Raw genomic sequence first — 446,870 nt, forward strand, 5'->3', positions numbered from 1 at the left:
ATCCTTGCCGGGTAGGACTGTCTGGGTCGTCATTTCCGTCTCCTTGTCTAGAGGTTGGAAATCCCGTTGTAGCTAAACGGGGATGACTCGGGTAGTCCTACATAGCATCTGCTGGAAGAAATTCCCTTTCTGGAGGTCCGGAAAATAGCCGATCGCGAGTTCGGCCGCGCCCGATTCGAGGGCCTCCGCGGCCGCGTTGCGCGGCAGGGCAAGTGATCGAATCCGCACCGATGGCGCCTGCAGCGCAAGCCGATCGAGGATCGGCGGAATGAAGGCGACCTCGCCGATGTCCGGCGTCAGGACCGTGAAGGTTCTCGCGGCCAGCGCCGGATCGAACGCGCTGTCCTGGAGGATCTCGTCGCGCACGGTGTCCATCACGCGAAGCACGCTCGGCGCCAGCGCGGCCGCGCGCGGCGTCGGCTTCATCTCGGCGCCGATCTTCACGAAGAGTTGATCGTCGAACAGCGCGCGCAGCCGTGCCACGGCGGCGCTGGTGGCCGGCTGGCTCAGGCCGATGGCCTCCGACGCCCGCGTCACGCTGCGGTGCTTGAGCATGGCGTCGAAGACGACCAGCAGGTTGAGATCGAGCGACCTTAAATCCATCGCATGGATTCCCCGTATTCATGACATTGAGTTGATGGATTCTGATGCTATTCCTAGGATCGCTCCGATGAACACCCCCAATTCATTTGAATCGCCTGGCCGAGCCTTTCTCTTCAACGCGTGGTACGCGGCGGCATGGGCCGACGAACTCACAGACCAGATGCTTCCCCGCCGCCTGCTGGACATTCCCGTCGTGTTTTTCCGCACCTCGGACGGTCGGCCGAATGCACTGCACGACCGCTGTCCGCACCGGTTCGCGCCGCTGCACCTCGGCAAGCGGGTCGACGACCGGATCGAGTGCGCCTATCACGGCCTGCGCTTCGACTGCAGCGGCGCTTGCGTGCACAACCCGCATGGCAACGGCATGATCCCGAAGCGCGCAGTGGTGCGCAGCTTCCCGGTGGTGGAGCGCTACCACCTGATCTGGGTCTGGATGGGCGACGCCGAGCGGGCGGATCCGTCGGCCATCCCCGAATTCGAGTTCCTGACCGATCCCGACTTCCAGAACGTCAAGGGCTACACGCTGGCCGAAGGCCACTACGAACTGATGACCGACAACATCATGGACCTCGGCCACATCGAGTTCCTGCATCCGGGACTGCTCGGCAGCGAGGCGGTCCGACGCGCGCAGTCGGGCGTGGTCCAGGAAGGCCACACCGTGCTCTCGAAGCGCCGCACCAGCCATGAGATTCTTCCGCCCTTCCTGCAGCGCTGGTACGAAGCCGGGGATCGCTTCGTCGAGCGCTGGCTCGATGTGCGCTGGGACCCGCCCGCACTGATGAAGCTGAGCGTGGGCGTGCTGCCCGAGGGCGAGCCCGCGCAGAGCGCGAACGAAAGCCAGGGCTGCCATCTGATGACGCCGGCCTCGGCCACCGCGACCCACTATTTCTGGGCCCAGGGGCGCAACTGGGGGGCCCGCGATCCCGAGATGGACAGCGGGCGCCTGGCCTCCCTGCGCAAGGCCTTCGACACGCAGGACAAGCCGATGATCGAGGCGGTCCACCAGAACATGGGCGGCCTCGCGCTGGACGAATTGAACCCTGTCATGCTGTCCGTCGACGCCGGGCCGGTGCGCGCCCGACGCGTGCTGGCGCAACTGATCGCGGCGGAGCAGACGGCCCTCAGCCCGGCATCTGCGCCCCGGCCTCCCGGCGATTGACGTCATAGAACAGCCCCCGCAGCCAGCGGTTGGCGGGATCGTTCTGCATGCGCCGGTGCCAGTACTGCTGCAGTTGCAGCTGCGGCGGCCGGAACGGCAGCGCGATCTCCTTGATCGCGACATGCCGGCCGACCACGGTGGCGATGTCCTGCGGCACCGTGGCGATCAGGTCGCTGCCTGGCAGCAGCACCACCAGGCTCATGAAATGCGACAGCTCCAGCGTGACATGGCGCTGCCAGCCCTTGTCGTCGAGGAAGCGGTCCAGCAGATGTTCCCGGCCATCGGGCCGCACGACGATGTGGCGCGCCGACAGGTACTGCTTCAGCGTCATGCGCGACCCCGCTGCCGTGTGGCGGGAACAGGCGATGCAGGTGTAGGTGCTCATGAAAAGCGCCTGCTGGAAATAGCCGGCCCGCTGCAGGTCCGGAAAAAAGCCGACGGCGAGCTCGGCCTCGCCCTGCTCCAGCGCGTCCGCCGCCGCCGCCCGCGGCCTCGACACCGCATGCAGCCGCACATGCGGCGCCTCTTCGCGCAGCCGCCTGAGCACGCCCGGCAGGAAGGCGACCTCGCCGATGTCGGGCGTGAGGATCGTGAAGCTGCGCTCCGCGCGCGCCGGATCGAAGGCTGATTGCTGGAGGATCTCGGACTGGATCGTCTGCACCACCCGATGCACCACCGGCGCCAGTTCGAGCGCGCGCGGCGTCGGTTCCATCTGCGAGGCCGTGCGCACGAACAGCTGGTCGTCGAACACCGCGCGCAGCCGCGCCAGCGCCCCGCTGGTGGCCGACTGGCTCAGCGCCAGGGCCTCCGCCGCCTTGTTGACGCTGCGCAGGCGCGCCATCGTGTCGAACAGGACCAGCAGGTTGAGATCGACCGAACGAATATCCATGAAACCGATTTTATCTATCGTCCAAATCGTCTGTACATGGGCTGGTCGACTTCCTACGATCGCGGCCGGAGACACACATTGAGCACGTTGAAACACCCATCCGGCTGCGCCTGCGGCATCGACACGCACGCGCACGTGGTGCCGGAGAACTTCCCGGCCTACGTCGGCAGCCGCCTGCCGTCCGACTGGCCGTCGATGGCCGCGGCCCAGCCCTGCCACCGCAGCGTCATGATCTCGGGCAAGGTGTACCGCACCGTCTCCGACAAATGCTGGGACACGGGCAAGCGGCTGCAGGACCTGCCGGGCATGGGGCTGGCCCTGCAGGTGGTCTCGCCGATGCCGGAGCTGCTCTCCTACTGGATGGAGGCCGAGCCCGCGCAGCAGCTGCTGCGCTTCCTGAACGAGCAGATCGCCGGCATGGTGGCCGAAAGCGGCGGCGCACTCGCAGGCCTGGGCGCCGTGCCGCTGCAGGACATGGACCTTGCCATCCGGGAACTCGAGCATGTGGTCCAGGTGCTCGGCTTCCCCGGCGTCGAGATCGGCAGCAACATCAATGGCGTGGCGATCGGCGCGCCGGCCTTCGACCCCTTCTTCGAGGCTTGCGAACGGCTCGGCGCCGCGGTGTTCGTGCATGCGATCCGGCCCGCGGGCATGGACCGGCTGGTGGGGCCGCCAGCGCTGCAGCAGGTGCTGGCCTACCCCGGCGACGTCGGCCTCGCCGCCGCTTCGGCCATCACCAGCAACCTGCTCGTGCGGCGGCCGAAGCTGCGGATCGCCTTCAGCCACGGCGGCGGCACGCTGGCCTCGCTGCTGCCGCGCCTGCAGCAGGGCGCGGGCGTGTTCCCCGCCCTGCAGGACACCCTGCTGCAATCGCCGGTGGAACAGGCGCGCCGCTTCTTCTACGACACGTTGGTGTTCGACACCCCGACCCTGCGCCACCTGGTCGGCAGCTTCGGCGGCAGCCAGCTGATGCTGGGCACCGACTACCCCTTCAACTTCCACGACCGCACGCCGGTGGAGCGGGTCGAGGCCGCAGGCTTCGATGCCGACACCGCGGCCGCGCTGGTCCACCGCAACGCCGAGCGCTTCCTCGGCCTTTCGAAAGGCATCGCATGAGTTCACCCTGGATCGAGGGGCTGCGCAGCGTGGCACTCGAAGTGCCCGACCTGGCGCAGGCCGAAAGCTTCTACACCGAGACCTGGCGGCTGGAGGTCGCTGCACGCGGCAACGGCGCGCTCTGTCTGCGGGGCAGCGGCAGCGATGCCTTCCTGCTCGCGCTGCACCAGGGCGGCGGCCTGCCGCGGATCCGCCATGTCACGCTGCGCGCGCGCAGCGCCGAGGCGCTGGCTGCCGTGGCCGCGCAGGTCGAGCCGAGCGGCGGACGGATCCTCAGCCCGGTCCAGCCGCTGGACGAAGAAACGGGCGGCACCGGCTTCAGCTTCCGCGACCCGCACGGCCGCATCTTCCAGGTGGTGCACGGCGATGCCCGCCGCGAGCCGTCGGCGTCGACGCGCGACCGGCCGCTGCGGCTGACCCACGTCGTGCTCAACAGCCACGCCGTCGACGAGACGCAGGCTTTCCTGTCGAAGGTGCTCGGCTTCACCTTGGCCGACCGCACCGTGGCGATTGCCTTCATGAACTGCAACAGCGACCACCACACGCTTGCCGTCGGCGTCTCGGACAACGACGCGCTCAACCACATCGCCTTCCTGATGCCCGACGGCGATGCCGTGATGCGCGGCGGCGGCCGGATGAAGGATGCAGGCTTCCCGATCCAGTGGGGGCCGGGGCGCCATGGTCCCGGCAACAACCTCTTCAACTACTTCATCGATCCCTTCGGCGTCGTCATCGAATACACGGCCGAGGTCGAGCAGGTCGACGAGCGCTACCGGCCTCGCGGCCCCGAGGACTGGAAGTGGCCGCCCGGCCGCGTCGACCAGTGGGGCATCTCGCCACCGCCCGGCCCCACCCTGAAGGAGGCGCAGCGGCGCGTCCTGTTCGTTCCCTCCTGATTCCCCTGAAAGAGAAAGCCATGAACTTCACCACCTACCTGCGCGACGGCGCGCCTCGCCTGGCTGTGGTCGACAACGACCAGCTGATCGACCTGAACGATGCCCAGCCGCAGGTGCCCGACGATCTTCGCCGCGCACTCCAGGCCGGCGTCGACCTGAACGAGGCGGCACGGCAGGCGCTGGCCCATGGCGCCCGCCAGCCGCTCGCCGCCGCGGCCCTCGCACCGCTGGTGCCCGAGCCGGGCAAGATCATCTGCCTCGGCCTCAACTACTACGACCATGCCAAGGAAGGCGGGCGCGAGAAGCCCGACTACCCCTGGTTCTTCTTCCGCGGCGCCTCCTCGCTGATCGCCCACGGCGAGGCCGGCGTCGTGCCCTCGGTGTCCTCGAAGTTCGACTACGAGGCCGAGCTGGCGGTGGTGATTGGCCGCCGCGTGCCGCGCCACACCCAGGAGGCCGACGCGCTGCAATACGTCTTCGGCTACAGCTGCTTCAACGACATGAGCGTGCGCGACTACCAGAAGCGCACACCGCAATGGACCATCGGCAAGAACTTCGACGGCACCGGCGGTTTCGGGCCGGTGCTGGTGAGCGCCGACGCGCTGCCGCCCGGCGCGGTCGGCCTCAAGATCCAGGGCCGCCTCAACGGCGAGGTGATGCAAGACGCGAACACCAGCGACATGATCTTCAGCGTCGCCGAGACCATTGCCCTGCTGGCCGACGTGCTGACCCTGGAGCCCGGCGACGTGATCGTCATGGGCACGCCGGCCGGCGTCGGCCAGGCGCGCACGCCACCGGTGTGGATGAAGGCCGGCGACCGCTACGAGGTCGAGATCGAGCGCGTCGGCGTGCTGTCGAACCCGATCGTGAACGAAGCGCGATGAGCGAACTTGTCTACGACGTCGCGATCGTCGGCTACGGTCCGGCGGGCCAGGTCGCAGCCGGGCTGCTGGGGCAGAAGGGCCTGCGGGTCCATGTCTGCGAGCGGCTGCAGGACGTCTACCAGATCCCGCGCGCGATCGCCCTCGACCACGAGATCATGCGGGTGTTCCAGCAGCTCGGCGTGGCGGAAGCGGTGCAGCCCTATTGCGAGCCCTTCACCAACTCCGAATACTTCGGCGTCGATGGCCAGCTGATCCGCCGCATGACCATGGTCGCGCCGCCCTACCCGCAGGGCTACACGCCCTCGATGGTCTTCACGCAGCCGGCGGTCGAGCGCGTGCTGCGCGCTCGGGTCGCCGAGCTGCCCAACGTGACGGTGGAGCTCGGCGCGACGCTGCAAGGCATCGAGCAGGACGCGAACGGCGTGTCGCTCGCCATCGACACCGCGAACGGCGAACGCAAGGCGGTGCGCGCCCGGTATGCGATCGCCTGCGACGGCGGCTCAAGCACGGTGCGCACGCAACTCGACATGCCGCTGGAGGACCTCGACTTCGACGAGCCCTGGCTGGTGGTCGACGTGCTGGTCAACGACCAGGGCCTCGCCAAGCTGCCGCCGGTGAGCGTGCAGTACTGCGAGCCGGAGCGTCCGTGCACCCTGGTGATCGGGCCGAAGAACCATCGCCGCTGGGAGATCTCGCTGAAGCCGGGCGAAGATCCCGGCGCGGTCGCGACCGACGCCGAGACCTGGAAGCTGCTCTCGCGCTGGCTCACGCCCGCGGACGGAACGCTGTGGCGCCAGGCCAGCTATCGCTTCCACGCGCTGGTGGCCGCCCAGTGGCGCAAGGGCCGCGTGTTCCTGGCCGGCGATGCCGCGCACATGCAGCCGCCCTTCCTCGGGCAGGGCATGTGCCAGGGCATCCGCGACGCGGCCAACCTGAGCTGGAAGCTCGCGGCGGTGCTGCAGGGCGAGGTCCGCGGCACGGCCGCCGAAGCCCTGCTGGACAGCTACGGCACCGAGCGCAAGGCGCATGTTCGCGAGCTGACGAGCCGCATCAAGGGCGTCGGCGCGGTGATCTGCGAACGCGACCCGGCCAAGGCCCGGGCGCGCGATGCGCAGCTGCTGGCGGATTGCGCCGGGGTGGTCAGGGACACGCCGCGCCAGGACATCCTGCCCCGGCTCGAACACGGCCTGCTGTCCGGGCGCGAGAGCGCGGCACGCGGCGGCCTGTTTCCTCAGCCCTGGCTGCAGCAGGGCGGGAAAAGAAGCCGCATGGACGAGGTCGCCGGCCACGGCTGGCGGCTGGTGCTCTCCGCCGACGCTGCAGCGGACGCGGAAGTCGGCGCATGGAGCGGGCTCGCGCGGGTCTCGCTGCAGGCCCTGGCGGAAACCGAAGGCGTCGCCGCCGACTGGTTCCAGCGCCATGCCTGCGTGGCGGCACTGGTGCGGCCCGACAACTACGTCTATGGCGTCGCAGCCACGGCGCAAGACACCACGGCGCTGCTCGAAGAGGCGGCCATCGCCCTCGGCGTCACGGCGGCCTGCGAGGCCTGAACCCAACAATCAACAGGAGACATCGACAATGAATCGCAGGACCTTCACCCTGACCACCGGCGCCGCGCTGCTCGCCACCTGGATGCCGACCAGCTGGGCCCAAGGATGGCCCGACAAGCCCATCAAGCTGATCCTGTCGCAGCCCGCCGGATCGGGCGCCGACTCGATGGCACGCATGATCGGCGACCAGCTCTCGCGCCGGCTCAACCAGCCGATCGTGGTGGAGAACCGTCCAGGCGGTCAGAACGCGATCGGCGCCCAGGCGGCGGCCCGTTCGGCCGCCGACGGCTACACCTTCTATTTCGCGACCGCCGCGGCGCTGGTCATGAACTCCTACCTGTTCAAGAACCTGCCCTACGACCCGCGAAAGGACTTCGTTCCGGTCGGCATGGTCGGCACTGTGCCTTTCACCATCTCGGTCAATGCGGGGTCGAAGTTCCAGTCGCTGGGCGACCTGGTCGCATACGCCAAGGCCAATCCCGGCAAGCTGGCCATCGCCAACGAAGGGCCGAAAACCTTCAGCGGCATGATCACCCGGCTGCTGGCCGCCCAACTGGGCATCGAGGTGAACTCGGTGCCCTATGCCTCCGTCAGTGCCGGCGTGACCGACACGGTCGGCGGCCAGATCGAAGTGCTGGTGAGCGACGTCCCGTCGGTCTCGCAGATGGTCACGGCCGGCAAGCTCCGCCCGCTGGCCGTCACCACCGCCAAGCGCATCGCCGGCTGGGACCAGGTGCCCCCTGTGGCCGACACGCTGCCCGGCTTCAACTATGCCGGCTGGATCGGAATCGTCGCCCCCGCCGGCACGCCGAGCGCCGTCGTCCAGCGCTTCAACCGCGAGCTCGACGTCGTGCTGAGCGACAAGGACATGGCGGCGCGCCTGCTGGCCATCGGCCCGATGACGGACGGCGCCGGCACGGTGACGCAGATGGGCGGCATGCTGGACGCGGAGCATTCACGCTGGGCCAAGCTCACGAAAGACCTGAGCATTGCGCCGGAGTGATGCCAGGCGACGCTAGCCCTCGACCCGGCGCCACGGCGTCGCCCGCCGCTCGGCCCAGGCCAGTGCGCCATAGAGCACGATGCCGAGCAGCGCCAGCATGAACACCGCCGCGAACACCCGCGCCGTGTCGAAGGTTCCCTGCGCGCTCAGGATCACGTAGCCGAGGCCGCGCTGCGAGGCGACGAACTCGCCCACGATGGCGCCCACCAGCGACAGCGAGATCGCCACCTTCATGCCGGTCAGGATCGACGGCAGCGCGCAGGGCAGCCGGACCTTGAAGAAGAAGTCGATGGTCGAGCCCTTCAGCACGGTGCCCAGATCGAGCACGTCCTGCGGCACCGAGCGCAGCCCGTGCACCGCGTCGACGATCACCGCGAAGACCGCGATCAGGAAGGCGATCGCGATCTTGGGTTCGGAGCCGGTGCCGAGCCAGATCACGAACAGCGGCGCGATCGCCACCTTGGGCACGCTGTTCAGCGCCACGATCAGCGGATAGACCGCGTGCTCGAACCAGCGCGACCCCACCAGCAGCATCGCCAGCGCGACGCCGACGACCACCGACAGCGCGAAGCCACCGAGCGTGGTGAGCAGGGTGTAGAGCGTGTGGTCGAGATACCAGTGCCATTCGCCGGCGAGCTCGCCCAGGATGGCCGTCGGTGGCGGCAGCGTCACCGGCCGCACGTGCAGCACCCGCACCAGCACTTCCCAGACCACGAGAAAGGCGACGATCGACATCGCGCCGAGCAGCCATTGCCTGGCCTTGGCGATCCATGGGTTCATCAGGCGGCCTCCTCGATGGCCTGGGCGGGCTCTTCGTTGATGAGCCCCATCTCGTGGAACAGGTCGCGGATGCGCCCGGTGTAGGCGCCGAACTGCGCCGTCTCGCGCACCGCCAGCCGGCGCGGACGCGGCAGGTCGACCTCGATGATGTCGGCGATGCGCCCGGGCCGCGGCGAGAAGACCACCACCCTGTCGGCCAGAAATACCGCTTCCGAGATCCCGTGCGTCACGAACATCACGGTGTTGCGGGTCTCGAGCCAGATCCGCTGCAGCTCGACGTTCATCTGGTCGCGCGTCAGGGCGTCGAGGGCACCGAAGGGCTCGTCCATCAGCAACAGGCCCGGCTGGTCGATCAGCGCACGGCAGATCGCCGCCCGCTGCCGCATGCCGCCCGAGAGTTCGCGCGGATAGCGGTCGCCGAAGTCGGACAGGCCGGTGAGCCTCAGCAACTGCGCCATCGCGGCGCGGTAGGCCTGGGTCGGCTTGCCGGCGAACTCGATCGGCAGCAGGATGTTGCGCTCGATGGTGCGCCATTCGAGCAGCGCGTCGCGCTGGAACACCATGCCCAGGTGGTCGGGCGGCCCGGCCACCACGCGGCCGTCGACGCTGAGCGTCCCCTCGGTCACCGCTTCGAGCCCGGCGACGCAGCGCAGGAAGGTGCTCTTGCCGCAGCCGCTGGGGCCCAGGATGCTCACGAACTCGCCCGGCCGGATATCGAGCGAGATGCCGTCCAGCGCAGTCAGCGCCCGCTCGCCGGGATAGACCTTGCGCACCCGGTCGGCATGGATGGCCGCCGCGTTCATGGCGCGCCAGCCGTCTTCAGCACCACCGGCCGCACCAGCCCCGGCACGAAGAAGTCGTTGCCGTCCTTGATCGACTTGATCAGCCCGGCATCGGTCAGCGTCTTGACGGCAGTGGTCCAGTCGGCGGCCACCGGCACGCCGGTCGGCTGTCCGGCCGCGGCCGGCGACTGGAAGAAGGGCCGCAGGGCATCGATCTGCGCCCGCACCACCTTCTTGTCGAGCTTGGCCTGGGGCCGCTGGGCCACGATGGCATCGACCGCCTCGTCTTCATGCCCGTTCAGCACGTAGGTCCAGGAGGCAGCCACCACGCTCGCGAACTTGCCGATGGCGGGGCCGCGCGACGCGAGCTTGCCTTCGGTCGCGAACAGGCCGAAGCTCGGCATGTTGAGGTTGTAGTCGGCAAAGCGGATGGCGTCCGACGGCCGGGTCAGCGACACCACGGGCAGGAAGAACGGGATGGTCGAGAAGGCGGCGTCGGTGCGGCCGGCGGCATAGGTGGCCGCCTTGCCCGCGGCATCGACACCGATCAGTTCGAGGTCGCTGCGCTTCAGGCCGCCGGCGGCCAGGAAGGCATCGATGAACGGCGCTTCGAGCGAGCCCGCGGTGTAGGCGACCTTCTTGCCCTTGAGGTCCTTCGGCCCGTGGATGCCACCGTCCTTGGGCACCAGCAGGCCGACGTCGCTGAGCCGCGCGAAGACCGCGACCGCCTTCACCGGCACGCCCTTGTCGCGCGCGATCATCATCGACGCCAGCGCCGCATGGCCGACATCGAACTGGTCGCCGCCGCCGACCAGCTGCACCGTGGTGACGGAGCCGTTGCCGTCCTCCAGGCTGACGTCGAGCCCGGCGGCGTTGAACCAGCCCTTCTGCTGCGCCAGGTGCAGCGCGGCGTGCACGCCCCAGGGCGTCCAGTCGAGGCGGACCTTGAGCTTCTCGAGCGCCTGGGCATGGGCGCCCGCCATGGCACCGAGGCCGATGCAGCACGCGAGCGCTGCGCGAAGAGTTCCAGCAAGCAAGCCATTCATCATCGTTTCTCCAGGAGCAAAGGGACCAATCGACAGACAAAGCTGCGCCATCGGCGCGAGTCCTGCGAGACGCGCCGCGGTGCGGGGAATGGGGAACGGAAGCGGCGGCTATCCGACCTGGTCGCCGCGGCCGAACCAGCGGCGGATGCGCGACCACAGCACGCCGACGCCCATGCTGAAGGCATTGAGGCGCGCCGGCGGCAGGGGCGCGCCGGCGGCGCGCGCGGGGTCCATGCGCAAGGCCACGTTCTTGCCGAACTCCTGGATCAGGCGGCCGACGAAGTCCTTGACCAGGCCGGAGCGCGAGAACTGCGCCAGCGGGCCTTGCAGCGAATAGAGCAGGTCGACGTCGACCCGGGTCAAGGCCGGCGAGACCTCCGTCAGCCGGTAGGCCACGTCGCCGTTGGCGCGCGACTGGCTCAGCGAATCCTGGCCGGCGCCCTTCAGCACCGCGCTGCGGGTGCTGTCGTCGCGGTCGAGCCGGGCAGCGCCGTTGAAGCTGGCCGACATCGGTCCGAACTTGATCGCCACCCGTCCCTTGACGCGATCGCCATTGTGCTCGGTCAGTTCGGCGCCTGGCAGGCAGGCGGCCACCGCCGGCAGGTCGGCCATGAAGCGCCAGACGTCGGCGGCCGGGAACGGCACCGTGAACTGGCCCTGGATGCGGGTGCCGTTGGCCGGCGCGGCGCCCTCTGCCGCAGGCGCCTCGCCGCGCGGCACGGCGGCCACCGCCGCCACGCCGGTGTCGGCCGCCTCGAAGGCCGTGAAGCCCGGCGTCGCTGCGGGCACCGATGCGCTGCAGGCGTGAACCGGCATCGCAGCGCGCAGGGCGTCGATCCCGGGGTGGGCGCCGGCGCGGCATTGGGCCAGCACGTCGCGGATCGCCGCCACGATGCCGACATAGCCGGTGCAGCGGCACAGGTTGCCGGAGAGTTCGAGCCGGACCCGGGCCTCGTCGGCGTCGGGGAAGCGCAGCACGATGTCGCGCGACGTGGCCAGCATGCCGGGCGTGCAGAAGCCGCATTGCAGCGCATGGTGGCGCGAGAACGCGGGGCGCAGCAGCGCCATCACCGGGTCATGGTCGTAGCCTTCGACGGTCGTCACCTTCCGGCCGTCGCAGGCCACCGCGAAGGCGATGCACGAGCGCACCGGCCGGTCGTCGACGAGCACCGTGCAGGCGCCGCAGACGCCATGCTCGCAGCCGAGGTGGGTGCCGGTCTGGCGGCCTTCCTCGCGCACGAAATCGGCCAGGTGCATGCGCGCGGGCACGTCGCGTCGGAGCGCGTGCCCGTTGAGTTCGAGGGCGATGGTGGTCATGTGGAAAGTTCCGGAACGAAGATCTGGTGCAGGCAGCGCTCGACCGCCGCGACCATCAGTTTGCGATCGACCGCGTCCTTGGCCGGCAGCGCCGCGGCGACCGCCGATCGAAGCGTGTCGCGCGACGGCATCGCGGCGTCGCGTGCCACCTGCGCGGCGAGTGCCGGCAAGGCCTGCGGTGCGCCATCGAGCGCCCCGAGCACGATGCGCGCGAGCTTGCGCGACGGATCGAACACCGCTGCGCAGCTGGCCTCGGCGAACTCGCCGGTCTTGCGGCAGAACTTGAAATACCCCCAGCGGGCCGCGGGACCGAGCCTGGGAACGAGCACTGCCGCCAGCAGTTCGCCGTCGGCCAGGTCGGTGGTGTAGGCGCCTTGCATGAAGCGCTCCATCGGCACCCGGCGCATGCCGGTGGCGGAGGCGATCTCGATCTGTGCGCCCAGGGCGGCCATCGTCAGCACCCAGTCGGCCGCCGGGTCGGCATGCGCCAGGCTGCCCCCGAGCGTGCCGCGGTTGCGGATCGCCCGGTAGGCGATACCGCCCGCCACCGACTGCAGCAGGCCGTCGCGCAGCAAGGGGTGGACGCCGTCCTCGATCTCGGCATGCGTGACGGCGGCACCGATGCGCAGCTGGTCGCCCTCGGCCGCGACCTGTCGCAGCTCGGCCAGCGCCGAGACGTCGACCACCTGCTTGGGCCGGGTCAGGCGCAGGTTCAGCATCGGGCCGAGCGATTGGCCGCCGCCCATCACCTTGGCGGCGCCGCCGCCATCGGCCAGCGCCCGCAAGGCGTCCTTCAGGGTGGCGGGGCGTTGGTAGTCGAAGCTCGCGGCTTTCATCGGGGGCTCCTCATGCGGCTTTCCGGTTGTCGACCACCTGCGCCGCCTCGATGGCCTCGAGCAGGCGGCGCGGGGTCAGGGGCGTGCGCGAGACTTCGGCGCCCAGCGGCCGCAGGGCGTCGTTGACCGCATTGAAGATGGCGGCCGGCGGCGCGATCGCCCCGCCCTCGCCCATGCCCTTGGCGCCGAACTCGGTGTGCGGCGACGGGGTCTCGAAATGGTGGATGCGCATGGCCGGCACCTCGGTCGCGCCCGGCAGCATGTAGTCGGCCAGGGTGGAGGCGAGCGGCTGGCCGTTGCGGTCGTAGGGCGTCTCCTCGTAGAGCGCGGTGCCGATGCCCTGCGCCACGCCGCCGTAGGTCTGGCCCTCGACCACCATCGGATTGATCATGGTGCCGCAGTCCTCGACGATCACGTAGTCGAGGATGTCCACATGGCCGGTCTCGGGGTCGACCGCCACCGTGACCGCATGGGTCGCATAGGTGAAGGCGCCGGTGTCGACCTTGGGCTTGAAGCCGGTCGTGACCTCGAGCCCGGCCGCATCGACGTCGGCCGGCAGGCGGTCGGGCCGGAGGTACCAGGCCTGCGCCACTTCGGCCACCGGCACGCTGCGGTCGCCCACGACGATGCGTCCGCCGGCAAGCACGGCGGCGTCTGGCGTGGCGCCCAGGAGGTGGGCGCCGATGTGCAGGATGCGAGGCGCCAGCGCCTTGCAGGCCCGCGCCACCGCACCGCCGGACATCACCAGCGAGCGCGACGCATAGGTGCCGGTGGAGAACGGCGTCTGCCCGGTGTCGCCGTGCACCAGCTTGATCAGGCCGATGTCGACGCCGAGGATCTCGTGCGCGATCTGCGCGAAGGTGGTCTCCATGCCCTGGCCATGCGAATGCACGCCGACGCGGATCTCGAGCCCGCCGTCGGGCGTCATCCGGACGGCGGCGGAATCGAAGCCCGGAATCACCGGCGTGCCCCAGGACGCGAACACCGACGTGCCGTGCGCCGACTGCTCGGTGTAGGTGGCGAAGCCGACACCGACCAGCCGGCCGTCGGTCCGTGCCTCGCCCTGGCGGCGGCGCACGGCTTCGACACCGATCATGTCGCGTGCCTTGACCAGGCTGGCCGGATAGTCGCCGCTGTCGAAATGCTTGTTGGCGACGTTGACATAGGGCATGGCCGAGGCGGGGACCAGGTTCTCGAGCCGGACCTCCCAGGGCTCGCGGCCCACCGCGCGCGCGATGGCGTCGAGCGTGAGTTCCATCGCGAAGCAGACGCCGGTGCGCGCCACGCCGCGGTAGGGCACGAAGCCCGGCTTGTTGGTGGCCACGCATTCGGTCACGCAGCGGTAGCCGCGGAAGGCGTAGGGGCCGGGCAGGTTGCCGACGGCCTGGCCCGGTTCCAGCCCGATCGTGAACGGCCAGACCGAGTAGGCGCCGCCGTCGATCGTGATCCGGGCGTCAAGCGCCAGCAGCCGGCCGCGGGCGTCCGCGTAGGCGGTCATCTGGTAGCTGTGCTCGCGCGTGTTGGCGCCAGCGATGAGGTGCTCGCGCCGGTCCTCGATGTAGCGGAAGGGCTTGCGATGGGTCTTGGCCAGCCATGCCACGCAGAGCTCTTCCTGCTGCAGCACGCACTTGTAGCCGAAGGCGCCGCCGACGTCGGGCGAGATCACGCGCACGCGGCCCTGGTCGAGCCCGAGACACTGGGCCAACACGGTGCGGATCATGTGCGGCACCTGGGTCGCACTGACCACCACCAGCTGGTCGGCCTGGTGGTCCCAGTAGGCGAGCACGGCCTTGCCTTCCATCGGCACCATGCACTGGCGCGCCAGCGAAACCTCGCGCCGCACCACCAGCGAAGCCTGGGCGGCGTGGGCCTCGAAGTCCTTGTCGGCGTGCAGCGTGACGAAGGTGTTGTCGCGCCATTGCGCGTGGATGCGCTCGCCGGTGGCGGCGCGCGAGGTCTCGGCGTCGGCGTACACGGGCAGCTCGTCGTATTCGAGCTCGACCTGCTCCGCCAGGTCTTCGGCCTCGGCGCGGGTGCGGGCGAAGACCATGGCCACCGGCTCGCCGACGAAGCGGACCTTGCCCGCCGCCAGCGGCGGCTGGGCCGAGGACTGGTAGGTCGGCAAGGTGGAGTCGGCCACGATGTCGAGCGCATCGGCCATGTCCTCGCGCAGCACGACGCGCTCGCTGCCCGTTGCGGGCCGCCGGGCCGAGACGATCCGGGCGTGCGCCAGCGGGCTGCGCAGGAAGGCGACCTCGCAGAGCTCGGGCAGGCTCATGTCGGCCACGAAATTGCCCTTGCCGTGCAGGTGGCGCGCGTCTTCCTTGCGCAGCACGCGGGCGCCGACGCCTTGCGCGTTCGGGTCGGCCGGAGGGTGGGAGTGCGGGGTCTGCATGCTCAGGGTTTCCTGCTGTCGAAGGGCGAAGGGGCATCGTCGCCCGGATAGGCCGAGCTGCTGCCATCGCCCGTGTGCGGCATCTCGATCTTGATCGTGTCGAGGTCGATTTTCGCCGCCTTGTGGACATTGCCGGTGACCATGCCCGGGAAGGCGATGACCAGGCCGACCATGGCCAGCTGGATCAGCACGAACGGGATCGCGCCGCGGTAGATGTCGCTGGTCGGCACCTCCTTGGGCGCCACCGAGCGCAGGTAGAACAGCGCGAAGCCGAACGGCGGATGCATGAAGGAGGTCTGCATGTTGACCGCCAGCAGCACGCCGAGCCAGATCAGGTCGATGCCCATCTTGTCGGCGACCGGCGCCAGCAGCGGCACGATGATGAAGGCCAGCTCGAAGAAGTCGAGGAAGAAGGCCAGCAGGAACACCATCAGGTTGACCACGATCAGGAAGCCGATCTGTCCGCCCGGCAGGTGCAGCAGCAGGTGCTCGACCCACAGGTCGCCGTCGACGCCGCGGAACACCAGGCCGAAGACGGTCGCGCCGACCAGGATGAAGATCGCGAAGCAGGTCAGCTTGGCGGTCTTGTCCATGGCCTGGCGCAGCAGCGGCAGCGAAAGCTTGCGCCGCGCGAGCGCCAGCAGCAGCGCCCCGGCGGCCCCCATGGCGCCGCCCTCGGTCGGCGTCGCGATGCCCAGGAAGATGGTGCCGAGCACCAGGAAGATCAGCACCAGCGGCGGCACCAGCGTCGTCAGCACCCGGAGCGCCAATGCGCCGCCGCGCAGCGTGCGCGCCTCGGGCGGCAAGGCGGGCGCCGCCTCCGGCTTGAACATCGAATAGACGAAGACGTAGACCGCGTACAGGCCGGTGAGCACCAGCCCCGGCACCAGCGCGCCGGCATACATGTCGCCGACCGACTTGCCCATCTGGTCGGCGAGCACGATCAGCACCAGCGACGGCGGGATGATCTGCGCCAGGGTGCCCGAGGCCGCGATCACGCCGCTGGCCAGCCGCTTGTCGTAGCCGTAGCGCAGCATGATCGGCAGCGAGATCAGGCCCATCGAGATCACCGAGGCGGCCACCACTCCGGTGGTGGCCGCGAGCAGGCCGCCGACGAAGATCACCGCGTAGGCCAGGCCGCCGCGCACCGGCCCGAACAGCTGCCCGATCGTTTCGAGCAAGTCCTCGGCCATGCCGCTGCGCTCGAGGATCAGCCCCATGAGGGTGAAGAACGGGATCGCCAGCAGCGTCTCGTTGAACATGATGCCGAAGACGCGCTCGGGCAGGGCCTGGAACAGCGAGGGCTCGATCAGTCCGAGCGCGATGCCGACGAGGCCGAAGATCAGGCCGTTGGCGCCGACGGCGAAGGCCACCGGGTAGCCGATCAGCAGCAGCAGCACCAGGCACGCGAACATGATCGGCGCCATGTAGGTGGTCAGGAATTCAATCATCGTGGACTTCGGAGGGGTCGGGGGGCGCGGCCGTCTCAGGCGGCCGTCGGGGCGCTGCGGTCGAGGCCGCGCAGCTCGGCCACGTCCTTGATCAGCTCGGAGGCGCCCTGCAGCAGCAGCAGCCCGAAACCGACCGGGATCAGCAGCTTCACGGGCCAGCGGATCAGGCCGCCGGCGTTGGAGGAGACCTCGCCGCTGGTGTAAGCGTCGACGAACGGCGCCCACGAGAGCACCAGGATCAGCAAGGTCACCGGCGCCAGGAAGAACAAGGTGCCGAAGATCTCGACCCACAGCTGCTGGCGCCGCGAGAGCCGCGAATGGATCAGGTCCACCCGCACGTGCTCCTTGTTCAGCAGCGTGTAGCCGGCGCAGAGCAGGAACACCGCCGCGAACAGGTACCACTGGATCTCCAGCAGCGAGTTGGAGCTCATGTTGAAAGCCTTGCGGACCACCGCGTTGCCGCTGCTGACCAGCACCGCGATCAGGATGAGCCAATACGAGGCCTTGCCGACGGCCGTGTTGAGGGCGTCGATCAGGCGCGAAGCGCGCAGCAGCGAGTTCATGACGATGGTCCCCTCGGCCTCGCTCAGGCCTTGTTCTTCGCCAGCTCGGCGAAGGTGAAGTTGTCGAGCGCGTTCTCGGCCACGCGGAACCAGCTCGCCTGGTTCTGGCGGAACTGCTGCCACTTGGGATAGATCGCCTTGAACTCGGGGTTCTTCGCCGACAGCTCGCCCCACAGCTCATCCGAGGCCTTGAAGGCGGCGACCATGACGTCGCGCGGGAAGTACGACAGCTTGGCGCCCTGCCCGATCAGCTTCTTGAGCGCCTCGGGATTGCGGGCGTCGTAGTCGGCCAGCATCTTCAGGGTCTCTTCCGAGCAGGCGCACTCGAAGGCCGCCTTGTATGACGCAGGCAGCGCGGCCCAGGCCTTTTCGTTGACCATCGAGGTGATCGAGGCGCTGCCCTCCCACCAGCCCGGGGCGTAGTAGTGCTGCGCCACGCGCTGCAGGCCGAGCTTCTCGTCGTCGTAGGGACCGATCCATTCGGCGGCATCGATGGTGCCCTTCTCGAGCGCCGAGTAGATGTCCGACGCCGGGATCTGCTGCGGCACCGTGCCCAGCTTCTCGAGCACCATGCCGCCGATGCCGCCGATGCGCATCTTGAGCCCCTGCAGGTCGGCCACCGACTTGATCTCCTTGCGGTAGAAGCCGCCCATCTGCACGCCGACGTTGCCGCTGACGTGGTTGACGATGCCGTACTTCTTGTACATCGCGCGGACCAGCGCCATGCCGCCGCCGAACTGCATCCAGGCGTTGTGCTGGCGGGCGTTGAGGCCGAAGGCCAGGCCGGTGTCGAAGGCGATCGCGGTGTCCTTGCCGATGAAGGCCGACGCGAGCACGTGGTTGCACTCGATGGTGCCGTTGCTCACCGCCTCCATGTTCTGCGCCGGCGGAACGATCTCGCCGCCCGCGAACGGGCGGATCTCGAAGCGGCCCTCGGTGAGTTCGGCGACCCGCTTGCACAAGCGGTCGGCCGAGCCATAGATGGTGTCCAGGCTCTTGGGCCAGCTGGTGGACATGCGCCACTTGACGGTCGGGGCGGTCTGGGCGAGGGCGGGGACTGCCAGCGTGGCGAGGCCCGCCAGGGCTCCGGTCTTCTCGAAAAAGCGACGTCTTTGCATGAATGACTCCTGGGGTGTGGGGCGAATAATTGTCAGTATGCTGACTTGATTATTTCGTGTCAACGACATTTTCTTCGTGTTTTCCCGTGCACCAGGATCTGGTCTTCCAGGGCTGGTTTCGGTGCATGTTCACAGGCGATTGCACTGAATAAGTGCAAACCCTGGTCGCCCGACACGAAACTCAAAACCGCTTGCGCCCCTCTTATTTTGTTCAGTACACTGACGATATCAACTCAGTGTACGTTTCAAAGGACGCCCACCATGGCCTGGACCCGAATCGCTGCCGCGAACCAGTTGCAAGACGACGAAGTCATGCCGATCGCGCTTGGAGACACCCAGCTCGCGCTGTTCCGCAGTGCCGGCGAATTCCACGTGACGGACAACGTCTGCACCCACCAGTACGCGCTGCTGTCCGATGGCTACGTCGAAGACGGCTGCGTCGAATGCCCGCTGCACCAGGCGCGCTTCGACCTGCGCACAGGCGAAGCCCTGTGCGCACCCGCGACCCGGGCGATCCGGGTCTATCCGGTGCGGGTCGAGGACGGCGATGTCCTGGTCGATGTCCTGGTCGATGCCTGAGCGCGCCGCCATGACCGCCGCCGCGCCCTTCCTGATCGTCGGTGCGGGCCAGGCCGGCGCGACCGCCGCCGCCGCCCTGCGGAGCCTGGGCCACGCCGGGCGCATCGTGCTCGCCGGCGACGAGGCATCGCTGCCCTACGAGCGGCCGCCGCTCACCAAGGCGGTCCTGGCCGATGCCGGCATGGACGGGCGCATCGGCATCCACCCCGCGGGCTTCCATGATGCGCAGGCGATCGAGCTTCGGCTCGGCGCCGGCGTCGTGGCGATCGATGCCGCCCGCCGACTGGCGCGCTTCGGCGACGGCAGCGAGCTGGCCTTCGGCCGCTGCCTGATCGCGACCGGCGGGCGGGCCCGCACCCTGCCCTCGCTGCCGCCCGGCACGCCGCATGTCCACCATGTGCGCACGCTGGCCGACGCCCAGGCGCTGCGCGCCGCGATGGCCGGCCTGCGGTCGCTGTGCGTGCTCGGCGGCGGCTTCCTCGGACTCGAAGTGGCGGCCACGGCGCGCGCGGCGGGGCTCGCGGTGAGCGTCATCGAGGCCGCGCCGCGGCTGTTGTCGCGCGCGGTGCCGCCCGAGTTCTCGGCCTGGCTCGCCGGGCGTGCGGCGGCCGCGGGCGTCGCGCTCCGGCTCGGGCGCAGCTGCACCTCGATCGAACCGAAGGCCGACGGCGTCGCGCTGGCGCTCGACGACGGCAGCACCCTCCATGCCCCGCTGCTGGTGGTGGCGATCGGCCAGACGCCCGAGGTCGCGCTGGCCCGCGACTGCGGCCTGGCCCTGCATCCGCACAACGGCGGCATCCGCATCGATGCGCAGTGCCGCACCAGTGCGCCGGACATCTACGCCGCCGGCGACTGCGCCAGCCAGGTCCAGCCGCTGGCCGGCGAGGAACTGCGGCTCGAATCCTGGCAGAGCGCCAACGAGCAGGCGCGCATCGCCGCCGCCGCGATGCTCGGCGTGCCGACCGAGGCCGCCGCCACGCCCTGGTTCTGGAGCGACCAGTTCGGCTGCAACATCCAGATGCTCGGGCTGCCCGGCGCGGCCACCACCTACCACCTGCGCGGCGAGGCCGCGATCGACGGCACACCGAGATTCATGCTGCTCGGCCTCGATGCCGATCACTGCCTCGGGTACGCGATCGCGGTCAACGCCGGCGGCGACCTGCGGCCCCTGCGCGCGCTGGTCGGGCAGCGCATCCCCTGCGACCCCGCGCAATTGCGCGACGTCTCGATCCCCCCGCGGCAACTGGTGCGCAACGCACTGTCCGCCGCGGCCAGCCCTTCACTTTCCTGACTGGACCCCCGCCATGCACAGCACCCACGCGGTCATCAACCGCACCCCGAAGGCCAAGGACGCCGAACTCGCCGCCTGCAAGTGGCCCGAGGACGCGGCGCATTTCATCCCCGACTGGGTCTACACCAGCGAAGCCGTGTACGACCAGGAGATGGACAAGATCTTCCGCGGCCGCTCCTGGAACTTCGTCGCCCTCGAGGCCGAGGTGCCGAACACCGGCGATTTCAAGCGCTCCTACGTGGGCGCGACGCCGGTCGTGGTGTCGCGCGCCGCCGACGGTTCGATCAACGTGTTCGAGAACCGCTGCGCCCACCGAGGCGCCGAGTTCTGCCGCCACAGCCAGGGCAACGCGACCGAGTTCGTGTGCCCGTACCACCAGTGGTCCTACGACCTCAAGGGCAACCTGCAGGGCGTGCCCTTCAAGCGCGGCGTGAACCGCGAAGGCGGCATGCCGAAGGACTTCCGCAACGAGGACCACGGACTGCGCAAGCTGCACGTCGCGACCCGCAACGGCGTCGTCTTCGCCTCGTATGCGGCGGACATGGAATCGCTCGAGGACTACATGACGCCGGAGATCCTGAAGGACTTCGACGTGGTCTTCAACGGCAAGCGCCTGAAGGTGCACGGCTACTACAAGAACGAGTTGCCCTGCAACTGGAAGATGTACCACGAGAACCTCAAGGACCCCTACCACGCGACCCTGCTGCATTCCTTCCTGGTCGTCTTCGGGCTGCTGGTGGCGGGCAACGACGCCGCGATGATCGCCGACCCGGTGCACGGCCGCCACGGCACCATGGCCTCGGCCAAGAAAGAAGACAAGTACGCCGCGGTCAGCGACGAGAACAAGAAGGAGATGCGCTCCTACCACGAGGGCATGCGCCTGCAGGACGAGCGCTTCCTCGACTTCGTCAAGGAGTTCGACTCGCCCTGGTCGGTGACCATGCAGACCATCTGGCCCAACCTGATCGTGCAGCGCGAGATGAACACGCTGGGCGTGCGCCAGATCGTGCCCAACGGCCCCAACAGCATGCTGATGCTGTGGACCATGTTCGGCTACGAGGACGACACCGAGGAGATGACCCAGCACCGCCTGCGCCAGGGCAACCTGATGGGCCCGGCCGGCTTCCTCGGCCTCGAGGACAACGAGGCGATGAAGTTCGTGCAGGAAGGCGTGCGCCGCTCCAGCACCGACACCAACGTGCTCAAGCTCGATGCCGGCAACGTCGGCACCTCGAGTTCGCTGATCTCCGAAGCCGCGATCCGCGCCATGTACGGCTACTACCGCGAAGTGATGGGGTTCTGAACGCCATGAAAGCCACCACCCAAAGCCTCTTTCGCCCGCGCGACATCGCCCCCGCACGCGCCGCCGCGCTGCGCCACGAGATCGAAGACTTCAACGCCGACTACTGCGCCGTGCTCGACGCCGGCCAGGTCGAGGCCTGGCCCGGGTTCTTCGCCGCCGACGGCATCTACCGCGTGACCGCGCGCGAGAACGCCGAGCTCGGCATGCCGGTCGGCCTGGTGTATGCCCAGGGCCGCGGCATGATGCACGACCGCGCGGTGGCGATCGCCAAGACGCAGATGTTCGCGCCGCGCTACAACCTGCACCTGGTGACCAACACCCGCGTCAGCCGCGAATCGGTCGACGGCGAGGTCGAGGCGCAGGCCAACTTCCTGCTGCTGCAGACCCTGGTCGAGGGCCCGAGCACGGTGCACATGGCCGGCACCTACTACGACCGCTTCGTGCGCATCGAAGGCCGCCTGCTGCTCAAGGAGCGCCAGGCCATCTACGACACCACGATCATCGCCAACGACCTGGTCTACCCGCTGTGAACGGCCCGGCTCGCATGCCCTCAGATGGCGCGAAGCACCGTGCGGCTGTACTGGTTGTTGGCCTCGACCAGGATCTTCATGAGGTCCATCAGCATCGTGCGCTCGGCCGGACGCAAGGGCGCCAGCAGGCGCTCCTGGGCGCGGGCCATGTCGCCGCGCAGCGCGTCCACCACCGTCTGCCCTTCGGCGGTCAGGCGCACGTGGCGCGTGCGCTTGTCGGAGGGATTCGGCCGCCGCTCGACGAGGCCGCGGTCCTCGAGCCGCTTGACGACGTCGGCGGTGGTCGTGCGGTCGAGCCCGACCTCCTGGCCGAGCGAGGTCTGGTCGAGGTCGGGCAGCACCGAGACCGCCGTGAGGATCGCGTACTGCACCGGCGTCACGTTCTGCGACTTGCACTCCTCGAAGAACATCGCGACGTGGATCTGGTGCAGCCGGCGCACCAGGAAGCCCGGCCGCGCAAAGAGCAGTTCCTTGGCGGGATCGACCGTGGTCATGGGGGTTTCGAGGTCTTCGAGCGCGGGCTCCTGACCGGACTGACGCTTCTTCGACGGCACCTGGGCTCCCCGTTTGTTAGCACACTGAGAATTGTATAGACGCCGTGCAACCGACACCACGTCCGCAGACCCGAAGCTTGAGCGAGCGCAATGTCCGCCGTGCCCATCAGCGCGGCGCGATGGAGAACGACTGGCTGCAGGCGCGCTTCAGCTTCAGCTTCGGCGACTACCAGGATCCGAACCACACGCACTGGGGCTCGCTGCGAGCGCTCAACGAGGACCAGGTCGCCGCCGGCAAGGGCTTCGCATGGCACGGGCATCGCGACATCGAGTCGCTGACCTATCCGATCGAAGGCCGCATCCATCACACCGACAGCCTGGGCAACGACTATGTCTTCGGCCCGGGCGAACTGCACCGCATGACGGCCGGCAGCGGCATCGAACACGCCGAGATGAACGCCTCGGCCGTCGCGCCCGAGCGGCACCTGCAGATCTGGCTCTACCCGCAGACCCGCGGGCTCGCGCCCGGCTGCGAGCTGGTGCGCATCGACGCCGCGGGCGCGCGCGACGGCTGGCGGCTGATCGCGTCGCCCGACGGGCGCGACGGCTCGGCGACCGTGCGGCAGCGGGCGTTCCTGTTCGTCGGCCGGCCGGCGCTCGGCGGCGCATTGGGCTTCAGCCTCGAGGCGCACCGGCTCGGCTACCTGCACGTGGTGGCCGGCGCGGTCGCGGTCGCGCCGGGCCTGCAACTGCGCAGCGGCGACGGCCTGCGCTTCACCCACCACGAAACGCTGGCGCTGGTCGCCGAGGCCGAAGGCAGCGAGCTGCTGCTCTTCGACCTCTAGCCCGGCCAGCCCGCCCTTCCCTTCCACACCCCACCAGGAGAACCCCAGGATGACCCGAATTCGCAAGATCGCGCTCGAAGAGCATTTCATGGCGCCCGGCTTCGAACGCTACTCGAAGTCCTTCCTGCAGCACATCGACCGGGCGGTCTACGCCGAGCTCGCGCGCCGGCTGGCCGACTTCGACGAGATCCGCCTCGGCGAGATGGACCGGGCCGGCATCGCGGTGACCGTGCTGTCGCAGACCGGCCCCGGCGTGCAGGGCGAGGCCAGCACCTCGCTCGCCATCGGCAGCGCGCAGGAGAACAACGACTTCCTCGCGCAGCAGGTCGCGCGCCACCCGACCCGCTATGCGGGCTTCGCCGCGCTGCCGATGCAGGATCCGAAGGCCGCCGCCACGGAGCTGACGCGCGCGGTGCGGCAGCTCGGGTTCAAGGGCGCGCTCGTCAACGGCCACACCCGGGGCCGCTACTACGACGACCGCGCCTACGACGAAGTGTGGGACCGCCTGCAGGCCCTCGACGTGCCGCTGTACCTGCACCCGATCGACTTCCCGTCAGCGCCGGTCTCGTTCGAAGGCCATGCCGAGCTGAACGGCGCCACCTGGGGCTGGGGCGTCGAGACCGCGACCCATGCGCTGCGCCTGCTCTTCGGCGGCGTCTTCGACCGCTTCCCGCGGCTCAAGCTGATCCTCGGCCACATGGGCGAGGGCCTGCCGTTCCAGCGCTGGCGCTTCGACAGCCGCTTCGCCGCCTATCCGCACGGCCTCACGCTGCAGCGCGCGCCGTCCGAGTACATCGGCCGCAACATCGTGATCACCACCTCCGGCGTCTGCTCGCCCGCCGCACTGGCGGGCGCCATCGCCGAGATGGGCGCCGAGGCCGTGATGTTCTCGGTCGACTATCCCTACGAGTCGACCGCGGTCGCCGCCGACTTCATCGAGGCGGCGCCGCTGGACGAGCGCACCCGCGCGCTGGTCTGCCACGGCAACGCCGAACGCCTGCTCAAGCTCGACCTGGCCTGAGCGCCTTTCCCTTCAATCACCGGAGAACCCCATGACCCGCAGCTACCGCATCGGCCAGATCGTGCCGAGCTCGAACACCACGATGGAGACCGAGATCCCGGCCATGCTCATGGCCCGCCAGGCGGTCCGCCCCGAGCGCTTCACCTTCCACTCCAGTCGCATGCGCATGAAGACGGTCAAGAAGGACGAGCTCGCCGCGATGGACGCCGAATCCGACCGCTGCGCGCTGGAGCTCAGCGATGCGCGCGTCGATGTCCTGGGCTATGCCTGCCTGGTGGCGATCATGTCGATGGGCCACGGCTACCACCGCAGCTCGCAGGCCCGCCTGCATGCCCGCACCGCCGACAACGGCGGCGCCGCGCCGGTGGTCACCAGCGCCGGCGCGCTGGTCGACGCGCTCAAGGTGATGGGCGCCAAACGAATCGCGCTGGTGGCACCCTACATGAAGCCGCTGACCGAACTGGTGGTCGACTACATCCGCCACGAGGACATCGAAGTCAGCGACTGGCGCGCGCTCGAGATCCCCGACAACCTCGAGGTCGGCCGCCACGACCCGGCCCTGCTGCCCGCGATCGTCGCCGGCATGGACACCCGCGGCGTCGATGCGATCGTGCTGTCGGCCTGCGTCCAGATGCCCTCGCTGCCCTCGGTCGCCAAGGTCGAGGCGATGACCGGCAAGCCGGTGGTCACGGCGGCGATCGCCACCACCTACGCGATGCTGAAGGCGCTGGACCTCGAACCGGTGGTGCCGGGTGCCGGTGCGCTGCTTTCGGGCGCCTGGTGAGCCGGAGCACGCCCATGCGCAGCACCTTCCTTCACGGCGCGAACCTGCGCGCCAACGGCATCCGCCAGCACTACCTCCGCTACGGCGGCCAGGGCCGCCCCGTGGTCATCGTGCCGGGCATCACCAGCCCGGCCATCACGTGGGGCTTCGTGGCCGAGCAGTTCGGCCGCCACTTCGACACCTATGTGCTCGACGTCCGCGGCCGCGGCCTCTCGGAGTCGTCCGCCGCGCTCGACTACGGCCTCGACGCCTGCGCCCGCGACGTCGGCGCCTTCGCCGAGGCGCTCGGCCTGCGCGACTATGCGCTGGTCGGCCATTCGATGGGCGCGCGCATCGGCATCCGGACCGCGCGCCTGTGCCCCGCGGGGCTCGAGCGGCTGGTGCTGATCGACCCGCCGGTTTCCGGTCCCGGCCGCCGCGCCTACCCGGCCAACCTGCCCTGGTACATCGACTCGATCCGCCTGATGCGCGACGGCGCCGGCTTCGAGGCGCTGCGCGCCTTCTCGCCGACCTGGACCGAGGCCCAGCTGCGGCTGCGCGCCGAATGGCTCCACACCTGCGACGAGCGTGCGATCGTCGCCGCCTACGAGGGCTTCCACCAGGACGACATCCACGCCGACCTGCCGCACATCGAAGTGCCGGCCCTGCTGATGGTCGCCGGCCGCGGCGACGTGATCCGGCCCGAGGACCAGGACGAGCTCCGGCGCCTGATGCCGGCGCTGCGGGTGGCCCAGGTGCCTGGCGCCGGCCACATGATCCCGTGGGACGACGAGCCCGGCTTCTACCGCGCCTTCGGCGACTTCCTCGGCCAGCCGCTGGCCGCGGCTTCGGACTGACCCCCAACCCGGAAAGGAGCATGCAATGCCCGTCAGCGACCACCAGATGATCGAGGCCTGGAAACAGGTGCTCACCCTCAGCAAGCTGCAGGCCGGCCAGAGCGTCACCGTGCTGACCAGCGCCGCCACGCACCCGCAGACCCTGCAGTGCGCGCTGATCGGCTCGCAGGCGATGGGCGCGATCGTCAATCGGCTGGACCTGCCGCCGGTCAACGCCGAGAAGGCCCTGAGCCGCGACAGCCTGGCCTATCTCGGCACCACGCCGCTGACCGGCAACCCGGCAGCCATCGCGGCCCTCAAGGCCAGCGACCTGGTGCTCGACCTGATGACGCTGCTGTTCTCGCCCGAGCAGCACGAGATCCTGGCGTCCGGCACCCGGATCCTGCTGGCGGTCGAGCCGCCCGAGGTGCTGGTGCGCATGGTGCCGACCCTGGCCGACCGCACCCGCGTCAAGGCCGCCGCGGCGCGCATCGGCGCCGCGCGCGAGATGCACGTGGTGTCGGCCGCCGGCACCGACCTGCGCTGCAAGCTGGGCCAGTACCCGGCGATCAGCGAGTACGGATTCGTCGACGAGCCCGGGCGCTGGGACCACTGGCCGAGCGGCTTCGCGCTGACCTGGCCCGACGAGGGCGGCGCCAGTGGCCGCATCGTGATCGACCGCGGCGACATCCTGCTGCCGCAGAAGGCCTATGCGTCGGACCGCATCGTGCTCACGGTGGACAACGGCTACGCGGTGAAGATCGAGGGCGGCGTCGATGCCGAACTGCTCGAGGACTACATGGCATCGTTCCGCGATCCCGAGGCCTATGCGATCTCCCACATCGGCTGGGGACTGCAGCCGCGCGCGCGCTGGTCGACCCTGGGCCTGTACGACCGCGAAGCGACGATCGGCATGGACGCCCGTGCCTACGAGGGCAACTTCCTGTTCTCGCTCGGCCCCAACAACGAGGCCGGCGGCAGCCGCGACACGGCCTGCCACATCGACATCCCCTTGCGCAAGTGCACGGTGCGCCTCGATGGGGTGGACATGGTCCGCGACGGCCAGGTCCTGGACGGCCGGGAGAACCACGATGCATGCTGAGATCGAGACCTACGAACGCCAGGGCTTCGGCAGCACGCTGCCGCTGCGCGCCCCGGTCGGCCTGCTGATCGTCGACTTCGTCAACGGCTTCGCCGACCCGGCGGTGTTCGGCGGCGGCAACATCCCCCAGGCCATCGCGCGCACGGTGCCGCTGCTGGCCGCTGCGCGCGCGCGCGGCTGGGCCATCGCCCACAGCCGGATCGTCTACGCCGACGATGGCGCCGACCACAACATCTTCTCGCTCAAGGTGCCGGGCATGCTCGGCCTCAAGGAGCGCGATGCGAACAGCGCGATCGTGCCCGAACTCGCGCCGCAGGCGGGCGAGCTGGTGGTGCGCAAGACCGTGCCCTCGGCCTTCTTCGGCACCTCGCTGGCCGCCTGGCTGAGCCAGCGCGGCGTGCAGACGCTGGTGGTCGCGGGTGCGGTGACCAGCGGCTGCGTGCGCGCCAGCGTGGTCGACGCGATGTCGCACGGCTTCCGGCCGCTGGTGGTCTCCGATTGCGTCGGCGACCGGGCGCTCGGGCCGCACGAGGCGAGTCTGTTCGACATGGGGCAGAAGTACGCCGCGGTGATGGCGCGCGACGCCGCGCTGGAGGCGCTGGACGGGATCTAGAGACCGGACAGCAGGCCCGAGGCCAGCAGCCGCACGCGCGAAGCGACGAGCCGGGCGCCTTCCGACAGCGGCCGCTGCCGCGTCAGGCTCAGCGCGATCGTCCGCCGGATGCCCGGGCTCGTCACGCGACAGGCCGACAGCAGGCCCAGTTCGATCTCCTGCGTCACCGCGGTGATGGGCAGCAGCGTGAACGCGTGTCCGCTCGCTGCGACGTCCTTCATTGCCGTGGCGGTGTCGACATCCATGACGATGTCGAGCGCGACGTTGTGGCGCCGCGAGAGCACGTCCAGCGTGGTTCTCAGTCCGTTCGGCGCCGCGGGCAACACCAGCGGGAGGCCGCCCAGGGCGCGAAACGGAACCGTCCTGGCTTGAAGTTCGGGCCGGCCCGTCTTGCCGATCAGGAAGGTCTCGACCTTGCCGAGCACGTCCTCGCCGCGCAGCGCCGACGAGCCATAGCGATTCACCACGATCATGTCGAGCCGGCCGGATGCGAGCTGCTCGTCGAGCGTGCCGCTGAAACCCTCCATCACGTGCAGGTGCAGCGCCGGCGCCCGTTCGCGCACGTCGGCCAGCAGCATCGGCAGCAACTGGCGCGACAAGGACGGCAACACGCCCACGTGCACCGTGCCGGTCAGCACGCCGGCCGCCTCGGTGGCCGCGGCGTCGAGTTGGCGCACCTGCTCGACAACGCGCTGCACCTCCGGATAGATGCGCCGGCCGAAGTCGGACAGCGCCATGCCGCGACCGGTGCGGTCGAACAGCCGCCGCCCCCACTCCGCTTCGAGCATGGCGATCTGCCGGCTCACCAGCGACTGGGCCATGTCCGAAGCGAGCGCCGCCCGCGACAGCGATTTCATGTCTGCAACCCGCAGGAAGGTGTCCAGTTGCTTGAGCTTCATGACTTCACTTTAATGGAAATCAGAAATCCATAACTTGCCCTTTCTGGAACTCACGGCGCGGCCTAACCTCGGGCTGCACTCACCCAAAAGGAGACAACCTTGAAGTTCAAGCACCCGATCGCGTTCGCGATGGCGGCCGCCTCGCTGCTGGCCGCGCCCCTGCTCCATGCCCAGGAGGCGGCCTATCCCAGGCAGGCCGTCACGCTGGTCGTTCCCTTCCCCGCCGGGGGTCCGACCGACGCCATGGCGCGCCTGCTGGCCCAGAAGCTCGGCGATCGGCTCGGCCAGCAGGTGATCATCGACAACCGCGGCGGCGCCGGCGGCGGCATCGCGGCCGAACTCGTGGCCCGGGCGCCCGCCGACGGCCACACGCTGTTCTTCGGCACCACCGGCACGCTGGCGATCAACCCGAGCCTCTACGCCCGGCTGCGCTACGACCCGGTGAAGGACTTCGCGCCCGTGAGCCTCATGGCCACGACGATGAACGTGCTCGTCGCGAGCCCCGGGATTCCGGCAAAGAACCTGGCCGACCTGATCGCGCTGGCCAAGACCAGGCCGGGTGAACTGACCTACGGCTCGGCCGGCAACGGGAGCTCCAATCACCTGTCGGGCGAACTGTTCCGCAGCACGGCCAGCATCCAGATCACGCACGTCCCCTACAAGGGTTCGGCGCCGGCCATGGTGGACCTGCTGGGCGGCCGCCTGTCGATGATGTTCGACACGATCGCGCAGCAGACCCAGAACATCGCCGCCGGCAAGGTGCGCGCGCTCGCCGTGACGGGTCCGAAGCGCTCGCCGCTGCTGCCGGCCGTGCCGACCGTCCAGGAAGCCGGCCTCAAGGGCTTCGACGTGACGATCTGGTATGGCGTGCTGGCGCCCAAGGCGACGCCCCCTGCGGTGGTCGAGCGCCTGAACCGCGAAATGGCCGCGGTCATGGCCACCGACGAGATGAAGAAGCGCATGGAGGCCGACGGCGCCGATGCCCACACGACCACGCCAGCCGAATTCGCCGCACTCATCAAGAGCGACACCGCCAAGTGGGCGCCGGTGGTGAAGGCCTCCGGCGCCAGCCTCGACTGAGCGACACCATGAACGACCTCCTCGATCCCCGGCTGCAACGCGCTTTCGCGCCGCGGCGCATCGCCATCGTCGGCGCGACAGAAGACCGCAACAAGGTCGGTGGGCGTCCACTGCACTACCTTCAGCGCTTCGGCTTCCAGGGTGCGGTCTACCCGATCAATCCCAAGCGCGCGACGGTCCAGGGCCTGGCGGCCTACCCTTCGCTCGCGGCGACGCCCGAGGCGCCCGACGTCGCGATCATCGCAGTCGGCCAGGATGCGGTCGCCGGCGTGATCGACCAGTGTGCGGCGCGCGGCATCGGCAGCGCCATCGTGATGAGCTCGGGCTTCGGCGAAACCGGCACCGAGGGCGTCGCGCGCCAGCAGGCGCTGGTGGCGCAGGCGCGGCGCCTCGGCATTCGCCTGATCGGGCCGAACGCGCAGGGCGTGGCCAACTTCCAGACCGGCGCGGTGATGAACTTCAGCACGATGTTCAAGGAAGTCGAACCCGCGGACGGCCCGGTGGCCATCGTGAGCCAGAGCGGTGCGGCCAGCGTGATGCCGTACGCGATGCTGCGCGAGCGCGGCGTCGGCGTGCGCTACCTGGTCGCTTCGGGCAACGACGCCGATGCATCGGTGTGCGAGCTGGCGCTGGCGGCGGCGGCGGACCCCGACGTTCGCGTCGTCCTGATGTACATCGAGTCCCTGAGCGACCCGGCCATGCTCGCGGAAGTCGCTCGGCTCGCCTCGGCGCGCGGTGCCGCGGTGATCGCGCTCAAGTCGGGTCGCAGCGCGCACGGCGCCAAGGCCGCCGCTTCGCACACCGGCGCCATCGTCAACGACGACGTCGTCGTCGACGCCTTTTTCGAGCGCCATGGCATCTGGCGTGCCAACGACGTGCAGGGGCTGGTCAACGCCGTCGAGCTCTACCTCGCCTCGCCGCCCCGGGCGGCCGAGCACCTGGTCGTCATGAGCCACAGCGGCGCCGTCGGCGTGCTCTGCGCCGATGCGGCCGCAACGCTCGGATTGCCGCTGGCCGAACTCGGCCAACCCGTCATCGACGCCCTCGCCGGCATCATGCCGAGCTTCGCGACGGCACAGAATCCGGTCGACCTCACGGCCTCGCTCATGACCCAGGGCGGCATGTACGCCGACACGCTGGGCGCGCTGGCGGCCGACCCGCAGGCCGACATGTTCCTCATCGGCGTGCCGGTCGCCGGAGAAGGCTACGACGTGCCCGGCATGGCCCGCGACACCGCCCGCTTCGCCGCAGCGCGCAACAAGCCGTGCGTGGTGTCCGCGCCCCAGGCCTCGGTGCGACAGGCCTTCCGCGATGCCGGCGTTCCGGTGTTCTCCCATGAGACGGACGCCATCAATGCGCTGCACCAGTGGAGCCGGCACGGCATGCTGATGCAGCAGTCGGCCGCGCGCCACGCGCTGCGGGCACCTTCGCTGGATGCGCGGCCCCTGCCGGACGGCGATGACCCGCTCCTGAGCGAGGCAGACAGTCTCGCCCTGCTGGGCGCCGCCGGCATCCCCACGGTCGCGCACCGTCTGTGCCGAAACGCGGACGAAGTGATCGCCGCTTGGCGAGCCCTGGGACCGCAGGTCGTGGTCAAGGCGTGTTCGGCGCGCATTCCCCACAAGTCGGAGCACGGCCTGGTCTTCGTCGACGTCCAGACCGCGGACCAGGTTCGAGACGCCTGGACCGCATGCGCCGAACGCGTCGCCGCGATGGGGCTGCCGCTGGACGGCGTCATCGTCGCGCAAAGGGTGCGCGGGCGCCGCGAATTCGCACTCGGCGTGCGTCAGGACCCGCTGTTCGGAACCGTCGTGATGGTCAGCGATGGCGGCAAGTACGTCGAGGCCCTGCGCGATTTCGTGGTGCTGCTGCATCCCTTCTCCGAATCGGACGTGATCGCCAAACTCGCCCGCTTGCGCATCGCGCCGGTCCTCGCCGGCGTCCGCGGCGAAGCGCCCCTCGATCTGAACGTGGTTGCGCGCACTGCGGTGGCGCTCGGCGCGCTCGCGGCGGCGCACCCTCTCGCCATCGCATCGATCGACCTCAACCCGCTGATCGTCGGCGACGCAGGCCAGGGCGGCTGGGCCGTCGACGCCGTCATCGAACGCCAGGGAGCATCGCATGCAGCGCACTGACACCGTGCAGGTCGATATCCAGGACGGCACGGCTGTGGTTCGGCTGCACCGGCCTGCCGTGATGAATGCGGTCAACGCAGAGTTGCGCGCCGCCCTCGGCGAGCAACTGCGTGCCCTCGATGCCAATCGGGACGTCGGGGCGATCGTGCTGACCGGCAGCGGCGAGCGCGCCTTCTGCGGTGGCCAGGACCTGGACGAGTCGGCAATGATCGACACCGACACGCTGGCAGGCTGGCTCAACCGCCAGCATGCGATGTACCAGGCCGTGCGCGACGTGTCCAAGCCGATCGTAGCCGCGCTCAACGGCACCGCGGTCGGCGCCGGGTTCCAGATGGCGCTGATGTGCGACCTGCGCGTGGCACACCCGACGCTGCGAATGGGGCAGCCCGAAGTCAAGGCCGGGCTGGCCAGCATCGTCGGCTCCTACCTGATGTCGCTGCAGATCGGTCATTCGCTCAACCAGCAGCTGTCGCTCACCGGTGAACTGATCACCGGCGAACGCGCGCATGCGCTGGGCCTGGTCAACGACCTGGTCGCTCCCGAGCAGGTGCTGCCGCGCGCGCTCGAACGCGCGCGCGCCCTGGCCGCCCTCCCTGGCGCCGCGCTGCGCACCACCAAGCAACGCTTTCGCGAGCGCACCCAAGCAGGCTTCGACGACGCCTGCAGCGCAGGCATCCGCTACCAGCTCGAGTGCTATTCCACCGGCGAACCCCAGCGCGTCATGCGCGAGTTCCTGGCCAGACGCGACGCCCCGAAGACTTCGAACCCCTCCAAGGATTGACCCCAGATGACCCGTTTCAACCAGCTCTTCATCGAAGGCGCCATGGTGCCCGCCCATGGCGCGGACGACCTGCCGGTCACCGACAGCTTCACCGAGGAAGCATTCGCCTCCTGGCGCAGCGCCTCGCCCGCCGACGTCGATGCCGCGGTGATGGCCGCTCGCCGCGCCTTCGCAGGCTGGGCCGCCACGCCTCCCGCCGAGCGCATCGCGGCCGTGCGCCGCATCGCCGCCGCGCTGCGCGAACAAGCCGACGCGCTGACCACCGCCATCTCGCGGGAAGTCGGCATGCCGCGCAAGCTGGCCGCGCGCATCCAGGTCGGCGCGCCACTGGCCGCCTGGGACATGTACGCGGACCTTGCCGGCGATTTCGAATGGGAGACGCGCATCGGCCATTCGCTCGTGCAGCAAGTGCCTACCGGCGTCGTGGCCTGCATCACCCCCTGGAACTATCCCCTGCACCAGATCACCGGAAAGATCGCGCCTGCACTGCTGGCCGGCTGCACGGTCGTGCTCAAGCCTTCGGAATTGGCGCCGACCAGCGCCTTCCTGCTCGCCGAGGCGGTACTTCGGGCCGGGCTGCCGGCCGGTGTGTTCAACCTCGTCCACGGCAGCGGAGCGGAGGTCGGTGAGACCCTGGTACGGCATCCCGAAGTGGACATGGTGTCGTTCACCGGCTCCACCCGCGCGGGACGCCACATCGCGGCCATCGCCGGCGAAGCCATCAAGCGCGTGGCGCTCGAACTCGGCGGCAAGTCGGCGGCGCTGGTGCTGCCCGGCGCCGACCTGGCGCTTGCGGTCAAGACCACGCTGGCGGGCTGCATGCTCAATTCGGGCCAGACCTGTTCGGCGACGACAAGGCTGCTGGTGCCGCGGCCCTTGCTGGGCGCAGCCGAAGCGGCGGCCGTGGATCTCCTGGCCGCCTACCGCATGGGCGACCCGGCCGACGCCGCGACAAGACTCGGGCCCTTGGCCTCCAAGGCGCAGCAGCAAAAGGTCGAAGGCCTGATCGCCGGGGCGTTGGCCGCCGGCGCACGCCGGCTCGGGAGCCCGGCCGATCTGCCCCCGCACGGCTTTTTCGTGGCGCCCACCGTGCTGGCGGACGTGACGCCGGACATGGCGGTGGCACGCGACGAGGTCTTCGGTCCGGTGCTGGTACTGATCGGCTACGACGGGGTGGAGGACGGCATCGCCCTCGCCAACGGCACCGACTACGGCCTGGCAGCCGCCGTGTGGGGACCGGTCGAGGCGGCGACGCTGGCCGTCGCCCGCCGCCTGCGCGCCGGTCAGGTCGACATCAACGGCGCCCCTTTCAACCCCGCCGCGCCTTTCGGGGGCTTCAAGAAATCGGGCATCGGGCGCGAGAACGGGCGCTGTGGCCTCGAGGAGTTCGTCGAGCCCGTGTCCATCCAGTTGCCTGCCGCCTTCATCGAGACCCTCCACTGAACCTCTCACCATGAACTTCGAACAAATCATCTACACGGTCGACGGACACGTCGCGACGATCACGCTGAACCGGCCGGAGCGCATGAATGCGCTGACGCGGATCCTCGAGGCAGAACTGCGCACGGCCATCGAACAGGCCGGCAGCGACAAGGACGTGCGGGCCATCGTCCTGACCGGCGCGGGCCGGGCCTTCTGTGCGGGCATGGACATGGAAGAACTCGAAGTGCTGCCGCCGGAGGACATCCGCGCGGAGCAGTGGATGCGGCCGTTCGACATGAACCGAAGGGCCGACTACCAGACGCGCTATTCGTACTTCCCCGCCGCTCCCAAGCCGGTGATCTGCGCCGTCAACGGCGCCGCTGCCGGGCTCGGCCTGGTGATGGCGCTCTACAGCGATTTCCGGATCGCCTCCGACAAGGCGGTCTTCGCCACCGCCTTCGCCAAGCGCGGCCTGATCGCCGAGCACGGCATCTCGTGGATGCTGCCGCGCATCGTCGGCCATGCGCATGCCACCGACCTGTTGTTGACTTCTCGCAAGATCGACGCGCAGGAGGCACTCGGCATGGGGCTCGTGAACCGGGTCGTCCCGGCCGATCGATTGCTCGCCGAGGCACAGGCGCTGGCCAGGACACTCTCTGCCGACGTGTCGCCGCGCTCGGTGCGCGTCATGAAGCGGCAGCTCTGGGAGGCGCCTTACCAGTCGCTCGGCGAGGCCGTGACGCTCGCCAACGCCGAGATGGTCGAGAGTATCCGGAGCGAGGACTTCACCGAGGGTGTCGCGCATTTCGTCGAACGACGACCGGCGCGCTTCTCGGGACGCTGACGCACGCGCTGCGCGAATTCACGCGCGCCCGGTCGGCTCTTCGCAAGCCCGCACGCCCTCGGCCAACACCTCGATTCCGGCCTCCGTCAGATCCGCGGTCGCCACCGTCATCCGCTGCGCCCAGCGGCCGAAGTGCTTCGCCTGCGACCGCTCGTAGTGCGGGTCGTAGTGCAGCAGCATCAGCTCCGCGAACAGCGGCGCCAGTTCGCCGTCGCGCGCCCATTGCTGCCAGCGGTCCACCACGGCCTTGCCCTGCAGCTCCTTGAGCTTGCCCAGCTGGCCGGCCAGGGCCTCGCGGTCGTCACCGAGGTAGGCGTAGTCGCGCAGCAGGTAGGCCAGCCGCGCGGCCGGGTCGGCCTGCACCTCGATGCAGTCGGCCCCGCGCATGCGCGCCACCAGCGGGATCGGCAGCGACAGCCGGCCGATGCGGGCGCTCTCGCCTTCGACGTACACCGGCCGGGCCAGGTCCAGGGCCTCGAAGGCGGTCGCGATGCGGGTCTCGAACTGCTTCTGCGAAGGCTGCGGCACGCCGGGCAAGGCACCCAGCAGCGAGCCCTTGTGGCTGGCATGGTGCTCGAGGTCGAGCACCTGCTCGCCGCGCGCGGCCAGGGCCTGCAGCAGGCGGGTCTTGGCGCTGCCGGTGGCGCCGCAGATCACGCGCAGCTGCAGCTGCGGACAGGTGGCCTCGATCTGCGCCAGCACGTGGTGCCTGAAGCTCTTGTAGCCGCCGGCCAGCTGCTGGGCGTCCCAGCCGACCAGTCGCAGCCAGGTCACCATCGAGCCGCTGCGCAGGCCGCCACGCCAGCAATAGACCAGCGGCCGCCAGTTGGCGGGCCGGTCGGCGAACTGCTCGCGCAGGTGGCGCGCCAGGTTCGCCGCGACCATCGCGCCGCCGACCCGGCGGGCCTCGAAGGCCCCGGTCTGCTTGTAGAGCGTGCCGACGATGCGGCGCTCCTCGTCGTCGAGCACCGGACAGTTGATGGCACCCGGGATGTGGTCGAGCGCGAACTCGGCCGGCGAGCGGGCGTCGATCAGGGTGTCGAAGCCGGGGATGTCGGCCACCCGGGTCGGGCGGTAGCGCTTGTCGTCCTCATGCATAGGCCGGCCCCAGGTCGCGGCGCAGCCGGGCACTCGCCATGTCGACCAGCGCCACCAGGCCGAACATCGCGGCCAGCACGGTCATCGCCTGTGGCTGCTGGAAGATCGACAGGTGGAAGTAGAGCAGCTGGCCCAGGCCGCCGCCGCCGACGAAGCCCAGCACGGTGGCCATTCGAATGTTCATCTCCCAACGATACAGCGTGTAGGCCACCCATTGGGGCAGCACCAGCGGCAGGCTGCCGTAGGCGAAGGCCGCCACGGCGCCCGAGCCGCTCTGCGAGAGCGCCCGTTCGGGGGCGCGCGGCGCGTTCTCCAGGCTCTCGGCGAACAGGCGGCCGAGCACGCCGGTGGTGTGCAGCGCCAGCGCCAGCGCACCGGCGAAGGGGCCGATGCCCGCCGCCAGCACCATCAGCGCCGCCCAGACCAGCTCGGGGACGCTGCGCAGGAAGTTGAGCACGAAGCGGGTCGCGCCCTGCACCCAGGCCCCCGAGCGGCCCGAGGCCGGCAACGCGAGCAGCGCACCGCCGGCGGCCGCCAGCAAGGTCCCGAGCGCCGACACGGCAAGGGTCTGCAAGGCACCCCAGGCGGTCTTCTGCAGGAACGCGGCGGAGAGGTCGGGCGGGAAGAATTCGGCGATGAACCTGCCCATCAGCGACAGCGACTCGCCGGTGAACAGCGCGCCATAGTCGATCGCGAGCCAGGCGAAGCTGGCCGCCGCCGCGATCACGATGGCGAGCGCCGTGGCCCAGCAGCGAAGGCAGCGCGGCGGCGCGGCCGCGAACGAGGCGCTCATCGCAGCAATCTCCGAAGGGCATTGCTGAGCGCATCCGCCAGCAGCACCAGCCCCAGGAAGACCAGCAGGATGCTGCTGGCCTCGCCGCCGTTGAGCATCTTCATCGACTGGTCCATCAGCTGGCCCAGGCCGCCGGCGCCGACGAAGCCCATCACCACCGAGGCCCGCACCGCGCACTCCCAGCGGTAGACGGTGTAGGAGGTCAGCTCCTGGGCGCAGTTCGGCAGCAGGCCGTAGCACAGTGCCGCCAGCCGGCCGCTGCCGCTTTCGAGCAGGGCCCGTGCGGGGGCGGTGTCGGTCGATTCGAGCACCTCGGCGTAGACCTTGCCGAGCATGCCGCCATAGGTGATGGCGAGCGCCAGCACGCCGGCCGCCGGACCGAGCCCCAGCGCACGCACGAAGATCAGCGCCCAGACGATTTCGGGGATGGCGCGCAGCACCATCAGCAGCGAACGTGCGCACTGCCGCAGCGCCGCGGCGCGCACCCGACCCGGCCCTGGGCCGATGCGCGACCGCGACAGCGCACGGGTGGTCACGAAGGCCAGCGGCGCGCCGATCAGGAAGGCCAGGGCGGTGCCGGCGGTGGCCATGGCCAAAGTCTCGAGCGTGGCCTTGGCCAGCAGCGCGAGGAAGTCCGGCGCCGTGGCCGGCGGCACGAAGCCGGCCAGGAAGCCGCCGATCACCTGCAGGTTGCCGGCGCCGAACAGGGCCGCGGGCTGGAACCCGGCCAGCTGCAGCATCGGCCAGGCGATCGCCAGCGCGGCCAACCCGCCGACCAGCCGACGGCGGGCCGCCGGGTCGCGCAGCGCGGTCGGATCCGTCATGCGTACAGCGCCTTCAGCATCGCCTCGTCGACCTGGCCCACCGGCCGGTCGAACACGACCTGCCCGCCGCGCATGCCGACGATGCGCGGAAACCAGCGCAGCGCCAGGTCGACCGCGTGCAGCGAGGCCACCAGGGTCGCGCCGGTCGCCTCGCTCTGCCGCACCAGCTGCTGCAGCGTCAGGTCGGCCAGCGTGGGGTCGAGCGCCGACACCGGCTCGTCGGCCAGCAGCAGGGCCGGCCGCTGGTACAGCACGCGGGCGATGCCGACGCGCTGCAGCTGCCCGCCCGACAGGCGATCGCAGCGCTCGAACAGCCGGTCTTCGAGCGCCAGCCGCGACAGCGCCTCGTGCGCACCGGGCAGGTCGGACGGGCGCAGCAGCGAGCCCAGCGCCCGCAGCGCCGACCATTGGCCGAGCCGCCCCGCGAGCACCGCGGTCACGACCCGCAGCCTGGGCGCGATCGGCGGGCTCTGGTGCACGGTGCCGATGCACGAGCGCAGGCCGCGCAACGCCGGCGCGCTCAGCTGCCAGGGTGCCTGGTCGAGCAGCCGGACGCTGCCCTCGCCGGGCCGCAGCGCCGCGCCGAGCACGCGCAGCAGCGTGGTCTTGCCGGCGCCCGAAGGACCGATGACCGCCAGCCGCTCTCCCCCGGCGGCGGCCAGCGACACGCCCTGCAGCGCACGGTGGCCGTTCGGATGCACCAGGCCGACCGCATCGAGCGAGAAGCTCACGCGTCCGGTCCGGCAAGCGGCCTGCGCCGCATCACTTCACCAGGCCCGCGGACTTGGCCGCCGCCTCGATGCCGTCGTAGTTGGACGACTGGGTCGGGATGAATTTGCTGGCCCGCTGCAGGTCCATGATTTCCTTGTGGGCGGGGTTCGCGGGATCGAGCTTCAGGAAGGCGTCGGTCAGCTTCTTCGCCAGCGCCGGGTCGAGGCCCGGGCGCACGGTCCAGTTGTAGTCGTAGTAGGTCGGCGTGGTCGCCAGCACGCGCACCTTGGCGGCGTTGGGGTTCTTGGCCTCGACCAGCTTGTCCCACACCGACGCGTTGAGCACGCCCGCCTCGGCCCGGTTGGCGGCCACGAAGGCCACGGTGGCATCGTGCGCGCCCGAGAAGGCCACGGTCTTGAAGTCCTTTTCGGGATCGATGCCGGCCTGCAGCAGGAAGTAGCGGGGCATCAGGCTGCCCGAGGTGGACGAAGGCGCGCCGAAGGCGAAGGTCTTGCCCTTCAGGTCGGCCAGGGTCTTGGCCGGGCTGTCGACCGGCACGATGAACTTGCTGGTGAACACCTTGTCTTCGGCCCGCTGCACGATCGGCACCGCGCCGCCGTTGGTGCGGATGCGCGCCTGCACGAAGGTGAAGCCGCCGAGCCAGGCCAGGTCGAGCTTGTTGGTGGCCAGCCCCTCGACCACCGCCGCATAGTCGGTGACCGGGGTGAACTGCACCTCCATGCCGGTCTCCTTCTGCAGGTAGTCGCCCAGCGGCTTGAACTTGCGCTGCAGCTCGGTCGGCGCCTCGTCGGGAATGGCGGACACGCGCAGCACCTTGCCCTGAGCAAAGGCACCGACGGCGAAGGCGGAAAGGACCAGCGCCAAGGCGCGGCGGGAGATTGTTTTCATGAGGGAGCGGCCGGAGGGCCGGTAGGCGGACAACCCTCGATTGTAGAAAGACGCGCCAGCACGCCGCTCGGATAATGGGCCCCATGAACGACACGCCCTCCTCCCGCCCCGTCAACCCGCTCGCGCCGCTGCGGCTCACCAGCTTCTCGCATGGCGGCGGCTGCGGCTGCAAGATCGCGCCCGGCGTGCTCTCGCAGATCCTGAAGAGCGGCGCCGGCGGCCTGATGCCGCCCGAGCTGATGGTCGGCATCGAAACGGCCGACGACGCCGCCGTCTACCGGCTCAACGACCGCCAGGCCCTGATCGCGACCACCGATTTCTTCATGCCGATCGTCGACGATCCATACGAGTTCGGGCGCATCGCGGCCACCAACGCGATCAGCGACGTCTACGCGATGGGCGGCAAGCCGATCATGGCGCTGGCGCTGGTCGCGATGCCGGTCGCCCAACTGCCGATCGAGGCCATCGGCGAGATCGTGCGCGGTGGCCAGGACGTCTGCCGCGCCGCCGGGATCCCGATCGCGGGCGGCCACACCATCGACTCGGTCGAGCCGATCTATGGGCTGGTGGTGATGGGCCTGGTCGACCCGGCGCAGGTCAAGCGCAACGCCGACGCCCGGGCCGGCGACCTGCTGGTGCTCGGCAAGCCGCTGGGCGTCGGCGTGCTGTCGGCGGCGCTCAAGAAGGAGCAATTGTCGGAGGCCGGTTACCGGCAGCTGATCGACAGCACGACTCGGCTCAACACGCCCGGCATCGCGCTGGCGGCGCTGCCCGGCGTGCATGCGCTGACCGACGTCACGGGCTTCGGACTGGCCGGCCACGCGCTCGAGCTCGCGCGCGGCGCCGGGCTGACCGCCGTGATCGAGTGGTCGAAGGTGCCGCGGCTCGAAGGCGTCGAGGCGCTGGCCGCCGAGGGCTTCGTGACCGGCGCCTCGGGCCGCAACTGGAGCGGCTATGGCGCCGATGTCGAGCTGGCCGCGGGCCTGCCGGCCACTGCCCAGGCGCTGCTGAGCGACCCCCAGACTTCGGGCGGACTGCTGGTGAGCTGCGCGCCCGAGGCGGTCGATGCGGTGCTGGCGATCTTCCGCGACGAAGGCTTCGGCGCCGCGGCCGTGATCGGCCGCACCGAAGCCGGCCGGGCCGGCTTGCGCCTGCTGCCCTGAGGCCTCATTTCACGGGTTCGAGCGCGACCCCCAGCCGCTTCGCCAGCCGGATCAGGTTGGCCCGGTCGAGGCCGAGCGACTGCGCGGCCGCCGCCCGGTTGAAGCCATGCGCCGCGAGCGCCGCCAGCAGGCGCTGCCTCTTCAGCGCATCGACGGCTTGCTGGAGCGACTCGCCCTGGCGCGGCGCGTCGGTGGCGCTGTCCGCGCTGTCCGCCCCTTCGATCGCTGGGGCGACCTCGGCGCGGCGCCCTTCCAGATCCAGGTCTTCCGCCGTGAGGCTCAGGATCCGCGGCCGCTGCGGATGCCGCGCGCGCGCCTTCAGCGCGCTGCGCCCGAGCAGATGCTCCAACTCGCGCACGTTGCCCGGCCAGTCGTACGCCAGCAGCGCCGCCTGCGCGCTGGCATCGAGCCGGGCCGCGCCGATGCCGAGCCGGGAGCGGTTCTCTTCGAGGAAGAAGCCGCTCAGCAGCAGCACGTCGCGGCCCCGCTCGCGCAGGGGCGGCACCCGCAGCGGGTAGGCGCTCAGGCGGTGGTAGAAGTCGGCGCGCAGGCGGCCGGCCTTGACCTCGTCGGCCAGGTCCCGGTTGCTGGCAGCGATCAGGCGCACGTCCACATGGTGCTCGCGGTCGGAGCCCAGGCGCTGCAGCTGGCCGCTCTGCAGCACACGCAGCAGCTTGGCCTGCACCGGCATCGACAGCTCGCCGACCTCGTCCAGGAACAGCGTGCCGCCATCGGCCAGCTCGAACTTGCCCGGCCGGTCGCTGGTGGCGCCCGTGAACGCGCCCTTGACGTGGCCGAACAATTCGCTTTCGACCAGCGTCTCGGGCAGGGCCGCGCAGTTGAGGCTGATCATGGGCCGCGCCGCACGCGGGGACCCGGCATGGATCGCCTCCGCGACCAGTTCCTTGCCGACGCCGGTCTCGCCCTGGATCAGCACCGACAGCTCGCTGCCGGCCACGGTCTCGATGTCGGCGACGAGCCGGCGCATGGCCGTGCTGCGGCCGATCAGCTCGCGGGCGCGCGGCGCCGCGGCGAGCCGGTAGCCTTCGGCGCGCAGGCTCTCGAGCGCCACGCGGTTCTCCAACTGTTCGATTCGGCCGGCCACGGTGACGATGCCGGCCGCCAGGTTGGCGAACAGCTGCAGCGCCGCCAGGTCGCCGCGCGAAAAGCGATCGGGCTGCAGCGCGTCGAGCGTAAGCAAGCCCCAGATCCGTTGATGGAGCTGGATCGGGCAGCCCACGCAGTCGTGCACGGGGAGGTCGCCATGCAGGCCCTCGACCAGGCCGTCGTAGGGGTCGGGCAGCGCGCTGTCGGAAGGAAAGCGCAAGGGCCCGGCGGCCCCCAGCAGCGCCGCGAAGCGCGGGTGCTCGGCGATGCGGAAACGACGGCCCAGCGTGTCGCGGCTCAAGCCGTCGACCGCCAGCGGCAGCAGGCTGCCGTCCTCGAGCCGAAGCAGCGCCGCGGCATCGCAGGGCAGCAGCAGGCGCAGCGACTGCAACAGGCGGCGATAGAGCTCCTCGGCCGGCAGGCCGGAGCCCAGGTCAGCGACCAGCGGCGCGACCGCTTCGAGCAGCTTGTCGGCAGTCATCTGGACACGGTAGTGGGTCATATCGACACGATTTTCGTCAGGTCATAAGGACACTGTCAACGACAAGTCGTTGATTTTGCTGCCCCCCGCGCCTGGAACGGAGATTGCGATGAACAAGGCATCCATCTGAACTCCAGGAGCCTTTTCCGTGCTGACCCCGCAACAGAAATCCATCGTCACCGCCACCGTGCCACTGCTCGAAACCGGCGGCGAGGCGCTGACCACGCACTTCTACCGGATCATGCTCGACGAGCATCCGGAAGTGCGGCCGCTGTTCAACCAGGCCCACCAGGCCAGCGGGGACCAGCCGCGCGCGCTGGCCAACGGCGTGCTGATGTACGCCAAGAACATCGACCGGCTCGAAGCGCTCGGCGATCTGGCCGGCCAGATCGTCAACAAGCACGTCGCGCTGCAGGTGCTGCCCGAGCACTACCCGATCGTCGGTGCCTGCCTGCTGCGTGCGATCCGCGAGGTGCTCGGTGCCGAGATCGCCACCGACGAGGTGATCGCCGCCTGGGCCGCCGCCTACGGGCAACTGGCCGACATCCTGATCGGTGCCGAGAAGCAGGCCTACGACGAGCGGGCCGATGCGCCCGGCGGCTGGCGCGGTGCCCGGCCCTTCGTCGTCGTGCGCAGGGAAGTCGAGAGCGAGGAGATCAATTCCTTCTACCTGGCGCCGGCCGATGGTGGCGCGATCCTCGACTTCAAGCCGGGCCAGTACATCGGCCTGCGGCTGGTCGTCGACGGCAACGAGATCCGCCGCAACTACTCGCTGTCGGCGGCGCCGAACGGCCAGACCTACCGCATCAGCGTCAAGCGCGAAACCGGCGGCCTGGCATCGAACCACCTGCACGACGAAGTCGGCGAAGGCAGCACGGTCGAGCTGTTCCCGCCGGCGGGCGCCTTCACGCTGGAGCCGGGCGAACGGCCGCTGGTGCTGATCAGCGGCGGGGTCGGCATCACGCCGACGCTGGCGATGCTCGAGGCCGCGCTCAAGACCTCGCGCGCGGTCCACTTCATCCACTGCGCGCGCACGCGAGGCGCGCATGCCTTCCGCCATGCCATCGATGCGCTGGCCCACAAGCATCCGCAGCTCGCGCGCTTCTATTGCTACGACGAAGTGAGCGAAGGTGCGCCCGCAGCGGACGCCCCGCATGCGGTCGGCCGCCTCGACGCGCAGAAGCTCGCGCAGTGGCTGCCGGCGACACGCGACGTTGACGCCTACTTTCTCGGACCGAAGCCCTTCATGCAGCAGGTGAAGAGCGCACTGCGCGCGCTCGGCGTGCCGGATCGGCAGGCGCGCTACGAGTTCTTCGGGCCGGCGTCGGCGCTGGAGTAGGATGCAGCGATCCGTCTCGCATCAAATGATGCTACATTTGATGCGTTTCGGGAGATCATCATGCGCACGACCGTCACCTTGGACGACGACTTGCTGGCCCAGGCACGGAGCTTCACCGGCATCCAGGAAAACTCCGCCTTGATCCAGCAAGCACTCAAGAGCCTGGTGCAACGAGAAGCGGCAAGGCGACTGTCGCTCCTCGCGGGCTCCGCGCCCGACCTCAAGCCAGTGCCGCGCCGCCAGTCGAAGCCTTCGAATGATCCTCGTTGACACTTCCGTCTGGATCGACCATCTCGCGCACGGTGACGCGAGGTTGCAGACGCTGCTGGAAGACGGCGAAGTGCTGACGCATCCCTACGTCATCGGGGAAATTGCCTTGGGAAGCTTGCCAAGGCGGCAAGAAACGCTGAGCGCGCTGCAGGCATTGCCCGCGATAGACATCGCCAGCGCGGACGAGGCGATGGCATTCCTTCACGGCGAGCAATTGTTCGGGATGGGCATCGGCTACGTCGATCTCCATTTGCTCGCGGCGACACGCCTGGAGCCGGCAGCACGCTTGTGGACGCGCGACAAGCGTCTGCTCCAGGCGGCAGTGAAGCTGAAGCTCGCGGCGTTCGACACGCACTAGACCCCGACCGCGAGCATGGGCTCTGCCTCCGCCAGGGCCGCCCCCTTGCGAACCTGCACATTGCTGCAGAAAAGTCCATCGCAGGCCAAGAAATCTCGTCTTGTTTTTGGAAATGAAGTGATCCAAACTAGTGCGCATGAGCACCACAAGCACGATGCCGCGTCCTCTTTCTCGAGAAAGAGGACGCCCGCGGGAGTTCGAACTCGATACCGCCCTGGACCAGGCCATCCTGTATTTCAGGGAACACGGCTACAACGGCGTGTCCATTGCCGATCTCTCGCTGGCCCTGAAGTTGTCAGCCGGAAGCATTTACAAGGCCTTCCACAGCAAGCATGCATTGTTCACGGCTGCCCTTGATCGATACATGGCGCTGCGTGGCGCCAAGCTCGCAGAGATCACCAGCAGCAGCGCGTCGGGGCGCGAGAAGCTGCACCGTCTGCTCGGGTTCTATGCCGAATCCTCGCACGCCGCGGAAGGACGGTACGGTTGCCTGGTGATCGTCGGGGCTGTCGAACTGGCCAGTACCGACCAGGCCATCGCGCAGAAAGTGACCAACGCACTCAAGCTCAACGAACGACGCCTCAAGCAGATCATCCAGCAGGGCCAACAAGATGGTTCGATCGCAAAAGCTGTCGATCCCACAACGACCGCGAAGCTGATGCTGGCTCTCGTCCAAGGCATGCGCGTACTAGGCAAGACCGGCCAGAAGCGCGATGCCATGATGGCCGTCGTTGATACAGCGATGAAGCTTCTCGACTGATTTCCCTGCTGTCAGCGTCACTCGGCCGATGAGACCGGAAGCTGCAACGCGATCGCTTATTTTGTTCAAATAGGAAATGACTTAATCCAATATGAAGGCTTCAACAAGACTTCCTGAACCGTCAGGCGCCCACGCATCCGACATTTCGAGCTGGCTCACCATGCTGCTGGCCTTTGCATGCGGCCTGATCGCTGCCAATATCTACTATGCGCAGCCACTCATCGGGCCGATCAGCGCCGACCTGGGCCTGTCGGAACAGGCTGGTGGTCTGATCGTGACGCTGACGCAGATCGGCTATGGCGTGGGCTTGCTGCTCGTGGTTCCTTTGGCCGACCTGTTCGAGAATCGAAGACTCGCCATCTCGATCCTTGCCATTGGTGCGACAGGCCTCGTGATTTCTGGTTTCGCGACATCGGCAGCGCTATTTCTTTCGGCGGCGGTCCTGGTGGGACTGGGTTCCGTGACAGTCCAGATTCTGGTGCCCTACGCAGCCCATTTGTCGCCCGAGGTCACTCGCGGCCGGGTGGTCGGCAACGTCATGAGCGGTTTGATGCTCGGCATCATGCTGGCCAGGCCGGTGGCGAGCCTGATCACTCACTATTCGGCATGGCGGGTCATCTTTTGTGCCTCCTTCGTCGCCGTGCTCGCACTGGCGCTGGTCCTGCGCGTTGCACTGCCGCCGCGGCCCGTCCAGGCCAGGATGCGGTATCACCAGATGCTGGCATCCATGGTGGAACTCGTCCGCACCACGCCAGAACTTCGTCGCCGGGCTCTCTACCACGCCTGCATGTTTGGCGCATTCAGCCTGTTCTGGACAACGACCCCCTTGCTCCTGGCGGGGCCTGAGTTTGGACTGACGCAGAAAGGAATCGCGTGGTTCGCGCTGGCCGGCGTGGCAGGTGCCATTGCGGCACCCATCGCGGGGCGCGTTGCCGATCGGGGCTGGATCAGGCAAGCCACCGCCATGGCGATGCTCATGTCGATCGGGGCGTTCGCGATGACGCACATCGGTGCCAGGGGAACGCCACTGGCGCTCGCGATGTTGGTCGTGGCGGGGATCACGCTGGATTTCGCGGTATCGGCCAATCTGGTCCTCGGACAGCGCATCATTTTCTCGTAGTCGCCCGCGTTTCGCGGTCGCCTCAACGGCTTGTACATGGCAACCTTCTTCTGCGGTGGCGCGATTGGCTCTGCACTTGGGGGCTGGATTTACGCGAGGCATGGATGGAATGGCGCATCCGCCGCAGGGCTGGCTTTTGGCATTGTCGCCCTCGGGTACTTCCTGACAGAACCGCGCCAGCCCTCACAGGGTGCCGAGCTTCATCACTCGAAAGTTGCAGGCTGATCCAGGCGTGGGCCGGATTCGAAGCTGCCGCCCGGCAGCCGGCCCATGATCAGCTTCGCCATCGGCGACGGCGTGCGCCCGTTCAGCGTCACGACCCCCATCTCGGACCCCAACGGCGGCAGGCCCTCGACGTCGAGCGCGCGCAGCCGGCCGGCCTCGACCTCCGGCGCGACCGCGACATGCGGGGCGGCCAGCACCGAGTCGCAGCCGAGCGCGATGTCCTTCAGCAGGTCGACGTGGTCGCATTCGAGCGCCAGCGAAAAATCGGCCACCGACGGCAGGCCGAGCAGCCGCGCGACGATGGCGCGCACGCCCTCCGGCAGTCGGACCGACAGCACCCCACAGGCCCACAGCTCCTGCAACGCGACGCGCTTGCGCCGCGCCAGCGGGTGCCCGGCGCGCACGTAGAAGCCACCGGGCTCGCGCCGCAAGGGGCGAAGCTCCAGACTGCTGTCGGTCGGCAGGTCGCGCGTGTCGGCGACGAAGAACTCGATGTCTTCCTCGCGCAGCCGCGCCAGCAGCAGCTGCCAGTTGCTGATCTCGACCCTCAGGTTGATGGCCGGGTACTCGCGCCGCATCGAGGCCAGCAGCGGCGCCAGAAAGGTCGCGGCCGGAAAGGGCCCGACACCGAAGGCGGTATCGCCCAGCTCCAGGCTGCGGTACAGCGCGATGTCGCGCTCCAGGCAGCGGTTGTCGAAGACCAGCTGCCGCGCCCGCGCGACGATGAACTCGCCAGCCGGCGTCGGCACCACTTCCTGGGTGCCGCGGTCGAACAGCTGCAACCCGAGTTCGGCCTCGGCCGCCTGGATGCTGCGGGTCAATGCCGGCTGGCTCAGGTGCACCTGCTCCGCCGCGCGGATGAAGCTGCGCCGGTCGGCAACCGCGACGATGTGGGTCCAGCGCTTCAAGTCCATGACGCCACTCCTTGGTAGCCAATTGCAGCCACTGCATCAAGATTAGCTTCACTATGCATTGGACTCAAGAGGGGTTTGACGGAACACTCCGGGCACAAAGCAAGGAGACAAGACAGTGAACCTCGTCCAGAACATCGTCCTCGTGGCGATCATTCTCTTTTTCGCGCTGCTGGAAGTCGGCTCCCGCAAGCACAGGCAATTCCACGCCACCGCCGACGACACCAAGTTGGAACTGTTCATGTTCCTCTCGCTGCTGGCCTTCTCGCAGCCCTTCATCTTCGCCGTCACGGGCAAGCTGTGCGCGCTGCTGATGCCGGCGCAGCGCGATGCCTGGGCCCATCTGCCCTGGTGGGCGATGGGGGCGATCCTGCTGGTCGCCGACGACATGACGCAGTACTGGTGGCATCGCGTGTCGCATTCGCCGCTGCTCTGGCCGCTGCACCGCGCGCACCACACGGCGCACTACATGAGCATCCGTGTCACCTACCGCAACAACTTCTTCTACTACCTGATGATGCCGGGCCTGTGGGCCTCGGGCGTGCTGATCTACCTCGGCTTCGGCAACGTCTACCTGGTCTACATCGTCGTCAAGCTGACGGTGATCCTGGGCGCCCACAGCGCGGTGCCGTGGGACGCGCCGCTCTACCGCATCAAGTGGCTGCATCCGCTGGCCTGGGTGCTGGAGCGTACCGTCTCGACGCCGGCTACGCACTGGGCCCACCACGCGCTCACCAACGACGACGGCATCGGCCACTACAAGGGCAATTTCGGCAACCTGCTGTTCGTCTGGGACCTGCTGTTCGGCACCGCCAAGATCACGCGCCGCTACCCGGCCAAGGTCGGCCTGCAGGACGACCTGGTGTTCGGCAAGGAGCGCTGGTTCATCGAGATGTTCTACCCGCTGTTCCATTCGCGGCGCGCGCACTCGGCGCTGGTGCCTGGCGGCCGCGCCTATGCCGAGGCCGAGGTCGACGGCGATGCAGCCACCCACGCGCCGCAGGCGCTGGGGGGCAAGCCATGAACGCGATCGTGCGCGAGCAGATGCTCGACCCCTCGCTGCTGCGCATGCGCGAAGCCTTCGACCGCCAGCGGGCCGCTTTCGGCGCCGACATGAACCCGTCGCACGCCGTGCGCATCGACCGGCTCGATCGCCTGCTCGCGATGACAGACAAGATCGCGCCGGAGATCGAGCGCGCAGTGTCGGCCGATTTCGGCCATCGATCGGTGCACGTGACGCGCCTGGCCGACGTGATGATGGTGCAGTCCGCGATCCGGCATGCGCGCCGGCATCTCAAGTCGTGGATGAAGGTGCGGCGTGCCCCGACCGGCCTCGCCTTCCGGCCCGGCTTCAGCCGCATCGTCCCGCAGCCGCTCGGCGTGGTCGGCGTGGTGAGCCCCTGGAACTATCCCTACCAGCTGGCGATGGGCCCGGCGATCGCGGCAATCGGCGCCGGCAACCGCGTGATGATCAAGCCCTCGGAGCTGACGCCGCGCCTGGCCGAGCTGATGCGGGCCGCGGTGGCGGAATGCTTCTCGCCCGAAGAACTCACGGTCGTCACGGGCGGCACCGAGGTCGGCACCGCCTTCGTCGGCCTGCCCTTCGACCACCTGCTGTTCACGGGCTCGACCGCGGTCGGCCGGCAGGTCGCGATGGCGGCGGCGGCCAACCTGACGCCGGTGACACTGGAGCTCGGCGGCAAGTCGCCGGCGATCATCGGTGCCGGCGCCGACCTGGAGCAGGTCGCGGCGCGGCTGGTGGTGGGCAAGCTCTTCAACGCCGGCCAGACCTGCATCGCGCCCGACTATGCGGCGGTGCCGCGCAACGCGGTCGGCCCCTTCGTCGAGGCGATGCGGCGCGCGGTGGCGCGGCAGTACCCGCGCCTCGCGGGCAATCCGGACTACACGGGCATCGTCAGCGAGCGGCACTTCACGCGCCTGCAGGGCCTGCTCGCGGATGCGCAGAAGCGCGGCGCGCGCGTCGTGCCGCTGCACGCCGAGGGCATGGCGGGCGGCGCGGCGGGCCGGGTGCTGGCGCCGGCCCTGGTGCTCGACACCACCGAGGACATGAAGATCATGCAGGAGGAGATCTTCGGGCCGCTGCTGCCGGTGCTGGCCTACGACACGCTCGATGAGGTGATCGCGTACGTCAACGCGCACGAGCGGCCGCTGGCGCTGTACTGGTTCGGTGCCGGCGGCGCCGAGCAGGACCGGCTGCTGTCGGGCACGATCTCCGGCGGCGTCACGCTGAACGACTGCATGTGGCACTTCGGGCAAGAGGAGTTGCCTTTCGGCGGTGTCGGCGCGAGCGGCATGGGGGCCTACCACGGCGCGTACGGCTTTCGCACCTTCAGCAAGGAGAAGCCGGTGTTCCACCAGTCGAGGCTGTCGGGCACGGCGCTGCTGCGGCCGCCGTATGGACGGACCTTCGAACGGATGGGGCGGCTGCTCAGGCTGATCACCTGAGCGGCGCAGGGTGGCTGGCCAGGTCGATGCCGCCTTCGCTTTCAAGATCAAAAGCGGCAGCCGGGCCGCCGCGACGGAAGTGATGCCGCATGGCACGCAACTCATGGCGAAGCGCGCACGGCTTCATGGCGTCGGCCAGCGTGGCCAGGAAGTCTTGCCGGTCGAGCAGGAGCATCTGCGCAAGGCATTCGGCTTGGCTCGGACTCATCAGCCGCGCATGCGTCCAGTCGTGCAACATGTGCAGCGCTCGGGCACGGCTGCTCAGATGAAGTGTTGCCAGTTCCAGTGCCAGGTAGGCCTGGCGTTCGGAAAAGGTCTCGGGTATGCGCGTCAGCCCTCCCCTCACGGTGCAGTCGAGGGGCGTCGGCCGGAGGCCGAACAGCGCGTGACGAACCCGCTTCAGCGCCGCGCGGTGGTCTGCAGCATCCAGGATCAGCGCCTGCCGCGCCAGTCGCCGCGGAAAGCCTGTCAGCCATACACGTAGCGTCGTTCGCATGTCCCCGATTCCCTCCCAGAACCCAAGCAGGCCCCGTGTGCTTCCGATCGCGAGCCGACTTTGCGCCGAAAGGTCGCAAAGCGTCAAGTCAGTCGTTGAGAGGTGACAAAGGCCCGAGCCTGGCGCCGCCCGCCAGCCTCACACGTCGCTGCGCTTGAGCAGGTAGTCGAGTCCACCGACTCGGAACCACCGGTAGCCGTAGGGTTCGAGCAGGATGCAGTGGCGGCCGTCGGCTGCCGCCTCGCTGTGGTCCTCCGAGAGCAGGTTGGTGAGTTGCTCCCCGCCGTCGCCGATGGCGCCGGCGGCGATCTCGATCTCGAGCGGGTCGGCCACCAGGTTGTGCACGAAGAGCACGATGTTGTTGCGCCACGCGTAGCGCATCACCAGCACCGAGCGGCCCGGCTGCGGCAGCACCTCGAACTCGCCCCAGCCGACTTCGGGAATCTCCTGGCGCATGCGCAGCGCGCGCTCTGTCCAGTTCAGCAGCGAGTCCGGGTCGCGCCGCTGCGCCGCGACGTTGACATGCTCGAAACCGTAGGCGCCGCCGGAGATGACCGGCCGCACGGGCTTGTCGGCCGCGGTGAATCCGCCGTGCGGTTCGGTCGACCACTGCATCGGCGTGCGGGCGCAGTTGCGCTCGGGCAGCGACAGGTCGTCGCCCATGCCGATCTCGTCGCCGTAGCGCAGCACCGGCGTGCCGGGCAGGGTCAGCAGCAGGCTGTAGGCCAGTTCGAGCCGGCGGCGGTCGCTGCCGAGCATCGGCGCGAGGCGGCGGCGGATCCCGCGGCCGTAGAGCTGCATGTCCTTGTCGGGAGCGAACGCGGCGAAGACACGCGCGCGCTGCGTGGGTGTCAGCCGGCCGAGGTCGAGCTCGTCGTGGTTGCGCAGGAACAAGCCCCATTGCGAGGTGGCCGGCCGCGGCCGCGACGCCTCCAGTGCCTGGGCCAGGGGACGGCTGTCGCCGCTGGCGAGCGCGTAGAACAGATGCTGGTTCACATGGAAGTTGAACATCATGTGGATGCGCTCGCCCTCCTCGCCGAAGTACTGCATGTTGGTGCGCGGCTGCACGTTGGCTTCGCCGAGGATGATCGCCTGGCCCTGGCGCCATTGAAGCAGCTCGCGGAATTCGCGCAGCATGTCGTACTGTGGCTGCGGCCTCGCGACGTCGGCGCCTTTGGTCGAGATGACGAAGGGCACGGCATCCATCCGGAAGCCCGACACGCCCAGCTGCGTCCAGAAGCCCATGATCTTCAGGATCTCCGCCTGCACCCGCGGATGGCTGGTGTTCAGGTCGGGCTGGAAATCGTAGAAGCGGTGGAAGTACCAGCGCCTGGCCACCTTGTCGAAGCTCCAGGTCGATTTCTGGACGCCGGAAAGACCATGCCCTCCCCGGCATTCGCCGGCTTCTTGTCGGCCCAAACGTACCAGTCGCGAAAGGGAGAATCGCGGTCCTTGCGAGCCGCCTGGAACCACGGGTGCTGGTCCGAGGTGTGGTTGACCACCAGGTCGATCAGCACCCGCATGCCGCGTTGCTGGGCGGCGTGCGTGAACTCGACGAAGTCGCCGAGCGTGCCGTAGCGCGCATCGACGTTGTAGTAGTCGGACACGTCGTAGCCGTCGTCGCGTCCTGGCGATGTCTGGAAGGGCATCAGCCAGACGGTGGTGACGCCGAGCCCGTGCAGGTAGTCGAGCCGGCGCGTCAGGCCTTCGAAGTCGCCGCAGCCATCGCCGTTGGCGTCCATGAAGGTCTCCACCGACAGGCAGTAGACCACCGCGTTCTTGTACCAGAGGTCATTGATCATGGGACTTCGCCTTCTGAGGAAGAATGGAACCCTGTTCACGGCTAAGGGAACGCGATGTCGGCCGACGACTGGTGGAAGCACGGAATCGTCTATCAGATCTATCCACGCTCGTTCCAGGACAGCGATGGCGACGGCATCGGGGATCTGGACGGCATCCGCGCGCGGCTCGACCATCTGGTCTCGCTGGGCATCGACGCCGTCTGGGTCTCCCCGGTTTATCCCTCGCCGATGGCGGACTTCGGGTACGACATTTCCGATTTTTGTGCCATCGATCCTCGCTTCGGCAGCCTGGGCGGATTCGACGCCCTGGTGCGCGATTGCCATGCGCGGGGTTTGAAGCTGATCCTGGACTTCGTGCCCAACCACACGTCCGACCAGCATCCATGGTTCGTCCAGAGCCGCAGCGACCGCGGCAGCCCGCGCCGCGACTGGTACCTGTGGCGCGATCCGGCGCCGGACGGCGGCCCGCCCAACAACTGGCTGAGCAACTTCGGCGGACCGGCATGGACCCTGGACCCGGCCACCGGGCAGTACTACTGCCATTCGTTCCTGAAGGCGCAGCCCGACCTCAACTGGCGCAATCCCGAGGTGCGCGCCGCCATGTACGAGGTGCTGCGCTTCTGGCTGCGCCGCGGCGTCGACGGCTTTCGCGTCGACGTGCTCTATCACCTGATCAAGGACGACCAGTTCCGCGACAACCCACCGAATCCGGACTACGCGGACGGCGACGATCCGGCCCATCGCTGGACGCCGCTCTACACCGCCGACCGGCCGGAGATGCAGCAGCTGGTGGCCGAGATGCGCCGGGTGGTCGACGCCTTCAGCGACGCGCGGTCGTCCCGGGTGCTGATCGGCGAGCTCTACCTGCCGCTGGCCCGGCTGGTCGCCTACTACGGCGCCAATGCCGAGGGCGTGCTCGAAGGTGTGCAGCTGCCCTTCAACTTCCAGCTGATCGGCACCGAGTGGCAGGCGCGCCGGATCGATCGCCTGGTGCGCGACTATGAGGCGGCCCTGCCGGCCGGGGCCGCGCCGAACTGGGTGCTGGGCAATCACGACAAGCCGCGCATCGCGAGCCGCGTTGGTGCCCCCATGGCGCGGCTCGCGGCCATGCTGCTGCTCACGCTGCGCGGGACGCCGACGCTCTACTACGGTGACGAGATTGGCATGACCGACGTCGACATCCCGCGCGCGGAAGTGCAGGACCCGTTCGAGAAGAACCAGCCAGGCAAGGGCCTCGGCCGCGATCCGCAGCGCACGCCGATGCAGTGGAGCGGCGCGCCGCAGGCCGGCTTCACGACCGGCACGCCGTGGCTGCGACTGGCGCCCGACTGGCCGACGCGCAATGTCGCTGCGCAAACGCAGGACCCGGCTTCGATGCTGGCGCTGTACCGGCGGCTGATCGCGCTGCGGCGCGCGCATCCCGCACTGAACCAGGGCGCCTACGAAGCCCTCGACAGCCAGGCCGACCTGCTGGCCTACGCGCGCGTGGCGCAGGGGCGCAGGCTGGTGGTGGTGTTGAACTTCGGCACCGGCCCGGCGACGGTGCCGCCCGATCTGGTGGCGGGGTACCCGACCGTGCTGGCGTCCACGGCGCCCGCACGCGCTGCGCTCATCGACGGCGCGCTGGTGCTGGCCGGGTGCGAGGGCATCGTGCTCGGACCGGCGTAGGCATCACTTCTTGGTGTCGGGCGCAGGAGAGGCGGCAGGCGCTGCGGCTGCGGCGTCCGACGAGTGCGCCTGGGCCGCGCGCTGTTTGTCCTTCTTGTTGGCCTCGTGGCTCCCCACTGCGCAGCCGCCGGCAGCGCCAAGCACCGCATGCTTGCCGGCCACGTGGCCGACCACGCCCCCCACCGCCGCGCCTTCGAGGCAGCCCTTCGCGCTCGCCCCGCCGCTTGCCATGCCGAGCGCCAGCACCGCCACAAAAATTGCTTGAGTCGCGGCGCCAATCCTAAGCCCGATCCTCGAGCGCGAAGCCGGTATCGAAGGTCGGCCGCACATCCAGCGGCCGCGGGATCAGCCCGACCTGGTGGTAGAAGTCGGCGGTGCGTTGCTGGTCGGCGATCACCTTGGCGTCGATCGGCACCCACCTCTGCTGGCGCCGCTCGAACTGCAGCCTGGCGGCCTCGGGCGGGATGCCGATGATCTTCGCCAGCGTGGCCGAGAACGCGTCGACGTTGCGGTACGACCAGTCCTGGGCCTTCACCACGCGGCGCAGGAAGTCCTGCAGCAGCGGCCGCTTGGCCGCGATCGCGGCATCGGTCGCCGCCAGGTAGCTCAGGCCGGGCAACAGCCCGCGCCCGCTCACCAGCACCCGTGCATGGCCACCGGTTTCCGCCATGGCGGTGTAGGGCTCCCAGGTGGCCCAGGCGTCGACCGCGCCCTGGGTCAGGGCCAGCTTGGCATCGGCCGGGGCGAGGAAGCGAAGGGTGACGTCCTCCGGCTTCAATCCGGCCGTCGTGATCGCCTTGAGGGTGACGTAGTGGCCGATCGAGCCACGGTTGGTCGCGATGCTCCTGCCCTTGAGATCAGCCGCGGATTTCAGCGGCGAATCGGGGCGCACGAGCACCGCGGTGCCGTAGGCGTCGGAACGGTTCGCGCCGATCGCCTTGACCCGCGTGCCGGCCGCCAGCGCGAAGACCAGCGGCGCGTCGCCGATCGGGCCCGAGTCGACGGCGCCCGCATTGAGCGCCTCGGCCAGCGGCGCGGCAGCCGGGAACTCCGACCACTGGATGTCGTAGCCCAGTCCCTCCAGTCCGCCCGCGGCCTCGAGCAGCGCGCGCAGCCCGCCCTTCTGGTCGCCGGCCTTGAGCACGGGGCGCGGCTGCGCACGCAGGGCGGCGGCCGGCAAGGCCAGCGCGGCGGCGGCCGCGAGCGAATGGGTGATGAACTGGCGGCGCGGTGCGCGGATCATGATGAAAAACTCCTTGAAGGTTGGAAGGCGGATGAAGGGACTCAGCGGACGAAACCGCCCTTGAGGAAGCGCACCGGCTCGGAATCCATGCGCGCGATGAGCGCGCCGAGGCCGTCGTCCGGCGCCGCCGCCGGCGCGCCGCGGTCGCCGGCCTCGGTGCGGCACAGCAGGTCGTCTTCCGACCAGGCCGCCTGGCCCGGTGAACCGAGGGCGCGCAGCCAGCCGTCGCGATCGACCAGCCACTGCGTGCCGGCCAGCTGGCCGGTGCCGGCGATCAACGCGAACGCGTTCCAGGCCGCCGTCGACTCGGCGACGCATTCGCCAGCGGGGCTCGACGCCCTCTCGTCCTCGCGGCGCAGCAGCACCGTGACCACGCGCGGGTCCTCGCGCAGCGCGGCCTGGGGCGTGCCGGCGGCCACGATGCGCAGCCGCTGGCCGCGCCAGCTCGCCAGCCGGCGCGGCGGCCGGGCTTCGCAGCGCACCTCGACATCGGGCAGGCCGACGGGCCCGGCCCAGAGGCCGGTCGCGCGCAGGCTCTGGCCGGCAGCCTGGGCCTTCATGAAGTCGATTAGCGCCCAGGCATCGTCGTCGCCGAATTGCGTGAAGGCCGGCATGGTCGCGGCGCCGTGGCGATCCTTCATGCCGTGCAGCAGATGCCAGAGCAGCTCGCCGTCGGCGCGCCGCCAGAGCAGCGGGCCGGCCAGGTCCGGCGGCCAGACCGGCTGCGCCGCCGCGAGTGGGCCCTGGCCGCGCCCGTCGACGCCATGGCAGGCGGCGCAATGCTGCGCATGAAGTTCGCCGCCGCGCGCGATCGAAGCCACGTCGAACCCGGTCGGCGAGCGATGGAAGCTGGTCGGAACCGCCGGCACGAACAGCACCGCGGCCTGAGGCCACGGCGCGGCGACAAGCAGCAGCGGCACGGCCACGATCAAGAACCAGCGCGGCTTGCGCCAGAGGCCTGCGAGCAACAGCGCCAGCGCCGCGACCGCCAGCACGAGCAGGCTCATGCCCAGGCGCCTGGCCTGTCCGGCGTCGATCAGCAGGTTCTCGCCCGACAGCCGCAGCGCCCAGGGCCATGCGGCCTGGCCATGGCTGGTTCCGGCGAGGCCGGCCCAGGCCAGCAGCCCGAGCAGGCCTTCCTGCGCCTTCTGCAGCCCCCCGACCAGCGGGTCCAGCCACCCGGCGTCCGGCGTGCGGATCACCGCGGCGTCACCAGGTCGCGTCGAGGCCGAGGTGCCGCAGCGCCTCGTGCCGCAGCGCCGCCAGCCGCGGGTGGCCGCGATGCCGCGGGTACGGCAGGTCGACCACCAGTTCCGCCGTGATGCGCGCCGGCCGGTCGCTCAGCACGATCACGCGGTTGGCGAGGAACAGGGCCTCTTCCACGTCGTGCGTGACCAGCAGCGCCGAGAAGCCGGCCCGCTGCCACAGGTTCACCAGCTCGCTCTGCATCGCGATGCGGGTCAGAGAATCCAGCTTGCCCAGCGGCTCGTCGAGCACCAGCAGCTGCGGATCGTTGACCAGCGCGCGCGCCAGCGCCACCCGCTGCGCCATGCCGCCCGAGAGCTGGTGCGGGAAGCTCTTCGCGAAGTCGCTGAGCCCGACCAGCGCCAGCGCGTCGTCGACGCGCCCGCGCTGCGACTTCAGCAGCCCGCGTGCCTGCAGGCCCAGCGCCACGTTGTCCCAGACACTGCGCCAGGGATAGAGCGTCGGGTCCTGGAAGACGACGATGCGCGAGGGATCGGGCCGCGCGATCGGTGCATCGTCCTGCGTGATGCGACCGGTGGTCGCCGGCTCGAGCCCGGCCACCAGCCGCAGCAAGGTCGACTTGCCGCAGCCGCTGGGCCCGAGCAGCGCGACGAACTCGCCCGCGCGCACCTGCAGGTCGATGCCGTCGAGCACCTGCAGCACGCCGCCCTGCTGCTGCCTGAACCAGTGGCTGACCGCCTGGATGTCGATGCGTGCGCCGGCCTGCGCGATGCTGGCCGTGCTCACCATTTGACAGTCCCCTTCTGCCACGACAGCGCGCGGTCGCGCACCTTGAAGAGCAGCGTGATCAGGCCCGAGCACAGCACCGCCATCACCAGCAGCGCCGCGTACATGTTCGGGTAGGCGGCCCAGCCCTGGGCCCACTGCAGGTACCAGCCGAGGCCGGCCTTGACGCCCATCATCTCGGCCGTCACCAGCACCGAGAAGGAGGCCCCCAGGCCCATGAACAGGCCGACGAAGACCTGCGGCAGCGCCGCCGGCACCGCGACCCGGAGCACCAGAAACCATTCGGTCGCGCCCAGCGTGCGCGCGACGTCGTAGTAGCTCTTGTTCACCGAGGCCACGCCCGACCAGGTCAGCACCGCCACCGGGAAGAAGGTGGCGAGCCCGACCAGGAACACGGCCGCGGCATAGCTCGACGGCGCGAAGAAGAACGCCAGCGGCAGCAACGCCGAGGCCGGCACCGGACCGAGGAAGCGCAGCAGCGGATGCACCCAGTAGCCGGCGATGCGCGACCAGCCGATCCACACGCCGGTGGCGAAACCGACCAGCGCCCCCAGCACGAAGCCATGCGCGAGCAAGCGCAGCGAATGCGCGGTCGACAGGCCGAGCCGCGCCCAATCTTCGACGGCGACGTCGAGCAGGCTCTGCGGCGGCGCGAAGAAGGGCGGCGGCAGCAGGCCCAGCTTGGCCGTCAGCGCCTCCCAGAGCGCGAGCAGCAGCGGCGCGGCGACGAGCCACTGGCCGGCGGGGCGCAGCTTGCGGCCGAGCCGTCCGGCGCGGGCGCCGAGCAAGGCCACCACCCCGAGTGCGATGGCGACGGCGATCGCGCCGATGCCGAACTCCTGCGTGAAGTTCCAGTCGCTGAAGCCGACTTCGCGATTGGGCCACCAGGCGGTCAGCACGCCGAGCGTCAGCCATGCGGCCGCCGCGACGAGGCCCGTGCGCCAGACGCCGGCCACGGCGGGTTCGTCCAGCACGGAGGGGATGGCGGCGGGCCGCGCGTCGCGCCGGACCGGCACGCGCGCCGGCGCCGGCTGCTGCCGAGGCGGCGCGCCGAGGATGTTCCCGGCCGTCGTCATGCCAGCACGTCCACCGACACGTGGTTGGCGAGCCGCGCCGGATCGGTGCTCGACTTCAGCACGCCGACCGAGCGGAAGTCGCGGGCATAGAACTCGACCTCGTCGCGCAGGTTCTTGCCGACCGGGTGGTGCGCGTGCGTCAGCGTGCCGAGCAGCGCCTGCAGGTCCTCGACCGGCACCTTCGGCGAATACTTCGCGAACAGCCTGGCCGACTCGTTCGGGTTCTCGGCCACGAAGTCCGAGGCCTGCACGATGGAGCGCACCAGCGCCGCCACCACCGGCTTCTCCTTGCGCACCAGTTCGCCGCGGGCGCCGACGATGCAGCAGACCTTGTCCTTGTACTCGCCGGAGAGGTTCGATGCGAGCTCCTGGTAGCGCCCCTTGTTGCGCTTCTCGATCAGGTAGAGCGTCGGGTCGCCGTCGGCGATCGCCTGGATCTCGCCCTTGTTGACCGCGATGTCGAGCAGGTCGGCCGGGTACTGTCGCCAGGTGACGTCCTTGTCGGCATCGATGCCGTTCTTCTTGAGCAGGATCGAGAAGAAGTTCTTGCCCGGGCTCGCGATGTCCGACACGCCGATGGTCTTGCCCTTGAGCTTCTGCAGGTCGGTGACGCCGGCCTCCTTGACGCCCACCAGGCGCACGCAGCCGCCGTGCGAGCTGCCGACGATCTTGACGTCGAAGCCCGATTCGAGCGGCTTGAGCCAGCGGTGGATCATGCCGACCGCCGCATCGGCCTTGGCGGTGGCGAGCGATTCGAGCAGCTGGTCGGTCGATCCCGTATAGTTGATCAGGTCGACCTGCAGCCCGTTCTTCTCGAAGATGCCGCGCTCCTGCGCCACCACCACGGGCGAGAGGCAGAAGGCGGAGGCGTTCCACGCGAAGGTCAGCTTGCGCTGCTGCGACCAGGCGCGGGTGGCGATCAGGGCGCTCGCGGCGACGGCCGCGGCTGCGCCGCCGGCACGCAGCACGCCGCGGCGGGAGAGTGAGGTGTCGTGGTTCATGGAGATCAGGGATTCGCTGGTTAAAGAAGCAGTTCGGGCTCGGCCTCGACCAGCCCTTCGTACAGGCTCTCGAAGGCATGCAGCGCGCCCTCGGGGCCTCCGATCTGCTGGTGGGTGTGGCGCGCCACCGCATCGTCGATAGCCTGCGGCGTGCCGGCCGCCTCGGCCAGCAGCTGCGTGTGGCAGGCGTTGTCGAGCGCGATGTACCACCAGGCGGCGGCCTCCACGCTCGGGCCGGCGCTGAGGATGCCGTGGTTCTTGAGGATCGCGCCCTTGCGCCCGCCCAGCGCCCTGGCGATGCGCAATCCCTCGCTCTCGTCGACCACCATGCCGGTGAAATCGTCGAACAGCGCATGGTCGTCGTGGAACACGCAGGCGTCCTGGGTCAACGTGTCGAGCTTGCGGCCCAGGGTCGACCAGGCCTTGCCGTAGGTCGAATGCGTGTGCGCGGCCGCGATGATGTTCGGGTCGTGTTCGTGGATCGCGGCATGGATCGCGAAGGCCGCCTTGTTGAGCGGGCGTTCGCCGACCACGGTCTCGCCCGCCGCGTTGACCAGCAGCAGGTCCGACACCTTGATTCGCGAGAAATGCACCCCCAGCGGATTGACCCAGAAGTGGTCCGTCAGCTCGGGGTCGCGCGCCGTGATGTGGCCCGCCAGGCCCTGCGCGAAACCGAAGCGGGCGAACAGGCGGAAGGCCCCTGCCAGCCGCTCCTGCCGGTGGCGGCGCTCGGCTTCCACGCTGTTGCGCGGCGCCGGCGGATCGAACCAGTACTTGCGCTGCGGGTTCGGGTTCAGGGCCAGCCGGCCGCGGGTGCGCTCCCCGCTGCGGTCGATGTCGAGTACGGCGCTCATTCGGTTCCTTCGGGCACGTGGATGCACGGCCCGGTCAAGCGGCCTGGCGCTGGGCGGCGACACGCTGCGCCACCAGCTCGCGGGTGCGCGGGATCAGCTCGCGGCCGTAGTCGATCGCGTCCTCGAGCGGGTCGAAGCCGCGGATCAGGAAGGTGGTCACGCCGAGCGCGTGGTAGTCGAGCAGCGCATCGGCCACCTGCTCCGGCGTGCCGACCAGCGCGGTGCTGTTCGAGCGGCCGCCGATCTCCTGCGCGACCGCGGTCCACAGCCGCTTGTCGAGCCGCGTCCCTTGCTCGGCGGCGGCCAGCAGGCGCTTGGCGCCTTCGCTCTGCAGCGGGCCGCCGCGCCCGAAGCCCTGCACCACGCGCAGCCGGCGGGTCTCGGCCAGGATGCCGTCGGCGCGCTCCCAGGCCTTGGCCTCGGTCTCGGCCAGGATGGGGCGGAACGACACCGAGAAGCGCACCTGGCGCCCGTGCCGGGCGGCCTCGGCGCGCACCCGGCCGGTGAGCTCGCGCGCCTGGGCCAGCGACTCGCCCCACAGCGCGTACACGTCCGCATGCCTGCCGGCCACCGGGATCGCGGCCTCCGAAGCGCCGCCGAAGTACACCGGCACGTGCGGCCTGCCGTTCAGCGTCTGCACCGGCTTGACTTCCGAGAAGGCGTCCTTGAAGCGGTAGTGCGGGCCTTCATGGTCGAAGGGCTTGTCGGCGGTCCAGACCTTGCGCAGCACCTCGAGGTATTCGTCGGTGCGCGCATAGCGCTGGTCGTGGTCGAGCCAGTCGCCGTCGCGCTTCTGCTCGTCGTCGGAGCCGCCCGAGATGTAGTGCACGCCGAGCCGGCCGCCGCTGAACTGGTCGAGCGAGGCGAACTGGCGCGCGGCCAGCGTCGGACTCACGAAGCCGGGGCGATGCGCCAGCATGAAGTGGATGCGCTCGGTCACCGAGGCGGCGTAGGCCACGGTCAGGGTCGCGTCGGGGCTGGTGGAGTGATGCGGCACCAGGACCCGGTCGAAACCGGCCTGCTCGTGCGCCTGGGCGAAGGCGCGCACGTAGTCGAGGTCGATGGCGGGGCCGCGTGCGGGATGGATCTCGGAGACCTTCTGGGCCTGGATCATGCCGATGAATTCGATGTCGCTCATGGTGTTGCGTCCTTGGATGAAGTCAGAAAATGAAAGGGCGTGTCAGGCCGACGCCGGGCCGCCCCAAGGCGGCCTGCGGCCCCCTCGGGGGGCAGCGAACCACACGCAGTGGGGAGCGTGGGGGCTATTCATGCTGGATTGGCGCGAGACAAGGCGGCGTCGAAGCTGCGGTCCCAGAGCGGCGCCACGTCCGCGGCGCCGTCGAGCACGCCGAGCTTCTGGAAGGTGTCGGCCACTTCCTGGTGGCTGCGCACCGCGGCCTGGGTGACCGGGCCCAGTGCGTAGTCGTTGCTGCGCCCGTTGAAGAGCTCGATGATGTCGCCCACCGGCACCCGGGTCTCGGCCGACTGCGCCTTCGCGTAGTCGAGGTAGTTGTCGTTGGCCCAGGCATAGGCGCGCTGCAGCCGCAGCAGGAAGTCGGCGATCGCGGCATGGCGCAACGGGTCGTCCACCGCGCGCGGATTGGCATAGACCGGGAAGTTGCCCGACAGATAGCCCTTGCCGGTCTTGATGACCCGGGCCCCGTGCTGGGTGCGCGCCAGCTGGCCGTTGTAGCCGTAGATGGCCCAGGCATCGAGATCGCCGCGAGCGAAGGCCGAGAGCCCGTCGGCCGGACTCAGGTTGATGGGCTGGATGTCGCCGAATGAAAGCCCCGCCTCCGCGAGCTGCTTGCTCAGGTAGTAGTGGGCGGTGGTGGCCCGCACGTAGCCCACGCGCTTGCCCTTGAAGTCGGCGATGGTCCTGATCGGCGCGTCCTTGCGCGCCAGGGTCGCCTGGTTGTTCAGGTCCTCGTGGATCACGGCGATGAAGCGCACCCTGGCCTTCTGCCGCGCAGCGAAGACGGCGGGGATCTCGCTGCCCGAGCCCAGGTCGAGCGCGTCGCCCTGGATGGCCTCGATGTGCAGCACGCCGTTGTTGAGTTCGCGCCAGTCGATCTTGTAGGGCGTGCGGCCCTGGCCCGAGGCCTCGATCAGCGGGCGCCAGAGGCCCTTGTAGGTGCCGATGCGCAGCGTGAGCCCCGCAAGGTCCGGCGCAGCGGCACGGGCCAGCGTGCCGGCGGCGCCGAGGGCGGTGGCGGCGCCCGCCGACTGCAGCCAGCGGCGGCGCGACCAGGCGGTGGAAGTGGCGTGGGATGGAAATGTCATGGACCCAGACCGTAAGGCCCGGGCGCCCGAAAGCGAACGCATGAATCCGAGTTTGGATATGCGGCTTCCGTCGTTGGCCCCGCGCGCCTCGGCCGCTAAGGTCCGAAGCCATGAGTTCCCAAGCCCTGCGCCGCCTGCCGGTGCCTCCCCACGAGGACGCCGCGCTGCTCGCGCGCCTGTCCGCCCGCTTCGCCGAAACCGCGGCCGACCACGACCGCGACGGCAGCTTCCCGCGCGACAACTTCGCCGCGCTGCACGCGCACGGCCTGATCGCATGGGTCGCGCCGCCTGTGCACGGCGGCGGCGGCGCCTCGCTCGATGCGGCGCGCCGCGTGCTCGCCGCGGTCGCGTACGGCGAGCCCGCGACCGCGCTGATCCTGACGATGACCTGGCTGCAGCATCACGCGGTTGGCCGCAGCGACAGCCGGTGGCCCGCCCCCCTGCGCGAACGCGTGCTGCGCGACGCCGTGCGCGATGGCGCATTGATCAACGCCCTGCGCGTGGAGCCCGCCTTGGGATCGCCCGCACGCGGCGGCCTGCCCGCCACCACCGCGCGCCGAGACGGCGACCAATGGAAGCTGAGCGGCCACAAGCTCTACACCACCGGCATCGAGGGGCTGCGCTGGCTCTCGGTGTGGGGCCGCACGGACGAGCCGTCGCCGCGGGTCGGCGTCTTCCTGGTGCCGCGCGGCGCGCCGGGCGTCCGCGTGGTCGCGAGCTGGGACCACCTGGGACTGCGCGCATCCGGCAGCCACGAGGTGATTTTCGAAGAGGTCGCGATCCCGCTCGACCATGCAGTCGACCTGCGGGCGCCGGCCGAATGGGCGCCCGACGCCGGCAGCCAGACCGACGTCGATGCCCATGCGACGCAGCAGGCCTGGATGGTGGTGCTGCTGGGCACGCTCTACGACGCGGTGGCGCGGGCCGCGCGCGACTGGCTGCTCGGCTTTCTCACCCAGCGGGCCCCCAGCGGCCTGGGTGCGCCGCTGGCCAGCCTGCCGCGGGTGCAGGAGACGGTCGGCGAGATCGAGGCGCTGCTGCGCACCAACCGCGTCCTGCTCGACGCGGCGGCCGCCGAAGTCGACGCCGGCCATGCGCCTTCGGCGGCCGACAGCGGCCTGCTGAAGTACACGGTCACGACCCAGGCGATCCGCGCGGTCGAACTCGCGCTGCAATCGAGCGGCAACCACGGCCTGACGCGCCACAACCCGCTCGAGCGCCACTACCGCGACGTGCTGTGCAGCCGCATCCACACGCCGCAGAACGACGCGATCCTGGTGGCCGCGGGCAAGGGCGCCCTGGGCGCCGCGACCGCCCGATGAGCGCGGCGCCGCTGCGCGATTTCGTCGCCGGCTTCGCCCGCCTGCTCGACCGGCGCCCGGGCGAAGCAGACATCCTCGAAACCGGCGGCAGCCTGCTGCGCGGGCTGGTGGCGCGCGACGACTGGCTGCCCGAAGCCTTCGCGCAACCCGATCCCGTGCGCTACCAGCAGTACCTGCTGCATGCCGATGCGACCGGACGCTTCTCGGTCGTGAGCTTCGTCTGGGGGCCCGGACAGGCCACGCCGGTGCACGACCACACGGTGTGGGGCCTCATCGGCATGCTGCGCGGCGCCGAGTACAGCCAGCCCTATCGCGAGCACGACGGCCGGATGGCGGCCGCCGGACCGCCGGTGCGGCTCGAGCCCGGCGACGTGGGGGCGGTGTCGCCCACGGTGGGCGACGTGCACCGCGTGCACAACGCCTTCGACGACCGGGTGTCGATCAGCATCCATGTCTATGGCGCCGACATCGGCGCCGTGAAGCGCCATACTTATCCAGCCGGCGGCGGGCGCAAGCCCTTCGTCTCCGGCTATGCCAACACGCAGCCTCCCGATCTCCGCAGAACATGACCGCCGCCACCGCCCAAGCCACCGGATTCCCCACCCTGTCCTTCGCCGACGTGCGGGCGCAGCTGCTCGAGCAGCGCGAGATCGCGCTCTTCGACGTGCGCGAGGAAGACCCTTTCGCGCAGGCCCATCCGCTGTGGGCCGCGAACCTGCCGCTGTCGCGCATCGAGCTCGACGCCTGGCGGCGCATCCCGCGCCGCGACACCCTCATCGTCCTCTACGGCGAGCACGCGGGGGCCGACCTCGCACCGCTGGCCGCCGGCCGGCTCTCCGCGCTGGGCTACAGCCGCGTCCATCTGCTCGAAGGCGGCCTCGATGGCTGGCGCCTCGCGGGCGGCGAGCTGTTCCGCGACGTCAACGTGCCGAGCAAGGCCTTCGGCGAACTGGTCGAGCACGAGCGCCACACGCCCTCCCTCTCGGCGCAGGAGGTCAAGGCGCTGATCGATGCGCGCGCCGATGTCGTGGTGCTCGATGCGCGGCGCTTCGATGAATACCGGACCATGAGCATTCCGACCGCGACCAGCGTGCCCGGTGCCGAACTGGTGCTGCGGGTGCGCGAGCTGGCGCCCGACCCGGCCACGCGGGTGATCGTCAACTGCGCGGGTCGCACGCGCAGCATCATCGGCACGCAGTCGCTGGTCAACGCGGGCATTCCCAATCCGGTCGCGGCGCTGCGCAACGGAACCATCGGCTGGAAGCTCGCCGGGCAGGTGCTGGACCACGAGGCCGCGCGCCAGGCGCCCGCGCCTGGCGAGGCGAATCGCGCCCTCGCCAAAGCCAGTGCACAGGACGTGGCCCGGCGCGCGGGCGTGCGCTGGGTCGCCCTCGACGCCCTGCCCACCCTCGATGCGCCGGACCGCAGCGTCTACCGCTTCGACGTCCGCACGCCGGAGGAATACGAGGCCGGCCATCTGCCGGCCTTCGCCAGCGCGCCCGGCGGGCAACTGGTGCAAGAGACCGACCATCACGTGCCGGTGCGCGGGGCGCGCATCGTGCTGGCCGACGACGACGGCGTGCGGGCGCCGATGACGGCCTCGTGGCTGGCTCAGATGGGATGGGAGGTCTACGTCACCGAGCCGCAGCCGGAGGCGGCGCGCAGTGCCATCGGTGCGGCGCCGGCGGCGCACCCGGCCGCGCCGCCGGTGGAGGAAGTCTCGCCGGCCGATCTGGCGCAGGCACTGCGGGCCGCACCGGGCGACATCGCGGTGATCGATCTCACGGGCAGCGTGCAGCACGCGAAGCGCCACATCCCGGGCGCCTGGTTCGCGATCCGCGCCCAGCTCGCGCAGGCACTGGACACGATCCCGCCCGCGCGCCGCTACCTGCTGACCTGCGGCAGCAGCCTGCTGGCACGTTTCGCCGCCGCCGACCTGCGGGCAGCCCTCGACGCCCGCCGCAGCGCTGCCGAGGTGGCCGTGCTGGCGGGCGGCAATGCCGCATGGTTCGCGGCCGGCCTGCCGGCCGAGAGCGGCCTGCCACGCGCCGCGACGCCGCCCACCGATCGCTACCGCCGGCCCTACGAGGGCACCGATGCGCCCGCCGAGGCGATGCAGGCCTATCTGGACTGGGAGTTCGGCCTGGTCGCGCAGCTGAGCGCCGACGGCACGCACGGGTTCCGCGTGCTCTGAAACCGAAGGTCAGAGCCGTGCCAGGTCGGGTCCGTCCTTGGGGCCGAACCAGGCCCGGCGATAGGCCTCCCGGGCCGCGCGCTCGGCGTTGGCATCACCCTTGCGGCGCTCGACCTCGGCCAGGCCGGCCAGCGCCCAGCCGTTGTTCCGGACCCGGGCCAGCGAGTCCCTGAACGCCTGCTCGGCCTCGTCGAGCTTGCCCTGGCGCAGCCGGACCGAGCCCAGCGATTGCCGCACCGGGTAGTACCAGTAGGGCGGCTCGGTGTAGGCCAGCGCGTCTTCGATGGCAACGGCCTCGGTGTACGCCTTGGCGGCAGCGTCGAGGTCACCGGTGGCATCGGCCAGCCGGCCGGCGGCGACCAGCCCCGCGGTGCGCACGATCTCCTTGGCCGGCAGTCCCCAGGGCTCGAAGGGCTTGAAGTCCGCCGTGCGCTCGATCGCGGCGATGGCGTCGATCTCGCGCTGCGCCCCGGCCTTGTCCTTGCGCTGCGCGTAGGCGGTGGCGCGCGCATAGTGGTACATGGTCGACACCAGCACCACGTCGTCGGACGGCGGCGCCAGCCTGAGGATCGTGTCCGGGTCGCTGAACTGGGCACGCGTCGTGTAGTGCGCCGCCTTGATCGGCTGCAGGATTGGGAACATCTTCACCAGTTCGGCGGGCACCGAGGCGTCCAGCTTCGCGGCGGCGTCGACCGCCGTGCCGCCGTCGCCGCCCATCTGCGCCGAGACCATCACGAAGTGGATGTTGTGCGGGTAGTAGGCGGCCTTGTAGAGCGGGTCCGACGGCGAAGTCTTGAAGTAGGCCTCGTCGACCTGGATCGCGCGGCGATTGGCCTCCAGCGAATCACGGTACAGCCCCACGCGGTAGTAGATGTGCGCGGGCATGTGGACCAGGTGGCCGGCGCCGGGCACCAGCGCGCCCAGCCGCTTCGCGTAGGGCAGCGCGCGGTCCGGCTGGGCCGACGCCTCCACCGCGTGGATGTACAGGTGGATGGCGCCCGGGTGGGTGCTGTTGCGCTTCAGCACCGTCTCCAGGGTGGCGACGATGTCGGCGCCGCGTCCCTTGGGCTCGGCGCCGCCGGCCTGCCAGTAGTCCCAGGGTTGCGTGTCCATGGCGGCTTCGGCATACAGCACCTGGAGCGTGTCGTCGGTCGGGAATCTGGCCGCCACGGCCTTCATGGCGTCCGCGTAGGCCCCATCCAAAGCGCTGCGGTCGGGCGGGGCATCGGCGGCGTAGCGCTTCTCGAGCGCGCCGATCAGCATCTGCTCCAGTTCGCTCGTCCGTCCCTTGAGCGCCACCGCCCTCGCCAGTGCGGCCAGTGCCGGCGCATTGGCCTCGGGCATCATCGGGACGTTGATGTTCGGACCCAGCACCAGCGCCTCGCCCCAGAAGCACATGGCGCAATCGGGATCGAGCTGCTGCGCCGCCTGGAACGCGCGCTGCGCCTCGGCATGGTTGAAGCCGAAGGACAGTCGCATTCCCTGGTTGAAATAGGCCTGGGCCTTGGGGTTGCGGGTGCTGATCGGAAACGCCAGCGTGCCGAGGTTCGCGTACAGCGGCACGGTGCCGCCGGCCGCCTGCATCGGCACCGGCTGGAACGGGGCGGTCTCGCTCTTGACCCGGACCAGGGCCTTGAGCAGCGCCGGCGGCGCGCTGACCACCGGTCCGCAGATGCCACCCGACAGCAGGGGATCGAAGGGCGGCGCCTGCTGCCGCCCGGCATCGACCCCGTCGGGCAGCAGCAGGCCGGTGCCCGCGAGGACGACGGCAACCGCCGGCAACAACCGGCGACGGATCACGAAGCGGTGGTGCGATGGCATGGCATTCCCCTCTGTTCGAAGAGGCGGGACCTGCGATGCGTGCTTGGCTGGCCCCGTCGGTGGAAGAGCCGGATCGATGCAAAAATTCTGGCATCCGGCCGCACGCGATGCAATAGCCCATTGGCAATGCAAACCAACCGGCGTACAACCCATGCGTCAACTCCCGAGGAGCGCGCCATGAACCCGCTTGCCGCCAGCAGCGTGACCTGCATGTTGCCCGTGAAGGATCTGGCCCGTGCCCGCCAGTTCTATGAACAGGCGCTCGGCCTGGAGCCCCTGGGCGCCAAGCCCGACGGCAAGTTCATCTACCGCTGCGGCGGCACCGAACTGGCCCTGTTCCCGAGGCCCGAGGGCACCAAGGCCGAGCACACGGCCCTGAGCTTCCGGGTGGCGCAGATCGACCAGGCGGTGGCGGCGCTTTCGCAGCGCGGCGTGCGCTTCGCGGACTACGACCTGCCCGGGCTGAAGACCGTGGACCACATCTGCGTGCTGGGGTCCGAGAAGGCGGCCTGGTTCGAGGACCCGGAAGGCAACATCCTTTGCCTGCACGAGGACCTGGACTGAGCGCCCTGGTGGCCTAGTGGCCGTCCTCGATATTGAGGACCTTCCCCAACCCCAGGAAGTAGTTGGCAAACGCCAGCAGCGCCGCAGTCACCGCGATGTAGACGGCCGAGAGCGCCGCCAGGGTCGGATCGGCAAACTCGCGGACATAGTTGTACATGGCCACCGGCAGCGTCTGAGTGTCCTGGGTCGTCACGAAGAGCGATGCGGTGAATTCGCTGAACGACATGATGGCCGCGAACAGCCATCCACCGAAGAGGCCCGGCGCCAGCAACGGAACCGTGATCGTGAAAAGCACCTTCACCGGCGACGCGCCGAGGCTGGCCGCCGCCTGCTCCAGCCGTTGGTCCAGGTTCTCCATGGACACGTAGACACTGCGCAGCACGAAGGGCAGCACCAGCATCACGTGGCACAGGATCACGATGCCGAATCCGCGCTGCACCGAGGTCTGCGACACCAGGATCAGCAGGCCCAGACCGAGCGTGAAATGCGGCACCACCAGCGGCGAATGCAGGATCGCGAGGAGCAGCTGCTTGCCCTTGAACTCCAGCCGCTTCACGGCGATGGACAGGCAGGTGCCGATCACCAGCGCCAGGAAGGACGACCAGCCGGTGACGATCATGCTCGATCGAAATCCTTCCTGGAAATCCGGATAGCTGAACACCCGCGCGAACCACTTGAGCGAATACGATTCGGGCGGAAAGGCCAGGATCGCCTTCTCGTTGAAGGCGGCGATCGTCACCACCACCACCGGCAGCAATACGAATGCCAGCAGGATGGCGATCAGCAGCGGCCCGGCCACGCGCAGCGCCAGCGGCATGGAACTTCGGATTTTCATGTCAGTGTCCTCCAAAGGCCTTCAGGCGCTTCGTCAAGAGTCCCAAGGCAAAGAGCGCCGCGACCGTCAACATCAGCCCCATCACGCTCAGGCTGGCTGCCAGCGGAAAATTCATCGAAGAAAAGCCGAGTTGATAGACCAGTGTCGACACCGTGGGCACGCGGCCGCCGCCGATCATCTGCGGCGTCGCAAAGGCACTGAAGGTCCAGGCAAAGGCGGTCGTGATGCTGGCCAGGATGCCGGGCATCGACAGCGGCAGCGTGACCGTGACGAAGGTCCTGACCGGGCCGGCGCCCAGGCTTTGCGCGGCCTTCTCGTAGTCGCGGTCGATGTGCGAGATCGCCGTGGCGAGCATCAGCACCACCACCGGGATCGTCACGTGCACCAGCGCGACCAGCACGCCCAGGTGGGTGAACATGAGCTCGAACGGCCATTCGATCAGGCCGAGCTTGCGCAGGGTGCCGTTGATGAAGCCGTTGCTGCCCAGCACGGCGATCCACGAGTAGGTCCGGACGATCTCACCGAGGAACAGCGGCGTGATCGAAACGATCAGGATGAAGGACTTCAGCGCCCGGTTCTTCACGCGGACCAGGGAGTAGGCCAGCGGATAGGCGGCGAGCAGCGAGAAGACCGTGGTCTCCACGCTCAGCAGCAAGGTATTGGCAAAGGCATCGAGATAGATCGACTTGCCCATGCCGGTGAAGTTGGCGAAGGTCAGCCCTCCGACATCCAGCGAGCCAGGAACGAAGGTCCTGAAGCTGAACTGGAACACCGCGGCCAGCGACACGGCGATGCCCATCGCCACAATGACGGCCGGAGAGACCAGCCAGGCCCGTAGATCGGAGCGCATTCCTTGACCTTGTTCCTGGGACCGGGGTCAGTTCATCACGTTTTCGGTGAACCACTTGCGCCACTCGGCCGTCTTCTCGGCGCGCAGCTTGTTGTCGATGACGATGGTCTGGCTGTCCCACTGTGCCTTGGTGGTGAACACGCCCGGCAGCTTCGCGTCTTCGGCCGAGACCGTCGCGTTGTCGACCACCGGGCTGGCCTTCTTCGAAGCCACGATCTTCGACTGCACTTCGGGCGACAGCGCGATGTTCAGGAACTTGTAGGCCAGGTCGGTCTTGGTGCTGCCCTTCATGATGGCCATGGTGTCGACGCCGAGCACCGCACCTTCCTTGGGCATGACCACCTTGATCGGCACGCCCTGGCTCGCCATATGGTACGCATTCATCGAGAGGATCACCTCCACGGGCGTTTCGCCGGTGGCGATGAGCTGCTGCGCATTGGCGTCATTGGTGTAGAAGGCCTTGAAGTTGGGCTTGAGCGCCTTGAGCTTGTCCTGGCCTTTCTCCCACGACTTGGCATCGCCGCCCGACAGCATCGCCGACACCGCGATCAAGTGGCTGGGGTCGAAGTCGGGGGCGCTGATCTTGCCCTTGAGGGCCGGATTCCACAGGTCGTTCCAGCTGTCGAACTTGACGCTCGGCGGCAGCAGGTCGGGGCGATAGCCGATGGAATACACATAGGCCCAGCTGCCGATGTGGTACGGGCTGATCTTGGCGCGGTCGACCAGGCGGCTGGCGTTCGGGATCTTGCTGGTGTCGAGCTGCTCGAACAGATCGCCGTTGACATAGAGCCAGCCTACATGCGAGGTCGTGAACGTGATGTCGCTTTCGGGCTTGGAGGCTAGCTTGGCCTTGTTCAGGCGGTCGATGGTGCCGCCGGTCACGTACTTCACCGGCACGCCGGTCTGCTTGGTGAATTCCTTGCCGATGTTCTCGTCGATGAGATCGCGGAAACTGCCACCCCATGTGCTCACCACCAGGGCGTTGTCCTGCGCGTAGGCCGAAGCGGCGGCCAGCGTGGCGGAAAGCATGCACAGTGTCAAAAGCTTGCGAATCATTGAAAACCCTCAAATCGAAAAGTTGAACGTTGGTCGGAGCTGCCATCGGTCGGCGAGTCGACTGATGATGCAAGCATTACGCCAGCACCAGGTCCACTCACTTCAGCGACCGGATGATGTGGAACTCGCGACTCGCGGCCAAGTCGCCTTTTACTTAGAGGTGCCTCAATTTTCCTGATGGGCGCGGGTCGGGGGCAACGCTCGGAAATTCCTAAACGGTCGCCCGGAAAATACAAATGGCTCCAGTGGCCGGCGCAGATGAGGATCGCGATTCCCGTCACCAGCCCCGAGCAACATGAAACACACCCGCATCCGGCCTTTCAACACCAAGGCCACGTACCCCGAACAGAAGCTCGACAACGACCTCTGCCAGGCCGTTGTCGCCCGCGGCAGCATGGTCTTCCTGCGCGGCCAGATCGGACAGAACCTCGAGACCTCCGAGAGCGTCTGCATCGGCGATGTCAGCGGTCAGGCGGAGCAGGCCATGGCGAACATCGCGATGCTGCTCGAAGAGGCCGGCGGCGAGCTCCAGGACATCTGCAAGATCACGATCTACATCATCGATCCGCGCTACCGCGAGGCCGTGTACCTGGTCGTGGGCCGCTGGCTGAAGGGGGTTTTCCCGGTGTCGACAGGCATCGTGGTGTCTGCCCTCGCCCGTCCGGAATGGCTGGTGGAAATCGATGCCACCGCGATGATTCCCGACTGAGCCCCATGACTTTCTCCATCATCGCGCGCTGCCCCGCCACCGGGCAGTTCGGTGCCGCCGTGGCCTCGTCCTCTCCCGCGGTCGCCGCGCGCTGCATCCGCGGCCGCAAGGGCGTGGGCGCTGCCGCCAGCCAGAACATCACCGATCCGGATCTGGGCCCGCTCGCCCTGGACCTGCTCGCCAGCGGACTGACGCCGGCGCAGGCAGTGGCCGAGTTGCAGAAGCGCCCCTTCATCGACTACCGCCAGCTGATGGCCATCGATGCGTCGAATCCGCCGGTGGTCTTCACCGGCGCCCAGGCGCTCGGCACGCTGGCCAGCGTGGTCGGCACGCATGCCGCCTGCGCCGGCAACATGCTGCTCACGCGCGAAGTGCCCCAGGCTATGCTGTCGGCCTTCGAGAGCGCCGAAGGCTCGCTGGCCGAACGCCTGATGCAGGCCATGCTCGCCGGCCAGGCGGCCGGCGGCGAGGAAGGCCCCGTGCATTCGGCCGGCCTGCTGGTCTACGGGGAGCAGAACTGGCCGATCGTGGACCTGCGGCTGGACTGGGTGGAACTCGACCCGGTGCAGGCCCTCTACGCGACCTGGAAGGTCTACGAACCGCAGCTGCAGGCCTACATCACGCGCGCGCTCGACCCGCGCGCCGCCCCGAGCTTCGGGGTGCCTGGGAATCTCTGAAGGGCCGCCGGTACACTGGACTTCCAACGTCACGTGCCGCCCCACGGCCTCTTCTCTTCCTCGACATGCTCAACCGCGTTTCCCTGCGTCAGATGGAGTATTTCGTCGCCACCGCGACCCACGGCAGCATCGCCGCCGCGTCGGCGCAGATCCATATCTCCTCGCCCTCGATCTCCGCGGCCATTGCGCATCTCGAATCCGAACTGAACGTGCAGTTGTTCGTCCGCCATCCCTCCAAGGGGCTGGGCCTGACCGCCATCGGCACCCTGGTGCTGAAGCAGTGCGAGGACGTGCTCGACCAGTCCTCCCGCCTGTATGAGATCGCCTCGGACTCGAGCGATGTCATGCAGGGCGCCTTGCGGGTGGGCAGCTTCCAGTCGCTCACCGCGATGATCGCGCCCGAGGTCATCTTCGGGTTTTCGCGCGCGTTCGAGTCGGTGGACGTGGAGCTGGTCGAAGGCGACCAGGTGGTCTTGATGAACAAGCTGCGCGCGCTCGAGATCGACCTGGCGATCACCTACGACCTGACCCTGGGCGAGGACATCGAGTTCGAAACCCTGGCGACGCTGCCGCCCTATGTGCTGGTGAGCGAGCTGCATCCCTTGGCGCAGGAGAAGGCCGTCACCTTCGAGGACCTGGCGGGCCAGCCCTACGTGCTGCTGGACCTTCCGATGAGCCGGGAGTATTTCACCTCGCTGTTCGCCAAGGCCGGCGTCACGCCGAACATCGTGGCGCGCTCGCGCTCCGAGGAAGTGGTGCGCTCCATGGTGGCCAACGGCATCGGCTATGCCCTGTTCAACGTGCGGCCCAAATCCAACCAGGCGCTCGACGGCAAGCGCATGGTGCGGGTGCGCCTGGCCGGCACCCATCGCCCGATGCAGCTCGGCCTGGCGACCTACAAGCCGATGAAGCAGTCGCGACTGACCCGCGTCTTCATGGAGCGCTGCCGTGCCTACATCTCCGACCAGTACATCCCCGGCATGAGCGCGGCGAGCTTCTTCGACCCCCACATCACGGCGCCCTGAAGCGCCCCACACATCGCCATGGATCAATCAAGTTCTGCAAGCATGTCCAGCATCTCGTTGCTGGAAGCCCTGATCGCCTTCCCCTCGGTGTCCCTCCAACCGAACATCGGGCTCATCCACAAGGTGCAGGAGATCCTGGCGCAAGCCGGCATCGAATCGATCCTCGCGCCCGACCCGCAGGACGCCAGCCGGACCAACCTGTTCGCCACGGTGGGTCCGCAAGGCGTGCCGGGCGTGCTGCTCTCCGGCCACACCGACGTGGTGCCCGTGGACGGCCAGCCCTGGACCTCCCCGCCCTTCGAGGCCACGCACAAGGACGGCCGCATCTACGGTCGCGGCGCGGCCGACATGAAGGGCTTCGTCGCCTGCGCGGTCGTCGCCATGGTGGCCGCGGCCCGCAGGCCGCTTACGCGGCCGCTGCAGCTGGCCCTGTCCTTCGACGAGGAGATCGGCTGCGTCGGCGTGCGCCACCTGCTGCGCCGGCTCGAGAAACAGCTTCCCGCGCCCCACCTTTGCATCGTCGGCGAGCCCACCCTGATGCGCATCGGCACCGGTCACAAGGGCAAGGCCGCCTACCGGGCGGTCTGCTGCGGCCAGGCCGGCCATTCGGGCCTGGCGCCCCGATTCGTCAACGCCATCCACATGGCCAGCGACCTGGTCGCGTCGGTGCGCGAGGTGCAGCGTGAGCTGTCCGAGACCGGCCCGCGCGAGGAAGGCTACGGCGTGCCCTACTCCACGGTCCATGTCGGCGTGATCCAGGGCGGCCGGGCGCTGAACATCGTGCCCAGCGAATGCGAGTTGAGCTTCGAGATCCGCCATGTCTCCGAGGACCAGCCCGAGGAGATCCTGGCGCGCGTGCTGAAGCGCCTGGCCGAGCGCGTGGCGGCCGATGCGGTGCATCCCGAGGCCCCCCTGCCGGACATCCAGCTGACCAACAGCTATCCAAGCCTGAGCACGCCCGAGGACTCGGAGGCAGTCCGCCTGCTCAGCGGCTTGCTGCCCCCCGGCACCCGCTGCACCAAGGTCGATTTCGGCAGCGAAGGCGGCTTGTTCAAGCAGAGCTGGCGCGAAACCCCGGTGCTGATCTGCGGCCCCGGCAGCATCGAGGTCGCGCACAAGGCCGACGAGTACGTGGAGCTGTCGCAGATCGAGGCCTGCGACCGGATGATGGCCGCCCTCGTCGACTTCCTCTGCAGGTAGGCCTCAGCGCATGCGCAGGATGTCGCGGTCGACCCCGCGGACATCCGTCTTGCCGCAGAAGGCCATGGAGAGATCGAGTTCGTTCCGGATGAGGTCCAGGGCGGTGCTGACGCCCTTCTCTCCCATGGCGCCCAGGCCGTACATCATGGCGCGGCCGATGTAGGTGCCGCGCGCCCCGAGCGCGATCGCCTTCAGCACGTCCTGCCCCGAGCGGATGCCGCCATCCATGTGCACCTCCACCCGGTGGCCGACGGCCTCCACGATGCGCGGCAGGGTGGAGATCGACGACGAGGCGCCGTCCAGCTGCCGCCCGCCGTGATTCGACACCACGATCGCATCGGCCCCGCTATCGACCGCCAGCCGCGCATCCTCAGGGTCCTGGATGCCCTTGACGATCAGCTTGCCGCCCCAGCGCTTCTTGATCCATTCGATGTCCTGCCACGACAGGCGGGGATCGAACTGCTCGCGGGTCCACTCCACCAGCGAGCCGATGTTGTCCACGCCCTTCGCGTGCCCGACGATGTTGCCGAACTGGCGATGCCGGGTGCCCAGCATGTTCCAGCACCAGCGCGGCTTGCTCGCGAGGTTCAGGAGGTTGCGCAGGGTCGGCCGAGGCGGCGTCGACAGGCCGTTCTTCTTGTCCTTGTGCCGCTGGCCGAAGACCTGCAGGTCCATGGTGACCACGAGCGCGGAACAGTTCGCGTTGCCGGCCCGTTCGATCAGGCCTTCGACGAAGCTCCGGTCGCGCAGCACATAGAGCTGGAACCAGAACGGATGGCGACCGGTCGCCTCGGCCACCGCCTCGATCGGGCAGATGCTCATGGTCGACAAGGTGAACGGTATGCCGAACTTCTGCGCCGCGCGCGCCGCCAGGATCTCGCCATCGGCATGCTGCATGCCGGTGAGGCCCGTGGGCGCGATCGCCACCGGCATGGTGACCGGCTGGCCCACCATGGTGCTGGCGGTGCTGCGCTCGGTGATGTCCACCGCCACGCGCTGACGAAACTCGATCTTGCCGAAATCCTCTTCGTTGGCACGGTAGGTGTATTCGGTCCACGAGCCGCCATCCACGTAGTCGTAGAACATGCGGGGCACGCGTTTCCTCGCCAGGCGGCGCAGGTCCTCGATGCAGGTGATCTCGGCCATCCGGGCTCAGGTCTTGCCGTAGGACATGTAGGCGTCCTGGATCACGATATGGTCGGCGATGTACTTCGCGTCGTGCCACACGCCGTAGATGAAGGACGAGGCGCGGTTGACCAGGTTCGGCAATCCCAGGAAGTAGATGCCGCTCTCGGCCGAGATGCCCCGCTTGTGGAATGGCGCGCCCTTTTCGTCGAAGGCATTGACCTTCAGCCAGCTGTAGTCGAACGTGAATCCGGTGGCCCAGAGAATCGTCGTGATGCCGGCCTTCGCGAGGTCCAGGCTCATGATCGGTTCCTTCAGGCAGTCCGGGTCCGGCAGCAGTTCCCAGGCGTCGGGCTCCGGCGCAAAGGGCAGGCCGTTCTGCTCGATGTAGGCATCCGCTTCGCGCAGCACGTCGAAGTACGCCTGGTCGCCTTCCGCGACATTTCTCGCCAGGCCTTCTTCGAATTCGATGACGCCGTCCTTGTAGGTCCTGGTCAGGCCGACCAGCGTCACGCCCATGTGCGCAAGGCGACGGAAGTCGACCGTCTTGCCGCCCTCGTAGCCACTGACCGCGAAGGCGACGTGCTGCTTCTTGGGCTTGGTCTTGACCTCGTCCCACAGGCCCAGGGCACCGAGCCACCAGCAGTAGTCGCGGCCCCGATAGGAGCGCGGCGGCCGGTAGTGCTCGCCCACCGAGAGATAGACCGTCTTGCCGGCCTTGCGCAGCTCCTCGGCGATCTGCGAGCCGGAGGCTCCCGCACCCACCACCAATACGGCGCCTTCCCGCAACTGGCCCGGATTCTTGTAGGTCGAGGAATGAAGCTGCTGAACCGCATCGGTTTCGGGAACGATCTTCGGATAGGCCGGGATCTGGAAAGGACCGGTGGCGGAAACGACATTGCTCGCTTCGATGACGCCCTCGGAGGTCGTCACCTTGAAGCCCGGGCGACCCGCGTTGCGCTCGACCTGCCTGACCTCGACACCGGTCCGCACCGGCGCCTTCAGCATGGCGGCGTAGTCCTCGAAATACTGCGCCATGCGCTCCTTGGGCGGAAAGGACTCCGGCGAAACACCCTCGAACTTCAGACCAGGAAAACGATCGTGCCAGGCGGGGCCGTTCGCGACCAGGGAATCCCAACGCTCCGAGCGCCAGCGTTCGGCGATCCGATTGCGCTCCAGCACCAGATGCGGCACACCCATGAGCGAAAGATGCTCGCTCATGGCAATGCCCGCCTGACCAGCGCCGACCACCAAGGTATTGATTTTTTCCACTGACATGTGTGTTTCCTAAAGAAGATCGCCACTGATGCAAGTCGCCAGGCAACCTGAAGACACCAGCCATCGATGCAGGCGAGTCTGAAGAAGCACACCGCATTTGAGAATCACGTTTTTCGGATTCAGGACTTAGGAAAAAGCAAAGCGCTGCCTGCGTGACTCTCGACAGAAGCCCTCGCACAGGCCTGTGCCCCGCGGCCGTCGAGGCCTTTCGTTTTTCCGAGGGTCCGCATCAATTTCGGCAAAGACCCGGTCGCGTACCCATGCCTTATCGTTCGGGCATGAAAGTAGTCCACTCCGACCCTGCAGCGCAGCCCAGCCTTTCGCATCCGCAGGCCGACACGGCCGTCAGCCTGGAAGGCGTGGTCAAGAAGTACCACGACCAGACCGTGCTGCACGAGGTCTCGCTGAAGATCAGGCGGGGCGAGTTCCTCACCCTGCTGGGTCCGTCGGGCTGCGGCAAGACGACGCTGCTCAACCTGATCGCGGGCTTCGCCGAGGCCGACAGCGGCGAGATCTTCATCGAGGGCCAGCCGGTGACCAGCGATCCGCCGCACAAGCGACAGATCGGCATCGTCTTCCAGAACTACGCGCTCTTTCCGCACATGACCGTGGAGCGCAACATCGGCTATGGCCTGCGCATGCGGGGCGTGGCCAAGGACGAAGTGGCCCAGCGCGTCAAGGAGGCGATGGCCATGGTCAAGCTCACCGGCCTGGGCCACCGCAAGCCGCGCGAACTCTCCGGCGGCCAGCAGCAGCGCGTGGCGCTGGCGCGCGCACTGATCATCCAGCCCAAGGTGCTGCTGCTCGACGAGCCCTTCTCGGCCCTGGACAAGAGCTTGCGCGGCTCGATGCAGGTCGAGATCCGCGAGATCCAGCGCCGCCTGGGCCTGACCACCGTCTTCGTCACCCACGACCAGGGCGAGGCGCTGGCCATGTCGGACCGCATCGCCGTGATGTCGGCCGGTGTCATCCGCCAGATCGCATCGCCCGCCGAGCTGTACCGCAGTCCGCAGGATCCGTTCGTGGCGTCCTTTCTCGGCGACGTGAACATCCTGCCGGCCCACTACCACGGCAAGACCGCCCACGAGATCCAGCTGCGCCTGGGCTCCGGCCATCTCAGCCTGCCGCATGCGCGACTGGTCGACGCATCGCACGAAGGCGAGAGGCTGGACGTCTACGTTCGCCCGGAGCACATCCAGCTGGAGACCCTGCATGCCGGATCGGTCCTGAGCGGCACCGTGATCCACCATGTCTTCCAGGGCGACCACATCAATACCTACGTCGATGTGGATGTCCCGATGACGGCCCGGCAGGTCGTCACGGTGCGCAGTGCGGGCCTCGCCGCCATGCAGCACTGGCCCGTCGGCTCGGTCGCCGGGCTGGCGCTTCTCGACGAGGGCATCAGCGTCTTCAGCTCCCGAAAATAAAAGGCCAGACAAACCCATGACCGACATCAGAACCTCCCTTCCGAGTTCCATGCAAGCCATCGTCGCCCGGGAGCCCGGCGATGCCAGCGTGCTGGTGCTGGCCGAGCGCCCCATGCCCGTGCCCGGCGCCGGTGAAGTGCTGCTGCGCGTGCTGGCCGCCGGCATCAACCGGCCCGATGTCATGCAGCGCCAGGGCATCGCCAAGCCCGCGCCGGGCATCACCGACGTGCTCGGCCTCGAGGTGTGCGGCGAGGTGGTCGCCTGCGGCCCGGGCGTCGACACCGCGCTGATGGGCCAGCGCTTGATGAGCCTGGTGCCCGGAGGCGGCTATGCGCCGTGGTGCACGGCATCGGTCGATCATTCCTTCGCGGTGCCGGCGCCGCTGTCCGACATCGAGGCGGCGGCCTTGCCCGAAGGCCTCTTCACGGTCTGGCACAACCTGTTCGAGCTCGGGCGCCTGGCGATGGGCGAGACGGTCCTGATCCACGGCGCCGCGGGCGGCATCGGCACGCTGGCGATCCAGATGGCCCATGCGGCCGGCTGCACGGTCATCGTGACCGACAACGATGAAAGCCGGTTCCCCGAACTGAAGGCCCTGGGCGCCGATCTGGCGATCTGCTGGCCGACCACCGACTTCACGCAGGCCTGCCTGGACTACACCGCGGGGCGCGGAGTGGACGTGGTGCTCGACATCGTCGGCGGCGACTACGTGCGCCGCAATCTGCAAGCCATGGCCTTCGGCGGGCGGCATGTCAGCCTGTCGTTCATGCAGGGCTCGGCGGTCAACATCGAACTGCTGACCTTGATGCAGCGCCAGTTGAGCCTGCACTCCTCCACGATGCGTCCGCAGAGTCACCATGAGAAGTCCCGCATGGCCAAGCGCCTGGCCCACCATGTGATGCCGCTCCTGAAAAGCCGGCGGATCGCGCCGCGCATCCACACCACCTTTCCGGTCGCGGAGGCCGCGGCATCGCATGCCTTGCTGGAGAGCGGCAAGGTGTTCGGCAAGCTGGTGCTGGTGCCCTGATGATGAAGCTCCTCTTCGCTCCGACATCGCCCTTCGTGCGAAAGGTCATGGTGTGTGCGCATCTGACCGGACAGGCCGACAAGATCCAACTGCTGGACAGCGCCGCCCATCCGGTTCGACGCGACCCGCGCATCGCGGCCCACAATCCGCTCGCCAAGGTGCCGACCCTGATCCTGCAAGACGGCCAAGTGCTTTACGACAGCCGGGTGATCTGCGAGTACCTGGCCAGCCAGGCGGACGCACAGACGATATTTCCCGCGTCCGGCGGCGATCGATGGACGGCGCTCACCCGTCAGGCGCTGGGCGACGGCCTGCTCGACGCGGCGCTGCTGGCGCGCTACGAGCTGACCGCGCGTCCCCCCGAATTCCAGTGGCCCACCTGGCGCGAGGCCCTGTTGACCAAGGTCAGGGCCTGCCTCGAAGCCATCGAAGCCATCGCATCCGGGTTGAGCCCCGACAAGCCCACCATCGGCGAGATCACCATCGGCTGCGCCTTGGGCTACCTGGACTTCCGCTTTCCCGAACTGGACTGGCGCGCGCGATGCGGCAACGCCGCCCGTTGGAACGAAGCCTTCCAGCACCTGCCCGCCATGCAGGCCACCCGACCCTACGAAGCTTGAAGACCCATGACCGACACCTCGACTTCTCCCATCACCGTCTGGTTCCTGAACGGCCCCAACGCCAACCTCTACGGCCTGGATGCCAACAAGAACTACGGCACCGACAGCTTCCCCGTGCTGCAGTCGCGCTGCGAGCAGAAGGCGGCCTCGCTGCGGGTCAGCCTGCGCTTCCTGCAGTCGAACCATGAAGGCCAGCTGATCGACTGGATCCAGGAAGCGCGCGGCGTCGCCGACGGCATCGTCATCAATGCGGCCGGCTTGACCTACACCTCCATCCCGATCCTGGATGCCTTGCTCTCCTTCCCCGGCAAGATCATCGAGGCCCATATGAGCAACATCTGGAAGCGCGAGCCCTTCCGGCATCACTCCTTCATATCGAAGGCGGCGGATGGCGTCATTGCCGGACTCGGCGGCGACGGCTACGAGCTCGCCATCGAGGCCGTCGCGCGGCTGGTGCGAAAGAACCTGCAGGCTTCCTGAACATGACTGTCGGCACCCTCGCCTTCTACAGCGACTTCGACGATTTCCAGACCTGGAAGCAGGCGCTCCAGGCGCAGCTTCCGGCGCTCCGGGTGGTTCACGCCAGCGAGACCGAGCGGCCGGAAGAGATCGACTACGCCATGGTCTGGAAGCCCCCGCAGGGCATCTTCGAACGGATGACGAAGCTGCGGCTGATCATCAACCTGGGGGCAGGCGTCGACTCGCTGGTGGGACGCGACGATCTCCCGCCGAACATCCCCATCACCCGCATCACCGATCCGCAGATGGCGCGGATGATGGCCGGCTACGTGCTGTTCGCCGTAATCCGGCATGCTCGGGATATACCGCACTTCGAGCAGGCCCAGCGCGCGGGCCAGTGGGCCTATCGCCACCCGCGTTCGCCGGAGGACATCACGGTCGCGGTGCTGGGACTGGGGCAGCTGGGCGCCAAGGCAGCGCACGAGATCCAGCGCCAGGGCTTCAGGACGCTGGGCTGGTCGCGCAGCCTGGCGCAGATCGACGGCGTGGAATGTTCGGCCGGCATGGACACGCTCGATGCCGTGATCGGCCAGGCCGACATCGTCGTCCTGATGCTGCCGCTCACGCCGCAGACGAAGCACATCTTCGATCGCGAACGCCTCGTAAAAATGCGGCCCGGCGCTGCCTTCATCAACGTCGCCCGGGGTGCGCTGGTGGACCAGGCCGCGATGACGCAGCTGCTGCAGAGCGGCCACATCGGCGCCGCGACGCTGGATGTCTTCGAGCGCGAACCCCTGCCTGCCGAAGATGCGCTCTGGCAGATGCCCAACGTGCTGATCACTCCGCACCTCGCATCCGTGGCGATCCCGTCTTCCTCGGCCAAACAGATCGCAGCCAATATCCTGCGCGTCGCGGCCGGAGAACTGCCGGACAACATCATCGAGCCGTCGCGCGGGTATTGACGGGCTTTCGCAGCAGTACGCACTTCGCGACGTCCCGCACGGGAAGACCGCCTACCCCAAGTCGCAGCAATGCCGACCTTCGACCGGCTTCGGTTCGCCTGACAGTGCGTCATCGAACTCCAGCGGGCCGCGTCATGAATTGGAAACAACTGTTCGCGCTTTGCCGCAAGGCCGTGGGCGCCTGGGCCGATGACTACGCGCCGAGCATGGGCGCCGCGATCTCCTACTACACGATCTTCTCGCTGGCCCCCCTGCTGGTGATCGTCATCGCCATCGCAGGCGCCCTGTTCGGGCGCGACGCTGCCCAGGCGCAGATCGTGGCCCAGGTCGCGGGGCTGGTCGGCCAGGAGGGCGCGACGGCCGTGGAAGCACTCCTGCGCAGCGTCGCGGATCCCGAGCGAGGCCGGATCGCCGGCATCATCAGCGCGATCGTCCTGCTGGTCGGCGCCACCACCGTCTTCGCGGAACTCCAGAGCGCGCTGGACCGCATCTGGCACGTTCCGGAAAGAGACAAGCCGTCGGGCGTCTGGTCGGTGCTGCGAGCCCGCCTGCTGTCGTTCGGCCTCATCCTGGGGCTGGCCTTCCTGCTGATGGTCTCGTTGATGGTCAGCGCCGGCCTGGCCGCCTTCGATGGCTGGTTCGGCGGCCTGCTGCCGGGCTGGGAGGCCGTGCTGCAGATTCTCAACGAGGTGATCTCCTTCGCGATCATCGCCCTGCTCTTCGCCATGATCTTCAAGCTCATGCCCACCGCGCCCATTGCCTGGCGCGACGTGTGGATCGGGGCCGCGGTGACCGCGATCCTGTTCGAGCTCGGCAAGTTCGCGATCGGCATGTACCTCGGCAAGAGCGGTGTCCGGGAATCGTTTGCCGCGGCCGGTTCGCTGGTGGTGCTGGTGGCCTGGGTCTACTACGCCGCCCAGATCTTTCTCCTGGGTGCCGAGTTCACGAAGGTCTACGCCGACTCGCACGGATCGCTGGCCGGCGTCAAGGCGCAGCAGGCCACCGAAATGGCGGCCGAAGTGGCCGAAGCCGGGACGTCGATCGTGGAGAACCGCACATTGGCCTCGACCGGGCCGCAAGAAGCGGAGGCCACAACCTTGGCCCTGGAAAGAGCGCGACGATTCCGCGAGCGGGCAACAGCCACGTTCGCGCGGCAAGTCATCGTGCTCGCGATTCTCGTCATCGCCAACGCCGCCGCGAAGCGATCCATCCAGCGACAACGCAGGCGCCTCGCCGCCAGCAGGAAAAATCTTCGGGCAGATTGACCCGATGGATTCGCCTCAGGCCTGGCGCTTTTCGATCCAATGGGTGGCCGGGCCATGCAGGCGATTGCCAAGCTCCACGGCCCGGACGAGCCTTTCCCTGTTGACGCGGTTGTCGGGGATCCACAGGTGGTCGCATCCCCCGTCAGGCTCAAGGCCTTGGAACACTTCTTCTGAGCGGCGAAGCCTGATCTCGGTGAGTGCTCGCAACGTCGTCTTCACTGCAAAACTCCTCAAATAAGGAAGGTGCGCATCAACTCGCCATGCGCGTGGCACCGACATGGGGCGACATTCAGATGGCTCACAGTGGGCGGCGTCACGCACTGTCCACTGACGGCGCGCCGGTAACCGTAGGACCTCAGCCTGGGCTCGTGTCGGAGGCGGTTCAGCGGCCAGCACGATAGCCGCAAATCCTGATTTCTCGCGCATTCGACACCTCGTGCCTTAAGCGTACCTGAACGCCGAATCGACCCATCGCTGCTCTGCCAGTCCGCTCTGACGCGGATCGCCTCTCGCCGCCTACCCGCAGGTGGCGCAGTGCGAGCAAGAAACGGGCCTTGCTCAACCAGAAGGAAGCGATCATGCCCAAGGGTGACAAGTCGTCCTATACGGACAAGCAAAAGCGCCAAGCCGAGCACATCGAGAAAGGCTACGAACACCGCGGTGTCGGCAAGGGCGAGGCCGAACGGCGCGCCTGGGCGACGGTGAACGCCGAGACCGGGGGCGGCAAGAAAAGCGGCAGCGGACGCGGCCAAGCCGAAGACCACGCGCCGGCCCGCAAGGGCGGTCGATTGGGCGGTGCGGCGACGGCCTCGCGCTCTGCCGCGGAGCGCTCCGCGTCGGCAAGAAAGGCTGCCGCGACCCGCAAGCGCAACGCGGAACACCGCAGCTGAGCCTGCCAGCGTCACAATTTGTCTATTTTTGCCATAATGGCCACTCCACCCGGAGTCGCCCATGATCACCACCTTGCCCGCTCTCCACGACCTGCCGCGCCAGAACGCCTCGCAGGTCAAGAACAAGTGGGGCGAGGTCGTGCGCCAGGTTCGCCAGAGCGGCAGCGTGGCCATCACCAACCATGCCGCGGTCGAAATGGTGCTGCTCGACGCCGCGACCTACCAGCAGCTGACCGAAGACCTGCAGACGCTCGGTGCCCGCGAGCAGACGGTGCTCGCGGAGCTGTCGGCCCGCTTCGACAGCCGCCTGGCCGTGCTGCAGCAGCCTGAGGCGGCCCAGCAGGTGGGCGATCTGTTCGCGGCCCGCGGCCGGTCGGCCCGGCGTCCGAAGGCCGGCGCCTCGTTCTGATGGCCGCCGCGGCCGGCGCGGCGCGGCCCTTCGTGCTGGTGCTTGCCGGCGTCAATGGCGCCGGCAAGAGTTCGGTCGGCGGCGCCCTGCTCGCCGAGCACGGCCTGGCTTGGTACAACCCCGACAGCTACGCGCGCGAACTGGTCGGCCAGCTCGGCCTCGAGGTCGAGGATGCCAACGGCCGCGCCTGGGAACATGGCCGCGCCCAGTTCGCCGCCGCCATCGACGGCCGCCGCAACCATGCCTTCGAGACCACGCTCGGCGCCAGCACCATCCCCGGACTGCTCGCGCAGGCCGCGCGCAGCCACGACGTGGTCATGATCTTCTGCGGCCTCGCCACGGCCGAGATGCACCTGCGGCGGGTCCAGGCCCGGGTGGCCGCCGGCGGCCACGACATCCCGGCCGGCAAGATCCGCGAGCGCTGGACCCGGTCGCGCATGAACCTGATCCGCCTGATGCCGCTGCTGGCCCGCCTGCAGGTCTTCGACAACAGCGCCGAGGCGGCTCCGGGCGAGGCGATTCCCGACCCGGTGCTGTTGCTCGAGATGTCCGGTGGCCGGCTGCTGTTCCCCGCCGCCGACGAGGCGGCGGCGCTGGCGGCGACGCCCGACTGGGCGCGGCCGATCCTGCAGGCGGCGATCGAGCAGCAGGGCTGAGCGCCCTCAGCGCGGGAAGTCGGCCCCGAACCAGTTGCCGTGGAAGCCGTCCGGCACCCGGTGCGGGAGCGACGCGATGCACAGCGGCCCGGCCGCCACGTGGCGGGCATCGAACACCGCCAGGTCGCTGGTGTGGGTCGCCCCGCGCCAGACGGTGGCGAGGATCCAGCCATCGCCCTCTTCCGCATCCGCGCCGCGCGGCACGAACACCGGCTCGGACATGCGGTCGGGCGGCTCGAAGGTGTAGACGTCGGGGCGCGGCGCGGCATGGTCGACGTGGACGAGGCGCGCCTGCATGCGCAGCAGGCCATCGGCGCCCGGCGCATGCCCGGCGAACCAGCCGTGGCGATAGGGCAGGCCGGCACGGCGTTCGTCGATGCGCGGGAACTCGCCCGGGATTTCTTCCAGCACCGTCTGGCTGAATTCCCGGCTGGCCTGCGCGAGGTCGAACTGCCAGCGCACCAGCCGCGCCGGCTCGCGCGCATCGCCGGCCGGCGAGCCGTCGGGCCACGGGAACAGCGGCGGCCGGGCGAACTGCATGACGTCGGCGAACACCCGGCCATCGGCCTCCCAGGCATTCATGACGTGGAACACGTAGCAGGCCGGGCCGCGCCACCAGACGATGTCGGCCGTGCTGCCGCCGCGCGGCATCAGGCCGACGCGGGTGCCGTACTCCGGCTCCCAGGCGAAAGGCGGGCGGCCGGACTGCGCCCGCTCGCGGCTGGCGGTCAAGGGCATGATGGGGAACAGCACATGGCCGGCGCTGACCGCGAAGTCGTGCACCATGCTGGCGTAGGGCGCCTCGAACTCTTCCCGCCGGATCACCTCGCCCGCGCGCGAGATCACGCCGAAGCTCATGCCGCTGGAGAGCGACTCGGGCGTGCCATAGCCGAAGAACAGCAGCTCACCGGTGTGCGGATCGGTCTTGGGATGCGCCGTGACCCGGTGCTTCAGCCCGCCCGCGAAATCGTCGGGGCCCAGGGTCTCGAGCGTGGCGAGGTCGACCGCCATCGGCAGGTGTGCCTCTTCGAGCGCCAGCATGCGTCCGGCATGGCCGATCACGTTCGTGTTGGCCGCGCCGTCGTCGGCGATCGGTGCCTCGCCCTCGGGCAGCTCGATCTTCAGGCCGACGGTCGGGTTGCAGCCGGTGCGCCGCGCCAGCGCCCACTGGCCGGTGCGCACCCAGCGGTTGCGGTAGCCGACCCTGCCCTCGTCGATGTGGAACGCATGCAGCATGCCGTCGCCCGTGAACCAATGGGCGCGCGGATCCGGCACCACGGGATTGGGCCCGTTGCGCACCAGCGTGCCGCGCAGGCCTGCCGGCAAGGCGCCCCGCAGCGGCAGCGACGCCAGCTCGGTCTCGAAGTCGATCGGCATCATGTTGGGAGGCGGGCCGCGGCGGGGGGTGGCTTCGTCCATCGGGATCTCCTGGCGCTGGGATTATCTTTCCAATGGAAATATGCATGTGCGAATGCACACTGTCAATCTATTTTTCCAGTGTTAAGATTTTCCCCGACATCCGCTGCGCAGTTTCCATGGCCACCGCCTCCACCCCCGCTGTTCCAGAATCCAGGCCCTACCACCACGGCGGACTGCCGCTGACCCTGCTGGCGGCGGCCGAAACGGTACTGGTGCGGGACGGCATCGCCGGCCTGGGCCTGCGGGCCATCGCGCGCGAGGCGGGGGTGTCGCACACTGCGCCCAGACACCACTTCGGCGACACCACGGGCTTGCTGAGCGATCTGGCGGCGGTCGGCTTCCAGCGCCTGCGCGACGCGATGCTGGCGGCCATGGACGGCGTCGCCGACCGGCGCGAGCGCCGCCACGCCATCGCCCATGCCTATGTGCACTTCGCGCACGACAACCCCGCGCTGTTCGGCCTGATGTTCCGCAACGAGATCATCGACATGCGCCGGCCCTCGCTGTCGCAGGCCGCGAAAGCCGCGATGCAGGTGATGGCGCCGACCATCGGCGAGGCGCCCTCCGCCGGCGCGGACGCGCTCTCGGCGTCGGACGCGATGCGGGTGACCGCGGCCTGGGCCTATGTGCATGGCCTCGCGACGCTGCTCATCGACCAGCGGCTGCACGGCGTGCTCAAGGCTTCCCCCGGTTTCCGCGACCCGCTGGCGCTGGTCGACGCGGTGCTCGAGAACGTGGCACTGGCCGCGGAACCGGCGTCCCGCTGAAGGCAAGACGTCGCACCGCGTGTTCGGCATACTTCAGCCCGCCCGACCCATGCAGTCCTCGACCAAGGCATTCCCCATGCGCAGAAGACGTCTGGTGCAACTCGCCGCCGCGACCCCTTTCGCCACCCCCTGGGGTCTGCTGGCGCCAGCACGCGCGGCCGCCGCGGCCGGCCGGGTGCGACCGGGCGACCCCGACTGGCCGAGCGACGCGCAATGGCAGCGCTTCGGCGAACGGTTGGGCGGCGACGCGCTGGTCAAGGTGCAGTCGCCGTTCACGCCCTGCCTCGAGGCACCCGCCGGACCCGCCTGCACGCAGTTCTTCAAGGCGGTGCGCAACCCCTATTTCCTCGGTGACGAGATCGGCCTGACGCAGACCCTCGGCTGGGTCGGCGCCTGGACCTCCAGCCCGAGCGTCCATGCGATGGCCGCGCGCAGCACCGCCGACGTCGCCGCCGCGATCGACTTCGCGCGCGACCATCGGCTGCGGCTGGTGGTCAAGGGCGGCGGCCACAGCTACCAAGGCACCTCCAGCGCGCCCGATTCCCTGCTGGTCTGGACCCGCCGGATGAACCAGGTCCTGCTCCATGACGCCTTCGTCGGCAAGGGCTGCGAAGGCCGAGCGGCGCCGGTGCGGGCCGTCTCTGTCGGCGCCGGCGCGGTCTGGGCCCATGTCTATGACGCGGTCACCACCCGCGGCGGCGGCTACGTGCAGGGCGGCGGCTGCATGACGGTCGGCGTCGCCGGTCTGGTGCAGAGCGGGGGCTTCGGGAGCTTCTCGAAGGCCTACGGCCTGGCCTCGGGCAGCCTGCTGGAGGCCGAGGTGGTCACCGCCGACGGCCAGGTGCGGATCGCCAACGCCTGCAGCGAGCCGGAGCTGTTCTGGGGCCTCAAGGGCGGCGGTGGCGGCAGCCTCGGCGTGGTCACCCGCCTGACCTTGAAGGTGCATGCGCTCCCCGAATCATTCGGTGCGGTCAACCTCACGATCAAGGCTTCATCGGCGCCGGCCTTTCGCCGCCTGGTCGGCCTGGTCGTCGACTTCTATGCCGCCGCGCTGCACAACCCGCACTGGGGCGAACAGATCCGCCTGCGGCCCGACAACACGCTGCGCGTCGCGATGGTGTTCCAGGGCCTGTCTCGCGCCGAGGCCCAGGCCGTCTGGAAGCCCTTTCTCGATGCCGTCGACGCCGCGCCCGAGGCCTTCGAGACCGAGTACTCGCCGCTCAGGATCGTCTCGACCTCGGCGCGCGATTTCTGGTCCCCGACGCTGTTCAAGCGCATGTTCGGCTTCATCAGCACCGACGACCGGCCCGGCGCGCCGGACGGCAACGTGTTCTGGCCGGGCGACCAGCGCCAGGCCGGCCAGGTGCTGCACGGCTACCAGTCGGCCTGGCTGCCGGCGGCGCTGCTGCAGCCGGAGCGGCGCAGCGCCCTGTGTGACGCGTTGTTCGCCGCCAGCCGGCACTGGGGGGTGTCGCTGCACGTCAACAAGGGACTGGCCGGCGCACCGGCCGAGGCCCTGGCCGCCGCCCGCGACACCGCGATGAACCCGGCCGTGCTCGACGCCTTCGCGCTTGCGATCGGCGGCGCCGACGGGCCGCCGGCCTTTCCCGGCGTCGCGGGGCACGAGCCCGACGCCGCGATGGCACAGCGCCAGGCGGCGGCGATCGGCCGGGCTTTCGACGAACTGCGCCGGCTGGTCCCGCAACCCGGCTCCTACCTGTCGGAGAGCAACTACTTCGAGCCCGACTGGCAGCGTTCCTTCTGGGGCGGCAACTATCCGCGGCTGCTCGCGGTCAAGGAACGCTACGACCCCGACGGCCTCTTCTTCGTCCACCACGGCGTCGGCAGCGAGCGCTGGAGCGCCGACGGATTCACAAGGAAAGCATGATGGAAACCACGGCCCTGCGCCACATCGACGACCTGCCGGGACCCCGCGGCGCCCCGCTGATCGGCAACCTGCTGCAGATCGACACCTCGCGCATGCACCAGCAGCTGGAGCAGTGGTGCCGCGAATTCGGTCCCTTCTTCAAGCTTCGGATGGGGCGCCGCAGGCTGCTCATCGTCGGCGACCACGAGGCGGTGGCCACCACGCTGCGCGACCGCCCCGACGGCTTCAAGCGCACCACCCGCTTCGAGGCCGTGGCCAGCGAGATGGGGCTGAAGCCGGGAGTCTTCGGCGCCAACGGCGAAGACTGGCGGCGGCAGCGGCGCATGGTGATGGCCAGCTTCGATCCGGCGCACGTGCGGCACTATTTCCCCTCGTTGCAGAAGGTCGCCGAGCGGCTGGTCGGCCGATGGCAGGCGGCCGCCCGACGCGGCGACGCGATCGACCTCCAGCCTGACCTGATGCGCTACACCGTCGACACGATCGCCGGGCTCGCGTTCGGCGCCGAGGTCAACACGCTGGAGTCCGACGGCGACGTGATCCAGCAGCACCTCGACAAGATCTTCCCGGCCCTCGTGCGCCGCATGCTGGCGCCGCTGCCGACCTGGCGCCTGCTGCCCAGCCGGGCCGACCGCGAGCTCAAGCACGGCGTGGAGGCGGTCAACGAGGCGGTGGCGCAGTTCATCGCCGACGCGCGCGGCCGGATGGCGGCCGACCCGGCGCTGCGCACCCACCCGACCAACCTGCTCGAAGCGATGATCGCGGCCGCCGACCAGCCCGGCAGCGGCATCACCGACCTGCAGGTGGCGGGCAACGTGTTCACGATGCTGCTGGCCGGCGAGGACACGACCGCCAACACCATCGCCTGGATGATCGACCTGCTGTGGCGCCATCCGGCGGCGCTGAAGCGCGCCACCGACGAGGTGCGCGGCCTGCTTGGCGACACGCGCTGCCCGAGCTTCGACCAGCTGGCGCAGCTCGATTACGTCGAGGCCTGCGCGCACGAGACGATGCGCCTCAAGCCGGTGGCGCCGATCCTCGCCTTGCAGGCCGAGCGCGACACCCGGGTCGGCGACGTGCAGGTGCCGACCGGCACGGTGGTGATCAACCTGATGCGCGTCGACAGCGTCAGCGACGCCCACCTGTCGAGCGCTTCGGCCTTCGAGCCGGAGCGCTGGCTCGCCGAGGGGCCGGCCGCCGCCGTGGCCGGCAATGCGAAGCGCATCTCGATGCCCTTCGGTGCCGGACCCCGCATGTGCCCGGGCCGCTACCTCGCACTGCTCGAAATGAAGATGGCGATGGCGCAGCTGCTGAACTGCTTTGACATCACCAGTGTCGAGACGCCCGACGGCCAGCCGGCGCGCGAGCATCTCGCCTTCACGATGACCCCGGTAGGTCTTCGGATGCGGCTGCGCGCGCGCGGCTGATTGCTCAGGGCTTCTGGCGTTCCGGCGCGTCGGCGTTGCCGCCGCGCGAGAACGTGCCTTCCTTGTTGGCCGCCGCATTCGCGGAGCGGCGCTTGGCGGTGGCGGCCTGGCGCTCGGCGCGCGGGTGCGAGGGCGCGGTCAGGGGATTGGCCTGGGCCTCGCCCATCTGCGGGCCGCGCGCGGCCTGGCCACCGCTCGCGCGCCGCTCGGTGCGTGCTTCGGAGCGCTCCGCCGGCGTCGTCTTCGCCGCCGGCGGCGCCTTGCCTTGAGCGGGATCGACTTCGCCGCTGCTCTGCGCCATCGCCGCGCCGGCGATCAGTTGGATCAAAGCTGCACCGACCAGGGGAACGATTTTTCTCATGCAAACCTTCATGTGTTGAAAACCACCCGCTAATTTGCAGGTCAGGGCATGGTGCCAAGTCCGCCAGGTGATGTCCATTCGGGCCTACTCGCGGCTCCCGATCAGTGTCCGCTCGCCGTCCGGCCGATGCATGTCGAGGAAGGCGCCGCTGAAGGCCCAGGTCGTGGTCGACCTGAGTGCCGCGATGAACTCGCGCTCCTGCTGCATCACGCCCTCCCCGGGGCAGGTCCTGCGCGTGGTGGCCACCGGCCCGACGCTGACCTGGCCGCCGTTGACGCTGTAGCTGGCGCGCAGGCTGTTGCAACCGCCGAAGCCCTTGACGACGCCATCGCCGAAGGCCAGCGTCAGCGTGGTGCCGGCCAGCGGGCTCACGACCGCCTGCCGCCCGTTGTTGAAGCCGGTGATGTTCGAGCGCAGACCGACCAGCGCCGGCGCCGGTTCGGCCTTGAAGGCCAGCACGGCTTCTCCGTGATCCGAGAGCAGGCTCAGCCGGTCATCGGTGCGCACCGGCCGGAACGCGCCCGCCAGCGCCCGGTGCACGGCCGTCTCCAGCGCCATCGACGCCGGATCACAGGCCATCATGGAGCCGGCCAGCGGTCCGATCACGAGGCGGCCCTGCTTGAAGGCATAGCTGCCGAAGTAGCGGTTGCAGCCCGAGAAGCCATCGACGCGGCCGTCCTTGAAGCGGGCCGTGACCGAGCCCGGACCGCTCGGCAGCGCCGCGGCATCGATGCCGCGCAGGTCGGTGAGGCGCCAGGTCGGACCCTCGATGGTCGGGGGCGCGGCGGCCAGCGGCTGCGCCCCGCAGGCCACGCCCGCGGCGAGCGCCGCCGTCGAGATCAGAGCACGGCTGAATGGCTTCGTCATTTCGCTTTTCCATGACATTCGAGGGTTCGGACCGGCATCTTAGTCAGGCCGTGCAGCGACGGCTCGACTCCCCTCGATAGGGGACGACGATCTCATCCCGAGACGCCCCAATGATGTCATGCAGGAGACTTCGCAGCGACGGCGCAAGGTGCGCGAACTGGCGGCCACGGATGTGGCCAGGCTTTGGGAAGACAACGCCGATGCGTGGGCTCGACAGGCCCGGCTCGGCGTCGACGTCTTCCGCGACCTCCTCAACACGCCCGCCTTTCTCGCGCTGCTGCCGCCGATCGCCGGCCTGCGCGGCCTGGACGTCGGTTGCGGCGAAGGCGCCAACACGCGGCAGCTTGCCGGGCTCGGCGCGAAGATGTCGGCCGTCGACATCGCACCCACCTTCGTGCGCTACGCGCAGGCCAGCGAAGCCTGCGACCCGCTCGGCATCGACTACGCCATCGGCGACGCGATGCAGCTGCCGTTCGACGATGGCGCCTTCGAATTCGTCACCGCCTTCATGTCCCTGATGGACATGCCGGACCCGGGACGCGCACTGCGGGAGATTCGCCGCGTACTGCAGCCCGGTGGCTTCGTGCAGTTCTCCATCCTGCATCCGTGCTTCGTGCCGCCGCGCCGCAGGGTGCTGCGCAATCGCAAGGGCAAGGCGCGCGCGATCGAGATCGGCGACTACTTCGAATCGACCGAGGGACGCGTGGACTGCTGGTGGTTCTCGACGCTCACAGGCAAGGAACGCCACGAGGTCGCGCCCTTTCGAACGCCGATCTTCCACCGCACGCTGAGCCAGTGGTTCGACCTTCTTGCCGCGGCCGGGCTGGTCGTCGAGAAGCTGGGCGAGCCCACGGCCGGCACGGGCCCGCATGCGAACCATCCCGTGATCGAAGACACCCGCGTGGCGCCGATGTCGCTGCACGTGCGCGCCCGGCGCACCGGCGACTGATCGCCTCGGCGACCCTTCTTCGATGTGTTTGACAGGCGTCGAAACCCCAGCGCAATATCGACGCCGACCCGCATCCAACGTCCACTTGAGGAGAACGCGATGACACTGAAACTTCGGCTGCGTGCGACGCTGGCCGCCACCTGCATGTCATTGGCGATGGCGGCCTTGCCCGCCCGCGCCGCCGATCTGCCGCTGGTCACCGGCGAGCAATGGACCGCCTCGAGCGAGGCCGTCAAGAAAGCCTACCTGGTCGGCATCGCCAACCTGGTGCAGGTCCAGACCGCGTACTTCGCCGCCAACCCGCCGACCGATGCGCAGAACTTCGTGCCGCGCCTCGCCAGGGGCATGCAGGGCCAGACGCTCGACAGCGTGCGCGAAGGTCTCGACCGCTGGTATGCGGCCAACCCGACCAAGCTGAAGCGGCCGGTGCTCGACACCCTCTGGTTCGAGATGGCCCTGCCCGGCCTGCAGAAGAACAAGTAACGGAGAGCGACATGAAACGACTTCACTGGATGGCGATCGTCGCGGCGATCGCGCTGATGGCAGGCTGCACCGACATGACGCCGCAGCAACAGGGAACCATGAGCGGGGCGGCGATCGGCGCGGCGGGCGGCGCCGGCATCGCGGCCATCTCGGGCGGCGACGCCTGGACCGGTGCCGCCATCGGCGGCCTCGCCGGCGGCGTGGCCGGCAACATCAGGGGCGGCAGGCAGCAGCAGATGGGCTGGTGAGGCCGGTGGCGGCGCCGCAGGCCAAGCGCTTCGTCCTGGCGGCGCTGCTGCTGCTGCCGCTGTCGGCGCTCGCGCTGAGCACTTCGACCACGCGCGCAGTCAACATGCGCACCGGGCCCGATCGCTTCTTCGAAGTCATGACGGTGCTGCCCGCACGCACCTCGGTCCGGGTGACGGGCTGCATCGCCAGCTGGCGCTGGTGCCAGGTGGTCACGCGGCGTCACCGGGGCTGGGTGGATTCACGCTACCTGCAGGATCCGGTTCGCGGACGGGTCCCGGTCGTCGACGACCGGGGATCGTCGCGGCCACCGCCGGCGCGGCAGAGAGACACGCCGGTCCGGCCCGCCGGCTAGCCAGCCGCCGGACTCAGCGCTCGACGCGCGGCTTCAAGGTCGTGAAGTCGAGGAACGCCGTCTGCTCGAAAGACTCGTCCCGCTCGGGTGCCGGCTCCGGCTTGGCGAAATCCATGAAATCAGTCGGCTCGAAGCTGATGTCGCGGCGGGGCGCAACCGGCGCCCGCGCATGCCGCTCCTTGGCACTCTCGCGCAGCCGGGCGAGGTCGGCGCGGACCTCCTCGAGCGAACGCATGGTCTTGGCCGGCGACTGCGCTTCGGCTGCCTTGGCCACGATCGGCGCCGCAGCCACGGCAGGCACCGGAGCGGGGAAGACGGGCATGACGACCGCCGGCACGTCGACCGGCTTCGGCGCCTCGCGCACCGGCATCGACGCATCGGACGCGATCGGCATCGGCCGGGAGGCCACCGTCCTCGGCGGTGTCGGCATCGGCGTCTCGGGCCGCAGCCGCGGTGCGGCCGACGCCACCACGCGCGGCGCCGAACGCACCGTCCGGCGCCGGCCGAACAGGAGCCGAAGGCGACTGCGGAGTCGATGCAATGTTCCGAGGAAGGGCGTAGCTTTCATGGGGCGGGGCGAGCGGGATTGAAGCGATTGTGAAACGACCTCAATGAAGCCGAAAGAGTTACAACTCGCTGTATACCGTGATTTGCGCACAAATGCACGGAACCGTTCAGGACTCTGTCGCCTTTCGCGCGACAAGTGCCACCCCCGCGTCCCCGGAACGCCGTCCGGTCAGCCGGCCAGGTCGCTCAGGGTCTTGCCTTGGGCCAGCGCTTCCTTGAGCCAACGGGGCTGCGGACCCCGGCCGGTCCACGAATGGCCGGCATCGTCGCGGTAGACCACGGTCGACGGGCGGCGCTGCGCGCGGGCCGCCTTCCCGGCAGGTGGCGCGGCTTTTGCGGGCGCGCCCGAGACCCGGAAGTCTTCGAGGGCGCGGCCGGCCGCCAGTGCCTCGCGCAGCCAGCGGGGACGGGGGCCGCGTCCCGACCAGTCGCGGCCGGCACCGTCGCTGTAGCGGGTCCCCGTCGCACTCGACTTCCTGCTGCCCCGCGCCGCCTTGGGGCTGGCACCCGAGCCGCCGCCGAAGCCCAATTGCTGCGCAGTCAATCCGTAGTGGGAGATCGCGACCTTGATCCGATCGATCACGCCGGCGACCTCCTTGTCGCGCAGACTGTCGGCCTGGCGCTGAAGCAATGCGATCTTCTTTTGAATCTGAGCGTATGTCGTCATAGGCACTACTACCCTGTGATTGAGAAAGGAGCCATAGCTTAGTCCCTGTGCCGCCCGGGCCGATTCCGCCTACCTGCCGAGCACCTTCAAGGCGTTCTTCGACCACTCGACCCACATGCTCTCCAGCAAGATTCCGGCCTGCAGCACCAGGTGCTGCACCTGCCTCTGGCGCGAGTCCGCGGTGTCGGCGAAATCACGTGCTTCGATCTCGCGATAGACCGAGAGATTGCGCCGATGGATCGCCAGCCGCCGGACGATCTCCTTGTCGAGTCCGGTCGCCCCCAGTGCGGCGTCGGCGCGCAGGCGGACCATCAAGGTGTCGCGCAAGGGCGTGGGGTCTTCGATCTCGAGCACCCAGCGCTTCAGTTCCTTGCGCCCGGCGGGAAGGATCTTGTAGGTGCGCTTGCGGCCCCTGCCCTGCTCGGCCGGCAACGACTGCACCCAGCCCGAATCTTCGAGCCGCGCGAGCTCACGGTAGATCTGCTGGTGCGTGGCCTGCCAGAAATAGGCGATGGATCGGTCGAAGCGGCCCGCGAGTTCGGACCCGGATCCGGGCCGCTCGACCAGCGCGGTCAACAAGGCGTGGGGCAATGACATCGAGCGCGATTGTAAATGCAACCAGTTGCATGAACGAGCGAACTCGGGCATATTTATGCAACCCGTTGCATAGACATGAGACCCCGATGAACCACTACCCCCACCTGATGAAGCCGATGGAGCTGGGCTTCACCTCGCTCAAGAACCGCGTGCTCATGGGCTCGATGCACGTCGGCCTCGAAGAAGCCCCGCAGGGCTTCGAGCGCATGGCGGCCTTCTATGCCGAGCGCGCGCGCGGCGAGGTCGGCCTGATCGTGACCGGCGGCATCTCGCCCAACGAGCGCGGCCGCCCGATGAAGCACGGCGCGGTGCTCGCCACCGAGCAGGAGGCCGATCGCCACCGCCTCATCACGCAGGCGGTGCATGCCGAAGGCGGCCGGATCGCGATGCAGATCCTGCACTTCGGCCGCTATTCGTACCAGCCTTCGCTGGTGGCGCCGAGTGCGCTGCAGGCGCCCATCAACCCCTTCGTGCCGCATCCATTGAGCAGCGAGGAGGTCGAACAGACGATCGAGGACTTCGTGCAGTGCGCCGCACTCGCGCGGCACGCGGGCTACGACGGCGTCGAGATCATGGGCTCCGAGGGCTACCTGATCAACGAGTTCATCGCGGCCCGCACCAACCACCGCGACGACGAATGGGGCGGCGACTACGCCCGGCGGATGCGCTTCCCGGTGGAGATCGTGCGCCGGGTGCGCGAACGGGTCGGCGAGCGCTTCATCATCGTCTACCGGCTCTCGATGCTCGACCTGGTCGAGGGCGGCTCGACGCTGGCCGAAGTCATCGAACTGGCCCAGGCGATCGAGCGGGCCGGCGCCACCATCATCAACACCGGCATCGGCTGGCACGAGGCGCGCATCCCGACGATCGCCACCAAGGTGCCGCGCGGCGCCTACGCCTGGGTCACCCAGCGGCTGATGGGCAAGGTCGGCATCCCGCTGGTGGCGACCAACCGCATCAACACGCCCGAAGTCGCCGAGCGTCTGCTGGCCGAAGGCTGCTGCGACATGGTCTCGATGGCCCGGCCGCTGCTCGCCGATGCCTTCTTCGTGCGCAAGGCGCGCGAGGGCCGCGGCGACGAGATCAACACCTGCATCGGCTGCAACCAGGCCTGCCTCGATCACACCTTCGCGGGCAAGATCACCTCGTGCCTGGTCAACCCGCGTGCCTGCCACGAGACCGAACTGCGGATCGATGCGACGCCCCAGCCCAGGCGCATCGCCGTCGTCGGCGCCGGGCCGGCCGGCCTGAGTTTCGCGGTGACCGCCGCCGAGCGGGGCCACGCGGTGACGCTGTTCGAATCCGCGGGCGAGATCGGCGGCCAGTTCAACATCGCCAGGAAGGTGCCCGGCAAGGAGGAGTTCAACGAGACGCTGCGCTACTTCCGGCGCCAGATCGAACTTCGCGGGGTGCAATTGCGATTGAACACGCGGGTCGGGGCCGAGGCGCTGAAGAACGGCGGCTTCGACGACATCGTGCTGGCCACCGGCATCGTGCCGCGGGTGCCGGCGATCGAGGGCATCGACCATCCGAAGGTGCTCGGCTACCTCGACGTGCTGCGCGACGGCAGGGAAGTGGGCGACAGCGTGGCGGTGGTCGGCGCCGGCGGCATCGGCTTCGACGTCAGCGAGTTCCTGCTGCACGAAGGCGAAAGCCCGAGCATGGCGCCCGAGAAGTTCTACGCCGAGTGGGGCGTCGACACCGCCTACGCCGAGCCCGGCGGCCTGCGCGCCCCGCGGATGGCGCAGGCGCCGCGCAAGGTCGCGCTGCTGCAGCGCAAGGAGAGCAAGGTCGGCGACCAGCTCGGCAAGACCACCGGCTGGATCCACCGGACCTCGCTCAAGGCCAGGCGCGTGTCGATGACGCCCGGCGTCGGCTACCGGCGCATCGACGATGCCGGCCTGCACATCACGGTCGACGGCCAGGACCGCCTGATCGCCGCCGACCACGTGGTGATCTGCGCCGGGCAGGAGCCGCAGCGCGAGCTCTACCAGGAACTGCAGGCGCAGGGCTTGCGCGTGCACCTGATCGGCGGCGCCGACGTGGCCACCGAACTCGACGCCAAGCGCGCCATCGACCAGGGCACGCGGCTCGCCGCGAGCATCTGATCCGTTTCACGAACCTCAGGACAGGAGACTCTCGATGACTTCGAACCTCACCCGGCTGAAGCCGGCCGTCGCCACCTCCCTCGCCGCCTGGCACGACATGATCGCCCGCCGCGACCTGAGCCAGCTGGCGACCATCGTGCATCCCGATGCATCGTTCCGCTCGCCGATGGCGTTCAACGCGTATGCGCCGGCCGAAGCCGTGCTGCTGGTGCTCGGCACCGTCATCGACGTGTTCGAGGACTTCGCCTACCACCGCGAGCTGGCCAGCGACGACGGCCTGAACGTGGTGCTGGAGTTCAGCGCCCGCGTCGGCGACAAGAAGCTCAAGGGCATCGATCTGGTCCGGTTCGACGAACACGGAAAGATCGTCGAGTTCGAGGTCATGGTGCGGCCGCTGAGCGGCCTGCAGGCGCTCGGGCAGGCCATGGGCGAGCGCCTCGGCGCCAAGCTGCCGGCGTTCAAGAGCCCGGCCTGAGCGGGTACGATGCGGGCCCGCGGCGCTCCTGCGCTCCGCACTCGCCCTCCGACCCGCCCGCCATGACCGCCGCCAGAAAGCCCGCTTCCTCCACGCCTTGCCTGCGGGTGTCGCCCAGCGGCGTCCACGGACTCGGCGCCTTCGCCACCCGGGACCTGCCCGCCCAGGCCCTGCTGGGCCTCTACGAGGGCCGCCGCTACACCGCCGAACAGGTCGCCGCCCGCAAGTGGAACGACCAGCTCACCTATCTGTTCATGCTCTCCAACGAGGAGATCATCGACGGCGGCAAGGGCGGCAACGCCACCCGCCACCTGAACCATTCGTGCAACCCGAACTGCGAGGCGGTGGAGGAATACGACGAGGCGGGCCGCCTCGAGCTCAGGTTCCAGACCCTGGTGCCGGTGGAGGCCGGCGACGAGCTCTTCATCGACTACGGCCTCACGGCCGACGACGGCTCATCGCCTTCGGACTATCCGTGCCACTGCGGTGCCGAGAACTGCCGCGGCACGATGCTGGACCTGGCGCCCGAAGCCGAGCCGCATCCCGGCCTGGTGGCGCGATAGCGTTCAGCGCAACGGCAGCGCGAGGGTCGCGGCCAGCGGCAGCGCATCGATGCGTTCGCCGCTCGCGACCACGACGGCCCGGCCCTGCGACACCTCGGCCAGGGTGCGCCAGAGGCAGCGGATCGAGGCCGCATCGAGACCGCCGGTCGGCTCGTCGAGCAGCAGCAGCGGCCGGCTCGACGCCAGCGCGGCCGCCAGCCAGACCTTGCGCTTCGAGCCGGTCGACAGCATGAACATCGACTTCTCGAGGTGCGGCGCGAGTGCGAACCCGTCGACCACGCGCTGCCAGAGTGCCGCGTCGAAGCCGGCGTCGCCCTCGCGCAGCGCGGCCGTGCACGCAGACACCGTCAATGGATCGAAGGCGTCGGTCGCAGGATCGACGAAGAAGACGCTGCGGCGATAGCGCTCGGGGTCTTGGTCCAGCCGGACGCCGTCCAGACTCAATTGACCGCGCGCGGCCAGGGTCCCGGCCAGCACCCGCAACAAGGTGGACTTGCCGCTGCCGGTGTCGCCGTGCAGCAGCGTCACGCCGGCGCCGATCGACGCCGCCCACCCCGTGGCGAGCGCCGGCTGGCCCGGATAGGCGAAGCCGAGATCGCGGATGTCGAGCACCGGTCGCTCGCCGGCCTGCTCGCGCGTCACGCTTTCGACAGGCGCCGCCGCGCCTTGACCGCGCTCGCCAGCCCTTCGAGCACCGGCACCGTCTGCGCGAAGCCGATGCAGGCATCGGTGATCGAGACGCCGTGCTTGAGCGGGACGCCCGGCTTCAGGTCCTGCCGGCCTTCTTCGAGATGGCTCTCGATCATCACGCCGGTGATGCGGCGCTCGCCGGCCGCGATCTGCGCCGCCACGTCACCGGCCACCACGATCTGCCGCTGGTGCTGCTTGCTGCTGTTGCCATGCGAGACGTCGATCATGACCTGGGGCCGGAGGCCGTTCGCCAGCAGCGCCTCGCAGCTGGCCGCCACGTCGGCGGCCGAATAGTTGGGGGCCTTGCCGCCGCGCAGGATCACGTGGCAGTCGTCGTTGCCGCGGGTCTCGAAGATCGCCGCCATGCCCATCTTGGTCATGCCCATGAAGGCATGCGGCGCGCGGGCCGCGAGGATGGCGTCGGCCGCGACCTTGACGCTGCCGTCGGTGCCGTTCTTGAAGCCGACCGGGCAGCTCAGGCCCGAGGCCAGCTGGCGATGGCTCTGGCTCTCGGTGGTGCGCGCGCCGATGGCACCCCAGGCGATCAGGTCGGCAATGAACTGCGGGCTCAGCAAGTCGAGGAACTCGGTACCGGTCGGCAGGCCCAGGGTGGTGAGTTCGAGCAGCAGGCGCCGCGCGCGCTCCAGGCCCTCGTTGATCGCGAAGCTGCCGTCCAGGTGCGGGTCGTTGATGTAGCCCTTCCAGCCCACGGTGGTGCGCGGCTTCTCGAAGTAGGCGCGCATCACGATCAGCAGGTCGTCCTGCAGCGAATCGGCCACCACCTTGAGGCGCTGCGCGTATTCGATCGCCTGGCCGTGGTCATGGATCGAACAGGGGCCGACCACGACCACCAGCCGGTCGTCGCGGCCATGCAGCACGTCGGCGATCGCGGCGCGGCTGCCCTCGACCAGCGCCAGCGTGTTGTCGCGCACCGGCACGCGCTCCTGCAGCAGCGCGGGGGTCATGAGCGGGCGCACGGCGCCGATGCGCACGTCGTCGATCCGCGTGGTATCGAGGGTGCTGTCGCGGGAGCCGATTTCGGCATCGTGGAGGGGATCGTCGAGACGGGACATGGTCGTGGCTGTGAGAGTCGAACGGAATTTCCCCGATTGTCCTCCGGACCGCGCCTTCAGCCGGCGCGTCTGCCCCGCGGGCGGGCGGGGGCGGGTTCGCTCAGCAGCGCCTGGGCGACGCCCGGCACGACCTCGATGCTGGGCGGCCGCACCGGCGCCTGCCAGGTGACCGCCTGCCACAGCGGCAGCACCATCAGCGCCGGGCTGGCGTTCGCCAGGTCGGCCAGGCTGTAGCGGTCGAGTTCGTCGACGAAGGCCTGCATCGCGCGCGCCAGCACCGCGGCCAGTTCGCAGCCGCCGGTCAGCACGCAGCGGTTGTCGTCGCCGAAGCACTCGACCAGCGCGAAATCGCTCTCGAGGTGGCGCACGATGGTGCCGATCCTGAGCTTCGAAGGATGTGCCGCCAGCCGCATCCCGCCGTTGCGCCCGCGGACGGTCTCGACCCAGCCCGACTTGCCCAGCAGATGGGTGACTTTCATGAGATGCGCGTTCGAGATGTCGAAGGCCTTCGACAGATCGGCGATCGTGACCAGCGAATCGGTGCGGGTCGCCAGCACCAGCAGCACGCGCAGGGAGTAGTCGGTGAAGAGCGTCAGTCTCATAAGCTGCATTTTACGTATTGCTTTGAAGTCGCGCCGACTATAAGATACATGTCATGTATATGTTAAAGACACCCCCACCGACGGGCCTGCCGCTGCTGCGGCTGGCCTTCCGCCCCTTCTACCTCGGCGCGGCGGTCGCCGGCGTGGCCTGGATGGCGCTGTGGGCGGCACTCCTGAGCGGCCATGCCGCACTGCCGAACCGGCTGCCGCCGATCTACTGGCATGCGCACGAGATGCTGTTCGGCTTCGTCGCCGCCGTGATCGTCGGTTTCCTGCTGACCGCGGGCAAGGTCTGGACCGGTCTGCAGACCCCGCGCGGTGCGCCGCTGGCGGCCCTCTGGCTGCTCTGGCTGGCGGGGCGCATCGCCTCGGTGGCGGCGCCGGCGCCGGTCTTCGCGGCGATCGACACCCTGTTTCTGGTCGCCGCCGCGCTGGTCTTCGCCACCCTGATCCTGCGCGCGCGCAACACGCGCAACCTCAAGGTGGTGGTGGTGCTGGCGCTGCTGGCAGCCGCCAATGCGGCTTTCCACCTGGGGTCCATCGGCGTGTCCTGGGCCGATCCGATGCGCGCGCTGCATGCCGGCCTGGCGCTGGTCGTGATCCTGGTCTCGATCGTCGCCGGCCGCGTGATACCGGCCTTCACCCAGAGCGTCACCCCGGGCCTGCGGATCACCGAGCCGCGCTGGCTGACGCCGGCGGCCATCGGTTGCACGGCGCTGGGCCTCGCGCTTTGGGTCGCAGGATCCTTCGCCGCGCTCGGTGCCGCCACGCTGGCCGTCGCTGCCATCCTGCAGGCGCTGCGACTCGGCCGCTGGGCGCCGGCGGCGAGCCGGCGGCGGCCGATCCTGTGGGTGCTTCACGCCTCCTATGCGTGGCTGCCGGCCGGCCTGGCGCTGCTGGCTGCCGCCGAGGCCGGCTGGATCGGCAGCGCCGCCGGCGTGCACGCGCTGGCGGTCGGCTGCATCGGCGGCCTGGTCATCGGCATGATGACCCGGACTGCCCGCGGCCACACCGGCCGGGACCTGACGGCCTCGCGCAACGAGATCGCGGCCTATGCGCTGGTGATGGCGGCGGCGCTGGTGCGGGTGGCCGCCCCTGGGCTGCCGCCGCAGTGGCAAGGCACGGCGCTGTTCGTCGCGGCGGGTGCGTGGACGCTGGCGTTCGCGCTCTTCCTCGCCCAGTTCTCGCCGTGGCTCGCCAGCCCGCGGGCGGACGGCCGCGATGGCTGACCGGCGCCGCAAATAGGGCTTGCCGGCGTGATCTTTTTCCTTGGCGCGCCTGCGCGGCTTCGATTCAATCCCATGCCAGCACATGAGTTTGAACCCATCGCACATGAAGCCTGACCTCAGCCTCGTCATCGAAGAACCCATCGCCGGCCACTACTACTGGATGGTCGTGCGACCCGGCGGATGGCTGCGACTGGGGCCTTGCGAGGTGGTCGATGCGGGCAGCGGGCCGCTGCCGTCCTACCAGGCGGCGCAGGCGGCGGGCAACCGGGTGCTGGCCAGCTTCCAGCCGGTGGTCGAGCGGCCGACGCCGAGCGGCTTCGGCGGCGCCTGGGACATCATGACGATTCCGGGTGCGCTGACCTGACGCGGCCTTCCGCCAGCGCCGCGTGCAGGGCATCGACCGCCTGCCGCCAGGCCTGGACCGCTGCGCGCTGTTCGGCATCCGCCTCCCGCTCTTCCTGCGGCACCTTGGCGGCGTCGCGCATGTGGCGCTCCTGCAACGGCAGGCGGCGGGCTGGAAACGGCGGCAACGGGATGCCGGCCTTGCGAAGGATCTTTTCTTTCCGGTGACGGGTGAGCATGGCGAGGCGCTGAGGGTTTCTACCCCCAGTCTCGGGCCAAGCGCCGCCCGGCCGAATAGTGCATTTGCATCATTGCGCAGGACATGCTTCCCATGCCAGCGATGTCCCAATTTCCCAAGTGAATGTCCCAGATTCGCAAGTCGCGGCAGGGCTTGAAGTCGCAAACTTGCGGTCAATCACAACGGAGACACCGCGATGCAACTGCATGTTCGAGCCGCCGCCGCGGCACTGGGAATGACCCTCGCCTGCGCGGCCTGGGCGTGGCCCGAGAAACCCATCAAGCTCGTCGTCGCCGCCCCGGCGGGCGGCACCATGGACATCGTGGCCCGCGTGGTGGGACAGCAGTTGTCCAGCGACACCGGGCAGCCCGTGGTGGTGGAAAACAAGCCCGGCGCGGGCGCGGCGATCGGGATCCAGGCCATGCTGCAGGCGCCCGCCGATGGTTACACCCTGGCCATCACGGCGAGCAACGCACTGGCTGAGATTCCGCACGTGATGAAGCCGCCCTACGACCCGCTGAAGGACGTGCTGCCCATTGCCTCGCTGGCGCGCTCGGGCGTGGTGCTGGTCACTTCCGCCACGGTGGCGGCGACCGACTTCAAGGGTCTGCTGGCCTCACTGCGGACCCGCAAGGGCAGCGGCACCTATGCCAGCTACAGCCCTGGCACCGTCTCGCACTACGCGGGGCTGATCCTGAGCGACAAGGCCGGGCTGGACCTTCAGCATGTGGGCTATCCGGGCTCCCCGCCGGCGTTGCAGCATGTGCTCGGCGGGCAGGTGGACATGATGTTCGACGGCATGCTCACTTCCGTGCCGCTCATCAAGGCGGGCAAGCTGCGGGCCTACGCCTTCTCCGGGGCCAGGCGCTCGCAGCATCTGCCTGAGGTTCCCACGATGACAGAGCTGGGCTATCCCGAAATCCAGTTCATGGGCTGGGTGGGAATGATCGGATCGCCCAAGCTCAAGGCCGAGTTGCTGGCCCAGATCCAGAAGGCCGTGGCCAAGGCCGCAGGCGCTCCCGCCGTGCGACAGAAGCTGCTCGACGTGGGCCTGGAGCCTGAGATCAACACCGACACGCCCGCGCTGCAGCGCGAAACGCGCGAGATGTCCGAGCGCAACGCCGCCATCGTGCGCAAGTACGAGATCAGGATGTGACGGGGGCGACATTCCCTACTGAAACCGAAACCACAGTCTTTTCGCCGGAGTACCCATGAATTTCCTCGATGGCCACCTGTTCCCCGAAAACCAGCAGCCCCTGATCATCACCGCCGCGCCCTACGCGCCGGGCTGGCTGCCGTCCGACTTTCCCGAAGACATCCCGGTCACCATGGAGGCGCAGATCCAGAAAGCCGTGGACTGCTACAACGCCGGCGCGACCGTCTTGCATCTGCACGTGCGCGAACTCGACGGCAAGGGCAGCAAGCGCCTGAGCAAGTTCAACGAACTGATCGCGGGCGTGCGCAAGGCGGTGCCGGAAATGATCATCCAGGTGGGCGGCTCCATCAGCTTCGCGCCGGAAACCGAAGGCGCAGCCGCCAAGTGGCTCAGCGACGACACCCGCCACATGCTGGCCGAGCTGGAGCCCGTGCCCGACCAGGTGACGGTGACAGTGAACACCTCGCAGATGAACGTGACCGAGCAGGCCGAGGACGCGGACTTCGAAGGCACCTCGCGCCAGATCCCGGCCATCTTCAACGCCTACAAGGAAATGACCGTGCCCGCGCAACCCGGCTGGGTCGAGGAGCATATTCGCCGCCTGACCAGGGCGGGCATTCAGAGCGCCTTCCAGTGCTACAACATCAACAGCTTCGAGTCGGTCGAGCGCCTGATGCGCAAGGGCGTCTACCAGGGCCCGCTGGTGATGAACTGGGTGGCCATTGGCGGTGGCATGGATGCGCCCAGCCTCTACAGTCTGGCCAACTTCGTGCGCGCCGTGCCCGATGGCGCCGTGCTCACCGTGGAAAGCAACGTGCGCAACGTGCTGCCCGTGAACATGTGGGGCATCGCGGCGGGCCTGCATGTGCGCTGCGGCACCGAGGACTGCCTGTGGAACCAGAAGCGCAGCGCCAAGGCCAGCACCGTGTCGCAGATCGAGCAGCTGGTGCGCATCTCCGAAGAGTTCGGCCGGCCGATCGCCACCGCCAGGCAGGCGCGCGAGATCAGCAGGATCGGCGTGTTCTACGACACCGTGGAAGAGTCGCTGGCCGCCAACGGCTTTGCGCCCAACCGCAACGGAGGCAACCAGGGCTTCCTGCGCAAGGTGTTCACGGCCTGAGTCAGCCGGTCGCCTGCTGGCGCCATTGCGTCACGCTGCAACCGAAATGCGCGCGGAACCAATGACTGAATCCGCTGGGCGCAGAAAAGCCCAGCAGGTGGGCGATTTCGGCCGACGGCATATTGCTGTCGCGCAGATGGCGCAGCGCCAGTTCGCGCCGTACGTCGTCCAGCAGGACGATGAAGGTCAGCCCCTCGGCGCCGAGATGGCGGTGCAGCGTGCGTCGATCCATGCGAAGGTGGCGGGCTACCGCGTCCGCGGTGCAGCGGCCTCCGGGCAGCAAGGCCTGGATCAGTTCGCGGCAGGTCTCGCTGGCCCGGTTGCCCCGCTGTTGCAAGGCTGACTCCAGGTAGTCGCGGGCAAAGCGGGCCATGCCGGGGTCTTGCGTGCTGCGCGGCTGCCGCAGATCCGCCGCTTGGCAGACGATGCCGTTGAACGGCTGGTCGAACAGCACGCGGCAGCCGAAGAAGGCCCGGTGCGCCGCCATGTCGGCGGGCGGCGCATGAGTGAAGCACACCCTGCGCGGTCGCCAGCGGGAACCGATCAGTTCCTTCAGGATATGCAGCATGACCCCCAGCGCCAGCTCCATCGACTGACGCGTCGCCAGGCCGGGAATGGGCAGCAGGTCGTCGCGGATGATGGTGCAGTCCCCCTCATCGTCGATGCGCGTGATCAGCGAAGCGTTGAGCAGCTTGCGGTAACGGCACAGCGCGTCGAGCGCCTCGCGCGGCGTGGCGGCCTCGCGCAGCACCATGCTGACCGGCCCGAGGTTGGACAAGGGCCGGCGCGCCGCCAGCCGCAGCGCGAAGTCCTCCGCGCCCGTGGCGCGAGCCGCAAGCTCCAGCGCCTCGCGCACCGCGTTATTGGGAATCAGCGCCTCCGGGTCTTGCAGCAGCCGCGACGACAGGCCCACCTTGCGCAGCAGCGCTTGCGGGTCGCCGCCCAGGGCGCGCACCAGGTCGCTGTACCCGCTAAGGCTGGCACTACGGATGAGGCTGCCGAACGCGCTTGTCATTTGTCTCCAGCCTGTGAACCCCGAGTTGGCGCGAAGCGTACCAGCCGATCATCCGGCGCCGCGGCGGCGATGGAAGCGCCCCCGCGCGGCCTTCGTGATCGCCACCACGCAAGGATGGGTGACGCGGCGCTCGACCGAGATCGCGAAGAACTCCTCGATCAGCCCCGCGGCACGGCCGATCACCTCGACACCGTACTGGGTGCAGGTCTCTTCCTCGAGCACCTCGGGCGTCATGAAGACGCCGCGGCCCTCGCCGCCGAAGGCCTTCAGCAGCGCGGCGTCGTCGAACTCGCCGATAGCCCGCGGCCGCAGCCGGTGCTCGGCCAGCCACAGGTCGAGCCGCTGGCGCGCGGCCGACGAGGCGCCCTGGATCAGCATCGGCGCGCGGTCGAGGCACTGCGGGAACTCGCCCCTGAGCGTGCGCCGGAGCGCCGGGGTCGCGAAGAAGCTCATCGCCGTCGTGCCCAGCGTGTGGTTGAAGGCCTTGACGCCGACCTGCCGGCCCATCGGCTCGTCGGCGATCACCAGGTCGATGCGCTGCACCGACAACTGCCCGAGCAGGTCGCGGAAGTTGCCTTCGTGGCAGATCAGCCGGACCGGCTCGGCGATGCCGAGCGCCGGCTCGAGCAGGCGGTAGGCGATCGACTTCGGCACCGCATCGGCGATGCCGACCCGGAAGTCGAGCGCACGGGCACCCTCGCCGCGGCTGCCGAGCGCCGCCTCGAGCTCGGCGCCGAGCGCGAAGATCTGGTCGGCATAGCTCAACGCCGTGCGCCCCTCGGGCGTCAGCTCGAGCCCGCGGCCGCGCTTCTGGAACAGCGGGCTGCCCAGGCTGTCCTCGAGCAGCTTGATCTGCCCCGACAGCGTCTGCGGCGTGATGTGCAGCTGCTCGCTGGCGCGCACGATGCCGCCGGCCTTGGCGGCGGCCCAGAAGTAGTGCAGGTGCTTGAAGTTCATACCAGCCTCAATACTACGAAAAACTCGAATGAATGGTGTCAAAAATTCGACTTTTCTCGAAGGCTATATCGCCCTAGAGTGGGCCTCATGCGCGTGCACACGCGTGGTTTTTCCAACCTACCAAGGACATTCGAATGAACGACAACATCCAGGTCTACGGCTCGCCCTACGCGGCGACGCCGGCCGCCGCACAGCGCAACCAGGTGCTGCGCAACACCTACTGGCTGCTGGCGCTGTCGATGGTGCCCACCGTGCTGGGCGCCTGGCTCGGCCTCTCGACCGGCCTGGCGCGCGCGATGTCGCCCGGCATCTCGATGGTGGTCTTCCTGGCCGGTGCCTTCGGCTTCATGTTCGCGATCGAGAAGACCAAGAATTCGGCCGCCGGCGTGCCGGTGCTGCTGGGCTTCACCTTCTTCATGGGCCTGATGCTGTCGCGCATGCTGGGCGTGGTTCTGGGCATGCAGAACGGCGCCGGCCTGGTGATGACGGCCTTCGCCGGGACCGGCGCGATCTTCCTCGGCATGGCCAGCCTGTCGTCGATCATCAAGCGCGACCTGTCGGCGATGGGCAAGTGGCTGTTCATCGGCGCCATCCTGCTGCTGGTGGCCGGCATCGCCAACTTCTTCATCCAGTCGGGCGCGCTGATGATCACGCTGGCGGTGCTGGCGATCGGCATCTTCTCGGCCTTCATCCTGCACGACCTCAAGCGCGTCAAGGACGGCCACGAGACCAACTACATCACGGCCACGCTCGGCGTCTACCTCAGCCTGTACAACGTGTTCCAGTCGCTGCTGATGCTGCTGGGCCTGGGCGGCAGCCGCGAGGAATGAGCATGACGGACACGGAGTCCCGCGCCATCGTCACGCTGGCTCTGATGGCGGCCTTCGCCGACGGCGACAAGCACGCGCGCGAACGCGAGGAGATCAAGCGCATCGCCGACGGCTTCTCGCGGGCCGAAGCCATCAATCTGCCGACGCTCTACCAGGACGTGCTGATGCAGCGCGTCTCGGTCGCCGACCTGGGTGCGCAGCTGCGCAATCACGGCGCCAGGCAGTTGGCCTACGAGATGGCGGTCTGCGTCTGCGACGCCGATGGCGCGCACTCGGAGGCCGAACGCGGCTTCCTGGCCGAACTGCGCGCATCGCTCGGACTCGATGCCGCCGCTTCGGCGGCGTTCACCGAAGAGGCGCAGGCGATCGCAGCGGCGCCTCTGGCCGCGGGCGCCGCGCTGGCGGCACCGGGCGGCGGGCCCGACCCGGCCGAACTCGACCAGGCCATCTTGAACGCCGCGATCCTGAACGGCGCGCTCGAGCTGTTGCCCGAGACACTCTCGACCATGGCCATCATCCCGCTGCAGATGAAGCTGGTCTACCGCGTCGGCAAGGCCTACGGCTTCGAGCTCGACAGCGGCCACATCAAGGACTTCGTCGCCACCGTCGGCGTCGGCCTGACCTCGCAGTACCTGGAGCAGGCCGGCCGAAAGCTGCTCGGAGGGCTGCTGGGCAAGGTCGGCGGCGGCCTGCTCGCCGGCCTCGGCAAGCAGGCCGTGAGTTCGGGCATGAGCTTCGCCACAACCTACGCGCTCGGCCATGTCGCCCGACGCTACTACGCGGGTGGACGCCAGCTGTCGACCGAGATGCTGAAGGGCGCCTATGCCAGCGTGATGCAGGAGGCGCAGGGGCTGCAGACGCGTTATCTGCCGGCGATGCAGGAGAAGGCCCGCACGCTGGACCCGCGGCAGGTGCTGTCGATGGTGCGCGGAGGCTGAGTCAGGGGGCGGACGCCGGGTGGTCCTTCGAGCCCCAGAACTTCCACCAGGGCCGCGTCGCCGGTATCGACTCGGGCGGCAACTGCTGGAGCTGGCTGGCACGCAGCCGCTGGCGGCACTCCACTTCCAGCGCGTGGGCGATGCCGAAGGCCTCGCGGTCGCCACGCGAGGCCTGGGCGCGCCAGCTCACAGCCAGGCGCACGAGTTCTTCGTCGTCGATGTCGGCCAGCTGCGCCGGGGTCGGCACGCTCGAATTCATGGCTGATGGCGCCGAACTGCGCTTTTCGCGGGATACATGGGGACGATTATTGCGCATCCGCTCCCACTGTCCGACCGGTAAAGCAGCGGATTCACAACGCCGCGCCGAAGATTCTTTTTGGCTGCACCTGCATCCAATCGCACCGTCGGCGGGTAGTTCCGGCAGCAGCAAGCCGCTGCCCACCCAACCACCGAAGGAGTTTCCCATGCGTCACCTCATCCCGTCGCGCCCCGTCGTCGCCGCACCGTTGCTGGCCGCCGCCCTGCTGACCGCCTGCGGCTCGATGCCCAGCTCCGGATCGGCTTTCTCGCAGGCCTCGCTGCCGGCCCCGATCCAGGTGCCGGCAGGCCACAAGGTCGCGCTGGAAACCGTCGGCGTCGGCGAGATCACCTACGAGTGCCGCGACAAGGCCGGCACGCCCGGCCAGGCGGAGTGGGTGTTCGTCGGGCCCAAGGCGGTGCTGAACGACCGCAGCGGCAAGGCGGTCGGCAGGTACTACGGACCGCCCGCCACCTGGGAGGCCAACGACGGCTCGAAGCTCACGGCGACGCAGCTCGCTGTCGCGCCCTCCGGCCCCACCAGCCTGCCTTACCAGCTGGTCAAGGCCAATCCGGCGATGGGCAGCGGCGCGATGAGCGGCGTCACCTACATCCAGCGGGTCGCGCTCAAGGGCGGCATCGCACCCGCCAGTGCCTGCACGCCAGCCGCCAAGGGCCAACAGGAGACCGTGCGCTACCAGGCCGACTACATCTTCTGGAAAGCCGCCTGACCGCGGGGGCGGCCGTCGACTACGATGGCGCCTTGCCCGCTACCGACCCTTTCGACCATGACGCCGCGCTGGCCGCCTGCGCGCGTGGCGATCGGCAGGCGCTGGCGCAGATCTACGGCCTGGAAGGCCGCTACCTGCTGGGCGTGGCGCTGCGCATCGTGCGCCAGCGCCAGTCGGCGGAAGACGTGCTGCACGATGCCTTCGTCAGCATCTGGCAGCGGGCCGGATCCTTCGACCCGGCCCGCGGCGCCGGACGAGGCTGGATCTACAGCGTGGTGCGGCATGCGGCGCTGAACTGGGTCCGCAGCCATGCGCGCGAAGTGCCGGTCGACGAAGAAGGCCAGGCCGCGCTCGAAAACGAAGTGGCGCTGGCCCGCCATGCGACCCAGCTCGATCCGGCCGAGACGCGGGTGGACCTGGGCCGGCTCGAGGCCTGCCTGGAGCGGCTCGAAGCCGAACGCAGGGAGTGCATCGTGCTTGCCTATCTCGATGGCTGCTCCCACGGGGAAATCGCGCAGCGCACGCAGAAGCCGCTGGGCACCGTGAAGTCCTGGATCCAGCGCGGCATGCGCTCGTTGCGCGAATGCATGGCATGAACCCGAACGACACCACGCCCCCGTCCGCCGACGACGCCCTCGACGCGCTGGCCGGCGACTACGTGCTCGGCACGCTGTCGGCCACCACGCGCCGCGAGGTCGAGGCGCGCATGCGGCGCGAGCCGGCGCTGCGCGAGGCCGTGGAAGCCTGGGAAGAACGCCTGCATCCGCTGGTGGCGCTCGCCGAGCCGGTGGAACCATCGCCCGCGCTCTGGCGCCGCATCGACGCCAGCGTGTCGGCCGCGGCAGCGCCTCGCCGCACCGCCAGCCGCACCGGCTGGTGGAGCAGCCTGCAACTCTGGCGCGGGCTGGCCGGCGCCGGCTTCGCTGCGGCCGCCCTGATGGCTGCCGTGCTGGTGACACGCATTGAGCCGGCGCCCGCCACGCAGTTCATCGTGGTGCTCGTTGCGCCGCAGGACAAGGCCCCGGGCTGGGTGGTGCAGGCGGCCGCCGATGCGCGCCGGCTGAGCCTGACGCCGCTCGGCAGCATCACGGTGCCGAGCGACAAGTCGCTGCAGTTCTGGACCAAGGCCGACGGCTGGCGTGGCCCGGTGTCGCTGGGCCTCGTCACGCCGGGCCAGACGCTTCAGGTACCGCTCGACAAGCTGCCGCCGCTGGAGCCGAACCAGCTGTTCGAACTGACCCTCGAGCCAGCGAACGGCTCGCCGCTCGATCGGCCGACCGGGCCGATCCAGTTCATCGGCCGGGCGGTGAAGGTTCTCTGACGGGCTTCAGCGGAGGCGCCGGCCCGCGCCTGTGCTCAGTGGCGGGCGAGTTCGTGCCGATCGGCAGCCGCGAACAGGTCGTCCGAGAAGCTGCGATCGGTGCGGGCGAAGGTCCATGCCCATTCGCGGACCGCATCGGCTTCGGCCTTGCGCGACAGCGGGGCCTCGGGCGCCGCCACCTTCCAGCCGGTCAGCAGCCGGATGCCGAAGCCCAGGACGCGCGACAGGGCGTACGAAGCCGGCGACGAACCGGGTGCGTCGACGGAAAGGCCATTGGCAAGGATCGTGGACATGAGAGGGGTTCTCCAGGGGGAGCGACGCCGGGACGGGGTCGCGTACGGGCTCAATTATAGGGTTAACCCTAGTTTCTTGCTGGCCGAGCGGCTGCAGGGTGATGTACATCCTGTTGCTCAATAAGTAAAAACCCTTAATTTTTGGCACGCGTATTGCTGCACTGCAGCATAAGACGACAGCATGCCCCAACGATGTGCTGCGACAGCGGAGACGCCCCCGGTCCTGAAAAAGCCACCCCGTCCACTCACGCGAGGCGCCCCATGAACGCAAGCACTGTCCAGGAGTCGATCCAGATTGCAGGTGCCGAACCCGCCGGTTGGCGGGGCCGGCTGCGGCGCTGGCGCGGCAGCACGTCGGAGTCGATCGTTCCCCGCCTCGCGGGCTATGCGCTGCTCGCCTTCATCCTGTGGCTGGTGGTCACGACCCTGATCCAGCCGCTGGTGTCGAGGCAGGCCACCCGCACGGTGCTGCAGGCCCCCGTGCTGCTGGTCACCTCGCCGATCAGCGGCGTGGTGACGCACATGACGGTGCGCGCGCTCGACAAGGTCGATGCCGGGGCGGTGGTCGCCACGGTGCAAAACCCGACCATCGACCGCGACATCCTCACCACGCTGACCACCCAGCGCCTGGCCCTGCAAAGCCAGGTGTCGCAGCTGGCGAACCAGCTGCATGCCTCGGACGAGGAACTGCAGTTCGTCGAGCAGCAGGTCAAGCTGTACCGCCAGGCGTCGATGGCGCAGACCCGCGACGCCTGGCAGATCGCCCAGCGCCAGCGCGAGGTGGCGTTGACCAACGTGGCGGAGCAGGAGCTCAAGGTGCGCCACACCTCGGCGATGCTCGACCAGGGCGCGGTCAGTCCGCAGGCGATGGACGCCGCCCAGGCCCAGTTGAGCACCTCGCGCGCCAACGCCGCGGTGGCCGAACAGGCCTATGCCGGGCTTGGCAAGAGCGTCGCGATCGCCAGCCAGGGGGCTTTCGTGAGCAGTGGCAGCGGCACGGTGTTCCAGACCCTGGTGAGCCGCCGCGAGACGCTCGCCGGCAGCATCGAGCGCGCCCAGCAGGACAGCACGGCGGTGCAGAAGCAGTTGCGCGAAGTGACCGCGCTCGAAGACGACGAGCGGCGCCGAATCGACCGGCTGGCCGCCTACGAAGTGCGCGCGCTGCAGGCCGGGCAGGTGCATACCGTGCTGATGCCGCAGGGCAGCTTCGTGCCCCAGGGAGCCACGCTGGTGCGGATGGTCGACTGCAGCCGGATCGAAGTGGTGGCGGTGTTCGCGCCGCGGCTCGCCAAGCGGCTCAACATGGGCTCGATGCTCACCGTGACGACCGATGACAGCGGCCTGGAGGTTCCGGCGCGCGTCACGCAGTTGCTGCCGGTCGCGCCGGACGAACTGCAGAGCAGCTACATCGTCCCCTTCCCCTTCGCGGAGCAGGGTTCCGTCTATGCGGTGGCGCGGATCGAACCCCCGAGCGCCGACCCGGCGGTGCAGCGCAGTCTGTGCGCGCCCGGCAAGGTGGTGTCGGCCCGGCTGGGCGCGTAGCGGCGTCGATCGAGTCACGCCATGACAAGCACTGCATCCGCCTGGCGACACGCGATCCGCCTGGCCCTGGCATGGCCGATCGCCTGGGCGCTGCACGCCGGGCCTGCGACGGCAGCGAGCGAGGTCCGGCAGGCGCTGGCGCGGCAAAGCTGCGAAGGACTGCGCCGCGCAGTAGCCACCGATGGGCGCGGCGATGCTTCGGCGCCGCTGCTGCTCGCGAGCTATCGCGTCGACACCGTCATCGAGGGCGTTGCGCCGCTGCCGCCGACGCTCGCGAACGTCGCCTTCGTCTACGACAACGCGCTGGCCGGCATCGCGCTGCTCGCCTGCGGCGAGACGGCCTCGGCCCGGCGCATCGCCGAGGCCGTCGTGCTGGCGGTCGAGCGTGATCCGCACTACCTCGACGGCCGGGTCCGCAACGCCTACCGCGCCGGCCCGCTGGCCGAGGCGAAGCCGGCGCTGCCCGGCTACTGGGATGCCGCGAGGAACCAGTGGATCGCCGACGCCTACCAGATCAGCACCGCGACCGGCAACGTCGCATGGGCGGCGCTGCTGCTGCTGAATCTGAACCAGCAGGCGCCCACGCCGCGCTACCTCGACGCGACCGCCAGGCTGCTGGCATGGATCGAGCAGCGCACCCGCGCCACGGTCGATCCCGATGGCTACAACGGCGGCTGGTACGGCTGGGACGATGCGCAGAGCGCGCAGACCTGGAAGTCGACCGAGCACCACATCGACATCGCCATGGCGGCGGCCTGGGCAGGGCGCGCGGGTGCACGGCCGGAGCAGACGCGGCAGGCAGGCACCGCGCTGGCGTTCGTGTCGCGCATGTGGAGCCCGCAGCAGCAGCGCTTCTACATCGGTACCCAGGCCGATGGCGCGACCCTGTCGACCACCGGCTCGGGCCTCGACGCCCAGCTGTGGCCCTTGCTGGCCGCCCCACCGGGCCATTGCCGCTGGCGAAGCGGCCTGGCGTGGGTCGAGCGCAACCACCGCTACGGCGACGGCTACGGGTTCTCGCAGCAGCCCGACGGCATCTGGACCGAAGGCAGCGCCCAGGCCGCCGCGACCCTGGCGGCCGTCAAGGGCGCGGTGCCCGAGGGGCTGTGGAAGTTGCTGGCCGCGCAGCGCGCCGACAACGGCCTGTACTACGCGACACCGAGCCCGCGCATCTCGACCGGGCTGGCCATCGGGCCGGACTCGGCGGGCGCCGACTTCTTCTACTACCGCTGGCCCCACCTCGGTGCCACCGCCTGGATCGCGCTCGCAGCGACTGGCTGGAACCCGTTCACCGGAAGCCCCACCGCCACAGGAGAGACGACATGTCCGAGCTGATCGATTCGCCCGAGTTCAGGATCAACCTGATCGTCGTCGGCCTGGCCCTGATGATGATCTTCCATGCCCGCGCCGACCGCCTCTGGCACCGCGCGCTGTTCGGCTTCCTGACCGCGCTGGTGCTGGTGCGCTACGTGGTGTGGCGGCTGGCCGAAACCCTGCCGCCGGCCGACCTCGGCTTCGGCACGCTGGTCGGCTGGGTCTTCCTGGTGTTCGAGATGGTGTCGATCCTCTACACCCTGATGTCGATCCAGATGCTGACCGGGCGGCGCGACAACCACGGGCTGGCCGACCGCGGCGAAGCCTCGCTGCGCGCGCGCAGCGCCGACGTGCCGGCGGTCGACGTCTTCATCTGCACCTACAACGAGGAGCTCGGGGTGCTCGAGAAGACGATCCTCGCCGCCCAGGCGATCGACTACCCGCGCCTCGCGGTATGGGTGCTCGACGACACGCGCCGCGACTGGCTGCGCGACTACTGCGCCCGCAAGGGCGTGCACTACGCGCGGCGCGCCGACAACGCGCATGCCAAGGCCGGCAACCTCAACAATGGCCTGCGCCAATCGGCCGCGGCCACCGATGCGCCGTACATCCTGGTGCTCGACGCCGACTTCACACCACACCGCAACATCGTCTACCGGATGCTCGGCCTGTTCGAAGATCCGAAGGTGGGGCTGGTGCAGACGCCGCAGTTCTACTACAACGCCGACCCGATCCAGCACAACCTGCGCGCAACCGACAGCTGGGTTGACGAGCAGCGGGTGTTCTTCGACGTGCTGCAGCCGGCCAAGGACGCGGCCGACGTCGCCTTCTGCGTCGGCACCTCGTTCATCGTGCGGCGCGACGCCATCACGACCGCCGGCGGCTTCCCGACCGGCAGCGTGTGCGAGGACATCTACACCACCTACACGCTGATGCGCTTCGGCTGGGTCACGCGCTGGCTCAACGAGCGGCTGTCGAACGGGCTGTCGGCCGACAGCATCGTCGACTACATCAACCAGCGCAGCCGCTGGTGCCTCGGCACCATCCAGGTAGCGCTGCTGCGCGACGGTCCGCTGCGCGGCAAGGGGTATCGCCTGGCGGCGCGCCTGCACTATGTGCATGGCTTGCTGCACTGGCTCAGCAAGCCGTTCATCCTGCTGATCCTGGCGGCGCCCGCGCTGTACTGGTATGCGGGCGTCTCGGCCTTCCACGCGACGCCTCGAGCCTTCGCACTCTACGGCCTGCCGCCGCTGGTCATGTTCTGGGGCTACACCTACTGGATCAGCCAGCGGCGCTGCCTGCCGGTGTTCACCGAGGTGACGCAGATCGTGGCGGCGATGGCCGTGACGCGCACCATCGTCACCTCGCTGGTGCGGCCCTTCGGGCGCCCTTTCAAGGTCACGGCCAAGGGCCAGGATCGCTCGAAGACCGTGGTCCACTGGAACCTCGTCGCAGTCTTCGGCGGTCTCATCGTGGCGATGGAAATGGGTGCGCTCGACGCCATCGGCGGGACGATGAGCACCGGCGATGTCCTCAACGTGATCTGGACCCTGGTGGCCACGGTCTACTGCCTGGCGGCGCTGATCGCCTGCATCGACCGCCCGCGGCCGGACCATGACGAACGCTTTCCCTGCGACGCCCCCACCACCCTGCGCAGCGCCGCCGGCGTCGGCGCCACGCACTTCATCGAGATCGCGGTGGATGGCGCGCTGTTGCGCGACAGCGCCCTGCTGCGCCGGATCCCCGTCGGCCAGCCGCTGGATGTCCATGTCGCGCAGGTCGGCTGGGTGCCCGCCTTGCTGGCGGACCACACGCCAGCCGGCGCCGAGCTGAGCTTCGCCTGCGACGAGACCGTGCACGACCGCCTGGTTCGCCATGTGTTCAGCCTGCCGCCGAGCCATGTCGCCACCCAGGTGCGGCCCGGCCGCGCGGCCATGGCCTTCCTCGGCAGCGCGGGCTGGCGCTGGCCCCGGGTTCCGGCGGCGTGGCTGCGCAGCGTCGCCGCGCCGGCCCCGCTGCTGCTGGCGCTGGTCCTCGGCGTGCTGGTGCTCGGCGGCTGCAGCCTGACGCCCGCGCTCAAGCCGGCCGATGTCGAGCTGCCGACACAATGGCCGACCGGCGCGGCCGTCGGCGACGCGGCACCCATGGCGTGGCAGGCCTTCGTGCGCGACGACGAACTGCGCGGCCTGGTCGCGACCGCACTGGCGCAGAACCGCGACCTGCGCGCCTATGCCGCGAAGGCCCGCGAGGCGCGCGCCGTCTACGCCGGCACGCGCTCCAGCCTGTTCCCCGAGATCGGCATCGCCGGCTATGCCCAACGGGGCGACATGGCGACTTCGCTGAGTTCCACCGGTGTCGTCACGAGCAACCAGGCGATCGGCCGGGTCGGCAACACCTACGCGGTCCAGGCCGGCGTCACGGCCTACGAGCTCGACTTCTTCGGCCATGTCGATGCCGGCGTGAAACAGGCCGGGTCGCAGGCGCAGGCCATCGACCGGGACTACGCCGCGGCGCGCATGAACCTGGTCGGCGAAGTCACGAACGCGTACCTCACGCTGCGCGCCGACCGCGCGCTGCTCGCACTGGCCGAGGCCGACCTGAAGAGCCAGAGCGACAGCACCGACATCATGAAGCGCGCCCGCTCGGTCGGCGGCACCTCCGACCTCGACCTGCTGCGCTCGCAGTCGCTGGTGCAGCGGGCCAAGGTCCAGCGCGAGGAGTTCGGCATGCGGGTCGGCCAGGACCTGCAGTGGCTCACGGTGCTGGTCGGCCAGCCAGTGGCGGCCACGACCGGCACCCAGCGCCCCTGGCCGGACCGTTCGGTGGCCGAGGTGCCGGTCGGGCTGCCGGCCAGCCTGCTGCAGCGTCGCCCCGACCTGCTGGCGGCCTATGCGCGCGTCGAGGCGGCGAACTCGGGCGTGGGGGCCGCCAAGGCGGCGTTCTATCCGACTTTCTCGCTGACCGCCGTGGCCGGCGGGCTCAGCAGCGAGTTCTCGAACCTGCTGGGAAGCGGGAACCGCAGCTGGGCCACGGTGCTCGGGGTCTCGCTGCCGATCCTCGACTGGGGCCGCCGCTCGGCCAACCTCACGGCCAACGAGGAGCGGCTGGCCGCCGCCATGTCGGCCTACGAATACGCGGTGCAGCAGGCGCTGCGCGAGACCGCCAACGCTCTGATCGCCGACAGCCACCTCGGCCCGCAGCTCGAGGCCCAGCAAGGCCGCGTGCAGGCGCTCGAAAAGGTGGCGGCGATCTCGCGCACCCGCTTCCGCAACGGGCTCGAGGACTACTTCGCCGGCGCCGACGCCCAGCGCGAGCTCTACCTCGAGCAGCGCCAGTGGATCGAGCTGCAGCTCAAGCAGGCGGTCAACCTGGTGAACCTGTACAAGGCGCTGGGCGGGGGATGGGACGAGGCGCCGCAGGCGCAAGCCGCGGCGGCGGCGGCGGCGTCGAGCGCCGTGCATTGAGCGCCTGGATCGTCGGCGCCGTCCCGCGTCACTTCCGCTCGCGCGGCTTGCGCTCGTACTTGCGCCAGTACTGGAACTCGTCCTCGTGGACTTCGATGTCCAGCTCGGAGATCCTGGCCTGGAGCCGCTCCTGGACCTCGGACACGGCCCGGTTGTAGATCAGCGGCCCGACTTCCTCGACGAAGAAACCGAGCAGCGCGCCCGCGGCGATGTTGCCGATGGGCTCCTCCATGTTCTCCCGGAAATATCGCTCGATGGAGGCGATGGCCTCCTTGCGGGCTTCCTTGCTGAGCTCGATGGTCATCGTGCGCTGTCTCCAGGTTTCGGGGTGCGGGGTTCGGCGATGATTCTGCCCGCTCCGCGGATCGGCGTAAGCTCCCGTGCCTCCAACCGCCACCACTCGATCGGGGACCCTGGAAGATGGCTGATTCGAAATTCGACACCGACTCGCTGCCCGGCGTCATGTCAACGGCCGCGTCCGACCTGCAAAGCCTGCGGCCCAGCCTGGTCGAGAACGCCCTGACCCAGGCGCTGCCGCTGCCCGACATCATGTTCGGCGGCGCGGTGCTGGTCTTCGTGATCATGTTCCATGCCTTCTGGATCCGTGTGATCACGAGTTCCTTCCTCAAGCACACGAGCGCCATGCACGTTCGGGCGTCGCTCTGGCGGGCCGACCTGCTGTTCACCGTCACGGTGATGATGCTGCTGGCGCTGCACCTGGCCGAGGTGGTGGTCTGGTCGGCGGCGCTGATCTTCGGCGACATCATCGCCGACTGGTCGACCGCGGCCTACTTCGCGGCCAACTGCTACACCGCGCTCGGCGAGCCGTTCTCGCTGCCGCGCGCCTGGCGGATCGTGCCGCCGATCATCGGGATCTCGGGCATCTTCGCCTTCGCCTGGACCGCCAGCGTGCTGGTCAATTTCGTCTCGCGCTACAACGACCTGCGCGCCGACATCCTGGGGCGGCCCAGTGCAAGCCAGCCGGCGCGGGCCGATAACATGGCGCCATGACTTTCCAGCGCCAAGGCGACCCGGACCGCCCTCGCCCCCGCATCTACCTCGCCGGGCCCGACGTCTTCCTGCCGAACCGCGACCGCATCTTCGCCGCCCTGAAGGCGCACTGCGCGCGCCTGGGCCTGGCCGGCGTCGCACCGACCGACGCACCGCTGGCGTTGGCGGCCTCGGCCAGCGACGACGCCCGGGCCCAAGCCATCTACGAAGGCAACGTCGCGCTGATCCGCGCGTCCGACGGCGTGATCGCCAACCTGGCGAGCTTTCGCGGCCAGGAGCCCGACGCCGGCACCGTGTTCGAGGTCGGCTTCGCGGTCGCGCTCGGCCTGCCGGTGGTCGGCTACGCCGTGCCGCAAGGCAGCTATGCGGAGCGCGTGCAGGCCGCGATCGCCTGCCGCCGCGATGCGGCCGGGGTGGTCACGGAAGCCGCCACCGGGACGGTGGTCGAGGGGCTCGGGCAGCCGCTCAACCTGATGCTGTCGCGATCGATCGATCTGGCACCGACCGCCGCACAGGCGCTCGAGCGGCTGGCCGCGAGGCTCGGCGCCGCCGCCTCACTCTGAAGCCTCGACCACCGGCCGCAGCCACTGCAGGGCATGGCCGCGCAGCGCCTCGATCTGCTGGCCGATCAGGGACAGCTCGGTGCGGATGAGCTGCGCCGCGGCGTCGCCGCCCTCGCCGTCGGTCGCCAGCAGGTCGGCCAGTGCCGGGCGCTCGTCCGCCGGTGCCGTGGCGGCCTCGATGGCCTCCACCGACCCGCGCTCGACATCGGCCGCCAACGCCTCCAGCGCCTGGGCCGCGCCTTCAGCCGCACCGCGCGTCGCGACCGCCAGCGCCGGACTGCGCAGGGCGACCCGGTGGGCGCCGAGCGCCGACAGGTAGCTCAGCAGGGTGTGCGACTGGATCAGGAAGCGCAGCGCGACGCCGGCGCGCGGCCGCACCAGCGCCGGCTCGCGGAACATCTCGGACACCGCCACGGCCAGCGCCGCATCGGCGTTGTGGGCATTGCGCCGCGCCAGCCGGTAGGGCAGGTCGTCGCGCGCGCCGGCGCGGTACTGCTCGGCGATCTCGCGCAGATAGAGCGCCTGGTTGCGCATCGCCGCGGCCGCCAGTTCATTGAAGCGCCGGCCCTGCCAGTGCGGCAGCACCAGCACCATCGCCAATCCGGCGATCAGGCTGCCGATGGCGGTGTCGACCAGCCGCGGCACGATCAGCACGCCGCCGTCGCCGACCTGGTTGAAGCACATCAGCACCAGCACCGTCATGCAGGCGGTCGCCAGCAGGTAGCGTGCGCTGCGGGTGGCGAAGAAGAGCACGCCGGCCGCCACCGCCAGCAGCGCCTGCACCAGATGCTGCGGGAACAGGTCGAGCAGCGCCCAGCCGACCACCACGCCGACCGCCGTCCCCGCCATCCGCTGGCCCATGCGCGACACGGTGTCGCCCCAGGTCTGCTGGCAGACGAACAGCGTCGTCAGCAGGATCCAGTAGCCCTGGGCGGGATGGATGAGCCACATCACGCCGTAGCCCGCCGCGAGCGCGATCGCCAGACGCAGCGCATGCCGGAACAGGGGCGAGCGCGGCGACAGCTGGCGCCGCACGCGCTCGGCCGCGTCGCGCCAGGAGCGCGGCGAGCGGTCGAGCAGGCCCATGTCGGTGCGGCCGGCGCGCGCGGTCGGCTCGCTGGCGCCGGCCAGCTGGCCATCGAGACGCTCCAGGTTGTGCGCCAGCGCCTCGATCGACGCCAGCAGGGCCTGCCGCGCCGGCTCGCGCGCGTGCGAACGTTCATGCGCGATGGCGCTGCGCAGTTCGGCCAGTGCCTGCACCGTGGCGGTGTCGGCCACGAAGGGCTCGCGCCGCTCGATCGACTGCGCCAGCCGACGGCAGGCCTCGCCCTCCAGGTGCAGCACGCGCTGGCAGCGGTAGAGCAGGTCGCTGTGGAAGAAGGCGTCCGCCAGCGCGTTGTAGTCGTCGTGGGACGAGCTCGCGCGTTCGTGCACGTCCTGGGCGATCAGGTAGAGGCCGCGGTAGCGCGCGATCCGGCCGGTCGGCGCCCGCGCGCCGATGCGGCGGAAGATGCTCTCCTTGGCAGCGTTGAGCTCGGCCACCACATCGGCATTGAGCTGCGCCAGCGACAGCCGCTTGCGCTCGATATCGATGCCGCGCAACGGCTCGAACAGCGAGGCCTTGAAGCGCACGTAGTGGCCGAGCACCGAATACAGCCGGGCGAGCCGCGCCTGCACCGGCTGGGCCGGCAAGGCCAGGCACCAGGCGACCGAGAAGACGCCGTACCAGGCAGCGCCCGCGAGCAGCAGCAAGAGCTCGTGCAGGCGCTCGTCCGGGCCCGCGAGCGGGTGGTTTCCGATGCCGAGGGTGGTGTACATCGCCAGGATCAGCGTGGCGTAGGCGATCGCCTTGTAGCGCGCCTCGACCGCCCCGAGCATCGTGAGCCAGAAGGCGGCGAGCGCGAGGCTGGTGATGAACAGCGCCGGGCGGTCGATCAGGGCCGACACCGCGAAAGCCGCCGCCGCGAAGCAGAGCAGCGTGACGAGCTGGGCCCGGTAGCGTCCCCGCGCGCTGTCGTCGGTTTCGGCCAGCGCGCTGGCGATGGCGCCCAGGAACAGCGGCGTCACGGCGTCCATCCGGTTGCTGGCGCCGCACGCCGCCATCAGGCTTCCGAGGGTGAGCAGCACCCGCAGCGCCTGTGCCTGCCCGGCGCCCCATCGGCGCAGCCGTTGCGGAAATGTCTCGATCACGAATGCGAGCATGCCACCGCTGTGCACGATGCGTGCCATGACCCTCCGGTTGCCGCAGCGAAGTCCAGCGGCCGCCGACGACGGCTCAGGCGACGCTGCTCGCGTAGTGCCGGGCCTTGTCCTCGTACATGGCCCGGTCGGCCCGCTGCAAGGCGGCTTCCAGCTGGTCGCCGGACCCGCAGGTCGCCACGCCGATCGCCAGGTGCACCACGTGGCCGCTCTGGCCGGCGTGGAACTGGTTGTTCAGGTCGAGCAGCGAGACGATGCGATCCCGCATGCCGGCAGCGCCGCGCTCGTCGGTGGCCGGCAGCAGCACGGCGAACTCGTCGCCGCCGATGCGCGCCGGCCAGCCGGGCGCATCGACCGCCTGGGTCAGCACCTCGCCGACCCGCCTGAGCAGGGCGTCGCCCGCGGCATGGCCGTCCTCGTCGTTGACGCGCTTGAGGCCGTTGAGGTCGATCGCGACGACGGACACCGGCCAAGGACCCTTGCGCGCCAGCCGGTGCAGCTCCTCGGTGTAGAAGGCGCGGTTGCACAGCTGCGTCAGCACGTCGTGGCGGCCGAGGTATTCGAGGTAGGCCTCGGCTTTCTTGCGCGCCGTGATGTCGACCAGCGACACCAGCACCAGGTCCCAGGTCTGGAGGTGGTGCTGCAGCACGGTGAACTGCATGTGGATGTTGATCGGGTCGCCCGCGAGCGAGTAGTTCACGACTTCGCGCTGCTGGGAGGTCTTGTTGTTCCACAGGTCCTGCAGCTGGTCGGCGAACGAATCCTGCATCTCGTCGCGAAACACCCTGGGGATGTTGCGCAGCAGGTCGGCGGTGTCGGCGGCGCCGAACATCCGCAGCGTCTCGCGATTGACGTCGATCACGCGAATCTCCTGCATGCAGCGCGTGACGAATTCCGGGTGCACCTTGATGAAGGTCGTGAAGTCGGTGATGCCGCGCTGCCGGATCTCGTCGAGCAGCTTCTTGACGGCGCTGAAATCCTCGACCCAGAGCGAGACCGGCGAATGGTTGAAGAGACCGCGGGCATAGCGCTCGGCCTCGGTGCGCTCTCGATAGGCCGCGACGCGGGCCGTGATGTCGTCGAGCGACACCAGCACGCGGTCCCAGCGGTCTTCATGGCCCGGCAGGATGCGCAGGCGCACCTGCACGTCCAGGCGGCGGCCGTCGAGCGTGTAGTTGACCGTCTGGTTCTCCACGCTCAGCGCGCCCTGCCAGAGCTGTTCGAGTTCGTGCATCACGCAGTCCGCCATGTCGTCGCGGAAGACCTGGTCGAGGGCGGCCAGCAGGTGGTCCTGGCTGCGCGCACCGAACAGCGTCAGCGTGTGCTGGTTGACCCGCAGGACCTTGTAGCAGGCCATGCAGTCGCGGATGCGCGCGGGGTCGGCCGCCAGGTGCGCGGCCAGGTCGGTGACGCCGGCCAGCCGCCATTGGTCGAACAGGTCCTTGAGGCCGCTGTAGTCTTCGAGCCAGAGAGAGACGGGCGACAGATCGAACATCGACTCGAGGTCGGTAGACGCGGACATGGCTGCTGGCTTCCTGGGGACGGTGGCGGGGTCGGGACCGCCGATTGTCCACCCAAGCCGGCGCCACCCCTCGGCCGCGCCGGGTCGCGCCGGCAGGGCCAGCGGCAGTACTGCACGGAAGGCGCGACAAACAACGGATTGCCGGTGCAGAGCGGCCGGGCCCCGAGACCCAAACCAGCAGGGATAGCCCCCTTGTTTAGTTATTTAATATAACCATGATGATGCCAGGACAAAGCCCAAGGACACCTCGATGAATTCGACTTCCCGCCGCGGCATGCTGCTTGCCGGCCTGGCCTGCGCGACCGCCGCGGGCCCTGCCCTCGCGGCCGATGCCCCTGCCACGCCGACCACCCAGGCCATCCCCATGGTGCTGCCGCGCACCGAGTTCGTCTACGAGGCGATCGTCGATCTCTCGCCGGCGCTGACCTTGGGCGCCTCGCCCTTCGGCGAGCGCTTCATGGTGCCGATCGTCGGCGGCAGCTTCGAAGGGCCGGGCCTGCGCGGAACGGTCATGGCCGGCGGCGCCGACCGGCAGCTGCTGCGCCGCGACGGTGCCAAGAACCTGGATGCGGTCTATGAACTGAAGACCGAGGACGGCGTCGTCATCTCGGTGCGCAACCGGGTGCTCTCGCGGCGGCCGAAGGATGCGCCGCCCTACGTGTTCTCGACCCTGGAGATCGTCGCGCCCGACGGCCGCTACGGCTGGCTCAACGACTTCGTGTACGTCGGCACGCTGAACAGCCTTCGCCCGCAGCGCGAGGCGGTCGTGATACGGGTCTACAAGGTGGTCTGAGGCGGGCGTTGGCCGGTTCGGCCAGAGGGCCGCACCCACCTGTGCCGCATCAGGTGACTGCGGCAGCGGCAACCCCTTGCCGAATGCCCATGGCCTCGAGTGTGTCTGCCACCGCAGCGACCGCTCCAGGTATCCCTGCTTCACCGAAGTGGCCCATGCAGCCGACCCGAAATGTCTCGACCTGCGTGAGCTTGCCGGGGTAGAGGATGTAGCCGCGCTTCTTGACTTCCTGGTAGAAGGTCTTGAAGTTGTATTTCGGATCGTCGGGCGCATGAAAAGTGACGATGATCGGCGCCTGGATGGCGGGATCGAGATAGCTGCGGAATCCCAGCGCGGCCATGCCATCGATCAAGGCCTTGCAGTTGCGCGCGTAGCGCCCGCCGCGCGCGTCGAGTCCGCCTTCCTCGACGTATTGCGTGATGGCTTCATCCAGTGCGGCGACCACGTGGGTGGGGGGCGTGAACCGCCATTGCGTCGTCTTGCCCATGTAGATCCACTGGTCGTAGAGATCCATGGCGAGCGAGTGGCTGTTGCCCTCGCACTTTTCCAGAGTGCTGCGCCTGACGATGACGAAGCCCATGCCGGGCACGCCTTCGAGGCACTTGCCCGAGGCGGCGACAACCGCGTCGAAGGGCGTGATTCGGGCGTCGATATCGATCGCGCCAAATGAACTCATCGCATCGACGATCAAACCGCGGCCGTGCTTTTCGACGACCAGCGCGACGTCGTGGAGTGGGTTGAGCACACCGGTTCCGGTCTCGCAATGGACCAGCGCCACATGCGTGATCGAAGGGTCTGCTGCGAGGGCACGGTCGACGTCCGCGGCCAGGACCTGCTGGTCTTCCCGGTAGTCGATCGTGGTCACGCGACGGCCGAGCACCTTGCAGATCTTGGCGATGCGCTGGCAATAGGCGCCGTTGTTGGGCACCAGCACGTGGCCGTCGCGCGGGACGATCGTCCCGATCGCGGCCTCCACCGAGAAGGTGCCGCTGCCCTGGAGCGGCACGCACTCGTGCGAGGCCTCGCCATGCACGATGCGCAGCACCTGCTGGCGGATCCTCGCGGTGATCTGGTTGAAGTCCGAATCCCACGAGCCCCAGTCGCGCAGCATGGCCGCGCGGGTCTTGTCCGATGTGGTCAGCGGACCGGGAGTGAGAAGGATCGGCGAACGAACTTGGCTCATGGTGTCTCCTGTGGGAAGGGCGATGGTGTGAGGAAATGCAGTAGTGGTCAGCCACGGCGAAGGTTGCGCCAGGCCTGCGTTCGAACGAGCAGCACGCGCGTCAGCAGCGAATAGGCGATGCACACGACGATCGATGTCACGACGATCAGGCTGGCGAGTGCGGCCGCCGGACCGATGTCGCCGGCGTCGTCGAGATGCATGATCGCAACCGACGCCAGGATCGTTTCGGGCGAATACAGAAAGATCGCGCATGAGAGGCTGGCCATCGAGACGACGAAGAAGTAGCGACCGATGTCCAGGATGGCCGGCAGGCAGACCGGCACCGTGACGCGCATGAAGGTCTTGTAGAACGGCACCTTCAGCGAGGCCGAGACGGCTTCGAACTCGTTGTCGATCTGCTTGAGCGCAGTCACGGCGGTGAGGTGGCTCGATGTGTAGTAGTGGACGATCATCGACAGGATCAGGATCGCCATCGTCTGGTAGAGCCCGTTCAGCGGATTGGCCGGGTGGTTGAAGAACATCACGTACCCCAAGCCCAGCACCAGGCCCGGCACGGCCATCGACAGCACCGCCATGAGGTGCATGGCGCGTTTCATCGCGACGAGGCCGCGCGACTTCTCGATCAGGTAGGCGCCGACGAACACGATCAGCGATCCGCCGATGGCCGTCGAGATCGCCACGATCAGGCTGTTGCCGTAGGCCGCGGCCATGTCGCTTTCGATCAGGGCGAAGTGATAGTGCTTGAGCGTCAACGACAGGTCATACGGCCAGAGCGTGATGAACGACGTGTAGAAGGCCATGCCGATGGTGCCGAGCAGCAGCGTGCCCACGAGGACGCAGGTCGCAGCCAGGAGCGAATCGGCCAGGCGCCGCGGCTTCGGAATGTGCGGAACCGAGCGCGCGGTCAGCTGCGCCTTCAGCTTGCGGCGCACCGTGTAGTCGATGACGAACGACAGGATGGACGGAACCAGCAGCAGCATGCCGACCACCGCGCCCATCGAGAAGTTGTGCTGCCCCACCACCTGCTTGAAGACGTCCACCGACAACACGTTGAAGTTCCCGCCGATGACCTTCGGCGCGCCGAAGTCGCTGACCACGTAGGTGAACACGACCGTCACGGCGCTGATCAGGCCGTACTTGCAGGAGGGCAAGGTGATCGTCGTGAACTGGCGCCACGGGGGCGTGCGCAAGGCAGTGGCCGCTTCGTAGAGGCGGCCATCGGCAAGCGACAACGCGGTGACCAGAATCATGAGCGCGTGTGGAAAGGTGTTGTAGACCTCGGCCAGGATGATGCCCGGCGCACCGTAGATCGAAGCGCCCATCAGGAGCGCCTTGAACGCCCCCTGGTTGCCGAACCACTGCACGAACGAAATGGCCGACAGGAGCGAGGGCGCAAGCAGCGGGATCAGCGCGACCAGCTTGAACGTGCCCTTGAACCATGCCGGCAGGCTGGTACGCGTCAGCGCATACGCGCAGACGAAGGCCGTCGGCACCGAGATCATCACGACGACCGAGGCCACCCAGATCGAATTCCATGCGGCACGCAGCAGGCTGGGGGTCTGGAAGTAGGTGACGAAGTGCGCCAATCCCACGAAAGCGCCGTCCCTGTCCTGCACCGCGTTCACGAGGATCGTGAAGAGCGGCGCGATGAGGAACGTGAACAGCATCGCCATGATGGCGAGCAGCACCCCTCGCGCGATCAGGTCGTCGCGGCTCCAGCGCATTCCAGGGCGGGCGGCAGCCATCGGGGCGGACGGGTAGGGACGTGCCAGGGCGTTCATGGCCTGGCAGTCCTGCTGCAGAAGGCGCGGATCCGGTTGGCGCGCAGCGCGATCTCGATGCGATTGCCCTCGCGAATATCGAGATCATGCAACTGGTTGAGCGAGAAGTGCAGGCCCAGGCTCTGGCCATGCAGCGCATCGGCAGTGACTTCGGCAATGCACAGCCCGCCGAGGAACTCGACCTTGCTCACCAGTGCGCTCATCCGGTTGGGCGTGTCGGGGGCGAGGTTCTCGACCAGGCGGTCTTCCGGCCGCAGGTAGAGATTCACCTCGTCGCCCGGCTCGAAGCCGATGTCGCAGGCATCGCACTGCAGTTCCATGTCGCCGACGCGAAAGAGGTTTCCGCCGAGCGCGTAGCCGTGCAGGACGTTGACCTTGCCCACGAAATCGGCCACGAAGGGAGTCGCCGGCCTTTCGTAGATGTCCATCGGCGTTCCCACCTGCTCGATCACGCCGTGGTTCATGACGACGATGCGATCGGCCATCGACAGGGCCTCTTCCTGGTCGTGCGTCACCATGATGGTCGTGATGCCCACCTGGCGCTGCAGGCGGCGGATCTCGCCGCGCAGACGGATGCGTTCCAGCGCATCGAGCGCCGACAGCGGTTCGTCCAGCAGGAGGAGCCCGGGACGGGTGGCCAGCGCGCGCGCCAGCGCGACCCGCTGCTGTTGCCCGCCGGACAGCTGGCTCGGGTACTTGCTTCCCGAGGTCGGCAGGCCGACCAGCTTCAGCAGTTCCTCGACCCGTGCCTTGGCTTCCGCCTTCTTCACCTTGCCATTGACCAGGCCGTAGGCGATGTTGTCGGCGATCGTGAGGTTCGGAAAGAGCGCGTACGACTGGAACACGATGCCGTAGTCGCGCTGATCGGGGGGCAGCCAGGACACATCCTTGCCGTTCTGCAGGATCTGACCGGCGGTTTGCGTCTCGAGCCCCGCGATGATCCGCAGCAGCGTGGTCTTGCCGCACCCCGAGGGACCCAGGAAGCAGAGCATCTCCCCTGGATTGACGCGCAGGTGCACGTCGCGCAGGGCACTGAAGGATTCGAAATCCTTGCGGATGCCGATGACCTCGAGTGCGCCCGCGGTGGTCGGCTCGCTGCCGAGAAACCTGGTGTCAGTCATGTCCATCTTCTTGCTCTCGTCGCGGGTTGAAGAACGGGTCGGGCAGCGATCAGTTGGACTTGGCTTCCGACTTGCCGTCGTAGCGCTTGCTCCACTCCTTCAGGATGCGGTCCCGGTTCTTGGCCGACCAGTTCAGGTCGTTCTTCGACAGCAGCTTCTCGTAGTTCTCGGGGATGCCTTCGAGCTTCTTCGCGACGCCCGGATAGGCCACCACGGCCCACCAGTTGGACGTGACCTGGTTGGCTTCCTTGCTGGCCATCCAGTCGGCCAGGCGTTTGGCCTGCTCCATCTTCTTCGTGCCCTTCATGATGCTCGTGGCCTCGATGTCCCAGCCCAGCCCCTCCTTGGGAAAGACCAGTTCGACCGGAGCGCCGGACTTCTTGACCTGGTGGGCGCGAAATTCGAACGAGATGCCGATCGGGAACTCGCCGGCGCCTGCCTGCTTGCAGGGCTTGGAGCCGGAGTGCACGTACTGCGCGATGTTTTCGTGCAGCGCGTCCATGTACTTCCAGCCGTCGTTCTCGCCCCACATCTGGAGCCATGCGGCCACGTCGAGGTAGCCGGTGCCGCTGGATGCGGGATGCGGCATCACGATCGCGCCCTTGTAGACCGGCTTGGCGAGGTCCTTCCAGGACTCCGGCTTCGGCAGGCCGCGCTTTTGCGCTTCGACGGTGTTGAAGCAGATCGTCGCGGCCCACACGTCCATACCCACCCAGGCTGGCGGCCGCGCACTGTCCGAGTATGCGGGCGTCAGTTCCTTGAAGCCCTTGGGCTCATAGGCGGCGAGCATGCCTTCCTGGTCGAGCAGCGCGAGGCTGCTGGCCGCAAGACCAGCGACCACATCCGCCTGGGGGTTTGCCTTCTCTGCCAGCAGCTTGGCCGTGACGATGCCGGTCGAATCGCGCACCCATCGGATCTCGATGTCCGGGTTCGCTTTTTCGAAGCCGTCCTTGTAGAGCTTCATCGCGTCGGTTTCGAGCGCGGTGTACACGAGCAAGGTGGTTTTCTGTTGCGCGGAAGCGCCGCTGAGGGCGAAGGCCAGGGCCGTCGCGCACAGTGCCGTAGAGAGTCGGCGGATGCCTTTGCTTGAGTTCATCGGTTCGTCCTGTGTGGGTAGGAATTGGATTGCTGACTCGTGCCCAAGCGCGTCTTGACGGCCGCTTCGGTGCGTTCAATGTAAAACGTCAACTGGCCACTGTCAATATTAAATTGTTGACAGTTGGCGATTTGGTCCGCAGAATCGGTTTTCATGAACTCAAGCAAACCAGCCGCTGCCCTGGCCTTCTTCCAGTCCAATTCGCTGCCGATGCTGGTCCAGGAAGAAATCGAACGGCTCATCATGACCGGCGAGCTGGCCGTGGGCACCCGCGTGAACGAGAGCGAGCTCGCACAGCGCTTCAACACCAGCCGCGGCCCCATCCGCGAGGCCCTGAGGGCGCTCGAGGAAGCCGGGCTGGTGCGCAACGAGAAGAATCGCGGCGTCTTCGTGCGGGAGATCTCCTTCGAGGAAGCCGACGAGATCTACGAGTTGCGCGAAGCGCTCGAGGAAATCATCGGACGCCGTGTGACGCGTGCCATTGCGCCCGACGGCATCGAGCGCCTCAAGGGCATGCTCAAGGCCATGGGGTCCGCGGCAAAGGCCAAGGACGTCGAGCAATACGCGCAATTGAATCTGCAGTTCCACGAGGTGCTGCTGGAAACGGCTGGCAGCCAGAAGCTGATCGAAACCTACCGGCGCCTGATCAAGGAACTGCTTCTGTTCCGCATGCGCGCGCTCGACAACGGCGGCGGCCTGCGCGTGTCCGTCGACGAGCATCGCGAGATCGTCGACGCCATTGCCTCCGGCGACGCCGAGCGCGCAGGCCGCGTCATGCGGCAACATGTTGCCGACAGCCGCAACCGAATGCACGCGGCCATGGGCCGGCCTGACGCCGACTCGCCGAAGTCCAACTCTTCCAATCAACAAGGAGCATGAAATGAATCCCCAGTCAATCGAAGTCAACGCCAGAAGCTACCGTTGGATGAAGCGGCCGGTGGTCGTGGTCTGCGTGGACGGTTGCGAGCCGGCCTACCTCGATGCCGCGGTGGAAGCGGGCGTTGCTCCCTACCTCGAGAAGATGATGCGCACCGGCGCCAACCTGCTGGCCGACTGCGTGGTTCCGTCCTTCACCAATCCCAACAACCTGTCGATCGTCACCGGGGCGCCGCCAGCTGTCCACGGCATCTGCGGCAACTACTTCTTCGACCGTGAACTCGGCAAGGAAGTGATGATGAACGACCCCAAGTACCTGCGCGCGGGCACCGTGCTGGCGGCCTTCGCGGACGGAGGTGCCAAGGTGGCCGTGGTCACGGCCAAGGACAAGCTGCGCAAGCTGCTGGGCAACCACATGAAGGGCATCTGCTTCTCTTCCGAGAAAGCCGACGAGGCCACGCAGGAAGAGAACGGCATCGACAACGTGCTGGACCTGGTGCGCCTGCCCGTGCCCTCGGTCTACAGCGCGGAACTCTCCGAGTTCGTGTTCGCTTCCGGCGTCAAGCTGATGGAGACGCGCCGCCCCGACCTGATGTATCTCTCGACGACGGACTACGTGCAGCACAAGGCGGCGCCAGGCAGTCCGGCCGCGAATGCGTTCTACGCGATGATGGATCGCTACCTGGCCGAACTCGACGCGCTCGGCGCCACCATCGTTCTGACCGCCGACCATGGCATGAACGACAAGCACGATACCGATGGCAAGCCCAACGTCATCTACCTGCAGGATGTGCTGGACGGCTGGTACGGTGCCGAGGCCGCGCGCGTCATTCTTCCGATCACCGACCCCTACGTCGTGCACCATGGTGCCCTGGGCTCGTTCGCCACCGTCTACGCACCGGACGAGGAAATCGCCGCGCAGTGGATCGAACGCATCAAGGAACTGCCCGGAATGGAATCGGTGCTGACGCGCTCCGAGGCCGCAAGGCGCTTCGAGTTGCCGCCCGACCGTATCGGTGACATCGTCGTCGTCAGCGAGCGCAACACGGTGATCGGCACATCGGCCAGCCGCCACGATCTCTCTGCACTCGAAGTGCCGCTGCGCTCGCATGGCGGGGTGTCGGAGCAGCGTGTGCCATTGATCTGCAACCGCCCTCTCGATGGTGTGGAAAGCAGCCGCCGGTTGCGCAACTTCGACGCGCTCGACATCGCCCTCAATCACGCCCAATAGCACCCATTCAGCACCGGGAAGAGGACAACCCAAAATGAGCCAGCCCATGCCCAAGCCAGCCGAGATCCACTGCGAAGCACTGCGCATTGCGGGCGAGCGCGTCTATCGCGACGACGTGATCGAGGTCACCTACCCCTACACCGGCGAGGTGATCGCCACCGTGCCGAAGGCCACGCTCGAAGACGTGCGCCGCGCCTACCGGCTCGCCCGCGACTACAAGCCGACGCTCACGCGCTACGAGCGATACAAGATCCTGATGCGCGCCGGCGAGATCATCAACTCCAGGCTGGACGAGATCTCCCGCACGATCACGCTGGAGTCGGGACTGTGCCGCAAGGACTCCCTGTACGAAGTGGGGCGCGCTTCCGACGTGCTTCTGTTCGCCGCCAACCAGGCGCTGGTGGACGACGGCCAGGTGTTCTCCTGCGACTTGACGCATCACGGCAAGAGCCGCAAGGTCTACACGATGCGCGAGCCCTTGCTGGGCGTCATCACCGCCATCACGCCGTTCAACCATCCGCTGAACCAGGTGATCCACAAGGTGGCGCCTTCGATCGCAACCAACAACCGGATGGTGCTCAAGCCCAGCGAGAAGACGCCGTTGACCGCATTCATCCTTGCGGACATCCTGTACGAGGCGGGGCTTCCGCCGCAAATGCTGTCCGTGATCACCGGCGACCCGCGCGAGATCGCCGACGAGATGCTCACGCATCCCGACGTGGACCTCGTCACCTTCACGGGCGGCGTGGCGATCGGCAAGTACATCGCCGGCAAGGCCACCTACAAGCGTCAGATACTGGAACTCGGAGGCAACGACCCCATCATCGTGATGGAAGACGCCGACGTCGAGGAAGCGGCAACGCTGGCGGCCAGCGGCTCCTACAAGAACTCCGGCCAGCGTTGCACCGCCATCAAGCGGATGCTGGTGCATGAAGCCGTGGCGGACCAGTTCGTCGAATTGCTGGTGCAGAAGACGCGCGCACTGAAGTATGGCGACCCGATGGACAAGAGCGTCGACATGGGCACGGTGATCGACGAAGCTGCAGCGATCCATTTCGAGAAGGTCGTCAACGAAGCCATCGCGGCCGGCGCGGAACTGAAGTGCGGCAATGTCCGCCGTGGCGCGCTGTACTCGCCGACCGTGCTGGACCGGGTCGATCCCGGAATGACGGTCGCCAGGCACGAGACCTTCGGACCGGTGTCGCCCGTCATTCGCTTCAAGGACATCGAGGAAGCCATCCGCATCTCCAACGGCACGGCCTACGGGTTGTCCTCGGCGGTGTGCACCAACCGCCTCGACTACATCACGCGGTTCATCCGCGAGCTCAATGTCGGCAGCGTGAACGTGCGCGAAGTGCCTGGCTACCGTCTGGAGCTCACGCCATTCGGCGGGATCAAGGACTCGGGGCTCGGCTACAAGGAAGGCGTGCTGGAGGCGATGAAGAGCTTCACCAACAGCAAGACCTACTCGTTGCCCTGGTAGCCATGAGCCTCACGATCGAAGACATCGTCCGCGTGTTCGAGGCCAAGGGCCATGAGCAGTACGACGGCGAACCGGTGACCCAGCTTGGCCATGCGCTGCAATCCGCGCACCTGGCCGAACAGGATGGCGCTGGAAGCGCGCTCATCACGGCCGCATTGCTGCATGACCTTGGACATCTGCTGCACGACTTCGGCAAGACACCGACGCAGCAGGGTCTCGATGACCTGCACCAGTATCGATGCCTGCCGTTCCTGCGTGCGCTCTTCGGGCCGGAGACCCTGGAACCCATACGCCTGCACGTCGATGCCAAGCGCTTTCTCTGCGCGCGCGAGCCTGGCTATCTCGAGACCTTGTCGGCCGACTCGCGGCGCAGCCTCGTGCTGCAGGGCGGCGTCTTCGACGAGGTGCAGGCGCAGGGGTTCGCCGTCCTGCCGTTTTCCGAAGATGCCGTGCGCGTGCGGCGCTGGGACGATGCCGCCAAGTCCGCGGAGGCCGTCGTGCCGTCGCTCTCGCATTTCGTGCGCCACATGCAGATCTGCGTCGCAGATCGTCGCACCGCGCAGACGGCATAGGAGAAGACATGCGACCCTTCTGGATCGAGCAAGCGTTGTTCAACGACGGCGAGCTGTCGCCCGCTCTGCAGGGCAGCCAGCGAGCCGACGTCTGCATCGTCGGCGGTGGCTTCACCGGCCTGTGGACGGCGATCCAGGCCAAGCTGCAAGATCCGTCGTTGGACATTGTCATTCTTGAAAGCGATCTCTGCGGGGCCGGCGCGAGCGGGCGCAACGGCGGATGCCTGCTCACCTGGTCGGCAAAGTTCTTCACGCTGCGACGGCTCTTCGGCGAGGCCGAGGCCATCAGGCTGGTCAAGGCATCCGAAGCGGCCGTATCGCATATCGCGGAGTTCTGCCGTGAACACGACATCGATGCCGAATTGCGCATGGACGGCACGCTCTACACCGCCACGTCGCAGGCCCAGATCGGCGTCCTGGACCCGGTCATGCGAGCACTCGAAGACTGCGGCATCCGCAGCTATTTTCCGTTGCCGCCCGACGAGGTGGCGCGACGCTCCGGCTCGGCTCGCAACCTGGCGGGCGTCTATTCGCCCATGGCCGCCACGGTGCATCCCGGCAAGCTGGTGCGTGGGCTTCGTCGCGTGGCGCTCGCAATGGGCGTGCGCATCCACGAGCGCAGCCCGATGCGCGAGTTCAGCACAGGCAATCCGGCGGTCGTCCGCACGCCTTGCGGGACCGTCGAGGCAAGAAAAGTCGTGTTGGCCATCAATGCCTGGATGGCCAGTACCTTCGCGCAGTTCGAGCGAACCATCGCGATCGTGTCGAGTGACATGGTCATCACCGAAAAGTGCCCTGAATTGCTGCGCGAGATCGGCTTGATCGACGGCGTGTCCGTACTGGATTCGCGCACCTTCGTCTATTACTACCGGAGCACCGTGGACGGTCGAATCATGCTGGGCAAGGGCGGCAACACGTTCGCGCGAGGCGGGCGCATCGCGCCGGTCTTCGACCAGCGCTCTCCCTACGAGGCGCAACTCACGCAAGCGCTGCATTCGTTCTTCCCGGCGCTGCGCGACACGCCGATCACGGCAAGCTGGAATGGCCCCTCCGACCGATCGGTGACCGGCTTTCCCTTCTTCGGCCGGCTCGATGGTGCGCCACACATCAGCTATGGCTTCGGCTACTCGGGCAATGGCGTAGGACCGAGCTACATGGGCGGCCAGATCCTGTCGTCGATGCTGCTGGATCTCGACAATGCGTGGACGCGCAGCCCTCTCACACAGGGCCCGTTGGGGCGCTTTCCGCCGGAGCCGGTGCGATATGCCGGATCGATCGTGGTTCGCAACGCGATCCGCCGCAAGGAACGCGCGGAAGACGAGAATCGCCGACCCTGGTTCGTCGACACCATGCTGAGCAAGTTCGCCAATGCGGCGGGCAAGGCCGACAAGGCCTGACTGTCCGTGGCCGGAGCCGACAACTCAGTCGCGGTCGATGAAGACTGCGACGCAGAGTGCGGCGCCCACGACGTACAGCAACCAGGTCTGCGGAATCGCGTAGGGATACAGCATCAAGGCGACGCCGAGCCATTTGCTTCGCGGACGACCGGCGCGCTTTCCGTAGCGATAGACCGCGATGCCAATGAGGCCGAACAGAACGGCACCGATGATGTAGGCCGGCGTCGGGAGCGCAATCCCGAGCGACTCCAGTGTCTGCAAGCTGTCCATGGGGGTCTGGCCGAGGGTTGGAGGGGCTCCTCTGAGCGTCCGCAGCTTAACCGTGGTCACGAAAAGGCGTTGCGACGAAAATGCGTGAAGAGCAATGAGCTTGAAAGGAGTTCTGTCGTGTTCACAACTGAAATTCGATTGCCCGAACTCGCCTTGTTGGCTGGCACCCGCGGGGCCTTGGGGGCGGGAGTCGGCCTGTTGCTTTCCGACAAGCTCAGTGAAGAGCAACGCAAGAACATCGGTTGGACGCTGGTGGCCGTTGGCGTGCTGACCACCATCCCGCTCGCGGCTATGCTGTTCGGTCGCCGCCGAAGGAGCGACGCCTGACTTGGAGTCGGGCTTCACCTCGAGGAGTTTGCATGTTGAGCAACGAAGAGCAAATCCGTGCGCTTGTCGAGACCTGGCAGGCTGCAACCAAGGCCGGCGATGTCGATACCGTGCTCAGTCTGATGACCGACGACGTCGTTTTTCTGGTGTATGGGCGCCCGCCCATGCGCAAGGCGGAGTTTGCGGCGCAATCTCACGTGCCAGCTGGCCGTCCACCTCCAATTGTCGACGGCAAGTCCGAGATTCAGGAGATCCAAGTCTCAGGCGACATGGCCTACATGTGGAGCGCACTCCAGGTCTCGGTCACTCCGCCCGGTGCGGGCCTGCCGATGGAGCGTGCAGGGTACACGCTCACGGTCTTTCGGCACGTTGACGGCAAATGGCTGTTGGCGCGTGATGCAAACCTCTTGTCTCCGGTACAGCGCCCAAGTTCGTGACTACCAGCGCGTCGACACGATGGCTGGACGAGTCACCCCCCTCCTCGCCCCAGAGCGAACTAGCTGGCTTGGTTTGAAGCCTCGGCAACCGGCACCACCCAAGCAGCCATGCCACCCGAATCTCGGCGGCCAAATCGATACTTGACTCGGCCATCGCTCAGGACTACTTTCCGCCCTCTCTGGACCTCAAAGGAGATACCGTGATGGCTTTTTCTCGAATCGCATCGGGAGTCTTGCTCTCGGGTTGTGTCGCGCTCGGTGCCAGCTATTCGTTTGCCCAGACGTCGCCGTCAGAGCGTGAGGCTGCGGCCGCCGCCCAGGCAAAGCGCCAAGGCAAGCTGCCGACCAAGGGCGATGAACAGTATCTTCAGAACGCGCTCAAGCGCTGCGAACGCCAGCCGGAGGGGACTGCGCGAGACGCTTGTGTCAAGCGCGTGACTGACGCCGGCGACACCACGACACGGGGTAGTGTCGAAGGGGGCGGGAAGATTCGCACCAACACCATGCAGGTGCCTGCGACCGAAGCGCCCAAGAAATGAGGGCGCCACCCTGGCGCGAGACGCGCTGCCGTGCGGCGACCAGTCGTTGCCGCTCGGTTGAAGGTCCGATTGCTGGCTGATTCCGTCTAGCCGCTACGGGCGGCGTGTTCACCATCGATGCTCAACGCAGGCAAGCGCGAAATCGCTGACTGACTGCGGATTCTGCAGTCAAGCCCACCTCACCGAGGCGTTTCTTTCGACTGTGACTCGGCCGCTTGTAGCGTTTGCTCAAGCAGAACCGATATTGTCATCGGCCCGACGCCGCCGGGCACAGGTGTGACGGCTGAACACCGGCTCATTAGATTGCGAGGCTCGATATCACCGATGCCGCCAGCGTGGTAGCCCGCATCGACAACGACCGAATCATCGGCAATCCAATCGGCAGCGATAAAGTGCGGTTTGCCCAATGCACCGACAACAATCTGCGCGCGCCGCACTTCTCGCTCCAGATTTCGCGTGCGGGAATGACAGAGAGTGACGGTGGCTCCAGCATTGGAAAGCATCAACGCCATCGGCTTTCCAAGGATGGCGCTCCGGCCGACCACGCCTGCTCGCTGGCCGGCAATCTCAATGCCGTAGTCAGTCAGCAGCCTCATGATTCCAGAGGGGGTAGCCGAACCAAACGCTTCTTGTCCCAATGCCATGCGCCCGAATCCATGAGAGGTGACGCCATCGACATCCTTGTCGATTCGAATGCAATCGAAGCAAGCGCGTTCGTCTATGTGCAACGGTACCGGGTGCTGCAACAGAATGCCATGGACGTCAGGGTCCTTGTTGAGCGCATCGATGACGTCACACACCTCTCTTGTGCTGGCTGACGCAGGCAACACCAGCGCCTTCGAGTGCATTCCGACGCGCCGGCATGCGTTGGCCTTCATTCGGACGTAGACCGCCGAAGAAGGGTCGTCGCCGACCAGGATGGTGGCGAGAGTGGGCACGCGGCCCTGGTGTCGTAGCGCAAAGCCGCGAATCGACTCCGTGAGTTTGGCTTCGCAACGCACTGCGAGCGCTTTGCCGTCGAGAACGACACATTCAGACCTGGTGCCACCGTTCATATCAGTTTCCTTGCAGGAAAACAGTCGGGTGCCCAGGCGAGCGGCAATGATTCGCCTGCGCTCCACGGTGGAACTCACCTTATCGCCAGTTGCGCAGGCGGAGCAATGATAGATGACCAGTGACGCCGCATCCTGCCCCTTGCACCTCAGAGCTTCTTCATCATGAACGCCAGGTAGAACCCATCGGTGTGGTTGTCGATGCGCCCGAACTCCTGGTAGCCGCGCTTCGCATAGAAGTCGCGGGCCTGCCATTCGAAGGTATCGAGCTTGGCGCTATGCGCGCCCAGGCGCTTCGCCTGCGTCTCGGCCTGCCCAAGCAGCTCGCTGCCAAGCCCGGCTGTCCTGGCCGCCTCGTCGACCCAAAGCACGTCGATGTGGAGCCAGTAAAGGAAGACGTAGCCGCGAAGCCCTCCGACCATTCGACCTTGCTCATCCCTTGCGCTCAGCCATACCGGTTGAGATTCGGGATACTCGCCCACGAATTCGTAGTTGAAGTGGCGCAGCCGTCGACCGAGCTCGCCCGACCGCACCTCCTCTTGCGTCGCTTCGACGATGGTCCAGGCTGTCATGGCGGGCACAGCGCCCCTGTCAGGGCCGCGTCTTCCCAGCCACCAGCCGCATCCCCGGCATCAGTTCGGCCGCGAGCTCCGGCCGTTCGAGCGCGTAGTCGAGGTTCATGCGTGCGATCTCGACGTGCTCCTCGCCCAGCGCCTGCGCGCGCGAGCCTTGCCCGCGCTCGATCGCCTGCACCATCGCGTGGTGCGTGCGGTGGGCCTGCTTCATCCACTGGTGCCCCTCCTCCATCGACGACTGCATCGGCAGCATGGCGCTCGGCGACGCGAAGGGCTGGCCGTCCAGCATGTCCATCACGCGCTGGAGCGCGACATTGCCGCAGCCCTGCATGATCAGCTGGTGGAAGCGGTCGTTCATCTGGACGTAGGCCGCGTAGTCGTCCAGGCCCATTTCGGGCTTGTTGACCGCCTTGTCGCCCTCGTCGAGGCAGTCGTGAAGGTCGCGCAGCAGCTGGCGCGAGGCACCGTCCTCGGCCAGCAGACGGGCCGCGAAGCCTTCGATCACGCCGCGCACGCGGATCGCGTCGGCGATCTCCTGAGACGTGAAGCGGCGCATCTGGTAGCCGCCGCTCGGCGACTGCTCGATCAGGCCCTCGTGCTCCAGGCTGGTGAGCGCCAGCCGCACGGGCGTGCGCGAGGCGCCGAGCTTCTCCGCCAGCGGGATCTCGGCCAGCCGCTCGCCGGGCACGAATTCGCCCTTGAGGATCAGGTCGCGAAGTTGAACCAGCACACGGTTTTGTTGGGAGTCCATCTGGAGCAGCGGAACGAAGAATGCCTCGATTCTAAGGAGATCAGCCGTGGCTGCACACAGTCAGGCCAACTTGGTCCGGTTGTTGCATACATGTCGCAAGCAGTGCATTCAGAAAGAGAAAATGCACCTCGAAGATGCGTCGACTTCTAAGTAATAACCCTTGTTTTAGCGCCTGAATGCCCCCGCAGGAATCTAAATGGATTGACCTGGATCAGAAATCGCCCAGACAATGTATGCAATTGCATGCAGCGCATGTTTCAGACAGTCACCCCCACGATGGAGCACCCCCATGATCAGTGCAGAACAGAATGATTTCATCACCCGGGTCGGCCGGGGCACCCCCGCCGGCACGCTGTTGCGCCGCTACTGGCAGCCGGTGGCGCTGGCCGACGAACTCGCCGGTCCGCGCCCGGTCAAGGCGGTGCAGCTGATGGGCCAGCACTTCGTCCTGTTCCGCGACGAGCAGGGCCAGCTGGGCATGCTCGACCGCGACTGTCCGCACCGCGGCGCCGACCTGGCTTTCGGCCGCCTCGAGCACGGCGGCCTGCGCTGCCCCTTCCATGGCTGGCTGTTCGACGCCAAGGGCAACTGCCTCGAAACCCCCGCCGAGCCCGTGGGCAGCAAGCTCTGCACCCGCATCAAGCAGGCCGCCTATCCGGTGGTCGAGCGCGCCGGCACCGTGTTCGCCTACATCGGCGAAGGCGAGCCGCCCGCGTTCCCCGATTTCGACTGCTTCGTCGCGCCCGACTCGCACACCTTCGCCTTCAAGGGCCTGTTCGAATGCAACTGGCTGCAGGCGCTCGAGGTCGGCATCGACCCGGCGCATGCCTCGTACCTGCACCGCTTCTTCGAGGATGCCGACACCTCGGAGAGCTATGGCAAGCAGTTCCGCGGCGCCTCGGCCGACTCCGACATGCCGATCACCCAGGTGCTGCGCGAGTACGACCGCCCCGACATCAGCGTCGAGCCGACCGACTACGGCATGCGGCTGACCGCACTGCGCCAGCTGTCCGAAACCCAGACCCACGTGCGGGTGACCAACGTGGTGTTCCCGCAGGCCTTCGTGATCCCGATGAGCGCCGAGATGACGATCTCGCAGTGGCACGTGCCGGTCGACGACACGCACTGCTACTGGTATGCGATTTTCACCAGCTTCACCGGCCCGGTCGACAAGCAGCAGATGCGCGACCAGCGCCTGAAGCTCTACGAGCTGCCCGACTACACCTCGCGCAAGAACAAGCGCAACAACTACGGCTACAGCATCGACGAGCAGCTGAGCCAGACCTACACCGGCATGGGCGACGACATCAACGTTCACGACCAGTGGGCGGTCGAGTCGCAGGGCCCGATCCAGGACCGCACGCGCGAGCACCTGGGCAGCACCGACAAGGGCATCATCACCTACCGCCGGATGCTGGTGCGGGCCATCGAGAGCACGCAGGCCGGCGAAACCGCGCCGATGCTGATCGACGCCGCGCAGGCCAGCGCGCTCAGCGGACCCCCGTCGATCGACGGCATCGGCGAAGCCGGCAACACCGACGGTTACTGGCAGAGCGCCGACCGCGAACGCCGCCTCAAGTCGGACTGGGCCTCGGCCCGCCTGGCCGCAGCCTGAGCACGCGCACGCCATGAGCTCCTTTGTAGACCGCCACGGCCTCTGGTCCGACGACCAGCAGAAGCAGGCCCAGGAACTGGTGCGCCGCATCGACGCCGGCGAAGTCGACGTCGTGCGCTTCGCCTGGCCCGACCAGCACGGCTTGCTGCGCGGCAAGACCCTGGTCGCCAGCGAAGCCCGCGCCGCGCTGTGGGACGGCGTCAACCTCACCTCCACCCTGCTCGCCAAGGACACCTCGCACAAGACCGTGTTCCCGGTGTTCGCGGCCGGGGGCGGCTTCGCCATCGAAGGCTTCCAGGGCGGCGCCGACTTCACGGTCGTGGCCGACCCCGCCACCTTCAAGGTGCTGCCCTGGGCGCCGCGCTCGGGCTGGGTCCTGTGCGATGCCTACATGGGCGACGGCAAGCCCTGCCCCTATGCCACGCGACAGATCCTGCAGCGCGCGGTGAAGCAGCTCGACGCACTCGGCATGGACTTCATCGCCGGCCTCGAGGTCGAGTTCCATGTCTTCAAGCTCGAAGACGCGCGCATGGGCCTGGCCGATTCGGGCCAGCCCGGCGAGCCGCCGCGGGTGTCGCTGCTGTCGCACGGCCACCAGTACCTGACCGAGCTGCGCTACGACCGGGTCGACGCCGTGATGGAGCTGCTGCGCTCGCAGCTGGTCGCGCTCGGCCTGCCGCTGCGCTCGCTCGAGATCGAGTTCGGCCCGAGCCAGTTCGAGCTGACCTTCGGCCCGACCGCCGGCGTGCTGCCGGCCGACACCATGGTGCTGCTGCGCAGCGCCATCAAGCAGATCTGCCAGCGCGCCGGCTACCACGCGACCTTCATGTGCCGGCCGAAGATTCCGAACGTGATGTCCAGCGGCTGGCACCTGCACCAGTCGCTGCGCCGCAAGAGCGACGGGGTCAACGCCTTCATGCCGGCCGAACCGGGACAGGACCTGAGCGAGATCGGCTTGCACTACCTCGGCGGCCTGAAGCAGCATGCCTGCGGCGCGGCGGCCCTGGCCAGCCCGACCATCAACGGCTACCGCCGCTTTCGGCCCTTCTCGCTGGCGCCGGACCGTGCCATCTGGGCCCGCGACAACCGCGGTGCGATGCTGCGCGTGCTGGGCGGCGCCGGGCAGAACGCGACCCGGATCGAGAACCGGGTCGGCGAGCCGACGGCCAACCCCTACCTCTACCTCGCGTCGCAGCTGTTCTCGGGCCTGGATGGCATGCGCAACAAGACCGACCCCGGCCCGTCGGCCGACGCGCCCTATGAAACGCCGGCCGAGCAGCTGCCGCGCTCGCTCGGCGATGCGCTGGCCTGCCTGCGCGGCGACGAGATGCTCAACGCCCAGATGGGCAAGGCCTTCGTCGACTACCTGTGCCACATCAAGGAAGCGGAGATCGCCCGCTTCAACCTCGAAGTCAGCGAGTGGGAACACCGCGAGTACTTCGACATGTTCTGACGCTGCCCGCCATGCCCACGATCCACTACATCCTGAAAGACGGCAGCAGCCGCAGCGTCGACGCCAAGCCCGGCTCCAGCGTGATGGAGAACGCCATCCGCGGCAACGTGCGCGGCATCGACGCCGAATGCGGCGGCTCCTGCTCCTGTGCCACCTGCCACGTCTATGTCGACGAGGCCTTCACCGACCGCCTGCCGCCGGCCGACGAGATGGAAAGCGAGCTGCTCGACGGCGTCGCCTCCGAGCGCCGCCCGGGCAGCCGCCTGAGCTGCCAGCTCACGGTGACCGCCGAGCTGGAAGGTCTGACCGTGCGCATCCCCGAGACCCAGAGCTGATGGCCGCCGCCCACCCCCTGGTGATCGTCGGCGCGTCCTATGCCGGCGTCCAGCTGGCCGCCAGCGCGCGCGAGCTCGGCTTCGAGGAGCGCATCGTCATCGTCGGCGACGAGGTCCACGCGCCCTACCAGCGCCCGCCCCTGTCCAAGGGCCTGCTGACCGGCAAGACCAGCGTCGACAACCTGGCATTGCGCGGCCCCGATTTCTTCGCCCAGAACGCCATCGATCTGATGCTCGGCCGGCGCGCCATCGCGCTCGACCCCGGGGCGCGCAGCGTGCGGCTCGACGATGGCGCCGTGCTCGACTACGGCTGGCTCGCGCTGGCGACCGGTGCACGCTGCCGGCCCTTCGCGCTCCCGGGCTCGACGCTCGAAGGCGTGCTCGACCTGCGCACGCTCGACGATGCGCTGCGGATCGCCGAAGCCGCCGGGCGCACCGAGCGCGCCTGCGTGATCGGCGGCGGCTTCATCGGCCTGGAGGTGGCGTCGGCGCTGCGCGCGCGCGGCGCCGAGGTCACCGTGGTCGAGGCCCAGCCGCACCTGCTGGCACGCGCATTTCCGCCGCTGATGTCGTCCTATGTCGAGAACGCGCATCGCCGCCGCGGCGTCGCGCTGCTGACCGGCCGCGGCGTGCGGGCGCTGCACGGCGCACAGGGCCGCGTGGCCGCGGTCGAGCTCGACGACGGCACCCGCATCGATTGCGACCTGGTCGTCCTCGGCATCGGCGTGCTGCCCAACGCCGAGCTGGCGCAGCAGGCCGGCATCGCGGTCGACAACGGCATCGTCGTCGACATGCTGGGCCGCACGTCGGCGCCGCGGGTGCTGGCCGCGGGCGACGTCGCCAGCATGGCGCTGCCGCCCGCACCCGGCGTGCCGGCGCGCATGCGGCTCGAGTCGATCCAGTCGGCCAACGACGGCGCCCGCGCGCTGGCCTCCCTGGTGGTCGGCCGCGAGGCGCCCTGCACCGCGGTGCCCTGGTTCTGGAGCGACCAGTTCGACCTCAAGCTGCAGATGACCGGCCTGGCCGCGCCCGGCGACGAAGTCGTGCTGCGCGGCGACATGGCCAGCGACCGCTTCAGCGTGTTCTACCTGCGGCAAGGCACACTCGTGGCCGCCCACTCGGTGAACAAGCCGGCCGAGCACATGCAAAGCCGCAAGCTGATCGGCGCCCGTGCCCGCCTCGGTGCCGACCAGCTCGCCGACCCCTCCTTCGACCTCAAGACGGTCGCCTGATCACCCCTTGCCCGCCGGCTCGCCGGCTTCCCTGAACGGAGCTTCCCCGATGATGATGAACAAGAGAAACGCGCTCGCCACCCTGACCCTGGCCTGCCTCGGCGCCTTCGGTGCCATGTCCGCGCAGGCGGCCGACGAGCCGCTTCGCATCGGCCTGATCGCGACCTACTCCGGCCCCTATGCCGACTACGGCCGCCAGTTCGACGCCGGCGTCGCGCTCTACCTCAAGGAACACGGCGGCAAGATCGCCGGCCGCACGGTCGAGGTCATCAAGAAGGACACCGCCGGCCCAGCGCCCGATGCCGCCAAGCGGATCGCCCAGGAGCTGGTGGTGCGCGACAAGGTGAGCGTGCTCACCGGCCTCGACTTCAGCCCCAACGCCTACGCGGTCGCGGCGATCGCCACCCAGGCCAAGATCCCGACCCTGGTGATGAACGCGGCCTCCTCCGCGATCACGGCCAGCTCGCCCTACGTGGCGCGCCTGTCGTTCACCGTGCAGCAGGTCACCGACCCGATGGCGCGCTGGATGGTCAAGCAGGGCGTGAAGGAGGCCTATACCGTGGTGGCCGACTACGCCTCGGGCACCGACGCCGAGACCGCGTTCAAGAAGGCCTTCACGGCCCAGGGCGGCAAGGTGGTCGGCGAAGTCCGCACGCCGATGAACAACCCCGACTTCTCGGCCTACGTGCAGCGCATCAAGGACGCCAGGCCGCAGGCGGTGTTCTTCTTCTTTCCGTCGGGCGTGATGCCGCCGGCCTTCCTCAAGGTCTGGAAGGAGCGCGGCATGGAAGAAGCCGGCATCAAGCTCTACGCCACCGGCGAAGCCACCGACGACAGCTACCTCGACGCCACCGGCGACGTGGCGCTGGGCCTGGTCACGAGCCATCACTATTCGTACGCCCATGCGTCGCCGAAGAACCAGAAGTTCGTCAAGGACTTCGCCGCCGAGTTCGGCACCAAGCTGCGCCCCAGCTACTTCGCGGTCACGGCCTACGACACGATGGCCGCCATCGACCTGGCGCTCGCCAAGACCAAGGGCGACCTCTCGGGCGACAAGTTCATGGACGCGCTCAAGGGGCTGAAGTTCGAGAGCCCGCGCGGCCCGATCGAGATCGACCCCGCCACCCGCGACATCGTGCAGACGGTCTACATCCGCAAGACCGAACGCAACAAGGCCGGCGAACTGGTGAACGTCGAGTTCGACAAGTTCGAGCGCGTCAAGGACCCGGCCAAGGAAAGCCAGTAACCGGCACCAGCCGGCCGCCAGCAGCAACGGGAAATCCATGGGAATCGTGATCTTCGACGGAGTGGCCTACGGCATGCTCCTGTTCCTCATCGGGGTGGGCCTGTCCATCACGATGGGCCTCATGAACTTCGTCAACCTCGCGCACGGCACGTTCGCGATGGTCGGCGGCTACGCCGCAAGTGTTCTGATGAACCATTTCGGCGTCGGCTTCTTCCCGTCGCTGGCGGCGGCCTTCATCGCCGCCGCGCTGGTCGGCGCGGTGCTCGAGTTCTGCTTCTACCGCCGGCTCTACCGCGCCCATCCGCTCGACCAGGTGCTGCTGTCGATCGGCATCGTGTTCGTCTCGGTCGCCGTGTTCACGTATTTCTTCGGCCCGACCATGCAGGCCTTCCAGCTGCCGCCGCTGCTGGACGGCCGGGTGTCGCTGCTCGGGCTGGAGGTGGGACGCTACCGCCTGTTCCTGATCCTCTGCGGCGTGGCGGTGCTGGCGGCCCTGCTGGGGGTGCTCGGCAAGACCCGCTACGGCGCGATGGTGCGGGCCGCGGTCGACAACCAGCGCGTCGCCGGCGGCACCGGCATCCACGTGCAGCGGCTGTTCTTCCTGACCTTCTCGCTGGGCTGCGGGCTGGCGGGCCTCGGCGGCGCGCTGAGCCTCGGCATGCTCGGGCTCGAGCCCTCGTTCCCGCTCAAGTACCTCGTGTACTTCCTGATCGTGGTCTGCGTCGGCGGCGCCGGCACCATCACCGGCCCCTTCGTGGCCGCGCTGCTGGTCGGCATCGTCGATGTCGCAGGCAAGTACTACCTGCCGGAAGCCGGCGCATTCCTCATCTACGTCGTCATGATCATCATGTTGCTGGCACGGCCCAACGGCATCATCCCGCGCAAGGGCCTGGCATGAAGCCGCTCGCGCTGTCCCCCGCCCGCCTGCGAGGCGTCGAGGTCTTCTTCTGGCTCGCACTGGCTTCGAGCTTCTTCCTCCTGCCCGACAAGCTCACGCTGATGAGCCAGATCGTGATCTTCGGCCTGTTCGCGGTCTCGCTGGACATGGCGCTCGGCTACGCCGGCATCCTCACGGTGGGCCATGCGGCCTTCTTCGGCGCCGGCGCCTATGCCGCCGGGCTGCTGGCCAAGCACGGCTGGAGCGAGCCCTTCAGCGGCCTGCTGTTCGCCCTGCTGCTGTGCGTCGCGCTCGGCTATGTGCTGAGCTACCTGGTGGTGCGCGGCGCCGACCTCACGCGGCTCATGATCACCATCGGCGTGTGCATGCTGCTGGCCGAGCTGGCCAACCGGCTGTCGTCGATCACCGGCGGCACCGACGGCCTGCAGGGCGTGGTGATCGCGCCGGTGCTCGGGCTGTTCGAGTTCGACCTGTACGGCAAGACCGCTTTCGCCTATGCGTACGGCGTGGTGCTGGTGGTCTTTCTCGGCGTGCGGCTGGTGCTGCGCTCGCCGTTCGGGCTCACGCTGCGTGGCATCCACGACAGCCGCAAGCGCATGCTGGCGATCGGCTCGCCGGTCGAGGCCCGCCTGCGCCTGGCCTATGCGCTGTCGGCCGGCGTGGCCGGCATCGCCGGCGCGCTGCTGGCCCAGACCACGCAGTTCGTCGGCATCGAATCGATCGGCTTCAACCGCTCGGCCGAGGTGCTGATCATCCTCGTGCTCGGCGGCACCGGCCGGCTGTACGGCGGCATGATCGGCGCGATCGTCTACATGCTGGTGCACGACTGGTTCGCCGATCTCAATCCGCAGTACTGGATGTTCTGGCTCGGCATCTTCCTGATCGCCGCCGTCATGCTGGGCCGCGGCGGGATCATGGGCGCGCTGTCTCGATTGGTGAAGACCGGGAGGGCGTCATGAGCGCCGTACTGCGCACCTGCGGCCTCGGCATCTCCTTCGGTGCCTTCCGCGCGGTCGACGACGTCAACCTCACGCTCGAACCCGGCGCGCGCCAGGCCCTGATCGGCCCCAACGGCGCCGGCAAGACGACACTGATCAACCTGCTGACGGGCGTCTTCAAGCCAACCCACGGCACGATCCACATGGGCGAGCGCGAGCTCACCGCGCTCAGCGCCGACAAGCGCGCCCGCATGGGGCTGGCGCGCACCTTCCAGATCAACACGCTGTTCCCGAGCCTCACGCCGCTGCTGTCGGTGGTGCTGGCGATCAGCGAACGCGAAGGCCTGGGCGCCGTCTGGTGGCGCCCGCTGATGCGCCACAAGGCGGCGTTCGACGAGGCCCATGCGCTGCTCGGCCGACTCAAGCTCGACGCGCTGGCCGACGTGCCGGTGGCCGAGCTGGCCTACGGCAAGCAGCGCCTGCTCGAGATCGCGCTCGCCATGGCCGCCAAACCCCGCATCCTGCTGCTCGACGAGCCCGCCGCCGGCGTGCCCGAGGACGAGAGCGGCGAACTCTTCGAAGCCATCGCCGAACTGCCGCAGGACATCAGCGTGCTGTTCATCGAACACGACATGAACCTCGTCTTCCGTTTCTCGCGCCGGATCTCGGTGCTGGTCGCCGGCCGGATCCTCACCGAGGGCAGCCCGGCGGAGATCGGCCGCGACCCGCGGGTGCGCGAGGTCTATCTCGGCCATGGAGCTGCCCATGTCTGAAATGCTCGCCTTCGACCAGGTGGTCGCCGGCTACGGCAACGCCGTCGTGCTCGACCGCTTGAGCTTCGCGCTCGCGCAGGGCCAGAGCCTCGCCATCCTCGGACGCAACGGCGTCGGCAAGACCACCCTGCTCGAGACGCTGATGGGCAACACCCGCGTGATGCGCGGCGCGCTGCGCTGGTGCGGCGAGGACATCACGCGCTGGCCGGCCCACCGGCGCGTGCGCGCGGGCCTGGGCTGGGTGCCGCAGGAGCGCGAGGTGTTCCCGTCGCTGACCGTCGAGGAGAACCTGACCGTGATCGGCCGGCCCGGTCCCTGGAACCTGCAGCGGGTCTACCAGTTCTTCCCGCGGCTGCGCGAGCGGCGCGGCAACTACGGCAATCAGCTGTCCGGCGGCGAGCAGCAGATGCTGGCCATCGGCCGCGCCCTCATGACCAACCCGAAGCTGCTGCTGCTCGATGAGCCGATGGAAGGCCTGGCGCCGATCATCGTCGAGGAGCTGGCTCGCTCAATCCGCCACCTTTGCGAGAGCGAGGGGCTGGCGTCGATCGTGGTCGAGCAGCATCCGGTGCTGGCGCTCGAGATGACGCACCAGGCCATCGTGCTCGAACGCGGCACGGTGGTGCATGCCGGTCCGAGCGCGGCGCTGGCGGGCGATGCGTCGCTGCTCGAGGGCCTGCTCGGCGTCGGAATGGCCGACGTGCAGGCATGAGGGGTCGGCGCCGATGAAGCCGATCGCGGTCTTCCAGCACACCGAGGTGGGGGCACCGGGCGCGGTGCTGCCGATCCTCGGGGCCCTGGGCCGCGAGGTGGAGATGGTGCGCATCGTCGACGGCCAGGCGGTCCCTGCGGACGCTTCGCGCTTCAGCGGCCTGGTCTTCATGGGCGGCTACATGGGCGCGCACGACCCGCTGCCTTGGATCGCACAGGAGCTTGCACTGATCCGCGACGCCGATGCGCGCGGCATCCCGGTTGCCGGCCATTGCCTGGGAAGCCAGCTGGTGGCGCTCGCGCTGGGAGGCGAAGTCCATCCGCACGACCGGCCCGAGATCGGCTGGTGCGAGATCACCGCGGAAGCCGGCGACACGGCGCGTGCGTGGTGGGGCGAGGAGCACGCGGGCAAGGTGCTTCAGACCTTCCAGTGGCACGCCGACACCTTCACGCCCCCGCCCGGCGCGGTCCCGCTGGCGCGCGGCGCCTACTGCGCCAACCAGGCCTTCGTGCTGCGCGACCGGCATCTGCTGGTGCAGTCGCACCTCGAGATGACGCCTGCACTGGTCGAGCTGTCGATGGCGCGCAACGGCCAGCAGCTGGTTCGGCAGAACGCGCTCGCGAATCCGGCGGCGAGCGCCGGCGGCGACCTGCTGAACGATCTGCCGAAGCGCACGCAGGAAATGCACGCGTTGCTGGGGCGGCTCTATGCACGATGGGTGGTGGGCTGCGGGTGACCCGCTCGGGGCGCGCATTGCGAAGTGGAATCCGAGGGGACTAGGCGATGTCGACAACCACTCTGCCAACAGCCCGACCGCTGGTCGCGCGAGCGTGTGCGTCCGCGGCCTGACCGAGCGTGAATCTCTGCGTGTCCAGGAGAGGGCGAAGCCGACCCGCATCGACCAGTTCGGCGATCCGGGCCAGGATGTGTCCGTGGTGGGCGCGGCCCTTGCCACTGAGCATGGGCATCAGCGTGAAGACGCCGGAATAGGTGGCCCCTCGGAAGGACAGCGGCGCCAGCGAGTGGGTGCCCCAACCCAGAGCGCTCACGACGTGGCCGGTGTAGCGGCGTACAGACACGAATGACGCATCGAGCGTGGCGCCACCCACGGTGTCGTACACCACATCGAATCCTTCATCCGCCGTGTGCGCGTGAACATGGTCCGCAGGGGTCGAAGCCGCGTAATCGATGGGCGTCGCGCCAAGCGAACGGACGACATCGACCTGCGCGGGCTTTGCAGTCGCGTAGACGTCGGCGCCGAATGCGCGAGCGATCTGTATGGCCACATGCCCGACACCCCCCGCTCCGCCATGTACGAGGACCTTGTGACCGGTACTGGCGCGTGCGCGGTCGATCAGGCCTTCCCAGGCGGTGATCGAGACCAGCGGCAGTGCGGCGGACTCCCGCATGGACAAGCGCTTCGGCTTGTGCGCGAGGAGGTCCGCGTCTACCGCAGCGTATTCGGCCAAGGTCCCTTGCAGGCCACCCACGCCACCGACGAGACCGTAAACCTCGTCACCCACCTCGAAGCGGGTGACGCCGACACCGACCTGGACGACAACCCCTGCCATGTCCATTCCAAGAACCGCCGGCAGGGGGTGCTCTGCATGCGCCGCGACGCCGGCGCGAATCTTGGTGTCGAGCAGGTTGACGCCGCTGGCTCCGATACGCACCAGGACATGCCCCCGAGGGACATCCGGAACCGGGCGGGCTAGAACTTCGAAGGGGCCGTCGGTCTCGTGAACGACAGCAGCCTGCATGGTGGCGGGAACGAGTGAGCGGGGCATGGGAAACGTCCTTTTGATATGCGATGCGCGTGAATCCAGGACTTCAGTTTGAGGTGTTCGTCTTTGCATGTAAATTCACGAATCTGAACTTCTCTCATTCATATTTGAATGCGTCATGGACTGGAGTGATGTCCGCATCTTTCTGGCGGTCGCTCGCTCGGGCTCGCTGAGTGGCGCAGCGCAGCGCTTGGGGATGTCCCAGCCAACCATGGGACGTCGCCTGCGAGCCTTGGAAGACTCGACCGGTCAGAGGCTGTTCCAACGCGGGCGCGAGGGGTTTCAACTCACGGATGAAGGCGCGTCGGTGCTATTGCACGCCGAGCGGATGGAAGAAGAGGCGCTCGCCATCGAGCGACAACTTGCAGGACGGGGCGCCGAGCTCCAAGGTCTTCTCCGGGTGTCGTCTTCAGACTGGTTCGGACTCCATGTGCTTTCGCCCGTAGTTGCGCGGTTCGTTGCGCTTCACCCTGGGGTGCGCGTCGACCTCATCACGGACTCGCGCTTTCGCGACCTTGCCCGACGGGAGGCGGAGCTGGTGTTTCGCATCCGGCCTTCGGAAAGCCCGGACATCGTCCAACGGCAGTTCATGCACATGACCTATGCCCTGTACGGTCCGGTCGGGATGCCTCCGCCGACGGCAGGCGATGGCGCGGGCAGCCGGCTCATCACGTTGGATGCGGCGTTCGAGGACCTCCCGGATGTGCACTGGCTGCGAAACACGTTTCCGGGAGCGACCTTCGCGCTGGGTAGCAACAATCGCGATGTGCAGGCTCGCACATGCGCCCTGGGGGCAGGTTTCGCCGTGCTGCCGACTCTGCTGGGTGACCAGTTTCCCGGTATCGAGAGACACGATGTCCACCCGTCACCCCCGGGCAGGGACGTTTGGTTCGCCTATCACCAGGACCTGCGTGGACTGGCACGACTGCGCGCATTCCTGGACCTGGTCATCAATTGCGTCGGCGAGGGCGCCGGTTCGACGTCGAGCAGCCCGTAAAATCCAAATTGGCGTCGATTTGAATAAGCGAAGTTCATTCATTCATTCAATAAAGACGCCTTTGTCGCCAACGTTCATGACGCCATGCGACGAACCCCCTCAACTTCAAAGGTTCAGACTCAATGACGAAGTCCTACGCGCAACTCAAATCCGCCATCGCCAAACTCGAAAAGGAAGCGGCTGCGCTCCGTGAAGCTGAAATGACAAAGGTGATTGCGCAAATCAAGGAGTCGATTGCCACGTTCGGCCTGACTGTCGAACATCTCTTTGGCCGTGGCGCCAAAGCGTTGAAGGTGGCCGCCGGCAAGACCCTCGGCGATGGCAAGGCACCTCGCAAGGGCGCAGGCATTCCCAAGTACCGCCATCCCAAGACGGGCAAGACCTGGACCGGCTTCGGCAAGGCTCCCGGATGGATTGCCACGGCTCGCAACCGTGACAAGTTCCTCATCGCCCCCTCTGGCGTCGCTGCGGCACCTTCGGTCGAAGGCGTCGACGCGCCGGTCGCGGCCGTCGCAAAAACCACCCGCAAGGCCCGCCTTGTCGCACCGGTGAAAAAGTCGATTCGCGCCAAGAAGGCCGCGCCAAGGAAGAGTGCTCCTTTGAAGAAGGCTGCGCCGGCACGCAAGGCAGCTGCTGCGCCCAAGGCTCCAAAGGCCGCCGCCAAGACCCGCCGACCGCGCGCGTCCACGAAATCTTCGGCGCCTGTGTCGCCCGCCGTCTCGGCAGAGACGACCGCATCCGCAAGCTGACATCGCAGTCAGCCTCCTTCGGCCGAAGGAGGCAGACGAACGGGCCGCTGTGCGGCCCTTTTTTTTGGCGCAGCTGCGCTCAGGGCAGCAGTTCGAATTTCAGGTCCGCCAGCGGCATCACCTTCTCCTCGCGCACCAGCTTGTATTCGGTGTTCGGGCCCAGCCACTTGGCCCAGAGGCGGTCGAGTTCGCCCGACTTCTCGAGCGCATACAGCGCGCCGTTCACCTTCGCCAGCAGCTGCGGCTCGTCCTTCTTCATGCCGATGCCGATCGGCTGCAGCACCATCGGCTCCTTGATCATCTTGAGCGGCACGCCTTCGGTCTTCGACTGGTTGACCAGCTTGGTGATGGTCATGGTGTTGGCCACCATCCCCATCGACTTGTTCTGCTGCACCGCCATGAAGGCCGATCCGGTGTCCTGGAAGGTCACGGGCTCGGAGCCGTTCATCTTGATGGACAGCTCGGAGGTCGAACCCTTGGTCGAACTCAGGCGCTTGCCCTTGAAGTCGGCCTTGGTGGTGCCGGGGTCCGAGGCCTTGACCGCGAGCATCTCCTTGGCGACGTAGTAGGGATCGCTAAACTGGATCTGCTCGCCGCGGCTCTTGGTGTAGGCCAGGTTGGCGATCGTCACGTCGACCCGGCCCAGCTTGACTTCAGGCACCCGCGCCTCCACCGACAGCGGCGTGACCTTGGCCGTCAATCCAAGCTCCTTGGCCACCGCGTTGCACAGGTCGACGTCATGCCCGACCATCTCCCGCGTCTTCGGGTCCGGCGCGGCGAACGGCGGCACGTCGGCGAAGGTGCCGCATTTGAGTTCCTTGCGCGCGGCGATGTCGGCCCACTGGTCGGCATGCGCCAACAGGGAGAGCGCGGACAGGCAGACGCCCAGGGCGCCGAGTTGAAGAGCGGTCGGTTTCGACATGGAGATCTCCTGAAGGGGTGAGAGGACGGGGGAAGGGTCAATGGGCGCGCAGGTCGGACAGGAAGCGCTGCGCGCGCGGATGCTGCGGGTGACGAAAGAAGGTCTCGGGCTCGGCCTTCTCGAGGATCCGGCCGGCATCCATGAACCACACGCGGTCGGCGACTTCGCGGGCGAAGTTCATCTCGTGCGTGACGCACATCATGGTCATGCCATCGCTGGCCAGGCCACGCATCACCGACAGGACCTCGCCCACCATCTCGGGGTCGAGCGCGCTGGTCGGCTCGTCGAACAGCATCGCGGGCGGCTCCATGGCGAGCGCGCGCGCGATCGCCACGCGCTGCTGCTGCCCGCCCGAGAGCTGCGCAGGAAAAGCGCCGGCCTTGCCCGACAGGCCGACCCGCTCCAGCAGCTGGCCGGCCTTCTCGCGGGCCTGGGCCTTCTTCACGCCGAGCACCCGCATCGGCGACAGCATGATGTTGTCCATCACCGAGAGGTGCGGAAAGAGGTTGAAGCTCTGGAACACGAAGCCGATGCGGCTGCGCAGCCGGTTGAGCGCCACGCTGCTCATCGGCGCGTGGATGTCGTGGCCGTCGAACAGCAGCTGGCCCGACTTGATCTCCTCGAGCCGGTTCACGGTGCGGATCAAGGTCGACTTGCCGGAGCCGGACGGCCCGCAGACCACCACGACCTCGCCCTTCTTCACTTCGGCGCAGACGTCGGTCAGCGCCTGATAGTCGCCGTACCACTTGTTGATGTTGTTGAACAGAATCATGGGGTCGTCCTGGAGGGGCGATGGGGGGTTCATGGTCTGTCTCCGTCGGTTTCTGTGGTGGGCCGTCTGCGCGGCCTCAGGGATGGGTGGCCACGGCGGGCGGCAGGTCGCTGGCGCCGGGGTCCTGGCGGACGGCGGTGCCGAGCCGCTTGAGGGCGATGCGGCGCTCCAGCCAGAGCGCCAGCCGGGTCAGGCTGAAGCAGACCACGTAGTAGGTCATCGCCAGAATGAAGAACACCTGGAAGGGCTTGGTCAGCAGCTGGTTGTTGATCTGGTTGGCGGCAAAGGTGAGCTCCTGGACATTGATCACGTAGCCCAGCGTGGTTTCCTTGATGGTCGAGATGAACTGGCTCAGCATGCTCGGCAGCATGTTGTAGAGCGCCTGCGGCAGGATCACGTAGAACATCGTCCCGAGGTGGCTGTGGCCGAGCGCGCGCGCCGCCTCGCTCTGCCCCTTGGGAAGGGACTGGATGCCCGCCCGCACCACCTCCGACAGGTAGGCGCCCTCGTAGATGACCAGCGTGCAGAGCATCGTCGTGAAGCCGGACACGTCGCGGCCGATCAGGATCGGCACCAGGAAATAGACCCACAGGATCACCATCAGCAGCGGCACGCCGCGCACGATGTAGACCAGCACCGTGGCGGGCACGCGCAGCAGCTTCCACGGCGACAGGCGCGCCAGCGCGAGCAGCACCGACAGCGGAAAGGCCAGCACGATGCCGAGCACCGACAGGATCAGGGTGGCGACGATCCCGCCCAGGGGCCCGTTCGGATACTGGCCCACCAGCAGCAGCAGCCAGTTGTCCCTGAGGATCTCGAAGATGCTGAACATGGGCTACCTCGCACCGACGATTCGATAGCGCCGCGCCACCCAGGCGCCGACGGCCATGATGAGCAGCGAGAACGCCAGGTACAGCACGGTGGCGGCGCTGTAGGCCTCGAAGGTGCGGAAGCTCTGGCTCTCGATTTCCTTCACCGCATGCGTCAGCTCGGCGACGCCGATCGCCATCGCCAGGCTGCTGTTCTTGAACAGCGACACGCTGTGGTTCACCAGCGCCGGCACCGCGTTGCGGATCGCCTGCGGCAGCATCACGTGACGCATCGATCCGATGTAGCCGTGGCCCAGCGCCCGGGCGGCCTCGGCCTGCCCGGCGGGAATGGAGCGCAGGCCGGAGCGCATGTCCTCGCTGAAATACGCCGCCTGGCACAGGCCCAGCGCGACGATCGACAGCAGGGTCTCGGCGTTGTGCTCCGACAGCCAGGCCTGCAGGGCGTCGGGCAGCAGGCTGAAGATGCCGAAGTACCAGAGCATCAGCTGCACCAGGGTCGGCACGTTGCGGTGGTAGGACACATAGGCCGCCACGGCTCGCTCGGCGATCGGCTGGCCCGTCAGGCGCACCACCAGCAGCACGATCGCGATGGCCATGGCCAGCAGCCAGGAGCCGGCGGCGATCTGCAAGGTGGCCTCGATGCCGTGCAGCAGCATCAGGCCGAACTCGGGCTTGAGCAGGATCGCCAGGAGATCGAATTCCTTCATTGCCGGTCCTTGGTGTGGCAGGCGCCGTGCGGAGGGATGCGAGACCCGGACTCAGGCCTGCGCCGCGCCGGGACGCGTGGTCGACAGGCCGCCCGGAACCTGCATGGTGGGCGTGATTTCCATGTGGCCGACATTGACCGCGATGGGCGCCGCGATCGCGAAGGCGATCGCATCCGCGATGTCCTCGGCCTGCGGCAGCTCGAAGCCTTCGACGAAGCGCTGGTGGGTGGCTTCGGAATCGCCGTGCACGTGGGCGAAGATGTCGGTCGCGACGCGGCCCGGACAGATCTCGGTGACGCGCACCCGCTTGCCGAAGCAGTCGATGCGCAGTTGCCGCGACAGCATGCTGACGGCGGCCTTGGTCGCGTGGTAGGTGCTGTTGCCGCCGAAGTTGTAGGCCGCCGCGATCGAGCTGATGTTGACCACGTGCCCGCGGTCGCGCGCTGCCATGCCGGGGACGACGAGCCGGCAGAGGTGCAGCACGGCGCGCAGGTTGACGTCCACGAGCAGGTCGATCCCTTCGGCATCGGCCGCGAGGATCGAGCCGGGCCGGTCGACGCCGGCGTTGTTGACCAGCACGTCGAAGTCGACCTCCTTCGCCAGCGCGGTGATGCTGCGCAGGTCGCTGACGTCGATGGCGTGCGGGATGCAGCCGGTGCGCGCGGACAGCGCCTCGAGCTTGCCGCCGCTGCGCGCCAGCGCGTGGACCTGCAGGCCCTCCTTGCAAAGGCGCTCGACCACCGCGGCACCGATGCCGGAGGAGGCGCCCGTCACGAGGGCTGTCTTGTAGTCGGAGAACGGCATGGCGATGGCTTTCAGTGGAACGAAGGACGATGCGATGGATTCACTGTATCGAGCGCTCCGGCAACGCGCCAAGACGGTTTGTCTGTGGAGCGATAAGGGGCCCTTATGTCGCCCGGGAAGGGTGCGCGCCGGCTCAGGGTTGGCACCATGTCCGTGCCCTCAGGCCGCTTGCCTGGAGATCGGGACGACCCGTCCGTGCGCCTCGACCAGCGCGCGCACCCCGCGCGCCAGCGCCACCGCCCCCGGCGTGTCGCCATGGACCAGGATCGAGTGGACGCGCATCGGGATCTTTCGGCCGCCATAGCTGGTGACCGTGCCCTCCTCCAGCAGCTGGCGGACCCGGGCCAGCACGCGCGCCGGCTCGTGGATCACGGCGTCCGGCATCTTGCGCGGGATCAGCAGGCCCTCCTCGTCGCAGGCGCGGTCGGCCAGGAAGGTGGTTCGCACGCGCAGGCCGCAGTCCGCGGCGGCTTCCTCGATGGCGCGGCTGGCCGACGAGCTGATCGTGAGCGACGGATCGAAATCGGCGACGGTGCGCACCAGCGGCCCGGCCAGCGCCGGATCGGCCGCCGCCATGTTGCCGAGCGCGCCGTGGAAGCTCATGTGCGTCATGCGGTGGCCGGCGGCCCGGGCCATGCCGGACAGCGCGGCGAGCTGGTAGAGCACGCAGGCAGCGAGCTCGGCCGGGTCCATCTGCATCTGGCGCCTGCCGAAGCCGACCAGGTCCGGAAAGCCCACGTGGGCGCCGACGTCGACCCCGTTCCTGAGCGCCGTGCGCACGGTGCGGTCCATGATGAGCGGGTCGCCGGCATGGAAGCCGCAGGCGACGTTGGCCGACGAGACGATGCCGAGCAGGGCCTCGTCGTCGCCCATGCGCCAGGGTCCCACCCCCTCGCCGAGGTCGGCGTTCAGATCGATGTCCATGGTGCGGTCCCTTCGCCGTCAGGTCGTTTCTTGAAACTCGATCAGGGCGGCGCCGAAGCCGACCGCCGCCCCATCGTCCGCGAGCCACCGGGCCACCCGCCCGGCCACCGGCGCGAGCACCGGCAGCAGGAGCGGGCCGATCTGCAGCACGCCCACCGCCTGCCCCGCCGGTACCGGCTCGCCGATCGGCGCCAGCGCTGCGGCATGCAGCGGGTGCGCGCGCCTGAAGACGCCGACCGAGGCGGCCCGCAGCGTCGTTGGCGCGGGGTGGGCCTGCGGCGCGCCGAAGCGCAGGGTCTCGAAGGGCGTGCGCAGCTCGAAGTAGCCGATGTCGGTCCCGGCCAGCCAGCGCGCGATGTCCTCGCGTTGTGCGTCGGTCTTCTTCACCGGGCGCCCCGCGCGCTGCAATGCAGCGCCACCATCCGTTCGACCTTCGCCAGCCATTGGCGGGCTTCGTCGCGCGCCGCCACGGCCTGCGCCCAGGTGGTCTCGATGAAACGGATGCGGCTGCCGATCGGCGCCTGCCCGAGCCGCCACAGGTCGGCCTCGATCACGGTGCCGAACTTGGGATAGCCGCCGGAAGGCTGGGCGTCGCGCATCTGGACGATCGGCTGGCCGCTGTGAGGCACCTGGATCACGCCCGGCACGATGCCGTGCGACAGCAGCTCCATGGGTGCGATCGGACGCAGCGCTTCGCCGTCGAGCCGATAGCCATAGCGATCGCTCTGAGCGGTGATCTTCCAGTCCCGGTTCCAGAAGGCTTCGCGCGACGCGGGTTCGAAGGCCAGGTATTCGGCCGCCGGCAGGACCCGCACGGCCGCGATGCCGTCGCGCTGCAGGGGCATGGCCAGCGCCGGCGGAACCAGGCCGAAGCCGGTGGGCCGGCCGTGGCCGTCATGGCCGCAGCGCAGCACGTCGCCGCGCTTCAGCGCCCGCCCTTCGAAGCCGCCGAAGGCGCCGCGCAGCTGGGTGCTGCGCGAGCCCAGGACCTCCGGCACGTCGACGCCGCCGGACAGGCACAGCAGGGCCCGGCTGGCCCGCATCGGGCCCTTCGGGACGCCCAGCGCCAGCACCTCGCCGGCTCGTGCGCGATGCGTCCACCAGGGCAGCAGGGGCCGCTCGTCCAGCCGCGCGTCGCAGTCGGCGCCGGTCAGGGCAAAGGCGCAGTCCGCGCCGAAGCGCAGCTTGAAGGGAAACACCGGGATCTCGATGCCGGCCGCGCCCACCGCGTTGCCGAGCATGAGGTTGCCGGCCGCCAGCGCCAGGTCGTCCATGGCGCCCGAGGTACCGACGCCCCAGCGCAGGCTGCCGTTGCGGCCGAGGTCCTGGACCGTCGCCAGCGCCGCGTTCGAAAGGATTTCGATCATCGCAGGACGGCCTCCACGCGGAAACGGATCATGTCGCCGGGCTGCAGCGCGGCCGGCGGCTCGGCCGCCGGGTCGAAGAAGGACATCGTGGTGCTCCCGATGGTGTTCCATCCGCTGGGGCCGGCGGACGCCGAGACGCCGGTCTGCGCACCGCCGATCGACACCGCGCCGCCCGGGATGCTCATGACCGGCACCTTGCGCCGCGGCGTGGCCAGGCGCGGGTCCATGCCGCCCAGGTAGCAATAGCCGGGATGGCTGCCCAGCGCGTACACCGGGTAGAGCGGCGCGCTGTGGAGTTCGACGATTTGCTCGACCGAAAGCCCGGTATGCGCGACCACGTCCGCCATGTGCGGCCCGCCGGTGCCGCCGTAGACCACCGGCAGCTCGACCACCCGGCCGCTGCGGGCGAGCGGCCGCGCGGCCTGCCATGCGGCCATCAGCCGCTCCTGCAGCGCATCGAGGGTCTGCGGCGGCTCGGCGAAGGTCAGCATCAGGTTCTTCATGCCCGGCACCGCTTCGCGGATCTCGGGCCAGGCCTCGGCCTCCTTCGCCAGCGCCCAGATGCGCTGCTGGGCTTCCAGGTCGAACGCGCCCGGCGCCTCGAACAGCAGCGCCGTGGTGCCGAGCAGGCTGAAGGCCGGCGTCGCGGGCGGCGCGTTCATGCCGCGCTCCGCTGCGCCAGCCAGCGCTCCAGATGGTGGATGTCGACGCCGCCGGCGGCGAAGCCCTCGTCCCGCATGATGGCCCGGTGCAGCGGCACGTTGGTCGCGATGCCGTCGACCTGCATCTCGGCCAGCGCCAGGCGCATGCGATCGAGCGCATCGACGCGCGAGCTGCCGTGGACGATCAGCTTGGCGATCATCGAGTCGTAGTACGGCGGCACGCGGTAGCCCGCCCCGGCATGGGTGTCGACGCGTACGCCGAAGCCCCCCGGCATGTGCCAGCCCGTGATGCGGCCCGGCGAGGGTGCGAAACTGTCCGGATCTTCGGCATTGATGCGGCATTCGATCGCGTGGCCCTGGCAGGCGATGTCGGCCTGGGTGAGCGCCAGCCGTTCGCCGCGTGCGGCGCGCAGCTGCTGCTGCACGATGTCGATGCCGGTGGTCATTTCGGTCACCGTGTGCTCGACCTGGAGCCGCGTGTTCATCTCGATGAAGTAGAAGGCGCCCTTCTCGTACAGGAACTCGAAGGTGCCCACGCCGCTGTAGCCGAGCTGCCGGCACGCGGCCGCGCAGCGCTCGCCCACCTCCGCCACCAGCGCCTCGTCGATGCCGGGCGCCGGCGCTTCCTCGACCACCTTCTGGTGGCGCCGCTGCAGCGAGCAATCCCGGCTGCCGAGCCAGATCGCATGGCCGTGGCTGTCGGCCAGCACCTGGATCTCCACATGCCGCGGATGCAGCAGGAACTTCTCGATGTAGACCTCGGCGTTGCCGAAGGCGCGGCGCGCCTCCTCGCGGGTCAGGGCGATGGCCTCGAGCAGCGCGCCTTCCTCGTGGACCACGCGCATGCCGCGCCCGCCACCGCCGCCGGCGGCCTTGACGATGACCGGAAAGCCGACCTCGCGCGCCAGGGCCAGCACCTCGGCCGGCGCCGACGGCAGACCTTCGTCGGGTCCGGGAACGCAGGGCACGCCGGCCCTGCGCATCGCACGCTTGGCCGCCACCTTGTCGCCCATGGTGCGGATGCAGGCCGCGCTGGGGCCGACAAAGACCAGCCCGGCGTCCTCGACCTGCTGCGCGAAGCCCGCGTTCTCCGACAGGAAGCCATAGCCCGGATGGACCGCCTGCGCGCCGCTGACCTCGGCGGCGAACAGCAGCGCCGAGGGGTCGAGGTAGCTTTGCGACGGACTCGCCGGGCCGATGCACAGGGCCTGGTCGGCCTGCCGCACATAGACCGCGTCGCGGTCGGCTTCCGAGTGGACCGCCACGGTCCTGAGGCCCAGCCCGCGGCAGGCGCGCTGGATGCGCAGGGCGATCTCGCCACGATTGGCGATGAGCACGGTGTCAAACATCGGGCTGCCCCCGGCGGATGCGAAAGAGCGCCTGCCCGCCTTCGACTTCGTCGCCCGAGGCCACCATCACGGCTTCGATCGTGCCGTCGGCGTCCGCGCGCACCTCGTTGAAGACCTTCATCGCCTCGATCACGCAAAGGGTCTGGCCCGCTGCGATGCCCTGCCCGACCCGCACGTAGGCGGGCTCGCCAGGCGTCGGCTGCAGGTGGACCACGCCGTAGAGCGGCGCCACGCACAGGCTCGACGCGTCGGCGGCGGCGGCGGCCGCTTCCGGCTCGGCGACCCGCGCGGGGGATGGCGAACCGTCTTCGGCGGGCGTCGCCTTCTTCACCAGCCTCAGCGTGCTGCCGTTCTCGCTGAAGCTGAGTTCCGCGAGGTCCGACGCCGCGAGAGAATCGATGAGTAGCTTGATCTGTTCCTGGTTCATGCCCGGGTCCGCCGGTAAGGGCAGGCTCCTGAAGGACCGACGCGCTCCACGAACGCGTGACGGCTGGCATGAAAGGTAACTGGCGCGCGCGCCGATGCCAAAGACGGTTTGGCTGTGGCGGGATAAGGGCGCCTTATGACGCGGGCGGCGGCCCGGGGCTCAGCGGCTGGCGGCGCCGCCGTCCAGGTCGGTGACCAGTTCGAGCAGGATGTCCTTCACCGCCTGCGCCGGCTCCGACAGCGGGAGGTGGTCGGACTGGCACAGCGCGAGCGGCGCTTCGATCACGGGGTCGACGATCTGGAACTGCCAGGCGCCGCAGGCAGCGACCACCTCGCGCGCCATCGAGGCCGGCAGGATGGTCGCGCCCAGGCCGTCGGCGATCGCGGCCGTCAGGGTGAAGGCGGATTCGATCTCGGCCACGATCCGGGGCGCGATGCCCAGCCGCATGCAGGCGGCATCGACCAGCTTGCGCACCACGTTGTAGGGGCGCGGCAGGAACAGTTCGATCTCGTGCAGGTCGGCCAGCCTCACCGGCTGCGCCGGCGCCGGCAGCGACGCCGGCCCGACCAGGAACAGGGGCTCCTTGAGCAGCGGCAGGAAGGTCAGGCCGTGGATGGCCTTGTCGCCGTACAGCACCGCCAGGTCCATGCGGCCGTTCATGATGAGCTCGCTCAAGGTGGTGCCGTAGTTCTCGTTGAGGTACAGCAGGATGCCGGGATGGCGCGCCCGCACGGTGCGCAGCAGGGGCAGCGACAGCGCCGAGGCCGCAGTGCCCGGCGCCAGCCCGACCGACACCGGCCCCGACACGCCCTGCCCGGCCGCCTCCATGTCGACCGTCGCCTGCTCGCACTGGCGCAGGATGATCTGGGCGTGCCGGTACAGCACCTTGCCGGCCTCGGTCGGCGTGACGCCACGCCCGGTCCGCACGAGCAATTGCTGGCGGACTTCGCCTTCGAGGGTCGCCAGTTGCTGGCTGAGCGCCGGCTGGGCGATGAACAGATGCTCGGCCGCCTGGGTCAGGCTGCCGATGTCCACGATCTTGACGAAGTATTTGAGGCGGCGGAGGTTCACGACCGGTCCACATGCAAAAGACAAGCCTGGCGTTCGGCTGTCGGGCTCCCATCTTAAGCACGCCGCCATTTCCAGGCTACGGGACTACCCGGATGCGTCCGTTGGTCAGCCGCTGGTAAAACCACGGCATGACAACAAAGTCCCGGATTCCGAACATCACCCGCGCCGAGTCCGAAAACCAGACGACCGGCTTCGCCAAGGTGTTCGGGTTCCTGCGCGAACAGCTGCTCGAAAGCCGCATCCGCACCGGCGACCGGCTGCTTCCCGAACGCGAACTGGCGCTCCAGCTGGGCGTCAGCCGTCCGATCGTGCGCGAAGGCCTTCGGGCCTTGTCCATGATGGGCGTGGTCGAGATCCGCGAAAGGGTCGGCACGGTGGTTCGACAGCCTGACGTCTCCGTGCTCGGCGACGTGTTCGCCTTTTCGCTGGCGCAGGCACCGGATGCACTGGACGACGTCATGCAAGCTCGCATCGCACTCGAATGCCAGGCCATCCGCCTCGCCTGCCAACGCGCCACCACCGCCGACATCGAGCGCATGCGCGCAGCACTGGACGCCATCGAGGCCACAGTGGACGACGCTGCCGGAGGGGCACTGGCCGACTTCGAATTCCACCAGGCGATCGTGCGGTCGAGCAAATCCGACACGCTGATCCAGCTGCATGGCGCGATGGCCGCGATGCTGACCCGCTCGCACCGGGACCGCCGCCATCTGGTGGGCGAACACAAGGACGAGTCGATCAAGCGCACCGTGGTCGAAGACCACCACGTGCTGCTGGAGATGGTGATCGCCGGCGACGAAGACGCCGCCGACCAGGCCCTTCGCAAGCACTTCCGCATCGGCGACGAATTGAGGCGGCAGAAGGCAATTGCTCCCCGCAAGGCGGCCGCCGCGCCGGCGGCCCCGCCGACCGCCAAGAAACCCAGGAAGGCCAAGGCAACCCCATGAGCGATGAAACAAGCAAGGGCGTCATCGGCTTCATCGGCATCGGGACGATGGGGCGCGAGATGGCCATCAACCTCGCGAAAGCCGGCCATCGCGTCAAGGCCTACGACGTGCGGCGCGAGGCCGTCGACGCACTCGCGCCTTTCGGCATCGACGCGGCGGCCAGCATTGCCGATGCAAGCACCGCGGCCGACGCCGTGGTCACGATGCTGCCGGACACGCCGGACGTCGAGGCTGTCGTCCATGGCGACGGCGGACTCCTTGCTCATCCGCCGGCGGGTCGACTGGTCATCGACATGAGCACCATCGCACCCGGCGCCGTGCGCCGCATGTCCGCCGACCTGGCCCGCATCGGCGTCGCATTCCTCGACGCGCCCGTCTCGGGGGGGCCGATCGGCGCCCGGAACGCGGCGCTGTCCATCATGGCCGGAGGCGACGCGGCAGCCTTCGAAAAGGCCCGGCGCTTCTTTTCGGCGATGGGAACGACGATCACGCACGTCGGCGAAAGCGGGTCGGGCCAGACGGTCAAGCTGTGCAACCAGCTGATCTGCGGCATCAACTTGCAGGCGATCTGCGAAGCGCTGGCCCTCGGCCGTGCCGCCGGCGTCGACCTGCCCCGGCTGCGCGAGGTGCTCATGGGGGGGTCGGCCGCTTCCTGGATGCTCGACAAGCTGGGCCCGCAGATGATCGAGGGCGACGCTTCGGCCGGCTTCCGGATCGACCTGATGCTCAAGGACCTGCGCCTGGTGGCGCAGCAGGCCGCGGAAACCAACGTGCCGCTGCCGGCCACTTCACTGGTCACGACGCAATACCTCGATGCACGGGCCCACGGCGAAGGATCCAACGGCAACCAGGCCCTGTTTCGCGTCTACGACCGCATGAGCGGACAGGCACCGGCATGACGCTCGATTTCGCGGCGGTGCTGTCGCGCTGGCCGATGTTTCTCGACGGCGCGATCGTGACCGTGAAACTCGCGACCGGTGCCACCGTCATCGGCTTCGCCATCGGGACGCTGTTCGCCATCGCCAAGCGAAGCAACGTGGTGTGGGCGCAGCGCGTGGCAAGCGCCTATGTCGAGGCGATCCGCAACACACCGCTGCTGGTGCAGATCTTCCTGGTCTACTTCGGCCTCAGCAGCATCGGCCTCAAGCTGCCCGCCATCACGGTGGCGACCGCGGCGCTGATCATCAACGTCGGCGCCTATGCGACCGAGATCATGCGGGCCGGCTTCGACTCCATCCACAAGGGCCAGGTCGAGGCCGCCGAATGCTTGGCGCTCAGTCGCCGGCAGGTCTACTGGCACGTCGTCCTGCTGCCGGCGATGGAGCGGGTCTACCCGGCGCTGACCAGCCAGTTCGTGCTGCTGATGCTGGCGACCTCGGTCTGCTCGCAGATCTCCGCCGAAGAGCTCACGGCAGTGGCGAACTTCGTGCAGTCCGACACCTACCGGCCGTTCGAGACCTACGTGCTGGTCGGCGTCCTCTACGTGCTGCTCTCTCTCGCCATGCGCGCAGCGTTCTGGGGGCTGGGCATGTGGCTCTTTCCGCGCCGGCGCCGGCTGGGGACCGCCCTGTGACGACCGGCCTGAACGCCAATCACCTGCTGTTTCTGCTGCACGGGGCGGCCTGGACGATCGGCCTGTCGTTGATCGCCTTCATCGGCGGCGGCCTGCTCGGCATGGTCGTCGCGCTGTGCCGGGTGTCGCCGCTCAAGTCGGTGCGCCTGGCCACCGGCACCTACGTGCAACTGGTGCAGGGCACCCCGCTCATGGTGATCCTGTTCATGACCTTCTTCGGCCTCCCCGCCCTGGGCCTGAAGATCTCGCCGCTGACGGCAGCGAGCGCGTCGCTGCTGGTCTATGTGTCGGCCTACCTCGGCGAAATCTGGCGCGGCTGCATTCTCTCGGTGCCGCGCGCACAGTGGGAAGCGGCCGAATGCCTGGCGTTGACGCGCGCGCAGCGCATGCGGAAGGTCGTCTTGCCGCAGGCGATCCGCATCGCCACGCCGCCCACCGTCGGCTTCATGGTGCAGATCGTCAAGAACACCTCGCTGGCATCGGTGGTCGGCTTCGTCGAGCTGGCCCGTGCCGGCCAGATCATCAACAACTCGCTGTTCGAGCCCTTCCTGGTCTACCTGATCATCGCGGCGGTCTACTTCGCGCTGTGCTATCCCCTGTCGCGCTGGAGTCGCCGGCTCGAGCGCCGCAGCGCCCGGGCGCAGGAAGCCCGGAGCTTGTCCACCCCGCCGGGCCAACTCTCCCTGACATGAGCGACAGCTATATGAACAGCGACGATCCCATCGTGATGCTGCGCGACGTGCGCAAGAGCTTCGGCAGCCACCTGGTGCTGGCCGGCGTCGACATGGAGGCGCATCGCGGCGAGGTCACGGCCATCATCGGCCGCAGCGGCTCCGGCAAGAGCACGGCGCTGCGCTGCATCGATCGCCTCGAAGTGGTCGACAGCGGCCAGATCTCGGTCTGCGGGCGCCGCGTGGACGACCCGAACGTCGACCTCAAGGCCTTGCGCCTCGACGTCGGCATCGTCTTCCAGAGCTACAACCTCTTCCCGCATCTGACGATCGAAGAGAACATCATGCTGGCCCCGCGTGCCGCCAAGGGCGTCGACAAGGCACAGGCGCGCGAACTCGCGCAATCCGTCCTCGCCAAGGTCGGCTTGTCGGAGAAGGCGAAGGCCTATCCCGAGCAGCTTTCCGGTGGCCAGCAGCAGCGGGTCGCGATCGCGCGGTCGCTGGCGATGCAGCCGAAAGTCATGCTGTTCGACGAGGTCACCTCGGCGCTGGACCCCCAGTTGACCGGCGAGGTCCTGAAGGTCATCGAGGAACTCGCCGCCGCCGGCATGACCATGGTCATGGTCACCCACGAGATGGCCTTTGCGCGCCGGGTGGCCGACAAGGTGGTCTTCATGCATTCCGGGCGCGTCTGGGAACACGGCGATGCAAGCATCCTGACCGATCCGCAGACGCCGGAACTCCAACAATTCGTGCACAGCGACTTGTAGCTTCACCGATCCCAAGCGAACAACCAAGGAGACAAGATGACACCGATTCGTTCTTCCCTCGCAGCAGCCTGCCTCAGCCTATTGGCATTGACCGCACACGCCGACCTGCTGGACGACATCATGGCGGCGAAGAAGATACGCATTTCGACCGACGTCGCGATCCCTCCGGCCGGCATGATGGATGCCAACATGCAGCCCACCGGCTCCGATGTCGAGACCGCGAAGCTGCTGGCCCAGGATTGGGGCCTGCAGATCGAGTGGGTGCCGACCACCGGCGCGACCCGCATTCCGAACCTCAACACCGGCAAGGCCGACATCGTCATCTCGACCCTGTCGGTCACGCCCGAGCGGGCCAAGATCATCGACTTCTCGAAGCCCTACGCGGTTCTTCAATCGGTCGTGGGCGCGCCGAAGAATGCGTCGATCAAGGATTGGGGCGACCTGAAGGGAAAGAACGTCACGGTGTCGCGCGGCACGACGCAGGACACCGAACTGAGCGCCATGGCGAACGACAAGGGCTTCAAGGTCGTGCGCTACGACGACGACGCCACCGTGGTCGCCGCAGGCGCCACCGGCCAGGCGGAGGTCGTCGCGACGTCGGTGGCGCTGGTGAACCAGATCTCGGCCAAGAATCCGCAGAAGCCCTGGGAGCCGAAGTTCGTCATCCGCAACTTCGACCTCGCGATCGGCGTCAAGCAAGGCGAGCCGCGGCTGTTGGCGAAGCTGAACGAATGGGTCGCCGCCAACCTCAAGAACGGAAAGCTGAGCGACACCTACAAGAAGTTCTATGGTGTCGGCCTGCCCGCGTCCATGACCAACTGAAAACCTGAAAGAACGCAGCACCATGAAACTCGCCATCGGCTCGGACCACGCAGGTTGGGCACTCAAGGGCGGCGTGATCGCCCATCTCGAGGCGCTCGGCCACCAGGTGGTCGACGTCGGAAGCCATGACGCCAACCCGGTGGATTTTCCGGACATTGCCCAGGCACTGACGGCCCAGGTGCTGTCCGGCGAGGTCGAGCGCGGCATCATGGTGTGCGGCACCGGCGTCGGCGCGGCGATCGCGGCGAACAAGGTGCGCGGCATCCGCGCCGCCGTCTGCCACGACGTGCATTCGTCGCACCAGAGCGTCGAGCACGACGACGTCAACGTCATGTGCATCGGGGCCCAGATCGTGGGACCCTGGCTTGCCAACGACCTGGTGACGGCGTTCCTCGATGCCAGGTTCGACGACAACGAAGACTATCGCCGTCGGGTCCGGAAGCTGCACGACATGGAGCGAGACCTCAAGTGAACGCCCCGGCGTTGCGGCAAGGCGTCGTCGTCTTCGGCAGCCTGAACATGGACCTGGTGGCACGCGTGCCGCGCATGCCCAGGCCCGGCGAGACCCTCACCGGCGAGAGCCTGCTCGTCAATCCCGGCGGCAAAGGGGCCAACCAGGCGGTGGCCTGCGCGCTCCAGGGTGCAAGGGTGCAGATGGTGGGCCGGGTCGGCGACGATGACTTCGCGGACCAGCTGCGGGCAGCCCTGGACATCCGTCGGGTCGACCACACCGGCGTCGGCAGCACACCGGGCCAGAGCACCGGCGTGGCGATGATCATGGTCGACAGCGGCGGACAGAACTGCATCACCGTGATTCCCGGCGCCAACGCATCGGTGACCGTCGCCGACGCGGACCTCCTGCGGCCGCATCTCGAACGGGCGGCGATGCTGCTGCTGCAGCTCGAGGTGCCGTTGGCCTCGGTGGTGCGTGCCGCCGCGGTCTCGCGCCAGGCCGGCTGCACCGTCCTGTTGAATCCTGCGCCTGCGCAACTGCTGCCGCCCGAACTGTGGCGATCGATCGACATCCTGGTCGTCAACGAAACCGAGGCCGGCCTCCTCTCCGGCATGCCCCTGGTCACGCGCTCGAACGCCGGGGAAGCTGCGAGCCTCCTGCGCCGAAACGGACCGGGCGACGTGCTGGTGACCCTGGGCGAGCAAGGCGTCGTATGGAGCTCCGGCGCCGGAACGCAGCACTTCGAGGCGCAGCCGGTTGTCGCGGTCGATACGACGGCGGCGGGGGACACGTTCATCGGGGCATTTGCGGCCCTGCGGGCGGAAGGCCGCGGGATGGCCGAGGCCATTCGCCATGCCATACGCGCCGCGGCAATCTGCGTGACGCGCGTCGGCGCCCAGGCGTCGATGCCTTCGCGGGCTGATGTCCTTCGGGAGACCTTTCCCAACCCACCATAAGCTCTTCCTATACGACCAGAGCGAACTCGTCTTGGCCTCGCGAGCGGGATTTGCGTACCGTTCGGTCCGTGCAATCCCTCAACCAGGACGACATGTGACCACCTCCCGAATTGCCGCCCGCGTGCGGCGGATCAAGCCCTCGCCCAGTACCTCCGCCGCCGACCGCGCCAACGAGCTGCGCCGCCAGGGCAAGTCGATCGTGAACCTCGTGGTCGGCGAACCCGACTTCGACACGCCGGCCCACATCCGCCAGGCCGCCGCCGCCGCGATCGATAAGGGCGCCACGCGCTACACCCTGATGGCGGGCACCGTGGAGCTGCGCCAGGCGATCGTCGCCAAGCTCGAACGCGAGAACGGCCTGCACTACGCGATGGACGAGATCATCGCCACCAACGGCGCCAAGAGCGCCATCTACAACGCCCTGGCGGTCACACTGGAGCCGGGGGACGAGGTGATCGTGCCCGCCCCCTACTGGGTGTCCTACCCGGACATGGTGATCGCCTGCGAAGGCGTGCCGGTGACCGTCCCCTGCCCCGAATCCAGCGGCTTCAAGCTGCAGCCGGCGCAGCTCGAGGCGGCCATCACGCCGCGCACCCGCTGGCTGCTGATCAACTCGCCGAGCAACCCCACCGGCGCGAGCTACACCGCCGACGAGTACCGGGCCCTGGCCGAGGTGCTGCTGCGCCATCCCCAGGTGCTGGTGATGACCGACGACATCTACGAGCACATCCGTTTCGACGGCCAGAAGACGCCGCACATCCTCGCGGTCGCGCCGGCCCTGCGCGACCGCACGCTGGTCGTCAACGGCGTGTCGAAGACCTACGCGATGACCGGCTGGCGGATCGGCTACGTGGCCGGGCCGTCGGACCTGGTGCGCGCGCTCGACACGCTGCTGTCGCAGTCGGCGGGCAACTGCTGCTCGGTCAGCCAGGCCGCGGCGGCGGCTGCGATGAACGGCGACCAGAGTTTCGTGACCGAGAGCGTCGCGATCTACAAGCAGCGCCGCGACCGCACGCTCGCGCTGGTCAACGCGATCGGGGGCCTGAGCTGCGCGACGCCCCCGGGCGCTTTCTACCTCTACGTCAACTGCGCCGGCCTGATCGGCAAGACCACGCCGGCGGGCAAGACGCTGGCCGAGGACGGCGACGTGGTCATGTACCTGCTCGAGAGCCAGGGCGTGGCCGTGGTCGCGGGCACCGCCTACGGGCTCTCGCCCTACTTCCGCCTCTCCATCGCGACCTCGATCGAAACGCTCGAGGAAGGCTGCGCCCGGATCGCCCGGGCCGTGGCCGAGCTGCACTGAAGGACACCCCCATGACATTCAAAGGCATCCGCAAGAACCCGTCCGCGCCGCAGGTCGACGCAGCGATCCTCGCCGCGCTGCGCGACATCCCGGTCGCGGCGCTGAGCGACAACATGCACCGCAACATCGGCAGCGTCGGCCTCACGCCCTACCACCGGCCGGGCCCGGCCACCATGGCGGGCACCGCCGTGACGCTCAAGTCGCGCGGCGGCGACAACCTCACGCTGCTGCGGGCCTTCGAGTTCTGCCGCCCCGGCGACGTGATCGTGATCGATGCCGACGGCGACCTCTCGAATGCCGTGATCGGCGGCATCCTGTCCTTCTACGCCGCCACCATCGGCACCGCCGGCGTGGTGCTCGACGGTGCGATCCGCGACCTGGCGGAGATCCGGGCGCGCGACTTCCCGGTGTATGCGCGCGGCGTGAACCACCGCGGCCCCTACAAGGACGGCCCGGGCGAGATCAACGTCCCGGTTTCGGTCGGCGGCATGGTGGTGAACCCCGGCGACATCGTGGTCGGCGACCAGGACGGCCTGATGGCCTTCGCACCCGACGAAGCCGAGGCGCTGATCACCAAGGCGCGCGCCCATCTCGAGGCCGAGGCCAACACCATGCGCGCCATGAAGGAGGGGCGCTGGGACCGGTCCTTCATCGATGCGCTCGAGGCGCGCTGCGCCAACTGAGCCAGGGGGAAACCCCGGCCGTCCGCGGGCCGCTGGCCGGCCGACAATGGCGCTGGCCCGGCCGTTCCTCTCCTTGACTCCCTCGGACACCGCATGACGAACAACGTACTCAAGTCCTTCGACCTCACGGGGCGCACCGCCCTCGTCACCGGCTCCAGCGCCGGCATCGGCTTTGCGCTGGCGCGCGGCCTGGCCGGCGCCGGCGCGCGCGTGATCCTGAACGCGCGCAACGCGGCCAAGCTCGAAGCCGCCGCCGAAGTGCTGCGCGGCGAAGGCCTGCAGGTGCTGACCGCCGCCTTCGACGTCACCTCGGGCGAGGCGGTAACCGCCGCCATCGCGCGCATCGAGGCCGAGGTCGGCGCCATCGACATCCTGGTCAACAACGCCGGCATGCAGCGCCGGGCACCGCTGGACCAGTTCGCCGAAGCCGACTGGCACGAGCTCATGAAGACCAACGTCGACAGCGTCTTCCTGGTCGGCCAGGCCGTGGCGCGGCACATGATCGGGCGCCGGCGCGGCAAGATCGTCAACATCTGCTCGGTCCAGAGCGAACTGGGCCGCCCCGGGATCGCCCCCTACACGGCCAGCAAGGGCGCGGTCAAGATGCTCACCAAGGGCATGGCGATCGACTGGGGCCAGCACGGCATCCAGGTCAACGGCCTGGGGCCGGGCTACTTCAAGACCGAGCTGACCGACGCGCTGGTCAAGAACGAGGAATTCACTCAGTGGCTGGTGGGTCGCACCCCCTCGCGCCGCTGGGGCGATGTCGAGGACCTGGTCGGCGCGGCCGTCTTCCTGTCCAGCGACGCCTCCAATTTCGTCAACGGCCACATCCTCTACGTGGATGGCGGCGTCACGGCAACCCTCTGAGGACCCCCATGGAAGCGCTCGTCATCCACGCCCCCGGCGACCTGCGGGTCGAACAGTTCGACACCGCCCCGCTCGGGCCCGACCAGCTGCAGGTGCGGGTGCGCTGCGGCGGCATCTGCGGCTCCGACCTGCACTACTACCAGCATGGCGGCTTCGGCACCGTGCGCATCAAGGAGCCGATGGTGCTCGGCCACGAGGTGGCCGGCATGATCGAGGCGGTGGGCGCCGACGTGCGCGGCTACGCCGTCGGCGAGCGCGTCGCGATCAGTCCCAGCAGGCCCTGCGGCCTGTGCACCTACTGCCAGCAGGGCCTGCAGAACCACTGCCTCGACATGCGCTACTACGGCAGCGCGATGCGCACCCCGCACGTGCAGGGCGCCTTCCGCCAGCAGATCGTGGTCGAGACCCACCAGGCCCACAAGCTGGCCGATTCGGTCAGCGACGGCGAGGGCTCGATGGCCGAGCCGCTGTCGGTGGCGCTGCACGCGGTGCGCCGGGCCGGTTCATTGCTGGGCAAGCGGGTGCTGGTGACGGGCTGCGGCCCGATCGGCGCGCTGGCGATCATCGCGGCGCGGCGCGCGGGCGCGGTCCACATCGTGGCCACCGACGTCGGCGCCCACACGCTGGGCAAGGCGCTCAAGGTGGGCGCCGACGAGGTGGTCAACGTGGCCGACGACCCCGAGGGCCTGCAGCGCTTCACGGCCGACAAGGGCAGCTTCGACGTGCTGTTCGAGGCCAGCGGCAACGCGCGCGCGCTGGTCGGCGCCTTCGACGCCCTGCGCCCGCGCGCCGTGATCGTCCAGCTCGGCCTGGGCGGCGAGATGACGCTGCCGATCAACACCATCGTGGCCAAGGAGTTCGACCTGCGCGGCGCCTTCCGCTTCCACGAGGAGTTCGCGGTGGCCGTCGAGCTGCTGAACAAGGGCCTGGTCGACGTCAAGCCGCTGATCTCGGCTACGCTGTCGTACCGGGATTCGGCCCGCGCCTTCGCGCTGGCGGCCGATCGCTCGCAGGCGATGAAGGTGATCCTGAACTTCGACTGACATCCGTCATGACCAGAACCTGGCTGCTTCCCATCGCATTTGCGTTCGCCGGCGCGGCCGCGGCCGCCGAACCCTGCGAAGCCTTGCGGGCGCAGATCGAAGCCAAGATCGCCGCCGCCGGCGTGACGCGCTTCAGCGTCACCACGGTCGACGCGGCTGCGGTGGCGGCCGGCCAGGTGGTGGGCACCTGCGAACTCGGCAGCAAGAAGATCGTCTACCAGCGCGAACCGGGCAGCGGGGCCGGGGCGGCCCCTGCGCGACCGCGCGGCGAGCCGATCCTCACGGAGTGCAAGAACGGAACGGTCTCGGTCGGCGGCGATTGCCCCCGATAGCGGCTGCGCCCGCGCTCAGCGGCAGACCGTGGTCGTGCCGACCGGCTGGCAGGTCTTGCCGTCGATGCTCCGGTAGCGCTCCAGCTGGCCCGAGCGGTTGAACCGGTTGCCCTGGCGGTCGTCGCAGCCGCCCGCGTCGCAGCTGCGGATCCGCGGCCGCATGTCGCGTGGCGGCGCAGGCCGGCCATAGGCGCCGCCATAGCCGGGAAAGGCATAGCCGGAACCGTCGTCGACCAGCATCGGGTCGCTGCCGCGGTCGCTCCAGCGCGAATCGCCGGCCGGCTGGTTGCTGTTCGCGCCGTTGCCGATCACGCCCGGGCCGGAAGGCGCCGGCGGCGCATGCACGATGGGCGCCGGCGGCTCGCGCGGCACGGCCGCCGGCCGGTCGCCGCCGTCCGCGGCGGGTGGCGGCGCCTCGAGGATCGTGACCCGCCCCGCCGCGCGGGCACCCGCCGGGCAGGCGCCGTCGGTATAGCTCACGTTGCCGGCCGCGTCCGCGCACCGCACCACTTCGGCACCGGCCACCGGGCCGAGCAGCAGCATGGCGAAGATGAGAGAGGTGCGGCGCATGGCACACCCATTGTGCCGGTCTCCTCGTCACTCCGAGAAGGATTTCACCTCGACCGGCAGCACCGGCGCCTGCCAGCGATAGGCCGCGCTCAGCGCGTTGCGATCCGGCGGTGCTCCCGGCCATTGGATGTCGAGCAGGTCCGCGATCGTCCAGCCGGCCCAATCCGCCCTGAAAGGCGTGAGCGCCGCCCCGGCTGCGCGCGAGGCATCGGGCGGGTCCTGCCAGATGACGGCGGGAATCCGGTAGCCCGACGCGGTGGTCGGGCTGTGGCCGGCCCGGTCGCTCACATGGCCGACCTCCTGCCCGTGGTCGGACAGGTACATCCAGGCCCGGTAGTCGCCCGGCCGGCCCGCCCGGCGCGTCAGCTGCAGCGTCTCGGAGACCACGAAGTCGTGATAAAGCAGCGCGGCGTCGTACTCCTGGCGGTAGCGCCGCACCCAGCTCGAGCGGCCGCTCTCGACCAGGCCGGTCTCGACCGCATCGACCTGGTCGTCGAACGGGTTCTCGCCGGCGGGAAATCTCAGGCTGTAGTGCGGATGCGCGCCCATCAGGTGGACCACGACGAGCTTGCGTTCGGCCGAGTCGTCCAGGGCCTCCTGCAGGCAGTCGAGCAGTTCGCCGTCCAGCGAAGCGCCGGCCCGGCCCGGTGTGCGATTGACCATCTCGACCACGTCGGCCAGCCGCGCATGCGCCTGCTCGACCGCGATGTCGTCGTGGTTGCTCATCCACCAGACCTTGTAGCCGGCCGTGCGGGCCAGCGCCAGCAGGTGCTGCGGCGACTCGCCGGCCGGCACGCCGAAGTTGAACAGGCTGCGCAGTGCCGGCAGGGTGCTGGCATCGACCGACCAGGCGTTGCGGATCACCAGCATGTCGTCGCCGAGCAGTTGCTGGTGCGCCAGCAGGCGCGGCGTCGTCGCCCGGCCGTAGCCGTAGAGCGCCAGGTTGTCGCGATTGATGCTGTCGGTGATGACCAGCACCACGGTGGACGGCCCCGCCCGGGTCGCCATCGGTGCGGCCTCCCGGGCCCGCTGCATGGCCTGGTCGCGCGCGCGCTGCTGATCCGACCAGGCGAGGCGCAGGGCCTGGACCGAATGGGCCCAGTCGGTCCAGAACACCACTGGATGAAGGCGCCGCCAGGGCTTGCTGGCATGGGCGGCGGCGGCCAGCAGGAGCGCCGCGCACAGGAGCCCGATGGCCCAGGGCGGCCAGGGCGCGGTCGCCCGCGCGCCTTGCCGCACGCAGCGTCCGAAAACCCATCCTGCCACCATCAGCGGCGCCGCCCAGACCACCAGCGCGCGCCAGTGCATCGAGAGGTACTCCGCGCCCTCCCGGCCGTTGGTATTGGCCGCCGACGCCAGCACCAGGGCGCTGTTCGGTGCCGCCTGGTAGGCCTCCAGCAGGTAGCCGCGCGCCACGCCGTCGAAGGCGAAGGCCATGGCGCCCAGCCACAGCAGGGCCGTGCGCAGCCGATGGATCCGGCGGCTGCGCACCGGCCACAGCATCCAGGCCAGCAAGGGCAGGCCGAGCGCGAACAGCTGGGCCACCCGCCGGCCGTCATGTCCCAGAACCACCAGCGCCAGCAGCATGGCGCCCATGGCGGCGCAGGCCTTCAGCGGGCGGACAGGCCGTCCGGCGGTCGCTGGCGCGGAGGCAGGCAGTGGGGGGACCCTCATGGCCGGCGGATTCTGGCAGCGCCCGGAACCGGCGACGGACAGAATCCCTTGGGAGAGGCGGCCCATTCCCCGCCCCGATCGGCCAGTTAACATGCCCGGTCGAGCCACCCATCACGAGAGAGCAGCAGCGCCATGGCGAACGAATCCAACCGACAAGCCGAACTGAAGAAGATGGTGCTGTGCACGTCATGCGCCGGCATCCAGCGCAACTGGCGGCGCGCGCCCGGGCATGCCGAACTGGTGCAGCAATCGAGCCGCAAGGAAGAGCGCGACGGCCACACGGTCAACGTCACCAGCTACCGCTGCGACGCCTGCGGCACGCGCTGGGAATACGAGAACGACAAGACCAACCAGCAGGCCGGCTGGTCGGTGATCGGGCAGTAGCGCGGCTGCTACCCCTGCTCGAGCATGGCGGCGGCGGCCGCATGCACCGCCCCCGTCAACAAGCGCAGCGCCTGCGATTCGACACGCCAGTGCTGCCAGTACAAGGCGACGTCGAGCGATTGCCCCGGCACCAGTTCGACCAGATCGCCGCGCGCCAGCAAGCCGGCCACCAGCACCTGCGGGTTCATGCCCCACCCCAGACCCTGCACCGCCGCATGCACGAATCCGTGGGTGCCGGGCACCCGGTGCAGGGGTGGCGCCAGCGGCTTGCGCGTGAGCCGGCGCATGAACCGCGCCTGCAGCGCATCCTTGGCGTTGAACACGTTGCAGGGCGCCGCAGCCAGCGCCGCGGCATCGACGCCGTGCGCGAAGTGCCGGGCCATGAAGGCCGGGCTGGCGACCGCCAGGTAGCGCATCGCGCCCAGGGGCTCGACCACGCAGCCCTGCACCGCCTGGGGCTCGGCGGTGACGGCCGCCATCACGCGGCCCTCGCGCAGCAGCAGCGCCGAATGGTCCTGGTCCTCGACGCGCAGTTCGAAGCTCACCGGGCCGGCGGCCTGCACGGCGGCCAGCGCCGGCACGAACCAGGTGGCCAGCGAATCGGCGTTGACCGCCAGCGCCAGCGGCAGCACCGCATCCGGCGCGCCGAGGCCGAAGGGCCGCAGGGCGTCGGCCTCCAGCAAGCGCACCTGCTGGGCATGCCGCTGCAGCGCCTGGCCGGCCGGCGTCGCCACGCAGGGCGAGGCCCGCTGGATCAGCACCCGGCCCATCCGCTCCTCGAGGCCCTTGATGCGCTGGCTGATGGCCGACGGCGTGACGTGCAGAGCGCGCGCCGCGCCATCGAAGCTGCCTTCGCGCAGCACGGCATCGAAGGCGGCGAGCTGGCGCGAGTCGATCTGCATGTCAAAAATTCTAATCTGGCGTCAGAAAGATGAGTTTGATTGATCCGCCCGGGGCCGCTACCGTGCGGCCATGTTCCTGATCTTTGCCAAGGGTTTCCTCACATCGGCCGCGCTGATCGTCGCCATCGGGGCGCAGAACGCCTTCGTGCTGCGCCAGGGCCTGAAGCGCGAACACGTGCGCGAGGTGGTGCTGGTCTGCGCCTTGTCCGATGCGCTGCTGATCGCCCTCGGCGTGGCCGGGCTGGGGCTGCTGGTGCAGGCCAACGCCCCGCTGCTGGCGTTCGCGCGCTGGGGCGGCGCCGCCTTCCTGCTGGCCTACGGCGCGCTGGCGGCCCGCCGTGCCTGGGCCGGCGAGCGGATGTCGCTGCCCTCGACCGCGCCGATGAGCCGGCGCTCGGCCCTGGCCGCCTGCCTGGGCTTCACCTACCTCAACCCGCACTGCTGGCTCGACACCGTGGTGCTGCTGGGCGCCGTCTCGGCGCAGCAGCCCGCGGGCGGGCGCTGGGTCTTCGGCATCGGCGCGGCGTGCGCCAGCGTGGCCTGGTTCGCAGCGCTGGGCTACGGCGCCCGGCTGCTCGGCCCGCTGTTCACCCGCCCCCTGGCCTGGCGCGTGCTCGACACCCTGGTGGCCCTGCTGATGGCAACGATCGCCGGGTCGCTGCTGTTCAATCCGCCTTCAGGATGGTCTCGCCCTTGAGCGGACCCCAGTCGCGGATATTGTCACGGCGGCGCTTCCAGCCGGCATAGGTGCGCCGCCAGTTCACCACCGAGATGAAGTAGTAGAGCACCTTGAACATCCACAGCGAACGGCGGTACGCCCGCCCGTGGTGGATGTCGGCCGCCAGCAGCGACATCAGGCCCTGCTTGGCCTTGAAGACGTTGTTGGGGTGCATGAACATGTCGCGGATCGTCGGGTTGGTCACCCGGTAGATGAACCACGAGTAGTCGCGCGGCCCCACCCGCATGCGTTTCTCGAGCGCCTGGCGCGCCGCCGCCAGCTCCGCCGGCCGGTCGAGGCCGGTCGCCACCAGCGCGGCGCCATCGAAGGCGCTCTGCATCGCCAGGAACACGCCCGAGGAGAACATCGGGTCGATGAAGGTGAAGGCGTCGCCCACCATCAGGTAGCGCTCGCCGGTGGCATGCGTGCTCGCGTACGAGAAGTTGCCGGTGGCATGCACCGCGTCGTCGACCAGCGTGGCGTTCGCGAGCCGGTCGTGCAGTTCCGGGCACATCGCGATGGTGTCGAGGAAATAGTCCTTCAGCGGCTTGTCGCGCGCCTTCAGGTAGTAGGCCCAGCACACCGCGCCGACGCTGGTGGTGCCGTCCGCGAGCGGGATGAACCAGAACCAGCCGTGCTCGAACCAGCAGATGCTGATGTTGCCCTCGCGCCGGCCCTCGAGGCGGCGCGCATTGCGGAAGTGGCCGAACAGCGCCGTGCTGTTGTGGTCGGGGTTCTTGTTCTTGCACTTGAACTTGGTGGCCAGCAGCGTGTCGCGGCCGCTGGCATCGACCACGAAGCGTGCCCGCCAGCTGCGGCGGGCGCCGTCATCGAGCTCGGCCTGCACCGTGGCGCCCTCGGCGTCGAAATCCACCTGCCGGACCCGGGCGCCTTCGAGGGTCAGCGCGCCCTCCTTGCCGGCGTGGCGGAACAGCAGTTCGTCGAGCTCGGAGCGGCGCACCTGCCAGGCCGAATCCTTGGTCGGGTCCCAGCCCTCGGAGAAATCGACGTAGCTGCGGTAGTCGAGGTCCGGCGGCACGAACTCGATGCCGAACTTGGGCATGCCGATCTTTTCGACCTGGTCGCGCACGCCCAGCTTGTCGAACAGCTCGACATTTCCCGGCAGCAGGGATTCGCCGATGTGGAAGCGCGGGTGATGCTCCTTTTCGAGCAGCACCACCCGCCGCCCCTGGCGCGCGAGCAGCGTCGCGATGGTCGAGCCGGCCGGCCCGCCGCCGACCACCAGCACATCGCATTCCTGACTTGTCTCCATGACTCCGGCTCTCCATTGAATTCACTTGAAGCGCCCGCATTGTGCCGGGGGCGCGAACCGCCCCTGCGAGGGCCGGCCGTGAAGTCGCAGGACTTGCCGGGTCGGCCCCGGTCAGCCGGACGCCGCCTGGTCGTCCATGGCCAGGTCCCTGGGCGGCTCGACCCGCCGCCCTTCGTTCGCCGTGCTGGGGCTGCGCCACAGCGAGACCACCTGGTCGAGCTTGGGCAGTCCGGGCTCCGGCATGGAGATGGTGGACCGGGGCGCGAACACGAAGTGCCGCGGGAGCTCCCTGGCGGACTGGCCCGGCAGCGCTGCGCGCACCACCTTCAGACCGTCGACGTGGGCCTCGGTCCAGAACACGTCCTTCCACGGCGTGCCGGCCGGGAAGCGCGCGGCCCAGTCGGTGTTGCCCTTGACCCAGACACCGCAGACCGTGCCGAGGCGCCCGCGCCAGGCCGGCGGGCAGACGAAGACGCCGGAATCGCCCGGGCGAAGCCGCAGCAGCTGCGAGGGGTAGGCGTACAGGCCCATCCAGTCCATGCTCTCGCTCACGCTGGTGTCGCGCGACTGGCGCGCCTGCTCGCTCAGCAGCTTGCGGACCTCCACGAAGCGCGGCCGACCCGGTCCCGGGCCCGCCATCGATTCCTCAGGCTCGGCGCCGGCCGGGACGGGGTCCTCCGCGCCGGCGTTGGGAAGAAAGTCGAGCCCCACGCGGATCAGCGCCTCGCGCAGCCGGCCCACGGTCTTGGCGCCGATCGCCTCTTCGTTGAGCAATTCCTGTTCGCTGATCGCCGACAGGTCGTCGATGCAGAAGATGCTGAGGTTGCGCAGCGCGTCGCGGGCCCCGGAACGCATGGAGATCTCGTCGATCGGCGTCTCGGGGCTCAGCTGAGCCGGCATGTTGAAGCGCTGGGACCCCCGGGGGCGCCAGTCGAAGGAGCGGAACTCGAAGGGCGCGCCGGAGGGGATCAGGTTGTCGCGCAGCGCATCCGCATGCTGGCGCTTGGCCTCGTGGATGGCGGTCCGGAGGGCGCCGAAACAGGCGAGCAATTGAGCATCCGGCAGTTGGGCGAGGTCATCAACGGTTCGGATCGTGCAAGACATAGGCGCAGTCGCTATCGATACAGGTACCGGTCCCGTCGGACCGTGGTTGCTTGCCGAATCAACGGGCGTTGTTCCAGTATTGGGACTCCGCCGGCCCTTGTCCATGCCAGGAATGGATTGACACTATTCACTTATTGAATGTAGGCATCAATGCGTAAGCCCAATCAGGCCCGTGGCCGTTCAGGTCAAGGCTCTGCATGACCTGGTTGCGGAACCAGACGTGGGCGGCGTGGCGGTGGGTGCGGTCGTGCCACGAGATGTAGACCTCGAATTCCGGCACCTCCACCGGCAGCGCCAGCTCGGCCAGGCCAAAGCGCTGCTGGAAGCGGGCCGCCAGCGACTGTGGCAGCAGCGCCACCATGTCGGTCCTTTCGAGCAGGTGCGGCGCCGTGAGGTAGTTCGGGGTGACGAAGCGGCGGTTGCGCGCCAGGCCCTGGGCGGCCAGCGCCTGGTCGACCACCTCGCCGAAGCAGTTGACCGTGTTGGGCATGATCACGACATGCCCGAGCGCCGCGAATTCGGCGGCCGACAGCGTCCGGCCGATCGCCCAGTGGCCGGCCCGCGCCACGCAGATGATCCGATCGCGAAACAGCAGGCGGTGGCGCAGCTCGCGCAGGCTGACCGGCAGCATGCCGACCGCGAAGTCGACCTCGCCGGCTTCCAGCACCTTGTTGAACTGCGACGGGTGAACCGGGTGCCGCACCGACATCGAGATGCCCGGATAGCGGCTGCCCATGTGCTGCACCAGGCCTTCCATGAAGAGGCATTCGAGGTAGTCGGTGGCGACCATCCGGAACAGGTAGCGCGTGCTGCCGGGGTCGAAGGCCACCGCATTGCCCAGCAATTCGCTCATTTCGCCCAGGATGCGCTCGGCGAATTCACGCAGCTGGAGCGCCTTGGCGGTGGGGATGAGCCCGGTGCCGCCCTTCACGAGGATCGGATCGGCGGTGACGGCGCGCAACTGGCTCATCGCCCGGCTCATGGCGGGCTGGCTGATCGACAGCGCCTCCGCGGCGCGCGAGACATGCGAGTGGTCGACCAGCGCGACCAGGCACTTCAGGAGATAGAAATTGAGTTCGCCGCTGTCATTTCTTTTCTGCTGCATGGGCGCGCCGCCGGCTCAGCCGAGCTTGCGGATCAGTTCCGCGCGGACCACGGCACGTGATTCGGGCCCGTCGGCGGCATCGTGAAGGCCGCGCATCATGTCGTCGTAGCAGAGCGCGAACAGGGCATCGACGGCGCAGCGCTGCTCGTTCGAAAACGTGCCCAGGCGGGTCCAGGCATCGAGCAGCTGGGTCGACTCGGCGCACGAAACCAGGCGAAGCTCGTGCAGCTCGAGCACCAGCTTCATCTGGACTGCGCTGAGGGTTTGCCGGACCCGCACAGGCGCCCCCGTCTTCAAAAGTTGGCCTGGATGGTGGCGCCGCCCTGGATCTGGCATTCGCCGGTGCCGCCGCCCGACATGCCCTGCTGGGGCCGCAGCATATGCAGCCGGCAACGCATCAGGCCCCCTTGCGGGCTCTTCAGGTTGGCGATCACCTTGCCGCTGTAGACGGTGGCGAACTGCACCGGGTCGAAGCCCGGCATCATGCCCCCGCCGCCCATGCCCGCGACGCTGCCATAGCCCCAGTAGGACCAGTCGGACCAGCCCACCGGCCAGCCGCCGCCCCACATCGGCGCCATGGCCTCGCTCCGGGTCTGCTGCGTGATCTGCAGGAAGGGTCCCTGGAAGGTGGCGGTCGGCAGGGTGGCCGTCATGGTGCCGGTGATGCCGCCGTCGGTGCTCTTCCAGGAAAACTGCACCGGCTTGTCGGGCTGGCCCTTCTGCATCATCTCGCCGCCGCCCGTGCCGGTGGTGGTGCAGCCCGCCAGCGCCATTCCCGCCACCGCGGCCACGGCAGCGGCCCACCTCTTCGATCTGCGCATTTTGGTTCTTCCTTGTCAGCGAATTGGAGCCCCCGCGATTGTTCCGCAGCGCCTCCCAAAAGTCACGAATCGGATATACCCTTTGTTGTACAAGTCAGGCGCTAGACTGGCGCGTGGTGCGCCGCCCGCGCACCGAGCTGCTGATCGCTGAAGGCACCTGCCCCATGGCTGAGTCCCGGTCTCGCCCCCTGTCGAAGAACCCGCCGCGCGCGGGCCGGACGCTGCGCGACCCGTTCGAGCGCCTGGTCGAGGCCGGGCTGCGGCTCGACGCGCTGGCCGACGGCGGCGCGCTGCAGGCGGCGCTGGTCGACGAAGCCGCCCGGCTCCTCGGGGCCCAGCGGGTGCTGCTGGTGCTCGACACCGAGGCCGGCCTGCACGGCGCCGGCGCCCTGCTGCCGCCGGCCGAAGATGCCACTGCCCTGTTCAGCGCCATCGCGCCGTGGCTGGCCGAGGCCCGCCAGAGCCGCAAGCCCAGCCTGCGCCACGGGCCCGAGCACGCCGCGCCGGGCGAGCAGCGCTCCTGCCTGATCGCGCCACTCGTCGTCCAGCGCGAGCTGCTCGGCTACCTCTACGCCGACATCGAAGGCCGGCTGGGCCGGTTCGACCGAATCCACCGCGACCTGCTGGCCGCGCTGGCGCGCCAGGCGGCGGCGGCCCTGGCCCGCTGCCGCGAGCGCGAAAGCCTCCAGCGCGAGCTGGCCGCGCGCCAGGACGAGCTCCAGCAGCGCAACGACGGACTGGCGCTGATCAACGCGATCCAGCGCGGGATCGCGGCCAAGCTGGGCTTCCAGGCCATCGTCGACCTGGTGGGCGACCGGCTGCGCGAGGTCTTCGATTCCGGCGACCTGAACATCGTGTGGTGGGACGACCGGACCAACCTGGTGCAGGTCATGTACCGCTACGAGCACAACAAGCCCCTGCCCCGGCCGCCGGCGCGGCCGCTGGAACCGGACGAGCCGCTGGCGCGCGTGATGCGCAAGCGCGAGGTCGGCGTGCTCAACACCCGCGAGGAGCAGACCCGGATGGGGCTGCATCCCGCGCCGGGCACCGACTGGGCGCTGTCGATGGCGGCCGTCCCGATCATCGGCAACGACCGCGCGCTCGGCATCATCGCGCTGCAGAACCACGAACGCGAATACGCCTTCGGCGCCCACGAGATCCACCTCCTGGAAGCCGTGGCCGCCAGCCTGGGCCTGGCGCTGGAGAGCGCACGCCTGTTCGACGACACGCGGCGCCACGCCCGCGAGATGCAGGAGGCGCTGGCCCACCAGAGCGCCGCGGCCGACGTGCTGCAGGTCATCGGCAGCTCGCTGGCCGACCCCGGCCCGGTGTTCGACAAGATCCTGGAGTGCTGCGAGCGCCTGTTCGACGGCAGTTCCTTCGCCCTGCTGATGGTCGATGCCCAGGGCAACCTGGCGCTGACCCGCTGGCAGATGACGGCCGCCGGCCGCGCCGCGGTCGGCGAGGCTCGGCTGGCTCAGCTCGCCGCCTCGATGGAGGCGAACTACCCGATGCCGCTGGCCGGCACCTCGGCCGAGGTCTCCTTCCGCACCGGCGACCTGGTGGAGTTCGCCGACGTGCTGGCCGACCCGGCGGCACCGGTGGTGCTGCGCCGCAATGCCGAGCTGATCGGCTACAGCTACGCCAACCTGGCGGCGCCGCTGATCTGGGAGGGCCGCGGCATCGGCATCCTGAGCATGCAGCGCACCGAGACCGGCCCGTTCCGCCCGAGCGAGCGGGCGCTGCTCAAGACCTTCGCCGACCAGGCGGTCATCGCGATCCAGAACGCCCGGCTGTTCAACGAAACGCAGGTGGCGCTGCACAAGGTCGAGGAGCGCACCGCCGAGCTGACCGAGTCGCTCGAATACCAGACCGCGGTCAGCGACGTGCTGCGCGCCATCAGCGAATCGCCCGACGACGTGATGCCGGTGTTCGAGGCCATCCTGGACTGCACCATGTGGCTGTTCGAAGGCCCGACCGCCGCGATCTTCAGCTTCGACGGCCGGCAGGTCCACCTGGCGGCGGCCCGCAACTGGTCCGAGCAGGCGCTCGAGGCGGCGCGCACGGTGTGGCCGGCGCCGCCCGACCGGCGCCAGATGAACGGGCGCGTGATCCTCGAGCGCCAGGCCCTGAGCATCGAGGACGCGTGGTCGGACCCCGACTACGACCGCCGGCTGGCCAACTCCGGCAACCGGCGCCGCGTGATCGCCGCCCCGATGCTCAAGGACGGCGAGCCGATCGGCGCCATCACCATGGCCTGGCCGGACCCCGGCCCGACGCCGCAGCGCCAGGTCGACCTGCTCAACCTGTTCGCCGAGCAGGCGGTGATCGCGATCGACAACGTCCGCCTGACCACCGAGACCCGCGAGGCGCTCGAGCGCCAGACCGCGACCGCCGACGTGCTCCAGGTCATCAGCGAATCGATGGAGGACGCTCGCCCCGTGTTCGACAAGATCCTGGAGAGCTGCCAGCGCCTGTTCTCCGGCACGCAGCTCGGCATCTCCCTGGTCGGCGACGACGGGATGATGCACCTGGGCGCCCACCGCGGCTCGGCCCGCGAGGCGCTCGAGCGCTACTATCCGCGGCCCATCGACCATTCGCCCATGGGCGAGGCCATGGCCGGGCCCGAGGTCCTGCACATCCCCGACGCGCTGGCCGAGCCGAACCTGCCGGTCTTCATGCGCGAGCTCGGCGAAAAGATCGGCAGCTACGCGATCATGCTGGCGCCGCTGATCTGGGAGGGCCGCTACATCGGCTCGATCCACGTTGCGCGCCAGCCCCCCGGGGCCTTCGCCGACAAGGAGATCCGGCTGCTCGAGACCTTCGCCGACCAGGCCGTGATCGCGATCCAGAACGCGCGCCTGTTCAACGAGACCAAGGAGGCGCGGGCCGCCGCCGAGGCCACGAACGAGGCCAAGAGCGCCTTCCTGGCGACCATGAGCCACGAGATCCGCACCCCCATGAATGCCGTCATCGGCATGAGCGGGCTGCTGCTCGACACCGCGCTCGATGCCGAGCAGCAGGACTACGTCTCGACCATCCGGGACTCGGGCGATGCGCTCCTGACCATCATCAACGACATCCTCGACTACTCGAAGATCGAGGCCGGCCGGATGGACATCGAGGCCCATCCCTTCGACCTGCGCGAGTGCGTGGAGTCGGCGCTCGACCTGGTCAGCACGCGGGCGACCGAGAAGAAGCTCGAGATCGCCTACGTGTTCGAGGGCGACGTGCCGGTGGGCGTGAGCGGCGACCTCACGCGGCTGCGGCAGATCCTGCTGAACCTGCTGAGCAACGCGGTGAAGTTCACCGAGGCCGGCGAGGTGGTGCTGACGGTCAGCGCCGATGCCCGGCCGGGCGGGCGGGTCGAGCTGACCTTCGCGGTGCGCGACACCGGCATCGGCCTGTCGGCGCAGGGCAAGGGCCGGCTGTTCCAGTCGTTCTCGCAGGCCGACTCCAGCACCACCCGCAAGTACGGCGGCACCGGCCTCGGGCTGGCGATCAGCAAGCGGCTGGCCGAGTTGATGGGCGGCACCATGTGGGTCGAGAGCGACGGGCCGGGCATGGGCTCGACCTTCTTCTTCACCCTCGAGGTGGCGACCTCCGATGCGCCGCCGAGCAAGCGCCGCATCGTCAGCGGCGTGCAGATCGAACTGCAGGGCAAGCACCTGCTGATCGTCGACGACAACGCGACCAACCGGCGCGTGCTGGCACTCCAGACGGCCCGCTGGGGCATGGACTCGCGCGCCACCGAATCGCCGGCCGAGGCCCTGCGCTGGCTGGCCCAGGGCGAGCGCTTCGATCTCGCGATCCTCGACATGCACATGCCGGAGATGGACGGCGTCGATCTCGCGCGCCGCATCCGCGCCAACCACGCCAGCTTGCCGCTGGTGCTCTTCAGCTCGCTCGGCCGGCGCGAGGCCGGCGACGCCGAGTCGCTGTTCAACGCCTACCTGTCCAAGCCGATCCACCAGTCGGCGCTGTTCGACACCCTGGTGAGCCTGCTGGCCCACGAAACGGTCGCCACCCGGCCTACGGACAGCGCCGGCGCCAAGCCGCAGATCGACCCGACGATGGCGGCGCGGCATCCGCTGCGGATCCTGCTGGCCGAGGACAACGTGGTGAACCAGAAGCTCGCGCTGCGCCTGCTGCAGCAGATGGGCTACCGGGCCGACCTGGCCTCCAACGGCATCGAGGCGGTCGAGTCGGTGCAGCGCCAGACCTACGACGTGGTGCTGATGGACGTCCAGATGCCCGAGCTCGACGGGCTCGACGCCACCCGGCAGATCTGCACGCTGTTCGAGGCCGGCCGCAGGCCCCGCATCGTCGCCATGACCGCCAACGCCATGCAGGGCGACCAGGAAATGTGCATCGGCGCCGGCATGGACGACTACCTGACCAAGCCGATCAGGGTCGATCGGCTGGTCGAGGCCCTGCTCAACGTGCCGCCGCGCCAGGATCGTTGAGAACCCGACGGCGTCCATCGGCTTGATGAGGCCCCGTTGTCGACGAGGCTGCAATTTGGGCGTAAGCTAGAAAAAGGTTCTATTTGTTGCTCGAAAGAGCATCTTGTTTTCTTTTAAAAACAAGAACTTGCGTGCGAGGCAGGCATACGACGGACCCGATCAGCCCCCTATCGAAAACGACTGCGGAGAGCGTATGGATCTGAGAAGCGAGCAACTGGCCGACGGTGTCGAGAAGATCAGTCTGGTCGGGCGCATGGACAGCATCGGCGGGCATGACATCAACGTGCGCCTGTCGGCGCTGGTGGCCAACCGCAAGCTGCTCGCGGTGGTCGATCTGTCCGAGGTCTCGTTCCTGGCGTCGATCGGCATCCGCACCCTGGTCGTCAACGCGAGGGCGCAGTCGATGCGCGGCGGCGTCATGGCGTTGGCAAGTCCGCAACCGCTCGTGGCGGAGGTACTCAAGATGGCAGGCATCGACACGATCATCCCGGTGTACCCCGATGTCGACACCGCCTGCAGCGCGCTGATGGCGGGAGCCGGGAGCCGCTGATGGCCGCCACCGGCGGGGAGCCCCAAGCCTCCCTCACCGTCGGCAGCGAGTTGCGCGAACTCGCGCGCGTGAGTGCGTGGGTGCACGACTGGGCCGAAGGCCAGCGGCTGCCGCCGCGCGTCGCGCTGAACCTCGACCTCTGCTCGACCGAGGTGGTGACGAACATCATGACCCATGCCTGCAGCCAGGGCGCGCAGAACATCTTCCTGCGGCTGGGCTGGCAGGGCCAGGACGTGGCCCTGGAAGTCGAGGACGAGGGCAGCGAGTTCGATCCGCGGCAGGTGCCTGAACCGGCGCGCGCGACCAGCATCGACGATGCCCGGATCGGCGGCTGGGGCATTCCGATCGTGCGGCGCTTCTCCGACGGGCTGCGCTACAGCCACCACGACGGCCGCAACTGCCTGACTCTTTTGTTCCGGGCGTCGGCGCCGCCCTGAGCGCCTTTGATTTCACCACCTATCGTCAACCCACCACCGAGGAGCATTCTCCATGGCAACTGCAGCCAAGCCTTCCATGAGCATCGACACCCAGAGCGCGCTGGCGGCGCAGGCGGCCCTGGCCGCCGGCCAACCCAACGGCGCCGGCGAGAGTTCCGGCGTCGACAAGATGCGCGAGCTGCTGTTCGGCAACCAGATGCAGGACTACGACAAGCGCTTCTCGATCCTCGAGGACCGCTTCCAGCAGCGGATGCGCGACATGGAGACCGAGTCGTCGCGCGGGCTGAGCAGCCTCGAGTCGACGATGAAGAAGCAACTCGAATCGGTCGCCGGCCAGTTCCGCGAGGAAAAGGACCTGCGCGCCGACGCCGACAAGGAGCTGGAGCGCAGCCTGCGCGACCACACGCAGACGCTCGAGAAGCGGCTGGCCCAGCTGTCCGACCAGCTGGCGCGCCAGGAGCGCGAGTTCACCGATCGACTGAGCCACGAGGTCCAGGTGCTGCGCGACGAGATGCGCAAGCGCCAGGATGACGCCCGGGCCACCACCGAGCGGATGTTCGCCGAGCTCAGCAACGTCAAGACCGACCGCAACCTGCTCGCCGGCCTGTTCGTCGAGATCGCCAAATGCCTGAACCAGGACGTCGCGCCCAAGGGCAGCAACGGCCACGCCGGCTGATTGGCATGACCTTAGCGCCAGGGGCACGGGCGCGCGCCCGAGCGGAGGCGCGGTGAACGCACGCCTGTCGCTGGCCGCGACGCACGCGCCAGGCGAGCCTTCCGACGAGGAGCAGAAGGCGCGGCTCGCCGCCCTGCTGCTGGAGTTGGCGCGCTGCGTCGATCCCAGCGTCGCGGCCACCCTGCCGAGCCGCCTGGACGCCGACCCGCGGCTGGACGCGATGCGCCGCGTGCTGCTCGAACGCGAGCGGGTGGCGCTGGCGCAGCTGCAGGAGAAGTTCGACGATCCGAAGCAGCTCGCCGATGCGGTGGGCTCGGTGCTGCCCGCGGCCTTCGCGCTGGCAGCGGCGCAGGACGACCGCCTGGGCCTCGCGATCTCGCCCACGGTCGAGCGCGCCACCCAGGCGTCGATCCAGAAGAACCCGGGCCGCATGGTCGACATCCTGTACCCCGTCATGGGGCCGGCGATCCGCAAGGCCATCGCCGAGACCCTCGAGGGCTCGCTGCAATCGCTGAACCAGGCGCTCAAGCACAGCCTGTCGTGGCGCGGGCTCAAATGGCGCATCGAGGCCTGGCGCACCGGCAGCAGCTTCGCCGAGGTGGTGCTCAAGCACACGGCCGTGTTCCGGGTCGACCACGTCTTCCTGATCCATCGCAAGACCGGCCTGCTGCTGGCGCACGTGGCGCGCGACGACGCGACGACGCGCGATCCGCAGCTGGTGTCGGCGATGCTTTCGGCGATCCAGGATTTCGTGCGCGACTCGTTCGACGAATCCGCCAGCGGCGGCACCAGCAGCGGCGGCATCGACAGCCTGCGCCTGGGCGACCTGCTGCTGTGGTGCGAGGAAGGCCCGTCGGCCTTCCTCGCCGCCGTGATCCACGGCACGCCGCCGGCCATGCTGCGCACGCGGCTCGGCGAGACGCTGGGCTCGGTGCACGACCAGTGGCGCGGCGCTCTGGAGGAATTCTCCGGCGACACGACGCCTTTCGAAGCAGCACAGCCGTTGCTGCGCCTGTGCCTGCTGTCCCAGGCCGCGGAGACCCACAGGAAGGTCTCGCCGCTGATGTGGCTGATCCCCTTGCTGCTGCTGGGCGCGCTGGGCTGGTGGGTCGGCCAGCGGATCATCGAGCGCCGCCACGTCGACGCCTATGTGTCGAGCCTGCAGGACCAGCCCGGCATCGTCGTGATGAACGCCGAACGGCGCGATGGCAAGTGGCTGGTGTCCGGGCTGCGCGATCCGCTGGCGGCGCAGCCGGAAGCCTTGCTGGCGAAGACCGACCTCGATCCGGCGCGCATCGTCGGCCGCTGGGAACCCTACCAGGCGCTGCATCCGGCCATCGTGCTGAAGCGGCTTCAGGCGACGCTCGACCCGCCGCCGACGGTCATCCTGGCGCAGGACGCGAGCGGCATCCGCGCCAGCGGCAACGCGCCCCAGCGCTGGATGGAAAAGGCGCGGGCCTTCGTCCAGACCCTGCCCGCCGGCGCACCCAAGGTCGACCTCAGCGCCCTGAAGGACGTGCAGGACCCGGACTACCTGCGCCTGCGCGATGCGATCCAGGCCCAGCTGATCCACTTCGACTTCAGCATGCCGCGGCCCGCGGCCGACCAGGAGACCAAGCTCGATACCGTCGCCGGCTACATGCGCGAACTGGTCCAGGTGGCGCGCGACCAGGGCTTCCCGGTCAAGGTGACGATCGTCGGCCACGCCGACGCCACCGGCAAGGACACCTCGAACCTGGCCCTCAGCGTTGGCCGTGCCGAGGTCGTGCGCTCGATGCTGCGTGCCCGCGGCGTCGATCCTTCCGTGCTCGCGGTACGCGGTGCCGGCCCGCTCGAACCGCTGCGCCCCGGCGCCAGCGAGGACGAGCTGTCGATGAACCGGCGCGTGTCCTTCGGCGTCAGCACCGGCGACTAGGACCTGTCAACACATGCTGCAAAAGAAGATCTGCCTGCTCGGCGCCTTCGGCGTCGGGAAGACCAGCCTGGTGCGTCGCTTCGTCGACACCATTTTCTCGGACGCCTACCTGACCACGGTCGGGGTGAAGATCGACAAGAAGCTGCTCACCGTCGGCAGCGAGCAGATGGCGCTGATCCTGTGGGACATCGCCGGTGAGGACGACATCGCGGCCGTCCGGGTGAGCTACCTGCGCGGCGCGGCGGGCTACCTGCTGGTGATCGACGGCACGCGGCCCGAGACCCTGGACACCGCGGTCTCGATCCAGGGCCGCGTCGATGCCGAGATCGGCAGCGTTCCTTTCGTCGCCCTGCTCAACAAGGCCGACCTCGAAGAGGACTGGACCATCTCGATGGAGCGGATCGCGCAGCTGGAAGCCGCCGGATGGCAGTTTCGCCGCACCAGCGCCAAGACCGGGGCCGCGGTCGAGGAGACCTTCCAGGAACTGGCGGCGCTGCTCGCCCGATAGCCATGCTCGACCTGCCGGCGCGGATCTCCGACTCGCTCCTGATGCTGCTGCACGCGCAGCGCGTGCTGGCGCACCTGGTCGTCGACGACGCCCAGAACCTCGTGCAGGCAGGCGGCCACCTGGACCACTACGGGCTGACCGGCCTGCAGTCCGGCGGCCTGGCGAGCGACCAGATCCCGTTCCTCGAAGGGCTGCTGCCGCTGGTCGAGACGCCGTTCCTGATCCGTTCGATGGAAATGCCCAGCGGCCGCGTGGCCGACGTCCATTTCTTCGCCGACGACGGCACGGTCTGGATCCTGCTGCTCGACGTGACCGCGGAATACGAGGAAGCCCGGCTGGTGCAGCAGAAAGCCTACGACATGACCCTGCTCAGCCAGCGCGAGGCCAGGCTGATCGCGCAGCTCGAGGCGGCCAACCAGGAGCTGACCCTGGCCCACCGCGAGCTGGCCGCCTCGCGCGAGGCGCTGCAGGTCACGCACGACCGGCTGCAGGACGAGCTGCGCGAGGCCGAGCGCTACGTTCGCGCGATCCTGCCGCCTCCGCTTGCGGAACCGCTGGCGGTCGATTGGCGCTTCGTGCCTTCGACCGAGCTGGGCGGCGACTCGTTCGGCTACCACTGGGTCGACGACGAGCACTTCGCGCTCTACCTGATCGACGTCTGCGGCCATGGCGTGGGTTCGGCCCTCCTGTCGGTGGCGGTCGCCGACACGCTGCGCTCGGAAGCGCTGCAGCGAACCGACTTCCGCAGCCCCGCCGCGGTGCTGACCGCGCTCAACCAGGCCTACCAGATGGAGCGCCACGGCGAGCTGTTCTCCACCGTCTGGTACGGCGTCTATCACCGGGCCACGGGCGAGCTGCGCTATGCCTCGGCCGGCCATCCGCCGGCCCTGCTGGTGAGCGGCCCCTGCGAAGCCGCCGGCGAGGGCCGGCCGCTGCCGGCCAACGGCCCCTGCATCGGCATCTCGCCGGCCGCCCGCTACCAGGAGGAGCGCTGCCGCCTGCCATCGCCGGCGCGGCTCTACGTCTTCAGCGACGGCACCTACGAGGTCGGCCGGCCGGACGGCTCCATGCTCGAGTTCTCGGCCCTCGCCGAGGCGCTTTCGCGGCCGGTCGCCGGCGGGGCGTCGGAGCTGGACCGACTGCTGGAATGCGCGCGCGACGCCCATGGCCCGGGCGTGCTCGAGGACGACTTCACCATCCTCAAGATGACGCTCTGAGCCGGCCCCTCATTCGCCGCACACGACCGCCCCTGCCGCCCCGGTCAGGGCGCGACAGGATTGCGCTTCGCCTCCTCGAGCCGCTGGCGGCGGCGCACATCGTCGCACTGCGGATGATGCGTGAATTGCGGCTTCAAGCACTGGTCGGCCATGCACCTGGCTTCGGCGATGAAGCCCATGCCGGCGCACGCCGCCCGCGGCGCGCCGGCCACCGCCTGACGTGCGCTCGGAGCCGCGGGCGGCGCCGGCGGGCGCGCCACTGCCGCGGCAGCGCCCTCGGCCAGGACAGGCGCGATCGGCTGAGGGGCGGGCGCGATCGGCTGAGCCGCGGGCGCGATCGGGTGAGCCGCGGGCGCCGGCGCGGCGACGCGCTCCGGCTCGCTGACCGGGCTCGCCTGCGCCTTGCCGGCGCTGTAGAGATACCAACCACCAGCGCCGGCCACGAGCCAGCCCGCGGCGCCGACGAGCAGTGCCACGCTCAGCGCCGCCACGCTGACCCACAGCCCCTTGGCGAAGGGCGCCGCGGCGACGCTGTCCGCCGCCTGGACTTGCATGGTCGGCGCCTCCGCGCCCGTTGACCGGGTCGCGGCGGGCCAGCGCAACCGCAAAGTCGGCGCAAAGCCGTCGTCGGCGCGCGGGGTCGGCAAGGTGCTGATGCACTCGATGCAGAACTTCGCGATCGCGCGATTCTCGGTATGGCACTTGGGACAGATCACGGACATCGCGCGAGCTTGAAAGCATTCGCCCGAATCGCCGCGTGCCGATTTCACGAAACCGCACAAAATGTTACATGCGCACGCTATCGAGGACGACCCGCACATAATCCGGTGAAAGCGAAGGGCGCCAGTGGATTACCTTTCAAATGCCGGTTCGAGCATCCAGACCGAGGAGCGGTATCGGCTGTTGGTGGATGCGGTCGTCGACTACGCGATCTACATGCTGAACCCTGACGGCATCGTCGTCAGCTGGAACTCGGGTGCCGAACGACTGAAGGGCTTCACTGCGTCCGAAATCATCGGCAAGCACTTTTCGACCTTCTATCTCCCGGAAGACGTGCGCAACGGGATGCCGGACCATGCGCTGACGATGGCCCGGCAGGAAGGCCGCTTCGAATCCCAGGGCTGGCGCGTCCGCAAGGACGGCCATCGCTTCTGGGCGCAAGTCGTGGTCCGCCCGATCCGCGCGCCCGGGGGCGAGCTCATCGGCTACGCCAAGGTGACCCGCGACCTCAGCGAGCGCAAGGCGGCCGAAGACGCCCTGATGAAGAGCGAAGAGCAGTTCAGCCTGCTGGTGCAGGCGGTGACCGACTACGCGATCTTCATGCTCGACGCCGACGGCATCGTCACCAACTGGAATGCCGGCGCGCAGCGCATCAAGGGCTACGCGCCGCGCGAGATCATCGGCACCCACTTCTCGCGCTTCTACCGTCCCGAAGACCGGGAGCGCGGCATTCCCGCCCAAGCGCTGGCGACGGCCGCCGCCGAAGGCCGCTTCGAAGGCGAAGGGTGGCGGGTGCGCAAGGACGGCTCGACGTTCTGGGCCAACGTGGTCATCGACCCGATCTACGGCCCGAACGGCCAGGTGATCGGCTTCGCGAAGGTGACGCGCGACATCACCGAGAAGCGCAACGCGCAGCTGGCGCTCGAACAGGCGCGCGAAGCGCTGTTCCAGTCTCAGAAGCTCGACGCGATCGGCCAGCTCACCGGCGGCGTCGCGCACGACTTCAACAACCTCCTGATGGTCGTGCTCACCAGCCTCGAACTGCTGCGGCGCCGGGTCGCAGGCGACGACAAGCTGCTGCGCCTGGTCGAGAACGCGGTGTCGGCGGCCAAGCGAGGCGCCTCCCTCACCCAGCGGATGCTGGCCTTCGCGCGCCGCCAGGACCTGCAGCCGGCCGCGGTCGACATCCCGGCGCTGGTCGACGGCATGAAGGACATGCTCGAGCGCACGCTCGGGGCCACCATCCACATCGAGGAAGCGTTCGAGCCGGCACTGCGACCGGTGCTGGTGGATGCGCACCAGCTGGAGCTGGCCCTGCTCAACCTGGCGGTGAATGCACGCGACGCGATGCCCGAAGGGGGCCGGCTCCGGTTCGCGGCATCCGAGGTGGCGTGCACCTTGGCCGACCACCTGGCGCCGGGCGCCTACCTGCGACTCTCGATGACCGACAGCGGCACCGGCATGGACGCCGCGACGCTGGCGCGCGCGCTCGAACCGTTCTTCACGACCAAGGGCGTCGGCAAGGGCACCGGCCTGGGCCTGGCCATGGTGCACGGACTCGCGGTCCAGTCGGGCGGCAAGTTCGTTCTCGAGAGCACCGAGGGTGTGGGGACGACCGCCACCCTGTGGCTTCCCGTGGCTTCGGCGAATTCGCAGGCCCTGCCCGCTGCCGCCCCGATGGCCTCGGTGCCGACGGAAGCCGCGTCCCTGGCGCCCATGCTGGTCCTGGCCGTCGACGACGACCCCCTGGTTCTCGCCGGGACGGCCTCCATGCTGGAGGACCTGGGCCATTCGGTGCTCGCGGCCTCGAGCGCCGAAGAGGCGTTGACCATGGCCCGGGCAGCGCCACACATCGACCTGGTCATTTCGGACCAGGTGATGCCGGGCATGAGCGGCGCGCACCTCGTCGAGGCCTTGCGCAAGAACAACCCCTCGTTGCCGATGATCCTCGCCTCGGGCTTCGCCGAGCAACCAGGCGACCTGCACCCCTCCACCGTCAAGCTCTCGAAGCCCTTCGACATGGCGCAGCTGGCACACGCGATCTCGCAGGGCGTGCGCCGAACCCGCGAGGCCCAGGGGCAGGAAGACACCTGAACGTCAACGCGAGCGGCTCGCCGCATCCGGATCGACCGGCCCGATGGCGGGCGCATCGACCGGAGGCGGGCCGGCGATGCGCGCGGGATCGATGCCGAGTGCGTCGAGCACGGCGGCCGCCGAGGTCGCGGGGGCCTCGGCGGCCGGTGGCGGCGTCGACCGCGCCGCCTGCCGTCCAGGCGCTGCCGGCGCTCTCGCCGCCGGCTCGATCCATCGGGCGATCGCCTGGCCCCATTGGTCCACAGGCACGACCTGCGCCACCAGCACGCCCGCCCCGGCCAACGCGGCGAGCACAGCCAGCTTGGCGACGACGGCCGCGACAGGGGTCGAGCGCCTGGTCCTGGGCTTGCGCGCGCCGGGCGCCGCTGCATGACCTGGAGACTTCCCGGGTGATTCGTGCCGCCCAGGCGGGGGCCAGGCGGTCTCGGCCGCTTCGAGGCGCGTGCTGTCGAAGCCGAAGGTGGGCGTGCGAATGCCGGAAAACCTGCCGCCACATCCGCGGCAACGACGCGCGCGTTCCGGGTTCGGGGTATGGCAGGAACTGCAATACTTGGTCATCCGCGGACCGGCGACACGCCTCAGGCGTCGATGGGCACGCCGCCTCCGAAATGCGCCACCCACACATCCCACACTTCCTGTGAAGCGGTACTGAACGGCCGCTGCCACGCGGTCATCATCTGGAGCTGCATTTGCTGGAGTTGCAGCAGCCCGGTGAAAAAGGCCTGCTGAAAGGCCAGGACCGGCTGCATCACCGGGTCGGGCGCAGACGAGGCGAGATGGGGGCTCGTCGGATATGCCATGGCACTTCCTCCTTGGCGCTCCAATTTAACGCCATCGATCGGCAGCCGGGCCGTTTGCAACGTTGCGTTTCAGTTTCCCGGGCTGCCGCAGGCCTTTCTTCGGCATCGAGTCGCTGTCCGACAGGAGGACGGGTGCTTTGACGCATTTCACCTCCGGCCGCATCGCCTAAACCCGAGTTTTGCCGCAGAGGCCGACCCCGGCCGGCTCATCGACCTCCATGTCTCGTTCCCCCGATTCCACCTTCGGCGACACGGACGCCTACCTGCTCGGGGAAGGCACGCACGCCCGTCTCCACGAGCACTTGGGCGGCCGCCTGGTCGCCGACGGCCTCGGCGCCACCTTTGCGGTCTGGGCGCCCAATGCGCGATCGGTGTCGGTGATCGGCGACTGGAACGCCTGGGACCCGCGGGCCGACCCGCTGATCGTCCGCGCCGACAGCACCGGCGTCTGGGAAGGGCGCAGCGCACTCGCCCGCCACGGCCAGGCGTACAAGTTCCGGATCGTCGCCGAGGGCGGCCGCGTGCTGGAAAAGGCCGACCCCCTGGCCCTCCTGAGCGAAGCGCCGCCGGCCACCGCCTCGCGGCTCTGGTCGCTCGCGCATGACTGGGGCGACGACCACTGGATGCGGACGCGCGCCGAGCGCAACCGCCTCGACGCGCCGATCTCGATCTACGAGGTGCATCCGGGCTCCTGGCGGCGTCCGGATGGCGCACTGCCCAACTATCGCGAGCTCGCGCGACCGCTCGCCGAGCACGTGGTGTCGCTGGGCTTCACCCATGTCGAATTGATGCCGGTCACCGAGCATCCGTTCTACGGCTCGTGGGGCTACCAGACGACCGGCTATTTCGCGCCCACCGCACGCTACGGCACGCCGCAGGACTTCATGGACTTCGTCGACCACCTGCACCAGCGCGGCATCGGCGTGGTGCTCGACTGGGTTCCGTCGCACTTTCCCGACGACGCCCACGGACTGTCCGTCTTCGACGGCACCCACCTCTACGAACACGCCGATCCGCGCCAGGGCTTCCATCCCGAGTGGCACTCGGCGATCTTCAACTACGGGCGCAACGAGGTCCGCAGCTTCCTGGTCTCGTCGGCCCTGTTCTGGCTCGACCGCTACCACATCGACGGCCTGCGCGTGGACGCGGTCGCCTCGATGCTGTACCTGGACTACGCGCGCAAGGAAGGCGAATGGATCCCCAACCGGCACGGCGGGCGCGAGAACCTCGAGGCCATCACCTTCCTCAACGAACTCAACCGGGCGGTCTACCGCGAGCACCCCGACACCTTCACGGTGGCCGAGGAATCGACCGCCTGGCCCCGCGTGTCGCGGCCGATCGAGATGGGCGGCCTCGGCTTCGGCATGAAATGGAACATGGGCTGGATGCACGACACCCTGGCCTTCATGAAGGAAGACCCGGTGCATCGCCGCTTCCACCACCACCGCCTGACCTTCTCGATGGTCTACGCCTTCAGCGAGAACTTCGTGCTGCCGCTGTCGCACGACGAGGTGGTGTACGGCAAGGGGTCGCTGATCGGCAAGATGCCCGGCGACACCTGGCAGCAGTTCGCCAACCTGCGCCTGCTGTATGGCTACATGTGGGCGCATCCCGGCAAGAAGCTGCTGTTCATGGGTGGCGAATTCGCCCAGCGGCGCGAGTGGACGCACGAGGGCCAGCTGGAGTGGCAGCAGGCCGAACTGCCGGCGCACCGCGGCGTCCAGCACCTGGTGGGCGAGCTCAACCGGCTCTATCGCAGCGAGCGGGCGCTGCACGAACTCGATGCCTCGCCCGACGGCTTCGAGTGGATCGAGGCCGACGACCAGTCGCAGAGCGTGATCGCCTTCCTGCGCCGGGCCCGCAACGGCGAGGCCGTGCTGGTGGTCTGCAACCTGACGCCGGTGCCACGGCGCAACTACCGGCTGGGCGTGCCCAGCGGCGGCATCTGGCGCGAACTGCTCAACAGCGATACGCTCGCCTTCGGCGGCGCGGGTTGGGGAAATCTCGGCGAGGTCGAGGCCGCACCCGTGCCTTCGCATGGCCACAGGCAGGCGCTCAGCCTGACCCTGCCGCCGTTGTCCACCCTCTATCTGAAGGCGGTTGCCGATGCCTGATGGACTGCTGCCGAGCTCGACGCCGGCCGAGCCCCAGCCTCCCTTCGCGATCGACACGCCCGACGGCCGCAGCCGCGCCGTCGTCGATGCGGTGCTGCCGGCGGTGGACGGCGGCCGCTTCGCCGCCAAGTGCGTGGCGGGCGAGCACTTCCGGGTGACGGCCCATGTGTTCACCGACGGCCACGACGCGCCGCGCGTGATGCTTCAGTGGTGGAAAGACGGCGAGGCCCGCCGCCGCGAGTTGCCGATGAAGCTTCGCTACAACGACGAGTGGCATGCGGACTTCGTGCCGCCCATGGCCGGGCGCTACCGCTACACGGTGGTGGCCTGGGTCGACGCCTTCGAGTCGTGGCGCCACGAACTGGTGCGGCGGGTCGATGCCGACGACATCCGGCTGGCGGCGCGGGTCGGCGCACTTGAAATCCGGGCCGCCGCCGCACGCGCGGCGGGCACCGAACGGGAGGCGCTCGAGGATTGGGCCCTGGCGCTCGAACAGGGCGCCCAAGACCCGGCGCTGGAGGCGGCGGCGCTGAAGGCGCTGGCGCTCGACGAGGACCTGGCGGTCACCGCGGGCCGCTATCCGGACCGCCGGCTGGAGGCCCGCTACGGCGCCGACCTGCCCCTGGTCGCCGATCGGGAGCGGGCCCGCTTCAGCACCTGGTACGAACTGTTCCCGCGCTCGGCCGGCGACGCGCCCGGTGCCCACGGCACCCTGCGCGATGTCGAGGCGCGGCTGCCGCTGGTCGCGGCCATGGGCTTCGACGTGCTGTACTTCCCGCCGATCCATCCGATCGGCCGCCTGCAGCGCAAGGGCCGCAACAACGCGCTCGACACCGAGCCGGGCGACGTCGGCAGCCCCTGGGCGATCGGCGCCGCCGAGGGCGGCCACAAGGCGATTTTGCCCGCCCTCGGGACGCCGGAGGACTTCCGCCACCTGGTCGCCGCGGCCCGGGCCCGGGGGCTCGAGATCGCGATGGACATCGCCTTCCAGTGCGCACCCGACCATCCCTACGTGAAGGCGCATCCCCAGTGGTTCCGCTGGCGGCCCGACGGCAGCGTGCAATACGCCGAGAACCCGCCGAAGAAGTACCAGGACATCTATCCCTTCAACTTCGAGAGCGAAGACTGGCAGGGCCTCTGGTGCGAACTCAAGAGCGTGCTCGACCACTGGATCGCCGAGGGCGTGACGATCTTCCGGGTCGACAACCCGCACACCAAGTCGTTCGCGTTCTGGGAATGGGCGATCACCGAATGCAAGCGGGCACACCCCGAACTGATCTTCCTGGCCGAGGCCTTCACCCGGCCGAAGGTCATGCATCGCCTCGCCAAGCTGGGCTTCACGCAGTCCTACACCTACTTCACCTGGCGCAACACCAAGGCCGAACTCACGGACTATTTCACCGAACTCGCGCAGGGCCCGGGCGCGGACTACTTCCGGCCCAACGTCTGGCCCAACACGCCGGACATCCTGCACGCCGCGCTGCAGGGCGGCGAGGAGGCGATGTTCAGGCTGCGGCTGGTGCTGGCCGCCACGCTGGCCGCCAGCTACGGCATCTACGGCCCGGCCTTCGAACTGCTCGAGCACCTGCCGCGCGGCCCTGCGAGCGAGGAGTATCTCGACTCGGAGAAATATCAGCTGCGCCACTGGGACTGGGATCCCGACAGCGGCCTGCGGCCCTTCATCGCCCGGGTCAACCGCATCCGGCAGGGCAACGCGGCCCTGCAGTCCGACCGCAGCCTGCGCTTCCTGGACATCGACAACGACCAGCTGATCGCCTATCTCAAGGCTTCCGACGATGGCCGCAATGTCGTGGTGACGATCGTCAACCTCGACCCGCACAACGCCCAGTGGGGCTTCCTCTCGCTGGACCCCTCGGAGGTCGACGTGCCGCGCGACCAGCCGTTCCAGATGCACGACCTGTTGACCGACCAGCGCTTCAGCTGGCAGGGCGGACGGCACTTCATCCGCCTCGAGCCCGAGCGCGTGCCGGCACACGTGCTGGTGGTACGCCGCCGGCTGCGCGACGAGCGCGACTTCGACTACTACCTCTGAGCAACAGGAAGCCGCATGAATGCTCCCGTGCCGAAACTGGCGCTCGAAACCACCGAGATCGACACCTCGGGCGACCCGACCTGGTACCGCGACGCGGTGATCTACCAGTGCAACGTCAAGGCCTTCGTCGACTCCAACGGCGACGGCGTCGGCGACTTCCAGGGCCTGACGAGCAAGCTCGACTACGTGAAGGACCTGGGCGTCAACACGCTGTGGCTGATGCCCTTCTACCCGTCGCCGCTGCGCGACGACGGCTACGACATCGCGGCCTACGAGGACGTGCATCCGCAGTACGGCAGCTTGCAGGATTTCAAGGACATGCTCGAGGAGGCCCACAAGCGCGAACTGCGGGTGGTGATCGAACTGGTCATCAACCACACCTCGGACGCCCATCCGTGGTTCCAGGCGGCGCGCATGGCGCCGCCGGGGTCGCCCGAGCGCGACTTCTACGTCTGGAGCGACACCGACCAGCTCTACCAGGGCACGCGCATCATCTTCACCGACACCGAGAAGTCGAACTGGACCTGGGACCCGGTCGCCAAGGCCTACTTCTGGCACCGCTTCTTCAGCCACCAGCCGGACCTCAACTTCGACAACCCGCAGGTGCTCGAGGCGGTGTTCCGCACCATGCGCTTCTGGCTCGACATGGGGGTCGACGGCTTCCGCCTCGACGCCATTCCCTACCTGATCGAGCGCGACGGCACCTCGAACGAGAACCTGCCCGAGACCCACGTGGTCATCAAGGCCCTGCGGGCGGCGATCGACGCCAACTACAAGGACCGCTTCCTGCTGGCCGAGGCCAACATGTGGCCGGAAGACGTGCGCGAGTATTTCGGCGATGGCGACGAGTGCCACATGGCCTATCACTTCCCCCTGATGCCGCGCATGTACATGGCGATCGCGCAGGAAGACCGGGACCCGATCGTCGAAATTTTGCAGCAGACGCCGGAGATCCCCGAAGGCTGCCAATGGGCGATCTTCCTGCGCAACCACGACGAGCTGACCCTGGAGATGGTGACCAACCGCGAACGCGACTACATGTACACGACCTACGCGGCCGACATGCAGGCGCGCATCAACCTGGGCATCCGGCGCCGCCTCGCGCCGCTCATGGACAACGACAAGGACCGCATCAAGCTCATGAACAGCATGCTGCTGTCGATGCCGGGCTCGCCGATCATCTACTACGGCGACGAGATCGGCATGGGCGACAACGTCTTCGTCGGCGACCGCAACGGCGTGCGGACGCCGATGCAATGGAGCCCCGACCGCAACGCCGGCTTCTCGCGCGCCGACCCGCAGCGGCTCTACCTGCCCCCGATCATGGATGCGATGTACGGCTACGAGGCGGTCAACGTCGAGGCCCAGCTGCGCGACAAGAGCTCGCTGCTGCACTGGACCCGCCGGATGCTCGCGGTGCGCAAGACCAGCCGCGCCTTCGGCCGCGGCAAGCGCACCTTCCTGAAGCCCGGCAACCGGAAGATCCTCGCCTACATCAGCGAGCACGACGACGACGCGATCCTGTCGGTGTTCAATTTGTCGCGTGCCGCGCAGCCGGTCGAGCTCGACCTCTCTGCCTTCAAGGGCCGGGTGCCGGTCGAGATGCTCGGACGCACCTCGTTCCCGCCGATCGGCGAACTGCCCTACCTGCTGACCCTGCCCTCGCATGGCTTCTACTGGTTCAAGCTGGCCGACGAGGCACCGATGCCGAGCTGGCACCAGGAGGGCGTGGCGCTGCTCGACCGCCCGGTCATCGTGCTGTTCGACGGCTGGACCAGCCTGCTCAAGGACCGCGTGATGCCCTGGCGCATCGGCTTCGCGGACCGGCTGATCAAGCAGTTCGAGACCGATACGCTGCCACCGCACATCGAAGCCCAGCGCTGGTACGCGTCCAAGGGCAGCCGCATCGCGCGGGCCCGGCTGGCGGACTCGGCGATCTGGGACATCGACGGGCTGAGCTGGATGCTGCCGCTGCTCGATCTGGAGGGGCTGCCCGAGGCCGCGACGTATTTCATGCCGCTCGCGCTGGCCTGGGAAGACCGCGACGAAGAGCGCATGAAATGCCTGCAGCCGGCCGCCATCGCCAAGGTCCGGCAAAAGGCCAACGTGGGCGTGATGGGCGACGCCTTCTTCGACGAGGCCTTCTGCCGCGCGCTGGTGCGCGGCATCGTCGGCGACACCGAGATGCGGACCGCGCACGGCCGCCTGCATTTCCGGCCCACCTCGCTGGGCCGCGAGCTGGTGCTCTCCGCGATCCAGGACCTGCCGGTCAGCCGGCCGACCGCCATGAGCAGCAACACCGTCGTGACCCTCGGCGAGACCCTGTTCCTCAAGGGCTACCGCCAGCTGCGCCGCGGCATCAACCCCGAACTCGAGATGGGGCGTTTCCTGACCGAGGAGGCCGGCTTCCTGCACGGCGTGCCGGTGGCCGGCGCGCTCGAATACCTGGGCGACGACGGCAGCGTGTTCACCCTCGCGCTGCTGCAGGCCTACGTGCCGAACCAGGGCGATGGATGGAGCTGGACGCTGGACTACCTGGAGCGCGTGCTGACCGAACTGCGCGACGCCGACGGCCCTCGGCCCGACGCGCCGCACGGGGCCTTCCTGGCCCTGATCGCGATCCTGGGCCGCCGCACCGCGGAGCTGCACAACGCGCTCGGCCGGCGCACCGGCAATCCGGCCTTCGATCCCGAACCGATGACCGAGCCCGACCGGCGCGCGATGCGCGACAGCGTGCGCGCGCAGGGACAGGCGACGCTGGTCCAATTGCGCGAACATCTGGCCGGGCTGCCACAGGCGACGCAAGAGGATGCGCGCCGGCTGCTGGAGCGCCCCGGCGCGATCGAGGCTTTCGTCGATGCCCTGCCGCTCCAGGGCGGTGCGGGCTGGCGCTCGCGCTTCCATGGCGACTACCACCTGGGCCAGGTGCTGCTGGCCCGCAACGACTTCGTGATCATCGACTTCGAGGGCGAACCGGCGCGTTCGATCGAGGAGCGCCGTGCCAAGCAATCGCCGCTGCGCGATGTCGCCGGCATGCTGCGCTCCTTCAACTACGCGCGGTGGAGCGCACTGCGGCGCGCGGCGCAGAACGCGGGCGAACTGGCCCGGCTCGACGCCGACGCCCGCGACTGGGAACGCGAGACCCGCGCAGCCTTCCTGGACGGCTACGCCGCGGCGCTGGCGCCCGAGGCCGGCGCGGTCGACCCGCCGCTGCTGCGCCTGTTCGAACTCGAGAAGGCCCTCTACGAACTGCGCTACGAACTCGGCAACCGGGTCGACTGGGTGCCGGTGCCGCTGCAGGGCATCCTGGCGCTGCTCGAGGGCCACGGCCCGGCGAGCGCCTGAGCGACCGACCCCCCAATCTCCCGGAGAGCTTCCATGGACACCCTGACGTTCTACCTCGAGCCGCTGCGCGCCTTCCTGTTCCAGATCGGCGCCTTCGTGCCGCGGCTGGTGTTCGCGACCCTGGTCGTGATCGCGGGCTGGCTGATCGCCAAGGTGGTGCGCTTCGCGGTCATCCGCGGGCTGCATGCGATCAATTTCCACGTGCTGACCGAGCGCGCCGGCATCGACAACTTCCTGCGTCAGGGCGGCATGGTGACGGACTCGACCGTGGTCTTCGGCGCCCTGGCCTACTGGATGGTGATCCTGGCCTCGCTGGTGGTGGCCTTCAACGGGCTGGGCCTGAGCTACGTCACCGACCTGCTCGCCCGCGTGATGTGGTTCGTGCCGAATGTCTTCGTGGCCATGCTGGTGCTGGCCTTCGGGGCCTACTTCGCCAAGTTCGTGGGCGACGCCGTGACCACCTATGGCCGCCATGCGGGCATCCAGGACGCCTTGCTGCTGGGCAAGGTGGCGCAGTACGCAATCTTGCTGTTCGTGGTGCTGATCGCGCTCGACCAGGTCAAGATCGGCGGCGACATCGTGCGCCAGAGCTTCCTGATCATCCTCGGCGGCGTCGTGTTCGCCCTGGCGCTGGCCTTCGGCCTGGCCGGCAAGGACTGGGCAGCCGACCGGATCGAGGACTGGTGGCCGAAGAAGAAGCGGCCGCCCGAGCGCCCGGCGCCGCGCGCCCCGGCCGTGACCCCAGCCTCCAACCCATGGCCGGCCCGCCCGGCGCAGAACTTGCACGACGACCGCCCGCATCCATGACCAAGCACCCGCACACCCCGCTGTCCGCCGTCTGGCCCGGCAAGCCCTACCCGCTGGGCGCCACCTGGGACGGCCAGGGTGTCAATTTCGCGGTGTTCTCCAAGCACGGCGAGAAAGCCGAGCTCTGCATATTCGACGACAAGGGCCGCCACGAGCGGCAGCGCATCGTGCTGCGCGAGCGCACCAACGACGTCTGGCACTGCTACCTGCCCGAGGCACGCCCCGGCATGGCCTATGGCCTGCGCATCCACGGCCCCTACAAGCCCGAGCAGGGCCATCGCTTCAATCCGAACAAGCTGCTGCTCGACCCCTATGCGAAGGACCTGGTCGGCGAGCTGCGGTGGGGTGACGCGCTGTACGGCTATTCGGTCGGCAGCAAGCGCCAGGACCTGTCCTTCGACCGCCGCGACAGCGCCGCCTTCATGCCCAAGGGCCGGGTGCTCGAGACCGCCTTCACCTGGGGCGACGACCGCCGGCCCGAGGTGCCATGGCAGGACATGGTGATCTACGAGCTGCACGTGCGCGGCTTCACCATGCAGCACCCGGCCGTGCCCGAGCCGCTGCGCGGCACCTACGCGGCGCTCGGCTGCGCGCCGGTCATCGACTACCTGCAGCGCCTCGGCGTGACCACCGTCGAGCTGCTGCCGGTGCATGCCTTCCTGAACGACCGCCACCTGGCCGAACAGGGCCTGCAGAACTACTGGGGCTACAACACGCTGGCCTATTTCGCGCCCGAAGTGCGCTACAGCGCCTCGGGCAAGGTGAAGGAGTTCAAGACCCTGGTCAAGACCCTGCACTCGGCCGGCATCGAGGTGATCCTCGACGTCGTCTACAACCACACCTGCGAGGGCAACCATCTCGGGCCCACCTTGTCGATGCGGGGCGTCGACAACGCCTCCTACTACATCGCCAATGCCGAGCAGCCGCGCTACTACGACGACTTCACCGGCTGCGGCAACACGGTCAACCTGGAGCAGCCGCGCGCACTGCAGCTGGTGATGGACTCGCTGCGCTACTGGGCCGAGGAAATGCATGTCGACGGCTTCCGCTTCGACCTCGCCTCGGCGCTGGCGCGCGAGGCCGGCAAGGTCGAGAACCTCGGCGGCTTCTTCGACGCCATCCGCCAGGACCCGACGCTGAACCAGGTCAAGCTCATCGCCGAACCCTGGGACCTGGGCCATGGCGGCTACCAGGTGGGCAACTTCCCGCCCGGCTGGGCCGAGTGGAACGACCGCTACCGCGACGGCCTGCGAGGCTGGTGGAAGGGCGACGCCGGCGTGGTGGGCGACGTCGCCCACCGGCTGGCCGGCTCGCAGGACCTGTACGGCTGGTCGGGCAAGGGGCCGCACGCGAGCATCAATTTCATCACCGCCCACGACGGCTTCACCTTGCACGACCTGGTCTCCTACAACGACAAGCACAACGAGGCCAACGGCGAGGACAACCGCGACGGCAACAGCAACAACATGTCCTGGAACTGCGGCGCCGAGGGACCCACCGACGACCCCGAGATCAACGCGCTGCGCGAACGCCAGAAGCGCAACTTCCTGGCCACCCTGCTGCTGTCGCAGGGGGTGCCGATGCTGCTGGCGGGCGACGAGCGCGGCCACACGCAAAACGGCAACAACAACGTCTACTGCCAGGACAACGCGCTCGGCTGGCTCGACTGGACGCCGCGGCCCGAGGCCGACTCGCTGCGCGATTTCGTCGCCCGCCTGATCCGCGTCAGGCGCGAGCATCCGTCGTTCCGGCGCCGCAGTTTCTTCCGCGGCCAGCCGGCCGGCGACAGCGAGACCAAGGATGTGGTCTGGCTGCGGCCCGACGGCCAGGAGATGACGCCGCCCGACTGGGAAGGCGAGCACGTGCGCTGCCTCGGCATGCTGTTCTCGGGCACCGGCATCACCGACGTCGGCCCGCGCGGCGAGCCGCAGCGCGACGACGACTTCCTGCTGCTGCTCAACGCCTACCACGACCCCGTGCCGTTCACGATGCCGACCCGCCCGGGCGACCGCTGGACTCGAATGGTCGACACCGCCCGCGAGACCGCGTTGTCGCTGCTGCTGGCTGAGGCCACCTATCCGCTGCAGGGCCGCTCGCTGGCGCTGCTGCGCCGCAGCCTGGCCGCCTCATGAAGCGCCGTCATGCGATGCCCTTCGGCGCCGAGGTGCTGGCGGAAGGTGGCGTGCGCTTCCGTCTCTGGGCGCCCTCGATCGAACGGGTGGTGCTCGAACGGGCGCGCGGCGACGGCTGGCAGGACCACGCGATGCAGCGCGCCGAGGACGGCTGGCACGAGGCCCGGCTGGCGCAGGCGGCGGCGGGCGACCGCTATCGCTACCGCCTGCCCGACGGCCTGCGCGTGCCCGACCCCGCCTCGCGGCTGAACCCCGACGACGTCCACGGCCCGAGCGAGGTGGTCGACCCGGGGGCGTACGCATGGCGCGACGCGGACTGGACCGGCCGGCCCTGGCACGAGGCCGTGGTCTACGAACTGCACCTCGGCACCTTCACGCCCGAAGGCACCTTGGCGGCGGCCCGGGACCGCCTCCCCGGCCTCGCCGAACTCGGCATCACGGCGGTCGAGCTGATGCCCCTCGCCGATTTCCCGGGGCACCGCAACTGGGGCTACGACGGCGTGCTGCCCTTCGCGCCGGACGCCAGCTACGGCACCCCCGACGACCTCCGGCGTTTCGTCGAGAGTGCCCACGCGCTGGGGCTGATGGTGCTGCTGGACGTGGTCTACAACCACCTTGGTCCCGAAGGCAACTACCTGCCGGCCTACTGCCCGGAATTCTTCAACCCGGCCCACCAGACGCCGTGGGGCGCGGCGATCAACTTCGATGGCGCCGGTGCCCGCACCGTGCGCGACTTCTTCGTCCACAACGCGCTCTACTGGATCGAAGAGTACGGCTTCGATGGCCTGCGGATGGACGCGGTGCATGCCATCCGCGATGATTCGACGCCGCCGATCGTCGAGGAGATCTGCAACGCACTGCGACAGGGCCCGGGCCGCCGCCGGCAGGTCCACGTGGTGCTCGAGAACGACCTCAACCAGGCGCATCGGCTCGAACGCGGCGACGACGGTGCGGCGCTGGCCGCCACCGCCCAATGGAACGACGACCTGCACCATGCGGCGCATGTGCTGCTGACCGGCGAGACCGACGGCTACTACGCCGACTATGCGTCGCGGCCGCTCGAACAGTTCGGGCTGGCGCTGGCGCAGGGCTTCATCTACAGCGGGCAGCCCTCCGCGTTTCGTGGCGGCGAGGCCCGCGGCGAACCCTGCACCCACCTGCCGCTGGGCGCCTTCGTCTCGTTCCTGCAGACCCACGACCAGGTCGGCAACCGCGCCATGGGCGAGCGCATCGATGCCCTCGCCGACCCGCTGCTGGCGATGGCCGCCCGCAGCTGCGTGCTGCTGTCGCCGCACACGCCGATGCTGTTCATGGGCGAGGAATACGCGGCGACCACGCCATTCCAGTTCTTCTGCGACTTCGGACCCGAGCTGGCGGCCGCGGTCACGGCCGGCCGGCGCGCCGAGTTCGGCCGCTTCGCCGCCTTTGCCGGCGAGGCGGCGCAGGCCCGCATTCCCGATCCCAACGACCCCGCCACCTTCGCCGGTTCGCGCCTCGATGCGAAGCAGGCGGCGCAGGCACCCCACGCCGCCGCGCTGGCCATCACGCGGGAGCTGCTGCGGGTCCGGCGCGCCGAACTCATGCCCCGCCTCGCCGACGGCGCACGCGCGCACCAGTGGTCCTGCGAAGGCGATGCCTTGCGGCTGGCGTGGCGGCTCGGCGCCGACGACGGCCCTGGCGTCCTGTTGCACCTGGTCGCCAATTTCGGCGCCGACGACGCCGAGCTGGCCTGGCCGCCCGGCCGCGTGATCCACCGGCTGCGGGTCGACGATGCGGCGCCCCCCGGCGGCCTGCTGCGCCTGCCCAGGGGCGGCGTCTGTGCAACCCTCGAGGAGCCCGGCGATGGATGAGGCAGAGGCGCTGCAGCGTCTCTGCGAACGCCACGGCGTGGCGACCGGCTACCACGACGTCGTTGGCCATTGGCATCGGGTCGCGCCCGAGGCGCTCGCGGCACTGCTGCGCGATGCCGGCTTCCTGCCGGCGGATGTCGGTCCCGCCGCCGCCGAGGCGGCCGCCGAGCGCCGGTCGTGGCAGCACGCACTGCCGCCGGTTCAATCGGTCGCGGCCGGCAGCGACCACTTCAGCGTGATGCTGCAACTGCCGGCGTCAATCACGCGGATCGAATGGCAGGTGGACGACGAGAGCGGCGCCTGCCACCAGGGCGCCGTCGACACCGCCGCCCTGGAAGTCGATGCGCAGGCCGAGATCGAGGGCACCAGCTACCGCCGCTGCCGGCTGCCGATCGCGCTGGCGCTGCCCGCCGGCTACCACCGCCTGCGCATCGTGGACCAACCCGGCGATGCCCTGCTGGTCTGCGCCCCCGCGCGCTGCCACCAGCCGGCCTGGCTGGAGCGCGGCGGCCGGCTCTGGGGCTTCACGCTGCAATTGCATTCGCTGCGCTCGGAGCGCAACTGGGGCTTCGGCGATTTCAGCGATCTGGCCGACTTCGTCGTCGGCGCCGCCCGTGCGGGCGCGGACGTGGTCGGGCTCAATCCCCTGCACGCGCTGTTCGCGCACAACCCCGCGCACCAGAGCCCGTACAGCCCCTCGTCGCGGGGCCAGCTCAACCCGCTCTACATCGATGTCGAGGCGGTGCCGGATTTCCGGGCCTCGCCCGCGGCGCAGCGGCGCGTGCGCTCACCGGCCTTCCAGGCCCGGCTGGCCGGCCTGCGCGCGGCGCCGTTGATCGACCACGAAGGCGTCTCGACCGCCAAGCACGAGGTGCTGAAGCTGCTCTACCGGCGCTTCCTCGAGCGCGCGGCGGACGATGCGGAAGTCGCCGCGCTGGCACTCTTCCGGCAGCGCGGTGGCGTCGCCTTGCAGCAGCACGCGCTGTTCGAGGCGCTGCAGGCGCACCTGCACGCGGCCGATGCCAGCGTCTGGGGCTGGCCGGCGTGGCCCGAGGCCTATCGCGATCCGGGCAATGCCGCCGTCGCCGCCTTTGCCGCCGAACATGCCGAGCGCATCGGCTACCACGCCTACCTGCAATGGCAGGCCGCCCGGCAGCTCGAAGCGGCGGCGGCGCGCTGCGCCGAACTCGGCATGGCGGTCGGCCTCTACCTCGACCTGGCGGTCTCGGTCGACCGCGGCGGCTCGGACGCCTGGCGCCATCGCCACAGCTTCGCGCTCGACGTGCGGGTGGGCGCACCGCCCGACGCCTTCAACACCCAGGGCCAGGACTGGGGCCTGCCGCCGCTTCGCCCGGACCGGCTGCGCGAAGGTCGGCTCGCCGTCTTCATCGAGGCCCTGCGCGCCAACATGCGCGGCGCCGGCGCGATCCGCATCGACCACGTGATGATGCTGATGCGCCTGTTCTGGATCCCGGCCGCCGGCACGCCGCGCGACGGCAGCTACGTGGCCTATCCGGTCGACGAACTGATGGCCATCCTGGCCCTGGAAAGCCAGCGCCACCGCTGCCTGGTGATCGGCGAGGACCTCGGCACCGTGCCGGACGCGATGCGCGACGCGATGCGCACCCGCGGCGTGCAGTCGTACCGGCTGCTGTACTTCGAGCGCGAGGCCGACGGTGCCTTCCGGGCACCGGCGTCCTGGCCGCGCGAAGCGGTGGTGGCGGTCAGCACCCACGACCTGCCGACGCTCGCGGGCTGGTGGTCGGCCCATGACCTGCGCCTGCGCTTCGAGCTGGGGCTGATTCCCGACGCCGCGGCCTATGAGCAGCAGGTCGAGCAGCGCAAGCGCGATCGCGCGGGCCTGCTCGACGCCGTGCGGCAGCAGCAGGCGCTGCCGCAAGACAGCGTGGCCGCGGCCGTGGCTGGCACGCTGGATGCCGATGCCGTGGCGGCCGTGCATGCCTTCCTGGCGGCGGCGCCTTCGTGCGTGATGATGGCGCAGCTCGAGGACGCGCTCGGCGAGGTGGAGCAGGCCAACCTGCCCGGCACCACCTTCCAGCATCCCAACTGGCAGCGCAAGTACGGCGGCGGTCCGAAGGACCTGTGGGCCCGGACGCCGGTGCTGCGGCTGTGCGCCGCCATCGCCCGCAGCCGGCCGCGCGACGCGGCCAGCCCGCCGACCGGCACCCGCGTGCCGCGCGCCACCTACCGGCTGCAGCTGCACAGCGGCTTCACTTTCGACGATGCCGCGCGCATCGTGCCCTACCTCGCGCGGCTCGGCATCAGCCACGTCTATTGTTCGCCGATCCATCGCGCCCGCCCCGGCAGCATGCACGGCTACGACGTCGTGGCCCATGACGAGATCAATCCCGAGCTCGGCGGCCTGGCCGCGTTCGAGCGCCTGACGAAGACGCTGAGGGCCCATGGCATGGGCCAGCTGATCGACCTGGTGCCCAACCACATGGGGGTGCTCGGCAACGACAACGCCTGGTGGTCCGACGTGCTGGCGCACGGCATGGCCTCGCGCTTTGCGCGCCACTTCGACATCGACTGGCAGCCGCTGACACCGAACCTGGCGGGCAAGGTGATGCTGCCGGTGCTCGGCGACGCCTACGGCCGGGTGCTCGAACGCGGCGAGCTGTCGCTGCAGTGGGACGCCGAGTCCGGCGAGTTCGCCATCGGCTACTTCGAGCACCGCTTTCCGCTGGCCCCGGAAAGCACCGCCGCCGTGCTCGAGCGCGCCTGCGCACACCTCGGCGCGGGCGACGCCAGCGCTCCGCTGGCCGGCATCGCCACCGCGCTGCGCCATCTGCCCGGCATGCACCGCACCAAGCCCAGGGCCGTGGCCGAGCGCGCGCGCGACAGCCAGCTGCTCAAGGCCCAGCTGGCGCTGCTCGCGGCCGCCCGGCCCGCGGTGGCGGAGGCGATCGCGGCCGTTGTCGAGGCGCTCAACGGACCGCAGCAACGCGAGGCCCTGCATCGGCTGCTGGAGGCGCAGGCCTGGCGGCTGGCCCACTGGCGGGCGGCGGCCGACGAGATCAACTACCGGCGCTTCTTCGACGTCAACGAACTCGCGGCGCTGCGCAACGAGCGCCGTTCGGTGTTCGAGGCGACGCATGCGATGGCGCTCGACCTGGCCGCGCGCGGCTGGGTCGACGGGCTGCGCATCGACCATCCCGACGGGCTGCAGGACCCGGCGCGCTATTTCGAACGGCTGCAGGACGGCTTCGTCGCCCGCGCCGGCCTGCCGCCGCGCGGCGTCGATGCCGACGGCCGCCCCGACCGGCCGCTCTACGTAGTGGCCGAGAAGATCGCGGCGCCGAACGAGGAGGTGCCGGAGTCGTGGGCGGTCCACGGCACCACCGGCTACCGTTTCGCCAACCTGGCCAACGCGGTGCTGGTGGACGAGCGCGCCGCCGACCGGCTGAAGCGGATCTGGCGCAATTTCACCGGGCAGTGCGCACCGTTCGAAGAGATCGTCTACCAGGCCAAGCGCGAGGTGGCCGGCGTGACGCTGGCCTCCGACCTCGAGGTACTCGCTATCGCGCTGCTGGCCATCGGCAAGGCCCATCGCAGCACGCGCGACCACACGCTCAACACGCTGCGCGAGGTGCTGGCGACCGTCGCGGCGAGCCTCACGGTCTATCGCACCTACAACGACGAGCAGGTCAGCGAGCAGGATCGGCATTTCATCGACCAGGCGATCGATGCGGCACGCGAACGGCTGGCGCTGCCCGACCCCTCGGTGTTCGAGTTCGTGCGCGAAGCGCTGCTGGGGCGAGCCCCCACACCCGGCCGGGCGGCACGCCGGAAGGCACTGCGCTTCGCCCGCCGCTTCCAGCAGTTCAGCGCGCCGGTGGCGGCCAAGGGGGTCGAGGACACGGCGTTCTACCGCTACTTTCCGCTCGCCTCGGCCAACGAGGTCGGCGGCGAGCCCGACCGGCTCGGCGTTTCGGTGGCAGCCTTCCACGAAGCCAGCGGCGACCGTCAGCGGCGCTGGCCGCAGACCATGCTGGCCACCTCGACCCACGACAACAAGCGGGCCGAGGACGTGCGGCTGCGCATCGACGTGCTGTCCGAGATGCCTGGCCTGTGGCGGCTGGCGCTGCGGCGCTGGGCGCGCTTCAATTCGCCGCTGCGCGGCCCGGTCCTGGCCGTGCACGAGTACCTGCTCTACCAGACGCTGCTGGGCACGATGCCGGTGGCGCCCTCCGACCCCGAGGCACCGGACGCCTATGCGGACCGCATCGTGCGCTACATGCACAAGGCCGCCCGGGAAGGCAAGACGGGCACCAGCTGGACCCGGCCCGATGCCGCCTACGAAGAGGCGCTGGAACGCTTCGTGCGCGGTGTGCTGGCGCCGCGGCCCGACAATGCCTTCCTGGCCGACCTGGGGCGCGTGGTGGGCACGCTCGACCGCTTCGGTGCGCTCAACGGCGTCAGCCTCACGCTGCTCAAATACAGCTCGCCCGGGGTGCCCGACCTGTACCAGGGCTGCGAACTCATCGATCGCAGCCTGGTCGATCCGGACAACCGTCGGCCGGTGGACTACGGCGAGCGCGAGCGCCTCCTGGAGGCCATGCAGGCACTGGCGGCCGCCGCCTCCGGCAGCGCGCTGGCGCAGGCCGTCAGCGGATTCGCGGCCACGCCGTCGGACGGCCGGGCCAAGCTGTGGCTGACCTGGCGGCTGCTCGCCTTGCGTCAGCGCTGGCCCGCGCTGTTCCGGCATGGCAGCTACGAGCCGCTCGAGGTGCGCGGCGAACGCGCCGGCCACGTCATCGCCTTCGCCCGCCGCCACGACGACCGGGCGCTGGTTGTGATCGTGGTGCGCCTGTTCGCACGGCTCGGAGAGGCCGGCTGGGGCGACACCTGTGTACAGCTGCCCGCCGGCCTCGGAACCGTGGCGATGGACGACGAAGTGACGGGCCTGCGGCACCCGCCTGGCGGCCCGCAACTTGCGCTGGCGAGCGTGCTGCAGGCCTTTCCTGGCGCCGTACTGACGCGGGTGCAGCCACTGTAAGCGCCGGCCTACATTGCAATGCGTGCGGTGCCGCTCCCGCATCGCCATCGGTCTGATAATCCTTCCCCGGTGCTCTCACGCACCGACGCGGAGACAAGGCACATGACCCAAGCCATCTACTGTTTCGACACGGCGAGCGTTCGCTTCGCCATCCATCCCGAGGGCCCGGACGGCGAGCGCTGCATCGTCGAGATCGCCGAAGACCCGCTGCGAGACCTGTTCGGCGCCTGCGGCGGCGGCGACAGCCTGGTCGACGCCTATCTGATGAACGCCGACCTGATCAACGCACTGGCTCTCGCCCGGCATCGCGAGACCCAGGGCCGGCCGGTGCGACTGGAAACGGCCGACTTCGAAACGTCGGACATCGGCGTCTGCCACTGAGGCCGAGTCCTACGGGCGCCCCCGCCGGCCGGACATGAAATCGGCGCCATGACGCCCGCCGCCCTGCAATTGCTGCAGCTGCTCCAGCAGCTGTCGCAAGCCAGGATCCGTTTCAGCTGCAGCCAGCTGTCGGGCGTTGCCGGCGGCCGTTCGAAGGAGCCGGAGGTGCCCGCGCGCATCTCCGCCCGGGAACGCCTGGCGATGCGCCTTTTTGCCGTGCTGGACGACAAGGAGCGCTCCGAGGTGATGCTGGCCCGTGCCCAGTTCCTCCAGCTGCTGCTCCAGAGCGCACCGCAGCGGCTGCAGGGCTGGAGCGACCAGGACCCGCTCGACCGCATGCCGCCTTCCCGCCTGTTCGAATGGATCTCCCATGACTTCGAACGCCTGGAGCTCGCGCAGATCGAGGCCCAGATGACAGCGGGCGAAGCTGCGCGCTACCTCGGACGGGTCGGGCCGGCGCCGTCGTCCCCCGGCTGACTCACCAGGCCGCCGCGCCGCCCGTCAAGGCGCGCCGGGCGAGCAGGAAGGTGGCCGCGTTCCAGCTCTGGCCGGGCATGCCCATGGGCGCCAGCGTCCGGCCGTGGAACCACTCGGTGAAGCGCCAGTCGTCGAGCGCGTTCACCTTCGCCAGCCGGGCCAGATCGGACCAGGCTTGCGCCTCCAAGCCCAGGCGGGCCAGCGCCAGGACCCAGAAACCGCCCACGAAGGGCCAGATGCCGCCGTTGTGGTACTGGTGGACCATGTTCTGCTGATGGCGCGCCATGTAGGGCCGCCAGAGCTCGTGCTGGCGCGACAACGGATGCAGCACCACGCGCACCGGATAGGGATCGCCGGCGCCCGCGGCGGCGATGGTGTCCACGATGCGGCGCGCCATCGAGGCGTCGGCCAGCCCGCTCTGGATCGCAAGCACGTTGCCGAACACGTCGCCCTCGTCGCCGACGACCGCGAGATTCACGAAGCTGAGATAGAGGCCGGGATCGCGCCGGCCGCGACGCGCATAGTGCCGCAGCAGGCGCGCCCGATGGTACTCGGGCAGGTCGCGCTGGAACGGGTTGAACAGGTGGTTGGAGTGATGCAGCGTGGCCTCGGCATGGTCGAGCGCAAAGCGGCGCTTGACCTCGTACCACAGGGCATTGGTGTACAGCACATAGCCGGAACGCGGCATGATGTCGGCCCAGTCGCTGGCCTCGTTCTGCTGCAGCAGCCGGAAGTGCTGGTGCTCCTGCGCCAGCAGCCAGCCGAGCGCGCGATCCACCTCCGCCTGCCAGTGCGAGGCGCCCACCTGGCCGTGGCGCCGCACATGGTCCACCGCGATCAGCCACCACAGGGTGGCGTCGATGCATCCCAGGTACCAGAAGTCGGCATCGCGGCCCTCGGGATCGACGTACTTGGGAATCTGGCCGTTGCCGGCTTGCTGCGCCGCCAGCGCGTCGAGGCTGGCTACCGCGCCCTGCTCCAGCGCCGGCACGCCGCTGCCGCACATCGCCATCACGCAGATGGCGGCATCGCGTCCGAAGATGCGCGTGTAGCGCCGGGCCACCGCCGCCTCGGTGCGGGTGGCCGCGAGGATGCCGTGCGGCGTCAGGTTGCGCTGCAGGAGGTCGAGCGAGGCTTCGGCGCAGGCATCGATCTGCGCGAGCGTGGGGGCATCGGGGTAGGTCATGCGTTCGTGATTCGCCGCCAACCAGCGGCGGAGCACGCATTCTCGCGGCAGGCGCGGGCACCTGCCCCGGCGTTGCCGCTCAGGTCGCGAAGGGCGCTTGCTTGAGGAAGCCGGCCGCCGGGCCCAGCACGAAGAGGTTGGGGGACTGGCTGGCGGGCATGCCGGCCCGGATGCGGGCGTGGAAGCTGCCGTAGGTGCCTTCGAAGGCCCCGTGATTCCAGACCTTCAGGAGCTGTTCGGTGAAGGCGCCGTTGTGGTCGCCGTCCAGCGAGACCTGGTTGTCCTGGCAGCCGGACATCAGGATCACCGAAGGCTTGAACTCGCCGATGACAGTCGACGCCTGGCCGGCCGTGCCCACCTGGGACAGGGCCGCGTCGGGATCGGTCACCTGGCCGCCGGCCGCCTTCGCCACATCGTTCTGCAGCTTGTCGTAGAAGGCCTTGTGCGCCTCGTAGACGCGCATCGCCACGCCGGCGGGCATCAGGCGCGCCCGCGTTCCGGGCGGCGGTATCGGCGGCCGGTCGCGTGTCACGGTGCCGCTGTGGCAACTGTCTGAAAGCACCAGGATCCGGACGCCGGCGCCGAACTTGCTGAGCTCGAAGTAGAGCTCGTCGTCGATCAGCTGTCCGTCGAAGAGGCACCAGGTCTCGTCCTTGCGGTCTTTCTCGTCATGGTCGATGTCCGGGACCTGGCCGCCATGGCCGGAGTAGCTCATGAAGAACAGGTCGCCGGGCTGCAGCGCCTTGGCCGCGCCGCGGATCGCCGCGAGGACATTCGCTCGCGTGGCCTTCTTGGTCAGCAGCAAGGTGGACGTCATGCCTTTGGCCTTGGCGATCGCCGCCATGTCCGAGGCATCGAATTCGCATGCCGCCAGGGGGCCATCCCAGCCCTCGTAGGCGGCCGCGCTCACGGCATTGAGCCCGATGTGCAGCGACAGCGCGGTGGCATCGTTGCCCGGCTTGGGTTTCTTGGCGGCCATGGTGTCCCCCTTCTTGCGTGCTCGATGGAGATCGAGGGCAGCCGAGCGGCCGCCGGGGTCGCGATGATAGGCGCGATTCGCGGGCGGAGAAAGGGCGATCTGCGTCGAGTTCTCCGCCCTGACCCTCCCCGAAGCGCCTTGTCTCGCAGGGAAAACCCTGATCCGCGGCGCCTTCTCCTGATTCACAATCAGTATACTGATCGACAACGATGAAGCGTGACACAGATGCCGGTCTCGCCGAGGGCGAGATCCCGCCTCCCCCGATTCGATACCTTGAAGGAGTTCCGACGATGTTCCCGAAAAATGCCTGGTACGTCGCCTGTTCGAGCGACGAAGTGACCGATGCGCCGCTCGGTCGAACGATCTGCAACGAGCGGCTGGTGATCTACCGCGACAGCGCCGGAAGCGCAGTCGCGCTCGAGGACTTCTGCCCGCACCGAGGCGCGCCGCTGTCGCTCGGCCGCGTTGTCGACGGCAAGCTGGTCTGCGGCTACCACGGGCTTGAAATGGGCTGCGACGGCAAGACGGTCGCGATGCCGGGCCAGCGCGTGCGCGGCTTCCCGCCGATCAGGAAGTTTCCGCTGATCGAGCGCTACGGCTTCGTCTGGATCTGGCCGGGCCAGGCCAGCGAGGCGGATGCCTCCAAGCTGCACCACCTTGAATGGGCCGAAAGCCCCGACTGGGCCTATGGCGGTGGCCTGTACCACATCCAGTGCGACTACCGCCTGATGATCGACAACCTGATGGACCTCACGCACGAGACCTACGTGCATGCATCGAGCATCGGCCAGAAGGAGATCGACGAGACGCCGACCCAGACCCGCGTCGACGGGGACGAGGTCATCACGAGCCGCTTCATGGAGAAGGTGTCGGCGCCGCCTTTCTGGCGCATGGCCCTGCGCGGCAACGGCCTGGCCGACGACGTGCCGGTCGACCGCTGGCAGATCTGCCGCTTCACGCCGCCGAGCCACGTGATGATCGAGGTCGGCGTGGCGCATGCCGGCAAGGGCGGCTACGAGGCCGATCCGGCACACAAGGTATCGAGCATCGTGGTCGACTTCATCACGCCCGAGACCGACACCTCGATCTGGTACTTCTGGGGCATGGCGCGCAACTTCAAGCCCGGGGACGCCGAGCTCACCGCCACGATCCGCGAAGGCCAGGGCAAGATCTTCGGCGAAGACCTCGAGATGCTGGAGCGGCAACAGCGCAACCTGCTGGCGCACCCTTCCCGCTCCTTGCTCAAGCTCAACATCGACGCCGGCGGCGTGCAGTCGCGGCGCGTGATCGAGCGGCTCATCGCGCAGGAAGAACCGGCAAACGTCGCCGCTGCCGGCGCCTGAGCCATGCAAGCCATCGAATTGAACGTGCGCGTGGCGAGCAAGACCGCCGAGGCACTCGACATCTGCGCCTTCGAACTGGTGCAGCCCGACGGCAGCGCCCTGCCGGCGTTCTCGGCGGGCTCGCACATCGACGTCCGCCTGCCGACCGGCATCACGCGCCAGTACTCGCTGTGCAACGACGCCAGCGAGACCCACCGCTACCTGATCGGCGTGCTGCGCGATCCGGCCTCGCGCGGCGGATCCCGCGCCATGCACGAGCAGGTCAACGAGGGCGACCTGCTCCGCATCGCGGCGCCGCGGAATCACTTCGCGCTCGACGAAGAGGCGCCGCACAGCCTGCTGCTGGCCGGCGGCATCGGCATCACGCCGCTGCTGAGCATGGCGGAAAAGCTGGCGGCGGCCGGCCGGTCGTTCGACATGCACTACTGCACCCGCTCGCCCGAGCGCGCGGCGTTCCGCCACCGCATCGCCGCGGCCGCGTTCGCCGGGCAGGTCCGCTTCCATTTCGACGACGGCCTCGACGCGCAGAAGCTCGACATCGACCGCACGCTCGCGGCCGCGCCGGCCGACACCCATCTCTACGTCTGCGGACCGAAGGGCTTCATCGACTGGGTGCTCGCGCGTGCGCGCGGCGCGGGCTGGGCCGAATCGAGGCTGCACTTCGAGTTCTTCGGTGCCGAGGTCGCGGCGTCAGCGACCGACGGCGCGTTCGACGTCAAGCTCGCGAGCTCGGGGCGCGTGATCCGCGTGCCGGCGGACCGAACCGTCGTCCAGGCGCTTTCACAAGCCGGGGTCGAGATCCAGGTCTCCTGCGAACAGGGCGTGTGCGGCACCTGCCTCACGCGCGTGCTCGAGGGCGAACCCGAGCACAAGGACCTGTACCTGACGCCCGAAGAGCAGGCCGCGAACGACCAGTTCACGCCCTGCTGCTCGCGCTCGCGCTCGCCGCTGCTGGTGCTCGATATCTAGGGCTCGGGTTGGTGGGACAATCGGGCGCCGCTCGCCAGCGGCGGCGCCCTCTCTTCCCTCTCCCTCGCCCATGTCGACCCCCACCGACGCTCAAGCCTTCATCGACCTCGACCAGCAGCCCGGCCACCTCATACGGCGGGCGCACCAGATCTCGGTGTCGGTCTTCCTGGACGTCGTCGGCCGCGAGGTGACGCCGATCCAGTACGCCATGCTGATGCTGCTGGGCCAGCGGCCCGGGCTCGACCAGCTGACCGTGGCGCAAGAGGTCGCGATCGACACCTCGTCCTGCGCCGACATCGCTGCCCGGCTCGAGGCCAAGGGACTCATCACCCGCCACGTGGGCGCACGGGGACAGCGCAGCCTGCACCTGACGGACGACGGCCGCAGCCTGATCCAGGATCTCTCCGTGCCGATCCAGACACTGCAGGACACCCTCCTCGAAGGCCTGACCGAGAACGAAAGCAGCGAGCTGCTGCGCCTGCTGCGAAAGTTCGTCAGCCTCAACAACGAACGCAGCCGGGCGCCGCTGCGCAAGCGCCGGCCTTGACCGGCGCAGGGCGAACGCGCCCTATTCGAAACTGACGCCGTGCTCGCGCACCGTCGAGACGAAAGCGTCGTGCTGCGCGCGGAAGAACTCGGCGAACTTCGCCGGGCTCATGCCATAGCCTTCGAAGCCCTGCTGCGTCAGCCGCTCGTGCACCGCTGGGTCCTTCAGCGTCTGCTGCAGCGCGGCCGACAGCTTCTCGGTGATCCCGGCCGGCAGCCCGGGCGGCCCGAAGAAACCGGCCCAGGGCGTGATGGTCAGCTTGCCGAGCCCGAGCTCGCCCGCGCTCGGCACGTCGGGCAGCAGCGCACTGCGCTGCGGCTGCAGCGTGACGAGCGCTCGGATGCGGCCGTCGCGCACGAAGGCGGGCGCCAGTGTTCCGGTGGTGAACATCATCTGCACCTGCCCGCCCAGCAGATCGGTCATCGCCTGCATGTCGCCCTTGTAGCGTGCGTTCACGACCTTGCGCCCGCCGAGCAGCTGCAGCATCGCGAGCTCGGAAGCGCTGTTGCTGGACGCCGAGTTGTAGGCGCCGGGCCGGGCCGCGACCATCGCCAGCAGATCGCCGACGCTCTTCACCGGCAATGAAGCCGGCACCACGAGGAACATCGAGAACTGGCCTGCGCTGCTGATCGGCGCAAAGGCCTTGAAGGGGTCGTAGGGCGGATTCGGCCGCAAGGTCGGCGCCGCCACCATCGCGGTGTTGGTACCCATCAGCAGCGTGTAGCCATCGGGCCGTGCGCCGCTCACGGCTTGCGCCGCCAGCACGCCATCGGCACCCGGCCGGTTCTCGACCACCACCTGCTGGCCCAGCTGCCGCGACAGGCCCTCGGCCATGATCCGCGTGATGGCGTCGGCGCCGCCACCGGACGCGAAGCCGACGATCAACCGGACCGGCTTCTCGGGATAGGCTTCCGCGCCCCAGCTCGCGCCGTGGGGCAGCGCCAGCGCTGCGGCGATGGGCGCAGCCCACCGGAGGATCGTCCTGCGTTGCATCTCTGTCTCCTTGCGACTGACAAACCTGGCGCCGCCAAGTCGGGCATGGGTAGCGGAACGGGAGAGCCGGACGGCTCGCCGCAAAGGGCCTAGCCGGGCGGCACGGGTTCCTGCGCCTGTACCAGCACGGCCCCCTGCGACAGCGGACCGACGTTGCGCCGGTACTGCTGCAGCCAGCCGGTGTGATGGGCCAGCGGCGGCGCGCGCCAGTCCGCGCGGCGGGCCTGCAGCTGGGCCTCGTCGAGGGCGACGTCGAGACGGCGGGCGTCGAGATCGATGGTCACGATATCGCCGTCCTCGAGCAGTCCCAACGGTCCGCCGAGCGCGGCCTCGGGCGAGACTTCGGCAACCACCAGGCCCTTGCACACCAGGCCGGAGAGATGGCCGTCGGTCAACAGCGCGACCTCGTCGCCGAGGCCGGCGCCGTCGATCGCGAAGACGACGCGCGAGGCGCCACCGCCCATCGCAGGACCGCCGCAGGCTCCGGCACCGCGCATGACCACCACCTGGCCGGCACGGATGCGACCTTGCTTCAGCGCCGCAATCGCTTCGTCGGAACTCCAGAAGCACAACGCCGGACCGCTGAAGCGGCGCACCTTCCGCTCGACGATGCCGGTCTTGATCAGGCCCGATTCGGGCGCCAGGTTGCCGCGCAGCAGGATGATCGCGGGCCGCGGCGCGACCGGCCGGGCGATCGGCCGGATGACTTCCGCATCCGCCACCTCGATGCCCCGCAGGTTGCCTGCGACCGAGTCGCCGCTGACCGTGCGCGCGCCGGTGTCGAGCAGCGGTTCGAGCTGCTTCATCAGCGCCCGGCAGCCGCCGGCCGCCTCGAATTCCTCGATGCTGTGCCCGCCGATCGGGCGCACGCCGGCGAGCACCGGCGTCTCGGGCCCGAGCCGCTCGAACAGGCCATACACGTCGACGCCGCATTCGCCTTCGGTGGCCACGGCCTGGAGGTGCTTGGCCGCGTTGAGCGAGCCGCCGATCGCGAGCACCGCGCGCACGGCGTTCGCGAACGCGCCAGGCGTGAGGATGTCGCGCGGCTTCAGGTCGTCCCGCACCATCTGCACGATGCGGGCCCCGGCCGCACGCGCATCGGCCATCATCTTCGGGCTCAGGGCCGCGACCGGCGCGCTGCCCGGCAGCGCCAGGCCGAGCGCTTCGCAGACGACGTGCATCGTGTTGGCGGTTCCCAGGCCGGAGCACACGCCGGGGCCGCGGATCGCCTCGCGGCTCATCTCGATCAGCTCGCCGACCGGCAGCGTGCCGGTGACGGCATGCATCGCGCCGATGAAGACCTCCTCGATGTCCATGTGGCGGCCCCGGAACTCGCCACTGGGCTGGTAGCCGCAAGGCACCAGCAGGGTCGGAACGTTGAGCCGCGCCGCCGCCATCAACTGCCCGGGCACCGTCTTGTCGCAAGACGTGAGGCAGACCATGCCATCGAGCTGCGCGCCCTCGACCGCGACCTCGATGTCGTTGGTCACGAGGTCCCGCGCCGCCAGCATGTAGGCGCCCCGCGCTCCGGCGCCGGTGATGAAGTCGCTCGGCGCGGCGGTGCGGATCTCGAACGGAACCCCGCCGGCGGCGCGGATCGCGTCCTTGACCTGCACCGCGACCTGGTCCAGATGGCTGAAGCAGGCCGCAAGCTCCGAGGAACTGTTGACGACCGCGATCTTGGGCTTCTCGCAGTCTTCCTCGGGGATGCCGAGCGCGCGCCAATGGGCATTGCGCACCGACCAGAGGTAGGAACCGCGCGGGAAATTGCTGCGCAGCGGACGTGTCATGGTGCGGTCTCCGGGTTGTGCTTGTTCTTCTTCGTGACTTCGACGATGCCGCGGTCGGCATCGACCCGCACCCAGTCGCCGGTCTCGATGCATCCGAGCGGGTCGCGGTCGAAGTCGGTCATCGAGGGCGAATGCGAGACCACGGTGCCGAGCGCCACCTTGGTGGTCATCTCGTTGAACAGGAAGGCCGCCGGCACCGTGTTCATGAGCCGCGCGACGTGGAACATCGCGGACCAGCCCGACGACCCCTTGGCCCCCGGGAACACCAGCACCTTGCCCGCGAAGCTCTGGCCGCGCAGCGAGTGGCGCGTCTCGACGACCGTGCCGGTGCGCGGATCGATGCCGCCCCAGCCCGAGATCTGGTCCCGCGTGACCATCGCCTCGCCCTCGGCGACGCCGCCGACCACCTTGCGTCCGCGGATCACCAGGGTCTGACCGCCCAGTGTCTGTCCGCTCATGCCAGGCTCCCGTTCCAGCGCCCCGTACAGGCCGCATCGATGCATTCGGCCGTGCTGCCGAACCAGGCCTGCACGCCGAGGATGGCGGGCAGGTAGTGCGCCTGCTTGGCCGAATCCAGGGCCACGGTCTGCGTGCCCTTCGGCACCGCGCGGCTCATGGCCGAGCAGCTGTCGGTCATGAGGATGCCTCCCGCGTCCTCGATGATCTTGGTGTAGCCGTTGCGGTCGGCCAGCGACTTGATGGCGCGCGGCGTGAAGATCCACAGCTCGCAACCGGGATGCACCTTGCGCCCCTCGATCAGTTGCGCCGCCTCCCAGATCTGCTCGATCGTGTAGTGCGGACAGCCGAGCATCACGTACTGGATGTCCGCGCTGCGGGCGGTGGCGTTGATGGTCTCGTAGGTGGCGCGGCGCTCGGCCTCGCCATAGCGCAGCACCTGCGCCGGCTTGCGGCCGCCCAGGGCCTGCTCGAGACTGAGCGCTTCGGGCGTCACGCCGACCACGTGGTACATCTCGACGCCGCCCGACGACGAGGCCGCGGCGCCGAAGTGCTTGAGCCGCGGCAGGTTCGGCACCCGGCCGATGCCGCGCCGGCTGTGGACCACGGGCACCCGGTCCTGCACCTGCTCGCCGATGAAGTAGCCGAGCAGGCCCCAGTCCTGCACCGACTCGATCTCGATGTCGAGCTCGACGACGTGGGTCCCGAGCCGATGCTCGTCGAGGTGGTAGCCCCAGTAGGGGATGCGGCCGGTGAGCATCGCGGCGCCGGTGCTCTCCCGGCCTTCGGCATTGGTGCGCGCGCCGAGCACCGAGTTGCAGTAGATCACCGCCGACGACTCCATCCAGGCGCAGTGTTCGCCGCGGGTCGGGATGTTGCCGACCTGGTAAGGCGTGCAGGTGTTCATGATCTGGGCGCCGAGTCCGGCCGCGTGGCGCTCGCTCTTCTCGTAGAAGCGCACGATGTCCTCGCTCACGCCCATGCGCTCGGGCTGCCCCGGATCGAAGCCGAGCTGCAGGTGGCTCGTGAAGACCTTGAACTTCGGGATCGGCACCACCTCCTGGCTGTCCAGGCTGAACTCTGAAAACACCGCGTCCATGCCCCCCTGCTTCAACGCGAAATCGCGCTGGAACGGCGTCGTCGACGTGATGGTGGCGCAGACGTTGCGCGTCTCCACGAGCCGCTCGGCGCCCAGTGCCTCGCCATAGCGCACCAGAAGGTCCATCGCCTTCTGCACCGCGGCGCCACCGCTGCCGTCTCGCATCGCTTTCTCGTCGTCGGTCAGGTACATCGCCTGTTGTCTCGCTGGAGGGTTCGAAGAAAAAAGGTCAGCGCTCGGGCAGGCGCGGGCCCGGCACGTGGCCGCCGATCTCGCTCGCGATGCGCCCGGCCACCGCGCGCAGCCGCGGTGCGAGTTCGTCGCGCAGCCGCTCCTCGGGAAACACGAAGCCCGCGCCGCCGCCGTTCAAGGCCATGATCTCGTTGCCCGGCCCGACCAGCGGCACCGACACCGAGTTGATCTCGCGATGGAACTCGCCGAGCGACAGGCAATAGCCGAGGCGCTGGGCCTCGTCGATCGCGCGCAGCATGGCCGGCGCCAGGCTGTCCCACTCGGGGCCGCGCATGAGGCGCATCGAATCGAACAGCTGCGCGCGCGTGGCGTCGTCGAGCGCCGACAGGTAGGCGCGGCCCAGCGCCGAGTTCGGCAGCGGCGCACGCGATCCGACATCGAGGCGGGCCGACAGCATGGTCGAGCGGGGCCGGCAGGCCTCGATCAGCACCATCTCCATCCCGTCGCGCACCGCCAGATAGACCGAGGCGCCGCTTTCCTCCGCCAGCGCCTGCATCACCGGCCGCGCAACGGCGCGGACGTCGAGGCTGCCGAGGAAGACGCGTGACAGCGACACCACGCCCGGGCCGAGCGCCAAGCGGTCGCCGGTCGGCGATGCCTTGAGCATGCCCATCGCCACCAGCGTCGCGACCAGGCGGTTGACCGTCGGCCTCGGGATGCCGGTGATGCGCGCGAGTTCGGCGGGGCTCAGCAGCGGCCGGTCTTCGGAGAAGCTGCGCAGCACCGAGATGCCGCGCTCGAGCGCGCTCACGGTGTCGGAACGGTCCACCCGCGCGTCGGTGGTGTCGGCGGAGGGAACGGGGAGCGGATTGTGTTCGGCGGCCATGCGGAAGTCCTTTGGGAGATCCGCCAATGTAGAGCCTGCCGGCGAGGGTCCGGTCGTCGCGATCATCGTGAGCGGCTCAGCTGTTCGCGGTTTCGAGCGACGGCCGTTCGGCCACCGGCCCGGCGCCGTCGGCACCGGCGCGCAGGTACACGCCCTGAGCCTGCAGCGCCGTCTGCAGCGCGGTCACCTCGACCGCCCTCGGTGCGATCCGTCCCTGCGAGGCCAGTGCCGCTGCCGTGCCCGCCGCCTGTCCGGTGATCCAGCATTGCGGGATCTCGCGCATGAAGCCGTGCGAGTTGCGGTCGCACGAGATGTGGCGGCCGCAGGCCAGCAGGCCGTCGAGCCGCTGCGGCACCAGCGCGCCGTAGGGAATCGAGATGTTCGGGAACTTGGGCGACACGGCCGGAGACACGCCGATCTCGTCGGCCAGCGCGCGGCCTTCGGGCCACTGGCTGCGCAGCACCGCGCCGACGCCGCTCAGGCGCCGCGCATGGCGCACGCCGATCTGCGGCGCGCTCAGCATCAGGTAGGCGCCCTCGAAGCCGGGCGCATGGGCCCGGAAGAAGTCGAGGTGCGCGGCCATCGCCCGGTGCGAGCGCACCTCCACCGCGGTGAGATCGTCGACGTCGAGCGCCGAGTAGCCCGACTGGCGCGGCCCCATGAACAAGGCGACGTCGTTGCGCCAGGAGACGAAGGGGCGCTCGAACAGGCCCAGCTGTTCGCGGCCGCGCGCCATGAAGGCGCTGAACGCGTCGGGGTGGCCGGCCTTGAAGTCGATCCAGCGGCCCATGTCGACGCCGCCGAACAGCCACGAGGTGTTCATGCAATGGTGCACGTCGGCCTCCTCGATGTCGTTGACGAAGGCGGCGCCGGCGCGCGCGAAGAGATCGCCGTCGCCGGTGGCGTCGACCACCACGTCGGCCATGATCGCCATGCGCCCCTCCTTGCTCTCGAACACCACGCCCTTGACCGCGCCGTCCTGCACGATCGGCACCGCGGCCCACGAGTGGTAGATGAGCTTGACCTTGCGCTCCAGCACGATCTCCTGCGACAGCAGCTTGAGGCGCTCGGGATCGATGGTCGGCGACCAGGTGACGATGCCGTGGTAGGCCGCGGTGCGCTGCGCCCAGTGGCTGGCCTTGGCCGAGTCCTGGGAGCCCCAGTCTTCCCGCGACGGCCCGGCCACCGCGTCGGCCGGCAGCCGATCGAACAGCTCCTCGGCGAAGCCGCGGATCACGAGCTGGCCCTCCCAGTCGGTCATGCGGTCGATCCAGATCACGAGGCCGCCGGTGGACAGCCCGCCCAGGTGGTTGTAGCGCTCCAGCAAGGCCACGTCGGCGCCGGCCCGCGCCGCCGACGCCGCGGCGGCGGTGCCCGACGGCCCGCCGCCGACCACCAGCACGCCGCACCGGTGATAAACCGGTATGTCACGGCCCGGCTCGGACCAGACCCCGTGGTCGGGCCGTGCCACGCGACCGTCGCGATCGAAGATGTCGGAACTGAGGATGCGCTCGTCGGTGCGGACGATGGTTTTCATAACTTGGGTCAAAGGCGGGTTGATGCGACTATTTTGATTTTGATGTCCATTTTATTGATATCAATCGGCCTGAAACCCGGGTATTCCCTTGGCTTTGTCCGTATTTTATGGTTTGACAATCCATTTTCAAGACGGAGACGAAAAATGGACATTCACCGGCAAGCAGGGCGGAACGCGCGGCGGCGATTCGGCCTCCTGCTCGGCAGCGCGCTGCTGGCACTCGCGCCCTGGGCCGGCGCCCAGGACTTTCCGGCCAAGGGAAAGCCGATCCGCATCGTGGTCGGCTTCACCGCCGGCGGCGGCACCGACGGCCAAGCGCGCCTGGTGGCGCAGAAGCTCGGCGAGCTGCTCGGCACCCCCGTGATCGTCGACAACCGTCCAGGCGCCAGCACCATGCTGGCGGCCAGCGAAGTCGCGCGTGCGCCGGCGGATGGGTACACGCTGATGTATGCACCCTCGTCGACCATGGCGCAGAACCCGCACACGCTGTCCCAGGTTCCGTACGACCCCTTCAGGGACTTCACCGCGCTGTCGATGGGCGGCCGCGGGCCGCTGGTGCTGACAGTCAACGACAGCGTGCCGGCGAAGTCGGTCGGCGAGCTCGTGCGCTACGTGAAGGCGCATCCGGGCGCGGTCAGCTACGCGTCCTTCGGCACCGGCACCTCCTCGCACATCTACGGCGAGGCCTTCGTCAAGAAGACCGGCATCGACGCGGTGCACATTCCCTACAAGGGCGGCTCGGACGCCGCCAAGGACCTGATCGCCGGCCGCGTCCAGTACATGTTCGACTCCGCCTCTTCCGCGATCATCACGGTCGGCTCCGGCAAGGTCAGGATTCTTGCCGTGGCCTCGGCCGCGCGCATCCCCGCCTTGCCGGAGGTCCCGACCTTCGCCGAGCAAGGCGTGGAAGGCCTGGACCTGCCGAGCTGGCTCGGCTTCTATGGCCCCGCGAACATGCCGGCACCGGTGGTGGCGCGCCTCAACAAGGCGCTCGGCCAGGTGCTCGAGATGCCCGCGGTGCAGGACTTCTATCGCAGTGGCGGCTACGAGGCCGGTGGCAGCTCGCCGGATGAATTCGCGCGCATCACGCGGTCGACCTACGACCGCTGGGGCGCGATGGTGAAACAAGTTGGATTGGCCAAGGAATGAAATCGCATCGTCTTTCCGTATGTCGCATCGACCGCCGCCGCGCAATCGGCGCGCTGGTCCTGTCCCTCGCGCCCGTGCTCGCAACCGCCGCACCGGCCGCGCCGCCCGCGTTCCCCGACAAGGGACGGCCGATCCGGATCATCCTGGGCCTGGCCGCCGGTGGCGCCTCGGACGCGCAGGCGCGCTTCGTCGCCAGCAAGCTCGGCGACGTGCTGCAGACGCCGGTGATCGTCGAGAACCGCCCCGGCGCCAGCTTCATCCTCGCGACCGAGGAAGTCATCCGATCGGCGCCCGACGGCTACACGATCATGTATGCGCCCTCCTCGGTCGTGGCGCAGAACCCGCAGACGCTCGCCCAGGTGCGCTACGACCCGTTCAAGGACCTGACGCCGATCTCGCTCGGCGCCCGAGGTCCGCTGGTGCTCACGGTCCACGTCAGCGTGCCCGCGAAGACCGTGCAGGAACTGATCGCGTACATCAAGGCCAACCCCGGCAAGCTCAGCTATGCCTCGTTCGGCACCGGCACCTCCTCGCACATCTACGGCGAGGCCTTCGCGCGCAAGGCCGGGCTCGATGTGGTGCACGTGCCCTACAAGGGCGGCTCGGACGCCGCCAAGGATTTCCTCGCCGGCCGCGTGCAGTACTACTTCGACGCCGCGCCGAACGCCATCACGAACACCGCGACCGGCAAGGTCCGCATGCTGGCGGTGGCCGCGCCTCGCCGCAGCCCGATGCTGCCCGACCTGCCGACGATGACCGAGCAAGGCGTGAGCGGTGTCGACATGCCGAGCTGGCTCGCCTTCTACGGCCCGGCACACATGCCGGCTCCGGTCGTCGCCAGGCTCAATGCCGCGCTCGCCCAGGTGCTGGCAATGCCGGCCACGCGCGACTTCTTCCGCCAGGGCGCCTACGAGGCCGAGGCGTCGACACCGCAGCAGCTCGACGAGCTCACGCGCTCGACGTACCAGCAGTGGGGCGGCATCATCCGCGAGCTCGGGCTGACGCGGCAGCAGTGACGCGCAGCCGGCCAAGCGGTCGCAGCCTATCGATGCTCACCATGCGTCCGTAGCGACGTCCAGGTCATGCTGAATGCGCGCGCTCAGCGCGAGCAGTGTCGGAGCGAGTTCGCGCACCGCAGAAGCCAAGGGTTCGGCCGTCGACAGGCTCACGTTCAAGGCGTATCGCGAGCCCTTGAACAGCAGCGGAGCCGCCAGCGCCACGACTTCAGGCTGCCAGGCGGCCGCGCAGAAGCCTTTCTCCCCGACGTCCCGGGTCGCGGCAGCGAGCGCCGGCCCGAGCGTCGCCCACTGGGTGCGCCGGGTCAGGCGAAAGTGCGCGAGCAAGGCCTTGCGCTGGTCCTCCGGCGCAACGGCCAGGTAGGCGCGACCGAGGGAGGTCAGCTCCATCGGCACACGCTGGCCTGAAACCACCCGGCGCAGCGAGGGCCGGCGGTTGTATCGGATCGACTCCAGGTAGACCATCTCGTCCCGATCGGGAGCGGCCAGGCCCACGTTGAGCCGCTCCGCCTGCGAGGCGTCGCGCATGTGCGGCGCGGCGATGGCGAGCGCGGTGGAACCCGAGCGCATGGCATGCGCCAGGCTCAGGACCGCAGGCGCCAGGCGATACGCCCGGGTGCGCGCTTCCACCTGCAGATAACCCGACCCCACCAGGGTTTGCGTCAGCCGACTCACCGTCGAACGGGAAAGGCCCGTTCGCTCGGCGATCTCGGCGTTGCCCAGCAGTTCCGAGCCGGGGCGGAACGATCGAAGGACCTCGATGCCCCGCTCCAGCGACCTGTTCGCGGGTGAAACCCCGGGCTTCTTCGTCCTCAGGGACTGCACGGGCGTTGACGATTTCATGAGATTCAGCACCTCCATGCCAGGCCGGACGACGGCGGAAACAGCAGTGTATTGAATTCCACTGGTTGGAATCGAAGGGATGCCAAGCCGGCACCGGGTTCCTAAGCTACCTCCCATGGCGGCTTCACCCGGAGGCGCCAGCGACAAGACCTTTGCCCCGCGTGGCAGGAGACAACCGATGACCCGATCCTTTCGTTCCTTTCTGTGCCGCGTGGCCGGCTGTCTGGCCGCGACCGCATTGGCAGCCTCCGCGGCCTTCGCCGCCTTCCCGGACAGGCCCGTGAAGCTGGTCGTTCCGTTCGCCCCGGGCGGCGGGACCGACGCCATCGCGCGTGCGCTGGGCCTCGGCATGTCGCAGGCGCTCGGCCAGCCGGTCATCATCGACAACAAGCCCGGCGCAGGCACCATCATCGGCAGCGATGCCGTGGCCAAGAGCGCGCCGGACGGCTACTCGGTGCTGGTGTCCACGTTCGCGCATGCGGTCAATCCGAGCCTGATGGCCAAGCTCCCGTACGACACGCAGAAGGCCTTCGCGCCAGTGGTGCTGCTGGCCCGCGGCCCGAACGTCCTCGTGGTGCGTGCGGACAGCCCCTACCGGTCGGTGGCGGACGTGGTGGCAGCCGCGCATGCCAACCCAGGAAAGCTCACCTTTGCCTCGCAGGGCAACGGCACTTCGGCGCACCTCGCGGGTGAGCAGTTCACGAACCTCGCGAAGGTGCAGATGACGCACATCCCCTACAAGGGCGCCGGCCCGGCCCTGACCGATCTGCTCGGGGGCCAGGTCGACATGATGTTCGCCACCGCCGCGGCGGTGTCGTCCCAGCTGGCCGCCGGCAAGCTGCGCGCCGTCGGGGTCACCACCCCGCGCCGTGCGCCGGCCCTGAAGGATGTGCCCGCGATCGCGGAGACCGTTCCCGGCTACGCCGTGGAGAGCTGGTACGGCCTGTTCGTCGCGGCCGGCACGCCGGCCGATGTGGTCGCCAAGCTGAACGCGGCCGCAAGGAAGGCGACCGAAAGCGCCGAGTTCCGCAAGATGCTCGAGCCCGAAGGCCTCACGGTCAGCGGCGGCACCCCGGCCGAACTGGATGACTTCGTCAGGTCCGAGACCGTCCGCTGGTCGCGGATCGTGAAAGAAAACAACGTCAAGGCCGACTGAGGCCAAGGAAGGATGAACCCCATGGACTACACCCTGATCCAGCTGCAGGTCGAGCGCGGCATCGCCACCTTGACCTTCAACCGCCCCGAGAAGCGCAACGCGATGAGCGATGAATTGCGCGCCGAATTCACTCATGCCCTGGAGCGCGTCGCCGCCGACAAGGAGATTCGAGCGCTGGTGCTCACGGGCGCCGGCAAGGGCTTCTGCGCCGGCGGCGACATCGCGGGCATGGAGCGCCGCATGAACGCGCCGGCCGGCGAGGTCGCATTCAACGGCTGGCATCGGCAGCAACGGGTGCACCACACGCAAGCGCTGCTGCATACGATGCCCAAGCCGGTGATCGCCGCAGTGAACGGCGCTGCCTCCGGCCTGGGCGCGGACACCGCGCTCGCGTGCGACTTCATCATCGCCAGCGAGTGGGCCAGCTTCACCTGGTCCTACATCCACCGGGGCATCATCCCCGACGGCGGCGGCATGTACTTCCTCCCGCGCCGCGTCGGGCTGGCCAAGGCCAAGGACCTGATCTTCACCGGGCGCAAGGTGGAGGCCGACGAAGCGCTCGCCTTGGGCATCGTGGACCGCAAGACCACGGCGGACCGGCTGCTGGCCGATGCCCAGGCGTGGGCCGCCGAACTGGGGCGGGGTTCCGCGACCGCGCTGGCGCTGTCCAAGACGATCCTGAACCAGACCTTCGAACTGCCGGCCCAGCAGGTCTTCGCCCAGGGCAGCCAGGCGCAGGGCATCTGCTACACGAGCACCGAGCACCGCGAGTCGGTCCGGGCCTTCCTGGCGAAGACCCACGGCACGGCCGGGGAATGACCGCCATGGAAGCACTGTCCCGATTGCTCCAGCCCCGAAGCGTCGCCGTGATCGGCGCCTCGGGCGACCCGGCCAAGACCGCCGGCCGGCCGGTGTCGTACCTGCAGAAGCATGGCTTCGCCGGCACGATCTACCCCGTGAACCCGAAGCTCGATCGCATCGGCGAGCTGCCCTGCTACCGCGACGTGGCCTCGCTGCCGGCGGTCCCCGACGTCGGCATCGTGCTGCTGGGCGCGGAGCGGGCCCACATCGCCGTGAAGGAACTCGCCCAACGCGGCGCGGCCGCGGCCATCGTGCTGGCGAGCGGCTACACCGAGACCGGCGAAGAAGGCGCACGGCGCCAGCAGCAGCTGCTGGAGGCCGCCGGCAGCATGCGCATCCTGGGCCCGAACACCATCGGCCTGGTGAACCTGACCGACCACATCGTGCTCTCGGCCAGCGGTGCGCTGGAGATGGACCATTTCCACGCCGGCGCCATCGGCGTGGTGTCGCAGAGCGGCGGCATCCTCGGCGCGCTGCTGTCGCGCGCCGCCGCCCGGGGCATCGGCTTGTCGAAGCTGGTGTCGACCAGCAACGAAGCGGATCTCGAACTCGCGGATTTCGTCGACGCGCTGGTCGACGATCCGGCGACGCGGGTCATCGCGCTGTACATCGAGGCGATCCGGCAGCCGGAGAAATTCCGCGCCGCCGCGCTCAAGGCGGCGCGCGCCGGCAAGCCCATCGTCGCCTTCAAGATCGGGCGCTCCGAAGCGGGCGCCAAGGCCGCGGTGTCGCACACGGGGGCGCTGGCCGGCGCGGACCGCATGTACGACGCGCTGTTCCAGCAGACCGGCGTGATCCGGGCGCAGACCTTCGGCGACCTGCTCGACATCCCGGCCGCCCTCGCGACAGGGCGGGTCCTGCGCGGCAAGCGGGTCGCCATCCTCACATCGACCGGCGGCGCCGGCACGCTGGTGTCCGACAGCCTGGGCGTGTCCGGCTTCGAGACCCCGGCGCCGGACGAACCCACGGCGGCGGCCTTGCGGGCCCTGCAGACCGGCGACCATGCCGCGCTGGACCGCAATCCGATCGACGTCACGCTGGCCGGCCTGCAGCCGGATCTGCTGCGCGGCGCAATCAAGGCGCTCCTGGCCAGTCCGAGCTACGACGCCTTGGCCGTCATCATCGGTTCGTCGGGGGTCGGCAGGCCCGAGCTGATGGCCGGCGCGATCGAGGACTGCCTGCCGCTGTCCGACAAGCCGGTGCTGGCCTATGTGAGCCCGCATGCCCCCGAGGCCGCCGCGCTCTTGACGCAGCGCGGCGTGCCCGCCTTCGTTGCCGCCGAGAGCTGCACCGCAGCACTGGCGGGAATGCTGCAGGCGAGCCGATGGCGGGCGCCGGCCAGTGTGCCGGAAGGCGCTGCCCGCGTGCCGCTGCACGAACTCCCCGCGGGCTCGCTGGACGAGGCGCAAGCCAAGCGCTTGTTCGCCCGCTTCGGCGTGCCCTGCGCCCGCGAGGCGATCGTCCGCAGCGGCGAGGAAGCCGAGCGCGCGGCGCGCGAACTGGGCGGACGGGTCGTGCTGAAGATCCTCTCGAGCGAGATCACGCACAAGAGCGACGTCGGCGGCGTTGCCGTCAACGTCTCGCCCGAGGAGATCGCCGCTCGGCTGGTCGCGATGGCGGCCGGGGTCGAGCGAGCCACCGGGGTCCGCCCGGAACGATTCCTGGTGCAGGAGATGGTGAACGGCGGATGCGAACTGATCCTCGGCATGCACCGTGACGCGCTCGGCACTGCCATCCTGCTCGGCATGGGCGGCGTGACCGCGGAACTGTTCAAGGACACGACGATCCGCCTGCTTCCAGCGGAAGGCGGCCTGGGACGCGACGAGGCCCTGGCGATGGCGCGCGAACTCAAGACCTGGCCGTTGCTCGACGGCTTTCGCGGGCGTCCGAAGGCCGACGTCGACGCGCTGGCCGATGCCATCGTGGCCTTCTCCCGCATGGCGGCGCAATTGGGCGACCGGCTGGTCGAGGCCGAGATCAATCCGCTGTTCGTGCTGCCCCGAGGCGCCGGCGTGCGGGCCGCCGATGGGGTCGTCGTGCTCCGCGAATAGCCGCTAGCCCGGCAGCTTGCTGGCGTACATCAGCGCCTGCAGCAAGGTCCGGCTCGCCGGCGTGGGCTGGCTGTGCGCCGACACCGCCAGCGAGCTCACGCGATGCGCCCAGGGCTCGTCGAGCGGCACGAACGCAAGATTCGGAAACTGCGCCTGCTGCTCCAGGCTGGCCTGCGGAAGGAGACCGATGCCGAGGCCGCACTGCACCATCCGGCTGCACGAGTCCATGCCCTTGACCTGGATGCGCGTGCGCAGCTTCACGCCATGCTTCAGCGCCTCTTTCGCGACCCGCATCGCCAGCGCGGTGCCGGGCGGCAGTTCGACCCACTCCTCCTCGAGCAGCTGGTCGAAGCGCAGGCGCTTGCGCTTGGCGAACCGGTGGCCGGCGGGCCGGATCACGACCAGCCGTTCGCTGCGGTAGGGCTGCAGCGTCAGGCCCGGGATGTCCCCTTCGGCGACGAAGACGCCGACGTCGGCCCGGTCCTGCAGCAGCAGCTCGACGATGTCGGCGCTGGTGTGCTCGGCCAGCTCGATCTTGATGCTCGGATGCTGGTGCAGGAAGAGCGCCAGGTCCTGCGGCAGGTGCTGCACGATGGCGGAGATCGAGGCGACCAGCCGAATGCGGCCCGACACGCCGGCCTGCAGGTTCTGCAGCTCGTCGTCGAGCGCCTCGACGTCGTCGATCATCGCGCGCGCATAGCGCGCGACCGACAGGCCCGCGGCAGTCAGTTCGACGCCGCGCGCGGTACGGTCGAGCAGGGCCGAGCCCATCGCGGCCTCCAGCTGCGTGATGCGGCGGCTCGCGGCCGACGGCACGATGTGCAGGGTCGCGGCGGCGCGCGACAGGCTGCCCTCGCGCTCGATCGCGGCGATGAGCTTCAGGGTCGAGAGGTTCAGGTGGTCCAGCAGCGGACGTCGGGCTTTCATCGGATCGGGGCAGGCGTTGCCGGGAGGGCAACGCCGTTGTGAATAAATGTCGCTGGGCAGGTGGCGGCGGGTGCGTCAGCATGCGCCCTGTTCCCACGGAGACAAGACGGACCATGCAACAGATACTGAATCTACGCGATCTGACGATGATCGAGCGCGTTCACGCCCGCGGCGGTCGCTTTCGCTACTACCCCCTTCTTTCCGGTGCCGACGGCGCGGCGGGCAACTTCTTCCTTCAGCTGTCCAACACCTTCAACGACTTCGACTCGCCGCGCCACCGGCACAACTTCGACCAGGTGCGCGTGCAGCTCGAAGGCGACGCCGATTTCTCGCGCGACGGCGTCATGAAGCCGGGAATGATCGGCTACTTTCCCGAAGGCGTGTTCTACGGCCCGCAGAGCATCGCGGGCGAATCCCTCACGCTGGTGCTGCAGTTCGGCGGTGCCAGCCGCAGCGGCTATCTGTCGGAGGCCGCCTTCCAGCGCGGCATCAGCGAACTCAAGGAGACCGGCCGATTCGAGGCCGGCGTCTACAAGGTCGACAAGCCGGAGGGCGGCACGCGCAACCAGGATGCCTACGAAGCGGTCTGGGAGCATGTCAATGGCCGCGCGCTGCGCTATCCCGAGAGCCGCTACGACAAGCCGGTCTTCATCCGGCCGTCGGCAGCCGCCTGGGTGCCGGACGAAGCAACCCCGGGGCTCGCACGCAAGCACCTCGGCACGTTCTCCGAGGCCTGCACCACGCTGTCGCTGGTCGAGCTCCAGCCCGGCGTCGGGTTCGAGGTGCCGCCGAACACCATCGTCTTCGTGCTCGAAGGGCAAGGCCGGGCAGGCGATGGCGGCTGGGAGCCGCGCTCGTCGCTGTACAGCGGGGCGAACGCGAGCCGGATGCAGGCCGACGCCGCCAGCCAGCTGCTGCAGATCGAGTTGCCGAGGCTCTCGCCATGATCGGCCGCCCCTTCGACCCGCGCCGTCGGCGCGCCCTGCTCGGCCTGGGCGCCGCCGCGCTGGCCACCGCGCCCGTGCTGCGCGCCTGGGGCCAGGACTTCCCTTCGCGCCCGATCTCGATGGTGGTGCCGTTTCCGCCGGGCGGCGGCTTCGACACCATCGCACGGCCCTTCGCGGAGCGGCTCGGCAAGCGCCTGGGCCAGGCCGTGATCGTGGACAACCGCCCGGGCAGCGGCGGCAACATGGGAACCGATGCGGTCGCCAGGGCGCCCGCCGACGGCTACACCTTGTTGTTCGCCAACGACTTCCTGGCGACCAATCCGAGCGTGAACCGCAACGTGCGCTACGACCCCCTCAAGGACTTCGTCCCGGTGAGCATGGTCGGCACCACGCAGGTGGTGATCGCGGTGCGGCCGGACTTCCCGGCGAAGAACTTCGACGAGCTGGTCGCGCTTTCGCAAAAGCGGCCCCTGAGCTTCGGAACACCGGGTGCCGGGACATCGCCGCATCTGGTAGGCGAGTACCTGTCGACGATCTCGCCGCTCAAGACCCTGCATGTGCCCTACAAGGGCACGGCGCCATCGGTCAATGACGCGATCGGCGGCCAGATCGACATGGTCTACGCCACCACGCCGTCGGTGGCCGGGCACATCGCGGCCGGCAAGCTGCGCGGCATCGCGGTCTTCGGCGAGCGGCGCAGCACCCAGCTGCCCGAGGTGCCGACGCTGCCGGAGGCCGGCGGCCCGGCGGTCAACTACGAAGTCTGGTATTGCCTGATGGCGCCCGCCGCGGTCCCTGCGGCTGTGCTCGCGAGCATCCGCGACGCCACGCGCAAGGCGCTCGATGCGGAGCTCGGCGCCCGCCTGGCCCAACTGGGCTACGCGGTGAAACCAGGTGGCCCCGAGGAAGTCACGCGCCTCATCCAGCGCGACCTGGCACGCTGGAAGGACGTGGTGGCCCGGGCCAACATCTCGATCGACTAGCACCCAAGGCGGCTCGGGCCGCCTCCGCGACCCTCTCGAGCAGCCAGGCGTGACCCGGATCGTGCGCATCGCGGCCATGCCAGACCGCGCGCACAGTCTCGGCCCCGGCCTTGTACGGCGGCACCCGGCGAACCAGGCGTCGCTCCCTCACTTGAATTCCATGCACTATGGAATTGCACAGACATCAGTTCCATTCAAGTCGCTGTTCGCCCATCATCCGATCCAGCCATCTGACGGAGAGCGAAAACCATGACGCAAGACACCCTCATCGAGGATCGGGAAGCGCTGATCGCGCGCTGCATTCCCTTCCTCGAGGAAGTGAAGGACCTGACCACCGGCACCGCGATCGAACGCTGGTTGAATCGCAAGTACGGGCCCGACAGCGAGCTCTACCAGACCCTGGCCCGCCTGGTGCGCAAGGGCGTGGAGGACGGCTGGGCGGCGAACGCCCCGATCGACGGACCGGCCTACCGCCGCAGCCGCATCGCCGAGCCTTCCGGGCGCACGCTCCACTTCAGCATCACGGCGGTCTACATGGACAGCAGCGGCAACCGGCAAGGCCACCCGGACCATCGCATGCGCGGGCAATACCACGGCCATCCCTATGGCGAGTTCAACATGGTCGTTCCGCTGACGCCGGGCGCCGCGCTGAACGGGCCGAACGGCTGGTGCTTCGGCGGCTGGACCGCACCGGCACCGGGCAGTCACCACTACCCGGAAGCGAAAGGCGGCGCGGTCATCGCGCTGTTCTTCCTGCCCTCAGGCCGGATTTCCTATCACGACGCCCCGCAGGAGTGAGTGGCATCGACACCTGCCCGCGCGGCTCCTCGGCTTTCCGGCCCGAGCTTGCGGCGCACACAGAGGAGAACACCATGATGCCCAGCGAGATATCGGGGGTGCGCATCCCCGACAGCCGAATTGCTCGCGAACTGACCCAGTTCATTCGCGACACAGAGAGCGACCTGCTCTTCCACCACTCGGCCCGGGTCTACTGCTGGGGCGTGATGGCCGGCCAACGGATGGGGTTGAAATTCGACCTCGAAATGCTCTACGCGGCGTCGATGTTCCACGACCTCGGCCTCACGGCACGCCATGGAGACAGTCAGCTGCGCTTCGAAGTGGATGGCGCGAATGCCGCGCGGGACTTTCTTCGCGGCCATGGCATCGCCGACAGGGATGTCGAGACGGTCTGGAATGCCGTCGCGCTCCACACGACGCCTGGGATACCGCAATTCATGCGTCCGGAAATCGCGTTGGTGCAGGCGGGGGCTGGCATGGATGTCGCCGGCCGCGGCTACGACCAGTTCACCGACGTGCAACGTGCCGCCGTCATCGCCGCGTTCCCCCGGGAACCCGACTTCGAACAGGGCATCATCGACGCCTTCTACCAGGGCATGAAGCACCGTCCCGACAGCACCTTCGGCACCTTCAACGATGACGTCCTGGCGCTCAGGGATCCGAACTTTCGGCGCATCGACATGTGCGCCGTCATCCATGCTTCACCCTGGAACTGCCACCCTCACCGTGATGCCTGCCGACCGTCGACCTGAGGACTGCCGGGTGAGCCAGGACCCGGGGCCGGGCCCTTCACGGCCTCAGACCACCATCGGCACCGCGGCGCCGTCCATCGAGACAATGGCTCCGGAGATGTAGCCGGCCGCACCCGATGCCAGGAACACGACCGCACGCGCGATGTCCTCGGGCGCGGCGACCCGCCCGAGGGGCATGCGGGCCTGCGCGTCGCGCAGCACCGCCTCGGCGCTGGTCTTGTGCAGCCGGGCCTCTGCGGCCAGGCCTTCGGCCATGCGGTCGGTCAGCGTCAGTGCCGGGTTGACCGCATTCACGCGCACGCCGCGCGGCCCGTAGGCCGCGGCCAGGCCGGCGGTCGCGAGCATCAGCGCCGCATTGGCGGCACCGCCCGCCAGGTGGGTGGTGGTGGCGACCTTGCCGCCCATGCCGATGACGTTCACGATCGCGCCCGTGCCGCGCGCCCCCATGCGCTTGATCACCGGGTCCATGACGTTGACGTAGGTGAAGAACTTGGCCTGCATGGCGTCCTGCCACGCTTGCGGCTGCAACTCGTCGAAGGGCGTGCGGCGCGCGGCCCCGGCCGAATTGACGAGCACGTCGATCGGGCCACCCTCGGCTTCGGCGGCATCCACCATCGCCAGCGCCGCACCCGCATCACCGAGGTCGGCGAGCTGGCCGTGCGCCGCGTAGCCCTCGGCGCGCAATGCCGCCACTGCGGCCTCCAGGTGCGCGGCCGTGCGCCCGGCCAGGCTGACCCGCGCGCCTTCGCGCAGGAACTCGCGGGCGCAGGCCAGCCCGATGCCGCGGCTGCCGCCGGTGACAAGCACATGCTTGCCGGTCAATTGAAGATCCATGGCACCTCCTTGGATGAGAACGTTCAGTGTCGAGGGGGCCAACTGTGCCAGAGCGCTCCATGCTGCGTGGTCCTACACGCGCACGGCCGAGGTGCCACGGGCCGCGGGGGCCCGGGGAACCTACGATCGGTCCGTTGCCTCCGCACCGGGTCGCGGGGCGTTATCGGATCAGACACAAGGCTCCTGCATGGCACGAACACTCAGCCCGATCGTCCGGGACCGGGCAGGTCCGGTGCGCCCCATTCCGGCAGCGATCGCCGCGATCACCGGGCAACCGCTCACGGAGGTCGCGCGGGTCATCTGGCAGTGCATGGACGCACTGGCCGGACTGGCCGGCATCCACGGCGAGGTGGCGCCCGAGGATCTATGCCACGCAGCACTCCTGCGATTCGGCTACGCACCGCACCGGCTCTACGCCGATGTCCGTCGACGCCCGGTGCTGGCAGAGGTGCTGCGGGCCTATGCGCGTTCGCCGGGCCCGTGCGAGCGCCTGTTCGCGATCTGCGAATCTGGCGAGGCCTTCGCGTTTCTGGGCAGCCAGGCCGCGGCCTGGACCCACAGCGCTCCCGCCAGCCTCGGCGTGCTGGTCCGGGAAGGACACCTGGACCTCGACATGCGGGTCAGGTTCGCCTTCACCGTCAAGGTCCACCGACCGGTCCCCATCGCATCTCCCGACCACCAGTTCCTCGAAACGATGGCCATTCCGGCATTGGCCCTGGCCGAGGCCTACAACATCGAAGTGCTGCCCATGGACTGGCCCTACTGGAACCTGTCCTTCCCCGGCGAGATGACCGACGGCGCGCCAGGCTCCGGCGCAACCCTGGTCTGCGGCGAGCACGAGTTGCTGAGGGTGGTCAACGACCGCGTGCGGCTGCTCCGGTTCTCCGATGAGACGTTCGAAGCGATGGTGGCCCGCCTGCGTCGGGGCCCCTCGCAACCCTGAGCGCCTGCCGCCCGTACCCACACGCTTTCAAGAAAAGCGCCTACATGCTGGCGCGCGCAGCATCGCTCGAGACGACATCCGTCATCACACTAGATTCAGGAAAAAGAAACCGGATGCTTTCGCCATGACGAATCCACATACTGCCTCGCAGCCGTCGCTCTTCGAGCCCACCGGGGTGCCAGGCCTCGACGAGGTGCTGGCCGGAGGACTGCCCGCGGGGCACCTCTATCTTGTCGAAGGGACCCCGGGCGCCGGCAAGACGACGCTCGGCCTGCAGTTCCTTCTCGAAGGGCGGGTACTCGGCCAAAAGGGGTTGTACGTCACTTTGTCGGAGACTTCCGACGAGCTTGCGCAGGGCGCGAGGTCGCACGGGTGGGAACTCGACGGCATCGAGATCTTCGATCTCGTCGGCGACGAGGGCCTGAGCGCAGACGCCGAGCAGAGCATCCTCAACCCCTCCGATTTCGAGCTGGGCGAAACGATCCGCAACGTCATGGCCTTGGTGGAACGCGTGCGACCGGAGCGTGTCGTCTTCGACAGCCTCTCGGAGCTGCGCTTGCTGTCCCAGAACCCGCTGCGCTATCGGCGGCAGATCCTGGCGCTCAAGCGCTTCTTCCTGACGCAGCGTTGCACCGTGCTCATGCTCGATGACAAATCGGCCGGTGCCGGCGACATGCATCTGCACAGCATTGCGCACGGCGTGATCCATCTGGAGCAGAACACCGGCACCTACGGACCCGACAAGCGTCGCCTGCGCGTGGTGAAGATGCGCGGCGTGAGGTTCCGGGAAGGCGAGCACGACCTCAATCTGGATTGGGGCGGGCTGCAGGTGTTCTCGCGCCTGGTGGCCAACGAGCACGGCCGCGAGCATGCAAGCGAAGCCGTGAGCTCCGGCAATGCGGAACTGGACCGGCTCCTGGGCGGCGGCCTGGTCCCGGGCAGCAACCTGCTGTTCGCGGGCCCCGCCGGCGTCGGCAAGACGACCACCGCCGTGTGCTGTGCGGCTGCCGCCATGCAGCGCGGGGGCAAGGCGGCATTCTTCCTTTTCGACGAAGGAATCAAGACACTCATCATGCGCTCGCGGGCCCTGGGACTGGACGTCGAAGAGTACATCTCGTCGGGTCAGCTGGATCTGCACACGATCGACCCGGCGGCGATCTCCGCCGGCGAGTTTTCGCATCGTGTGCGCGATGCGGTCGAGCGGCGGGGTGTCGGCACGGTCGTGATCGATACGCTGAACGCCTACCTGGTCGCGATGCCCGGCAGCAACTTCCTGCTGCTGCAGATGCACGAGCTGCTGACGTACCTCAATCTGCAGGGCGTGACGACCATTCTGGTCCTGTCCCAGCACGGCCTTTCCGGCGAGGTTCCAAACGATGTCGACCTGAGCTACCTGAGCGATTCGATGCTGCAGTTCCGGTACTTCGAGGCCCGTGGGCAACTCCTCAAGGCGGTGTCGGTGATCAAGAGTCGCACCAGCGCGCACGCCTCCACGATCCATCAGTTCAGGCTCAGCCCGAGCGGGCTCGAGATCGGTGAGGCGCTCACGGATTTCGAAGGTGTCATGGCCGGCGTTCCGCGCTATCGCGGAGAGACCTCGCTGCTCGGCAGCGCGGAACAGGCGTGACGGCGTGGAGAATCGAATACTCGTCCTGGCGCCGTTCGGGCGCGACGCCCGGGTTATCGCCGAGGTGCTGGCGGCACGGCGGGTCGTTGCACACATCTGCGAAGGCGGCGACGCGCTGGTCCGCGAAATGTCCCGGGACTCGGCCGCTACGATCCTCACCGAGGAAGCGCTGACCGACGGCATCGTCGACGCGCTGCGCGAGATGCTCGCGAGCCAGCCGCCGTGGTCCGACTATCCGTTCGTCGTCCTGGCGGCGCGGCAGACGCTGCACCGGACCGATCGTGCCCGCTCTGCGCTGCAGGAGCTCAGCAACCTGGTGCTGCTCGAGCGGCCGGTCAACCCCGACACCTTGGCGAGTGCTGCCGAGTCCGCGTTGCGGGCACGGCAGCGCCAGTACCTCACGCGCAAGCATCTTGCCGAGTTGGAGGCATCCAAGCTGAGCGTCGAGCAACTCAACGACAAGCTCGAAACCCGGATCGCCGAGCGGACCGCCGACCTCGCGAGCGCGAACGATCGGTTGATGCGCGAGATCCTGGAGCGCGAACGCGTCGAGAGTTCGCGGGTCCAGAACCAGAAGATGGAAGCACTGGGCCGCCTGACCGGCGGCATCGCGCACGACTTCAACAACCTGTTGCATGCCGTCAACCTGAACTTGCAGTTGATCGAGCGGCTGACCGTCCAGGACGACCGCGTTCGCCACTACGCGCGACGGGCCAAGGAGGCCGTGGACCGGGGCTCGCGCCTGACCGGTCAACTGCTGTCTTTTGCGCGCACGCGGAGCCTGGTGCCCAAGCTGCACGACGTGAACGACCTCATCCGCAACATGGCCGAATTGATTTCGATATCCGTGGGCGCCCATGTCAAGCTGTCGCTGACCCTGTGTCCCGACCCCGCCTACGTCGTCGTCGACGCCGCCCAGATGGAGATGGCCGTCCTCAATCTCTCGGTGAACTCGCGCGACGCCATGCCCCAGGGCGGCATGCTGGAAATCCACACGCAGATGGCGGCCGCCGCCACTGCGTATCCATTGGGCTCGGTCAGCGTCGCCGTGCGCGATACGGGCGAAGGGATCCCGGACAACCTGCTGGGCAAGGTGTTCGATCCGTTCTTCACGACCAAGCAGCACGCCGGTACCGGGCTCGGCCTGAGCCAGGTCTACGGATTCACACGGCAGTCGGGCGGCAATGTGGAAGTGCAGAGCAAGGTCGGCGCAGGCACCACGATCAAGCTTTGCTTCCCGCTGGCCCCGGCGCCGAAGGAAGCGGCCGAGGCCATGCTGCGCGGGCAGAGCGCCGCGATGGCGTTGCAGGCCGAGATCCTGGTCGTCGAAGACGACCCCGCCGTTCGCCGGAGCATGGTCGAGTGCCTTCAGGTGCTTGGCTTCCACGTCCGTCAGGCCGCGGATGGCGCTGCGGGCCTGACCGAGTTGAAGAAGGCGCGACCGGACCTGCTGCTGGTCGACTATCTGATGCCGCGCATGAACGGCGCTGAACTGATCGCCCATGCACGCGCGATGTACGACGATCTTCCGATTCTCATGGCGACCGGCTACGCGGACATGAACGCCGTCGAGCGCCTGATCGGCCCGCATTCGGTGCTCGCCAAGCCTTTCGACCTCGACACCATGGGCAAGGCCGTGTCGATGGAGCTTCGGCGAAAGCGCCCGCAGCCATAGGCACCTCGGCCGCGCGCCACCCGGTCATGCCGCTCGATTCGAGGATCGTCGGCCTTCCTTCCTGGCACGCCCCAGGTTGGCCGCGATCATGGCCGCGACCAGCGTGACCAGCCACGAGAAATACACCCAGAGCAGAAACATCGGGAACGCCGCGAAAGTCCCGTAGACCGCCTTGTAGGTCGGCACCTTGGCGAGGTAGCCGGCGAAGCCGCGCTTGCCGAACTCGAAGGCCAGGCTGGCAACCAGGCCACCGGCGAGGGCATCGCGCAGGCGCACCTGGGTGTTCGGGACGAGGTAGAACATGCTGGTCAGCGCCGCCAGCACGAGCAGCAGCGGGCCGAGATCGAACACGAAGGCGAGCGAAGCCGGCAGCGCGCCGATCCAGCCCAGCGAGGCGCCGAGCACATGGGAGCTCGCCCACAGGCTCAGGCCCAGGACCGGCGGCCCGACCGCCAGCATCAGCAGGTACAGGCCGACCCGCCTGAAGAACGGCCGGTTGCGCCGCACCTCCCACATCTGGTTCAGGGCGTTCTCCACGGTGAGCAGCATCGCCACGGCCGTGCAAAGCAGCAGCAGCGAGCCGACCCAGGTCAAGCCGCTGGCGTTGGCGGCGAACCGGTTCAGGTACTGCAGGACCGTGCGCGCGATATCGGCCGGCAGCAGCGGGCTCAGCAGGAACTCCTGGATCGCATCCTTGAATCGCCTGAACACCGGGAAGTGCGTGAAGAGCGCGAAGCTCGCCGCCAGCAAGGGCACGATGGACAGCAGGGTCGTGAAGGTCAGGCTCCCGGCGACCTGGGGCAAGCGCTCTTTCCGGGCGCGCTGGATCGTCATTCGGGTCAGGGTGAACATGGGTCGCGGCAAATGAGATTCGGCCCGCCGATTGTGAAGGCTGCCGCCACCGGCCTCGGGGTTCCTCTTGGTTGTCCGGGCCGGCGTTCCGGGCTACGCTGCGCGCGACCGAGGATCTTCATGACCACATTGACGGACACGGCGCCAGACCACCTGGACAACAGCGCCATCGGCGTGCAGCGCCATCTCGCCGAGCTCGACGCCCAGGGCTACACCGTCATCCCCGACTTTCTGCGGCCGGACGATCTCCAGCGGGTCCGCGCGGGCCTCGCGCCGCACCTGGGCAGCCACACCGGACGCAACAACTTCGAGGGCGTGCGCACCGAGCGGGTCTACACGCTGGTCGGCCGGGGCCGCTGCTTCGAGGACATCGCCGAAGACGCGCGGGTGCTGGCCCTGCTCGACCGGCTGCTGGCGCCGGGCTACCTGCTGACGGCGAGCCAGGCGATCTGCATCCATCCGGGCGAGACGCCGCAGCCGATCCACTACGACGACTCGTTCTACCCGGTGCCGCGCCCGCGGCCTTCGATCAGCTTCAGCACGATCGTCGCGGTCGATGCGTTCACGGCCGAGAACGGCGGCACCGAGGTCATTCCCGGCAGCCACCGCTGGAGCGACGCCCGGATCATCGGGGGGTACGACGGCCGCGATGCCGATGCGCCAATGCCGCCCTCGCTGGAACGCATGCTGGTGCCAATGGTGGTGCCGGCCGGAGCCTGCATCTTCTTCCATGGCACCCTGATGCACCGCGGCGGCGCCAATCGCAGTGCGGCGCCGCGGCTGGCGTTCTCGAACCAGTACTGCGAACCCTGGGCGCGCACCCAGGAGAACTTCTACCTCGGCATCCCGCCGGCGCTGGTGCGCGGCATGTCGCCGCGCCTGCAGACGCTGCTCGGCTACGAGATCATGCCGCCCTTCATGGGCCACGTCACGGCGTCGCATCCGGCCAAGGTGCTGCAACCCGACCATGTCAATGCCGTAGCCGCAGCGCCTCGCGACGGCCGGCGCGAACAGGAGACCCCATGACACCCGCGCACCCCCTGGACCGGCTGATCGGCGACGCATGGCCGGCCTTCGCGACCGACGCCCAGCTGCGTGCCTTCGAAGCCACGCCCTATGCCGAGCGCATCTCGGCGCAGAGCACCTACGAGGCCCTGCAGCGCGGCGCCGCCTGCGACCCGGACGCCGATGCCATCGTGTTCCTGCCGCAGGCGGAGCCCGACGAAACGCCGCTGCGCATCAGCCATCGGCAATTCGTCGGCCGCGTGACGCAGGCCGCGAACCTGTTCACCGAACTCGGCGTCGGCCCCGGCGACGTCGTCAGCCTGCTGCTGCCGCTGGTTCCCCAGAGCTTCTTCTGCCTGTTCGGCGCCGAGACGGCCGGCATCGCCAATCCGGTCAATCCGCTGCTCGAGGCGGGCCAGATCGCCGAGATCCTGCGCGCCGCGAACACCAAGGTGCTGGTGGCGCTCGGCCCGGTGCCGGGAACCGACATATGGGCCAAGGTCGAACGCATCCGCGACCAGCTGCCGGGCCTGAAGGCGATCGTCGTGGTTGGCGGCGAGAGCGACCCGGCACGCGCCGTGCACGGCTTCGACGCACTGGTGGACCGGCAGCCCGCCAATCGGCTGCTCGGCGGCCGCCGGATCGCGGCCAGCGACACCGCCGCCTACTTCCATACGGGCGGCACCACCGGCATGCCGAAGCTGGTGCGCCATACGCACGGCAACCAGGTGTACCAGGCCTGGGCCGTGGGCTTGATGCTGCAGGTGCGCGCCGGCGCGCCGCTGCTGTTCGGCTTGCCGCTCTTCCATGTGGGCGGTGCGCTGACGCAGGGCCTGGCGCAGCTGAGCGCGGGCGGCACGATCGTCGTGCTGTCGCCGTCGGGCTGGCGCAATCCGGTCGCCGTGCGCAATGTCTGGCGGCTGGTCGAACGCTTTCGGCCCGAGGTGTTCGGCGGTGTTCCGACCGTGCTCGGCGCGGCGCTCAACGTGCCGGTCGACGGCGCCGACGTCTCGAGCATCCGCATCTGCTCGGGTGGCGGCTCGGCGATCCCGGTGCCGATCGGCAGGGCCTACGCGCAGCGCTTCGAGGTGCCGGTGGTCGAGGTCTACGGCATGACCGAGACCTCGAGCGTCCACACCCTGGCCTACCTCGACCGGCCGATCCGCCTGGGCTCGGTCGGCCATCCGGTGCCGTACAGCCGGGTGCGGATCGTTGAGGTCGATGCCGAGGGGCGTGCCACGCGCGACTGCGCGGTGGGCGAGAGCGGGGTCGTGGCGATGAGCGGGCCCGGTGTGTTCAGCGGCTACCTGAGCGACAGCCACAACCGCGAGGCCTTCGTCGCGCCCGGCTGGGTGAACTCCGGCGACCTCGGCCGCCTCGACGCCGAAGGCTACCTCTGGATCACCGGCCGCGCCAAGGACCTGATCATCCGCGGCGGCCACAACATCGACCCGATGGCGATCGAAGAGGTCTTCTTCCAGCATCCCGCCGTGGCGCAGGCCAGCGTCGTCGGCCAGCCGGACGTCTATGCGGGCGAGCTGCCGATCGCGTTCGTGCAGCTGAAGCCGGGCGCGGCGGTCGAGGCGGCCGACCTGCTCGCCTTCGTTGCCGCCCGCACGCCGGAACGCGCGGCGCTGCCGGTCGAGGTGCTGTTCATCGAGGCCCTGCCGCTGACCGCGGTGGGCAAGGTCTTCAAGCCCGCGCTGCGATGGCAGGCGGCGCGGCGCGTGGCGTTGCGCCTGCTGTCGGACCTGCAGCAAGCCGGTCGCGAACTGGCGGTCGAAGTCGGCGCCCACGCGCTGCACGGCAGCCTGGTCACGGTCGCGGTCACCGGCGTGGCCACGGGCGATCGCGAATCGGTCGCGCGACAGATCGACGAGCGCCTGGACCCGCTGGTCCTGAAGCACGAGACGGTCTGGCGCTGAGCCGCACCGCGCGGCGCACCGCCACTGCAACAGCAGCGACCAGGGCTGCCGGCTCATGTGGCGATCGACGCAGTCGGGCTTGGCCGCACCGCAGCCGTCGCTCAGGTAGCTGGGGTCGAGCCAGCGGGTCCCCGGCGCAAAGGCCAGCCGGCGCAAGGTGACGGACTGCAGCACGTTGCCGCCGATGGCATCGAAGCCCAGGGCATCGACCGCCACCACGACATCGCAGTGCATCGGCAAGGCGCCGCCGCCGGTGCGGCGGGCCGCCAGCGCCTCGCCGATCTTCTCGAAGCTGTCGAGCCCGGCACCGGTGCCGCGCGCCTGGCAGACCAGGTCGCCGACGCGCGGCGGGGTGCGCGTGATGTCGCAGGCGCGCATCGCGTAGGCGGTCGGACGGCCGGCCGCCTCGGCGCTGCCGGCCTGCCAGGCCGCGCCCGCATAGTCGGCATGGGCCTCGGAGAACTGGAACTCGTCCGCGCCGAGCCCGGCCTGGCGCGCGAGCCAGCTCACGAAAGCCGCGGACCAGGGGGTGTCGATCACGGCGACCCGGTCGATCGCGGCCTGCGCGGCACGCAGCTCGTGCGATTCCAGGCCCTGGTCCGGGCCGACGCCCAGGCCTTGCAGCCGGGCGGCGGTGGCCTGGTTCAACGCCTGCAGCAGGAGTTGCCGGTCGGCCGGGCGCAGCGCGCCGAAGCGCACGAGGTAGGGCAGGCGGCCTTGCTGCGGATCGACGGCGCCCCAATAGCCGAGCACCCGCTCCCAGGGTGCGCGGGCCCACGCACCGGTGCGCACGTCCTCGGCCTCCGACAGGCCCGATTCGGTGAGCCGGCCTTCGGCATCCATGGCCTGGCCGCCGAAGGCCCGGTGTTCGCGCTCGGCCGCGGCCGCCATGGCCAGCGCACGGGGCGGCGGGGGCGATCGTGTGGCGGTGTCGAGGCACAGCGAAGCGGCCCCGGCAGCGAACGGCGCGGCCATGGCCAAGAGGGAAACGGCGACCGGAAGAAGCCGCCGCGGCACGAGATGGAAGGACATTCGGACCCGAGCATAGCCCCGGTGCGGGACTACACTCGGCCGCCCCTCCGACGCCTCCACACCACCATGCGACGCCTCGCCCGACCCGACGACATCCGCCACGTCTTCTCGATCTACAGCCACGAGAAGGTGGTTCCGTTCCTGACCTACGACCCGATGCCTTTCGAAGACTTCGAAGACGTCTATGCCCGGTTGCTGGCGAGCGGCAGCTTCTTCGTCTGGGAGGTCGACGGCGAGATCACCGGCTTCTACGAGACCACGCGCTACCCGGGCCGGTTGCGCCACGTGGCCCTGCTCGGCACGCTGGCGGTCGACCCGCGCCGGCACGGCGCGGGCATCGGCCGCGCCATGATGCTGGACGCGATCGCGCGGCTGCGCGCCGAAGGCATCCGGCGGGTCGAGCTCTACGCCGAGAGCGACAACACGCAGGCGTTGCGCTTCTACGAAAAACTCGGCTTCGTGCACGAAGGCACGCTGCGCGACTTCTACAAGCGAGGCGACCAATCGCACTACGTCGACGAGTACGTGCTGGGGCTGCTGCTGGACTGAATCGCCGGGCGTCGCGCAAGCCCTGACGGCGGGACCGGCGCTGGTAAGCTCCTCACCCCGCCGGCGCCCCTGCCGGCGATGACGGAGAAGCGTGCATGGCCGACCCATGGCTGCCAAGAGAAGAGTACGTCGCCCTGCAGCAGGAGATGCGCAGCGGCATGGCGGCGCTCATACGCCTCGAGCTGGCCTGCGTGCTGGGCGTGGTGGCCCTGTTCGCCTGGCTGGTCCGGGGCGCGGGCGACTATGTCGGCTACCAAGGCCTCGTGTGGTTCCTGCCGATCATCGTCCCGGCCTACGGCATCCTGAAAGCCAGGGCCGTCCGCGCCCGACTGGCCCTTGTGGCCGACTACCTGGCGAAGCTCGAAGGCCACGCGTCCCCTGGAGAGGAACGTTGGCAGGCCTACCTCGAGCGACAGCGTCCCAGGGCGCGCAATGGCTTCGCGTCGACCGCCTGGCTGCTGCTGCTCGCAGCCACGATGGCGGCGAGCGCCTTCGGTTTCGCGGACTTCCGCGAACAGTGCCCGGGGCTGCTGCGCGATGCCTGCCTGCAGGACGGCGGGCCCGACGAGCAGACCGAGGGCGCATAGGGCCTGTTCACACTACAGCAGGAAGGGCACGAAGCGACGCGTGCGCCGCATGTAGTCCCGGTACGCCTGGCCGAAATGCGCAAGGCATTCCTGCTCTTCGCGCACCGCGGTGACGAACAGCAGCACCGTCGCCGCCAACACCAGCGCCAGCCCCAGCCAGGTGAACTGCTGCAGAAAGATGCCCCAGGCCAGGCAGATCAGCGCGGTGTACATCGGATGGCGGATGTAGCGGAAGGCGCCGGCCGTCACGAGCGCGGTCGTCTTCTCGAATCCGATCAGCGCTTCGTCCTGGCGCGCCTCGCCCGGATGGCCGTCGCGCCGCAACAGGCGGAATGCATGCACCGGCAACCAGACCGAGGCCATGAACAGCACCATCGCCACCCGCTGAGGCAGCGCGCGCGGGTCTGCGCCCCAGACCGGCAGGTTGATCCAGATGAGCCCGAGGATGCACTCCCAGGCGAAGAAACGATAGAAGCCGTGCGAGCGCGGACGCGTCATCGCGCCGCGCGAGATGTAGAGCAGCGCCGAACTCACGACCACGAAGGTCGGACCATAGGCTGCGAGAGGGAGGAGCATACGGTGGGCCGGCGTCTAGAAGCGCATGCCGACGCCGGCCATCAGCAGGTCGGCGTCGCGCGCCGCAAGGCCATCGCGACGGGACTGGGTCCGCCCGCCTTCATGCAGGTAGCTCGCGCTGATGTCCACGTAGCGGTCGAGCCCGTGCCGATATTCGAGGCCTTGGGCGCTCGCCGTTTCCGAATCGAAGCTGTTCAGGATCGACCTGCCGAGCAACAGCGTGAGTTCGTTGCCGGTGACGTTCGTGCTGCGCATCTCGGCGCGCTCGCGCGGACCCGGGCCGTCCGGCGCTTCGAGCTGATAGCCGAGGCCGACGACGATCGCGGTCGTGTCCGGACCGTGGTAGGTCTGCACGTGATTCAGCTGCAACTGCGCGATCCAGCGGTTGTCGAAGTAGTAGGCGGCGCGAAAGCTCAGCACCAGGCCCCAGCCATGGGTGTCCGAATAGTTGCCGCCGGCCTCGGCCGCAACCGTATCGAAAAAGCGGTACGGACCCGCACCGGCCGACAGCTCGAGCCGGTTCTCGCGCAGCGGCAGGCGACCCCAGAGCTGGACCACCTGACCGTCGCGATGGTGGTTCGGAATGTGGCCTTCGTTGAGCCAGGAGAAGCTCCAGGCCGCATGGCGCCCGAGGCCCTCCCGGTACGTGGCTTCCCAGGAGTAGGTGTCTTCGTCCTTGCTGACCAGCGGCCCGGCGAGCATTGAAAACTCCTGCGCGCGCAGGCCGGCCGAACACAGCGCGCAACGTGCGGCGGCGAAGAGTGCTCTGGCGGGAACAGCGCTCGGGATTCGCATGGGCCTCCATGACACTGCCTGCGGCAGCGAACGGGTCGACGCAAGGATAACCGAGCTGACTTCGCACTGACTGCACGCGCGCATGGCTCCTTCACGTGGAGGTCGCATTCCGCGAGCGCCTGGTTCCTAATTGCGTTCCGGCCCGGCGCCAGTTCGATCGCCGAAGGTCCGGGGATCTTCAAGGAGAACGCCATGTCATCTGCCAATGCCTGCGGCCGACCATCCGATGCGCCGGTCCGGCCCTATCGATCGATGTGCTGCTTCATCGTCCCGCCCGGCGTGCTGAAGAAATACGCGCGCGACGGCGCGATCGACCCCGCCACGCGCAAGGCCCTGCAGGACACCTATGTGGAAACCGAACGCCTGCGCGGACTGCGTGAAGCCCATCGCATCGCGACCTTGCGCGACGCGGACCGCTTCCTGGCCGGCGCGGCGGTTCACGTGCCGGCTCAGCATCTGTTCGACTGCATGCATCGCAAGGGACTGCCGGGCAAGGCGGTGGCATCGCCTGCCGGCGCCTTCAAGACCGTGTTCGACACCACCGCCAAGGTGGAGGAGTTCTACAAGACCGTGCTCGGCCGCAATTCGGTCGACAACAAGGGCTTCGACCTGGTGTCCAGCCTGCACTACGCCAGGAACTACGACAACGCGTTCTGGAATGGTTCGCAGATGGTGTACGGCGACGGCGACGGCAAGCTGTTCGGCGAGATGTACCTGTCGCCCGACGTCATCGGCCACGAGCTGACCCATGGCGTGACGCAGAACCTCAGCGCCCTGCGCTATGAAGGCGAGTCGGGTGCGCTCAACGAGAGCATCAGCGACGTCTTCGGCACCGTGTTCAACCAGTGGCTGAACAACTGGGCCGTGACCGAGCCGCGCGGCTGGCTGGTCGGAGCCGGCATCATGGCGCCGCCGGCACTGGCCAAGGGCTTCACCTGCCTGCGCGACATGGCGCAGCCCTCGGCCAAGCATTGCCTGTCGCCGCAGCCCGAGCTCTACAGCGAGATCGACCCGACGGCCGACGTGCACGAGAACAGCGGCGTGCCGAACAAGGCCTTCGCCACCTTCGCGCGGGCGGCCGGCGGGCAGGCCTGGGGCAATGCCATCAAGGCCTGGTACGACACCTGCATCAACCGGGCGCTGCGCAGCGACGCCACCTTCAGCGAGTTCGCGGCGCTGACCATCGCCTCGGCGCTGAAGATCGGCGGCGCCGCACTGCAGGCCCAGTGCACCAGCGCCTGGACCGAGGTGGGCGTCACGCCCGCGAGCCCATGACCGAGCCGGCCGATCCCGCACGGCCCGCGGTGCGCCGCGTGCGCATCGAGCGCCGCGGCGGCCTGGCCGGGCTGGCCGTGAGCGCCGAGCACGACTTCGCGGCGCTCAGCGCAGCCCAGCAGCAGGCATTGGGACGGGTGATCGAAGCGGCGGCGTCCGACCGGTCGGCCAGGTCGCGCGGTGCGCCGCCCGGCCCGGCGCCTGGTGCCGACCGCTTCAGCTATCGCCTTCGCGTCGAGGACGCGGCCGGAGGCGAACAGGTGATCGACCTGCCGGAGGATGCGATGCCCTCAGTGCTCGAATCGCTCGCCAAGCCTGCGCTGCCCTGAGGGCTCAGGTCTGGATGAACGCGCCCGGCTCGGCGACCTGCGGCGCGAGCGGCTCGCCCATCATCTCGCGCAGCGAGGACTCGATCATGTGCGACATGGCGTCGAGGGCCAGGTCGTTGGGGTCGGTGCCGAAGGGCTCCTCGATCTGGGCGCCCAGGGCCTCGAGCGCGAAGAAGGTGTAGGCGATGAAGGCCACGATCACCGGCGTCATGGGGCCGATCGCATCGACCAGTCCGAACGGGAGCAGCACGCAGTAGAGGTAGATGGTGCGGTGGATGATCACGGTGTAGGTGAACGGGATCGGCGTGCCCGCGATGCGCTCGCAGCCGCCCAGTGCGTCGGTGAGCCGCCCGAGCGGGCCTTCCATGGCCTGGACCAGCGCGGGCGCGATCCGCCCGGCCTGGCGCCGGTCGCGCAGCCACTCGCCGGCCATGAGCAGGAGCATCGCGGGCTTGTAGCGTGCCGGGCGCAGGCGGTCGCGGTCCTCGGCGCCAAGCAGGCGCTCGAAGTCCGCCGCCGGATCGGTCCGGCGCAGCTGGTGGCGCAGTGCATGCACGAAGGCGATCAGCCGCGCCGCCAGCAAGGACGCCTCCGACGGCGCGTCCGCCAGGGTGAGCGCCTGCCGCACCAGCGCCCGCGTGTCGTTGAGCATCATGCCCCAGAGCGTTCGCGCCTCCCAGTAGCGCGCGTAGCTGGTGCCGTTGCGAAAGCCCAGGAAGATCGCCAGGGTCAGGCCGATCAGCGAGAAGGGCACGAAGTTCAGCGGGATCTTCCACTGGAACAGCCGCCCGTGAAGCACGGTCACGAGGATCGCGAAGGCCGTGGTCGCCAGCAGCTGCGGCAGGATGTCGGGCAGCACCGATCCGCGCCAGACGAACAACAGGCGCAGCCAATGGGGTCGAGGCCTGACGATCATCGGGCGCGCGCCATGTCGGGCCGCACCGTTCTCGCCCGGTGCGCGGTCACCACCCCTGCTGCTGCTGGCGGCCGCCCTTGATGTTGCCGGCAATGCCGCCGGCGATGCCGCCGATGGCGGCACCCGTCCAACCGTCGCCGCCGGCGATCGCCGCGATCCCGGCGCCCGCCGCGGCGCCAATGGCCGCGCCGCTCATCGTTCCCTGCTGCTGCGGGGTCATGTTGGTGCAGCCCACGAGGAGCGTCACGCTGGCGATGCCCGCCATCCAAGCAAGCGATTTCATGAGGGCCTCCGTCATTTCTTTTGCAGTCCGGGAGCGGCCATCTCGAACCAGATGATGTCCAGTACCGGGCGCTTCAGCTTGGTCGGGTTGGCGGCATACCAGCGGTCGACGCCTTCGCGCACGCTGTCGAGGGTCTGGCCCTGCATTCCCCTGGCCATGCGCGGCACGATGCTCTGGGCGTCCGAGGGTGGCGTCGCGCCGCTGTAGGCGCGCTCGACCTGGACCATGTTGGCGACGCCGACCAGGTAGGCCTTCTTGACGGCATCGCTGGAGGTGGTCCATTGCTCGCCGTTGACCACGGCGATTTCGGCTGCGCGGCCCGTGCTCCATGCCATGCCGATGGCGAGTGCAAAGCTTGCGATCAGGGCCGCGCGTCCCGGAGGGGTCAGTGCTTTCATTGCATCTCCTTGAGGACTTCCCGCTTGCATTCTTCCTCGCAACAATGGCCGGTGCAAGGCCTTTCGACCATGAGCCTTCAGTGGTCGGGCTTGGACGCGAACAGGTTCAGGCCCATCCGCTCCGAGAGGTACTTGGACACCCGCTGGCCCTTGATGCTGTTGCCGGCTTCGTCCAGCGCCGGTGCGAAGGTGCCCAGGCCGCCCTTGCCCGGTATCACCGTGACGATGCCGCCGCTGACGCCGCTCTTGCCCGGCAGGCCGATCTCGTAGAGCCAGTCGCCCGAGAGCTCGTAGAGCCCGGCCGTGGCGAGCACCGCGAGCACCCGCTTGCAGACCGAGGCGTCGACCACCCGCTCCTCGGTGACCGGATTGACCCCGCCGTCGGCCAGCGTGGCGCCCATCACGGCGAGGTCCTTCGCGGTCACCTTCAACGCGCACTGCCGGGTGTAGATGTCGGTGGCCTCCAGCGCGTCGAAGTACATGCGGCCATAGCCCTCGAGCAGCTTGGCGATGCCTCGGTTGCGCAGGTTGGTGGCCGCCTCGGACTGGTAGATCTCTTCGTCGACCTCGAGCCTGCGGCCGGCGAAGCGCGACAGTCCATCCTGGATGAAGCGCCATTTTTCGTCGGCGGTCTCGCCCGGCGCCAGGCTGGTGGCCGCGATGGCGCCCGCATTCACCATCGGGTTCATGGTCCGGTCCTGGTTCAACTCCAGGGCGATGACGGAGTTGAATGGCAGCCCGGTGGCGTTCACGCCCAGCTTCCGGCGCGCCTCCTCGGCGCCGATGGCCTGGCAGACCAGGGCGAAGACGAAAGGCTTCGAGACGCTCTGGATCGAGAACGCGTGCCCGGCATCGCCGACCTCATGGACCGAGCCGTCGACGCCGACGAGGCAGACGCCGAACAGGTCGCGCGGCACCTTGGCCAGCGCCGGGATGTAGTCGGCGACCGCGCCTTCGTCGATCGAGCGGTAGCGGCCATAGGCCTCGTCGACCAGCGCCTTCACGCGCTCGGGGGGCGGCAGGTGGCCGGTGGAAACCAGCGGCGGATCGGTCGGTTCGTCGAGCGGAATCGGCGTGTGCACAGGCTGGGTCCTCCGCGCGCAGCGTAGCACGGGCCATCACCCGCCGGCCCAATCCGAAGCAGAATCGGGCCTCACTCTTGGACTCTCGAAGGATGGACGAAATGGACGCGGAAGAACTCAACGCACGGCTCCGATCGCTCGAGCTGAGGGCCGTCGCCCAGACCGCGGCCCTCGCGGTCCTGCTCCAGGAGCAGCCCAACGCATCGGCGAAGCTGCACATGGTCGCCGAGCACCTGGTCGACGCGCCGCCGATTCCCTTGTCCGATGAAGACCTGGTCAAGGTCGCGGCCTACATCCAGGCGATGCTCGGCGGTCCCTGGATCGACTAGGAAGATGCAGGAGTCGCAAGCTGCCGGTCGAGCAGCACCGCGACGTGGACCGCCTCGCGCTGCGCGCCGTCGGCGATCTGGTGGCGGCAGCTGGTGCCATCGGCCACCACGATCGCGTCGGGACTACACCGCACCGCCGGCAGCAGGCTGGCTTCCGCCATCTGCATCGAGACCTCGTAGTGGGCCGCCTCGTAGCCGAAGCTTCCGGCCATCCCGCAGCATGAGCTCTCGATCAGCTCCGGCTTGGCGCCGGGAATCAGCTTGAGGACATCGAGGATCGGGCTCACCGCGCCGAAGGCCTTCTGGTGGCAATGGCCATGCAGCAGGATCGGCTGGTCCACCGCCTTGAGCGCCAGCCGGAACCGGCCCGCCTTCACTTCACGCGCGATGAATTCCTCGAACAGCAGCGCCTGACCGGCGACCTTGTCGGCCTTGGCCCCGAGCCCCATGACCAGCGTCTCGTCGCGCAAGGTCAGCAGGCACGAGGGCTCGAGGCCGACGATCGCAATGCCGGCTTCCGCCAACGGCACCAGCGCATCGATCAATGCACCGGCCCTGGCCCTGGCTTCGTCCACCATGCCATTGGCGAGGTAGGTGCGGCCGCAGCAATGATGACCGCGGTCCTTCTGAACCGTGTGCAGCAGGTAGCCGGCGGACTTGAGCACGCGCGCAGCGGCCCAGGCGTTCTGGCTTTCGAAGTTGCCATTGAAGGTGTCGACGAAAAGCACCGCCACCTTGCGACCTTCTCGCGCCGCGGCAATGGCCTGCTCGCGGCTGGCGAACGTCGAAGCGTCGGCAGCGCGCCAGAAGGTGTCGCTGCGCCACACGGGCAGTGATCGCCTGGCGGAAAGGCCCAGCACCTTTTCACCGAGCCAGCGTGCAGCCGGCACGCTGTTGCGCAGATTGAGCAGCCACGGCACCCGGCTGGCCAGGTGGGCATAGTCCGGCAAGCGGGCGATGAGCCGGTCCTTGAGCGTGTGGCCGTGCTTCTTCTTGTAGTGCGCCAGGAACTCGATCTTCATCTTCGCCATGTCGACGCCCGTCGGGCAGTCGCGCTTGCAGCCCTTGCAGCCGACGCACAGGTCCATCGTCTCGTGCATGGCTTCGCTGGTGAAGGCGTCGGGACCGAGCTGGCCGGAGATGGCGAGCCGCAGCGTGTTGGCGCGGCCGCGCGTCAGGTGCTGCTCGTCGCGCGTCACGCGGTAGCTCGGGCACATCGTGCCGGCGTCGAACTTGCGGCAATGGCCGTTGTTGTTGCACATCTCGACGGCCTTGGCGAAGCCGCCCGTGAGGTCGCCGCCGGTGCCCGGCGCCGTGGTCGCTTCGGTCACCGGATCGGCCTGCACGTTCCATGCGGACCAGTCGAGAACCGGCGTGAGCGGGATGCGCCGGTAGGGCTTCGGTGCCGTCGCCGGTGCGAAGCGGAACAGCGCGCCGTCGTCCATCTTCGGCGGATCGATGATCTTGCCGGGGTTGAAGAGATTGATCGGATCGAGCTTCTGCTTGATGGACCGGAAGGCCTCGTTGATCGCCGGGCCGAACTGCCATTCGATCCACTCGCCGCGGCACAGGCCGTCGCCGTGCTCGCCGCTGAAGGCGCCCTTGTACTTGCGCACCAGCGCGCCCGCTTCCTCGGCGATGGCGCGCATCTTGGACCCGCCATCGGTGCGCATGTCCAGGATAGGCCGCACGTGCAGCGTGCCGACCGAGGCGTGGGCATACCAGGTGCCCCTGCTGCCGTGCCTCGCGAACACTTCGGTGAGGCCGTCGGTGTAGTCCGCCAGATGCTCGAGCGGCACCGCGCAGTCCTCGATGAAGCTCACCGGCTTGCCGTCGCCCTTGAGGCTCATCATGATGTTGAGGCCGGCCTTGCGGACCTCCCACAGGTTCTTCTGCGGCGCGTCGTCGCGCATCTCGACCACGCTGCCGGGCAGGCCGAGCTCGCCCATCAGGTCGACCAGGTCCTTCAGCCTGGGCAGCAGCGAGGCCTTGTCGCCGCCCGAGAACTCGACCAGCAGGATGGCGGCGGGCCGGCCTATGAGCGCGGTCTCGACCGTCGGCCTGAAGGCGGGGTTGGCGAGGCTCAGCTCGATCATCGTGCGATCGACCAGCTCGACCGCCGTGGGGCCCAGCTTGACGATGTGCTGCGCCGAATCCATGGCCGCTCGGAAGCTGGGAAAGTTGACGACGCCCAGCACCTTTGCGCGCGGCAGTTCCGCGAGCTTGAGCGTCAGGCTGCGGGTGTAGGCCAGCGTGCCTTCGGCGCCGATCAACAGGTGCGCCAGGTTGACGCTGCCGTCCGCCGTGTAGGGCTTCTCGCTCTGGTTGTCGAAGATGTCGAGGTTGTAGCCGGCGACCCGGCGCATCACCTTGGGCCAGCGCGCGTGGATCTCGCCGCGGTGCTGGAGCACCAGCTGCCGCACATGCAGCGCGATGTCGCTGGCCCTCGCACCCAGGTTCGAGACCGGACCGAAGTCGACCAGTTCGCCGTCGGACAACCAGGCGCTCGCGCCGGCGACGTTGTGCACCATGTTGCCGTAGGCGATGGAGCGCGAGCCGCAGGAGTTGTTGCCCGCCATGCCGCCGAGCGTGGCTTGCGCGCTGGTCGACACGTCGACCGGATACCACAGCCCGTGCGGCTTGAGCTGCGCGTTGAGGTGGTCGAGCACGATGCCCGGCTCGACCGTGACGGTGCGGCGGTCGAGATCGAGATCCAGCACGCGCCGGAAGTGCTTGCTGTTGTCGATCACCAGCGCTGCGCCGGTGGTCTGGCCGCACTGGCTGGTGCCGCCGCCGCGTGCCAGCACCGGCACCTTGAGATCGCGCGCCACGTCGATGGCGGTCGCGATGTCGCGCTCGGTCTTCGGCACCAGCACGCCGACCGGCATGATCTGGTAGATCGACGCATCGGTCGCATAGCGGCCGCGCGATGCGTCGTCGAAGAGCACTTCGCCCTGGGTCTCGGCCGCCAGCCGCCTGGCCAGCGCCTCGCAGGTTTCGTTGGGAGGCAGGACCGTACCGGCGGGCTGCAGATGGCTGGCGGGCTCGATGCGCATGGGGTGGGCTTCAGGTCTTGGCCGCTGGGGCCCGTGGATAGATTTCGCCGGCGCGCAGGAGCTCCAGCACGGTGTCGCGCTTGCGGTTCAGGTGCTCGACCAGCACCTGCCGCATCGCGGCAGGGTCACGGGCGCCCAGGGCTTCGATCATTCGCTCGTGCTCGGCCACCGCGCCGGCCCACTTGGCTTCGTTCTGGTTGGTGCGAAAGCGCAGCGACTGCACGCGCGCATTGACCGCACGGTAGGTGCTGGTCAGCACCGGGTTCTTGGCCGCGTCGTTGATCGCCGCGTGGATGCGGGCGTTGAACCGGTAGTAGCCGGAGAGGTCGCGGCGCGCGAAGCAGGCCATCATCTCGTAGTGCAGAGCGCGCACTTCTGCCAGTTCGCCGTCGGTGATGCGCTGCGCCGCCAGTTCGCCGGACATGGCTTCGAGCATCGACAGCAGCTCGAAGGTGTTGACCACGTCGGCCTCGGTCAGCTTGACGGCCACCGCGCCGCGATTGGGCAGCAGGTCGACCAGCCCCTCTGCCGCGAGCAGCTTGATGGCTTCGCGCAGCGGCGTGCGCGAGACCCGCAACTGCTCGCACAACTCGCGCTCGTTGAGCTTGGCGCCGGGTGCGATCTGCCCTTCGATCAGCATGGTTCGCAAGCGCGACGCGACCTGGTCATGCAGCGCGAGGCGCGAGATTTCTATCACTTCAGCCATGGCTTCATTTCCCTTGAGATGCATTTTGAATGCAAATTCACGATGTATCAATCATTGTGCGTAGGGGATAACGATCATGATTTTTTGTGTTTTGAATGCAAAACTGAAAAGGAAAGGACGGCCCCATGCTTCAACTCGACTCCCATCCCACCGGCAGGCATTTCCTGCAGATCCCCGGTCCGAGCCCGGTGCCCGACCGCATCCTGCGCGCGCTGAGCCTGCCCACCATCGACCATCGCGGGCCCGAGTTCGGCGCCCTCGGCCGCAAGGTGCTGGCGGACATCCGGCAGGTCTTCAAGACGCAGCATCCGGTGGTCATCTATCCGGCCTCGGGCACCGGGGCCTGGGAGGCGGCGCTGTCGAACACGCTGAGCCCCGGCGACCATGTGCTGATGTTCGAGACCGGCCACTTCGCCTCGCTCTGGCAGAAGATGGCCACGCGCCTGGGCATCTCGACCGAATTCCTCGCCTATGGCGGAACGGACGCCCACCTGCCTCAGGCAGCGGGCTGGCGCCACGGCGTGCAGGCCGACCTGATCGAGGCCCGCCTGCGCAAGGACACCGAGAAGAAGATCAAGGCCGTGTGCGTGGTCCACAACGAGACCTCGACCGGCGTCACCTCCGACATCGCCGCGGTGCGCCGCGCCATCGATGCGGCGGGCCACCCCGCCCTGCTGATGGTCGACAGCATCTCCGGCCTGGCGAGCGCCGACTTCCGCCACGACGAATGGGGCGTGGACGTGACCATCAGCGGCTCGCAGAAGGGGCTGATGCTGCCGCCGGGCATCAGCTTCAACGCCATCTCGCCGCGGGCGCTCGACACGATGAAGAGCGCGAAGCTGCCCCGGTCTTTCTGGGCCTGGGACGAAATCGTCGAGATGAACAAGGACGGCTACTGGCCCTACACGCCCAACACCAACCTGCTCTACGGCCTGTCGGAATCACTGGACATGCTCCTCGGCGAAGGGCTGGACAACGTCTTCGCGCGCCACCAGCGCTGGGGCGCGGGGGTGCGCGCCGCGGTGAACGCCTGGGGCCTGCCGATCCAGTGCGCCGACCCGGCCGTGTACTCGCCGGTGCTCACTGGCGTGATCACGCCCGAGGGCATCGACGCCGACGCGGTGCGCCGCCTCATCCACCAGCGCTTCGACCTGTCGCTCGGCACCGGGCTGGGCAAGCTCAAGGGCCGCATGTTCCGCATGGGCCACCTCGGCGACAGCAACGACCTGACGCTGGTCGCGATGGTCGCCGGCGTCGAGATGGGCCTGAAGCTCTCCGGCGTGAAGCTCGCCGGCAGCGGCGTGCAGGCCTCGATGGACTACTTCGCCGGCCACGCGGCGCCGGCCGCGCTGCAGAAGGCCGCCTGAGCGCCGGCCGGTCATTCACAACAACGGAGACATCATGCAAAGACGTTCCTTCATCCAGGCCGCGGGCGCCGCCGCGGCCGCCCTGGGCGTGCCCAGCGTGTTCGCGCAGGAATGGCCCACCGGCCCGGTGCGCATCGTGGTCGGCTTCCCGCCCGGCGGCGGCACCGACGCGCTGGCCCGCGTGGTCGCGCAGAAGCTGTCGGTGATGTGGAACCAGACGGTCATCGTCGAGAACAAGGGCGGTGTCGCGGGCGTGCTGGCCGCCGAGTACGTGTCGACCCAGCCGAGCGACGGCAGCACGCTGCTGATGGCGCACATCAACAGCCACGCGCTGGCGCCCAGCCTGCAGCCGAAGCTGCGCTACGACGTGCAGCGCGACTTCGTGCCGATCGTGCTGGTCGGCGTCACGCCCAACCTGCTGATCGCAAGCCCGACGCAGAAGGCCGTGACCGTGAAGGACATCGTCGCCCTGTGCGCCGCGGAGCCCGGCAAGGTGAGCTTCGGCTCGGCCGGCGCCGGGTCGGCGCAGCATCTGGCGCTGGAGATGCTCCAGGCCAAGGTCGATGCGCTGCACGTGCCCTACAAGGGCCCCTGCGCGGAAATCGCGTTTTTCGACGTTCCTCGAATGAAAACCATCGATTCTTGACCCCCGAAAAGCCCGGTGTACCTGCGAAAAGTACCTGTAAATCGTAGGCTCAGCGGCTGAGATGCCTTCCTGCAGGCGATCTGGCCGCCCTTGCCAGCAGCATGATCGCGGAGCGGATCAGCCGCAATGTCACTTCTTCATCTGGATTTCGATGTAGAGGTCAATGCCACCGTCAGTGACGGACTTGAGCGGGTTGGCCCTGCAGTAGTTGTCCATCCACAGAAACGCTTGATCGGCAGAACCAAGCTTGCTCAGCGGGTCGTTACCCTTCTTTTCGTCTGCCACCATGAAGTTCAAGCCGCTCAGAAGGCCGAGCAGCCAGCTCTTTGCTACTTCGCGCTTGGTAAACCACTGCCCGCAGTCGTACGAGCCAAATGTCGTGAAGGCAAACCCGTTAGACAGGCAGGCCAACAGCGACGCGGCGACGATGCCGGTTCTGATCTTGGTGAAGTAGTGGTGCGGGCGCTGTGCGCCGCTACCATTTGTCCGAGTCATGGGCGTGCCCTTTCACGTCGATGATCAGCAGGCCCGACAGCGCTTCCAACGCTTGCCGGGCCTGCGCCTTTGCGGCGGTCATTGTGCAGCACGCGACCGCGACCGCGAGCGCGTTCCTCGATGCCGGTGCCAGAATGACCCCGCATCAAGACGCAAGGGCCGGACGCTGCGACGCGCCCGGCCCCCGCTGACCCTGAACCACCTGCGCGAGAGGTGAACGCATGGCTGAGACGAATCTTACGGGGCGCCCGATGCCGCTGCGCGAAGCCGCCGCGCGGGTTGGTCTGTCACGCAGCGCGCTGCTGTACTGGATGTACCGCGGCTTGATCACCCCGCTGGTTGACATCGGCCTGGACGGCGACGAAACGACCGATAAGGCGTTCCTTCGCATCGGCGGGTTCACACGGGCAGACAAACCCTGGCTGAAAAAACGAGGGCTTGCACTGGCGTTTCAACCACTGCCGTCCGGGTTCGTCGCACTGACGACAGACGAATACCACCGGCTGCATCAGGCGGGCGAGGTTGTCCTGCGCAAGGCCGAGACGACGACCGCGACGGGCGATTACCTCGTGCGCCTGCCGAAACCCATCACGATCACGTTCGACATGCTGCTGGTGTGGCCCTGGGAACTCGAAAAGTTACGCCCGGGTCTGCAACCTGCCAGCGCCGATGAGGACGACGACAACGAACTGCTCCCCAAACGGGAACTGATCCAGCGGTGCATCGTGCGGTGGCCCACCGTCGAATCGGACCTCAACAAGGCCAAGGCGAACGGGCTCAAGGACGCCGCCTGGGGCAAGCATGGCTACTTCTGGTATCGCCGGGCGCTCGACTGGGCGAAGGAAAACCACAGGCTCATCGAGGCCCTGCGGCGCACGGGTTGATTTCACCCATTTCACCCGGTTTTCACCTTTTTCACCCGTGTGTCATCGTTTCATCAAGCCCCGGCCCTTCGGTCGGGCTTGATGAGGTGCCACGATGGTCACGATCAATGAAGCGCTGGTGCGCCGCCCTTCGCCCGCTGCGCAGACGGCGAAGGTCCTGCAGCTACACGCGAGCTTGCCGGCAGACGCGCGGCGCCGCGCGACGAGTGCCGTGCGCAAGGGCAAGCCGCCGGATGACGGCAAATTCATTCGCGTCGTCGGGGGTCGGGCGTGAGTCCGGCCGATATCGACACCGAGGCAATTCAGCGCGCGCTGGCTGAACGCGACCAGCGGCTGGAAATAGTCGAACGCGCAGAACGTCATCAACATCAAAGCGATGCCCGGCGACTCTCACGAGCGGCCGGGCATCTGGGTGTCAGCGGCATTCGCAGTGCCCACCAACGTTGGAGTCTGTCCCATGAATCCGAATTCAGATTGTGCCGCGACTTTGGCGGCGCGCACTGATCGCCAACCTGGCCGCGCGCAGATCGCGGATCAAGCCCCCGACAGCAACAGCACGGAGCGTTCGCGCCGTCGGCGCGCCATGGAAGCGATGTCCATCTCGATGCGCTGGGCGCCGCGCTGGCTCACGGAGCCGCGCTGGCCCAGGTGGGCAGTCACGCTGCCCAAGGATGGCCCGCAGACCACCAGCGCGTCTGAAGCGGCCTTCAGCGGCTCGGCGCGCGCGTCGCAGCGCGGTACCCAGGCGTCGAAGTCCGCGCGCACGAACGCTGCGATGCAGGTGTTGCCATGAACGACCGTCGATCGACGGTGCCCAAGACCGTCCGCGAGCCGGTCATGCTGAACGGTGCCGGCGCGGCGTTCGCTCCTGGCGCAAATGACGCGGCGCCGCTGCGCACCCCGCCGCACAGCATCGAAGCCGAGCAGAGCGTGCTTGGTGCCCTGCTGCTGGAGAACGACGCATGGCCCATGGTGTCCGCCATGCTGCAGGCTGGGCACTTCTACCTGCACGAGCATCGACTGATCTTTGGCGCCATCGCTTCCATGCTGCGCGAGGGCCAGCCGGCCGATGTCATCACGGTGGGTGAGCGCCTGAAGCGCGACGGCGTGGCCGAGTCGGTCGGCGGGCTGGTCTACCTGCATGACCTCACGAAGGGCGTGGCCGGCACGAGGGACATCGGGCCACATGCTGCCCTCGTACGCGATCGTGCCCGACACCGTGAAGCCATCGCCCTGCATGACCTCGCCATCTCGGGCCACTTCGCGCTCGACCCCGTCCGCCTGCGCGAAGCCGCCGAAGCGACGCGGAAGGCGGCCCTGCTGGAGTCGGAAAGCGACGACGGCAGCGGCGCACCCGACTCGAATCTCGAAGAACGGCGCAAAAAGTTCCGGGTCATGAGTGCGAGCGAGTTCCGCCCGAACCAGCGAGTGCGCTGGGCCATCAAAGGGGTTCTGCCGTTGTGCGAGCTGGGAGCGATCTACGGCCCTGCGGGCTCGGGCAAATCGTTCCTGGCCCCGGACATGCTCCTGGCCTGCACGCGCGGCCTGGAACGCTGGGCAGGCCGGCGCGTCAAGCCGTGCCGTGTGGCCTATGTGGTGGCCGAAGGCGCGACCGGGTTTCGCGCCCGTCTTGATGCCTACAAGCTGGACAACGGCCTCACCGATGAGGGCCTGGGCGAGTTCCGCTTGATCGATGCTGCGCCGAACCTGCGCGACACCCAGGACATCGACGCCTTGGTCGCCAACCTGATCGAGCAGGGACCTTTCGACATCGTGACCATCGATACCCTGGCACGCGCACTCCCCGACGCCGACGAGAACGGAAGCGCAGACATGAGCGGCGCCCTCGCCGCTTGCCATCGCCTGCACAAGGCGACCGGCGCGATGGTGCTGCTGATCGCGCACGCCGGAAAGGACCCGACGAAAGGCCTTCGCGGTTGGTCCGGCACCAAGGGGGCGCTCGATGTCGAGATCGCGCTGACGCGTGACAACGGCATGCGCAGAGCCAGCATCGACAAGCTGAAGGACGGGGCCGGCGAGGACGACGAGATTGTGTTTACGCTGGCCTCGATCGAGCTTGGCACCGACGAGGATGGGGACCCGATCACCTCCTGCGTGGTGCGCATCGTGGCGCAGTCGCTGGCCGAGGACCAGGCCGCACCCTCGCTCGATGGCCTCAAGAATCAGGCGTGGCAGCTGCTCGACAGCGAACTCGCGCAAGGCCGCCGCCACTCCCTTGCCACCTTTTCAGCGACTGGTGCGGAAGCCGGGCTCGGTGGGCAAAAGAAGGTCAGCCACTTCGTGCACCTTCTCATGGCCGAGGGCCGCGTAGCGTCCTGGCAGCGTCCGGACTGGCGCACCCACACCAGTAGCGATCGTAACTACCTGCACCCGGTCGGCTCAAAGGCGCCGGCCGAGCAATGGGGCGTTCCGCTCGACCGAGCCGAGCCCACCACCTCGGCAAGGAGCAGGCCCACCACTGCCGAGGTGACGGCAGAAAACGGCCCCTCCCAGGTAAAAAAGAAGGCTTCGAAATGACCGTTTTCACCTCGGCAAAACCACCTCGGCACTCTATAGATAGATACCGAGGTGCCGAGGTGGCACCCCTCGGTTCTATCCATCGAGTCTGTGCGCACCTCGGCAAACCACCTCGGCAACGGGTTGAAACTGCTTGCCGAGGTGCCGAGGTGGCGCATGGGCTCCGCCATCAGCCCGCCGACCGCCAACCACCACGAGGACCGACACCATGACCCCCTACATGACCACCGCCGACAATCGCCTGCGCGCCGCTGCCGAGGCCTGGGCCACGGCGTACAAGCGCCGAATCGAGGCGACGAGTCTCAAGCGTCGGACGTTCGCTGCCTACCGTGCTGGCGCAACCTTTGATGGCAGCTTCCTCGCCGATATGGACGCTGCCCGAAGAGTCACCGAGGCACGCGCCGGGCTGCGGGCTGCTGAGAAGGCCTTGCTCGCAATCGTCGATCCGAAGCCCATCACGCTCAAGGCCAAGGCGCGCGAGGTCAAGCCCGGCCATACGCTGCTGATCGACCGCGTATTACCGCCGTACGACGACAGCCAAAGCACCCGTACGCCTTGAGCGGCCCGTCATGCAACAGCCCGAAAGGAACCCCACCATGACCGAAAATTCCCCCAGCGCCGACCTGCTGCAGATCGGCGACCTCGTGTTGTGGCCTGACGCGGACGGCCTCTACTGTCTCGACGAACTGCAGCGCAGCAGCGGCGTGCAGTTGACATGGAGCCCACGCAGGTTTCTGTCGTCGCCGCAAGGGCGCGGCTTGATCACGCACTTGCGCGAAGAAGGCCACTCCGCGACGGTGCGCATCGAGCCGGGCCCACTCGGCAAGGTCTACGGCCATCGACACGTCGCCATCGCGTATGCGATCACGCTCAGCGCCGAGTTCGCCCTGTCGGTGGTTCGCACCGCGACGGCGGAGGCGGATGCAGCGCAAGGCACCAGCGGCATCAATCCGGAAACCCCTGACGATCGCGATCGCGGCGGCGGCGCCCCGCACATCAGCCTGTATCGCGTCGGCGTCCCTACCTGCATCGACCCGCGCGGCCAGGTTCTGGTGAGCGCCGTGAGCGTGCACGTGGCCGCCGACAACTCGCTGTCGCTGCGAGACAGCCGCAAGGCCCTGTTCGAAGCGGCGCCCGGCTGTTGGACGCAGGTGGAACGCTGCATCGACTTGCGCGCCATGCAGTGGCGCCTGGAGTACCTTGCGCTTGTCGGCCTGCCGACGCTCGGGGCGTTTGATGTGGCCGAGCCGTCTGGCGGGAACTGATCGCGCCCGACATTCCGCATTCGGACGGCTGCCATGCGGGCGTCGGGCCGGGCGAACCCAGAAGGCGCCAGACGCGACGCAGCGCCTGCGACTGCCTGGACCTCACCCCAGGCAGAGAGGCGCCGCCTGGGCCCTTCTGGCGCGGCTGGGGGGCCTTCGGCGGGGGGCTCGAACGAGGGGGCGATATGTCCATTTCTCCCCAAAATGGACGGGCAACCTAGCCTTCATCGCGATTGAGCAGTTTTTTTGGCCCGCGCGCGCGACTTCGCGACGCAAAATGAGGGCTTCCAGGCGCCCCTGATCTTGAATGATCAGCCTGCGTCCATCGCAGATATCGGAGCATTCGAGCCATGTCGAAACAATCGCCTTCTGCCGATGCCGATCCCGCGCTGAAAACGCCCGAAACGCGCAAGCCTGGGCGTCCGCCTCACGAGCGCAGCGATGCCCTCGCGAAGCGCATCGCCATGTGGGTCGCAGTCGGCGTTCGCGTCGCGGACGTGGCCGAAATCGAAGGACTGAGCGAACCTACCCTCCGCAAGCACTACTGGGTCGAACTTCAGCAGGGGCACACGAAGGCGAACGCCATGGTGGCGCAAAGCCTGTTTCGCGCCGCGACGCACGCGACGCACCCCGACACCCGCGCGGGCATGTTCTGGCTGCGCTGTCGCGCTGGCTGGGTAGAAGCGACCACCCCGCCCATGGAACCCCGGCCGGGTAAGAAGGCGATCGCCCAGGCGGCCGGCCTCATCGCAGAAGGCGGGACATCCTGGGAAGGCCTGCTGCAGTGACGACACCGCGCCTGGCCGGGGGCCAACGGCTGCTTGTCGAACAGTGCCCATCGCTGTCGGCCTGGACCACCGCTCAATGCGCGCTTGCTGCCCAGGCCGCGCTCGACGCGGCCGATCAGGCGCTGGCCGGTGCGGCTGTGTCCGATGTCGCGCTCGGCGAGATGGGCGCGCACACGGTCGCCGTCCTCGGTCGCGCGGTGGACTCGGAGGGCACGGTGCTTGTCGCCCTGCACCTCGATGCCGAAGCTGGGCTCTATCGGTGGCGCATCCCAACCGATACGGAACTGGCCGCAATGGTGCATGCGACCCTGGGCGAACTCGTACCACTCGCGGGCGCCTAGCGCTCGCGACCCTATTCCCCGAAGCGCTTCAGGGCAGAGGCTCCGGCAAGCGACAGAAGTGGAAGCGCCCGCCCGTTCCGCGACTGGTGAAGTAGTTTCCGACCAGTTCATCGTTTGAAGCAGCACCAACAACCAGAGAAGCCGCCCCTTGATACACCTTGTTCTGCCCAGGTGACGTGTACTTCTCCCGAACTTCGTAGATGTAGTGCAACAGAGGACGGGAAGATTCTGGATCCTTCTTGACCGCCAGAGCAAGAGTGCGTGACTCAGAACGTTCCGCGTCCATCTCTATCGAAATCTTGAAGAAGTCCTGCTTGATGATGACCCGTCCAACCGCACGCCCTACTTGTTCGCCCCTTACCCAATCAATCGAAGCATCCCAAACTCCATTCAAATCGGGGTATAGCCATTGATTCAATCTTGGCATCCTCGCCCATAGACGGCGCCAGCCCGCACAGAAGAACGCGAGAAGTGCCAGATCGACCACTGCCGCGCCGCTGTATGCGAACAGCGGGCGAAGCGGTATACCGGCCGCGCCGAAGGCCCAATAGAGAAGCATGATTGCCAACGCATAGCCACCAGCGATCGTCGCGATCACTCTAGTCATCGGAAGAAGACTAAACATCAGACCTCTCTCCCGTCGCGAAAGACGTATGGGCCGTAGGTTCGCGAAAGCACCCCCGTGCAAAGCACGCCCTGCAGACAAGAGCCGAATACTGCCGCAAGGTACCGTCCGCCAAAGCTGCGAGCGTGGGCGGGTATGACGAGGCCAGGAACAATCGCCGGGGAAAAATAGACCGCAGGCTGAACTAGCTGAAGCGACTGGTTGAAGACGTGAAAGCCGTCATGGAAAGCACTACTTTCTCGCGAATTGGCGATCAGCCATTCCTGTGCACCGCCACGACACATGCCGGCCGGCAATCGATCCCGCATTGGATGGATCGGCATTGCTGCAGCGCCGTCCCAAACGATGATGCCCAACCCCGAAAACTCTGCATCAACGCGGCCGGCAATCTTCAGCAGCAGAGACTTGAGATTGGCGGCTATCTCCGAGCGTGGCAAGACATGTGGGTTCATCGTGGACGGCTGGTGCGGTTGAAGTGATACCAATGGAGCGGACCGTATTGTCCACGGTGGCCGAGGCAGCGACTCCATGAGCCGCGTTTCGCTCGGCCGCCCCCTGCGCGTAGACCCCCCAGAACGTGCAAGCGCGTCACGCAATTTCGGAAACCGTCGATGCAACACCCTCGATATCGGCTGAAAATCGCACTTCTCGATGCAACGCCCTGAGCTTCCGATGCTGTACTCGGAGGCGCAACGATTGGAGGTGGTGCGATGGATCAGAAGTCCGTGGATTCGCAGATTGAACAAGCCGTTGCCGCCTTTGCGCTCGACCATATGCGCAGCTACCTCGCGCGGCCGACAGCGGAATTGCCAGCCGACATCGCCCATTTCCTCGAGATATTCGGCCCTGCGCGCGCGTTCGATCTGGTGAGCGCTTTCATCGTCGGCTTGGTGCTGGACCGGGCGCGTGAGAACGCAAGGCTGCAGGAGCAACTCGACCGGATTCGCGCCGATCCCGAGGTGCAAGCGCAACTGGCGGCGATCTTCGGTCCCGCCGATCAAGCGCAGCCCAACCCAACCGTGCACTGAAAGGAATCGACCCATGACCGTCGTTGTCGCCGAATTCGCGGGCATCGAACCCGGCAAGGAGCGCCCGCCGCTGCCGCCGCCGAGCACGTTGCGTCCGATCGCATCGCCGGATGAGTTCTTCAGCGCCTTCACTTCGATGCGTGCGCGCGAGCGCGCCCAGCAGGAAGCGTGGGAGCGCGAGCAACGCGAGGCCCCGGCGCGCCGAGCCGCCGCCATCGCCCAGCACCTTCAGGAACAGCGGATTGCAGATGCGCGCGGCCAGGTTGGTCGCATGCGCGTGATCCTGCGCAGCCTCGACCCGCCCGAAGGCAGCCGCGAGCGGCTATTGGTGCAGGCGCTCGCCGCGACCATCGACGCCTTCACGAACGCCGAGGTGGCGTCATCGGAGCGCGTGCAGGTGTCTGCCGTAGCTCTGCCCGCCCAGGTACAGCACCATGTCTGAGAGCGCGCACCGCCGCCCGATGCCGGACCTTATGGTGCTCGATGCCGTGGGGACGCTTCTGGGACAGCAATTGGCTTTGCGTGACAAGCAGATCAAGGCCTTGGAGAAGCGCCTCGACGAAGGCCTTCAGCCCTGGCAACCGGGCGTGCATCGCGCTGGCACCCGCGTGCAGCATCACGTCGGACAGCATTTTCGAGCCCTGAAAGACACAGCGGCCGAGCCGCCCGGAGACGACTGGCAGCGCTTTGGCAGCGGCGGCTTTCGCATCATGGGCGGGTTTCAGGAAGGCAGGACCTACCTCGATGGCGATTTGTTCATGCGTGACTTCGGCACCTTCCTGTGGCACGGCGGCGCGGCGCACTTGCTGGCCGGGCGCGGCGCGAAGGGCGACGCTGGCCCACGCGGTAAGGACGGTTCGGAAGTAGTCGGGCTGAAGCTGGCGGGAAGTCGAATCGTGCTGACCTTGCGAGACGCACGCGGCGACCGCGCGATTGAAACCGATCTGATCACGCTGATCGAACAGATGGGCAGCGTGGTTCACGACAGCATTGCGGCGGAGGCGCGCGCTCAAGGCTGATCAAGGGATACCTCGCGGCGCGGGACCTTCACTGGGCACCGGACGGCACGACCAGCTTTCACGTCGAATTACGATCTTGCTGAGACAAGAAAAAACTTGCGATTTTGCATGTCAACGGTGGTTGGCCTCAGGATCTGGATCGACCGGTTGGGGGTCAAAGAACGTCGAAACCGTTGCACGCGCAAGCTGCTCAGGCATGATGGCATGCTCATCGATCTTGAAGTACTTTTTTGTGCGCTCAAAAAGGTAGTACGGTTCTAGCTCCCGCTCGGTGAGCAAGATCACGCGAAGCTGATGCTCACCGTTGAGGGGTCGGATAACGTCAATCTCGGCGGTCGTGAAGGCACAGAGTTTGGCGAAAAGGATGTACACCTCAAACCGATCTTGTGGAAATGAATCGGCCACGGCACGCATATTTGCAACGTCGTTTGCGTTGATTGTGCCGCCATCACCACCGTGCGACTGGCCCCGGTCCTTGCACTCGCCAATGACGACAATGCTGCGTTCCGGGTATGGTCGCGGAATAAGCCACGCAAAATCTACTTCGCAGGGCGTTGCTAGTTGGCCGCGTGTCGGGGTCAGATCAAGAGACACCGAGTAGGACCTACTCTGCAACCCTGATCGAAGATTGCTGTCGAGCTGCTGCAGCGTCAAAACGACCGGCACTGCGCCTTGCGCATTGCGCTCCATTCCCAACACACCAGAGCGTCGGTACGCCCAACCTCCACCGACGAGTTGAGCAGTCGCATCAAAAACTTCACCGCACATTTGACAGGGGACGCGCTGCCGCAACTCATCGATAGGGAACCAGTTTGACAACTGGCAGTGAAGACATTTGAGGTCGGCGCCGATGCGAAGAAGCCGCTTGCCGACCAAGTAGGAGAAGACGTGATCCGGAGACAACGCTACGCCGGGCTCGCGAGGTTCCAGATAGAGATCCTTGTGGTCCTGGAACCTCGCATCAGGATTCTCGTCGTCCTTGCCACCAATCAGTTGCAAGGCAGCGCGCTTGGCGAATGAGGATGTAGGGCCATGGGTCTTGATCAGCCTCCGGGCGCCTGGAATCTTGAACACCCGTCCACCCTGCAAGCCACCAAGCTGCGCGATCAACTGCCGAGCGATCAAGCCACCGGAGCTAGCTGCAGCAGAGAATCCGGCCAGCGCAAAAACTTGCTTGAACAGTTCAGCTGTCGGCAAGGCATTGACGAAGTTGTCGCTGTCAGTCGCGCTCACGATCAAGCCCAGCCGCCCGGACTCAATTCGCAGACGGTTGTAGAAGTTCATCGCGCGAGCGTAGAACTCGTTCAGTTCAGGTACGTAAGGCGGATCGAGAGTGCAGTCATCTCGCCCATACATCCCGCCCAGGAAGCCGACTGATGCCACCAGATGCTGAGTGTGGAACCATGGGTCCGACGAATACGGTCGTTCGTTAAGTCCAAAGGAAACCTTTGCCTTCCCGCCTTCCGTGACCAGAACGCCAAGGGATGCAACCTCGCCCAAGTGCATCATCGGCGGTCGAAGATTGCTCCCGTTCCACAAGTACTCGTCCACGCCGCAGATCCTGCATGGTTCGTTGCCAAATGGCTCGCGGAGCGCGGCCGCATCTGCCTGTCCACCCGGATACGTACGGCGCCACCAGATTGCAAACTCACGTACTGCGCGATCCTTCCGGCGCGATAGACGTTCCGCAACGTGCTTTTTCCATGCCTGAATCTGCGCTGCGTAGCGCCCGACTTGGGCACGATCAACAAAGAGAACAGCAAGGTCCGCTGCACGCAAGTTCCAAAAGGCCACCAGATCATCCAGGTTCGACGCTTCTCCGAGATAGAAGCCGGGGTAGTCCCAGTGTGACTGGACGCTGTGGTGCCTGCGTATCCTGAGCCGAGATAGGTAAGCGATGCTGGGAAACTCTAGTTGGTCCGCCGGCAATTCGAGGTCGGATGCGATGGTGACCTCACTCGCCCCGGCCGCCTCTTTGAACATCGACTCGTAGTCGATTCCTGCATCCTTGTCAGGATACCTGCCCAGTTGCATGAGAAAGATGTCTGCCAGCGGGTCTTCCGGCGCCCACCTATAGATGCGAGGCTGGCTCTCTTGAAGGCGCTTCCACTCGGGCGTGTCCCTGCTGGCAACGATGGCGTTCTGCACGTCAAGAGCCTGCGACCGGGCATCCTGGCCCTGTCCGACGAAGACGCCGTGGTGGAAAAATGGCGAAACCAGATGAGGAAAGGACGCGGCAAATGCTCTGACTTCTTCTCTGGCTCCGATTGGCTCGACTATGTCGGCTCGAAAGGCTTCGACAATCGCTCGCGCCTCTGCCTCACGATCGACCACCACGATCGGATTGAATCTTCCGCCCCAAAGGGTATGGTTGGTCTGAACGGCCTCACGAAATGAGATCAAGTCACCTTCTTTTATCGCCCAACAAATACGGAGTGGCCGATAGGCGACGTTGACGCGCGTAGTGTCCATCTGTGCTCTCAAGGGGGATATTGCGGGCGATCATACGTAGGTTCGCTGGAGAGTCGCTCGAATCGACGAGGCTCTGGCCTAGGCTGCCATCCTTCGCGAATCCACGATGCGAAGCAGGTGCGAAGCCAGCACGACCATTTCCTGTGCCTCGCCCGCATCGATCTGGACTGTCCGATGGGAATGCGGATTCTTGTATGACCCAATGGCACCTGCGAACAGCGCGGCTAGGCCCTCGCGCTCGCCCGCATGTTGCTGCATGTCGGCCAGGGGGCCGTTGTCACGGAATGCTTGTCGCATCAACGCCACGCCGTAGTCCGCAGGACTGAATCCTCCCGCCCCTCGCACGGCCTCCTCAACAGCTCGAAACGCATGAAACACTGCATCGTCGAAATCGCGGCGAATGAGCGCGAGCCAAACGCGTTCCGCAATGGCTGGGTGCAGCAACGCCTTCGGAAAGGCGGTCGCACTGTGGAATTCTGCGTAGGTCGTCGCGTCGCCAATGCCCTGCGCGCGACGGCTAAGAACGACGAAGCCGTTCTGCCCGTTCGTGGCCTCCGCCGGTACGAGCAGGCCGCACCGACGTAGCCACTCGAAACCTTCGTTGACCGCCCGCCGTATCGCCGCATGGTGTTGCGGCGGGTATTCATTCACATCGTTGGCACTGCTGATCCAGCTTGAAGGATGAAACAGGCCCATTCCATTTCCCTGCGATCGTGCGACCTGCAGCAGAGGCAGACCAAGTTCTTCGGGCTCCACAGCGAGAAGAAATTCCGGATCGGGGACCAGTTCAATAAGTCGTGGCATGCGCCATCATGCCAAACGGTCGGGAGGCCCGGTACGATCGGACGCATGAGCAAGTCATTTTTGTTGCAGGTCTCAACGTCTTTTGAGCCACCAATCCGCACTCGGTAGGCTAGACAGTGGACGCGGAAATGTTCAGGGGCGAGGATCGATTGCACTGGTTGCTTGGCCGATTGGTTCACGCGCATGCGCGACTAGACCTCGGGATCGGGCTGCAACTGCGTTGGCTCGGGCCCTATCGTGGCGTCGAAGTCGCCCATCTCTTGGTCGCTCCCAATGTGCATTTCAAGACTCGCTTGGACAAGCTTCGACCGCTGGCGCTGGAGATGTGGGGTCACAGCAACCCCACCGCGCGAAAGGCGTTCGAACAGTGGTTCCAGTGCGCCGAGCATGCAAGGGGCCTGCGCAACGACTACGCGCACGGTCGCTGGGGCCCAGTCACCTTTCGTGAGCCAGATCTATTTGCGTTCGTGGCGCTGTCCTGGGAATTCGACCCAGACAGGAAGACCCCTGAGGTTCGGATGACCCTTGCGGAGTTGGAGGAGCAAGTAGAGGAAATTGAATCGCTCTTGCATGACTTCCTGCAGTTGCAGAAGACGTTCGAGAAAGATAGTCGATGGACGAAGGCATGGGAGGATGCTCAAGCCCAGGCAGCGGGGACTGGTGGATCATGACCATTGGCGCTGCGCGCTCAATGACTAATCCACCCAGTTGGATTCCGGGGGAGGAAGCACCGCTGCAACGCAGACTGCCGTCCATCCGGGCGCTTCGACCTGACGGCCCAGCCGTGCGCCTCTGTCGCACCCCTCCGAAATGAGCGGACATGTACGCATCGATGTACGGCGCGAGTTCAGCGCCTGCGTCTCCAAGATGGGCGGGACAGTGAACGACGATGTGCTTGCAGCTCGGCCTGACAACAAGCCGAACGCCGATTTCGTCTTCGCTGCTGACGACGTTGTTGCCGAACTTAAATGCCTGGAGACGGACTGGGCGGCCGAGTTGGCAGCGCACGCGCCAGCCAGGACGGACGACTGGATGCGCCGCGGCAAACTGCGTCGAATGTCTGGCTCGATCAGCCTGGAAGACCTGCCATTGCCCCTCGTTCGCGAGATCCTGGAGCCGTTCCGAAAGCGGCTGAAGTCGCGCATCGTTGCCAGGGCCGCCAAGCAAATCAAGCAATCACGCCTCGACATCGCGCGACCGTCCGCCAAGGGCCTGTTGATCATCGTCAACGATGGCAACCGAGCGCTGGCGCCCGACATGATGGCCCCCCTGCTGCTGCCGATCCTCAACAGCGGCTCGTACTCCGCGATCCACACGGTCCTGTACATGAGCGTGAACGAACCCGTCACGGTCGGAGGGCCGTTCGGCCAGGCGCAGTTCTGGATGCCTTGGTCGATCAAGGGCAAGGAATCGGTATCTCAAGATTTCGTGGACAGGCTCGGCGACGCGTGGATGGCGCACCTTTCCTCGGTTACCGGTGATCCAGTCTTTCAGTTGAGCTCGACCGTGAGCATCGAGAAGATGCAGTTCGCGGCCGCGGAGCGGCAGCACCGATACAGCCGATTGATCTGCCGAGCCTGATCCCACTCACATGGGCCAACCGTACACGCGTCAGCACTACGTCCCCCAGTTCCTGCTGCGGCACTGGCAACTGGAGGCCTGTGGCATCCTCCTGCCGGGCCGGTTCCGGCCAGACCAGACGTTGCCCCCTCGCCCCCCCTTTCAGAAGCTAGCGATGCAGTACGTTCTCAATGTGTTTGGTCGGCTCATCGCTCGAGTCTTGTCTCAAGCCAGCTAAACAAACCAAAATGAGCAAACCCTATCATCTGTTTATTTCCTACGCTTCCGAAGATGAGGCGTACGCGACGGAGTTAGCAGGCTCTCTAAGGTTCCTCGGAATCACCAGTTGGTTTGCGCCGTTGTCCCTAAAAGTTGGCGACAAACTGCTTGACTCTATTAATGCCGGTCTAATGGCATCCGAATATGGATTGCTACTTCTGTCAACCTCATATTTGGCCAAAAGACGGACCAGCTACGAACTAGATGTGCTGCACCGTCAGCACATTGAAGATCAAAAAAGGCTATTTCCTTTGTGGCATGGGGTTGAGAAGTCGCAAATTTCTGAATGGAACCCGGGACTGTCGGGAATCATTGCCCTCAGAAGCACGGAGGGCTTGGCTTCTATCTCGGAAAAAATTGCGGATATCATTTATCAAGGCTGCCCAACTCGCGGAATTTCGCCTAGCTACGAGAATCCGCAGTGGCGATTTCTGCAAGGCTGCGGCGAGCTATACGCGAACAAAGAGGATGGTGGAGCATTTAATTTGTTCGAGGCTGCTGAGTTTCCGGATAGCTATTTTCCCTTGTATGTGCACAACAGACCGCGCACAAAAAAGGAAATTATTCTTGCAGTTGCAAGCGCGCTTTATTATCGAAATCCAGACGTAATCCCGCTCACCAAGAAAATGCAGGGACAAATGAAAAAACTTTGCAAATCATACGGTTTTGATCTAGATGCGCCTGGATTTGATCCGGCAATTTATGGTTAATAGTATTGGCAGCTTCTGAGATCTGCAGTCCCGAGGGGAGTGAGGCCGACATGAACAAGATTCTCTACCACAATATTTCTGCCGAGGATGCGGTTTCGGTTTTTGACCAAGCAATCGTGAGTGCCGCCAAGGGAAGCCATTTGAAGTTGGCGAGCCCGTACATCGGCATCAACTATTTGCGGCGAATAGTTGGACTCTCTGACAACTGGAAACTGGTCACCGACATAAGCGCTTGGTTAATGTCTTTGACAGGGGACGACAGAGGCAAAGTGGTGCATTTTGTAAAAAGCAATCACGGCGCAATCCATCATTGCGATTTGCTCCACGCAAAAGCCGCGATCGGACAGCACAGCGCATATTTTGGCTCTGCAAACCTCACGGAAAAAGGCATTTTGGGGAGAGCCGAGATCGGGATGTTTGCCGATGAAAGTCAATCTATCTCCGAGCTCAACAGATGGTTTGATGCCATTTGGTCGGAAACGGACGTCATAGACATTTTCGAACTTGAACAATTCGTCAAATGGCTTGATCTGAATAAATCTAAAGACTCCGCTAGAAATTTACCAAAAATTACTGCAACAAATCAGAAAATTAAAGCCAATTTTGCCGCAACGGTGTCAACTCATATCGAGCAGCCTATTTTTCGAGCAATAACTCCTGGCAACACGATTTGGAGAAATCCCTCAGAGGACAAAGAAAGCGACACCTCGACAACGAACGCGACGGGAGAGAGAGCTAGACGGCCACAACAAGAGGCGGTGAAGCGCGCGGCGATAATTGATGCGGCCAAGCTGGATGCAATTTTTGCCGAAGTTGTCCAACTTGTTTTGGAAAATGGAAATCCGCTTCCGCTGCATACGCCATGGTCGGTGCTGCAAGTAGTTTCACTTAAGACTAGTACCCCTTGGGCTCAAGTGAGCAAGGTTCTCACTCGACCTAATGCGACAGGTGGAAGCCTCATTGACGTCGATCAATCGAATTCTGGATGCCAGATAAATTTGCAGTCAATTGCGGCTGAACAACTTGCGCTCATGCCCCGGACGGCCGCGCTAATTGCTAAAATCTGATAGTGCCGGAGATAGGTTTCTGCATTGTCCGTTTGGGGCCCTTTCCGGCTGTGCAAGTCCTCGCGTAGGGCGGCAAGCTTGAGCACAGGGCGGGACAGAAGCAACAACTTTGAAGCTGCTCGACAGGTGCGACGGTCGTAGTTGGTGCGCAAAGCACTGGCCGCAAGCCCTATGCAGAGGTCGCGGTGGGCGTGCTGCCCCAACCTGATCCAGTCGGAGCGCCTGGCCGCAGAGGTGACGAAAGGCAGCCGGGCGACCCGCACACTGGCGCCCGGCTGTCCCTTCACGCTGATGGTCGCGACCACCCGTTGCTGTTACGCGGGCGCCCTTACGGGCCTCGTTCCTGATCGTCATCCCGCTGTCGCCGCGCTGCGCCTTCCTGTATTTCGGGGACAGCAGGGACATGGGAAAACGTCTGCAGAGCGCAGGGCTTTCAGGGCGTCTACCCCCTGCACCGTATCGGGAAAACGCGCTGCAGGGTCTGCGGGGGCCTTCAGCAGCCTGCGACCATCAGCGCGGCCTGCACTGCGTCGCCGCGCAGGTGCCCATAGTGCTTTTCGATGATCGCGCTGGACGTGCCGCCGATCGTCGCGATGTGCGACAGGGGCATGTTCAGTTCCACGAGGTCGGTGATGCGCGAATGGCGCAGCCAGTACATCGTGAGTTCCTTCGGCAGCTTCGCCTGCGCGGCGGCCAGCTTGATCGCCGCATTCCAGCGGCCGAAGTTCCAGGGCTGGCCCGCGTCATTGCAGAACAGGGGCGCCATCGGCAGCTTGTCCTTCGTGCAGGCGTGCATGAAGTCGATCGTGGCCTTGTCCTTGGGCAGCGGCACCCAGCGCTTGGCGCCCGCCTTGTCCTTTTCGACCCACAGCGCATGCGCGCGGCGGTCGTAGTCCTTCACAGTCATCTGCGCGAACGCACCAGGGCGCACGGGCACGATCAGGTGGGCGCGCAGAAAGGGCACCACGTCAGGCGCGACCTCCTGCGCGCCGGCCATCAGCGCGCGACGCTGATCGATCGTCAGGTACACGACAGGCCCGCGCCCTTCGTCGGCTGCGAGGTCGCGCTTCAGCGCTGCCTTCCACACGTCCGCGATCCCGTGCGTGCGATGCGCGAGGTTCAGCGCTGCGCGAAAGGTCGCCATGTCGCGATTCACGGTCGCGCCGCTGCGGGGCTTCGCTTCGGCCTCGGTCTTGTTCAGCTTCATCGGGTCCTTGGGCAGCGCCGACATCCAGGCGCGCCACGCCACGAATTCGGCCTTGGTGATCTTCGACAGGGGGCGGTAGAGCCACGAATCGGCGCCCTCCTTGGGGTAGGTCGCGATCAGCAGTTCGAAGCGGCTCTGGGCTGAGTGCGCTGCCTTGGCACCCTTCGTCGCGCGCTGCGCTGCAACATATTCCAGCAGCACGTGCTGCAGCGTCATGCGCGACGGGATCAGCGTGGCCCCGGCGCCCTCGGCCTCGATCGCGTCGAACCACTTGCCCGCCAACTTCAGCGCTGCCGCGAAGCGATCCTTGTCTGCGATGTCGGCCAGCTTGCCCAGGGGTTCGAAGCGTTCCTTGCGGCCTTCCTGGGCCTTGGCGACCCAGGTGCCGGTGCTGCCTTCGGTCATGTAGCGCCAGCCCACGAAGCGATTCGTGCGGACCTGATGCCAGTAGGGGGCGCGGCGCGTCGGGAGCTTCGTGCGCGCTGCGGGGGTGTCGATCTTGTGGGCCATGTACTTCGTCCGTCGAAGGGTTGAGGAGGCGAAGCGGGCAAGTACCTGAGCTAGTACCTGTAAATTGGGCGGAGATGCCTTATCCTCGACTTCACCTCGGTGACAGCGGGTGACCCTGTTTTCATAGGAGAAATCACCTTTCTTCGCTGTCGCCAAGGTCGTATTTTATGGCCTAAAACTGCCCTACAAGGGCAGCGGGCCGCTGCTGGCCGACCTGATGGGCAGCCAGATCCAGTACAGCTTCGAGACCATGACCGCCGCGACCCCGCACGTGAAGAGCGGCAAGGTGATCGGCGTGGCGCAGACGCGGCTCAAGCGCGCCAAGGGCCATCCCGGCATCCCGACCATGCAGGAACAGGGCTTCGAGGGCTTCGAAGCCACCACCTGGTACGGCCTTGCCGGCCCCGGCAAGCTGCCGTCGGCCATCGCCGACAAGATCAACCGCGACGTCAACACGGTGCTGGCGATGCCCGATGTGCAGGAGCGCCTCGACACCTACGGCGCCGAGGACGGCGGCGGCTCGCGCGACAAGTTCGCCAAGTTCATCTCGAGCGAGATCGACAAGTGGGCGCGCGTGGTGCGCGACGGCAAGGTCAAGGTCGACGCCTGAGGATCGGCTGGCGCCGCGCTAGGGCTGATTCAACTGCGCGTAGGGCACGAAGGCGGCGCCGCCCCAGTTAGCCTGCAGCAGGACGCCCTTGTCGGTGAACTGGTAGGTGGAGACGAAGGGGTTGAAGGAGGTCGACATGTCGGCCGACGCGCCCGCTGTGTTCAGCTTCATGGTGGCGTCGGCCGATGCGGCGACGTCGGCGCCCAGCTTTCGGAACTGGTCGAACACCTCGCGGTTCTTGAACACCATCACCTGCCGGAAATCCTTGTAGCCGATGCCCGGCCCGGTACCGGCGCGCGTTGCGATCATGAAGGTGTTCGCCCGCGTCGCGTTGTCGACCAGCACGCCGGTGCCGCGCGCCCCGACGAAGAGAAGGACGTTGATCTGCGAGGAGTCGAACACCGCGTAGCCGACCGCCTTGGCCACTTCGTCGCGGGCCTCCGGCTTTTGCGCAAAGAGCTCTTCGAGCGTCCGGTCGCGCATGGCGAGGATCTCCGCCTTGGCTTTCGGGACTTCGGCAGCCGGCAGGGTGGGCTGCACCGAACTGGCACCTTGAGACGATCCCGAGGCGCAGGCCGACAGCAGGACGGGCAGCAGGAAGAGCATCCAGGCAAGACGGTGCATGTCGAAGTCCTATGGAGCGAGCCAGGAGCGGCGGCTCGGGCGTGCCATTGTGCCGCGGCGGCGGGTGGGGCGGGAGGCATTTCATCTCCGGACGAATGGCTTGCTATCATCGCTATTCCCAAATTGAATAGCGATCGAGAGGAACCGGCAATGACGATTTTCCCGAGGCTCCGCAGCGCGGCCCTGGTCGCGACGCTGCTGCTGGGCAGCGCCGCTTGCAGCGCGCAGGAATTGATCGTCTCCGCCGCTGCCAGCCTGACGAACGCCTTTCAGGCGGCCGGCAAGGCCTTCGAGCAAGCCCGGCCGGGCGCGAAAGTCGCTTTCAACTTCGCGGCATCGGGACCGTTGCTGGCCCAGATCCAGCAAGGCGCGCCGGTCGACGTGTTCGCGTCGGCCGACCAGGAGACCATGAACCGCGCGGCCAGCGCCAACCTGATCGCGCCGGCGACGCGGGTCGACTTCGCGGCCAACACGCTGGTGCTGATCGTGCCTGCGGCCTCGACCCAGGCCCCGAAGCAGCTCGGGGACCTGACGAACCCGTCGTTCCAGCGCATCTCGACCGGCACGCCGGCGACTGTCCCGGTCGGGCGCTACACCATGGAGGCGATCGACAAGGCCGGCCTGACGGCGCAGCTTCAATCGCGCTGGATCTATGGCGAGAGCGTGCGCCAGGTGCTCAACTACGTGGCCCGCGGCGAGGTCGATGCCGGTTTCGTCTACCGCACCGACGCGCTGATCGAGCCCGAGAAGACCCGCATCGTGCTGACGATCCCGACCATCACGTCCGTGACCTATCCGATCGCGCAGATCGCCAGCAGCAAGAACGCCGCCCTGGCCGGCGAGTTCATCGCCTTCGTGCGCAGCGCGCCGGGCCAGGAGATCCTCCAGCGCTACGGCTTCTCGAAGCCCTGACGCGGCGCCGGGCAGCACATGCACGCCTTGTTCGTCCCGCTCTGGCTGACGCTCAAGGTCGCACTGTTCGCCACTTTGATCGCCGCGGCCATCGGCATCGCGCTGGGATGGTGGCTGGCGCGCCGGCCCTTCCCCGGCCGCAGCGTCGTCGACTCGCTGCTGATGCTGCCGATGGTGCTGCCGCCGACCGTGATCGGCTACTACCTGATCGTGCTGATCGGACGCAACGGCATCCTCGGCCAGTACCTCGACCGCTGGTTCGGCATCAACCTGATCTTCACCTGGCAGGGCGCGGTGATCGCGGCCTCGGTGGTCTCGCTGCCGCTGGTCTACAAGGGCGCGCGGGCCGCCTTCGAGGAAGTCGACGGCCGTTTCGCCAATGCCGCGCGAACCCTCGGCGCCGGCGAGCTCGAGGTCTTCCTGCGAGTGTCGCTGCCGCTGGCCATCCGCGGCATCGCGGCCGGCGTCATGCTGGCCTTCGCGCGCGCCATGGGCGAGTTCGGCGCGACGCTGATGATCGCCGGCAACCTGCCCGGCAAGACCCAGACCCTGTCGATCGCCGTCTACGAGGCGGTCCAGGCGGGCAACGACCGCCAGGCCCTGTGGCTGACGCTGGTGATCTCGCTGGTCTGTATCGGGGTCCTCGTGGCCTCTGGCCGGCTGCTGCAGGCGAGGCATTGAGATGGCCGCGCTCGAAGTCCAGCTGCAGCTCACCTTGCATTCGCCCGACCGCAGCTTCGAACTGAACGTCGATTTCACCGCAGCGTCGCAGCGCACCGCATTGATCGGGCCGTCGGGCTCCGGCAAGTCGACGGTGCTGCAGGCCATCGCCGGCCTGCTGCCCCAGGCGCGCGGCCGGGTGCGGGTCGGCGGGCAGGCGCTGCTGGACACACCGCGGGGCATCGACCTGCCGGCACGCGAGCGCCGGGTGGGCGTGGTGTTCCAGGACTATGCGCTGTTCCCGCACATGACGGTGGAGCAGAACCTGCAGTTCGGCCTGCGCCGCCTCGGCCAGCGCGTGGATGCCGGGCACGCACGGCGCGTCGACGCGCTGATCCGGCAGTTCGATCTCGCGAGCCTGCGCGGCGCGCTGCCGCGCAACCTGTCCGGCGGCCAGCGGCAGCGCGTGGCGCTGGCCCGGGCGCTCGCCATCGAGCCCCGCCTGCTCCTGCTGGACGAGCCGCTGTCGGCGCTGGATTCGCCGTTGCGCAAGCGGCTTCGACACGAGCTGGCCGAGATGCTCGAGCGCGTGCAGGTGCCGACGCTGCTGGTGACGCACGATCCGCAGGACGTGGAAGCGCTGGCGCAGGACATGATCTGTATCGACAACGGTCGAATCGTCGATTGCGACCCCCTTCCAGGAGCCGTTTGACATGCCGCTGATCCGATGGGCGCGAAGGCGTCCTGGTGCTGTTCGAGCGCGACGGCCAACCGCTCGACGAGCGCGAGGCTCGCATCGCGCTCATCTCCGCGGCCGACCTGAAGACCGGCCCTCGGCACGTGCGCAATCTGAAGCGCATCGAGGTGCGCCCGCTGAACTGACGGCTCAATCTCGCCTGGCTGGCGCGGCGTCGAGGAGCTGCTTGAGTTCCGCCTTCCAGAACTTCGCCATGCCGGTGGTGCCATGGCCCCGGGTGTCCTCGCTGGCGGGTATGAGGAACAGGCGGGCATTCTTCACCCGCTTGAGCTCGCGCTCCATGATGCCCAGCTCCGGCGGATTGCGTTCGTCGTCCGCCGAATTGATGGCCAGCAGCGGCGCCCGGATGCGTTCGAGGCCGGCCGAAGGGTCGTAGTCGCCCGAGGACTCCCACTGGTAGAGAAAGTCGTTCGCATCGGCCGTGAAGGGAGCGGCCAGCCGGCCATCGAGCAGCTTGTCGGCCGCCTCCCGGGTCGGGGCCAGCTTCTGGTAGGCCTGCGAGCCGCCGCTGGTGGCGATGCCGAAGAAGGCGTTGGCGGTCTTCAGCGCCGTCGGCTGGACCGTGTAGTTGCCGCCGTTCCATGCCGGGTCGTTGCGGACGCTGTCGATGATCAGCCGCCGCATCATCCAGTTGCGGCTGGCCATGGCCGTGGGCTGGGACGCCATGGGCACCAGCGCGTCCATGAAGTCGGGATACCGGACGCCCCAGATCCAGGTCTGCATGCCCCCCATCGAGTTGCCCAGCACCAGCCGCAGGTGGCGAATGCCCAGGCCCTCGGTCACCAGCCGGTATTGCGCGAGCACCATGTCGTCGTAGTCGTACTGCGGGAACTTCGCGCGCAGCCCGTCGGAGGGCTTGGACGACTTTCCGTGACCGAGGCCGTCCGGCAGGATGATGAAGTATTTGCTCGCGTCCAACGGCTGGCCCGGGCCGAAGAGCTCGCCGCCGAAGGCGGCCGACAACATGCTCGCACCATTGCCGGCGGTGCCGTGCAGGATCAGCACCGCTTCGTTCGACGGCGAGCCGATCGTCGTGTAGTGCAGCTTCAGGGCCGGCATGACCTCGCCGGTGTGGAAGCGGAAGTCGCGCGCGACCCAGTCGCCCTCCCGGGTTGCGGGCGGGTCCGCCGCCAGCGCGGTCGCGAGCCCGGCCAGGGTGAGCAGCAAGCCGCCTGCGATGCCACGCAGCGTTCTGAAGAGTGCCATGCGAATGTCTCCGTTCTGGTTGTGTCTGGTCCGGCGGCGAGCCTATTCGCAAAGCCGCGGCTTGCCAACGGCATCGGGCCCGATGCCTCAGTGCACCGCGTCGTCGACGCTCCAGTTCGCATAGACCGCCGCCGGAAGGTCCGGCGAACCCACCTGCGCAAGCAGGTCGCGCACCCGGTCCTTGACGCGCGCCAGCACCAGCTCGGCCCGGCGCGCGCGGACGAAGGCGGCGAAGTCGCACAGGGCCTCGATGGTGGTGGCGTCCAGGTCGGGCGACTCCTCCAGGCTCAGCACGAAGCGTTGCAGGCCGGGCGTGGCGTCGATGCGGTTGCGGATGCTCGCGAACACCGCCTCGGCGTTGCCGAAGAAGAGCGGCACCTCCGGCCGCGCGATCAGGGTGGCGGGCGGCACCACCGCCTCGGGATGGCGCGCCGTGTCGACGTAGTCGTGGCTCTGGCCGAGCCGGCCGAGCCAGCTGACCGTCGTGCGGGCGAAGCCCCGCAGCAGCAGCAGCAGGCTCACGCCGATGGCGGCGAGCAAGCCGTCGAGCACGCCGAGCAGCAGCACCGCGACCACCGCCACGATCGAGATCAGCCGGTCGCGCCGCCACCTGAAATACGGCTTGAGCACGGTCGGGCTCAGGCTGTGGCTGACGGCGTGGATCACGATCGCGGCCAGCAGCGGCTCGGGAATGTGCGCGATCCATGGCAGCAGGGTCAGCACCGCGATCAGCACCACCAACCCGGCGATCGCGCCGGCCGCACGGCTCTGCGCCCCGGAGGACTCGTTGGCCGAGGTCGCCGAATAGCCGGCGCCCACCGGCATCCCTTGCAGCAATCCGGCGCCGATGTTGGCGACGCCCAGCGCCAGCAGGTCGCGGTTGATCGACACGTTGTCGCCGTGCCGCAGCGCGAAGGTGCGGATCGAGCCATAGGATTCGGCATAGAGGATCAGCGCCACGGCGAAGGCCAGCTCGCCCAGGCGCAGCCAGTGCGCCCGGTCCAGCGTCGGAAGTGCCGGCTCGCCGAGCCCGATCACGATCGGCCCCACCGGCGACACGCCCCAGGCCTGGCACCAGCCGGCGCGGTCGAGCAGGATGCCCGCGACGATCACGAGCAGCGCCGCCGGCACGGCGCGCCAGCGCGCCAGCGCCCGCATCAGCACCAGCGCGATGGCCGCCATCGCGGCGCCGGCCAGGTTCCACTGCCGCCAGCCCGCCGCCAGCTCCGCGACCAGCGGGAAGAAATCGCCATGCCCCGGATGGACCACCAGCACCTTGGGCAGCTGCTTGACGACGATCGTCAAGGCCAGGCCGAGGGCGAAGCCGCGCAGCACCGGCTTGGCGATCAGGCTCGAGACCGCCCCCAGCTGCGCCAGCGCCGCCGCCACGAAGAACGCGCCGGCCAGCAGCACGACGCCGACGCTGAGCGCGGCGCGGGTCGCCGGATCCACCGCGCCCATGGAATTGGTGGCCGCCAGCAGCACGGTGGCCGAGGACGAGGTGGCCGACACGATCGCGAAGCGGCTGCTGCCGAGCAGCGCGTAGACGAACAGGCCCACCAGCAGCGCGATCACGCCCGCCTGCGGCGGCAGCCCGGCCAGGCCCGAGTAGGCCACGGCCTCGGGCAGCAGCAGGCCGGCGATCGAAGTGCCGGCCACCAGGTCGGCGAGGCGGGTGGGTGCCTTCATCATGGCCTGCGGTGCCTGTTGCGCCACGCCTGCGGCGCGCAGCCGAACTGGGCGCCGAACCAGCGCGAGAAGGCGCTGTGGCTGCCGTAGCCCAGCATGACGGCGATCTGACCCATGTCGTAGCGCGGGTTGGCCAGGTAGCGTTGCGCGAGCTCGCGGCGCACCTGGTCGAGCAGTGCCGTGAACGACAGTCCCTCGGCGTCCAGCGTGCGTTGCAGGGTGCGCATGCTGCGGCCCAGCCCCTGCGCCACGCCGGCGCAAGTGGCGCGACCCGAGGGCAGCAGCAGGTAGATGGCGCGGCGCACCTGTTGGGCGGTGCTGGCGTCGCGGTTGCCGAACTGGGTGTCCACCAGCGTCTGGGCGTAGCGCGCCAGCGCGGGGTCGGCCAGCAGGTTGGGCTCGTTCAGGTCGGCCGCCTTGCAGACGATGCCGTTGAACTCCGCGTCGAACTCCACGCGGCAGGCGAACAACCGCTTGTGCACGGCCAGATCCTTCGGGGCCGAGTGGCCGAAACACACGCGTTGAGGCCGCCAGCGCTCGTGCAGCAAGGCCGCGCAGGTGCGGTAGAGCACGCCGATCGCCAGGTCCACCGACTGCGGCATGGGCCCCGCGGCCACGATGTCTTCGCGCAGGATGACCATGCTGCCGGCATCTTCCATCTGGATGGCGAGCGACTCGTTGAGCAGGTGCGAGTAGGCGATCAGCGTGGCCAGCGCCTGGCGCAAGGTGGCCTGGTGCAGCAACAGCAGGCTCAGCACGCCGAAGTGCGACAACTGGCGCGATTCGGCCATGCGCAGGCCGAAGGTGTCGCACTGCGTGGCCGCGGCGGCGTCCTCCACCAGTTGCGCGGCCACCGCGGCCTCGATGAGCTGGTCCGGCTCGCGAACCAGCGCTCGCCGCAGGCCGGCGCGGCGCAGGGCCCGGTCGGCGTCGCCGCCCAGGGCGTGCATGACCTCGGCAAAGCCGGTCAGGGCCGCTGCTCGCACCAAAGTCACCATCTGCGGCCCCTCCTGGGGAAACCCGAACTGGCACGAAGAGTACAGCCGGTGGCACGAAATGCAAAGCGTGGAAGCCCGCTCGTTCCTACAGTTGCGCCCACTGGACGACAGATCCAATCCCGATCCTCCCGATGGAGACAACGATGCGTATCGAACCACTGACTGGCGCCATTGGCGCAGAAGTCTCAGGTGTCAGCCTGGCCGACGCGGCCCATGACGCCGGCCTGTTTGCCGAGATCAGGGCCGCGCTGCTGGCGCACAAGGTGGTGTTCCTGCGCGGCCAGGATATCGCCCGCGCCGACCACGTGGCCTTCGCGCGCCGCTTCGGCGAGCTGGAAGACCACCCCGTCGTCGGCAGCGATCCCGACCACCCCGGCCTGGTGCGCATCTACAAGTCGCCCGAGAGCCCGGCCGAACGCTACGAGAATTCCTGGCACGCCGACGGCACCTGGCGCGAGGCCCCGTCCATGGGCGCGGTGCTGCGCTGCATCGAGTGCCCGCCGGTGGGCGGGGACACCATGTGGTCCAACATGGCGCTGGCCTACGAGAAGCTGCCTGCGCACATCAAGGACCTGATCGCCCCGCTGCGCGCGCGCCACAGCATCGAATGCACCTTCGGTGCGGCGATGCCGATCGAGAAGCGCCACGCGCTGCGCGCCCAGTACCCCGACGCCGAGCATCCCGTGGTGCGTACCCACCCCGAGACCGGCGAGAAAGTGCTGTTCGTGTGCGGCTTCGCCACGCACTTCACCAACTTCCATACCGCCGCCAATGTGCGCGTCGGACAGGATTTCGCGCCGGGCTCGGCGCAGCTGCTCCAGTACCTCATCAGCCAGGCCGCGATTCCGGAGTACCAGGTGCGCTGGCGCTGGAGGCCCAACGATGTCGCCATCTGGGACAACCGCGCCACGCAGCACTACGCGGTGATGGACTACGCCCCCTGCCATCGCCGGATGGAACGCGCCGGAATCATCGGCACCCCCACCGCCTGACCCCTACCCCCAAGGAGAAACCACCATGAACTTCCTCGACGGCCACCTGTTCCCCGAGAACATGCAACCCCTGATCATCACCGCCGCGCCCTATGCGCCTTCCTACGTGCCCTCGGATTTCCCCGGCGAAATCGCGGTGACGATGGAAGAACAGATCCAGATGGCGGTGGACTGCTACGACGCCGGCGCCACGGTGCTGCACCTGCACGTGCGCGAACTGGACGGCAAGGGCAGCAAGCGGCTGTCCAAGTTCAACGAACTGATCGCCGGCGTGCGCGCCCGCGTGCCGGACATGATCATCCAGGTCGGCGGCTCGATCAGCTTCGCCCCCGAGACGGATGGCGCAGCGGCCAAGTGGCTCAGCGACGACACGCGGCACATGCTGGCCGAACTGGACCCCAAGCCCGACCAGGTGACGGTGACCATCAATACCGCGCAGATGAACTTCCTGGAGCAGTTCGACCACCGCGACGTGCAAGGCAGCTCGCTGGAAGACCCGGTGGTCTTCAACGCCTACAAGGAAATGACCGTGCCCGCGCAGCCCGGCTGGGCCGAGGAGCACATCCGCCGCCTCACCGCCGCGGGCATCCAGAGCGAGTTCCAGTGCTACAACCAGAACAGCCTCGAATCCGTGGAGCGCCTGATCCGCCGCGGCGTCTACAAGGGCCCGCTGGTGCTGAACTGGGTGGCCATCGGCGGCGGCATGGATTCGCCCAACCTCTACACCCTGGCCAACTTCGTGCGCGGCGTGCCCGATGGCGCGGTGCTGACGGTCGAAAGCTCGGTGCTCAACACGCTGCCCGTGAACATGTGGGGCATCGCCGCGGGCCTGCACGTGCGCACCGGCACCGAAGACAACCTGTGGAACCAGACGCGCACCGCCAAGATCGGCACCGCCAAGCAGATCGAGCAGCTGGTGCGCATCTCGGGTGAGCTGGGCCGCCCGATCGCGACGGCGAAGCAGGCGCGCGAGATCTGCCGTATCGGCGTGTTCTACGACACGGCGGAAGAAGCGCTGGCCGCCAACGGCTTCGCACCCAACGCCCCTGGCCGCCAGCAGGGCTTCCTGCGCAAGGCCGCATAAGAAATACATCCCGAGGAGACGACCCATGCAACGCCGTAGTTCCCTTGTTGTCGCCGCCGCTGCCCTTTTGTGCACGAGCGCCGCGATGGCCTTCACCGACAAGCCCGTCAAGCTCGTGGTGCCCGCCCCGCCGGGCGGCACCATCGATGTCTTCGCCCGCATCATCAGCGACCAGCTCTCGCAAGAGATCAACCAGCCCGTGATCGTTGAAAACAAGCCGGGCGCGGGCGGCGCGGTGGCCATCAAGTACATGCTCTCGCAGCCTGCCGACGGCCAGGTGCTGCTGGTCAGCGTGACCAACGTGCTGACCGAATCGCCGCACGTGGTCAAGAGCGGCTTCGACCCGCTCAAGGACGTGAAGCCCATCGCGGAGATGGCGCGCTCGTACATGCTGTTCATTGCCGCGCCGCAGTTCCCGGCCAATGACGCGAAGGAAGCCATCGCCTACGTGAAGGCCAACCCCGGCAAGGTTTCGGTGGCCTCCTACAGCCCCGGCACCTCGTCGCAGTACGCCAGCGCCATCCTGAACAGGAAGGCCGGGCTGGACATGGAGCACGTGGCGTTCGCCGGCTCGGCCCCTGCGCTGGCCCAGGTCATGGGCAACCAGATCCCGCTGATGTTCGATGGCTCGGTCACCTCCAAGCCGATGATCGCGGCGGGCAAGGTCAAGCTGCTGGCCGTGGCCTACAAGAGCCGCATGCCCGAATACCCGAACGTGCCCACCATGGCGGAGCTCGGCTACCCGGAGGTGAACTTCAGCAACTGGAGCGGCGTGTTCGCCTCGTCGCAGACGCCCCCGGCGCTGCTGGCCAAAATCCACGCGACACTCACCAAGATCAACGCCTCGCCCGTCGTGCGGGCGCGCTACGCCAGCACCGGCTTCGAGCCCATCACGGAATCGCGCACGCTGGAGCAGGCCGCCGAGGACGTGCGCACGGAATACGAGCGCAACGGGGAGATCGTGAAGGCCTTCGGCATCAAGTTGAACTGACTCGGAAGGGCGTGGCGCCTGTTCGACCCTCCTCGCCCGTCAGGCGCCGAAGACCAGCAGCAAGTTGTTCGCGGGCATGTCTTGGCGCTCACGCAGGGCCAGCCCGGCCCGGCGCGCCTCTGCCGCCACCTCGTCCAGGTGGCGGATGCCCCAGGCGGGGTCGCGGGCCCGCAGGCTCTGATCGAAGGCCAGGTTGCTCGGCGCCGGCGGAACATCCGCTTCGAAATAGGGGCCGTAGGTGATCAGCAGTCCGCCCGCCACCAGGTGCCGCGCGGCGCCTGCCATGAGGGCGGCGCACGCCGCAGCCGGCGCGATGTGCAGCATGTTGGCGCAGTAGATGACGTCGAAGCGCTGGCCCGCATCGTCCTGCGGCAGCCATCGGGGCGACATCACGTCCAGCAGCAGCGGCGGCCTGAGGTTGGCCAGCCCCGACCGGGCCACCCGCTCGGCGATCGCGGGCAGCATCGCCGCGTCCGCGTCGCTGGGCTGCCAATCCCATTGGCCGAGTGCCGCGGCGAACCACGCGGCATGCTGGCCGGTGCCGGAGGCGATCTCGAGGGCGGCACCGCGCTCGCCGAGGACGCGGCGCAAGACGTCGAGGATGGGCTGCTTGTTGCGGTCGGCGGCCGGGCTGCTGGGAAGGTCTGACATCCTGGTCGGGCGATCGGCCATCTATTGCCGGGCCATCGCCATGTGCAGGGCATCCTCCGGCGCGAGCAGATGGTCCACGCTCTCTGCGGCATCGGCGATGGCGAGCTGCACGCCCTTGACGCGCCCGTTGAACGCGTTGTCCTTCGGTCCGTAGTCGGGGGACACCGGCGCGCCGCTGTCTTCGCCCACATCGCAGCCGTCGTCCGCCGAGAAGATCATCGCCTGGGTCATCGGAAGGGAACCCTCGCCGACCTTCTGGCCGTCGACGAACAAGCTCACCTCACCGCCCTTGCCGAGACCGCCGCCGGCGTAGGCGAACTCCATGCGCACCTGGTGCTCGCCGGAAGGCAGCGGCTGCGCGGACTCCACGAAATAGTGGTTCACCCCCGCCACGTTGTAGCAATACTTGAGCTTGCCCTGATGCGCGTAGAGGCTCCAGCCGCCGATGTTCGCGCCCTGGGCGATGATCACGCCGCGCGCGCCGGAGTCAGGGACCTCGATCTGGGCGGTGACCGAGTGGGACTTGTTCTTGAGGTTGAGCACGCAGTTCTCCGACAGCCGGCTCATGCCGCCGAACAGCAGCTGCGTCTTTCCCCTGATCAGGACGGGCCGGCCGGCGGTGTCGGGATTCATCTTTTCGACCACCCGGTCGTCGATGGGCAACACCTTGTAGCGCGATGCCTCGATCAGCCACAGGCGCTGCAGATCGTGCAGCTTGCCGGGCATCTGCTTGGACAGGTCGCGGGCCTGGCTCCAGTCCTTGGTCGTGTCGTAGAGCTCCCAGACGTCGTCGTCGAGCGGCACGGTCTTGCGACCCACGAGGACCCACGGCGTCCCGTGCTTGGTGACGGCCGTCCAGCCCTTGTGATAGATGCCCCGGTTGCCGAACATCTCGAAGTACTGCGTCTCGTGCCGCTCCGCCGCATTCGCGTCGTTGAAGGTGTACAGCATGCTGACGCCCTCGAGCGGGTCTTGCGGCACGCCGTTGACCTCGACCGGCTCGGGCAGGCCTGCCGCCTCGAGGATCGTCGGCGCGATGTCGATCACGTGGTGGAACTGCGAGCGCAGCTCGCCCTTGGCCTGGATGCCCTTCGGCCAATGGACGATCGTCCCGTTGCGTGTGCCGCCCCAGTGGGACGCCACCTGCTTGGTCCATTGGTAGGGTGTGTTCATCGCGTGGGCCCAGCCCACGGCATAGTGGTTGTACGACTCCGGGCCACCCAGCTTGTCGTAGCGGGCCATCAGGAACTCGGGCGTTTCGAGTGCGGCCAGTCCGTTGAAGTTGGCCATCTCGTTGTAGGCACCGTTCAAGGTGCCCTCGGCGGAGGCCCCGTTGTCGCCGACGATGTAGTAGACGAGCGTGTCGTCGAGGATGCCGAGCCTCTCGAGGCTGTCGAGCAGGCGGCCCACATGATGGTCGGTGAACTCCATGAAGCCTGCGTAGACCTCCATCTGACGGCGCAGGATCGGCTTGAGCGCTTCCGGCATCGCGTCCCATGCGGGGATTTCCTCGTGCCGTGCAGTGAGTTCGCAATCGGCCGGGATCACGCCCAGGGCTTTCTGCCGGGCAATGGTTTCCTCGCGCAGCCGGTCCCACCCCTGGTCGAACTTGCCCTTGTACTTGTCGGCCCACTCCTTGGGTACGTGATGGGGTGCGTGCGTGGCGCCGGGCGCGAAGTAGGCGAAGAACGGCTTGTCGGGCGCCAGCGCCTTCTGCTGCCCGATCCATGACATGGCCTTGTCGGTCATGTCCTCCATCAGGTGATAGCCCTCCTCGGGGGTCTTCTTCGGCTCGACCGGATTGGTGCCTTCATACAGGCTCGGATACCACTGGTTGGCTTCGCCGCCGACGAATCCGTAGAAATACTCGAAGCCGCCACCGCCGGTGGGCCAGGCGTCGAACGGGCCGACCGAACTCGTCTCCCACACCGGCACCTCATGGCATTTGCCGAACTGCGCCGTCGAGTAGCCGTTGAGCTTGAGCGTACGGGCCAGGGGGGACATGGAGTTGGGAAGCACCGAGCTGTAGCCCGGGGCCCCGGTGGCGATTTCGGTGATGCCGCCCATGCCGCAGGAGTGGTGGTTGCGCCCGGTCAGCAAGGCCTGTCGCGTGGGCGAACACAGCGCGGTGGTGTGGAAGCGATTGAACTTCAGGCCGGCGGCGGCCAGCTTTTCGGCATTCGGCGTCTGGCAAGGGCCGCCGAAGGCACTGGACGAGCCGAAGCCGGCATCGTCGATCAGGATGATCAGCACGTTGGGCGCGCCCCGGGGTGGGCGCAGCTGATCGATCGGCGGAAAGCGGGTGTCGGGGTCGCGCGCGTCGTAGGTGATCAGGCCGGGCCTGGACGTGTTGCGCATCGGCAGATGCGTGCGAATCCGCCCTTCATCCAAATCCTGCTTGTTCGGCTTGGCTTGAGTGCTCACGACCTTCTCCTCGAGATTCGATGGAGCGTTTTCACATGCGGACGCGCCCGCCCCCTGGCGCCTCCGCTTTCGAGTGGAGGCGAAAGCGTACGCGAAACCCGACCCGCCCGCCACAGGAAATTCCGGCCGCATCGCGGACGCCGACGGCTTCAGCCGAAAGTGAACGCGTAGGCCTGGGCCCCACCGTCGAGAAACTCGATCTCGAACAATCGATCGCTCCCGGCTTTCTGCTGGCGCACCAGCTGATAGAGCTTCTGGGCCTCGATGGTCCCATAGCCCTGTTCGTCGGTGTCCGCCCCGTGGTCTCCGAGCGGCGCCTTGCCATCGACCCGCACCCGGAAGCGCACCGGCTTGCCATCGGCGGCGGGGCCGAGCACCAGGTGCAGGTCGCGCGCCTGGAAGCGGTAGGCGATGCGGCCGTTCGCGCCGTTGGACACGGCGCGCTCGGGCTCGACGGTCCAGTCGCCGGCCAGCGCCCACTGGTTGGTGCGCAGGGAGGCGGGAATCTGGTAGCCATGCGCGCGACCGCCCGCGAAGCCGCCAGGCGATGCGAAGCCGCTCGCACGCGCCGTGCCCACATAGGTCTCGTTCGACATGGCGAGCTCCGGGCCGGGGGCCGCCTGGGTGCCCTGCCCCTTCGGCACGACCCCATCGGACGGCAGGTCGCGCTGCCCCGCTTCGCCCAGCAACTGCCGGATGATCTGCTCGGCCTTCTGGTAGCCGCCCTCGCCGAACTGGTGATGCCGGATGCGGCCCTCGGCATCGATGAAATAGAACGCCGGCCAGGACTGGTTGTCGAAGCGACGCCAGATCTTGAAATCGTTGTCCAACGCCACCGGGAAGTCGATGCCCAGATCCCGGGTGGCCGTGCGCACATTGGCAGCGCGCTTCTCAAAGGCGAACTCGGGCGAATGCACGCCGACGACGACGAGGCCCGCTTCCTTGTACTTCTGCGCCCAGGCACGAAGGTAGGGCAGCGTGCGCAGGCAGTTGATGCACGAATAGGTCCAGAAGTCGACCAGCACCACCTTGCCGCGCAGCGACTCGGGGGTCAGCGGTGGCGAATTGATCCATTCGGCCGCACCGGCCAGCGACGGGAAGTCGCCCTCCACACCCAGCCGGCGCAGCGGCGCTATCGAGGGCTCGGGCGTCGAAGCGGCCGTGCGCACCAGGCCCGCGTCTTCGTCTTCCTGCCGGGCGCTTGTCTCGGCGGGTGTCGGCTGCAGCTTCGGCATGCCGATCTTCTCCAGCAATGCCTGCTCCAGTGCCGATGTGGTGCCGACCGAGAGCCGGGCGAGCAGGCCGGTGTCCAGCCCCAGCGCGATCGCGCCCACGCCCACCAGCACGGCCGCACCGGCCGTGCGGCGCAGCCATTCGCCCGTGTGCAGCGAACGCTTCATGACCGAGATCAAGCGCCCACCGAACAGCAGCGCCGCGGCCAGCGAGGTGCTGGCCCCGGCCGCATAGGCCAGCAGCAACAGCGAGGCCCCGACGCTGGCGCCGTTGAGCGCTGCGCCGGTCAGAATGAGCCCCAGGATCGGCCCCGCGCACGGCGCCCACAACAGCCCGGTGCCGACGCCCAGCAGCAGCGCCGAGAACACCGAGGTCTTGGCCGTCGGGCCGTCGTGCTGCGATTCGGCCAGCCGCAGCCCCAGCGCCACCAGCGGGCGGCTCAGGCGCTCGGCCAGGCTCGGGACCAACAGCGTCGCGCCGAAGAGCGCGAGCATCGCCATCGCCGCATAGCGCCCGTATTCGTTGAGCGTGACCACCCAGCCGCCGCCCACCGCCGCCAGCGTTGCGATGGCCGCGAAGGCGATGGCCATGCCGGCCAGCATCGGCAGGCCGTGCGAACGGAATGGCCGGTCGGCCCGTGCGAATACGAAGGGCAGCACCGGGAGGATGCAAGGGCTCAGGATCGTGAGCACCCCGCCCAGATAGGCGATGAGAAGGATCAACATGGTTCAATACGAAGCAAGGGGTCGGGTCGGCAGGATGAGGCGTGCCTCCAGGCCGCCTTCGGGACGGTTTCGCAGCTCCAGTACGGCGCCCATGGCCATCGCGAGCTGGTGCGCGATGGCCAGGCCCAGGCCGGTGCCGCCGGTGCTGCGGTTGCGCGAGCTCTCGACGCGGTAGAAGGGCTTGAGGACGGCGTCCAGCTCGTCGGGCGGAATGCCGGGGCCGTTGTCGACCACGGCGATGACGAGTTCATCGTTGCCGGCCTGCACTCGCAGGCGCACATCGCTGCCGAAGCCGAGCGCGTTGTCGACCAGGTTCATGACGATCCGGCGCAGCGCATTCGGCCGGCCCACGATGGGCGCGCCGGCGCGTCCCTCGAGGCGCACCCGCTGGCCGGCGTCTTCGTAGTCGGCCACCATGCTTTCGAGCAGTGCGTCGGCATCCATGCGCAACGGCGGCTCGGTGGCGCCGTGCAGGGTGCGCGCATAGGTCACGCCTTCGCGCACCAGCGAATTCATCTCGTCGAGGTCCTGGCGGAACTTGACGCGGTCGTGTGCATCGTCCATCAGGTCGGTACGCAGCCGCATCCGAGTGATGGGGGTCTGCAGGTCGTGCGAAATGGCCGCGAGGATCTTCACCCGCTCCGACATGTAGCCGCCGATCCGCTGCTGCATGGCATTGAAGGCGCGCGCGGCGTGCGCCACCTCGGTGGGGCCTTCTTCGTCGAGCTTCTGCGCCTGGAGGTCGGGGCCCAGGTGGTCCGCCGCAGCGGCCAGGTCGGCCAAGGGCCGCGTGACCAGCCGCACAGCGAACCAGGCGCAGGCGGCCAGCACCAGCAGCTGCAGCGCCAGCACCCACGGCACCCAGGGCGACATCGGCATGCCCACGCGCATGGCGTGGACCACCACCGACGCGCCGTCGCTCAGCCGCACCTGGATCTGCAGGCCTTCGGGCGGCTGGCTCACCTGTGCGACCTTGACGATCTCGAACGGCCGCATCGCGTCGACCAGGGTCTTGGCGAATTGCTGCGACTGCCGGGATCGGGGATCCACCCCTTCGGCCCGGCCGCCCAGAACAAAATGGTAGTTGCGCCGTTCCAGCCGCTGGAGCCAGCCGGGCCGTTCGGCCGCGGGCAGACGATCGAGAACGGCGACCGAGCTGGCGATGTCGCGCTCGATGCCGGCGATCATCAGCTCGCGCATGGCCGTGTCGCGTTCGTAGCGGATGGCGGCGAAAGTCAGCAGCTGCGCGATCGCCAGGCCCACCACGATGACCAAGGTCACGCGGGCAAACAGGGTGCGCGGCACCAGGCGGCGCAGGAGGGCGCCGGTGCCGCTGCGAGCGGCGGGACTGGAAGCTGTGGCCATTGACGCGTTTATAAACCTCGGCTCGGCCGCAAGGCCCATGGCCTGCATCGCACGTTGTCGAGCGCCGAGGAGCACCATGGAAGTCCTTCCGTTCTGGCCCGTGTCCGGTCAGACCACGCTGATCGTGACGTCCACGTTGCCGCGCGTGGCCTTGGAGTACGGGCAGGTCTGGTGCGCCGCCTCCACCAGCGACTGGACGACCTCGCGCTCGACGCCCGGCACGCTGACGTTCAAGCGGGCCTTGAGGAAATAGGCGCCGTCGGCGTTGGCCAGGTCGATCTCCGCATCGACGGTCAGGTCGGCGGGCAGCTTGAGCGAGCGCTTGCCGGCGGCGAGGCCCATGGCACCGATGAAGCACGCCGACCAGCCGGCGGCGAAGAGCTGCTCGGGATTGGTGCCGTTGCCGGCCCCGCCGGGCGGCGACAGCTTGACGTCCAGATGGCCGTCGCTGCTGATCGAGGCGCCGGCGCGGCCGCCGGTGGTGCGGGTCTTCCCGGTGTAGAGGATCTTTTCGGAGGAGGTCATGGCGTGTTCCTTGAGGCGGTTCGAATGGAGAACGGCTGGATTGTTGGCTGCGTTCGAACGCGCCGGCGCATCCTGCGTATGCCTCTGTATCCGCGCGGGAAACGCACACACTACGTTTCAAGCCCGGCCTCCTGCGAGCCGGTTGGCGGCCGAAGCGGCAGGCAGGGCGCGCAACATAGTGTGGCGCCGCTGCATGTCGGATACTTGCGAATACAAACCCGCTGGCGGTGCGAAAGCGACAAGTTACATTGCGGCTGCCGCGGACCACACGCCCCACCCACGTCATGACCCCCAAGACCTCGGACCACATCCTCATCGTCGACGACGACCGGGAAATCCGCGAGCTGCTCACGACCTACCTGGTCAAGAACGGCTTGCGCGTCGTCGCCGTGCCCACCGGCCGGCACATGCGCGCGGCGCTGGAGGCGTCGGGCCCCTTCGACCTGATCATTCTCGACCTGATGCTGCCGGGTGAAGACGGGCTCACGCTGTGCCGCGACCTGCGCACCGGCAAGTACAAGGCGACGCCCATCCTGATGCTCACCGCGCGCAGCGAGGAGGCCGACCGCATCCTGGGCCTGGAGATGGGCGCCGACGACTACCTGGCCAAGCCTTTTTCCGCGCGCGAGTTGCTCGCACGCCTGCGCGCGGTCATGCGCCGCACGCGCATGCTGCCGCCCAACATGGGCGCGGTCGAGCCGACCCGGAAGCTGGTCTTCGGCGACTGGCAGGTGGACACGGTGGCGCGCCACCTGCTGGACGACAGCGGCACGATGGTGGCCCTGAGCGGCGCCGAGTACCGGCTGCTGCGCGTCTTCCTCGATCATCCGCAGAAGGTCCTGACCCGCGACCAGCTGTTGAGCCTGACCCAGGGCCGCGAAGCCGAACTCTTCGAGCGCTCGATCGACCTGCTGGTGAGTCGCCTGCGCCAGCGACTGCGCGAGGATGCACGCGAGCCGCGGTACATCAAGACGGTCCGCAGCGAGGGCTACGTCTTCGCTTCGTCGGTCGAGGCGCGGGACGACTGAGCGTCCCGCCCATTCATGGGCGACCGCGTTTTCGCCCGCCCTCGGATGCGCGGGCGTTGATGCATTGGCAACTCACCGGGTTGCGCACTTCGTGCGCGAAGCCGCCCGCCAGGAAGAGCAGCACGAACCAGAGCTTCTTCACCTCAGGTTCCTGGCGATGGCGATGGCGATGCCGGCGGCTGCTCGGCCAGCAAGGCCTGGATCTTCTTCTCGGTCGCGCCGTAGCTGCCTTCGCCGAAATGCGAGTAGACGATCTTGCCCTGCTTGTCGATCAGGTAGACCGCGGGCCAGTACTGGTTGTCGAAGGCCCTCCAGGTGGCGTACTGGTTGTCCTGCGCCACGGCGTGCTTGATCTGCAGGCGGTCGATGGCGTCCTGCACGTTCCTGGCGGACTTCTCGTAGGCGATCTCCGGCGTGTGCACGCCCACGACGACCAGCCCCTGGTCCTTGTATTTCTCGTTCCATGCCTTGACGTAGGGCAGGTGGTTGAGACAGTTGATGCAGGTGTAGGTCCAGAAGTCGACCAGCACGACCTTGCCGCGCAGCGCTTCCAGCTGGAGCGGCCGCGAGTTGAACCATTGGTCGATGTTCGCGAACGCTGGCGCCTTCTGCGCGGCGCCGGTGGCGATGTCCCCGCCGGGCGGCGGCGCCGCGAAGGTCAGGAGGCCCACCGAGGCCGCGGCGGCCGCGACGACGAGGAGCACGTTGGATTTCATGTTCACGGCGAGCTCCAGCGTTCAGCGCAAGGTGACGCCGTCGGCGATCCCGGCCTGACGTGTCGGAAGCACCCCGCGGATGCCGTACTGGACCGGCACCCGGCTGTTCACGAAGGCCTCGACATAGAGATTCTGGCTCGGCGCGTGAGCGACTGCGCGGGCTTCGGACTGCACCGCGGAACGCTCGCGCGGGGATGGAAGTGCCGCGGCCACGACGGAAGAGGCGCCTTCCGAGTAAGGATCGATGGCGTGCGCAGCAAGCTCCGCCTGGGCGCGAACGTCACCGCGGACGAGCGTCGAATGGGTCTGCAGGACGCCTTGATATTCCTCGGCATGGGCCTGCGCGGCGATCAGGGCAACGAGGACGGACAGCGAGGCGGCACTGGCGATTCGGGAGATCTTCATGGCGATTCCTTGATGGAAGGTAGGGCTCGGAGAGGGAACGAGCGGATTATTCGACGCCCCCTTCGCCTTCGCCCGACGTTGCGTATGCCTCTGTGTCAGTCTGGCAACCGCACACACTACGTTTCACGACGAGGTCTCGATCCCGCTCCGCAACCCAGAACACCGGGATGGGAGGCCTTCGCGGCCGCCAACACCTGCGCATCTAACAAGAGCTAACACACGCCAACGCCCGCCACCGCCGGCGTGCCAACATCTGGGCTCCAATGGGCGCGAAGCGAAAGAGCGGAGGCCCGTTTCCATGCAGCAAGAAGAAATCACGCGGCGACCCGAGGCGGGCCTTCGCGACGCGAACCCCGAATCCGCCCCGCGCAACGGCTCCGGCGTGCCAGTGAAACTCGATCCGATGGTCTGCGACCACGGCCTGATGGCACGCGATTTCCACGACCTGGGGGCGGCCGCGCCGCGCCTCGAGCGCGCCATCGCCGACGGTTGGGTGTCCGTGCTCGTTGCGGGACGCGGCCGAACAGAACCGACGGCTCAGGCCACGCTGCAGCGCGAGTACGCGTTCCGCAATGCGCTGCATGAAGACTGGGCGGCGCTGCCGCTGGCCCTGGTGCCGCATGGTGAAGGCGCGCTGCTGGTCCTGAAGGACCCGGGCGGGGAACTGCTGCGCCGCATGGACCGCCCGGTCCGCAGCATCGACACATTCATCGCCGTTGCGATCCGACTGACCGCGGCCGCTGCTGCCATGCACGCGGCAGGCGTGATGCATCGCGCGCTGACGCCGGATCGTGTCCTGCTCACGCCCGACGGCCGGGCCCGCCTGACAGGCTTCGGTTTCGCAAGCCGCATTGCCACAGAAAATGATGTGCTGCCGGAGGAGCATCTGGCCTGGGACGAAATCAGCTTCGACTATATGGCGCCCGAACTCGGCGGGCGCATGAACGTGCGGGTCGATGCACGCGCGGACCTCTATTCGCTGGGCTGCATCCTCCATGAACTGCTGGTCGGCAGGCCGCCTTTCCAGGGTGCGGATCCTGCGCAGCGGGTGCATGCGCATGCAACCCACAAGCCGTCGCCACCCTCCGATCTGGTCGAGGGCATCCCACGGCAGTTGTCGCTGCTGATCTTGAAACTGCTCGAGAAGACCCGAGAGCACCGGTATGACAGCGCGGCCAGTGTGCTCGCCGACCTGCATCGCTGCGAGACCCTGTATCGCCAGCACGGATCCATCCCGCACTTCGCGCTGGACGCCCAGGCTCTCCTGCGCAGGGTGCGCTACACGGACCAGGTGCTGGGCCGCGACGCCGAGCTCGAGACGCTGGTGTCGCTCTACCGCCAGACTGCCAGCGATTCGCGATCGCGCGTCGCATGGGTCTCGGGCCCGTCGGGCATCGGCAAATCGATATTGCTGCGCGAAGCCGTGGCGCGCATCCGGCAGTCGGGCTCGCCCCTGGTCGCCGCGGGCAAGTGCGACGAAGGCACCCGCGGACAGCCCTATGCGATCCTGGTGCAGGCGCTGGAACAATTGCTGCAGTTCGTGCTCGGCTGTCCCGAGGAAGAGTTTGCGACCTGGCAGGACCGGATCCGCGCCGCAACGACGGCCGTGGATCGCACCTTGGCCGGCTTCCTGCCCGCCCTGCCGGTCGTTCTGGGTGCGCAACCCGCAGCCACCGAGACCCCGGACGCGTCCGCCGTGCTCGAACGGGAGCGCGTGCGCCAGGGCATGGCGCGCCTGCTGGCCTGCTTTGCGACCGCCACGCGGCCCCTGGTGCTGCTGCTGGATGACCTGCAATGGGCGGACGTCGGCGCACTCGAGGTGCTCGAACGGCTGCTTCATCAGCATGCCGGCACGCCGCTGCTGTTGGTCGGCACCTTCCGCAGCAACGAGGTGGATGCCGACCATCCCTTGCGTGCAGACCGGCTCGCCGAGGTGCCCGCCTCAGTGAAGCTGGAACTCGGACCGCTCGACGAGCGCGCGCTGCGCGAGTTGATCGCGCAGGCATTGCAGCAGGACGCCGACGGCCTGGGGCCGCTCACGGACGTGGTCGGCCGCAAGACCCAGCGCAATCCGTTCTTCACCCAGCACCTGCTCGGGCTGCTCGCCCACGACGGCCTTCTCTCCTACGACGCGGGGGCGTCGGCGTGGCGCTGGAGCCTGGAACGCATCACTGCGCATCCGGCCGTCGACAACGTCGTCGACCTGCTGGTGCGCCGCTTCGAAGAACTGCCGGCCCCGACGCAGTCCGCGCTGCAGCTGCTGGCTTTCCTCGGGCAACGCGCGTCGGGCGAAACGCTGGCTGTCGCCGCGGGGCTGGCGCCGGATGCCCGTTCGATCCGCAGCCTTGAAGCTACGCTCGAGCCCGCATTTCGAGCCGGAACCCTCTGCCGCGAGGACGACGACTGGGTGTTCTGCCACGACCGGTTCCGCGAAGCGACCTATGCATCCGTGGCGCCGGCAGATCGCGCTTCGCTGCATCTTCAGATCGCGCGCCGCCAGAGCTCGCACCCCACGGCGCGGGCCCACGTCTTCGCGATCGCTGCGCAGGCCAACCTCGCCCGATCGGCCGTCGACACGCTTCAGGAACGGCGCGACTTCGCGAAGCTCAACCTCGAAGCCGGCCGTCAGGCCAAGGCCGCCACCGCCCACCATTCGGCGCTCGGCTTCTTCCGCGCCGCGCTCGATTTCCTGGGCGCGGACGACGTCACCGAGGAAGGGCTGAACGCTCGCGCGTCGTGCGGTGAAGCCGAATTCCTGACCGGCAACCTCGAGGCGGCCGAAGCGCGGCTGTCGGCCCTGGAGCAGGTGGCGGGCGACGGCGTCTTCGGCGCCGACCTGGCGCGCCTGCGCGCAGCGCTGTACACCACCCTCGGGCGATTCGACCTTGCGCTGGCCGTCGGGCTGAGCTTTCTGCGCAAGGCAGGCATCCACGTCCCCATGCGGCCGGACGACGCGGCGGTCGACCGTGAGTACACGCAGTTGCGGACCTGGCTGGACCGGCACGGCATCCTCGCGCTGCGGCGCCTGCCGATCGCAGTCGATCCGCTGCGCCTGGCGATCACCAACATCTTTTGCGACCTCATTCCGCCAGCGCTCTACACCGACCAGAACCTGGTCGATCTGATTCTGCTGCGCATGGCCAACCTCGGCATCGTGCACGGCCATACGGACGCGTCGGCGAATGGGTATGTGTGCATGACGCAGGTCTTCGGTGTGCGCTACGGCGACTATGGCACCGCGCGCGAGTTCGGCGCGCTGGCGCTGCATCTGGTCGACGAGCGCGGCCTGCGGCTCTACCGCGGCCGCGTCTACATGGCCTACGGCACCATGGTCGTGCCCTGGACGCAGCCCGCCCGTGCGGCGCGCGACTTCATCCGCCGTGCCTACCAGGTCCTGGTGAATGTCGCGGACCACACCTTTGCGATCTATTGCGGCGCCAACGAAGCCAGCGGCCTGCTGTTCTCGGGCGAGTTCCTCGGTAACGTGCGCGATACGGTCGAGCACGGCCTGACCCTGGCGCGCGACGCCAATTTCCAGTTCGTCGTCAACGCGCTGCTGGCGCAGAAGGTGCTTCTTGCTCGGCTACAGGACGGCACCGACGGGCACCTGCCCGAGCCACCGAGCGTGCCTCAGGAAGGCGCGTCGACCACACTGGTGGACTTCGAATACTGGGTGTACCGCCTGCAGGGGGCACTGCTGTCGGGTGACCTCCCCGACGCCCTCGAGGCGCGCCGGCGTGCCCAGGCCTGTGCGTCGGCCGGGCGCACCTTTGCAGAGAGCGGCGAACTGCCGTTCTACGGCGCGCTGGCACTGCTGGCGCTGCCGGTGCGGGACCCGGACCAGCAGGCGGCGCTGCACCGCGACGTGGCGCAGCTCGCAGCCTGGGCCGAAGTCTGCCCCGACAACTTCTCGGCCCGATTCGACCTCGTGCGCGCCGAGCTGGCGCGGGTCGGCGGCGAGCCGCTGCAAGCCGCCGAGGCCTACGTCCGCTCGGTCTCGCATGCCCGCCGACACGGCTTCACGCAGATCGAGGCACTGGCCGCCGAACTGGCGGCGGCGTTCCACACCGGCCGCGGCGACGAACTCTCCGCACAAGGCAACCTGCGCCATGCCCGCGGCGCATGGCAGCGCTGGGGTGCCGCGGCCAAGGTACGGCAACTGCAGGCTGCCCATCCTGCGGTTTTCGAGCAGGACGCGTGGCCGCCGGCGGCGAGCCGACTGCAGGCGCTCGACGCGCAGGCCGTGCTGCGCATCTCGACCGCGCTCGCGAGCGACATCGTTCCCGCCCGACTGATCGAAACCGTGTTGCGCACCGCGCTCGAGAGTGCCGGCGCCGAACGCGGCACGCTGGCGCTGCTGCGTCACGGCGTCTGGCAGGTGCGCGCGCAGGCACGCGTGCTCGATGGCGCCATTCCGGTGACGCAGGAGGTGCCCGCTTTCGGCAGCGAGATTCTTCCGGTATCGATCGTGCAGGCCGTCGCGCGCACCCAACAGTGCCTGGTGGTGGGCGACGCGCGCGAGGAACCCTCCCTTGCACAAGACCACTACGTTCGCGTCCGGCGCCCGCGCTCGGTGTTGTGCGTGCCGATGATGCGCCACGCGACCCTGATCGGCGCGTTGTACCTCGAGAACAACCTCGCGGCCCAGGTGTTCACGCTCGCCAAGGCCGAGCTGCTGGAGGTGATCGCCTCGCAGGCAGCCTTCGCCCTGGAGAATGCGCGCCTGTACGACGAACTGCTCGATCAGAATCGGCAGCGGGCCGTCGCCGAGGAACAGCTGCGCGGCGCCCTCGCCGAACTCGAGCGCGCCAGCCGCCTCAAGGCCATGGGCGAACTCGTCGCCTCCATCGTCCACGAGATCGGCCAGCCGATCGCAGCGGTCGACACCTCCGCCAGTGCCGCTCTGCGCTGGCTCGATCGCAGCACGCCCGACATCGACGAGGCGCGCCAGATGCTGGCGCACATCAGCAAGAGTGCACTGCGAGCGCGCACCATCATCCAGAGCCTCAGGTCCAAGGCGCGCAACGCCGAGCCGCAGTTCGCCCCCTTCGATCTCGGCGAAGCGCTGCGCGAAGCGGCGACGCTGGTCGCCGGTCCGCTCGAATCGCTGGGCGTCGCCCTTGAGCTTCGAGGCCTGGACGCACCGGTGCAGGTGCGCGGCGACCGCGTCCAGCTGCAGCAGGTCGCGGTCAATCTCCTGATGAACGGCGCCGAGGCGATGACGGCGCTCGAGCACGGCCCACGGCTGCTGCGCTTCGCGTGTGCGACCGACGACGAAGGCCGCGCCCAGGTCGCGGTGGACGACGTCGGCAGCGGCATTGGCGCCGGGACCGCCGACAAGCTGCTCCAGCCCCTGTTCACCACCAAGGCCAACGGCATGGGCATGGGTCTGGCGATCTGCAAGTCGATCCTCGATGCGCACGGCGGGACGCTCGCGCTGCTGCCGCGCAAGACGGCGGGCACGCGCGCCGTGTTCTCGCTGCCGCGCCTGGACCCGGGCGCTGCGGCCCGGAACGTCTGAACCATTTCGCCAGCCACCGAACCATGCATCCCGCCCCCGCCATCCCGACCGGCACTCGCCCCGACAGCGATCCCCGTGTCGCCTACATCGTCGATGACGACGATCTCGTGCGCGGCGCGCTGGGCAGCCTGTTGCGCTCCATCGGCCTGGAGGTTCGCGCTTTCGACTCGACCGAAGCATTCCTCGCCGCCGCGCGCGCCGACGGGCCGTCCTGCCTCGTGCTTGACGTGCGCTTGCGCGGCCAAAGCGGCCTTGCATTGCAGCAGAGCCTGCTCCAGCTTGCCCGCCCGCCGATTCCCATCGTCTTCATGACCGGGCACGGCGACATCGCAATGACCGTGAAGGCGATGAAAGCGGGTGCCGTGGACTTCCTGAGCAAGCCCTTCCGCGACCAGGACATGATCGATGCGGTCACCGCCGCGCTGGACAGCGACGCCAGGCGACTCGAGGCGGCGCGCCGGTTGCTTGCGGTTCGAAACGGCTGGGATGCCCTGACGCCGCGCGAGCGCGAGGTGATGCAGCATGTGGCCGGAGGCCTCATGAACAAGCAGATCGCCGCCGAGATGGGGATCGCGGAGATCACCGCCAAGATCCATCGCGGCCAGGCCATGCGCAAGATGAACTCCCGCTCGGTCGCCGAGCTGGTGCGCAAGATGGAAGCGCTCGGCGTGCTCCAAGGCACGCACTGAGCGCCGCGCCCGGCCCATGGTCCGCTGCGCGCCCGCATGACAAGGGCAAACCTTCGTAGGGGTCGGGCGAACGCGGGTGCAATGGCGCACCTGGCACTGCGCGTGATGTCATCTCCCCATGCCGCCCATTGCGACGGCAACAGGAGAACGAAGATGACGAACAGCCCCGTGAAGCACCCCGGCGCCGCCCCCGCCGCGTCCGCGGCTCGAATCGCGATGATCGCGGGCCGCGCGCTCGCCATCGCCACCCTCGGCCAGACCACCCATGCCGCGATGCTGCCATCCGCAGCCTCCACGGTCGATGCCAGCCTGTGGGGGATGCTGTCCCTGACGCTGCTGGTCGGTCTTGTGCTGCTCGGCGCCCTCTTCGGCTTCACCGTCCACGCCCACCGCGCCGGCGCGATGCGAATTGCCCGTGAGCTGGATCGGGAAGGCAAGGACGCCAGGCTGCCCGCCATCGCGGTCACTGGCCCGATGGCCATTGCGCAGCTCGCGCGCTCCATCAACGCAGTCCGCCGCCGCCAGGCGGAGCGCGAGGCAGAGCATCTGGATGTCCAGGCCGCCTATGCGCACGACCTGCGCACGCCGCTCACTCGCATGGGACTGCGTTGCGAGATGCTGGAGGATCCCGCGGCACGCGAAGCCATGGCGCGGGACCTCGCGGAGATGCGCGAACTGGTGGAGGCCAGCGTCGCGAGCGCATGGATGCAGCGCAGCGTGGCCGAGCCGCAGCAGCGTGTCGATGCCGACGGCCTGATCGGCAACCTGGTGCGCGACTACCGCGACGCGGGCCGGGCGATCGCGCTGGATGGGCATATCGGCCGGCCGGTGGCCGCGTGCCCGCTGGCGCTGCGCCGCGTGCTTGCCAACCTGATCGACAACGCGCTGCGGTATGGCACCGACGTGCGGATCAGCGCCCGCGTCGATACCCGCAGCCTGGTGCTGGCCGTGATCGACTCGGGACCGGGCATTTGCCCGGCGCAGATGGAGGCCGTCCTTTCCCCTTGGGTGCGGGCACGGCAGGGACAGGAGCACAAGCCGGGATCGGGCCTGGGCCTGGCGATCGCCCGGCGCCTCGCGCGGTCCATGCAAGGCGAGCTCCTGCTGCAGAACCGCCGCGGCGGGGGGCTCGAGGCACGCCTGACGCTGCCGCTCGCAATGGCATGACGCCGCTCGAGCGGGACCTCCAGGCCGGCGAAGGTCCAGCGCCCATACCTTCATATGATGGCGCCGCGCGCTCGCGGCGGTATTCTGGGCCACCGGGCAATGATGGGATGGTCCCAGCCGCTTTCCCAGGTAAAGAGCCGGATTCTCACTTGTCCTCCCATCGCATCGCGCTCGTGTCCATCGTCGACGACGATTCTTTCGTGCGCACCGCGACGAGCAGCCTCGTGCGCTCGCTCGGCTGGGAAGCGCGCGAGTTCGCATCGGCCTCGGCTTTCCTTGCCTCCGGCACGGCGGCGCGTACGCACTGCCTGGTGTGCGATGTGCAGATGCCGGCGATGGACGGGATCGAGTTGCTGGACCGGCTCCAAGGCCGGGGCATCCATGTCCGCACGCTGTTCATCACCGCCTTCGCATCGACCCGCGTGCGCGAGCGCGTGGCGGCCAGCTCGGCGCTGTGCCTGATCGAAAAGCCGATCGACGCCGACGAGCTGAAGACCTGGATCGAGCTGGCGCTCGCGCACGGCTGACGACGTGGCGACGGCCCCGTTGGGGACGGGGCGCTTTGCGCGTCAGCGTGCCAGCCGCGTGAACACGTAGTCGTGGTTCTTCACCAGCGCCTGGTGGCAGGCGAAACAGGTCTGGTGCTGTGCCAGGTCGACGGGCTTTCCGTTCACGAACCGGCCGAAGCCCCAGCCACCCGTGGCGGCGTATTTCTTCGCGTCCTTCACCATCACTTGAACGGTCGTGGCCGCGCCCGGAACAGTGGCGGGAGGGGACTCCGACGACTGCACCTGCTTCCATGCCAGCTTGACAAGGACGGTGCCGTCCGGGAACGGAAGGCTGCCCTGGTCGTAGGCCTCGACGGCCTTGGCGTTTCCGAGCACCGCCCGAAGCTCGTTCAACGGCTCTGCCTCGATGGCCGGTGCGATCAGTCGCCACTGCCTGTAGCCCTCGGGAATCGTGACGCCGTACAGGGGCGAGGCAGCCGTCGTCTTCGCGTCCGCAGAGGCGTTGGAGGCCACCGAGAAGACGGCCGCGGCGGCCGCGAGCGCAAGGACGCCAAGGCCAGTGAGCGCCGCCAACACCGCCCGGTCTGGAGACGGTGATTCATCGAGTCTTTTGGCGTTACAGGCGGAAGCCTGCTGCGTGTCGAGTCGTTTCATGAGACGGACCCTTGAGTGTTGAAAATATGGGCTGGAGGTGAGTCCCAGAGCACGTCGATTGTTCGGCGACCTTGCCTCTTGCGGACCGGACTTCGTATGCCCGCGTATCTCCACTGCGGACAGCCACACTACGTTTCACCGGCGAGCGGCGCGGGGGCGCATCGCCGTGATGCGTTCGCGTAATTCCTCGTGTCAGGCGGTTCGGCAGACACAGTGCCATACACAGATCAGCGGTGCGCGTGGCTGCGCATCCTATAACCGCGTCCGTGCTTGCCCCCCGCGCGCCTTCTTGCGTTGCGAAGGACGATCACTCCTCTTCGCTCTCTACTTCAACGACAGGAAATTCGAATGAAACAACTTAGCCGCCGCCGCGCTCGCACGGTCGCCATCGGAGGCCTGATGGCACTGGCGGGCGTCTTCGTCACGCTCACCGCTTCGGCGCAGACCGCCGGCACCGCGCAGCATGTCAAGCCCACCGTCGTGCTCGTCCATGGCGCCTTCGCCGAATCATCGAGCTGGGACGGCGTGATCCGCAAGCTCGAAGCACAGCACTACCCGGTCATCGCTGCGGCAGACCCGCTGCGCGGCGTCAAATCCGACGCGGCCTACATCGCGGGGATCGTCGATTCAATCAAGGGACCGGTGGTGCTGGTGGGCCACTCGTACGGCGGTTCCGTGATCTCCAGTGCCGCCACTGGCAAGAGCAACGTGAAAGCGCTTGTCTTCGTGGCTGCGTTCGCACCAGAAGCGGGTGAGTCGGCCGCCGATCTCAGCGGCAAGTTCCCTGGCAGCACGCTCGGGCCCGCGCTGGCACCACCGGTCGCACTCGCGGATGGTGGCAAGGACCTGTACATCTTGAAAGACAGGTTCCACGACCAGTTCGCCGCTGACGTGCCCGTCGTCGCTGCGCGTCTCATGGCCGCGACGCAGCGCCCCATCGCCGAGGCGGCGCTCGGCGAGCCGGCCGGAGCACCGGCATGGAAGACGGTCCCCTCGTGGTTCGTCTACGGTGACGGCGACAAGAACATCCCGCCGGCGGCACAGGCCTTCATGGCCGAGCGCGCCAAGTCCATGAAGACGGTGGTCGTCAAAGGCGCTTCGCACGTCGTGATGACGTCGAAGCCCGATGTGGTCGCCAAGCTCATCGTCGAAGCCGCAAACCGCTAGACGGACTGCCAGGCCCGGCCTGTCGCCACGCAGGCCGGCCAGATCGATGGGACGGTCCGGATCGGCCCATCGACCCAGGCATCGAAATTTATTGTCGAGAAGACAGCCGCAGATACAGAGCGATACGCAGTAGCTGCCGAACCGCGATCCCGCGGGCACCATCTGGACCACCCTTCCACCGCCCACCCTTGCTCAGGAGATTCAAATATGACACCGTCGTTCCAACTGCCCCGCCGGCGCTTCCTCACCGCGACCGCGCTCGGCGCCGCCGCCGCCCAGCTCTCGGCGGTCACACCGGCCTTCGCCCAACCCGCTCGCGCACTCCAGCGCCTCGAACCGCTCAAGAGCATCGATGCCGGCACGCTCAACATCGGCTATTACGAAGCGGGGCCGGCCAACGGCGCACCGGTGATCCTGCTGCACGGATGGCCGTACGACATCCACATGTTCGTCGACGTGGCGCCGGCGCTGGCGGCGGCAGGCTTGCGGGTCATCGTGCCGCATCTGCGCGGCTACGGAACCACGCGCTTCCTGTCGGCCGACACGCCACGCAACGGGCAGCAATCGGTGGTCGCCGTGGACATCATCGCGCTGATGGATGCGCTCGACATCCGCACCGCCACGGTGGCCGGTTGCGACTGGGGCGCACGAACGGCCTGCATCATGGCCGCGCTCTGGCCGGAACGGGTCAATGCGCTGGTCTCGGTCAGCGGCTACCTGATCGGCAGCCAGGCGGCCGGCAAGGTGCCGCTGCCACCGCAGGCCGAACTGCAGTGGTGGTACCAGTACTACTTCGCGACCGAGCGCGGCCGCACGGGCTACGAGAAGAATCGCCACGAATTCGCCAAGCTCATCTGGCAACTGGCATCGCCGAAGTGGAACTTCGATGCGGCGACCTTCGACCGCAGCGCAGCGGCACTCGAGAATCCCGACCACGTGGCCATCACGATCCACAACTACCGCTGGCGCCTCGGTCTGGCCGACGGCGAGGCGAAGTACCAGCCGCTCGAGGACCGCCTGGCCAAGGCGCCCGTGATCGGCGTGCCGACCATCACCCTCGAAGGCGATGCCAATGGCGCGCCGCATCCGGAGCCCAGCACCTACGCGAAGAAGTTCTCGGGGCGCTACGAACATCGGCTGGTGAGCGGTGGCATCGGCCACAACCTGCCGCAGGAAGCCCCCGAGGCCTTCGCAAGGGCCGTGCTCGATCTTGCACGCGGGTAAGGCGCCGTCCGGTCGGCGAACAAGCACCTCCATCGCACCAGGAGAGCGAACCATGTGGAACCTCGATCAAGCCTACATCGACGGCGCCTTCGTGCCTGTCCAGGGCAGCGAACGGCTGGAGATCGTCAACCCCGCGACCGAGCAGGCCATCGGGACGGTGGTGCTGGCCAACCGCGACGATGCCCGACGGGCCATCGCCGCGGCGAACCGGGCCCAGCCGGGGCTGGCGAACAGCACCAAGGCCCAGCGCATCGAGATGCTCAGGCGCCTCGAGGCCGCCGTGCTGGCCCGCAGCGACCAGATCCGCGATGCCACGATCGAGGAGTACGGCGGCCCGCTGGCGCGTTCGCAGTGGGTCAGCAACTACGCCTCGCAGTGTTTCGCCACGACGGCGCAGATGCTGGGCGACTATGCCTTTGAACGCCGCCTGGGCGAGGCCGCCGTCGTCATGGAGCCGATCGGGGTCGCCGGCCTCATCGCGCCATGGAACAGCGCGGCCGGCAGCATCTGCAGCAAGTTGGCTTCGGCCATCGCAGCGGGCTGCGCCTCGGTCGTCAAGCCCAGCGAACTGGGCCCGCTGCAGGCGCAGGTCGTGACCGAGGCACTGCATGACGCCCGCTTGCCGGCCGGCGTCGTCAACGTGCTGCTCGGGCGCGGCGGCGATGTGGGCGACGAGATCGCCACCCACCCGGGCATCGCGAAGATCTCTTTCACCGGTTCGACGCAGACCGGCAAGCGCATCGCGCGTGCCGGCCTGGACACCCTGAAGCGGGTGAGCCTCGCGCTGTCGGGCAAGTCGGCCACCCTGATTCTGGACGACGCCGACCTGGCCATCGCGTTGCCGATGGCGCTGAACGCCGCCTTCATGAACAACGGCCAGGCCTGCGTGGCCGGCACGCGCCTGCTGGTCCCGAACGTGCACATGACCGAGGTCATCGAAGGCCTGCGGCATACCGTCGCCGCGCTGCGGGTTGGCGATCCGCGCGATGCCGCCACGGCGGTCGGGCCGCTCGCGAGCCAGGCGCAGTTCGAGCGCGTGCAGCAGTTCATCCGTCGCGGCCTGGCGCAGGGCGCGACGCTGGTGGCCGGCGGCGAGGGCCGTCCGGATGGCCTCGACAAGGGCTGGTTCGTCCGCCCCACCGTGTTCGCCGGTGTGCGCAACGACATGGACATCGCACGCGAGGAGATCTTCGGGCCCGTGCTCTCGGTGATCGGCTACGACGACGAGGACGAAGCAGTCGAGATCGCGAACGATTCCATCTACGGCTTGCAGGCCTACGTCTTCTCGTCGCAGCCGCAGCGTGCACGCCGCGTGGCCTCCCGGCTGCGCGCCGGCACGGTGCTGGTCAATCGCATCGCGCCCGATCTGATCGCGCCTTTCGGGGGTGTCAGGCAGTCGGGCATCGGCAGGGAGTTCGGCGTCTTCGGGATGGAAGCCTTCCTGGAGCCCAAGACCATCACCATGGCGAACAGCCTGGCCTGAAGGCCGCAACGACCGGGCGTCCGACTCGCCGCCACCCTGCGTTCGCCCACCGTCAAGGCGCGAAAACCGAGAACCGGCCCTGGATCTCGGCCAGCAGCCTGCTCGCTGCGATGGCCAGCGGCCGGCCGTGGCGCACGATCAGCCGCACCTGCGCTGTCCTGCAGAGTGGATCGGCGAGATTCAGTGCGACCAGCTCCCCGGATGCGATCTCCGCCGATGCCGCCATGCCGGCGCCGACGAAGGTCACGCCGTTGGTCGACTGCACGAATCTCTTGAGGCTGATGACGGAGTTGCTCCGGAACGAGGGGTGCAGCTTCAGGTGCTCCGCGTACTCGAGCAGCTCGACCACGCGCTCGACGCCATAGCCGGGCGGCATGAGCGCGATCGGAAAGCCGACCAGCTGCTTCAGGCGCAGGGCTCCGGCGAGCCGGGTGAGCGGGTGGCCCGCCCGGACCAGCACCTGGGTCGGCGCGGCCGCGCTGGCGACGAACTGCAGCAGCGGATCGGGCTGGGGGTTGTAGGCGAGCCCGATGTGGGCCGAGTCGTCCGCCAGCGCGCCGATCAGTTCGTTCACGGGCAAGGCGTCCAGCTCGACCGTGAGTTTCGGATAGGCCTCGCAGAACGGGGCGACGATCTGGGTCACCAGGCCCTCGACGAAACCTTCGCTGGCGACGATGCGAACCGTGCCCGTTTCCATCGAATCGATCGCCTGGAGCCGCTCGACCAGCCGCTCCTGATGCGCCTGGCAGCCTCGCCAGTACTCGAGCAGGTGGTAGGCGTTGTCGGTCGGCACGACGCCGCGGGCCTGGCGCTCGAACAGGGCGAAGCCCAGCTCCTCTTCCAGCAGCGCGACCTGGCGCGTGATCACGGACGGTGCGGTGTTGAGCGCATCGGCGGCACCGCGCATGGACCCCCGCACCAGCACTTCCTGGAAATACCTGAGTCGCTTCTGGTTGATCTCCCGCACGGTACAGGCCTCTTGTTGGTGTTGCCCTTTGAGCAACGTTCAAGCCACGAAATTGCTGTTGCTCGAACGAATGCTACATCAAACAATCGCCTCACCCCCCACCCACCGCCTCGCGGCGCTCAACGAAAGAGGACTGAAATGCGACGCAGAACCTTCCACGCCTTCGCCCGCCTGATCGCCGTGAACGCTGCCCTGCTGGGCCTCGCGACCACGGCCGGCACTGCCGCTGCGGCCGATGCCTTTCCCTCGAAGCCGATCACCATGCTGGTCGCCTTCCCGCCAGGCGGGCCCGCGGATGTGCTGGCGCGTGCGATGCAGCCCGAGATGGCCAAGGCCCTCGGGCAGCCCTTCATCATCGAGAACCTGCCGGGCGCCGGCGGTGCACTGGCGGCACAGCGGCTGCTGAGCCGTCCGGCCGATGGCTACACGCTGATCATGGGTTCGCCCAACGAGGCGATCCTCGCGCCGCTGTCCAACGCCTCAGCGAAGTACAAGCCCGAGGAGTTCGCGCTGCTGGCACCGATCTCGACGCACCCGCTGGTGGTCATGGCACGCAACGACCTTCCCTATTCATCGCTCGAACAGGTGATCGCCGCCGGCAGGCAGGCCGGCAGCCAGAGCCTCACCTTCGGCAGCCCCGGCCACGGCTCGATGTACCACATCGTCTCGGAGTACATCGCGCAGACGACCGGCGCCAAGCTGCTCCATGTGCCGTACAAGGGCGCCACGCCGATGATGCAGGACCTCGTCGGCCAGCAGATCGACGTCACGATCCTGCCGAATCTGGGGGCGTCGACGCAACTGCTCGAGAGCCACAAGATCAAGGCGATCGACGTGCTGGACACGCAGCGCATGCCGACCCTGCCCGGGGTGCCCGCCATCACCGAGGGCAAGCTCGCGCAGAAGAAGGAGCTGGTCTACGCCGTCTGGCTGGCGGTCATGGCCAAGGGCGGCATGCCGGCCGACCGCGCAGACATTCTGCTCGCGGCATCGCAGAAGGCCATCGCATCGCCCGAGATGACCAAGGCGCTGGCGCTGTCCGGCGTCGAGGCCATGAAGCCGCAATCGCTGGCCGATTCGGCGAAGTTCTACGCCGCCGAGACCGACAAGTTCAGAAAGATGGCGCGCTCCATCCAGCTGACACCGCAGTGACCCGGCCGCGCAGCCTCCCCCATGTCCCCTCCCTCCGAAAGAACCCCATGAACATCCTCGTCGCCGGTTTCCAGCATGAGACCAACACCTTCGCCCCCACCGTGGCCAGCTACGACAGCTTCGTCCGGGGGGAGGACTTCCCGGGCCTCGTGCGCGGCGAAGCGATGTTCGGACTGCTCGACGTGAACTTGCCCGCCAGCGGCTTCATCCACTTCGTGCGGGCACAGGGGCACAGCGTCACGCCGGTCATCTGGGCGGGTGCGGGCGCCTCGGCCCATGTGACCACCCACGCGTACGAGCTCATCGCTTCCGAGATCGTCGAGGCTGCCAGGAGCGCGTCCTTCGATGCCATCTACCTGGATCTGCATGGCGCGATGGTTGCGCAGCACCTGGACGACGGCGAGGGCGAACTGCTGTCGCGCATCCGGGCCGTCACCCGGCCCGGCATGAAGATCGTCGCCTCCCTCGATTCGCATGCCAACGTCACACGGCAGATGCTCGGTCTGGCGGACGGCGTGGTCGCCTATCGCACCTATCCGCACATCGACATGGCGGACACGGGCCGGCGCGCCGGCGAACTGCTGCTGGCCTTGATGCGTGCGGAACAACCCGCTCACCTCGCGGTCCGGCGCGTGCCCTTCCTGATCCCCGTGAACAGCATGTCGACGATGATGCAGCCCGCGCGCGGTGTCTACGACCTGCTCGAAGAGCTCGAGCCCACGGTGCTTTCCCTGTCATTCGCGCCTGGCTTCCCGGCCGCGGACTTCCCGGAATGCGGGCCGGTGATCTGGGGCTACGGCTTCGACGCAGCAGAAACCGAGCGCGCCATCGACACCCTCTTCGATCGCGTCTGCGAGCCCGAGGGCCAATGGGCCGTCGAGTTCGAGGAGCCCGACGCTGCCGTGCAGCACGCGATGCAGGTCGCGGCCACCGCGCACCGGCCGGTGATCATCGCCGACACGCAGGACAACCCGGGCGTCGGCGGCGACTCGAACACCACGGGCATGCTGCGCACCTTGCTGCGCCACGGTGCACAGGACGCCGCGATCGGCCTGATCTGCGATCCATCGGCCGCGGCGGCGGCGCACGAGGCTGGCGTGGGCGCGACGATTAGCATCGGACTGGGCGGTTGTCCGCAGATCGAGGGCGACCCGCCGCTGCAGGCGCAATTCCAGGTCGAGGCACTGTCGGACGGCAAGTTCGTCTATGGCGGCCCGATGATGAACGGCAAGGCCAGCGACCTCGGTCCGATGGCTCGGCTGCGCATCGGGGGGGTGCGCATCGCGGTGAGTTCGGCCAAGGCGCAGCTGCTCGACCGGAACATGTACCGGGCGGTCGGCATCGAACCCGAGCGCATGAAGATCCTCGTCAACAAGAGTTCGGTGCATTTCCGGGCCGACTTCGCCGCCATCGCCAAAGAGATCCTCGTCGTGCGCGCGCCGGGTCCCTTCGTTGCCGACCCCGCGGATCTGCCGTGGACGAAGCTGGGGCCCGGCATGCGCACGCGGCCGAACGGTCCGGTCTTTGCCGGCGCCGCCGATGTCCATGCCTGAGCTTCCGGCCGGCGGCGTCGGGCCCCTGGCCCGCACGCTAAACTTCGCGTCATTTTCCAATGGGCGAAGCCGCCGAGTGGTCGACTTCGCCCCTGCGCCGGGGCGCGGCCATTGCCTGGTCGCATCGGCTCGGGAAGACATCCGTCGACCGGCTCGATGCCCTTTTCCTGCGGGCCGGCGTCTCAGAGTTTCCATCGATGAACGAATTCGCAGCGAGAACAGGCGCCATAGTGACGTTTGGACCGTTCACCCTCAGGGAGAAGGAGCGGCTGCTGACGCGCGACGGCGCCCCGGTGGAACTCGGCGGGCGCGCCATGGATGTCTTGATCGTGTTGGTCGCCCGCGCCAACGAGGTGGTCAGCAAGCACGAACTCATGCGGCTGGCCTGGCCCGGCGTCGTCGTCTCGGACGGCAGCCTCCGCTTCCAGATCACGATGCTGCGGCAGGCGCTCGGCGACGGCAAGGACGGCGCCCGCTACATCGTCAGCATCGTCGGCCGCGGCTACTGTTTCGTCGCTGCCATTTCGAGGCAAGGCGGCATCGACACCCCCAACCCTGTCGAGCCCGTCCTTCCCGGCCAGCCGCCGCAGTTGGTGGGGCGGGAAAAGGATCTGTCCGAAATCCGGGCCCAGCTCGCCACCTGCAGGTTCGTCACCATCGTCGGCGCGGGCGGCGTCGGCAAGACAACCGTTGCCGTTCGAACGGGCCACGACCTGCTTGCGATGTTCGGCAACGCCGTCTACTTCATCGACCTCGCGGCGTTGAGCGATGCGTCCCTGGTGCCGACTGCGATCGCCTCGACGCTGCGGCTGTCCGTCCGCTCGAGCGACCCGGTGCCCAGTCTGCTCGCCTATCTGCGCGACAAGCGCATGTTGCTGGTTCTTGACAACTGCGAGCATGTGATCGATGCGGCGGCGCTGCTCGCCGAGAGGATCTTCGCGGCGACACCCCATGTCCACATCCTGGCGACGAGCCGGGAACCCCTGCGCACGCAAGGCGAACATGTCCACCGGCTGGAACCGCTGGCGAGCCCCCCGGACCAGCCCGGGATCACGGCGGCTGGCGTCCTGACCTATCCGGCGGCGTGGCTGTTCGTGGCACGGGCAGGTGCCAGCGGGGCGATGCTCGGTCTCGACGACACCGATGCGCGGGTCGTCGCCGGCATCTGCCGCAAGCTCGACGGCGTGCCGCTGGCGATCGAACTCGCGGCGCGGCGCGTGGTGAGCTACGGCCTGCACCAGACCGCCACCCTGCTGAACGATCGCCTCACGCTGTCGTGGCCCGGGCAGCGCACCGCGCGGCCGCGCCATCAGACCCTGCAGGCCACGCTGGACTGGAGCTTCGAGCTGCTCGACGGCGCAGAGCGACAGGTCCTGAGCCAGCTTCCGGTGTTCGTCGGCAACTTCTCGCTGGAGGCCGCGCGCCGGGTCGTGGTCGCGCCCGGTGTGAGCGAGGAGCAGGTGCTCGCCGCGATCGCGGGCTTGGCGGAGAAATCGCTGCTCGCCATGCACCGTTCAGGCGCGCGTACGCTGTATCGGCTGCTGGAGAGCACACGGGTCTACGCGCTCTCGAAAGCCAGCGCGGAGACGACCGAGGCGGCGGCGCTTCGGCACGCGCAGTACTTTTGCCATCGGCTCGAGCAGGCGGCCGAGAAGCACGCGGCCTTCTCGCGCGACGCCGGCCGCGCCTCGGACACGGCAGACCTGGGCAATGTCAGGGCGGCGCTCGAATGGTGCTTCGGCCCCCAAGGCGCGACCGAGCTCGGGGTCGCGCTGGCAGCCGCAGCGGTGCCGGCCTTCATGGCGATGTCGCTGCTGGCCGAATGCCACCGCTGGTCGACGCGTGCGCTGGGGGAGCTGACCGAGCGCACCGTTTCCAGCCGCTCGGAAATGACTCTGCAGGCCGCGCTGGGCCTGTCGCAGATGTTCACGCGCGGCAACAGCGAGGAAGTGCGCCAAGCCCTCGAACGAAGTCTGGCGGTTGCGCAGGGACTGGGCGACGCCGCCAGCCAGGTCCAGCTCCTTGCCCGGTTGCAGATATTCCACGAGCGCATCGGCGACTTCGTGGTTTCGCTGGACTACGCCCATCGAAGCGCCGCGGTGGCCGAAACGATCGACGACCCGACGGCGCGTGCGACCGCCAATTCCCTGGTCGGCCTCTGCAGCCATCTGACCGGAGACCAGGCCAAGGCACGCCTTCTGCTGGAAGCTGCGATCGCCGGCGGGGTGCAATCCGCGCAGGCCAGCACGATCTACGCCGGCTTCGACCATGCCAACCGCGCCAGCATCGCGCTGGCTCGAACGCTCTGGCTGCAGGGGTACCCGGCGCAGGCCGTCATCGTGGCTCAACGCGCCGTGGACGACGCCCGCCAGCTGGACCATCCTGTGACCCTGTGCATCGCACTGATCTGGGCCGTTTCGGTCTACCTCTGGATCGGCGACCTCGGCAGGGCCGAGCGGGACATCGACAGCTTCATCGCCTACGCGGAATCCCATTCGTTGACGCCCTACCTCGCCGTCGGCCGCGGCATCAAGGGCGAACTGGCGCTCAGGCGCGGCGATCCGGAGCACGGCGTGCAGGCGCTCGCGCGCTGCCTGGGCGATCTCCACGAATCTCGCTATGAGTTGCTCACCACCTCCTTCAGTCTCACGCTGGCCGAAGGTCTGACCATGGTCGGCAGGACGCCCGAAGCGCTCGTCTTGATCGACGACACCCTGGCGTCGGTGCATGCGAACGGCGATCTCTGCCACCTTCCCGAACTGCTGCGGGTCAAGGCGCGCGCGCTGCGCAGTGCGCCCGAGCGCCGCATCGACGAGGCGGAGGAATGCCTGGTGCAATCCCTGGATTGGAGCCGGCGCCAAGGCGCGCGGGGATGGGAGCTGCGGACGGCGATGGACCTGGCACGGCTGTGGAGCGAAACGCGCCGCGCCCCGCAGGGACAAGCGTTGCTGCGAGGGGTACTCGCCCACTACGAGGAAGGCTTCGACACCGCGGACCTCCAGGAGGCGGGCGGGATCCTGGCGCGAATCGACGAACGGGCAGCGTCGGCCGCGCCGATGGGGTAGCCGTGTCCAATGGGTCGACCACTGCCCTGCCCCTCTCCCGCCAGGTCGCGCACGGCCGTGGCGGTCTCGTGCCGGGCCTTCGATGAAACTGCATCACTGGCTCGCCGTCATTCCGTTCCTGCTGTTCCTTGGCGGCTCGCTGTTCGCCGCCCGGGTTCAGCCCTTCGTGCTCGGGCTCCCGCTGTTCGTCGCGTGGACCATCGGCTGTGTGATCGCGACGGCCGCGGTGATGTGGCTGGTCTTCCGGCTCGACCCCGCCAATCGCGCGCCCTAGGCGCTGCGCCAACGCCTTCCTCTTCGCTGCGACCTGCATGAATCCCGCGCTGGCCATCATTGCGTCGACCCTGGTCGGCGTCCTGCTTCTTGGACTGCATGCCCGGCAAGGGGTGCGCATGAACCTGGAGCAATGGAGCGTCGGCGGGCGTGCCTTCTCCGGCGGGCTGGTGTTCGTGCTGATGGCCGGCGAGCTCTACACCACCTTCACCTTTCTGGGTGCCAGCGGCTTCGCCTATGGCCACGGCGGCCCTGCGTTCTACGTCATGGCCTATTCCTGCCTGGCGTTCGTGCTGTCGTACTGGCTGCTGCCGGCCATCTGGCGCTTCGCCCGGCAGCACGGCGTGCTCACACAGCCAGAGTTCTTCGCGAAGGCCTACGACAGCCCGTTGATGGGCTTGCTGGTCTGCGCGGTCGCGCTGCTCGCGCTGCTGCCCTACCTGGTCCTCCAGTTCAAGGGCTTGGGCATCATCGTGGAACTCACGTCGTACGGCAGCCTCACGTCGTCGTCGGCGATCTGGATCGGCGCGCTGGCCATGACGGCCTACGTGCTCCTGTCGGGCATGCACGGCTCCGCCAGCACGGCCGTTCTGAAGGACGTCCTGATCCTGGCGGTCTGCGTGTTCCTGGGGCTCTACCTGCCGTATCGCTACGACGGCGGGCTGGAAGCGATGTTCAGGCACATCGAGCGGCACCGGCCGGGCTTCCTGGCGCTGCCCGCCACCGGCAAGAGCGGCGCATGGTTCGTATCGACCGTCGCGCTGTCGGCGCTGGGCATGTATTTGTGGCCCCACGCCTTCACCGCGACATTCACCGCCGGCAACGAGCGCAGCTTCCGCCGGAATGCGATGGTGATGCCGCTCTACGCGCTCGTGATGCTGTTTTCGATGTTCGCCGGGCTCGCCGCCGTGCTGCAAGTTCCCGCGCTGACCGGAGACCAGATCGACCTGGCATTGCTGAGGCTCGCGATCCAGACCTTCGACCCCTGGATCGTCGGCGTGATCGGCGCCGCCGGCATGCTCACGGCCATCGTCCCGGGCTCCATCATGCTGGTGTCCGCATCCACCTTGGTCGCACGCGACCTCTACCGGCCCTGGCGGCCAGCCAGCAGCGATGCACACCTGTCCATGGTCTCGCGTGGCGCGACCGTCTTGCTGATGCTGGCCGCCGTCGCCTGGACCTTGGCTGGCGGCGCCAGCATCGTCTCCCTGCTGCTCATGGGCTTCGGCTTCGTGACGCAGCTGGCACCGGCCTTGCTGGCCGTGCTGGCGCGAGACCGTCGGGTCAACCGCTATGGCGCATTCGCGGGCATTCTCGTCGGCGTGACCTTCGTCGCCGGCAGCGTGGTGTCCGGTCTCACCATGCAGCGGCTGCTTCCCGCTGCGCCGGAATGGGTCCACGACGTCAACCTCGGCATCGTCGGCCTGGCGTTGAACGTCCTGACGACGTTCATCGTGAGTCTGCTCACGCGAGACCGGCTGCGCGCGAGGATGCCGCCGCGGGTCAGCCCCGAGCCGTTGCGCTAGGCCGTGTTTCAAACGTAGCCGTCCGGGTTTCAGCTGCATCGCGCAGTGGCAGCGGGGCAATCCGATCGCAACCGCCAGATCCGACAGTAGAGACACCGATGCAGACGCAAGTCGCTCGGGTTTCGAAGAGGACGTCGGACGCGTGTCTGCTGGCGCCGCCTCTGTACTTCATTCAGACGCGCAAAGGAATCACCATGAAGAAGATCCATTTGGCCATGGCCCTGGCGGCCGCCGTTCTCGCGCTCTCGGGCACCGTGGCTTCGGCGCAAGAAAGCCGTGCGGAAGTGAAGGCCGAACTCAAGGCCGCGCAGGCCAGCGGCGAACTCGCCGCGCTCGACGGCGAAGACAGCGGCTCAGCCTACCTGGCCTCGCACTTCCGTTCGACCGAATCGCGCAAGGAGGTCAAGGCCGAAGTCAAGGAAGCCCGCGCGGACGGCACGCTGAACGTGCTGGATGGCAGCGACAGCGGCTCGGCTTATCTCTCCAGGCACCAGGTGCTGGACACGCCGCGCGCGGAAGTCAAGGGCGAACTCCAGGCTGCCGAGAAGAACGGCACGCTCGACCAGCTGTACGGCGAAGACAGCGGCTCCTTCGCCTTGGCCGCGGACCGGCGCCACGTCGCCGCGCGGCCGGCCGTCGCCTCGAACTGAGCCCTTGCCGATGGCCGCCGGCATCGTGTCGCTGTTGGAGACCAGGTGGTACCGCAGCGTGACGCTCATGGGGTTGACATGGCTGGCGGCGGCAGGACCGATGCCCCCGATCGACATGACGCCTGTACCGCCGCTGGCCGCGGTGTCGGCGTGGCGGTCCGACGCACTCGGCGAAGGCTGATCAGCCTTCGATGGCCCGTGTGGAGCGTCGCAGCTGCTGCGCCATCATGCGCTGCATCCGCGTCTGCGGGGTGCGGTGCAGCAGCAGGTCGATGGCCCAGCCGGCCACCACCACGACCGCCAGTGCGCCAAGGGTGAGAATTGCTGAGTCCATGGTCTGCTCCCGATTCGACAATGGAGCGACTTTGCGCCTCCGGCCGCCGGCTGTGAACCCTCCAAATGGACTGGGTTGTTTTGTGATCTAGGTCCTTTTTTCCCGCCGCGGCTGTGCTAGCGGGTGCCCTGGACCCGCCTAGGGCGCGGCGTCCAGCGCGTGCCCTCCGGACTCGAAATCCCCGGCGTCGTGGCGCTCGGCCAGCTGGCTGTCCAGGTCGCCCCAGACCCGGTTCACCCTGCGCCCGCGCTGCACCGCGGGCCGTTCGGCGATCCGGTCGGTCCAGCGCTGGACATGGGTGTAGCTCTCGACCTGCAGGAACTCGCCGGCCCCGTAGACCAGGCCCTTGGCCAGCGCGCCGTACCAGGGCCAGACCGCCATGTCGGCGATCGTGTAGTGGTCGCCGGCCAGGTACGGGGTTTCAGCCAGCCGCCGGTCGAGCACGTCGAGCTGGCGCTTGACCTCCATCGCGAAGCGGTCGATCGCGTACTCGATCTTGGTCGGCGCGTAGGCGTAGAAATGGCCGAAGCCGCCGCCCAGGTAGGGGGCGCTGCCCATCTGCCAGAACAGCCAGGACAGGCAGGCGGCTCGTTCCTCCGGGACGGTCGGCAGGAAGGCGCCGAACTTCTCGGCCAGGTACAACAGGATGGCGCCCGATTCGAACACCCGCACCGGCGTCGGCGCGCTGCGGTCCATCAGCGCGGGAATCTTCGAGTTCGGGTTCACCGCGACGAAGCCGCTGCCGAACTGCTCGCCCTCGTTGATCCTGATGAGCCAGGCGTCGTACTCGGCGCCCGCGTGCCCCTGCGCCAGCAACTCCTCCAGCATCACCGTGACCTTGACGCCGTTCGGCGTGGCCAGCGAGTAAAGCTGCAGCGGATGGCGGCCCACCGGGAGTTCCTTGTCGTGCGTCGGTCCGGCCACCGGACGATTGATGTTGGCGAATTGCCCGCCGTTGGCCTTGTTCCAGGTCCAGACCTTGGGTGGGGTGTAGTCCGATGTTTCGTCCATGCGTGGCGCTCCGGGTGCGGGTGAAGTGGCGCGGCAGCAAGGTCCGCGCAGCCCGACTTTAGAGCGAATCGGCGCACGAGGGCGCCGGCAGCTAGGCGCGGGTCTTCGAAAGCGCCGCCGCCGTGGCCTGCAGCTCCGGCACCAGCGTCAACAGCCGGCGGGTGAGCCAGTACAGGTGGGCCGGATCGATCGGGTCCGGCAGCCTCAGGGTGTCGATCAGCCGTTGGGCCCGCGGCCCCAGGGGCAGTGCGGTCAGCGGTTCGAGCACCATGGCGAGCTCGTCCCGGACCGCCTCGTCGACGAGTTCATGCTCGTCGAGGCTTCGCCAGATGGCCCGCACGGCGCGTTCGCAGAGTTCGGCATCGGACAGCGGCGCAGGCAGCGCAGGATCGGGCGGCACGCCGCGCGTTCCGGTCACGTCACTCGAAAAGCTTCTTCGCAAGCTCATCTGCCGCTCCTTCGGGGCACCAGTCTAGTGCTGCCTCGAAGAGATGTAATGACGCGCTGCAGCATGGCGGGCGCCAAACTGCCTGGCGGCGAAAGCCCAGGCCATGCGCGACGCGTCGGGCCCTGCGCCGTCGCTGTACGGCTGGCCGGCAGCGCCGCCGCTCCAGGCGTGGCCGAGCCGGTCGATTTCCACCAGGGTCGCCACCGTGCTCGCCCCATGCTTGAAGTCGGTCACGGTCGCCGGGTAGCGCTTGCCCCGTTGCAGCGTGCGCTCCTTGCTCGAGGTCGCGCCCATGGCGTCGGCCCAGGCGCGAACCGCAGCGAGCCCGTTCGACGCCGCGACCACCCTGTCGCCGGCGCCATGGATCACCATCAACGGCGGCCAGCCGGCAGCAGCCCGCGCCAACGGCGGCGCCGCCAGGGGCTTCGTGGAGCGATGGCCATGCATGGCGCCGAGGGCGGACAGCGTGGAATGCGCGGTCCCGGGCGGTATGCCCGAGTGCATCACCACGGCGGCGAAACGGTCCGGATGCCTGGCGACGAGCAGCGCCGCCATGCTGGCACCTGCCGAGAGGCCCGCCACCGCGATGCGCGTGCGGTCCACCGCGTACATCAGGCAGACCTGGTCGATCGCCTTCATGATGAGCGCCGCCTCGCCGTAGGCGCGTCCGGATGATGTGTCGAACCAGTTCCAGCAGCCTTGCGGATTCGACACCCTGTCCTGCTCGGGATAGAGCACCAGAAAGCGTTCGCGGGCTGCAATCAGGTTCATGCGCGTGCTGGTCGCGAAGGTCTTCGCATCCTGTCCGCACCCATGCAGCATGACCATCAGCGGCAGGCGCTCCCCGAACTTGATGCCGGGTGGCCGATACAGCCGGAACCGGCGCATGCCGGTCGCACCCATGGCCAGGCCCTGGATCCATTGGCCCGCACCCGCAGGCGGGCGCCGCTTCTCGATCACCGGCTTGACTGTCTGGCCGACCGCCCGCGTACCGGCGCGCACGGTGCTGCGCGTGATCGCCTCCATGCCGCGGGCGACCACGCCCAGCCAGCCTCCGGCCCCTTTGCGTCGCGCCATCAGCGGCGCGACTTCCGCCTGGCGACGGTCGCCCGGGCCGTCTTGCCGCTCCAGAAATCGACGATCTGCCGGGTCGCCTCGGCTTGCGCGGCCCCGACCTGGCGCCTGGCGGCCGCGGCCGACTGACCGCGGGCCGAGCCGACCGCCTTGTTGGCCGCGCTCAGCCACATGCTCATCAAGGGATTCTTCTTTAACCAGGGGTTGCTCATGGAGCCTCCGTCTCGACCGGCGGTCGACAAAAGCGACTGTCGCCGGGCTGCCGATGCCGCAGCGCAGCATTTTTGCCCGATCGAAGGTGGCCGCCGTCCTACGCCCCGAGCGTCGGGGCGGCGGCGCGGGCTCGCCATGCCCGGATGCTCGCCAGCAGGCTGTCCGCTTCGACCGGCTTGACGAAATGACAGTCGAAGCCGGCGTCCAACGCCGCCCGCCGGTCTTCGTACTGCCCATATCCCGTGAGTGCGACCAGCAGCAAGCCGGTGCCCCCTCCGGCACGCAGGCGACGCGCGACCTCATAGCCGTCCAGTCGCGGCAAGCCGATGTCCAGCAGCACGACCGCGGGCTGAAACCGCGCTGCGACCTCCAGGGCCTCTTCCCCATCGGCTGCAGTGCGGATCTCGTGCCCCTCCATCTCCAGCATCGTTGCCAGGGTCTGCGCGGCATCGACGTTGTCGTCCACCACCAGGATGCGTTCGGGGGGACAGTCTCGCGCGGGACCCGCCGAGGACATCGGTGGCGCACTGGCCCGCACCGTCGCCCTGCGGGGCAGCATCACCCGGAATTCGGACCCGAGGTTGCGGCCGCGGCTGTGCACCTCGATGCGGCCTCCGTGCATCTCGGTCAGCCGCCGGGCCAACGTCAGTCCGACGCCCAGGCCGCCTTGCGAACGATCCAGGCCGCGCTTGCCCTGCGCGAAGAGGTCGAAGATGCGCGGCAGCAGCTCTTCATCGATGCCCATGCCTTCGTCCCGCACCGTGATCTCGACGCGTTCGTCTTCGACCACCACCCGCAGGTCGATCGGCGTCGACTCCGGGCTGTACTTCGCGGCGTTGTGAAGAAGGTTGGCAATGACCTGCGTGAGCCTCGCGCCATCCGCATCCATCCAGATCGGGGCTTCCGGCATCGCCACGCCGAGCACCTGGCGCCGGCTCTCCAGCAGCTGATGCACGGTCTCGATGCTGTGCGCCACGACCACCCTCAGGTCGACCGGATCGCACTTGAGCGTGATCTTCCCCTGGCTGATGCGCGTGACGTCCAGCAGTTCCTCCATGAGACGCGTGATCTGGCGCAGCTGGCGACCCGCCAGGTCCAGCGCCCATGTCACCTTGGGATGCTTGTCTGCCACCCGCCGGATGATTTCGATGGCCGTGTGGACCGAAGCCAGCGGATTGCGCAGCTCGTGGGACAGCATGGCGAGAAACTCGTCCTTCCGCTGGCTCGCCTGCTGCAGCTCCTGCTGCGCCGCCTGGCGCTCGACGATCTCGTGCTGGAGGTTGCGATAGAGCCGCGCGTTCTCGAACGCCGCCCCGGCCCGCGTCGCCACCTCGTGCACCAGGGTCAGGTCGGCCTCCCGCATCCAGGCGCCGTCATCGGGCGACGCCACCAGCAGGACGCCCGGCACGCGCTCTCCGAAGAGCAAGGGGACGGCGGCGACGGACGCCAGGGCGGCTTCGCCGAGATCGCCGTCGGGATGCCCGAGTGCGCCCGGGCGCAGCGGCATCGCCGCGTCCGCCACCCAGGCCACGCGGCGCGAGGTCGCGGCTTCCTGCAGCGCGGCCATGACCGCATCGGCCGGCGCCAGGTCGGCGCCGAACGCGACCGTCGCGGACCCGCCGCCCGCGGTGCGGGCCGCGATCGCGAACGAGCCTCGGCCGAGTTCGGGGTCCGCGATCCAGACCAGCGCCGCCGCGGCCCGCTCCGGCACCAGCAGGGCGACCAGCTCCTGCATCGCCACCTGGATGTCCAGGGAGCGGTTGAGCGCCTGGCTCGCACCGGCCAGGAAGGCGGAGCGCCGGTCGTTCTCCTCGGCCAGGCGGCGGGCGGCGTCCGAGGCCATCATCGCCGCCCGCGCATCGGCCTGCCGCTCGACCTGGCGCTGCATCAGGTAGAGCGACACGAACACGCCGACCTTGCTGCGCAGGATCTCCGGCACGACCGGCGAGAGGATGTAGTCGACCGCACCGAGCGAATAGCCGCGGGCGGTCTGGATCTCGTCCGCGTACGAGGTGATGAAGATGATCGGCGTGTGGGCGCTGCGCCGGTGGTTGCGGATCAGCGTGGCGGTCTCGAAGCCATCCATGCCGGGCATGTTCACGTCGAGCATGATCACTGCGAACTCGCGCTGGAGGATCTCGCGCAGCGCATCCGCGCCCGAACGCACCATCACCAGGTTCTGGCCCAGCTCCTCGAGGACCGTCCGGAAGACGAGCAGCTTTTCCGGCAGGTCGTCGACGATCAGGATGTTGGCGCGCTCGCCGCCGGGCGTGTCTCCCTGCGGCGCCGGGCCGTTCTTCGGTGCTAGCTGCACAGCCAGCCCCGCAGGACGACCAGCAGGTGGTTGGTGTCGACCGGCTTCGACAAATAGTCCCACGCCCCGGCCTCGATGCACTTCTCGCGATCGCCCTTCATGGCCTTGGCGGTCACCGCCACCAAGGGCAGCTGCTTGCCGCGCGGCAGGCGGCGCAGCTCGCGCATGGTCTGCATGCCGTCCATCTCCGGCATCATGATGTCCATCAGGACGATGTCGATGTCCTCGTCCTCCTGCACCAGCCGGATCGCGTCGCGGCCGTTCTCCGCCGTCACGATGGCCATGCCCTGCTGGTCGAGCACGGTGGCCAGCGCGAAGATGTTGCGCATGTCGTCGTCCACGATCAGCACCTTGCGGCCCGCCAGCGAGCAGGCGGCGTCGTTCGCGGCCTCGACGGCACGGCGCTCAGGGTCCGACATCAGCGCGAAGGCGCGATGCAGGAAGAACGCGCTGCTGTCGATCAACGCGTCCGTGCTGCTCACGCTGCGCCATGCCGCGCCGTCGAGGCCGCGGGTCCACGCGGCCGACCGCGAGCCGGCGCCGGGCCGGTCGAAGACGATCACCGGAAGCTGATGCACCGGCGCCCTTCCCTCGACCGCCTCGGCCAGGTCCGCCGGGCTGAAGCCCGGCACCGACCCGTCCGTGACGAGGCAGTCCACCGGCCCCTGGGCGATCTCGCGGGCGAGGGCCTCCCTCGATTCGGCCAGCGAGATCGTCACCTCGGAACCGTCGAAGGCCTCCACCAGCGCCGCCCGCGCGTCGGAGCCCTGCATGGCCACCAGCAGCCTGCGCGATCCGGTCGACACGAAGCGATGCAGCTGCCCCATCGCCGCGTCCACCTGGTCCATCGACTGCAAGGGCTTGGCAAGGAATCCCACGGCGCCGGAGTTCAGGGCGCGCTCGCGCGAATCGTCGGTCGACACCACGCACACCGGGATGTGCCGCGTCGCCAGGTCGGCCTTCAGGCGTTCCAGGATGCGCCAGCCCTGCATGTCGGGCAGGTGGATGTCCAGCGTGATCAGCGCCGGGCGGTGGTCGCCGGTCAGCGCCAGCGCCACCGCGCCGGTCGAGCTGACCAGTCCCTTGAACCCGGCGCGACGGGCGGCCTGCAGCAGCACCTTCGCGAAGGCCAGTTCGTTCTCGACGATCAGCGCCACCTTGTCGCCCGGCAGCAGCGCATCGCGGTCGTCCCCCGCCACGTTCAGCGCGTGCAGTTCGGCGGCCGCGGCCTCTGCACCCGCGGCGTCGACGCCAGCCAGCGCGTCGACGGGCTCGATCGTGGCTGCGACGGAGGCCGGACGGGTCCTCGGCGTCGGCAGGGGTGCCGGCAGGTCGACGCCGCCGGCACGGACGCCGCGCCCTCGCGCCGGGCTGAAGCTCTGCGGCAGGAACAGCGTGAACGTGCTGCCCTGCGCCGGAACGCTCGAGAGGCGAATCTCGCCGCCCAGGAGCCGCGCCAGTTCGCGGCTGATCGCCAGGCCGAGACCGGTGCCGCCGTACTTGCGCGAGGTCGAGCCATCGGCCTGCTGGAAGGCTTCGAAGACGATCTGCTGCTTGTCCGCGGGGATGCCGATGCCGGTGTCGGAGACGGCGAAGGCGATCACCTGGCTCGCCCGGTTGAGCTCCTCGCGGTCGCGCGACCAGCCGCCTTGGACGACGCCGACCGAGAGCCCCACCGACCCGTGGTGGGTGAACTTGAAGGCGTTGGAGAGCAGGTTCTTGATGATCTGCTGCAGGCGCTTGACGTCGGTGACGATCGCCTCGGGGAGCGTATCTCCCAACTGGATGCCGAAGCCCACGTGCTTGGCCTCCGCCACGTGGCGGAAGCTGCGCTCGACCGAGCGCTGCAGGTCGTCGATCCGCAGTTCGCTCACCTCGACGGCAACCGTTCCCGATTCGATCTTCGACAGGTCGAGGATGTCGTTGATCAGCATCAGCAGGTCGTTGCCCGAAAGGTGGATCGTCTTGGCGAACTCCACCTGCCGCTCCGTCAGGTTGCCTTCCGCGTTCTTGCAGAGCTGGTCCGACAGGATCAGCAGGCTGTTCAGCGGCGTGCGCAGCTCGTGCGACATGTTGGCCAGGAACTCCGACTTGTACTTGGAGGTCAGCGCCAGCTGCTCGGCCTTCTCCTCGAGCGCCTGGCGGGCCTGCTCGACCTCCTGGTTCTTGCTCTCGACTTCCTGGTTCTGGTGCACCAGCAGCCGGGCCTTCTCCTGCAGCGCCTCGTTGGTCTGCTGCAGTTCCTGCTGGCGATTCTGGAGTTCCTCGGCGAGCGACTGCGACTGGGTCAGCAGGTCCTCGGTGCGCATGTTGGCCGAGATCGTGTTGATCACGATGCCGATCGATTCGGTCAGCTGGTCGAGGAAGGCCTGGTGCGACGGGTTGAAGCGCTCGAGCGACGCCAGTTCGAGCACCCCCCGCACCTCGTCCTCGAACACCACCGGCAGCACGATCACGTCCATCGCCGCGCCTTCGCTCAGCCCGGTGGCCACCTTGAAGGCCGTGCTCGGCACGTTGGTCAGCAGGATCTTCGACTTCTCGATCGCGCATTGCCCGACCAGGCCCTGCCCCAGGTCGATTTCCTTGCCGTGCGCGGCGTGGCCGCCCGAGGCGTAGCTGGCGAAGAGCCTGAGCTTCGGCGCGCCGCCCGAGGAGGTCAGCAGGTAGAACTCGGCCTGCTGCGCGCCGACGACGGGCGCGAGCTCCGACAGGATCAGCTGGCCCACCGTCAGCAGGTCCTTCTGGCCCTGCAGCATGCGGCTGAACTTGGCCAGGTTGGTCTTCAGCCAATCCTGCTCGGTGTTCTTCTGCGTCGTGTCCTTCAGGTTGCGGATCATCTCGTTGATGGTGTCCTTGAGCGCCGCCACTTCCCCCTGGGCCTCGACCGTGATCGAGCGCGTCAGGTCGCCCTGGGTCACCGCGGTCGCCACCTCGGCGATCGCGCGCACCTGCGTCGTCAGGTTGGCCGCGAGCTGATTGACGTTCTCGGTCAGCCCCTTCCAGGTGCCGGCGGCGCCAGGCACCTTGGCCTGGCCGCCGAGCTTGCCCTCGACCCCCACCTCGCGCGCCACGCTGGTCACCTGGTCGGCGAAGGTGGCCAGCGTGTCGGTCATGCTGTTGATGGTCTCGGCCAGCGCGGCGATCTCGCCCTTGGCCTCCACCGTGAGCTTCTGCTTGAGGTCGCCGTTGGCGACCGCCGTCACCACCTTGGCGATGCCGCGCACCTGCCCCGTCAGGTTGCCCGCCATGAAGTTGACGTTCTCGGTCAGGTCCTTCCAGGTGCCCGACACATCGCGCACCTGGGCCTGTCCGCCCAGCCGGCCTTCGGTGCCGACCTCGCGCGCCACGCGCGTGACTTCCGCGGCGAAGGAGGACAGCTGGTCGACCATGGTGTTGATCGTCGCCTTGAGTTCGAGGATCTCGCCCTTGACGTCGACCGTGATCTTCTCGGACAGGTCCCCCGCGGCCACCGCCTTGGTCACGTCGGCGATGTTGCGCACCTGCGAGGTCAGGTTCGACGCCATCAGGTTGACCGAGTCGGTCAGGTCCTTCCAGGTGCCGGCGACGCCCTGCACGTCGGCCTGGCCGCCCAGGATGCCCTCGGTGCCCACCTCCAGCGCCACCCGCGTCACCTCGGCGGCGAAGGAGCGCAGCTGGTCGACCATGGTGTTGACCGTGTTCTTGAGCTCGGAGATCTCGCCCTTGACGTCGACCGTGATCTTCTTCGACAGGTCGCCGGCGGCCACCGCGGTCGTCACCTCGGCGATGTTGCGCACCTGCGAGGTCAGGTTGCCGGCCATGAAGTTGACCGACTCCGTGAGGTCCTTCCAGGTGCCGGCCACGCCCTGCACGTCGGCCTGGCCGCCCAGGATGCCCTCGGTGCCGACCTCCCGGGCCACGCGGGTCACTTCGGCCGCGAAGGAGCGCAGCTGGTCGACCATGGTGTTGACCGTGTTCTTCAGCTCCAGGATCTCGCCCTTGACGTCGACCGTGATCTTCTTCGACAGGTCGCCCGCCGCCACCGCCTTGGTCACGTCGGCGATGTTGCGCACCTGCGAAGTGAGGTTCGACGCCATCGAATTGACCGACTCGGTGAGGTCCTTCCAGGTGCCCGCCACGCCCTGCACGTCGGCCTGGCCGCCCAGCTTGCCTTCGGTGCCCACTTCGCGCGCCACCCGCGTGACTTCCGCGGCAAAGGACGACAGCTGGTCGACCATCGTGTTGATGGTGTTGGTGAGTTCGAGGATCTCGCCCTTGGTGTCGACCGAGATCTTCTTCGACAGGTCGCCGGCCGCCACCGCCTTGGTCACATAGGCGATGTTGCGCACCTGCGAGGTCAGGTTGCCGGCCATGAAGTTGACCGACTCCGTCAGGTCCTTCCAGGTGCCCGCCACGCCCTGCACGTCGGCCTGGCCGCCCAGCTTGCCCTCGGTGCCGACCTCGCGCGCCACCCGCGTCACCTCGGCGGCGAACGAGCGCAGCTGGTCGACCATGGTGTTGATGGTCGCCTTGAGTTCCAGGATCTCGCCCTTGACGTCGACCGTGATCTTCTTCGACAGGTCGCCGGCCGCCACCGCCTTGGTCACGTCGGCGATGTTGCGCACCTGGCTGGTGAGATTGCCGGCCATCGAGTTGACCGATTCCGTCAGGTCGCGCCAGGTGCCGGCCACGCCCTTGACTTCGGCCTGGCCGCCGAGCCGCCCTTCGGTGCCGACTTCGCGTGCGACACGGGTCACCTCGTCCGCGAACGAGGACAGCTGGTCGACCATGGTGTTGATGGTGGCCTTCAGCTCCAGGATCTCGCCCTTCACGTCCACCGTGATCTTCTTCGACAGGTCGCCGGCGGCCACCGCCTTGGTCACGTCGGCGATGTTGCGCACCTGCGAGGTGAGGTTCGACGCCATCGAGTTGACCGAGTCCGTCAGGTCCTTCCAGGTCCCGGCCACGCCCTGCACGTCGGCCTGGCCGCCGAGCTTGCCCTCGGTGCCGACCTCGCGCGCCACGCGCGTCACCTCGGCGGCGAAGGAGCGCAGCTGGTCGACCATCGTGTTGATCGTGTTCTTGAGCTCGGAGATCTCGCCCTTGACGTCGACCGTGATCTTCTTCGACAGGTCGCCGGCGGCCACCGCGGTCGTCACCTCGGCGATGTTGCGCACCTGCGAGGTCAGGTTGCCGGCCATGAAGTTGACCGACTCCGTCAAGTCCTTCCAGGTCCCGGCCACGCCCTGCACGTCGGCCTGGCCGCCCAGCTTGCCCTCGGTGCCGACCTCGCGCGCCACGCGGGTCACTTCGGCCGCGAACGAGCGCAGCTGGTCGACCAGCGTGTTGACCGTGTTCTTGAGTTCCAGGATCTCGCCCTTGCCATCGACCGTGATCTTCTTCGACAGGTCGCCGGCCGCCACCGCCTTGGTCACGTCGGCGATGTTGCGCACCTGGCTCGTCAGGTTGCCGGCCATCGAGTTGACCGAATCGGTCAGGTCCTTCCAGGTGCCGGACACGCCTTCCACCCGCGCCTGGCCGCCGAGCGAACCTTCGGTGCCGACCTCGCGCGCCACCCGGGTCACCTCCGAAGCAAAGGAGCGCAGCTGGTCGACCATCGTGTTGATGGTGTTCTTGAGCGTCAGGAACTCGCCCTTCACGTCGACGTCGATCTTCTTCGACAGGTCGCCCTTGGCGACCGCCGTGGTCACGTCGGCGATGTTGCGCACCTGGTCCGTCAGGTTGCCGGCCATGGAGTTGACCGAGTCCGTCAGGTCCTTCCAGGTGCCCGCCACGCCCTTGACCTTGGCCTGGCCGCCCAGCTTGCCTTCGGTCCCGACCTCGCGCGCCACGCGGGTCACCTCGGCGGAAAAGTTGCCCAGCTGCTCGACCATCTTGTTGATGGTCCTGGCGGTGCGCAGGAACTCGCCCTCCAGTTCGCGCCCTTCCACCTCGAGCGCCATGCTCTTCGACAGGTCCCCCTGCGCCACGGCCCCGATCACGCGGGCGACCTCGCTGGTCGGATGCACCAGGTCGTCGATGAGCGAATTGACGCAGGCGATCGACTCGCCCCAGAAGCCGCGGGTCTCGGTCATCACGGCCCGCTGCTTGAGCTTGCCCTCCTTGCCCACGACCTGCCGCAGCCGCACCAGCTCGGAAGCGAGCGTGGCGTTCTGCTCGACCAGTTCATTGAAGATGTCGGCGACCTTCCCGGGCAGTCCCACCCACTGGGCTGGAAGCCGGACCTTGGCATCGCCCTTTCGAAGGCGTGTCATCGCATCGAGCAGGACGGCCATTTCGTCGTTGGCGCTGTCCGCGACAGGGGCGTGTTCCAGGACTTTCATTTGTGCCTCGTGGTTCGACCAAGGTGACTTGCAGCGGCTGGCGGGGAAGTGTAGGCCTCGGCCCAGATTTGTAACAGGGCCTCGACCAGCATGGGCGCTGGATCGGAGTTCCTCGGACCACATGGTCGTCTTCCAGCAGGAAATTTCCCTCCTCCGGAAATTCGGCTGGCTGCGGCGTTCGGGTCTCGACATCTCGCATCTTATTTTTCGAAGCATTCGACCCGTGCATGGCTCCCCCCGTTCACAGCGACAGTGCGAACACGCAATGCGCAGTATTTGACCGCTGCGCGAACACCTCCCGCGTAGGCGGGGCGGCAGTCTCGCCACGCGGTCCATTCCTACAACAGAGCGCGCTCGACTCGCGCAGCCCGCGACTTGCCAGCAGTGCCCATGGCCCGCCGCATTGCCCTAGACTCGTTCCAGCGCCTTTTCACGCCTCGCGCCTCCAGCCACCTGAACACCGCTGAACGGTGGAACCCAGTCGACCATGACCATGCCAGCACCCGCACGCCCGGACGCCACCACTGCGCAGAACACCGGCCAGGCGTTCATGGCAGGGAAGGGCGAGATGGCCAGCCTGATACGGGCCCATGACTGGTCAGCCTCCTCCCTCGGCGACCCGGCGCTGTGGCCGCAGTCCCTGCGCACCGTCGTTCGCCTCATGCTCAACACCGGGCATCCGATGTACGTGTGGTGGGGCCCCGAGTTGACTTGCCTCTACAACGACGCCTATCGGGAATCGATCGGTCCCGAGCGCCACCCCGGCTCGCTGGGACGCCCCGCGCGCGAAGTCTGGGCCGAGATCTGGGAAGTGATATTCCCGCAGATCGAACAGGTCCTGAGCGGAGGCGGGGCGACCTGGCATGTCGATCATCTGGTCCCGATCACCCGGCATGGCCGGCGTGAGGATGTCTACTGGACCTACAGCTACAGTCCGATCGACGACGAGCGCGCACCGGGTGGCATCGGCGGCGTCCTGGTGCAATGCACCGAGACCACGCAACAGGTTCTGGCGGCCCGGGAGCTGGCGTCCGAGCGAGACCGGTTGGCCGCTCTTCACGAGAGCGAGATGCGCTTCCGGTCGGCCCTGCATGCGGGTGGGATGGGGGCCTGGGAGACCGACTACCAGACGCTGACCAGGTCCTGGACCCCGGAGGGCATGGCGCTCTTCGGGCTCAGCCTGCCGGACGGGCGAGGCCACGTGGGTGGCCCCGACGATGAATACGTGGCCGCGCTGCATCCGGACCACCGCCATCTCGCCGCCGGATTCCGCGAGTTGGCGGATCGGCAAGACTCCTTCCCGGCGGAGTACTGGATCGTGCGGGCCGACGGATCGAAGCTGTGGCTGGAGGGCCGCGGGATGGTCATTTCCAGGATGCCGGACGGCCGGGCCCATCGCCTCGTCAGCATCATGGCCGACGCGACCGAACGCAAGCGGGCCGAAGAGCGCCTGCTGATCGAGCATCAGCGCCTCGAACTCGCGCTGGGCGCGGGGCGCATGGGCGCCTACGACATGGACATGCGGGACAACGTCCTGTGGTGGTCGGTGCAAACCTACCGGCTGTTCGGTGTCAGCGAACAGGATTTCGTGCCGACACCCGCCCACGTCCTGGCCTTGCTTCACCCGGACGATCGGGAGGACTTCATTCGGCGCCGCGCAGAGGCCATCGAGGGCCATCGGCCCTTCGTGCATGAGTTCCGCATCCTGCGGCCCGATGGCACGCAAGCCTGGCTGGGCCACCGCGGCCACGTCGAATACGACGCCGGTGGCCGACCGGCACGCATCTTCGGCGTCACGATGGACATCACCGAGCGCAAGCTGGTCGAGACCCGACTCCAGGACGCGGACCGGCAGAAAGATCGCTTCATCGCGATGCTGGCGCATGAACTGCGCAACCCGCTGGCGCCGATCCGAAATGCCATCGCCGTGTTGCGCAAGATCGGTGGTGCCGATGCGACCTCGGCTTGGTGCCATGACGTCATCGACCGGCAGGTGAGCCAGATGGCGCATCTCCTCGATGACCTGCTCGACGCCTCCCGCCTGAATCACGGCCATCTGCGCCTGCGCATGCAGCCGCTCCAACTGGCGACGGCGATCGACCGGGCGATCGAGATCGCCAGGCCGGTGATCGATGCCGGCGGCCACTCGTTTGCCTTGCACATTCCGGCCCGGCCCATCGAACTCGAAGGCGACCTGACGCGACTGGCACAGGTCTTCTCGAACATCCTCATCAATGCAGCCAAGTACACGCCGCGAGGCGGCGCCATCGCGCTGACCCTCGAGCGCGAGGGTCAGCAGGCTCTGGTCAGCGTGACCGACACCGGGATCGGCATCGAGTCGCATCACGGTGAACGAATCTTCGAAATGTTCGGCCAGGTGGAATCGTCATTGGCCCGGGCCCAAGGTGGGCAGGGCATCGGCCTGGCCCTGGCGAAGGCCCTGGTGGAAATGCACGGCGGGACCATCGCGGCCTCCAGCGAAGGCCTGGGCAAGGGAAGCCGGTTCGAAGTCCGCCTGCCGCTGGCCGCCATGGAAGTCGGGGCGAACCCGGACGCCACCGGCGCCGGAGAATCCTCCGCGGCAGCGGGTTGTCGCGTCCTGGTGGTCGACGACATGCGCGACAGTGCCGACAGCCTGGCGCTTGCCGTGCAGGCACTGGGCCATGAGGTCGAGGTGGCCTACGGCGGTGAGGCGGCCTTGCGAAAGGTCGAAGCCACCCGACCCGACATCGTCTTGCTCGATCTGGGAATGCCGGGGATGGACGGCTACGAGGTGTGCCGTCGAATTCGGGCGACCCCCTGGGGGCACGAAGTGCTGCTTGTCGCGCAGACCGGGTGGGGAAACGACAACGATCGCGAAGCGACGCGCAAGGCGGGCTTCGACCACCATCTCGTCAAGCCCGTGGAGCTCGGCGCGCTGGCCGCGCTGCTCGAATCGGCTAGCCCGTCCTCCCGCTGATGATGTTCATCAGGACATGCGGCTGCAGGGGCTTTCCGAGGTGCGCGTCGAAGCCGGCCTCGATCGCCTTGGTGCGGTCCTGGGGCCGCGCAAAGGCCGTCAACGCCACGGCGAACAGGCGCGGCATGCCATGCGACGCGCCGTGCTGCCGGGTTAGGCGGATGAGCTCGTAGCCATCCCGGCCCGGCAGGCCGATGTCGCTCACCAGCACATCGGGCCAATGGGCCTCGATCAGCCGCATGGCTTCATCGAACGTGGACGCCAGCCGGACATGCGCGCCGGCGTCTCCGAGGACCAGGGTCAGCATGGCGCTGGCGTCCTCGTTGTCCTCGACCACGAGCACATCCAGGCCGCCCAGCGCGCGATCGGAGGCGGGCGAGGGCCGCGGCTCCTGGGGCTCCGTCAGGACCAGGGAAGACCCGTCGGCGGGCACCACCACCAGCTCGACACGCAGCGTGGCCCCCGCGCCGGCACCTGCGCTCTCGGCGGTGACACCGCCGCCGTGCAGCTCCGCCAGGTTCTTGACGATCGACAGGCCCAGCCCGAGCCCGCCGTGCAACCGGTTGTCCGGCGAATCGCTCTGCGTGAAGCGGTCGAACAGATGGGCCACGAATTCGGGGTCGATGCCGCGGCCGCAGTCCTGCACGGACAGTGCCAGGCGATCGGCCTCGCGCGCCAGGCCGATGCGAATCAAGCCGCCTTCATTCGAGAACTTGACGGCGTTCGAAAGCAGGTTCCACACGATCTGCTGGAAGCGGGTCGGATCGAGCCAGGCGGGCTGCTCGGCCTCCTCGTGCTCGAACTGGACACGAAGGTGCTTGGCGGCGATCGCAACGCTGAGCGCTTCGATCGACGAGGCGACCAGCGCGCGCGGTTCGCTCCATTCGGGGTGAAGCCGGAGCTTGCCGGAACTGATGCGGGAGACGTCGAGAATGTCCGAAATGAGCCGTGCCTGGGCCTTGACGCTGCGGTCGATCGCAGTGAGTCCCTTCTCGACCAGGTCCGGCGAACGATTGCCCGTCTTCAGCACGTGAACCCAGCCGCCGATGGCGTTGAGCGGATTCCGCAGTTCGTGCGAAAGCACGGCGACGAAGTCGTCCTTGGTCCGGCTGTGCCGCTCGGCGGATGCCCGCGCCGCCTGCTCGCGCTCGAGGACTTCGAGGCGGCGCGCCTCGAGCTCGAAGCGTTCGGAAACGTCCAGAGCGATGCCGATGCGAAGCCCCGGCTCGATCGGTGCCGACATCGTCCATTCGAGGCGCACCAGGCTGCCGTCTTGCCGGTGCAGCGGAAATTCCGACTGCCAGGAGGCGGCGCCCTCGCCCGCCATCACGGTCCTTTCGCTCACGGCATCGGTCCAGTCGTCAGGCGCGAACGCGGCCACCGCCTGCCCGACCACCTGGTCCTGCGCACGCCCCAGCATCGCGACCATGGCGGGATTGACATCGACGAACCGCCCGGCGTCGTCGATCAGCGCCATGCCGGTGGGCGCCTGCGTGTAGATCGCCCGGAAGCGTGATTCGCTGCTGCGAAGCCGATCCTCGGCCATGCGGGCGCGAATCAGCGCCTGCAGCGTGGCGATCAGCACCGCCGGCTCGACCGGATGCACCAGGTAGGCGTCGGCGCCGGCATCCAGGCCGGTCACCTTGTCCTCGTTGCGCACGAAGGCGCCGGAAAGGTGAATGACCGGCAGCGTCGCCGTGGCCCGGTCGGCGCGGATCCGTCGGCAGACCTCGAAGCCGTCGATGTCGGGCAGGTGCACATCCAGCACGACGGCCGACACCTGGCTCGCCGCGAGTGCAAGCGCCTCGCCCCCGGTACTCGCTTCGCTGGTCTGGAAGCCCGCGGCGCGGATCAGGCGCGCCGTCGAGTAGCGCGTCGTGGGGTTGTCGTCGACCACCAGCACCGTGTGGCGGCTGCGGTCGATGGTGGTGTTTATCACGTCGGTGACCACGGTTCAGCCCTTCGGGGGCAGCATCGATCCGTTCAACTGCACGGGCAGGGTCACCGAGAACACGGAGCCCCTGCCGAGTTCACTGGCGATTTCCACCCGCCCGCCGAGCAGCTCGGCGAACTGCTTGCTCAGCGACAGCCCGAGGCCGGTGCCTCGCAGGCGCTTCTGCACCGGCGAGTCGACCTGCGAGAAGTCGTCGAACACCGCCGCATGATGCTCCGGTGCGATGCCGATGCCGGTATCGGCCACCGAGAAGCGGATGAAGTCGCCTTCGACCTGCGCCGCCGATACGCGCACTTCACCGCGCGGCGTGAACTTGAGCGCATTGGCAATGAAGTTGCGCAGGATCTGGGACAGCTTGCGGTCGTCGGTGAAGAGCCGCGGCAGCTCGTGTGGCTCCTCGAAGATGAGCGCGGTGTCGGGGTTCGTGAGCACCGGCTTGAACATGCCCCGCAGTGCGGAGAACAGGTCGACCATCTCGAACCAGGCAGGAGAGATCTCGACGCGGCCGGCCTCGATCTTGGCCAGGTCCAGCAGATCGTCGACCATCTCGGCGAACTCGGCCGCACTGGACTCGATGAAGCCGACCTGGCGCTCCTGCTCCGGGGTCAGCGGGCCATCGACCCGGTCGCTCAACAAGCGCGTGATGCTCCGGATCGCGCTGATCGGCGTGCGGAATTCATGGCTCATGTAGGCGAGGAAGCGGCTCTTGAGTTCCGTGGCCCGCTGGAGTTGCTCGGCTTGGGCATCGAGTTCGGCATAGAGCGCCACCACGCCGCGGTTGGTTTCCTCGAGCTCGGCGCGCAGTTCGTCCGCGTCCTGGCGGCTCGCTGCCAGCGCCCGTCGACAGTCCTCGAGGGTCGCGCCATCGGCCGGGTCGGATTCGGGTGTCGTCATGTCACTGGTCCTCCCGGCGCAGCACCACGACGGTGGCATCGTCGCGATGTCTGGTGTGGTCGCGCAGCAGAATGGCAGCCGCCAGGGTCGGGTCCTTCTGCATCACAGGAAGGATCCGGTCGGCGCGCCAGCGCGTGTCGATGCCGTCGCTGTGAACGATCACGAGAGCGTGGGCTGGCAATTCCATCGCGGTTTCCTCCGGACGCCGGATCTGGAGGCCAGCGGTGCCATGCTGCGTGATGATCGATTTGTCGAACACGCCGGACAGCACCCGTCCCACCACGTTTCCCGCCCCGGAGTATGACAACCTCGAGGTCTCGCCGTCGATGGCCAGGGCGCAGATGGCCGCACCCCGCGTCGTCTGCAGTGCCTGGTGGGTCTGCTGGACCTGTTCGCGCGGCGCCGCCGATGGATGGCGAGCGAAGGCAGCGCTGGCGGCCAGCGACGCCTTGGCGGCTTCGGGGCCGTGGCCGAGGCCGTCGGCGACCATCAGGCTGAATCGGGCGCCCAGGCGGCCCGCCGTCCAGGCGTCGCCGCACACGGCCTCACCGGGCGCGGGCAGGCAAACGGCGCCGATCCGGACCGAGGCTGCCGGGCCCTGCGGCGCATCCGACCCGCGGACCCGCGCCACGCTCACCGTGCCGTCGGGAACCGATGAATGAATATCGAAATCGTCGGCCAGGCGGCGGATCGCGCCCAGGCCGGTGCCGGGCGTGCGCCCGGACGATTGGCCGTCCTGCATCGACAGGTGAAGGTTCACGATGCCCGGCCCCTCGTCGATAGCCACGACCTCGACGTCCCGGGCGTGCGGGCGCGCGGCGACCAGCAGGCGGCCCTTGCGCGCGTGACGATGGAGGTTGGTGCCCAATTCGGTCACAACCAATGCCAGCCTGCCCGCGTCCACTTCGGAAAACGCCAATCCGGCCGCCAGCTGTGCCGCATGGCGCCTTGCCTCGCCCACCCGGCTCGCATCTTCGACCGGGAAGGACTTGTGGGTCCAGCCGGTGACTACTTCCACTTGGTGATACTCACGCGCGTTCCCGCGCCAGGTTCGGACTGAAGATCGAAATCGTTCACCAGCCGCTTGCTGCCCGGAAGTCCGAGGCCCATGCCGGTGCCGCTGGTCCAGCCGTCGGTCAGCGCCAGCGCGATGTCGGCGATGCCCGGCCCCTGGTCCTCGAAGACCAGTTGCAGCCCGGGTCGGCCGTTCTTCTCGATGAACTCCCATCGCATCGTGCCGCCGCCCCCGTGGATCAGGGTGTTGCGCGACAGTTCGCTGGCCGCGGTGATCATCTTGGTCTGGTCGACCAGCGTCAGCTTGAGCTCTTGGCACAGCGCGCGCACCATCTGCCGGCTGGCGACGATGTTGTGCTCCGACTGCAGCGGCAGCGTACCGGCGCGTTCAATGGCCAAGGGAACTCTCCTCGCGCGCGCGCTGGAGCAGTTCCATGCCGCGCTCGACGTTGAGCGCGGTCCGCACGCCTTCGAGCGACAGGCCGAGTTCGACGAGCGTGATGGCCACGGCAGGCTGCATGCCGACGACCACCGTGGTGGCGGAGAGGATGCGGGCGATGCCCGAGATGCTGGTCAACATGCGGCCGACGAAAGAGTCGACGATCTCGAGCGCCGAGATGTCGATCATCACGCCCGACGCACCCGTCTTGGCGATCTGGCCGGCCAGGTCGTCCTGCAGCGTCAGGGCAGTCTGGTCCTGCATGTCGACCTGAATGGTCACCAGCAGGGTCTCGCCCATGCGCAGAATCGGGATGCGGTCCATGTCCGTCCTACTTGTCGCGCGTGATGCGCCAACCGGTCTTCTGCAGCGCAAGCGACAGCGCATCGGCCAGTGTCGCCTTGGTGCTGACGCCCTGCAGGTCGATGCCCAGATGCACGATGGTCTGTGCGATCTGCGGGCGGATCCCGCTGATGATGCAGTCGGCCCCCATCAAGCGGATGGCGGTGACGGTCTTCAGCAGGTGCTGCGCCACCAGCGTGTCGACGGTCGGCACACCCGTGATGTCGATGATCGCGAGGCCCGAACCGGTTTCGACGATCCGTTGCAGCAGCGCCTCCATCACCATCTGCGTGCGGCTGCTGTCGAGCACGCCGATCATGGGCACGGCCAGCACGCCCTCCCACAGCTTCACGACCGGGGTGGACAACTCGAGCAGTTCTTCCTGCTGGCGCCGGATGATGTCCTCGCGCACCTGCTGGAAGGTCGACACGGTGTGCTGCGCCAGCCTGTCGACCGTGGTCGACAAGGACCAGAGCGCAGGCCCCAACGCCTCCGGCTGGGCGGCAAGCCGTCGCTGCAGGGAAGCGAAAAGCGGCTTCTTGAGCGCCAGCACGAAGAGGCTGGTGGCTTCTGCCGTCTGGCCCTGTGCGGCCCTGGAGCGCGACAGGCCGGAAAGCGTGTCGCGCACGGACGCCCAATCGGCCGACTCGAATCCTTCCGGGTCCGCACCGGCCTGCAGGCTTTCACGCAGCTTGCGCAGGAGCTCGGAGGCCTCGGCGCGAGCGGCGCGCCGGGCACCGACGTCGGCGCCGGGCAATTCGGCCATCCACTCGTCGATGATCGGTTCTTCCTCGTCCCTCAGGGCACCCAGCAGTGGCGCGTAATCGTTCTTCATGGTTTCCTTACAAAACTGTCTTCCGGGTCGGCGCGAGTCGCCTCCCAGGGCCTCGCGCAGTGCGCGCTGGTCGTTCGGCATGGTAGCCACTGGGACAGCGACTCCCGCGCCCGCCGCACCGAATTGGACGATGGACTACGCCGCGATCGGCGCAGGCCTACACAAAGCGAGGCACGCCCACGCCTGCTGCAGCCGCGGGAACGCCCCGTCGGCCTAGCGACCTTGGCTCAACCGGATCAGCCCATAGACCGTCAAATACGCCGATCCGCGGCCATCCGTCGCGACCAGGCCGTTGGAACTCAGGCGACCCGACACCGCGGAGGCTTCGGCGGGGGCCGCTTCTTCGCTGGCGCCGGCCAGGCTCTGCAGCCTCCTCCACTGCGCGTTGTTGAGCCGGAGCTTGTCCGCCTTCGCGCGCTCGGTGCCAGCCTGCGTCTCGTTCATGGCCGCGCCCCGGATCAGACGATGGCGCCGACCAGCCGCAGCAGCGACAGGCCGAACACGGTCATGATCATGATGATGACCGCCACCCTGGTCCAGACGCGCTCATCACGCTCCTCGGATCGCGGAGGAAGGGGCGCGAACGAGGAGCCCCGGTCCAGGCGGTCCGGCTTTTCGGTCCACCAGCCGAGTCGGGTGTCATGGTCTTCTTGCATGGACGTGATTCTTCTGGGGTCAGTAGTACTTTGGTATGTTATTTGACGTATCCGCCGTACGAGGGCGACCAGGAAGTGAACTAGTTCACGCTTTGACAGCGCGTGGTGCGCCATGGCCCGCGCCGCGATGCCAGGTGTCAGCGCCTACACATCGTTGGCTCAGGGACCGACTCGGCGTTCGAGCGCACCTGCCCTACCGTCGCTGCACCCGACTTCAGCGAGACAACCCATGCTTGGCATCGTCATCCCGGCACACAACGAAGCCCTGCTCATCGGCTCGACCCTCGATGCGGTCATGGCCGCGGCGAGACACCCCGACCTGCGTGACGAGCCGGTCGAGGTGGTGGTGGTGCTCGACAGCTGCAGCGACGCCACCGGCGTGATCGCGGCACGCGCAGGCGCGCGCACCGTCAGCCTGCGCGTGCAGAACGTCGGCGTCGCCCGCGCAGTGGGCGCGGAAGCCATGCTCGCCGCCGGCGCCCGCTGGCTCGCCTTCACCGACGCCGACACGGTCGTCTCGCCAAGCTGGCTGGTGGACCAGCTCGCGCAGGAGGCCGACGCGGTCTGCGGTTCGATCGGCGTCGACGATTGGTCAGCGCATGGGGACCATGCAGGCGCGATCGAAGCCCATTTCCAGAAGACCTATTCGGACGTCGACGGCCACTCCCACATCCATGGCGCCAACCTGGGCGTCTCGGCGGCCGCCTATCGGCGCGCGGGTGGCTTCCGCCACCTGGCCTGCAGCGAGGACGTCGCCCTGGTGCGTGCGCTCGAGGCCACCGGGGCCCGGATCGCCTGGAGCGCGAAGCCGCGCGTGGTGACCAGTTCGCGCCGCGACGGGCGCGCGCGCGGCGGCTTTGCGGATGCGCTGCTGGCCGCGGTCGCTGCCGGCGTGGCCGCTGTGGCGCCACCCGGCGCCGCCGCCGTGGGCTGACGACGGACCCGCCCGCCATGCTCTCCGGCGCGACCCATGATGCGCTCCAGCGCCTTTGCCGCCAGCTTGGGGGCGCACTCGCGCTCGACCATCTGGTGGCTGCCGGCATCGATCGCCTGCCGCTGCCCGGCTCCGGCGACACCATCGAACGCTGGCGAATCCTGTCGGAAGTGGCCGCGCACGACCTCTCGCTCGCCAAGCTGTTCGAAGGGCACACGGACGCGCTTGCGATCCGCCATGAACTCGGCCTGGCGGACGCCGAGACCGGTTCTCGCTGGGGCACATGGTGCGCCGAACCCCCCGATGCGCGCGTGACGATGGAAGCCCTCGTCGACGAGGGTGCGAGCGCAGCCCCGGTCCGCCTCCACGGCACCAAGGCATGGTGCTCGGGCGCACAGGGCGTGACGCACGCCGTCCTGAGCTGCTGGGACGATGCAGGAGAGCCCTGCCTCGCCGAGCTGAAGCTCGACCAGGCGGCCGTCACGGTCACCGACCAGGGCTGGCACGCGGTGGGCATGGCGGCAAGCGGCAGCGTGGATGTGCGATTCGATGGCGCGGTGGCACGCCGGATCGGCCGCCCCGGCGACTACGTCCGGCGGCCCGGTTTCTGGCAGGGCGGCGCCGGCATCGCGGCCTGCTGGTTCGGCGGCGCTCTGGGCATCGCACGCATGGCGCGCCGATTCTGCGGCATGGCACCCGACGCCCATCGGCTCGCCCACCTGGGCGCCATCGACACCGCGCTCGCAGCCGGCGCGGCCGTGTTGCGCGAAAGCGCGGCGTGGATCGATGCCCATCCCCGCGACGACGCGCACCAGATCGCGCTGCGCGCCCGCCTGGTGGTCGAGGAGGCCGCCCATGCGCTCATCGCCCACGCCTGCCGCGCGACCGGCGCGGGGCCGCTCTGCCGGGATGCGCGCTTTGCACGGGCGGTGGCCGACCTCCCTGTCTATATGCGCCAGAGCCATGCGGAACGCGACCTGGCGAGCCTGGGCAAGACTGTTCTCGATACGGAGACCACACCATGGAAGTTGTAGAGAAGGAAGGCGATCGCGTGATCCACGGCGACGGCACGACAGAAGACGAGTGGCATGCCTGGAGCGGCCTGCGCCAGATGCGCACGAGCTTCGTGGAGACTCTGGTTCCCGCCGGCGGGCGCGCCGTGGTCGTTGCGCCGCATCCGGACGACGAGGTGCTGGCGGTCGGCGGACTGCTGGCGCAGCTGGCCCGGCTCGGCAGCGCGATCCGCGTCATCGCGGTCACCGACGGCACCGCCAGCCATCGCGGCTCACGCGACTGGCCTGTCGAGCGGCTGGTCCGCGAGCGCCCGGGCGAGAGCCGCGAGGCCCTGCACCGGCTGGGCGTCGACATCGAGCCGATCCGGCTGGGCCTGCCCGATGGGGGCTTGCGCGGCCTCGAGACACTGCTGGCGGATCGCCTCCTGACCCTCTTCGACCGCCAGGACGTGGTGTTCACGACCTGGCGCGGCGACGGGCATCCCGACCATGAAGCCACGGGCCACGCCTGCGCCTTTGCCGCGGCGCGGACCGGGGCGAAACTGGTCGAGGTGCCGGTGTGGGCCTGGCACTGGGCCGCACCCGGCGACAAGCGCCTGCCGTGGCTGCGCGCGCGGCGGCTGGACCTCGATGCGCAGGCGTGCCAGCGCAAGCAGAGCGCGGTGCGGGCGTTCGCGAGCCAGATCGAAGCCGACGCGTCGACGGGTCGGCCGCCCATCCTGCGACCCACGACGCTCGCGCGCGCCGCGCGGCCTTTCGAGGTGTTCTTCACGTGAACTCCCCGGCTGGCCAGCCTGACGGCACGAGCGCCTATTTCGATGGGCTCTACGGGGCGAGCGACGATCCCTATGCGCTGCGCACCCGCTGGTATGAAGAGCGAAAGCGGGCGCTGATCCTGGCCACGCTGCCGCGGCGCCGCTACCGGCGTGCCTTCGAACCTGGCTGCGGCATCGGCGAGTTCACGGTGGCGCTATCGGCTCGCTGCGACACGGTGTTCGCGAGCGACCGCTCGGCGCGGGCGGTCGAGATTGCGCGGCAGCGCACCGCAGGCCTTCGCAACGTCCGCATCGAACGACAGGACCTGCCGGCGGAATGGCCGAACGATGTCGCTGCGTTCGACCTGATCCTGCTGTGCGAGCTCGGCTATTTCCTGCAGCCGGACGCGATGCGGGAGCTCGCCCGCCACTGCGATGACTCGCTCGCCGGCGACGGCACCCTGGTCGCCTGCGATTGGCGCCCCGACTTCGCCGAGCGCCGGCTGGCGACCGACGCGGTGCAAGCGCAACTCGCGGCGCTGGGCCTCACGCGGCTGGCGCGCCACGAGGAAGCAGATTTTCTGCTTCAGGTGTGGTCGCGGGATGGTCGTTCGGTGGCACAACAGGAGCGGATCCGCTGACGCCGAGGCCGGCCGGCTGCTCGCCATGGCGGCGCGGCAGGAAGTTCATCGGCACCCGCCCGGCGCTTCCAGCCCGGACGACGCGATGAATGAAGTCCAGCTTCTCGATGACCGGGGGAACCACGATGAACGGATAGCTGTCGTGGGCGCCGAGGCTGCGATCCATCGCGTTGATGAACTGCGAGACCGGCAGCCACTGCTCGGCCACCAAAGACAAGATCGACTCGGCGTCGAGATCGAGCTTGCGCACCGTCAGTGAAGGCGCGGACGGCAAGGCGTGATCGAGCCGGGCGCCCCAGGCCGCGGCGGTCTCCAGGCCGTCCACCATGTGCAAGTAGTGCGCCCAGGTCTCCGCCCAGTCTTCCCAGGGGTGCGAGCTCGCGTACGCACTGATGAAACGCTGCGGCCAGTCGGCCACCGGCGATGCATAGTGCTTCTTCAGGGAAGCTTCGTAGTCGGCGCGCTCGTCGCCGAACAAGGCCCGGTACTCGTCGATCCAGGGCGTGCCGCGCACCAGCCGATCCCAGTAGTAGTGGCCGATCTCGTGGCGGAAGTGGCCCAGCAACGTCCGATAGGGCTCGTGCATCGACATGCGGATCTGCTCCCGGCGCGCATCGTCGGCCTCCGCGATGTTGAGCGTGATGACGCCCTCGTCATGGCCGGTGAGCACGCGATCCTTCGGATCCACCTGCTCGAGGAACTCGAATGAAAGTCCGTTCGCAGGGTCTTCCAGCTTGTTGGGCGTCGGCAGAACGAGCTCGACCAAGGTGTAGAACAGGCGCCGCTTGGCCTGTTCGAGCGCGGCCCAATAGCCACGATTCTGGGGTGTTGCCAGCGCCGGGATGGTATGGGTCGTTCGACACGACAGGCAGTGATCGTGGGCGCTGTCAGCCAAGAGCATCCAGTTGCAGACGCCCTGCTTCCGATTCGCGCAAGGGCGGTATCCGGGACCCGGTGGACCCAGCCGGCGCCAGGCGTCTTCGGCCGAGGTCTCGAAGGCGATCATCAGTTGTTCGTCCGGCGCATAGCCGAGCGTCGAGCCGCATGTCTCGCAGCTCAGGTTCTCGAAGAAAACCCGGTTACTGCAATGCGAGCAGGTCAGTTGCTTCATGGTGTCTTTCCTGGATGCGCGGGATTCACCGCCCTGTTGTTGCGATGCAGCATAAGGGCTGCCCGATGATCGTGGAGAAGATGGCCGGCTGCAACGACGTGGGACAAGACGCCGCGCAGCGAAGCGCGAACTCGCAGCGACAGGGGCATTGCAGCGGCGTTCTCCTACATCGCCGGCGGGGGAACGGGCGCATCGTCGGGCAAGGAGCTGCTTCCGGAAGATGAGCGGCCCATTCAGTGAGGCTCGCATGAACACCAGCACTCTTCAACCCTACCAGGCATTCGCATATCGAGGACGGTCGTTCCTTTGTGGAGCGCAGCCGCGGGACAACGGGACCTTCCTGCCCGTCGTCTTTTGTGTCGGTCCGGCGCCGGGTCGGCAGACCGAACTGCCGCGGGACACGGATGCCTATGCGACCGAGAGCGAGGCGCTTCGCCACGCAGAGCAGCAGGCGATGCGCTGGGTCGAGGATCACGAGGACGTCCGGGGCCTGGAATGAGGCCGGCCAGTCAAGCGCCGAGGTCGGTCGCGCAGAACTCGAAGAACTCGTCCAGTTCGATGGATTTGTCGAAGACGCGATCGGCCCCTGCGTCGAGGCACCTTTGCCGGGCATCCTGTCGCGCATAGTTCGTGAGCACGACCACCCGCTGGTGCGGCTCGCGCCCATTGCACCAGTTCACGACCGCAAGACCGTTTCCTTGCCGCAGGAACAGGTCGACAACCGCCAGATCCCACTGGCCCTTGTGCCCGGCGAGCCAGCCGATCGCCTCGTCCTCGGTCTCCGCGGTGGCCATCACTTTCGCTGACGAGAGATCCTCGAGAGCAGGAATCAGATGCTGCCGGATGGTGCTGTTGTCTTCGACCAGGAAGATGCTGCGGGCGGCGGTCATGGAGCGATCATTGATTGGTTCTCGTTTGCCTGAGGCTAGGAACCTCGTGCCGCCACGCGAGTGAGCACTTCCCCCGGGCGAAGGTAGGATGGACTCGCCATGCTCTCTCTCTCTCCGCTTTGCCGCCGAGGCCGGCGGATTCACGCGAGGGCCGTCAGTGCCAGCCCCGCCAGGCCTGATCCCACCACCACCGGAATGACGCCAAGCTTGAATCGAAACAGCGCCACGGCGGCGGCGACGCCGATGAGGGCCGAGGCCCAATCGAAGCGGCCTGTGAACCCCTGCGGCCAGAGCACGTGGTAGGCGAAGAAGACCGCGAGGTTGGCGATGACACCCACCACCGCTGCCGTGATGCCGGTGAGCGGCGCCGTGAACTTGAGATTTCCGTGCGTGGACTCGATGAAGGGAGCGCCGAGCAGGATGAAGAAGAACGAAGGCAGGAAGGTGAAGAAGGTCACCACGGTGGCTGCCACCGCGCCCGAAAGAAACAGCGCATCGGCACCGAAGATGGCCTTCGTCCAGCCACCCACGAAGCCGACGAAGGACACCACCATGATGAGGGGGCCCGGCGTGGTTTCGCCGAGCGCCAGGCCGTCGATCATCTGCGATGCCGTCAGCCACTGGTAGTGCCCGACCGCGCCCTGGAACACATAGGGCAGCACGGCATACGCACCGCCGAAAGTCATGAGGGCCGCCTTGGTGAAGAACCAGGCCATCTGCGTCAGGACGGCATCCCATCCATAGAGCGCCATCGACGTGCCGATGGCAGCGAGCCAGAGCGCAAGGCAGACCGCCAGCACGCGGCCGAAGCGCCGCCAGCTGAACACCGCGTGCTCGGGCGTCGGCGTATGGTCGTCGATCAGCGCGGGACCCGCAGACTGTGTCGCCTTGGCATGGCCAGCCCCGCCGGCGAAGCTGGCAGGCGCGAAGCGTCCGCCCAGGTAGCCGATGACACCCGCGGCCAGCACGATGAGCGGAAACGGCAGCTGCAGCGCGAAGATCGCCAGGAAGGCGGCCACCGCAATGGCCCACAGCCATGCGTTCTTCAGGGTCCGGGCGCCGACCCGGCAGGCTGCGTGGACCACCAGCGCTGTCACCGCGGGCTTGATGCCATGGAACACCCCCGCAATGGCCGGCACGTTGCCGTACGCCATGTAGACCCACGACAGGCCGATGAGGATCAGCAACGACGGCAGCACGAAGAGCACGCCCGCGACGATGCCGCCCCATGTGCGATGCATCAGCCAGCCGATGTAGGTGGCGAGTTGCTGCGCCTCGGGTCCGGGCAGGAGCATGCAGTAGTTCAGCGCATGCAGGAAGCGGCCCTCCGAAATCCAGCGCCGGCGCTCGACCAGGTCCTCGTGCATGATGGCGATCTGCCCGGCCGGCCCACCGAAGCTGATGAAGCCGAGCTTGAGCCAGTAGACAAGGGCTTCGCCGAACGTCAGCCGCCGTTGCGCAAGCGGCGATGGCGTCTCCCCGGGAGCGCCCGGGTTCAATGTCGAAGCCTGTCGTTCATGCGGCAACTATCGCATGACGTGATTTTCGCCACAAGAACCCGGTGTTCGGACAACGCTTGCAGGGCTCGGTGCCTGGGCAGCGGGGGGCGAAGCGCGTACGTAGGCGAATAGACTTCCAATCCACGATCCGAATGAATCCAATGAACCGACCCGAAGACGCACCTCATGCGTTTCAAGCCGCCTGGAACAGCCACGACATGGCTTCGCTAGGAACACTGTTCCATGAGGATGCGACATTCGTGAACCGGTTCGGGCACTACCTGCACGGCGTCGCGCAGATCGTCGACCTGCATGCGCCCATCCACGCGACCATCTACAGCGATTCCACGCTGGAGAACGAATTGATCGGCGTGGTCGCGATCAGCGACGACGCGGCCGTCGTCCATTTCTGGAGTCGCCTCACAGCCGGTGCGGCGCATCCGGCGGGGCCACACGCCGTCGACACGCTGATCCTTGCCGTGCTCACGCGGCAGGCCGGCGAGTGGCGGATCAAGGCGCTCGAGAATGTCACGCTGACGAATCCCCGTACCGGAGAAGCGGTGTTGAGAGATGCGAGCCCGGTTCGGAATTTGCAATCAGTCTTCGTTTTCGGAACCCTGAAGGAAGGCTTTCCCAACTTCGCGACCAACAGGGGCTCGCGAGTGGCGGGAGATTTCATGACGGTCGGGCGCTACCCGCTGTACCTGGTGGGCGAACGCTTTTCGCCCTGGCTCGTCGATGCCCTGGGTGAGGGCGAACGAGTTGTCGGTCAAGTGTTCGATGTCGACGAGGCTGCATTGGCCAGGATGGACGAGCTTGAGCGAACCACGGAGGCGGACGGGTATCGACGCGTGATGCTCGAGGTGGAGTCGCTGAGCGATGGTCGAAGAGTTCGCACGCATGCGTACATCAAGCCTCGCGAGCAATTCGCCGTGGCGGATGCCCGGCTTGGCCCGTTGCACGAATACACGCTCGAACACGCGGCGCTGTACCGAAGCCGCGAAGCGAAGCGTTCTGTTTAAGGCAGGCAGGCACGAGGAAACAACACATCCAGGGCACCCTTACCCTCGACGCAGCGGCGGATCTTCGCGAGCCGCCGCCAACGATTGCAGATGTACGGCCAGCGCCCTCGCCGCCGGTGACAGGCGCCTCTCGTCGTAGAAGCAGATGGCGAAGCTGCGTTGGGCCCACGGATCGGTCAGCGGCAGCACCTTCAGCCCGTAGATGGAGGCCATCGGCTCGGCGACCTCGCGCGGAACGACCGCGATGCCGAGGTTGGCCCGGACACAGCGCAACGACGCATCGAAGGTCGAGACGACCGCCCGGTAGCTGATCGGCTTGCCGATGATCGCGGCAGCGCGCGCCAGCATCGTGTGCACGGCAGTCGACGCGGGAAGGCCCACATGGTCGTAGTCGAGTGTCTCCTCGAAGGCGCAGCGCTTCTTCCTCGCGATCGGGTGCGAAGGGCTGGCGATGATCGAGAGATGGTCGTTGCGATAGGGCCGGGTCTGCAATCCCTCGAGGTCCGCGGCGTCCCAGCAGACCGCCAGCGGCGCCAGGCCTTCCCGCAAGCCGCTGACCACGTCACGGCTGAGCGCCTCCTCGATGTCGATCCGGATCTCCCGGTGTTCGGGTACCTGCAGGAACGAAGCGATGTCGTCAGGCAGGTACTCGGCAATGGAGGAGACCGTGGCCAGAACGCGGACCTGGCCCTTGATCCCCCTTCCGAAGGCAGCCATGTCGCGCGCCACGCGGTCCGCACCGGCCAACATGCCGCGCGCATGCTCCAGCAGGATCTCGCCGGCGCCGGTGATCGCGACCCCGCGACGATTCCGCTCCACCAGCACATTGCCCAGCGTGCTCTCCAGCTGGGCAATGCGCTTGCTGATGGCGGACGCGACGATGTGATGCTGCTCGGCCGCGCGCGCGATGTTCCGGGTCTCGCAAACCGCGACGAAAAGACGAAGGCTTGTGAGATCGAGGTCGTGCATGGTGCGAGCGGGTGTGAGCTTCCGAAATGGAACGCTGCTCGTTCCAATTTACCGCTTTTCGATCGAAGAAGGAATGCCTACAGTCTCCCCCAACGACGTCGCGACCGTGCGTCGAGAGTCCGGAGACGAACACATGACACTTCCACCCGCCCGCCTGCCGCGCAGCGCCGTGATCCGCGAGGTCGGCCTGCGCGATGGCCTGCAGAGCATCGCCACCATCCTTCCGACCGCGCAAAAGATCGAATGGATCCGCGCCGCCTACCAGGCCGGCCAGCGCGAGATCGAAGTCGGCTCCTTCGTGCCGGCACGACTGCTGCCGCAGTTGGCGGACACGGCCGAGCTGGTCGCCTTTGCCAAGACGCTGCCGGACCTGTTCACTTCCGTCCTCGTGCCCAACCTGCGCGGCGCCGAAAACGCGATCGCGGCGAGGGCCGACCTGATGATCGTCCCGCTCTCCGCCAGCCATGCGCACAGCCTGGCCAACCTGCGCAAGACCCCGGACGACGTGGTGGCTGAAGTCGCGAAGATCCGAGCGGCGCGCGATGCTTCGGGCGCGAGGATCCTGATCGAGGGCGGGGTGGGCACGGCCTTCGGCTGCACGCTGCAGGGCCACGTCGACAAGAGCGAGGTGCTGCGCCTGATGCAGGCCTTGCTCGACGCCGGCGCCGATCGCGTGAGCATCGCCGATACCGTCGGCTACGCCGATCCCGGCATGGTCCGGGACCTGTTCGAGGACGCCGTCAAGATCGCCGGCGACCGCTTCTGGTGCGGGCACTTTCACGACACCCGCGGCCTGGGTCTCGCGAACGTCTATGCCGCACTCGAAGCCGGTGTGAATCGATTCGATGCCTGCCTGGCCGGCATCGGCGGCTGCCCGCACGCACCGGGCGCGAGCGGCAACGTCTCGACCGAAGACCTCGCCTACATGCTGGGCAGCATGCGCATCGAGACAGGCATCGACATCGACCGACTGCTGGCGTTGCGCACCCGCGTCGCCGAATGGCTCGCCGGCGAGACGCTCCATGGCTCGCTCTGGCAGGCCGGCCTGCCGAAGACCTTCGGCCTCCCGGCCCAAGCCCTTTCCGCCTGAACATACCGCGAACCATCCCATGAACACCGCTGCCCATCCCCTCCCCCTCGCCGGCGTCCGCGTCCTCGAGTTCACCCACATGGTCATGGGCCCGACCTGCGGGATGATCCTCGCCGACCTCGGCGCCGAGGTCATCAAGGTCGAGCCTCCGGGCGGCGACAAGACCCGCAAGCTGCCGGGCCTGGGCATCGGCTTCTTCCGCTCGTTCAACCGCAACAAGAAGAGCGTGGTGATCGACATCGGCACCGAAGAAGGCCGCGTCACGGCCGCTGAACTCGCAGGCCAGTGCGACGTGGTTCTGGAGAACTTCCGGCCCGGCCTGATGGAGAGCTTCGGCCTCGACCACGCGACGCTGTCGCAGAAGTACCCGCGCCTGATCTACGTCACGCACAAGGGCTTCCTGCCCGGCCCGTACGAAAACCGCCTGGCACTCGACGAGGTGGTGCAGATGATGGGTGGACTCTCGTACATGACCGGCCCGGTCGGTCGGCCGCTGCGCGCCGGCACCTCGGTCAACGACATCATGGGCGGCATGTTCGGCGCCATCGGCGTGCTGGCCGCACTGCGCGAGCGCGACATGACCGGCAAGGGCCAGGAGGTACAGAGCGCACTGTTCGAGAACTGCGTGTTCCTTTCGTCGCAGCACATGCAGCAGTACGCAATGACCGGCGAGCCGCCGCCGCCGATGCCCTCGCGCGTCTCGGCCTGGAGCGTCTACGACGTCTTCACGCTGGCCGACGGCGAGCAGCTCTTCATCGGCGCGGTCAGCGACAAGCAATTCCTGACGCTGTGCCGCGTGATCGAGGCACCCGAGCTGGCGGCCGACCCGGCGCTGGCAAACAACGCGCTGCGCGTGGCGGTACGCCCTGCCCTGCTCGCGAAACTCGGCGAGAACCTCAAGCACCACCGCGTGGAAGAGCTCTCGGCCAAGCTCGAAGCGGCCGGCATCCCCTATGCGCCCATCGTGAGGCCCGACCAATTGGCCAACGACCCCCACCTGAAGGCGAGCGGCGGCCTGGTGCCGATGGAATGCGAAGACGGCGAGACCACCGACGTGGTGCTGCTGCCGCTGCTGATGGGCGGCCGCCGCCCGGGTGTGCGGCACCCGCTGCCGGGCATCGGCCAGCACACGGAAGAAATCCTCGCCGGCCTGCCCAGCCACGCGACGGCCTGATCAGAATCAAACCAAGACCCACGGAGACAAGCCATGACCTTCAAGATCCACCGCCGCCAGTTGACCGCAGTGGTCGCCGCCGCCCTCGCACTGGGCGCTACCGCGAGTTTCGCCCAAGCCTCCGACAAGCCCCTGCGCATGGTGCTGCCCGTCGGCGCCGGTTCCGGCGTCGACACCATCATGCGGGCTGCCACGCCGTCACTCACCAAGGCGCTCGGCGGCCAGGCGGTGGTGATCGAGAACCTGCCCGGCGCCGGCGGCATCACGGGCACCGGCGTCGTGGTGCGCGCAGCGGCCGACGGCCAGACCCTCGGCGTCGTCTCGAACAACCACGTCGTGAACCCCAGCGTCTTCAAGAAGATGCCTTTCGACGCCATCAACGACATCACGCCGATCTCCGTGGTCGGCGCGACCCCCTTCGTGCTGGTGGTCAATCCGAAGCTCCCGGCGAAGAACGCCCGCGAACTGCAAGCCTTGTTGAAGGCCAAGCCGGACGGCTACAACTACGCGTCGTCGGGCAATGGCACCATCATCCACCTCGCCGGCGCGATGTTCGTCGACGCCGCCGGCGTCGAGGTGCGCCACATCCCCTACAAGGGCGTCGGCCCGATGGTGGCCGACCTCATCGGCGGCCAGGTCGAGATGGGCGTGGTGGCCGTGCCAGCAGTTCAAGGCCAGCTCAAGAGCGGTGCCTTGCGCGCCATCGGCGTCATGGGCAAGACCCGTGTGCCTTCACTGCCGGACGTCCCCACCATCGCCGAACAGGGCTTCCCCGATGTCGACGTCTCGGGCTGGTTCGCCGTCATCGGCCCGGCCAAGATGCCGCCGGCGGAAGTCAAGCGCCTGCATGCCGCCATCGTCGCCGCGTTCAACATGCCGGAGACCAGGGACGCCATGGCGAAGCAGGAAAACATCATCAATCCGATGACACCCGAAGCGTCGGCGCAGTTCTTCAAGACCGAGCAGGAGCGCTATGCCAAGCTGGTCAAGAAGGCCAACATCGTGGCGGAGTGACACCATGGCCGATCTGTTCGACAACCCGATGGGCCTGATGGGCTTCGAATTCGTCGAGTTCGCCTCGCCGACGCCCGACACGCTGGAGCCCTTCTTCGAGAAGCTCGGCTTCACGCTGGTGGCCAGGCACCGCTCGAAGGACGTGGTGCTCTATCGCCAGGGCGACATCAACTTCATCGTCAACCGCGAACCCAACAGCCCGGCGGCCTACTTCGCGGCCGAGCACGGGCCTTCGGCCTGCGGGATGGCGTTTCGCGTCAAGGACTCGCACAAGGCCTATGCACGCGCGCTCGAACTCGGCGCACAGCCGATAGAGATCGCGACCGGCCCGATGGAACTTCGCCTGCCCGCCATCAAGGGCATCGGCGGTGCGCCGTTGTATCTGATCGACCGCTTCGAAGACGGCAAGTCGATCTACGACATCGACTTCGAATTCGTCGAAGGTGTAGCGCGGCATCCTGCAGGCCATGGCCTGAAGGTGATCGACCACCTGACCCACAACGTCTACCGCGGCCGCATGGCCTTCTGGGCCAACTTCTACGAGAAGCTCTTCAACTTCCGCGAGATCCGCTATTTCGACATCCAGGGCGAATACACGGGGCTGACCTCGAAGGCGCTCACCGCGCCCGACGGCAAGATCCGCATCCCGCTGAACGAAGAGTCGGCCAAGGGCTCGGGCCAGATCGAGGAATACCTGATGAAGTTCAATGGCGAGGGCATCCAGCACATCGCGCTTCTCAGCGACAACCTGATCGACACCATCGACCAGCTCGGTCTTGCCGGCGTCCCGCTGATGACCGCGCCCAACGACGTCTACTACGAGATGCTCGAGACGCGGCTGCCGGGACACGGCGAGCCGGTCGGCGAACTGCAGGCGCGCGGCATCCTGCTGGACGGCACCACCGAAGGCGGCACCCCGCGCCTGCTGCTGCAGATCTTCTCGGAGACGGCCTTTGGCGGTCCGGTGTTCTTCGAATTCATCCAGCGCAAGGGCGACTACAGCGAGGGCTTCGGCGAAGGCAACTTCAAGGCGCTGTTCCAGTCGATCGAACGCGACCAGCTGCGCCGCGGCGTGCTGCAGACGGGCTGACGACAGCAGCGCCGCCCGCGCCTTACTTGCCGAACAGCTTGGCCACCCGCTGCCACGAGCGCAGCATGAAGCCTGCGCGCTCCACGTCGGCCTGCGCGATCAGCGGTGTTTCGCCGACCGGCTTGCCGTTCGACTGCGCAACCACCTTGCCGATCACCGCGCCCTTGGCCACCGGGGCCTCCAGGTCCGGCTTGACCTGCACGGAGGTGCTCACCTGCTGGCCTCGCGGCACCGTGACCGTCCATGGCGCCCCCAGGCTCGCGGCAACCGTGTCGGCCTTGCCGAAGCTGACCTTGGGCGTCGCTACGACCGCGTTGGGCTGAATGGGCGTGGCCTTCTCGAAGTTGCTGTAGCCCCACCCGAGCAGCGTGCGCGTTTCGTCGGCGCGCGCCTGTGCGCTGTTGGTGTTGAGGATCACCGTGATCAGCCGCATCCCGTTGCGCTTGGACGAAGTGACCAGGCAGTAGCCGGCTTCCTGGGTGTGGCCGGTCTTCAGTCCGTCCACCGTCGGGTCGGTGTAGAGCAGGGCATTGCGGTTGCCCTGCTTGATGCCGTTGTACTTGAACTCGCGCTCGGCGTAGATCGGGTAGTAGTCGGAGCTGTCGCGGATGATCGCGCGCGCCAGGATCGCGAGGTCGCGCGCCGACGCCTTGTGGGCCGGGTCGGGCAGGCCCGTCGCGTTGACGAAATTGGTGTTCGTCATGCCGAGGCGCTTGGCTTCGGCATTCATGAGCTTGGCGAAGCCCTCTTCGGAGCCGGCCATGTGCTCGGCGATCGCCTTGGAGGCGTCGTTGCCCGACTGCACGATGATGCCGCGCAGGATGTCGATCACGGTGGCCTGGCTGTTGAGCGGCAGGTACATGCACGATTCGGTGCTCGAGCCACGGCACCAGGCGGTCTGGCTGACCGAGACGAGGTCGTCCTTCTTGAGCTTGCCCGAGCGCAGCGCCTGTTCGACCAGGAAGCTGGTCATCATCTTGGTCAGCGACGCCGGCGGCAGCGGTTCGTCGGGATTGGCCGAGGCCAGCACCTCGCCGGAGTCGAAGTCCATCAGCAGCCAGGCCTTGGCGGGGATCGACGGTGTCCCGCCGGCCACAGCGCTGTCTCCGGCGACCGGCGCCTGGGCAGGCGTCTCGGCCTTGGATTTCTTGGGAGTTGCTTGCTTGACGGCGTGGGAGGCCGCGAAGGACTCGGAATGGGGGACAAGGACGCCCGCGGCAATGGCGATGACGACCGGAAGAATGGAGAAAGTGTTGAGTTGCATGGGCTTCAGGGACAGAACCGACATTGTCGCGGATCACGCGCCGATTTTGAGCGCGCATGGAAGATCGAAAACCGCCCTGCAAGTTCAATCCCCTGGGTGAGCCTCCTGGATCGGCCCGCATGTAACTGTGTGTGACGCGACTGCGAAGGCGGCTGACCTAGTTGCGGAACAGGTCCATGATCCGGCTGCGCTCGTCCGACGGCGGCTCAGGCTTCGCTGGCGGGGCCACCTCGACGGGCACGGGTGCGGACACTCCCCATGGGTTGGCGAGCCCACTGCCCGGTGCAAAGTCTTCGTAGTACCACTCGCCGCCGACATGGACCACGCCGTCGGGCGGCTGCAGTTCGGTCACGGGCACACCTCGGATCGCGGTCTCCATGAAACTGATCCAGATCGGCAGGCTCAGGCTGCTGCCCGTCTCCTTGTCTCCCAGGCTGCGCGGCGTGTCGTACCCCATCCAAGCGATGGCGGTCATCGTCGGCTGGAAGCCCGCGAACCAGGTGTCGATCGAGTCGTTGGTGGTTCCCGTCTTGCCATAGAGATCGTCGCGCTTGAACGCCTGATAGGCCTTCGCGCCGGTACCGCCCTTGACGACGCTCTGCAGCAGCGTGTCCATGATGAAGGCATTGCGAAGCGGAATGGCGCGCATCGATTCATTGAGCTGCGGCGGCGGCGGCGCGACCAGTACCTTGTCCTTGTGATCCGTGATCCGGGTGATCAGGTAAGGATTGACGCGATAGCCGCCATTGGCAAACACCGAATAGGCGGTTGCCATCTGCATCGGCGTGACGGCACCGGCGCCCAGCGCCATGGGCAGGTAGGCAGGGTGCTTCTCGCGGTCGAAGCCGAAATTGGTGATCCAGTCCTGCGCGTAGCGGATGCCGATCGATTGCGTGACGCGCAGCGTGACCATGTTGACGGACTTCATGAGTGCGGTTCGAAGCGGCATCGGTCCGGAGAAGGTCCCTCCATAGTTCTTCGGCGCCCATGGCTGGCCGCCTGTGGTGGCCGCGTCGAAGTAGAGCGGGCCATCGTTGACCACGGTGGCCGGCGTGAAGCCTTTTTCAAGCGCTGCCGAGTAGATGAATGGCTTGAAACTCGAGCCCGGCTGACGCCACGCCTGCGTGACATGATTGAACTTGTTCTTGTTGAAATCGAAGCCGCCCACCATGGCCTTGATGGCGCCGTCGCGCGGATCCATCGCAACGAACGCTCCTTCGACCTCCGGCAGCTGGGTCAATCCCCACGCATCCTTCGGCGTCTTCGCGAGGCGAACCACCGATCCCCGACGGATCATGATGCTGCGTGGCGCCTTGTCCGTCAATCCCGACTGCACGGGACGCAGTCCGTCGCCGACGATGTGGAAGGTCTCGCCGTTCGCACGCACGGCCGTCACCTCCTTGGCACTGGCCTTGAGCACCACCGCGGCAATCAGGTCGCCGTAGTCGGGGTGCTCTGCCAGCGCGTCGTCGATCGCGCCTGCGCGCTTGGCTGGATCGTCGGGCAGATCCACGAATGCTTCCGGTCCACGGTAGACCTGGGTTCGCTCGTAGCCCACGATTCCGTCGCGCAGCGCCTTGTAGGCAGCCGACTGGTCGACCGCAGAGATCGAGGTGTAGACCTTCAGTCCGCGGGTGTAGGTGGCATCGCCATACTGCGCGTAGATCAACTGGCGCACGGTTTCGGCTACATATTCGGCGCGCAGGAGCGCGGGGCCAGGGGGATCGCGCAGCCGAAGCTTCTCTTGCCGGGCCGCAGTCGCTTCCTCGGGCGTGATGAAACCGTTTTCCTGCATTCGATCGATCACGTAGAGCTGGCGTTCTCGTGCCCGCACGGAATTGTTGACCGGGTTGTTGGCGCCAGGCGCCTTGGGCAGCCCCGCCAGCATGGCCGCCTGCGCGATCGAGATGTCCTGGAGCGGCTTGCCGAAATAGGCCTCCGAGGCCGCAGCGAAGCCGTAGGCCCGCTTGCCGAGAAACACCTGATTCAGATAGATCTCGAGGATCTGATCCTTGGTGAGCAGTTGCTCCAGCTTGAATGTGAGCAGAACCTCGTAGACCTTGCGGGTCACGGTTTTTTCGGAAGTCAGGTACGCGTTGCGTGCCACCTGCATCGTGATGGTCGAGCCACCTTGGCTCTTCGCCCGGTTCAGGTTTGCGTAACCCGCGCGCAGCATGCTCTTGAAGTCGACCCCATTGTGGTCGTAGAAGCGCGCGTCTTCCGCGGCCAGCACGGCGTCTTTCATCAACTTGGGTATTGTCGAGATCGGCGTGAATTCGCGGCGCTCTTCACCGTATTCGCCGATCAGAATGCCCTCCGAGGAAAACACCCGCAACGGCAGCCTTGGTCGATAGTCCTGAAGCTCGGCAACATTCGGCAGGTTCGGATAGGCGACCACGAGTGCGGTCAAGACGACGAATGACAAGCCCAGTGTCGCGGCCATGGCCAGCCCTGTGAACCAGAGCACGACGCGCAGGAGCCAAGATCGCCAGGATCTGGAAATCGGCGTGTCGGCGTGTCGCGACAAATGCGATCGGTCGGCCATGGCAGCAAGCAAGATGCTCGACGGCCAAGTGTCGCCGAATTGCCGCTGAAACGCCTGCGGTTTTCGTTTGGACCGCTCCAACCCGGGTCGGGTCGAGAGTGGTCTGTTGGCAGTACCAGCGGCCGGGAATGTACAAATGAAACCGGGTGTGTCGCCGTCAGAGTGAGGGAATAACTTGCAGTTTCAATTGCGGTGACGATTGCATTGCGTGAGTTGCGCTTCGACAACGATGAGCAGTTCGGCATCTGTGAGTTCGACATCGGACCGCTCCCGCTCCTCAAGGTAGGACCGGTTCTGCACAATCGAGATTGCTTTATCGATCCCTGATGAACTCTCGCTGGTCTTCGTCTCGCCAGCCGGTCTGGCGGCAGGCATCGCCGAGCGTTACGGACTGACCAAGACCTTGAGTGCGGCGAAGAACATCCGCGGCGTCGGCAAGCAACACATGGTGCGCAATGCGTACACGCCGAAGATGGAGATCGACCACCAGACCTACGCGGTGCGCGCCGACGGGCAGCTGCTGGTGTGCGATCCGGCGGTGTCGCTGCCGATGACGCAGCGGTACTTCCTGTTCTAGTTCGATGTGCGGGTTGACGATTCGCTGCAGCAGTCGCGAAAGAGGGACCGAGGGGCGGGAGTGCCCTCACCAGGCGCAATTGGCCGTAAAGAGCGGATGCCAGGACACCGCGGTTTCGAAGATGGCGCACGTGCCTGCGGTCCAGGCGCTGCTGCACGCGCTCGAGCACCTCCTCGTCCTCCCAACGACGAATACGCCGATACGCGCTCGTCGTGCACTGGTGTCGGACGGCTCTGACATTTCCAGCGCGTCCTCCACCTCGATGCCGAGGTAGCGTCCGCAGTCTCGTTGTCAACATCTGCAGCTTGGGCAGTGGAGGCGCAATGCCTCACCTTCCGAGGGCGCCGGTTGTGGCCGAGGGTTTCGTGAGAAAAACCATTGACACGGGGGCTCGTCGAGAATAATCTATCAGTTATATAATCATCCTGTTATGCAAGAACAAGCACTTACCGCAGCGTTCGCAGCACTGGCGGACCCCACCCGAAGGGCAATCCTTTCGCGCCTTGCTCTGGGCGAAGCCAATGTGACGGAACTCGTCAGGCCTTTCAAGTTGAGCCAGCCCGCGGTGTCGAGGCATCTCAAGGTTCTGGAGGAGGCGGGGCTGATCACGCGTGGCCGAGTTGCGCAGTCGCGTCCATGCCGACTCGCGCCAGAGCCGCTCAAGCAGATGGCCGATTGGCTGGAGGGCTACAGAGAGCTTTGGGACAAGAGCTTTGAGCGTCTCGACGAATATTTGGACGAACTTCAGCAACAGGAGAAGCTGGATGCACCTCACACAGCGAAGCGCCGCTGACGCGAGTTCCGAAAGTGAACTGTCGATGACGCGCACATTCAAAGCGCCGCGTAGCCTCGTGTTCAAGGCCTGGACCGAGCCCGCGCACTTGGCGCGGTGGTCCGGGCCGCAGGGATTCACGACGCCGCACCACGAGATGGACCTCCGCGTTGGCGGCACCTACCGTGCTTGTCTGCGTGCGCCGGACGGCGTGGACCACTGGGTCAAGGGCGTCTATCGCGAAATCAGAGCACCCGAGCGTCTGGTCATGACACATTGCTGGACCGACGCAGCAGGTAACCCCACGGGGCCGGAGACCCTCATCACTGTGACGCTGACAGACCGCGATGGCGCGACGCTGATGAATTTCCATCAAGCGCTCTTCGAGAGCTCCGCATCACGCGACGGGCATTCGCAGGGTTGGTCGCAAAGCTTCGACCGGCTCGTCGACTACCTTGCCGAGGGGGTGGCGCCATGAGGCTTTACTACAGCGAGACCATGAACCCGAGAAAGGCGTGCGCTGCTGCGCGATACCTTGACTCCCCAGTTGAGTTCGTTCGAGTGGACCTCCAGGCAGGTGAGCACAAGAAGGCGGATTTCTTGAGGCTCAATCCGAATGGGCGCGTCCCCGTGTTGCAGGTCGGAAAAGCGACGCTCTGGGAGGCCAACGCGATAATGTGCCGTCTGTCGGACGAGGCGGGCGCGGACTTCTGGCCGCATGATGAACGGCAGATCGACGTGATTCGATGGTTCAGCTGGGACGCTCAACACTTTACGCGCCACGCCGGAACTCTCTACTTCGAGAACCTTATCAAACCGGCCATTGGGCTGGGGGCTCCGGACGCGGCTGCGGTCGAACTCGCCACCTGCCATTTCCGAGCCGCGGCCGCGGTGCTTGATGCCCATCTGGTCCAGAACAGCTACTTGGTAGGGGCCGCGCTGACCGTGGCAGACTTTGCAACCGCCGTGGCGTTGCCATACGCCGAGCGTATTCATCTTCCACTTGATGAGTTTCCGGCTATTCAGCGGTGGCGCGCACGGCTGAACGAGCTGCCAGCCTGGCGCGAGCCCTTTCCTCACTGACCTCCGACCTGGCTGGAAGTCGAGAGTCTTCCCGGGGCGCTCGTTCAACCTGCGTGCCACTGCATCGAGCTTGGCCTGTGAGTAGGTCTAGACGTCGATGCCCTTGCCTGGCACTAACGCCGCTTCTTGGACGGCTTGACAATGCGATTGCCAGCAAGCCCCAGCGCAGCGCGAGCCAGAGCATCGGCTTCTCTGTTGCGATGGCGCGGTATCCACTTCAGGGTTGCCTGGTCGAACGACTTGAGCAGTGCGCGCGCTTCATCAAACAAGGAAGCAAGCCGAGGAATCGGCTTCGCAGTGCTGCTGCCGACCTGTTCGACAACGACACTGTTGTCGCAGTGTATGAGCAGCGTGCCCGCCCCACGCAATTTCAGTTCCTGAAGCGTCGCCAGCAGGGCTCTCAGCTCCGCCTCGTTGTTGCAGCCGTTCTCATGCGCCGCTTGCGAAAGCGTGTGTCGCGTACCGTCAGGTTCGGTAAACACCGCTCCAAGGCCGATCCGACCGGGGTTGGGCACGGCGCTGCCGTCGCAGTAGGCAAACCAGGGGTTCATGGGGAATTTCCGGTGTTGGCCGACTGTAGCCGGTCGGCGCCTTCGCGCGTCCCTACGGTGCTGCCGTCGAAAGTTGATACCTCGCAAACGAGGTGGCTCCTATCTGGACGACGCTGTGCAGGCGGAACCCGAAGCCTTCATAGAGATTTCGTAACCCTTGCCGGTCCGCGACGCAGTCCAGGCGAAGGTGAGCTCGCCCAAGCTCTTGGGCTCGAGTCCGGGCATAGGACAGCAGTTCGGTCGAGACTCCCGTCTTCGCCCACGCTCGGCGAACGGCGAGCTTGTGAACGAAGGCCGAGGTGCCAGGCAGGACCTCGGGCCAAAAATAGGGGTCCTCCGATTCGAACTTCATGACTCCAGCCACGTGCTCACCTTGCCGGGCAATGTGGAAGAGCCCGTTGCTCACGTCTCGAAGGACGCGTTCGTGAGCAATTTCAGCGGCAGACCAAAGAGCTCGACCGTCGCCGGCGAGCCATTCAGCTGCCTCTTGCAGGACAGACGCGACTATCAGCGCATCGGAGGAGCGCGCTTCGTGGATGTTCATGGATGAGAGTTCATTGAGCGACCGCAGCGAAGGTCCTAGCCAACCTCATCTTGACCCGGTTTGGCACTGCCAGCCCGATGGCGCTCCGCACGTCGGCGCAACCAGCGCAGCAGCAAGATGCCCAGGAGCACGTTGAAGCACATGCTGGCAGCCAGGAGAATGCCCGCCAGCAGGCCGCGGAGATTCGTGAGCGCATGCGAGGTCCTTTCAAGGGTCTGCGCCTTTTGAGGGGCTCGTCGAGGCTAGCAGACGGTCGGGTGTTCTAGAACGAGAATAAAGTTTGCCCCGGCACCTCCGCTAAGTACCTGCCACCGTTAGGTTTTTTTGCCCTCGCCTGCTAGGCAAAGTTGGTCCTTGTTCCAAGCCCGCCTTCCGCCTACGATCAAATCACGGCTGCCCTTCAGTCAGAGGGGGCGGCCCCGTCTTCGGCGCAAGCACAAACGCGGCATTCGCTAACAATCCAGCGGCGCTACGCCTATCACCCTTACTTCCTGCAACACGCTGCTTCTCTCGGGCATCCTTCTTTACGTCTGCAAGAGCGCGAGCCTCGCCAGGGGACAAACTCGCGTGGGTCAAGGCCTCCCCCAGTGGCTTCAGGTACGCCTCTGCAAGAGACTTCCGGTATGCCATTTCTCGGGCGGACTTAAATGGACATACCAAGCCTCCGAAGTCCTTGGAGGGCTCCTTCCAGGTGGCTGAATACGCAACCAGCTGTTCAACCTCCTCACGCGCCGAGATTCACGCGATCTGGCTGCGCGGCAGTAGCCTTTCGCCGCTCGCGGAACGGACTATCGATCTCGCGGCATCCATCGCATTCGCGACTGGCGAAGCGACAAATTGAACGAAGCGCGGTGGGCTTTCTGCAAAAGCCCTATCCCCGACTGCTGATGGATGCCATTGGGCAGGCCATGGGACTCGGAAGCCCAGGCGTTCGCGCAGCAGAGGCCATGCGTACTGCGGGGTGGGCAGGACCATAACACGCACGATCGCGCGAGCTCCTCTCTCTTCAGATTCAGCGTCATCAGGCTTCTCCTGGAACGGATGCACGCTGACTCTGGACGTCGCTCAGGGAGAGGGCCGTGCCGTGCTGCGCGCAACCAGACGAATGGGCTGGGTGAGATTCTCGGGGATTAGAAGCGCGGTCATCTCCAGCGCACTCATGATCCCCAACTCTTCTGCAGTCTCAGCGATCGCCTTACCCGTCGCGAGGGCGGTCTTGGCGATCTTGGCGGCGTTCTCGTAGCCAATGATTGGGTTCAACGCCGTGACCAGGGTCACTGATTCCCTCACGCGCTTAGATAGCACCTGGTGGTTGGCCCTGATGCCTTCGACACAATTGACCTGAAGAGTCTTGCAGGCGTTGGTCAGATGCTTGGCGCTGTTGTACAACGCCCAGCCTATGATCGGCTCAAAGGCGTTGAGCTGCAGCTGCCCCGCCTCCGATGCCATCGTGATCATCAGGTCGTTGCCGATCACTTCGTAAGCGACCTGGTTCATCACCTCTGGGTGACCGGATTGACCTTTCCAGGCATGATCGAAGAGCCAGCTTGACGCGCCGGCAAGAGGATGTCTCCGAAGCCAGCCTGCGGTCCGGGCGAGAGCAGACGCAGGTCGTTGGAAACCTTCGACAACTTGCATGCGACCCGTTTGAGCACCCCTGAGACCTGCCCGAATGCGCCGGTATCCTGAGTAGCTTCGACGAGATTCGCCGCACGCACGACGGGAATCCCACTAAATTCGGCAAGCAGTGGAATGACGGTCTCGCAGTAGCCCGCTGGCGCATTGATGCTCGTGCCGATCGCGGTCGCTCCGAGATTGACTTCGGCAATCAGTTCTCGCGCTTCTCGCAGCCGCGCTTCGTCCTCGCCGATCATGATGGCGAAGGTCAAGAATTCCTGACCCAGCGTCATTGGCACAGCATCCTGCAGGTGGGTCCTCCCGATCTTCAGGACCGCTCGAAACTCCTCCGCCTTGGCCTCAAACGCCTACGCAAGTCGGCCATCGCGGTGAGCAGCGATTCAATGCCGTTCCAGGCCGCAAGATGGAGCGCGGTCGGATAGACATCACTCGTGCTCTGCAAGGCGTTCACGTGATCATTCGGATGAATCACTTCATAGGAGCCGAGCGCCGCGCCGATATGCTCGAGGGCGCGGTTGGCAATCACCTCGTTAGCATTCATGTTCGTCGATGTGCCTGCGCCGCCCTGGATGACGTCCACGACAAAATGTTCGTGCAACTTGCCGGCAATGAGGTCATTGCAGGCTCGTCGATCGCCGCGGCCGTCGAGGCATCGATGATGCCCAGCCGCACGTTCGCCGCGGCAGCCGCTTTCTTCACGTGTGCAAGCGCGCGAATTAGCTCTGGCATTTGGGCCACAGTCTGACCAGTAATTGGGAAATTCTCCACAGCCCTGGCCGTGTGAACGCCTCAATAGGCTTCGAAGGGAATCTGCTTGGAGCCGAGAAAATCGGTCACCACTCGCGAAGTCTTAGCGCTCATGGTGGTCCATAGAAAAGCGGATCCGCAGGAACACTTTCAGCGATCCCTGTCTTGCCCACATGGATGGTGTTGCTGTCGCGCGCCTTGAGGCGCTCATGCCTGGCTAGCGAACTACCGCAGTACCAACGACGCGGCGTGAGTAATACTGTGGTCGTAGCCACAGCGGCTGGATGGCATGACGCCTGGGTTTTCCTCGGGCTTCGTTGTGAGGATCGCGCGGTGGGTCGCGTCGCCATTGATAGCATCAGGGCAAACTCCGTCCCTACCGCAATCCCCTGCCGGTGTCACAGAAAGCCAATCGACAACCAAGGAAACGCGGCGATTACGGCCAGTGCCGCCACCAGCGCTGCGAGGTAGGGCCAGATGCGCTTCATGGCGCGGTCGGGGTCGACCTTTCCGATCGCGCAGGCCGCGTAGTAGCCGACGCCGATTGGCGGTGCGAACAAGCCCAGGCCCATCGAGAAGATCACCACCATCGCGTAGTGCACCTCGTGCACGCCCATGGCACGTGCCACCGGGAACAGCAGCGGACCGAACAGCACGATGGCCGGTATGCCCTCGAGGAAGCTGCCGAGCAGGATGAACGCGATGGCCGAGACGATCAGAAACCCGGTCTTGCCACCACCCAGCGCCGTCATCAGGTGGGCCACGTGCGCCGAAAACCCCGACTGGGTCAACGCCCAGGCCATGGCGGTCGCGCAGCCGATGATGATCAGGATGGCACCCGACAAGGATGCGGTCTCGACCAGGATCGGGTACAGGCGCTTCCAGTCGAACTCGCGGTATACCAGCGTGCCGACCACGAAGGTGTAGGCGACGCCGATCGCGGAGACCTCGGTGGCCGTCGCAACCCCTTCCACCACCGCTGCGCGGATGACGAAAGGAAGGATGACAGCCGGCAGGGCAAACGCGAATGCCTTGACGATTTCGGCGGCGGTGGCGCGGCGCACGCCGTCCAAGCTCTGCCGACGCGACTTCAGGAAAATCACTGCGGCCATCGCGAGCGCACCGACCACCGCTGGCATGAAGCCGCCGGTGAACAGCGCGGCGATCGACACGCCAGTGACCGAGCCGATCGTGATGAGCACGAGGCTCGGTGGAATCGTCTCGGACATCGCGCCGGAGGCGGCCAGCATCGACACCAGTTCGCCTTCGTCTTCGCCGCGCTTCTTCATCTCGGGAAACAGCGCCGGCGCCACTGCCGCCATGTCGGCCACCTTGGAGCCGGAGATGCCCGACACCAGGTAAATCGCGCCGACCAGCACATAGGAAAGACCGCCGCGAACATGACCGATCAGCGATGCTAGGAAGCGAATCATCGCGCGCGCCATGCCCATCGCCTCGATCAGTGCGCCGAGCAGGACGAACAGCGGCACGGCCAGCAGGATGATGCCCGACATGCCTTCGTCCATCCGGCTCACGACGATGAGCAACGGCGCATCCGTGGCACTGCCCAGGTAAGCCAGCGTCGACAGGCCGAAGGCCACCATGATCGGCACCCCGATGGCCACCAGCGTCGCCACGCCGATCACCAGGAACAAGATCAGATTGATCGTGCCGAGGGTGGCCAGCAAGGGCCGGGCGACATACAGCACGACCGCAAGGCCGCCCACGATCGCGAGCGACTTGAGCAGGTCGCGCGGCGCCGCGCGCTCCATCAGCCGCAAGACAGCAATCGCTAGCATGAGCACCGCGCCGACCACGATCGACATCACGCGGAAGGTGTTGGGAAGCTCCAGCGCCGGCGTGGTGATGGCCCACTCTTCCTGGGCGTACTCCCAGGCCGGGCCTATCAGCAGCAACACGAAGGCCGCGATGATCACGTTGGACAGTGTGTTGCACAGTGCTCGCGCGTCCGGGCTCATGCGCGCGACGAAGGTGGTGAGCCGCATGTGCTCGGCGCGCTGCAGAGCGATCACCGCACCGATCATGGCCAGCCAGATGAACAGTAGCGAGGCCAGTTCGTCGCCCCACACCAACGGCGCGTGCATCGCGTAGCGGAAGAAGACGTTGGTGAGCAAGAGGAACACCTCCACCACCACCAGGCACACGGCGAGGATCTCGGTACCCCATTGGATGGCGGACTCGCAGCGCTGGCCGATGCGGGCGAAGGCGTTGGAACGGATCGGCTCTTTGTCGGCGGCCGGCCCCGCGTCTTTCAGTGTCGTGTTCATGGGCTCTTCCAGGGTGTCGCGGAAATGCAGGGTCGGCAGCGCGGGCGACGCTCCGTCGGATGCCGCCCTCAGGCGCTCAGGCGAGGGCGCCGGCATATTTCTCGAGCACGGCCCAGGCGTCTTTGCCGTACTTCTTGCTCCAGTCGGCGTAGAAGCCGGACTTCTGCAGTGCGGTACGGAACGCTGCGGTGTCGACCTTGTTGAAGACCAGCCCCTTGGCGGCGAGTTGGCCCTCGAGTTTCGTGTTGAGCGCCACCAAGTCGGCGCGCTCGTTGACGCCGGCAGCGTTGAGGTGCTTTGCCATCACGGTCTGGATGTCCTTCGGCAGCTTGTTCCAGCCGCGAGCGTTGGCCAGGAACCAGTAGTTGCTCCAGATGTGTCCGGTCAGCGAACAGAACTTCTGCACTTCGTAGAGTCGGATGGCGTCGATCAACGCCAGCGGATTTTCCTGGCCTTCCACCACCTTGGTCTGCAGCGCCGAGTACACCTCGCTGAAGTTGATGCTGGTCGGGGAAGCGTCGAATGCCTTGAACAATGAGGTCCAGAGCGGGCTCACCGGCACGCGAATCTTCATGCCTTTCAGGTCGGCCGGCGTGTTCACCGGCTTGCCAGAGGTCGTGATCTGGCGGAAGCCGTTGTCCCAGCTCTTTTCCATTGCGAACAGACCGGCCTTGCCGATCGCTTCGCGGATGTGGGCACCCAGGTCGCCATCCATCGCGGCCCACACCTCGTCATAGTTTTTGAAGACAAAACCGACGCTGCAGATGGAAGCGACGGGAACCAGCGTGGACAGCACGTCGCCGCCCAGCGTCATGAAGTCGATGGCGCCGGCACGCACCTGCGACAGCATGTCGGTGTCGCTGCCCATTTGGCCGCTCGGGAAGATCTGCAGATCCACGGCGCCCTGCGTCTCCTGCTTGATGGCATAGGACGCTTCCTTGGCGCGGATGTTCATCGGATGGCTGAGCGGCAAGTTGTTGGCGTATTTGAGCGTGACTTTGGCGCCTTGCGCGAAAGCTGGCGCCGCCAGCGTCAGTCCGCTGCCGATCAGGGGCACGGCACCGAACGCGTGGATGAAAGAGCGGCGGCGGAGGGTGTGTTTCATGGCTTGTCCCTTTCGTTTATGGCTATACTGTTGGCACTTCTAGTTTAAGTGTTGACACATTGAAGTCAACATAAAACACATTTTGATCCAATGTCAGCACATTGGGTTTTCAACTCGGCAATGGCTAGTCGTAGGCTGCCGGATTGAGCAGATTCGCTGCCGGCCGACCTTCGAAGTGGGACTGGATGCCATCGAGAGCAAGCATTCCCATCGCCGTGCGAACCTCGTCGGTGGCGCTGCCGATGTGCGGCAGCAGCGTGGCATTCGGCAGTCGGAGCCAGCGCTCGTCGATGCGCGGTTCGTTGCGGTATACGTCGAAGCCAATGCCGCGCACTTGTCCCTCGTGCACTGCCGCGAACATGGCCAGTTCGTCGACCAAGTCGCCGCGCGCCACGTTCACCACTATTGCCCCGCGCGGCAGGCAGGCCAGTCGCTTGGCGTCGATCGCGTTGCGCAACTCCGGCGTCGAGGGCGCGCAAATGCATAGCACGTCGCTCTCGGCAAGAAGGCCTTCCAACTCGGCATGAAACACGGCGCCACGTTCGCCGTCAGGGGAGACGCGCGAGCGGTTGTGATAGTGCGGGTGCATGCCGAACGCCCGCGCCCGCTCGGCGACGGCCTGGCCGATGCGGCCCATCCCGAAGATGCCGAGCCGCATGCCTTGCAGCGAGCGGCCGAGCATCGACATGGGCGCCCAGGGGCCCCAGCGCCCGTCGCGCAATGTCCGTTCGGCCGCGGTCGTGTCGCGCGCGGCGGCGAGGATGAGGAACAGCGCCAGATCGGCCACCGAGTCCGTCAGCACGTCGGGCGTGTTGAACACCGGGAGGCGCCGCGCGGTCGCGGCGGCCAGGTCGATGTGGTCGTAGCCGACCGAGTAGGTGCCAAGCACCTGCACGCTCGGCGGCAGCGCGGCGATGGCGCTGCTGTCAAGCTTGTCGCCGGGCATCACGATCAGGGCGTCCTGGCCCTGCGCCTGCTGCGCCAAGCGCGCGCCGATGGGCGCGGCCTCGCGCCAGATCGAAACGTCGAAGGCGGGTTTCGCCCGGTCGATTACCGCCTGTGGCGGCACGCCCGTGACGAGCAGTTTGCGGCGGGCCATGGAGGGGGACTCGGTGGATGAGATCTTGGTCATTTCGGGTGCAGGTGAAGCGGCCTGCGAGTGCCAGCCGCGGAATCAGAATCGGCCGCCGTCGGCCAGCCAGATCAGCAGCGGACACAGCAGGATGAAGGCTGCGGTCGACACCAGCACGGCGCCGGCCGCCACATCGCCGTAGGTGCTGAAACGCTGCACGTAGATGCTGCTCACCACCGCGACCGGCATCGCGAACTGCAGCGTTAGAACGCCCGCGATCAGCGGCGGCAGATGCAGCAGGTGGATCACCAGCGCGCCCGCCGCGAGGCCGACCACCAGCCGCATCGCGCCTAGCACCGCACCCTGCCGGATGCCCGCGCGCGACACTGTGACGAGCGCGTAGCCCAGGCTCAACAACATCAGCGGCACGGCCAGCGAACCGACCAGGCGGGCGCTTTCCAGGACCGGTGCCGGCGCGGCCACCCCGGCGAAGCGCAAGGCCACCGCCAGGAGGCATGCGATCACGACGCCCTTCGGCCACGGCTGCGAGCGGTTGCCGCCTCGGCTGGTGACCCATACGCCCAACGTGTGCTGCGCCACCGAGGTGACCGCGAAGAACGCGATAGCCACTGCCAGCCCGGTGTCGCCGAATGCCAGTTGGGCGATGGGAAGCCCCAGGTTGCCCGCGTTCGGAAAGGTCGCCGAGGGCCCCAGCGCCTGCGCTGGCATCTTCAGGCTGCGCAGGGCGATGGCGCTGAGCGCCGCGGCAACGCCCAGCCCGAGCAGGGTCGCAGACCCGACTTCGAACAACTGCGAGTTGTCGAGCCGCGTCGTCATCAGCGTGTGAAACACGAGCGCCGGCGTGCTCACCACCGTCGCCAGCATGGCGACGAACTCCGCCGGGTAGGTGTGCTTGCGCACTCCCCAGACCGCACCGACACCTGCGCAACACACGACTGGCAGCAGCAGCGTCGCGACCTGGACATAGACGCCCAGCCACACCTCGCCTCTCATGCGGCGTTCGCGTTGGGCTCGCGCAGGCCCCGGTCGACTGCCTGCTCGCCGAGCAGCATGGCGGCCGCGCGCTCGGCGATCATCAGCACCGTGGCGTTGGTGTTGGTCGACGTCATGGTCGGCATGACGGAGCCATCGATCACCCGCAGTCGCCTCACGCCGTGCACGCACAGGCCGGCATCGACCACCGCGCCGCTCGCCGGGTCGGCGCCCATGCGGCAGGTGCCCACGCCGTGGTAGACGGTCGACCCGTTGTCGCGGGCGTACTGCAGCAGCGCGTCGTCGCTGTCCGCCAGCGGGCCCGGCACGGTCTCGCCGACGATGTGGGGCGCGAGCGACGGCTGGCGCGCCAGTTCGCGGCCGATGCGCAGGCCGGCGACCACCGTCTTGCGGTCGAGCGGCTCGCTCAGGTAGCGCGGCGCGATAGTCGGCGCCTTGCTGCCGTCGCTCGAGACGATATGGACTTCACCGCGGCTTTCCGGCCGCATCTGCCAGACGCCGAAGGACAGGCCGGGCTCGTCTTCCAGTTCGCCGATGCGCCCTTCCTTGAAGCTCCCTGGTGCGACGACGAACTGCACGTCGGGCCGCTGCGCGAGGCCGGTCGATGCAAACGCGCCGATGACCGCGGCGCTGTAGGTCAGGATGCCGGCACCGGAGACCAGATATTTCGCGACTTCCTTGGCCAGCGCGGCACCGTGCGAGCGTTCATTGGCCGTCTCGATGCCCTTGACGCGAAAGCACAGGCGCGTCACGTAGTGGTCCTGCAGGTTGGTGCCGACGCCGCGCAGGGCCACCTGCGTGCGGATGCCCGCGTTGTCGAGCACGTCCGGATCGCCGATGCCGCTCAGTTCCAACAGGCGCGGCGTGCCGATCACGCCCGCGCTGACGATCACTTCCCGGCGCGCCGTGACGCACACCACCTGGCCGTTCTCGCGCTGACCTTGGACGCCGGTGGCCGCGCGCCCGGCGCCCTCGCCTGCCATGAGCACCCGCGTCACGTGCAGGTCGGTCAGCACGCTCAGGTTGGTGCGGGTCGCCACGGGCCACAAGTAGCCGCGCGCCGCGCTCGAGCGAACCCGGCCGTGGCGGGTTTGCTGGTAGTACCAGATTGACGGGCCCCGGGTGGCGATATTCGGGTCGTCGAGCCGCTCCAGGCCCAACTCCTCGCCGGCCGCCATCACCTTGGCGCACACCGCCGGCGGCGACGACACGCGCGTCACCTGGATCGGACCGTCGCTGCCACGGCGCGGATCCTTGGCGTCCTGCCAGGTTTCGGAGCGGTTGTAGTAGGGCAGGCAGTTGTCGAAGTTCCAGCCGGCGGCACCGCTCACCTCCCATGCGTCGATGTCGGCCGCGAAGGGACGCACGTAGAGCAGGCCGTTGATCGAGCTCGATCCGCCGAGTCCGCGTCCGCGCGGAAACAGGATCTCTCGGTCGCTCGCCTGCGCCTCAGGTGCCGTCTTGTATTTCCAGGTGATGCTCGGATGGTCGAGCAGGCGCAGGAAGCCGGCGGGGATGTGGATCATCGGATGGCGGTCGCGCCCGCCCGCCTCGATGAGTACCACCTTGTGCTTGCCGTCGGCCGACAGCCGGTTGGCGAGCACGCAGCCTGCGGTGCCCGCGCCCACGATCACGTAGTCGGCAACGATCTCTTCAAGGGGTTCGCTCATGGTGTCACCGTGCCGCCTTGGCTGCGGGGACGTCGTGCAGGCGCGATCCCTTGACGACGCCCTTGTTCATCAACTCGTCGATCTCGCCGGCCGAGAAGCCGTGCTCGTGCAGCACTTCTTCGCTGTGCTGGCCGAGCACCGGCGGCGGCCGGCGGATCGTCACCGGCGTGCCGTGCAGGTTGAGCGGATTGGCCAGGTTGGTCATCGGGCCGGCGACCGGATGGTCCAGGTGCAGCACCGCGCCGGTGTGCTTGATCTGAGGATCGGTCGTGAGCGCGGTGTGATAGTCCTGCACCGCGGCGCAAGGCACGTCGGCTTCGGACAGGGTCTTGACCCAGTAGGCGGCAGGCTGCTTGACGAAGGCGTCCTCCAGGATCGCGTCGAGCAGGTGGCGGTTGACCGTGCGCTGGGTGTTGTTCACGAAGCGTTCGTCGTCCAGCAGGTCGGTGCGGCCCAGCACGCGGCACAGGTTGATCCAGAACTTCTCGGTGAAGCAGGCGGCGAAGAAGTACTTGCCGTCGGCGCCCTCATAGTTGCGATAGGGAACCATGGTTGGATGTCCGCTGCCAAGGCGCGACGGCGCCTTGCCGCTGCGCATGGTTTCGCCGTCGCGCGGAATGGTGCTGAACAGCGCCGCACCCAGCAGCGAGGTGTCGATGCGCTGGCCGACACCGGTGCGTTCGCGGTGCAGCAGCGCGCTGGTGATGCCCAGCGCCATCATCGCTGCGGCGCCGAAGTCCGGCAGCGGCGCGCCCAGCCGCACCGGCAGGCCGCCGGCTTCGCCGGTCATGTCCATCAGCCCGGCGACCGCCTGAACGATCGGGTCGTTCGCCGGCCACGCAGCATACGGACCGCTCTGCCCGAAGGCCGAGGCGCTCGCATAGATGATCTTAGGATTGATGGCGCGAACCGCCTCGTAGCCGATGCCCAGGCGGTCCACCGTGCCGGGGCGGAAGTTCTCGACAATCACGTCGGCGGTCTTGGCCATGCGCAGGAACACTGCTTTGCCGGCGGGCGTCTTCAGGTCCAGGCGCAGGCTGCGCTTGTTCCGGTTCTGCGACATGAACTGCACGCTTTCACCGTTCACGAACTGGTTGCCGAGGTCGCGGGCCAGATCGCCTCGCGCCGGCTCCTCGACCTTGATGACGTCGGCGCCCATGTCGCCCAGCAGCATGGTGCCGACCGGACCGGCGGTCATCACGCTCAGGTCGAGAATGGTGTAGCCGCTCAGCGGCGTGGGTTTGGCTTGTTCGCTCATGGTGTTGTCTCTTCCTTGTCTGGATGCATCGACGCGCTGGTCGGCAGTTTCAATCGGCCGCCGGGTAGGCGAGCGCCGTGAAGCGGCTGCGGCCGTCCTGCGCGCGGGTTTGCACGAAGGCGTGGCCGTAGGCCTCGTCATCGCGTTGGAGGAAATCTGTGCGCAGGTGGCCGCTGCGCGTCTCGCGCCGGGCCAGGCAGGCTTCCAGGATGATCGACGCGGTGGTCGACATGTTTTGCACCGTCAGCACCTCGTGCAGCGTTGCCGGCGTCGCGCCGCCGCCCTGCGCGAGCGAGACCTCGATGTCGCGCGCCACCTCCAACGCCTGGTTCAGTCCGGCCTCGCTCTTCTCGACCAGGGCATGTCGCTGCATTGCGGCCTGCAGGCGCCGGGCGCTGCCGGCCGCGTCGAAGGCCGCGTTGGCCGCCAGTGCACGGCGCAGCCGCTCGACCACTGCATCGCCGGCTACGGCCTTCCATGAGGCGCCGTCGCGCGCATCGCGCCCGGCGGCATCGCCCGCGCGGTGGCCGAACACCTGCCCCTCGGCCAGCGAATTGCCGCCCGGACGGTCGGGGCCCCGGACGCCACCGGCCAGCTCGCCGATCACGTGCACGCCGGGAATGGTCGAGCGTGCATCGGCGTCGACCATGCGAACGCCGCCGTTCAGGCACTGGAAGGCGATGCCGACGTCCATCGAATCCTTCTGTGGATCGACGCCGTTGGCCTTCATCCAGCGCATCGTGTTCGGGATGACCGCTTCCAGCTTCGGGGCGGGCACATGCGCCAGCGAGAAGTTGATGGTTCCCCGCTCATTGCCGCGACCCGCGGCGATTTCCGAGGCGATCGAGATGTCGATGTAGCGTGAGACGTTGCTCACCGTGAACGGAAACACCTTCTCGTCCATCACCTCCTCGACGCTGACGCCCGCGGGCAGGTAGTCGGACAGGAACTCGCGGCCCTCCGAATTGGTCATCCGCGGATGCAGGACGAAGCACGACTTGGAGAACAGCTGGACGTATGGATGGACCAGCGCCGGCCCGAACTGGTGGAACTCCATGTTCACAAGCTCGGCGCCTGCGCGGTACAGCACCGCCTGGCCGTCGCCGGTCATCTCTGCCGTCGACACCTGCTGCGAGAAGAGGCCGTGCGCACCGCCGGTGCCCAGCACCACCGATTGCGCACGTACTACCAGCCAGGTTTGCGTCCGGACGTCGAGCGCCAGCACGCCGGCGGCATGGCCTTCGGCGTCGAGCAGCAGGTCGACCAGCGCTGCCGGAGCGCGCACCTTCACGCCGCGCGCCAGAGCCTGTTCGTTGAGGGCGGCGACGAAGGCCTTGCCGGTCTTGCCGGAGACACCGAGCGCCCGGGCATAGCTGCCGAAGTCGCTCTGGATCAGCTTGTAGTCGGTGGCGTGGCCCGCCGCGACCTTGTCCGGCGCGGCGCGATCGAAGGCCACGCCGTAGGAGATGAGGTCGGCGATGCGGCGCGGCGCGTCTTCGGCGAGCACGCGCACCAGGTCGCGATCGATGAAGCCGCTGGCGGCTGCCATCGTGTCGCGATAGTGGACCTCGGGGCTGTCGGCCGCCGCGCCGTAGCCCGATGCGCCCATGCTCATGATCTCGCTGGCGCCGTGGACCGTGCTGCCGCCGGTGCCGAGCGGGGCCTTGGCCAGCATCAGCACCTCAGCACCGGCCAGCCGCGCCGACAGCGCCGCCCGCGATGCCGCGCCGCCGCCGCCCACCACCACCACGTCGGTGGCGAGTTCTTCGACCTTGAGTCCGAGGCCGCGGAGTTGTTCAACGATGCTCTTGCTCATGATTCGCTTGCTCAGGCCTTGAGGGATCGCGCGATGATGTTGCGCTGGATCTGGTTGGTGCCGCCGAAGATCTGGAACAGCTTCGACTCGCGGTAGTGGCGCTGCATCGGGTATTCCATGGCGTAACCGTTGGCACCCATGATCTGCAGGCCGTCGGTGGCTACCTTCACGTAGACGTCCGACGCGAAGTACTTGGCCTGCGACGACTCGGCATCGCAGGGCTGGCCGTCCACCAGCAGCTTGGCCGCACGGTAGGACATCATGCGCGCCGCATCGACCTGCGTCTGCATGTCCACCAGCATGTGCGAGACGGCCTGGAAGTCGAACACCGGCTGGCCGAACTGCTTGCGGTCCAGCGCATACCAGCGCGCCAGGTCGACCGCGGCCTGCGCCGCGCCGGCGCACATCGCCGACAGGGCGACGCGCTCCTTGGCCAGCACCGCCGTCAGCCGCTTCCAGCCCATGTGCAGCTCGCCGACCATCAGCCGCCGGGGCACCCGGACGCCGACGTAGTTCACTTCGCAGGTGCGGATGGCGCTGCCGCCGAGCAGGTCGATCGGGCGGATCTCCAGGCCCGGCGCGTCGGTCGGCACCAGGAACAGGCTGATGCCGTTGTGCTTGGTGGCTTCCCGGTCGGTGCGCACGGCGGTCAGGATGTACTTGGCTTGCATCGCGCCGGTGATCCACATCTTGGTGCCGTCGATGATGAAGTCGTCGCCGTCGGCCACGCCGCGGGTGGTGAGCGAGGCAGCGTCCGAGCCGGAGCCGTTCTCGCTCAGCGCGAAGGCCAGCCAGCCGCGGCCTTCGGCCAGCGCCGGAAGCACCTCTTTCTTGATCTCCTCGCTGGCGAAGCGCGACACCGCGCCCCCCACCATGTTGATGTTGGCGTTCCAGAAGCGGCTCAGCGCAACGCTGTAATAGGCAGCGACTTCCAGGAAGGCCGTCATATCCATGTAGTCGCCGATGCCGCCGTAGGCCTCGGGCAGCGTTAGGGCGAACCAGCCTTGTTCCACGCCGACGTCGATCAGCTCCTTGGGAAAGCGCTTTTCCTCGTCGCACATACCGATGTATTCGGGGCTGGCGTGCTTGGCGAGCACGCGCTGCACGCTGCGGCGGAATTCGAACTGCTCGTCATTCAGGTAGGGGCGCAGGTCGGCGCGATCGAGCATGGCCAGGGTGTAGGCGGGATTCATGGTATCGGTGCCTCAGGCCACGGCGGCGAGCTTCTCGTCCAGCGGAATGCTGCGCAGCATCGTCGAACGGCTGCGCGCGCCCGTCATCAGGAAGGCGAGGTCGGAGCCGCTCAGGATCAGCCGAGCACCCTTGCCGATGTATTCGGCCATCAAGGCCTCGTCGTAGACGCCGCCCACGCCGGCGGCCTTGCCATGGCGGCGGCACGCCGCGAATACGGTGTCGAGGGCAGACTTCACGCTGGCATGGCCCAGCTGGCCGGGCACGCCGAGTTCGGCCGCCATGTCGGTGCAGCCGACCAGCAGTACGTCGATGCCGGGCACGGCGGCGATGGCATCGACGTTGTCGCGTCCTTCCACCGTCTCGATCATCGCCACGACCAGTGTCTCGCTGTTGATCAAGGCGACCGTTTCGGTCACGGGCAGCGGCATGAAGCGGGTCTGCGGAAGGCTGCCCGGAATCGAGCGCCGGCCGAGCGGCGTGAAGCGGCAGAAATCCACCACGGCGCGCGCCTGCTCCACCGTGCTTACGTGCGGAATCACGATGCCTTGGGCGCCGGTGTCGAGCAGGCGGGTACTGTGGAAGGCCTCGTGGGCCGGCACGCGAATCATCGGCGTGATGCCGACGCCGAGCGCCGCCTGGCACAGTTGCGCCGCGGTGTCGACGCTCATCGAGTTGTGCTCCATATCGATGAACAGCCAGTCGAAGTCGCAGGTCTTGGCAATCTGCGCGATGTCAACGGTGCGGGCTTGGCGCAGGCCCATGCCGAGCGCCAGTTCGCCTTTCAGGATTCGTTGCTTCGCGTGGTTGGCGATGACTTTCATGGGAGGTCCTTTTGTCTGTGCGGGGGGCGGCGGTCAGTCGGCGTCGGCCGGCATGGCCACGTTGACGAATTTGGTGTCGAGGTAGTCGCGAATGGCGTGCGGGCCGCCTTCGCGCCCAAAGCCGCTGTCCTTCGAGCCGCCGAACGGCGTCTCGGCGGTGGAGGCGACGAAGGTGTTGACGCCGATCACGCCGGCCTCGAGGCGGTCCACCGTCGCATGGGTCTTGGCCAGCGAGCGGGTGAACACGTAGGCGGCCAACGCGAACGGCAGCCGGTTGGCCTCGGCGACCACCTCGTCGAGAGTCGAGAAGGTGGCCAGGGTGCCGAGCGGACCGAAGGGCTCGTCGTTCAGCACCGCGGCATCGGACCGCAGGTCCGTGAGCCAGGTGGGCTCGAAGAAGTAGCCGCGTTCCGTCGCGCGCGGGCGGGCGCCGCCCGACAGCACGCGGGCGCCCCCCGAGACGGCGTCATCGACCATCTTCTCGATGGCGTCGCGGCGGCGGCGTGTGGTAAGGGGGCCGAGGTCCGTGGCATCGTCGAGCGGGGATCCGACGCGCAGGGCGCGGGTCGCTGCGACCAGCTTTGCGCCGACTTCATCGGCGATGGATTCGTGCACGTAGAAGCGCGTGGGCGACGCGCACACTTGGCCAGCGTTGCGGAATTTGCCCGGCGCGGCGAGCGCGGCGAAGGCGTCGATGTCGGCGTCCGCATGCACGATCACTGGCGCGTGGCCGCCGAGCTCCATGCTGACGCGCTTTAGCGTGGCGGCCGACTGCTCGACAATCTGGCGGCCGATTGGCACCGAGCCCGTGAAGCTGACCTTGGCGACGCGCGGGTCGTTCATCAGAGTCGGCGTGATCTCCGCCGGGCGGCCGATCACCAGGTTGATGCTCCCCTTGGGGAATCCGGCATCCTCGAAGCACTTGATGAGCGCCATGGTAGTGCCGGCCGCCTCGCTCGACGGACGAATCACCAACGTATTGCCGGCCGCCAGGGCCGGCGCCATCTTGCGAGCCAGCAGCAGCAGCGGGAAGTTCCATGGCACGAACGCGGCCACGACCCCCAGCGGCTCCATGTGCACGAGGTAGCGGTCGCCCTTGACGCGGCTTTCGTAGCTCAGGCCGAACACCCGGCGCGCCTCGTCGGCGAACCAGTCGACCGATTCGGCCGATGCCTTGGCCTCGCCCACGGCCTGCCGCACCGGCTTGCCGGTTTCCAGTGCCACCAGGCGGCCCAGGGCTTCGGCGCGCTCGTCGATGAGTGCGGCAGCGCGGCGCAACAAGGCGGAGCGATTCCAGGCGGTGATTGCACGCATCGACGCACGGGCCGCGTACGCGGCAGCGATGGCTTCGGTGACCTGAGCAGCGCCGGCCGGCTTGATGGCGCCCAGCGGGACTTCGGTGGCCGGATTGATCATCTCGCAAGCCTCCTCGCTGCCGGAGCGCCATGCGCCATCGATGAATTGTCCGTGGGTGGCGTAAAGATCTTGCAGTTCCATGTGAGCGATTCTACACACCCACCCCGATGTGTCAACACTTAACGACTTAGTGCATGCATTAATTGAACGTTTTGGAATGCGCTGTAAACTAGCGCCAAACTTTTGGATACCCGCATGAGCAGAGTTGTTATGAGAGATGCAGACGTCATTGCCAGCCGCCTTGATGAGATCCAGGACAAGGTGCGCGCCATGATTGCGGACGGCAGCCTGCAGCCGGGCGAGAGAGTGAATGAGCAGGCGCTCGCGCTCCAGTTGGGGGTCGGCCGCAATTCGGCGCGCGAGGCCCTGCGCTCGCTCGAGCGCAGCGGCCTGGTGCGCATCGTGCCCAACCGCGGCGCGGAGGTACGCAAGGTGTCGCTGGAGGCGGCACTCGATCTGTACGATGTGCGTGCCGGCATTGCGCGCACGGCCGGCAGGCTCGCCGCCGCGCGCCTCGAGGCCGAGGAGGAGAATCGCGTGCAGGCCTTGATGGATGAGATGGAAACCGCCCTGAAGGCCCGGGACGGCAGCACGTACCATAAGCTCAACACGGAGTTTCACAACCTGCTCATGGCCATCAGCAAGAATCCCCGGCTGATCGACCTCAACAACACGATCGAGGCGGAACTCAGCCTCTACCTGCGCAAGGGTGTCTACACCATGGCGCAAATGCAGCTCTCCCACAGCGAACACAGCCGGCTCGTCGACGCGCTGCGCAATGGCCGGGTGACTGAGGCTGCGGAACTGTTCGAGAACCACATCCTCGCGGGTAAGCAGCGGATGCTCGACACCGTGACCCGCTCGGTGTCGGCCGCATGAGCGAGCAAGCAGGCCGGAGCTCATTGCGCGTTTGGCACGACGAAGTGCGTGCACTCGCTCACGTTTCAATCCACAACCCGCCGCTCGGCGTGCTGAACCAGACGGTACGTCGCGAACTTGGCAGCTTCTTCCTAGAAGCTCAGGACGACGCCAGCGTGCGCTGCATCGTTTTCGAGAGCGGCGAACGCAGCTTTTGCGCGGGCGCCGACCTGCGCGAATATGCGCTGCGATTCGACGCCGCGGTGGCCCGCGCGCATGTCGAGAACGCGCACCGGATGATCCTCGCGCTGGTCGACCTGGACACCCCGACCATTGCCTCCATTCGCGGGCCATGCATGGGAGGCGGGCTGGAACTCGCCATGGGCTGCGGTTTGCGCATCGCGTCGCGAAGCGCCACCTTTGCGCTACCCGAGGTGAACCGCGGGGCCTGGCCCGGTACCGGTGGCTGCGTGCTGCTGGCGCGGCTGGTGCGCCCGTCGCTGGCAAAACGCCTTCTCTATACCGGCGAGACTCTCGATGCGGCGACCGCCTGCAAGATGGGGCTGATCGACGAGGTGGTCGATGATGACGCACTTGACGCCCGCGCGCAGGCGTTGGCGGCCGGCATCGCGCAGCAGCCTCGCAGTTCGATCCAGACCATGGCACGGCTGGTCGACCGGGAATTCCGCGCCAGCTTTCGTGCTCATCTGCAGTACGAGGCCGAATGCTTCGTCCAGGCCTACCAGTTGCCTGCAGCGCGCGAGGGCTACGCTGCCTTCTTCGAGAAGCGGCCGCCGCGCTGGGAGCACGCCTGAGCGGCTATCGGCCGACCCATTCGGGTCGTGCCCGTTCCATGAAGGCGGAGATGCCACGCTTCGCATCCTCGGTTGCGCTGTTGAGGGCCATCACCTGGCCCATGAAGCGGGTGGCCGTGTGAAATTCGGTATCCAGCGCCTGCTGGAAAGCGCGCTTTCCCATCTGGACCACCACCGGGCTCGACGCGACAATCCTCCCGGCGACGTCGGCCAATTCCGCCTCAAAGCGCCCGGCCGGCACCACGCGGTTCACCAGGCCCAGTTCGAGGGCCTCGTCAGCATTGATGCGCTGCCCCAGCAATGCCAGTTCGTAAGCCTTGCGCCCGCCGATGGCACGCGTCAACGCGGGCAACAGCGTGCAGGGCCACAGGCCCACCCCGATTTCCGGCAGGCCGAAGCTGGCACCCTCCTCGGCGATCGCCAGGTCGCAGGCAGCCGCGAGGCCGGTGCCGCCGCCTAGCGCGAGGCCCTGCACCGCAGCGATCACCGGTTTGGCGATGCGGGCCGGGGCAGTGAGCAAATCGGCGACCAGTTGGAAATGCGCTTCGCGCTCGGCCGCTCCCAGGTCGAGGAAATGCGCGATGTCGGAGCCGGACGAAAAGATCCCGGCCGTGCCGCGGACCACGATACAGCGGGCTTCGGGCAGCCGGTCCAACGCCAGGATCAGGTCCGACAGGCTGCGGTACATCGCGTTGGTGAAGGCATTGCGCCGTTCGGGACGCGAGATGCGCACCGTTGCAATGCCCTCCGACACCTCGCACTGGATGTCTTCGTTGGTTGGGAGATCGTTGATTTTCATTTGGATTACTTCAAAGTGAATGCACTACTAATGCATGTGTTGACATTTCAACTCATAGCGTAGGACAATAGACTTGTTGAGTCAACACGTTACAAGGAGACAAATGAACAAGTTTTTTGGGCGTCGCACCCTGGTCGCCGCCGCGCTCGCCGCGGCCTGCAGCGGGGTGTTTGGCGCCTCGAGCTATCCCGACCGCCCTATCAGGATCGTCGTGCCTTTCGCCGCGGGCGGGGGCACCGACATCGTTGCGCGCGTCGTCGCCGACAAGCTCGGCCAGAAACTGGGCCAGCCCGTGGTGGTCATCAACACGCCGGGGGCTGGCGGCACCATCGGGGCCGCCAGCGTAGCCCGCGCCGAACCCGACGGCTACACCCTGCTCGTCTGGCACATCGGCATGATTTCGTCGGCCTACGTGATCAAGCCCCTGTCCTATGACCCGCTCACCAGCTTCACGCCCATCGGGCAGCTCAGCAGCGCGTCGAACTTGCTGGCGGTCAACCCCGACCTGCCGGCGAAGAACCTCAAGGAGTTCATCGCGCTCGCCAAGGCCAATCCGGGCAAGCTCAACTACGGCTCCTCGGGAGTGGGTGGAGCCGACCATCTGGCCGGCGAATTGTTGTCTCAAGTCGCCGGGATCAACACTGTGCACGTTCCCTACAAGGGAGGCGGCCCCGCCACGGTCGGCGCGGTAGGCGGCGAGGTACAGTTCGTCACCGGCACCGCCTCACAGGTCATGCCAATGGTCAAGGCCGGCCGCCTGCGCGCGCTGGCCGTGATGCAGAACCAACGAATCCCGTCGCTGCCCGATGTGCCGACCGCCGCGGAAGCCGGACTGCCCGAGCTCGACTACAAGACCTGGTTCGCCCTTTGGGGCCCGGCCAAGATGCCCGCCGATGTGGTGGCAACCATCAGCACCGCACTGCAGGAGGTCCTGCACCGGCCCGACGTGCGCGCGCAACTCGACAAGGTAGGCGTCGAACCCACCCCGACTACCCCGCAGGAGTTCGGCGCCATGTACAAGGCCGAATACGCCAAGTGGAACCACATACTCGGTGAGGTGATGCCCAAGTGATGCGTCGCAGTCCTGCCCACCGATGATCGCTCCCGACCAGCTGCTGAAACTGCCGATCGAGTCACGCCGTTTCAGCTATACCGAACGCGACACCATGCTCTACGCCCTGGGCGTTGGCTTCGGCTCGGATCCGCTCGACAGCGCGGAACTGCGCTTCGTCTACGAAGACCGCCTGATGGCCGTGCCGACGCAGGCGACCACTGTGGCGTGGGACCGCAGTTGGGTGCAGGCCAGCGGCATTCCATGGCCCAAGGTGGTCCATGGCGAGCAACGGATCCAGATGATGTCGCCCTTGCCACCGGCCGGCGACATCGTCTCCAGCACGCGCGTTAGCGAGGTCCTGGACAAGGGCTCGGGCGCCTTGGTTCGCGTCGAGACCCGTATCGCGGACGCCCGCTCCGACGCCTGGCTCTGCACGACAACCACCGGCTTTTTCGTTCGCGGCGAAGGCGGCTTCTCGTCCTCCCCGCCAAGCCGCGCGCCGCGGACGCATCTCCCCCGACGTGCGCCCGACGTTGTCGACGACGCCCGCACGTTCGGCAACCAGGCGTTGCTGTACCGGTTGTCGGGTGACCGCAACCCTCACCACGCGAGCCTTGCCGCGGCACTCGCCGGCGGCTTTCCACGGCCCGTGCTGCATGGGTTGTGCACCTACGGCTTCGCATGCCGCAGCGTGATGAAATCCCTCTGCGATTGGGATCCGAGACGATTGGAGGCTTTCGACGCACGCTTCACGGCGCCGGTGTTCCCGAACGACGGCCTTCGCTTCGAGATGTGGATGGAAGGCGGCAATGTGCTGCTGCGCGGCAGTTGCCCCGAGCGGAAGGTCACCGTGCTGGAAGGGGCCGTCAAGATCAAGCCAACGCTCGCCGTTTGAAGTCTCTCGGCTCGGACCCACTCGCTATGCACACATTTGTGGCAAAAGTACTCGGCCCGCCGGCTAAATGTTGGCCATTGCCAGCGTCACAAACGCGCGCGCCGTGTTCGTGGTCAGTCGATGTCAAGCATCCGACATCGTGTTTACCAAATCGGTGAATGCAATGGCCTGCCACGCAGCGATTTCCTCGCGAAGTGCGTTGACGGTTGAAGCGCTCATTGAGGTCCTCGAAGTGTCAACGGCACGGTTTCTCGTAATCCAGGTGCTTCCTCCATGTCCAGGTCGCCCCCGGGGTCTGGATAAGAAGCTAAACTTCGTAGTTAACCTGTCCAACCGAGCGCAATGCCCGCCCAATTCGCCGATCCCGAAACCGACACGCCCCACGCGCTGGCGGTGGAGCTGCGCATGCTGGCCTCGCAGCTGCGCCGCCGGCTGCGCCAGGAGGCCTCCGCCGCCGACTGGACCGAATCCCAGCGCGCTGTGCTGTTGAGGCTGGAGCGGCAGGAGGCCGCCACCGTGACCGAACTGGCGCTGGCCGAAGGCGTCCGTTCCCAGTCCATGGGCGCCACCGTGGCCTCGCTGATCGAGGCCGGCTATGTCAGGGGCGCGCCAGACCCGGCGGACGGGCGCCGCACGCTGCTGTCGCTCACCCCGCAGGCGCGCAAGGTCTTCCGCCAGGTCCGGGCCGCGCGTGAAGACTGGCTGCAGCGCACGATCTCGGCGCGCTACTCGCCGACCGAGCAGCGGCAGCTGGCCGGCGCGGTGCGGCTGCTCCAGCGCCTGCTGGAGGCCTGATGAGCAACACCTTCCGTTCACTGCGCAACCGCAACTACCGGTTGTGGGCGGCCGGCGCGCTGGTGTCCAACGTCGGCACCTGGATGCAGCGCACCGCCCAGGACTGGCTGGTGCTGACGCACCTGACGAACCACAACGCCACCGCCGTCGGCACCGTGATGGCGCTGCAGTTCGGCCCGCAGCTGGTGCTGCTGCCTTTCACCGGCCTGGCGGCCGATCGCTTGAACCGGCGCAAGCTGCTGATGGCGACCCAGGCCGCCATGGGCCTGCTGGCGCTCGGGCTGGGCCTGCTGACGGTGAGCGGCTTGGCGCAGCTGTGGCATGTCTACGTGTTCGCGCTGCTGCTGGGCTGCGTGGCGGCCTTCGATGCGCCGGCCCGGCAGACCTTCGTGGCCGAGCTGGTGTCGGAGACCGAGCTGTCCAACGCGGTGGCCCTCAACTCCACCTCCTTCAATGCCGCGCGCATGGTGGGGCCGGCGGTGGCCGGGCTAGTGATCGCGGCCACCGGGCCGGGCGAGGCCTTCCTGCTCAATGCGCTGTCCTTCGTGGCGGTGCTGACCTCGCTGGCCTGCCTGCGCCAGGGCGAGCTCTATCCGCGTCACGGCACGGCGGGGCGCAACAAGGGCAGCCTGATGGAGGGCTTCCGCCATGTCTGGCGCCGCCCCGACCTGCGCGCCCTGCTGGCCATGCTGTTCCTGGTGGCCACCTTCGGCCTGAACTTCCCCATCTTCATTTCCACCATGTCGGTCGGCGCCTTCCACGGCGGCCCCGGCCAGTACGGCCTGCTCTCTTCGACGATGGCCATCGGCTCGGTCACCGGCGCGCTGCTGGCGGCGCGCCGCGCCCAGCCGCGTTTCGGCCTGCTGCTGGTGGGATCGGCGGTGTTCGGCTTCGGCTGCCTGGCGGCGGCGCTGATGCCCAACGTGGTCGGCTTCGGCATCGCCCTGGTCGTGACCGGCGCGGCGGCGCAGACGCTCACCACCTCGACCAACGGCATGGTGCAGATGTCCACCGACCCGGCCCTGCGCGGCCGCGTCATCGCCATCCTGCTGGCGATCCTCCTGGGCAGCACGCCCATCGGGGCGCCGATGGTGGGCTGGGTGGCCGATACCTTCGGCCCGCGCTGGGCCATGGGCGTGGCGGCCGCCGCGGGCTTCGGCTCCCTGGCGATCGGCCTGCGCTACCTGTTCAGGCACCACGGCCTGCGATTGCGACTCGAAGGGCGCCGGCTGCGCTACAGCTTCGTGCCGCCCCCGCCCTGAGGTCCGAGTCCGCCGGCGCCGCGTCTGGACGGACAATATGCGCTGTCGAGACAACCGCCACACGCGCCACCATGGACCTCAGCAAATTCCCCAAGGACCTGATGCACGCCATCGGATTCACCGAAGTGCTTCGCGTCGACCACGAAGCCGGCATCGCCCGCGTTCGCTACACCGCGCGTCCCGAGTTCGCCCACACGAAGGGCACCGTGGTGCAGGGCGGCCTGATCACGGCCTGGCTCGACAGCGCGATGGCCTTCGCCGTCATAGCGCGGGATCCCGATGCCAGCCTGGCGAGCCTGGAGCTCAAGGTGTCGTTCCTCGAGCGGGTCGGGGTCGCCGCCTACGAGGTCGAGGCGCGGGTGCTGCGCTGGGGCCGCAGCGTCGTCTTCCTCGAGGCCGATCTCTTCTCCGAAAGCGGTGTCCTGCTGGTGCGCGCCTCGTCGACCGGGAAGCTGCTGAGAACGGCCCGCGCATGAGCCTGCTGCAAAGCGTCGAATTCGGCAACGCCGGCGACCTGGACACCCACGGCACCGGCTGGTTCGTCGGCTTCGGCGAATGGACCCACGGCCCGGCGACGGCCCTGCGCCATGTGGCCGACGGCACGACGTCGAGCGGACCGTGCATCAAGTACTTCCGGCATCCGGCGGGCCATCCGAACGGCGACCCCAAGCCGCTCAGCGAAGGCCGGACCCTGTCGATGCTGGTCGATGCAGAAGGCGAGTTCCGCATCGAGTTCTCGACCCGCGCCGACTTCGCGCCCGCGGACAGCCTCGCGCACACCCTGCGCCGCCACGGCGACTTCGTGATCTGGGGCCCCGGCATCCATCACCGCGCCTTCGGCATCCAGGCCGCGTGCATCCTGACGGTGCGTTGGGCATAGCCCTTCGATATGGACACTTCGTTTCGCATCCGCCCCGTCTCGGAGCCCGACTTCGCGGCCTGGAAGCCTCTCTGGGACGGCTACAACGCCTTCTATGGCCGCAGCGGTCCGACCGCGCTGCCGGCCGAGATCACGGCCACCACGTGGTCGCGCTTTCTCGACCCCGCGGAACCGGTGCACGCGCTGGTCGCGGAGGGTGCCCACGGCCTGCTCGGCCTGGCGCATTTCCTCTACCACTGCAGCACCACCCAGATCCGCATGAGCTGCTACCTGCAGGACCTGTTCACGGTCGAGGCGGCCAGGGGCCGGGGTGTCGCGCGCGCCCTGATCGAAGCGGTATGCGAGCGTGCAGCGGCGGCCGACTCGCCACGGGTGTACTGGCAGACCCACGAGACCAACACCACGGCGATGAAGCTCTACGACAAGGTGGCCGAGAAATCCGGCTTCGTGGTCTATCGCAAGCTGCTCTGAGGCGCGCCTGTCCCGCCGCCGCGCCGCGGCGGTCAGTGTTCGACCGGCGCCGTCTCGGCGGCTTCCTCTGCCTGCGCAGCGCCGTCCCTGCGCAGCATCGTGATCAGTTCGTCCAGCGCGGCCACGGCACCCTCGGCGTCCCGCGCCCGCAGGCACTGGACCACCTTGCGCCGCAGCGGAAACACGTCCGGCCTGGGCCGCACCGGGATCACGTGCGTCATGCGCTCGCGCAGCACGGTGGTCATCGTCTGGGCCATGAGCCGCAGCGCTTCGTTGTGTCCGGCCAGGCTGATCGATGAGAAGAAGCGTGCCGTCGCCTCGATGCGCCGCGGCAGCGCGTCCGCGCCCTGGTGCTGCTCGATCTCTTCCACGGCGGCCTCGATCGCGTCCACCTCCTCGGGAGTGGCCCGCTCGCAGGCCAGCCGCAGCAGCTTGCCGTAGAGCGCGCGGTAGGCCTCGTCGATGTCGACCGTACCCAGCTGCCCTTCGAGCACCCGCTGGCGCAGCGACTCGGCCAGCATCATGTAGGCGCCCTTGTAGAACACCAGCGCATGGTCGGCGCAGCCGCTGCGCATGTGCTTGACCTCGCCGATGAAGATCTCGTGGTCGCCGGCCTCGTGGCGGGCATGGACCCGGCACTCGAAGCTCGCCAGGCAGTCGTCGACCAGCGGCGTCCCCAGCGGGCCGGGACGCCAGGCCACGCCCTCGAACTTGTCGGCGATCCTGCTCGATGCGAAACGCCCGGACAGCTGGTCCTGGCTCTGCGACAGGATGTTGATGGCGAAGCTGTCGGCCTCGACGAAGGTGCCCAGCAGGCTGCTCGCCTTGCGCAGGCTGAACAGCACCAGCGGCGGCTCCAGCGAGACCGAACTGAAGGAGTTGCAGGTCAGCCCCACGGGCGTGCCGTCCGGCGTGCGGGTCGTGATGACGGCCACCCCGGTGGGGAAGCAGCCCAGCAGCTGGCGAAACAGCTTGGGATCGATGGGCTCTGCGTGCGGCGTCGGCTGGTTCATTGCTTGCTCCCCTGGCGCTTGAAGAGTTGGACGATGTTGCCCTCGGGGTCGCGCAGCGACAGCACCGCGCCATGCGCTCCCATGTCGCGCACGCCGAGCACCTCGCCGCCCGAGGCGGCGACCCGTTGCGAGGTGGCGGCGAAGTCGTCGACCTCGAACACCATGACGACGCCGGAGGTTGCCGGCACGGCTTCTTCACGGCAGGCCAGCGCAACGCTGGTGTTGCCCACCCCGTACTGGATCCAGCGGTCCTGGTCGCGGAACTTGAGCTGGAGCCCGAGCGCCGATTCGTAGAAAGCATGGAGCTCGGCGGGCCGTTCGGCCACCACGAAAACGTTCTGCAGCCGCTTGGGCGATTCGATGGCGGGGTTCATTGCGAGCTTCCGTAGAGATTGTTCAGCGATGCCTTCAGGAAGCCGCCGTCGACCACGATGTCCTGCCCGTTGACGTACGCGGACGCATCGCTGGCGAGGAAGCACACGGCATCCGCGATATCCGCCGGCAGGCCGAGTCGGCGGGCGGGAATCCTGGCGGTGCGGGCCGCCAGCGCGCCTTCGTCGCGGTAGTGCGGCTCCGACAGGGGCGTGCGGATCATGCCGGGACTGACCGCGTTGGCACGGATGCCGCGCGGGCCCCATTCCACGGCCATCTGGTGGGTCAGCGCCTGCAGCGCCGCCTTGGTCGGCCCATAGGCACCGACCCGCGTGGGCACCTGCGCGGCGATCGACGCCACGTTGACGATGCTGCCCGCCTCGCGCTCGAACATCATCGGCACCAGGGCCTGCGCGCACAGCAGGGCACCGCGCAGGTTGACCCGGAAGATGCGGTCCCAGAGGTCGATCGGGAGGTCCTCCAGGCCCACCGGCGCCCCGCTGATGGCCGCGTTGTTGACCAGCACGTCGCAGCGGCCGAAGCGCGAACGCGTCAGCGCCGCCATCGCGGCGACGGAGGCCGGCTCGGCGATGTCGCAGTGCACCGACAGCAGGCCATCGGCCTCGGTCGGCGTGGCCGCATGGCTGATGTCGGCCTGCACCACCTGCGCGCCGATCGCGCGCAGCTGCTGGCAGATGGCCAGGCCCAGGCCGCCGGAGGCGCCGGTGACCACGGCCACCCGGCCCTGCAGGGCAGCGTTGTCGAAAGCGAGGGGAGCGCGCATCGGTGACGGTGCCTCAGGCAGCGACGGCATGCATCGATGCGACTTCCTTGCGGATCGCCGGAATGATCGTCTCGCCCCACAGCTCGATCTGGCGCAGCATGGTCTTCTGGTCGCAGTCGCCCAGCTGGGTCTGCAGCGCGATGTGCTTGGGCCGCAGGATGGCGATTTCTTCCAGCATCTTGTCGATCACCTGGTTCACCGAACCCACCGGCAGGTTCTTGCGGAGCTGCTCGAAGCTCGGGTCGGTGGGCGACGGCACTTCCTTGACCATGTAGCCGTCGTCCGATTGGGCGCGGCGGAACTTGAGGCTCTCCGAGATGCGGCGCTGGAAGCGCGCGTTGTCCAGGTAGGCGTCGATCTCGGAGGCCTTGTCGGAGGCAAAGGCGCAGCGCAGAAAGCCGAACTTCACCTCCTCGTCGAGGTCGGCGCCGTTGTCCGCCGCGACCTTGTCGAGCCGCTGGCGCAGCGCCACGATCGCGTCGGTTCCGTTGAGCAGCGCGGTCACGAACAGGTTGTGGCCTTCGCGCACGCCGCGGCCCAGCGTGACGGGGTTGCCCGAGGTGATCCACAGCGGCGGCATCGGGTCTTGCACCGGACGCACGGCGATCGAGCTCGGCGGCAGCTTCAGGTACTGGCCGTCGTATTCGACGACCTTCTGGGTCAGGCCCTTGGGCAGGATGTCCAGGAACTCGTTGTAGATCGCGCCCGACTCCTCGATCTTCACGCCGAAGCGCTCGAACTCGAACTCCTGGTAGCCCGAGCCGATGCCGAGCTCCAGGCGGCCGTTGGACACCGTGTCCACGAAGCCCACCTCGGCCAGGAAGCGCGCGGGGTGGTACAGCGGGAGAATGCACACGGCCGATCCCAGGCGGATGCGCCGGGTCTTGGCCGCCATGTGCGCGATCATCATCAGCGGCGAGGGCGACAGCGAGTAGTTGTTGAAGTGGTGCTCCGCATACCAGGCGGTGTCGAAGCCGGCCTGCTCTGCGACCACGCTCTGCTCGATCGAGTTCTGGATCACCTGCTGCGAAGTCTGGTGATAGCCGCGCTGCTGCGCCAGGATGAATACGCCGAATTCCATGTCTTGCCCCGCTTCCGAAGAGTGATGTGCGATGCAGGAATTCTCCGGTCGCACCCGTCGTTCGGGAATACGGCCGGCGCGCGATTCAGTCCTGCAAAAAAACGCGGGATCGACCGCCCGAGGCAAAAAAAAACGGGGCCCAGAGGCCCCGTTCTTCGTCACTTGCGCGCTGCTTATTTTTCGCTCAGGTCTGTCACCTTCGCCAGGCCCTGCCAGATGGCGGCGTCCTTCTTGACCGAGGCGGCGAACTGCTTGGCCGAGCGGCTCGGCGGCACGATCATGTTCTGGCCTTCGATCTTCTGGCGCACCTCGTCGGTCTTCTGCAGGCGGTTGATCTCCTCGTTGAGCCGGTCGATGATGGCCGTCGGAGTCCCCGCCGGGGCGAACACGCCGTACCAGCCGTCGGCCTCGAACTTGTAGCCCTGTTCGGCCAGCGTCGGCACGTCGCGCGTGGCCGGCCAGCGCTGCGAACCCGTCTGGCCCAGCGCCACCAGCCGGCCATTGCGCATGTGCGGAATGGGCGATGCGATGTCGGTGAAGGCGACGCTGATGTTGTTGGCGATCAGGTCGGTGACTTCGGTGACGATCGTCTTGTACGGCACGTGGGGCATGTCCAGTCCGTAGTGCGCCTTGATGCCTTCCATGGCCAGGTGACCGGACGAGCCCGTGCCCCACGAGCCGTAGGCGAGCTTGCCGGGATGCGCCTTGGCGTAGGCGACCATGTCGGCCAGGTTCTTGAAGCCGGTGCTCGGATTCGTCATCAGCAGGATGCCCGCCGCGCCGACCTGCGCGACCGGCACCAGGTCCGTTTCCGCGTTGTAGGGCAGCTTCGGGTGAATCACGGGATTGATGAGGATGGACGACGACGGCGCGAACAGCAGCGTGTAGCCGTCGCCCGGCGCCTTGGCCACCGTGTCGCACGCGATCAGGCCGTTGGCGCCCGGCTTGGCGTCGACCACCACCGGCTGCTTCAGCGTCTTGCCCAAGGGATCGGCGATCAGGCGGGCGAAGATGTCGCCACCCGCGCCGGCCGAGCCGGCCACCACCAGGCGGATCGGTCGCGAAGGCCACGGCTCGGGGGCGGCCATGGCCTTGACGCCGGCGCCGAGCAGCATGCCGCCGAGCAAGACCGTGCGGCGCTGGATGAGTGTGTTGTTCATGGTTGTCTCCTGATTCGACTGCGCGAAGTGTTGGGGATGGGGCCCGCGTGTGCGGGCCCGGTGTGCAGCCCCCTTGGCCAGGGGGCGTACCGATTGAATTCGGGTCAGGCAGCCAGTGCGTCGATCGCCGGCTGCTGGCGTCCCAACTCCTTCTGGATGGCGGGGATGATTTTTTCACCCCACAGGTCGATCTGCCTGAGCATGGTCTTCTGGTCGAAGTCGCCCAACTGGGTCTGCAGTGCGATGTGCTTGGGACGCAGGATGCTGATCTCCTCCAGCATCTTGTCGATGACCTGGTTGACCGAGCCCACCGGCAGGTTCTTGCGCAGCTGCTCCATCGTGGGGTCGGTCTCGGACGGCACTTCCTTGATCATGTAGCCGTCGTCGGACTGCGAGCGGCGGAACTTCAGGCTCTCGGAAATGCGGCGCTGGAAGCGCGCGCAATCCAGGTAGGCGTCGATCTCGGCCTGGTTGTCGGAGGCATAAGCGCAGCGCAGGAAGCCGAACTTGACGTCGCGGTCCAGGTCCTTGCCGTTGTCGTCGGCCACCTTGTCGAGGCGTTGGCGCAGTCCCTGGATGGCCTCGTTGCCATTGAGCAGCGCAGTCACGAACAGGTTGTGTTTCTCGCGCACGCCGCGGCCCAGCGCGACCGGGTTGCCCGAGGTGATCCACACCGGCGGCATCGGGTCCTGGACGCAGCGCACCGCGATCGAGCTGGGAGGCACCTTCAGGAAGCGGCCTTCGTACTCGAAGATCTTCTGGGTCAGGCCCTTGGGCAGGATGTCCAGGAACTCGTTGTAGATCGCGCTGGCGTCGGCGATCCGGACGCCGAAACGCTCGAACTCGAACTCCTGGTAGCCCGAGCCCACGCCCAGGTCCAGGCGGCCGTTGGACACCGTGTCCACGAAACCGACCTCCGCCAGGAAACGGGCCGGCTGGTAGAGTGGAAGAATGCAGACCGCCGTACCCAGGCGGATGCGCGTCGTCTTGGCGGCCATGTGGGCGACCATCATCAACGGCGACGGCGAGAGCGAATAGTTATTGAAGTGATGCTCCGCATACCAGGCATTGCAAAAGCCGGCCTGCTCCGCAGCAACAGTCTGCTCGATGGAGTTGTTGATGACCTGCTGCGAAGTCTGGTGATAGCCCCGTTGCTGGGCGAGAATGAATATTCCGAAATCCATGTGTGCTGTCTCCGCGAAAAATCGGGCCCGCGAGGGGTCAGCAAATTCTCGGGCAGGCCAGCTGAATTGATAATGGATGAAATTGCAGATCTGAACTGCGGAGACTGGAGGACTGATGGATAGATTGCGCGCCATGGAGCTGTTCCTGTCCATCTCCCAGACCCGTAACTTTTCCGAGACCGCGCGCCGCTTCGGGATCTCCGCCACCGGCGTGTCGCGCATGATCACCGACATCGAGGACGAGCTGAAGGTCAAGCTCCTGCTGCGCTCCACGCGCCAGGTCGCGCTGACCGAGTCGGGACAGGAATACGCGCGCCAGCTGGAGGGCATCCTGTGGCGCATCAACGAACTGCAGGCCAACATCACCGCCATCAGCAGCGCGCCGCAGGGCCTGCTGCGCGTGCATTCGCGCATGATGTTCGGCCTGGGCGTGCTGCCGCCCCTGATCGCGTCGTTCCGCAAGCTCTACCCGGAGATCCACATCGAGCTCACGCTGGGCGAGACCGCGGCCGACCTGCGGCGCAGCCAGATCGACATCGACTTCCGGATCTCGCCCCCGGTGGAGGCCGGCGTCAAGCGCCGCATGCTGTTCCAGAGCGATCGCTACCTGGTGGCGGCGCCCGCCTACCTGGCCGGCAAGCCCGCCCTGCAGGCGCCCGAAGACATCCTGGCGCACGAGTGCCTGGCCTACCAGCTGCCCGGCGACGAATACACCTGGCTGTTCAAGCAGCCGGCGCAGACCAGCGCCATCGCGTTCAAGCCGCGGCATGTCAGCAACAACGGCATCGCCTTGCTGGAGCTCGCGCGCCTGGGCGAAGGCCTGGCGCTGCTCGACGACTACACCGTGCACAACGACCTGCGCCAAGGCCGGCTGGTCCGGGTGCTGGGCGACCATCGCATCAGCAACAAGGGCTTCGACGAGGGCATGTACGCCACCATCCTCGACACCCCCATCATCCCGGCCAAGATCCGCCTGTTCCTGGATTTCGTGGCCGAGCACGTGGCGGGGCCGGAGCTGCGCTTCTCCGCCCACAGCAAGCCCGCCGGGCTCGACGCCCCGCCCGCGGCCTGAGCGCCGCGCGGCCTACAGCGGCATCCGGCACTCGGGGCGGGCCGCGCCGCTGAAGCCCAGGCCGGTCAGCTTGAGCACGGCGCCGTCCAGGGGCCCGGAGGCGCTCAGGCGGCCGCTGTCGCTGATGGTCGTGACGAACAGATCGTCCATCGCCGGCCCGCCGAAGCACAGTGCGCTCGGGTGAGCCACCGGCAGCGCGACCTGGTGGGTGAGCCGGCCCTGCAGATCGAAGCGGGCCAGCGCCCCCACGCGCACCAGCGCCGTCCACAGACCCCCTTCGCTGTCGAAGCAGCAGCCATCCGGTCCGGAGTCCTGGGCGTCGGTGCGCACGAACACCTGCTTGTCGGCCAGGCTGCCATCGGCTGCGATCGCATACGAATAGACGACCCGTGCGGCGCTGTCGGCCACGTGCAGGCGGCCGCTGACCGGGTTCACGCAGGGGCCGTTGGTGATGCCCAGGCCGTCGTCGAGCTTGTGCAATTGCAGCCGGGTATCGAGCCGGTACAGGCCGCCCAGGGGCGGCTCGTCGGCCTCGCGGAACACATGCATGGTGCCGACCACGAAGCTGCCGTCGGCCAGCGCGATGCCATCGTTCAGCCGCAGGTGGGGGTGGCTGTGCTCGATGCGCGCCAGCGGGCGCAACTGCCCGCTGCGCAGGTCCAGCGCCGCGATCTCCTCCTTCAGGGCCAGCACGATGCGGTCGTGGCCGTTGAAGGCGAACGCGCCCAGGGGCGCGGGCGCCTGGTGGCGCGCCGTCACCGCCCCGGTGTCGGGGTCCAGCGCCAGCACCAGGCCGGCGCGGCAGTCCAGCAGCCAGAGCTGCTGTCCATGCCACACCGGGCATTCGCCCAATGCGGTTTTCAGATCTCCGAGGCGCTGAATATTCATTTTTCACTCGTTAATTGAATTGGATCGGCCAAATCAATTCAATTGCACAAATAAAAATGGCGATCCATGAACAGGATGAAGCCCATGTTAGCGACCCTCTGCCGGCCTACCCAACAACGAATCCTTCATTTTTTGCAGAACACTCTCCCGGAAAAACGAGAAATCAAATTCAATGCGATTTCTATAATCGATCGAGCGTATTAAAACCGGGACAAACGTCTTTTTATCGAAGAGGTGGCGTATGAGTGATGAATGGGTTCGTCTGGAAGTCGAAGGCGGCGTGGGACTGGTCACCATGGACCGCAAGCCGGTCAACGCGCTGAGCCGCGAGATGCGCCACGCGCTGGTGGCCACCTTCGACGCCATCTCCGAGCGCACGGACATCCGGTGCGCCGTCCTGACCGGCGCGGGCAGCGTGTTCTGTGCCGGCGCCGACCTGAAGGACCGCCCCGACGCCGAGGTCGCCGGCGACTTCCTCGCACACAACCGCATCACCCGCGAAACCGGCAACGCGATCCGCGAGTGCGCCAAGCCCGTGATCGCCGCCATCAATGGCGCGGCGCTGGGCGCCGGCTTCGGCCTGGCGGCGGCCTGCGACATCCTGTATGCCTCCGAGAACGCGACCGTGGGCATGCCCGAGATCAACGTCGGCCTGGCCGGCGGCGCCTCCATGCTCAAGACCCTGTTCGGCCGCTCGACCCTGCGCCGCATGTTCTTCACCGGCCAGCGCCTGAGCGCGCACGACCTGCTGAAGCGCAACGTGGTCGACGACGTGCTGTCCGAGAAGGACCTGCTGCCCTTCACGATGGCACTGGCACGCGAGATCGCATCCAAGGCCCCGCTGGCCATCGCCTACGCCAAGCGCGCGGCCAACATGGTGGATGTCATGCCCCAGCGCGACGCCTATCGCTTCGAGCAGGAGTTCACGATGGCCCTGTCGAAGACCGAGGACGCCCGCGAAGCGCGCATGGCCTTCCTCGAGAAGCGTGCGCCCGTTTTCAAGGGACGCTGAAACCATGCTGACCCAGGTTCAAGCCGCTCCGGGCACCGGGCTCGACGCCTTCTTCAAGGCCGACGGCGTGGCCGTCATCGGCGCCTCCGACGACATCACCAAGATCGGCGGCCGACCGGTGCAGCTGCTGCGCAAGTACGGCTACGCCGGGCCGATCTATCCGATCAACCCGAAGGGCGGCACCCTCCAGGGCCTGCAGGCCTACGCCTCGATCCTGGACACGCCCACGGCGCCGGAACTGGCGATCCTGGCGGTGCCGGTGGAAGCCACGCTGCAGGCGGTGCGCGACTGCGGCAGCCGCGGCGTGCGCGGCGTGATCGTGCTCACCGCGGGCTTCGCCGAGGCCGGCCCCGAAGGCGCGGCCCTGCAGGCCGAGCTGGTGCGGGTCGCGCGCAACCACGGCATGCGGCTGCTGGGCCCGAACTGCCTGGGCACCGTCAACGTGGTCGACCGGCTGGTGGGCTCGTTCTCGATCGCGCTGGAACAGAGCCTGCCGCCGGCCGGGCAAGTGGGCATCGTCTCGCAGTCGGGCAACATCGGCAGCTTCACCATGCGCAACATGGCCGATCGCGGCCTGGGCGTGAGCCGCTTCATCGCGACCGGCAACGAAGCCGACGTCGACGTGGCCGACGGCATCGCGGCGCTGGCGCTGGACGACGACACCCGCATCATCCTGTGCGCCATGGAAACCTGCCGCGACGCCGGCCGGCTGTTCGAGGCGCTCGACCTGGCGCGCCGGCAGCACAAGCCGGTGATCGTGCTCAAGATCGGCGCCACCGAGCAGGGCCAGGCGGCCGCCGCCTCGCACACCGGCGCGCTGATGGGCTCCGACGCCGTGTTCGACGCCGTCTTCCGCCGTCACGGCGTGCTGCGCGTGCGCTCGTTCGAGGAACTGCTCGATGTCGGCCATGCCGCCGCCCTGCTGGGCCGGCAGCGCCTGCCCGCCACCGACGCCGTGACGCTGGTGGCGGCCTCCGGCGGCTTCGGCATCATGATGGCCGACGCGATGGTGCAGGCCGGGATGACCTTGCCGCAGCTCGCCGAGAGCACCCGGGCCCGGATCCGCGAGGCCGTGCCCACCGCCGGCACGAACAACCCGGTGGACGCGTCGGCGCAGATGTCGGCCCGGCCCGACATCCTGCTGAAGATGCTGAGCGCGCTGCAGGACGACGCCAATGGCAGCACGCTGGTGCTGCTGCTGGCCCTGTCGCTGTACAACCCGCGGCTGCGCGGCGTGTACCTGGAGGCGCTGTCCAAGGTCCGGGCCAGCCATCCCGATCGCCTGCTGGTCATCATCAGCCAGGGCCCTCCCGATGCGGTGGCCGAGATCAACGCGCTGGGCATCCCGGTGTTCCCGAGCATTCCGGCGGCCGCCATCGGCCTGGCGGGCCTGGTCCGGCTCGGCCAGCTCGGCACCCTGCCCGCGGCCGCCGCCTACGACGGTCCGGTCGACAGCGTGGATGCGGCCGTGTTCCGCAACGAGTTCCATGCCAAGAAGGCGCTGGCGGCGGCGGGCATCAGCGTGCCGCGCGAGGAGATCGTGGCCTCGGCCGACGAGGCCGTGCGCAGCGCCCGTGCCACCGGCTACCCGGTGGTCCTCAAGATCGCATCGGAAGACATCGCCCACAAGACCGAGATCGGCGGCGTGGCACTGGGCCTGCAGGACGACGACGCCGTGCGCCAGGCCTATGACCGCCTCCTGGCCAACGCCCGGCAGCACGCGCCCGAGGCACGGCTGGACGGCGTGCTGGTGGCGCCGATGGTCCGCGGCGGCGTGGAGCTCATCGCCGGCGTTTCGCGCGACCCCGTCTTCGGCCCGGTGGTCATGGTCGGGCTGGGCGGCATCTATGCCGAGATCCTGAAGGATGTCGCGGTGCAGGTGGCGCCGGTCTCCGAGGAAGAAGCCCTGCGGATGATCCGCAGCCTGAAGATGTTCCCGCTGCTGGACGGCGCCCGCGGCCAGCCCAAGGCCGACGTGGCCGCCGCCGCGCGCACCGTGGCCCGGCTGTCGGCGTTCGCCTGCCGCCATGCCGCCGACGTGGCCGAGATCGACATGAACCCCATCCTGGTCAAGCCGCAAGGCGAAGGCGTCCTGGTCCTGGACGCCCTGATGGTTCCCACCTCCCGCAACCGCCCTGCCCCCTGAGGCCTCTCATGCACATGGAAAAGAACCCGGCCATCCCGGACGCTGCAGCGGGTCCGGCCGTCTACCGGCAGTACGCCCGCCAGTGGCTGGGCGCCCACCTGCCTGCGCACATGCGTGCGGACAGCGTCGACTACCGCACCCCCACGCTGGACGAGTGCCGGGCCTGGGAGGCGTCGATGTACGACGCCGGCCTCGCGGGCATGACCTGGCCCAAGGCCTATGGCGGCCTCGGCCTGACTTTGCGCGAGCACCTGGTCGTCAACAAGGAGGTCGGCGCGCTGGCCATGCCGGAGAGCGTGAGCTCGATCGGCAAGGAGCTGGCGGGCCCGATCATCCAGACCGTCGGCACCGAAGAACAAAAGCAGCTGTTCCTGCCGCGCATCCTCGCCATGCGCGACTACTGGTGCCAGGGCTTCTCCGAGCCCGACGCGGGCTCGGACCTGGCGCGCCTACGTACCAAGGCCGTGCCGGAAGGCGAGGCCTGGCGCATCAACGGCCAGAAGATCTGGACCAGCGGCGCCGCCAAGGCGCGCTACTGCCTGCTGCTGACCCGCACCGGCACGGTGGCCGACAAGCACCGCGGCCTGCTGATGTTCGCCGTGCCCATGGACACGCCCGGGATCCGGGTGGTGCCGATCAAGTCGATCGATGGCAAGGTGTCCTTTGCCGAGGTCTTCTTCGACAACGTCGTGGTGCCGGACAGTGCGCGCCTGGGCGCACCGGACGAGGGCTGGAACGCGGCCATCCGCGTGCTGTCCATCGAGCGCGCGACCAACCGCATGTACCGTGCATGGCGCTTCGACTGCGAGCTGCGCCAGCTGGTCGCCGCCTGCAAGTCCGATCCGCAGCTGTCGAGGCTGCTGGACGATGGCAGCTACCAGCGCCGCATCGGCGACGTGGTGGGCGAGATCGATGCGCTCAAGGGCCTGGTCGAGCAAACCGTGAACCGGATGATGGCTGGCGACAAGATCGGTGCCCGGGGTTCGCTCACCAAGCTGTATTGGTCCGAGTGCCACCAGGCCTTCGCAGGACTGGCGCTCGCGCTCGTGTCGCACGTGAACCCGCGCTCCAGTGCGCTGGCGCAGCGCGCGCGCAAGCACTTCACCACGGCCTATTTCTATTCGCGTGCCGAGACCATCTACGCCGGCACCACCGAAGTGCAGCTGGACATCATCGCCCAGCGCATCATGAATCTTCCGAAGGACCTCTGAGATGACCACGTCGGACAACGATCTCAAGCCCGAAGAGTTCGCCCAGGCCGCGGCCGAGGCGATCAAGGATGCCCAGACCCGCGGCTTCCGTGACGCCGCCCGGGTGCTGGCCGCGGCGGGCCTGTGCGGCATCTGCGCGCAGGAGGACGCCGGCGGGCTGGCGCTGGGCATCGCGTTCGCGCTGCCCATCGCGACCGAGGCGGGCAAGCTGCGGCTGCACTGGCCGCTGCTCGAAAACCTCCTGGTCGCCAAGGCGCTGGGCGACTCGCCCCTGGCGGCCCAGCTGGCCAGCGGCGAACGCGTGGCCACCTGGGCGCTGCAGGGCAGCCTGCAGGACGGGCTGGCCGGCCAGGCGCGTGGCGCCAGGGACTGCGACTGGGTGCTGGTGGCGGATGGCCGGGGCGGCGGCGCCCTGCTGGACTTGCGAAGCATCGAGATCCAGGAGGACGAGGCGCTGGACCCGGAGCATCCCCAATCATGGCTGGCGCTGGACGGTGCCGAAGTGCTGGCGCAGCTGGATGCCGCGGCCTTCGCCGCCCTGCAGCGCGACAGCCACATCCTGATCGCCGGCTTCGTCAACGGGGCGGCCGAGTCGGCCCTCGCCACCACGGCCGGCTACATGTCGACCCGTGTGCAGTTCGGACGCCCGCTGTCGGCGAAGCAGGCCGTGCGCCACCTGCTGGCGCGCATGCGGCTGCAGCAGGAGGCCTCCAGCGCCGGCATCCAGCGCGTGCTCGACACCGACGAGTACGGCCGCGTGCGCGCGACGCGGCCGGTGCTGGCCAATGCCCTGGCGAGTGCGGCCTTCGTGCTGGAGAAATCCATCCACCTGCACGGCGGCATGGGCTTCACCTGGGAGGTGCCGCTGCACTATGCCCTGCGCGAAGTGCGCAAGTTCGATGCCGCCTTCGGCTCGGGCGCGCTGGCCAGCCAGGTCGGCCGCGACTTCATCCAGTCAGTGTGAACCAAGGAATGCGAATGAACCAGGATCTGCTCGGCCGCGTGGCCCTCATCACCGGCGCCGGCGCCGGCATCGGCCGCGAAACCGCGCTGCAGATGGCCGCCCGAGGCGCCATCGTCTGCGTCAACGACCTCAAGGAAGAACTGGTCATGCCGGTGGTGGACGAGATCCGCTCGCGCGGCGGCCAGGCCCATGCCGTGGTGCAGAACATCGCCAGCCGCGAAGGCATCCGCGAGGCCATCCAGCGCGCGCATGCGCAGGGCGGCGGACGCTTCGACATCCTGGTGAACAACGCCGCCTGGGTGCGCTACCAGGCCATCCCCGAGATCATGTCCGAGACGGTGGAGCGCATGCTGGACGTGGGCTTCAAGTCCGTCATCTGGAGCCTGCAGGAGGCGGTGGCCCTGATGGACCCCGAACGCGGCGGCGCGATCGTGAACGTGGCGTCGGTCGCGGCCCTGCGCTCGGCCGCCAACTCGGTGGTCTATTCCGGCATCAAGGCGGGCATCCTGGGAATCACCCGCGCCGCGGCCGCCGAGCTGGGCGCGCGCAACATCCGCGTCAACGCCGTCTGCCCGTCGGCCGTTCCGACCGAAGGCACGCAGCGCAACCGCAATGCCGAGCGCGACGCCAACCGCATCGCCCGCACGCCGATGGGCCGCCTGGGCACGGTGGAGGATATCGCCCGCAGCATCTGCTTCCTGGCCAGCGACGATGCGGCCTTCGTCACGGCCCAGGCGCTGGTGGTGGATGGCGGCATCACGCTGACCAACATCTGAGACGCGGGCGGTGTCGCGGATGCAGACCGTCCTGATCACCGGTGCGGCTTCCGGCATCGGACGAGACACCGCACGGCTGTTCGCCGGCGCGGGCTGGCAATGCGTGCTGGTCGACCACAACGCACCGGCCTTGCAGCAGCTGGGTCGCAGCCTGCCAGCGCCGGCCTCCGCCCCGCATCAGCTGCGCGCCGTCGACCTGACCGACCCGGTGCAGATCGCATCCCTCGGCGATGACACGCCCCGGCTGGATGCGATCCTCAACAACGCCGGCATGTCGGACGCCTCCAACACGCCCCTGGCCGAGCAGGACGCGGCGCAGATGGCACGCTTGCTGGCGCTCAACCTGGCAGCGCCGGCGGCGGTGGTCGATGCCTGCGGACCGCTGCTGAAGCCGGGCGCGCGCATCGTGAACGTCGCATCGGGCGCCGGCCTGCATGCCATTCCCTGGCGCGGCGCCTACAGCCCGAGCAAGGCGGGACTCATCGCCCAGAGCCTGGCGCTGGCGCAAGCGCGGCCCGACCTGTGCGTGACGGTGCTGGCGCCGGGATTCGTCCGCACCGAACTGGTGGACGGACTGATCCAGGCCGGCCGCCTCAAGCCCGAGGGCGCCCTGGGCAAGATCCCGCTCGGCCGCATGGCCGCGCCCGAAGAGATGGCGCAGGCGCTGTACTTCCTGGCCAGTTCCGGTGCTGCGCCGCTGCGCGGCCAGATCCTTGCCGTCAATGGCGGCTCGTCGCTCCATGGCGGCAGCCAGCCCTTGCCGCCCGCGACGCTGCAGCCGCTGCCGCTGGACACGCCCTTGCAACTGGAGGTCTGCGGCGGTGAGGGCGAAGCCTGGCAAGGGGTGGCGCCGACGGCGGCCGTGCAGCCGCACTATGCGGCCTGCCTCGATCTGTCGCCGCTGCACTGCGCATCGGCCGGCGTGCTGCAGGCCGTGCATGCAGCCGCTGCACGTTTCGCCGCGCGCTACACGCAGCAGGCCAGCCTCACCCTGCTGCTGCCCTCGGCACAGCCGCGCCGCTGGCAGGATGCAGGCGACGGGGCCGCGGCTCGAATGATGGTCTCGACCCTCGCCTGCGAGTGGGGCAGCCGCGCCCTGCGCATCAATGCGCTGGAAGTGCCGAGCGGCGTCGATCCGCAGACGCTGCATCCGCTGCTGCGCTTCGTCTGCGGATCGGCCGCGCAGTACCTGACCGGTCAAACGCTGGTCTGCAGCGCGGCCGCGCCGGGGACGCCGCGATGAGCGATCCCGAACGCGCGCGGATCAAGGCGTACTTCATGGCCGAGCGCGGCTATTGGCGCCCCTGGACCGAGACCATGCTCGACGCCTGCCCCGGCTTCGTGCAGCACTACGCGCGCTACGCCGGCCATCCCGCGCGCTCGGGGCCGCTGAGCGAACGCATGGTGGAGTTGATCTACGTGGCGCTCGACACGTCGTCGTCGCATTTGTTCGAGGCCGGCCTGCAGACCCACATGAAGCGGGCGCTCGAGGTCGGCGCGAGCCGGGCCGACATCTTCGACGTGCTGCACCTGGTGGCCGTGCAGGGCATCGCCCGCGTGGGCCAGGCCGCCGACATCCTGGGCGAGTTCATCGACCTCGGCGGGGTGCCGGCCATCGATGAAAAGCTCCAGGTCCGGATCGACAGGCTCGGTGCCCCGCACGCCCTCGCCCTGCGCGGCGTGGCACGACTCGACCCCGGCTATGCCGAGGTGCTGCTCGACTTCGTCGAGCAAGGCGGCCCCGGCACCGGGCTGAGCCTGGCGGAGCGCAGCCTGGTGCAGCTGGCGTTGCATGCGTGCTTCACGGCCTTCGACCCGGATGCGATCCGGCGGATCGTGCCCACGGCCCTGTCGCAAGGCCTGGCAGCCGCCGAACTGCTGCAGGCCATCCAGTTGGGGGCGCATCTGGCGGTGCATGGCACCGCACTGGGCGCCAACGTCTACCGGCAAGTGTCGGGAACGGCTGCAGAGTGAAGATGGCAGTGCCCCGCGCGTTCAGTCCTTGCTGAATGCCCGCGCTGCCTCCGCCGTGTCCAGTGCTTCGCGAAGCAGCTTGATTTTTCCTCCCTCGGCAATCAGCAGGCCGGCATAGGTTTGGCTATAGAGCTTGCCGGTGTCGATCACGTGTGCCTCGACGGCGTATTCGCCGAACACCCTGTCGGGCGTATCGATCCACAACTTGAAGTCCTTGAATCGGAAGTCCGGTATTTTCGCCAGCAGCCCGGAGATCAGCTTCTCGATGGCCGCACGCCCCTGGGCGTGTGCCTTGACCGTTGGAAGTTCGAGCACGCCGTCCTCCGCAAAGAGGGCTGCGGCTGCGGCCGGGGTGCGGATGCCGGCTTGATAGGCCTCGAGCAATTCGAGAGCGGTCTTCATGATGGCTGCCTCAGACCTGGGCCATGCCGCCATCGGCGAAGAGCTCGATGCCGTTGATGAAGGACGAGTCGTCCGAGGCGAGGAAGACCGCTGCCTTGGCCACATCGTCGGGTTGCCCGATGCGCCCGACGGGAATTTGCGAGGTCAGGTAGTCGAGCAGCCCTTGCTGCTGCGTGGCGTCCGGCCCGGCAAGGTCGACCAGGCCCGGCGTGTGGATCGGCCCTGGCGACAGCGTGTTGACGCGGATCGCACGGCCTTTGAGGTCCAGCACCCAGCTGCGGGCGAGGTTCCGGACCGCTGCCTTGGTGGCGCTGTAGATGCTGAAGTTCGCGGTGCCCGAGATGCCTGTCGTCGAGCCGGCCAGGATGACGGACGCACCGTTTGCCGCCTTGTCGAGCAGCGGCAACGCCTTCTGCACCGTGAACACCACACCTTTGACATTGCGATCGAAGGTCTGGTCGAAGTGCGCCTCGGTGATCGCCCCCAGCGGCAGCATCTCGCCGCCGCCTGCGTTGGCGTACAGCACGTCGATGCGGCCATGCTGCGACCCGACCATCTCGTACAGGCGATCCAGGTCGTCGAGCCGGGTCGAGTCGGCCTGCACACCGATCGCCCTGGCGCCGATGGCGGCCACGGCCGCGTCGAGCTCGGCCTGGCGGCGGCCCGTGATGTAGACGAATGCGCCTTCCGACGCGAAGGCCTTGGCGGCGGCCAGGCCGATGCCGGTGGTGCCGCCTGTGATGACTGCGACCTTTTCAGAGAGTTTGTTGCCCATGTCTGGCTCCGATGTGTTGAGGTGAGCGAAGCTTATTAAGTTCACACGAATGAATAAATATGACAATCTTGACTTGTTAATTCACATATCTGAATAATCAGCCGCACCATGGACCAACTCCTTGCCTTGCGCGTCTTCGTGCGGATCGCCGAGTCGGGCACGTTCTCGAAGGCTGCGGATTCGATGAACATTCCGCGCCCGACCGTGACCAAGCTCGTGCAGGACCTCGAGCGCCACCTCGCCACGAAGCTGCTGCATCGGACGACGCGGCGGGTCAGCGTGACGCCGGAGGGCGCGGCCTACTACGAGCGCGCCACGCGCCTCATCGGCGACCTCGACGAGATGGACGAAAGCGCCGGCCGCGCACGGGCTCAGCCGCGCGGCCGCATCCGCGTCGACGTCGGCTCGGTGCTGGCCAACATGATCCTGATCCCGGCGCTGCCGGGCTTTCGTGCGCGCCATCCGGAGCTGCACATCGACCTGGGTGTCAGCGATCGGCCGATCGACCTGATCGGCGAAGGGGTCGACTGCGTGATTCGCGGCGGCGAACTGGCCGACACGTCTCTGGTCGCGCGACGCATTGCCGACCTCGATTGGGTCACCTGCGCGAGCCCTCTCTACCTCGGCGCGCGTGGCGTCCCGAAGCATCCTTCGGAGCTGCTGCCCCGCGAGCGGGGACACGCCATCGCCGGCTACTTCTCGTCACTGACCGGCCGGGCCTTCCCGCTCGAGTTCCGCAAGGGCGACGAGCAGATCCTGGTGCAAGGGCAGGTCGTCGTCGCGGTCAACGAGAGCACGGCTCACCTGAGCGCGTTGCTCGCGGGCGTCGGCCTGGGGCAGGCGTTCAAGTTCATGGTCTCGCCGCACCTCCAGAGCGGAAGGCTTCGCACCGTGCTCGACGACTGGCGCCGTCCGCGGCAACCGCTTCACGTGCTCTATCCGAGCAACCGGCATCTGAGTGCCAAGACCCGGCTGTTCGTCGACTGGGTGGCGGAAGTTTTTGCGCCGTTCGACGACCGCTGAGACAGGTCGAGCTCCGCCGGGGTCCAGCCGAATGGCCGCCGCCATCGTGTGGGCGGCGCGCGACAAGATGCCAAGGCTTTTGCATTGCGTGTGAAATTGCTCGCGCGCCACTGCCGCGCGCACCGCACAATTTCGACATGTCCAGCCATCGCCTGCCGCCGCTCTATCGCCACGCCTGGTGGCTGCCGGGCGCGTGCTCTGCTCTCGCGGTGACCTTGGCGGCTGCTGCGCTTCATCCGAGCGAGCAAAGCGTCCTTCTGGCTGTCGCGATCCTGTGCGCCCTCCCCTGGTCGCTGGCCCTTCTGCTCCTCGACCTGAGCCATGGATTCGCAGATCGTGCGGCACTGGTCGTCTCGCTGGGTCTGTTCGCGAACGCGATCCTGATCTGGGTGTTCACGGCATTCCTGCGTGCGCGCTTGCTCCGCCGTCTTCTGAACGAGCCCTGAGTCGTCGCGGCGCCATTCATGCGCCGGGCCGTCACAAAAACGAGTCGGCCATTCGGCCGAGTGTCAACCTACGTTTGTAGGTTGACAGCAACTATCCGCCTGCCGACCATGCGCAGGTTGGCCGAATAATGTCACACCGCCTCGCCGTGAGGAAAGGACGTCATGTCTACGACCTCCGAAGCCGCGTCGCTCTATCTCGCCGTGCTGCCAGCCAGTAACGGTCTGGCGGTGTCACTCACGGATCTCCATCTCGTTGTCAGGCTGGATACCGTCGGGGTGCACGGCGATGTGCTGGCACACCTTCAGTGCCAGGTGACGCAGCTTCACGCGGCGAGCGGCCAGCCTGATCGCGATGAGCCCGGCCTGCGAGAATTCGGCCAGCGCCTGCTGTCGACCCTGCTGCCTGCCAGCATCGCCGCATTCCTGCGCGAGGCGCCAATGTGCCAGCTCACGATCCAGGTCGACGCCTCGCTGCTTTGGGTGCCATGGGAACTGGGCTGGGACGGCGAGAAATTCCTGGGTGAGCGCTTCCGGCTTTGCAGACGCATCGTCTCGACTGCGGGCCCGCTCGGCACGCCGCAACGACGCACACCCCAGAGCGGCGGACTTAGAGTGCTGATCGTCGCGGACTGCAGACGTAACAAGACCCGGACGACGACCATGCCCTGGCTCAACACGCGCTTGCGCAGCATGGCGAGCCTGACCGTGAGCACGGTCCATTCCAGCGACATGGGGCGCGACGAACTGCTGAGGCTGATCGGAGCCAACGATGTCGTGCACTGCATGGGAACCCTGTCCACACGCCCATCCGTCGAAGGCGCAGTCAGCTGGCCATGCGAACCGCACGCACTCGACCTGGGCAGCATCGCGTCGCTGCAGACGCCGCCGCGATTGATTGTTTCGCAAGGCGATACGTCTGCTCAGGACCTCAGTCCTGGCCTGGCACTGGCGCAAGCCGCCAGCGCGCTCGGACTGAACCTGCTGTCCTGCGAGTCGGCGGACACGGCCTATGGCCAAGCCTTCATGGAAGAGCTTTACGGTGGGCTGCAGCGGGGCGCGGCGCTCGCCGAGGCTGTGCGCTCGGCGCGCGCCCGGCTCCTGGCTACCGATGGCGGTGTGGCATTGGCGAAGCTGCGGCCCGAACTCTATGGCGACGGCGGCGCCGTGCTCAAGGAGCGCCGCACGCCCGCCGACGACACGCTGCGCCAAGTGACAATCATGTCGATCGACTTGGTTGAATCCACGCGCCTGCTGTCGCTGCTCGGCGCGGAAAAGTACAGCGAGCTGCTCAGCCATTACCACGAGCGCTGCACGGAGATCCTTCGTTCCTTCGGCGGCGTGCCGGACGACTTCCAGGGTGACGACGGCGCCATGTGCTACTTCGGCGTGCCAGTCGCCAGCGAGGACGCGGCCGCGCAATCACTGCGCGCCGCCCTCCAACTCGTCGATGCCGTGCGGGACCTGGGGTTGGGTATCCGCGTCGGGGTGTGCACCGGCGAAGTGGTGGTGCGCAATGGGCAGCCTATCGGCTCGGCGGTCCACTTGGCCGCCAGACTCCAGGCCGTGGCTGCACCGGGCACCGTGGCGGTCAGCGAGTCGACACGGCGTATCGTCAAGGACCGCTTCCAGTTTCAGCCGCTGGAGCAAATCGGGTTACTCAAGGGCTTCGACCACGAGCAAGTGTTTCACCGCCTGATAGGGCCCGCCGCAGTAGGTGGACCCGGGTCATCGTCGGGCATCACCGGCCCCGCCTTGACGCCGATGGTCGGACGCGGCGAAGAACTCCAAATGCTGCAGGAGCACTGGGTGGCGGTGAGAGCAGGTTCGCAGAGACTGGTGCGAATCCTCGGCGAGGCAGGCATCGGCAAGTCCCGCCTGGTGCGCGAATTCAAGCAGTTTCTCACGGATTCGGGCCACGAGGTCTTCGAGAGTCGCTGCTCGCAGGAGCATGCGAACAGTGCCTTCCATCCGCTGGTCGAATCGTTGCGCCATGAGATCGGCGTCGGCAGCGACGCGTCCGGCGATGCACTCCTGCAGCGCCTGCGCGAAATGATGTCGAACAGCCGTCCACTCGACGAAGCCGCGACCGCGCTGCTGGCCGACCTGCTCGCACTACCGGTGCCCATGCGACATCCGGTGCTTGAGCAAAGCGCGGAACGTCGCCGCCAACTCACTGTTGACCTGCTGGTCGCCTTGGCGCGTCAACGTATCAGCCTGGCGCCCGGCTGTTGGCTCGTAGAGGACATTCATTGGCTCGACCCCTCCACCGCGGAATTCCTGGATCGTCTGGCGATGGCCACGCGCGACCTGCCGCTGCTCATCCTCGTGACCGCGCGCTCCGACGTCGAATTGCGCTGGCAGCCCCGTCTCGCAGTCCACGAAGCTGAGCTGAAGGGCCTGTCGCCCGAACAGTCCCGCACCATGGTCAACCGCGCGAGCGGCGAGCGGCGATTGCCCGGCGAGATCGTTCAGCTGATCACAGCTCGGGCCGACGGCGTCCCGCTATTCATCGAAGAATCCACTCGCATGATGGTCGACCTCGGCGACGGCACCGACGACCTCGATCCGCGCGCCCTGCCGGTTCCCGCCACCGTGCTGGACCTGCTCACCACAAGGCTGGACAGGCTGGGCGGCGCCAGGCTGGTGGCCCAGATAGGCGGCACCATCGGGCGCGAGTTCCCGCTGCCGCTGCTTCAGGCCGTGATGCAGCATCCGGAATCGCCCATCGAGATGCGCGAGTTCGAGAAGCCGCTGGCCGAGTTGGTGCGCGCTGGCATGCTGGTCGCCAAGGACGGCGAAGGTACGCGTTTCGCCTTCAGGCATGCGTTGATGCGCGATGCTGCCTACGGCTCCCTGCTGGAGCGCGACCGCCAGGCGCTGCACCAGGTGATCGCGACCGTCATCGTCGATGGTTTCGACGAGATGGTGCAGCGCCAACCCGAGCTGCTCGCCTTCCACTACACCGAGGCGGGCATGGATGCGGAGGCACTGCGCTATTGGGACGCGGCGGTCCGGAAATCGGCCTCGCGGTCGGCGCATGTCGAGGCCATCGCGTACGTTGGCAGCGCGCTCTCGGTGCTGGCGCGCATGCCGGTGGGCGAAGAGCGCTCGCGGCAGGAACTGCGCATGCAACTGGTGCTTGCGGCCCGCCTTATCGCCACCCGGGGCTACGGCGCCGAGCGAGTGGAACGTGCCTATGTCAGGGCCATGGAGCTTGCCAGGCTGCTGCGGGACGAGGTCGCTGTCATGCGAGTCCTGCTCGGGCTGGAGAGCTATCACTTCATGCGCGCGGACTTCGAAAGGGCGCGCTCGTACGCACTTGATGCCGCCGAGCGAGCAAACCGCACGGGCGGGGCTATTCAGCGAATTCAGACGCAATGGGCCCTCGCAAACATCCGGATGCACCAGGGTGAGATGGCTCAGGCGGTGCGCGAGATGGATGACTGCCGCGCCGCGTATGAGCGGCTCGAGCATCGGTCCGAGGCCGTGCAGGACCCAGGCGTCATGTGCATGTGCTATTCGGCGTGGTCCCTTTGGGAACTGGGCTTTCCGGACGAGGCTTTGGCCCGGGCGACGACGGTCACAGCTCACGCGGAGCGGCTCGAGCATCGGTTCAGCATGGGCGAGGCGTTCGGCTTCAGAGCCGCTGTTCAGCACTTCCGGGGTGAGAACAAGGCTGCGCTGGTGTCTGCCGATCGCGCAGTTCAGGTCTGCGAGGATGGCGGCTTCACGGTATGGCTCGCCCACGCACGAGTGATGCGCGGCCGAATTCTTGCCGATCTGGGTGAGCCCGAGGCCGGCGTTGAAGAGATGCGGCAAGGCTACGCACTCTGGGCCAACTCTGGCGCGGTCGTCACCACTCCCTTCTACCTGACGCTGCGCGCGGAGGGGGAGATGCTGTGCCGGCGCCTGGATGAAGCCTGGGCTCTGCTCGAGCAGGCATTGGCTGTTGTGACGCGCACGGGCGAGCGCTATTACGAAGCGGAGATCCGTCGCCTCTTGGGCCGGTTGGCCGCGCAACGCCCAGGACTTCATGGGGCGGACCCGGCAGCGGAGGCCGAGGCTTGGCTGATGCAGGCCCTGGCGTGCGCACGCCAGCGCGAGCTGGCATCACTTCACCTGCGGGCAGCCACCGACTTGGCACGGCTGTGGCAATCGCAGGGTCGAAAAAGAAAGCAGGCCATCGACCTGCTCGACGGCGCAAGGCGCTGGATTCAAGGGGGCGAAGGAACACGCGATCTGGTCGATGCGGGAGCCTGTCTCGAGAGACTGCATGCCTTGCACTGAGGGAACAGAGAAGACGCACGGCCGGATGGCCGGTATGGGAGGGAAACATGACTGCGAACCAACTCCTCGGGATCCGAAGCGAAGGCAATGCGCTAAGGCAGAACCGCTTGCTATTCGATGCGCTGCGCGACGACACGGCACGAGAGGCGCTTTATGAAGAACTAAGACAGGACCGTTTTCGACCCCTTGCGTTCAAAAGCGTGATCCGCCACGGAGGGGGCAGCTCAAGCTGGCCAGACGTGCCAGCCTTTCTGCTGACTTCGGCCAAGGACGTGTCGAAGGCCCTCCAGCATGGCAGCGTCAAGCCGTACTCGGAACTGGACAGCGGTGGACGCTTCATGCTGGGGTTGGACGACCGGTGCCCTCACATGCGCCAGAGGCAGAACGGATTGGAGGCACTCGATTTCGATGCGCATGTCCTCGACAAGTGCGCCTGCGAGGCGGTCGTCCGCGCGATGGTACTGCCCACCAAGAACCGCGAGTTCGACCTCGTGACCGACGTGGCCGAGCAGGCAGCCGTGCGATACATTGCCATCCTGTTCGGGCTGAGGGCCAAGTCGCATGTCCTGCTCGAACGGGCCATGCGTGCCGGCTACATCCGCCTCACCTTCCAGATCATCGGCCGCCATTTCGTGTCCGACGACGGACTGCCCCCTTCGGAATCGAAGCTGGCCGTCGAGCTTCGCGACAAGCTGGAAGCAGACCTGAAAAAGGCCGTCGAAGGGACTGCCGTGCCGGAGTGGTGGGATCACAAACTTCTCCGGGCTGCACCGGCAGCGGTGCACCTTGGCCAACTCTATCGGGACGACCCAGAGATGGCGCGCGTGGTGGTCAAGGGTCTCATGGCGGGCACTGTCGGAAACATCACGTCGGCCATTGCCAACGTCTTCGACCACTTCTTTCGCGCACAGGCCGATGGCAGCTTCCTGGTCGACGAAGCCTCTGCGCTGGCACGGCGCAAGGATGGCACGAGGCAGCTCAACGACTTGATCCGCGAAGCCCTCCGTCTGCAGCCGGCCGCGCCGTTCCTGGCTCGCACGACGCTCGAACCGATGGCATTCGGCGAAGGCGGTGCCACGGTGCAGGTGCCGGCCGGTGCTGAACTGTTGCTCGCGATGGGCGCAGAAACCCCCATCGATCTCGACCTCATGTTCGGTGGCAACCTGCAGGACAAGGAGTATCCGCACAGCTGCGTCGGACGCCACCTGGCCTGGCCGCTTGTCGAGCGGGTGGTGCGTGAGGTGCTCCTGCTGCCGGGACTGACCCGTCGCCTCGATCCGGACACTCGCGAGGTCATGCCACCGGTCAGGCGATGGGGTGCGATCTGGGAGAGCTTTCCGCTCCAATTCCAACGCGACCGGCGGCTCAACCAGCAGCCCTTGCTTTTCGTGCTGAAGATCAAGGAGCCGGTGGCCGAAAACGCTCAGAAGCTCATGCGACTCACGCGCGCCGGTGCCGCCGTCGTGGAGCGCGCACTGCAGGATGCCAGCAACGTGCACTTCGCTTGGTTCATGCTGATCGAGAACAGCACGCACCTGGCCTTCTTCACGGTCTATGACGGCGATTTCGATGCCTATGTCGAGCACTTCGCGCTCAAAGTCCCTCTGTTCGACAAGCAGTTCGAATTTCTCGAGGATGCGCCGCCGACGCCGATTCAGAAGTTTCCGAAGGAGTTCGTCGACACCATTCGCAAGTACAACCGGAAGCCCTTGGCCGGCTACTTCTACAGCGCCTACCCGCGCTCCAGCGTCGCCGACATCCACAACGAAGGACTGGCGCAGTCATGAGCGCCGATGTACTTTCGCCGGAACTGAAGGGCGAGGTGCAGAGCCTCGCCCTGACTGGGTTCGACGACATGTGCGTGCGGCACCTCCTTCTGCAGGTGCGGGATCCGGGTCAGGCTCGCAGCTTCATTGGCGAACTTGTGAACGGAAATCTGGTCGCTTTCGGCGAGAGGGACCGGCCCGGCGAGGTCGCGGCATGCAAGGTCAACCTCGGCTTCAGCCACGAGGGATTCGTGGCGCTCGGCGCACCGACCGCCCTGCTCGCACACCTGAAGGACAAGTCGCCCGCCTTCTGCGAAGGTGCGGTCCGGCGCGCCAGTCAGCGCCTGGGAGACACGGGAGCAAGTGCGCCGGACCGATGGAATCCCGTCTTTCAGACTGATCGGGCGCACACATGGATCTCCATCCACGGTCCTACGGCTGAACGGATCGACGAAACCGTGGCCGCGATGCGCTCGATTCCCTCCTCGGCGGGGCTGGAGGGCTGGGATGATCCCGGTCTTCGCGGTGAGCACATCGTGGAGATGCAAGGGCTCAAGAAAGTCAAGAAGGTCCACTTCGGCTTTCGCGACGGCATCACCAAGCCTCGCATCGACGGACAGAAGCACAGTCCGAGGCCCGGCGAACTCCTGATGGGGTACTTGAACAACGACAAGGTCGACCTCTGGACGTCGCCGCAAGAAACCAGCGCCGAGTTGTCCGAATTCCTGCGCCACGGCAGCTTCGGAGTGTTGCGGCAGATCCGACAGTTGGAGCTCGCGTTGGACACCTTTCTCAGAGAACGGGCTCGCGATCTCAAAGACGAGCATCCCTGGATCGCGCCGGACTACCTGAAAGCGAAAATGTGCGGTCGCTGGCCCGACGGCCAACCCGTCGTTCCACTCGGTCAGAGCCCGTCGCCGATTCAGGATGAGTCGCAGCTGCAGGCCATCAACTTCAAGAACGATCCCGAAGGACTGGGTTGTCCATTTGGTGCTCACATCCGCCGCGCCAATCCGCGCACCGATGCGATCGTGCCGAAGGATCTGAGCATCCATACCCTATTCCGCCGTGGCGTTCCCTATGGAAGGCCCGTCGATCTGGAGAACGAGAGACTCCAGAACAGCGAAGTCGATCGCGGGTTGTTGGGGGTGTTCTTCTGCGCGCGCATCGAAGATCAGTTCGAGCGTCTCATCTCGGAATGGATCGAGAAGAATCCCATGGGGCCGCCCAATCGTGGCCGTTCGAAGGATCCGCTGGCAGGGCAGCACGACGAGCCGGACGCTGCGTTCATCATTCCCCTGCCGGATCGCGATCCTATCGAGTTGAAGGGATTCCAGCCATTCGTGCAGACACGGGGGACGCTGTATGCCATGTTCCCGAGCCAGCAGGCGCTGCGCGCAATGTCCGGATGGAGCCAGGACACCGTCGAACCGCAGGCACATGCACAGGAACAGGCAAAGGTGTCTGCACCGGCCCAGCGCCAGTCTGCTGCCGCGAAAGTGCCCCCTGGGGCGGCCGCGATGGCCGCGCATACCGCGGGTCCATCGGCGGCCACAGCGGCAGACCCTGTCGATCCCGACTTCATGGATGTGCCGGCGGACCGCTTCTGCGACGTCGTAATGGAAGGCGGCATCACAAGCGGCGTCATCTATGCCTCCGCCGCAGTCGAACTGGGTCGACACTACCGTATCCGCAACATCGGCGGCAGTTCGATCGGCGCATTTGCCGCCGCGCTGGCAGCCGCGGCGGAATTCCGGCGCCGCAACGGTTCCGGCGAGGGCTTCGCGCGCTTCGGGGAGCTGCCACAGAAGCTTGCGGAGACAGACGATGGAAAGACACTGCTGGAACGTTTGTTCGTGCCGAGCAACAAGACCCGCCGGCTGTTCAGCATCTTCCACGCGTCGCTGGAGCGGTCGAGCGTTGCTTCGTTGCTGTTTCACGGCCTTGGTGCCGCGCTTTCGCAGTACCGCCGACCGGTGTTTTGGACCACCTTCCTTCTGCTGGTGCTGACATTGGCAGGGCCCGCATCGACTCTGGCCACCTGCGCCTGGGGTCAAGCAGTTCCGTCCTGCCTGTTCGGCTTTGGGTCTTGGGCCATGGCACTTCTGTTGGCGGCGCTGGTCGGCATCGTTGGCGCGCTGCTGGCTGGCATCGCTTGGGATCTCGCCCACGGGCTCGTGCCCAACGGGTTCGGGCTATGCCGAGGCTGGAGCCCCGATTCGAACATCACCACCGTGGACCTGGCCGCATACCTTCACGGGGCCATCCAGGAGGTGGCAGGCCGCCATCCGATCGACGATCCGCCACTGACCTTCCAAGACCTCTGGGACGCGCCCGGCGCGGCGGCGCAGGCCATGGGCTTCAAGGTGCATGGCGCGGATGCCGCGCGCTCCATCAACCTGGAGGTCTATGCCAGCAACCTGGCGCACAGCCGCCCCTACCGATTCCCATTGGAGGAGACCGAAGACATGGGAAGGCTGTTCTTTCGCACAGAGCAAATGGAGGAGTACTTTCCGAAGGGAATCGTCCAGTACATGCGCGCATTTGCGAAGAGCTACGAAAAGAGAAGCGAGGCCGATCCGTCGAAGGAGTTGATCGGTCCCGGCTACTTCGAGCTTCCGGTCGGGCAATTGCCCGTCGTGGTCGCAGTCCGGCTGGCCATGAGCTTTCCGCTGCTGATCTCGGCAGTGCCACTGCATGCCATCGACCACGCTCGCCGGAGCATGCAACCGTGCTGGATGTCCGATGGGGGGCTGTGCTCCAACTTCCCGATCCACCTGTTCGACAGCTTCGTGCCCAAGTGGCCAACATTCGGTATCTCGCTGCAGGAGCGCCACGAGCAAAGCAAGTCAGACAGCACATCCAACGTCTGGCTACCAGAGTTTCATACCAGTGGCCGGGGCGAGATCTGGGACCGCGGGCCCACCGAGAGCCGCTCCGGACTTGGAAAGGTCGGCGCGTTCTTGGTCAGCCTCTGGAAGACCACCTGGCGATGGAACGACAACACCATGATGCGCATGCCGGGCGTGCGCGACCGCGTGGTTCGTGTCTATCTCGAGAAGGATGAAGGCGGGGTCAATATACGCATGAAGTCAGACAAGATCACACGACTAAGCGACCGCTACGGCAAGGCGGCCGCCAAGGCGTTCATCGAGAAGTTCGAGACGCCGGACAGCGTCGGCTGGCAGGAGCATCGCTGGGTGCGCTTCTGCTGCATGACGCTTTCGCTGAGGAACCGCGTGATGGGTATCGGCGAAGCAATCCGCCTGAACCGGCACACCATGCCGATGGAAGAGCAGATTGAACAGGCATTGAAGGTCAAACCGCTCTCAAAACCGGACCGTCGCGACCGGATCTGGCCGTCTGAGACGCCGCTTACGCCAGAACAGGCCAAGGAGCTACAGGACCAACTCGACGCCCTCTGCGCCCTGGAAGACGCCTTTGCAGGGGCCGGCGACCACAAGCCCTACCGTGCCATTCCCCGGCCCAACATGCGCATCCGGCATCCGACTTAGTCCGGATGCAGCAGCATGGATGACGAATGAGGGTCCGGCGCGCCTTCGCTGGCTACGAAGACCGAGCGGGGCCTTTGCTGAACATCCAAGCGTTCTGGAACGTCAAACTGAGAGTCCGCGCCGGCCTCAGCCGAACACCACAAACGGATGATGCGCAGGAAGACCAGAAGCCCTATGTTCGCCCGGTGCGGCAAGTGAATTGCTTGGCCGTGCATCCTCGCAACGATTTAACGCGAAAGGAGCGCCCCATGGAGTTCACCGCTACGGATCACGATCTCAGAGTCGACTACAAGCTGTCCGGGAAAATCTACAACGAGCATCCCAAAGACATCGAGGCCGCCAGGGACGCAAAGCCGCATCACCCCGTCACCGCGGATCCTTTCGACTCGGAGGTGATATTGAAAGGAAAAACCTGGGTGTTGCCAGCGGGTGCCGAGGTCATTAGAAAGGTTGTCCTGTCCACTTAGCGGACGGGCACGCCTCGCGGACAAGCCCGGCTTCGCGCCAACACGCTGAGGCAACCCTTGTCCGACCGACCGGAGTATCGAATGACCAACGAACTGACCGACCGCCTCGCCATCCGCGATCTCATCGAGAACTGGGCCGTCTGGCGCGACGCAGGCGACTGGGAGCGGTTCGCCACCGTGTGGCACGACGACGGCGTCATGAACGCGACCTGGTTCCAGGGCCCGGCCTCCGAATTCATCCGGGTGACGAAGGAGGGCTGGGCCAAGGGGGTCAGCATCCTGCACTTCCTCGGCGGGACTTCTATCGACCTGGCCGGCGATCGCGCCATCGCGCAGACGAAGATGACGATCTCGCAGCGCGGCGATGTGCAAGGCGTCGCCTGCGACGTGGTCTGCACGGGACGCTTCTACGACTTCGTCGAGAAGCGCAACGGCCGCTGGGGCGTCGTCGTTCGTCAGCCGATCTACGAGAAGGACCGTGTGGATCCGATCGACCCGAGCGCCAGGCTCGAAATCGACCAGGCTGCCATCTCGAAGTTTCCGGCCGGCTATCGGCACCTGGCCTATATCCAGACGCAGATCGGCTACCAGGTCAAGCTCGACATGCCACAACTGGAGGGAGCCGAAGTCGAAAAGCTGTACGCCCGCGGCAAGGCATGGCTCGCCGGCAAGCCGCTCACATGATCATGGAATTCGAGGGCGGCCAGGTGGTTCGGGACACGCAGTCCTTCGGCGCGCCGTTCGAGCCGAGCCCCTCGCGCGCCCAGTGGGTCGAGCGGATGCGCTGAGGGGCGGGTAATCCCTGCGCTTGATTGCGCCCAATTCCACGCATCTTTTGCTGATAATGCGGATTAGCAATCTAGTCATACGCATCAGCATCTCATGCCCGCCAGCCGCCGCCTGACCCAGCAAGACATCGCCAAGCTCGCAGGCGTGAGCCAGGCGACCGTGTCGCTGGTCCTCAATGGCGCCGACAACGCGCTGGCGCGCATTCCGCCCGAGACCCGGGAGCGGGTGCAGAAGATCATTCGCGAGACCGGCTACGTGCCCGATCCGATCGCGCGCCGGATGGCCAAGGGGTCGAACCGGATCCTGGGCGTGTTCACCTACGAGCCGGCTTTCCCGAATGCGCACGCCGACTTCTTCCTGCCCTTCCTGTTCGGCATCGAGGAGGAAGCGCAAGCGCGCGGCTACGACCTGCTGCTGCTGACCGGCACCGGCCAAGGCCCGAACCGCAAGCTGTTCGCCGAGGAGAGCCGGCTGCGCATCGCCGACGGCTGCATCGTGCTGGGCAAGACCTTCGATCGGGCGGAACTCGCGCGGCTGGTGGCGGGCGACTATCCCTTCGTGGCCATCGGCCGGCGCGAGGATGCGGGCGGCCCCGTGCCCTTCGTCGGCGGCGACTACGCCACGGCCACCGGCGCGCTGGTGCGGCAGGCGCGCGAACTGGGGCACCGGCGCCTGGCCTGGCTCGGGTCGAACGGCCCGGCCGAATCGCCGCAGGACCGCTGGCGGGGCTTCACCGCGGCACTTGGCGACGACATGGAGCTCGTGCTGCGATTGCCCGACCCGCCGGCCGACGATGGCCAGGCGCTCGATGCCTTGCTGGCCAGTGGCGCGACCGCGGCCTTCTGCGTCGAACTGGCCGATGCCGTGCGCCTCGAGCGCGCCGCCAGGGCACGCGGGCTGGGGCTGCCGGCGGATCTCTCGCTGGTCGCGCTGGGCTCGCACATCCGCACCGAAGGCAGCGGCACGCGCTTCGCCTCGTTCGCGATTCCGCGCGAGGAGATGGGCCGCCAGGCCACCGCAATGCTGGTGCGCCGCGTCGAGGGCGGCACGGCGCAGGCAGTGCAGCAGGTGCTGCTGCCCTGCGAGCCGATCCGCGGCGACACCCTCGGCCCCGCGAAGCCGTCCTGAACCCATCCATTGGAACGACACAGCATGCGAGAACTGAAGACGGACATCCTGGTGGTCGGCGGCGGCCTCGGCGGCGTGGCAGCGGCGCTGGGCGCGCTGGAGGCCGGCCGCACGGTGGTGATGAGCGAGGCGTACGACTGGATCGGCGGCCAGCTCACCAGCCAGGCGGTGCCGCCGGACGAGCACAGCTGGGTCGAGCGGTTCGGCGTCACGCGCCGCTACCGCGCGCTGCGCGACGGCATCCGGCGCTACTACCGCGACCACTATCCGCTCACCGCGGCCAGCCGCGCATGGGACGAGCTCAACCCGGGCGCGGGCTGGGTCAGCCGCCTCTGCGCCGAGCCGCGCGTCGGCCTGGCGGTGCTGGAAGCCATGCTGGCGCCCCATCGCGGCGCAGGCCGCCTGACAGTGCTGCAACCCTACCGCCCCGTCTCGGCCGACACCCAGGGCGACACGGTCCGCGCCGTGACGCTGCGCCATCGCGACACCGCCGACGAGATCACGGTAGAAGCCGCCTTCGTGATCGACGCGACCGAACTGGGCGACCTGCTGCCGCTCGCCGGCTGCGACTACGCCACCGGCTTCGAAAGCCGGGCCGACACCGGCGAGCCGAGCGCGCCGCCCGAGGCCCAGCCGCACAACGTGCAGGCGGTGTCGATCTGCTTCGCGATCGACCACGTAGCCGGCGACCACACCATCGACAAGCCAAGCAACTACGATTTCTGGCGCAGCTACCAGCCGCACTTCTGGGGCGGGCCGCTGCTGGGCTTCAAGGCGCCGAACCCGCGTACCCTTGAGATCAGCGAGCGCTCCTTCACGCCCAACCCGGACGACGACCCGCTGCAGGTCGATGCCGACCAGCGCAAGAGCGGCGGCGACCAGAACCTGTGGACCTTCAGGCGCATCGCGGCGCGGCGCAACTTCGTGCCGGGCGCCTACGCCTCCGACATCTGCCTGGTGAACTGGCCCATGATCGACTACATGGAGGGCACGATCATCGACGTGCCCGAGGCCGAGCAGGCGCGCCACCTGCAGTCGGCGGCCGAGTTGTCGCGGTCGGTCTTCTACTGGCTGCAGACCGAGGCGCCGCGCGTCGACGGCGGCACCGGCTTCCCCGGGCTGCGGCTGCGCGGCGACGTCACGGGCACCTCGCACGGCCTGGCCATGGCGCCCTACATCCGGGAGAGCCGCCGCATCCTGGGCGTCACGCGGATCGTCGAGCAGGACCTGTCGCATGCCGTGCGCGGCGACCAGGGCGCCGTGCGCTACCGCGACAGCGTCGGCATCGGCATGTACCGCATCGACCTGCACCCCTCGACCGGCGGTGACAACTACATCGACGTGCCCTCCTGTCCCTTCGAGATCCCGCTCGGCGCCTTGCTGCCGCGCCGCATCACCAACCTGCTGGCCGGCGGCAAGAACATCGCCACCACCCACATCACCAACGGCTGCCTGCGGCTGCACCCGGTGGAGTGGAACGTCGGCGAGGTGGCCGGGATGCTGGCCGCTCATTGCCTGGCCCATGCCACCACGCCGCACGCGGTGCAGGCCGACGACGCGCGGCTCGCCACCTTCCAGGCCATGCTGGCGCGCGCCGGCGTCGAGACGCGCTGGCCCGACGTGCGCGCCTACTGAAACTTCGACCGCTTCGCAGACCCGACCGAGGAGACCCAGCACCATGTTCCATTGCAAGACCTTCGCGAGCTTCCGTGCCATCGCCGGCGGCCTCGCCCTGTCGCTGGCCCTGGCGGCCGGCGCGGCGGCCGAGACCCGGCTGCGCATGACCATCTGGAGCGCCAACGAGGCGCACCTGAAGCTCTTCAACGGCATCGCGGAGGGCTTCAAGAAGGAGAACCCCGACGTCACGGTCAGCTTCGAATCGCTGCCGTTCGAGAACTACACGACCGCCCTGACGACCCAGATCGCCGGCGGCAACGCACCCGACATGGCCTGGATCTTCGAGACCGCCGCCTTCGACTTCGTCAACTCCGGCGCACTGCTGCCGCTGACCAAGCCGCTGGCCGCCACGCCGGGCTACAACCTCGGCGAGCTCAGCCCGGCGGCCACCGAGCGCTGGTCGAAGGAGGACGGCGTGCTCTACGCCTACCCCTTCTCGACCTCGCCGTTCGCGGTGTTCGTCAACAACGACCTGATCCGCAAGGCCGGCGCCAAGACCCCGGCCGAGCTGATCGCCGCCGGCCAGTGGACCTGGCCGCAGGCGATCGCGACCGCGCAGGCGGTGGCGCAAACCGGCAAGGGCGGCCTGGTGGTGCGCGACTTCAACTACCAGGCCTGGCAGTACCTGTCTTCGGTCTGGAACGCCTGGGGCGCGGCGCCCTGGAGCGCCGACGGCAAGCGCTGCACGCTGGCCGACAAGCCGATGGTCGATGCGCTGGGCTTCATCCACGACGCGATCTTCGTCAAGAAGGCGATGCCCGGGCCGGGGCAGAACGTCGACTTCTTCGCCGGCGACGCCGCGATGACGATCACGCAGATCAGCCGCGCCTCGCTGCTGCCCAAGGACAAGCGCTTCGACTGGGACCTGGTGCCGCTGCCCAAGGGCCCGACGGGCGACTACGCGATCGTCGGCCAGGCCGGCATCGGCGTGCTGCAGTCGGGCAAGAACCCGGCCGCGGCGGCCGCGTTCGTGGCCTACATGACCAACCCGGAGAACTCGGCCAGGCTGGCGCAGTTCTTCCCCTCGGCGCGCAAGTCGCTGCTCAACGCCGAAGTGCTCGGCAAGACCAACGCCCTGCTCTCGCCGGCGCAGCTCGACCGGGTCGTGGTCGCGGGCATCGCGACCGGCAAGGTGATGCCGGCGCACACCGACTTCGCGCGGCTGCAGCAGATGGTGCGCGCCGGCCTCGATGCCGTGTGGCAGCCGAAGGCCGACATCCCGGCCGCGACGCGCGCGATCTGCGCGCAGATCGCGCCGCTGCTCGCGCAGTAGGGCGCAGCCCGCCAGCACCCGCCGCCCAGTCCACGCCATGGCCCGCCGATCCGTTTCCGCTGCCGAGCCGCCCCCGGCCGCGCCCCGGCCGTTCTGGACCATCGCACGGCGCGACACTGCGGCCGGCCTCCTGTTCGTCGCGCCGCAGCTGGCGGGCACGCTGGTCTTCATGCTGGTGCCGCTGGTGCTGGTCTTCTGGTACTCACTGCACGAGTGGAACGTGCTGGCCAACACCTTCCGCTACACCGGTGCCCGGAACTACGAACTGCTGTCGAGCGACCCCAGCCTGCCCGGCGTGCTGCTGGCCTCGGCACTGTTCTCGGCCGGGCTGGTGGTCCTGAACATGAGCCTGGCACTGCTGCTGGCCGTTCTGCTGAACCAGAAGCTCGCCGGCATCGCGGTGTTCCGCACCCTGTTCTTCTCGCCGGTGGTGGTGTCGCTGGTCGCCTGGACCATCGTCTGGGGCTTCCTGCTGCAGCACAACGGCGGCATCAACGGCACGCTCAGGCTGCTGGGCATCGAAGGGCCGAACTGGCTGCGCACCCCCGCCACCGCGATGCTCTCGGTGATCGTGGTGCAGGTGTTCAAGAACGTGGGGCTCAACATGGTGCTGTTCCTGGCCGCGCTGCAGGGCGTGCCGCGCGAGCTGTACGAAGCCGCGCGCATCGATGGCGCGACGCGCTGGCGGCAGTTCCGCCGCATCACGCTGCCGCTCATCAGCCCCACCATCCTGCTGACCTCCATCATCACCATCGTCGGCTCGCTGCAGGTGTTCGCGCAGATCGCGGTGCTGACGCAAGGCGGGCCCGGCGTGTCGACCACGGTGCTGGTGTACTACCTGTACCAGCAGACCTTCCAGTTCCATCGCTTCGGCTACGGCTCGACGCTGGCGATCCTGCTGTTCGCGATCGTCGCGCTGCTGACGCTGGCCCAGTGGCAGCTGCGCAAGAGGTTCGTCTTCCATGAACGGTGAGATCTCCGCCCGCATGAAGGTCGCGCTGTACGGACTGCTGTGCGTGCTGCTGATTCCCTTCGTGTTCCCGACCTGGTGGATGCTGACCTCGTCGCTGAAGCCGATCAGCGACATCTTCGTGTTTCCGCCACAGCTTTTTCCGACCCACCCGGACTGGAGCAGCTACGCACAGGTGTTCACGGTCCAGCCTTTCGCGCAGCAGTACTGGAACTCGGCCTGGATCGCGGCCGTCGTGACGGCCGCCACGCTCGCCATCTCGTCGATGGCCGGCTATGCCTTCGCGCGCATCCGCTTCCCGGGCGCCAACGCCTTGTTCATCGTCGTGCTGACCGGGCTGCTGATCCCTTCCGAAGTGACGATCGTGCCGCTGTTCCGGATGTTCCTGAAGCTCGGCTGGGTCAACACCCACTGGCCGCTGGTGCTGATTCCGGTCTTCGGTGCGCCCAGCGTGTTCGCGACCTTCGTGATGCGCCAGTTCTTCATCGCCCTGCCGGCGGAACTGGAAGAAGCCGCGCGGGTGGACGGCCTCGGGCGCTTCAGGATCTTCCGCACCATCGCGCTGCCGCTGGCGCGGCCGGCCCTGGCGTCGGTGGCGATCTTCACCTTTCTCCACAGCTGGAACCTGTACCTGGAGCCGATCGTGTTCCTGTCGACGCCGTCCAAGTTCACGCTGCCGCAGGCGCTCACGCAGTACACCGATGCCTACGGCGGGCCGATGTGGAACATCCAGCTGGCCGCGGCGACGCTCACCGCGCTGCCGGTGCTGATCGTCTTCGTGCTGGCACAGAAGCAGTTCGTCGAAGGCCTGGCCCACACGGGACTCAAAGGCTGAGCCTCCACACCACGACCCCATTCATGGCAGAAGTCCTACTTTCCGGAATCCAGAAACGCTTCGGCGCCGTGCCGGTGATCCACGGCCTCGACCTCCACATCCACGATGGCGAGTTCGTGGCGCTGGTGGGGCCCTCGGGCTGCGGCAAGTCGACCTTGCTGCGCATGATCGCCGGGCTGGAGGCCGTGTCGCACGGCCGCATCCGCATCGGCGCGCGCGACGTGACCGACCTGGATCCGAAGGACCGGGACATCGCCATGGTGTTCCAGAACTACGCGCTCTACCCGCACATGACGGTGGCCGCCAACATGGGCTTCTCGCTGGAGCACCGCGGGCGGCCGAAAGCGGAGATCGCCGAGCGGGTGCGCTGGGCGGCCGACATCCTGGGGCTGGCGCAATTGCTCGATCGCCATCCGCGCCAGCTCTCCGGCGGCCAGCGCCAGCGGGTCGCCATGGGGCGCGCGATCGTGCGCGATCCGCAGGTGTTCCTGTTCGACGAGCCCCTGTCCAACCTGGATGCCAAGCTGCGCATCGTCATGCGCGGGGAGATCAAGGGCCTGCACCAGCGGCTCAAGACCACCACGGTCTATGTCACGCACGACCAGGTCGAGGCGATGACGATGGCGGACCGCATCGTGGTGCTCAACGCCGGCCGGGTCGAGCAGGTCGGATCGCCGCTCGAACTGTTCGACCGTCCGGCCAACCAGTTCGTGGCCGGCTTCATCGGCTCGCCCGCGATGAACTTCGTGCCGGGGCGCTGCACGCCCAGGGGCTTCGAGGCCGCCGATGCGCTGCTGCCGATGCCTGCGGACGCCTTCGCCGCCCACGCGGGACGGGACGCCGTCTGCGGCATCCGGCCCGAGCATTTCGAGTTCTGCGATCCGGGCCAGGGCGTGGCGGCGCAGGTGCAGGTGGTGGAGCCCCTGGGCTCCGAGACGCAACTCGGCCTGCGCCTGGGTGCGGCCCAGGTGGTGGCGCTGTTCCACGAACGCCTGGCCATCGCGCCGGGCGACGTGCTGCACCTGCGGCCAAAGACCGGCGCCGTGCATTTGTTCGACCCGGCCACCGGCATGCGGATCGACGCCGCCTGAGCACGGGGCCTCGTGTCCCCGGCCGAAGCGGTGTATCGTGCCTTCCCGCCCAACCTGCACTGCCCGCGATGAACGCCGCCACCCTCGCCGTCTTTGCCCTGGTCGCCCTGGTGGCCATCGCCACTCCCGGCCCGACCGTGTTGCTGGCCCTCGCCAACGGCTCGCGCCACGGCGTGCGCCGGTCCCTGTCCGGCATGTTCGGTGCCGTGGTCTCGGACTTCGTGCTGGTGGGCGCGGTGGCGCTCGGCCTGGGCGCCCTGCTCGCCGCTTCCGAGTTCTGGTTCTCGGTCGTCAAGTGGGTCGGTGCCGCCTACCTCGCCTGGCTCGGCCTTCGGCTGCTGCGCTCCAAGGGCGGCCTGGACCTGTCGCAACTCGAAGAGCGCCGGGGCCCGATGAGCACGCGGCGGATCTTCGCGCGCTCGTTCCTGGTCGCCGTGACCAACCCCAAGGGCTACCTGTTCTGCTCCGCGCTGCTGCCGCAGTTCATCGATGCATCGGCCCCGCAATGGCCCCAGTACGCCGCCATCGCCCTGGTCTTCGCCGGCCTCGACTTCCTCGTGATGCTGGGCTATGCGGTGGTCGGCGCACGCGCCGTGCGGCTGCTGCGCCAGCGCGCGGTGCTCTGGCTGGACCGTTCCTGCGGCGCGGCGCTGCTGGCGCTGGCCGGATCGCTGGCCTTCTATCGGCGCGCCGGCTCCTGAGGCCCGCGGCTCAATGCCGCAGGATCGAAGGGATGTCGGAGTGGTCCAGCAGTTCTTCCAGCGCGGTCACGGCGCGCTGGAATTCGTCTTCGTCGACCCCCCGCGCGTGCAGCCAGCCGTGCACGAAACCGCGGAACGCCGCCTTGAAGCTGTCGTCGGCCATCCCGTGCGCGGCGAGCAGGGCAATCCCGATCACCTGGAACGTGGCCAGGCCGCGGGTGGCCTCGCTGTAGTTCTCCTCGAAACTCCGGGCCAGTCGTTCGCTGGCGGCGCCGTTCGAATTCATGGTGGGTGTGCCCCTGGTTGGCGGGTGCCATCTCGGCCGGCAAAATCTTGCGCCATCGGGACGGGTTTGTGAACTGTCTGTTCGGGTAAGCGCCTCTGCCCTTTGGTGAGGGATTCCACCAAGGCATGGCCCGGTCCGCCGCGGCGCATACTGGGGGCAGACCCGCGCCGATCCCCACCAGGCCGCGGGCGGCAGCCAGGAGACACGCCTTGCAGCGAACCGACATTGCCAACCCGACCTATTTCCACAAGGTCGTCGATTGCCAGTACGCCTGTCCGGCGCACACCCCCGTCCCCGAATACATCCGCTTGATCGCGCAACGCCGCTATGGCGATGCCTACATGATCAACTGGGTTTCCAACGTGTTCCCGGGCATCCTCGGACGCACCTGCGACCGCCCGTGCGAGCCGGCCTGCCGGCGCGGGCGGGTCGAGGAGAGCAACGCCCAGGCACCCGAGCCGGTGGCCATCTGCCGGCTCAAGCGGGTGGCGGCCGACATGAAGGAGGACGTCCGCGCGCGGATGCCGACGGTGGCGCCCCGCAACGGCAAGCGCATCGCCTGCGTCGGCGCCGGGCCGGCCTCGCTCACCGTCGCGCGCGACCTCGCGCCGCTGGGCTACGAAGTCACGGTGTTCGACGGCGAGGCCAAGGCCGGGGGCTTCATCCGGACGCAGATTCCGCGCTTCCGGCTGCCGGAATCGGTCATCGACGAAGAAACCGGCTACATCCTCGACCTTGGTGTCGAGTTTCGTTCCGGCGAGCGCATCGAGTCGATGAAGGCGCTGATGGCGCAGGGCTGGGACGCGATCTTCGTCGGCTGCGGTGCGCCGCGCGGGCGCGACCTGCAGGTGCCCGGCCGCCAGGAAGCGGCCGCCAGCATCCACATCGGTATCGACTGGCTCAATTCGGTCTCGTTCGGCCACGTGACGCGCATCGGCCAGCGCGTGATCGTGCTCGGTGGCGGCAACACCGCGATGGACTGCTGCCGCTCGGCCCGCCGCCTCGGCGGCACCGACGTCAAGGTCATCGTGCGCAGCGGCTTCGACGAAATGAAGGCCTCGCCCTGGGAAAAGGAAGACGCCCAGCACGAGGGCATCCCGATCCTCAACTTCCACGTGCCCAAGGCCTTCGTCCACGAAGGCGGCAAGCTGCTGGGCATGCGCTTCGAGATCGTCCGGGCGGAGTACGACGACCAGGGCCGCCGCACGCTGGTGCCCACCGGCGAGCCCGAGGCCTTCATCGAATGCGACGAGGTGCTGGTGGCGGTGGGCCAGGAAAACGCCTTCCCCTGGATCGAGCGCGACTGCGGCCTGGCCTTCGACAAGTGGGGCCTGCCCCAGCTCGACGAGAAGACCTTCCAGTCGTCGGTGCCGAACGTCTTCTTCGGCGGAGATGCGGCCTTCGGCCCCAAGAACATCATCACCGCCGTGGCCCATGGCCACGAGGCGGCGGTGTCGATCGACCGGCTGCTGCACGGCGAGGCGGTGTATGTCCGACCGGCGCCGATGACCAACCTGGTGTCGCAGAAGATGGGCATCCACGAGTGGAGCTACGACAACGACACCTCCAACGACCTGCGCTACAAGGTGCCCTGGGCCAAGGCCGAGGCCGCGCTGGCCAGCATCCGGGTCGAGGTCGAGCTGGGCTTCGATGCCGCCACCGCCTTCAAGGAGGCCGAGCGCTGCCTCAACTGCGATGTGCAGACCGTGTTCACCGAGTCCGCCTGCATCGAATGCGATGCCTGCGTCGACATCTGCCCGATGGACTGCATCAGCTTCACGGTCAACGGCGAGGAGAGCGAACTGCGGCCCCGGCTCAAGGCGCCCGCGCTCAATCTCGCGCAGGACCTGTACGTGTCCGGCGGGCTCAAGACCGGCCGGGTGATGGTCAAGGACGAAGACGTCTGCCTGCACTGCGGCCTGTGCGCCGAGCGCTGCCCCACGGGGGCCTGGGACATGCAGAAGTTCCTGCTCAAGATGACGCCGGCCGGCCCGCAGGCACGCGCCGCACGGGAGGTGGCGGCATGAGGCAGATTGAGGCGGTCAACGATTTCGTCATCAAGTTCGCCAACGTCAACGGCTCCGGCTCGGCCTCGGCCAACGAACTGTTCGCCAAGGCGATCCTGCGCATGGGCGTGCCGGTGAGCCCGCGCAACATCTTCCCGAGCAACATCCAGGGCCTGCCGACCTGGTACGAGGTGCGCGTCACCGAGAAAGGCCACCTGGGCCGGCGCGGCGGCACCGACATGATGGTGGCGATGAACCCGCAGACCTGGGACGCCGACGTCGCCGAGCTCGAGCCCGGCGGCTACCTGTTCTACGACAGCACGCGGCCGCTGCCGCCGTCGAAGTTCCGCGACGACATCCGGGTCATCGGCATGCCGCTGACCGAGATCTGCAACGCGGTCTACCACGACCCGCGGCAGCGCCAGCTGTTCAAGAACATCGTCTACGTGGGCGCGCTGGCGATCCTGCTGGGGATCGAGCCCGAGGTGGTCGAGAAGCTGTTCGGCGAGCAGTACAAGGGCAAGGAGAAGCTGCTGGCCTCCAACGTGCAGGCGCTGCACCTGGGCTGCGACTTCGCGCGCGAGAACCTGCGCGAGCCGGTGGGCCTGCAGGTGCGGCGGGCCGACCGGGTGGGCAACCGGATCTTCGTCGACGGCAACAGCGCCGCGGCGCTGGGCTGCGTGTATGGCGGCGCCACGGTGGCGGCCTGGTACCCGATCACGCCGTCGTCCTCGGTGGCGGAGGCCTTCCAGAAGTACTGCGCCAAGTTCCGGGTCGATCCGGCGACCGGGCAGAACCGCTTCGCGATCGTGCAGGCCGAGGACGAGATCGCCTCCATCGGCATGGTGGTCGGCGCCGGCTGGAACGGCGCGCGCGCCTTCACCGCGACCTCGGGGCCGGGCGTCTCGCTGATGACCGAGTTCATCGGCCTGGCCTACTTCGCGGAGATCCCCGTCACCCTGATCAACGTGCAGCGCGGCGGGCCGTCCACCGGCATGCCCACGCGCACCCAGCAGGCCGACATCCTCTCGTGCGCCTACGCCTCGCACGGCGACACCAAGCACGTGCTGCTGTTCCCCGAGGACCCGCACGAGTGCTTCGAGCACGCGGCGGCGGCCCTCGACCTGGCCGACCGGCTGCAGACGCCGGTGTTCGTCATGACCGACCTCGACATCGGCATGAACCAGCGCCTGTGCGCGCCCTTCGCCTGGGACGACAGCCACGACTACGACCGCGGCAAGGTCATGACCGCCGAAGAACTCGAGGCCGGCCGCGACTTCGGCCGCTACAAGGACGTCGACGGCGACGGCATCCCCTGGCGCACCTTGCCCGGCACGCACCCGAGCAAGGGCAGCTTCTTCACCCGCGGCACGACCCGCGATGCCTATGCCCGCTATTCGGAGCGCGGCCCCGACTACGTCTACAACGTGGAGCGGCTGCTGAAGAAGTTCGCGACCGCCGCCGCCCTGGTGCCGCAGCCGGTGCTGCGCCCGGCGGCCCGCCCGACCGAGTTCGGCGTGATCTATTTCGGCTCGACCAGCCCGGCCATGGAAGAGGCGCTGGAGGCGCTCACCGAATGCGGCATCCACCTCGACGCCCTGCGGCTGCGCGCCTTTCCGTTCCCGGACAGCGTGGTGCAGTTCCTGGCCCGGCACACGCGGGTGTTCGTGGTCGAGCAGAACCGCGACGCCCAGATGCGCAGCCTCTTGGTCAACGAACTCGAGATCGATCCGGCGCGCCTGGTCAAGGTGCTGCACTTCGACGGCACGCCGATCACGGCACGCTTCATCGTCGAGGCCATCGGCGCCCATGTCGGGGCGCCAGCGCCCCGCGCCACCGACACCCAGGAAACCGCATGACCTACCTCGCCAAGCCACGGCTGCATCATCCGACGCTGGCCACCAACAAGGTCGGCTACACCCGGCGCGACTACGAAGGCAAGATCTCGACCCTGTGCGCCGGCTGCGGCCACGACTCGATTTCCGCCGCCATCATCGAGGCCTGCTGGGAGCTCGACATCGAGCCGCACCGGGTCGCCAAGCTGTCGGGCATCGGCTGCAGCTCCAAGACGCCGGACTATTTCCTGGGCGCCTCGCACGGCTTCAACACGGTGCACGGCCGCATGCCCAGCGTGCTGACCGGCGCCAACCTGGCCAACCGCGACCTGCTGTACCTGGGCGTCTCCGGCGACGGCGACTCGGCCTCCATCGGCCTGGGCCAGTTCGCGCACGCCATGCGACGCGGCGTGCGCATGGCCTACATCGTCGAGAACAACGGCGTCTACGGCCTCACCAAGGGCCAGTTCTCGGCCACCGCCGACCAGGGCTCCAAGAGCAAGAAGGGGGTGGTCAACACCGACAGCCCGGTCGACCTGGTCGGCATGGCGCTGCAGCTCGGCGCCAGCTACGTGGGACGCGGCTTTTCGGGTAACAAGGCGCAACTGGTGCCGCTGATCAAGGGGGCGATCAGCCATGGCGGCTCGGCCTTCATCGACGTCATCAGCCCTTGCGTCGCCTTCAACAACCACCCGGGCAGCACCAAGAGCTACGACTACGTGCGCGAGCACAACGAGGCGGTCAGCCGCATCGACTTCATCAGCGCCAGGGACGAGATCACGGTCGACATGGCGCCGGGCGAAGTGCTCGACGTGCGCCAGCACGACGGCACCCTGCTGCGGCTGCGCAGCCTGCATGCCGGCTACGACCCCGGCGACCGCTATGCCGCCATGGCCCACATGCAGCGCCACCAGGAGATGGGCGAGGTCGTGACCGGGCTGCTCTACGTCGACCCGCTGGCGACCGACCTGCATACGGCGCTCAACACCAGCGACCACCCGCTCAACGCGCTGGGGGCAGCCCAGCTCTGTCCCGGGGCGAAGGCCCTCGACCGGCTCAACGACTCCTTGCGCTGAGCCGGCACGACAGGCACCATAGCGCTTCCTCCGGAGGGCGGACCATGGCCGAACGCACTGTTTTCCAGTCCATCTCGCGCAAGCACGTGACCAGCCTGGGCCCGCAGGCCAGCGTGCGGGACGCCGCCTGCATCATGACGCGTGCCAACTGCGGCAGCGTGCTCGTCATGGAGCCGCCCGACAAGCTGCTGGGCATCCTGACCGAGCGCGACCTGATGACGCGCGTGCTGGCCAAGGGGCTCGACCCCGAGCACACCACGGCGCGCGAAGTCATGACGCCCAACCCGATCTGCGTGCCGCCCGAGACGCTGGTGTCCGACGCCGTCGTGCTGATGCTGGAGCGCGGCTTTCGCCACCTGCCGCTGGTGTCGGGCACCAAGATCCTCGGCGTCTTTTCGGTGCGCGACGCACTGCCGAGGGAGATCGGCACCGCGCTCAGCCAGGCGGAGTTCAACGAGCAGGTGAACGACGTGCTGGGCTGAAGGCGGCTGCGGCGGCTGGCCCGGTTCCGTGACATTTTCGGGGTTCGGGCGCCCGCAACGCGCGAACTCGCGTCCGGCAACCCGCCGATCGGCGGCGGCGGCGTCGACAATCGCGGGATCGCTCCGCCAGAAACCCGCCGGCCATGCCGTCCCGCTCCGCAGTCCTCCGCCTCCTGACAGGTCTGGCCGTCATCGCTGCCATCCTGCTGCTGACCCTGGTCGCCTGGTGGTCCACGCTGCCCCTGCGCGACGCGGTCATCGAGCGCGCGCACCGGGAGACGCAGCTCGAGGCACTGAGCCTCTCCGAGCAGCTCTCCGCCGTCGCCCGCAGCGCGATTTCCAGCCTGAACGCCATCACCGAGTCGATCCAGGAGCGCGGCGGCCCGCGCCAGCTGCCCGCCGCGGCGCTGCGCGCCGAGCTTCAGCGGGAGGCCGGCGACGAGGTCGGCACGCAGGCGATGTTCGTGGTCGATGCCGACGGCAAGGTGGTGGCGAGCGCCGGTTTTCCGGAAACCCACGAAGGCCGCTCGCTGCTCGACCGCCCCACCATCGCTTATCACTTCCAGCACCCGACGGAACTCCGTGTCCGCGTCGGCCGGGCCCACTACTCCGAGCTGACCGGCGGCTGGATCCTGCCCATTTCCCGCATCATCGCGTCGCCCGAGGGAAAGATGCTCGGCGTCGTGTCGGTGGCGATCAACCTCTCGCACATGCGCGAGCTCTACGAGCAGATGGAGAACCTGCGAGAGGCGAGCCTCTCGATCATCGGGCGCAACGGAGAGATCATCTTTCGCTATCCCTTCGTCGAGCGCGCGGTCGGCTTCAAGCTGCCCGGCGGGCGTTCGTTCTCCGAAGGCACGGGCACCTACGAAGCGGCTAGCCCGATCGACGGCATCACGCGGATCCTCAGCTACCGTCAGCTCGACGACCTCGATGCGGTGATGCTGGTGGGATTTCCGCGCGACCAGGTGCTGGCGGCCTGGCGCGACGTCGCGCGCGAACGCATGGTCTGGACCGCCTCCAGCCTGAGCCTGCTCGCGCTGCTCTGCGGCGGGGCGTGGCTGGCCTGGCACCGGCAACGCCGGCAGCTGCGCATGATCACGATGGACCACGCCACCAGGGAGCGTGAGCTGCGCGAGGAAGCGCAGACCATCGAGCGTTTTTCCGTGGCGCTCTCGCAGAGCGTGAGCGAGCCGCTCAGCCATCTGCGGGGCCTGCTGCAGACCGGCGTCGGCACGGCGGCCACGGATGCGCCGACCGACGCCCGGCGGGATGTCCTCGCGTCGACGATCAGGATGGAGGCGCTCGCCAAGGACCTGCGCGCGCTCGCACTGGCGCGGGACAAGCCGATCAAGCGCGAGGACCTCGACCTCTCGTCGCTGGCCCATGCCGCCGCGCGGGCACAGCAAGCCGCGGATCCGGGGCGCACGGTCGAATTCCGCATCCAGGCGCAGATGTACACGACGGCGGATGCCCAATTGCTGCAGGTGGTGCTGGCCAGCCTCGTCGGCAACGCCTGGAAATTCACGCGAGACTGTCCGCACCCCGTGGTCACGGTCGGGGCCCACACGGGGCTGAACGAAACCACCTTCTGCGTGCGCGACAACGGGCCGGGCTTCGACCCGGCGGACGCGCGCAGTTTGTTCAAGCCCTTCCATCGGCTTTCGAATGCCGCGTCGTTCGAAGGACACGGCATCGGGCTCACGACCGCGAAGCGCATCGTCGAGCGCCACGGCGGCCGCATCTGGGCCGAGGGCCGCAAGGACCACGGCGCCGCCTTCTTCTTCACGCTGCAGCCGGCGCTGTCGATCAGCTCCAGCAGCTACCAGGCCGCCCGCAGGGAACTCCAGAACCTCGGCTGAGCCCCGGGGGCATCCGCTCGGGCCGCCATCGCGGTTCTCCCACCCCCCTGGAGACCTTCGCTTCATCCGAAGAGGGGCGCGCGCGCCCTGCCTTCAGGGTTTCTACCGGCGCTAATTTTTAGATCGCCCGTCTCTAAAAACGGTGCTTTGCGAGATCGCCCGCAGCTCCTAAATTCCGGTCACGCCACACGGCAGACGACCCGAATCCACACACCAGGAACTCCGTCATGAATCACTCTTGCGATCCCGCACGCCGCCGCCTGCTCAAGACCTCGCTTGCCGCTGGCGGCTTGGCGGCCGGGGGCTTTCTCTCGATCGACGCGCTGGCCCAGGGCAAGACGCGCATCAACATGCAGCTCGGCTGGATCCCCAGCGTCAACCAGGTCGGCGAGGTGGTGGCCAAGCGCCTGGGCTTCTACGAGCAGGAAGGCATCGAATTCGCGATCCAGCCCGGCGGTCCCAACATCGACGGCGTGGCGATCGTCGCCTCCGGCCGCTACGAAGTCGGCCAGGTGTCATCGAGCCCCTCGGTGATGCTGGCCGTGTCGCAGGGCCTGCCGATCAAGTGCTTCGCGGTCGGCGCGCAAAAACACCCCTTCACCTTCTTCTCGCTGGCGAAGAACCCGGTGCGCAAGCCCGCGGACCTGGTGGGCAAGAAGGTGGGCATTCCGTCCACCGCCGGCATCCTGCTGCGTGCGCTGCTCGCCAAGAACAAGATCGCGGAGAAGGACGTGACCGTGGTCACCGTCGGCTCGGACATGGCGCCGCTCCTGACCGGACAGGTCGACGTGGTCACCGGCTGGCTCACCAGCACCACCGCGCTCAAGGCGCTGGGTCCGGACCGTGTCGACCTCACGCTGTGGGACGGGGGCGTGCAGCTCTATGCACTGCCCTACTACGCCACCACCAAGACCATCGAGACCCAGCCCAAGGTGCTGGAGGCCTTCGTGCGCGCCACGTCGCGCGGCTGGCAGCATGCCAAGGCCAACCGCGATCAGGCGGTGGACCTGCTGGTGAAGGAATACCCCAACCTCAAGCGCGAGGACGAGCGCGCGGCCATCGACGTGATGCTCGAATACGCACTGGGCGGCGCCGCGCAGTCCCAGGGCTGGGGCACGATGGACCCGGCGGTCTGGCAGTCGCAGATCACGACCTACGCCGAGCTGGGCCAGTTCACGGCCCGCACGCCCAAGGTCGACGACGTCATCTGGCTCGGCGCGCTCAAGGGCACGGTCGAAGCCCGCGTGAAGGCCTGAGCCATGGCTGCCGTGTTCAACGACGCACCCGCGATCTCGTGCCGCGATGTCGGTATGCGCTTCTTCACCGAGCGGCGCGACGTCACCGCGATTAAGTCGCTCGACCTGGAAGTGGCGCAGGGCGAGTTCCTGACGCTGCTCGGGCCCTCGGGCTGCGGCAAGTCCACGCTGCTGCGCGTGGTGGCCGACCTGCTGGCGCCCAGCCGCGGCAGCGTCAGCGTGCTCGGCGCCACGCCCGAGCAGGCGCGCCAGCGCCGCGACATCGGCTTCGTGTTCCAGGACGCGGCACTGCTGCCCTGGCGCACCGCGCTGCAGAACGTGCAGCTGCCGCTGCAGGTGGGCGGCGGCGCCGGCCGCAAGGGCCGCCGGTCGCCGCAGGAACTGCTCGACCTCGTCGGCCTCAAGGACCGCGCCAACGCCTGGCCGCACGAGATGTCCGGCGGTCAGCGCCAGCGCGTCTCCATCGCACGGGCGCTGGCGAGCGATCCGAAGATCCTGCTGATGGACGAGCCTTTCGGTGCGCTCGACGAGATCACGCGCGACCGGCTCAACGAGGAGATCCGCTGCGTCTGGAAGGAGACCGGCGTGACCATCCTGTTCGTCACCCACAGCATCCACGAGGCGGCCTTCCTCGGCCAGCGCGTGCTGATGCTGGCCGCCAACCCCGGGCGGGTGCGCGAGATCGTGCCGGTCAACCTGCCGGAAGACCGCACCCTGGACATCCGCGAGACACCCGAATTCGTGCAGCTCACCGGCCATCTGCGCCGCGTGCTGGAAACCTGCTGAAGGCCGCCGACATGACCACCAGTTCCCTCGAAACCCCCGTGACGGTGCGCGCTTCCGTGGCCGCCGATCCCGAACACGCCGCCTGGGCCGCCGCGCGGCGCCGCAAGCTCTGGCGACGGCGCATCCTCCCTGCGCTGGGCATCGGCGGGCTCATCGCCCTGTGGTGGGCGGTGATCGTCGTCTTCGACGTCAAGCCCTTCATCGCGCCCTCGCCCTGGGCGGTGCTCGAGACGCTCTACGCCAAGCGCGCGGTGCTGCTCGACAACCTGATCCCCACCGCGCTGGAAGCGGCCGGCGGCTTCCTGCTGGGCAACCTTGCCGCCATCGCCATCGCGACGGTGTTCGTGCACAACAAGACGCTGCAGGACATCTTCTTCCCGGTGGTGCTGATGTTCAACGCCATCCCGCTGGTCGCGAAGGCCCCGGTGCTGGTGCTGATCATGGGCAACGGCATGGAGCCCAAGATCACGATCGCGGCGCTGGTGTGCTTCTTCCCGACGCTGGTCAACATGGTGCGCGGGCTGGAGTCGGTGAACCCGCAGGCCATGGAGCTGATGCGCGTGCTGTCGGCCAGCAAGACCGAGATCTTCTTCCGGCTGCGCCTGCTCAATTCGCTGCCGTACCTGTTCTCGGCGCTGCGCATCGCCGCCTCGATGAGCGTGATCGGCGCGGTGGTGGGCGAGTGGGTCGGCGCCACCGTGGGCATCGGCGCCATGATCCTGCAGGCCACCTTCAACTTCGACTCGCCGCTGCTCTACGCCGCGATCGTGATGAGCGCGACCTTGTCGGGTCTCTTCTTCCTGCTCGTGACCGTGGCCGAGCGTCTCGTCATCCGCTGGCAGCCCGAAGGCAGCCACTGAACCCCCAGGAGCACGGCGCGCTGCGCGCCGCTCCGTTCCCCCATCAATCAAGGAGATAGTGATGAGCCGTATTGGCGATTGGATGCATGAGAGCGCGCACGATGTTCGTGTCGCAGCCGAATCGGACGTGGTGGTGGTCGGCGGCGGCCCCGCCGGCCAGGCGGCAGCCCTGGCGGCTGCGCGCAACGGCGCCAGCGTGACCCTGCTGGAGCGCTACAACCACCTCGGCGGCCTCGCTTCCGGCGGCATGGTGCTGGTGCTGGACGACATGTGGGACAGCCATCTGCAGGAGATCTCGGTGCGCGGCATCTGCCTGGAGATGATCGAGCGCATGGCCGAGCGCGGCCTGGCCGAATACCCGAAGCAGAAGGACTGGGGGAGCCTCCCCGAGTCCGTCCGCCGCTGGAAGCGCTGGGGCACCTTCGACTTCCACAGCAAGGAGAAGCCGCATCCGATCTGCTTCGCGGCCGCCTTCGACCCGGACGCCTTCAAGCGCGCCTCGCTCGAGATGGTGCTGCAGGCCAATGTGAACCTGCGCCTGCATTCGTGGTTCTCCCGCACGCTGGTGGAGGACGGCCAGGTCAAGGGCGTCATCTGCGAAAGCAAGAGCGGGCGCGAGGCGATCCTGGGCAAGGTCGTGATCGACGCCACCGGCGACCTCGACGTGGCCGCCTCGGCCGGCGCGCCGCACGTCAGCGGCGCCTACATCGTGACCACGGTGTTCCGCCTCGGCGGCGTCGACACCGAGGAAGCCGAGCGCTTCGAGCACGAGGAGCCGGCCGCCTTCCAGGCGATCGACCGCGAGGTCAAGCACCTGCTGGGCGGTGCCTGGGACAGCTGGTGGCTCAAGACCCCGCTGCCGGGCGTGGTGTGGTGCAACTGCCCGCACATGGCGGGGCTGGACGGCCTCAAGGTGGCCGACCTGACGCGCGCCGAAGTGCAGGGCCGCGCCACCATCCACAAGGTGATCGAGTTCATCCGCGCGAAGCTGCCGGGCTTTGCCGACTGCTACCTGATCGATCTCGCGCCGCAGACCGGCGTGCGCCAGACCCGCCTGCTCGAAGGCGAGTACGTGATGAGCAAAGACGACGTGACGCAGCGCCTGCGCTTCGAAGACAGCGTGGCGCGCGGCCGCGACTACTACTACCCGTATCGCTCGCTGGTGCCGCGCAGCGTCGAGAACCTGCTGGTGGCGGGCCGCCACTACTCGTCGACCTCGGCGGCACAGAAGATCTCGCGCGAAATCCCGCCCTGCATGGCGATGGGCGAAGCCGCCGGCACCGCTGCCGCATTGGCGCTCGATGCCGGCGTGGCGGTGCGCAAGGTCGACGTCGCCAAGCTGCAGCGCACGCTGCGCGCGCAGGGCGCCGACCCGGGCGACCAGAAGGGTCCGAATGCCGATGTGCCCGAGATCGCCCGTTCCTTCGCGGAGGCCGCATGACACACACGACGAAGTCGCTGCCGCTGGCAGGTATCCGGGTGATCGACTTCACCCAGGTGATGATGGGCCCGGTCTGCACGCAGATGCTGGCGGACCATGGCGCGGACGTGATCAAGATCGAGCGCAAGGGAGCGGGCGACCTGAGCCGCTCCACCTTCGCGCCGGTAGCGGGGCATGACAACCCGATCTTCTGCAGCCTCAACCGCAACAAGCGAAGCTGCGAGATCGACCTGCGCGACCCGGCGCAGGTGGAACTGGTCAAGGCGCTCATCGCCGATGCCGACGTGGTCACCAACAACTTCCGCGCCGGCGTGATGGAGCGCCTGGGCCTGGGCTACGACGACTGCAAGCGCCTGAACCCGCGCATCATCTACGCGGTCGGCACCGGCTTCGGCGAGAGCGGGCCGTATGCGCACAAGGGCGGCCAGGACGTGCTCGCGCAGGCGCTGACCGGTGTGATGGCCCGCCGTGCCGATGCGTCGGTGCCGGTGTCGATCTATCCCACTGCGCTGGCCGACTACACCGCCGGCATGCACATGGTGCAGGGCATTCTCTTCGCGCTGCTGCAGCGCGAGCGCACCGGCGAAGGGCAGAAGGTCTCGGTGTCGCTCTACAACTCGATGCTCGCCATGCAGATGCAGGAGGCCGCGATGATCATGATGGAGGACTCCGAAGTGAACTGGGCGGCGATGCCGCTGTCGGGCGTCTTCCAGGCGCAGAACGGCGCGCTGGTGCTGGTGGGGGCCTTCAAGGCCAATCCTCTGCGCGACATCTGCGCGGCGCTGGAGATCGATGACTTGTCGCTCGACCCGCGCTTCGGCGACCTGCAGGGCCAGTTCAAGCACAAGGCCGAGCTGCACGCGATCTTCCGCGAGCGCTTCGCGAGCAACACCCGCGAGCACTGGCTGGCGCGGCTCGAGGCCCAGGACCTGCTGTCGGCGCCGGTGCGCGACATGCGCGAGGCGCTGGTCGATCCGCAGACCCTTCACAACGAGATGATCCTCGACGGTGGTGCGCCCGGCGGCCGTCCGCTGCGGTTCATCGCGAGCCCGATCCAGATGTCGGGCGCGACCACCGGCCTGCGCCGTGCCCCGCCGCGCCTCGGCGAGCACACGGACGAAGTGCTGGACGAAGCACGCGCACTGAGCGAGGTGGCGCAATGAGCGTCGTCTACGAAGTGCGGGAGCACGTCGCCCGCGTCACCATCGACCGGCCCGACGTGCTCAACGCGGTCGACCTGCCGACCGAAGCCGAACTCATCCGCATCTGGGACGACATCGAGCGACGCGACGACGTGCGCGTGGTGGTGCTGACCGGCGCGGGCGAGCGTTCCTTCAGCGCCGGCGCCGACCTGAAGAACACCAGCAACCTCAAGGGCGTCGAGTACTGGGCGGCCAGCCGCCCCGGCGGCTTCGGCGGCATTGCGCTGCGCGAGACGCTCGATGTGCCGGTGATCGCGCGGGTCAACGGCTTCGCGCTCGGCGGCGGCTTCGAGATGGTGCTCGGCTGCGACCTGGTCGTCGCCTGCGAGGAAGCCAGCTTCGGGCTGCCCGAGCCGTTGGTCGGTCGCCTGCCTCTGGATGGCGGCATGCTGCTGCTGCAGCGCCAGATCCCGTATCGCCAGGCGATGGGGATGATGCTGACCGGCCAGAGAGTCAAGGCGCGCCAGGCGCTGGACATGGGCCTCGTCAACGAAGTCGTGCCGCGCGTCGAGCTCGACACCGCGGTCGAGCGCTGGGTGCAGCAACTGCTGGCCTGCGCGCCGCTGTCGCTGCGCGCCATCAAGCAGGTGGTGCGCCAGACCGGCCAGTTGTCGCCCGCCCAAGCCCACGGCATGCGCCTGCCCGCGCTGGTCGCCGCGTTGCAGTCGGAAGACTCCAGCGAAGGCGTGCTGGCCTTCCAGCAGAAGCGCAAGCCGCGCTGGCAGGGGCGCTGAGGCCGGACGCGAAGGGACGACACCATGGCCCATGTCATCACCACCGCCTGCATCGACTGCAAGGACGGCGCCTGCGTTCCCTGCTGCCCGGTCGATTGCATCTACGAAGGCGCCCGGACTCTGTACATTCATCCGGATGAATGCATCGACTGCGGCGTTTGCGTGTCGGCCTGTCCCGTGCAGGCCATCTACGAGGAGTCTCGGCTGCCGCCCGGGCTCGCGCATTTCACGGCCATCAACCGCGAGTACTTCGGCGACGCGGTCAGCGGCCTGGGTTCGCCCGGCGGCGCGGACGGCCGGGCGAGCGCCTGCGACCACCCCGGCATCGCCAGGGCGCTGCCATCCGTCGGAGCGATGGCGTAGTGCGCAGCAGGGCAGGAGGGCCGGCTGATGCATGCCAGCGTCCTGAAGTACTTCATCGAGGTGGCGCAGTGCGGCTCGGTGCGCAAGGCGTCCGAGCGGCTCTACGTGGCCGCCAGCGCGGTGAACCGGCAGATCCACAAGCTGGAGGACGAGCTGGGCGTCGAGTTGTTCGACCGCATGCCCAACGGCCTGCGCCTGAACCCGGCCGGCGAGCGGCTGCTCAAGCATGCGCAGGAAACGCTGCACCAGTTCCAGGTGATGCGCACCGAGCTGGACGCGCTCAAGGGCGAGCGCACCGGCCACGTCAAGGTGGCGGCGATGGATTCTTTTTTCGAGGAACTGCTGCCCTCTGCGGTGGAGGAGTTCCTCCAGATCTTCCCCGCGGTGACCTACACCATCACCTCCACTCAGCCCATGGAGGTGGCCCAGATGGTCATGGCCGGGCAGGCCGACGTCGGGCTGACCTTCCTGGGACGGCTGCCGGGCGGCGTGCGGGCCATGAACGTGGCGCACCTGCCGATCGGCATCGTGATGCCGCCGGGGCATCCGCTGGCCAGCTTCGATACCGTGTCGCTCAAGGAATGCGCGAAGTTTCCCTTCCTGCGCTCCAGCTCGCATCCGGTGATCAGCGCCGCGTCGTCCCCCGAGTTCGCCAGCTTCTGGGACGACATGGAGCCGGCCGCCACCTGCAATTCAACGCCCTTGCTCAAGCGCCTGATCATGGGCGGCAAGGGCATTTCCTGCTTCTCCAAGATCGCCTTCATCGAGGAACTCAAGCGCGGGGAACTGCTCTGGCGGCCCTTCGAACTGGAGGCGCTCAACGGAATGAAGGTGGGCATCGTGGTGCCCACGCAGCGCGTGCTGCCGCACGTCACGCAGAACTTCGTCGGCCGCATGGCCCGGCGACTCACCCAACTGGAAGCCATCGCCGCGACGCTCTGAAGATGCCCGCCGTGGTGGCGTTTCCTTCAACCCCTGAAAGAGCTTCACCATGAACGATCTGAAGAACAAGGCCGTCCTCATCACCGGCGCCAGCACCGGCATCGGCGCGGCCGTGGCACGCGCCATGGGCAAGGCCGGCGCCCGCGTGGCGGTGCACTACCGCGGCAGCCGGGCGGAGGCCGAAGCCGTGGCGCGCGACATCCGGTCGGCCGGCGGCGAGGCGCTGCTGGTGCAGGCCGACGTGATGGACACGAAAGCGGTCGACCGCATGGTGCAGGCGGTGCACGAGGCCTTCGGCCGCATCGACATCCTGGTCAACAACGCCGGCGGCTTCGTCAAGCGCTCGCCGATCGTCGATGCGGACGACGACTACATCGACGCGGTGTTCTGTCTCAACGCGCGCTCGGTCGTGGCGGTGAGCCGGCGGGTGATCCCGCTGATGTCGGCGGGCGGCGGCGGCGCCATCATCAACGTGACCACCCAGGCGGCGCGCACCGGCGGCGGGCCGGGCGCGGGGCTCTACGCGGCCTGCAAGGGATTCGTCTCCACGATCACGCGCACCATGGCCAAGGAACTGGTGAAGGACGGCATCCGCGTCAACGCGGTGGCGCCGGGCGTGATCGAGACGCCGTTCCATGACGGCCATTCGAGCCCCGAGGTGCTGAAGAACTTCGCCAGCGCGATCCCCATGGGGCGCCTGGGCACCGCCGAGGAATGCGTCGGCGCCTTCATGTTCCTCGCGGACGCGCAGGCCAGCGGCTACGTCACCGGCCAGATCATCGAGGTCAACGGCGGGCAGGTGATGCCCTGAGGGCCAGTGCGGCCGCCACCACCGGCTTGGCCCATTGCGGCACCTGGTCGAGCGCGATGTGCGAGACGATCTGGCCGCCCTCCATGTGCAGCACCAGCACGGGTTGCGGCTTGATGCCGGCCTTCGGATCGCCGTCGATGCCGTTGTCGTACACGCGCAGGCTGGCCAGGTGCGGCAGCAGGCGGACGAGGTTCGCGCGGCTGCTCACGTAGCGCGCGCGGATCTTGTCTTCGGGGATGTCGTGGCCGCCGGCGATCACGCGTTCGTTCACGCGCGCGATGTGCTTCTCGGGTGAATCGAGGCCCGCGTACCAGACATGGACCTGCGCGCCCTGGCGTGCGCCGGCGAGCAGCATGTCCGGCAGCGTCCGCGCGCCCAGCGTGGTCTCGAAAGCGAAGTTGAGGCCCTCGGCCAGCGCGCGTTCGAGACCGGAGCGGCCCATTTCCCAGGCCTGCGCGTTGGCCGTTTCCTGTGTGAGCGAGGGGTTGGTGTCCAGCAGCGTGCGCGCCGCGAGGTCGGGGTTGAAGCAGGGGACCTTGCGCGCCTGGAGCGCCGCGCCGCCGATGCTGCTCTTGCCGGCGCCGTTGACGCCTGCGAGAACGAAGATGCGCGCGACCATCAGCGCGGGATCACCTCTTGGCGGACTTGCCGCCTGCCGCGCGGACGGCCGCCTTGCCCAGTTCGGCCGGGGACATCGCGAATGCGTCTCCCATCGCCTCGGCGGCTGCGTCGCCCTGCATCCGGGCGAACATGTCGTCGAACTGGCGGGTGAGCGCATCCAGATCGGGTTCGGCCGCCTGTTCGAGCGCGAGATAGCGATCGATCGACATCAGCACCATGGCCGGCTCGTCGTGGCGGGTGACGACCACCGCGCCGTGCGTCATGACGGCGCTGGTGACCTTCTGCATCCCCGAGACCAGATGGGTGGCCGAGACGGCTGGCAAGCCGCGCGTGAAACGATCGATGGCCTCTGGACGCGAATCGCGCGTGATGGACATGAGAAGCTCCGTTGGATCTCCGAAATACCCGTTTTAACCGATTTGGCCATTTTAGGTATTTTCTGGGAAATCCATGGATCAGGGAGCGCCAGCCCGGCGACCTAGCGCGGCGCCGAAGCCAGCAGCTTCGCGGTGCGCTCGGCACCCGCCTTGTTGTCGGCCGCCAGTGCCACGTCGTGGGCCCGGCTCCAGTAGTCCCTGGCGAGCTCCGGCCTGTCGGCCGACGCCTGGCCCAGCAGCAGCAGGTCCTGGTAGATCTTCTCGCTCGCCCCGGCCGCCTTGTCCAGCTTCAGGGCCTCCTCGAGCGGCGCCACGGCCGCGGCGGGCGTCTTCAGGGCGATGCAGGCGCTGCCCTGCAGGCGCAGGGCGTTGGCGCGCTCGAGCGCGTCGTCCTTGGCCAAGGCGCCGTGGGCCTGCTGGGCGAAGCGCAAGCCTTCCTCGGGGCGCCCCGAGGTCAGCGCCAGATAGGCCTTCAGGTTGAGGATCTTGCCCCTGACGGCGCATCGGCTGCCGCAGAGCGCGTCGGCGCGATCGAGTGCTTGCGCGGCGCCGGCGCGGTCGCCGGCCTGGACCGCCATCGCCCGGCGCAAGGCGGCCTCGGCGCGGCGGTCGTTGCTGAACGCGAGCCGGGGCTCGTCCAGCACCCCGTCCAGCTGCTTCAGCGCCTCGTCCTGGCGCCCCATGCCCAGATAGACCATCGACAGGTTGAGCCGGGCGACGGCGATCGCATCGTCGTCCTCGATCGACTGCGCGAGCTGGAGCGCCTGCTCGAAATAGGTCAGCGCATGCGGCAGGTCGCCGGCCTTGTAGCGGTCCATGCCCTGGGTGTTGAAGCCCTGGGCCCGGATCTGCGCCGTCGAGCGCACGGGCGGCGTCGAGCAGGCCGCCAACAGGCCGGCCGCCACGACGCACACGACGACGGCGGCCCGCGCCGGTGCGCGACTCATTGCGCGTCCCCCGGCAGCGGCAGGCCGCCGATGCTGTCGATCGGCAGCGACTGCGGCGTGGTGGCGGTACCGGTCAGCCAGCTGATCGGCCAGGTCTGGCGCGCGTCGCTGACCATCTGGTTGGTCTGCGTCGCCGCCGCCTGGACCTGGTCGAGCACGCCGGGCAGTCTTTCGGCGGCCTGCGCCGCCATCGCATGCACCTCGGCGCTGGCCTGTTGCGAAGTGGCCGCCGCCTGCTGCACCTTCTCGATCACGGAAGGCGCGGCGTCGGCCACGACCCCGAGGGTCTGGTTGGCCTTGTTCAGCGTCGTCGCCGCGCCGCTCTCGACCGTCTTCACGGCCTGCTGCGCCTGCTGCAGCACCTCGCCGGCCTTCTCGGCGATGGCCGGGATCTTCGACGCCGCCTCCTGGCCGGCCTTCAGGGTCTGCTGGAACGGGCCCTCCGGATCGGTCAGGCTCTCGGTCAGCTTGCGCGCATCGGCGATCGCCGGCATCAGCGCGGCCTGCATGTCCTGCGCCAGCTGGCCGGGCACCCGGGGCCGCTCGAACGCCAGCACCTCGCCGGAGGCCACCGGTTGCGCACGACCGCCGCGCGGGGCCACCAGCTCGATCGCCGGCTTGCCGAGCGCGTTGTCCTGGACCAGCCTGGCCCGGGTGCCCTTCGGAAACTCCGCCATGTAGTCGCGTCCGATGCCGAGCTCGACCCTGACGCCCTGGTCGCCGGACGGCGCCGACGAGGCCAGCAGGATGCTGCGCACGCTGCCGATCACCAGGCCGCGGGTCGTCACCGGCATGCCCTCGCTCATTCCGGCCGCGTCGGGGACCTCGACGAAAAGCTGGTCCTGGCGGCTGAACAGCCCCTGCTGGTAGGCGATCCAGGCCAGCAGGGCTGCGATGACCAGCACCAGCAGGGCCATGGCGGGGGCCGCCCAGCGACGGTTGTCGGAATTTGGCATCGAAGAACCTCCGTGGGGTGACAGTGAGAGCTCACAACGGTCACGCATGCTAGACCATCGGCCACCGCGCGGGGAGGCGTCGCTTCGCCTGACGGGCACGGTCAGTCGCGCATGCGCACGGCGTCCTGCTGGCGCAGCACGCGGCGCAGGATCTTGCCGGCCGGGGTCTTCGGTACGGCCTCGCACAGCACCACGTCGCCGAGTTGCTTGTAGGCCACCACCCGCTCGGCGACCCAGGCCTTGATATCCGCGGCGGCCAGGGCGCCGCGCGCCACGACGTAGGCCACCGGCATCTCGCCGGCACGGTCGTCAGGCCGACCGATCACCGCGGCGTCGGCCACCTGCGGATGCGTGTACAGCAGGGCCTCCAGCTCTGCCGGGGCCACCTGGAAGCCCTTCACCTTGATGAGCTCCTTGAGCCGGTCGGTGACGGTGAGGTAGCCGTCGGCATCGATGGTGACGAGGTCGCCGGTTCGGACCCAGCCGTCGTCGGTGAGGGTCGCCGCGGTGGCTTCCGGCTGATTCAGGTAGCCCTTGAAGGCCTGCGGGCCTCGGAACCACAGCTCGCCGGACTGGCCGCGCGCCACGTCGGCGCCCGTCGCCGGGTCGACCACGCGCGCCTGCGTCCCGGGCAGGATCTGGCCGCTGGTGCCGGCGTGGATCCGGTCCGGGTGGCTCACGGTCACGCAACCCGAGGACTCGGTCATGCCGTAGCCCTGCAGCACCTTGCACTTCAGGCGTTCGGCGACCTTGTGTTCCAGCGCGGCGCCGAGCGGTGCCGCGCCGCTGCCGATCACTTCGAGCGACGACAGGTCGAAGTCGTCCACCATCGGGTGCAGTCCGAGGAAGTGCATCACCGGCGGCACCACGGCGAGGCGCGACACGCGGTAGGTGGCGATCGCCTTGAGGAAGGATTGAGGCTCGAAGCGCGGCACGGTCACCAAGCGGCAGCCGGCGACCAGTCCGCACAGCGTGATGATGGTGAAGCCGAAGATGTGAAACATCGGCAGGAAAGCCAGCAACACCTTGTCCGGCGGGTGCGCATAGGCCTGCAGGTACTGGCTCACGTTGGCGACGATGGTGGCGTGCGTCAGCATCACGCCCTTGGCCATGCCGGTGGTGCCCGACGAATAGGGCAGCGCGGCCAGCGCGTCGGGGTCGATGTCCGGCGCCGGTTCGGGATCGGTGCAGGCCATCAGCGACGCGAAGGCCAGCGCGCCCGCGGCTTCGCCCAGCACCACCACGGTGGCCCCGCCGGCCAAGGCTGCGGCTTCGCGCACGGTGGGCAGCAGGGTCGGCAGGGTGAATACGAAGCGCGCGTTGGCGTCGCGCATCTGGTGCGCCAGGTCGGCCGCGCCATACATCGGGTTGGCGCCGCTCACCACGCCGCCGGCGGCCATGGCGCCGAGCGCGGCGATCGGCCACTCCGGCGAGTTCGGCGCGAACAGCAGCAACACGTCGCCGGGCTTGAAGCCCTGGGCCGCCAGGCCCGCCGCGAAGCGGCCGATCGCGTGGTCCAGCGCGCCGGAGGTCAGTTCGCGGCCGCTGGCGGCGTCCACCAGCGCGACCGCCTCGGGCCTTTCGCGCAAGCGCCGGCGAACCAACGCCGGCACGGTGGTCCGGGGCAATTCACCCGTGAGCGCAGGGCCTTCGATGATGCCGTGGCTGCTGTGGTCCATGTGCGCCCTCCTTGGACGCGCCGTCGAGGCGCCGGCGCCGATGTCTGTCGCGCCGCACGTTACGCCCACCTGCGGGCGGCGTCCAGACCCCGCGCGAAGGCCGTCGCACGCCGTTCGGATTTGCAGCTTATGCTCCGGGATCTTTTTCCAAGGAGCACCGATGCCGCCACGCCTCACAGCCCAGGACTTCGACCAGGACTTGCTCATTCTTTTCGATGCCTATGTCCATGGCCACCTGGACCGAAGGGGCTTCCTCGGGCAGGCGCAGAAGTTCGCCAAGGCAGGCGTCACCGCCGCCGGGCTGCTCGCCGCGCTGAGCCCCGATTTCGCGGCCGGCCAGCAGGTGCCGCCGAGCGACCCGAAGCTCAGGACCGAGCGCGTCGACTATCCCTCCCCCGCCGGCAGCGGCACCGTGAGGGGCTACCTGGCGCGACCCGCCGCCGCCGGCGCCACCCGCCTTCCCGCCGTGCTGGTGATTCACGAGAACCGCGGCCTCAACCCGCACATCGAGGACATCGCGCGGCGCCTGGCGCTGGACGGCTTCATGGCCTTCGCGCCCGACGCGCTGTCCCCGCTGGGCGGCTACCCCGGCGACGAAGACAAGGCCCGCGACGCCTTCGCCAAGCTGGACCAGGCCCATGCGCGGGAGGATTTCGTGGCCGCCGCCAGCTGGCTCAAGGCGCGCCCGGATGCCACCGGGAAGCTCGGCGCGGTCGGCTTCTGCTACGGCGGCGGCATCGTCCACGTGCTGAGCACGCGCATGCCCGACCTGAACGCCGGCGTGCCGTTCTATGGCAACGTGCCGGCGCCGGCCGAAGCCGCCAAGGTCAAGGCGCCGCTGCTCGTGCACCGGGCCGCCGTCGACGAGCGCATCAATGCGGCATGGCCGGCCTACGAAGCGGCGCTCAAGGCCGCCGGCGTCAGCGTCAGCGACTTCCAGTATCCGGGCACGCAGCACGGCTTCAACAACGACACGACGCCTCGCTACGACGCGGCCGCGGCCAAGCTCGCCTGGGCCCGCACGATCGAGTTCCTCAAACTGCAACTGGGCGGCGCCGCCGGCTAGGGCGTGTTCATCCATATCCCCCGGAGCTTCACGAACATGACCATCCGCCATGCGTTTTTCCTGGCCGCCCTGCTCGTTGCCGGGCTCTCGCTGGGCCAGGCCGCCGCCGCGCAGCCCGTGCTGCCGAGCGGCTTCAAGACCCGCACGGTCGACGCGCAGGACGGCACGAAGCTCTTCGTTCGCTCCGGAGGCGCCGGCCCTGCCGTCGTCCTCATCCACGGATTCGGCGACACGGGCGACATGTGGGGGCCCCTGGCCGGGCAGCTGGCCAAGACGCACCTGGTCATCGTGCCCGACCTGCGCGGCATGGGGCGCTCGGCCAAGGCGACCGGCGGCTACGACAAGAAGTCGCAGGCCGCCGACATCCGGGCGGTCGTCACCGCCTTCAACCAGGACCGTGCGGCGGTGGTCGGCCACGACATCGGCACCATGGTCGCCTACGCATACGCGGCGAGCTATCCGGACAAGGTCGACAAGCTGGTCGTGATGGACGCGCCGGTGCCCGGCATCGCGCCCTGGGACCAGATCATCCTGTGGCCCGCGCTGTGGCACTTCAATTTCGGCGGCCCCAATGCGGAGCGGCTGGTGGCGGGGCGCGAGCGCATCTACCTCGACCGCTTCTGGAACGAGTTCGCCGGCGATCCATCCAAGATCGATGAAGCGACCCGCCGGCACTACACGAAGCTCTATGCCCAGCCCGGCGCGATGCGGGCGTCCTTCGCGCAGTTCAACACCATCGCGGCCAAGGATGTCGCGGACAACATCGCGTTCTCGCGCAACAAGCTGCCGATGCCGGTGCTGGCCATCGGCGGCGAGAAGTCCTTCGGCCCCAACATGGCGACGGTCATGCGCAACGCGGCCACCAACGTGCAGCAGGAGGTGGTCCCGAACGCGGGGCACTGGCTGATGGAGGAAAGCACCGAGACGACGGTCGGCCTGGTCGACAAGTTCCTCGCCGTCCCGGAGTAGGGTCGCCCAGGCGAGCGCCATGGACCCGAATCCGACCGGCCTCAGGAAGGGCCTGACCAGCTACGGCGACCAGGGCTTCTCCCTGTTCCTGCGCAAGGCCTTCATCAAGGGCGCGGGCTACACCAACGGCGCACTCGACCGTCCGGTGGTGGGCATTGCCAGCACGGGCAGCGCCTACAACCCCTGCCACGGCAACGCGCCCCAGTTGCTCGAGGCGGTCAAGCGCGGCGTCATGCTGGCCGGCGGCCTGCCGATGGAATTCCCGACGATCTCGATCCACGAGAGTTTCGCCGCCCCCACCAGCATGTACCTGCGCAACCTCATGTCGATGGACACCGAGGAGATGGTGCGCGCCCAACCGATGGACGCCGTGGTGCTGATCGGCGGCTGCGACAAGACCGTGCCGGCGCAGCTGATGGGCGCGGCCTCGGCCGGCATCCCGTCGATCCAGCTGATCACGGGCTCGATGCTGACCGGCAGCCACCGCGGCGAGCGCGTCGGGGCCTGCACCGACTGCCGCCGCTACTGGGGCCGGTTCCGCGCCGGCGAGATCGACGACGACGAGGTGAGCGAGGTCAACGACCAGCTGGTCGCGAGCGTCGGCACCTGTTCCGTGATGGGCACGGCCAGCACCATGGCCTGCATCGCCGAAGCCCTGGGCATGACCGTGCCGGGCGGCGCCTCGCCGCCGGCGGTCACCGCCGACCGCATGCGGGTGGCCGAACAGACCGGCACCCGGGCCGTGCAGATGGCGCGCGACGGCCTGTCGATCGACAAGGTTCTGACCCCGGCCGCCTTCGAGAACGCGATGCGCGTGCTGCTCGCGATCGGCGGCTCGACCAACGGCATCGTCCACCTGACCGCGATCGCGGGCCGCATGGGCCTGGACGTCGACCTGGACGCCCTCGACCGCATGGGCCGCGAGACGCCGGTGCTGCTGGACCTGAAGCCGTCGGGGCAGCACTACATGGAGGACTTCCATCGCGCCGGCGGCATGGCCACCCTGCTGCGCGAACTCAGGCCGCTGCTGCGGCTCGATGCGCTGACCGTGACCGGCCGCACGCTCGGCGAGGAGATCGAGGCCTCGGGGCCCGGCTTCGACCAGGACGTGGTGCGGCCCATCGCGCGCCCGATCTACCCGCAGGGCGGCATCGCGGTGCTGCGCGGCAACCTGGCCCCGGGCGGCGCGATCATCAAGCAGTCGGCGGCGGACGCCCGGCTGATGGAGCACGAAGGCCGGGCGGTCGTGTTCGAGAACATCGAGGACCTGGCCGAACGCATCGACAGCGACGACCTGGACGTCACGGCCGACGACGTGCTGGTGCTGAAGAACATCGGCCCCCGGGGCGCGCCCGGCATGCCCGAGGCGGGCTACCTCCCGATCCCGCGCAAGCTCGCACGGGCCGGCGTGAAGGACATCGTGCGCATCTCCGATGGCCGCATGAGCGGCACCGCCTTCGGCACCATCGTGCTGCACGTCACGCCCGAGTCGGCCATCGGCGGCCCGCTGGCCCATGTGCGCAACGGCGACCGGATTCGCCTGAGCGTGCGGTCCCGCGAGATCGCCCTGCTGGTGTCCGACGAAGAGCTGGCGCGCCGCGCCGAGGCATCGCCGGTGGTGACGCCGACCGCCGGGCGCGGCTACCGCAAGCTGTTCCTGGAGACCGTCACGCAGGCCGACCAGGGGGTGGACTTCGACTTTCTGCGGGCCGCGAAGACGATCGGGAAGGTGCCGGAGTAGACGCGCAGTCGGCGCTCACGCCGGCGCGGCGCCGCCCCAGTGCAGCCAGGCCATCACGAGCAGCGCCAGGAACAGCGTCTCGCCGACCATCAGGGCGATCGGCTTCCATCCCACCGTGGCGAGTTCCTTCAACTGGGTCTTCATGCCGATCGCGGCGATCGACGTGACGAGGCACCATTGCGACAGGTCCATGCCCGCCTGGGCGACGGCCTTGGGCACCCAGCCCGTGCTGTTGATGGCGACCAGCAGCGCGAAGGCCAGGGCGAACCAAGGCAGCAGCGGCGGGCGCGGGCCATCGACAGCGCCGCCCTGGTGCGCGCGCGTCATGAAACCCGCGAACGCGATCACGGGCAGCAGCATCGCGACGCGCAGCAGCTTCACGAAGGTGGCGGCATCGCCGGTGGCGGTCGACATGCCGTAGCCGGCACCCACCACCTGGGCCACGTCGTGGATCGTGGCGCCGAGGAAGATGCCGGCCTGCACCGGGTCGAGGCCCGCGGCGCGCACGATCATCGGATAGACCACCATCGCCAGCGTCGACAGCGCGCTGACGCCGATCACGGTAAACAGCGTGGCGCGTTCGCGCATCGGATGGTGCGGCATCGCCGCGGAAAGCACCATGGCCGCCGAGGCACCGCAGATCGCGACCGAGCCGCCCGTGAGCAAGCCGAAGAAGCTCCGGTAGCCCATCAGCCTGGCGACCCCGATGCCCAGGCCGATGGTGAGCGCCACCGAGGCCACCACCATCACCACCGGATGCCAGCCCATGGCCGCGATCTGGCCGGTGGTGATGCGCAGGCCCAGCAGGGCCACGCCGATACGCAGCACCTGGCGGGCGGTCCACTCGATGCCCGGGGAGCAGGGGCTGTCGGCGGAAAGGAAGTTCATCGCCATGCCGAGCAGCAGTGCGAAGAGCATCACCGGCGCGCCATAGTGCTGCGACAGGAACATGGCGGCGGCGGCGACGACGGCGCTGGCGAGCACGCCGGGGAACAGCTGGCGTCCGAGCGCCGGCCAGCCGGTCAGGGTCAGTGCGGTCATGGGCGCTTCAGAAGATGTGGCGGATGCCGAGGTCGTAGCCGGTGGAGGTGTTGGCGGTCGGCACGACGCCATTGATCGGTTTCGCGTAGAAGGCCGGCCCGCCCACCGTGAGGTCGGCGCCGCCCTTGTTGTCGATGCGTGCCGCGGTCGCGTACACGGCCGTGCGCGCCGACAGGTTGTACACGTAGCCGAGGGCGAACTTCTCCGACTTCGGATCCGGCGACAGGCCGGGGATGAGCTGGTTCAGGGCGGTGACGTTGTTGTACTTGACCTGGGTGTAGACGGCGCGGATCAGGCCGGGTCCGACCGGCACGGTGGCGCCGACCAGGGCGCCGTTGGCACCGGGGCTGGTGAAACCGAAGGCATTGGGCAGCGGCGGGATGCCGGAGAAGTCGGTCTTGGTCTTGTTGTGCGAGTACTCGCCGAACAGCTTGACGACGCCGAAGTCGTAGGTGGCGCCGAGGTTCCAGATGTCGAGATAGCTTGTGGTGCCCTGGAAGAACTGGTCCCCGATGGTGCTGCGGGCGGCCGCCACGGCGACGTCCAGCGGGCCTTTGGCGTAGCCGAAGCGACCGCCGACATAGCGGCCGGCGCGCTGGCTGTTGGGCACGTTCGGGGTCAGCGTGCCGGGGTCGTACTTGGTCGCCTCGTTGAAGGCGTACATGAGCTGGCCGTAGAAGCCGCCCAGGTTCGGCGGCAGGAAGTAGCCCACCGAGTTGGAGGCCCGGACATAGTTGGGATTGCCCTGGAAGCCGTTGGCCACCTGGCCCGGGGTGTTGAAGCCGCTCGCGGTGGCGATCAGGTTGATGCCCACGCCGTTGGAGGTGAACGGATCCATCACGGCGTCGTTCCAGAAGGTGGGCGTGTAGTCCCGGCCGAGGCGGACCTCGCCCAGGGCGCCCGACAGGCTGACCGTGGAGCGGCGGTTGAAGGCCAGGCCACCGCTGGGGGTGACGCCGTTGCCGGTGTCGTTGAGTATCCCGGCCTCGAGCCAGAAGCTGGCCGCGGCACCGCCGCCGAGGTCCTCGGTGCCGCGGAAGCCCACGCGGCTGCCGGTGTAGCCCGAGCTGTTCTGCCCGGTGCTGCTGGTCGTGACGCCGACGCCGAACGGCGTCTCGGCCTTGTTCGAATAGCCGCTGACCGTGGCGTCGACGACGCCGAACAACGTGACGGAGGACTGGGCGGAAGCGCCGCCGGCGGCGAGGACGGTCAGGGCGACCAGGGTTCTTTTCATTGCAGTCTCTTTGGTTCTTGAAAAAATGCGGTAGCGAAAAAAGTCGTGGACCCTCGAGCCAAGTCCTCGAACGGGACCTACATGGCGGTCTTGCCCCCGTTGACGGCGAGGATCTGGCCCGAGATGTACCTGGCGCGATCGGAGGCCAGGAACACGATGGCGTCGGCGACCTCTTCCGGCGTGCCGATGCGACCGGCCGGGATCGCCGCGGCGACCGCCGCGATCTTCTCGGCCCCGCCCGCGATGCGTTCGAGCATCCCGGTGTCGATCGGGCCGGGGGCCACCGCGTTCACCCGCACGTTCGACCGCCCGGCCTCCAGGGCGGCCGACTTGGTCAGGCCCTCGATCGCGTGCTTGCTGGCCGCGTACATCGGGTTCTGCGGATTGCCGCGGCTTCCCATCGTCGAGGAGAGGTTGACGACGGCACCCTGCCGCTGCCGGAGCATCACGCGCAACTGGTGCTTCATGCCGAGAAAGGTCCCCAGCACATTGGCGTCGAAGGTCGCCGAATAGGATTCGACGGTCTGGTCCACGATCGAGCCGGGCGTTCCTTCCGTTCCCGCACTGTTCACGGCAACGTCGAGCCGTCCGAAGCGCGCGACGGTGCGCTCGACCAGCGCGCTGACTTGCGCCTCGTTGCCGACGTCGGCGGCCACGAACTCGGCCTCCACGCCCAGTTCACGGAGTTCGGCCACCAGCGCGGCGCCGGCCGTGGCATTGCGGCCGGAGCACACCAGCCGGGCGCCTTCGCGAGCGAATGCGAGCGCGGTCGCGCGGCCGATCCCGGCCGTGGCGCCGGTGATCAAGACGACAGGTTCAGTCATCACGAGTTTCCTGGTTGGGTGGTCGGGCGCAGGCAGCGGATCAGAAGGCGACCGCATGCCTGCCTTTCAGCTGCAGCATCTCGCGCGTGTCGGCGGGCGTCGCGATCTCCAGGTTCAGCGATCGCAGGGTCGCGACGATGCGCTGCACCTGCTGGGCGTTGCTCGTCGCCAGCCGGCCCGGCCCATCCCAGAGCGAGTCCTCGAGTCCGACCCGGACGTTGCCGCCCATCGAGGCGGCCATGGCGGCGAGCGGGAACTGGCTGCGGCCGGCGCCGAGCACCGACCAGTAGTAGTCCTTGCCGAACAGGCGCTCCGCCGTCCTTCGCATGTGCATCACGTCGTCCGGGTGCGAGCCGATCCCGCCGAGCAGCCCGAAGACCGTCTGGATGAAAAAGGGCGGCTTCAGGATGCCGCGGTCGATGAAATGCGCCGCGGTGTAGAGATGGCTGGTGTCATAGCACTCGATCTCGAAGCGCGTGCCGTTGTCGGCGCAGGATTCGAGGATGTAGCGGATCTCGTGGAAGGTGTTGCGGAACACGCGGTCCTCCGAGCCTTCCAGGTAGGGGCGCTCCCAGTCGTGCTTGAATTCCTTGTAGCGGCCCAGCATCGGGTACAGGCCGAAATTCATCGAGCCCATGTTCAGCGACGCCACTTCCGGCTTGAGCTGCAATGCAGGCTGCAGCCGCTCTTCCACCAGCATGTTCGGCGCGCCGCCGGTGGTGAGATTGACAACCACATCCGAGTGCTCGGCGATGACCGGCAGAAAGGCGCGGAACAGCGCCGGGTCCTGCGACGGCTGGCCGGTCTCGGGATGGCGCGCATGCAGATGGACGATAGCCGCGCCGGATTCCGCGGCCGCGATCGCCTCCCGGGCGATCTCGTCGGCGGTGATCGGCAGGTACGGCGACATGGTCGGCGTGTGAATCGCGCCGGTGACCGCGCAGGTCACGATCACCTTGCTTTGGGGTGCTGCCATCTCAGATGTCTCCGTTCGGTGTCTTGATCACGTTGGAAAATGAATCAGGCGCTCGGCATCGCCTGAATTCGCGAGGGCAGTATCTGGCGCCGTGGGCGTCTTCACTTGTCTTTCGGGGACGGAAACTTGCTGCTTGGGGACACCACCGCGACGGCAGCAGTCACGGCCACCTGGCGCTCAGGGCACGAGGACGGTGGAGCCGATGGTCTTGCGTCCTTCGAGCGCGCGGTGCGCCTCGGCCGCGTCGGCCAGGGCGAAGCTCTGCTTCGGCTCGCTGACGATGCGCCCGGCGAGCACATGGTCGAACAGCTCCCGCGCCATGTCGAGCATGTGGGCGCGCGGCGCGATGTAGTCGCGCATCGCCGGCCGCGTGATCCAGATGGACTTCGACCCCAGCACCTTGACGTTGAGGATCACCGGGCCCGACGAGGTGCCGTTGCTCACCAG

At 68.1% G+C, this 446,870-nt stretch carries 429 protein-coding genes, 7 pseudogenes and 1 riboswitch (1 of these 437 running past the window's edge); of the genes and pseudogenes, 250 read left to right on the forward strand and 186 right to left on the reverse strand.

Translation table 11 applies throughout. From position 1 onward, the window contains the following. Positions 1–72: 72 nt before the first annotated feature. Positions 73–603 carry a LysR family transcriptional regulator gene (locus QTI17_RS00005; protein WP_286530165.1) on the reverse strand — a complete coding sequence of 177 codons (531 nt, stop codon included), beginning with the start codon at positions 601–603 and terminating at the stop codon, positions 73–75. A 67-nt stretch (positions 604–670) separates the two neighbouring features. On the opposite strand from QTI17_RS00005, the gene QTI17_RS00010 reads away from it, so the two are divergent. After that, positions 671–1,762: a Rieske 2Fe-2S domain-containing protein gene (locus QTI17_RS00010; protein ID WP_286530167.1), complete on the forward strand. Its 1,092-nt coding sequence runs from the start codon at positions 671–673 to the stop codon at positions 1,760–1,762. Here the strand turns inward: QTI17_RS00010 and QTI17_RS00015 are convergent. Then, a complete protein-coding gene (locus QTI17_RS00015) occupies positions 1,725–2,651 on the reverse strand; it encodes a LysR family transcriptional regulator (RefSeq protein WP_286530169.1) in 927 nt (308 codons plus the stop codon). The genes QTI17_RS00010 and QTI17_RS00015 overlap by 38 nt on opposite strands. 78 nt (positions 2,652–2,729) lie before the next feature. On the opposite strand from QTI17_RS00015, the gene QTI17_RS00020 reads away from it, so the two are divergent. Genes QTI17_RS00020 through QTI17_RS00040 form a run of 5 tightly spaced genes read left to right on the forward strand, consistent with a single transcriptional unit; the run spans position 2,730 to position 8,100 of the window. Beyond that, complete coding sequence (locus QTI17_RS00020; RefSeq protein WP_353506672.1) at positions 2,730–3,767, forward strand: amidohydrolase family protein; 1,038 nt, start codon at positions 2,730–2,732, stop codon at positions 3,765–3,767. Next, a complete protein-coding gene (locus QTI17_RS00025; RefSeq protein ID WP_286530171.1) occupies positions 3,764–4,663 on the forward strand; it encodes a VOC family protein in 900 nt (299 codons plus the stop codon). The genes QTI17_RS00020 and QTI17_RS00025 overlap by 4 nt, the downstream gene beginning before the upstream one ends. A gap of 20 nt (positions 4,664–4,683) precedes the next feature. Next, positions 4,684–5,547: a fumarylacetoacetate hydrolase family protein gene (locus QTI17_RS00030; protein ID WP_286530173.1), complete on the forward strand. Its 864-nt coding sequence runs from the start codon at positions 4,684–4,686 to the stop codon at positions 5,545–5,547. Further along, entirely contained in the window at positions 5,544–7,097 is a 1,554-nt protein-coding gene (locus tag QTI17_RS00035) for a bifunctional 3-(3-hydroxy-phenyl)propionate/3-hydroxycinnamic acid hydroxylase (protein ID WP_286530175.1), read from the forward strand. The genes QTI17_RS00030 and QTI17_RS00035 overlap by 4 nt, the downstream gene beginning before the upstream one ends. A 28-nt stretch (positions 7,098–7,125) precedes the next feature. Beyond that, positions 7,126–8,100, forward strand: coding sequence for a Bug family tripartite tricarboxylate transporter substrate binding protein (locus QTI17_RS00040; RefSeq protein ID WP_286530177.1), 975 nt, complete (start codon positions 7,126–7,128; stop codon positions 8,098–8,100). A 12-nt stretch (positions 8,101–8,112) separates the two neighbouring features. Here the strand turns inward: QTI17_RS00040 and QTI17_RS00045 are convergent, their stop codons facing one another. The 9 genes from QTI17_RS00045 to QTI17_RS00085 form a co-directional block, all read right to left on the reverse strand. After that, on the reverse strand, positions 8,113–8,880 hold the full coding sequence (locus QTI17_RS00045) for an ABC transporter permease (protein WP_286530179.1): 768 nt from the start codon (positions 8,878–8,880) through the stop codon (positions 8,113–8,115). Further along, positions 8,880–9,683, reverse strand: coding sequence for an ABC transporter ATP-binding protein (locus QTI17_RS00050; protein ID WP_286530181.1), 804 nt, complete (start codon positions 9,681–9,683; stop codon positions 8,880–8,882). The genes QTI17_RS00045 and QTI17_RS00050 overlap by 1 nt, the downstream gene beginning before the upstream one ends. Next, entirely contained in the window at positions 9,680–10,645 is a 966-nt protein-coding gene (locus tag QTI17_RS00055) for an ABC transporter substrate-binding protein (protein WP_286531300.1), read from the reverse strand. The genes QTI17_RS00050 and QTI17_RS00055 overlap by 4 nt, the downstream gene beginning before the upstream one ends. Positions 10,646–10,816: 171 nt before the next feature. Beyond that, complete coding sequence (locus tag QTI17_RS00060) at positions 10,817–12,025, reverse strand: xanthine dehydrogenase family Fe-S subunit (RefSeq protein WP_286530183.1); 1,209 nt, start codon at positions 12,023–12,025, stop codon at positions 10,817–10,819. After that, positions 12,022–12,861, reverse strand: a complete 840-nt coding sequence (locus QTI17_RS00065) for an FAD binding domain-containing protein (RefSeq protein WP_286530185.1) — start codon at positions 12,859–12,861, stop codon at positions 12,022–12,024. Before QTI17_RS00065 ends, QTI17_RS00060 begins: the two co-directional genes overlap by 4 nt. A 10-nt stretch (positions 12,862–12,871) precedes the next feature. Next, positions 12,872–15,256: a xanthine dehydrogenase family protein molybdopterin-binding subunit gene (locus QTI17_RS00070; RefSeq protein ID WP_286530186.1), complete on the reverse strand. Its 2,385-nt coding sequence runs from the start codon at positions 15,254–15,256 to the stop codon at positions 12,872–12,874. A gap of 2 nt (positions 15,257–15,258) precedes the next feature. Next, positions 15,259–16,707 (reverse strand): TRAP transporter large permease, encoded by a 1,449-nt coding sequence (locus QTI17_RS00075; RefSeq protein ID WP_286530187.1) that lies wholly within the window; start codon positions 16,705–16,707, stop codon positions 15,259–15,261. A gap of 35 nt (positions 16,708–16,742) precedes the next feature. Further along, complete coding sequence (locus QTI17_RS00080) at positions 16,743–17,270, reverse strand: TRAP transporter small permease subunit (protein ID WP_286530189.1); 528 nt, start codon at positions 17,268–17,270, stop codon at positions 16,743–16,745. A gap of 23 nt (positions 17,271–17,293) precedes the next feature. Continuing rightward, positions 17,294–18,388, reverse strand: a complete 1,095-nt coding sequence (locus QTI17_RS00085) for a TRAP transporter substrate-binding protein (RefSeq protein WP_286530191.1) — start codon at positions 18,386–18,388, stop codon at positions 17,294–17,296. Between the two features lie 261 nt (positions 18,389–18,649). Here QTI17_RS00085 and QTI17_RS00090 point away from each other — a divergent pair, with 261 nt between their 5' ends. From QTI17_RS00090 to QTI17_RS00105, 4 genes are read left to right on the forward strand one after another with little or no spacing between them, the layout of a single operon-like run. Continuing rightward, positions 18,650–18,967: a non-heme iron oxygenase ferredoxin subunit gene (locus QTI17_RS00090; RefSeq protein WP_286530193.1), complete on the forward strand. Its 318-nt coding sequence runs from the start codon at positions 18,650–18,652 to the stop codon at positions 18,965–18,967. A gap of 10 nt (positions 18,968–18,977) precedes the next feature. Beyond that, a complete protein-coding gene (locus tag QTI17_RS00095; protein WP_286530195.1) occupies positions 18,978–20,258 on the forward strand; it encodes an NAD(P)/FAD-dependent oxidoreductase in 1,281 nt (426 codons plus the stop codon). Positions 20,259–20,271: 13 nt separating this feature from the next. Beyond that, positions 20,272–21,561 carry an aromatic ring-hydroxylating dioxygenase subunit alpha gene (locus QTI17_RS00100; RefSeq protein ID WP_286519510.1) on the forward strand — a complete coding sequence of 430 codons (1,290 nt, stop codon included), beginning with the start codon at positions 20,272–20,274 and terminating at the stop codon, positions 21,559–21,561. Between the two features lie 5 nt (positions 21,562–21,566). Beyond that, entirely contained in the window at positions 21,567–22,091 is a 525-nt protein-coding gene (locus tag QTI17_RS00105) for an aromatic-ring-hydroxylating dioxygenase subunit beta (protein WP_286530197.1), read from the forward strand. Between the two features lie 20 nt (positions 22,092–22,111). On the opposite strand, the gene QTI17_RS00110 is transcribed toward QTI17_RS00105, so the two are convergent. After that, positions 22,112–22,585 (reverse strand): MarR family winged helix-turn-helix transcriptional regulator, encoded by a 474-nt coding sequence (locus tag QTI17_RS00110; protein ID WP_286519512.1) that lies wholly within the window; start codon positions 22,583–22,585, stop codon positions 22,112–22,114. Positions 22,586–22,722: 137 nt separating this feature from the next. Between QTI17_RS00110 and QTI17_RS00115 the strand changes: the two genes are divergently transcribed. From QTI17_RS00115 to QTI17_RS00140, 6 genes are read left to right on the forward strand one after another with little or no spacing between them, the layout of a single operon-like run. Beyond that, positions 22,723–23,430 carry a pirin family protein gene (locus QTI17_RS00115; protein ID WP_286530198.1) on the forward strand — a complete coding sequence of 236 codons (708 nt, stop codon included), beginning with the start codon at positions 22,723–22,725 and terminating at the stop codon, positions 23,428–23,430. A gap of 49 nt (positions 23,431–23,479) precedes the next feature. Then, positions 23,480–24,451, forward strand: coding sequence for an amidohydrolase family protein (locus QTI17_RS00120; protein WP_286530199.1), 972 nt, complete (start codon positions 23,480–23,482; stop codon positions 24,449–24,451). Positions 24,452–24,482: 31 nt separating this feature from the next. Beyond that, positions 24,483–25,235 (forward strand): maleate cis-trans isomerase family protein, encoded by a 753-nt coding sequence (locus tag QTI17_RS00125; protein WP_286530200.1) that lies wholly within the window; start codon positions 24,483–24,485, stop codon positions 25,233–25,235. Between the two features lie 14 nt (positions 25,236–25,249). Further along, positions 25,250–26,071 (forward strand): alpha/beta fold hydrolase, encoded by an 822-nt coding sequence (locus QTI17_RS00130; RefSeq protein WP_286530201.1) that lies wholly within the window; start codon positions 25,250–25,252, stop codon positions 26,069–26,071. A gap of 25 nt (positions 26,072–26,096) precedes the next feature. After that, positions 26,097–27,152 (forward strand): 2,5-dihydroxypyridine 5,6-dioxygenase NicX family protein, encoded by a 1,056-nt coding sequence (locus QTI17_RS00135; RefSeq protein ID WP_286530202.1) that lies wholly within the window; start codon positions 26,097–26,099, stop codon positions 27,150–27,152. Continuing rightward, entirely contained in the window at positions 27,142–27,765 is a 624-nt protein-coding gene (locus QTI17_RS00140) for an N-carbamoylsarcosine amidohydrolase (RefSeq protein WP_286530204.1), read from the forward strand. The genes QTI17_RS00135 and QTI17_RS00140 overlap by 11 nt, the downstream gene beginning before the upstream one ends. Here QTI17_RS00140 and QTI17_RS00145 read toward each other — a convergent pair. Then, positions 27,762–28,664 (reverse strand): LysR substrate-binding domain-containing protein, encoded by a 903-nt coding sequence (locus tag QTI17_RS00145; RefSeq protein ID WP_286530205.1) that lies wholly within the window; start codon positions 28,662–28,664, stop codon positions 27,762–27,764. The genes QTI17_RS00140 and QTI17_RS00145 overlap by 4 nt on opposite strands. A 129-nt stretch (positions 28,665–28,793) precedes the next feature. On the opposite strand from QTI17_RS00145, the gene QTI17_RS00150 reads away from it, so the two are divergent. Genes QTI17_RS00150 through QTI17_RS00170 form a run of 5 tightly spaced genes read left to right on the forward strand, consistent with a single transcriptional unit; the run spans position 28,794 to position 34,926 of the window. Next, positions 28,794–29,744 (forward strand): tripartite tricarboxylate transporter substrate binding protein, encoded by a 951-nt coding sequence (locus QTI17_RS00150; protein ID WP_286531303.1) that lies wholly within the window; start codon positions 28,794–28,796, stop codon positions 29,742–29,744. An 8-nt stretch (positions 29,745–29,752) separates the two neighbouring features. Then, positions 29,753–31,879 (forward strand): acetate--CoA ligase family protein, encoded by a 2,127-nt coding sequence (locus tag QTI17_RS00155; RefSeq protein ID WP_286530207.1) that lies wholly within the window; start codon positions 29,753–29,755, stop codon positions 31,877–31,879. Next, positions 31,866–32,660 carry an enoyl-CoA hydratase/isomerase family protein gene (locus QTI17_RS00160; protein ID WP_286530208.1) on the forward strand — a complete coding sequence of 265 codons (795 nt, stop codon included), beginning with the start codon at positions 31,866–31,868 and terminating at the stop codon, positions 32,658–32,660. The genes QTI17_RS00155 and QTI17_RS00160 overlap by 14 nt, the downstream gene beginning before the upstream one ends. A gap of 6 nt (positions 32,661–32,666) precedes the next feature. Further along, positions 32,667–34,103: an aldehyde dehydrogenase family protein gene (locus QTI17_RS00165; RefSeq protein WP_286530209.1), complete on the forward strand. Its 1,437-nt coding sequence runs from the start codon at positions 32,667–32,669 to the stop codon at positions 34,101–34,103. 10 nt (positions 34,104–34,113) lie between these two features. Further along, on the forward strand, positions 34,114–34,926 hold the full coding sequence (locus tag QTI17_RS00170) for an enoyl-CoA hydratase (RefSeq protein ID WP_286530212.1): 813 nt from the start codon (positions 34,114–34,116) through the stop codon (positions 34,924–34,926). Between the two features lie 18 nt (positions 34,927–34,944). Here QTI17_RS00170 and mnmH read toward each other — a convergent pair whose 3' ends face one another. The 5 genes from mnmH to QTI17_RS00195 are packed head-to-tail and all read right to left on the reverse strand — an operon-like array spanning position 34,945 to position 39,261. Then, positions 34,945–36,024: a tRNA 2-selenouridine(34) synthase MnmH gene (gene mnmH, locus QTI17_RS00175; protein ID WP_286530214.1), complete on the reverse strand. Its 1,080-nt coding sequence runs from the start codon at positions 36,022–36,024 to the stop codon at positions 34,945–34,947. Then, the gene (gene phnE / locus QTI17_RS00180) at positions 36,017–36,817 is read right to left on the reverse strand and encodes a phosphonate ABC transporter, permease protein PhnE (RefSeq protein ID WP_286530215.1); all 801 of its coding nucleotides are present in this window, start codon (positions 36,815–36,817) and stop codon (positions 36,017–36,019) included. Before phnE ends, mnmH begins: the two co-directional genes overlap by 8 nt. Continuing rightward, positions 36,814–37,641 (reverse strand): PhnE/PtxC family ABC transporter permease, encoded by an 828-nt coding sequence (locus QTI17_RS00185; RefSeq protein ID WP_286530217.1) that lies wholly within the window; start codon positions 37,639–37,641, stop codon positions 36,814–36,816. The genes phnE and QTI17_RS00185 overlap by 4 nt, the downstream gene beginning before the upstream one ends. Beyond that, positions 37,638–38,372 (reverse strand): phosphonate ABC transporter ATP-binding protein, encoded by a 735-nt coding sequence (locus tag QTI17_RS00190; RefSeq protein ID WP_286530218.1) that lies wholly within the window; start codon positions 38,370–38,372, stop codon positions 37,638–37,640. The genes QTI17_RS00185 and QTI17_RS00190 overlap by 4 nt, the downstream gene beginning before the upstream one ends. Before the next feature lie 31 nt (positions 38,373–38,403). Further along, the gene (locus tag QTI17_RS00195; RefSeq protein ID WP_286530220.1) at positions 38,404–39,261 is read right to left on the reverse strand and encodes a putative selenate ABC transporter substrate-binding protein; all 858 of its coding nucleotides are present in this window, start codon (positions 39,259–39,261) and stop codon (positions 38,404–38,406) included. A gap of 83 nt (positions 39,262–39,344) precedes the next feature. On the opposite strand from QTI17_RS00195, the gene selD reads away from it, so the two are divergent. Further along, positions 39,345–40,424 carry a selenide, water dikinase SelD gene (selD, locus tag QTI17_RS00200; RefSeq protein WP_286530221.1) on the forward strand — a complete coding sequence of 360 codons (1,080 nt, stop codon included), beginning with the start codon at positions 39,345–39,347 and terminating at the stop codon, positions 40,422–40,424. A 4-nt stretch (positions 40,425–40,428) separates the two neighbouring features. On the opposite strand, the gene norR is transcribed toward selD, so the two are convergent. Continuing rightward, positions 40,429–42,012: a nitric oxide reductase transcriptional regulator NorR gene (norR, locus tag QTI17_RS00205; protein ID WP_286530223.1), complete on the reverse strand. Its 1,584-nt coding sequence runs from the start codon at positions 42,010–42,012 to the stop codon at positions 40,429–40,431. 148 nt (positions 42,013–42,160) lie between these two features. Between norR and hmpA the strand changes: the two genes are divergently transcribed. The 5 genes and pseudogenes from hmpA (at position 42,161) to QTI17_RS00230 (ending at position 46,084) form a co-directional block, all read left to right on the forward strand. After that, positions 42,161–43,351 (forward strand): NO-inducible flavohemoprotein, encoded by a 1,191-nt coding sequence (gene hmpA / locus QTI17_RS00210; RefSeq protein ID WP_286530226.1) that lies wholly within the window; start codon positions 42,161–42,163, stop codon positions 43,349–43,351. Between the two features lie 60 nt (positions 43,352–43,411). Beyond that, positions 43,412–43,621, forward strand: coding sequence for a type II toxin-antitoxin system VapB family antitoxin (locus tag QTI17_RS00215; RefSeq protein WP_286530228.1), 210 nt, complete (start codon positions 43,412–43,414; stop codon positions 43,619–43,621). Beyond that, a complete protein-coding gene (locus QTI17_RS00220) occupies positions 43,608–43,979 on the forward strand; it encodes a type II toxin-antitoxin system VapC family toxin (RefSeq protein WP_286530230.1) in 372 nt (123 codons plus the stop codon). Before QTI17_RS00215 ends, QTI17_RS00220 begins: the two co-directional genes overlap by 14 nt. A gap of 136 nt (positions 43,980–44,115) precedes the next feature. Beyond that, positions 44,116–44,739, forward strand: a complete 624-nt coding sequence (locus tag QTI17_RS00225; protein ID WP_286530232.1) for a TetR/AcrR family transcriptional regulator — start codon at positions 44,116–44,118, stop codon at positions 44,737–44,739. A 91-nt stretch (positions 44,740–44,830) separates the two neighbouring features. After that, a pseudogene (locus QTI17_RS00230) lies at positions 44,831–46,084 on the forward strand (MFS transporter). Here the strand turns inward: QTI17_RS00230 and QTI17_RS00235 are convergent. Beyond that, complete coding sequence (locus QTI17_RS00235) at positions 46,063–46,998, reverse strand: LysR family transcriptional regulator (protein ID WP_286530233.1); 936 nt, start codon at positions 46,996–46,998, stop codon at positions 46,063–46,065. The pseudogene QTI17_RS00230 and the gene QTI17_RS00235 sit on opposite strands and share 22 nt — an antisense overlap. Before the next feature lie 115 nt (positions 46,999–47,113). Between QTI17_RS00235 and QTI17_RS00240 the strand changes: the two genes are divergently transcribed. Continuing rightward, the gene (locus QTI17_RS00240; RefSeq protein WP_286530235.1) at positions 47,114–48,019 is read left to right on the forward strand and encodes a sterol desaturase family protein; all 906 of its coding nucleotides are present in this window, start codon (positions 47,114–47,116) and stop codon (positions 48,017–48,019) included. After that, positions 48,016–49,461 (forward strand): coniferyl aldehyde dehydrogenase, encoded by a 1,446-nt coding sequence (locus QTI17_RS00245; RefSeq protein ID WP_286530236.1) that lies wholly within the window; start codon positions 48,016–48,018, stop codon positions 49,459–49,461. The genes QTI17_RS00240 and QTI17_RS00245 overlap by 4 nt, the downstream gene beginning before the upstream one ends. On the opposite strand, the gene QTI17_RS00250 is transcribed toward QTI17_RS00245, so the two are convergent. Then, entirely contained in the window at positions 49,454–49,957 is a 504-nt protein-coding gene (locus QTI17_RS00250; RefSeq protein ID WP_286530238.1) for a hypothetical protein, read from the reverse strand. The genes QTI17_RS00245 and QTI17_RS00250 overlap by 8 nt on opposite strands. A 138-nt stretch (positions 49,958–50,095) precedes the next feature. Further along, positions 50,096–51,759 (reverse strand): annotated as a pseudogene (locus QTI17_RS00255) (alpha-amylase family protein). 54 nt (positions 51,760–51,813) lie between these two features. Here QTI17_RS00255 and QTI17_RS00260 point away from each other — a divergent pair. Continuing rightward, the gene (locus tag QTI17_RS00260; protein ID WP_286530240.1) at positions 51,814–53,427 is read left to right on the forward strand and encodes an alpha-amylase family glycosyl hydrolase; all 1,614 of its coding nucleotides are present in this window, start codon (positions 51,814–51,816) and stop codon (positions 53,425–53,427) included. A 3-nt stretch (positions 53,428–53,430) separates the two neighbouring features. Here QTI17_RS00260 and QTI17_RS00265 read toward each other — a convergent pair whose 3' ends face one another. The 9 genes from QTI17_RS00265 to QTI17_RS00305 form a co-directional block, all read right to left on the reverse strand. Continuing rightward, a complete protein-coding gene (locus QTI17_RS00265; protein ID WP_286530242.1) occupies positions 53,431–53,658 on the reverse strand; it encodes a hypothetical protein in 228 nt (75 codons plus the stop codon). Between the two features lie 49 nt (positions 53,659–53,707). Beyond that, positions 53,708–54,670 (reverse strand): ABC transporter substrate-binding protein, encoded by a 963-nt coding sequence (locus QTI17_RS00270; protein WP_286530244.1) that lies wholly within the window; start codon positions 54,668–54,670, stop codon positions 53,708–53,710. Positions 54,671–54,711: 41 nt separating this feature from the next. Further along, a complete protein-coding gene (locus QTI17_RS00275; protein WP_286530246.1) occupies positions 54,712–55,872 on the reverse strand; it encodes a c-type cytochrome in 1,161 nt (386 codons plus the stop codon). Positions 55,873–55,879: 7 nt separating this feature from the next. After that, complete coding sequence (locus QTI17_RS00280) at positions 55,880–56,665, reverse strand: ABC transporter ATP-binding protein (RefSeq protein WP_286530247.1); 786 nt, start codon at positions 56,663–56,665, stop codon at positions 55,880–55,882. Continuing rightward, a complete protein-coding gene (locus tag QTI17_RS00285; RefSeq protein WP_286530248.1) occupies positions 56,659–57,738 on the reverse strand; it encodes an ABC transporter permease in 1,080 nt (359 codons plus the stop codon). Before QTI17_RS00285 ends, QTI17_RS00280 begins: the two co-directional genes overlap by 7 nt. Then, positions 57,735–58,739, reverse strand: coding sequence for an ABC transporter substrate-binding protein (locus QTI17_RS00290; RefSeq protein ID WP_286530249.1), 1,005 nt, complete (start codon positions 58,737–58,739; stop codon positions 57,735–57,737). The genes QTI17_RS00285 and QTI17_RS00290 overlap by 4 nt, the downstream gene beginning before the upstream one ends. 20 nt (positions 58,740–58,759) lie before the next feature. Then, positions 58,760–59,593, reverse strand: a complete 834-nt coding sequence (locus QTI17_RS00295) for a class II aldolase/adducin family protein (RefSeq protein WP_286530250.1) — start codon at positions 59,591–59,593, stop codon at positions 58,760–58,762. Positions 59,594–59,627: 34 nt separating this feature from the next. Further along, complete coding sequence (locus tag QTI17_RS00300) at positions 59,628–60,731, reverse strand: LLM class flavin-dependent oxidoreductase (RefSeq protein WP_286530252.1); 1,104 nt, start codon at positions 60,729–60,731, stop codon at positions 59,628–59,630. A gap of 128 nt (positions 60,732–60,859) precedes the next feature. Beyond that, positions 60,860–61,876 (reverse strand): ABC transporter substrate-binding protein, encoded by a 1,017-nt coding sequence (locus tag QTI17_RS00305; RefSeq protein WP_286530254.1) that lies wholly within the window; start codon positions 61,874–61,876, stop codon positions 60,860–60,862. 110 nt (positions 61,877–61,986) lie between these two features. Between QTI17_RS00305 and QTI17_RS00310 the strand changes: the two genes are divergently transcribed. From QTI17_RS00310 to QTI17_RS00320, 3 genes are read left to right on the forward strand one after another with little or no spacing between them, the layout of a single operon-like run. After that, entirely contained in the window at positions 61,987–63,198 is a 1,212-nt protein-coding gene (locus QTI17_RS00310; RefSeq protein ID WP_286530256.1) for an acyl-CoA dehydrogenase family protein, read from the forward strand. After that, complete coding sequence (locus tag QTI17_RS00315; RefSeq protein WP_286530257.1) at positions 63,195–63,767, forward strand: cysteine dioxygenase family protein; 573 nt, start codon at positions 63,195–63,197, stop codon at positions 63,765–63,767. Before QTI17_RS00310 ends, QTI17_RS00315 begins: the two co-directional genes overlap by 4 nt. Further along, on the forward strand, positions 63,764–65,392 hold the full coding sequence (locus tag QTI17_RS00320; RefSeq protein WP_286530260.1) for a rhodanese-like domain-containing protein: 1,629 nt from the start codon (positions 63,764–63,766) through the stop codon (positions 65,390–65,392). The genes QTI17_RS00315 and QTI17_RS00320 overlap by 4 nt, the downstream gene beginning before the upstream one ends. Positions 65,393–65,401: 9 nt before the next feature. Here QTI17_RS00320 and QTI17_RS00325 read toward each other — a convergent pair whose 3' ends face one another. After that, a complete protein-coding gene (locus tag QTI17_RS00325; protein WP_286530262.1) occupies positions 65,402–67,213 on the reverse strand; it encodes a tetratricopeptide repeat protein in 1,812 nt (603 codons plus the stop codon). Positions 67,214–67,390: 177 nt separating this feature from the next. Between QTI17_RS00325 and QTI17_RS00330 the strand changes: the two genes are divergently transcribed. Next, complete coding sequence (locus QTI17_RS00330) at positions 67,391–67,777, forward strand: VOC family protein (RefSeq protein WP_286530264.1); 387 nt, start codon at positions 67,391–67,393, stop codon at positions 67,775–67,777. Between the two features lie 13 nt (positions 67,778–67,790). On the opposite strand, the gene QTI17_RS00335 is transcribed toward QTI17_RS00330, so the two are convergent. The 3 genes from QTI17_RS00335 to QTI17_RS00345 are packed head-to-tail and all read right to left on the reverse strand — an operon-like array spanning position 67,791 to position 70,491. Beyond that, positions 67,791–68,612 carry an ABC transporter permease gene (locus tag QTI17_RS00335; RefSeq protein ID WP_286530266.1) on the reverse strand — a complete coding sequence of 274 codons (822 nt, stop codon included), beginning with the start codon at positions 68,610–68,612 and terminating at the stop codon, positions 67,791–67,793. A 1-nt stretch (position 68,613) separates the two neighbouring features. Then, positions 68,614–69,462, reverse strand: coding sequence for an ABC transporter permease (locus tag QTI17_RS00340; RefSeq protein WP_286530268.1), 849 nt, complete (start codon positions 69,460–69,462; stop codon positions 68,614–68,616). Between the two features lie 27 nt (positions 69,463–69,489). Continuing rightward, positions 69,490–70,491, reverse strand: coding sequence for an ABC transporter substrate-binding protein (locus QTI17_RS00345; protein WP_286530269.1), 1,002 nt, complete (start codon positions 70,489–70,491; stop codon positions 69,490–69,492). A 322-nt stretch (positions 70,492–70,813) separates the two neighbouring features. On the opposite strand from QTI17_RS00345, the gene QTI17_RS00350 reads away from it, so the two are divergent. The 4 genes from QTI17_RS00350 (at position 70,814) to argE (ending at position 74,129) form a co-directional block, all read left to right on the forward strand. Beyond that, positions 70,814–71,227, forward strand: coding sequence for a RidA family protein (locus tag QTI17_RS00350; protein ID WP_286369672.1), 414 nt, complete (start codon positions 70,814–70,816; stop codon positions 71,225–71,227). 5 nt (positions 71,228–71,232) lie between these two features. After that, the gene (locus QTI17_RS00355) at positions 71,233–71,904 is read left to right on the forward strand and encodes a DUF1028 domain-containing protein (protein ID WP_286530271.1); all 672 of its coding nucleotides are present in this window, start codon (positions 71,233–71,235) and stop codon (positions 71,902–71,904) included. A gap of 65 nt (positions 71,905–71,969) precedes the next feature. Further along, the gene (locus tag QTI17_RS00360) at positions 71,970–72,929 is read left to right on the forward strand and encodes a LysR substrate-binding domain-containing protein (protein WP_286530273.1); all 960 of its coding nucleotides are present in this window, start codon (positions 71,970–71,972) and stop codon (positions 72,927–72,929) included. Positions 72,930–72,971: 42 nt separating this feature from the next. Continuing rightward, positions 72,972–74,129: an acetylornithine deacetylase gene (gene argE / locus QTI17_RS00365; RefSeq protein WP_503011004.1), complete on the forward strand. Its 1,158-nt coding sequence runs from the start codon at positions 72,972–72,974 to the stop codon at positions 74,127–74,129. Positions 74,130–74,132: 3 nt separating this feature from the next. Here the strand turns inward: argE and QTI17_RS00370 are convergent, their stop codons facing one another. After that, a complete protein-coding gene (locus tag QTI17_RS00370; RefSeq protein WP_286530277.1) occupies positions 74,133–75,275 on the reverse strand; it encodes an alpha-hydroxy acid oxidase in 1,143 nt (380 codons plus the stop codon). A 6-nt stretch (positions 75,276–75,281) separates the two neighbouring features. After that, a complete protein-coding gene (locus tag QTI17_RS00375; RefSeq protein WP_286530279.1) occupies positions 75,282–76,532 on the reverse strand; it encodes a flavin-containing monooxygenase in 1,251 nt (416 codons plus the stop codon). 278 nt (positions 76,533–76,810) lie between these two features. Here QTI17_RS00375 and QTI17_RS00380 point away from each other — a divergent pair, with 278 nt between their 5' ends. The 6 genes from QTI17_RS00380 (at position 76,811) to QTI17_RS00405 (ending at position 82,292) form a co-directional block, all read left to right on the forward strand. After that, positions 76,811–77,959 carry an ABC transporter ATP-binding protein gene (locus QTI17_RS00380; protein ID WP_286530281.1) on the forward strand — a complete coding sequence of 383 codons (1,149 nt, stop codon included), beginning with the start codon at positions 76,811–76,813 and terminating at the stop codon, positions 77,957–77,959. A 49-nt stretch (positions 77,960–78,008) separates the two neighbouring features. Next, positions 78,009–78,986: an NAD(P)H-quinone oxidoreductase gene (locus QTI17_RS00385; RefSeq protein ID WP_286530283.1), complete on the forward strand. Its 978-nt coding sequence runs from the start codon at positions 78,009–78,011 to the stop codon at positions 78,984–78,986. A 2-nt stretch (positions 78,987–78,988) separates the two neighbouring features. Further along, the gene (locus QTI17_RS00390) at positions 78,989–79,606 is read left to right on the forward strand and encodes a glutathione S-transferase (protein WP_286530284.1); all 618 of its coding nucleotides are present in this window, start codon (positions 78,989–78,991) and stop codon (positions 79,604–79,606) included. 6 nt (positions 79,607–79,612) lie between these two features. Beyond that, positions 79,613–80,086, forward strand: coding sequence for a type II 3-dehydroquinate dehydratase (locus tag QTI17_RS00395; RefSeq protein WP_286530285.1), 474 nt, complete (start codon positions 79,613–79,615; stop codon positions 80,084–80,086). A gap of 2 nt (positions 80,087–80,088) precedes the next feature. Beyond that, positions 80,089–81,027 carry a 2-hydroxyacid dehydrogenase gene (locus tag QTI17_RS00400; protein WP_286530286.1) on the forward strand — a complete coding sequence of 313 codons (939 nt, stop codon included), beginning with the start codon at positions 80,089–80,091 and terminating at the stop codon, positions 81,025–81,027. Positions 81,028–81,161: 134 nt separating this feature from the next. Continuing rightward, positions 81,162–82,292, forward strand: coding sequence for a YihY/virulence factor BrkB family protein (locus tag QTI17_RS00405; RefSeq protein WP_286530287.1), 1,131 nt, complete (start codon positions 81,162–81,164; stop codon positions 82,290–82,292). A 15-nt stretch (positions 82,293–82,307) separates the two neighbouring features. Here QTI17_RS00405 and QTI17_RS00410 read toward each other — a convergent pair whose 3' ends face one another. Next, complete coding sequence (locus tag QTI17_RS00410) at positions 82,308–82,511, reverse strand: hypothetical protein (RefSeq protein WP_286530289.1); 204 nt, start codon at positions 82,509–82,511, stop codon at positions 82,308–82,310. Positions 82,512–82,870: 359 nt separating this feature from the next. On the opposite strand from QTI17_RS00410, the gene QTI17_RS00415 reads away from it, so the two are divergent. From QTI17_RS00415 to QTI17_RS00425, 3 genes are all read left to right on the forward strand, one after another. Then, positions 82,871–83,182, forward strand: a complete 312-nt coding sequence (locus tag QTI17_RS00415) for a plasmid stabilization protein (RefSeq protein WP_353506687.1) — start codon at positions 82,871–82,873, stop codon at positions 83,180–83,182. A 61-nt stretch (positions 83,183–83,243) separates the two neighbouring features. Beyond that, entirely contained in the window at positions 83,244–83,591 is a 348-nt protein-coding gene (locus QTI17_RS00420) for a type II toxin-antitoxin system prevent-host-death family antitoxin (protein ID WP_286530293.1), read from the forward strand. After that, a complete protein-coding gene (locus QTI17_RS00425; protein ID WP_286530295.1) occupies positions 83,591–84,247 on the forward strand; it encodes an ATPase in 657 nt (218 codons plus the stop codon). Before QTI17_RS00420 ends, QTI17_RS00425 begins: the two co-directional genes overlap by 1 nt. Positions 84,248–84,253: 6 nt before the next feature. Here QTI17_RS00425 and QTI17_RS00430 read toward each other — a convergent pair whose 3' ends face one another. Continuing rightward, positions 84,254–85,666, reverse strand: a complete 1,413-nt coding sequence (locus QTI17_RS00430; protein WP_286530297.1) for a carotenoid oxygenase family protein — start codon at positions 85,664–85,666, stop codon at positions 84,254–84,256. Between the two features lie 116 nt (positions 85,667–85,782). Between QTI17_RS00430 and QTI17_RS00435 the strand changes: the two genes are divergently transcribed. From QTI17_RS00435 to QTI17_RS00445, 3 genes are all read left to right on the forward strand, one after another. Beyond that, positions 85,783–86,433 (forward strand): TetR/AcrR family transcriptional regulator, encoded by a 651-nt coding sequence (locus tag QTI17_RS00435; protein ID WP_286530298.1) that lies wholly within the window; start codon positions 85,783–85,785, stop codon positions 86,431–86,433. A 76-nt stretch (positions 86,434–86,509) separates the two neighbouring features. Continuing rightward, positions 86,510–88,321 (forward strand): FAD-binding oxidoreductase, encoded by a 1,812-nt coding sequence (locus QTI17_RS00440; RefSeq protein ID WP_286530299.1) that lies wholly within the window; start codon positions 86,510–86,512, stop codon positions 88,319–88,321. Continuing rightward, on the forward strand, positions 88,321–89,745 hold the full coding sequence (locus QTI17_RS00445; protein WP_286530300.1) for a cytochrome P450: 1,425 nt from the start codon (positions 88,321–88,323) through the stop codon (positions 89,743–89,745). The genes QTI17_RS00440 and QTI17_RS00445 overlap by 1 nt, the downstream gene beginning before the upstream one ends. Positions 89,746–89,749: 4 nt before the next feature. On the opposite strand, the gene QTI17_RS00450 is transcribed toward QTI17_RS00445, so the two are convergent. Further along, positions 89,750–90,184, reverse strand: coding sequence for a hypothetical protein (locus QTI17_RS00450; RefSeq protein ID WP_286530301.1), 435 nt, complete (start codon positions 90,182–90,184; stop codon positions 89,750–89,752). A 6-nt stretch (positions 90,185–90,190) separates the two neighbouring features. Continuing rightward, positions 90,191–90,973, reverse strand: coding sequence for an META domain-containing protein (locus QTI17_RS00455; RefSeq protein ID WP_286530302.1), 783 nt, complete (start codon positions 90,971–90,973; stop codon positions 90,191–90,193). A 118-nt stretch (positions 90,974–91,091) separates the two neighbouring features. On the opposite strand from QTI17_RS00455, the gene QTI17_RS00460 reads away from it, so the two are divergent. From QTI17_RS00460 to QTI17_RS00475, 4 genes are all read left to right on the forward strand, one after another. Continuing rightward, positions 91,092–91,922, forward strand: a complete 831-nt coding sequence (locus tag QTI17_RS00460) for a class I SAM-dependent methyltransferase (RefSeq protein WP_286530303.1) — start codon at positions 91,092–91,094, stop codon at positions 91,920–91,922. Positions 91,923–92,021: 99 nt separating this feature from the next. Beyond that, positions 92,022–92,405, forward strand: a complete 384-nt coding sequence (locus QTI17_RS00465; RefSeq protein WP_286530304.1) for a hypothetical protein — start codon at positions 92,022–92,024, stop codon at positions 92,403–92,405. 11 nt (positions 92,406–92,416) lie between these two features. Continuing rightward, positions 92,417–92,653: a YMGG-like glycine zipper-containing protein gene (locus tag QTI17_RS00470; protein ID WP_286526041.1), complete on the forward strand. Its 237-nt coding sequence runs from the start codon at positions 92,417–92,419 to the stop codon at positions 92,651–92,653. Next, the gene (locus QTI17_RS00475; RefSeq protein WP_286530306.1) at positions 92,650–93,006 is read left to right on the forward strand and encodes an SH3 domain-containing protein; all 357 of its coding nucleotides are present in this window, start codon (positions 92,650–92,652) and stop codon (positions 93,004–93,006) included. Before QTI17_RS00470 ends, QTI17_RS00475 begins: the two co-directional genes overlap by 4 nt. A 13-nt stretch (positions 93,007–93,019) precedes the next feature. Here QTI17_RS00475 and QTI17_RS00480 read toward each other — a convergent pair whose 3' ends face one another. From QTI17_RS00480 to QTI17_RS00490, 3 genes are all read right to left on the reverse strand, one after another. Further along, positions 93,020–93,574 (reverse strand): hypothetical protein, encoded by a 555-nt coding sequence (locus QTI17_RS00480; protein WP_286530308.1) that lies wholly within the window; start codon positions 93,572–93,574, stop codon positions 93,020–93,022. 168 nt (positions 93,575–93,742) lie between these two features. After that, positions 93,743–94,240 (reverse strand): H-NS family nucleoid-associated regulatory protein, encoded by a 498-nt coding sequence (locus QTI17_RS00485; RefSeq protein WP_286530310.1) that lies wholly within the window; start codon positions 94,238–94,240, stop codon positions 93,743–93,745. A 69-nt stretch (positions 94,241–94,309) separates the two neighbouring features. After that, complete coding sequence (locus QTI17_RS00490) at positions 94,310–94,837, reverse strand: PadR family transcriptional regulator (RefSeq protein ID WP_286530313.1); 528 nt, start codon at positions 94,835–94,837, stop codon at positions 94,310–94,312. An 86-nt stretch (positions 94,838–94,923) separates the two neighbouring features. Between QTI17_RS00490 and QTI17_RS00495 the strand changes: the two genes are divergently transcribed. The 3 genes from QTI17_RS00495 to QTI17_RS00505 all read left to right on the forward strand — a co-directional run bounded on the left by QTI17_RS00495 (position 94,924) and on the right by QTI17_RS00505 (position 97,983). After that, the gene (locus QTI17_RS00495) at positions 94,924–96,945 is read left to right on the forward strand and encodes an NADPH-dependent 2,4-dienoyl-CoA reductase (RefSeq protein ID WP_286530315.1); all 2,022 of its coding nucleotides are present in this window, start codon (positions 94,924–94,926) and stop codon (positions 96,943–96,945) included. A gap of 34 nt (positions 96,946–96,979) precedes the next feature. Then, positions 96,980–97,420, forward strand: a complete 441-nt coding sequence (locus QTI17_RS00500) for a nuclear transport factor 2 family protein (RefSeq protein ID WP_286530317.1) — start codon at positions 96,980–96,982, stop codon at positions 97,418–97,420. Between the two features lie 62 nt (positions 97,421–97,482). Beyond that, positions 97,483–97,983, forward strand: a complete 501-nt coding sequence (locus QTI17_RS00505) for an SET domain-containing protein (protein ID WP_286526025.1) — start codon at positions 97,483–97,485, stop codon at positions 97,981–97,983. Positions 97,984–97,986: 3 nt separating this feature from the next. Here the strand turns inward: QTI17_RS00505 and QTI17_RS00510 are convergent, their stop codons facing one another. From QTI17_RS00510 to QTI17_RS00520, 3 genes are read right to left on the reverse strand one after another with little or no spacing between them, the layout of a single operon-like run. After that, the gene (locus QTI17_RS00510; RefSeq protein ID WP_286530319.1) at positions 97,987–98,625 is read right to left on the reverse strand and encodes an ABC transporter ATP-binding protein; all 639 of its coding nucleotides are present in this window, start codon (positions 98,623–98,625) and stop codon (positions 97,987–97,989) included. Then, a complete protein-coding gene (locus tag QTI17_RS00515) occupies positions 98,622–99,746 on the reverse strand; it encodes a 3-deoxy-7-phosphoheptulonate synthase (protein WP_286530321.1) in 1,125 nt (374 codons plus the stop codon). The genes QTI17_RS00510 and QTI17_RS00515 overlap by 4 nt, the downstream gene beginning before the upstream one ends. A gap of 56 nt (positions 99,747–99,802) precedes the next feature. Then, positions 99,803–100,348, reverse strand: coding sequence for an RrF2 family transcriptional regulator (locus tag QTI17_RS00520; protein ID WP_286530323.1), 546 nt, complete (start codon positions 100,346–100,348; stop codon positions 99,803–99,805). Positions 100,349–100,401: 53 nt separating this feature from the next. Between QTI17_RS00520 and QTI17_RS00525 the strand changes: the two genes are divergently transcribed. Continuing rightward, a complete protein-coding gene (locus QTI17_RS00525; protein ID WP_286530325.1) occupies positions 100,402–101,577 on the forward strand; it encodes an NnrS family protein in 1,176 nt (391 codons plus the stop codon). Positions 101,578–101,680: 103 nt separating this feature from the next. Continuing rightward, the gene (locus QTI17_RS00530; protein ID WP_286526013.1) at positions 101,681–101,941 is read left to right on the forward strand and encodes a hypothetical protein; all 261 of its coding nucleotides are present in this window, start codon (positions 101,681–101,683) and stop codon (positions 101,939–101,941) included. Here the strand turns inward: QTI17_RS00530 and QTI17_RS00535 are convergent. Then, positions 101,913–102,158 (reverse strand): hypothetical protein, encoded by a 246-nt coding sequence (locus QTI17_RS00535; protein ID WP_286530327.1) that lies wholly within the window; start codon positions 102,156–102,158, stop codon positions 101,913–101,915. The genes QTI17_RS00530 and QTI17_RS00535 overlap by 29 nt on opposite strands. 195 nt (positions 102,159–102,353) lie before the next feature. On the opposite strand from QTI17_RS00535, the gene QTI17_RS00540 reads away from it, so the two are divergent. Together QTI17_RS00540 and QTI17_RS00545 are read left to right on the forward strand one after the other, a co-directional pair. After that, on the forward strand, positions 102,354–103,313 hold the full coding sequence (locus QTI17_RS00540; RefSeq protein ID WP_286530329.1) for a Bug family tripartite tricarboxylate transporter substrate binding protein: 960 nt from the start codon (positions 102,354–102,356) through the stop codon (positions 103,311–103,313). Between the two features lie 55 nt (positions 103,314–103,368). Continuing rightward, complete coding sequence (locus QTI17_RS00545; RefSeq protein WP_286530331.1) at positions 103,369–104,433, forward strand: beta-keto acid cleavage family enzyme; 1,065 nt, start codon at positions 103,369–103,371, stop codon at positions 104,431–104,433. Position 104,434: 1 nt separating this feature from the next. On the opposite strand, the gene QTI17_RS00550 is transcribed toward QTI17_RS00545, so the two are convergent. After that, positions 104,435–105,448 carry an AraC family transcriptional regulator gene (locus QTI17_RS00550; RefSeq protein ID WP_286530333.1) on the reverse strand — a complete coding sequence of 338 codons (1,014 nt, stop codon included), beginning with the start codon at positions 105,446–105,448 and terminating at the stop codon, positions 104,435–104,437. Positions 105,449–105,496: 48 nt separating this feature from the next. Continuing rightward, positions 105,497–106,405 carry a transcriptional activator NhaR gene (nhaR, locus tag QTI17_RS00555; RefSeq protein ID WP_286530335.1) on the reverse strand — a complete coding sequence of 303 codons (909 nt, stop codon included), beginning with the start codon at positions 106,403–106,405 and terminating at the stop codon, positions 105,497–105,499. A gap of 134 nt (positions 106,406–106,539) precedes the next feature. On the opposite strand from nhaR, the gene QTI17_RS00560 reads away from it, so the two are divergent. Further along, the gene (locus QTI17_RS00560; RefSeq protein WP_286530337.1) at positions 106,540–107,235 is read left to right on the forward strand and encodes a Bax inhibitor-1 family protein; all 696 of its coding nucleotides are present in this window, start codon (positions 106,540–106,542) and stop codon (positions 107,233–107,235) included. A gap of 2 nt (positions 107,236–107,237) precedes the next feature. Then, positions 107,238–108,173: a YcjF family protein gene (locus QTI17_RS00565; protein ID WP_286530339.1), complete on the forward strand. Its 936-nt coding sequence runs from the start codon at positions 107,238–107,240 to the stop codon at positions 108,171–108,173. Position 108,174: 1 nt separating this feature from the next. Here the strand turns inward: QTI17_RS00565 and QTI17_RS00570 are convergent, their stop codons facing one another. Beyond that, positions 108,175–108,432 (reverse strand): hypothetical protein, encoded by a 258-nt coding sequence (locus QTI17_RS00570; protein ID WP_286530340.1) that lies wholly within the window; start codon positions 108,430–108,432, stop codon positions 108,175–108,177. Between the two features lie 205 nt (positions 108,433–108,637). Between QTI17_RS00570 and QTI17_RS00575 the strand changes: the two genes are divergently transcribed. The 3 genes from QTI17_RS00575 to QTI17_RS00585 are packed head-to-tail and all read left to right on the forward strand — an operon-like array spanning position 108,638 to position 110,522. After that, entirely contained in the window at positions 108,638–109,201 is a 564-nt protein-coding gene (locus tag QTI17_RS00575; protein ID WP_286530342.1) for a DUF3455 domain-containing protein, read from the forward strand. 32 nt (positions 109,202–109,233) lie between these two features. Beyond that, a complete protein-coding gene (locus QTI17_RS00580) occupies positions 109,234–109,797 on the forward strand; it encodes a sigma-70 family RNA polymerase sigma factor (RefSeq protein ID WP_286530343.1) in 564 nt (187 codons plus the stop codon). Next, positions 109,794–110,522 (forward strand): anti-sigma factor, encoded by a 729-nt coding sequence (locus tag QTI17_RS00585; protein WP_286530345.1) that lies wholly within the window; start codon positions 109,794–109,796, stop codon positions 110,520–110,522. The genes QTI17_RS00580 and QTI17_RS00585 overlap by 4 nt, the downstream gene beginning before the upstream one ends. 35 nt (positions 110,523–110,557) lie before the next feature. Here QTI17_RS00585 and QTI17_RS00590 read toward each other — a convergent pair whose 3' ends face one another. After that, positions 110,558–110,815: a hypothetical protein gene (locus QTI17_RS00590; protein WP_286525995.1), complete on the reverse strand. Its 258-nt coding sequence runs from the start codon at positions 110,813–110,815 to the stop codon at positions 110,558–110,560. 261 nt (positions 110,816–111,076) lie between these two features. On the opposite strand from QTI17_RS00590, the gene QTI17_RS00595 reads away from it, so the two are divergent. The 3 genes from QTI17_RS00595 to QTI17_RS00605 are packed head-to-tail and all read left to right on the forward strand — an operon-like array spanning position 111,077 to position 117,135. Continuing rightward, the gene (locus tag QTI17_RS00595; protein WP_286530346.1) at positions 111,077–112,357 is read left to right on the forward strand and encodes an HlyD family secretion protein; all 1,281 of its coding nucleotides are present in this window, start codon (positions 111,077–111,079) and stop codon (positions 112,355–112,357) included. Between the two features lie 21 nt (positions 112,358–112,378). After that, positions 112,379–113,692 carry a hypothetical protein gene (locus QTI17_RS00600; RefSeq protein ID WP_286530347.1) on the forward strand — a complete coding sequence of 438 codons (1,314 nt, stop codon included), beginning with the start codon at positions 112,379–112,381 and terminating at the stop codon, positions 113,690–113,692. Continuing rightward, positions 113,680–117,135 (forward strand): efflux transporter outer membrane subunit, encoded by a 3,456-nt coding sequence (locus tag QTI17_RS00605; RefSeq protein ID WP_286530349.1) that lies wholly within the window; start codon positions 113,680–113,682, stop codon positions 117,133–117,135. The genes QTI17_RS00600 and QTI17_RS00605 overlap by 13 nt, the downstream gene beginning before the upstream one ends. A gap of 28 nt (positions 117,136–117,163) precedes the next feature. Here QTI17_RS00605 and QTI17_RS00610 read toward each other — a convergent pair whose 3' ends face one another. After that, positions 117,164–117,439, reverse strand: coding sequence for a DUF2164 domain-containing protein (locus QTI17_RS00610; protein ID WP_286530351.1), 276 nt, complete (start codon positions 117,437–117,439; stop codon positions 117,164–117,166). Positions 117,440–117,555: 116 nt separating this feature from the next. Between QTI17_RS00610 and QTI17_RS00615 the strand changes: the two genes are divergently transcribed. Both QTI17_RS00615 and QTI17_RS00620 read left to right on the forward strand, forming a co-directional pair. Next, complete coding sequence (locus QTI17_RS00615) at positions 117,556–118,146, forward strand: hypothetical protein (RefSeq protein WP_286530352.1); 591 nt, start codon at positions 117,556–117,558, stop codon at positions 118,144–118,146. Next, complete coding sequence (locus QTI17_RS00620; protein ID WP_286530354.1) at positions 118,143–118,709, forward strand: nucleoside 2-deoxyribosyltransferase; 567 nt, start codon at positions 118,143–118,145, stop codon at positions 118,707–118,709. The genes QTI17_RS00615 and QTI17_RS00620 overlap by 4 nt, the downstream gene beginning before the upstream one ends. Here the strand turns inward: QTI17_RS00620 and yccS are convergent. Further along, on the reverse strand, positions 118,701–120,911 hold the full coding sequence (gene yccS, locus QTI17_RS00625) for a YccS family putative transporter (protein WP_478139117.1): 2,211 nt from the start codon (positions 120,909–120,911) through the stop codon (positions 118,701–118,703). The genes QTI17_RS00620 and yccS overlap by 9 nt on opposite strands. Positions 120,912–120,984: 73 nt before the next feature. Beyond that, entirely contained in the window at positions 120,985–122,430 is a 1,446-nt protein-coding gene (locus tag QTI17_RS00630) for a sensor domain-containing diguanylate cyclase (protein ID WP_286530358.1), read from the reverse strand. A 250-nt stretch (positions 122,431–122,680) separates the two neighbouring features. Between QTI17_RS00630 and QTI17_RS00635 the strand changes: the two genes are divergently transcribed. Next, positions 122,681–123,223 carry a DUF3237 domain-containing protein gene (locus tag QTI17_RS00635; protein ID WP_286530360.1) on the forward strand — a complete coding sequence of 181 codons (543 nt, stop codon included), beginning with the start codon at positions 122,681–122,683 and terminating at the stop codon, positions 123,221–123,223. 49 nt (positions 123,224–123,272) lie between these two features. Here QTI17_RS00635 and QTI17_RS00640 read toward each other — a convergent pair whose 3' ends face one another. Genes QTI17_RS00640 through QTI17_RS00655 form a run of 4 tightly spaced genes read right to left on the reverse strand, consistent with a single transcriptional unit; the run spans position 123,273 to position 128,404 of the window. After that, positions 123,273–124,406 (reverse strand): 2-aminoethylphosphonate--pyruvate transaminase, encoded by a 1,134-nt coding sequence (locus tag QTI17_RS00640; protein WP_286530362.1) that lies wholly within the window; start codon positions 124,404–124,406, stop codon positions 123,273–123,275. Positions 124,407–124,453: 47 nt separating this feature from the next. Then, a complete protein-coding gene (locus tag QTI17_RS00645; protein ID WP_286530364.1) occupies positions 124,454–126,187 on the reverse strand; it encodes a putative 2-aminoethylphosphonate ABC transporter permease subunit in 1,734 nt (577 codons plus the stop codon). After that, complete coding sequence (locus QTI17_RS00650; protein WP_286530365.1) at positions 126,184–127,314, reverse strand: putative 2-aminoethylphosphonate ABC transporter ATP-binding protein; 1,131 nt, start codon at positions 127,312–127,314, stop codon at positions 126,184–126,186. Before QTI17_RS00650 ends, QTI17_RS00645 begins: the two co-directional genes overlap by 4 nt. 43 nt (positions 127,315–127,357) lie before the next feature. Next, complete coding sequence (locus QTI17_RS00655; RefSeq protein ID WP_286530367.1) at positions 127,358–128,404, reverse strand: putative 2-aminoethylphosphonate ABC transporter substrate-binding protein; 1,047 nt, start codon at positions 128,402–128,404, stop codon at positions 127,358–127,360. 153 nt (positions 128,405–128,557) lie between these two features. On the opposite strand from QTI17_RS00655, the gene QTI17_RS00660 reads away from it, so the two are divergent. The 5 genes from QTI17_RS00660 to QTI17_RS00680 are packed head-to-tail and all read left to right on the forward strand — an operon-like array spanning position 128,558 to position 133,963. Then, positions 128,558–129,283 carry a phosphonate utilization associated transcriptional regulator gene (locus tag QTI17_RS00660; RefSeq protein WP_286530369.1) on the forward strand — a complete coding sequence of 242 codons (726 nt, stop codon included), beginning with the start codon at positions 128,558–128,560 and terminating at the stop codon, positions 129,281–129,283. 1 nt (position 129,284) lies between these two features. Further along, on the forward strand, positions 129,285–130,511 hold the full coding sequence (gene phnA, locus QTI17_RS00665; RefSeq protein ID WP_286530371.1) for a phosphonoacetate hydrolase: 1,227 nt from the start codon (positions 129,285–129,287) through the stop codon (positions 130,509–130,511). Positions 130,512–130,557: 46 nt separating this feature from the next. Then, positions 130,558–131,994, forward strand: coding sequence for a phosphonoacetaldehyde dehydrogenase (gene phnY / locus QTI17_RS00670; protein ID WP_478139023.1), 1,437 nt, complete (start codon positions 130,558–130,560; stop codon positions 131,992–131,994). 2 nt (positions 131,995–131,996) lie between these two features. Next, the gene (locus QTI17_RS00675) at positions 131,997–132,566 is read left to right on the forward strand and encodes a phosphonate degradation HD-domain oxygenase (protein ID WP_286530375.1); all 570 of its coding nucleotides are present in this window, start codon (positions 131,997–131,999) and stop codon (positions 132,564–132,566) included. An 8-nt stretch (positions 132,567–132,574) separates the two neighbouring features. Then, entirely contained in the window at positions 132,575–133,963 is a 1,389-nt protein-coding gene (locus QTI17_RS00680; protein ID WP_286530377.1) for an FAD-dependent oxidoreductase, read from the forward strand. 24 nt (positions 133,964–133,987) lie between these two features. Here QTI17_RS00680 and QTI17_RS00685 read toward each other — a convergent pair whose 3' ends face one another. Then, entirely contained in the window at positions 133,988–134,233 is a 246-nt protein-coding gene (locus QTI17_RS00685) for a hypothetical protein (RefSeq protein WP_286530379.1), read from the reverse strand. A 117-nt stretch (positions 134,234–134,350) separates the two neighbouring features. Here QTI17_RS00685 and QTI17_RS00690 point away from each other — a divergent pair, with 117 nt between their 5' ends. The 3 genes from QTI17_RS00690 to QTI17_RS00700 all read left to right on the forward strand — a co-directional run bounded on the left by QTI17_RS00690 (position 134,351) and on the right by QTI17_RS00700 (position 135,536). Beyond that, the gene (locus QTI17_RS00690) at positions 134,351–134,560 is read left to right on the forward strand and encodes a hypothetical protein (protein WP_286530381.1); all 210 of its coding nucleotides are present in this window, start codon (positions 134,351–134,353) and stop codon (positions 134,558–134,560) included. Between the two features lie 32 nt (positions 134,561–134,592). Continuing rightward, positions 134,593–134,997, forward strand: a complete 405-nt coding sequence (locus tag QTI17_RS00695) for a YybH family protein (protein ID WP_286530383.1) — start codon at positions 134,593–134,595, stop codon at positions 134,995–134,997. 203 nt (positions 134,998–135,200) lie between these two features. Further along, positions 135,201–135,536, forward strand: a complete 336-nt coding sequence (locus tag QTI17_RS00700; RefSeq protein ID WP_286530384.1) for a hypothetical protein — start codon at positions 135,201–135,203, stop codon at positions 135,534–135,536. Positions 135,537–135,715: 179 nt separating this feature from the next. Here the strand turns inward: QTI17_RS00700 and QTI17_RS00705 are convergent, their stop codons facing one another. The 3 genes from QTI17_RS00705 to QTI17_RS00715 form a co-directional block, all read right to left on the reverse strand. Next, entirely contained in the window at positions 135,716–136,591 is an 876-nt protein-coding gene (locus QTI17_RS00705; protein ID WP_286530385.1) for a tetrahydrofolate dehydrogenase/cyclohydrolase catalytic domain-containing protein, read from the reverse strand. Positions 136,592–136,614: 23 nt separating this feature from the next. After that, a riboswitch (ZMP/ZTP riboswitch) is annotated at positions 136,615–136,694 on the reverse strand. A gap of 43 nt (positions 136,695–136,737) precedes the next feature. Further along, positions 136,738–137,160, reverse strand: coding sequence for a GNAT family N-acetyltransferase (locus QTI17_RS00710; RefSeq protein WP_286530387.1), 423 nt, complete (start codon positions 137,158–137,160; stop codon positions 136,738–136,740). Between the two features lie 19 nt (positions 137,161–137,179). After that, positions 137,180–137,914, reverse strand: coding sequence for a GntR family transcriptional regulator (locus QTI17_RS00715; protein WP_286525953.1), 735 nt, complete (start codon positions 137,912–137,914; stop codon positions 137,180–137,182). A 289-nt stretch (positions 137,915–138,203) separates the two neighbouring features. On the opposite strand from QTI17_RS00715, the gene QTI17_RS00720 reads away from it, so the two are divergent. From QTI17_RS00720 to QTI17_RS00765, 10 genes are read left to right on the forward strand one after another with little or no spacing between them, the layout of a single operon-like run. Then, the gene (locus QTI17_RS00720) at positions 138,204–139,529 is read left to right on the forward strand and encodes an aromatic ring-hydroxylating dioxygenase subunit alpha (RefSeq protein WP_286530389.1); all 1,326 of its coding nucleotides are present in this window, start codon (positions 138,204–138,206) and stop codon (positions 139,527–139,529) included. Between the two features lie 13 nt (positions 139,530–139,542). After that, positions 139,543–140,982 (forward strand): glutamine synthetase family protein, encoded by a 1,440-nt coding sequence (locus QTI17_RS00725; protein WP_286530391.1) that lies wholly within the window; start codon positions 139,543–139,545, stop codon positions 140,980–140,982. Between the two features lie 11 nt (positions 140,983–140,993). Next, entirely contained in the window at positions 140,994–141,317 is a 324-nt protein-coding gene (locus QTI17_RS00730; RefSeq protein WP_286530393.1) for a 2Fe-2S iron-sulfur cluster-binding protein, read from the forward strand. Next, positions 141,317–142,549: an NAD(P)/FAD-dependent oxidoreductase gene (locus QTI17_RS00735; RefSeq protein WP_286530394.1), complete on the forward strand. Its 1,233-nt coding sequence runs from the start codon at positions 141,317–141,319 to the stop codon at positions 142,547–142,549. The genes QTI17_RS00730 and QTI17_RS00735 overlap by 1 nt, the downstream gene beginning before the upstream one ends. 49 nt (positions 142,550–142,598) lie before the next feature. After that, complete coding sequence (locus QTI17_RS00740) at positions 142,599–143,795, forward strand: ABC transporter substrate-binding protein (protein ID WP_286530397.1); 1,197 nt, start codon at positions 142,599–142,601, stop codon at positions 143,793–143,795. A gap of 37 nt (positions 143,796–143,832) precedes the next feature. Next, positions 143,833–144,693, forward strand: coding sequence for a branched-chain amino acid ABC transporter permease (locus QTI17_RS00745; protein WP_286530399.1), 861 nt, complete (start codon positions 143,833–143,835; stop codon positions 144,691–144,693). Then, positions 144,690–145,652 carry a branched-chain amino acid ABC transporter permease gene (locus QTI17_RS00750; protein ID WP_286530401.1) on the forward strand — a complete coding sequence of 321 codons (963 nt, stop codon included), beginning with the start codon at positions 144,690–144,692 and terminating at the stop codon, positions 145,650–145,652. Before QTI17_RS00745 ends, QTI17_RS00750 begins: the two co-directional genes overlap by 4 nt. After that, positions 145,649–146,404, forward strand: a complete 756-nt coding sequence (locus tag QTI17_RS00755) for an ABC transporter ATP-binding protein (protein WP_286530403.1) — start codon at positions 145,649–145,651, stop codon at positions 146,402–146,404. The genes QTI17_RS00750 and QTI17_RS00755 overlap by 4 nt, the downstream gene beginning before the upstream one ends. After that, the gene (locus QTI17_RS00760) at positions 146,397–147,116 is read left to right on the forward strand and encodes an ABC transporter ATP-binding protein (RefSeq protein WP_286530404.1); all 720 of its coding nucleotides are present in this window, start codon (positions 146,397–146,399) and stop codon (positions 147,114–147,116) included. The genes QTI17_RS00755 and QTI17_RS00760 overlap by 8 nt, the downstream gene beginning before the upstream one ends. A 13-nt stretch (positions 147,117–147,129) precedes the next feature. Then, positions 147,130–147,852: a type 1 glutamine amidotransferase gene (locus QTI17_RS00765; protein ID WP_286530406.1), complete on the forward strand. Its 723-nt coding sequence runs from the start codon at positions 147,130–147,132 to the stop codon at positions 147,850–147,852. 40 nt (positions 147,853–147,892) lie between these two features. Here QTI17_RS00765 and QTI17_RS00770 read toward each other — a convergent pair whose 3' ends face one another. Continuing rightward, positions 147,893–148,903, reverse strand: coding sequence for a zinc-binding dehydrogenase (locus tag QTI17_RS00770; protein WP_286530408.1), 1,011 nt, complete (start codon positions 148,901–148,903; stop codon positions 147,893–147,895). Between the two features lie 115 nt (positions 148,904–149,018). Here QTI17_RS00770 and QTI17_RS00775 point away from each other — a divergent pair, with 115 nt between their 5' ends. Both QTI17_RS00775 and QTI17_RS00780 read left to right on the forward strand, forming a co-directional pair. Further along, positions 149,019–149,897: a LysR family transcriptional regulator gene (locus tag QTI17_RS00775; RefSeq protein ID WP_286530410.1), complete on the forward strand. Its 879-nt coding sequence runs from the start codon at positions 149,019–149,021 to the stop codon at positions 149,895–149,897. Positions 149,898–150,019: 122 nt separating this feature from the next. Further along, positions 150,020–150,646 (forward strand): H-NS histone family protein, encoded by a 627-nt coding sequence (locus QTI17_RS00780; protein ID WP_286530412.1) that lies wholly within the window; start codon positions 150,020–150,022, stop codon positions 150,644–150,646. A gap of 79 nt (positions 150,647–150,725) precedes the next feature. Here QTI17_RS00780 and QTI17_RS00785 read toward each other — a convergent pair whose 3' ends face one another. From QTI17_RS00785 to nac, 12 genes are all read right to left on the reverse strand, one after another. Next, entirely contained in the window at positions 150,726–151,568 is an 843-nt protein-coding gene (locus QTI17_RS00785; protein ID WP_286530414.1) for an ABC transporter substrate-binding protein, read from the reverse strand. Between the two features lie 37 nt (positions 151,569–151,605). After that, positions 151,606–152,340 carry an amino acid ABC transporter ATP-binding protein gene (locus tag QTI17_RS00790; protein WP_286526091.1) on the reverse strand — a complete coding sequence of 245 codons (735 nt, stop codon included), beginning with the start codon at positions 152,338–152,340 and terminating at the stop codon, positions 151,606–151,608. 76 nt (positions 152,341–152,416) lie between these two features. Next, positions 152,417–153,172 (reverse strand): amino acid ABC transporter permease, encoded by a 756-nt coding sequence (locus tag QTI17_RS00795; protein WP_286530416.1) that lies wholly within the window; start codon positions 153,170–153,172, stop codon positions 152,417–152,419. A 3-nt stretch (positions 153,173–153,175) separates the two neighbouring features. Then, a complete protein-coding gene (locus tag QTI17_RS00800) occupies positions 153,176–153,877 on the reverse strand; it encodes an amino acid ABC transporter permease (RefSeq protein ID WP_286530418.1) in 702 nt (233 codons plus the stop codon). A gap of 51 nt (positions 153,878–153,928) precedes the next feature. Continuing rightward, the gene (locus tag QTI17_RS00805) at positions 153,929–154,681 is read right to left on the reverse strand and encodes an SDR family oxidoreductase (protein WP_286530420.1); all 753 of its coding nucleotides are present in this window, start codon (positions 154,679–154,681) and stop codon (positions 153,929–153,931) included. 159 nt (positions 154,682–154,840) lie between these two features. Beyond that, complete coding sequence (locus QTI17_RS00810; protein WP_286530422.1) at positions 154,841–155,605, reverse strand: LamB/YcsF family protein; 765 nt, start codon at positions 155,603–155,605, stop codon at positions 154,841–154,843. A gap of 18 nt (positions 155,606–155,623) precedes the next feature. Next, on the reverse strand, positions 155,624–155,992 hold the full coding sequence (locus QTI17_RS00815; RefSeq protein ID WP_286530423.1) for a biotin/lipoyl attachment domain-containing protein: 369 nt from the start codon (positions 155,990–155,992) through the stop codon (positions 155,624–155,626). Then, positions 155,989–156,972 carry a 5-oxoprolinase subunit C family protein gene (locus QTI17_RS00820; protein ID WP_286525920.1) on the reverse strand — a complete coding sequence of 328 codons (984 nt, stop codon included), beginning with the start codon at positions 156,970–156,972 and terminating at the stop codon, positions 155,989–155,991. The genes QTI17_RS00815 and QTI17_RS00820 overlap by 4 nt, the downstream gene beginning before the upstream one ends. Continuing rightward, positions 156,969–157,634: a 5-oxoprolinase subunit PxpB gene (gene pxpB, locus QTI17_RS00825; RefSeq protein WP_286530425.1), complete on the reverse strand. Its 666-nt coding sequence runs from the start codon at positions 157,632–157,634 to the stop codon at positions 156,969–156,971. Before pxpB ends, QTI17_RS00820 begins: the two co-directional genes overlap by 4 nt. Next, positions 157,631–158,983, reverse strand: a complete 1,353-nt coding sequence (accC, locus tag QTI17_RS00830; RefSeq protein WP_286530427.1) for an acetyl-CoA carboxylase biotin carboxylase subunit — start codon at positions 158,981–158,983, stop codon at positions 157,631–157,633. The genes pxpB and accC overlap by 4 nt, the downstream gene beginning before the upstream one ends. Further along, positions 158,976–159,410 carry an acetyl-CoA carboxylase biotin carboxyl carrier protein gene (locus tag QTI17_RS00835; protein ID WP_286530429.1) on the reverse strand — a complete coding sequence of 145 codons (435 nt, stop codon included), beginning with the start codon at positions 159,408–159,410 and terminating at the stop codon, positions 158,976–158,978. Before QTI17_RS00835 ends, accC begins: the two co-directional genes overlap by 8 nt. Positions 159,411–159,569: 159 nt before the next feature. After that, positions 159,570–160,481 (reverse strand): nitrogen assimilation transcriptional regulator NAC, encoded by a 912-nt coding sequence (gene nac, locus QTI17_RS00840; protein WP_286530431.1) that lies wholly within the window; start codon positions 160,479–160,481, stop codon positions 159,570–159,572. Positions 160,482–160,609: 128 nt separating this feature from the next. Between nac and QTI17_RS00845 the strand changes: the two genes are divergently transcribed. From QTI17_RS00845 to QTI17_RS00905, 13 genes are all read left to right on the forward strand, one after another. Then, positions 160,610–161,428 (forward strand): FadR/GntR family transcriptional regulator, encoded by an 819-nt coding sequence (locus tag QTI17_RS00845; protein ID WP_286530433.1) that lies wholly within the window; start codon positions 160,610–160,612, stop codon positions 161,426–161,428. Beyond that, positions 161,425–162,327, forward strand: a complete 903-nt coding sequence (locus QTI17_RS00850; protein ID WP_286530435.1) for an NAD(P)-dependent oxidoreductase — start codon at positions 161,425–161,427, stop codon at positions 162,325–162,327. The genes QTI17_RS00845 and QTI17_RS00850 overlap by 4 nt, the downstream gene beginning before the upstream one ends. Continuing rightward, positions 162,324–163,001, forward strand: a complete 678-nt coding sequence (locus QTI17_RS00855) for an amino acid ABC transporter permease (RefSeq protein WP_286530437.1) — start codon at positions 162,324–162,326, stop codon at positions 162,999–163,001. Before QTI17_RS00850 ends, QTI17_RS00855 begins: the two co-directional genes overlap by 4 nt. Beyond that, the gene (locus tag QTI17_RS00860; protein WP_286530439.1) at positions 162,998–163,693 is read left to right on the forward strand and encodes an amino acid ABC transporter permease; all 696 of its coding nucleotides are present in this window, start codon (positions 162,998–163,000) and stop codon (positions 163,691–163,693) included. The genes QTI17_RS00855 and QTI17_RS00860 overlap by 4 nt, the downstream gene beginning before the upstream one ends. Next, positions 163,690–164,442, forward strand: a complete 753-nt coding sequence (locus QTI17_RS00865) for an amino acid ABC transporter ATP-binding protein (protein WP_286530441.1) — start codon at positions 163,690–163,692, stop codon at positions 164,440–164,442. The genes QTI17_RS00860 and QTI17_RS00865 overlap by 4 nt, the downstream gene beginning before the upstream one ends. 36 nt (positions 164,443–164,478) lie before the next feature. Further along, positions 164,479–165,264: a transporter substrate-binding domain-containing protein gene (locus QTI17_RS00870; RefSeq protein ID WP_286530443.1), complete on the forward strand. Its 786-nt coding sequence runs from the start codon at positions 164,479–164,481 to the stop codon at positions 165,262–165,264. A 22-nt stretch (positions 165,265–165,286) separates the two neighbouring features. Then, complete coding sequence (gene rpiB / locus QTI17_RS00875; protein WP_286525909.1) at positions 165,287–165,736, forward strand: ribose 5-phosphate isomerase B; 450 nt, start codon at positions 165,287–165,289, stop codon at positions 165,734–165,736. After that, positions 165,733–166,674: a ribokinase gene (rbsK, locus tag QTI17_RS00880; protein ID WP_286530445.1), complete on the forward strand. Its 942-nt coding sequence runs from the start codon at positions 165,733–165,735 to the stop codon at positions 166,672–166,674. Before rpiB ends, rbsK begins: the two co-directional genes overlap by 4 nt. A gap of 94 nt (positions 166,675–166,768) precedes the next feature. Next, the gene (locus tag QTI17_RS00885; protein WP_286530446.1) at positions 166,769–167,977 is read left to right on the forward strand and encodes an aspartate transaminase; all 1,209 of its coding nucleotides are present in this window, start codon (positions 166,769–166,771) and stop codon (positions 167,975–167,977) included. An 11-nt stretch (positions 167,978–167,988) separates the two neighbouring features. Next, on the forward strand, positions 167,989–168,660 hold the full coding sequence (locus QTI17_RS00890) for an RraA family protein (protein WP_286530448.1): 672 nt from the start codon (positions 167,989–167,991) through the stop codon (positions 168,658–168,660). Between the two features lie 93 nt (positions 168,661–168,753). Beyond that, positions 168,754–169,530, forward strand: coding sequence for a glucose 1-dehydrogenase (locus tag QTI17_RS00895; protein WP_286530450.1), 777 nt, complete (start codon positions 168,754–168,756; stop codon positions 169,528–169,530). Positions 169,531–169,538: 8 nt separating this feature from the next. Further along, positions 169,539–170,573, forward strand: coding sequence for an L-idonate 5-dehydrogenase (locus tag QTI17_RS00900; RefSeq protein ID WP_286530452.1), 1,035 nt, complete (start codon positions 169,539–169,541; stop codon positions 170,571–170,573). A gap of 8 nt (positions 170,574–170,581) precedes the next feature. Further along, positions 170,582–170,905 (forward strand): DUF1161 domain-containing protein, encoded by a 324-nt coding sequence (locus QTI17_RS00905; protein ID WP_286530454.1) that lies wholly within the window; start codon positions 170,582–170,584, stop codon positions 170,903–170,905. 15 nt (positions 170,906–170,920) lie between these two features. Here QTI17_RS00905 and QTI17_RS00910 read toward each other — a convergent pair whose 3' ends face one another. Together QTI17_RS00910 and QTI17_RS00915 are read right to left on the reverse strand one after the other, a co-directional pair. Continuing rightward, positions 170,921–171,475, reverse strand: coding sequence for a DUF4124 domain-containing protein (locus tag QTI17_RS00910; RefSeq protein ID WP_286530456.1), 555 nt, complete (start codon positions 171,473–171,475; stop codon positions 170,921–170,923). 27 nt (positions 171,476–171,502) lie between these two features. Beyond that, complete coding sequence (locus QTI17_RS00915) at positions 171,503–173,149, reverse strand: phosphoethanolamine transferase (protein WP_286530458.1); 1,647 nt, start codon at positions 173,147–173,149, stop codon at positions 171,503–171,505. 132 nt (positions 173,150–173,281) lie between these two features. On the opposite strand from QTI17_RS00915, the gene QTI17_RS00920 reads away from it, so the two are divergent. After that, positions 173,282–173,533, forward strand: coding sequence for a hypothetical protein (locus tag QTI17_RS00920; RefSeq protein ID WP_286509445.1), 252 nt, complete (start codon positions 173,282–173,284; stop codon positions 173,531–173,533). 8 nt (positions 173,534–173,541) lie between these two features. Here QTI17_RS00920 and QTI17_RS00925 read toward each other — a convergent pair whose 3' ends face one another. After that, entirely contained in the window at positions 173,542–174,435 is an 894-nt protein-coding gene (locus QTI17_RS00925; RefSeq protein WP_286530460.1) for a LysR family transcriptional regulator ArgP, read from the reverse strand. Positions 174,436–174,505: 70 nt separating this feature from the next. Between QTI17_RS00925 and QTI17_RS00930 the strand changes: the two genes are divergently transcribed. After that, the gene (locus QTI17_RS00930; protein WP_286530462.1) at positions 174,506–175,132 is read left to right on the forward strand and encodes a LysE/ArgO family amino acid transporter; all 627 of its coding nucleotides are present in this window, start codon (positions 174,506–174,508) and stop codon (positions 175,130–175,132) included. On the opposite strand, the gene QTI17_RS00935 is transcribed toward QTI17_RS00930, so the two are convergent. The 5 genes from QTI17_RS00935 to QTI17_RS00955 form a co-directional block, all read right to left on the reverse strand. After that, on the reverse strand, positions 175,101–176,426 hold the full coding sequence (locus QTI17_RS00935; RefSeq protein ID WP_286530464.1) for an NAD(P)/FAD-dependent oxidoreductase: 1,326 nt from the start codon (positions 176,424–176,426) through the stop codon (positions 175,101–175,103). The genes QTI17_RS00930 and QTI17_RS00935 overlap by 32 nt on opposite strands. Positions 176,427–176,537: 111 nt before the next feature. Then, positions 176,538–177,476, reverse strand: coding sequence for a helix-hairpin-helix domain-containing protein (locus QTI17_RS00940; RefSeq protein WP_286530466.1), 939 nt, complete (start codon positions 177,474–177,476; stop codon positions 176,538–176,540). Between the two features lie 181 nt (positions 177,477–177,657). Continuing rightward, positions 177,658–178,635, reverse strand: a complete 978-nt coding sequence (locus QTI17_RS00945) for a LysR family transcriptional regulator (protein ID WP_286530467.1) — start codon at positions 178,633–178,635, stop codon at positions 177,658–177,660. A 15-nt stretch (positions 178,636–178,650) separates the two neighbouring features. Continuing rightward, the gene (locus QTI17_RS00950; RefSeq protein ID WP_286530469.1) at positions 178,651–178,881 is read right to left on the reverse strand and encodes a hypothetical protein; all 231 of its coding nucleotides are present in this window, start codon (positions 178,879–178,881) and stop codon (positions 178,651–178,653) included. Positions 178,882–178,928: 47 nt separating this feature from the next. Further along, positions 178,929–179,456 carry a hypothetical protein gene (locus tag QTI17_RS00955; RefSeq protein ID WP_286530471.1) on the reverse strand — a complete coding sequence of 176 codons (528 nt, stop codon included), beginning with the start codon at positions 179,454–179,456 and terminating at the stop codon, positions 178,929–178,931. Positions 179,457–179,620: 164 nt separating this feature from the next. Between QTI17_RS00955 and QTI17_RS00960 the strand changes: the two genes are divergently transcribed. From QTI17_RS00960 to QTI17_RS00990, 7 genes are all read left to right on the forward strand, one after another. Further along, positions 179,621–183,922 (forward strand): GAF domain-containing protein, encoded by a 4,302-nt coding sequence (locus QTI17_RS00960; RefSeq protein WP_286530473.1) that lies wholly within the window; start codon positions 179,621–179,623, stop codon positions 183,920–183,922. Between the two features lie 193 nt (positions 183,923–184,115). After that, the gene (locus QTI17_RS00965; protein ID WP_286509457.1) at positions 184,116–184,472 is read left to right on the forward strand and encodes an STAS domain-containing protein; all 357 of its coding nucleotides are present in this window, start codon (positions 184,116–184,118) and stop codon (positions 184,470–184,472) included. Continuing rightward, positions 184,472–184,909: an ATP-binding protein gene (locus QTI17_RS00970; protein WP_286525888.1), complete on the forward strand. Its 438-nt coding sequence runs from the start codon at positions 184,472–184,474 to the stop codon at positions 184,907–184,909. Before QTI17_RS00965 ends, QTI17_RS00970 begins: the two co-directional genes overlap by 1 nt. A 52-nt stretch (positions 184,910–184,961) precedes the next feature. Continuing rightward, positions 184,962–185,585, forward strand: a complete 624-nt coding sequence (locus QTI17_RS00975; RefSeq protein ID WP_286530475.1) for a hypothetical protein — start codon at positions 184,962–184,964, stop codon at positions 185,583–185,585. 52 nt (positions 185,586–185,637) lie between these two features. Then, positions 185,638–187,500: an OmpA family protein gene (locus QTI17_RS00980; RefSeq protein WP_286530477.1), complete on the forward strand. Its 1,863-nt coding sequence runs from the start codon at positions 185,638–185,640 to the stop codon at positions 187,498–187,500. Between the two features lie 13 nt (positions 187,501–187,513). Beyond that, a complete protein-coding gene (locus QTI17_RS00985; RefSeq protein WP_286509461.1) occupies positions 187,514–188,008 on the forward strand; it encodes a Rab family GTPase in 495 nt (164 codons plus the stop codon). 2 nt (positions 188,009–188,010) lie between these two features. Next, positions 188,011–189,225: a PP2C family protein-serine/threonine phosphatase gene (locus QTI17_RS00990; RefSeq protein ID WP_286530478.1), complete on the forward strand. Its 1,215-nt coding sequence runs from the start codon at positions 188,011–188,013 to the stop codon at positions 189,223–189,225. Between the two features lie 44 nt (positions 189,226–189,269). Here the strand turns inward: QTI17_RS00990 and QTI17_RS00995 are convergent, their stop codons facing one another. Beyond that, positions 189,270–189,779 carry a hypothetical protein gene (locus QTI17_RS00995; protein WP_286530479.1) on the reverse strand — a complete coding sequence of 170 codons (510 nt, stop codon included), beginning with the start codon at positions 189,777–189,779 and terminating at the stop codon, positions 189,270–189,272. Between QTI17_RS00995 and QTI17_RS01000 the strand changes: the two genes are divergently transcribed. Together QTI17_RS01000 and QTI17_RS01005 are read left to right on the forward strand one after the other, a co-directional pair. Continuing rightward, positions 189,778–189,960 carry a hypothetical protein gene (locus QTI17_RS01000; protein ID WP_286530481.1) on the forward strand — a complete coding sequence of 61 codons (183 nt, stop codon included), beginning with the start codon at positions 189,778–189,780 and terminating at the stop codon, positions 189,958–189,960. The two genes, QTI17_RS00995 and QTI17_RS01000, sit on opposite strands and share 2 nt — an antisense overlap. Positions 189,961–190,071: 111 nt before the next feature. After that, the gene (locus QTI17_RS01005; protein ID WP_286530483.1) at positions 190,072–192,039 is read left to right on the forward strand and encodes a hybrid sensor histidine kinase/response regulator; all 1,968 of its coding nucleotides are present in this window, start codon (positions 190,072–190,074) and stop codon (positions 192,037–192,039) included. Between the two features lie 3 nt (positions 192,040–192,042). Here QTI17_RS01005 and QTI17_RS01010 read toward each other — a convergent pair whose 3' ends face one another. Both QTI17_RS01010 and QTI17_RS01015 read right to left on the reverse strand, forming a co-directional pair. Next, positions 192,043–192,333: a hypothetical protein gene (locus tag QTI17_RS01010; RefSeq protein WP_286530485.1), complete on the reverse strand. Its 291-nt coding sequence runs from the start codon at positions 192,331–192,333 to the stop codon at positions 192,043–192,045. Between the two features lie 284 nt (positions 192,334–192,617). Continuing rightward, positions 192,618–192,839 carry a hypothetical protein gene (locus QTI17_RS01015; RefSeq protein ID WP_286530487.1) on the reverse strand — a complete coding sequence of 74 codons (222 nt, stop codon included), beginning with the start codon at positions 192,837–192,839 and terminating at the stop codon, positions 192,618–192,620. A 218-nt stretch (positions 192,840–193,057) separates the two neighbouring features. On the opposite strand from QTI17_RS01015, the gene glgB reads away from it, so the two are divergent. From glgB to QTI17_RS01060, 9 genes are all read left to right on the forward strand, one after another. Beyond that, positions 193,058–194,953, forward strand: a complete 1,896-nt coding sequence (glgB, locus tag QTI17_RS01020; protein WP_286530488.1) for a 1,4-alpha-glucan branching protein GlgB — start codon at positions 193,058–193,060, stop codon at positions 194,951–194,953. Then, on the forward strand, positions 194,946–197,006 hold the full coding sequence (locus QTI17_RS01025; RefSeq protein ID WP_286530490.1) for an alpha-1,4-glucan--maltose-1-phosphate maltosyltransferase: 2,061 nt from the start codon (positions 194,946–194,948) through the stop codon (positions 197,004–197,006). The genes glgB and QTI17_RS01025 overlap by 8 nt, the downstream gene beginning before the upstream one ends. A 15-nt stretch (positions 197,007–197,021) precedes the next feature. Further along, positions 197,022–200,351, forward strand: a complete 3,330-nt coding sequence (gene treS, locus QTI17_RS01030) for a maltose alpha-D-glucosyltransferase (protein WP_286530492.1) — start codon at positions 197,022–197,024, stop codon at positions 200,349–200,351. 33 nt (positions 200,352–200,384) lie between these two features. Next, entirely contained in the window at positions 200,385–201,158 is a 774-nt protein-coding gene (locus QTI17_RS01035) for a mechanosensitive ion channel family protein (RefSeq protein ID WP_286530494.1), read from the forward strand. After that, positions 201,155–203,290: a glycogen debranching protein GlgX gene (gene glgX, locus QTI17_RS01040; protein ID WP_286530495.1), complete on the forward strand. Its 2,136-nt coding sequence runs from the start codon at positions 201,155–201,157 to the stop codon at positions 203,288–203,290. Before QTI17_RS01035 ends, glgX begins: the two co-directional genes overlap by 4 nt. Next, entirely contained in the window at positions 203,287–205,140 is a 1,854-nt protein-coding gene (gene treZ / locus QTI17_RS01045) for a malto-oligosyltrehalose trehalohydrolase (protein ID WP_286530497.1), read from the forward strand. The genes glgX and treZ overlap by 4 nt, the downstream gene beginning before the upstream one ends. Continuing rightward, positions 205,133–210,160, forward strand: coding sequence for a malto-oligosyltrehalose synthase (treY, locus tag QTI17_RS01050; RefSeq protein WP_286530499.1), 5,028 nt, complete (start codon positions 205,133–205,135; stop codon positions 210,158–210,160). Before treZ ends, treY begins: the two co-directional genes overlap by 8 nt. 102 nt (positions 210,161–210,262) lie before the next feature. After that, complete coding sequence (locus QTI17_RS01055; protein WP_286530500.1) at positions 210,263–210,541, forward strand: hypothetical protein; 279 nt, start codon at positions 210,263–210,265, stop codon at positions 210,539–210,541. A 48-nt stretch (positions 210,542–210,589) separates the two neighbouring features. Next, positions 210,590–211,018 carry a hypothetical protein gene (locus QTI17_RS01060; protein ID WP_286530502.1) on the forward strand — a complete coding sequence of 143 codons (429 nt, stop codon included), beginning with the start codon at positions 210,590–210,592 and terminating at the stop codon, positions 211,016–211,018. Position 211,019: 1 nt separating this feature from the next. On the opposite strand, the gene QTI17_RS01065 is transcribed toward QTI17_RS01060, so the two are convergent. Then, positions 211,020–212,204, reverse strand: coding sequence for an amylo-alpha-1,6-glucosidase (locus QTI17_RS01065; protein ID WP_286530504.1), 1,185 nt, complete (start codon positions 212,202–212,204; stop codon positions 211,020–211,022). A 79-nt stretch (positions 212,205–212,283) separates the two neighbouring features. Continuing rightward, positions 212,284–213,183 (reverse strand): caspase family protein, encoded by a 900-nt coding sequence (locus QTI17_RS01070; protein WP_286530505.1) that lies wholly within the window; start codon positions 213,181–213,183, stop codon positions 212,284–212,286. A gap of 290 nt (positions 213,184–213,473) precedes the next feature. Here QTI17_RS01070 and QTI17_RS01075 point away from each other — a divergent pair, with 290 nt between their 5' ends. From QTI17_RS01075 to QTI17_RS01085, 3 genes are all read left to right on the forward strand, one after another. After that, a complete protein-coding gene (locus QTI17_RS01075) occupies positions 213,474–214,526 on the forward strand; it encodes an aromatic ring-hydroxylating dioxygenase subunit alpha (RefSeq protein ID WP_286530506.1) in 1,053 nt (350 codons plus the stop codon). A gap of 3 nt (positions 214,527–214,529) precedes the next feature. Continuing rightward, on the forward strand, positions 214,530–215,495 hold the full coding sequence (locus QTI17_RS01080; protein WP_286530508.1) for a PDR/VanB family oxidoreductase: 966 nt from the start codon (positions 214,530–214,532) through the stop codon (positions 215,493–215,495). Between the two features lie 70 nt (positions 215,496–215,565). Beyond that, positions 215,566–216,042 (forward strand): MarR family winged helix-turn-helix transcriptional regulator, encoded by a 477-nt coding sequence (locus tag QTI17_RS01085; protein WP_286530509.1) that lies wholly within the window; start codon positions 215,566–215,568, stop codon positions 216,040–216,042. 21 nt (positions 216,043–216,063) lie between these two features. Here the strand turns inward: QTI17_RS01085 and QTI17_RS01090 are convergent, their stop codons facing one another. The 6 genes from QTI17_RS01090 to QTI17_RS01115 form a co-directional block, all read right to left on the reverse strand. Then, positions 216,064–217,035 (reverse strand): Bug family tripartite tricarboxylate transporter substrate binding protein, encoded by a 972-nt coding sequence (locus QTI17_RS01090; RefSeq protein WP_286530511.1) that lies wholly within the window; start codon positions 217,033–217,035, stop codon positions 216,064–216,066. A gap of 89 nt (positions 217,036–217,124) precedes the next feature. Next, positions 217,125–218,825 (reverse strand): dihydroxy-acid dehydratase, encoded by a 1,701-nt coding sequence (gene ilvD, locus QTI17_RS01095; RefSeq protein WP_286530513.1) that lies wholly within the window; start codon positions 218,823–218,825, stop codon positions 217,125–217,127. After that, positions 218,822–219,283, reverse strand: coding sequence for an aconitase X swivel domain-containing protein (locus QTI17_RS01100; protein WP_286530515.1), 462 nt, complete (start codon positions 219,281–219,283; stop codon positions 218,822–218,824). Before QTI17_RS01100 ends, ilvD begins: the two co-directional genes overlap by 4 nt. After that, positions 219,280–220,572 carry an aconitase X gene (locus QTI17_RS01105; RefSeq protein ID WP_286530517.1) on the reverse strand — a complete coding sequence of 431 codons (1,293 nt, stop codon included), beginning with the start codon at positions 220,570–220,572 and terminating at the stop codon, positions 219,280–219,282. The genes QTI17_RS01100 and QTI17_RS01105 overlap by 4 nt, the downstream gene beginning before the upstream one ends. Before the next feature lie 37 nt (positions 220,573–220,609). Beyond that, positions 220,610–221,458, reverse strand: coding sequence for an IclR family transcriptional regulator (locus tag QTI17_RS01110; protein WP_286530519.1), 849 nt, complete (start codon positions 221,456–221,458; stop codon positions 220,610–220,612). A 76-nt stretch (positions 221,459–221,534) separates the two neighbouring features. Next, positions 221,535–222,995, reverse strand: coding sequence for an FAD-dependent oxidoreductase (locus QTI17_RS01115; protein ID WP_286530521.1), 1,461 nt, complete (start codon positions 222,993–222,995; stop codon positions 221,535–221,537). A 144-nt stretch (positions 222,996–223,139) separates the two neighbouring features. Here QTI17_RS01115 and QTI17_RS01120 point away from each other — a divergent pair, with 144 nt between their 5' ends. Together QTI17_RS01120 and QTI17_RS01125 are read left to right on the forward strand one after the other, a co-directional pair. After that, positions 223,140–224,144: a Bug family tripartite tricarboxylate transporter substrate binding protein gene (locus tag QTI17_RS01120; RefSeq protein WP_286530523.1), complete on the forward strand. Its 1,005-nt coding sequence runs from the start codon at positions 223,140–223,142 to the stop codon at positions 224,142–224,144. Beyond that, positions 224,141–225,160, forward strand: a complete 1,020-nt coding sequence (locus QTI17_RS01125; protein ID WP_286530525.1) for a Bug family tripartite tricarboxylate transporter substrate binding protein — start codon at positions 224,141–224,143, stop codon at positions 225,158–225,160. The genes QTI17_RS01120 and QTI17_RS01125 overlap by 4 nt, the downstream gene beginning before the upstream one ends. A 36-nt stretch (positions 225,161–225,196) precedes the next feature. On the opposite strand, the gene QTI17_RS01130 is transcribed toward QTI17_RS01125, so the two are convergent. Beyond that, entirely contained in the window at positions 225,197–226,021 is an 825-nt protein-coding gene (locus tag QTI17_RS01130) for an IclR family transcriptional regulator (protein ID WP_286530526.1), read from the reverse strand. 160 nt (positions 226,022–226,181) lie between these two features. Between QTI17_RS01130 and QTI17_RS01135 the strand changes: the two genes are divergently transcribed. From QTI17_RS01135 to QTI17_RS01145, 3 genes are read left to right on the forward strand one after another with little or no spacing between them, the layout of a single operon-like run. Beyond that, positions 226,182–227,159: a tripartite tricarboxylate transporter substrate binding protein gene (locus QTI17_RS01135; RefSeq protein WP_286530527.1), complete on the forward strand. Its 978-nt coding sequence runs from the start codon at positions 226,182–226,184 to the stop codon at positions 227,157–227,159. Between the two features lie 21 nt (positions 227,160–227,180). Further along, on the forward strand, positions 227,181–227,978 hold the full coding sequence (locus QTI17_RS01140; RefSeq protein ID WP_286530529.1) for an enoyl-CoA hydratase/isomerase family protein: 798 nt from the start codon (positions 227,181–227,183) through the stop codon (positions 227,976–227,978). Positions 227,979–227,983: 5 nt separating this feature from the next. Next, positions 227,984–230,071 (forward strand): acetate--CoA ligase family protein, encoded by a 2,088-nt coding sequence (locus tag QTI17_RS01145; protein ID WP_503011005.1) that lies wholly within the window; start codon positions 227,984–227,986, stop codon positions 230,069–230,071. Positions 230,072–230,074: 3 nt separating this feature from the next. On the opposite strand, the gene QTI17_RS01150 is transcribed toward QTI17_RS01145, so the two are convergent. Continuing rightward, positions 230,075–230,998, reverse strand: a complete 924-nt coding sequence (locus QTI17_RS01150; protein ID WP_286530533.1) for a LysR family transcriptional regulator — start codon at positions 230,996–230,998, stop codon at positions 230,075–230,077. A gap of 146 nt (positions 230,999–231,144) precedes the next feature. Between QTI17_RS01150 and QTI17_RS01155 the strand changes: the two genes are divergently transcribed. The 4 genes from QTI17_RS01155 (at position 231,145) to QTI17_RS01170 (ending at position 234,478) form a co-directional block, all read left to right on the forward strand. Next, positions 231,145–231,945, forward strand: a complete 801-nt coding sequence (locus QTI17_RS01155) for a hypothetical protein (RefSeq protein ID WP_286530535.1) — start codon at positions 231,145–231,147, stop codon at positions 231,943–231,945. After that, positions 231,942–232,928 carry a Bug family tripartite tricarboxylate transporter substrate binding protein gene (locus QTI17_RS01160; protein WP_286530537.1) on the forward strand — a complete coding sequence of 329 codons (987 nt, stop codon included), beginning with the start codon at positions 231,942–231,944 and terminating at the stop codon, positions 232,926–232,928. The genes QTI17_RS01155 and QTI17_RS01160 overlap by 4 nt, the downstream gene beginning before the upstream one ends. Positions 232,929–233,177: 249 nt before the next feature. Then, complete coding sequence (locus tag QTI17_RS01165) at positions 233,178–233,726, forward strand: 4-hydroxylaminobenzoate lyase (RefSeq protein WP_286530539.1); 549 nt, start codon at positions 233,178–233,180, stop codon at positions 233,724–233,726. A 74-nt stretch (positions 233,727–233,800) separates the two neighbouring features. Continuing rightward, positions 233,801–234,478: an HD domain-containing protein gene (locus tag QTI17_RS01170; protein ID WP_503011006.1), complete on the forward strand. Its 678-nt coding sequence runs from the start codon at positions 233,801–233,803 to the stop codon at positions 234,476–234,478. A gap of 45 nt (positions 234,479–234,523) precedes the next feature. On the opposite strand, the gene QTI17_RS01175 is transcribed toward QTI17_RS01170, so the two are convergent. Next, positions 234,524–235,312: an SDR family NAD(P)-dependent oxidoreductase gene (locus tag QTI17_RS01175; RefSeq protein ID WP_286530540.1), complete on the reverse strand. Its 789-nt coding sequence runs from the start codon at positions 235,310–235,312 to the stop codon at positions 234,524–234,526. A gap of 187 nt (positions 235,313–235,499) precedes the next feature. Here QTI17_RS01175 and QTI17_RS01180 point away from each other — a divergent pair, with 187 nt between their 5' ends. From QTI17_RS01180 to QTI17_RS01190, 3 genes are all read left to right on the forward strand, one after another. Continuing rightward, positions 235,500–236,255, forward strand: a complete 756-nt coding sequence (locus QTI17_RS01180) for a hypothetical protein (RefSeq protein ID WP_286530541.1) — start codon at positions 235,500–235,502, stop codon at positions 236,253–236,255. 124 nt (positions 236,256–236,379) lie between these two features. After that, the gene (locus QTI17_RS01185; RefSeq protein WP_286531307.1) at positions 236,380–237,882 is read left to right on the forward strand and encodes an ATPase domain-containing protein; all 1,503 of its coding nucleotides are present in this window, start codon (positions 236,380–236,382) and stop codon (positions 237,880–237,882) included. Next, positions 237,815–239,557: a response regulator gene (locus QTI17_RS01190; RefSeq protein ID WP_286530542.1), complete on the forward strand. Its 1,743-nt coding sequence runs from the start codon at positions 237,815–237,817 to the stop codon at positions 239,555–239,557. The genes QTI17_RS01185 and QTI17_RS01190 overlap by 68 nt, the downstream gene beginning before the upstream one ends. Positions 239,558–239,581: 24 nt before the next feature. Here the strand turns inward: QTI17_RS01190 and QTI17_RS01195 are convergent, their stop codons facing one another. Continuing rightward, positions 239,582–240,391 carry a YihY family inner membrane protein gene (locus QTI17_RS01195; RefSeq protein WP_286530543.1) on the reverse strand — a complete coding sequence of 270 codons (810 nt, stop codon included), beginning with the start codon at positions 240,389–240,391 and terminating at the stop codon, positions 239,582–239,584. 138 nt (positions 240,392–240,529) lie between these two features. Between QTI17_RS01195 and QTI17_RS01200 the strand changes: the two genes are divergently transcribed. Together QTI17_RS01200 and QTI17_RS01205 are read left to right on the forward strand one after the other, a co-directional pair. Beyond that, positions 240,530–241,435, forward strand: a complete 906-nt coding sequence (locus tag QTI17_RS01200) for a phytanoyl-CoA dioxygenase family protein (RefSeq protein WP_286530544.1) — start codon at positions 240,530–240,532, stop codon at positions 241,433–241,435. Beyond that, positions 241,432–243,339, forward strand: a complete 1,908-nt coding sequence (locus QTI17_RS01205; protein ID WP_286530548.1) for an acyl-CoA synthetase — start codon at positions 241,432–241,434, stop codon at positions 243,337–243,339. Before QTI17_RS01200 ends, QTI17_RS01205 begins: the two co-directional genes overlap by 4 nt. Positions 243,340–243,426: 87 nt before the next feature. On the opposite strand, the pseudogene QTI17_RS01210 reads toward QTI17_RS01205, so the two are convergent. Then, positions 243,427–243,879, reverse strand: a pseudogene (locus tag QTI17_RS01210) (DUF2272 domain-containing protein); the annotation flags it as partial. On the opposite strand from QTI17_RS01210, the gene QTI17_RS01215 reads away from it, so the two are divergent. Both QTI17_RS01215 and QTI17_RS01220 read left to right on the forward strand, forming a co-directional pair. Then, positions 243,787–244,920, forward strand: coding sequence for a GNAT family N-acetyltransferase (locus QTI17_RS01215; RefSeq protein ID WP_286530549.1), 1,134 nt, complete (start codon positions 243,787–243,789; stop codon positions 244,918–244,920). The pseudogene QTI17_RS01210 and the gene QTI17_RS01215 sit on opposite strands and share 93 nt — an antisense overlap. 95 nt (positions 244,921–245,015) lie before the next feature. Then, a complete protein-coding gene (locus tag QTI17_RS01220) occupies positions 245,016–245,507 on the forward strand; it encodes a hypothetical protein (RefSeq protein WP_286530550.1) in 492 nt (163 codons plus the stop codon). 12 nt (positions 245,508–245,519) lie between these two features. On the opposite strand, the gene QTI17_RS01225 is transcribed toward QTI17_RS01220, so the two are convergent. Next, positions 245,520–246,083 (reverse strand): methyltransferase family protein, encoded by a 564-nt coding sequence (locus QTI17_RS01225; protein ID WP_286530551.1) that lies wholly within the window; start codon positions 246,081–246,083, stop codon positions 245,520–245,522. A gap of 15 nt (positions 246,084–246,098) precedes the next feature. Beyond that, positions 246,099–246,878 (reverse strand): hypothetical protein, encoded by a 780-nt coding sequence (locus QTI17_RS01230; RefSeq protein WP_286530552.1) that lies wholly within the window; start codon positions 246,876–246,878, stop codon positions 246,099–246,101. Positions 246,879–247,070: 192 nt separating this feature from the next. Here QTI17_RS01230 and QTI17_RS01235 point away from each other — a divergent pair, with 192 nt between their 5' ends. Both QTI17_RS01235 and QTI17_RS01240 read left to right on the forward strand, forming a co-directional pair. Then, positions 247,071–248,153 (forward strand): M4 family metallopeptidase, encoded by a 1,083-nt coding sequence (locus QTI17_RS01235; RefSeq protein ID WP_286530553.1) that lies wholly within the window; start codon positions 247,071–247,073, stop codon positions 248,151–248,153. Further along, the gene (locus QTI17_RS01240) at positions 248,150–248,482 is read left to right on the forward strand and encodes a protealysin inhibitor emfourin (protein WP_286530554.1); all 333 of its coding nucleotides are present in this window, start codon (positions 248,150–248,152) and stop codon (positions 248,480–248,482) included. The genes QTI17_RS01235 and QTI17_RS01240 overlap by 4 nt, the downstream gene beginning before the upstream one ends. 4 nt (positions 248,483–248,486) lie before the next feature. On the opposite strand, the gene QTI17_RS01245 is transcribed toward QTI17_RS01240, so the two are convergent. The 4 genes from QTI17_RS01245 to glsA all read right to left on the reverse strand — a co-directional run bounded on the left by QTI17_RS01245 (position 248,487) and on the right by glsA (position 251,161). Continuing rightward, positions 248,487–249,398, reverse strand: a complete 912-nt coding sequence (locus QTI17_RS01245; RefSeq protein WP_286530555.1) for a bestrophin family protein — start codon at positions 249,396–249,398, stop codon at positions 248,487–248,489. 46 nt (positions 249,399–249,444) lie between these two features. Next, positions 249,445–249,681, reverse strand: coding sequence for a YMGG-like glycine zipper-containing protein (locus tag QTI17_RS01250; protein WP_286525782.1), 237 nt, complete (start codon positions 249,679–249,681; stop codon positions 249,445–249,447). 11 nt (positions 249,682–249,692) lie between these two features. Beyond that, entirely contained in the window at positions 249,693–250,079 is a 387-nt protein-coding gene (locus tag QTI17_RS01255) for a hypothetical protein (RefSeq protein WP_286530556.1), read from the reverse strand. A 77-nt stretch (positions 250,080–250,156) separates the two neighbouring features. After that, a complete protein-coding gene (gene glsA, locus QTI17_RS01260) occupies positions 250,157–251,161 on the reverse strand; it encodes a glutaminase A (protein ID WP_286530557.1) in 1,005 nt (334 codons plus the stop codon). A gap of 101 nt (positions 251,162–251,262) precedes the next feature. Between glsA and QTI17_RS01265 the strand changes: the two genes are divergently transcribed. Beyond that, positions 251,263–251,490 (forward strand): hypothetical protein, encoded by a 228-nt coding sequence (locus tag QTI17_RS01265; RefSeq protein ID WP_286525778.1) that lies wholly within the window; start codon positions 251,263–251,265, stop codon positions 251,488–251,490. On the opposite strand, the gene QTI17_RS01270 is transcribed toward QTI17_RS01265, so the two are convergent. After that, a complete protein-coding gene (locus QTI17_RS01270; protein ID WP_286530558.1) occupies positions 251,487–254,546 on the reverse strand; it encodes an FAD-binding and (Fe-S)-binding domain-containing protein in 3,060 nt (1,019 codons plus the stop codon). The two genes, QTI17_RS01265 and QTI17_RS01270, sit on opposite strands and share 4 nt — an antisense overlap. A 10-nt stretch (positions 254,547–254,556) precedes the next feature. Continuing rightward, positions 254,557–255,252 carry a GntR family transcriptional regulator gene (locus QTI17_RS01275; protein WP_286530559.1) on the reverse strand — a complete coding sequence of 232 codons (696 nt, stop codon included), beginning with the start codon at positions 255,250–255,252 and terminating at the stop codon, positions 254,557–254,559. Between the two features lie 125 nt (positions 255,253–255,377). On the opposite strand from QTI17_RS01275, the gene QTI17_RS01280 reads away from it, so the two are divergent. Together QTI17_RS01280 and QTI17_RS01285 are read left to right on the forward strand one after the other, a co-directional pair. Then, a complete protein-coding gene (locus QTI17_RS01280) occupies positions 255,378–256,619 on the forward strand; it encodes a pyridoxal-phosphate-dependent aminotransferase family protein (protein ID WP_286530560.1) in 1,242 nt (413 codons plus the stop codon). 34 nt (positions 256,620–256,653) lie between these two features. Further along, positions 256,654–257,208: pseudogene (locus QTI17_RS01285) on the forward strand (Bug family tripartite tricarboxylate transporter substrate binding protein); the annotation flags it as partial. A 186-nt stretch (positions 257,209–257,394) separates the two neighbouring features. On the opposite strand, the gene QTI17_RS01290 reads toward QTI17_RS01285, so the two are convergent. Continuing rightward, positions 257,395–257,760 (reverse strand): hypothetical protein, encoded by a 366-nt coding sequence (locus tag QTI17_RS01290; protein ID WP_286530561.1) that lies wholly within the window; start codon positions 257,758–257,760, stop codon positions 257,395–257,397. Positions 257,761–257,981: 221 nt separating this feature from the next. Between QTI17_RS01290 and QTI17_RS01295 the strand changes: the two genes are divergently transcribed. The 3 genes from QTI17_RS01295 (at position 257,982) to QTI17_RS01305 (ending at position 259,148) form a co-directional block, all read left to right on the forward strand. Next, positions 257,982–258,644, forward strand: a complete 663-nt coding sequence (locus tag QTI17_RS01295; RefSeq protein WP_286530562.1) for a hypothetical protein — start codon at positions 257,982–257,984, stop codon at positions 258,642–258,644. Positions 258,645–258,738: 94 nt separating this feature from the next. Continuing rightward, entirely contained in the window at positions 258,739–258,918 is a 180-nt protein-coding gene (locus tag QTI17_RS01300) for a hypothetical protein (RefSeq protein WP_286530563.1), read from the forward strand. Next, a complete protein-coding gene (locus QTI17_RS01305; RefSeq protein ID WP_286530564.1) occupies positions 258,915–259,148 on the forward strand; it encodes a hypothetical protein in 234 nt (77 codons plus the stop codon). The genes QTI17_RS01300 and QTI17_RS01305 overlap by 4 nt, the downstream gene beginning before the upstream one ends. Before the next feature lie 30 nt (positions 259,149–259,178). On the opposite strand, the gene QTI17_RS01310 is transcribed toward QTI17_RS01305, so the two are convergent. Further along, entirely contained in the window at positions 259,179–259,409 is a 231-nt protein-coding gene (locus QTI17_RS01310; RefSeq protein WP_286530565.1) for a hypothetical protein, read from the reverse strand. 24 nt (positions 259,410–259,433) lie between these two features. On the opposite strand from QTI17_RS01310, the gene QTI17_RS01315 reads away from it, so the two are divergent. The 5 genes from QTI17_RS01315 to QTI17_RS01335 all read left to right on the forward strand — a co-directional run bounded on the left by QTI17_RS01315 (position 259,434) and on the right by QTI17_RS01335 (position 263,576). Beyond that, complete coding sequence (locus QTI17_RS01315; protein ID WP_286530566.1) at positions 259,434–261,182, forward strand: AAA family ATPase; 1,749 nt, start codon at positions 259,434–259,436, stop codon at positions 261,180–261,182. Between the two features lie 208 nt (positions 261,183–261,390). Next, entirely contained in the window at positions 261,391–261,741 is a 351-nt protein-coding gene (locus QTI17_RS01320) for a hypothetical protein (protein WP_286530567.1), read from the forward strand. A gap of 37 nt (positions 261,742–261,778) precedes the next feature. Beyond that, complete coding sequence (locus tag QTI17_RS01325; RefSeq protein ID WP_286530568.1) at positions 261,779–262,447, forward strand: hypothetical protein; 669 nt, start codon at positions 261,779–261,781, stop codon at positions 262,445–262,447. Between the two features lie 350 nt (positions 262,448–262,797). Continuing rightward, positions 262,798–263,235, forward strand: a complete 438-nt coding sequence (locus QTI17_RS01330; RefSeq protein WP_286530569.1) for a hypothetical protein — start codon at positions 262,798–262,800, stop codon at positions 263,233–263,235. Then, a complete protein-coding gene (locus QTI17_RS01335) occupies positions 263,232–263,576 on the forward strand; it encodes a hypothetical protein (RefSeq protein WP_286530570.1) in 345 nt (114 codons plus the stop codon). Before QTI17_RS01330 ends, QTI17_RS01335 begins: the two co-directional genes overlap by 4 nt. Before the next feature lie 28 nt (positions 263,577–263,604). Here the strand turns inward: QTI17_RS01335 and QTI17_RS01340 are convergent, their stop codons facing one another. Both QTI17_RS01340 and QTI17_RS01345 read right to left on the reverse strand, forming a co-directional pair. Then, the gene (locus QTI17_RS01340; protein WP_286530571.1) at positions 263,605–264,183 is read right to left on the reverse strand and encodes a Cap15 family cyclic dinucleotide receptor domain-containing protein; all 579 of its coding nucleotides are present in this window, start codon (positions 264,181–264,183) and stop codon (positions 263,605–263,607) included. A gap of 17 nt (positions 264,184–264,200) precedes the next feature. Next, complete coding sequence (locus QTI17_RS01345) at positions 264,201–264,653, reverse strand: hypothetical protein (RefSeq protein WP_286530572.1); 453 nt, start codon at positions 264,651–264,653, stop codon at positions 264,201–264,203. Positions 264,654–264,911: 258 nt separating this feature from the next. On the opposite strand from QTI17_RS01345, the gene QTI17_RS01350 reads away from it, so the two are divergent. Genes QTI17_RS01350 through QTI17_RS01360 form a run of 3 tightly spaced genes read left to right on the forward strand, consistent with a single transcriptional unit; the run spans position 264,912 to position 266,248 of the window. Further along, positions 264,912–265,229 carry a hypothetical protein gene (locus QTI17_RS01350; RefSeq protein WP_286530573.1) on the forward strand — a complete coding sequence of 106 codons (318 nt, stop codon included), beginning with the start codon at positions 264,912–264,914 and terminating at the stop codon, positions 265,227–265,229. Between the two features lie 13 nt (positions 265,230–265,242). Beyond that, positions 265,243–265,671 carry a hypothetical protein gene (locus QTI17_RS01355; protein ID WP_286530574.1) on the forward strand — a complete coding sequence of 143 codons (429 nt, stop codon included), beginning with the start codon at positions 265,243–265,245 and terminating at the stop codon, positions 265,669–265,671. Further along, entirely contained in the window at positions 265,664–266,248 is a 585-nt protein-coding gene (locus QTI17_RS01360) for a hypothetical protein (RefSeq protein ID WP_286530575.1), read from the forward strand. Before QTI17_RS01355 ends, QTI17_RS01360 begins: the two co-directional genes overlap by 8 nt. Positions 266,249–266,359: 111 nt before the next feature. Here QTI17_RS01360 and QTI17_RS01365 read toward each other — a convergent pair whose 3' ends face one another. Both QTI17_RS01365 and QTI17_RS01370 read right to left on the reverse strand, forming a co-directional pair. Continuing rightward, a complete protein-coding gene (locus QTI17_RS01365) occupies positions 266,360–268,720 on the reverse strand; it encodes a hypothetical protein (protein WP_286530576.1) in 2,361 nt (786 codons plus the stop codon). A 78-nt stretch (positions 268,721–268,798) separates the two neighbouring features. Then, positions 268,799–269,524: a TIGR02391 family protein gene (locus QTI17_RS01370; RefSeq protein ID WP_286530577.1), complete on the reverse strand. Its 726-nt coding sequence runs from the start codon at positions 269,522–269,524 to the stop codon at positions 268,799–268,801. Positions 269,525–269,652: 128 nt separating this feature from the next. Here QTI17_RS01370 and QTI17_RS01375 point away from each other — a divergent pair, with 128 nt between their 5' ends. From QTI17_RS01375 to QTI17_RS01390, 4 genes are all read left to right on the forward strand, one after another. Further along, a complete protein-coding gene (locus QTI17_RS01375; RefSeq protein WP_286530578.1) occupies positions 269,653–270,195 on the forward strand; it encodes a hypothetical protein in 543 nt (180 codons plus the stop codon). 139 nt (positions 270,196–270,334) lie between these two features. Beyond that, positions 270,335–271,105 carry a hypothetical protein gene (locus tag QTI17_RS01380; protein WP_286530579.1) on the forward strand — a complete coding sequence of 257 codons (771 nt, stop codon included), beginning with the start codon at positions 270,335–270,337 and terminating at the stop codon, positions 271,103–271,105. Between the two features lie 227 nt (positions 271,106–271,332). Next, positions 271,333–272,073 (forward strand): toll/interleukin-1 receptor domain-containing protein, encoded by a 741-nt coding sequence (locus tag QTI17_RS01385; protein WP_286530580.1) that lies wholly within the window; start codon positions 271,333–271,335, stop codon positions 272,071–272,073. A gap of 50 nt (positions 272,074–272,123) precedes the next feature. Then, positions 272,124–273,140, forward strand: coding sequence for a phospholipase D-like domain-containing protein (locus QTI17_RS01390; protein WP_286530581.1), 1,017 nt, complete (start codon positions 272,124–272,126; stop codon positions 273,138–273,140). Between the two features lie 493 nt (positions 273,141–273,633). Here QTI17_RS01390 and QTI17_RS01395 read toward each other — a convergent pair whose 3' ends face one another. Further along, on the reverse strand, positions 273,634–275,013 hold the full coding sequence (locus tag QTI17_RS01395) for a tyrosine-type recombinase/integrase (RefSeq protein WP_286530582.1): 1,380 nt from the start codon (positions 275,011–275,013) through the stop codon (positions 273,634–273,636). A 16-nt stretch (positions 275,014–275,029) separates the two neighbouring features. On the opposite strand from QTI17_RS01395, the pseudogene QTI17_RS01400 reads away from it, so the two are divergent. Then, positions 275,030–275,467: pseudogene (locus QTI17_RS01400) on the forward strand (Bug family tripartite tricarboxylate transporter substrate binding protein); the annotation flags it as partial. Between the two features lie 18 nt (positions 275,468–275,485). Here QTI17_RS01400 and QTI17_RS01405 read toward each other — a convergent pair. Then, on the reverse strand, positions 275,486–276,091 hold the full coding sequence (locus QTI17_RS01405) for a lipid-binding SYLF domain-containing protein (protein ID WP_286530583.1): 606 nt from the start codon (positions 276,089–276,091) through the stop codon (positions 275,486–275,488). 150 nt (positions 276,092–276,241) lie between these two features. Between QTI17_RS01405 and modA the strand changes: the two genes are divergently transcribed. The 4 genes from modA to QTI17_RS01425 are packed head-to-tail and all read left to right on the forward strand — an operon-like array spanning position 276,242 to position 278,545. Further along, positions 276,242–277,003 carry a molybdate ABC transporter substrate-binding protein gene (gene modA, locus QTI17_RS01410; protein ID WP_286530584.1) on the forward strand — a complete coding sequence of 254 codons (762 nt, stop codon included), beginning with the start codon at positions 276,242–276,244 and terminating at the stop codon, positions 277,001–277,003. 18 nt (positions 277,004–277,021) lie between these two features. After that, the gene (gene modB / locus QTI17_RS01415; protein ID WP_286530585.1) at positions 277,022–277,684 is read left to right on the forward strand and encodes a molybdate ABC transporter permease subunit; all 663 of its coding nucleotides are present in this window, start codon (positions 277,022–277,024) and stop codon (positions 277,682–277,684) included. 1 nt (position 277,685) lies between these two features. Further along, entirely contained in the window at positions 277,686–278,375 is a 690-nt protein-coding gene (locus QTI17_RS01420; protein WP_286530586.1) for a sulfate/molybdate ABC transporter ATP-binding protein, read from the forward strand. Positions 278,376–278,410: 35 nt separating this feature from the next. Beyond that, a complete protein-coding gene (locus tag QTI17_RS01425; RefSeq protein ID WP_286530587.1) occupies positions 278,411–278,545 on the forward strand; it encodes a hypothetical protein in 135 nt (44 codons plus the stop codon). Between the two features lie 4 nt (positions 278,546–278,549). On the opposite strand, the gene QTI17_RS01430 is transcribed toward QTI17_RS01425, so the two are convergent. The 3 genes from QTI17_RS01430 to QTI17_RS01440 all read right to left on the reverse strand — a co-directional run bounded on the left by QTI17_RS01430 (position 278,550) and on the right by QTI17_RS01440 (position 282,313). Next, positions 278,550–279,626, reverse strand: a complete 1,077-nt coding sequence (locus tag QTI17_RS01430; RefSeq protein ID WP_286530588.1) for an alpha/beta fold hydrolase — start codon at positions 279,624–279,626, stop codon at positions 278,550–278,552. Positions 279,627–279,713: 87 nt separating this feature from the next. Then, positions 279,714–281,315: a SulP family inorganic anion transporter gene (locus tag QTI17_RS01435; RefSeq protein ID WP_286530589.1), complete on the reverse strand. Its 1,602-nt coding sequence runs from the start codon at positions 281,313–281,315 to the stop codon at positions 279,714–279,716. After that, the gene (locus QTI17_RS01440) at positions 281,315–282,313 is read right to left on the reverse strand and encodes an AraC family transcriptional regulator (RefSeq protein ID WP_286530590.1); all 999 of its coding nucleotides are present in this window, start codon (positions 282,311–282,313) and stop codon (positions 281,315–281,317) included. The genes QTI17_RS01435 and QTI17_RS01440 overlap by 1 nt, the downstream gene beginning before the upstream one ends. Positions 282,314–282,456: 143 nt before the next feature. Between QTI17_RS01440 and QTI17_RS01445 the strand changes: the two genes are divergently transcribed. From QTI17_RS01445 to QTI17_RS01455, 3 genes are read left to right on the forward strand one after another with little or no spacing between them, the layout of a single operon-like run. Continuing rightward, positions 282,457–283,305: a TauD/TfdA dioxygenase family protein gene (locus QTI17_RS01445; RefSeq protein ID WP_286530591.1), complete on the forward strand. Its 849-nt coding sequence runs from the start codon at positions 282,457–282,459 to the stop codon at positions 283,303–283,305. Between the two features lie 25 nt (positions 283,306–283,330). Beyond that, entirely contained in the window at positions 283,331–284,389 is a 1,059-nt protein-coding gene (locus QTI17_RS01450) for a beta-keto acid cleavage family enzyme (protein ID WP_286530592.1), read from the forward strand. Between the two features lie 25 nt (positions 284,390–284,414). Further along, a complete protein-coding gene (locus QTI17_RS01455) occupies positions 284,415–285,380 on the forward strand; it encodes a Bug family tripartite tricarboxylate transporter substrate binding protein (protein ID WP_503011007.1) in 966 nt (321 codons plus the stop codon). A gap of 39 nt (positions 285,381–285,419) precedes the next feature. Here QTI17_RS01455 and QTI17_RS01460 read toward each other — a convergent pair whose 3' ends face one another. From QTI17_RS01460 to QTI17_RS01480, 5 genes are all read right to left on the reverse strand, one after another. Next, positions 285,420–286,031, reverse strand: coding sequence for a DUF938 domain-containing protein (locus QTI17_RS01460; protein WP_286530593.1), 612 nt, complete (start codon positions 286,029–286,031; stop codon positions 285,420–285,422). A gap of 21 nt (positions 286,032–286,052) precedes the next feature. Beyond that, complete coding sequence (locus QTI17_RS01465; RefSeq protein ID WP_286530594.1) at positions 286,053–288,455, reverse strand: arylsulfatase; 2,403 nt, start codon at positions 288,453–288,455, stop codon at positions 286,053–286,055. A gap of 149 nt (positions 288,456–288,604) precedes the next feature. After that, the gene (locus QTI17_RS01470; RefSeq protein WP_286530595.1) at positions 288,605–290,413 is read right to left on the reverse strand and encodes a cytochrome c biogenesis protein DipZ; all 1,809 of its coding nucleotides are present in this window, start codon (positions 290,411–290,413) and stop codon (positions 288,605–288,607) included. Positions 290,414–290,416: 3 nt separating this feature from the next. Beyond that, positions 290,417–291,778 carry a sensor histidine kinase gene (locus QTI17_RS01475; protein WP_286530596.1) on the reverse strand — a complete coding sequence of 454 codons (1,362 nt, stop codon included), beginning with the start codon at positions 291,776–291,778 and terminating at the stop codon, positions 290,417–290,419. A gap of 108 nt (positions 291,779–291,886) precedes the next feature. After that, entirely contained in the window at positions 291,887–292,303 is a 417-nt protein-coding gene (locus QTI17_RS01480) for an organic hydroperoxide resistance protein (RefSeq protein ID WP_286530597.1), read from the reverse strand. Between the two features lie 284 nt (positions 292,304–292,587). On the opposite strand from QTI17_RS01480, the gene QTI17_RS01485 reads away from it, so the two are divergent. Beyond that, entirely contained in the window at positions 292,588–293,331 is a 744-nt protein-coding gene (locus tag QTI17_RS01485; RefSeq protein WP_286530598.1) for a response regulator, read from the forward strand. A gap of 13 nt (positions 293,332–293,344) precedes the next feature. On the opposite strand, the gene QTI17_RS01490 is transcribed toward QTI17_RS01485, so the two are convergent. The 3 genes from QTI17_RS01490 to QTI17_RS01500 are packed head-to-tail and all read right to left on the reverse strand — an operon-like array spanning position 293,345 to position 294,452. After that, complete coding sequence (locus tag QTI17_RS01490) at positions 293,345–293,473, reverse strand: hypothetical protein (protein ID WP_286530599.1); 129 nt, start codon at positions 293,471–293,473, stop codon at positions 293,345–293,347. 1 nt (position 293,474) lies between these two features. Next, complete coding sequence (locus QTI17_RS01495; protein ID WP_286530600.1) at positions 293,475–294,053, reverse strand: thioredoxin family protein; 579 nt, start codon at positions 294,051–294,053, stop codon at positions 293,475–293,477. Positions 294,054–294,068: 15 nt separating this feature from the next. After that, entirely contained in the window at positions 294,069–294,452 is a 384-nt protein-coding gene (locus QTI17_RS01500) for a hypothetical protein (protein ID WP_286530601.1), read from the reverse strand. A gap of 403 nt (positions 294,453–294,855) precedes the next feature. On the opposite strand from QTI17_RS01500, the gene QTI17_RS01505 reads away from it, so the two are divergent. From QTI17_RS01505 to QTI17_RS01520, 4 genes are all read left to right on the forward strand, one after another. Then, positions 294,856–299,973, forward strand: a complete 5,118-nt coding sequence (locus QTI17_RS01505; RefSeq protein ID WP_503011014.1) for a trifunctional serine/threonine-protein kinase/ATP-binding protein/sensor histidine kinase — start codon at positions 294,856–294,858, stop codon at positions 299,971–299,973. 23 nt (positions 299,974–299,996) lie between these two features. Beyond that, positions 299,997–300,662, forward strand: a complete 666-nt coding sequence (locus tag QTI17_RS01510; protein WP_286530603.1) for a response regulator transcription factor — start codon at positions 299,997–299,999, stop codon at positions 300,660–300,662. 153 nt (positions 300,663–300,815) lie between these two features. Further along, entirely contained in the window at positions 300,816–301,829 is a 1,014-nt protein-coding gene (locus tag QTI17_RS01515) for a sensor histidine kinase (protein ID WP_286530604.1), read from the forward strand. Positions 301,830–301,978: 149 nt separating this feature from the next. After that, on the forward strand, positions 301,979–302,356 hold the full coding sequence (locus tag QTI17_RS01520; RefSeq protein ID WP_286530605.1) for a response regulator transcription factor: 378 nt from the start codon (positions 301,979–301,981) through the stop codon (positions 302,354–302,356). Between the two features lie 42 nt (positions 302,357–302,398). Here QTI17_RS01520 and QTI17_RS01525 read toward each other — a convergent pair whose 3' ends face one another. After that, entirely contained in the window at positions 302,399–302,992 is a 594-nt protein-coding gene (locus tag QTI17_RS01525) for a cytochrome P460 family protein (protein ID WP_286530606.1), read from the reverse strand. Between the two features lie 399 nt (positions 302,993–303,391). Here QTI17_RS01525 and QTI17_RS01530 point away from each other — a divergent pair, with 399 nt between their 5' ends. From QTI17_RS01530 to QTI17_RS01540, 3 genes are all read left to right on the forward strand, one after another. Further along, on the forward strand, positions 303,392–304,159 hold the full coding sequence (locus QTI17_RS01530; protein ID WP_286530607.1) for an alpha/beta fold hydrolase: 768 nt from the start codon (positions 303,392–303,394) through the stop codon (positions 304,157–304,159). Positions 304,160–304,366: 207 nt separating this feature from the next. Then, complete coding sequence (locus QTI17_RS01535; protein WP_286530608.1) at positions 304,367–305,383, forward strand: alpha/beta fold hydrolase; 1,017 nt, start codon at positions 304,367–304,369, stop codon at positions 305,381–305,383. A gap of 52 nt (positions 305,384–305,435) precedes the next feature. Further along, entirely contained in the window at positions 305,436–306,866 is a 1,431-nt protein-coding gene (locus tag QTI17_RS01540) for an aldehyde dehydrogenase family protein (RefSeq protein ID WP_286530609.1), read from the forward strand. 52 nt (positions 306,867–306,918) lie between these two features. Here the strand turns inward: QTI17_RS01540 and QTI17_RS01545 are convergent, their stop codons facing one another. Continuing rightward, positions 306,919–307,833, reverse strand: a complete 915-nt coding sequence (locus tag QTI17_RS01545) for a LysR family transcriptional regulator (protein WP_286530610.1) — start codon at positions 307,831–307,833, stop codon at positions 306,919–306,921. 138 nt (positions 307,834–307,971) lie between these two features. Between QTI17_RS01545 and QTI17_RS01550 the strand changes: the two genes are divergently transcribed. The 7 genes from QTI17_RS01550 (at position 307,972) to QTI17_RS01580 (ending at position 316,233) form a co-directional block, all read left to right on the forward strand. Further along, entirely contained in the window at positions 307,972–308,985 is a 1,014-nt protein-coding gene (locus QTI17_RS01550) for a tripartite tricarboxylate transporter substrate binding protein (protein WP_286530611.1), read from the forward strand. Between the two features lie 47 nt (positions 308,986–309,032). Continuing rightward, on the forward strand, positions 309,033–310,538 hold the full coding sequence (locus QTI17_RS01555) for a M81 family metallopeptidase (protein WP_286530612.1): 1,506 nt from the start codon (positions 309,033–309,035) through the stop codon (positions 310,536–310,538). Between the two features lie 59 nt (positions 310,539–310,597). Continuing rightward, on the forward strand, positions 310,598–313,603 hold the full coding sequence (locus tag QTI17_RS01560) for an ATP-binding protein (protein WP_286530613.1): 3,006 nt from the start codon (positions 310,598–310,600) through the stop codon (positions 313,601–313,603). Between the two features lie 82 nt (positions 313,604–313,685). Continuing rightward, on the forward strand, positions 313,686–313,877 hold the full coding sequence (locus tag QTI17_RS01565; protein WP_286530614.1) for a DUF3311 domain-containing protein: 192 nt from the start codon (positions 313,686–313,688) through the stop codon (positions 313,875–313,877). A gap of 37 nt (positions 313,878–313,914) precedes the next feature. Then, positions 313,915–315,402, forward strand: coding sequence for a sodium:solute symporter family protein (locus QTI17_RS01570; protein WP_286530615.1), 1,488 nt, complete (start codon positions 313,915–313,917; stop codon positions 315,400–315,402). Between the two features lie 194 nt (positions 315,403–315,596). Beyond that, complete coding sequence (locus QTI17_RS01575) at positions 315,597–316,052, forward strand: DUF4148 domain-containing protein (protein WP_286530616.1); 456 nt, start codon at positions 315,597–315,599, stop codon at positions 316,050–316,052. Between the two features lie 10 nt (positions 316,053–316,062). Beyond that, the gene (locus QTI17_RS01580) at positions 316,063–316,233 is read left to right on the forward strand and encodes a hypothetical protein (protein ID WP_286530617.1); all 171 of its coding nucleotides are present in this window, start codon (positions 316,063–316,065) and stop codon (positions 316,231–316,233) included. Here QTI17_RS01580 and QTI17_RS01585 read toward each other — a convergent pair whose 3' ends face one another. The 7 genes from QTI17_RS01585 to QTI17_RS01615 all read right to left on the reverse strand — a co-directional run bounded on the left by QTI17_RS01585 (position 316,234) and on the right by QTI17_RS01615 (position 327,700). Next, positions 316,234–316,386 carry a hypothetical protein gene (locus tag QTI17_RS01585; protein WP_286521062.1) on the reverse strand — a complete coding sequence of 51 codons (153 nt, stop codon included), beginning with the start codon at positions 316,384–316,386 and terminating at the stop codon, positions 316,234–316,236. 138 nt (positions 316,387–316,524) lie between these two features. Next, positions 316,525–317,397 (reverse strand): glutathione-dependent disulfide-bond oxidoreductase, encoded by an 873-nt coding sequence (gene yghU, locus QTI17_RS01590; protein ID WP_286530618.1) that lies wholly within the window; start codon positions 317,395–317,397, stop codon positions 316,525–316,527. Between the two features lie 91 nt (positions 317,398–317,488). After that, a complete protein-coding gene (locus QTI17_RS01595; protein WP_286530619.1) occupies positions 317,489–317,845 on the reverse strand; it encodes a hypothetical protein in 357 nt (118 codons plus the stop codon). 24 nt (positions 317,846–317,869) lie between these two features. Then, positions 317,870–318,922: an extracellular catalytic domain type 1 short-chain-length polyhydroxyalkanoate depolymerase gene (locus QTI17_RS01600; protein WP_286530620.1), complete on the reverse strand. Its 1,053-nt coding sequence runs from the start codon at positions 318,920–318,922 to the stop codon at positions 317,870–317,872. Then, positions 318,922–319,131: a hypothetical protein gene (locus tag QTI17_RS01605; protein ID WP_286530622.1), complete on the reverse strand. Its 210-nt coding sequence runs from the start codon at positions 319,129–319,131 to the stop codon at positions 318,922–318,924. The genes QTI17_RS01600 and QTI17_RS01605 overlap by 1 nt, the downstream gene beginning before the upstream one ends. A gap of 98 nt (positions 319,132–319,229) precedes the next feature. Further along, positions 319,230–321,446 carry a response regulator gene (locus QTI17_RS01610; protein WP_286530623.1) on the reverse strand — a complete coding sequence of 739 codons (2,217 nt, stop codon included), beginning with the start codon at positions 321,444–321,446 and terminating at the stop codon, positions 319,230–319,232. Further along, positions 321,437–327,700: a HAMP domain-containing protein gene (locus tag QTI17_RS01615; RefSeq protein WP_503011015.1), complete on the reverse strand. Its 6,264-nt coding sequence runs from the start codon at positions 327,698–327,700 to the stop codon at positions 321,437–321,439. The genes QTI17_RS01610 and QTI17_RS01615 overlap by 10 nt, the downstream gene beginning before the upstream one ends. A 562-nt stretch (positions 327,701–328,262) precedes the next feature. Between QTI17_RS01615 and QTI17_RS01620 the strand changes: the two genes are divergently transcribed. Beyond that, positions 328,263–330,728 (forward strand): hybrid sensor histidine kinase/response regulator, encoded by a 2,466-nt coding sequence (locus QTI17_RS01620; RefSeq protein ID WP_286530625.1) that lies wholly within the window; start codon positions 328,263–328,265, stop codon positions 330,726–330,728. Here QTI17_RS01620 and QTI17_RS01625 read toward each other — a convergent pair. The 8 genes from QTI17_RS01625 to QTI17_RS01660 form a co-directional block, all read right to left on the reverse strand. Further along, complete coding sequence (locus QTI17_RS01625) at positions 330,709–332,679, reverse strand: hybrid sensor histidine kinase/response regulator (protein ID WP_286530626.1); 1,971 nt, start codon at positions 332,677–332,679, stop codon at positions 330,709–330,711. The genes QTI17_RS01620 and QTI17_RS01625 overlap by 20 nt on opposite strands. A gap of 3 nt (positions 332,680–332,682) precedes the next feature. Further along, positions 332,683–333,576: a sensor histidine kinase gene (locus QTI17_RS01630; RefSeq protein WP_286530627.1), complete on the reverse strand. Its 894-nt coding sequence runs from the start codon at positions 333,574–333,576 to the stop codon at positions 332,683–332,685. Between the two features lies 1 nt (position 333,577). Then, positions 333,578–334,594: an ATP-binding SpoIIE family protein phosphatase gene (locus tag QTI17_RS01635; protein WP_286530628.1), complete on the reverse strand. Its 1,017-nt coding sequence runs from the start codon at positions 334,592–334,594 to the stop codon at positions 333,578–333,580. Further along, on the reverse strand, positions 334,585–334,989 hold the full coding sequence (locus QTI17_RS01640) for an anti-sigma regulatory factor (RefSeq protein ID WP_286530629.1): 405 nt from the start codon (positions 334,987–334,989) through the stop codon (positions 334,585–334,587). The genes QTI17_RS01635 and QTI17_RS01640 overlap by 10 nt, the downstream gene beginning before the upstream one ends. Next, on the reverse strand, positions 334,979–335,353 hold the full coding sequence (locus QTI17_RS01645) for an STAS domain-containing protein (RefSeq protein WP_286509564.1): 375 nt from the start codon (positions 335,351–335,353) through the stop codon (positions 334,979–334,981). Before QTI17_RS01645 ends, QTI17_RS01640 begins: the two co-directional genes overlap by 11 nt. A 7-nt stretch (positions 335,354–335,360) precedes the next feature. Beyond that, positions 335,361–336,206: an STAS domain-containing protein gene (locus QTI17_RS01650; protein WP_286531308.1), complete on the reverse strand. Its 846-nt coding sequence runs from the start codon at positions 336,204–336,206 to the stop codon at positions 335,361–335,363. Positions 336,207–336,419: 213 nt separating this feature from the next. Further along, complete coding sequence (locus QTI17_RS01655; RefSeq protein ID WP_286530630.1) at positions 336,420–336,650, reverse strand: hypothetical protein; 231 nt, start codon at positions 336,648–336,650, stop codon at positions 336,420–336,422. Between the two features lie 14 nt (positions 336,651–336,664). Continuing rightward, the gene (locus QTI17_RS01660) at positions 336,665–336,862 is read right to left on the reverse strand and encodes a hypothetical protein (protein ID WP_286530631.1); all 198 of its coding nucleotides are present in this window, start codon (positions 336,860–336,862) and stop codon (positions 336,665–336,667) included. A 229-nt stretch (positions 336,863–337,091) separates the two neighbouring features. On the opposite strand from QTI17_RS01660, the gene QTI17_RS01665 reads away from it, so the two are divergent. From QTI17_RS01665 to QTI17_RS01680, 4 genes are read left to right on the forward strand one after another with little or no spacing between them, the layout of a single operon-like run. Beyond that, complete coding sequence (locus QTI17_RS01665; protein ID WP_286530632.1) at positions 337,092–337,796, forward strand: glycosyltransferase family 2 protein; 705 nt, start codon at positions 337,092–337,094, stop codon at positions 337,794–337,796. A gap of 17 nt (positions 337,797–337,813) precedes the next feature. After that, positions 337,814–338,830, forward strand: a complete 1,017-nt coding sequence (locus QTI17_RS01670; RefSeq protein WP_286530633.1) for an acyl-CoA dehydrogenase family protein — start codon at positions 337,814–337,816, stop codon at positions 338,828–338,830. Further along, positions 338,818–339,585 carry a PIG-L deacetylase family protein gene (locus QTI17_RS01675; protein ID WP_286530634.1) on the forward strand — a complete coding sequence of 256 codons (768 nt, stop codon included), beginning with the start codon at positions 338,818–338,820 and terminating at the stop codon, positions 339,583–339,585. The genes QTI17_RS01670 and QTI17_RS01675 overlap by 13 nt, the downstream gene beginning before the upstream one ends. Continuing rightward, positions 339,582–340,205, forward strand: coding sequence for a class I SAM-dependent methyltransferase (locus QTI17_RS01680; protein ID WP_286530635.1), 624 nt, complete (start codon positions 339,582–339,584; stop codon positions 340,203–340,205). Before QTI17_RS01675 ends, QTI17_RS01680 begins: the two co-directional genes overlap by 4 nt. Here the strand turns inward: QTI17_RS01680 and QTI17_RS01685 are convergent. Beyond that, entirely contained in the window at positions 340,111–341,316 is a 1,206-nt protein-coding gene (locus QTI17_RS01685) for a zinc-binding metallopeptidase family protein (RefSeq protein WP_286530636.1), read from the reverse strand. The two genes, QTI17_RS01680 and QTI17_RS01685, sit on opposite strands and share 95 nt — an antisense overlap. A gap of 247 nt (positions 341,317–341,563) precedes the next feature. Between QTI17_RS01685 and QTI17_RS01690 the strand changes: the two genes are divergently transcribed. Continuing rightward, positions 341,564–341,815, forward strand: coding sequence for a hypothetical protein (locus QTI17_RS01690; RefSeq protein ID WP_286530637.1), 252 nt, complete (start codon positions 341,564–341,566; stop codon positions 341,813–341,815). Positions 341,816–341,825: 10 nt separating this feature from the next. Here QTI17_RS01690 and QTI17_RS01695 read toward each other — a convergent pair whose 3' ends face one another. Both QTI17_RS01695 and chrA read right to left on the reverse strand, forming a co-directional pair. Next, positions 341,826–342,206, reverse strand: coding sequence for a response regulator (locus tag QTI17_RS01695; RefSeq protein ID WP_286530639.1), 381 nt, complete (start codon positions 342,204–342,206; stop codon positions 341,826–341,828). 140 nt (positions 342,207–342,346) lie between these two features. Continuing rightward, complete coding sequence (gene chrA, locus QTI17_RS01700; RefSeq protein ID WP_478138927.1) at positions 342,347–343,705, reverse strand: chromate efflux transporter; 1,359 nt, start codon at positions 343,703–343,705, stop codon at positions 342,347–342,349. Positions 343,706–343,866: 161 nt separating this feature from the next. Between chrA and QTI17_RS01705 the strand changes: the two genes are divergently transcribed. Further along, entirely contained in the window at positions 343,867–344,727 is an 861-nt protein-coding gene (locus tag QTI17_RS01705; RefSeq protein ID WP_286530640.1) for an SgcJ/EcaC family oxidoreductase, read from the forward strand. Between the two features lie 39 nt (positions 344,728–344,766). On the opposite strand, the gene QTI17_RS01710 is transcribed toward QTI17_RS01705, so the two are convergent. Continuing rightward, positions 344,767–345,696 carry a LysR family transcriptional regulator gene (locus tag QTI17_RS01710; protein WP_286530641.1) on the reverse strand — a complete coding sequence of 310 codons (930 nt, stop codon included), beginning with the start codon at positions 345,694–345,696 and terminating at the stop codon, positions 344,767–344,769. A 133-nt stretch (positions 345,697–345,829) separates the two neighbouring features. Between QTI17_RS01710 and QTI17_RS01715 the strand changes: the two genes are divergently transcribed. Genes QTI17_RS01715 through hppD form a run of 4 tightly spaced genes read left to right on the forward strand, consistent with a single transcriptional unit; the run spans position 345,830 to position 350,064 of the window. Then, entirely contained in the window at positions 345,830–346,786 is a 957-nt protein-coding gene (locus QTI17_RS01715) for a hydroxymethylglutaryl-CoA lyase (protein ID WP_286530642.1), read from the forward strand. 19 nt (positions 346,787–346,805) lie between these two features. Beyond that, positions 346,806–347,960, forward strand: coding sequence for a CaiB/BaiF CoA transferase family protein (locus QTI17_RS01720; RefSeq protein WP_286530643.1), 1,155 nt, complete (start codon positions 346,806–346,808; stop codon positions 347,958–347,960). A 33-nt stretch (positions 347,961–347,993) separates the two neighbouring features. Next, on the forward strand, positions 347,994–348,974 hold the full coding sequence (locus QTI17_RS01725) for a tripartite tricarboxylate transporter substrate binding protein (RefSeq protein WP_286530644.1): 981 nt from the start codon (positions 347,994–347,996) through the stop codon (positions 348,972–348,974). 4 nt (positions 348,975–348,978) lie between these two features. Beyond that, on the forward strand, positions 348,979–350,064 hold the full coding sequence (gene hppD, locus QTI17_RS01730; protein ID WP_286530645.1) for a 4-hydroxyphenylpyruvate dioxygenase: 1,086 nt from the start codon (positions 348,979–348,981) through the stop codon (positions 350,062–350,064). Positions 350,065–350,086: 22 nt separating this feature from the next. Here hppD and QTI17_RS01735 read toward each other — a convergent pair whose 3' ends face one another. From QTI17_RS01735 to QTI17_RS01745, 3 genes are all read right to left on the reverse strand, one after another. Next, entirely contained in the window at positions 350,087–351,328 is a 1,242-nt protein-coding gene (locus QTI17_RS01735; RefSeq protein WP_286530647.1) for a D-alanyl-D-alanine carboxypeptidase family protein, read from the reverse strand. Between the two features lie 157 nt (positions 351,329–351,485). Continuing rightward, the gene (locus QTI17_RS01740) at positions 351,486–353,873 is read right to left on the reverse strand and encodes a penicillin-binding protein 1A (protein ID WP_503011008.1); all 2,388 of its coding nucleotides are present in this window, start codon (positions 353,871–353,873) and stop codon (positions 351,486–351,488) included. A 183-nt stretch (positions 353,874–354,056) separates the two neighbouring features. Further along, positions 354,057–354,248, reverse strand: a complete 192-nt coding sequence (locus QTI17_RS01745; RefSeq protein WP_286530649.1) for a hypothetical protein — start codon at positions 354,246–354,248, stop codon at positions 354,057–354,059. Here QTI17_RS01745 and ureC point away from each other — a divergent pair. The 4 genes and pseudogenes from ureC to QTI17_RS01765 all read left to right on the forward strand — a co-directional run. Beyond that, positions 354,208–354,450 (forward strand): annotated as a pseudogene (gene ureC, locus QTI17_RS01750) (urease subunit alpha); the annotation flags it as partial. The gene QTI17_RS01745 and the pseudogene ureC sit on opposite strands and share 41 nt — an antisense overlap. Before the next feature lie 430 nt (positions 354,451–354,880). Further along, complete coding sequence (locus QTI17_RS01755) at positions 354,881–355,243, forward strand: ArsR/SmtB family transcription factor (protein WP_286530650.1); 363 nt, start codon at positions 354,881–354,883, stop codon at positions 355,241–355,243. Then, a complete protein-coding gene (locus QTI17_RS01760; RefSeq protein WP_286530651.1) occupies positions 355,215–355,700 on the forward strand; it encodes an SRPBCC family protein in 486 nt (161 codons plus the stop codon). Before QTI17_RS01755 ends, QTI17_RS01760 begins: the two co-directional genes overlap by 29 nt. Next, complete coding sequence (locus QTI17_RS01765; RefSeq protein WP_286530652.1) at positions 355,697–356,305, forward strand: glutathione S-transferase family protein; 609 nt, start codon at positions 355,697–355,699, stop codon at positions 356,303–356,305. Before QTI17_RS01760 ends, QTI17_RS01765 begins: the two co-directional genes overlap by 4 nt. A 113-nt stretch (positions 356,306–356,418) precedes the next feature. Here the strand turns inward: QTI17_RS01765 and QTI17_RS01770 are convergent, their stop codons facing one another. The 14 genes and pseudogenes from QTI17_RS01770 to QTI17_RS01830 all read right to left on the reverse strand — a co-directional run bounded on the left by QTI17_RS01770 (position 356,419) and on the right by QTI17_RS01830 (position 373,520). Further along, positions 356,419–356,856 carry a ribonuclease HI family protein gene (locus QTI17_RS01770; RefSeq protein ID WP_286530653.1) on the reverse strand — a complete coding sequence of 146 codons (438 nt, stop codon included), beginning with the start codon at positions 356,854–356,856 and terminating at the stop codon, positions 356,419–356,421. Between the two features lie 52 nt (positions 356,857–356,908). Continuing rightward, entirely contained in the window at positions 356,909–357,400 is a 492-nt protein-coding gene (locus QTI17_RS01775; protein ID WP_286530654.1) for a GNAT family N-acetyltransferase, read from the reverse strand. Between the two features lie 1,065 nt (positions 357,401–358,465). Further along, on the reverse strand, positions 358,466–358,897 hold the full coding sequence (locus tag QTI17_RS35000) for a hypothetical protein (RefSeq protein WP_353506682.1): 432 nt from the start codon (positions 358,895–358,897) through the stop codon (positions 358,466–358,468). Continuing rightward, a pseudogene (locus QTI17_RS35005) lies at positions 358,897–359,618 on the reverse strand (lyase family protein). Before QTI17_RS35005 ends, QTI17_RS35000 begins: the two are co-directional and overlap by 1 nt. Positions 359,619–360,183: 565 nt before the next feature. Then, positions 360,184–362,073, reverse strand: a complete 1,890-nt coding sequence (locus QTI17_RS01785) for a TRAP transporter large permease (RefSeq protein WP_286530655.1) — start codon at positions 362,071–362,073, stop codon at positions 360,184–360,186. Positions 362,074–362,149: 76 nt separating this feature from the next. Next, a complete protein-coding gene (locus QTI17_RS01790; protein ID WP_286530657.1) occupies positions 362,150–363,178 on the reverse strand; it encodes a TRAP transporter substrate-binding protein in 1,029 nt (342 codons plus the stop codon). Positions 363,179–363,302: 124 nt separating this feature from the next. Further along, positions 363,303–364,277, reverse strand: a complete 975-nt coding sequence (locus QTI17_RS01795; protein WP_286530658.1) for a 2-hydroxyacid dehydrogenase — start codon at positions 364,275–364,277, stop codon at positions 363,303–363,305. A 75-nt stretch (positions 364,278–364,352) separates the two neighbouring features. Continuing rightward, on the reverse strand, positions 364,353–365,264 hold the full coding sequence (locus QTI17_RS01800) for an AEC family transporter (RefSeq protein ID WP_286530659.1): 912 nt from the start codon (positions 365,262–365,264) through the stop codon (positions 364,353–364,355). Beyond that, on the reverse strand, positions 365,261–366,934 hold the full coding sequence (locus QTI17_RS01805; protein WP_286530660.1) for a GMC family oxidoreductase: 1,674 nt from the start codon (positions 366,932–366,934) through the stop codon (positions 365,261–365,263). Before QTI17_RS01805 ends, QTI17_RS01800 begins: the two co-directional genes overlap by 4 nt. A 4-nt stretch (positions 366,935–366,938) precedes the next feature. Beyond that, the gene (locus QTI17_RS01810; protein ID WP_286530661.1) at positions 366,939–368,192 is read right to left on the reverse strand and encodes a CaiB/BaiF CoA transferase family protein; all 1,254 of its coding nucleotides are present in this window, start codon (positions 368,190–368,192) and stop codon (positions 366,939–366,941) included. Between the two features lie 49 nt (positions 368,193–368,241). Next, positions 368,242–370,008 (reverse strand): FAD-binding protein, encoded by a 1,767-nt coding sequence (locus QTI17_RS01815; protein WP_286530662.1) that lies wholly within the window; start codon positions 370,006–370,008, stop codon positions 368,242–368,244. 11 nt (positions 370,009–370,019) lie between these two features. Then, on the reverse strand, positions 370,020–371,201 hold the full coding sequence (locus QTI17_RS01820; RefSeq protein ID WP_286530663.1) for an acyl-CoA dehydrogenase family protein: 1,182 nt from the start codon (positions 371,199–371,201) through the stop codon (positions 370,020–370,022). 12 nt (positions 371,202–371,213) lie between these two features. After that, positions 371,214–372,023 (reverse strand): HpcH/HpaI aldolase family protein, encoded by an 810-nt coding sequence (locus QTI17_RS01825; protein WP_286530664.1) that lies wholly within the window; start codon positions 372,021–372,023, stop codon positions 371,214–371,216. A 33-nt stretch (positions 372,024–372,056) separates the two neighbouring features. Beyond that, complete coding sequence (locus QTI17_RS01830; RefSeq protein ID WP_286530665.1) at positions 372,057–373,520, reverse strand: NAD-dependent succinate-semialdehyde dehydrogenase; 1,464 nt, start codon at positions 373,518–373,520, stop codon at positions 372,057–372,059. 114 nt (positions 373,521–373,634) lie between these two features. On the opposite strand from QTI17_RS01830, the gene QTI17_RS01835 reads away from it, so the two are divergent. Together QTI17_RS01835 and QTI17_RS01840 are read left to right on the forward strand one after the other, a co-directional pair. Next, a complete protein-coding gene (locus QTI17_RS01835) occupies positions 373,635–374,318 on the forward strand; it encodes a GntR family transcriptional regulator (RefSeq protein WP_286530666.1) in 684 nt (227 codons plus the stop codon). After that, complete coding sequence (locus tag QTI17_RS01840; RefSeq protein ID WP_286530667.1) at positions 374,315–375,112, forward strand: enoyl-CoA hydratase/isomerase family protein; 798 nt, start codon at positions 374,315–374,317, stop codon at positions 375,110–375,112. Before QTI17_RS01835 ends, QTI17_RS01840 begins: the two co-directional genes overlap by 4 nt. A 4-nt stretch (positions 375,113–375,116) precedes the next feature. On the opposite strand, the gene QTI17_RS01845 is transcribed toward QTI17_RS01840, so the two are convergent. Next, positions 375,117–375,911 (reverse strand): enoyl-CoA hydratase/isomerase family protein, encoded by a 795-nt coding sequence (locus tag QTI17_RS01845; RefSeq protein ID WP_286530669.1) that lies wholly within the window; start codon positions 375,909–375,911, stop codon positions 375,117–375,119. Positions 375,912–376,014: 103 nt separating this feature from the next. Between QTI17_RS01845 and QTI17_RS01850 the strand changes: the two genes are divergently transcribed. From QTI17_RS01850 to QTI17_RS01880, 7 genes are all read left to right on the forward strand, one after another. Further along, positions 376,015–376,983 carry a Bug family tripartite tricarboxylate transporter substrate binding protein gene (locus tag QTI17_RS01850; RefSeq protein ID WP_286530670.1) on the forward strand — a complete coding sequence of 323 codons (969 nt, stop codon included), beginning with the start codon at positions 376,015–376,017 and terminating at the stop codon, positions 376,981–376,983. A gap of 22 nt (positions 376,984–377,005) precedes the next feature. Further along, complete coding sequence (locus QTI17_RS01855) at positions 377,006–377,860, forward strand: MaoC/PaaZ C-terminal domain-containing protein (protein WP_286530671.1); 855 nt, start codon at positions 377,006–377,008, stop codon at positions 377,858–377,860. Between the two features lie 342 nt (positions 377,861–378,202). Further along, positions 378,203–378,655 carry a MarR family winged helix-turn-helix transcriptional regulator gene (locus tag QTI17_RS01860; RefSeq protein ID WP_286530672.1) on the forward strand — a complete coding sequence of 151 codons (453 nt, stop codon included), beginning with the start codon at positions 378,203–378,205 and terminating at the stop codon, positions 378,653–378,655. After that, positions 378,655–379,917, forward strand: coding sequence for an MFS transporter (locus QTI17_RS01865; RefSeq protein WP_286530673.1), 1,263 nt, complete (start codon positions 378,655–378,657; stop codon positions 379,915–379,917). The genes QTI17_RS01860 and QTI17_RS01865 overlap by 1 nt, the downstream gene beginning before the upstream one ends. A 71-nt stretch (positions 379,918–379,988) precedes the next feature. Next, complete coding sequence (locus QTI17_RS01870) at positions 379,989–380,393, forward strand: PaaI family thioesterase (protein WP_286530674.1); 405 nt, start codon at positions 379,989–379,991, stop codon at positions 380,391–380,393. Continuing rightward, the gene (locus QTI17_RS01875) at positions 380,390–380,797 is read left to right on the forward strand and encodes a hypothetical protein (RefSeq protein WP_286530675.1); all 408 of its coding nucleotides are present in this window, start codon (positions 380,390–380,392) and stop codon (positions 380,795–380,797) included. Before QTI17_RS01870 ends, QTI17_RS01875 begins: the two co-directional genes overlap by 4 nt. A 9-nt stretch (positions 380,798–380,806) precedes the next feature. Further along, the gene (locus tag QTI17_RS01880; RefSeq protein ID WP_286530676.1) at positions 380,807–381,268 is read left to right on the forward strand and encodes a GNAT family N-acetyltransferase; all 462 of its coding nucleotides are present in this window, start codon (positions 380,807–380,809) and stop codon (positions 381,266–381,268) included. A gap of 32 nt (positions 381,269–381,300) precedes the next feature. On the opposite strand, the gene QTI17_RS01885 is transcribed toward QTI17_RS01880, so the two are convergent. The 6 genes from QTI17_RS01885 to QTI17_RS01910 form a co-directional block, all read right to left on the reverse strand. Further along, complete coding sequence (locus QTI17_RS01885; RefSeq protein WP_286530677.1) at positions 381,301–382,281, reverse strand: flavin reductase; 981 nt, start codon at positions 382,279–382,281, stop codon at positions 381,301–381,303. Beyond that, entirely contained in the window at positions 382,278–382,655 is a 378-nt protein-coding gene (locus QTI17_RS01890) for a VOC family protein (RefSeq protein WP_286530678.1), read from the reverse strand. The genes QTI17_RS01885 and QTI17_RS01890 overlap by 4 nt, the downstream gene beginning before the upstream one ends. Then, positions 382,652–383,437 (reverse strand): SDR family NAD(P)-dependent oxidoreductase, encoded by a 786-nt coding sequence (locus QTI17_RS01895; protein ID WP_286530680.1) that lies wholly within the window; start codon positions 383,435–383,437, stop codon positions 382,652–382,654. Before QTI17_RS01895 ends, QTI17_RS01890 begins: the two co-directional genes overlap by 4 nt. A gap of 13 nt (positions 383,438–383,450) precedes the next feature. Next, positions 383,451–384,518 (reverse strand): LLM class flavin-dependent oxidoreductase, encoded by a 1,068-nt coding sequence (locus QTI17_RS01900; protein WP_286530681.1) that lies wholly within the window; start codon positions 384,516–384,518, stop codon positions 383,451–383,453. A gap of 173 nt (positions 384,519–384,691) precedes the next feature. Further along, complete coding sequence (locus QTI17_RS01905; protein WP_286520930.1) at positions 384,692–385,678, reverse strand: Bug family tripartite tricarboxylate transporter substrate binding protein; 987 nt, start codon at positions 385,676–385,678, stop codon at positions 384,692–384,694. 104 nt (positions 385,679–385,782) lie between these two features. After that, entirely contained in the window at positions 385,783–386,862 is a 1,080-nt protein-coding gene (locus tag QTI17_RS01910; protein ID WP_286530682.1) for an LLM class flavin-dependent oxidoreductase, read from the reverse strand. Between the two features lie 115 nt (positions 386,863–386,977). On the opposite strand from QTI17_RS01910, the gene QTI17_RS01915 reads away from it, so the two are divergent. Then, a complete protein-coding gene (locus QTI17_RS01915) occupies positions 386,978–387,934 on the forward strand; it encodes a LysR family transcriptional regulator (RefSeq protein WP_286530683.1) in 957 nt (318 codons plus the stop codon). A 12-nt stretch (positions 387,935–387,946) separates the two neighbouring features. On the opposite strand, the gene QTI17_RS01920 is transcribed toward QTI17_RS01915, so the two are convergent. Beyond that, positions 387,947–388,822 (reverse strand): SMP-30/gluconolactonase/LRE family protein, encoded by an 876-nt coding sequence (locus QTI17_RS01920; protein WP_286530684.1) that lies wholly within the window; start codon positions 388,820–388,822, stop codon positions 387,947–387,949. A gap of 241 nt (positions 388,823–389,063) precedes the next feature. On the opposite strand from QTI17_RS01920, the gene QTI17_RS01925 reads away from it, so the two are divergent. Genes QTI17_RS01925 through QTI17_RS01955 form a run of 7 tightly spaced genes read left to right on the forward strand, consistent with a single transcriptional unit; the run spans position 389,064 to position 396,905 of the window. After that, positions 389,064–389,834, forward strand: coding sequence for an enoyl-CoA hydratase/isomerase family protein (locus tag QTI17_RS01925; RefSeq protein WP_286530685.1), 771 nt, complete (start codon positions 389,064–389,066; stop codon positions 389,832–389,834). 4 nt (positions 389,835–389,838) lie between these two features. Then, positions 389,839–391,980 (forward strand): acetate--CoA ligase family protein, encoded by a 2,142-nt coding sequence (locus QTI17_RS01930; RefSeq protein ID WP_286530686.1) that lies wholly within the window; start codon positions 389,839–389,841, stop codon positions 391,978–391,980. A gap of 8 nt (positions 391,981–391,988) precedes the next feature. Beyond that, the gene (locus tag QTI17_RS01935) at positions 391,989–393,191 is read left to right on the forward strand and encodes an acyl-CoA dehydrogenase family protein (protein ID WP_286530687.1); all 1,203 of its coding nucleotides are present in this window, start codon (positions 391,989–391,991) and stop codon (positions 393,189–393,191) included. Position 393,192: 1 nt separating this feature from the next. After that, positions 393,193–394,155, forward strand: coding sequence for an acyl-CoA dehydrogenase family protein (locus QTI17_RS01940; protein ID WP_286530688.1), 963 nt, complete (start codon positions 393,193–393,195; stop codon positions 394,153–394,155). An 8-nt stretch (positions 394,156–394,163) separates the two neighbouring features. Continuing rightward, positions 394,164–394,931 carry an SDR family NAD(P)-dependent oxidoreductase gene (locus QTI17_RS01945; protein WP_286530689.1) on the forward strand — a complete coding sequence of 256 codons (768 nt, stop codon included), beginning with the start codon at positions 394,164–394,166 and terminating at the stop codon, positions 394,929–394,931. A 19-nt stretch (positions 394,932–394,950) separates the two neighbouring features. Then, positions 394,951–396,174: an SDR family NAD(P)-dependent oxidoreductase gene (locus tag QTI17_RS01950; protein WP_286530690.1), complete on the forward strand. Its 1,224-nt coding sequence runs from the start codon at positions 394,951–394,953 to the stop codon at positions 396,172–396,174. After that, positions 396,171–396,905: a carboxymuconolactone decarboxylase family protein gene (locus QTI17_RS01955; protein WP_286530692.1), complete on the forward strand. Its 735-nt coding sequence runs from the start codon at positions 396,171–396,173 to the stop codon at positions 396,903–396,905. The genes QTI17_RS01950 and QTI17_RS01955 overlap by 4 nt, the downstream gene beginning before the upstream one ends. 21 nt (positions 396,906–396,926) lie before the next feature. On the opposite strand, the gene QTI17_RS01960 is transcribed toward QTI17_RS01955, so the two are convergent. Next, positions 396,927–397,307 (reverse strand): nuclear transport factor 2 family protein, encoded by a 381-nt coding sequence (locus QTI17_RS01960; RefSeq protein WP_286530693.1) that lies wholly within the window; start codon positions 397,305–397,307, stop codon positions 396,927–396,929. A gap of 10 nt (positions 397,308–397,317) precedes the next feature. Then, complete coding sequence (locus QTI17_RS01965) at positions 397,318–398,082, reverse strand: SDR family oxidoreductase (RefSeq protein WP_286530694.1); 765 nt, start codon at positions 398,080–398,082, stop codon at positions 397,318–397,320. Positions 398,083–398,190: 108 nt separating this feature from the next. Here QTI17_RS01965 and QTI17_RS01970 point away from each other — a divergent pair, with 108 nt between their 5' ends. The 14 genes from QTI17_RS01970 to QTI17_RS02035 all read left to right on the forward strand — a co-directional run bounded on the left by QTI17_RS01970 (position 398,191) and on the right by QTI17_RS02035 (position 418,050). Beyond that, a complete protein-coding gene (locus QTI17_RS01970) occupies positions 398,191–399,105 on the forward strand; it encodes a LysR family transcriptional regulator (protein WP_286530695.1) in 915 nt (304 codons plus the stop codon). A gap of 137 nt (positions 399,106–399,242) precedes the next feature. Next, a complete protein-coding gene (locus QTI17_RS01975) occupies positions 399,243–399,551 on the forward strand; it encodes a hypothetical protein (RefSeq protein ID WP_286530696.1) in 309 nt (102 codons plus the stop codon). Positions 399,552–399,713: 162 nt separating this feature from the next. Continuing rightward, entirely contained in the window at positions 399,714–403,838 is a 4,125-nt protein-coding gene (locus tag QTI17_RS01980) for an ATP-binding protein (protein WP_286530697.1), read from the forward strand. Between the two features lie 47 nt (positions 403,839–403,885). Then, a complete protein-coding gene (locus QTI17_RS01985; RefSeq protein WP_286530699.1) occupies positions 403,886–405,625 on the forward strand; it encodes a cytochrome P450 family protein in 1,740 nt (579 codons plus the stop codon). Continuing rightward, complete coding sequence (locus tag QTI17_RS01990) at positions 405,622–409,119, forward strand: patatin-like phospholipase family protein (RefSeq protein ID WP_286530700.1); 3,498 nt, start codon at positions 405,622–405,624, stop codon at positions 409,117–409,119. Before QTI17_RS01985 ends, QTI17_RS01990 begins: the two co-directional genes overlap by 4 nt. A 74-nt stretch (positions 409,120–409,193) precedes the next feature. Then, positions 409,194–409,586: a hypothetical protein gene (locus QTI17_RS01995; protein WP_286530701.1), complete on the forward strand. Its 393-nt coding sequence runs from the start codon at positions 409,194–409,196 to the stop codon at positions 409,584–409,586. Positions 409,587–409,667: 81 nt separating this feature from the next. After that, positions 409,668–410,270: a nuclear transport factor 2 family protein gene (locus tag QTI17_RS02000; RefSeq protein ID WP_286530702.1), complete on the forward strand. Its 603-nt coding sequence runs from the start codon at positions 409,668–409,670 to the stop codon at positions 410,268–410,270. A 198-nt stretch (positions 410,271–410,468) separates the two neighbouring features. Further along, a complete protein-coding gene (locus QTI17_RS02005) occupies positions 410,469–411,503 on the forward strand; it encodes a LacI family DNA-binding transcriptional regulator (RefSeq protein ID WP_286530703.1) in 1,035 nt (344 codons plus the stop codon). Between the two features lie 24 nt (positions 411,504–411,527). Further along, positions 411,528–413,138 (forward strand): FAD-dependent oxidoreductase, encoded by a 1,611-nt coding sequence (locus QTI17_RS02010; protein ID WP_286530704.1) that lies wholly within the window; start codon positions 411,528–411,530, stop codon positions 413,136–413,138. A 43-nt stretch (positions 413,139–413,181) separates the two neighbouring features. Continuing rightward, entirely contained in the window at positions 413,182–414,453 is a 1,272-nt protein-coding gene (locus tag QTI17_RS02015) for an ABC transporter substrate-binding protein (protein WP_286530705.1), read from the forward strand. 37 nt (positions 414,454–414,490) lie between these two features. Then, on the forward strand, positions 414,491–415,426 hold the full coding sequence (locus QTI17_RS02020) for a carbohydrate ABC transporter permease (RefSeq protein ID WP_286530706.1): 936 nt from the start codon (positions 414,491–414,493) through the stop codon (positions 415,424–415,426). Then, entirely contained in the window at positions 415,416–416,258 is an 843-nt protein-coding gene (locus tag QTI17_RS02025) for a carbohydrate ABC transporter permease (RefSeq protein ID WP_286520878.1), read from the forward strand. The genes QTI17_RS02020 and QTI17_RS02025 overlap by 11 nt, the downstream gene beginning before the upstream one ends. A 23-nt stretch (positions 416,259–416,281) precedes the next feature. Further along, positions 416,282–417,349, forward strand: coding sequence for an ABC transporter ATP-binding protein (locus QTI17_RS02030; RefSeq protein ID WP_286530707.1), 1,068 nt, complete (start codon positions 416,282–416,284; stop codon positions 417,347–417,349). A gap of 68 nt (positions 417,350–417,417) precedes the next feature. Continuing rightward, positions 417,418–418,050 (forward strand): LysE family translocator, encoded by a 633-nt coding sequence (locus QTI17_RS02035; RefSeq protein ID WP_286530708.1) that lies wholly within the window; start codon positions 417,418–417,420, stop codon positions 418,048–418,050. A 10-nt stretch (positions 418,051–418,060) separates the two neighbouring features. On the opposite strand, the gene QTI17_RS02040 is transcribed toward QTI17_RS02035, so the two are convergent. Then, on the reverse strand, positions 418,061–418,336 hold the full coding sequence (locus QTI17_RS02040) for a hypothetical protein (protein ID WP_286530710.1): 276 nt from the start codon (positions 418,334–418,336) through the stop codon (positions 418,061–418,063). Between the two features lie 209 nt (positions 418,337–418,545). Between QTI17_RS02040 and QTI17_RS02045 the strand changes: the two genes are divergently transcribed. From QTI17_RS02045 to QTI17_RS02110, 14 genes are all read left to right on the forward strand, one after another. Next, positions 418,546–420,363, forward strand: coding sequence for an FAD-dependent oxidoreductase (locus QTI17_RS02045; RefSeq protein ID WP_286530711.1), 1,818 nt, complete (start codon positions 418,546–418,548; stop codon positions 420,361–420,363). Beyond that, positions 420,360–422,201 (forward strand): 2-oxoacid:acceptor oxidoreductase subunit alpha, encoded by a 1,842-nt coding sequence (locus QTI17_RS02050; protein ID WP_286530712.1) that lies wholly within the window; start codon positions 420,360–420,362, stop codon positions 422,199–422,201. The genes QTI17_RS02045 and QTI17_RS02050 overlap by 4 nt, the downstream gene beginning before the upstream one ends. Further along, complete coding sequence (locus QTI17_RS02055) at positions 422,198–423,253, forward strand: 2-oxoacid:ferredoxin oxidoreductase subunit beta (protein WP_286520870.1); 1,056 nt, start codon at positions 422,198–422,200, stop codon at positions 423,251–423,253. Before QTI17_RS02050 ends, QTI17_RS02055 begins: the two co-directional genes overlap by 4 nt. A gap of 44 nt (positions 423,254–423,297) precedes the next feature. After that, positions 423,298–423,735 (forward strand): CBS domain-containing protein, encoded by a 438-nt coding sequence (locus QTI17_RS02060; protein ID WP_286507046.1) that lies wholly within the window; start codon positions 423,298–423,300, stop codon positions 423,733–423,735. A 143-nt stretch (positions 423,736–423,878) separates the two neighbouring features. Continuing rightward, entirely contained in the window at positions 423,879–425,597 is a 1,719-nt protein-coding gene (locus tag QTI17_RS02065; protein ID WP_286530713.1) for a sensor histidine kinase, read from the forward strand. Between the two features lie 227 nt (positions 425,598–425,824). After that, positions 425,825–426,853, forward strand: a complete 1,029-nt coding sequence (locus QTI17_RS02070) for an ABC transporter substrate-binding protein (RefSeq protein WP_286530714.1) — start codon at positions 425,825–425,827, stop codon at positions 426,851–426,853. A gap of 3 nt (positions 426,854–426,856) precedes the next feature. Beyond that, positions 426,857–427,639: an ABC transporter ATP-binding protein gene (locus QTI17_RS02075; RefSeq protein WP_286530715.1), complete on the forward strand. Its 783-nt coding sequence runs from the start codon at positions 426,857–426,859 to the stop codon at positions 427,637–427,639. Positions 427,640–427,650: 11 nt separating this feature from the next. Continuing rightward, complete coding sequence (locus QTI17_RS02080; RefSeq protein ID WP_286530716.1) at positions 427,651–428,499, forward strand: ABC transporter permease; 849 nt, start codon at positions 427,651–427,653, stop codon at positions 428,497–428,499. A gap of 61 nt (positions 428,500–428,560) precedes the next feature. Continuing rightward, on the forward strand, positions 428,561–429,940 hold the full coding sequence (locus QTI17_RS02085; RefSeq protein WP_286530717.1) for an FAD-dependent oxidoreductase: 1,380 nt from the start codon (positions 428,561–428,563) through the stop codon (positions 429,938–429,940). Beyond that, positions 429,937–431,103 carry a CaiB/BaiF CoA transferase family protein gene (locus tag QTI17_RS02090; protein WP_286530718.1) on the forward strand — a complete coding sequence of 389 codons (1,167 nt, stop codon included), beginning with the start codon at positions 429,937–429,939 and terminating at the stop codon, positions 431,101–431,103. The genes QTI17_RS02085 and QTI17_RS02090 overlap by 4 nt, the downstream gene beginning before the upstream one ends. Continuing rightward, a complete protein-coding gene (locus QTI17_RS02095) occupies positions 431,100–431,876 on the forward strand; it encodes an enoyl-CoA hydratase-related protein (protein ID WP_286530719.1) in 777 nt (258 codons plus the stop codon). The genes QTI17_RS02090 and QTI17_RS02095 overlap by 4 nt, the downstream gene beginning before the upstream one ends. A 24-nt stretch (positions 431,877–431,900) precedes the next feature. Continuing rightward, positions 431,901–432,239: a 4Fe-4S dicluster domain-containing protein gene (locus QTI17_RS02100; protein WP_286530720.1), complete on the forward strand. Its 339-nt coding sequence runs from the start codon at positions 431,901–431,903 to the stop codon at positions 432,237–432,239. Positions 432,240–432,266: 27 nt separating this feature from the next. Next, on the forward strand, positions 432,267–433,181 hold the full coding sequence (locus tag QTI17_RS02105; protein ID WP_286530721.1) for a LysR family transcriptional regulator: 915 nt from the start codon (positions 432,267–432,269) through the stop codon (positions 433,179–433,181). A gap of 49 nt (positions 433,182–433,230) precedes the next feature. Next, complete coding sequence (locus QTI17_RS02110) at positions 433,231–433,992, forward strand: SDR family NAD(P)-dependent oxidoreductase (RefSeq protein ID WP_286530722.1); 762 nt, start codon at positions 433,231–433,233, stop codon at positions 433,990–433,992. Here QTI17_RS02110 and QTI17_RS02115 read toward each other — a convergent pair. The 5 genes from QTI17_RS02115 to QTI17_RS02135 form a co-directional block, all read right to left on the reverse strand. Then, positions 433,967–434,611, reverse strand: coding sequence for an ATPase (locus QTI17_RS02115; RefSeq protein ID WP_286530723.1), 645 nt, complete (start codon positions 434,609–434,611; stop codon positions 433,967–433,969). The two genes, QTI17_RS02110 and QTI17_RS02115, sit on opposite strands and share 26 nt — an antisense overlap. A gap of 10 nt (positions 434,612–434,621) precedes the next feature. Continuing rightward, on the reverse strand, positions 434,622–434,990 hold the full coding sequence (locus tag QTI17_RS02120) for a type II toxin-antitoxin system Phd/YefM family antitoxin (protein WP_286530724.1): 369 nt from the start codon (positions 434,988–434,990) through the stop codon (positions 434,622–434,624). A gap of 101 nt (positions 434,991–435,091) precedes the next feature. Then, positions 435,092–435,937, reverse strand: a complete 846-nt coding sequence (locus QTI17_RS02125; protein WP_286530725.1) for a tetratricopeptide repeat protein — start codon at positions 435,935–435,937, stop codon at positions 435,092–435,094. After that, positions 435,934–436,893: an MlaD family protein gene (locus QTI17_RS02130; RefSeq protein WP_286530726.1), complete on the reverse strand. Its 960-nt coding sequence runs from the start codon at positions 436,891–436,893 to the stop codon at positions 435,934–435,936. The genes QTI17_RS02125 and QTI17_RS02130 overlap by 4 nt, the downstream gene beginning before the upstream one ends. A 101-nt stretch (positions 436,894–436,994) precedes the next feature. Further along, complete coding sequence (locus QTI17_RS02135) at positions 436,995–438,572, reverse strand: AMP-binding protein (protein ID WP_286530727.1); 1,578 nt, start codon at positions 438,570–438,572, stop codon at positions 436,995–436,997. 160 nt (positions 438,573–438,732) lie between these two features. On the opposite strand from QTI17_RS02135, the gene QTI17_RS02140 reads away from it, so the two are divergent. Genes QTI17_RS02140 through QTI17_RS02150 form a run of 3 tightly spaced genes read left to right on the forward strand, consistent with a single transcriptional unit; the run spans position 438,733 to position 442,348 of the window. Beyond that, the gene (locus tag QTI17_RS02140) at positions 438,733–439,638 is read left to right on the forward strand and encodes a dienelactone hydrolase family protein (protein ID WP_286530728.1); all 906 of its coding nucleotides are present in this window, start codon (positions 438,733–438,735) and stop codon (positions 439,636–439,638) included. Between the two features lie 42 nt (positions 439,639–439,680). Beyond that, the gene (locus QTI17_RS02145; protein WP_503011016.1) at positions 439,681–440,607 is read left to right on the forward strand and encodes an alpha/beta fold hydrolase; all 927 of its coding nucleotides are present in this window, start codon (positions 439,681–439,683) and stop codon (positions 440,605–440,607) included. A gap of 19 nt (positions 440,608–440,626) precedes the next feature. Next, positions 440,627–442,348, forward strand: coding sequence for an IlvD/Edd family dehydratase (locus QTI17_RS02150; RefSeq protein ID WP_286530730.1), 1,722 nt, complete (start codon positions 440,627–440,629; stop codon positions 442,346–442,348). A 15-nt stretch (positions 442,349–442,363) separates the two neighbouring features. Here QTI17_RS02150 and QTI17_RS02155 read toward each other — a convergent pair whose 3' ends face one another. The 5 genes from QTI17_RS02155 to QTI17_RS02175 form a co-directional block, all read right to left on the reverse strand. Beyond that, positions 442,364–443,389 carry a YeiH family protein gene (locus tag QTI17_RS02155; protein ID WP_286530731.1) on the reverse strand — a complete coding sequence of 342 codons (1,026 nt, stop codon included), beginning with the start codon at positions 443,387–443,389 and terminating at the stop codon, positions 442,364–442,366. Positions 443,390–443,396: 7 nt separating this feature from the next. Then, on the reverse strand, positions 443,397–444,623 hold the full coding sequence (locus QTI17_RS02160) for a porin (RefSeq protein WP_286530732.1): 1,227 nt from the start codon (positions 444,621–444,623) through the stop codon (positions 443,397–443,399). Between the two features lie 77 nt (positions 444,624–444,700). After that, positions 444,701–445,447, reverse strand: a complete 747-nt coding sequence (locus QTI17_RS02165; RefSeq protein WP_286530733.1) for an SDR family NAD(P)-dependent oxidoreductase — start codon at positions 445,445–445,447, stop codon at positions 444,701–444,703. Positions 445,448–445,487: 40 nt separating this feature from the next. Next, a complete protein-coding gene (kce, locus tag QTI17_RS02170; RefSeq protein ID WP_286530735.1) occupies positions 445,488–446,423 on the reverse strand; it encodes a 3,5-dioxohexanoate:acetyl-CoA acetone transferase in 936 nt (311 codons plus the stop codon). Between the two features lie 177 nt (positions 446,424–446,600). After that, on the reverse strand, positions 446,601–446,870 hold the final stretch of the coding sequence (locus tag QTI17_RS02175) for a quinone oxidoreductase family protein (RefSeq protein WP_286530736.1). It continues 699 nt past the right edge of the window; only the last 270 of its 969 coding nucleotides appear in the window; its start codon lies beyond the right edge, outside the window; it ends in the stop codon at positions 446,601–446,603.

The organism is Variovorax sp. J31P179 (assembly GCF_030316985.1).
Classification (GTDB): Bacteria; Pseudomonadota; Gammaproteobacteria; order Burkholderiales; family Burkholderiaceae_C; genus Variovorax; species Variovorax ginsengisoli_B.

Excerpts from the sequence above, each read along its gene's own strand:
- QTI17_RS00330 (WP_286530264.1), top strand. The coding sequence starts at position 67,391 with ATGAACCCGCTTGCCGCCAGCAGCGTGACCTGCATGTTGCCCGTGAAG.
- QTI17_RS01015 (WP_286530487.1), bottom strand. The coding sequence starts at position 192,839 with ATGGCATATCCGACGAGCCCCCATCTCGCCTCGTCTGCGCCCGACCCG.
- QTI17_RS00585 (WP_286530345.1), top strand. The coding sequence starts at position 109,794 with ATGAACCCGAACGACACCACGCCCCCGTCCGCCGACGACGCCCTCGAC.
- QTI17_RS00395 (WP_286530285.1), top strand. The coding sequence starts at position 79,613 with ATGACCGACACCTCGACTTCTCCCATCACCGTCTGGTTCCTGAACGGC.
- QTI17_RS00125 (WP_286530200.1), top strand. The coding sequence starts at position 24,483 with ATGACCCGCAGCTACCGCATCGGCCAGATCGTGCCGAGCTCGAACACC.
- phnY (WP_478139023.1), top strand. The coding sequence starts at position 130,558 with ATGCCCAAGCCAGCCGAGATCCACTGCGAAGCACTGCGCATTGCGGGC.
- QTI17_RS02060 (WP_286507046.1), top strand. The coding sequence starts at position 423,298 with ATGGCCGAACGCACTGTTTTCCAGTCCATCTCGCGCAAGCACGTGACC.
- QTI17_RS00850 (WP_286530435.1), top strand. The coding sequence starts at position 161,425 with ATGAGCGATGAAACAAGCAAGGGCGTCATCGGCTTCATCGGCATCGGG.
- QTI17_RS01450 (WP_286530592.1), top strand. The coding sequence starts at position 283,331 with ATGAACTTCCTCGACGGCCACCTGTTCCCCGAGAACATGCAACCCCTG.
- QTI17_RS00490 (WP_286530313.1), bottom strand. The coding sequence starts at position 94,837 with ATGTCATTGCCCCACGCCTTGTTGACCGCGCTGGTCGAGCGGCCCGGA.
- mnmH (WP_286530214.1), bottom strand. The coding sequence starts at position 36,024 with ATGCATGAGGACGACAAGCGCTACCGCCCGACCCGGGTGGCCGACATC.
- QTI17_RS01945 (WP_286530689.1), top strand. The coding sequence starts at position 394,164 with ATGCGAATGAACCAGGATCTGCTCGGCCGCGTGGCCCTCATCACCGGC.
- QTI17_RS02125 (WP_286530725.1), bottom strand. The coding sequence starts at position 435,937 with ATGAGTCGCGCACCGGCGCGGGCCGCCGTCGTCGTGTGCGTCGTGGCG.
- QTI17_RS02025 (WP_286520878.1), top strand. The coding sequence starts at position 415,416 with ATGAACGGTGAGATCTCCGCCCGCATGAAGGTCGCGCTGTACGGACTG.
- QTI17_RS00655 (WP_286530367.1), bottom strand. The coding sequence starts at position 128,404 with ATGAACTCAAGCAAAGGCATCCGCCGACTCTCTACGGCACTGTGCGCG.
- QTI17_RS01155 (WP_286530535.1), top strand. The coding sequence starts at position 231,145 with ATGATCGAGCGCGTTCACGCCCGCGGCGGTCGCTTTCGCTACTACCCC.
- QTI17_RS02005 (WP_286530703.1), top strand. The coding sequence starts at position 410,469 with ATGCCCGCCAGCCGCCGCCTGACCCAGCAAGACATCGCCAAGCTCGCA.
- QTI17_RS01670 (WP_286530633.1), top strand. The coding sequence starts at position 337,814 with ATGCTCTCCGGCGCGACCCATGATGCGCTCCAGCGCCTTTGCCGCCAG.
- QTI17_RS01405 (WP_286530583.1), bottom strand. The coding sequence starts at position 276,091 with ATGCACCGTCTTGCCTGGATGCTCTTCCTGCTGCCCGTCCTGCTGTCG.
- QTI17_RS01315 (WP_286530566.1), top strand. The coding sequence starts at position 259,434 with ATGAACGACCGTCGATCGACGGTGCCCAAGACCGTCCGCGAGCCGGTC.
- QTI17_RS00220 (WP_286530230.1), top strand. The coding sequence starts at position 43,608 with ATGATCCTCGTTGACACTTCCGTCTGGATCGACCATCTCGCGCACGGT.
- QTI17_RS01915 (WP_286530683.1), top strand. The coding sequence starts at position 386,978 with ATGGATAGATTGCGCGCCATGGAGCTGTTCCTGTCCATCTCCCAGACC.
- QTI17_RS00185 (WP_286530217.1), bottom strand. The coding sequence starts at position 37,641 with ATGACGGATCCGACCGCGCTGCGCGACCCGGCGGCCCGCCGTCGGCTG.
- QTI17_RS01085 (WP_286530509.1), top strand. The coding sequence starts at position 215,566 with ATGTCGACCCCCACCGACGCTCAAGCCTTCATCGACCTCGACCAGCAG.
- QTI17_RS01910 (WP_286530682.1), bottom strand. The coding sequence starts at position 386,862 with ATGGATTTCGGAATATTCATTCTCGCCCAGCAACGGGGCTATCACCAG.
- QTI17_RS01580 (WP_286530617.1), top strand. The coding sequence starts at position 316,063 with ATGGCCGCCGGCATCGTGTCGCTGTTGGAGACCAGGTGGTACCGCAGC.
- QTI17_RS00930 (WP_286530462.1), top strand. The coding sequence starts at position 174,506 with ATGTTCCTGATCTTTGCCAAGGGTTTCCTCACATCGGCCGCGCTGATC.
- QTI17_RS00060 (WP_286530183.1), bottom strand. The coding sequence starts at position 12,025 with ATGACCACCATCGCCCTCGAACTCAACGGGCACGCGCTCCGACGCGAC.
- QTI17_RS01245 (WP_286530555.1), bottom strand. The coding sequence starts at position 249,398 with ATGATCGTCAGGCCTCGACCCCATTGGCTGCGCCTGTTGTTCGTCTGG.
- QTI17_RS00985 (WP_286509461.1), top strand. The coding sequence starts at position 187,514 with ATGCTGCAAAAGAAGATCTGCCTGCTCGGCGCCTTCGGCGTCGGGAAG.
- QTI17_RS01130 (WP_286530526.1), bottom strand. The coding sequence starts at position 226,021 with ATGGAGGTGCTGAATCTCATGAAATCGTCAACGCCCGTGCAGTCCCTG.
- QTI17_RS00630 (WP_286530358.1), bottom strand. The coding sequence starts at position 122,430 with ATGTCCGCGTCTACCGACCTCGAGTCGATGTTCGATCTGTCGCCCGTC.
- QTI17_RS02040 (WP_286530710.1), bottom strand. The coding sequence starts at position 418,336 with ATGAATTCGAACGGCGCCGCCAGCGAACGACTGGCCCGGAGTTTCGAG.
- QTI17_RS00700 (WP_286530384.1), top strand. The coding sequence starts at position 135,201 with ATGGCTTTTTCTCGAATCGCATCGGGAGTCTTGCTCTCGGGTTGTGTC.
- QTI17_RS00735 (WP_286530394.1), top strand. The coding sequence starts at position 141,317 with ATGGCCGCCGCCCACCCCCTGGTGATCGTCGGCGCGTCCTATGCCGGC.
- QTI17_RS35000 (WP_353506682.1), bottom strand. The coding sequence starts at position 358,897 with ATGAACCAGGTCGCTTACGAAGTGATCGGCAACGACCTGATGATCACG.
- QTI17_RS02140 (WP_286530728.1), top strand. The coding sequence starts at position 438,733 with ATGCCGCCACGCCTCACAGCCCAGGACTTCGACCAGGACTTGCTCATT.
- QTI17_RS00045 (WP_286530179.1), bottom strand. The coding sequence starts at position 8,880 with ATGAACCCATGGATCGCCAAGGCCAGGCAATGGCTGCTCGGCGCGATG.
- QTI17_RS00535 (WP_286530327.1), bottom strand. The coding sequence starts at position 102,158 with ATGCTCACCCGTCACCGGAAAGAAAAGATCCTTCGCAAGGCCGGCATC.
- QTI17_RS01675 (WP_286530634.1), top strand. The coding sequence starts at position 338,818 with ATGGAAGTTGTAGAGAAGGAAGGCGATCGCGTGATCCACGGCGACGGC.
- QTI17_RS01565 (WP_286530614.1), top strand. The coding sequence starts at position 313,686 with ATGAAACTGCATCACTGGCTCGCCGTCATTCCGTTCCTGCTGTTCCTT.
- QTI17_RS00600 (WP_286530347.1), top strand. The coding sequence starts at position 112,379 with ATGACAAGCACTGCATCCGCCTGGCGACACGCGATCCGCCTGGCCCTG.
- QTI17_RS01100 (WP_286530515.1), bottom strand. The coding sequence starts at position 219,283 with ATGAGCGGACAGACACTGGGCGGTCAGACCCTGGTGATCCGCGGACGC.
- QTI17_RS02110 (WP_286530722.1), top strand. The coding sequence starts at position 433,231 with ATGAACGATCTGAAGAACAAGGCCGTCCTCATCACCGGCGCCAGCACC.
- QTI17_RS00065 (WP_286530185.1), bottom strand. The coding sequence starts at position 12,861 with ATGAAAGCCGCGAGCTTCGACTACCAACGCCCCGCCACCCTGAAGGAC.
- QTI17_RS00800 (WP_286530418.1), bottom strand. The coding sequence starts at position 153,877 with ATGAAGGAATTCGATCTCCTGGCGATCCTGCTCAAGCCCGAGTTCGGC.
- QTI17_RS01930 (WP_286530686.1), top strand. The coding sequence starts at position 389,839 with ATGCTGACCCAGGTTCAAGCCGCTCCGGGCACCGGGCTCGACGCCTTC.
- QTI17_RS01940 (WP_286530688.1), top strand. The coding sequence starts at position 393,193 with ATGACCACGTCGGACAACGATCTCAAGCCCGAAGAGTTCGCCCAGGCC.
- QTI17_RS01300 (WP_286530563.1), top strand. The coding sequence starts at position 258,739 with ATGGTCACGATCAATGAAGCGCTGGTGCGCCGCCCTTCGCCCGCTGCG.
- QTI17_RS00740 (WP_286530397.1), top strand. The coding sequence starts at position 142,599 with ATGATGATGAACAAGAGAAACGCGCTCGCCACCCTGACCCTGGCCTGC.
- QTI17_RS01765 (WP_286530652.1), top strand. The coding sequence starts at position 355,697 with ATGAGGCTTTACTACAGCGAGACCATGAACCCGAGAAAGGCGTGCGCT.
- QTI17_RS00780 (WP_286530412.1), top strand. The coding sequence starts at position 150,020 with ATGACGAAGTCCTACGCGCAACTCAAATCCGCCATCGCCAAACTCGAA.
- QTI17_RS00120 (WP_286530199.1), top strand. The coding sequence starts at position 23,480 with ATGACCCGAATTCGCAAGATCGCGCTCGAAGAGCATTTCATGGCGCCC.
- QTI17_RS00440 (WP_286530299.1), top strand. The coding sequence starts at position 86,510 with ATGCGCAGAAGACGTCTGGTGCAACTCGCCGCCGCGACCCCTTTCGCC.
- QTI17_RS00640 (WP_286530362.1), bottom strand. The coding sequence starts at position 124,406 with ATGAGCCAAGTTCGTTCGCCGATCCTTCTCACTCCCGGTCCGCTGACC.
- treS (WP_286530492.1), top strand. The coding sequence starts at position 197,022 with ATGAATGCTCCCGTGCCGAAACTGGCGCTCGAAACCACCGAGATCGAC.
- QTI17_RS01375 (WP_286530578.1), top strand. The coding sequence starts at position 269,653 with ATGTTCAGGGGCGAGGATCGATTGCACTGGTTGCTTGGCCGATTGGTT.
- QTI17_RS01745 (WP_286530649.1), bottom strand. The coding sequence starts at position 354,248 with ATGCCTGCCGCCAGACCGGCTGGCGAGACGAAGACCAGCGAGAGTTCA.
- QTI17_RS01500 (WP_286530601.1), bottom strand. The coding sequence starts at position 294,452 with ATGAAGATCTCCCGAATCGCCAGTGCCGCCTCGCTGTCCGTCCTCGTT.
- QTI17_RS00055 (WP_286531300.1), bottom strand. The coding sequence starts at position 10,645 with ATGGCGGGCGCCCATGCCCAGGCGCTCGAGAAGCTCAAGGTCCGCCTC.
- QTI17_RS00015 (WP_286530169.1), bottom strand. The coding sequence starts at position 2,651 with ATGGATATTCGTTCGGTCGATCTCAACCTGCTGGTCCTGTTCGACACG.
- QTI17_RS01380 (WP_286530579.1), top strand. The coding sequence starts at position 270,335 with ATGAGCGGACATGTACGCATCGATGTACGGCGCGAGTTCAGCGCCTGC.
- QTI17_RS02100 (WP_286530720.1), top strand. The coding sequence starts at position 431,901 with ATGGCCCATGTCATCACCACCGCCTGCATCGACTGCAAGGACGGCGCC.
- QTI17_RS00505 (WP_286526025.1), top strand. The coding sequence starts at position 97,483 with ATGACCGCCGCCAGAAAGCCCGCTTCCTCCACGCCTTGCCTGCGGGTG.
- QTI17_RS00525 (WP_286530325.1), top strand. The coding sequence starts at position 100,402 with ATGTATATGTTAAAGACACCCCCACCGACGGGCCTGCCGCTGCTGCGG.
- QTI17_RS00755 (WP_286530403.1), top strand. The coding sequence starts at position 145,649 with ATGAGCGCCGTACTGCGCACCTGCGGCCTCGGCATCTCCTTCGGTGCC.
- QTI17_RS01960 (WP_286530693.1), bottom strand. The coding sequence starts at position 397,307 with ATGAAGACCGCTCTCGAATTGCTCGAGGCCTATCAAGCCGGCATCCGC.
- QTI17_RS00250 (WP_286530238.1), bottom strand. The coding sequence starts at position 49,957 with ATGCGAACGACGCTACGTGTATGGCTGACAGGCTTTCCGCGGCGACTG.
- QTI17_RS00050 (WP_286530181.1), bottom strand. The coding sequence starts at position 9,683 with ATGAACGCGGCGGCCATCCATGCCGACCGGGTGCGCAAGGTCTATCCC.
- QTI17_RS00900 (WP_286530452.1), top strand. The coding sequence starts at position 169,539 with ATGGAAGCGCTCGTCATCCACGCCCCCGGCGACCTGCGGGTCGAACAG.
- QTI17_RS01725 (WP_286530644.1), top strand. The coding sequence starts at position 347,994 with ATGACCTTCAAGATCCACCGCCGCCAGTTGACCGCAGTGGTCGCCGCC.
- selD (WP_286530221.1), top strand. The coding sequence starts at position 39,345 with ATGAACGACACGCCCTCCTCCCGCCCCGTCAACCCGCTCGCGCCGCTG.
- QTI17_RS01535 (WP_286530608.1), top strand. The coding sequence starts at position 304,367 with ATGACACCGTCGTTCCAACTGCCCCGCCGGCGCTTCCTCACCGCGACC.
- glgB (WP_286530488.1), top strand. The coding sequence starts at position 193,058 with ATGTCTCGTTCCCCCGATTCCACCTTCGGCGACACGGACGCCTACCTG.
- QTI17_RS01430 (WP_286530588.1), bottom strand. The coding sequence starts at position 279,626 with ATGGCACTCTTCAGAACGCTGCGTGGCATCGCAGGCGGCTTGCTGCTC.
- QTI17_RS00435 (WP_286530298.1), top strand. The coding sequence starts at position 85,783 with ATGGCCACCGCCTCCACCCCCGCTGTTCCAGAATCCAGGCCCTACCAC.
- QTI17_RS00765 (WP_286530406.1), top strand. The coding sequence starts at position 147,130 with ATGAAGCCGATCGCGGTCTTCCAGCACACCGAGGTGGGGGCACCGGGC.
- QTI17_RS00500 (WP_286530317.1), top strand. The coding sequence starts at position 96,980 with ATGACTTCGAACCTCACCCGGCTGAAGCCGGCCGTCGCCACCTCCCTC.
- QTI17_RS00675 (WP_286530375.1), top strand. The coding sequence starts at position 131,997 with ATGAGCCTCACGATCGAAGACATCGTCCGCGTGTTCGAGGCCAAGGGC.
- QTI17_RS01350 (WP_286530573.1), top strand. The coding sequence starts at position 264,912 with ATGGATCAGAAGTCCGTGGATTCGCAGATTGAACAAGCCGTTGCCGCC.
- QTI17_RS00720 (WP_286530389.1), top strand. The coding sequence starts at position 138,204 with ATGATCAGTGCAGAACAGAATGATTTCATCACCCGGGTCGGCCGGGGC.
- QTI17_RS00480 (WP_286530308.1), bottom strand. The coding sequence starts at position 93,574 with ATGAAAGCTACGCCCTTCCTCGGAACATTGCATCGACTCCGCAGTCGC.
- QTI17_RS01705 (WP_286530640.1), top strand. The coding sequence starts at position 343,867 with ATGAACCGACCCGAAGACGCACCTCATGCGTTTCAAGCCGCCTGGAAC.
- QTI17_RS00645 (WP_286530364.1), bottom strand. The coding sequence starts at position 126,187 with ATGAACGCCCTGGCACGTCCCTACCCGTCCGCCCCGATGGCTGCCGCC.
- QTI17_RS01420 (WP_286530586.1), top strand. The coding sequence starts at position 277,686 with ATGGCCGCGCTCGAAGTCCAGCTGCAGCTCACCTTGCATTCGCCCGAC.
- QTI17_RS00135 (WP_286530202.1), top strand. The coding sequence starts at position 26,097 with ATGCCCGTCAGCGACCACCAGATGATCGAGGCCTGGAAACAGGTGCTC.
- QTI17_RS02055 (WP_286520870.1), top strand. The coding sequence starts at position 422,198 with ATGACCTACCTCGCCAAGCCACGGCTGCATCATCCGACGCTGGCCACC.
- QTI17_RS00775 (WP_286530410.1), top strand. The coding sequence starts at position 149,019 with ATGGACTGGAGTGATGTCCGCATCTTTCTGGCGGTCGCTCGCTCGGGC.
- QTI17_RS01250 (WP_286525782.1), bottom strand. The coding sequence starts at position 249,681 with ATGAAATCGCTTGCTTGGATGGCGGGCATCGCCAGCGTGACGCTCCTC.
- QTI17_RS00835 (WP_286530429.1), bottom strand. The coding sequence starts at position 159,410 with ATGAACCAGGAACAGATCAAGCTACTCATCGATTCTCTCGCGGCGTCG.
- QTI17_RS02160 (WP_286530732.1), bottom strand. The coding sequence starts at position 444,623 with ATGAAAAGAACCCTGGTCGCCCTGACCGTCCTCGCCGCCGGCGGCGCT.
- QTI17_RS00260 (WP_286530240.1), top strand. The coding sequence starts at position 51,814 with ATGTCGGCCGACGACTGGTGGAAGCACGGAATCGTCTATCAGATCTAT.
- QTI17_RS01850 (WP_286530670.1), top strand. The coding sequence starts at position 376,015 with ATGAACAAGTTTTTTGGGCGTCGCACCCTGGTCGCCGCCGCGCTCGCC.
- QTI17_RS01690 (WP_286530637.1), top strand. The coding sequence starts at position 341,564 with ATGAACACCAGCACTCTTCAACCCTACCAGGCATTCGCATATCGAGGA.
- QTI17_RS01575 (WP_286530616.1), top strand. The coding sequence starts at position 315,597 with ATGAAGAAGATCCATTTGGCCATGGCCCTGGCGGCCGCCGTTCTCGCG.
- argE (WP_503011004.1), top strand. The coding sequence starts at position 72,972 with ATGTCCAGCATCTCGTTGCTGGAAGCCCTGATCGCCTTCCCCTCGGTG.
- QTI17_RS02075 (WP_286530715.1), top strand. The coding sequence starts at position 426,857 with ATGGCTGCCGTGTTCAACGACGCACCCGCGATCTCGTGCCGCGATGTC.
- QTI17_RS01855 (WP_286530671.1), top strand. The coding sequence starts at position 377,006 with ATGATCGCTCCCGACCAGCTGCTGAAACTGCCGATCGAGTCACGCCGT.
- QTI17_RS01205 (WP_286530548.1), top strand. The coding sequence starts at position 241,432 with ATGACACCCGCGCACCCCCTGGACCGGCTGATCGGCGACGCATGGCCG.
- QTI17_RS00730 (WP_286530393.1), top strand. The coding sequence starts at position 140,994 with ATGCCCACGATCCACTACATCCTGAAAGACGGCAGCAGCCGCAGCGTC.
- QTI17_RS00905 (WP_286530454.1), top strand. The coding sequence starts at position 170,582 with ATGACCAGAACCTGGCTGCTTCCCATCGCATTTGCGTTCGCCGGCGCG.
- QTI17_RS01665 (WP_286530632.1), top strand. The coding sequence starts at position 337,092 with ATGCTTGGCATCGTCATCCCGGCACACAACGAAGCCCTGCTCATCGGC.
- ilvD (WP_286530513.1), bottom strand. The coding sequence starts at position 218,825 with ATGACACGTCCGCTGCGCAGCAATTTCCCGCGCGGTTCCTACCTCTGG.
- QTI17_RS00320 (WP_286530260.1), top strand. The coding sequence starts at position 63,764 with ATGACCGCCGCCACCGCCCAAGCCACCGGATTCCCCACCCTGTCCTTC.
- QTI17_RS01775 (WP_286530654.1), bottom strand. The coding sequence starts at position 357,400 with ATGAACATCCACGAAGCGCGCTCCTCCGATGCGCTGATAGTCGCGTCT.
- QTI17_RS00810 (WP_286530422.1), bottom strand. The coding sequence starts at position 155,605 with ATGGACATCGATCTGAACGCCGACCTCGGCGAGGGGGTGGGACCCTGG.
- QTI17_RS00425 (WP_286530295.1), top strand. The coding sequence starts at position 83,591 with ATGGCCGCCGCGGCCGGCGCGGCGCGGCCCTTCGTGCTGGTGCTTGCC.
- QTI17_RS01165 (WP_286530539.1), top strand. The coding sequence starts at position 233,178 with ATGACGCAAGACACCCTCATCGAGGATCGGGAAGCGCTGATCGCGCGC.
- QTI17_RS01600 (WP_286530620.1), bottom strand. The coding sequence starts at position 318,922 with ATGGCGCGACGCAAAGGGGCCGGAGGCTGGCTGGGCGTGGTCGCCCGC.
- QTI17_RS01835 (WP_286530666.1), top strand. The coding sequence starts at position 373,635 with ATGAGCAGAGTTGTTATGAGAGATGCAGACGTCATTGCCAGCCGCCTT.
- QTI17_RS02115 (WP_286530723.1), bottom strand. The coding sequence starts at position 434,611 with ATGGTCGCGCGCATCTTCGTTCTCGCAGGCGTCAACGGCGCCGGCAAG.
- QTI17_RS01090 (WP_286530511.1), bottom strand. The coding sequence starts at position 217,035 with ATGCAACGCAGGACGATCCTCCGGTGGGCTGCGCCCATCGCCGCAGCG.
- QTI17_RS00990 (WP_286530478.1), top strand. The coding sequence starts at position 188,011 with ATGCTCGACCTGCCGGCGCGGATCTCCGACTCGCTCCTGATGCTGCTG.
- QTI17_RS00660 (WP_286530369.1), top strand. The coding sequence starts at position 128,558 with ATGAACTCAAGCAAACCAGCCGCTGCCCTGGCCTTCTTCCAGTCCAAT.
- QTI17_RS02130 (WP_286530726.1), bottom strand. The coding sequence starts at position 436,893 with ATGCCAAATTCCGACAACCGTCGCTGGGCGGCCCCCGCCATGGCCCTG.
- QTI17_RS00195 (WP_286530220.1), bottom strand. The coding sequence starts at position 39,261 with ATGAAAACAATCTCCCGCCGCGCCTTGGCGCTGGTCCTTTCCGCCTTC.
- QTI17_RS01760 (WP_286530651.1), top strand. The coding sequence starts at position 355,215 with ATGCACCTCACACAGCGAAGCGCCGCTGACGCGAGTTCCGAAAGTGAA.
- QTI17_RS00310 (WP_286530256.1), top strand. The coding sequence starts at position 61,987 with ATGAGTTCCCAAGCCCTGCGCCGCCTGCCGGTGCCTCCCCACGAGGAC.
- QTI17_RS02065 (WP_286530713.1), top strand. The coding sequence starts at position 423,879 with ATGCCGTCCCGCTCCGCAGTCCTCCGCCTCCTGACAGGTCTGGCCGTC.
- QTI17_RS00445 (WP_286530300.1), top strand. The coding sequence starts at position 88,321 with ATGGAAACCACGGCCCTGCGCCACATCGACGACCTGCCGGGACCCCGC.
- QTI17_RS01615 (WP_503011015.1), bottom strand. The coding sequence starts at position 327,700 with ATGACACGCCTTCGAAAGGGCGATGCCAAGGTCCGGCTTCCAGCCCAG.
- QTI17_RS01740 (WP_503011008.1), bottom strand. The coding sequence starts at position 353,873 with ATGGCCGACCGATCGCATTTGTCGCGACACGCCGACACGCCGATTTCC.
- QTI17_RS00165 (WP_286530209.1), top strand. The coding sequence starts at position 32,667 with ATGACCCGTTTCAACCAGCTCTTCATCGAAGGCGCCATGGTGCCCGCC.
- QTI17_RS01605 (WP_286530622.1), bottom strand. The coding sequence starts at position 319,131 with ATGAGCAACCCCTGGTTAAAGAAGAATCCCTTGATGAGCATGTGGCTG.
- QTI17_RS01460 (WP_286530593.1), bottom strand. The coding sequence starts at position 286,031 with ATGTCAGACCTTCCCAGCAGCCCGGCCGCCGACCGCAACAAGCAGCCC.
- QTI17_RS01055 (WP_286530500.1), top strand. The coding sequence starts at position 210,263 with ATGACCCAAGCCATCTACTGTTTCGACACGGCGAGCGTTCGCTTCGCC.
- modB (WP_286530585.1), top strand. The coding sequence starts at position 277,022 with ATGCACGCCTTGTTCGTCCCGCTCTGGCTGACGCTCAAGGTCGCACTG.
- QTI17_RS01160 (WP_286530537.1), top strand. The coding sequence starts at position 231,942 with ATGATCGGCCGCCCCTTCGACCCGCGCCGTCGGCGCGCCCTGCTCGGC.
- QTI17_RS01560 (WP_286530613.1), top strand. The coding sequence starts at position 310,598 with ATGGGCGAAGCCGCCGAGTGGTCGACTTCGCCCCTGCGCCGGGGCGCG.
- QTI17_RS00400 (WP_286530286.1), top strand. The coding sequence starts at position 80,089 with ATGACTGTCGGCACCCTCGCCTTCTACAGCGACTTCGACGATTTCCAG.
- QTI17_RS01435 (WP_286530589.1), bottom strand. The coding sequence starts at position 281,315 with ATGAAGGCACCCACCCGCCTCGCCGACCTGGTGGCCGGCACTTCGATC.
- QTI17_RS00070 (WP_286530186.1), bottom strand. The coding sequence starts at position 15,256 with ATGCAGACCCCGCACTCCCACCCTCCGGCCGACCCGAACGCGCAAGGC.
- QTI17_RS00270 (WP_286530244.1), bottom strand. The coding sequence starts at position 54,670 with ATGATCCGCGCACCGCGCCGCCAGTTCATCACCCATTCGCTCGCGGCC.
- QTI17_RS00460 (WP_286530303.1), top strand. The coding sequence starts at position 91,092 with ATGCAGGAGACTTCGCAGCGACGGCGCAAGGTGCGCGAACTGGCGGCC.
- QTI17_RS01885 (WP_286530677.1), bottom strand. The coding sequence starts at position 382,281 with ATGAACCAGCCGACGCCGCACGCAGAGCCCATCGATCCCAAGCTGTTT.
- QTI17_RS02135 (WP_286530727.1), bottom strand. The coding sequence starts at position 438,572 with ATGGACCACAGCAGCCACGGCATCATCGAAGGCCCTGCGCTCACGGGT.
- QTI17_RS01785 (WP_286530655.1), bottom strand. The coding sequence starts at position 362,073 with ATGAACACGACACTGAAAGACGCGGGGCCGGCCGCCGACAAAGAGCCG.
- QTI17_RS01320 (WP_286530567.1), top strand. The coding sequence starts at position 261,391 with ATGACCCCCTACATGACCACCGCCGACAATCGCCTGCGCGCCGCTGCC.
- QTI17_RS01195 (WP_286530543.1), bottom strand. The coding sequence starts at position 240,391 with ATGACGATCCAGCGCGCCCGGAAAGAGCGCTTGCCCCAGGTCGCCGGG.
- QTI17_RS01555 (WP_286530612.1), top strand. The coding sequence starts at position 309,033 with ATGAACATCCTCGTCGCCGGTTTCCAGCATGAGACCAACACCTTCGCC.
- QTI17_RS00595 (WP_286530346.1), top strand. The coding sequence starts at position 111,077 with ATGAACGCAAGCACTGTCCAGGAGTCGATCCAGATTGCAGGTGCCGAA.
- QTI17_RS00945 (WP_286530467.1), bottom strand. The coding sequence starts at position 178,635 with ATGCAGCAGAAAAGAAATGACAGCGGCGAACTCAATTTCTATCTCCTG.
- QTI17_RS01935 (WP_286530687.1), top strand. The coding sequence starts at position 391,989 with ATGCACATGGAAAAGAACCCGGCCATCCCGGACGCTGCAGCGGGTCCG.
- QTI17_RS01875 (WP_286530675.1), top strand. The coding sequence starts at position 380,390 with ATGAGCCTGCTGCAAAGCGTCGAATTCGGCAACGCCGGCGACCTGGAC.
- QTI17_RS00455 (WP_286530302.1), bottom strand. The coding sequence starts at position 90,973 with ATGACGAAGCCATTCAGCCGTGCTCTGATCTCGACGGCGGCGCTCGCC.
- QTI17_RS00110 (WP_286519512.1), bottom strand. The coding sequence starts at position 22,585 with ATGACCACGGTCGATCCCGCCAAGGAACTGCTCTTTGCGCGGCCGGGC.
- QTI17_RS00795 (WP_286530416.1), bottom strand. The coding sequence starts at position 153,172 with ATGTTCAGCATCTTCGAGATCCTCAGGGACAACTGGCTGCTGCTGCTG.
- QTI17_RS01290 (WP_286530561.1), bottom strand. The coding sequence starts at position 257,760 with ATGACTCGGACAAATGGTAGCGGCGCACAGCGCCCGCACCACTACTTC.
- QTI17_RS01225 (WP_286530551.1), bottom strand. The coding sequence starts at position 246,083 with ATGCTCCTCCCTCTCGCAGCCTATGGTCCGACCTTCGTGGTCGTGAGT.
- QTI17_RS00590 (WP_286525995.1), bottom strand. The coding sequence starts at position 110,815 with ATGTCCACGATCCTTGCCAATGGCCTTTCCGTCGACGCACCCGGTTCG.
- QTI17_RS01920 (WP_286530684.1), bottom strand. The coding sequence starts at position 388,822 with ATGAATATTCAGCGCCTCGGAGATCTGAAAACCGCATTGGGCGAATGC.
- QTI17_RS02155 (WP_286530731.1), bottom strand. The coding sequence starts at position 443,389 with ATGACCGCACTGACCCTGACCGGCTGGCCGGCGCTCGGACGCCAGCTG.
- QTI17_RS01120 (WP_286530523.1), top strand. The coding sequence starts at position 223,140 with ATGGACATTCACCGGCAAGCAGGGCGGAACGCGCGGCGGCGATTCGGC.
- QTI17_RS00750 (WP_286530401.1), top strand. The coding sequence starts at position 144,690 with ATGAAGCCGCTCGCGCTGTCCCCCGCCCGCCTGCGAGGCGTCGAGGTC.
- QTI17_RS01385 (WP_286530580.1), top strand. The coding sequence starts at position 271,333 with ATGAGCAAACCCTATCATCTGTTTATTTCCTACGCTTCCGAAGATGAG.
- QTI17_RS01115 (WP_286530521.1), bottom strand. The coding sequence starts at position 222,995 with ATGAAAACCATCGTCCGCACCGACGAGCGCATCCTCAGTTCCGACATC.
- QTI17_RS00350 (WP_286369672.1), top strand. The coding sequence starts at position 70,814 with ATGAAACACACCCGCATCCGGCCTTTCAACACCAAGGCCACGTACCCC.
- QTI17_RS01720 (WP_286530643.1), top strand. The coding sequence starts at position 346,806 with ATGAACACCGCTGCCCATCCCCTCCCCCTCGCCGGCGTCCGCGTCCTC.
- QTI17_RS01650 (WP_286531308.1), bottom strand. The coding sequence starts at position 336,206 with ATGAAGAACGATTACGCGCCACTGCTGGGTGCCCTGAGGGACGAGGAA.
- QTI17_RS02090 (WP_286530718.1), top strand. The coding sequence starts at position 429,937 with ATGACACACACGACGAAGTCGCTGCCGCTGGCAGGTATCCGGGTGATC.
- QTI17_RS01830 (WP_286530665.1), bottom strand. The coding sequence starts at position 373,520 with ATGGAACTGCAAGATCTTTACGCCACCCACGGACAATTCATCGATGGC.
- QTI17_RS02000 (WP_286530702.1), top strand. The coding sequence starts at position 409,668 with ATGACCAACGAACTGACCGACCGCCTCGCCATCCGCGATCTCATCGAG.
- QTI17_RS00390 (WP_286530284.1), top strand. The coding sequence starts at position 78,989 with ATGAAGCTCCTCTTCGCTCCGACATCGCCCTTCGTGCGAAAGGTCATG.
- QTI17_RS00870 (WP_286530443.1), top strand. The coding sequence starts at position 164,479 with ATGACACCGATTCGTTCTTCCCTCGCAGCAGCCTGCCTCAGCCTATTG.
- QTI17_RS00910 (WP_286530456.1), bottom strand. The coding sequence starts at position 171,475 with ATGCGCCGCACCTCTCTCATCTTCGCCATGCTGCTGCTCGGCCCGGTG.
- QTI17_RS01820 (WP_286530663.1), bottom strand. The coding sequence starts at position 371,201 with ATGAATCCCGCCTACACCCTGGCCATGCTCGATCGCGCCGACCTGCGC.
- QTI17_RS01865 (WP_286530673.1), top strand. The coding sequence starts at position 378,655 with ATGAGCAACACCTTCCGTTCACTGCGCAACCGCAACTACCGGTTGTGG.
- QTI17_RS01035 (WP_286530494.1), top strand. The coding sequence starts at position 200,385 with ATGGACACCCTGACGTTCTACCTCGAGCCGCTGCGCGCCTTCCTGTTC.
- QTI17_RS00315 (WP_286530257.1), top strand. The coding sequence starts at position 63,195 with ATGAGCGCGGCGCCGCTGCGCGATTTCGTCGCCGGCTTCGCCCGCCTG.
- QTI17_RS01515 (WP_286530604.1), top strand. The coding sequence starts at position 300,816 with ATGACGAACAGCCCCGTGAAGCACCCCGGCGCCGCCCCCGCCGCGTCC.
- QTI17_RS02120 (WP_286530724.1), bottom strand. The coding sequence starts at position 434,990 with ATGTCCATCACGCGCGATTCGCGTCCAGAGGCCATCGATCGTTTCACG.
- QTI17_RS01525 (WP_286530606.1), bottom strand. The coding sequence starts at position 302,992 with ATGAAACGACTCGACACGCAGCAGGCTTCCGCCTGTAACGCCAAAAGA.
- QTI17_RS00265 (WP_286530242.1), bottom strand. The coding sequence starts at position 53,658 with ATGGCAAGCGGCGGGGCGAGCGCGAAGGGCTGCCTCGAAGGCGCGGCG.
- QTI17_RS00865 (WP_286530441.1), top strand. The coding sequence starts at position 163,690 with ATGAGCGACAGCTATATGAACAGCGACGATCCCATCGTGATGCTGCGC.
- QTI17_RS02070 (WP_286530714.1), top strand. The coding sequence starts at position 425,825 with ATGAATCACTCTTGCGATCCCGCACGCCGCCGCCTGCTCAAGACCTCG.
- nhaR (WP_286530335.1), bottom strand. The coding sequence starts at position 106,405 with ATGAACTTCAAGCACCTGCACTACTTCTGGGCCGCCGCCAAGGCCGGC.
- QTI17_RS00450 (WP_286530301.1), bottom strand. The coding sequence starts at position 90,184 with ATGGACATCACCTGGCGGACTTGGCACCATGCCCTGACCTGCAAATTA.
- QTI17_RS00245 (WP_286530236.1), top strand. The coding sequence starts at position 48,016 with ATGAACGCGATCGTGCGCGAGCAGATGCTCGACCCCTCGCTGCTGCGC.
- QTI17_RS00415 (WP_353506687.1), top strand. The coding sequence starts at position 82,871 with ATGCCCAAGGGTGACAAGTCGTCCTATACGGACAAGCAAAAGCGCCAA.
- QTI17_RS00565 (WP_286530339.1), top strand. The coding sequence starts at position 107,238 with ATGACGGACACGGAGTCCCGCGCCATCGTCACGCTGGCTCTGATGGCG.
- QTI17_RS01990 (WP_286530700.1), top strand. The coding sequence starts at position 405,622 with ATGAGCGCCGATGTACTTTCGCCGGAACTGAAGGGCGAGGTGCAGAGC.
- QTI17_RS01440 (WP_286530590.1), bottom strand. The coding sequence starts at position 282,313 with ATGGTGACTTTGGTGCGAGCAGCGGCCCTGACCGGCTTTGCCGAGGTC.
- QTI17_RS01870 (WP_286530674.1), top strand. The coding sequence starts at position 379,989 with ATGGACCTCAGCAAATTCCCCAAGGACCTGATGCACGCCATCGGATTC.
- QTI17_RS01955 (WP_286530692.1), top strand. The coding sequence starts at position 396,171 with ATGAGCGATCCCGAACGCGCGCGGATCAAGGCGTACTTCATGGCCGAG.
- QTI17_RS01905 (WP_286520930.1), bottom strand. The coding sequence starts at position 385,678 with ATGAACAACACACTCATCCAGCGCCGCACGGTCTTGCTCGGCGGCATG.
- QTI17_RS01660 (WP_286530631.1), bottom strand. The coding sequence starts at position 336,862 with ATGCAAGAAGACCATGACACCCGACTCGGCTGGTGGACCGAAAAGCCG.
- QTI17_RS00920 (WP_286509445.1), top strand. The coding sequence starts at position 173,282 with ATGGCGAACGAATCCAACCGACAAGCCGAACTGAAGAAGATGGTGCTG.
- QTI17_RS02050 (WP_286530712.1), top strand. The coding sequence starts at position 420,360 with ATGAGGCAGATTGAGGCGGTCAACGATTTCGTCATCAAGTTCGCCAAC.
- QTI17_RS00715 (WP_286525953.1), bottom strand. The coding sequence starts at position 137,914 with ATGGACTCCCAACAAAACCGTGTGCTGGTTCAACTTCGCGACCTGATC.
- QTI17_RS01825 (WP_286530664.1), bottom strand. The coding sequence starts at position 372,023 with ATGAAAGTCATCGCCAACCACGCGAAGCAACGAATCCTGAAAGGCGAA.
- QTI17_RS01810 (WP_286530661.1), bottom strand. The coding sequence starts at position 368,192 with ATGAGCGAACAAGCCAAACCCACGCCGCTGAGCGGCTACACCATTCTC.
- QTI17_RS00325 (WP_286530262.1), bottom strand. The coding sequence starts at position 67,213 with ATGCCATCGCACCACCGCTTCGTGATCCGTCGCCGGTTGTTGCCGGCG.
- treZ (WP_286530497.1), top strand. The coding sequence starts at position 203,287 with ATGAAGCGCCGTCATGCGATGCCCTTCGGCGCCGAGGTGCTGGCGGAA.
- QTI17_RS01965 (WP_286530694.1), bottom strand. The coding sequence starts at position 398,082 with ATGGGCAACAAACTCTCTGAAAAGGTCGCAGTCATCACAGGCGGCACC.
- QTI17_RS00010 (WP_286530167.1), top strand. The coding sequence starts at position 671 with ATGAACACCCCCAATTCATTTGAATCGCCTGGCCGAGCCTTTCTCTTC.
- QTI17_RS00305 (WP_286530254.1), bottom strand. The coding sequence starts at position 61,876 with ATGACATTTCCATCCCACGCCACTTCCACCGCCTGGTCGCGCCGCCGC.
- QTI17_RS00145 (WP_286530205.1), bottom strand. The coding sequence starts at position 28,664 with ATGAAGCTCAAGCAACTGGACACCTTCCTGCGGGTTGCAGACATGAAA.
- QTI17_RS00680 (WP_286530377.1), top strand. The coding sequence starts at position 132,575 with ATGCGACCCTTCTGGATCGAGCAAGCGTTGTTCAACGACGGCGAGCTG.
- QTI17_RS00300 (WP_286530252.1), bottom strand. The coding sequence starts at position 60,731 with ATGAGCGACATCGAATTCATCGGCATGATCCAGGCCCAGAAGGTCTCC.
- QTI17_RS01890 (WP_286530678.1), bottom strand. The coding sequence starts at position 382,655 with ATGAACCCCGCCATCGAATCGCCCAAGCGGCTGCAGAACGTTTTCGTG.
- QTI17_RS00955 (WP_286530471.1), bottom strand. The coding sequence starts at position 179,456 with ATGCGCAGATCGAAGAGGTGGGCCGCTGCCGTGGCCGCGGTGGCGGGA.
- QTI17_RS01815 (WP_286530662.1), bottom strand. The coding sequence starts at position 370,008 with ATGAGCAAGAGCATCGTTGAACAACTCCGCGGCCTCGGACTCAAGGTC.
- QTI17_RS01235 (WP_286530553.1), top strand. The coding sequence starts at position 247,071 with ATGTCATCTGCCAATGCCTGCGGCCGACCATCCGATGCGCCGGTCCGG.
- QTI17_RS01185 (WP_286531307.1), top strand. The coding sequence starts at position 236,380 with ATGACGAATCCACATACTGCCTCGCAGCCGTCGCTCTTCGAGCCCACC.
- QTI17_RS01485 (WP_286530598.1), top strand. The coding sequence starts at position 292,588 with ATGACCCCCAAGACCTCGGACCACATCCTCATCGTCGACGACGACCGG.
- QTI17_RS01280 (WP_286530560.1), top strand. The coding sequence starts at position 255,378 with ATGCTTCAACTCGACTCCCATCCCACCGGCAGGCATTTCCTGCAGATC.
- QTI17_RS00520 (WP_286530323.1), bottom strand. The coding sequence starts at position 100,348 with ATGAGACTGACGCTCTTCACCGACTACTCCCTGCGCGTGCTGCTGGTG.
- QTI17_RS00570 (WP_286530340.1), bottom strand. The coding sequence starts at position 108,432 with ATGAATTCGAGCGTGCCGACCCCGGCGCAGCTGGCCGACATCGACGAC.
- QTI17_RS00030 (WP_286530173.1), top strand. The coding sequence starts at position 4,684 with ATGAACTTCACCACCTACCTGCGCGACGGCGCGCCTCGCCTGGCTGTG.
- QTI17_RS00430 (WP_286530297.1), bottom strand. The coding sequence starts at position 85,666 with ATGGACGAAGCCACCCCCCGCCGCGGCCCGCCTCCCAACATGATGCCG.
- QTI17_RS01550 (WP_286530611.1), top strand. The coding sequence starts at position 307,972 with ATGCGACGCAGAACCTTCCACGCCTTCGCCCGCCTGATCGCCGTGAAC.
- QTI17_RS01510 (WP_286530603.1), top strand. The coding sequence starts at position 299,997 with ATGCATCCCGCCCCCGCCATCCCGACCGGCACTCGCCCCGACAGCGAT.
- QTI17_RS01150 (WP_286530533.1), bottom strand. The coding sequence starts at position 230,998 with ATGAAAGCCCGACGTCCGCTGCTGGACCACCTGAACCTCTCGACCCTG.
- yccS (WP_478139117.1), bottom strand. The coding sequence starts at position 120,911 with ATGCTCGCATTCGTGATCGAGACATTTCCGCAACGGCTGCGCCGATGG.
- QTI17_RS01595 (WP_286530619.1), bottom strand. The coding sequence starts at position 317,845 with ATGAGCTTGCGAAGAAGCTTTTCGAGTGACGTGACCGGAACGCGCGGC.
- QTI17_RS00950 (WP_286530469.1), bottom strand. The coding sequence starts at position 178,881 with ATGAAGCTGGTGCTCGAGCTGCACGAGCTTCGCCTGGTTTCGTGCGCC.
- QTI17_RS00745 (WP_286530399.1), top strand. The coding sequence starts at position 143,833 with ATGGGAATCGTGATCTTCGACGGAGTGGCCTACGGCATGCTCCTGTTC.
- QTI17_RS01200 (WP_286530544.1), top strand. The coding sequence starts at position 240,530 with ATGACCACATTGACGGACACGGCGCCAGACCACCTGGACAACAGCGCC.
- QTI17_RS02035 (WP_286530708.1), top strand. The coding sequence starts at position 417,418 with ATGAACGCCGCCACCCTCGCCGTCTTTGCCCTGGTCGCCCTGGTGGCC.
- modA (WP_286530584.1), top strand. The coding sequence starts at position 276,242 with ATGACGATTTTCCCGAGGCTCCGCAGCGCGGCCCTGGTCGCGACGCTG.
- QTI17_RS00485 (WP_286530310.1), bottom strand. The coding sequence starts at position 94,240 with ATGACGACATACGCTCAGATTCAAAAGAAGATCGCATTGCTTCAGCGC.
- QTI17_RS00375 (WP_286530279.1), bottom strand. The coding sequence starts at position 76,532 with ATGTCAGTGGAAAAAATCAATACCTTGGTGGTCGGCGCTGGTCAGGCG.
- QTI17_RS00760 (WP_286530404.1), top strand. The coding sequence starts at position 146,397 with ATGTCTGAAATGCTCGCCTTCGACCAGGTGGTCGCCGGCTACGGCAAC.
- QTI17_RS00040 (WP_286530177.1), top strand. The coding sequence starts at position 7,126 with ATGAATCGCAGGACCTTCACCCTGACCACCGGCGCCGCGCTGCTCGCC.
- QTI17_RS00360 (WP_286530273.1), top strand. The coding sequence starts at position 71,970 with ATGCTCAACCGCGTTTCCCTGCGTCAGATGGAGTATTTCGTCGCCACC.
- QTI17_RS00005 (WP_286530165.1), bottom strand. The coding sequence starts at position 603 with ATGGATTTAAGGTCGCTCGATCTCAACCTGCTGGTCGTCTTCGACGCC.
- QTI17_RS01265 (WP_286525778.1), top strand. The coding sequence starts at position 251,263 with ATGGACGCGGAAGAACTCAACGCACGGCTCCGATCGCTCGAGCTGAGG.
- QTI17_RS00470 (WP_286526041.1), top strand. The coding sequence starts at position 92,417 with ATGAAACGACTTCACTGGATGGCGATCGTCGCGGCGATCGCGCTGATG.
- QTI17_RS00130 (WP_286530201.1), top strand. The coding sequence starts at position 25,250 with ATGCGCAGCACCTTCCTTCACGGCGCGAACCTGCGCGCCAACGGCATC.
- QTI17_RS00385 (WP_286530283.1), top strand. The coding sequence starts at position 78,009 with ATGCAAGCCATCGTCGCCCGGGAGCCCGGCGATGCCAGCGTGCTGGTG.
- QTI17_RS00975 (WP_286530475.1), top strand. The coding sequence starts at position 184,962 with ATGGCAACTGCAGCCAAGCCTTCCATGAGCATCGACACCCAGAGCGCG.
- QTI17_RS01000 (WP_286530481.1), top strand. The coding sequence starts at position 189,778 with ATGGTCGGCGCCTCCGCGCCCGTTGACCGGGTCGCGGCGGGCCAGCGC.
- QTI17_RS00215 (WP_286530228.1), top strand. The coding sequence starts at position 43,412 with ATGCGCACGACCGTCACCTTGGACGACGACTTGCTGGCCCAGGCACGG.
- QTI17_RS01175 (WP_286530540.1), bottom strand. The coding sequence starts at position 235,312 with ATGGATCTTCAATTGACCGGCAAGCATGTGCTTGTCACCGGCGGCAGC.
- phnA (WP_286530371.1), top strand. The coding sequence starts at position 129,285 with ATGAATCCCCAGTCAATCGAAGTCAACGCCAGAAGCTACCGTTGGATG.
- QTI17_RS01275 (WP_286530559.1), bottom strand. The coding sequence starts at position 255,252 with ATGGCTGAAGTGATAGAAATCTCGCGCCTCGCGCTGCATGACCAGGTC.
- QTI17_RS01330 (WP_286530569.1), top strand. The coding sequence starts at position 262,798 with ATGTCGAAACAATCGCCTTCTGCCGATGCCGATCCCGCGCTGAAAACG.
- QTI17_RS01710 (WP_286530641.1), bottom strand. The coding sequence starts at position 345,696 with ATGCACGACCTCGATCTCACAAGCCTTCGTCTTTTCGTCGCGGTTTGC.
- QTI17_RS01900 (WP_286530681.1), bottom strand. The coding sequence starts at position 384,518 with ATGGAATTCGGCGTATTCATCCTGGCGCAGCAGCGCGGCTATCACCAG.
- QTI17_RS01360 (WP_286530575.1), top strand. The coding sequence starts at position 265,664 with ATGTCTGAGAGCGCGCACCGCCGCCCGATGCCGGACCTTATGGTGCTC.
- QTI17_RS01390 (WP_286530581.1), top strand. The coding sequence starts at position 272,124 with ATGAACAAGATTCTCTACCACAATATTTCTGCCGAGGATGCGGTTTCG.
- QTI17_RS00225 (WP_286530232.1), top strand. The coding sequence starts at position 44,116 with ATGAGCACCACAAGCACGATGCCGCGTCCTCTTTCTCGAGAAAGAGGA.
- QTI17_RS00280 (WP_286530247.1), bottom strand. The coding sequence starts at position 56,665 with ATGGTGAGCACGGCCAGCATCGCGCAGGCCGGCGCACGCATCGACATC.
- QTI17_RS00100 (WP_286519510.1), top strand. The coding sequence starts at position 20,272 with ATGCACAGCACCCACGCGGTCATCAACCGCACCCCGAAGGCCAAGGAC.
- QTI17_RS01950 (WP_286530690.1), top strand. The coding sequence starts at position 394,951 with ATGCAGACCGTCCTGATCACCGGTGCGGCTTCCGGCATCGGACGAGAC.
- QTI17_RS01895 (WP_286530680.1), bottom strand. The coding sequence starts at position 383,437 with ATGCGCGCTCCCCTCGCTTTCGACAACGCTGCCCTGCAGGGCCGGGTG.
- QTI17_RS00970 (WP_286525888.1), top strand. The coding sequence starts at position 184,472 with ATGGCCGCCACCGGCGGGGAGCCCCAAGCCTCCCTCACCGTCGGCAGC.
- QTI17_RS01695 (WP_286530639.1), bottom strand. The coding sequence starts at position 342,206 with ATGACCGCCGCCCGCAGCATCTTCCTGGTCGAAGACAACAGCACCATC.
- QTI17_RS00960 (WP_286530473.1), top strand. The coding sequence starts at position 179,621 with ATGGCTGAGTCCCGGTCTCGCCCCCTGTCGAAGAACCCGCCGCGCGCG.
- phnE (WP_286530215.1), bottom strand. The coding sequence starts at position 36,817 with ATGAGCGCCTCGTTCGCGGCCGCGCCGCCGCGCTGCCTTCGCTGCTGG.
- QTI17_RS01080 (WP_286530508.1), top strand. The coding sequence starts at position 214,530 with ATGCAAGCCATCGAATTGAACGTGCGCGTGGCGAGCAAGACCGCCGAG.
- QTI17_RS00025 (WP_286530171.1), top strand. The coding sequence starts at position 3,764 with ATGAGTTCACCCTGGATCGAGGGGCTGCGCAGCGTGGCACTCGAAGTG.
- QTI17_RS00335 (WP_286530266.1), bottom strand. The coding sequence starts at position 68,612 with ATGAAAATCCGAAGTTCCATGCCGCTGGCGCTGCGCGTGGCCGGGCCG.
- QTI17_RS01770 (WP_286530653.1), bottom strand. The coding sequence starts at position 356,856 with ATGAACCCCTGGTTTGCCTACTGCGACGGCAGCGCCGTGCCCAACCCC.
- QTI17_RS01370 (WP_286530577.1), bottom strand. The coding sequence starts at position 269,524 with ATGCCACGACTTATTGAACTGGTCCCCGATCCGGAATTTCTTCTCGCT.
- rpiB (WP_286525909.1), top strand. The coding sequence starts at position 165,287 with ATGAAACTCGCCATCGGCTCGGACCACGCAGGTTGGGCACTCAAGGGC.
- QTI17_RS00560 (WP_286530337.1), top strand. The coding sequence starts at position 106,540 with ATGAACGACAACATCCAGGTCTACGGCTCGCCCTACGCGGCGACGCCG.
- QTI17_RS00105 (WP_286530197.1), top strand. The coding sequence starts at position 21,567 with ATGAAAGCCACCACCCAAAGCCTCTTTCGCCCGCGCGACATCGCCCCC.
- QTI17_RS01645 (WP_286509564.1), bottom strand. The coding sequence starts at position 335,353 with ATGGACCGCATCCCGATTCTGCGCATGGGCGAGACCCTGCTGGTGACC.
- QTI17_RS01480 (WP_286530597.1), bottom strand. The coding sequence starts at position 292,303 with ATGACCTCCTCCGAAAAGATCCTCTACACCGGGAAGACCCGCACCACC.
- QTI17_RS02020 (WP_286530706.1), top strand. The coding sequence starts at position 414,491 with ATGGCCCGCCGATCCGTTTCCGCTGCCGAGCCGCCCCCGGCCGCGCCC.
- QTI17_RS01240 (WP_286530554.1), top strand. The coding sequence starts at position 248,150 with ATGACCGAGCCGGCCGATCCCGCACGGCCCGCGGTGCGCCGCGTGCGC.
- QTI17_RS00725 (WP_286530391.1), top strand. The coding sequence starts at position 139,543 with ATGAGCTCCTTTGTAGACCGCCACGGCCTCTGGTCCGACGACCAGCAG.
- QTI17_RS00290 (WP_286530249.1), bottom strand. The coding sequence starts at position 58,739 with ATGAACCACGACACCTCACTCTCCCGCCGCGGCGTGCTGCGTGCCGGC.
- QTI17_RS01180 (WP_286530541.1), top strand. The coding sequence starts at position 235,500 with ATGGCACGAACACTCAGCCCGATCGTCCGGGACCGGGCAGGTCCGGTG.
- QTI17_RS01805 (WP_286530660.1), bottom strand. The coding sequence starts at position 366,934 with ATGAGCGAACCCCTTGAAGAGATCGTTGCCGACTACGTGATCGTGGGC.
- QTI17_RS00935 (WP_286530464.1), bottom strand. The coding sequence starts at position 176,426 with ATGGAGACAAGTCAGGAATGCGATGTGCTGGTGGTCGGCGGCGGGCCG.
- QTI17_RS01075 (WP_286530506.1), top strand. The coding sequence starts at position 213,474 with ATGTTCCCGAAAAATGCCTGGTACGTCGCCTGTTCGAGCGACGAAGTG.
- QTI17_RS00235 (WP_286530233.1), bottom strand. The coding sequence starts at position 46,998 with ATGGACTTGAAGCGCTGGACCCACATCGTCGCGGTTGCCGACCGGCGC.
- QTI17_RS01655 (WP_286530630.1), bottom strand. The coding sequence starts at position 336,650 with ATGAACGAGACGCAGGCTGGCACCGAGCGCGCGAAGGCGGACAAGCTC.
- QTI17_RS00075 (WP_286530187.1), bottom strand. The coding sequence starts at position 16,707 with ATGATTGAATTCCTGACCACCTACATGGCGCCGATCATGTTCGCGTGC.
- QTI17_RS00915 (WP_286530458.1), bottom strand. The coding sequence starts at position 173,149 with ATGAGGGTCCCCCCACTGCCTGCCTCCGCGCCAGCGACCGCCGGACGG.
- QTI17_RS00620 (WP_286530354.1), top strand. The coding sequence starts at position 118,143 with ATGACTTTCCAGCGCCAAGGCGACCCGGACCGCCCTCGCCCCCGCATC.
- QTI17_RS01685 (WP_286530636.1), bottom strand. The coding sequence starts at position 341,316 with ATGAAGCAACTGACCTGCTCGCATTGCAGTAACCGGGTTTTCTTCGAG.
- QTI17_RS00785 (WP_286530414.1), bottom strand. The coding sequence starts at position 151,568 with ATGTCGAAACCGACCGCTCTTCAACTCGGCGCCCTGGGCGTCTGCCTG.
- QTI17_RS00540 (WP_286530329.1), top strand. The coding sequence starts at position 102,354 with ATGCAACTGCATGTTCGAGCCGCCGCCGCGGCACTGGGAATGACCCTC.
- QTI17_RS01325 (WP_286530568.1), top strand. The coding sequence starts at position 261,779 with ATGACCGAAAATTCCCCCAGCGCCGACCTGCTGCAGATCGGCGACCTC.
- norR (WP_286530223.1), bottom strand. The coding sequence starts at position 42,012 with ATGACTGCCGACAAGCTGCTCGAAGCGGTCGCGCCGCTGGTCGCTGAC.
- QTI17_RS01925 (WP_286530685.1), top strand. The coding sequence starts at position 389,064 with ATGAGTGATGAATGGGTTCGTCTGGAAGTCGAAGGCGGCGTGGGACTG.
- QTI17_RS00095 (WP_286530195.1), top strand. The coding sequence starts at position 18,978 with ATGACCGCCGCCGCGCCCTTCCTGATCGTCGGTGCGGGCCAGGCCGGC.
- QTI17_RS00285 (WP_286530248.1), bottom strand. The coding sequence starts at position 57,738 with ATGACGACGGCCGGGAACATCCTCGGCGCGCCGCCTCGGCAGCAGCCG.
- QTI17_RS01980 (WP_286530697.1), top strand. The coding sequence starts at position 399,714 with ATGTCTACGACCTCCGAAGCCGCGTCGCTCTATCTCGCCGTGCTGCCA.
- QTI17_RS01530 (WP_286530607.1), top strand. The coding sequence starts at position 303,392 with ATGGCACTGGCGGGCGTCTTCGTCACGCTCACCGCTTCGGCGCAGACC.
- QTI17_RS00925 (WP_286530460.1), bottom strand. The coding sequence starts at position 174,435 with ATGCAGATCGACTCGCGCCAGCTCGCCGCCTTCGATGCCGTGCTGCGC.
- QTI17_RS01170 (WP_503011006.1), top strand. The coding sequence starts at position 233,801 with ATGATGCCCAGCGAGATATCGGGGGTGCGCATCCCCGACAGCCGAATT.
- QTI17_RS02080 (WP_286530716.1), top strand. The coding sequence starts at position 427,651 with ATGACCACCAGTTCCCTCGAAACCCCCGTGACGGTGCGCGCTTCCGTG.
- QTI17_RS01845 (WP_286530669.1), bottom strand. The coding sequence starts at position 375,911 with ATGAAAATCAACGATCTCCCAACCAACGAAGACATCCAGTGCGAGGTG.
- QTI17_RS00515 (WP_286530321.1), bottom strand. The coding sequence starts at position 99,746 with ATGTCCCGTCTCGACGATCCCCTCCACGATGCCGAAATCGGCTCCCGC.
- QTI17_RS00705 (WP_286530385.1), bottom strand. The coding sequence starts at position 136,591 with ATGAACGGTGGCACCAGGTCTGAATGTGTCGTTCTCGACGGCAAAGCG.
- QTI17_RS02015 (WP_286530705.1), top strand. The coding sequence starts at position 413,182 with ATGTTCCATTGCAAGACCTTCGCGAGCTTCCGTGCCATCGCCGGCGGC.
- QTI17_RS01345 (WP_286530572.1), bottom strand. The coding sequence starts at position 264,653 with ATGAACCCACATGTCTTGCCACGCTCGGAGATAGCCGCCAATCTCAAG.
- QTI17_RS00895 (WP_286530450.1), top strand. The coding sequence starts at position 168,754 with ATGACGAACAACGTACTCAAGTCCTTCGACCTCACGGGGCGCACCGCC.
- QTI17_RS00605 (WP_286530349.1), top strand. The coding sequence starts at position 113,680 with ATGTCCGAGCTGATCGATTCGCCCGAGTTCAGGATCAACCTGATCGTC.
- QTI17_RS00995 (WP_286530479.1), bottom strand. The coding sequence starts at position 189,779 with ATGCAAGTCCAGGCGGCGGACAGCGTCGCCGCGGCGCCCTTCGCCAAG.
- QTI17_RS00160 (WP_286530208.1), top strand. The coding sequence starts at position 31,866 with ATGCAGCGCACTGACACCGTGCAGGTCGATATCCAGGACGGCACGGCT.
- QTI17_RS01475 (WP_286530596.1), bottom strand. The coding sequence starts at position 291,778 with ATGGCCACAGCTTCCAGTCCCGCCGCTCGCAGCGGCACCGGCGCCCTC.
- QTI17_RS02105 (WP_286530721.1), top strand. The coding sequence starts at position 432,267 with ATGCATGCCAGCGTCCTGAAGTACTTCATCGAGGTGGCGCAGTGCGGC.
- QTI17_RS01105 (WP_286530517.1), bottom strand. The coding sequence starts at position 220,572 with ATGTACCTGACCGACGACGAGAAAGCGATGCGAGACGGCAGCGGTGGC.
- QTI17_RS01220 (WP_286530550.1), top strand. The coding sequence starts at position 245,016 with ATGGCCGACCCATGGCTGCCAAGAGAAGAGTACGTCGCCCTGCAGCAG.
- QTI17_RS01970 (WP_286530695.1), top strand. The coding sequence starts at position 398,191 with ATGGACCAACTCCTTGCCTTGCGCGTCTTCGTGCGGATCGCCGAGTCG.
- QTI17_RS01795 (WP_286530658.1), bottom strand. The coding sequence starts at position 364,277 with ATGGCCCGCCGCAAACTGCTCGTCACGGGCGTGCCGCCACAGGCGGTA.
- QTI17_RS01735 (WP_286530647.1), bottom strand. The coding sequence starts at position 351,328 with ATGCAACTCAACACTTTCTCCATTCTTCCGGTCGTCATCGCCATTGCC.
- QTI17_RS00550 (WP_286530333.1), bottom strand. The coding sequence starts at position 105,448 with ATGACAAGCGCGTTCGGCAGCCTCATCCGTAGTGCCAGCCTTAGCGGG.
- QTI17_RS01255 (WP_286530556.1), bottom strand. The coding sequence starts at position 250,079 with ATGAAAGCACTGACCCCTCCGGGACGCGCGGCCCTGATCGCAAGCTTT.
- QTI17_RS00340 (WP_286530268.1), bottom strand. The coding sequence starts at position 69,462 with ATGCGCTCCGATCTACGGGCCTGGCTGGTCTCTCCGGCCGTCATTGTG.
- QTI17_RS00035 (WP_286530175.1), top strand. The coding sequence starts at position 5,544 with ATGAGCGAACTTGTCTACGACGTCGCGATCGTCGGCTACGGTCCGGCG.
- QTI17_RS00575 (WP_286530342.1), top strand. The coding sequence starts at position 108,638 with ATGCGTCACCTCATCCCGTCGCGCCCCGTCGTCGCCGCACCGTTGCTG.
- QTI17_RS00085 (WP_286530191.1), bottom strand. The coding sequence starts at position 18,388 with ATGCAAAGACGTCGCTTTTTCGAGAAGACCGGAGCCCTGGCGGGCCTC.
- QTI17_RS00150 (WP_286531303.1), top strand. The coding sequence starts at position 28,794 with ATGGCGGCCGCCTCGCTGCTGGCCGCGCCCCTGCTCCATGCCCAGGAG.
- QTI17_RS00695 (WP_286530383.1), top strand. The coding sequence starts at position 134,593 with ATGTTGAGCAACGAAGAGCAAATCCGTGCGCTTGTCGAGACCTGGCAG.
- QTI17_RS01340 (WP_286530571.1), bottom strand. The coding sequence starts at position 264,183 with ATGACTAGAGTGATCGCGACGATCGCTGGTGGCTATGCGTTGGCAATC.
- QTI17_RS00635 (WP_286530360.1), top strand. The coding sequence starts at position 122,681 with ATGAATTCGACTTCCCGCCGCGGCATGCTGCTTGCCGGCCTGGCCTGC.
- QTI17_RS01630 (WP_286530627.1), bottom strand. The coding sequence starts at position 333,576 with ATGACGACACCCGAATCCGACCCGGCCGATGGCGCGACCCTCGAGGAC.
- QTI17_RS00790 (WP_286526091.1), bottom strand. The coding sequence starts at position 152,340 with ATGATTCTGTTCAACAACATCAACAAGTGGTACGGCGACTATCAGGCG.
- QTI17_RS02165 (WP_286530733.1), bottom strand. The coding sequence starts at position 445,447 with ATGACTGAACCTGTCGTCTTGATCACCGGCGCCACGGCCGGGATCGGC.
- QTI17_RS00355 (WP_286530271.1), top strand. The coding sequence starts at position 71,233 with ATGACTTTCTCCATCATCGCGCGCTGCCCCGCCACCGGGCAGTTCGGT.
- QTI17_RS01570 (WP_286530615.1), top strand. The coding sequence starts at position 313,915 with ATGAATCCCGCGCTGGCCATCATTGCGTCGACCCTGGTCGGCGTCCTG.
- QTI17_RS00530 (WP_286526013.1), top strand. The coding sequence starts at position 101,681 with ATGAAGCCTGACCTCAGCCTCGTCATCGAAGAACCCATCGCCGGCCAC.
- pxpB (WP_286530425.1), bottom strand. The coding sequence starts at position 157,634 with ATGAACGCGCCGCCCGCGACGCCGGCCTTCAGCCTGCTCGGCACCACG.
- QTI17_RS00855 (WP_286530437.1), top strand. The coding sequence starts at position 162,324 with ATGACGCTCGATTTCGCGGCGGTGCTGTCGCGCTGGCCGATGTTTCTC.
- QTI17_RS00080 (WP_286530189.1), bottom strand. The coding sequence starts at position 17,270 with ATGAACTCGCTGCTGCGCGCTTCGCGCCTGATCGACGCCCTCAACACG.
- QTI17_RS02010 (WP_286530704.1), top strand. The coding sequence starts at position 411,528 with ATGCGAGAACTGAAGACGGACATCCTGGTGGTCGGCGGCGGCCTCGGC.
- hppD (WP_286530645.1), top strand. The coding sequence starts at position 348,979 with ATGGCCGATCTGTTCGACAACCCGATGGGCCTGATGGGCTTCGAATTC.
- accC (WP_286530427.1), bottom strand. The coding sequence starts at position 158,983 with ATGTTTGACACCGTGCTCATCGCCAATCGTGGCGAGATCGCCCTGCGC.
- QTI17_RS00965 (WP_286509457.1), top strand. The coding sequence starts at position 184,116 with ATGGATCTGAGAAGCGAGCAACTGGCCGACGGTGTCGAGAAGATCAGT.
- QTI17_RS00170 (WP_286530212.1), top strand. The coding sequence starts at position 34,114 with ATGAACTTCGAACAAATCATCTACACGGTCGACGGACACGTCGCGACG.
- QTI17_RS01070 (WP_286530505.1), bottom strand. The coding sequence starts at position 213,183 with ATGGCCGCCAAGAAACCCAAGCCGGGCAACGATGCCACCGCGCTGTCG.
- QTI17_RS00805 (WP_286530420.1), bottom strand. The coding sequence starts at position 154,681 with ATGCCGTTCTCCGACTACAAGACAGCCCTCGTGACGGGCGCCTCCTCC.
- QTI17_RS01975 (WP_286530696.1), top strand. The coding sequence starts at position 399,243 with ATGTCCAGCCATCGCCTGCCGCCGCTCTATCGCCACGCCTGGTGGCTG.
- QTI17_RS00820 (WP_286525920.1), bottom strand. The coding sequence starts at position 156,972 with ATGATCGAAATCCTTTCGAACGCGGCGCTGGCGACGGTCCAGGACCTC.
- QTI17_RS01715 (WP_286530642.1), top strand. The coding sequence starts at position 345,830 with ATGACACTTCCACCCGCCCGCCTGCCGCGCAGCGCCGTGATCCGCGAG.
- QTI17_RS01365 (WP_286530576.1), bottom strand. The coding sequence starts at position 268,720 with ATGGACACTACGCGCGTCAACGTCGCCTATCGGCCACTCCGTATTTGT.
- QTI17_RS00380 (WP_286530281.1), top strand. The coding sequence starts at position 76,811 with ATGAAAGTAGTCCACTCCGACCCTGCAGCGCAGCCCAGCCTTTCGCAT.
- QTI17_RS00090 (WP_286530193.1), top strand. The coding sequence starts at position 18,650 with ATGGCCTGGACCCGAATCGCTGCCGCGAACCAGTTGCAAGACGACGAA.
- QTI17_RS01445 (WP_286530591.1), top strand. The coding sequence starts at position 282,457 with ATGCGTATCGAACCACTGACTGGCGCCATTGGCGCAGAAGTCTCAGGT.
- QTI17_RS00370 (WP_286530277.1), bottom strand. The coding sequence starts at position 75,275 with ATGGCCGAGATCACCTGCATCGAGGACCTGCGCCGCCTGGCGAGGAAA.
- QTI17_RS01125 (WP_286530525.1), top strand. The coding sequence starts at position 224,141 with ATGAAATCGCATCGTCTTTCCGTATGTCGCATCGACCGCCGCCGCGCA.
- QTI17_RS01215 (WP_286530549.1), top strand. The coding sequence starts at position 243,787 with ATGGGCCTCGGAGAACTGGAACTCGTCCGCGCCGAGCCCGGCCTGGCG.
- treY (WP_286530499.1), top strand. The coding sequence starts at position 205,133 with ATGGATGAGGCAGAGGCGCTGCAGCGTCTCTGCGAACGCCACGGCGTG.
- QTI17_RS00710 (WP_286530387.1), bottom strand. The coding sequence starts at position 137,160 with ATGACAGCCTGGACCATCGTCGAAGCGACGCAAGAGGAGGTGCGGTCG.
- QTI17_RS00155 (WP_286530207.1), top strand. The coding sequence starts at position 29,753 with ATGAACGACCTCCTCGATCCCCGGCTGCAACGCGCTTTCGCGCCGCGG.
- QTI17_RS02095 (WP_286530719.1), top strand. The coding sequence starts at position 431,100 with ATGAGCGTCGTCTACGAAGTGCGGGAGCACGTCGCCCGCGTCACCATC.
- QTI17_RS01790 (WP_286530657.1), bottom strand. The coding sequence starts at position 363,178 with ATGAAACACACCCTCCGCCGCCGCTCTTTCATCCACGCGTTCGGTGCC.
- QTI17_RS00345 (WP_286530269.1), bottom strand. The coding sequence starts at position 70,491 with ATGCTTTCCGCCACGCTGGCCGCCGCTTCGGCCTACGCGCAGGACAAC.
- QTI17_RS00140 (WP_286530204.1), top strand. The coding sequence starts at position 27,142 with ATGCATGCTGAGATCGAGACCTACGAACGCCAGGGCTTCGGCAGCACG.
- glgX (WP_286530495.1), top strand. The coding sequence starts at position 201,155 with ATGACCAAGCACCCGCACACCCCGCTGTCCGCCGTCTGGCCCGGCAAG.
- QTI17_RS00295 (WP_286530250.1), bottom strand. The coding sequence starts at position 59,593 with ATGAGCGCCGTACTCGACATCGACCGCAGCGGGGAGCGCACCCGCGGC.
- QTI17_RS01025 (WP_286530490.1), top strand. The coding sequence starts at position 194,946 with ATGCCTGATGGACTGCTGCCGAGCTCGACGCCGGCCGAGCCCCAGCCT.
- QTI17_RS00845 (WP_286530433.1), top strand. The coding sequence starts at position 160,610 with ATGACAACAAAGTCCCGGATTCCGAACATCACCCGCGCCGAGTCCGAA.
- QTI17_RS01585 (WP_286521062.1), bottom strand. The coding sequence starts at position 316,386 with ATGGACTCAGCAATTCTCACCCTTGGCGCACTGGCGGTCGTGGTGGTG.
- QTI17_RS01880 (WP_286530676.1), top strand. The coding sequence starts at position 380,807 with ATGGACACTTCGTTTCGCATCCGCCCCGTCTCGGAGCCCGACTTCGCG.
- QTI17_RS01145 (WP_503011005.1), top strand. The coding sequence starts at position 227,984 with ATGGAAGCACTGTCCCGATTGCTCCAGCCCCGAAGCGTCGCCGTGATC.
- QTI17_RS01355 (WP_286530574.1), top strand. The coding sequence starts at position 265,243 with ATGACCGTCGTTGTCGCCGAATTCGCGGGCATCGAACCCGGCAAGGAG.
- QTI17_RS01755 (WP_286530650.1), top strand. The coding sequence starts at position 354,881 with ATGCAAGAACAAGCACTTACCGCAGCGTTCGCAGCACTGGCGGACCCC.
- QTI17_RS00890 (WP_286530448.1), top strand. The coding sequence starts at position 167,989 with ATGACATTCAAAGGCATCCGCAAGAACCCGTCCGCGCCGCAGGTCGAC.
- QTI17_RS00615 (WP_286530352.1), top strand. The coding sequence starts at position 117,556 with ATGGCTGATTCGAAATTCGACACCGACTCGCTGCCCGGCGTCATGTCA.
- QTI17_RS00650 (WP_286530365.1), bottom strand. The coding sequence starts at position 127,314 with ATGGACATGACTGACACCAGGTTTCTCGGCAGCGAGCCGACCACCGCG.
- QTI17_RS01140 (WP_286530529.1), top strand. The coding sequence starts at position 227,181 with ATGGACTACACCCTGATCCAGCTGCAGGTCGAGCGCGGCATCGCCACC.
- QTI17_RS00685 (WP_286530379.1), bottom strand. The coding sequence starts at position 134,233 with ATGGACAGCTTGCAGACACTGGAGTCGCTCGGGATTGCGCTCCCGACG.
- QTI17_RS02030 (WP_286530707.1), top strand. The coding sequence starts at position 416,282 with ATGGCAGAAGTCCTACTTTCCGGAATCCAGAAACGCTTCGGCGCCGTG.
- QTI17_RS00420 (WP_286530293.1), top strand. The coding sequence starts at position 83,244 with ATGATCACCACCTTGCCCGCTCTCCACGACCTGCCGCGCCAGAACGCC.
- QTI17_RS00465 (WP_286530304.1), top strand. The coding sequence starts at position 92,022 with ATGACACTGAAACTTCGGCTGCGTGCGACGCTGGCCGCCACCTGCATG.
- QTI17_RS01295 (WP_286530562.1), top strand. The coding sequence starts at position 257,982 with ATGGCTGAGACGAATCTTACGGGGCGCCCGATGCCGCTGCGCGAAGCC.
- QTI17_RS00545 (WP_286530331.1), top strand. The coding sequence starts at position 103,369 with ATGAATTTCCTCGATGGCCACCTGTTCCCCGAAAACCAGCAGCCCCTG.
- QTI17_RS01135 (WP_286530527.1), top strand. The coding sequence starts at position 226,182 with ATGACCCGATCCTTTCGTTCCTTTCTGTGCCGCGTGGCCGGCTGTCTG.
- QTI17_RS01620 (WP_286530625.1), top strand. The coding sequence starts at position 328,263 with ATGCCAGCACCCGCACGCCCGGACGCCACCACTGCGCAGAACACCGGC.
- QTI17_RS02085 (WP_286530717.1), top strand. The coding sequence starts at position 428,561 with ATGAGCCGTATTGGCGATTGGATGCATGAGAGCGCGCACGATGTTCGT.
- QTI17_RS01800 (WP_286530659.1), bottom strand. The coding sequence starts at position 365,264 with ATGAGAGGCGAGGTGTGGCTGGGCGTCTATGTCCAGGTCGCGACGCTG.
- kce (WP_286530735.1), bottom strand. The coding sequence starts at position 446,423 with ATGGCAGCACCCCAAAGCAAGGTGATCGTGACCTGCGCGGTCACCGGC.
- QTI17_RS00610 (WP_286530351.1), bottom strand. The coding sequence starts at position 117,439 with ATGACCATCGAGCTCAGCAAGGAAGCCCGCAAGGAGGCCATCGCCTCC.
- QTI17_RS01270 (WP_286530558.1), bottom strand. The coding sequence starts at position 254,546 with ATGCGCATCGAGCCCGCCAGCCATCTGCAGCCCGCCGGTACGGTCCTG.
- QTI17_RS01840 (WP_286530667.1), top strand. The coding sequence starts at position 374,315 with ATGAGCGAGCAAGCAGGCCGGAGCTCATTGCGCGTTTGGCACGACGAA.
- QTI17_RS01860 (WP_286530672.1), top strand. The coding sequence starts at position 378,203 with ATGCCCGCCCAATTCGCCGATCCCGAAACCGACACGCCCCACGCGCTG.
- QTI17_RS02150 (WP_286530730.1), top strand. The coding sequence starts at position 440,627 with ATGGACCCGAATCCGACCGGCCTCAGGAAGGGCCTGACCAGCTACGGC.
- yghU (WP_286530618.1), bottom strand. The coding sequence starts at position 317,397 with ATGGACGAAACATCGGACTACACCCCACCCAAGGTCTGGACCTGGAAC.
- QTI17_RS01060 (WP_286530502.1), top strand. The coding sequence starts at position 210,590 with ATGACGCCCGCCGCCCTGCAATTGCTGCAGCTGCTCCAGCAGCTGTCG.
- QTI17_RS01505 (WP_503011014.1), top strand. The coding sequence starts at position 294,856 with ATGGTCTGCGACCACGGCCTGATGGCACGCGATTTCCACGACCTGGGG.
- QTI17_RS00405 (WP_286530287.1), top strand. The coding sequence starts at position 81,162 with ATGAATTGGAAACAACTGTTCGCGCTTTGCCGCAAGGCCGTGGGCGCC.
- QTI17_RS00495 (WP_286530315.1), top strand. The coding sequence starts at position 94,924 with ATGAACCACTACCCCCACCTGATGAAGCCGATGGAGCTGGGCTTCACC.
- QTI17_RS00770 (WP_286530408.1), bottom strand. The coding sequence starts at position 148,903 with ATGCCCCGCTCACTCGTTCCCGCCACCATGCAGGCTGCTGTCGTTCAC.
- QTI17_RS01110 (WP_286530519.1), bottom strand. The coding sequence starts at position 221,458 with ATGGCCGCCGAACACAATCCGCTCCCCGTTCCCTCCGCCGACACCACC.
- QTI17_RS01455 (WP_503011007.1), top strand. The coding sequence starts at position 284,415 with ATGCAACGCCGTAGTTCCCTTGTTGTCGCCGCCGCTGCCCTTTTGTGC.
- QTI17_RS01540 (WP_286530609.1), top strand. The coding sequence starts at position 305,436 with ATGTGGAACCTCGATCAAGCCTACATCGACGGCGCCTTCGTGCCTGTC.
- QTI17_RS01985 (WP_286530699.1), top strand. The coding sequence starts at position 403,886 with ATGACTGCGAACCAACTCCTCGGGATCCGAAGCGAAGGCAATGCGCTA.
- QTI17_RS01230 (WP_286530552.1), bottom strand. The coding sequence starts at position 246,878 with ATGCGAATCCCGAGCGCTGTTCCCGCCAGAGCACTCTTCGCCGCCGCA.
- QTI17_RS01470 (WP_286530595.1), bottom strand. The coding sequence starts at position 290,413 with ATGTTGATCCTTCTCATCGCCTATCTGGGCGGGGTGCTCACGATCCTG.
- QTI17_RS01065 (WP_286530504.1), bottom strand. The coding sequence starts at position 212,204 with ATGACCTACCCCGATGCCCCCACGCTCGCGCAGATCGATGCCTGCGCC.